Raw genomic sequence first — 461,373 nt, forward strand, 5'->3', positions numbered from 1 at the left:
CCCAGGCCGAAGACCTGCCGGCCCCGATCAAACAGATCGAAGCCAAGGGTGCCAAGATCATCGGCAAATTCGACGCCCCCAGCGGCCTCACCGGCTACGCCGCCCAATACCAGAACCGTGGCATGGCCCTGTACTTGACCGCCGATGGCAAAAACGTCATCGCCGGCAACCTGTACGACGCCCAGGGCAATGACCTGAGCACCGCGCCCCTGGAAAAACTGGTGTACGCGCCGATGGCCAAGGAAGTCTGGGCCAAGATGGAAAACAGCAGCTGGATCCAGGACGGCGATAAAAACGCCCCGCGCACTGTCTACCTGTTCAGCGACCCCAACTGCCCGTACTGCAACATGTTCTGGGAACAGGCGCGCCCGTGGGTCAAGGCCGGCAAGGTGCAGTTGCGCCACATCATGGTCGGCATCATCCGCGAAGACAGCCCAGGCAAATCCGCCGCCCTGCTCGCCGCCAAAGACCCGCAAAAAGCCCTGCAAGAACACGAAGCGGCCGGCAAAGGCAGCAAGCTCAAGGCCTTGGAGAAGATCCCGGCCGAGGTTGAGGCCAAGCTTGATGCCAATATGAAGCTGATGGATGAACTGGAGCTGTCGGCGACGCCGGCGATTTTTTATCTGGATGACAAGGGTGGGTTGCAACAGCAGCAAGGGGCGCCGTCGCCGGATAAGTTGGTGAAGATTCTTGGGCCGAAGTAAGCTGACAAAAAAGATGTGCATAAAGCGCCCACCTTAAGCAGGTGGGCGTTTAGTCAAGCTGACTGAAGCTACAACCAGAAGGTAAAGAAATCAAAGTACATCCAATCGCCAGACGATATTTCTATGTAACCTATCACCGAACCTACCGGTGCAGGAAAATCGATCCAACTGTGCGTTGGACTCCCATTTAAACTGACTGCGCCTAAATATCCGCCAGACGGACTGTAAAAACTCACTGTTGTAGGATAGTGGTTCCAGGTATAGGCACACTTCACACGCTTACAGGTAAAGGTTAAATCAAGACGCACTCTTTGATGACTCGGTGCCTGGCCTAATCTATCAGCAAAAACAAGTGCCTGTCCCTCTAGCATCCCTGGTGTCGATGGATACGTTGAGATACCCATTGTTCCTGGACCAGATAGAAAACGTATGTTCATCGTCGGGATGCTAATACTTCCGCCTGCAGAAATCAGTCGGGTCGGCTGCCCAGTAAAGTTTTCATAGCGAATTTTGGGGGGCACAATGACTGTCAATTCCAAAGATGGAAACCGCACTGCGTCCGTTGCACTTGAACTGCCGTCAGTCGTGACCTCGCAAAAAACAGTCAACGGGCTGTGATCTTTCAGTTTTTCCAATTCAGATCGCAGCAGTACTGCCGACAACCCGTTATTGACTTCCTCTAAAATTACGCGTGGGTCCATACGTACGTTGATTGTATGGGGGGCACCAGATTCGAGAGTCCCGACAACACGTAGCCAAGCATTTTGCCCTTCAAAAGCAAACCACCACGCTTTGTCGAAGTTTGCGTCATACACGGTGATATGCGCATCACCGGTAAAAGTCTGCAGATCTAAAATCCCGCCTTGAGTAGCAGGTGGCGTAGCCTCTGGCACAACGGGTGTCGGCAACCGGGTCGGTACACTGATCTTCAACGCAAGCGTCTTCGACGGCGCCAGCTTACAACTACTGGTCACTATGTAATTGATCAGGATGGTTTTACCTGCGCCCTGGATCACCGCTTCACGCGGGATCGCAAAATCGACATAGCCAGGATCGCTGTTGCCCGGTTTTGATTCCAACGGCAGGCTCGTACCGTCAGGCTTGACCCACTTGAGGTCGATCATTTGTTTGGGGCCGATCCGTTCATATTGAACCCGGACAGTCACACCGTCACGGCCATTCCAGATAGTCAGTTGGTCCTCCACCGCTTGGCACACCTTGGGAGGGGGTAGTGTCAAAGCCTCTTGCTCGATGCTAAATTTCCCAACAGGGAACTCAACGGCAGTCTCCAGCGCACACTGGCCATCGAAGTTCGCCGCAAAATGCAGCTCAAACTCGCTGCAATCCGCCAGCTTTTGCAACTTGGCCCGGGAGATTGGTGTATCGATCCCATCATGTAACCAGGCAGCGTTGAGCGGTACGCCCTCCAACACATAAAAATGATAGTCGCTGCCATCCTCAAGCGTACCGGTTACCCACATCCAGCAGCAGTCCGGCTCAAGGGCATAGCTCCAAATGGGCATCAAGCCTGTTGCATCGCCACGAAAGGTATTGAGGTCCAGCCTATTGCCCGTGGACTGTTCAATATCCGACTTCGGCAACCCCGTGATACCCAGCACTTTCATCTTACGCTCGGGTGAAGACCACTGGCTGCCATCGCAGCGCGTGACGCCGTACGTCAAGGTAATGGTTTGGTCAAAGTTGGCGCGAATCGCTGAAGGCGCTACCGCAAACACCAGGCTGGTTTCACCCTCAATCACCTGGCGACACTCCAGTACCGGCGTTCCTGGCCCCGGCATCCCGGAAAGTTTCGGGCACACAGTATCGCCGCTGCACATGCCCTCATACGCCACAACAATATGCGCGCCGTTAACCGTGTTTATGGGGTTGACCACCCAGCCGTCGAACTCGGTGTGTACCGCTTCTTTGAGCTCAGGTGACGAGAGTTCCAGGTGAGGCTCGGTGAGCAACGTCAACACTAGCGAGGGGAACGTTCTATAGGGGTTAGCCAGACTGAAACGAACGGACGCTGAAACAAACAGTTCGCTGTCGTTCTTAAGCTGTTGGAGCAACTCCCGAGGGATAGCCCGACGCCACCCAACGCGTACGTCTTCGTCTTTAACCGCTTCATCCTTGAATGGATAAAGCCTGGCCTTGGAGCCATCGGGATAGACGCCGCCTATATAGCAGTTGATCGTTTGGATTGTGCCGATAAATGCCCAGGGTGGAATGTAAAGAATCGGATCTTTACAGCACAGTAAAGAAAGATCCAGTTTGCCATCAACCGCTTCGACAATCCGTTCCTGGGGCATGTTGGAAGGCAGGCTGATCCATACTTGACCTTGCAAAGACGTTTGATCCTCACCGTTTCGAGTAACGGTGTAGGTGAACAATACGTAATTGTCCAACCATAGTGCTATGTATTCGGGAGGGATATAAATGTTGATACACCCTGCGTCGTTGCCATTTTGGGGTGGTATCGGCGGATAGGGGCTGCCCGCCAGTGGCCAATTGAGCGTGATACGGTCAGTTGCCTGCATATTGTCGTAGCAGACGCTGACATTGCCTCCGTCTAGCAGCGTGAGTGAGTCGACACGACCATTTTCGTCAGCCTCAACCAGCGTTGGCCTGGGCAGATCAAGGGCATCCGGCAATAAATTGGGCATGGGGAGAATTCCTTTCAGTGGACAGGTAGCGCCGAGAAGCAGGTGTTAGTCCTAATCGGCGCTGTTTCATCACATCGAAAAAACACTGCTTTTCCTACTGTCAGAATTCACAGTTCTCTTCCAAAAAAAGCACTATCCGACCATTGGACAATGCCCACTACACCTTAAAACGCTCTCAGAAAGACACCTGCGTCCAACGGATGTCGCGGCCAGGCTAGAGGCCAATATGAAATCGATGGAGTGGTCGGCGATTTTCTATCTGGATGACAAGGGGGGGAAATGCTCCTGGGTTACCGGGAGCATTTTAAAAAAGCACTTAGGCCGACAAGCCGGCCCACTTAGTCAGTAGTAGAACTGAAAGCTATCCAAGTACGAGTGCTGCTGACTAACAACGCTGATCTTGTTGATTAACTTCCCATCCGGGGCGCTGAAGTCTACCCAGCTATTGACTGACAGTCCCGAACGCGTCCCAAGGAGTTCGCCGTTGCGGCCATAGAAGTAGCACACCCCATAATAGGCATTGCGCGTAAAAGCAAACCTGACACGCAGATACTCACGTTTCAGAAATAGGTCAACTGTCTGAGAGGGGACCGGCCCCTCAGAGCCAGTAGCACAACTCAACGCGATGGCGTTGCCTGTAGTCATGGAAGGGACGGCCGGGGACGCCGCGTGAATTCCGACGATACCGCTCCTGGCTGTGATCGTCATTGTCGGCGCCTGCACTAGATAGCCTGCCGGAAATTGCCCCGCCGATGTAGTCGTAAAGTCCTCGGTGACTAACGTGATCACGCGCACGACCAGTGTCCGCGAGGGACACACCACATTCTCATTCAAGCTAGCGTCCGTTGCCACACTGAATGTCAGCGTCAACTGGGTGTTGTCTTTTAACTTATCCAACTCCGATCGCAGGACTGGATAGGTCACCCCTTCTGTCACCTCCTGGGGTGTAATGGTCCTGTCGGCATATATATTGAACGTATAAGGGGTGTCGTTTTTATCCGTTCCCGTCGCCCGCAGCCAGCACTTTTGCCCTTTCCGTAAGAACCACATTGTGTCTTCGTGAGAGTTGGCATCCCCAACAAATACCCTGGTGTCCAAGATGGCATTTTGAGTCCTTGGCGGCGTCGCCTCCAGCACGTTCGGAGCATTCAGCCGTGTAGGCAGATTGATCTTCAAATTCAGCGGCAATGAAGTCTGGGCCTTCTCCCTACAGGTGGTGGTCACGGTGTAAATAATCTTCGGGGTTTTGCCCATGCTCTCGATCACGGCTTCAGCAGGCAGGCGAAATTTGACAACGCCTTCACGACTGCCGTGTTGAGGCTCCAGGGTCCAGTAGAGTCCGTTGGGTCTCTCCCAACATAGGGCGATCTGATGTTTTTCACTCATACGCAGGTAACTGACAGTCACTTCCAGGCCATCCCGAGCGTTCCACGGCTCCAATTCATTGTCTTCCATCTTGTCGACGGTAGGTAGGAGCAGCACCAGGTCTTCCTGGATGATATGGAACTTTGCAGCCGGAGCTTCAATAGCGTCTGATCGATCAGAGGCTTCGCAGAAGCTAAAGGCAAAATGCAGTTCAAAGTCACTGCAATCGTCCATTTTTTGCAGCTTATCTCTGGGGATAATTGCTTCAATACCTTTATTCATCCAGTCCTCGATAACAGGCTCCTTGATCAGAATATCGGACCGGTAGTCACTTCCGTGCTCATACTTACCTGTGATCCACGCCCAGCAATAATTGGCGCAGGTGGCATAATCCCCTATCTGAACAAACGCCGTTGCGTCCTCAGAGAAAATATTGAGATTAACCTTACCGTGAGTCGCCTCTGCAATCTCCGACGGAGAAAGTCTAGGCGTCAGCACATTGACCACTCGGTTCGGTGACGGCAGTGCAGGCCCATCCAAGTTAGGAAATTGAACGGTATAGCTCAGCGTCATCGACTTATTAAAGAAACAGGCAATCACACAGCGTGGCAACTTGATGGAGGCCGGATCTCCATCGTTTTGAATTTCTACGCAGCCAAGTGACTTCGATTCGTAGCCGGGGCCGCTCACGTAGAAGCAGACCCGATCATCTGCATAGGTGTCCAGTTGCGGCGCGTCTACCTCTCCCCCGTTTTTGGTGAGTTCCGGATTAAGGCACCACTGATCATCGAAAAACGCAGACTGTCGCAAATAGGGATGCGGCAAATCTTTCAGGCCTTGATCCCCAATGAATTGCGCGGTACGACGATATTGGATATCAAGGACATTCGCTGGAAGAAAGGTCTTCTCATCAGGATTTTCAGTGTCATTCGGCGCTTCGGCCGCCAGGCCACTGGTAATCCAGCCAGCGTGGCAAGTGATCGCTTCGCCGGTTGGTTTTTGACGCGCCAGCCAACCACGAGGAATGGAAAATTCAAGCTTTTTGCCTGCCTTTATATCTTCGAGCGTTAATGCATATCCATAAACCACGAGATAGGAGGAAGGTTTCTTATCAAATTGCGTCGTAACGACGCTGCAGTAAATTTTATCTCCCTCTTGGGCAAGATAGGGAATCGGTATATCAACCTTTTCGTGACTTTCGTGATCGTGCATGTTGTAGGTTGGTGTATTGTCTACGACTCTCTCATCTCGCAACTTAGGCGCTAACGCTTCGCTCTGTTCCGCGGGGTAAAAGTTCACCGTTACGTACTTGGCCAGTGAAACAGCTGGCTTGCCACCTACGGTACCCTCGTACCATGAGACCAGTGTGAACCTCATGGACCTGGTCAGGTACTCCAGAGGAATCGAAATTTTTCTGCCGCCCGACACCCCGCTTGAATCAACAATAGGTTCAAAGTTTATTTCTGGCTTCTCTTCTACCCTAAACCTTACGGTGATGTCCGAACTGTCCATGCGCGAATCGACAGTCAGGTCTGAACCTTCCTTCATCTTTTCCGTAGTAATAGTCCCGTACACCTCACTGGAAATGATTGGCGCTGCAACTTCCAACGCCTGCGGCTGTGCTGTAATTGATTCAAGGTTTTGTGGCATTGACGCCTTGTCGGTACTTGAGGGGGTTTCAGGCGTGGAGGTTTGCTTGGCCATTTTCAGAACTCCGTGTTCAAGAGAGGTCGGCATCCTCGACCAGCCAATCCGGCCAAGGCACGCCCATAAGTGAGTCCTATTTTTCCTCTCCCGCCTACTGTCATAATTGACAGTTCTGGCTAAAAAAAAGGCGCTACCCGACCAACGGGTAGCGCCCACTCAAGCCTTAAAGCCCCTCCAACTCCGCCATCAAATCACTCAACCGATCCACCTTCTCGGCACTGATCTCATTGCCCGCCAACCCGTCGATATACGCGGCCAACTCCGCCACCGAGCTGCACTCGAACATCGCCCGCAGCGGCACATCGCGCTGCAACGTCTTCTGCACCCGCGAAGCGATCTGCGTAGCCAGCAACGAGTGCCCGCCCAGTTCGAAGAAGTTGTCCTGCACCCCAACCCGCTCGACTTTCAGCACTTCGGCCCAGATAGCCGCCAACGTGGTTTCCAGTTCAGTGCGCGGCGCCACATAGTCCTGATTGTGCAACTGGCCGATCTCCAGGGCCGGCAGGGCCTTGCGGTCGAGTTTGCCGTTGGCGTTGAGGGGCAGGCGGTCAAGCCAGAGCCAATGCAGCGGCACCATGTATTCGGGCAGTTCGGCACGCAGGCGTTGCTTGATGCGCTCCAGCTGTTCGCTTGGGTCCAGTGTGGCATCGGCGGCCACCAGGTAGCCGACCAGGTGCTTGCCGTTAACACCCTCTTGCACACCCACCGCCGCGTCGCGCACCTGTGGCTGTTCATGCAGGCGCGCTTCGATTTCACCCAGTTCTATGCGGTAGCCGCGAATCTTCACCTGGTGGTCGATACGCCCGACATACTCCAGCACCCCATCGCTGCGGCGCCGCGCCAGGTCGCCGGTACGGTAGAGCCGCTCGCCAGGCGCGCCAAAGGGGTTGGGCACAAACACCTGGGCGGTGCGCAGCGGATCGCTGACATAGCCGCGACCAACACCGGTGCCGGCGACGCACAACTCTCCGACAGCGCCTTGGGGCACCAACTCCAAGGCGCCATCGAGCAGGTACAAGCGGTTGTTGTCGGTCGGCGTGCCAATTGGCAGGTAAGTGCCACGGGTCGAGGCCAGATCGACGCGGAAGAACGCCACATCATCGGAGCATTCCGCCGGGCCGTAGGCGTTCACCAGGCCAATCTGCGGGTAACGTTGCAGCCACTGATGGGCCAACTCCGGCGGCATGGCCTCCCCGGTCGGCAACATCCAGCGCAGGCCGTCGAGGCTGATACGCTCCTGGGCCAGCATGCCCTGGATCAGCGACGGCACGCTCTCCAGCACGGTGATGCCCTGTGCTTGAACGTGGGCCAAAAGCCCTTGCGGATCATGGGCAATGGCAGGCGGCACGATGTCCACCCGCGCACCAAACAGCGGCGCGGCGAGGAACTGCCAGACGGAAATATCGAAGCTTTGCGAAGCGGTCTGGGCGATCACATCGGCATCGCTCAAACTCAGGTACGGCACCTTGCTCAACTGGTTATTGAGCATGCCGCGCTGTTCGACCATCACGCCCTTGGGCAAGCCGGTGGAGCCCGAGGTGTAGATCACGTAGGCAAGGTTGTCCGGGGCACTGTAGACGCCTGGGTTTTCGCCACGGGCGGGCACTTCCTCCCACACCAGCAGTTGGCAATCAACCCCTTGCAGCAACTCGATGGCCTGCTCGCGGCACGCCTCGGTACACACCAGCAGCGGCGTGCGGCTCATGTCGATGATGCGGCTCAGGCGCGGGCCGGGCAGCCCTGGGTCCAGTGGCAGGTAACCGGCACCCGCCTTGAAGCTGCCGACGATCATGCCGAGCAAGTCCAACCCACGTTCAGCCAGCAACGCCACCGGTTGGTCCAAGCCCACACCGGCCGCAATCAACGCGTGGCCCAGGCCGTTACTGCGGCGGTTCAGCTCATCGTAGCTCCATTGCTGGCCGAGGCAACTGGCGACGATACGCTGCGGATGCTCTGCCACCTGGGCCTCGAACAGCTCGATGTAGCTCGTCTCCACTGGGTAGGCCTGCTCACTCTGATTACAGCCTTCCACAAGGAATTCACGCTCCTGCTCGCCAATCAATGGCAGCTCGGCCATGTCGCCATGGAAGCCCTGCACCAGCGCCAGCAACAAGCGCTTGAACTCGGCGAGCATGCCTTGCACGGTGCTTTCGTCGAAGTATCGCTGGTCGTAGGACAGGTGCAAACCGAGGTCATCGCCCGGATAACACACCGCCGTCAGCGGGAAGTTGGTGTGGGTGCGGCCAGAATCCGAGGTAGCGTTCAGGCTTTGCGCTCGGTCCAGCACCGAGACTTCCACTGGTGCGTTCTCAAACACAAACAGGCTGTCGAACAGCGGCTGGCCCTTGGGCAATTCGCTGTGTTCCTGGATCGTCACCAACGGCAGGTATTCGTACTCGCGCAGTTGCATATTGCTGTCGAGCAAAGCGCTCAACCACTGGCGCACGCTGCACGTCTGGCCGTCCTCGGGCAGTTTTACTCGCAACGCGATGCTGTTGATAAACAGGCCGACGGTGCGTTGCATCTCGGGCATGTCCACCGGGCGCCCGGCCACGGTGACGCCGAACAGCACGTCGCGATCGCCACTCAAACGCCGCAGCACCAGGGCCCACGCCGCTTGCGCGAAGGTGTTGACGGTAAGCTGATGCGCCTGGGCCAGTTCGCGCAGCTGCGCGCCGTCACGGGCATCCAGGCGGGTGTAGCAGTCGCCCACCACCATGCCGCCGCTGCCACCGGCGTGTTCGCGCAAGAACGGGCGGTCGCTCGGGATCGGCGTGGCGCGCTCGAAGCCTTGCAAGTTTTGCTGCCACCACTGGCGCGCTTCGTTGAGGTCCTGGCGTTGCAGCCAGGCAATGTAGTCGCGGTAGCGCGGCGGCGTCGCCAGTTGCGCGTCGCGGCCTTCGCCCAGGGCTGTGTAGATATCGAAGAAGTCATTCATCAGCAGCGAACGGCACCAGGCATCGATCAGGATGTGGTGGTTGCTCATCATGAACCAGTAGCGCGCCTCGCCCACGCGAATCAGGCGCAAGTGGAAAGGCGCCTGGTTGAGCAGGTCAAAACCGGCTTCGCGCTCGGCCTTGAGCAAGGCTTGCAGGCGCGGCTCCTGCTCATCCTGCGGGTCGGCGCTCCAGTCCAGGTAGTCAATCGGCGTGCTGCCGGGCTTGTGGATCACTTGCAGCATGTCTTCGCCAACGTTCCAGCAGAACGAGGCGCGCAAGGCTTCGTGGCGGGCGATCACCGCTTGCCAGGCCTGGGCAAAACGCTCCGGGTCCAGGGCGCTGTTGATGCGGTAGCGGTCCTGCATGTAATACAGGCCAGTGCCGGGCTCCAGCAGGGTGTGCAGCAGCAGGCCCTCCTGCATCGGGGTCAGCGGGTAGACGTCTTCGATGGCGCTGGCTGGGACCGGCAAGGCGTCCAGTTGCCCCTGGGTCAGGTGCGCCAGGGGGAAGTCGGACGGTGTGAGTCCACCGGCATCGTCCTGTAGGCAATGGGCGATCAGGCTGTGCAATTCGGCCAGGTAGGCCTCGGCCAGATCGCGGATCACTTGTTGATCATGACGCTCGCGGCTGAAGGTCCAGCGCAACACCAGCTCGCCGCCGTAGACCTGGCCGTCGATGCTCAGCTCATTGGGCAACGGCGCATCCGGGTCATGGGCCAGGCCGGCGGATTCCTCCAGTGGATGGAACAGCGCCTCACTACCAAAGCTCTGGTCGAACTGGCCCAGGTAGTTGAAGGTGATCTGCGCGCTCGGCAACGCGGCCATGCTCTGCTTGCACAGGTCATCGGCCAGGTAACGCAGCACGCCATAACCCAAGCCTTTATGGGGCACGCCACGCAGTTGCTCCTTGATCGCCTTGATCGAGTCGCCCTGCTCGGCCTTGGGCGTCAGGCGCAACGGATAGGCGCTGGTGAACCAGCCCACGCTGCGGGTCAGGTCGATGTCATCGAACAAGGTTTCGCGACCATGGCCTTCCAGCTGGACCAGCGCCGAGGCCTGCCCGCTCCAGCGGCACAGTACGCGGGCCAGGGCGTTCAGCAACAGGTCGTTGACCTGGGTGCGATAGGCACTCGGCGCCTGTTGCAGCAACTGCCGGGTGCGCTCGGTATCCAGGCGCACGCTGACCGTTTCGGCATCGCTATTGCGCCGTGCGCCTTGGGGACGCTGCACCGGCAAGGCCACGGCCGGGCCAGCCAATTGCGCTTGCCACAGGCTCAGCTCTTCGCGCAGGGATTCACTGTGGGCATAGGCTTGCAAGCGCGCCGCCCAATCACGCAGCGCGCTGGTCTTGGCCGGCAGGCTGACAGACTGGCCTTCACTGAGTTGGCGATAAACGTTTTGCAGGTCTTCCAGCAACACGCGCCATGACACGCCGTCTACCACCAGGTGATGGATGACAATCAGCAAGCGCTGCTGGCCTTGCGGCCCGTCCACCAGCAAGGCGCGCAACAGCGGCCCCTGTGCCAGGTCGAGGCTGCGCTGGGTGTCGGTGAACAACGCCGTGCACGCCTGCATGTCGCGCACCTGCGCCTGCAGCAGCACGCCGCCTTCCGGCACGCCCTGGTGTTCGGCATGCCATTGCGCATCGCGTGGGGTGAAACTCAAGCGCAGCGCGTCGTGGTGTTCCAGCACCGCCAGCAGCGCTTGTTCCAGGCGATGGGGGTCGAGCAGTTGCAGCGGCTTGAGCACCAATGCCTGGTTCCAGTGCTGGCGCGCCGGGATGTCGGTGTCGAAGAACCAGTGCTGGATCGGCGTGAGGCCCGAGGCGCCAGTCAGCAAACCTTGTTCGGCGGTGATGAGCTCCGAGCGGGTCGCCACGGCAGCCAGGCTCTGTACCGTCTGGTGCTGGAACAGGTCACGGGGGCTGAAATGAATGCCGGCCTGGCGCGCACGGCTCACCACCTGAATCGACAGGATCGAGTCGCCGCCCAGCTCAAAGAAATTATCGTCGAGGCCCACTTGCTCCACGTTCAGCACCGCGCACCAGATGGCAGCCAGGCTGTGTTCCAGCTCACTGCGGGGCGCCACGTAGGCTTGGCGATTGGCCTCTGGGTCCGGCTCCGGCAAGGCGCGGCGGTCGAGCTTGCCGTTGGCGGTCAGCGGCATGCTTTGAAGTACGATCAGATGCGCGGGCACCATGTAGTCCGGCAGCTGCGCCTTGAGATGCGCCTTCAACGCGTCGCGCAAGGCGGCGTGCTCGGCATCGCTGACCAGGTACGCCACTAATTGCTTGCCGCTCGGCGCATCCAGGGCCAGCACCACTGCTTCGCGCACAGCTTCATGTTCGAGCAAGCGTGTTTCGATTTCGCCCAGTTCGATGCGGAAACCGCGAATCTTCACCTGATGGTCGATACGCCCCAAGTACTCCACCAGGCCATCGGCGCGTTGGCGCACCAGGTCGCCAGTACGATACAAACGCCCGCCCTCGATGGCAAACGGATCCGCGACAAAACGCTCCGCCGTCATCCCCGGCCGTTGGTGATAACCCTGGGCCAGACCGGCGCCACCGATGTACAGCTCACCGCTGGCACCCTGGGGCACCAGCGCCAGGTCGGCGTCGAGAATGTAGGCCACGCGCTCACCGACGATGCTACCAATCGGCACACTGCCAGCGCCCTCCTCCAACTGCTCTGGCGCCAGGCTGGCCAGGGGCATCACCACGGTTTCGGTGGGGCCGTACGCGTTGAAGAACAGCTGGGGCGTGAACGCAGCACGGATGCGTTGCAGGTGTTCGCCGGTCAAGGCTTCGCCACCGGTGATGCACATACGCACCGGCAGCGTCTGTTGTTGGGTCGCCAGCCACTGCGCCAACTGGCTGCCGTAGCTGGGGGTAAAACCGAGCACATTGATGCGATGGGCACGGATCAGCGCGCAGATTTCTTCGGCATCCCACTGGCCCTGGGCGCGCAATACCACCCGCGCCCCGCACAGCAGCGGCACCAGCAAACGCTCGGTGGCGGCGTCGAAGTTGATCGAATAAAAGTGCAGCTCGCAGTCATCCGGGCGCATGTCAAAGCGCTCGATCACCGCTTGGCAGTGCATGGCGATCTCACCGTGGGACACCACCACGCCCTTGGGTTTGCCCGTGGAACCCGAGGTGTAGATGAGGTACGCCTGGTGTTGCGCCAGGCTCACCAATGGCGGCGATTCAGCGGGGTAATTGGCCAGCACCGGCGAGTCATCCTCCAGGCACCAGCACGCCACCGTCGCCGGCAACTCACCCAGGGCTTCGAACAGGGCCGCATCACTGAGCAGCAGGCCGATGTCACTGTCTTCGATCATGTAGTGCAGACGGTCAAGCGGGTATTCCGGGTCCAGCGGCACATAGGCACCGCCGGCCTTGAGGATCGCCAGCAAACCGATGACCATTTCCAGCGAACGCGGCAGCGCCAGGCCCACGCGCACCTGCGGGCCCACGCCACGCTCGCGCAGCATCCAGGCCAGGCGGTTGGCGCGCTCATCCAGTTGCGCATACGAAAGGGTCACACCGGCAAAGGTCAGCGCCGGGGCATCCGGCCGCTGGCTGGCCTGCTGGCTGAACAGTTGATGGATGCACTGGTCGAGACGATGCGCGCCCTTCTCCACCCCCAGGCTGTCTTGCAAGGCGCGTTGCTCATCGGCGCTCAGCAATGGCAATTCGCTGAGGCGCTGGCGAGGATCGGCGATCAGCGCTTCGAGCAGGTTGCACCAATGCGCGGCCATGCGTGCAATGCGCGGCTCGTCGAACAGGTCGGTGCTGTAGGTCAGGCAGCAACCCAGGCGATGGTCGAGGTCGGTGACTTCCAGGTTGAGGTCGAACTTGGTCGCCCGCGCATCGTTGGCCAGGTACTCCACGCTCATGCCCGCCAGTTGGCGGCTTTGCTGGAATTCCCAGCGCTGCACGTTGCACATCACCTGGAACAACGGGTTGTACGCCGCGCTGCGCGGCGGTTGCAGGGCTTCCACCAGGTGGTCGAACGGCAGGTCCTGATGGGACTGGCCCTCGATCACGGTGTGGCGCACCTGCTCGAACAACTCGCGGACCTGCATCTGCCCAGTGAGCTGGCAACGCAGCACCTGGGTATTGAGGAACGCGCCAATCAAGCCTTCGCTTTCCGGGCGGATACGGTTGGCCACTGGCGCGCCGATGCGCAGGTCGGTCTGGCCGCTGTAGCGGTAGAGCAACACCGCCAGGGTCGCGGTCATGGTCATGAACAGCGTGAGGCCGTGTTGCGCGTTGAAGGCTCGCACGCGGGCGGCCAGCTCATCGCTCAAATCAAAGCGGTACAGCTCGCCCCGGTGGCTTTGCACGGGTGGCCGTGGACGGTCGCCGGGCAGTTCCAGCAACGGGTGTTCGTTGCCCAGTTGCGCGGTCCAGTAGTCCAACTGGCGCTGGCGCTCACCGGCCTCCATCCACTGGCGTTGCCATTGACTGTAGTCGAGGTACTGCACCGGCAACGCGGGCAGCGGCGAGTCGCGCTCGTCGATAAAGGCTTCATACAAGGCGCTGAGTTCACGGGCAAAAATGTCCATGGCCCAGCCTTCGGTGACGATATGGTGCAGGGTCAGCACCAGGTAATGTTCCTGCTCGCCGGCCTTGACCAGGCAAGCGCGTAAGAGCGGCCCGGTTTCCAGGTTGAACGGCGTGTGCGCCTCGACATCGGCCAGTTGCTGCAAACGCTGCTGGCGCTGCGGCTCATCCAGCGCGCAGAAGTCCTGCCAGCCCATGCGCACAGTGGTCTGCGCCGAGACCTTCTGGCAGGCCACGCCATCGACACTTGGGAAAGTGGTGCGCAGGGTTTCGTGACGCATGATCAAGGCTTGCAAGGCGGCCTCGAAACGCCCCACATCCAGCACGCCACGCAGGCGCGCCATGCCGCCGACGTTGTAGGCCGGACTGTCCGGTTCCATCTGCCAGAGAAACCACATGCGCTGCTGGGAATAGGACATGGGGACCGGCTGGCTGCGGTCGACCTTGGCGATGGCAGTCTGTTGGTTGCGCTGGCCCGTCGCCTGGATACGCCCGACCTGCTCGGCAAAGTCGCCCAGCTCGCTGGCTTCGAACAGGGTACGCAGCGGCAGTTCGACGTCACAAACCTGGCGGGTGCGGGAGATGATTTGCGTGGCCAGCAACGAGTGCCCACCCAGTGCAAAAAAGTCATCGCGCAGGCCGATGCGTGGCAGGCCCAGCACCTCGCGCCAGATCGCGGCGATTTGCAGTTGCAAGGGGGTGTGCGGTTCGACGTGTTCGCGGGTTTGCCATACCGGCTCCGGCAACGCGCGCCGGTCGAGCTTGCCGCTGGGGCTCAGGGGCATGGCGTCCAAGCGCATCAGCAGCGCGGGCACCATGTACTCCGGCAACTCGGCGGCCAAGGCGATTTTGACCGTTTGCTCATCCAGTTCGGTGTCGGCGGTGTAGTAGCCGATCAACTGGGCATCACGCACCAGCACCACGGCCTGGGCGATGCCTGCGAGGGCCAGCAGGCGCGCTTCGATTTCTTCCGGCTCCACCCGGAAACCGCGCAGTTTGACCTGCTGATCGAGGCGCCCGAGGTATTCGAGTACGCCATCGGCGTTCCAGCGCGCACGGTCACCGGTGCGATACAACCGAGTGCCCGCCGCGCCCAGCGGGTCGGCGACAAAACGTTCGGCCGTCAACCCGGCACGGCCCAGGTAACCCCGCGCCAGGCCGATGCCGCCGATGCACAACTCGCCCGGCACACCGGCCGGCAGCGGGTTGAGCTGCTCGTCCAGTACACGGCAGATGACATTGCCCAATGGCCGGCCAATCGGCGAGCGCTCGCCATCCGAGGTAACGCACTGCCAATGGGTGACGTTGATTGCGGTTTCGGTCGGGCCATAGCGATTGTGCAATTGCACCGCTGGCAAGCGCGCCAATACGCGGTTACGCAACTCGGTGGGCAAGGCTTCACCGCCGGAGAACAGGCGACGCAGGCTGGTGCATTCGGCCACCAGCGGCTCGTCGATAAACAGCTGCAACAGCGGCGGCACGAAGTGCAGCGTGGTCACCCCATGTTCCTGCACCAACTGCGCGATACGGTGCGGGTCGCGATGTTCGCCCGGCCCGGCCAGTACCAGGCGGCAGCCGGTAATCAATGGCCAGAAGCACTCCCACACCGACACGTCGAAACTGATCGGCGCCTTTTGCATCAGCACATCGGTGTCGTTCAACTGATAGGTGGCCTGCATCCACTGCAAACGCTCAGCCAGGGCGCCGTGGGTGTTGCCCACGCCTTTGGGTTGGCCGGTGGAACCGGAGGTGTAGATCACGTAGGCGAGGTTATCGCCGTGCAGGTGCAAGCCGGGCGCCTGGGTCGGCCAGCTGTCGAGGTGCAGGCTGTCCATCGCGATCACGCACACGCCTTCGGCGCTGGGCAGTTGGGGGAGCAAGGCGGTCTGGGTGAGCAGCAGTTGTACGCCGCTGTCCTTGAGCATGTAGGCCAGGCGCTCGTCGGGGTAATCCGGGTCCAGCGGCACGTAGGCGCCACCGGCCTTGATGATGGCGAGCAGGCCGATCAGCAGTTGCGGCGAACGCTCGGCGGCGATGGCCACGCACACGTCCGGGCCCACGCCTTTGTCGCGCAGGTAATGGGCCAGGCGGTTGGCCTGGGTGTGCAGTTGGGTGAAAGTCAGGCTGCCGTCTTGCCAGACCAGCGCGGTGGCGTCCGACGTCTGTTGGCTGAGCAACTCGGGCAGCCAGTGCCGGGCCGGCGCGCAAGGGGCTTCGCTCCAGGGTTGCTGTTCGTCGGCCTGCATCAATGGCAGGTCGCCGATGGCGTGTTGTGGTTGCGCGCACACAGCGTGAAGTAGATGGATAAAGTGCGCGGCCAGACGCTGGATGGTCGCAGGTTCGAACAGCTCATCGGCGTAGTCGAACGACAGGCTCAAGCGCCCATTGCGGTCTTCTTCGCTGTGCAGTTGCAGGTCGAACTTGGCTTCACGGCTGTGCCAGGGCAACTCATCGGCCAGCAGGCCCGGCAGGCGGCGCAATGCACTGAGGTCACGTTGCTGGTGGTTGAACATGACCTGGAACAGGCCCTGTTCGCGGGCCTGGGGGAAGGCTTCCAGCAGTTGCTCAAAGGGCAGGTCCTGATGGGCCTGGGCAGCCAATGTGGTCTCGCGAGTGGCGGCTAACAGCTGGTTGAACGGCCGGCGCCCGTCCAGCTCGGCGCGCAGTACCAGGGTGTTGATAAAGAAGCCGATCAGGCCCTGGGTTTCCTGGCGTGGGCGGTTGGCATTGGGCACGCCGATACGGATATCGCGCTGGCCACTGTAGCGATAGAGCAAGGTCTGGAATGTCGCCAGCAACAGCATGAACGGCGTCGAGTCATGGGCCTGGGCGGTCTGGCGTACCGCCGCACTGAGGCGCGCATCCAGGCGCACGCTATGGCGCGCGGCGCTGTGCCGATGCAGGGCGGCACGCGGGTGATCGGTGGCCAGGTTCAGGGCCGGATGCTCGTCACCCAACTGCGCTTTCCAGTACGCCAGCTGTCGTTGGCCCTCGCCTTCGGCCAGCCATTGGCGCTGCCAGCTGCCGTAGTCGGCGTATTGCAAGGCCAACACCGGCAGCTCCACGGACTGGCCTTGGGCGGCAGCGGCGTACAGGCGCGAGAACTCGTCGATCAGGATATTCAGCGACCAGCCGTCAGCAATGACGTGGTGCAAGGTCACCAGCAATTGGTGCTCTTCATCGTCCAGGCGCACCAGGGTCACCCGCAGCAACGGGCCTTTTTCCAAGTCGAACGGACTGCGCGCCTGGTCTTCGCGAACCTGTTGCGCACGGGCTTCGCGCTCGGCGTGGGGCAAGTCGCTGAGGTCGATGATCGGCAGTTCGAAATCCGCCTTAGCCTCGACACGCTGGAACGCCTGCCCGTCGCGTTCGTAGAAGCGCGTGCGCAGGGCTTCGTGGCGCTGGATCAGTTGCTGGAAGCTGTGGCGCAGCGCGTCTTCATCCAGCTCGCCGCGCAGGTGCAAGGCGCCAGGAATGGTGTAGGCGCTGCTGTGAGGGTCCAATTGCCAAGTGATCCACAGGCGGTTCTGTGCCAGGGATTGGGGCAGGTCTTCTTGACGTGACAGCGCGTGTATTGCGCCTTGGGCCACGCCGCCGTCCTGTTGCAGTTGCGCCACGGCCGCAGCAAAGGCGGCGAGTGTCGGCGCCTCGAACAGCAGGCGCAGGTTCAGCTCCAGGCCGAGGGTTTCGCGCAGGCGGGCGACCACTTGGGTCGCGGTGATGGAGTTGCCACCCAGCAGGAAAAAGTGATCGTCGCCCGCCACATGAGCCAGTTGCAGTTGTTCGCACCAGATCGCCGCAATCTGCTGTTGCAGGTCCGATTCCAACGCCACTTCGCTCGCCTGCCCCTGCTGCCCGGGGTACTGCGCGTAGCTGTCGAGGCTGCCATCGGCATGCCGAAGCGCACAGGCTGCACGCTGCACTTTGCCGCTGGAGGTCTTCGGCAACGCGCCGGGGTTGAGCAGCACCACCACGCTCGGGGCTTGCTGGCAGGCCTCGGCCACGGCTTGGCGGATCGCCTTGATCAGCGCCTCGGGCGGCAGGATTTTCTGCACGCTGCGGCTGATTTCGGCGGCGATGCCGATGCCTTCCAGGCCCTGGTCATCGACCGCAAACGCGGCGACCCGGCCCTTGCGCACCACTTCCACTTCGCGCTCGATGGTCTGTTCGATGTCCTGGGGGTAGAGGTTATGACCGCGCACGATCAACAGGTCTTTCAGGCGCCCGGTGATGTACACCTCGCCGTCACGGATAAAGCCCAGGTCACCGGTGCGCAACCAGGTGCGGCCAGCGTGCTGGACGAAGGTCTTGGCGCTGGCTTCGGGGTTGCGCCAGTAGCCGTCAGCGATGCTCGGGCCGGTGGCCCAAAGTTCGCCGACGCACTGGTCGGGCAGCTCGGTGAGGGTGTGCGGGTCGGCGATCAGCACGGCGTGGTCCGGCTGGCTAGTGCCGCAACTCATGATCGCAGGGCCCTGCCCCGGTTCGGCGCGGTTGGCGGCCAGCGCCTGTTCGTCCACGCGCAGGGCGGGAATGCCACGGCCACGGGTGCCGCCGGCGACAAACAGGGTGGCTTCGGCGAGGCCGTAGGACGCGAAGAAATTATTCGGGGTGAAACCACAGGCGGCGAATTTTTCCGCGAAGCGTTCCAGGGTGTCGAGGCGGATCGGCTCGGAGCCCGAATAAGCCACGCGCCAGCGGCTCAAGTCGAGGCGCTCCAGGGCCGACTCACTGACCCGTTCGCTGCACAGACGGTAGGCGAAATCCGGGCCACCGCTGATAGTGCCGCCGTATTCGCTGATCGCCTCCAGCCAGCGCAAGGGCCGGCCGAGGAAGTAGGCCGGCGACATCAACACGCAGGGCACGCCGCTGAAAATCGGTTGCAGCAGGCCGCCGATCAGGCCCATGTCGTGGTACAGCGGCAACCAGCTGACGATCACGTCGTCAGGGTTGAGGTCGATCCCGAAGCCGCGGCGAATCAGCACTTCGTTGGCCACCAGGTTGCCGTGGCTGACTTGCACGCCCTTGGGCAAGGCGGTGGAGCCGGAGGTGTATTGCAGGAAGGCGATGTCATCGGCCTTGAGGTCGGGTTCGACCCACTGGTTGGCCTGCTGCGCCTCCAGGGTGTCGACGCTCAACACCGTGGGCGCATTTTCAATCTGCGCCAGGCCCTCGCTGAGGCTGGCAATGGTCAACAGCAGCCGCGGCTCGGCATCGCTGATGATCGACAGCAGACGCTCCTGGTGATGACGGCGCGTGGATTCGGGCGGATACGCCGGCACCGCGATAACCCCGGCGTACAGGCAACCAAAGAACGCCGCCACATAGTCCGGGCCACTGGGGAACAGCAACACCGCGCGCTCGCCCAGGCCAGCGTTGGCTTGCAAGGCGGCGGCGATGGTGCGGGCGCGTTGGTCGAGGTCACGATAGCTGAGCACCACACTCTGCTCGGCGCTCTCGGCGAGGAAGCGCAACGCCACCTGGTCCGGCGTCTGCGCAGCACGCTGTTGAAGGGACTGGACCAGGGTGCGGGGGAGTTCGAAGGCGTCCATATGGGGTTCCTGCCTGAAATCGGCTTACGGGAAATTCGGGAAGTCGGTGGGGTTCAGCCGGCGGCGAGCTGCCGCGCCGCGCCACTGCGCCAGCGCGCCAGGTGCTCGTCGGCATAGCGACGCACACAGCGCAGCACGGCGCTTTCGTGCTGCACGAGGAAGAAGTGGTGGCCGTCAAACATGTCCAGGGAAAACCCACTGGCGGCGTCGAGTTGCCAGTCAAGCAACTGATCGGCACGTACGCTGTCCTGCTTGCCACCGAACACGTGGATCGGCAGCGCCAGGGGCTGGCGCTCGCCATAGGTGAAACTGCCGCACAGCAAAAAATCGGCGCGCAGGATCGGCAACATCAGTTGCATCAACTCAGGGTTGGCCAGGGCTTCCTCGGCGGTGCCCTGCAATTGCCGCAGGCGGGCGATGAGTTGGGCATCGGTCTTTTCGACGGCGTACTCGCTCACATCACGACGCGCCGGGCCCGCCGTGCCGGACGCAAATAACGCCAGGGGCGCAGGCAGATTGCGTGCGTTTAAAGCGTGGGCCAATTCAAACGCCAGCAGCCCGCCAAGGCTGTGGCCGAACAAGGCATAAGGGCCATCCAGATCACGGCTGATCTCTTCGGCAAGCTGCGCGGCCAAGGCCTTGATATCGCGCTGCAACGGCTCGTCCATGCGCATGCCGCGCCCCGGCAATTCCAGCGGGCACACCTGCAGCCAGTCCGGCAGCACCCGGCGCCAGCGCGCATAGACCGAGGCGCTGGCGCCTGAGTGGGGCAGGCAAAACAGGCGCAGCCGGATGGGCGTACTCATCCGGCGAGTACTCCAAACTGAAACACGCTGAATGCACGATAAAAACCCATCTGGTCCTCCTGCGGGTGCTGATCCTTGGCCGTTGTACTAACGAACCTGTCACCCATGAGAACGGACGGAGCCTTCAAATAATTAGTCGCCGGGGGCGAGCGAGACGTGGTTCACACCTTTGCCCAAGGCATAAGATTAGTTCGCCTTCTCATTTGACAATCATTATCATTCAGCATAATTTGTTGCCCGATGTGTAGGAGGCCTCAGCAGGGAAGCCCTCCCCTAACCTATTAGCAACAAGGTGATTTCCATGACGGAACAAGTATCCACAGGCAGGTGCGATTCACCCCTTCTCCAGGCGTTCGTCGACAATCGGCTGATCCTGGTGAAGATCGCGGCCCGCATCACCGGGTGCCGCTCCCGCGCCGAAGACGTGGTGCAGGACGCCTACTTCCGGCTGCAGTCGGCGCCGACCATCACCTCATCGTTCAAGGCCCAACTGAGTTATCTGTTCCAGATCGTGCGCAACCTGGCGATCGATCACTACCGCAAGCAGGCCCTGGAGCTCAAATACTCCGGGACCGAAGAGGAAGGCTTGAATGTGGTTATTCACGGCGCTTCACCGGAAACCTCCCACATCAATTTCAACACCCTGGAAAACATCGCCGACGCCCTGACGGAATTGCCCCAGCGCACCCGCTACGCGTTCGAGATGTACCGCCTGCATGGCGTGCCGCAAAAAGACATCGCCAAGGAACTTGGGGTGTCGCCGACGCTGGTGAACTTCATGATTCGCGACGCGCTGGTGCATTGCCGCAAGGTGTCGGGTAGTCATAGCGATACGTTTGCGCGGCGGGTTTGAGAGAAGCGCAGAATGTATGGGCGGCAGCTTCCAACGGTAACCACGATGCGAAGCGAGCCGCTCTTGATCTGCTTTTGATCTGCTTTTGATCTTGATCTTAGGCGCCCCGTTAAACCACGCTGGCCGAACGCAGGCTTGAATTCGTGGGTAACCCGGCAGGACGCCGGGTTAGCCGCCCCGCGCCATGGATGGCGCGTGGCGGCGGCCCACGGATTCAAGCCGGAGAGAGGGCACACCGAGCCTAAGCGAGGTGCCGAGTGGTGGGGCAAGAGCGCTTTGCTTACTTTCGCGCTTTTCGAAAGTGAGCCGCCGTCAGGGCGGAACCCTAAGTGGCCGTTACCGCAGGAATGGATATGTACCCGGTATAACTGCGTCGCCCGTCAGGCCGCCTTCGCGAGCAAGCCCGCTCCCACAGTTTGATCGCGGGGTGTCAGGTAGATAGGTGTCGGCTTTCAGGCCGTCATCGCAGGCAAGCCAGCTCCCACATTTGATGCCACTGAGCCCGAAGGATTTTATTTACTGCGATCTAGGGCAGCGGCGTCACATCAATACGATACGGCTCAAAAATCTTCAGCATCTGCCCACTGCTGCGCAGCCCCTTGAGCAACGCCGAAAACGCCTCCCCCGTGATCGGTGCCTGCGGCCGCAGCAACGCATAGTGGTGATACACCTGATCAATACGCTCCGACACCAAAAACTGCCCTGCCATGTCCGCGTTGCGCGCCATGAAATCACTCAAGTACGAACGGGTAACCAGCGCAATATCCGCACGCCCACGAGCAACCATCAGCAGATTACTGTCATGGGAATAGGTCAACGTCGCATTGAAGCGCTCAGCCATGTTCTTGGGGTCGGAGTTGAAGTTGGCAAAGGCATAGTGATACCCGCTGAATACCGCCAGACGTTTACCGGTAAGGTCAGAAAAATAACTCTGGTCGCGCCCGGGCTGACGCTGAGCGACAAAAATTTCCGCATCTTCGAGCCCCATATCAACACTGGTATGGGCAATATTCTGCCAACCCCAGGACGGGTTTTCGAAGATCGCCATGTCGACCCGGCCTTGCTCGAAGTCGCGAAAACGCCGGGGGATTGAGGTAGGCACCACCACAAACTGGTATTCGGTTTGCGCAGCGTTCAACGCTTCGACCAATTGCGGCAGCAACCCGGTGTCGGCGCCTTGTTCGGGGCGCACGGTATAGGGCGGAAAATGCGCCGCGCCGATTCTCACCAACTGCGCGGCACCGGCCTGCGTCCACGCGGCGGTGCCCAGTGCCCATAAAGTAAGTCCTGCAGCCAGCCGCCATGGCGAAAACATCGAGGCACACACCGTTGAAGAGTTCAATGCCGATAAGCTAGGCGTTTTTACCGGGGGAGACAACTTTCGCCAGCAAATTAATGGCTTGCGCCTCAGTCCGCCTTCAGCACCATCAACAAGGCCTCTTCGGCCAACTCTTCAAGGGTCAGGCTGCCTTGGGCGCGAAACCAGGTGGTGGTCCAGGACAAGGCGCCAGTGAGGAAGCGCCGAGTGATAAACACATCGCCCCGGATGTAGCCTGCGGCCTTGGCCTCGCCCAGCACCTGCAACCAGATCTGCTCATACACGTCACGCAGGGCCAGCACGTGCGCCTGGCCTTCGGCCGACAGCGAGCGCCATTCGTAGACCAGCACCGCCATGGCCTCGCCACTGCCGCCCATGATCGACTGCAACTCGCAGCGGATCAGCGCGAGCACGCGCTCGCGCACCGTGTTCGCCTCCTCCAGTGAGGCGCGCATCATCGCGGTGTTGTAGTGGATGGTTTCCTCCATCACCGCACGCAATATCTCATCCTTGCTCTTGAAGTGATGGAAGATGCTGCCGGACTGGATGCCCACGGCGCTGGCCAGATCTCGCACGGTGGTGCGCTCGAACCCCTTGTTGCGAAACAGATGAGCCGCGGTTTGCAGCAACTTGCCGCGGGCGCTCTCGGGGTCGGTCAATTGGCCACCATCGACCATGGTGCGCATCACCCCCAGGGCTTTGTGCTCATCCATGCTGCTCTCCTTCACGTCTACTGTCGTCTTGGCCGGCAATTTAGGCCGTGACTGCCACCCAAGCAAGCGCTTGGGTAAAACTTGTGACTGGAGTTTACAAACCAAGCGCTTGCTTGGTAGTCTCGACGCCAGCCCTTGGAGGAAGGATTTCTCATGAGCAAGACGGTACGTATCGGCTGCGCCAGCGCCTTCTGGGGCGACACCTGCACCGCCGCCGCCCAATTGGTGCAGGGCGGCGCCCTGGATTACCTGGTGTTCGATTACCTGGCGGAAGTCACTATGTCGATCCTCGCCGGTGCCCGCCTGAAAGACCCCAAGGCCGGCTACGCCACGGATTTTGTCGAGGTGCTCACGCCCTTGCTGGCGGATATCCAGCGCCAAGGCATTCGGGTGATCAGCAACGCCGGCGGTATCAACCCCCAGGCCTGCGCCGCAGCCCTGCAAGCGGCCTGCGATAACGCGCACATTGCGCTGAAAATCGCCGTGTTGCTCGGCGACGACCTGCACCCTCAACTTAAACACCTGCCGCCTGTCACCGACATGTTCAACGGCGCCCCACTGCCGCCGCTGTGCGTGTCCGCCAATGCCTACCTTGGCGCACCGGGCATTGCCCAGGCGTTGGAGCTCGGCGCCGATATTGTCATCACCGGCCGCGTGGTCGACAGCGCAGTGGTCAGCGCGGCACTGGTGCATGAGTTCAACTGGTCGTGGCAGGACTACGATCACCTGGCCCAAGCTGCGCTGGCTGGGCATATCATCGAATGCGGCGCCCAATGCACTGGCGGTAACTTCACCGACTGGCGTGACGTGCCCGACTACGAACACATCGGCTTCCCCATCGTCGAAGTCAGCGCCGACGGCCAGTTCACTGTGAACAAGGTCGAGGGCAGCGGCGGCCTGATCAGCGAACTCAGCGTGGCCGAACAACTGCTGTATGAAATCGGTGACCCACGCGCCTATGTGCTGCCGGATGTGATCTGCGATTTCAGCCAGGTCAAACTGCAGCAACAAGGCAAACACGCGGTGCGCCTGCACGGCGCCAAGGGCCTGCCACCCACCGACCAGTACAAGGTCAGCGCCACCTACCCCGATGGCTTCCGCTGTACCGCCAGCTGCCTGCTCGCCGGCATCGACGCGGTAGCCAAGGCCGAGCGAGTCAGCCAGGCGCTCATCAACAAGACCTCGGAGCTGTTCAGCCAGCGCGGCTGGGCGCCCTACACCGACGTCAACATCGAACTGCTCGGCAGCGAAGCCACCTACGGCGCCCATGCCCGGCGTGCCGATTGCCGTGAAGTGGTGGTGAAGCTAGCGGTGCGGCACCCGAGCAAGCAGGCGCTGGTGCTGTTCGCCCGCGAGATCGCCCAGGCGGCCACCGGCATGGCGCCGGGCCTGACGGGCATCGTCGGCGGGCGGCCGACGGTGTATCCGCTGATCCGGCTGTTTTCGTTCCTGGTCGACAAATCGTCCTGCACCGTCGCCATCGATTACCAGGGCCAACGCCATGCCGTTGAGTTGCCCGCCTGCGCGCCCCTGCTCACGCCGGCCGCGCCCATCGAGCCGGCCAAGCCCCAGGGCCGTGCCGACGCCAGCGTGCCGCTGGTCAAACTCGCCGTGGCGCGCTCCGGTGACAAGGGCAACCACAGCAATATCGGGGTGATCGCCCGCCACCCCGACTACCTGCCGTGGATCGCCGAAGCCCTGACCCCGGAGGTGATCGTCGACTGGATGGACCACGTGCTCGACCCGATCCATGGCCGCGTCGAGCGCTGGTACTTGCCCGGCAGCCACAGCCTGAATTTCCTGCTGGAGAATGCCCTGGGCGGCGGCGGTATCGCCAGTTTGCGAATCGATCCCCAAGGCAAGGCCTTCGCCCAGCAACTGCTGGAAATCCCCATCGCCGTACCGCAGCACATTGCCGACCAACTCAGCTAAAGGACCGTCGCCGTGGCCTTCGACTCGATCTTCAAAGCCGACCTGTTCAAGGGGCAAACCTTGATTGTCACCGGAGGCGGCAGTGGCATTGGCCGCTGCACCGCCCATGAACTGGCGGCCCTTGGCGCCCGAGTGATCCTGGTGGGGCGCAAGCCGGACAAGTTGCAGCAGGTAGCACAGGAAATTATCGATGACGGCGGCGTCGCTCATTGGCAGGCCTGTGATATCCGCGATGAAGAGGCGGTGCAGGCGCTGGTCACGCAAACCCTGCACGACCACGGCCCCATCCATGGCCTGGTGAACAACGCCGGCGGCCAATACCCGTCGCCGCTGGCCGCGATCAATCAAAAGGGCTTTGAAACCGTACTGCGCACCAACCTGGTGGGCGGTTTCCTGATGGCGCGGGAAGTGTTCAACCAGTCGATGAGCAAGCACGGTGGCGCGATCGTCAACATGCTCGCCGACATGTGGGGCGGCATGCCCGGCATGGGCCACTCCGGCGCGGCGCGCTCCGGCATGGACAACTTCACCAAGACCGCCGCGTTTGAGTGGGGCTATGCCGGGGTGCGGGTCAACGCCGTGGCGCCTGGCTGGATTGCGTCCAGCGGCATGGACACCTACGAAGGCGCCTTCAAGGCGGTGATTCCCACCCTGCGTGAGCATGTGCCGCTCAAGCGCATCGGCACCGAGTCGGAAGTCAGCGCGGCCATCGTCTTCCTGCTCAGCCCGGCTGCGGCCTTTATCAGCGGCAGCACCCTGCGCATCGACGGCGCCGCCAGCCTGGGCAGCCGCGCATGGCCGCTGCACAAGGCGCAAGCGCCGAGCGAGCCGTTCAACGGGTTCCACCGCGCCTACCTGCCGGATGTGCTCAAGGCGGAGCAATAACGCCATGCCAGTCATTGAAACCCTGATCGACCCCAACAGCCCAGCGTTCGCGCAAAACCGCGAAGCCATGCTGGCCACCATCGCCCAGTTGCGCCAGCTGGAACACACCCTGCTGGCCAAGGCCCAGGAAGCCAAGCCCAAGTTCGACAAGCGCGGCCAATTGCTGCCCCGTGAGCGCCTCAACCTGCTGCTGGACCCCGGCGCGCCGTTCCTGGAGCTGGCCAGCCTGGCCGGCTACAAACTCCACGACGACAAGGACGGCAGCGCCGCCGGGGGTGGGCTGATCGCCGGTATCGGCTATGTCAGCGGCGTGCGCATGCTGGTGGTGGCCAACAACAGCGCGATCAAAGGCGGCACCATTTCCCCCTCCGGGCTGAAGAAATCCCTGCGCCTGCAACAGATCGCCATGGAGAACAAACTGCCAGTGGTGACCCTCGCCGAAAGCGGCGGCGCCAACCTCAACTACGCCGCCGAGATTTTCGTCGAAGGCGCGCGCAGCTTTGCCAACCAGGCACGCATGTCAGCCATGGGCTTGCCGCAGATCACCGTGGTGCACGGCTCGGCCACGGCCGGCGGTGCGTATCAGCCGGGTTTGTCGGATTACGTGGTGGTGGTGCGCGGCAAGGCCAAGCTGTTTCTCGCCGGACCACCGTTGCTCAAGGCCGCCACCGGCGAAATCGCCACCGATGAAGAACTGGGTGGCGCGCAGATGCACGCGCAAACCGCCGGCACCGCTGAGTACCTGGCACAAGACGATGCCGATGGCGTGCGCATCGTGCGTGAAATTGTGGGCCTGCTGCCCTGGAATGACCGCTTGCCGCACGCGCCCCAACGCGCCTATCGCGAACCGCTGTACCCGATTGATGAGCTGTTGGGGCTGATCCCCGATGACCCGAAAAAACCCTACGACGTGCGCGAGATCCTGGCGCGCCTGGCCGACGGCTCCAACCTGCTGGAATTCAAGGGCGAGTTCGACCCCCACACCGTCTGCGCCCATTTGCACATCCAGGGGCGTGCCGTGGGGGTGATTGGCAATAACGGCCCCATCACGCCGAAGGGCGCGAGCAAAGCCGCGCAGTTTATCCAGCTGTGCGACCAAAGCCGCACGCCGCTGCTGTTTTTGCACAACACCACCGGTTTCATGGTGGGCACCGAGTCGGAACAGCAAGGGGTGATCAAGCACGGCGCGAAGATGATCCAGGCAGTGGCCAATGCCCGTGTGCCTAAACTCACTATCGTGGTCGGTGGCTCCTACGGTGCCGGCAACTACGCAATGTGCGGCCGCGGCCTGGACCCGCGCTTTATCTTCGCCTGGCCCAACAGCCGCACCGCGGTGATGGGCGGCGCACAAGCGGGCAAGGTGCTGCGCATTGTCACCGAGGCGAAGCAACTCAAGGACGGCCTGGTGCCCGACCCCAAGGTGCTCGACATGCTCGAACAGGTCACCGCGCAGAAGCTCGACAGCCAGTCCACCGCCCTTTACGGCAGCGCCAACCTGTGGGACGACGGGCTGATTGATCCACGGGACACCCGCACCTTGCTCGGTTTTTTGCTGGATATCTGTCACGAAGCCGAACGGCGGCAACTGCAACCGAACAGCTTTGGTGTGGCGCGCTTCTAATCAGGAGAACAATAAAAATGATCTTCACCCAGGAACACCAGGAACTGCGCCGCACCGTGCGCGCCTTCGTCGACCGCGAGATCAACCCGCACGTGGATGAATGGGAAAAAGCCGGGCGCTTTCCCATTCACGAGATCTTCCGCAAGGCCGGCGACCTCGGCCTGCTGGGCATCTCCAAACCGGAAAAATTCGGCGGCATGGGCCTGGACTACAGCTATTCCATCGTCGCCGCCGAAGAGTTCGGCACCATCCGCTGCGGCGGCATCCCCATGTCCATCGGCGTGCAGACCGACATGTGCACCCCGGCCCTGGCACGCTTCGGCTCCGATGAACTGCGCGAGGAGTTCCTGCGCCCGGCCATCAGCGGCGAACAGGTCGGCTGCATCGGCGTCTCGGAAACCGGTGCCGGCTCCGACGTGGCCGGGCTCAAGACCCATGCGCGCAAGGATGGCGACGACTATGTGATCAACGGCAGCAAGATGTGGATCACCAATTCGCCCAGCGCCGACTTTATCTGCCTGCTGGCCAACACCTCGGACGACAAGCCGCACATCAACAAATCCCTGATCATGGTGCCGATGAACAGCCCCGGCATCAGCGTCAGTCCGCCCCTGGAAAAACTCGGCATGCACAGTTCCGAGACCGCCCAGGTGTTTTTCGACGGCGTGCGCGTGCCGCAACGCAACCGCATCGGCCATGAAGGCGCGGGTTTCATGATGCAGATGTTGCAGTTCCAGGAAGAACGTCTTTTCGGCGCGGCCAATATGATCAAGGGCCTGGAGCACTGCATCGACAGCACCATCGAGTACTGCAAGGAGCGCCAGACCTTCGGCAAGGCGCTGATCGACAACCAGGTGATCCACTTTCGCCTGGCGGAACTGGCCACCGAAATCGAATGCCTGCGCGCCTTGGTCTACCAGGCCACCGAGCAGTACATCAAGGGCCAGGACGTCACGCGGCTGGCCTCCATGGCCAAGCTCAAGGCCGGGCGGCTGGGCCGTGAGGTCAGCGACAGTTGCCTGCAATATTGGGGCGGCATGGGTTTCATGTGGGACAACCCGGTGGCCCGCGCCTATCGCGACGTGCGCCTGGTGTCGATTGGCGGCGGTGCCGACGAAATCATGCTGGGCATCATCTGCAAACTGATGGGCACCCTGCCCGGTAAAAAGCCATGAATACCTTGCTGCTCGAAGCCCATAACGGCGTGCTGCACATCACCCTCAACCGCCCCGAATGCCGTAATGCGATGAGCCTTGAAATGGTCAACGAGCTGCGTGCGGTACTGGCGCAGTTGGACAGCCAGGTACGTGCCGTGGTGATCAGCGGCGCGGGTGGGCATTTTTGCGCGGGGGCCGATGTGAAGGATCTGGCCGGCGCCGGGGGGCAGTTGCAAGCGTTGAACCGCGCGTTTGGCACCTTGCTGCAAGAGGTTCAGGCGCTGGCGCAGGTGGTAATCGTGGTGCTGCAAGGCGCAGTGCTGGGCGGTGGGTTCGGGCTGGCGTGCGTGAGTGATATTGCGATTGCAGCGGGCCAGGCGCAGTTCGGTTTGCCCGAGACCCGCCTGGGGTTGCTGCCGGCGCAGATTGCGCCGTTTGTGGTCAAGCGTATTGGCCTTACCCACACGCGGCGCCTGGCGCTGACGGCGGCGCGGTTTGATGGGGTGGAGGCTGGGCGGTTGGGCGTGGTGCATTTTGTCGAGCACGACCCGCAGGCATTGGCGCAGCGAGTGGATGAGGTATTGGGGCAGGTGCTGCAGTGTGCGCCGGGGGCGAACGCACGGACCAAGGCCTTGTTATTGGCCAGTGTGGATGAGCCGCTTGAGACCGTGCTGGATCGCGGGGCGCAGTGGTTTGCCGAGGCGGTGAGGAGTGAGGAAGGGGTTGAGGGGACGCAGGCGTTTGTGCAGAAGCGAAAGCCGAGTTGGTCTGGATGACGCCATCGCAGGCAAGCCAGCTCCCACAGGGGAACACATTTCAAATGTGGGAGCTGGCTTGCCTGCGAAGAGGCCCCAACACACGCCGCATTCATCAAGGGATAACCCAATGCCCGCATTCACCAAGATCCTGATCGCCAACCGCGGCGAAATCGCCTGCCGCATCCAGCGCACCGCCCAGGCCCTGGGCTATCGCACCGTGGCCGTCTACAGCGACGCGGATAGCGATGCCCTGCACGTGCAGATGGCCGACGAAGCCGTACATATCGGCCCGGCGCCCGTCCACCAGTCCTACCTGAACACACAGGCCATCCTCACCGCCGCCCAACTGACCGGCGCCGACGCCATTCACCCCGGCTACGGCTTCCTCTCGGAAAACCCCGACTTCGCCCGTGCCTGCCAACTGGCCACTCTCACCTTCATCGGCCCCAGCGTCGAGGCGATCGAACTGATGGGCAGCAAACGCCTGTCCAAACTCGCCATGCTCGACGCCGGCGTGCCCTGCATCGCCGGCTACCAGGGCAGTGCCCAGGACGATGTCACCCTGCAACAGGAAGCCGAGCGCATCGGCTTCCCACTGATGATCAAGGCCAGCGCCGGTGGCGGCGGGCGTGGCATGCGCCTGGTGCACCAGCGCGAACAGCTGCTGGAGCAACTGCGCACCGCACGCTCGGAAGCCATGAATGCGTTCGGCAGCGACGAGTTGATCCTCGAACAGGCGCTGATCGACCCGCGCCACGTGGAAGTGCAACTGTTCGGCGACCGCCATGGCAACCTCATCTACCTCGGCGAGCGCGACTGCTCGATCCAGCGCCGCCATCAGAAAGTCATCGAAGAAGCGCCCTGCCCCGTGATGACGCCCGCACTGCGTCAGGCCATGGGCGAGGCCGCACTCAAGGCCGGACGGGCGGTAAATTATGTGGGTGCCGGCACCGTGGAGTTTCTGCTCGACCGTAACGGCCAGTTCTATTTCCTGGAAATGAACACGCGCCTGCAAGTGGAGCACCCCGTCACCGAGATGATTACCGGCCTCGACCTGGTGGACTGGCAGTTGCAGATCGCCGCCGGTCAAGCGCTGCCACTCACCCAATCACAGGTGACCCTGACCGGCCACGCCATGGAAGTGCGCCTGTACGCCGAAGACCCGGCCCAGGGCTTCCTGCCGCAAACCGGTGACGTGTTGCGTTGGGAACCCGCCCCCGGCGTGCGCATCGACCATGGCTTGCGTGAAGGCCAAACCATCAGCCCGTTCTACGACCCGATGCAGGGCAAGATCATCGCCCACGGCGCCAGCCGCGAAGAAGCCCGGCGGAAATTGCTGCGGGCCGTGGAAGACACAGTGTTACTCGGCGTGGCGACCAACCAGCGCTTGCTCGTCGACCTGCTCAAGCACCCAGACTTTATCGGCGGCGACTTCAGCACGGGCTTGATCGCCGAACACTTCAACGTCATCCCACAGCACACGGCGAGCGCTGAACAGCTCTCGCTGGCCGCCGCGCTGTTTTATCAACACAGCGCCAACCAGCACTCACACCCCCTCGCACGCTGGCGCAACACGGCGAGTGCCCCGGTGACATACCGCCTGGAGATCAACGGCCAAGTCCACAGCGTCAGCGTTGACGACCTGCCACTCACCACCGACGGTCGCCACGCCACCTTTGTCATCAAGGGGGTTCGCCGCCGCATCGCCTATCACCTGGACGGCAACCGGCTGTGGCTGCCAGGGCTGACCGTCACCGACCGCACCCAGCAAGTCGCCAGCCGCCCGGCCGATGCCAGCAGTGGCACGGTCCAGGCGCCCATGGACGGCGCCATCGTCGATGTGCGGGTGTGCGTCGGTGAAAGCGTCAGCAAAGGCCAGCTTTTGCTGGTGCTCGAAGCGATGAAAATGGAGCACCCGTTGAAGGCCGGTCTCGATGGCACGGTCAAGGAACTGCGCGTCGTAACGGGCGATCAGGTGCGCAACCGTCAGGTTTTGCTGGAGATCGAATAACGCCCCTAGGCGGAACTACAGGGCCGGGCTACGCTCTATCCCCATCAGGAAGGGACGAGTACGGGAACCTGCACCATGCCTCATTGGCTGATTATTGACCTTGAAGCCACAACGGATGACGGCGGCTGGCCCGTGACGGAGATGGAAGTCATCGAGATCGGCGCGAGCCTGGTCAACCGCCAAGGCCGCGAACTGGACCACTTCCAGCGCTTTGTGCGGCCCTTGCGGCGGCCATTGCTGACGCCCTTTTGCCGCAAACTCACCCATATCACCCAGGCCAATATCGACATGGCCGCGCCGATCACCGAGGTGTGGCCGCTGTTCGAACGCTGGCTGGGCCAACATCAGCCACGCCTGGAAGGCTGGGCCAGTTGGGGGGATTATGACCGCGTGCAGCTTGAGCTGGAGTGGCAGCGCCATGGCCTCGCCAGCGCCCTGGGCGACACCCCGCATGTGAACCTCAAGCAACGCTTTGCCAAGGCCCGGCGCCTGGACAAGCCGCTGGGGCTCAATGGGGCGCTGCAATTGGCCGGCATGCAGTTCAATGGCCAGCAGCATCGCGCCCTGGAGGATGCACGCAATACCGCGCGCCTGCTGCCGCTGATATTGCCGGTCTAGGCAGCGTCAACAGCCTTGGGCATACTGGCCAACCATTTTCCTTTGATGCTGCCCACCTGTAGGAGCGAGCTTGCTCGCGAAAATCGCCAACGAAAACGCAGCGCCTCTGCTTAAACGCGGTGTTCTCAGGTTTTTCGCGAGCAAGCTCGCTCCTACAGTGGTTGGCGTAAGCCTTGACCTTTTTACGAGGATTCACCCATGTTCAAAGTCAACGAGTACTTCGACGGCACCGTCAAGTCGATCGCTTTCGGCACCGCAGAAGGGCCGGCGACCATCGGCGTAATGGCTCCGGGTGAATACGAATTCGGCACCGCCCAGCGTGAAATCATGCACGTGCTCTCCGGCGCCCTGACCGTGAAGCTGCCTGAGAGCAGCGACTGGGAAACCTTCGCCGCCGGCAGCCAGTTCCACGTACCGGCCAACAGCAAGTTCCAGTTGAAGGTCGCGGTGGACACCGCTTACCTGTGCGAATACCGCGGCTAAGCAGTACCCGCCACACACAAAAGCCCGTCTCCCACGAGACGGGCTTTTTTTATTCCAGCACCGTTACCGGCATGCCGACTTCCAGGCGCCCGAAGCCATCGTTGACCAGGTTCTGGCCGAACATCGCGCCCTTTTCGGTCTTGCGGTAGGTTTCCAGCGTGGCGAAGGGCTCGCGGTCGGGGCTGCGCTCGCCGGTCTGGGGGTCGATGGTGGTGAGGATGCACCGAGAGCACGGCTTGACCACCCGAAACTCCACGTCGCCGATGCGCACGCGCTTCCAGCCATCTTCGGCGAAGGCCTCGGCGCCTTCGATCACCAGGTTGGGACGAAAACGCAGCATTTCCATTGGGCGGCCGATCTTCGTACACAGGTCGTCGAGGGAGCCCTGGCCGATCAACAGCAAGGGGTAGCCGTCAGCGAAGCCGACCTTGTCGTCATCCTTGCCATACCCGGCTTCGGTGGTGCGCGCTCGTTCCAGGGGCAGTTGCACCAGGCGCGTCGGCTTGCCAATGAACTCGCTGACCCAGGCCGCAGCCTCATCGCCAGCATCCGGCACGCGCAGCGTGTCACGCCAGATGGTCACACCGCGCAGTTCGCTGGCGCTGCCAGGCAATGCCACGTCCAGCGGCGCGTAGCCCGGCGAACTCAAGGTCAGGCCACCGCTGCTATTCCACAACGCGATGAGCTGGCTCATCTTCGCCACCGCCCGCTGCGTCAGGAACCGCCCGCTGGCTTCATCCACCAGCATCCAGCGTCGATCCCCGTCCAGCCCGAGTGTATCCAGGCCAATCTGCTGCAAGGCTTGGGCCTTGCCGGACTTCAAGGGGTAACGGTACAACGCGCTGAGACGCAGCATGGGCCTGCCTTCCTAGGAAACAAAGTGTCATCCTAAAGTCAGGCGGGCATTTCGTCCAACATCAGACGCTGACGCACCACATCCACCAGCTTGTCCGGCTGGAATTTGGAGAGGAAATTGTCGCAGCCGACCTTCTTGACCATCGAGTCGTTGAAGCTGCCCGACAGCGAGGTGTGCATCACCACGTAGAGGCCACGCAGGCGCGGGTCATTGCGGATCTCGGTGGTGAGACGGTAGCCATCCATCTCGGGCATTTCGGCGTCGGTGAAGATCATCAGCAGTTTGTCGGTCATCACCTGACCGCTGTCGGCCCAGGCCTTGAGCATGTTCAATGCCTTGAGGCCGTCGCTGGCAATGTGCATCTTCACGCCCAACTGGCCCAGGGTGTCACGCAACTGCGACAAGGCCACGTTGGAATCATCCACCAGCAGCACTTCACGGCCACGGGCACGCTCCAGCACCGGGTCTTCAAGTTTGTCCCGGGAGACCTTGGCGTTGTAGGGCACGATCTCGGCGAGGACTTTTTCCACGTCGATGATTTCCACCAGTTGCTCATCGACCTTGCTGATGGCCGTGAGGTAGTGCTGGCGACCGGCGCTGGTCGGCGGCGGCAGGATGGCTTCCCAGTTCATGTTGACGATGCGGTCCACGCCGCCTACCAGAAACGCCTGCACCGAACGGTTGTACTCGGTGACGATAATGGTGCTGTTAGGGCCCGGCACCAAAGGCCGCATGCCGATGGCCTGGGACAGGTCGATCACCGGCAGGGTCTGGCCACGCAGGTTGACCACGCCGCAAACAAAGGGATGACGCTGGGGCATCAGGGTCAGTTTGGGCAGTTGCAGCACTTCCTGCACCTTGAACACGTTGATCGCGAACAACTGCCGTCCGAAGAGGCGGAACATGAGAATTTCCAGGCGATTCTCACCCACCAATTGCGTGCGTTGATCTACCGTGTCGAGAATGCCGGCCATTGAAAGCTCCTGGTGTACACGCAGGTGTGCGCTGAAGGGGTGTGCGGTTCGTATAGGCGGTTATCGGCGGCAAGCGCCAAACCTTGACCCTGTTAAAATGCCACGCAAACACATTGATGTCACACTGACATCATGCTTTACTGCATTCACTCTTCAGAACGCTTACAACGACCCCGCACGACACTCGAATCGGCGCGCGGTTCCGCCTTGTAAGGGATTCCCCTATGCGCAATCGGGCCCAACCTGATATTCGCGATATCTAATAGCCATTAATGTGACGCCATTCTCATTGCATGAATGGAGTCAGGCTTTTGTTTGCCAACCCAAGCCCTTGGTCTACGGGCCTTTCAGGCACTCACGTATCGGCAACTGAAGTTGCGTCATCTCGCATAACAGCGGCTAAAGGCGGCATTCGTGAGCGTTTCAATAAACGTCCTACTGGATTATCGGAAGCAGCCTACACGCCCCAGTCGTATTTCAGCGCTAGTTTTAAGCCATTCACCCGGTGCGACATCTCATCACCCGACCTTAAGTTGTGGAGACTTGCATGATGAATAGCGCGAACGAATGGCAAACCGCACTTCCCGAGTTTTTGCTGGAAGCCGAAATGCTGCTGGCCAAGTCCGAGGAATGCCTGAACCACCTGCATTTGATCCGCAACGACAGCGACGCCATCGACTGCATGAAAACCAGCCTGGCCAAACTGGCTGAAAAGGCCGACGGCCTGGCCCTGCAGGCGATCAGCGAATTCTCCCGGCATATTCAATACCTGATCGCCAATGCCGTGAGCCCGGTGCAACTGCATGACCAAGCCCTGGATGCGTTGCACGACTGCCTGACATTGCTGGCCTGGCAACTGGAGCTGATTGATATCCGTACCGGAGAACTGGGCCTGGATGACAGCGAGCAAACTTCGCTGATTGCCACGGTGACTTCGCAGATTCCGCAAAAAGACTACGGCCACCCGTCGCGTTTACAGCAGAGGTCTTAAAGCAAAAAAGGTCGTATTTAATATCAGAGTTATCTAAAAACGACCCTTTACGCCAACTATGAAAGCGCTTTCAGAGCTTGAAGAAATATCAATTAGCCAGCACCTTAAAAATTGTACAAACCAGGCTAACTAATACAACTCAATAGCGCTGGCCGGGCTGCCAGGGCGTTTACGTGGTTAATATATCGACCGAGGAATATGCCAGGCGACCAACGGTAACAGGGGTGGTACCATGCCCCGCTCGAAATGAAGCAACTTCATTATGGATAACCACGATCCGGCACCGCACGCTCGACAGAGCCCAGTCAACCGCCGTGACCGGTCTTCGCGCAGTGAACCCTCATTGGCTCCATCCGCTATGTACGCCAGCCTCAAGTCACTCATCGCAAGGTTCGTGCCCCACTGCCATGCGCGCAGCCTCATCCTTGCCCTGTGCCTGTGTTCATTGCTGGTCAGCCTATGGGTTTACCTGCAAGGCGCGCCGTTGCCGTTACTGATTGTGCTGCTCAACCTGGCCACATTGGCGGTGGTAGCCCTGCACCAGTGGCGCTCGCGCAAAGCCATCAAGTTCCAGCCCCAGGAACTGGCCGACCGCCTGCTGCAAGTCCAGGAAAACGAACGCCACCGCCTCAGCCGCGAATTGCACGATGACATCGGCCAATTGCTGACCGCCGCCAAGCTGCAAAGCGAATGGCTGCAGCGTCGCCTGCCCCAAGACCTGCAAAGCCATTGCTCGGTGCTGTGCAACACCCTCAATGAAACCCTGGCCAAGGTGCGCGACGTGTCTGCCATCCTCAACCCGCGCCAACTGGCAAGCCTGGGGCTGGAAGCGAGCCTGCGCGCGCACCTGCTCAAGACCCTGGAAAATACCCAGGTGTGCTGGAGCCTGGAGTGCCAGCAACGGCTCACCGGCATTCCCGAAGAAATGGCCGTGGCGGCCTTTCGCATCACCCAGGAAGCGGTCACCAACATGCTGCGCCATGCCAACGCGCACAACCTGCTGGTGCGCCTGCAACGCTTGCCTGAAGGGCTGTCACTGACGATCTGCGATGACGGCCAGGGCTTCGAACCTGCCGCCGACCCCGGCAAGGAAGGCCAGGGGGGCATGGCCGGCATGTGCGAACGGGCCCTTCAGTTGGGCGGCACCTTGTCCGTCAGCAGCCAGCCGGGCAAAGGCGCACGCATCCACGCACTTTTCCCCTGGGCACCCCGTGCACTCGAACGGGCCAGTGCCCATAAGGTTCTCCAGTGACCTGCAATTTGCTTCTGGTCGATGACCATGCCTTGATCCGCGCCGGTGTGCGCGCACTGATCCTGGATATCCCCGGCTACGCCGTGGTGGGCGAGGCCAGCGATGGCGCGCAACTGCTTGAGGCATTCAGCGCCCTGCAGCCCGACATTGTGCTGCTGGACCTGTCAATGAAACACACCGGCGGCCTGGATGCCTTGCAGCAACTCAAGCGCGCCCACCCCAAATGCAAGGTGCTGATCCTGTCGATGCACACCGACCCCGAGATGATCATGCGCGCCCTGGAGTCTGGCGCCCACGGCTACCTGCTCAAGGACACCACCGCCAACGAGCTGGAACACGCCCTGCAGGCGCTGCGTCACAATGAACGCTACCTGAGCCCCGCCATTGCCCACACGGTGATCAATCAGGCGCTGGTCCGCAGCCAGGGCCCGAGCGCGCCTGTTGCCCACAGCCACAACCTGACGGCGCGGCAACTGGAGATCCTGCGCTTGATCGTGCGCGGCAAATCCACCCGCGAAATTGCCCACGGCCTGGGCCTGAGCATCAAGACCGTCGAAGCCCACCGCTCACAGATCATGAAGCGCTTGCAGATTTTTGACGTGGCGGGCCTGGTGTTATTTGCCGTGCGCGAGCAGATCATCAGCCTGGACGACTAACGGCGCCCCCAGCGGCAAGTGCACACGCAGGGCCTTAGGCAGCGCCTCGAAATGCAGGTCGTCGCCTTCCAGCGGCTCACCGTCGAGGTTGATGTACAAGCCTTGCGCCACCTTGATCTTCACCCACGGCAGGCGTGCGCGCACGAACATGGTGTCCAGGCCCCAGCCGTTATTCATCAACTCACGCAGCGTGCCAACCACTTCCTGCGGCGCCGGCAGAATGCTGACATCCAGCAGCCCGTCATCAGCCAATGCACCAGGGCACAACACATGCCCGCCACCAGCCTGGCGACCGTTACCGATGCCCAGTGCGAGCAACTCGCCTTTCCAGTGAAAATCCGGGCCTTCCAATTCACCATAGGCGGCTTTCAATTCACTGAAGCGGGTTAAACCGGTAAACAGGTAAGCAGCACCGCCCAAAACCTTCTTCAAATCTTCGGAGGTATTGGCGGTGACCTGGCTACCAAACCCACCGGTGGCCATATTCAGGAAAATCTGCCCACCCACCTGGCCAAGGTCGATGGCCCTGGGCTGCACGTCCAGCAAGGCCAGGGCGCCAGCCGGCTCCAACGGCACGCCGGCCGCCTTGGCGAAATCATTGGCGGTGCCCAGGGGCATCAGCACCAGGCTGGCATCAGTGTTGGCATGGGCCATGGCTTCAGCCACATCACGCAGGGTGCCATCGCCACCGCCGGCAATGATGTGGGTGTAGCCCGCGGCCAAGGCCTCATTGACCAGACGCTGAGCATCGCCGCCCTCCCACGTCACCCGCACGGCCAACTCCCCACCCTGCTCCCGCCGCGCCAGCACGGCAGCGCGCACATCCTCGTTGAGGGCTTGTTTGCCGTGGAGGATCAACAGGGCTTTGGGGGCGGTCATTTGAGGGAATCTCCTGGGTCAAAGGTGCATGAAGGATGTTGACCCTTGGGGCACCGGAAAAGTCTGTGGGCTGAAGAAAATTGATTGAAGGACACAAATCAACCTGTGGGAGCTGGCTTGCCTGCGATGGCGGCGGCTCAATCGACAAACATCTCAAACCTGCCACCCAAAGGTAACCACGATGCGAAGCGAGCCGCTCTTGATCTGCTTTTGATCTTAGGCGCCCCGTTAAACCACGCTGGCCGAACGCAGGCTTGAATTCGTGGGTAACCCGGCAGGACGCCGGGTTAGCCGCCCCGCGCCATGGATGGCGCGTGGCGGCGGCCCACGGATTCAAGCCTGTGTTCGGGCACACCGAGCCCAAGCGAGGTGCCGAGTGGTGGGGCAAGAGCGTTTTGCTTACTTTTGCGCTTTTCAAAAGTGAGCCGCCGTCAGGGCGGAACCCTAAGTGGCCGTTACCGCAGGAATGGATATGCACACAATCCAACTGTGTCGCCTGTCAGGCCGCCTTCGCGAGCAAGCCCGCTCCCACAGTTGGATCGTTGGGTGTCAGGTAGATAGGCGTCGGCTGTCAGGGCGTCATCGCAGGCAAGCCAGCTCCCACAGTTGGAGGGTGGGGTGTCAGGTGGATAGGTGTCGGCTGGTAGGCCGTCATCGCAGGCAAGCCAGCTCCCACTTGATCCAAGCAAGCCCAGCCCCAATCAGCCCTTGTGCAACTTGCTCATCAACTGCGCCTCAGCCTGAGTCAACCCACACGACTGGGTCAGCTCATCCACCGTCGCCCCCATGCCAACCAGCTTGGCCGCCTGGGCAAACGACAGGTTCGACGGATCACGCTGCTCCAACTGCACCAACCTGTCCGGCAACGGCGCAAGAATCGCACGCAGTTCATGCACCTCATCCCCCACCCGCACCGCACTTTGCTGGTAATGATCAACGCGCTTGACCAGCTCCAGAATGCGCCGGTCACGCACCGCATCGCGCTCGGCCTGTTGCAAGGCCAACTCCCGCTGCTGGCGCACATAGCGCAGCACAAACGCCAAGGTCCCGGCCCACAACAGGGCCAGGACAATCACCGCTGCCTCAAGGAACAATCAGATGCTCTCCAGTTCCGACCACTCTTCTTCACTCATCATCTTGTCCAGCTCAACCAGAATCAGCAGTTCGCCGTTCTTGTTGCACACGCCCTGGATGAACTTGGCCGACTCTTCGTTACCGACGTTCGGTGCGGTTTCCACTTCCGATTGGCGCAGGTAAACCACCTCGGCCACGCTGTCGACCAGGATCCCGACCACTTGCTTGTCGGCCTCGATGATCACGATACGGGTGTTGTCGCTGACTTCAACCGTGTCCAGGCCGAACCGCTGGCGGGTGTCGATCACCGTCACCACGTTGCCGCGCAGGTTGATGATGCCCAGCACGTAGCTTGGCGCGCCTGGAACCGGGGCGATCTCGGTGTAGCGCAGCACTTCCTGCACGCGCATCACGTTAATGCCGTAGGTTTCGTTGTCCAGCTTGAAGGTCACCCATTGCAGGATCGGATCATCCAAACCTTGTGCGGACGCTGACTTGTTCATTCATCTGACCCCTTCAAATGCCGCTATCGACGGCGTGTGTGCAAGTGGGCCGCGCAACCGCACGGCCCTTATTGTTCAATCAACTGCGTTTGTTCTGCGGCATTGCCTTCACCGCACCGCTGGCGATCAACTCGGCCAGTTCGGCGACATCCAGCAACGCGCACATGTGTTCGATCACAGTGCCCGCCAACCACGGCCGCTGGCCGCGATGGCTGCGCCATTTGATTTCATTGGGGTCCAGGCGCAACGAGCGGCTGACTTGATGCACCGCCAGCCCCCACTCGTAGCCCTGCACCGAGATCACGTATTGCAGGCCCTGGCGAAAATCATCGCGGTAGCGGTCGGGCATCACCCAGCGCGCCGTGTCCAGCACCTTGAGGTTGCCGGCCTGGCTGGGCAGGATGCCGAGGAACCACTCCGGCTGCCCGAACAGCGGCGTCAGCTCCTGGCCTTCCAGGGAGTAGATCGAGCCCAGGCACACCAACGGCACCGCCAGGGTCAACCCGGCGACGTCGAACAGCAGGCACTCGAACGGCTCGGCAGCCCACGATGGGCGTCCGTCGCCCGTCACCGGCGGCGGGGTGATGCTGGGCGGCAGATGCACGTCCACCAGCGGTTCGACCACCGGCGGCGCCACCACTGCCGGGGCGCTCGGCACCACGATGGGCGCCTCCACCACCTGCGCATCCCGCGCCTGCTCCTCCATCACCGCCTGCTGAAACTCATCCAGCGGGCTGTCGGGTTCGACAGCAGGCTCGAGTACCAGAATCGGTTCGGGCATTTCTTCGGCCGTCGCATCCTGCAGCAAGGCATCCAGGTAGGATTCCAGTGCCAGTTGCGGGCGGGTCTTGAATTGGACAGGACGGTTCATCACGCCACCTGCGCCACAAGCTGTTGCGACAGCAGGTGCTTGAGCAACGCACGGTAGGCCAGCACGCCACGGCTCTTGCCGTCGAACTGCGACGGTGTGAGCCCGGCACGGCTGGCGTCACGCAGGCGCGTGTCCACCGGGATGTAGCCGTTCCAGATGGTGTCCGGGTAGGCATCGCGCAACACGCGCAACGTGCCGAGGGACGCCTGGGTGCGACGGTCGAACAAGGTGGGCACGATGCTGAACGGCAGCGCCTGCTTGCGCGAGCGGTTGATCATCGCCAGGGTGCTGACCATGCGCTCCAGGCCCTTGACCGCCAAGTGCTCGGTCTGCACCGGGATCACCAATTGCTGGCTGGCCGCCAACGCGTTGACCATCAGCACGCCGAGCAACGGCGGGCTGTCGATGATCGCGTAATCGAAGTCCTGCCACAGTTGCGCCAGGGTCTTGGCGATCACCAGGCCCAGGCCACTCTGGCCTGGCGACTGGCGCTCCAGGGTGGCCAGGGCGGTGCTCGACGGCAGCAGGGAAATACTGTCGTTGCTGGTGGGCAACAGCAGTTGCCCAGGCAGATCCGCCGGCACGCTGCCCTTGTGCAAAAACAGGTCATAGCAGCTGTGTTCCAGCGCATCCGGGTCGTAGCCGAAATAGCTGGTCATGGAACCGTGGGGGTCCAGGTCCACCACGACCACACGCTTGCCCGCTTCGGCCAGCAAGCCGGCCAAGGCGATGGAAGTGGTGGTCTTGCCGACTCCACCCTTTTGATTGGCAACTGCCCAGACTCTCATTCGGTTGGTTCCTCCCGGCGGGCACAGGCGCGACCGAGACATTGCATACGGTTATTGAGCCGGCGACGGAGAATTGACGTTACTCGGTCGGACCGGCGGCTTGACAACGGGCGGTGCAGTTTGTGTGCCAGCACGCTTCAACGCCGCATCCGGGGTGGCATTGGCAGTGCCGGTACCGGTCAAGCTGCGACGCACATCCAGGTTGCGCGAGACCACCAGCACCACCCGGCGGTTACGGGCGCGGCCTTCCACCGTGGCGTTATTGGCCACCGGCTGGAATTCACCATAGCCCACCGACGCCAGGCGCTGGGGGTTCACACCCTGCATGGCCAACATGCGCACGATGCTCGACGCGCGGGCCGAGGACAGCTCCCAGTTGGTCGGGTACTGCGCAGTGCTGATGGGGAAATTGTCGGTGAAGCCTTCCACGTGGATCGGGTTTTCAAACGGTTTGAGGATCGCCGCGACCTTGTCGATGATGGTGAATGCCTGGTCACTGGGCAACGCATCGGCACTGGCGAACAACAGGCTGGAGTTCAACTCGATCTCCACCCACAGCTCATTACCGCGCACGGTCATCTGGTTGGAACTGATCAAGTCGCCAAAAGCAGCACTGATATCGTCGGCGATGCTTTTGAGCGGGTCGCTGGTGCCTTGGATGCCGGCGGCGGTTTCATCACTGTCATTGACCAGAGGCTTGGCCGGGGTCACGGTCTTGGGCCGCTCTTCGCCGATGGGGATCGGCTTGAGCGACCGCTCGGCATCGTTGAATACACCGACCAGCGCCTGGGAAATGATCTTGTACTTGCCTTCGTTGATCGACGAGATCGAGTACATCACCACGAAAAACGCGAACAGCAAGGTGATGAAGTCCGCGTAGGACACCAGCCAACGCTCATGATTGACGTGTTCTTCAGGCTCGCGACGGCGACGGCTCACGGGCACTCCCCCCCACTCACCCACCCCACTGTAGGAGCGAGCTTGCTCGCGAAGATCGTTAACGAAAACGTGGGCATGCCGAATGCACGCGGCGCTCTCGGGTTCTTCGCGAGCAAGCTCGCTCCTACGGGGGTGCGGGTGCTCATGTGCATCAATCCATGAAGCCCTGAAGCTTCAATTCGATGGAGCGCGGGTTTTCGCCTTCGGCGATCGACAGGATGCCTTCAAGCAACATTTCGCGATAACGCGACTGGCGCATGGCAATCGACTTGAGCTTGCTGGCCACCGGCAGCAACACCAGGTTGGCACTGGCCACGCCGTAGATGGTGGCGACAAACGCCACGGCAATGCCGCTGCCCAGTTGCGAAGGGTCGGCCAGGTTGCCCATCACATGGATCAGGCCCATCACCGCACCGATAATGCCGATGGTCGGCGCGTAGCCGCCCATGCTTTCAAAGACTTTGGCCGCATTGATGTCACGGCTTTCCTGGGTGTAGAAATCCACTTCGAGAATGCTGCGGATCGCTTCCGGCTCGGCGCCATCGACCAACAGTTGCAGGCCCTTGCGCGCGTAGCTGTCAGGCTCGGCATCGGCCACGCCTTCCAGGCCCAGCAGGCCTTCCTTGCGAGCGGTGAGGCTCCAATTGACCACGCGGTCGATGCCGCCTGCCAGGTCGACCCGTGGCGGAAAAATGATCCACACCAGAATCTGCATGGCACGCTTGAACGAGCTCAGGGGCGACTGCAACAACGCCGCACCCACGGTGCCACCGATCACGATCAGCGCTGCCGGGCCGTTGGCCAAGGCGCCGAGGTGGCCGCCTTCCAGGTAGTTGCCACCAATGATGGCGACAAACGCCATGGTGATGCCGATCAGGCTCAACACATCCATCAGAGGCAGGCCTCCACCAGGTGCTTGCCGATGTCGTCCAGGCTGTAGACCGCATCGGCCAGGTCTGCCTTGACGATCGCCATGGGCATGCCATAGATCACGCAACTGGCTTCATCCTGGGCCCAGATAGCGCTGCCGCCCTGCTTGAGCAGGCGCGCGCCTTCACGGCCATCGGCGCCCATGCCGGTGAGCACCACCGCCAGAACTTTGTCGCCATAGGACTTGGCTGCAGAACCGAAGGTGATGTCCACGCACGGCTTGTAGTTCAGGCGCTCATCGCCCGGCAGGATTTTGATCGCGCCACGCCCGTCCACCATCATCTGCTTGCCGCCCGGCGCTAGCAGGGCCAGGCCAGGACGCAGGATGTCGCCATCCTCGGCTTCCTTGACGGTGATGCGGCACAGCTTGTCCAGGCGCTCGGCGAAGGCTTTGGTGAACGCCGCCGGCATGTGCTGCACCAGCACAATCGGCGCCGGGAAGTTGGCCGGCAGTTGGGTCAACACCCGCTGCAAGGCCACCGGGCCGCCAGTGGAGGTGCCGATGGCGACCAGCTTGTAAGCCTTGCGCTTGGGCGCGGGCGAATGGGCACTCGGCGCGGCAGCACGTACCGGCGCTACCGCAGGCCGGGCCACGGGCGCAGGCGCCGGGCGCGCAAACGACGACGTCGGCGCCGCTGCTGCGGGCGCAGGCGTGGGGGCTGGCGCGGGTGTGCTGAACAGGCTGCGACGGTTACTGCGGGAAATGCTGTGCACCTTCTCGCACAGCATCTGCTTGACCTTGTCGGGGTTGCGCGAGATGTCTTCGAAATTCTTCGGCAAAAAATCCACCGCGCCGGCATCCAAGGCGTCGAGGGTGACCCGCGCGCCTTCGTGAGTCAGCGAGGAAAACATCAATACCGGTGTGGGGCAGCGTTGCATGATGTGGCGCACGGCCGTGATGCCATCCATCATCGGCATCTCGTAGTCCATGGTGATCACGTCTGGCTTCAAGGCAATGGCTTGATCGATCGCCTCTTTGCCGTTAGTGGCCGTACCGACCACCTGGATCGTTGGATCAGCGGAAAGAATTTCCGAGACGCGGCGGCGGAAGAAACCCGAATCGTCCACCACCAGGACCTTGACTGCCATAAACACTCCGTTAGGCGGGGCGGGCATGACCGCCCTGCCCCACCAGAATCAAATACGCCGTGCGGCGTAACGCTTGAGCATGCTCGGAACATCGAGAATCAGTGCGATGCGACCGTCACCCGTGATGGTTGCGCCCGACATGCCTGGGGTGCCCTGCAGCATCTTGCCCAAAGGCTTGATCACCACCTCTTCCTGGCCCACCAGTTGGTCGACCACAAAGCCGATGCGCTGGGTGCCCACGGACAGAATCACCACATGGCCCTCGCGCTGTTCTTCGTGGGCAGCCGAGGCCACCAGCCAACGCTTGAGGTAGAACAGCGGCAATGCTTTGTCGCGCACGATCACCACTTCCTGGCCGTCCACCACATTGGTGCGCGACAGGTCGAGGTGGAAGATCTCGTTGACGTTGACCAGCGGGAAGGCGAAGGCCTGGTTGCCCAGCATCACCATCAGGGTCGGCATGATCGCCAGGGTCAAAGGCACCTTGATGACGATCTTGGAGCCTTGGCCCTTGGTCGAGTAGATATTGATCGAGCCGTTGAGCTGGCTGATCTTGGTCTTCACCACGTCCATGCCCACGCCACGCCCGGACACGTCGGAGATCTCGGTCTTGGTCGAAAAGCCCGGGGCGAAGATCAGGTTGTAGCACTCGGTGTCGCTCAGGCGGTCGGCGGCGTCCTTGTCCATCACGCCGCGCTTGACCGCGATATTGCGCAAGATGGTCGGGTCCATGCCTTTGCCGTCATCGGTGATCGACAGCAGGATGTGGTCGCCCTCTTGCTCTGCCGCCAAAATCACTTTGCCGTTGCGCGACTTGCCGGCGGCTTCACGTTCTTCCGGGGTTTCTACGCCGTGGTCGACCGCGTTGCGCACCAAGTGGACCAGCGGGTCGGCCAGGGCCTCGACAAGGTTTTTGTCGAGGTCGGTTTCTTCGCCCACCAGTTCCAGGTTGATTTCTTTCTTGAGCTGGCGTGCCAGGTCGCGAACCAGACGCGGGAAACGGCCGAAGACTTTCTTGATCGGCTGCATCCGCGTTTTCATCACTGCGGTTTGCAGGTCGGCGGTGACCACGTCGAGGTTCGACACGGCCTTCTGCATGGCTTCGTCGCCGCTGTTCAGGCCCAGGCGCACCAGGCGGTTACGCACCAGCACCAGTTCGCCCACCATGTTCATGATGTCGTCCAGGCGCGCGGTATCCACGCGCACGGTGGTCTCGGCTTCGCTGGCGGGCTTTTCCGCTGCTGCCGGCGACGCTGCACGCGCAGGGGCCGGGGCGGCGGCAGCTGCAGGCTTGGCAGCCGGCGCAGGTTTGGCTGCAACCGGTGCCGCAGTGGCAGCGGCTGGCGCTGCTACCTGAGCGGCAGCGGCCGGGGCCACTTCGCTGAACTTGCCTTTGCCGTGCAACTCGTCGAGCAGGGCTTCGAATTCGTGATCGGAGATCAACCCGTCACCGGCCGGCGCTGCGCTGGCCGCTGGCGCTGCGGCGGCAGTCGCCGCCACCTCGGGCAGGGCTTGGGCCACAAAGGTGCCTTTGCCATGCAGTTGGTCGAGCAGTGCCTCGAATTCGTCGTCGGTAATGTCGGTGCTGGCGTTGGCAGCGGGCGCTTCTGGCGCTGCGGCAGGCGGTGCCACGGCATCTGCTGCGAACTGGCCTTTGCCGTGCAACTGGTCGAGCAACGACTCGAACTCAGCGTCGGTAATGTCTTCACTGCTCGGCGTCGCGGCAGGCTGCACCGGCGATTCCGCTTGGGCCTTGACCGCGCTGAGGGAGTTGAGCAGTTGTTCGAACTCGCTGTCGGTCACGTCCGGCTCGGCTTGCGCCACCGGCTCCGGCGCGGCCTCGACCACCGGCGCAGCCGCGGTGTCGGCAGGTTCTGCCAGGCGCGCCAGGGCGGCCAGCAATTCCGGCGTTGCGGCAGTGATCGGTGCACGTTCACGCACTTGGCTGAACATGCCGTTGACCGCATCCAGTGCTTCGAGAATCACGTCCATCAGTTCCGAGTCGACGTGACGCTCACCCTTGCGCAGGATGTCGAACACGTTCTCGGCGATGTGACAGCACTCCACCAGCTCATGGAGCTGGAGGAAGCCGGCGCCCCCTTTTACAGTGTGAAAACCGCGAAAAATTGCATTGAGCAGGTTCGCATCATCCGGTCGGCTTTCCAGCTCGACCAGTTGTTCGGACAGTTGCTCTAGAATTTCGCCGGCCTCTACAAGGAAATCCTGAAGGATTTCTTCATCGGCGCCGAAGCTCATGTGGGTGCTCCTTAGAAGCCTAAACTGGATAACAGGTCATCTACGTCATCCTGACCTGACACAACGTCTTCACGTTTATCGGCATGAATCTGCGGACCTTCACCCTTGGCGAGATGTTTTTGTGGATCTTTTTCCGAGAGGATCGCTTCGCGGTCATGTTCGATGCCGGCAAAACGATCGACCTGGCCGGCCATCAGCACCAATTTGAGCAAGTTGCTTTCCACTTCGGTGACCAACTGGGTCACGCGCTTGATCACCTGGCCGGTAAGGTCCTGGTAATCCTGGGCCAGCAGGATGTCGTTGAGGTTGCTGGCCACCGTGCGGTTTTCCTGTTCGCTGCGTGACAGAAACCCGTCGACGCGACGCGCCAATTCACGAAACTCTTCAGCACCGACTTCACGGCGCATGAAGCGGCCCCAGTCCTGGCTCAAGGCCTGGGCTTCGGTGGCCATGCCGTTGACCAGGGGCGTGGCGTTTTCCACCAGGTCCATGGTGCGGTTGGCCGCCGCCTCGGTCAGCCTGACCACATAGGACAGGCGCTCGGTGGCATCGGTGATCTGGGAAATTTCTTCGGCCTGGGGCATGCGCGGGTCAATCTGGAAATTGACGATTGCGCTGTGCAGCTCGCGTGTGAGCTTGCCCACTTCCTGGTACAGGCCGCGGTCACGGGTCTGGTTAAGCTCATGGATCAACTGCACCGCATCGGCGAACTGGCCTTTTTCCAGGCTGTCGACCAACTGGTGAGCATGTTTTTTCAGGGTCGACTCAAAGTCGCCCTGTGACGTTTCGTTATGCTCCATAGCTCCCCCGCGATGGCATTAGCCGTGGATGCGTTCGAAGATTTTCTCGATCTTCTCTTTCAAGGCCAGTGCCGTGAATGGCTTGACCACGTAACCGTTGACCCCGGCTTGGGCGGCTTCGATGATCTGTTCACGCTTGGCTTCGGCGGTCACCATCAGCACAGGCAGGCTGCGCAGTTTTTCATCGGCGCGCACGTGGCGCAGCAGGTCGATACCGGTCATGCCCGGCATGTTCCAGTCGGTCACCAGAAAGTCGATGCTCCCGCTGTTGAGAATCGGAATGGCCGTCAGGCCGTCATCCGCCTCGACCGTGTTGGTGAACCCAAGGTCACGCAACAGGTTTTTAATGATCCGCCGCATCGTTGAGAAGTCATCAACGATGAGGATTTTCATGTTCTTGTCCAATTCGACCTCCAAGCAGTCTTAAACGCGCCCAGCACCTGGACGCGCCATTTCAATCAACAGGCGTTACACAAAAAGGACTGCCCAGGGCACCACGGTACTCACCCGCAAAACCCTGCGGTTTCACGGTAGCGTCTGCAGTGTCCCCACACTGCCTGTCAGCGCGCGCGCCACTCGGCCAATCGCCCCCGCAAGCGGGCTGCGCACTGGCTATGCAACTGGCTGACACGCGATTCGCTGACCCCCAGGACCTCACCGATTTCCTTGAGGTTCAGCTCTTCGTCGTAGTACAGCGCCAGCACCAGCCGCTCACGCTCCGGCAGATTGGCGATTGCATCGGCCAACGCGCCCTGGAAACGTTCGTCTTCCAGGTCGCGCGACGGCTCCGTATGCGCGCTCGCGCCGTCCTCGTGCAGCCCTTCGTGTTCGCCGTCCTGTAAAAGGTCGTCGAAACTGAACAGGCGGCTGCCCAAGGTATCGTTCAAAATCCCGTAGTAATCGTCGAGACTCAATTGGAGTTCGGCCGCAACTTCATGATCTTTAGCGTCACGACCGGTTTTTGCTTCAATTGCACGAATTGCATCACTGACCATGCGGGTATTGCGGTGTACCGAACGCGGCGCCCAATCGCCTTTACGCACTTCATCGAGCATCGCGCCACGGATACGGATACCCGCATACGTTTCGAAACTGGCGCCCTTGCTGGCGTCGTATTTGGTTGAGACTTCAAGCAGGCCGATCATGCCGGCCTGGATCAAGTCTTCAACCTGCACACTCGCGGGCAGGCGCGCCAACAGGTGATAGGCAATGCGCTTGACCAGCGGCGCATAGCGCTCGATCAATTCGCCCTGGCTGTCACGTGCCGACTTTTTGTAAAGGTTGTAGCCGCTGGATGTCATAGCACCGGTCCTGCGCTCGTCTGATGCACCAATCGCTCGACGAAAAACTCCAGATGCCCGCGCGGGTTGGCAGGCAATGGCCAGGTATCGACCTTCTGGGCAATGGCCTTGAACGCCAGTGCGCATTTCGAACGAGGGAACGCTTCATAGACCGCACGCTGCTTTTGCACGGCCTTGCGCACACACTCGTCATAGGGAACTGCGCCGACGTATTGTAAAGCCACATCGAGGAAGCGATCCGTGACCTTGGTCAACTTGGCGAACAGGTTGCGCCCTTCCTGCGGGCTCTGGGCCATGTTGGCCAGCACGCGAAAGCGGTTCATGCCGTAGTCACGGTTAAGCAGTTTGATCAGTGCGTAGGCATCGGTGATCGAGGTGGGTTCGTCGCACACCACCAGCAGCACTTCTTGCGCTGCGCGCACAAAGCTGACCACGGATTCGCCGATGCCGGCGGCGGTGTCGATCACCAGCACGTCGAGGTTGTCACCAATGTCGCTGAACGCCTGGATCAAGCCGGCATGCTGCGCGGGACTCAGGTGCACCATGCTCTGGGTGCCCGAGGCCGCCGGCACGATGCGAATGCCTCCGGGGCCCTGGAGCAGCACGTCGCGCAGCTCACAGCGGCCCTCGATCACATCGGCCAGGGTATGTTTGGGTGTCAGCCCCAGCAGAACGTCCACGTTCGCCAAGCCCAGGTCAGCATCCAGCAGCATGACGCGACGGCCAAGCTCTGCCAGGGCCAGGGACAAATTCACTGACACGTTAGTTTTCCCGACGCCACCTTTGCCGCCGGTCACCGCGATCACCTGTACGGGATGCATGCTGCCCATTTTATTTCTTTACCTTGTCTTGCTTAGACGCAGGCTACATGGCTTGGCCGCGTGAATCGCTTGCAGACCATCGATGTAGGTACATTTCACGGTGTTCATCCTGCCTCAACCCACCCGTTTAGCCGGGTGGTGGTAAAGGTCGGCGAACATATCGGCCATCGCTTCCTCGCTAGGCTCGTCTTGCATTTGCACACTCACGGCACGGCTGACCAACTGATGACGGCGCGGCAGATGCAGATCATCCGGGATCCGCGGCCCGTCGGTGAGGTAGGCAACCGGTAATTCATGGCTGATGGCCAAGCTCAATACCTCGCCCAGGCTCGCGGTTTCGTCGAGCTTGGTGAGGATGCAGCCGGCCAGGCCGCAACGCTTGTAACTGTGATAAGCAGCGGTAAGAACCTGTTTCTGGCTGGTGGTTGCAAGCACCAGGTAATTTTTTGACTTGATGCCACGCCCGGCCAGGCTTTCGAGCTGCATGCGCAGCGCCGGATCGCTGGCTTGCAGGCCGGCGGTGTCGATCAACACCACGCGCTTGCGCAGCAACGGCTCGAGGGCATTGGCCAGGGACTGGCCCGGGTCGACATGGGTCACCGGCACGTTGAGGATGCGGCCCAGGGTCTTGAGCTGCTCCTGGGCGCCGATGCGGTAGCTGTCCATGCTCACCAGCGCAATATTCTGTGCGCCGTACTTGAGCACATAACGGGCGGCCAGCTTGGCCAGGGTGGTGGTCTTGCCCATGCCGGCGGGGCCGACCATGGCGATCACACCGCCCTCTTCCAGGGGTTCGATTTCCGGCGTGGCGATCATGCGCGCCAAGTGCGCCAGCAGCATGCGCCAGGCTTGGCGGGGCTCTTCGACTTCGGCGGTCAAGGCCAGCAGGTCGCGGGACAACGGGCCGGACAGGCCGATGCGCTGCAGGCGACGCCACAGGTTGGCTTGCTGCGGCTTGCTGCCTTGCAGTTGGGTCCAGGCCAGCGAGCCCAGCTGCACTTCGAGCAATTCACGCAGGCCGTTGAGTTCAAAACGCATCGAGTCGATCACGCGCTGGTCAACTGCGGCAGCCGGGGCAGGCGCTGCAGGACGCGGCGGTTCGACAAAGGTGGGTTCAACCAGCGGCTCGGCAGCGGTCAGCGGCAGGCCGGCGAACAACTGGCGATTGGTGCTGGCATCGCTGTCGCCACGCATGCTCAGTTCAGCCTGGGCCGACACAATGCGCGAGGCGGTCTTGCGCAGCTCGTCTTCGAGTTCCATGTTCGGCACGCGCGGGGCCAGCGCCTGGGGGGTGTAATCCAGGGCAGCCGTCAGCTCGACACCGCCGGCAATCCGACGGTTACCGATAATCGCGGCATCGGCGCCCAGCTCATCGCGGACCAATTTCATGGCCTGACGCATATCGGCGGCGAAAAAACGCTTAACTTGCATAACCCACTACCTCAGCCATTGGGCCCAACTGTCGCGACGATAGTCACTTGCTTATTGTCAGGAATTTCCTGGTAAGCCAACACGTGCAAATTCGGTACAGCCAGGCGTCCAAACCGCGACAACATCGCGCGAACCGGGCCGGCCACCAGCAGGATCACCGGGTTGCCCTGCATTTCCTGGCGCTGTGCGGCGTCGATCAACGAACGCTGCAGCTTTTCAGCCATGCTTGGCTCCAGTAAAACGCCCTCTTCCTGGCCTTGCCCTGCCTTCTGAATACTATTGAGCAATATTTGTTCCAACCTGGGTTCCAAGGTGATCACAGGCAGCTCGGACTCAGTGCCTACAATGCTTTGCACGATTGCGCGGGACACGCCGACACGCACCGCCGCCACCAGAGCGGCAGTATCTTGACTCTTGGCGGCATTGTTGGCGATGGCCTCGGCAATGCTGCGAATGTCGCGCACGGGCACCTGTTCGGCCAACAGCGCTTGCAACACCTTGAGCAACTGCGACAGCGACAACACGCCCGGCACCAGCTCTTCGGCCAGTTTTGGCGACGATTTGGCCAGCAAGCCCATCAATTGCTGGACTTCCTCGTGGCCGATCAGCTCGTGGGAGTGCTTGTAGAGAATCTGGTTGAGGTGCGTGGCGACCACGGTACTGGCATCCACCACGGTGTAACCCAGGGACTGCGCCTGGCTGCGCTGGCTGACTTCGATCCACACCGCTTCCAGGCCGAAAGCCGGATCTTTGGCGGTGATGCCGTTGAGCGTACCGAACACTTGGCCCGGGTTGATCGCCAGTTCGCGGTCCGGGTAGATCTCGGCTTCGGCCAGGATCACCCCCATCAGCGTCAGGCGATAGGCGCTGGGGGCCAGGTCGAGGTTGTCGCGGATATGCACGGTGGGCATCAGGAAGCCCAGGTCCTGGGACAGCTTCTTGCGCACGCCCTTGATCCGCGCCAGCAGTTGCCCACCCTGGTTGCGGTCGACCAGCGGGATCAGGCGGTAGCCGACTTCCAGGCCGATCATGTCGATGGGCGTGACGTCGTCCCAGCCCAGCTCCTTGGTTTCCTGGGCGCGGGCCGGGGATGGCAGCAGATCCTGCTGACGGGCAATCTCCTGCTCGGCCTGGACCTTGACCTGGTTCTGCTTCTTCCAGAACAGGTAGGCCGCGCCACCCGCCAGGGCCGCCATGCTCAGGAACGAGAAGTGCGGCATGCCCGGCACGATACCCATGATCGCCATGATGCCCGCCGCCACGGCCAGGGCCTTGGGCGAAGCGAACATCTGCCGGCTGATCTGCTTGCCCATGTCTTCGGAGCCCGAAGCACGGGTAACCATGATGGCCGCCGCTGTGGATAACAACAGTGATGGCAATTGCGCCACTAAACCGTCACCGATGGTCAGCAAGGCGTAGACCTTGCCGGCATCACCGAATGTCATGCCGTGCTGGAACATACCGACGGCCACGCCGCCGATCAGGTTGATGAACAGGATCAACAGGCCGGCGATGGCGTCACCGCGCACGAACTTGCTGGCACCGTCCATGGAGCCGTAGAACTCGGCCTCCTGGGCGACTTCGGCGCGGCGCGACTTGGCCTGGTTCTGGTCGATCAGGCCGGCGTTGAGGTCGGCGTCGATGGCCATCTGCTTGCCGGGCATGGCATCGAGGGTAAACCGCGCGCTCACCTCGGAAATCCGCCCAGCGCCCTTGGTCACCACCACGAAGTTGATGATCATCAAGATCGCGAACACCACGATACCGACCACGTAGTTACCGCCGATCACCACCTCACCGAACGCCTGGATCACCTTACCGGCGGCGGCGTGGCCATCCTGGCCGTGGAGCATCACCACCCGCGTGGAGGCCACGTTAAGCGCCAGGCGCAATAGGGTTGCCACCAGCAGAATCGTCGGGAATACCGCAAAATCCAGCGGCCGCAGGGCGTACACGCACACCAGCAGCACGACGACGGACAGGGCAATGTTGAAGGTAAAGAACACGTCGAGCAGGAACGGCGGCATCGGCAACATCATCATTGCCAGCATCACCAGCAACAACAACGGCACACCCAGATTGCCCCGCGACAGGTCAGTCAGGGTGCCACGGGCCGTGTTGAGCATTTGAGAGCGATCTACCACCGGTATTCCTCGGGTCCTTGAAGCAAAGTTTTGACGCTGGAGGGCGACTTGGAGGCGGGGTTGCAAGAAGCCTTCCAACTTTGGTTTTGGGCCCGCAGAACCCCACAAACGCCCCAGGCCAACGGGTGTAAATCACTTCAAACTGTGGGAGCGGGCTTGCTCGCGAATGCGGAGTGTCAGTGGCACATAAGCTGACTGACCCACCGCTTTCGCGAGCAAGCCCGCTCCCACAGTTGGATTTGTGTGTACCCGGTACTGATGAGGAAATTTCCGACATGGATTTGGGGTTGCCCCTAGGAAACTCGCTCTCTAGTCTCCGTACACCGCTGCAAACGCAGCGGACGGGCGTCGCGGCCCGGATTACCTAGGAGCAAAAGCACCCTCTCCCTTTCAGTAAAAGGAGCTTCACAGTGATCAAACACGCCCCAAATCCCCCCACCCGGCTGTTTACCGTAGCCGACGGCATCAGCAGCGAAGACCTGCTGGTCAACCTCAGCGAAACGCTCGCTTCGGCCAATGCCTTGAGCTGTGACCTGGCCTTTGACCTGGAAGGTTCGAAACGAGAGGAATTGCTCGGCGTTGCGCAGTTGATCGAACTGGCGCAGTTATTGGCTGATCGCCTGCACCTTGGCGGCGGAAGGACGGACACCGCAAACAGCGAATAACGCGGCCCCCTCGATCGTTCCCACGCTCTGCGTGGGAATGCCGCCTGGGACGCTCCGCGTCCCGAGCCAGGCGCACGACTTGAGCACTGCGCTAGGGTGATGCAGAGCGTCACGCGATGCATTCCCACGCGGGAGCGTGGGAACGATCAAGCGGTTATTCCGCTTCTAAACAGCACGTATATTTACGGCTTGCGGGCCTTTTGTCCCTGGCAAAACTTCGAATTCTACTTTCTGACCTTCATCCAGGCTTTTGTCCCCGTCCGATTGGATTTGCGAAAAATGGGCAAAAACGTCCGCACTTCCATCGTCGGGCTTAATAAAACCAACCCCCTGCTCCGCGTTAAACCATTTCACAGTACCCGTTGCCATTGCCGCTCTCCTTACCCTTACTCAGAACCCAATCCACCTCGATCATGCCCCCTCACGGGCAACGCATAGATGCCCTTGGGCCGATGGAATAACGCGGCCCCCTCGATCGTTCCCACGCTCTGCGTGGGAATGCCGCCTGGGACGCTCCGCGTCCCGAGCCAGGCGCACGACTTGAGCACTGCGCAAGGGTGATGCAGAGCGTCACGCGATGCATTTCCACGCGGGAGCGCGGGAACGATCAAACGCTTAAATCGGCGTAACCTTCGTAGCCACTAACGTTTTACTTATTGGATCGAGAACAGGCTCGTACGACACCCTTTGTCCTTCCGTGAGAACCTTATCGCCTGAGCCTTGAATCTCTGTGCCACTTACAGATATATCGTCCCCACCTGCCTCTGGTCTAATCAAACCCGATTTGCCATTGAAGAATATGACCGTACCCGTGACCATGATGTTTCTCCTCAACTCATTCTGAATGCCCCACACCGGTATGAAGCTCGATCGTTCCCACGCGGGAGCGTGGGAACGATCAAGCGGTTATTCCGCTTCTAAACAGCACGTATATTCACGGCCTGCGGGCCTTTTGTCCCTGGCAAAACTTCGAATTCTACTTTCTGACCTTCATCCAGGCTTTTGAACCCGTCCGATTGGATTTGCGAAAAATGGGCAAAAATGTCCGCACTTCCATCGTCACGCTTAATAAAACCAAACCCCTTCTCCGCGTTAAACCACTTCACAGTACCCGTTACCATTGCCATTGCCGCTCTCCTTACCCTTACTCAGAACCCAATCCACCTCGATCATGCCCCCTCACGGGCAACGCATAGATGCCCTTGGGCCGAAGGACCATTTGAAACCTCACACGCATCCCCACCGCCAGCGCCGTCTGGCGCCAATCCTTGCGATTGATAAATACCTCTTCTGTCCCTTCATCCAACACGACTTGAGCTCTGCGCAAGGGTATGCAGAGCGTCACGCAATGCATTCCCACGCGGGAGCGGGGGAACGATCAAGCGGTTATTCCGTTTCTAAGTTGGCCGTATATTCTCAGCCTGTGGGCCTTTTGGACCTTGTGTAAGGTCATACTCTACTTTTTGGTTTTCTTCCAAAGATCGAAACCCACTCGACGCAATTGCCGAGTGATGGGCGAACACGTCCGCCCCTCCACCCTCCGGGGTAATAAAACCAAACCCCTTCTCCGCGTTAAACCACTTCACAGTACCCTTTGGCATTTCCGCTCTCCTTACCCTTATTCAGAACCCAACCCACCTCGATGATGCACCCTGACGGGCACCGCATAGATGCCTTTGGGCCGATGGACCATTTGAAAGCTCAGTTGCATCCCCACCGACAGCGCCATCCAACGCCAATCCTTGCGATTGATAAATACCTCTTCTGCCCCCTCCTCCAATTCAATCAGCCAATCGCCCCTGATCCAGTCGTAGGATTTGACTTTCCCTTTGACCTCTTCCAATCCCGCTCTCCCTGCCTCTCGTTGACTACATACGTGCAGTGTTTGGTTCATCCATAAAACAACGGGAAACATCCTTTGGCTACTGTCAGAGTTGACAGGTAGACGCGAGCTGCCGATGGGTGGTAACGGTGGAACAGCAAGCGATTCATGCATCCGATGATTTCTTGCGTTTGCGGGGTTTTCGCAGCTTGGGAGGATTGGGTGGCAGGTCACTGCATTGCGTGCCTGCCGATTGGACGGCAACCGGGTTGCCATCGCGATCCCGGGCAATAAAGCCGATGCCTTTGACCGCATCAAACCACTTGACCGTACCCCTATCCATCACCGCCTCCCGAGCCGCGCACGGTTGCGCGTCTCATCGCTGTATCAAACAGTGAAGGCGGCGTAATGGCTACTGTCAAAGTTGACAGGTTGTAGGAGCGAGCTTGCTCGCGAAGGTGGGTAACGATAACGCGGGAAGTCAGGATGAACGCGGCGACGGTGAGTTTTTCGCGAGCAAGCTCGCTCCTACTAGGAATCGCGGCGCAGGTCTGGCGGGATCGGCAGGTCTTTGAGCGGATCAGGCCGCTTGCCCTTGCCGGCGCGGTATTGGCGGATCTGGTAAACGTAGGCCAACACCTGCGCAACGGCCAGGTACAAGCCGGCCGGGATTTCCTGGTCCAGGTCGGTGGAGTAGAAAATCGAGCGCGCCAGCGCTGGCGACTCCAATAACAGGATGTCGTTGGCCACGGCGATTTCGCGGATCTTCAACGCGGTAAAGTCGCTGCCCTTGGCCAGCAGCATCGGCGCGCCGCCCTTCTCGGGGTCGTACTTGAGGGCCACGGCGTAGTGGGTCGGGTTGGTGATGATCACGTCGGCGTCGGGCACCGAGGCCATCATCTTGCGCTGGGACATTTCCCGCTGCAGCTGGCGGATGCGCTGCTTGACCTCGGGGCGGCCTTCCTGGTCCTTGTGCTCGTCGCGCACTTCCTGCTTGGTCATCAGCAGTTTCTTGTGGCTTTCCCACAGCTGGATCGGCGCATCCACGGCGGCGATCAGGATCAGCCCGAGCGCCATCCACAGCGCGCTCCAACCCACCACCTGCACACTGTGGATGATCGCAGACTCCAGCGGCTCATGGGCGATGCGCAGCAAATCGTCGATGTCGGACGACAACACCGCCAAGGCCACGAACAGAATCAGGAAAAACTTGGCCAGGGCCTTGAGCAATTCCACCAGGGCCTTGACCGAAAACATGCGCTTGAGCCCCGCCCCCGGGTTCATGCGGCTGAACTTGGGCGCCATGCTGCCCGCCGCAAACAGCCAGCCGCCCAGGGCCACCGGGCCGATCAGCGCCGCCAGCAGCAAGGTGATCAGGATCGGCTGCACCGCCAGCAGCGCGATCTTGCCCGAGTGCAGCAGGTACTGGGCCATGGCATCGGGGTTGAGCAACACGTCGCGCGGCAGGCTGAAGTTGTGTTTCATCATCTCCAGCAGGTCCAGCGCCAGGCCACCGCCGTAGATCAGCAAGGCGCCTGCGCCGGCGATCATGGTGGCGAAGGTGTTGAGCTCTTTGGAGCGCGCGATCTCGCCCTTTTCCCTGGAGTCCTTTTTACGTTTCTCCGTGGGGTCTTCTGTTTTGTCCTGACCACTCTCGCTCTCGGCCATGGCTCAGCGCGCCCGTGCCAGATCACGTAAGAACTGCAAGGCTTCGCTCGCCAGCGGTTGATACTGATTGAGAATGTCAGCCAGGCCGACCCAGAAAATCCCCATGCCCAGCACCAGGGTCAAGGGGAAACCAATCGAGAAGATGTTCAGTTGCGGCGCCGCACGGGTCATCACGCCAAACGCGATATTGACCACCAGCAGCGCGGTGATCGCCGGCAGCACCAGCAACAGCGCTGCGCCCAACACCCAACCGAGGCGCCCCACCAGTTCCCAGAAATGGTTGACCACCAACCCCGAGCCCACCGGCAAGGTGGTGAAGCTTTCAGTCAACACTTCGAACGCCACCAGATGACCGTTCATGGCCAGAAACAGCAAGGTCACCAGCATGGTCAGAAACTGCCCGATCACCGCCGCCGACACACCGTTGGTAGGGTCGACCATGGACGCAAAGCCCATGCCCATCTGGATCGAGATGATTTGCCCGGCGATCACAAACGCCTGGAAGAACAACGTAAGGGAAAACCCCAGCATGGCGCCGATCAGGATCTGTTCGGCAATCAGCAGCAAGGCGCTCAGGTCGAGGGCGTTCACCGGCGGCATCGGCGGCAGGCCAGGCACGATCACCACGGTGATCGCCACCGCGAAATACAGGCGCACGCGACGCGGTACCAGGGTGGTGCCGAACACCGGCATGGCCATCAGCATAGCCGTGACGCGAAACAGCGGCAGGATGAACGAGGCCACCCAGGTACTGATCTGGGTGTCGGTCAAGGCCAGCAAGGATTGCATCGGCTCAGCCGATCAACTGCGGAATACTGCCGTACAACTGCAGGATGTATTCCATGAAGGTTTGCACCAGCCACGGGCCGGCGACAATCAGGGTCACCAGCATCACCAGCAGGCGCGGCAGGAAGCTCAAGGTCTGTTCGTTGATCTGGGTGGCGGCCTGGAACATCGCCACCAGCAGGCCGACCAACAGGCTCGGCACCACCAGCACGGCGACCATCAGGGTGGTCAGCCACAGCGCTTCACGGAACAAGTCGACGGCGACTTCTGGGGTCATGGCGCTATACCCCTCCGAAACTGCCGGCCAGGGTGCCGATAATCAGCGCCCAGCCGTCCACCAGCACAAACAGCATGATCTTGAAAGGCAACGAGATGATCAAAGGCGACAGCATCATCATACCCATGGCCATCAGCACGCTCGCCACCACCAGGTCGATGATCAGGAACGGGATGAAGATCATGAAGCCGATCTGGAACGCGGTCTTCAATTCAGAAGTGACAAACGCCGGTACCAGGATGGTCAGCGGCGCCTGGTCCGGGGTGGCGATGTCGGTGCGCTTGGACAGGCGCATGAACAGCTCAAGGTCGCTGGAGCGGGTTTGCGACAGCATGAAGTCCTTGATCGGGCCCTGGGCCTTGTCGATCGCATCCTGAGCCGTGAGCTTTTCCGCCAGGTAAGGTTGCAGGGCTTGCTGGTTCACCTTGTCGAACACCGGCGCCATAATGAACAGCGTCAAAAACAGCGCCATACCGGTGAGGATCTGGTTCGACGGTGTCTGCTGCAGGCCCAGGGCCTGGCGCAGGATCGAGAACACAATGATGATCCGCGTAAAGCTGGTCATCAGCATGACGAACGCCGGGATAAAACTCAGCGCCGTCATGATCAGCAGGATCTGCAGGCTGACCGAATATTCCTGCGCGCCCGCCGCGTTGGTGCCCAGGGTAATCGCCGGGATCGACAACGGGTCGGCGCCCAGGGCCATCGGCGCGGCCAGCAACAGCATGAGCGTCAAGAAAACGCGCATTACTTCTTATCCTTCTGATCCTTGCCCAGCAATTCCATCAGGCGCTGGGCGAATTCTGGCGTGGCGGCTTCGGTCTTGACCGCATCCACCGGGGTCTTGAGTACATGCAGCGGGGTGATGCGGCCAGGGGTAATGCCGAGCAGGATCTGCTCCTCGCCCACCTGCACCAGCACCAGCCGGTCACGCGGGCCGAGGGCGCGCGAGCCCACCAGTTCGATCACCTGGCCGTTGCCCGGGCCGATGCGCTGCACGCGGCGCATCAACCAGGCCAGCACGAAGATCAGGCCGATCACCAGCAACAGGCCCAGCACCAGTTGCGTCAACTGCCCGCCGACGCTGCCGACCGCAGGTGCCGTGACTGCCTGCGCCACCGGTTCAGCCGCCAGGGCGCTCAATGGCAGCGCCAGCAACAGTCCCGCCATCGCGTACTTCATCTCAGCGCAACTTCTTGATGCGTTCGCTCGGGCTGATCACGTCGGTCAGGCGGATGCCGAACTTCTCGTTGACCACCACCACCTCGCCATGGGCAATCAGGGTGCCGTTGACCAGCACGTCCAACGGCTCGCCGGCCAGGCGGTCCAGCTCGATCACCGAGCCCTGGTTGAGCTGCAAGAGGTTGCGGATGTTGATTTCGGTGCTGCCCACTTCCATGGAAATCGACACCGGGATGTCAAGGATCACATCCAGGTTCGGGCCGTCGAGGCTCACCGGGTCGTTGTTCTTCGGCACGCTGCCGAATTCTTCCATGGCCAGGCGGTTGCCGGCCGGCGCGGTGGCGGCGTCGGCGGCCAGCAGCGCGTCGATGTCGTCCTGGCCAACATCGCCGGTTTCTTCCAGGGCCGCAGCCCATTCGTCAGCCAGGGCCTGGTCTTCGGCGGAAGTGTTTTCGTGTTCGGTAGCCATTACATGTCCTCGGCGCAGCAAACAATCATGAATTAGGGTTGAATCAGCGGCGGTTGATCGGCTCAACCACTTGCAGCGCCAGGTTGCCCTTGTGGGAACCGAGCTTGACCTTGAATGACGGCACGCCGTTGGCGCGCATGATCAACTCTTCCGGCAAGTCGACGGGGATGATGTCCCCAGGCGCCATGTGCAAAATATCCCGCAGGCGCAACTGGCGGCGGGCCACGGTGGCGCTCAGCGGCACATCAACGTCCAGCAGGTCTTCGCGCAGGGCCTTGACCCAGCGTTCGTCCTGGTCGTCGAGGTCGGACTGGAAACCGGCATCGAGCATTTCGCGCACGGGCTCGATCATCGAATACGGCATGGTCACGTGCAGGTCGCCGCCACCGCCATCGAGTTCGATGTGGAAGGTCGACACCACGATGGCTTCGCTGGGGCCGACGATGTTGGCCATGGCCGGGTTCACTTCCGAGTTGATGTACTCGAAATTGACTTCCATGATCGCCTGCCAGGCTTCCTTCAAGTCGATGAAGGCCTGCTCCAGCACCATGCGTACCACGCGCAGTTCGGTGGGGGTGAATTCACGCCCTTCGATCTTGGCGTGACGGCCGTCGCCACCGAAGAAGTTGTCCACCAGCTTGAACACCAGCTTGGCGTCGAGGATGAACAGCGCGGTGCCGCGCAACGGCTTGATCTTGACCAGGTTGAGGCTGGTGGGCACGTACAGCGAGTGCACGTATTCACCGAACTTCATCACCTGCACACCGCCCACGGCCACGTCCGCCGAGCGGCGCAGCATGTTGAACATGCTGATGCGGGTGTAGCGGGCAAAGCGTTCGTTGATCATCTCCAGGGTCGGCATGCGTCCCCGCACGATGCGATCCTGGCTGGTCAGGTCATAACTTTTGACGCTGCCGGGTTCGGCAGCCATTTCGGTCTGTACCAGACCATCGTCCACGCCATGCAACAGCGCGTCGATTTCATCCTGGGACAGCAGGTCTTGCACGGCCATGTCGTGATCCTACTGCAATACGAAGTTAGTGAAGAGCGCCTGCTCGACCACGACTTTGCCGAGTTCTTTCTGGGCCACTTCCTGCACGCTGGCAGTGACCTTCTGGCGCAGCATTTCCTGGCCGACCGGGGTGGCCAGGCTGTCGAAGCTCTGCCCAGAGAACAGCATCACCAGGTTGTTGCGGATCACCGGCATATGCACCTTGAGGGCATCGAGGTCCGCCTGGTTGCGCGCCAGCAAGGTGATGCTCACCTGCAGGTAGCGTTGACGACCATTCTGGTTGTAGTTGGCGACAAAGGCCGGAAGCATCTGCTCGAAGATTGCCGGTTGCTTGACGTTGGTGGCAGCTTCGGCAGCGGGCGCCGGTTTGCTCGCACTGCTGTGCATGATGTACCAAGTGCCGCCCACCGAGGCACCGATGGCCAGGAGCAGGCCCAGCACAATCAACAGGATCAGCTTGAGCTTGCCTTTACCTGCGGGGGGAGTTGCTGCGTCGTCGCTCTTCGCCATGCCAATAATCCGTCACTATTCGGGGATTCGTAGATCTATGGCAAGGCAAGAGCAAGTGTTATGCCAGAGTTGGCTTAGGCGAAGACAACCTAAATCAAATGTGGGAGCTGGCTTGCCTGCGATGGCGGTGGGTCAGTGCACATGTGTGTCACTGATCCACCGCCATCGCAGGCAAGCCAGCTCCCACACTGACCGGGTTTGAGCAGGAAGTCAGGCGTAGTAGTCGACGGCGCTGGAGCCGATCACGCTCTGGCTCACGGGCGCTGCCACTTCGGCCACATCCACAGGGCCACCGGCGTCGCCGTTGTCAGCACGCCTGCCGCTGCCACTGATGCCCCGCGCCTGGCTCTGCTGTTGCTGCTGGTCCTGCCCCCGCGATTGGTCGGAGACATTCACATCCACCTGCCCCATGCCCTGCTGGGCAAACATCTCCCGCAAGCGCCCCGACTGGCTCTCCAGCGCTTCACGCACCACCGCATGGCCGCTCATGAAGTTGACCTGGGCCTGCTGGTCCGCCGTCATGTTGACCTTGATGTCCAGGCGCCCCAGCTCAGCGGGCTGCAACTGGATCTCGGCCGACTTGAGGTTGGCGCTGGACAGGTACATCACGCGGTTGACCACCTCTTCGGTCCAGCCGCTCTGGTGCATGGCCAGGGGCGCATTGGTGACGGGCGGCAAGGCATTCGCGGTTTTCGGCGTGGCCGCCTGGGTCAGCGCGGCCAGGCGGTTGGCGAAGTCATCCACACGGGTGTCGCTGCTGGCGTTCTTGAGGTCCTTGAGGCCGTCATCGATCAGCGCGCCGAAGGCCTTGTCACCGCCTTGGTCGGTGCTGTCCTTGGTGGCTTGCTGGTCAACCATGTTGGCCAGGCCAGCGGCAAAGTTCTGCGCGGCGGTCGGTTGGTCCTGAGTGGTGGGCGCGGCTTTCTGCGGCGCCTGGCTGCTGGCCGAGACGTGACCGCCCTGCTCCATCGCCAGGCGCACGGCCGGCATCGAATCCAGCGGGTCGGCCTCGGGGTCGAAGGCCGGCTGCTTGGGCTCCTCGGTTACGGTAATGAGCGGCAGGGCCTGGTCATCTTCGGCAGCGACGGCAGACGCTTGTACGGGCACAGGGACCGCCACCGGCGTCACGGCGGCGACCAGCGCCGGATCGGCCACCGGTTGCTGCGCCAGGGACGGGTCGGCCGGTGGCTCGCCTTCACTGTCTGCGCTGTCGTCGCTCTTGGCCGGCTTGGCAGGCAAGGGATTGCCGCTATCGGCAACCGCTGGCGCACTGGCGGCAGGTTTATCGCTGGCGTCAGCCGCTTTGTCGCGCACGGGTTTGGCTGGCGCGTCGTCGCTCTTGGCCTGCGGCTTGGCAGCTTGCTTGGCAAACACTTGAGCGAATCCAGGGCCCTTGTCCCGCGGGGCCGCAGGCGCTACCGCAGGCGTGGCGGCCGGCGCTTGAGGCTTGGCTGCGGTGGCAGCCTGAAGGAGCGAATTAGGGGCGACTGGCATAAGTAAGGGTCTCCACTGCATGGGGTCGGGGATGCAGTCTGTGGAGGTAGAGCAAGAGTCGGGCCAGGTTTACAAAATGCCTGGACATATCCGATTCAATGTAGGAGCGAGCTTGCTCGCAAAAAACTCACAGGCGCCGCATTCATCCAGGAAGCACGCGTTATCGTTGACGTTTTTCGCGAGCAAGCTCGCTCCTACATTCATACAGTGGCTTGACCAGCGCAAACTCGTGATCAATCTGATCAACCAGCGCGCCTAGATCCGAGGCCGCCTCGACGGCCTCGGCCTCCAGCAACTCACACAATTGGGCCAAACGCACCGCCCCTAGATTGCCGCTGCTGCCTTTGAAACTGTGGGCAATCCGTCCCAACGTTTTGGCGTCGCCCCCAGCCTTGCGCAGTGCTGCGACGCGCTCTTGCGAGTCTTCGATAAAGGTGTCGAGCAACGTCGGGTACTCGCTCTCCATCACTTCCTGCAAGTCTGACAACACGTCGGGGTCCAAATGAATCTCAGCCACTTGCTCGCTCCTTGATCAAGAATCGGCGGATTATGCCAGAGCCTCCCAACAAAACTCCACGCAGACACTGCGCCCGCCATCGGACCAGCCTACAGCGCTGCTCAGTTGACGCACCAGGCTCAAGCCCCGACCAGACAGACGGTCGATCTCCACGGGGCGTGCCAGCTCCTGCTCCACATCAAAACCCTGCCCGCTGTCTTCCAGACGCAAGGTCAGTTTGCCGCCCTTGTCGGTGGGTACCACCTGCACATGCACGCGCACGTAACCGCTGTCCAACTGCGCCAGCCGCTCATGGCGCTGATGATAATACTGCGCAAACCCCTGGGCATCGCGCTTGAGCCGTGAGTCCAGGCCCAGCACGCCATGCTCCAGCGCGTTGGAATACAACTCGGCCATCACGCTGTAAAGCGCCCCGCTCTGCTCACGCAGGCCGTGGATCTCCAATAGCAGTTGCAGCAGGTACGGCAACGGGTTGTAGGTTCTGAGGGTCTGGGCGCGAAATTCGAAACTCACCGACCAATCCAGTGGGCACGACTGGCCGCTGTCGGCATACATCGGTTCGGCCGTCCGCAAGGGCTGGCCTGCCTGCAAGGTGATCTCGACCATGCTGACGTCATCGCGCGCCTGGCCGCGAAAGGCCGCCAGCGCCTGCTCGATGTCCTCGAACAGGCGGTCAGGCTCGCGGTTGGCGGCGAACACCTGCTGCAAGCGCTCGGCGCCGAACAGTTGATCGTTGGCGTCAGCGGTGTCCAGCACGCCGTCGGAGAGCAAAAACACCCGGTCGCCCAACCCCATGGGCCAGACTTCGGTGCTGTCATCGAACGCCTCTGCCGACAACACCCCCAAGGGCAGGTGCCGCGACATCAACGGCGTGCGCCTGCCCGTGGCGACTTCATGCACATAGCCTTCGGGCATGCCGCCGTTCCACACCTCCACCGCCCGCCGCTGGGCGCTCAGGCACAGCAAGGTGGCGCAGCAGAACATGTCCACCGGCAGGATGCGCTTGAGCTTGGCGTTCATTTCCCGCAGGGTCTGCGTGAGGCCGTAGCCCTTGGCGGTCATGCCGTAGAACACTTCGGCCAGGGGCATGGCGCCGATGGCGGCCGGCAAGCCATGGCCGGTGAAATCCCCGAGCAGCACGTGCATGTCACCCGATGGCGTGTAGGCCGCCAGCAACAAGTCACCGTTGAACAACGCATAAGGCGATTGCAGGTAGCGAATATTCGGCGCGGCGTTGATGCAACCGGAATGGGCGACCTTATCGAACACCGCCTTGGCCGCCCGCTGCTCATGCATCAGGTGTTCGTGGTGCCTGGCGATCAAATCCCGCTGTTGCAAAACCGTGGCCTGCAGGCGACGCAGGCGGTCCATGGCGTTGATCTTCGCCGCCAGGATCAAGGGGTTATAGGGCTTGGGCAGAAAGTCATCGCCGCCGGCGTCCAGGCACTGGGCCAGGGCTTCGCTTTCGCGTAGCGAGGTGAGGAAGATGATCGGCACCAGCGCCTCCCCCGCCAGTTGCTTGATCTGCCGTGCGGCTTCAAAGCCGTCCATGATCGGCATCAGCGCGTCCATCAGCACCAGCTGCGGGCGCTCGCGGGCAAACACCTCAATCGCTTCGGCGCCATTGCTCACCGTCAGCACCTGATGGCCCTGACGGCGGATGATGCTCGCCAGCAACAGGCGGTCGGCGGCACTGTCTTCGGCGATCAGGATGGTCAGCGCCTCCAGGACCGGGGCCAGGGCACTCAATTGATATCGAACAGTTTGTCGAAGTTGGAGATGGCGAGGATCTTGCGCACGTCGGAGTTGCTGTTCGTCACGCGGACCTCGGCGTCATCGCCGCCGGCATGATCCCGTAGCAACAGCAGCATGCCGAGGGCCGAACTGTCCATGTAGGTGGCATCCTTGAGGTCGACGATATAGGTCTCGGGGACCTTGTAGTAACGCTCGTAGGCCTCCCGAAACGCCTGGTGGCTGCCGAAATCGAACCGGCCCTTGATTGCGATCGTCAACTTCTTCCCATCCAGGGATACTTCTGACTCGACTGACATGTGACTGCTTCCTTGTCATTGCACTAGACACAAGGTGTAGCAGCTGAACCGCATCCAAGCAACACGGCAAATGCCCTTTGTAGGAGCGAGCTCGCTCGCGAAAAACTCACAGGCGCCGCGTTCATCCAGGAAGCACGCGTTATCGTTGACGTTTTTCGCGAGCAAGCTCGCTCCTACAGAAGGGGGTGCGTTAGAACTGCTCTGGGCGGGGAAGGCGTTGGGAGAGTTCATCGAGCAGTTTTTGCTCGCGCTTGTCTTCGATGGCTCGCGCTTCGTCGATGTAGCGCTGCACCAGTTTGCGCAACCCTTCGACGCGGGCAAACGCCGCTTGCCAGGCTTCGCGGGCCTTGTCGAGGTTGGCCTCGTGCCAGGCCAGGCTTTGGCGTTGCTGACCAACGGCGGTTTCAAGCTGGTTGAGAAAGCCCTGGTACCCCATCAGCCACTGGCCGGACACGCCCTGGCTACCGCGCTCGATCCACTGTTGCTGGTACTCGCCCCGAAAACGCTCCAGGTCGCCCAGCTTGCTTTGGGCCAAACGCACCTGGCCCTGGAAGTAGCCAAGGCGCTGTACGGCGGCTTTCTCGGCCTTTTCGGCCATGTCCACCACCGGGGCCAGGCGGGCGGCGCGGCTGTTGGCCATGGCTTAGCCGCCCGGCGCCGGGGCGAAGATGGACTGCAAGTGCGCCTGGCTTTCGCCCATGGTGATCTTGTCGTTGAGGCCTTGGCGCAGGTAGGTTACCAGTTGCGGCTGCAAGGCGATGGCCAGGTCGGTGTCGCGGTCGCCACCGGCCACATAGGCACCGACGCTGATCAGGTCACGGCTTTGCTGGTAGCGCGACCACAGCTGCTTGAACTGCTGGGCACGGGCCATATGCTCGGGCGTGACCACCGCCGGCATCACCCGGCTGATGGACGCTTCGATATCGATGGCCGGGTAATGCCCCTCTTCCGCCAAGCGCCGCGACAGCACGATGTGACCGTCGAGCACGCCCCGCGCCGAGTCGGCAATCGGGTCCTGCTGGTCGTCGCCTTCGGACAACACGGTGTAGAACGCGGTGATCGAGCCGCCGCCGGCTTCGGCGTTGCCGGCACGTTCCACCAGCTTGGGCAACTTGGCGAACACCGATGGCGGGTAACCCTTGGTCGCGGGCGGTTCACCGATGGCCAGGGCGATCTCGCGCTGGGCCTGGGCGAAACGCGTGAGCGAGTCCATCAGCAACAGGACGTTCTTGCCCTTGTCGCGAAAATATTCGGCGATGCGTGTGCAGTACATCGCCGCGCGCAATCGCATCAGAGGTGCATCGTCTGCCGGAGAAGCGACGACAACGGAACGCTTGAGCCCTTCTTCACCGAGGCTGTGCTCGATGAACTCCTTCACTTCGCGGCCCCGCTCGCCGATCAGCCCCACCACGATGATGTCGGCCTCGGTAAAGCGCGTCATCATGCCCAGCAACACCGACTTACCCACGCCGGTACCGGCGAACAGGCCCAGGCGCTGGCCGCGACCGACCGTCAATAAACCGTTGATGCTGCGAATGCCCACGTCCAGCGGCACGCTGATGGGGTTGCGCTTGAGCGGGTTGATGGTGGGGCCGTCCATCGGCACCCAGTCTTCGGCTTTCATGCCGCCCTTGCCGTCCAGCGCACGGCCGGCACCGTCGAGTACGCGGCCCAGCATGCTCATGCCCATAGGCAAACGACCGGTGTCGGCCAGCGGCACCACGCGGGCGCCGGGGGCAATGCCGGCGAGGCTGCCGACCGGCATCAGGAAGATCTTGCTGCCCGAAAAGCCCATCACTTCGGCTTCGACTTGCACCGGGTGGTAACTGTTGTCGTTGATCACCAGGCAGCGGCTGCCCATGGCGGCGCGCAGGCCCTCGGCTTCGAGGGTCAGGCCGACCATACGCAACAGGCGCCCTTCGAGGATCGGCTGGCCCGGCAACTCGGTGACCTCGGCGTAGCTGCCCAGGCGCTTGGCGAAGCTGGTGCGGTCAAGGCGCATCGGTGGCGTCCAGGTCAACGCTCAGGTCAGGCTCGGCGGGGTGCAGGGCCTGTTCATGCAGTTGATCGAACAGCTTGGCCATGATCTGGCTGATGCGGGTTTCCACCGTTGCATCGATGCGGCTGTGCTCGGTTTCGACGCGGCAACCGCCGGGCTGCAACGAAGCGTCTTCGACGATGCGCCAGGTTTCTTCATGGCGCTCGCGCAGGGCTTTGACCTGTTCGAAATCCTGGGGGTTGATGTACAGCCGCACATTGCCGACGCCCAGGGGCAGCAGCTTGAGGGCTTCACGCATCACCGCTTCGATCTGGCTGGAGTCGAGCACCAGTTCGCGCTGGATCACCTGCCGTGCGATGTGCTGCACCAGGCTGACCATGGATTTTTCCAGCTGTGAGTCCTGTTCGGCGATAGGGTCGAACAGATTGCCCATCAAGCGCTCCAGGCTGCCCAGTTTGGTGGCCAGCGCCGCCTCGGCTTCCTGGCGAACCTTGAGGGTGGTGCTGCGAAAACCGTCTTTCTCCCCCGCCGCAAAGCCTTCGTTGTAGGCCTCCTGGCGAATGGTTTCCAACTCTTCGAGGGTCAGTGGCTGGACTTCATCCAGCGGCACTTCTTCCATTTCCGCCGGCGGTTCCTCCACCGGCTCAGGCTCGGGCTCCGGCACATGGGGGTCGAAGCTGGGCAGCGACCAGATGTCAAAGCCGCCGACATCCCGCGCGCGAATCAGGTCGCTGGGCGCCTCATCTTTATTCGACATGCAAGGCGCCTTAGATCATTTCTTCGCCGCCCTTCCCGCCGAGAACGATTTCTCCGGCTTCGGCCATACGGCGGGCAATGGTGAGGATTTCCTTCTGGGCGGTTTCCACGTCGCTGACGCGCACCGGGCCCTTGGCTTCCAGGTCGTCGCGCAACAGCTCCGAGGCGCGCTTGGACATGTTCTTGAAGATCTTTTCTTTGACGTTCTCGTCCGAGCCCTTGAGCGCCAGCACCAGCACGTCCGAGGACACTTCGCGCAGCAACGCCTGGATGCCACGGTCGTCGACATCGGCCAGGTTGTTGAACACGAACATCAGGTCTTCGATCTGGCCGGACAGGGTGTCGTCGATCTCGCGGATCGAGTCCATCAACTGGCCTTCGACCGAGCTGTCGAGGAAGTTCATGATGTCGGCCGCGCGCTTGATGCCACCCAGGGTGGTGCGCGAGGCGTTGGAATTGCCGGAGAACTGCTTCTCCAGAATGGTGTTGAGTTCTTTGAGCGCCGCTGGCTGCACGGTGTTGAGCGACGACACGCGCAGGATGATGTCCAGGCGCACTTTATGGTCGAAGTGGCCAAGCACTTCACCGGCCTGGTCCGGGTCCAGGTAGGCAACCACGATCGCCTGGATCTGCGGGTGCTCGTAGCGGATCACGTCGGCTACTGCGCGCGGTTCCATCCACTTGAGGCTGTCCAGGCCGCTGGTGTTGCCACCCAGCAGGATGCGGTCGATCAGGCCGTTGGCCTTGTCTTCGCCCAGGGCCGAGGTGAGCATCTTGCGAATGTAGCTGTCGGAGCCAACGCCCAGGCTGGTCTGGTCGCCGACGATCTCAACGAACTCGCTCATCACCTGCTCGACTTGCTCGCGGTGCACATTGCGCATTTGCGCCATGGCCACGCCCACTCGCTGGACCTCTTTAGGGCCCATGTGGCGCAGCACTTGGGCAGCGTCGGTTTCACCCAGGGACAGCAGCAGCACGGCGGCTTTGTCGACCCGGGACAGCTTGGCCACAGCGGCTCGATCATTCATCTGCGTTAATCCACTCTTTCACGACCTGGGCCACACGGCCCGGGTCTTCTGCCACCAGACTCTTGATTGCGTTCAACTGAGCGTCATAGCCTTCGCTCGGGCTTGGCAACAGGATGCTTTGCGGGCCGCCGAGGCTGACGCGGTCGTTGGCCAGTTCGCCGTCCAGGCCGCCCATGCCACCCAACTCGACGTCGCCACCGGCCAGCGCCAGTTGCTTCTTGCTGCCGCCGGTGATGTTGTTGAGCACCGGGCGCAATACGCCGAACACCAGCACCAGGATGAACAACACCCCGAGCACTTGCTTGACGATGTCCCAGAACCACGGCTGGGTGTAGAACGCCGGGTCAGCGATGACTTCACCGCGCTCGGCGGAGAACGGCATGTTGATCACGCTGACGCTGTCGCCACGGCTGGCGTCGAAGCCAACGGCGTCCTGCACCAGGCGGGTGAAGCGCGCCAGCTCGTCAGCCGTCCACGGCGCACGGGTCACCGCGCCGTCTGCTGGGTTGACCTTGACCTGGTCATCGACCACCACCGACACCGACAGGCGATTGATCTTGCCCTGTTGCTGCTTGGTGTGGCTGATGGAACGGTCGAGCTCGAAGTTCTTGGTGGACTGGTTACGCTTGTCCGCAGGGTACGGCGCAAGCATCGGCTGGCCGGTGGCCGGGTCCATGATCTGCTGGCCGTTGGCGTCCAGCAGCGGCTGGCCAGGCTGGATCGCCCCAGCTGTAGCGGCGGCGCCACCGGTGGTTTGCGGTGCCGAGGCCGGCGCAGGTGGCTGGTTGCTCAGGGCGCCCGGCACACCTTGGGGGCCATTGCTGGCGGTGCGTTGTTCGCTGGTGGACTGCTCGCTGCGCAGGGCTGGCTGGTCGGGGTTGAACTGCTCGGAAGTGGACTCGACGGCGCTGAAATCCACGTCGGCCGACACTTCAGCCTTGTAGCGGTCGTTGCCCAATACCGGCTGCAGAATGTTATGCACGCGCTGGGTGAGCATGCTCTCCATGCGGCGGCTGTAGTCGAACTGTTTGCCGGCCTGGGTCAGCGCGGAGTTTTCGGCCATGTCGGACAGCAGGTTGCCCTTCTGGTCCACCACGGTGATTTGCGACTTGCTGAGTTCCGGCACGCTGGTGGCTACCAGGTTGACGATCGCCAGCACCTGGCCAGGCTCCAGGGAGCGGCCGGCAAACAGCTCGACCAGTACCGAGGCGCTGGGCTTGCGTTCGTCACGCACGAACACCGAGCTTTTCGGAATCGCCAGGTGCACACGGGCAGCCTTGACGTTATTGAGGCTGGAAATGGTGCGCGCCAGTTCGCCTTCCAGGCCACGACGATAGCGGGTGGCTTCCATGAACTGGCTGGTGCCCAGGCCCTGGTCTTTGTCGAGGATTTCAAAACCGATATTGCTGTCGGACGGCGCCACGCCAGCGGCGGCCAGTTTCATCCGTGCGCGGGCCACGTCATCGGCCTTGACCAGCAAGGCGCCGGAGTTGGGCTCCACGGTGTAGGCGATGTCGGCGGCGGCGAGGGTTTCCATGATCTGCTTGGAATCCATGCCCGACAGGCTGCCGTACAGAGGGCGGTAATCGGGTTGCTGCGACCACAGCACCACGGCAAAACCAATCGCCACGCTGGCTGCCAGGCCCACCATCAGGCCCACCTGACGCAGCATGGTCATTTCCGAGAGGTTTTCCAGGAACGACAGGCCAAACAACGGCGGTTTGCCGTCGGCCTTGGCGGGGAGGTTGTCGGAGAGTGCTTCAGCCATGACTTAAATCTCGTCCTTAAACCGGCATCTGCATGATGTCTTGATACGCTTGAACCAGCTTGTTACGCACTTGGGTCAAGGCCTGGAAGGACACACTGGCCTTTTGCGAGGCGACCATCACATCGGTGAGGTCCACGCCGCTTTTACCGATCTCGAAGGCCGTCGCCAACTGGCTGGACGCCTGCTGGGTATCGCTGACTTTATTGATTGCCTGACCGAGCATGTCGGCAAAATTGCTTTGGCCCAATTCCGGCGCTGGCGCGACGGATTTCGGTTGAGCCATGGCATCCATTTGCATGGCGCGCATATCCAACATCAACCGATTGAACTCAATACCCTGGCTCATGACCTTCTCTCTCCGACGACCTGCAATTTTTTGACACTACGCAGCGGTTACCAGGGGTGGTAGCAACAAGGGTGCCAGCTCTGGAGCAACTCGTAAGAAAAGGCGACAAAGCTTGTCAAACTTGTTACCGAAGATTTTTTGGCCCTTCTTACCGCACGGTTTTCTGTAGGAGCGAGCTTGCTCGCGAAAAACGTCAACGATAACGCGCGCTTCCAGAACGCCCGCGGCGCCTATGAGTTCTTCGCGAGCAAGCTCGCTCCTACACACGGGATTGGCGCGGGGTCAGGTGGCGAAAAGATAGGCTTCCACGTCCATACCGGCATCGCGCATCTGCGCCAGCTTGTAGCGCAAGGTGCGCGGGCTGATGCCCAGGCGCTCGGCCGCTTCTTTGCGGCGGCCGCGCTCGGCGCGCAGGGTGTCGATGATCATCTGGAATTCGCGACGGCGCAGGTCATCGCCCAAGGCACCACCTGATTCCGCCTCGGCGACCACGGGAGCCGGGGCCAGGCTCGGCAGCGGCGCAGCGCCATTGCCCATGGCCAGGCAAAAGTCTTGCGGCTGGATCAAACCGCCCTGCTGCAAAATCAACGCACGCTGGATCGCATTGTCCAGCTCACGCACGTTGCCCGGCCATGGATAACTGACCAGGCACGCCTGGGCCTCGGGCGATAAACGCGCCTGGGCGTGCTTCATTTTTTTGACGTGGTTGTTCAGCAGGCGCTCGGCCAAGGGGATGATATCCGCCGGGCGCTCGCGCAGTGGGCGCCAGGCCAGCGGGAACACCGACAGCCGGTAGAACAGGTCTTCACGGAAGCGCCCCGCCGCCACTTCGCCCGCCAGGTCGCGGTTGGTGGTGGCAACCACACGGATATCCAGCTGGATCGGCTTGCGCGCGCCCACGCGCTCCACTTCACGCTCCTGCAACACGCGCAGCAACTTGGCTTGCAGGCCCAGGGGCATTTCCGAGATTTCGTCGAGCAGGATGGTGCCGCCGTCGGCCTGTTCGAACTTGCCGGCCTGGGCCGCGATGGCGCCGGTGAACGAGCCCTTTTCATGGCCAAACAAGGTGGCTTCGAGCATGTTGTCGGGGATCGCCGCGCAGTTGATCGCAATGAACGGCTGCTTGGCACGGCCCGATTGCTGGTGAATATACCGCGCCAGCACTTCTTTACCGGTGCCGGACTCGCCGGAAATCAGCACGGTGGAATCACTGCGCGCCACCCGCGCCGCCAGCTCCAGCAATTGCGCGCTGGCCGGCTCAAAGGCAATCGGGCCATCGCCCTCGGCTGCGGGCATCACGCCCAGGGCATGCCGGGCCACCAGCTCGATCAACGCCTTGGGCTCGAACGGCTTGACCAGGTAATCCGCCGCGCCTTGACGCATGGCATCCACCGCCCGCTCCACCGCGCCATGGGCGGTCATCAGCAGCACTGGCAGTTGCGGCTGGCGCACGCGCAGCAGGCCGAGCAACTGGTGGCCGTCCATGCCGGGCATGTTGACGTCGCTGACCACCAGGCTGAAGGTTTCCTGCTCGACCGCCTCCAAGGCTTCCTCGGCAGAGCCGACCGCACGGTAGTCATGGCCCGCCAACAGCAGCGTGTCTGCCAATGCTTCACGCAGGGCGCGATCGTCTTCCACCAATAAAACCTTGATAGCCATCATCCTCTTACTCCGCGCTTGCCGCGCTGGAAAACAGCGGCAAGGTCATCAATGCACAGGTGCCACGCCCCAGGCGGGAACGCAGCTGCAATTGTCCCTGATGGGCACGGGCCACTGCCTTGACCACGGTCAGGCCCAGGCCAGTGCCGTTGGTCTTGGTGGTAAAAAACGGCTCACCCAGGCGTTGCAGCACTTGCGGGGCAATACCGCTGCCGCTGTCGCTGATGCACAGGCGCAGGGTTTGCTCGCGGGTGTACAAGTGCACCTTCAATCGTGCACCTGGGCCACTGGCCTGGGTGGCGTTTTCGATCAGGTTGAGCAGCGCGCCCACCAAGGTGTCGCGGTTGCACAGCAATTCGCCCTGGTGGCTGTCGCACTGCCAGCGCAGGTTGGCCTCCTGCACATGGGTCGCCGCTGCCGCTTGCAGGGACTGCATCAAGCCGGCAGGGGTAACGCGATCGGTCAGCGGCAGTTCGCCGCGGGCAAACACCAGCATGTCGCGCACTTGGTGTTCCAACTCATGCAGGCGCTCCTTGAGGCGCCCGGCAAAGCGTTGGTGGGTGGCCGCGGGCAATTGCTCGTCAGTCAAATGACTGGCGTAGATCAATGCCGCCGACAATGGCGTACGAATCTGATGGGCCAGGGAAGCGACCATCCGCCCCAGGGACGACAGCCGCTCATGGCGCGCCAGTTGATCTTGCAGGTGCCGGGTTTCTGTCAGGTCATTGAGCAGCACAAGCTGGCCAGGCTCAGCGTCCAGGGAACGGGTGGCGATGGACAGCCGGCGCCCGTCCTTGAGGGAGACTTCGTGGCCGTCGTCTTCACGGGGGGCAAAACAGCGGGTGATGACTTCACGCCACAACTCGCCTTCCAGCGGCAGGCCGAGCAGGTCGCAGGCTGCCGGGTTGGCTTCGCGCACACGGCCCTGGTCGTCGATGACGATCACGCCACCGGGCAACAGGTCCAGCAGGTTTTGCAGGCGGTTGGCCAGGCGTTCTTTCTCGGCCAGCTCTTGCATGCGCTGGGCGCTGACCACCGCCAGCTCGCCTTTAAGCTCGGAAACCCGCGCCTCAAGCAGGCTGTAGGAGTCGGTCAGCTGGCTCGACATCTGGTTGAACTGCGAGAACGCGTGCTCCAGGCCCAGGCGGGTCGGCGGTTCTACAGGCGAAACCAGCCCCTGGATGGCAGGGGCCGAAGATAGTTGGGCGGCGTGGGGCATGATGCTCTCTCGCTTGGCTGACCGTCAGTTAAACGGAACGTTGCGAGGGCTGTAGCAATACCCGTGCCGAAAAAAATCTACCTATAAATCAAGTAGCTGAAAAACAGGCGTCAATCATCCGCCTGTTCATCACCTTCTTTGCGGCTCATACCGTACTTGCGCATCTTCTCCACCAGGGTGGTGCGACGGATACGCAGACGCTCGGCGGCGCGGGCCACGATGCCATGGGCATCGTCCAGGGCCTGCTGGATCAACCCTTGTTCCAGGCTGCCGAGGTAGTCCTTCAGATCCAGGCCTTCGGGCGGCAACATCGCGGTGGCGCCGAAGTCCGGGGTATGACCGTTGATCGCCACGCGCTCTTCCATGTCGCTGCGCAGGCTGTCCATCTGCTCGTCTTCGTCGTCGACGTAGCGGAATTTCTTCGGCAACTCGACCACGCCGATCACCCCGTATGGGTGCATGATCGCCATGCGCTCCACCAGGTTGGCCAGCTCGCGGACGTTGCCCGGCCAGCCGTGGCGGCACAGGGACATGATTGCCGCGGAGTTGAAGCGAATGGAGCCGCGCTTTTCGTGCTCCATGCGCGAGATCAGTTCGTTCATCAGCAACGGGATGTCTTCCACGCGCTCACGCAGCGGGGCCATCTCGATAGGGAATACGTTGAGGCGGTAGTACAGGTCTTCGCGGAAGCTGCCGACCTCGATCATGCTTTCGAGGTTCTTGTGGGTGGCGGCAATGATGCGCACGTCCACGCTCTGGGTCTTGTTGCTGCCCACGCGCTCGAAGGTGCGCTCCTGCAACACGCGCAGCAACTTGACCTGCATCGGCAACGGCATGTCGCCGATTTCATCGAGGAACAGGGTGCCGCCATTGGCCAGCTCAAAGCGCCCGGCACGGCTGGTGATCGCCCCGGTAAAGGCGCCCTTCTCGTGGCCGAACAATTCGCTTTCCAGCAGCTCTGCCGGGATCGCCCCGCAGTTGACCGGCACGAAGGGCCCGTCGCGGCGCTTGGAGTGATAGTGCAGGTTGCGCGCGACCACTTCCTTGCCGGTGCCCGACTCGCCGAGGATCAGCACGCTGGCGTCGGTGTCGGCCACTTGCTGCATCATCTGGCGCACGTGCTGGATGGCACGGCTGGTGCCGACGAGGCTGCGAAACAGGTTGGGCTCACGGTGACGGCCGCGCTCGCGGGCCTGGTCGTACATCTCGCGATAGACCTGGGCGCGGTGCAGGGAATCGAGCAATTTGCTGTAGCTGGGCGGCATTTCCAGGTTGGACAGCACGCGGCGGCGCTGGTCTTCCGGCAGGTCCACGGAAGAAATATCGCCCATTAGCAACACCGGAAGGAACTCATCCCAGGTAGACAGTGTCTTTAACAGGCCCAGAACTGCGCCAGGAGCGTTTACCGTCCCGATCAATACGCAAATGACTTCACGGCTCGACGACAACGAGCTGACCGCCTGCTGCCAATCGTGGCTGCCGCAGGGTAAATTTTCTTCACCGAGAAAATTTAAAATCACCGCTAAATCGCGGCGGCGGACGCTATCGTCATCGATCAGCAGAATTTTGGTTTCACGCCACATGCAATAGCAACTTCCCTAGTAAAACTTCCTGCCCCGGAATGAGGGCAATCTAGACGTCTGTAAGATTTCTTACCTTCTAGACGTCTGAAATCTGAAAACAGCACTAGTTAAGTCAAAAATGTTGGCACAGTCAAATATATGACGCGCCGTTCGGATTAACTGCGCCCGTTCAACCGAACAGATGGTAAACCTTTGACGCATTTTTCGCTTGGTTGATCTGCGACATCTCTTCGAAAATCGCCTGGCGCTCGCCGGTCGTCACCTCCAGCAACTGCCGATACACCACCAGCAGGCTTTCCAGCTTTTCGCGCAGTGCATCCTCATCTACCGGCGCCTCGCTGAGCACCTCATCAATCACCGCCCGGCACCCCAGGTCCAACTCGCCGACAGCTTCCCAGTTGCGCTCAGCCAGCGCGCCGATCAGGGCTTCGCGGGTTTCGTCGATGCGTTGCAGTGCGTGGCTCATGATGTGTACCTCAAGGCAATCGGCCTTATTGTGGAGCGATGGCATCCCAGCCGGTCTTGACGGTGATCAGCAGACGGGCGACTTCGTCGATCATCTCGACGTCATTGACTCGGTTGGCCTCGACCAGACGATTGCCCATGTAGTTATACAAGGCATCCAGACGCTGGATCGCGGCCGGATCTTCGGCTTTCTCCGGCTCCAGACCATCGCGCAGGCCCGAAATGATTTCGATCGCCTTGCCCAGCATCAGGCCCTTTTGCGCGATGTCCCCGCGGCTCAACGCACCCTTGGCCTGCGCCATGCGGTCCAGGCCACCTTCCATCAGCATCTGCACCAGGCGGTGCGGGCTGGCTTCGGAGACCTGAGCGTGGGCATTGACCTTCTGGTACTGGCGAAGGGCTCTCATCGGGTTCATGTTGCTACCTCGTTACTGGCGACAATCGAATAGGTTTGCTTAACCAGTTTTTCGACCACGGCGATAAAAACTTTAATCCAGCACCCTGCGCGAGAGCCCCTGGACAGGGCCCTGGCGCGCACCGCTCATCAGTTCGACTTAGGATTGTTCAGCGAGTTGAGGGTGGTCAGGATGCTGGAGCTGCTGGCGTTGATCTGCGCGATCATGGTGTCCATCGCCGTGTACTTGGCGGTCAGGGACTTCTGCAAGGCATCCATGCGCCGCGTCAGGTCGTCGGTCTCTTTGTTCAAGTCGGTCAACTTGTTATTGAGATCGGTGGCCCGTGTCGCCAGGGTGCCGGTGGTGCCGACGTAGCTGCTGGTCGCCTTGTTCATGCGGGTGATCAAGCCCGTGTCGCCGGTGAACAGCTTGGCAATGTCGCCAGCGCCCTTGACCACGGCCTTGTCCCAGGTTTTGTCATCCAGGCTCAGCAGGCCGGTTTTCTGATCGGTGGTGATGCCCATCTGCGCCAGGCTGGTCATGGTGCCCGCGCCGGAGCCGTTGACCAACTCGGAACGCAGGCTGTTCACCAATTGACGCATCGACGCATCGCCGGTCAACGCACCTGCGGTGGTGGTGGAGGCATCACCGGTTGCGGTGACTTTGGTTTGGGTATTGATCGCCGTCATCAGCGTGTTGTAGGCGCTGACGAAGGACTGCACCGAGGTTTTCAAGGTATCGGTGTTGCTGGCCACGGTGATGGTGGTCGGCTTGGTGATGTCTACCGTGTCCAACAGGTCCAGGGTCACGCCACTGATCGCCGAGGTGATCTTGTTGCTGTTCGATGACATTTCAATGCCATCAATGGAGTACTTGGCGTTGGTCGGCGCCTTGCCTTTGTCGTAGCCGACAGCCAGCTGCGAATCACCGCTGAGGGTGATGTCGGTGCCCTCGCCCATAGTGGTCGAGGTCAGTACCAGCCGCGCGCCATTGGAGTCACTCAGTACGTTGGCACTGATGCCTTGGGACGAGAGCTGGGTGTTGATCGACTCGCGCACCTGTTGCAAGGTGGCGCCGCCAGGAATCACCACGTCGTAGCTTTTGCCCGACTGGTTGATGGTCAGCGTCTGGTCTTCGTCGGTGCTGTTGGCCTTGCCCGACGCGCCGTCCGCATTCACCGCCGTGGTGACTTTCGAGGCGGTCGCAAGGTTGGCGATCTTCAACAGGTACTTGCCGCTGGATGCACCGTCAGTCAGGGTGACCTTGGCGTTTTTCTCTTCCGAAGAAGTCGCCGCCAGCCCGTTGAAGGCCGAAGCATTGTTCAACTTGGTGATCGCCGCCTGGTAGGCTTCCAACGCCGTCTTGACCGAGCCCACGGCAGACAACTGCACGGTGGCTTTCTTCTGCTCGTTGGTGATCTGAGCCTGCTTGGGCGCCTGCTCGGCACCTACCAGCGCCTTGACGATTGCTTGGGTGTCGTAGCCCGAACCTGGGCCGGAAATCGTTGAACTAGCCATTTGCCATTCTCCTTGTCCTGCAGCGGCCGTTTTTTGGCGCTTATACGCCTAGACCGCAATCAGAAACATGTTTCGTGCCAACTCAAGCCTTGCTATCAAACAACAGGCTGCCGGCATCGCTCAGGTTCTGCGCCAATTTCAGCGCGGTCTCCGATGGAATCTGTCGAATCACTTCACCACTGTCAGTGGCGATCACCTTGACCACTACCTTGCCGGTAGAGTCATCGATGGAAAAATCCAGGTTGCGCTGTGAAGCCTGCACAAACTCACGCATATCGGTCACAGCCTTTTCCAGCGCAACGCGCTGAGGCTCTTCACTTTTGATCGGCTCATTGCTGGCCACAGGCTTGGCCTGGGTCACCACTGCGCCAAGGTTGGCCGGGGCCGGGGCTGCGGGGTAAGACGAGGTCAGCTTGATGCTCATGTCCATGTCACCACCTCCAAACTGAAAAAACGGAAGGGCACGTTGTTAAACGCACCCTCCCGTTATTTAACCGCTAGCGCTATTACTGAAGCAGCTTCAGAACAGACGATGGCAGTTGGTTGGCCTGGGACAGGATCGCAGTGGAAGCCTGTTGCAGGGTTTGTTGCTTGGTCAGCTCAGCGGCTTCAGAAGCGAAGTCAGCATCTTCTACGCGGCCTTTGGCAGCGGAGGAGTTCTGCGAAATGCTCTGCAGGTTGGCCACGGTGCTGGCGAAGCGGTTTTGTACGGCACCCAGCTGCGAACGCTGGCTGTCGATTTGCTGCATGGCGTCGTCCAGAGCCTGGATAGCCTGCTGCGAAGAAGCGGCAGTCAGGATGTTCAGGTCGGAAACGCTGGTTTCCATGGTGACGGCGGTTTTGGTGCCGGCAGCAGCAACAGTGGTCAGACCCAATGCAGCAAGGCCAGTACCGGCGCTGCCGTCCTTGATGGTGATGTCTTTGTCAGCGAACAGGTTCAGGGTACCGTCAGCGTTTTTGCTGGCTTGAACACCGGTGCTGGCACTGTTGATCGAAGCTACGATCGCGTCAGAGGTGTCGCCCTTCTTGAACTTGACTTCAACGCCGTTCACGTCGATCGAGGTGTCAGCGGTCAGTTTGGCTTGGGTAGTACCGGCGGACAGGCCCAGTTGGGACAGGGAACCGGCGGAGGTGTTGGCCAGCTTGATGTCAGCGCCGTTACCCGAAGTGACTTTGAAACGACCGTCCGCACCGAAGGTAGCGGAAGCACCAGTAGCGGTACCACCAGCTGCGGTTTCAAGCTTGGTCAGCAGGGAAGCCTTGGTATCGCCAACAGCCCAAGCTACAGCGTTACCATTTACAGAGATCGAACCGGCAGCAGTCATGTCACTCGAAACTGCCTCGGTACCGGCAGTCAGGCCAAGAGCGCCCAGACCGCTAGTACCGGCAGTCGGTGCTGCCAGAACGATAGCCTTGTCGGAAACCAGGCTTACTTTACCGGTGGCATCGGCACTAGCGGTTACGCCAGTAGTTGCAGTTTGTGCGTTGATGGCAGCTACAGCAGAGGTAGCAGCAGCGGTACCAGCAGCACCAGTACCGAGAGTGATATCGGTGCCGTTGATGTTGATGGCTTCGCCAGCCAGAACGGTGGCAGGAGCAGAACCAGTTGCGACAGCTTTATCAGCCACAACCGAACCAGTAGCAGTAGCAGCCAGACCAGTCATCGCGGTGCCATTTACAGCCGCTTCTTTGTAGTTACCCTTCAGCGCAGTCGAGCTGATGTCGGTCATACCGAACGAGATAGTCTCGTTGGCGTTGGCGCCGATCTGGAAGGCTACGTTGCTGAACGAGCCGTCCAGCAGGTTACGACCACCGAAGGTGGTGGTGCTGGCGATACGGTTCAGCTCGCCCACTTTAGCGGTGAATTCTTGCTGCAGGGAAACACGGTCAGCGTCGCTTTTATCACCGTTGGCCGCTTGCAGGGCGAGTTCACGCAGACGCTGCAGGGTGTTGGTGGATTCTTGCATCGCGCCTTCAGCGGTCTGGGCAATCGACACGCCGTTGTTGGCGTTGGCGATGGCAACGTTCAGGCCTTTGACCTGGTTGTTCAGACGGTTAGCGATCTGCATGCCGGCAGCGTCATCTTTGGCGCTGTTGATTTTCAGGCCGGAGGACAGACGGTTCATCGACTGGCTCAGAGCGTCGGAAGCTTTGTTCAGGTTCTTCTGGACACCCAGGGAGGTGATGTTGGTGTTTACTGATAATGCCATGACGAAATCCTCGTGGTTTGGATACTGCGGCTTCCGGCCCTGGCGACCGCCGGGTGTGGCCTAGAGAACCTACGTAATAGTTATCGTCGTGGTAGCCGGTTGCTTGAGGATTTTTTTGATTTTTTTTAGTAGCCCTGTGCCAGCCCTTGTATTTCAAGGCCTTATAGAGGCGTGAAACGCCCGTAATCACGGGTTACTGGCGCCAAAACTTCGCTCTTGTAGGAGCGAGCTTGCTCGCGAAGAACGTTAACGATGACGCGGGCATTCAGGATGCACGCGGCGTTCTCAGGTTCTTCGCGAGCAAGCTCGCTCCTACAGGGGGGGCGCAAAAAAAAACGCCGATGATCGTGGAATCATCGGCGTTTTTTGTGCAGCGGCTAAAGCATCACGGGCGATAAAGAATCGCCGAGCCCCACGACAGGCCCACGCCAAAGCCGCTGATGGCCACGCGCTTCCAGGTGGCGTCCATCACGTGCTTTTCCAGCAGCAGCGGGATGCTCGACGACACGGTGTTGCCGGTCTCGACCATGTCCTTGATGAACTTGTCCACCGGCGCTTCTTCAAAGCGGCGCGCCACGGCGTCGACGATGGCCGCACTGCCCTGGTGGATGCAGAACGCATCGATGTCATCGGCCTTGAGGTCCGACTCTTTGAGCAGCTCGTGCAAGTGCGCCGGCACCTTGAGCAAAGCGAAGTTGAACACCTGGCGGCCGTTCATGAAGAACACACCGTCGCTGACCTTCAGGTGCGGTGCGCCGGAACCGTCGGTGCCGAACTTGGATTTGCCCAGCAACCATGGCGCATCTTCGCCCATCCAGGTGGCGGTGGCGGCGTCGCCGAACAGCATGGTGGTGTTGCGGTCTTCCGGGTCGACGATCTTGGAGTACGGGTCGGCGGTGATCAGCAGGCCGTTTTTCAGGCCGGCGGCTTCCATAAAGCCTTTCATCGCGTAGATGCCGTAGACGTAGCCGGAGCAGCCCAGGGAAATATCGAAGGCGGCCACGTGAGTCGGCAGGCCCAGTTTGTCCTGGACAATGGCGGCAGTGTGGGGCAAGCCCTCTTCATCGCCGTTCTGGGTGACGACGATCAGCGCGTCGATGGACTCGCGCTTTAAATCCGGGTTATTGGCAAACAATGCGTTGACGGCTTCGACGCACAGGTCGGAAGTCTCCTGTGCAGCTTCCTTACGCGGCAGGAACGCCGAACCGATCTTGCCGATGATGAACTCTTCATCCTTGGCGAATTTGGCACCCTGGGCGTAGTTATCGATCCCGTCTGCCGGCACGTAACTGGCGATGCTTTTTATGCCAATCATTGTGGCTTCCCAATACTAAATAGCTGGAGAACACCCCTCGGGCTGCGCCGGGAGTGCTGACAATAAAGGGGATAACCCCATGAAAATCTCGCTGAAAGCCGCCCGATGAAGGCCCTGTGACGACTTATCCTTTTCACACGATACAGTGAAGATGCGCTTTATGACTCACAGGTCACTCAATTTTGCGTGGTTTATGCAAAACGTTTCAACAATTAAGCCCCATAAACGACAACGGCCCGCCCTGTTTCCAGAGCGGGCCGCTTGACGAAACGCCGTTTACATCTTGTTGAACAGGCTCAACTGCGAGATTTTCACGAAGGCCAGTTGCGAAGCCTGCAACATGGTTTGCTGCAAGCTCAGGTTGACGGCGGCTTCGGCGAAGTCGACATTGCCCAGGGCATTCATGGTGGTGGTATTGGCCAGGTCCAGGCTGACGTTTTCCTTGGACTGAATGTCCAGGCCATTGAGGCGCGCGCCCAGGGAGCCACGCGCCTGGTCGATCTGCCCGTAGGCATTGGTCAAGTTGCCAATCGACTTGGCCACCACATCCTTGAGCTCCTTCTGCGCCGCCGGATTGCCGTCTGATGGCGTTTCCAGAATTTTGCGCAGATGGCTCAGGGTGTCGAGGACGTTCTCGTTCTTGTTGCTGGTGGCACTGATCGCAAACTGGTCGCCGGCTGCCGGCGCCGGTGCGGTGGTGACATCAAAGGTCACCCCTGCCGCCGTGATGGTGGTTGCGCCGGCCGCCAGGGTGCCACTGGCGATGGATTTGCTGTCTGCGCTATACGGCTGCGCATACAGGTCATAGGCGCCAGCGGCACCGAACTTCACGATCACGCCCGAATTGGGAAAGGTGCTGGCGTAAGCCGCCGGATCGCTCACCGTGCCACCGCTCAGTTGCGCGGTGGACGGATTGCTCGGGGTGCGCGAAACGCTGAAGGTGTCTGGTTTGACCGACAGGCTGAACTCGCGGTCCTTGACGATGGCGTCCGACGGCGCGCCAGGCAGTATGTCTTTGCCCAGTGCGTCTTTGCCCAGGTTCAAGCCGATGTCGAACTTGACCCCGCGCAGGCTGATAGTCGAACCGCCTTCCTTGGTGGCATCGAAAGTGCCGTTGCCCGGGATCTCCGAGGTGATGTCCTTGCCGGCACTGTCCGTGACGACGTACTGGGTGCTGCTGGTGAAGGTCAGCTTATACGGCTGACCATCGGAAAAACTGCTGTTATAGCTGCTGTTGGCTGCGATCAGCCCGGCAGAGACGGTGACCTTGCCATCGTCGACTGCTGGCGGCACGAGGATCGGCGCGGTTTGCGTACGGCCCGTATTCGCCGAGCTTTCAAGCATGCTCTTGGCGGTATTGCCCATGGCAACCGACAGGTTCTCTGCGATCTTCAGGCTCAGCGGCGTGTCATCGCCCTGGTAACTGTAGGTGCCGTCATTGTTGCGGGCGTAGGGCGGCGTGTCGGTCTTGCTGCCGGAGAACAAGTAATTACCGCTGGCGTCCTTGGTATTGAGCAGGCCCAGGACCTGGTCTTCAATGGCGCCAATCTCGGCGGCCGTCGACTTGCGGTCAGCGTCGCTGATGCCGACGTTACCCGCCTTGAGCGCCAACTCACTGGCTCGTTGAATCGCGATATTGATATTTTCCAGCACGCCGTCCTGGGTGGTCAGCGAGTTTTTCAGGGTGTCGATGTTGCCATTGAACTGCGCCAGCATGTCTTTCTGCTGCTGCAACATCAACAACCGCGCCGCCGCCACCGGATCATCCGCGGCGGTTTGCACGCGCACGCCGGAGCTGGCCTGGTCCTGGGCCTTGACCACGCTGGAATAGTTGCTCTGGTACTTGGCAGAGCTGGTCTCAAAATACTGCTGTGTAGAAATACGCATCGTCCCAGCCTCCCTTAAAGAGCATTCATCAGTGTGGTGAAGGTTTCCTGCGCAGCCTTGATGATCTGCGACGACGCGGTGTAGTACTGCTGGAACTTGATCATGTCGCCCGCTTCATCATCCAGGTTGACCCCGGATACCGAGTTGCGTGCTTCCTTGTTGGCGCTGAGCAACGCGCCGGTGGCGGCGGTGTCGACCCCGGCCTGGCTGGCCTTGGCACCTACGGTCGAGACCAGCTTGCTGTTGGCGCCCACCAGGCTGGTGCCCCCGTTGCCGTCGCCCATGCCGACGGTGGCCTTGGTTTGCAGGTTCAGCAGTTCCTGGGCATTGCGGCCGTCGGACTTGCCGCCACTGTTGAAGGCGAAGGTGGTGCTGTCGCCGTCTGCCGGCGAGCCGTTGACGGTGGTGTCGAACTTGAAGCTCTTGCCAGGGATGGCGGCACCGCTGGCGTCGCGCATCGGCACGTCCACGGTGATCTTGTTGCCCTGCCCAGGAATGATTGAGCCAGTGCCAATCGGATTGCCCTTGGAATCGTTGATGGTATAGGACTGCGTACCGTCGGCGGCAGGCTTGCCGAACACCATCTTCACCGGCATCGAGTTTTCAATACCGGCGCGCAACTGCGCGGTGTCGGTGCCGCCATGAATATCCAAAGGCACCGTCAAGGCCGGCTGGGTAAAGGTGCCCGTGCCGCTGTTGGTCGTGCTGCTGGTACCTGCCAACGGGCCGGCGAACGCCAGTTTGTTTGCATCGGTGAGCGCCACGCCAATACCGCTGGCGCCCGTGGCGGTGGGGCTGACCTTGAAGCTGTCGCCAAACGCCATGGTGCCTTTGCCGTCCAGCGCCAGGGTGAAGCCATCCAGGGTCGGCGGCGGTGTAGCGCTCATGTCGAAGGTGCCCATGGCCTTGCCGTCCGAACGCAACACCGTGATCTTGTTAGGATCGGTCTTGTCGCTGAAGGTCACGGTGTAGTCAAACGTGGACAACTGACTGCTGTCCTTGATCGTCACGTTCAGGTTGCCCGCGCCGGCGCTGTTGCCCGAGGCACCCTGGCTGCGCGAGGCAATGGCGGCGGCGCTGTTGATGTCTTTGAACAGCGAAACGCCAAAGTCACCGTTGAGGTCCAGGCCCTGGCCCAGTTGGTTGTTGAGCGTGTCTGCCGTGGCGATGGCGATACGGCCCAGTTCATTGATGGCCGGCATCAAGGCATCGCTGCGATAGCGCAACAGGCCGCCGATGCTGCCGCCGCTGATCACCGAGCCCAGGTCCAGGGTGGTGCCGTTCATGTCCAGCTGGATGGTGTACTGGCTGTTATCGGTTTTGCTTGGCGCGGCGGAAATCTTGTTGGAGATCCCGCCCTCCACCAGGGACTGGCCGCTGCCGGTGGTCACACTGAACTGGCCGTTTTTCTCGGTGGCCGTGACACCAATCAACTCATTGAGCGAGCGTACTGCCTCGTTACGCGAGTCCAGCAGGTTGGCCGGGGCGCTGTTGGAGCTGCCTTGGGCCTGGGAGATCTGCTGGTTGAGGGAGGCAATCGAGGCGGTCAACTGGTTGACCTGGTCACTCATGCTGCTCAGTTGGTTGTTGATCGTCTCTTTCTGTTGGGTCAACTGCGTGGAGATCGCGTTGAAACGGCTGCTCAGGGTCTGGGCGTTGGTCACCAGCAGTTGGCGGGCCGACAGGTCGCTGGGGTTGGACGCGGCGGTTTGCAGGGTGGCGAAGAACGAACTGAGCACCGAGGACAGGCCGGTGGTTTTGTCCGACAACACTTTGTCGACGGCACCGACCTGGTCCAGGTACGCCTTGGCGTCGTTATTGAGCGCCGTGCTGTTCTGGTAAGCGGTGTCCAGGTACTCGTTGTATACCCGGCGCACATCAGCCAGGGTGGTGCCGCTGCCGATGTACACGCCGCCGAACGGGTTCGACGCGTTGGTATTTTGCGTGGTCTGCTGACGCGAGTACCCCGGGGTATTCACGTTGGCGATGTTATTACTCAAGACCGACAACGATCCTTGAGCGGCATTGAGCCCTGACATCCCGATACTGAGCAAACTCATGGTTCAGACCTTATAAATGTGTGGTTGCGCCAGCGGCAGCGTAGTTCTGGTAACTGTTCATGTTTTTTGCGATCTGCGAAATCTTGCTGGCGTAATCCGGGTCGGTTGCATAACCGGCTTTTTGCAACTCGCGTACAAACTGTTCCGGGTTGTCGGCTGATTTCACAACTTCTTTATAGCGATCATGGCTTTGCAGCAGGGTCACGAGGTCGTGGAAGCTGTCCTGGTAGGAGCTGTAGGAACGGAACTGCGCCGTTTCCTTGACCATCGCACCATCGCGAAACTCGCTGGTGATCGCCCGGGCCTGACCGCCCTGCCAGCTCTGGCCGGCCTTGATGCCGAACAGGTTGTGGCTGCTGCTGCCGTCTTCGGCACGCATCACCGATTTGCCCCAGCCGGTTTCCAGCGCGGCCTGGGCCACCAGGTACTTGGGGTCGATACCGATACGCGCGGCGGCGGCCTTGGCCATCGGCAGCATGGTGGCGACAAATTCATCCTGGGAGCTGAAGGCTTTCTTCGCTGGCGCCAGCGGTGGCTGGGCAATGGCGCGGCCATACACTTGCATGCGCCCGCTCGGCACGGCAAAGCTCCGCGCGCTGCTATTGATGACCGTGTCGTCGGCAGCGCTGTTACGCAGGGGCGCGGCTTTGGCTTCGACCGGAGCGTTCGGCACGATGCCCGCCAGCAGGCGGTCGGCCAGCTTGCTGGGCAAGGCGATACGGCGTTGGTTCATCAGTTCCATGTCGTTGGCATGGGTACTGGCGCCCTCAGGCACGGCCACGCGATACGCCCACAAAGGCCGCTGGCCATTGGAGCGGCCCAACGGGCCTTCGGCCTGGGTACCGGCGGCAATCTCGGTCGGCACATCGACTTTCTTCACCGGCACATCCGCCGCCGGGCCTTGCAAGGTGGCGGCCTGGGCCTCCACCGGTTTGTTCTTCTGCATCTGGCGCATCAGCACATCGGCCAGGCCGATACCGCCGCCTTCGCGGGACATCGACACCGCCAGTTGCTGGTCGTACATTTCCTGGTACTGCTTGGCGGCCGGGGTGTTCAGCGGGTTGTCCTTGCCCAGGGCGTCGGTGGCCGAACGCATGGACTTGAGCATCTCGTTCAAAAACAGCGACTCGAATTCCTGCGCCACTTTGCGCAGGTTGCCTTCGCTGTTTTTGTCGTCGCCCACCTTGAGCTGGTTAAGCCGGTTGAGGTCGGAGTAAGACCCCGAGTCCGCCGTGCTGCTGATACCGCTCTTGCGCATATCCATGGCCATGGCCTCAGATCACGATCAGGTCGGCTTGCAACGCGCCGGCCTGCTTCAAAGCTTCGAGGATCGCCATCAAGTCGCCGGGCGCAGCGCCCACCTGGTTCACCGCACGGACAATCTCGTCCAGGGTGGTGCCGGGGCCGAACTTGAACATCGGCTTGGCTTCTTGCTGGGCATTGACGCGCGAGCGCGGCACCACGGCGGTCTGGCCACCGGACAACGGCCCAGGTTGGCTGACGATCGGGTCTTCGGTGATGGTCACCGTCAGGCTGCCGTGGGTTACCGCCGCTGGCGAGACCTTGACGTTCTGGCCGATCACGATGGTGCCGGTGCGCGAGTTGATGATGACTTTCGCTACGGCCTGGCCTGGGTCCACTTCAAGGTTTTCCAGGATCGACAGGTAGTCCACGCGCTGGCTTGGGTCCAAAGGCGCAGTGACGCGAACCGAGCCGCCGTCGATGGCCTGGGCCACGCCAGGGCCGAGCATGTCGTTGATCTTGTCGACCACGCGCTTGGCGGTGGTGAAGTCGGAGCGGTTGAGGTTCAGGGTGAGGCTGTTGCCCTGGTTGAAACCACTGGGCACGGTGCGTTCAACCGTGGCGCCACCGGGGATACGCCCGGCCGACGGCACGTTGACAGTGATCTTCGAGCCGTCGCGGCCTTCAGCATCAAAACCGCCGACCACCAGGTTGCCCTGGGCGATGGCGTAGACGTTGCCGTCGATACCCTTGAGCGGCGTCATCAGCAAGGTGCCGCCGCGCAGGCTCTTGGAGTTACCCATGGAGGACACGGTGATGTCCACCACCTGCCCCGGCTTGGCGAACGCGGGCAGATCGGCGCTGATCGACACTGCCGCGACGTTCTTCAACTGCACGTTGCCCGAGCCAGGCGGTACCTTGATACCGAACTGGGAGAGCATGTTGTTGAAGGTTTGCAGGGTGAACGGCGTCTGGGTGGTCTGGTCACCCGTACCGTTGAGCCCCACCACCAGGCCATAGCCGATCAACTGGTTGGAGCGCACGCCGGAAATACTGGCGATGTCCTTCAGGCGCTCGGCCTGGGCCGCAGCGCTCAAGGCCAACAAGAGCGCCATCGCCATCAGCTGTTTGAACTTCAAAATGGCCACCTAGAAAGGGAACAGCGGGCTGAGGAAGAAGCGGTCGAACCAGCCCGGCTGGCTCGCATCGGCAAACGAACCCGTGCCCGAGTAGGTAATGCGTGCATCGGCAATGCGCGTCGACGGCACGGTGTTGTCGGTGGAGATGTCATCGGCGCGAACCATGCCGGCGATGCGCACCAGCTCGTCGCCGGTGTTGAGGGTCATCCACTTTTCACCGCGCACGGCAATGATGCCGTTGGGCAATACGTCGGCGACGGTCACGGTGATCGAACCGGTCAGGCTGTTGCCCTGCCCTGCCGCGCTCTTGCCGTTGGTGGCACGGTCGCCGCTGTAGCCGGCGTCCAGGCTCAGGTCACCGCTGCCCAGCGGGTTATTGGTGTTCAGGCCGCCGCCGAACAGCGAGGTCAGGCCGATGCTGGTCTTGCTGTTCTTGCCGATCTGCGAGTTGGCGTTCTTGCTGGCCTGGGTCTTCTCGTTCAGGGTGATGGTGATGATGTCACCGACCCGGAACGCCTTGCGGTCGCTGTACAGGTTCTGCTCGAACCCGGCCTGGTAGATCGAGCCATTGTTGGCCGCCGCCGGCAGCGGCGTGCGTGGCAACACCGGCGCGTAGTACGGGTCATTAGGCTTTGGCGAGGGGGCGACACAGCCCGCAAGCACGGCGATCCCACTCAATGCCAACACACAAACATAGCGATTCATGACCCTAACCTCACGGTGTTGCAGGCACCCTCAAGGGCGCCCCATAGACTGATTACAGATTCTGCGTAACGAACGAAAGCATCTGGTCTGCGGTAGAAATCACCTTGGAGTTCATCTCGTAGGCGCGCTGGGTGGTGATCATGTTGACCATCTCCTCAACGGTACTGACGTTGGAGGTTTCCAGGGTGCTTTGCAGCGTGGTGCCGAAGCCGTTCAAGCCAGGGGTGCCGATTTGCGGCGCGCCACTGGAGGCGGTTTCCAGGAACAGGTTGTTGCCCATCGCCTGCAGGCCGGCCGGGTTGATGAAGTCGGCGGTTTGCAGGTTGCCGATCACTTGGGACGCCGGGTTGCCAGCGACGGTGATGGACACGGTGCCGTCGTTGCCGACAGTGAAGGTCTTGGCGTCTGGCGGCACCACTACGGCAGGCTCCAGGGCGAAACCGTTGGCGGTCACGATCTGGCCGTTGGAGTCCAGGTGGAAGGTGCCGTCACGGGTGTAAGAGGTGGTGCCATCCGGTTGCAGCACCTGGAAAAAGCCGCGGCCATTGATCGCCATGTCCAGGGGCTGGCCGGTTTGCTGCAGGTTACCGGCGCTGAAGTTTTTCTGGGTGCCGACGATCTGCACACCGGTACCCAGTTGCAGGCCCGACGGCAGTTCGCTGTCCTGGGTCGATTGGGCGCCAGGCTGCTTCTTGATCTGATAGAGCAAGTCCTGGAACTCGGCGCGGTCACGTTTGAAGCCCGTGGTCGACACGTTTGCCAGGTTGTTGGAAATGGTCGTCAGGTTGGTGTCCTGGGCGGACAGGCCTGTCTTGGCAACCCATAGAGCCGGAAGCATGCTGTTCTCCTTCGTGCGCCGGATGGTTGGCGCTGCGTTGCAAATTGGTTAGTGGGCTTGAATCAGCTCATCTGCATGACGCGCGTCATGGCCTGGTCGTCTTCTTTAGCGCTGTTCATCATCTTGATGTGCAGCTCGAACTGCTTGGCCAGCGCCAGAACCGCGGTCATTTCTTCCACGGCATTGACGTTGCTCGCCTGCAGGAAACCCGAGGTCAGCCGCACGTTCGCGTCGGCCTGGGCCGGCTGGCCATCCTTGGTGTGGATGGTGCCGTCCAGGCCTTTGGTCATGTTCTTGAGGTCTGGCTGGACCATCTTGATACGGTCCACTTCCGCCATCACCCGCGGGCCTTCGCCCATGGCACGGATGCTGATGGTGCCGTCCGAACCCACTTCGATTTTCTGCTGGGGCGGCACGGCAATCGGGCCACCGTTGCCCATGATCGGCATACCGTTGCCAGCACGCAGCACGCCCAGGGCATCCACGTTCATGCTGGCGCTGCGCACGTAGGCTTCGCCGCCATCGGGGGTTTGCACCGCCATCCAGCCGTCGCCGCTGACGGCTACGTCCAGGTCACGGCCGGTTTCGATCATCGCGCCCGGAGAAAAGTCAGTGGCCGGCCGCTCGGTCATGGCAAACGCCCGCGCCGGAAAGCTGTCACCGAACACCGGCATCGAACGCGCCTGCTCCAGGTCGCGCTGGAAACCGTTGGTGGAAATGTTCGCCAGATTGTTGGCATGGGCCTTCTGCGCCAGTGCATTCTGGCTGGCGCCGGTCATTGCCACATAAAGGTACTTGTCCACGCTCTATCCTCTTTCTGACGGACGCTTGCCGCCCACCGCTGTACTGAGGAGGCTTAAGCAATTTGCGAACCAACTTTTTAAAAGAGGCGCAAGTCCAGGCGGGGCGGGGGTTTCGTGGAGGTATGTGAAATTGGTAGGGGAGAAACAGTCGAAAAAACGGCGGACTACTGCCGCCTGCGGCAAACACCGGCCTGAAAAACGACAGAGCTCAAATGTGGGAGCGAGCAAGCCCGCTCCCACAGGGGATTGATGCCGGGCGCTGATTTCGTGGGTAATACCCAACCAATGTGGGAGCTGGCTTGCCTGCGATAGCGGTGGGTCAGTAATAGAGGTGCAAGCTGACCGGCCGCTATCGCAGGCAAGCCAGCTCCCACAGTTAACCGCGCCCGGCCACACACTCCACGATGCGAAGCGAGCCGCTCTTGATCTGCTTTTGATCTCAGGCGCCCCGTTAAACCACGCTGGCCGGAATTCGACAGGGATTTGGGGGGTAAACCGGCAGGGATGCCGGTTTAGCCGCCCCGCGCCATGGATGGCGCGTGGCGGCGGCCCTCCCAAATCACTGGCGAATTACGGGCACACCGAGCCTAGGCGAGGTGCCGAGTGGTGGGGCAAGAGCGTTTTGCTTACTTTTGTCTGGGCCGGCATTCCGGCTGTTCAAAAGTGAGCCGCTGTCAGAGCGGAACCCTAAGTGGCCGTTACCTAAATAACGGATATGTACCCGGTCCAACTGTGTTGACTGTCAGGCCGCCATCGCAGGCAAGCCAGCTCCCACAGCTGGATCGTGGGGTTTCAGGTAGATAGATGTCGGCTGTCAGTCCGTCACGGGAGCAAGCTCCCACCGTTTTAACTACGATCAGCCTTGAGCACTTCGTAATCACGCAGCTTGTTGGCAATGGTGGTGTGCGACACCCCCAGGCGCTTGCCCAACTGGCGACTGCTCGGGTGTTCGGCATACAGGCTTTCCAACACCGCCTTCTCAAAGCGCCCGACGATATCCTCCAGGCTGCCCTCCAGGGAAAAATCACCCAGCGGCTGGCGCACGCCATAATCCGGCAAGCGAATATGCTCAACCTTGACCGTACCGCCCTCACACAACGACACCGCCTGGAACAGCACGTTTTCCAGTTGCCGCACATTGCCCGGCCAGTGGTAGTGGTTGAGCTTGTCCATGGCGGCAGGTGCCAGCTTGGGCAGTGGGCAACCGATCTGCCGACTGGCCTGGTCGAGAAAATGCTCGACCAACGGCGCGAGGCCATCCAGGCATTCGCGCAACGGCGGGATATGCAACGACAGCACATTCAGCCGATGATAAAGGTCCTGGCGAAACTCACCCCGGGCGCAGAGCTCCGACAAATCCACCTGGGTCGCGCAGATCACCCGCACATCCAGGTACACCTCTTCATCACTGCCCACCCGGCGAAAACAGCCGTCCTGCAGAAAGCGCAGCAGCTTGACCTGCAAGCGCGCGCTCATTTCCCCCACGCCATCGAGAAACAAGGTGCCGCCCGCCGTCAGCTCAAGCAGGCCCAATTTACCTTCGGCCCGCGCCCCTTCAAATGCGCCGGGGCCGTAGCCAAACAGTTCGGTCTCGGCCATCGACTCGGGCAACCCCGCGCAGTTGAGCGCCATCAATGGCGATTGCCCGCGCGGGCTGGCCAAGTGGCAGGCCCGGGCCAACAGCTCCTTGCCGGTGCCGGTTTCGCCTTCTATTAATAGTGGCGCATCCAGCGGCGCCATGCGCCGTGCTTCGCGCACCACTGCGGCCATGACCTTTGAGCTTTGGAAGATGCTGTCGAAACCGCGCAGCTCTTGCTTGCGCACGTTATAGATACGCTCACCGACACGGTCGGCGCGGTGCAGGGTGAGCACGGCGCCGGCCATGGCTTCGCTGTCGTCGTGCTCGGAGGATTGCAGGGGCGCGATGTCCGCCAGAAATACGTCGCCCTTGACCTTGACCCGCAGGCCATTGATTCGCGATTTGCTGGCGCGCACCAGTTCCGGCAGGTCGAAATCCTCGGCGTAACGCGACAGGGGAATCCCCGGCACTTCATCCACCCGTACACCCAGTAACTGCGCCGCCGCACGATTGGCGGCCACGATGGAGCCGCCCATATCAATGGACAGCACCGGAAATTCCAGGGCGCCGAGCAATGCATTGAGTTCCATATGCCGACGCTCGCTAGGCATCAGCCCTACCCGCTTGACGCCAAACACCCCGGCAATCGCCTCGAACTGCGGGCGCAACGCCTGAAATTGCATATTCACCAGGTTGGGGCAGAACAGGTAGATGGCGTTGCCATGCTCACCGCCGACTTCGCCCTTGGCGACGTTGACGCCGTACTCCACCAGCAGGTTGAGGATGTCCCGCAGGATGCCGATGCGGTTCTGGCAGTGCACTTTGATACGCATGGAAAAACTCGAAAAGGGAGTAGGCGCCGCGTCTTTTTGTCGCTGGGCGCAGATAGTCGTCAAGATTATGTGACAGTGCGGCAGCTATTCCCAGCCTATAGCTGCGACAAGCGGGCCTATCGTAACGAATACTTTACGATTACCGGTAATTTTTCCTACATGCATCCGCTAAAGGCTGATGGAATCCTGCGCCTATCCGGTTATCAATAGAGGCATCCCAGGACATAACAAGAACGAATGCCTAGCAGGAGAGCCGTATGAAGCAGACGCACTACGTGGCCCGCGAGCCCGATGCGCAAGGTTTTATCCACTACCCGCCCGAAGAACACGCGGTGTGGAATACCCTGATCACTCGCCAGTTAAAAGTGATCGAGGGCCGCGCCTGCCAGGAATACCTGGACGGTATCGACAAGCTCGGCCTGCCCCTGGACCGCATTCCCCAGTTGGGCGAAATCAACAAGGTGCTGGCCGACACCACCGGCTGGCAAGTCGCCCGCGTGCCGGCGCTGATTCCCTTCCAGACCTTTTTTGAATTGCTGGCCAGCAAGCAGTTTCCGGTGGCGACTTTTATTCGTACCCGTGAAGAACTGGACTACCTGCAAGAGCCGGATATCTTTCACGAGATCTTTGGCCACTGCCCGCTGCTGACCAACCCCTGGTTCGCTGAATTCACCCACACCTACGGCAAGCTCGGCCTGGCGGCCACCAAGGAGCAACGGGTGTACCTGGCGCGCCTGTACTGGATGACCATCGAGTTCGGCCTGGTGGACACGCCCCAGGGCCGGCGCATCTACGGTGGCGGCATTCTGTCGTCACCTAAAGAAAGTGTGTATTGCCTGTCGGACGAGCCCGAGCACCAGGCCTTCGACCCGCTGGAAGCGATGCGCACCCCCTATCGCATCGACATCCTGCAACCGTTGTACTTCGTCTTGCCCGAACTCAAGCGCCTGTTCGACGTGGCGCAGGAAGACATCATGGGCATGGTCGAGCGTGGTATGGCGCTGGGCTTGCACGCACCGAAATTTCCACCCAAGCCCAAAGCCGCGTGAACCTTACGTTTTAAGGCCAGGTGAGTCTGTTCCCTGGCCCCGCGTTGCTTTAGGGTAACGCCACTGACCTTCAATCATTCGAATTCAGGACACCTTCCATGACCACCTTGAACCAAGCCCACTGCGAAGCCTGCCGCGCCGATGCCCCGCAAGTCAGCGATGAAGAACTGCCGGTGCTGATCAAGCAGATCCCAGACTGGAACATCGAAGTGCGCGACGGCGTGATGCAGCTGGAAAAGGTTTTCCTGTTCAAGAACTTCAAATTCGCCCTGGCCTTCACCAACGCGATGGGTGAAATCTCCGAAGCCGAAGGCCACCACCCAGGCCTGCTCACCGAGTGGGGCAAAGTCACCGTGACCTGGTGGAGCCACTCCATCAAGGGCCTGCACCGCAACGACTTCATCATGGCCGCGCGCACCGACGAAGTGGCCAAGACTGCCGAGGGCCGTAAGTAATGCATTTCGATGCCATCGACCGCGTGCCCGGCGACCCGATCCTCGGGCTGATGGACCTGTATGCTCAGGACGCCAACCCGAACAAGTTCGACCTGGGCGTAGGTGTCTATAAGGACGACCAGGGACTGACGCCGATTCCTCATTCGGTGAAACTGGCGGAACAGCGCCTGGTCGACACCCAAGTGACCAAGACCTATATCGGCGGCCATGGCGATGCGGCCTTCGGCAGCCTGATCAGCGAACTGGTGCTCGGCGCCGACTCAGCCTTGCTGCGCGACCGCCGTGCTGGCGCCACGCAAACCCCAGGCGGCACCGGCGCCCTGCGCCTGAGCGCCGACTTTATCGCCCACAGCCTGCCGGGCCGTGGCGTGTGGTTGAGCAACCCGACCTGGCCGATCCACGAAACCATTTTTGCCAAGGCCGGGCTCAAGGTCAGTCATTACCCTTACGTGGGCAGCGACAACCGCCTGGACGTGACGGCGATGCTGGCAACCCTGTCCAGCGTGCCCAAGGGCGACGTGGTATTGCTGCACGCGTGCTGCCATAACCCGACCGGCTTTGACCTGTCCCAGGATGACTGGCGCCAGGTGTTGCAGATCGTGCGGGAACGCCAGTTGCTGCCACTGATCGACTTTGCCTACCAGGGCTTTGGCGACGGCCTGGAGCAGGACGCCTGGGCGGTGCGCCTGTTTGCCGCCGAGCTGCCGGAAGTGCTGATTACCAGTTCGTGCTCGAAGAACTTCGGCCTGTATCGCGACCGCGTGGGTGCATTGATTGTGTGTGCGGCGGATGCCGAAAAGCTCACCGATGTACGTAGCCAATTGGCGAATATCGCGCGCAACCTGTGGTCGACGCCACCGGATCATGGCGCCGCCGTGGTGGCGACCATCCTCGGTGATGCACAGCTGAAAAAGCAGTGGAGCGAGGAAGTCGAGGCCATGCGTTCACGGATCGCCCAGTTGCGTTCCGGGTTGGTGGAAGCGCTTGCGCCCCATGGGCTGGCCGAGCGCTTTGCGCATATCGGCGCGCAGCGTGGGATGTTTTCCTATACCGGCTTGAGTGCCGAGCAGGTCAAGCAACTGCGCGAGAAGCACAGTGTGTATATGGTCAGTTCGGGGCGGGCTAATGTGGCTGGGGTTGATGCGACGCGGTTGACGTTGCTGGCTCAAGCCATTGCTGACGTCTCTAACTGAAGAAACAGGTTTTTTTATGTGGCGGTTGCCCCACGCCCTCTGTAGGAGCGAGCTTGCTCGCGAAGAACCTCAACGATGACGCGTGCATCCTGAATAAACGCGGCGCCTGCGAGTTTTTCGCGAGCAAGCTCGCTCCTACAAAAGCCTTAAGGCCATTCAATCGAGCTGGTTTTTAGCCAGTGACCAGCTCAGCCTTGAGTTGGGCTTCCCTGGCCTGCGCATCCGCCAACCGATACAACTCGATATGCCCATCCCAGTGCTCGATCAAGGCCGTGCACGACTCCACCCAATCCCCGCAGTTGAGGTAATCCACCTCGCCCACCTTGCGAATCTCGGCATGGTGAATATGCCCGCACACCACGCCGTGCAATTCGCGCTTGGTCACCTCGTGGGCAATCGCCTCTTCGAAATCGCTGATAAAACTCACCGCTGTCTTGACCTTGTGTTTCAGGTACGCCGACAACGACCAGTAGCCGTAGCCATACCGCGCACGCCAGTGGTTCAGCCAGCGGTTCAGCGTCAGGGTGAATTCGTAGGCCGAATCGCCGAGGAAGGCGAGCCAGCGGTGATAGCGCGTGATCACATCAAACTGGTCGCCATGAATCACCAGCAAGTGGCGGCCATCGGCGGTGACGTGCACGGCTTCATCCACCAACTGGATATTGCCCAGGATCAGCTTGGAATAGCGACGCAGGAACTCGTCATGGTTGCCGGTGACGTAGATGACCTCGGTGCCACGCTTGGCCATGGTCAGCAGACGCCGAATCACGTTGGTATGGGCTTGAGGCCAATACATGCCACCACGCATTTTCCAACCGTCGATGATGTCACCGACCAGGTAGACCTTGTCGGCGTGGTAGCCCTTGAGAAAGTGCGACAGGTGTTCGGCCTGGCAATCCCGAGTGCCCAAGTGCACGTCGGAAATCCACAGGGTTCGCACCCGTTGCTTGCGGCTGGGCTTGGTGAACTCGGCACGGGTCATGGGCATCCCTCGACGCTGTTTTGGCGAGCTTGCGCCCTGGCGATTAATAGCCCATGACAAGCGTGCGTCAGTCTGATGACAGCGCCCGTTGCCCGCCAAGCGTTGTAGACTGACGGCTTGCCGCCCTGGAGACCGCGATGAGCCCGACCCTCACGCTACGCCACTACCTTGAAGCGCCCATTGCCCACAGCCATGACCATGCGCAGTTGGTGTTCGGCCTGTCCGGGCACCTGGACCTGGAAGTGGATGGCCGTGGCAGCCAGGTGCGCGAAAGCAGCGTGATGGTGCTGCCCTTCTCCACCCATCATGCCTGCATCAGCCGCGATGGCAGCCGCTGCCTGGTGCTGGATGTACCGACTGAAAACTGGATGGTGCAATCCTTGGGCGAACATGCCGATGCCAGCCGCCGCTTGCTCGACCAACCCGCGCGCCTGGCGCTGGATGCCCGGCAACACCAACTGGTGCAGTGGCTGGCACAAAGCCCGGTGCACGACCCACTGATCGTCCAGCAAGGCGCTGTGCTGTTACTGGCCACCCTCAACCATCCCCTGGCCCAACCGCTGCCGGGCCGGCGCCTGCCTTACGCGGCGTTCAATGCCCATATCGAGCGCCATGCGGCGCACCCGCTGCAGGTGGCCGACCTGGCGCGGATCGCCGATTTGTCCGTGCCGCGCCTGCATGCGCGGTTTATGGCGGAATGCGGGCAGACGCCGATGGACTATCTACGCAGTCGCCGCCTGCACATGGCGCTCAGGCTGTTACGCGAAACCTCCCTGCCCATCGGCGAGATTGCCGAGCGCGTCGGCTACGCCTCACAAAGCGCATTTTGCGCGGCGATGCTACGGGCCTTTGGCGCCTCGCCCGGGGCGTTGCGTCGGGCGGGCTAGCAAGAGTCTTGCGCTAAAAATCACCCCGTCCGCGACAGACGCCCACCCGCCAACCCTCTAGACTGCGAGGCTGTCACCCCCTGTTGGATCAAGGATCGCAATGACTCCCCGCTCAGCCCTTGGCGCCCTGCATATCGGCGCATTGATGTTTGGCCTCACTGGCGTATTCGGCAAGCTGGCGGCGGCCTCCCCCGCCATCATCGTATTTGGCCGGGCGGCGTTTGCCGTGCTGGCGCTGGCGGTATTCGCGCGCTTTGCCAGCAATGCTCCGTGGAAGCGGCTGGAGATGCGCGACTGGCGCCGGCTGCTGGTCAGCGGTGTGTTGTTGGCCGCCCATTGGGTGACGTTCTTTATTGCCGTCAAGGTCGCCGGCGTGGCTGTGGCGACCTTGGGGTTCACCGCGTTTCCGGCCTTTACGGTGATCCTTGAGGGGCTGATTTTCCGCGAGCGTATTCGGGCCAACGAAGTGCTGCTGGTGGTGCTGGTTAGCGTTGGCCTGGTGCTGGTGACCCCGGATTTCAATCTCGCCAGCGAAGCCACGGGCGGCCTGCTATGGGGCATCGCCTCGGGCCTGTTGTTCTCGTTGTTGTCGCTGAACAATCGCGCCAGTTCCGGGCGCATTCCTGCGGTACAGGCCGCGCTGTGCCAGAACGTCGTGGTCGCCGCGCTCCTGCTGCCCGTGGCCGCGCCGGGGCTGGCGGATGTGCGTGGGATAGATTGGCTGTGGATCGGGCTGCTGGGGGTGTTTTGTACCGGCTTGGCCCACAGCCTGTTTGTCGCCAGCCTCGCGGTGATCAAGGCGCGTACCGCGTCGGTGGTGTTTGCCATGGAGCCGGTCTACGGCATCACCGTGGCCTGGCTGCTGTTTGCCGAAACCCCGACCCTGCGCATGTTGCTGGGCGGCGCCTTGATCATCGTTGCCATTGTGCTTTCGGGCCTGATGGGCAGCGTCAGCCAGGCCAAGCAGCCGGCAGCCACGGCCTGATCTATACTTTAAACGTCCGCAACAGTCTGTAGTCGTTCAACGGATAAAGACTCCTCGACGACAGCCATGGTGTTTTCTGAAGTTGCTGCAAGCGAGTGGTCATCCCTCAATGCGATGCAGGAGCTTCATCATGGAAATGCTCATCAGCTTGCTGGTCCAGACCATCAGCGGTGCCGTCGGTGGCAACATCGCCGGCATGACCAAACAGAGCCTGGGGACGGGGCTCAATACCTTTCTCGGCGGAGTCGGCGGCCTGGTGTTGGGCCAGATTGTCGCCGCACTCACGGGCACCACCAGCGGCGAAGCGCTGGATGTGGCCGCGATCGGCAGCAATATTGTCGGCGGAGGCGTCGGGGGGTTGGTGTTGACCTGGGCCGTCGGCTTTATCAAGCAAAAGCTCGCGGCCAAATAGCGATAGGGGTCACCGCATCTCAGTGGCGGTGACCCTCATTGCGTACGCTCGTTATGGCCCAGGTCGCGGTTGGGATCGATCTGGTCGCGCACTCGCTGCTTGAGCATCTTGGCCTCGGGAAAACCGCCATCGGCCTTGCGCTCCCAAATCTGCACGCCATCACAGGTGATGCGAAACGCGCCGCCGGTGGCCGGTTCCAGCGCCACGCGCCCCAGGTCATCGGCAAAGGTGCTGAGCAACTCCTGGGCCAGCCACGCGGCGCGCAGCAACCACTGGCACTGGGTGCAATAGGTGATAACGATCTCGGGTTTGCATGCAGACATCATTAAGCGGCTCCTGGCGTAACAGGCTCAGCGAATCGGGTGGCTATAATAGCGGCCTTTGTCGCCCAGCCACGAGATTGATGATGCGCCGCCTGTTGTCTTGCCTGTTCCTGTGCCTTGTCCCCCTACTTGCCGACGCGGTAGAAGCCCCTCGCCCAAAAATCGGCCTGGTGCTGTCCGGCGGCGCCGCCCGTGGCCTGGCGCATATCGGCGTGCTCAAGGCGCTTGAGGAGCAAGGTATTCATATCGATGCGATTGCCGGCACCAGTATGGGCGCGGTAATTGGCGGGTTGTACGCGTCGGGCTACAAGATCGACGAGTTGGAGAAGTTGGCGCTGGGTATCGATTGGCAGCAGGCCCTGTCGGATGCGCCACCGCGTGAAGATGTACCGTTTCGGCGCAAACAGGATGACCGGGATTTCCTGGTCAAACAAAAACTCAGTTTCCGCGACGATGGCAGCCTCGGCCTGCCGCTGGGCGTGATCCAGGGTCAGAACCTGGCACTGTTGCTGGAGAGCATGTTCGCCCACAGCAGCAACACGCGTAACTTCGACAAGCTGCCGATCCCTTTCCGCGCCGTGGCCACCGACATCACCACCGGCGAAAAAGTGGTGTTCAGCAAAGGCCACCTGCCCCAGGTGATCCGCGCCAGCATGTCGATCCCTGCGGTGTTCGCCCCGGTGGAGCTGGATGGCCGCCTGCTGGTGGACGGCGGCATGACTGACAACATCCCGTTGGACGTGGCGCGGGAGATGGGCGTCGACATCGCGATTGTGGTCGACATCGGCACCCCGCTGCGTTCGCGCAAACAACTGGCCACCGTGGTGGATGTGCTCAACCAGTCCATCACCCTGATGACCCGGCGCAACTCCGAGGAGCAACTCAAGGCCCTGTACCCCAAGGACGTGTTGATCCAACCACCGCTGGCCGCTTATGGCGTCACCGACTTCGGCCGCGCCAAGGACATGATCGAAGCCGGTTACCGCGCCACCCGTGCCCTCGACGTACGCCTGGCACACCTGCGCCCTGCCGAACCCATCGACGCTGACCTGGTGGCCGCGCGCACGCCGGGCGAGCGCACCCCGGTGATCACCGCGATCCAGGTGGAGAACGACTCCAAGGTCAGCGACGACGTTATCCGCTACTACATCCGCCAGGGGCTGGGAGAACCGCTGAACCTGGGCCGCCTGCAATCAGACATGGGCACCCTGTACGGCCTGGATTACTTCGAGCAGGTGCAATACCGCGTGGTGAAAAAAGGTCAGGACAACACCCTGGTAATCAGCGCACGCGGCAAGCGCAGCGGCACCGACTACCTGCGCCTGGGCTTGAACCTCTCGGACGACATGCGCGGCGACAGCGCCTTCAACCTCGGCGCCAGTTACCGCGTGAACGGCATCAACCGCCTCGGAGCGGAATGGCTCACGCGGGTGCAGATCGGTGATCGGCAGGAGCTGTACAGCGAGTTCTACCAACCCATGGACACCGGCTCACGCTACTTCGTGGCCCCCTACATCAGGGCCGAGGCGCAGAACGTCGAGCTGATCCTGGATAACGACCCCATCTCCGAATACCGCCTGGAACGCTATGGCTTCGGTTTGAACGTGGGCCGACAGATCGGCAACAGCGGCGAGATCCGCTTTGGCGTGGGCGAAGCCTGGGGCAAGGCGGACGTGCGCATTGGCGACCGCGACCTGCCGAGCGTGAGCTTCAGCGAAGGCTTCTATGAACTCAAATACTCCTTCGATTCCCTGGACAACGTGTACTTCCCCCACAGCGGCGAAGACATCGGCCTGGCGTTCCGCGAATTCGAACCCGGCCTGGGCTCGGACCAGCGCTACCGCCAATGGGAGTTCAAGCTGGACAAGGCCATGAGCCACGGCCCGGACACCCTGATACTGGGCGGCCGCTATGGGCGCACCCTGGATGATTCGGACGTAGTGATTTCCAGCTTCCTGCTGGGGGGCGCACGGCAATTGTCGGGCTTTCGCCAGGATGCGATTTCGGGGCAGAACATCAGCCTGATGCGCGCGGTGTACTACCGCAGGCTCACCCCGCGTTCTTACCTGCCGCTGGACTTCCCGTTGTACTTGGGTGCATCCCTGGAACGGGGCCGGGCGTGGAACAACGATAACGAGTTCGACAGCGGCTATATCAACGCCGCGAGTATTTTCCTGGGGTTTGATACGCCATTGGGGCCGCTGAATTTCAGCTATGGGTTCAATGATGATAATCAGAAAGCGGTGTACTTGAACCTGGGCCAGACGTTCTAGGAAAGGATTGCCAAGGACTTTTGTAGGAGCGAGCTTGCTCGCGAAAAATCCACAGACGCTGCGTTTATTCAGGAAGCCCGCGTTATCGTTGACGTTCTTCGCGAGCAAGCTCGCTCCTACATGCTGCAGATCAGGACTTTTCCAGGTTCGCCAGGATGTGCTCATGCACCCGCATGCACACCCGCAGGTCTTCCTCATTCACACCCACGAACAACTCATGGCGCAATGCCGTGGCAATGGTTTCGATCTGGTCGATCAGCGGTTGGGCGGTATCGCACAGCAGGATGCGCTTGGCGCGCCGGTCTTCCACCACGGCTTGGCGTTGTACCAGGCCCTGGCCTTCGAGGCTGTCGAGCAGGCGGGCCAAGGTTGGCCCTTCCACGCCGACACTTTGGGCCAATTCACGCTGGGTGGGTGCTTCGGCAAAACGGGCCAGGTGCAGCAGCACTAACCAGCGCGCCTGGGACAAGCCCAGCCCCGCCAGGCGGCGGTCCAGTTCGGCGCGCCAACCCCGGGACATTTGCGCCAACTGCATGCCAAAACGGTGTTGATCGGTTAACGGCATAAAAAACTCGTGTTTAAGACTGAAAATAAAGTATGGCTAATTATTAGTCAGCTAAGCATGAGCCCTGCCCGTAGGCAAGGCCCGCTATGTACTGATTCGTTACATTGTCGTAATTGCCACACTAAATTTCGAATTCCGACTGCAAAGCGGCACGCACGCAGTACAAAACGCCTTCCGGAACACGCCCGGTAAACAACGGCGCAATCTCCGTCACAGCTGGCAATTCGCCTTCCCCATCGAGAAAGGCGTCCTGGATTTCACCGAGCAAATCCTCTGGCAAATCCAGGGCCTGCTCCAGGGACAATTGCTGCTTGCCGATGGCTTCGGCGAGCAAGGTGTACACGTTTTTTTCCGAGCATTGCAGCTGGCCGGCGATCTGGATCGGGGTCATGCCGGCACGGGCCAGGCTGATCAGTTCGTGGCGAATATCAGCGATTTCCTTCGGCGCTTCGGCCTGGCCGCCGAGCACTTCCAGGAAGGCCTGGCCGTAGCGCTCCAGTTTGCGCGCGCCCACACCGCTGACCCGGGCCATCTCGGCCATGGTGGTGGGCTGCTCGCGGAGCATCTCCAGCAAGGTGGAGTCGGGGAAGATAACGTAGGGTGGCACGCTGTGCTCCTGCGCCAGTTTGCGCCGCAGGGTGCGCAAGGCTTCCCATTGTTCGCGCTCCTCGCCCCGCACCAGTTGGCTGGCCTGGCTGGTGCTGCTGCTCTTGGCGGTGGTCTGCGGCTTGAGGTCGCGGCGCAGTTCCAGGCTTACTTCGCCCTTGAGCAACGGCCGGCAACTGTCATTCAGGCGCAGCCCGCCGTAGCCCTCGATATCGATGTCGACCAGACCACGGGCAACCATCTGGCGAAACAGCGAACGCCACTCACCTTCAGCGCGGGCCTTGCCGACACCGTACACCGAGAGTTTCTCGTGGCCGAAGCTGCGGATTTTTTCGTTGTCCTTGCCCAGCAGAACATCCACCAGATGGCCCACGCCATAGCGCTGGCCGGTGCGATAAATCGTCGACAACGCCTGGCGCGCCGGTTCGGTGGCGTCCCAGGTTTGCACGCCGTCGATGCAGTTATCGCAGTGGCCGCAGGGCTCAGGCATGTCTTCGTCGAAATACGCCAGCAGGGTCTGGCGGCGGCAGCGGGTCTCTTCGCACAACGAGAGCATGGCGTCGAGCTTGTGCTGCTCCAGGCGCTTGTGACGCTCGTCGCCTTCGGAGTTCTGCAGCATCTGCTTGAGCATCACCACGTCTTGCAGGCCGTACACCATCCAGGCATCCGCCGGCAGGCCATCACGGCCAGCACGCCCGGTTTCCTGGTAATAGGCCTCGAGGGACTTGGGCAGGTCCATGTGCGCCACGAAACGCACGTTGGATTTGTCGATACCCATGCCAAAGGCAATGGTCGCCACCATGATCAGGCCTTCCTCGTTCAGGAAGCGTTTTTGGTGCGCTGATCGCGTTTCATTGGGCAGGCCGGCGTGGTAAGGCAGCGCCGGGTAGCCTTGCTCACAGAGGAACGCAGCGACCTCGTCGACTTTCTTGCGCGACAGGCAGTACACGATGCCCGCATCACTGCGCCGTTCGGACAGAAACGCCAGCAACTGCTTGCGCGGCTGCTCCTTGGGCACGATGCGGTAGAAAATATTGGGCCGGTCAAAACTCGACAGGAAGCGCTCGGCGTTCTGCAAATGCAGGCGCTCGACGATCTCTTCGCGGGTCCGCTTGTCGGCGGTGGCGGTCAGCGCAATGCGCGGCACATCGGGAAACAGTTCTGCCAATTGGCCAAGCTGCAAGTATTCGCGGCGGAAATCGTGACCCCATTGCGACACACAGTGGGCTTCGTCGATGGCAAACAGGGCGATCTCAAGGCTCTGCAAAAAGGCCAGCATGCGTGGCTGCACCAGGCGCTCCGGCGCCAGGTAAAGCATTTTCACCTCGCCACGCTTGATGCGGGCGGCCAGGTCGCGCTGCTGCTCGGCGCTGAGGGTGGAGTTCAACGACGCGGCAGCGACTCCGAGTTCTTCAAGGGTGGCGACCTGATCGTCCATCAGCGCAATCAGCGGCGACACCACCACGGCCAGGCCATTGCGCAACAGCGCCGGCACCTGGAAGCACAGCGACTTGCCGCCACCGGTAGGCATCAGTACCAGGGCATCGCCGCCACTGGCCACGCGCTCAATGATCGCACCCTGGCGGCCACGAAAACTGTCGTAGCCGAAGATGTCCTTGAGGACGCGTTGAGCCTGCTCGAGCATGTAAAACTCCAAAATGGTGCCGAAATCCCTCTATACAGGCTGGCCGAAAAAATCCGCGTTCACGAAAAAAAATCCGTAAGCGAAGTTTTCCCGGATTGGCGCTGGGCCTGCAGGGGCATCACAAAACGCGGCAGTATACCCGAGCGTTATCCACCAAAGGGCGCGACTGACGAATAGACGCACCAGGCTAAAACCGGGCAAATATGCCGTGCGGCTGGCCTGGGCGCTCAAGAAAGCCTAGAATTCAGCATCGTTTATTCCCAAGGTAGCCCTTCAATGTCCTTCGCTGAGCAACTAACCCGCCTGCAAGCCTTCCTCGACGCCGATGAGCTGCATGACGAGGCGCTGGACTACGTGGCCGCCCACGGCTACCTGACCGCCCTGTCGATCTGCTCCGACCCCGTCCCGGACCGTGAATGGATCGACGCGCTGTTCGCTGAAGAGCCTCACTACAGCGACGAAGCCCAGCGCACAGAAATCGAAGCCACCCTGGTCGCCCTCAAGGCCCACATCGCCCGCCAACTGGCCTCCGACGAAGAGTTCGAGCTGCCATGCGAGCTGGACCTGGGCGACGATCCGGATGACTCCGACCTGCGTGGCTGGTGCATCGGCTTTATGGAAGGCGTGTTCCTGCGCGAAGCCGCCTGGTTCGAAACCGCCGAAGAAGAAGTCAGCGAAATGCTGCTGCCGATCATGGTCGGTTCGGGCCTGTTCGAAGAGGAAGCAGAATTCTCCGACATCGCCGCCGACGCCAACCTGATGGACGACATGATCGTGCAGATCCCGGAAGCCCTCACCGCGCTGTACCTGCTGTGCAATGCGCCTGACGAAAAACCGGCGATCCTCAAGCCACGTCACCACTGAGTCGCTTGCCCGTGGCACCCATGGGCAACCGTCCACTGCTCCTGCGCTACGCGCTGCTGGCCATCGGCTGGCTAAGCGTAGCGCTGGGCGTCATCGGTATTTTCCTGCCGGTGTTGCCGACCACACCCTTCCTGCTACTCGCCGCCGCCTGCTTCGCTCGCAGCTCCCCGCGCTTCTACCACTGGCTGGTGGAACACCCGCGCCTGGGGCCTTGGGTGCGCGACTACCTGGACGGCAATGGCATCCCGCTCAAAGGCAAGGTCTACGCCATTGGCTTGATGTGGTTGAGCATCTCGATTTCCTGTTACCTGGTGCCGCTGCCGTGGGCACGGGGCTTTATGCTGACCAGTGCGGTGCTGGTGACGATCTACATCCTGCGCCAGAAAACCCTGCCGCCACGCTGAGCACCGCCTGCGACATTCGATCCCACACGACCTTGGTCGACACTGACTAACACCAGGCATCATGCGAGACTGTCCAACCGGGCCTGGAATGCCCAGGTGTTCTTATGCTCGGAGTTACCATGACGCTGTCCAGCGGGCTGATCGCCGCCGTTGCCCTGGCCTATATGGCCACTATGTTTGCCATCGCCTTTTACGGTGACCGCCGCCATGCGCCGCTGCCACCGCGCGTGCGTGCCTGGGTGTATAGCCTGTCGCTGGCGGTGTACTGCACCAGTTGGACCTTCTTCGGCGCCGTGGGCCAAGCGGCCGAACAACTGTGGGCATTCTTGCCGATCTACCTGGGGCCCGTGCTGTTGCTGGTGCTGGCCCCCTGGGTGCTGCAGAAGATGATCCTGATCAGCAAGCAGGAAAACATCACCTCCATCGCCGACTTTATCGCCGCCCGCTACGGCAAGTCCCAGTCCCTGGCGGTGGTGGTGGCACTTATTTGCCTGGTGGGCGTGCTGCCCTATATCGCGCTGCAGCTCAAAGGTATCGTGCTGGGCGTGAACCTGCTGATCGGCGCCGGCCCCGACACCACCGGAACCCGCGCCCAGGACACGGCCTTGATTGTGTCGCTGGTATTGGCGCTGTTTACCATCGTGTTCGGTACACGCAACCTCGACGCCACCGAACACCACCGCGGCATGGTGCTGGCGATTGCCTTTGAGTCGCTGGTCAAGCTGTTCGCTTTTCTCGCCGTCGGTGCGTTTGTCACCTACGGCTTGTACGACGGTTTCGGCGATCTGTTCAGCCAGGCCATGCTCGCCCCGCGCCTGGAGGAATACTGGAAAGAGACCATCAACTGGCCTTCGATGGTGGTACAGACCGGCGTCGCCATGATGGCGATCATCTGCCTTCCGCGACAATTCCATGTGACGGTGGTGGAGAACATCGACCCCCAGGATTTGCGCCTGGCCAAGTGGGTGTTCCCGGCTTATTTGATTCTCGCGGCACTGTTCGTGGTGCCCATCGCCCTGGGCGGCAAGATGCTGTTGCCCAGCTCAGTGCTGCCGGACTCCTATGTGATCAGCCTGCCAATGGCCGAGGCCCATCCTGCCCTCGCCGTGCTGGCATTCATTGGCGGTGCATCGGCGGCTACTGGCATGGTCATCGTAGCGAGCATCGCCTTGTCGACCATGGTTTCCAACGACATGCTGCTGCCCTGGCTGTTGCGCCGATCCAGCGCCGAGCGGCCATTCGAAGTCTTCCGTCACTGGATGCTGTCGGTACGCCGGGTGAGCATTGTGATCATCCTGCTGCTGGCGTACGTGAGCTACCGCTTGCTGGGCTCCACCGCCAGCCTGGCGACCATCGGCCAGATCGCCTTTGCCGCTGTGACCCAACTGGCCCCGGCGATGCTCGGCGCGCTGTATTGGAAGCAGGCCAACCGGCGTGGGGTGTTTGCCGGTTTGGCCGCCGGTACTTTCCTGTGGTTCTACACGCTGGTCTTGCCAGTGACGGCGAAAAGTCTGGGCTGGTCGCTCAACCTTTTCCCCGGCCTGACCTGGATGCACTCCCACCCGTTCGGGCTGTCGGTAACCTCGCTGACCCTGGGCACCGTGTTCTCCCTGGCAGGTAACTTCACCCTCTTCGTGTGGGTGTCGATGCTGTCGCGCACACGGGTTTCCGAGCACTGGCAGGCAGGCCGTTTTATCGGCCAGGAAATCAGCCAGCGCGCGAGTGCGCGTTCCATGCTGTCGGTGCAGATCAGCGACCTGCTCAGCCTGGCGGCACGTTTCGTCGGGGAAGAACGGGCCCAGCAGAGTTTTATTCGCTTCGCCTATCGCCAGGGCAAAGGCTTCAACCCCAACCAGAATGCCGATAACGACTGGATCGCCCACACCGAACGCTTGCTGGCCGGCGTACTCGGTGCCTCCTCGACGCGGGCGGTGGTGAAAGCGGCGATTGAAGGGCGGGAAATGCAACTGGAGGACGTGGTCCGTATCGCCGACGAAGCCTCGGAAGTGCTGCAGTTCAACCGCGCCCTGCTGCAAGGCGCCATCGAGAACATCACCCAGGGCATCAGCGTGGTGGACCAGTCGCTCAAGCTGGTGGCCTGGAACCGGCGTTACCTGGAACTGTTCAACTACCCGGACGGCTTGATCAGCGTCGGCCGGCCGATTGCAGACATCATTCGCTACAACGCCGAGCGCGGTCTGTGTGGCCCCGGTGAAGCGCAAGTGCACGTGGCGCGTCGCCTGCACTGGATGCGCCAGGGGCGTGCGCACACTTCCGAGCGCCTGTTCCCCAATGGCCGGGTGATCGAGTTGATCGGCAACCCGATGCCCGGCGGCGGGTTTGTCATGAGTTTCACCGACATCACCGCGTTCCGCGAAGCCGAACAAGCGCTGACCGAGGCCAATGAGGGCCTGGAGCAGCGGGTGACCGAGCGCACCCATGAACTGTCGCAACTGAACGTGGCCCTCACCGACGCCAAGGGCGTGGCCGAATCCGCCAGCCAGTCGAAGACGCGGTTCCTGGCGGCCGTGAGCCATGACCTGATGCAACCGCTGAACGCTGCGCGGTTGTTTTCCGCCGCCCTCTCCCACCAGACCGATGGCCTGTCCGGCGAGGCACGGCAGTTGGTGCAGCATCTGGATAGCTCACTGCGCTCGGCCGAAGACCTGATCAGCGATTTGCTGGACATTTCGCGCCTGGAAAACGGCAAGATCAACCCACAACGTCAGCCCTTTGTCCTCAACGAGCTGTTCGACACCCTGGGTGCAGAATTCAAAGCGCTGGCCCAGGAGCAACACTTGCGCTTCCGCTGGCGCGGCAGCCGTTTGCGGGTCGACAGCGATATCAAACTTTTACGGCGAGTTTTGCAGAACTTTCTGACCAATGCCTTCCGTTATGCAGACGGCCCGGTGCTGCTGGGCGTACGTCGTCGCAAGGGCGAACTCTGCCTGGAAGTCTGGGATCGCGGCCCTGGCATTGCACCGGATAAACAGAAAGTAATCTTCGAAGAGTTCAAGCGCCTGGACAGCCACCAGACCCGCGCCGAAAAGGGCCTGGGCCTGGGCCTGGCGATTGCCGACGGCCTGTGCCGCGTACTGGGCCATCGCCTGAGCGTACGCTCGTGGCCGGGTAAAGGCAGCGTCTTCAGCGTATGCGTGCCGCTGGCCCGCAACCAGGCCAGCGTGCAACCCAAGGCGCCGGCAGAAACCGGCCTGCCCTTGAGTGGCGCACGGGTGCTGTGCGTGGATAACGAAGACAGCATCCTGATCGGCATGCGCAGTCTGCTCACGCGCTGGGGCTGTGAAGTCTGGACAGCCGCCAACCAAGCCGAATGCGCGGCGTTGCTGGCCGAGGGTATCCGCCCGCAACTGGCGCTGGTGGATTACCACCTGGACCATGGCGAAACCGGTACCGAGTTGATGGGCTGGCTGCGTGCGCAACTGGCCGAGCCGATTCCTGGTGTAGTGATCAGTGCCGATGGCCGACCGGAGATGGTGGCCGAGGTGCATGGGGCGGGGTTGGATTACTTGGCCAAACCGGTGAAGCCGGCGGCGTTGCGGGCGCTGTTGAGCAGGCATTTGCCGCTGTAACGGCATAGGTATCTACACAAGTTCGGTATGACGCCGAACCTGTGGCGAGAGAGCTTGCTCCCGCAACGGCCTGACAGCCGGTGCCTATCTCCCTGAGGCACTGCGATCCAAATGTGGGAGCTGGCTTGCCTGCGATGGCGGCCTAATAGTCAACACAGTTGGACCGGGTACATATCCGTTATTTAGGTAATGGCCACTTAGGGTTCCGCCCTGACGGCGGCTCACTTTTGAAAAGCGCAAAAGTAAGCAAATGTATGGTCAGCCCACCTCCTGCAACCACAGGCGATGAGCGGTAAAGCATGCTTGCGCTAATGTATCCGGGCTCATAGTTGGCAGTTTCACCGCTCGGCCCTTGATGAATAGTCGCTCCCGCCTGTCCTTGAAAAACGCTTCAGCTTCGAAAGCTGTTTTGCTTACCAGGTTTTCAAGCAGGATCTGAGCTGTTTATCGTCATCATCGTTGTCGTCGCAAAAGCCGGTAGTGTTTCGCTCAAGTCACCAACTGCGCGTTGTAGCTGCCTCCACGAGCTAAAACGGCCCATACGATTCTTGCCAATTTATTGGCTAAGGCGCAGGCAACCTTGTTTGGGTGCTTTCGTGCAAGGAGGTCTCTGCACCACCTTCCAAGAGCATCGTTGCGTTTGTCGATCCGCACCAACACTGCCCGCGAACCTTGGACCAGAAGCTTTCGAAGATACTTATCACCACGTTTGCTGATGTTCAAAAGGACGGTTTGGTCGCCTGTTGAGTATTGCCTCGGCACCAGTCCTAGCGAAGCGGCAAAGTCTCGAGCCGAATGAAAATTGGAAGCGTCCCCGATGTCGGCCAGCAGCGCGCTAGCGATGATCGGGCCGATGCCGGGGATGCTCATTAAGCGTGTTCCCGCATCATCAGCTGCCACTTGCTCTTTGATACTTCGGTCAATTGCCTTTATTTCCCCGGTGAGCCGTTTGATCTCTTCCAGCAGATATTCAATATCGCACTTCAGCTGTTGAGGCAGCTCTGCGGCAGGATCGTCCAGAATTTGGTGAATCTGATTCATCGCCGCTTTTGTCGCAGGCAACGCAATTCCAAACTCAAGCAAGAACCCATGAATGCGATTTATGGTTTGAGTTCGATGACCTACCAGCGCCTCTCGAAGGCGGTGCTGGGTCGAAAGCACTTGCTGCTCCACTGTCTTGATCGCGACGTAGCGCGTTCTGGGGCGGGACGCGGCTTCACAGATGGCAGCAGCATCGATGTAGTCGTTTTTATTGCCGGTAACGTAAGGTTTTACATGTTGCGGCGCGATCAACTTCACTTGATGCCCGAAAGATATAAGTTTTCTGGCAAGCCAGTGCGAACCGCCGCAAGACTCCATCACGATGGTGCAAGGCTTTAGTTTTGCAGCGAACTCAAGCAAGCGATTGCGATTGAATTTCTTGCGTAGTACTTCATGGCCTTTGCCGTTGTGCCCGATGAGATGAAAAGTGCTTTTTCCAATATCCAGGCCAAGCAGTTCCAAGGTGTCCATGAGAGGTCTCCTCAAGTAAGTGAGAACCCCGGTAAGTCTAGATTTACCGGGGTTCCCGTGCCGGGCTGACCATCTCATTAACGCTCTTGCCCCACCACTCGGCACCTCGCTTAGGCTCGGTGTGCCCGTAATTCGCCAGTGATTTGGGAGGCCGCCGCCACGCGCCATCCATGGCGCGGGGCGGCTAAACCGGCATCCCTGCCGGTTTACCTCCCAAATCACTGTCGAATTCCGGCCAGCGTGGTTTAACGGGGCGCCTAAGATCAAAAGCAGATCAAGAGCGGCTCGCTTCGCATCGTGGTTGCTGTTGAGCGCCACAGAGTTGTGCCTATGACGGGGCTGAACTCGATCTGTGTGTGGGAGCGGGCTTGCTCGCGAAAGCGTATCGTCAGTCAGCACATCTAACACTGAAACACCGCCTTCGCGAGCAAGCCCGCTCCCACAATTTAGGTCCGTGTTTATTCCGGGAGATGTGCCACGCCGTCCGAATCGGTCATTGCCCGCTCCAGCAGATCTGCCGGCAAGCTCTTACTGGCGCGGGCGCCGAGCAACCTTAATTGCTCGGTACGGCTGACCAGGTTCCCACGCCCATCCGTCAGCTTGTTGCGTGCCGCGCTGTAGGCCTTGTCCAACTGTTGCAGCCGGTTGCCCACTTCGTCCAGGTCCTGGATAAACAGCACGAACTTGTCATATAGCCAACCGGCACGCTCGGCAATTTCCCGTGCGTTCTGGCTCTGGCGCTCCTGCTTCCACAGGCTGTCGATCACCCTCAGGGTGGCGAGCAAGGTGGTGGGGCTGACGATCACGATATGGCGGTCGAAGGCTTCCTGGAACAGGTTGGGCTCGGCCTGCAATGCAGCAGAAAAGGCAGCCTCGATCGGTACGAACAGCAGCACGAAATCCAGGCTATGCAAACCTTCCAGGCGCTTGTAGTCCTTGCCGGCCAAGCCTTTGACATGATTGCGCAGGGACAGCACATGCTGCTTCAAGGCGGCCTGGCCAATCACCTCGTCATCCGCCGCGACGTACTGCTGATAGGCAGTCAAGCTGACCTTGGAGTCGACCACCACCTGCTTGTCGCCCGGCAACATGATCAGCACATCAGGCTGGAAACGCTCGCCATCCGGGCCTTTGAGGCTGACCTGGGTCTGGTATTCACGGCCCTTCTCCAGGCCCGCGTGCTCCAGCACCCGCTCGAGAATCAGCTCGCCCCAGTTGCCCTGGGTTTTCTGGCCCTTGAGGGCGCGGGTCAGGTTGGTGGCTTCGTCCGACAGGCGCAGGTTCAATTGCTGCAGGCGCTCAAGCTCCTTGGCCAGGGAAAAGCGCTCACGGGCTTCGTTCTGATAGCTTTCTTCGACACGCTTCTCGAAGGACTGGATACGTTCCTTGAGCGGGTCGAGCAGTTGACCGAGGCGTTCCTGGCTGGTTTCGGCAAAGCGCTGCTCACGCTCGTCGAAGATCTTGCCCGCCAGCTCGGCAAATTGCGCACGCAGCTCGTCCCGTGAACCTTGCAGGTCAGTGAGGCGTTGCTGATGACTCTCTTGCTGCTCGCGCAATTCGGCGCTCAGGGCCGCGGCCAAAGCGTCGAGGCGCCGCAGTTCGGTTTCCTTGGCGCTACGGTCGAGGTTCCAGGCGTGCGCGGCGTCGCGAGCGTTATCGCGGTCGATCTGCAACAGCTCGACTTCACGGCGCAGCGCCGCCAGGTCGGCTTGCTTGGCGGCATTGGCCTGGCTCAGGTCACTGATCTCATCGCGGCTGGCGTCCAGTTGGGCGGCGAGCCCTTCCTGGGCCAGTTGTGCGGTCGCCAGGCGCTCTTCCAGCAGCTCCCAGCCGGTGGTGCGTGCGGTCAGGCGCCGCTGGAGTTGCCAGCACAGCGCCAGTAGCGGCACGGCTGCGCCTACAAGCCCCAAGGCGATACTGGTCCAGTCAAACACCATAGCCATTTCTGCCATCACCGAAAAAGAGCAAGGGTAACCAAGCCTAAGGCCGCAGGACAGCTCAGTCTTCGACCTGGCCCAGTTCGCGCTGGGCGCGACGGTCGCCGGCGCGAGCGGCCGAACGCAACAAATCGTGGCCGATACGACGGTCACGGGCGTTTCCGCACTCGCGGCACATCAATTGGCCAAGACGGCTCTGAGCGGCCACCACGCCTTCGCGGGCAGGCTGCTTGAGCAAGCGGCCGGCGATATGCTTGATATTGGTACTCTGCCCCAGGCGCGGGCTGTCGAGCAGCCACAAAGCAACCTTCAAGGAAAAACGCTTGGGTGCGGTAACAGTTTGGGGCGTGTCGGTAACAGACGGTGATACTGAGCGAAACTTCATAAAGCACTGTGGGACAGAACGGAAGGCGCGCCACTCTACTCTTTTTTTCGTACAGGTAAAGCTGAAAAAACCGTGCACGCCCGTCCTAGAGCAAGCGCTCGGGACAATCCACAGAAGCTGTGGATAACTCAGTGGACAACCCCCCTGGAACACGCGCAAAGCCCCATGGAACGGGGGCCGCAGTCAAACTGACGATTTTTTCACCAATAAAAAAAAGCGAGATTTTTCATTGACTTAAATTTTGATTACAGGCAAATGGGCGCACTTGCACACCAGTGACAGCAGGGTTACACCCTTGACCACGAATGTGCACAAGTCCCGATCTGCTGGTTATATCGACGGCGTTTTTTGATTCAACATCGGTTAAACATGTTACTGAGCAGGCAAACTCGAGGGCTTTTCAAATCGGCCTCGGCTCGCCACACTGCGCCACCGACAATGCAAACCAGTAGGGCCGATGAAAGGAATTCTGTTATTCGCCGGGCTGCTGCTGGCCATCTGCGCGACCTCGCTTGGGATCAATGCCGCGCTCCCCTCGCCGGACGGTGCACTGTTTGCTATTGCTATCCTGCTATCGGCCGCCTTTACCGCTGTGATCCTGTGCATCGAACTCAGTGATGGCAGAATCAACGACATGGGCGATGTGATCCGCATGATCGAGACTGGCCAGTCCTTGCGACTGACGCTCGCCGCCTACGGCCTGGGGTGCGCCCTGGCCGCCTCCATGACCGTGCTGGCCTATCGCGAGTTGCTCGGCGGCTGATCGAAGTTTTTTTGCAATCGGCCTTCCCTTCCCTGTTTCAATCCGTTACTATCCGCGGCGTTAGTACCAAGCTGAAAGTCAATTCTGGTCGAACACGTCCCCTGAACCACATGGGATCGACCACCTCGATGGTTTCCAGGTATTCCTTGCGACGACACTGCCTTTGAACAAGCAAAGGGTGGCGCGAAGTTCCAATACTCTGACCGAACCAACCTGCAAATTGATCAGGATCTTCACCCCGGGCCCAGAACCTTTGCCCCTGTTGTGTTGCCTGCCCTCCTAAGTACCTACCTGCCAGCCCAAGCGCGCCTAATTTAATAGCGCTTCAAACTGGCTGCTTTGTTCCAGTCGGGTTCTTCGTTTGATCAATGGTGATCAGCGTTACTGGAACGTTTTAACGTTGCACGGTTCTTATCCGTGTCATTTGTAGGAACACCAATAATATGAACGCTCAAATCCACACTCAGGATGCCATTCGCACCCTCACCAACGCTTTTGCCCCAATGAACTGCCTGATCATGGCCGCTCGCAAAGGCTGCTTCAGCTTCACCCTGGTCAACGAACACGGCATCGCTCGTCACAGCGAACGCCTGTATCCCGATCAATACTCCAGCGCAGAACCGCTGCAGGCCGTGATCGATCGTACCCGTCAGGCACTGACTGCCTGATCGACCCGCGTCGCTGAAACCTTAAAAAAACCCTGTTTGAATAACAGGGTTTTTTATTGCCTGGAATTCGGCGCCAAATCCTGCGGGCTAAGTACAAATCGATATAAACGTTATAACCGGTTGCAGAAGATGTTTTAAAAACAGTCCTTTACATCGTGAATATGACACTACACTTCAACTCAAGCGGCATGATCCGCTTACGACGGGCCTGAGATCCGATTCACCGCTGCCAAGCTCCCCTTCTCAGGCTCGTCCACTCTTTGCATGGACTGAGGCTCGTATGGGTATTGCCGCCAGTGAATTGTGTCGTTATGTGATCCGGCCAACGCTGATGTACCTCGGCCGTCACAGCTCGACAGCCGAATCCCTGCTGCTGGGCATTGCCGCCAGCCAGTCCGAACTGGGCTCGGCGCTGCATGACCGGCGCGGCCATGGCCTGTACAGCATCACCGAACCCCGCCACCGCGCCCTCTGGGATGATTACCTGGCGCTGGACCCGGAACGCGCCAGCCTGGTGCGCGGGCTGGCCAGCCAACATGCGTTCCTCAGCGCGCCCCAGTTGGAGTTGACGGTAAACCTGCGCTACGCCACGGCGATCGCCTGGTTGCTGGTGGAACAACATCGTCCCGCCCTGCCCGCGCCCGGCGATGTACTGGCCATGGCGCGTATCTGGAAAGAAATATTCCACCCCCAGGGCCGCCTGCGAGATTTCACCCACGCCTGGCAAACCTGTGTAATCCCAATGAAACAGGCAGCTTGCTGACCGGGCAAATTGCAAGATTCGCCAAAAAACAGCGATTTTGGTCGGATTGTCCTACAAAACCGCTCTATCTCCAGCATTACAGCCTATAGCGCGATCTGAAATTTATTGATACTTTCCGCAGCGGTGATCACACGGAGTTCTAATAATGAAAAAAGTAATGCTCAAGACCACACTTAGCCTCGCCGTTGCCATGGCATCCTCCCAACTGTTCGCCAGCGGCTTTGCCCTCAACGAACAGAGCGTGAGCGGGATGGGTACCGGTTTCGCAGGTCGCTCTTCTTCTGCCGATGATGCGAGCACTGTGTTCGGTAACCCTGCTGGTATGGCACGCCTGGAAGGCCAACAGATCACTGGTGGCGTTGCAGCCATTGATGCATCCACCGATATCAGCAACACCGGGGGCAACTCTCGCGGCACCAACAAAGGTGACATGGTTCCTTTCACCGCCGTGCCATTTGGTTTTTATACCAACAAACTCAACGATCAGTGGGCCGTCGGCTTCGGTGTCTATGCTCCGTTCGGGCTGGTAACTGACTACGAAAAAGGCGCACAGGCCTCTGGCTTTGGCAGCAAGAGCGAAGTGAAGGTCATCACCTTCCAACCGACGGTCAGCTACGCGTTCAACGACCGCGTTTCCGTCGGTTTTGGCCCGACCTTCAACCGTATTGCCGGCGTACTGGAATCGGAGAAGACCCTGAACCCGGCGGTTTCCGATACCAATGTTAAAATCAAGGGCGACGATACCGCCTTGGGCTTCAATATCGGCGTATTGGTTCAGGCAACCGATACCACCCGCGTTGGCCTGACCTACCACTCCAAGGTCAAATACAAGCTGGAAGGACACACGACCGTCAGCGGCCCGGCCGCCACTCAGCCCTTCCTGCGTAACAACCGTTACGACGCTTCGCTGAAAATCGACACCCCAGAGTCCTACGATCTGTCGGTCACTCAGGATTTGACAGATGCCTGGAAACTCTACGGTGGTGCAACCTGGACGCGCTGGAGCCGTCTTAAAGAGATCACCGTAAACAACGACGGTGTAACAGCCGCAGGCGGCTTGCTCGCACCTAGTCAGCTAGGCTCCATCACCGAAGAACAAAACTGGCATGACACCTGGGCCTACGCTGTAGGTACGTCGTATCAGTTGACCAAGCAGGTGGTGCTGCGCACCGGCCTGACCTTCGACCAGTCACCGACAAACAACACCGACCGTTCGCCACGCATTCCGACTGGTGACCGCACGATCTTCAGCGTGGGCCTGGGTTACAAAGTCATGGATAACATGACGATCGACTTGGCCTACTCGTACCTCAAAGAAGAGGATGTGAAGATCAACCAAACCGCCGCTGCGCCTTCAACAGCCAGCTACCGTGCCAAGTACGAAAACAGTGCAAACGGTTTCGGCCTGGGCATGACCTACACCTTCTAATTTAGACAGGTGTAAAAAAGCCCCGCTCTCCTGTGAAGGAGGCGGGGCTTTTCAGTGCTCGTCAATCAGGGTTTTGACGCTATCGCCTGCTCCACCGCCTTGATCAGCTCCGGACTGTCCGGCTTGGTCAGGCTGGAAAAACTGGCAACCACATTGCCTTGGCGATCCACCACATACTTGTAGAAGTTCCACCTGGGCGCCGCGTCGGCCTGCTGTGCAAGCACCTTGAACAGGTGCACAGCATCCGGCCCCTTCACCTTCTGCGGCTCGGTCATGGTGAAGGTCACGCCATAATTCACGTAGCAGACCTTGGCGGTTTCCTCACCGGTTTTGGCTTCCTGCTTGAAGTCATCGGACGGCACGCCGATCACTTCCAGGCCTTCGCCCTTGTAGCGCTGATATAACGCTTCCAGCCCTTTGAACTGCGGGGCAAAGCCGCAGAAGCTCGCCGTGTTGACGATCACCAAAGGTTTGCCAGCGAATTGCTGGCACAAATCGATGGATTCCTTGGCCCGCAGCTTGGGCAGTTGGCCCTCCAGCAACGGTGGGCAACTGGCGGCCATCGCCACGCTGCCAATAGCTATCAGGACGGGTACAGCGAGCCAGCGCATCTGCATGTCAAAAGTCCTTGAGTCGGTTCAGGCCCACAACTTAACAGATCGCCATGCCCAGTTGCATCAACGCCAGGCCGCCCCGCTGCCAGCCCCACCAGGCCAGCAGCAACAACACCATCCCCACCGCCAACAGCATAAGACGCGCTGTCATGCTCATGCTGCCTCCATCTGCGCCTGAATACGTGCCACCGGCCGCTCACGCACCGGCCAATTCAGCGCGGCGGCGAGCAGGCTGAGCAAAATTGCCACCTGCCAGATCAAATCGTAGCTACCGGTTCGATCATAGACCACCCCGCCCAGCCACCCGCCGAGGAACGAGCCAAGCTGGTGGAACAGGAACACAATCCCGCCCAGCATCGAGAGGTTGCGCACACCAAACAGGGTCGCGACGGTGCCGTTGGTCAGCGGCACGGTGGACAACCACAAAAAGCCCATCGCCATGCCAAACAGATACGCCGTGACTTCGGTGACCGGCGCCCACAGGAACAACACGATCACCACCGCCCGCAACAGGTACAAGCCGGTGAGCAGGCGCGGCTTGGACATGCGCCCACCGAGCCAACCCGCCGTGTAGGTGCCAAATACGTTGAACAGGCCAATCAACGCCAGCACCGTGGTGCCAACCGTGGCCGGCAGGTGCTGGTCGACCAGGTACGCCGGCAAGTGCACACCGATGAACACCACTTGGAAACCGCAGACAAAAAAGCCGAAGGACAGCAACCAGAAGCCGGAGTGAGAACAGGCTTCTTTGAGCGCCTCACCCAGGGTTTGCTGGCCCACTGTGACCGACAGCGGCCGGTCCTTGAGCATGGCGACCAGCGGCAGGATCAGCGCCACCATCAAGCCCAGCGCCAGCAGCGCTGCCGACCAGCCCAGCCAACCAATCAAACCGAGGGTGCCGGGAACCATGGCGAACTGGCCGAACGACCCCGCCGCACTCGCAATGCCCATGGCCATACTGCGTTTTTCGGGTGCAACGGCGCGGCCGACCACGCCGAGAATCACCGAGAACGAGGTGCCGGACAGGCCAATGCCAATCAGCAAGCCTGCGCTCAATGACAGCGACCACGCGGAGTCGGACATGCCCATCAGCACCAGGCCAACGGCGTACAACACCCCGCCGACAAACACCGCCTTGGTCGCGCCGAAACGGTCGGCCAAGGCCCCGGTAAATGGCTGCGCCAAGCCCCAGATCAGGTTCTGCAAAGCGATGGCAAAGGCAAAGGTTTCACGCCCCCAACCGAATTCGCTGCTCATCGGCGCCAGGAACAGGCCAAAGCCATGCCGTACGCCCAAGGACAACGCCAGGATCAGCGCACTCCCTAAAAGGACCCAACCACTGGTGCGCCACATCGAGGTCATTTCTTATTCTCCGTTCGCGGGTATATACCCGCTTGTAGTCGAACAAACCGCCGTTCAGGCGAGTTCATCCAGCAAGGCCAACAACATTTCGCGCTTTTCAGCACCCAGCTTATCAATCAGTTTCTGTTGCGCTGCTTCCCACGCCGGCAACGCAGCGGCCAGCCGTTCATGACCGGTGTCAGTCAACACCACCAGGCGGTTGCGCAAATCGTAGCCCTCCACCAACTGCACCAGCCCATCACCTTCCAGGACGCGCAGGTTGCGCCCCAGGGTGCTGCGATCCAGGCCCATGGCGTCCGCCAGGCTGGAAATGCTCGGCTGGTCGAGACGCTGCAGGTTGCACAGCAAAGAATACTGGGCAACGTTGATCCCGAAGCCATCGAGAGCGCCGTCGTAGTGCCTGCTGACGCCACGGGCGGCGCGTCGCAGGTTGGTGCATAAACATTGGGAGGCAAGCATAGAGCGTGTATATACCCGGAGTTAACCAATTGCAAGAAAGCGTTACAACGCCAGCCCGACCAACACCGCGACTTCAAGCAGCTCCAGCAGTGCACCAGCGGTGTCGCCCGTGGTGCCACCCAGACGCTTGACCATCAACTGGCGCAGCCACACGAAACACAATGCCGCCAGCAACACCGCGATGCCGCCGTTGAAGCCGCCGATCAGGATACAGGCCAACCCGCTGAGGATCAGCACCTGTTGGCCGACAATTCGCGGCAGATGGTCTGACAGTGCCTGGCCCAATCCGCCCGCCCGCACATAGCGCGTGGTGAGAAACAGCGCCAGCATCGAAGCGCGTCCGATCAGGGGCGCCAGGATCAAGGCGGCGCCATTGTGTTGTTCGATCAATGCCACCAGCGCGCTGAACTTGAGTAGCAGCACCAAGCCCAGGGTGACCACCGCAATCGGGCCGCTGCGCGGGTCTTTCATGATGCTGAGGGTGCGCTCGCGGTCGCCAAAACCACCCAGCCAGGCATCGGCGCTGTCGGCCAGGCCGTCCAGGTGCAGGCCACCGCTGAGCAACACCCAGGCGGTGAGCAGCAACGCGGCGTGCAACAGTAACGGTGCGCCCTGCAACACCTGGTCGAGGCCCCATAACAACACACCGAACAGCAGCCCAACCAGCGGATAAAACAGCAACGAACGGCCCAGCTCTTGAGGCTGCGGCATACCCGGCAAGCGAATGGGCAGGCTGCTGAGAAATTGCAGGGCGACCCAGAACGGCAGCATCATCAGCGCCCTTCCTTCAACACGCCATCGGCCTCAACCTGCAGGCCGAACAGGGCACCGTGACCCACTTCGACATTCAGCAGTTGCTCACGGGGCAACCCTCGCGCCTGGGCCAGCAGCAGGCGCATTACACCGCCATGACTGATCAACAGCACGCGCTGGCCAGCATAGGCCTGATGCAGCCGGGTGACAGCGCCAAGCACCCGCTCTGAAAACCGGATGACCGGCTCGCCCTGCGGCGGCGTGAAGGCATAGGGGTTGGCCCAGAACAAGCCCAGCCCTTGGGCATCGGTGTCCATCAACGCGGCCGCACTCTGCCCTTCCCAGGCGCCGAAGTGCAGCTCCTGCAGGTCAGGCTCGAGACTCACCGGCACATCGAGCTGTGCCCCCAACGCCTGGGCGAACAGAGCGCAGCGTTGCAGCGGTGAGCTGATCAGCCGATCCCACGGCCCCTGCCCCACCACTGCGTCGCGCATCTGCTGCCAGCCCTTGGAGGTCAGCGCATCGTCCAGGCTGCCACGCAGGCCGCCGCCCAGTTCGGTTTCGCCGTGACGCAGCAGGTCCAGGCGCAAGGTCATGCGGGGCGGTCCGCCACGGCGGCTTCGGCGAAGGTCGCCATCTGCCCGTGCAGCGCACACGCCAGGCGCAACAAGGGCACCGCCAATGCCGCACCGCTGCCCTCGCCCAGGCGCAGGCCCAGTTCCAGCAACGGCTGAGCATCGAGGCTGTGCAGCACATGGCGATGGCCTGGCTCGGCGCCCCGATGGCCGAACACCAGCCATTCGCGACACGCCGGATTCAAGCGCACCGCTACCAACGCGGCCACGCTGCAGATGAACCCATCCACCAGCACCACAATGCCTTCCTGGGCGCAGGCCAGGTAAGCACCGACCAGCGCGGCTATTTCAAACCCGCCGAGATTGAACAGCGTTTGCAATGCATCACCGCGCTGGCCGGCATGCAACGCCAAGGCGCGTTCAATGACCGCGACCTTGTGGCTGACCCCTGCGGCGTTCAAACCAGTGCCTGGGCCTGTGAGGTCAGTGACCTGGCAATCCAGCAATGCGCAGGCCAGGGCGCTGGCGGCAGTGGTGTTGCCGATGCCCATTTCGCCGCCGATAAACAGCTGCACGCCGCCTTCCAGGGCGCGGTGTGCGCTGTCTCGCCCAGCTTGCAGGGCTAACTGCCCTTGGGCCTGGGTCATCGCCGGGCCATGGACGAAATTGGCCGTGCCCGCGCCGATATTCAGGTGACGAACGCCGGGCAAGTCCAGGGACGGCGTGACAGTGCCGAGGTCGACCACTTCCAATTGCGCTTGCAGTTGCCGCGCCAACACGCTGATTGCCGCGCCACCAGTGACGAAGTTTTGCAGCATCTGCCCGGTCACCGCCTGGGGAAACGCCGACACACCTTCAGCGACCACACCGTGATCGCCGGCAAAAATCGCGATCCACAGGTGATCTACCGAGGGTTTGACCTGGCCCTGCAAACCCGCCAACTGCACCGCCAGCGCTTCCAACTGGCCGAGGGAGCCGGCGGGCTTGGTCAACTGCTGCTGGCGCGCCAGCGCCTGCTCGTGGGCCGTGGCATCAATGGTCCTGCAGGGGTTGAGCCACCAGGAATCGGTCATAACGCAGTACCTTTCAAAGTCAGGGGCAGGCCGGCAACCGTCAGGACAACGCGCTGACAGTGCTCGGCCAAGGCTTGATGCAGCCAACCGGCTTCATCCACATAACGGCGAGTCAATTCGCCCAGCGGCACGACACCCAGACCGGTCTCGTTGCTGACAAAAATGATTTCCCCTGGCAGCGAGGCCAGGGTTTGCAGCAGTTGATCGCGCTCGAAGGCAAGACGCGCCGGGTCTTCGAGCATCAGAAGATTGGTGAGCCATAAGGTCAGGCAATCCACCAGCAGGCAGCGATCAGTGGCGGCGTTTTCGCGCAACACGCGCGCCAGGTCGATGGGCTCTTCAACCAGCCCCCAGTGGTCGGGGCGACGCTGGCGATGCAAAGCGACGCGCTCGTTCATCTCACCGTCGAGCGGTTGGCTGGTGGCGATATAAATGACGGCAAGCCCGCTCTCTACGGCAAGCTTTTCGGCCAGGCGGCTCTTGCCCGAACGGGCGCCGCCGAGGATCAATTGATACATGCAAAGGCCCCTGGTAAACAACGTGGGAGCGGGCTTGCTCGCGAATAGTGTGTATCAGTGAATGCATCTATGGCTGGCCCACCGCATTCGCGAGCAAGCCCGCTCCCACAGTTAAATTGTGGTGCGCCAGGTGAACATGAGGCGGCCGCCACGGCGATATCGCAGGCAAGCCAGCTCCCACAGGTAACCTGACCGGCTTTGGCGCAGGCTTTTGATTTTGATCTCAGGCGCCCCGTTAAACCACGCTGGCCGAACGCAGGCTTGAATCCGTGGGTAACCCGGCAGGACGCCGGGTTAGCCGCACTGGGCCAGGGATGGCCCATTGCGGCGGCCCACGGATTCAAGCCGGAGAGAGGGCACACCGAGCCTAGGCGAGGTGCCGAGTGGTGGGGCGAGGACCTTTTGGTTACTTTTGGGTCCTTCCAAAAGTGACCCGCTGTAAGAGCGGAACCATAAGTGGTCGTTGCCGCAGCAATGGATATGTACACCGCTCCACCGCTATCGCAGGCAAGCCAGCTCCCACGATCGGGTCGTGTGATCACCGTCAGATTCCACATAGCTTGCGCAATAAATCGGTATCCAGGTGATGCTCCACCAAGTCCGCCAAGCGCTCGATATCGCGCTCACGCAAGCCGTGATAATCCACCTCTTGCACATCCTGCAACCCGGCCCAACGCAGCAACGCGCTGCACGCCGCCGGGGTTTCGAATAAGCCGTGCAGGTAGGTGCCTAGAATTTGCCCATCGGGGCTCTGCGCGCCATCGCTGCGGCCATCGTCCAGCAGCACCGCAGCGTTGGATAAGGCAGCACCGGCGGTAACCCCCGCATGGATCTCGTAACCGCTGACGTCGGCATCTTCCAACACCAGGCGTCCACGCACATTGCGCAGTTGTTTCTCTTGTTCCAGGGTGGTGCTGAATGCCAGTAACCCAAGGCCTTCACTGGAGCCCGCAAGCCCTTCCAGGCCCAACGGGTCATGGACTTGCTCGCCAAGCATCTGCAAGCCGCCGCAGATCCCCAGTACCTTGCCGCCATAACGCAGGTGCCGCGCCACGGCGGTGTCCCAGCCATTGGCACGCAGATAGGCCAGGTCACTGCGCACGCTCTTCGAGCCCGGCAGGATGATCAGGTCAGCGGCAGGTATCGACTGGCCCGGCCCGACGAACTGCAAGTCCACCTGGGGATGCAAGCGCAGCGGGTCGAAATCGGTATGGTTGCTGATGCGCGGCAGCACCGGCACCACCACCTTGAGCACCTGGGCGGCCTTGTCGATCTGGCGCTGGTCGATGCCGTCTTCCGCCTCCAGGTGCAGGTCCATCACGTAGGGCAGCACGCCGACCACCGGTTTGCCGGTGCGCGCTTCGAGCCAATCCAGCCCGGGTTGCAGCAACGCGATCTCACCGCGAAAACGGTTGATGATGAGGCCCTTGACCCGCGCCTGCTCACTGGGCGACAGCAGGTCCAGGGTGCCGACCAGATGGGCGAACACGCCGCCGCGATTGATGTCTGCGATCAACAGCACCGGGCAGTCCACCGCCTCGGCGAAGCCCATGTTGGCGATGTCATTGGCGCGCAGGTTGATCTCGGCCGGGGAGCCCGCGCCTTCGACCATCACCACCGGGTAGGCCTCACTCAAGCGCGCGTGGGAGGCCAGCACCGCTTGCATCGCAATGGCTTTGTAGTCGTGGTACGCCACGGCATTCATGCTGGTAACGGCACGGCCATGGATGATCACTTGGGAGCCGGTGTCGCTGTTGGGTTTGAGCAACACCGGGTTCATGTCGGTGTGGGGCGCCAGGTTGGCAGCCTGGGCCTGCACCGCCTGGGCGCGGCCGATCTCGCCGCCTTCGGCGGTCACTGCGCTGTTGAGCGCCATGTTCTGCGGCTTGAACGGTGCCACCGCGACGCCCTGGCGTACCAGCCAGCGACACAGCGCAGTCACCAGGGTGCTTTTACCGGCGTCGGAGGTGGTGCCCTGCACCATTAACGTGGTCATGTGGCGTCCTTGTAGGCGGCCAGGGCTTCGTCAAGGCGCAGCCAGTCGGCGTCGGTGTCGGGCAGGCCGAAGCGCACGCTGCTGTTGTGCACAAACAGGCGCAGCAGGATGCCGCGCTGGGCCATGAACTCGTACAGCCGTTCAGCGTGGGGGGTAATCAACCACTGGAACAAGGCGCAGCCGCCGTGAGGTTGAAGGCCGCGGCGCTCAAGCAGTTCGAACAGACGCTGGCCGGCTTCGATGCAACGACTGCGCTGGCGCGCATGCCCGGCGGTATCGCGCAGGCACACTTGGCCCAGCACCCGCGTCGGCCCGCTGACGGCCCAGGGCCCGACCTGTTCGGCCAACAGTTTGAGCAACTTGCGCTCGGCCAGCACGAAGCCCAGGCGCACACCGGCCAGGCCGAAAAACTTGCCGAATGAGCGCAGCACGATCAAGCCGACCTGGTCGGCATGCCTGGCCAGGCTCAAGTCCGGGGTCACATCAATGAACGCCTCGTCCACCACCAGCCAGCCACCACGTTGGGCCAGCCGCGCATGCCAGTCCAGCAGGCGCTGTGGGCTCAGGCTCAAGCCCGTGGGGTTGTTGGGGTTGACCACCACCAGCACGTCGAGGCTGTCGAGAAAGAAGTCGACTTCCTGCTCCTGCACTTCGCGCACCACATAACCGGCGCGGCGCCAGGCTTCGGCGTGCTCGGCATAACAGGGCGACAGCACGCCGACCTTGCCCGAACGACGCAGGCGCGGCAGCAGTTGGATCGCTGCCTGGGAGCCCGGCACCGGCAGCAACGGGCCGGCGCCGTAATACTCGCTGGCAGCCTTTTCCAAACCGTCATCGGTTTCCGGCAAACGCGCCCAGGCACGCAAGGGAATCTCGGGAATCGGCCACGGCCAGGGCGCCAGGCCGCTGGACAGGTCGAGCCAATCCGCTTCGGCAATGCCGTACTCAATCGCGGCCTTACGCAGCCGACCACCATGTTCAAGCATAGATTTGCGCCCCCACGCACAGGACCAGCAGCCACAACCATACGCCGCGCTGCACCAGTTGCCAGCCGCGATCAATGGAGTCGGCGTCGGCCGGCGGGCCTTCGCCCAATGGCGGGCGCTGATGCACCTCGCCGTGATAAATCGCCGCACCGCCCAGTTCCACACCCAACGCACCGGCCCCCGCCGCCATCACCGGGCCGGCGTTGGGGCTGTCCCAGGTCGGCCCCTGGGTGCGCCAGCATTTGAGCGCCAGGCGGGTTTTACCCAATAACGCGTAGGTTAAAGCCACCAAACGCGCAGGAATATAGTTGAGCACATCATCGATCCTGGCGGCTGCCCAGCCGAAACGCTCAAAGCGCTCATTGCGATAGCCCCACATGGCATCCAGGGTGTTGCTCAAGCGATAGAGCACCACGCCCGGCACACCGGCCACCACAAACCAGAACAACGCGGCGAATACCGCATCGCTGCCGTTCTCCAGCACCGATTCGGTGGCCGCGCGGGCGACTTCAGTGCGGTCCAGTTCGCTGGTCTGGCGGCTGACCAGGTAACTCACACGCGTACGCGCTTCGTCCAGGTCGTCACGGCGCAGGGCCTGGGCCACTGGGGTGACGTGCTCACCCAGGCTGCGCATGCCCAGGGCGCAGTACAACGCCATAATCTCCAGCAGCCAGCCGATATAGGGCGCCCACGACAACGCCGTGGCCAGCAGGGTCAGCGGCACCACGGCGATAAACCACGCGGTTACGCCATGGCTGCGCCAGCCACGCCCACCGCTATTGAAACGTTGCTCGATGCGCCCGGCGAAATTGCCGAACGCCACCAGCGGATGCCAGCGCCTGGGCTCACCCAGCAGCGCATCCAGCGCCACCGCAGCCACACACAGCAAGGCCACACTCATTGACTCACTCCCCACGTGTTTTCATACAGCATGTCACTTAGCGGTCGCGGCTCGGCCCAGCCTTCAAGCTGCAACATCGGTGCCGGGTAAAACTCGGCCACCGGCCCCAGGCACAACACGGCCAGGGGTTTTGCGCCGGGCGGCAAGCCCAGCAGCTCGGCCAGGGCCTGGGGGTCGAACAGCGAAACCCAGCCCATGCCCAACCCTTCCACGCGCGCCGCCAGCCACAGGTTCTGGATCGCGCAAGAGAGCGAGGCCATGTCCATTTCCGGCAAGGTGCGACGCCCGAAGATATGGCGCTCGCGGTCGTCCATCAACGCTGCGACCAGTACCTCGGCGCAGTCGTTGATACCTTCGACCTTGAGCTTCATGAACGCATCGGAGCGCTCGCCCAACGCTTCGGCAGTGCGCACGCGCTCTTCTTCCACCAACTGTTGAATCTGGCTGCGCAGCGGGCGATCGCTGATGCGGATAAAACGCCACGGCTGCATCAGGCCGACGCTGGGCGCCTGGTGCGCGGCGTGGAGCAGGCGTTGCAGCAGTTCAGGCGCGACACTGCCGCCGCTGAAGTGGCGCATGTCGCGGCGTTCGGCGATGGCGCGGTAGACGGCTTCGCGGTCGGCTTGGGGGAATGCGTTGTCAGTCATGGCCTCTTCGCGAGCAAGCCCGCTCCCACATTTGAAATGCATTCCCCTGTGGGAGCGGGCGCAAACAACGCGGCCACCGCGCCAGGGTTCGACGGAAAATAAAAGTGTACGTAGGAGGCGGTCAATCGACCTTGGCGATAGACCGCTTCAGCCCCGCGCCCGCCGTTAGGGCTCAGGCCACGGGCAATCGGCGCCCATTCGGTGCTGGTCAGCGAATGGTGATAGGTATGCCCACGCAAGGTCCCCTCCGGCAGTTCAACGCTTTGCAGCGCCAGGGCCGCGAGTTTCTTCTGCATCACCGCATCGCCCTGCAACAAGCCAACCAGTTCGGCGCGTGTACCCTCCACATCGGTCAAAGAATCGAGCAGATAGAGCATGCCGCCACATTCGGCGAGCAGAGGCTTGCCAGCGGCGTGATGAGCACGAATGGCGTCCAGCATCGCGGTATTGGCCGACAATGCCTGGTGGTGCAGTTCTGGATACCCGCCGGGCAGATAGAGGCTGTCAGCTTCAGGCAGTTGCCGATCATGGATCGGTGAGAAGAACTTCAGCTCGGCGCCCACCGCCCGCAGCAAATCCAGGCTGGCACCGTAGGTAAAGGCAAAGGCTTCGTCACGGGCGACGGCAATACGCACACCGGCCAGCAAGGGCTCGGCCTCGACCACGTGCGGCGCGGCAAAGGTCACCGGCGGCGGCAGGGCCACTTCGCAACTGCTGCCCAACGCTTGGGCGGCGGCGTCCAGGCGTACATCAAGGTCGTTCAATTCGCTGGCTTGCACCAGGCCCAGATGACGGCTGGGCAGTTCGATGCCGGTCTCGCGGGACAATGCACCGTACCAACGCAAGCCCTCGGTGAGGCTGCCTTCGAGCAATTGCGCATGGCGCAGGGTGCCGACGCGGTTGGCCAGCACGCCGGCGAACGGCAGGTCGGGTTGATAGCGCGCCAACCCCAGGGCCAAAGCGCCGAACGTCTGGGCCATGGCGGTGCCATCGATCACGCCCAGCACCGGTACACCGAAGTGCCGCGCCAGGTCAGCGCTGGAGGGCGTGCCGTCGAACAGGCCCATCACGCCTTCGATGAGGATCAGGTCAGCCTCCCCCGCCGCTTCCCAGAGCAGGCGGCGGCTTTCCTGCTCGCCCACCATCCACATGTCCAACTGGTACACCGGCGCGCCACTGGCACGTTCGTGGATCATCGGGTCGAGAAAGTCCGGCCCGCATTTGAACACGCGCACTTTGCGCCCCAGGTTGCGGTGCAAACGGGCGAGCGCGGCGGTGACGGTGGTTTTGCCCTGGCCGGACGCCGGAGCGGCGATCAATACGGCCGGGCAATGACGGGGCTGATTCAAAGTTCGACGCCTTTCTGTGCCTTGATACCGGCCTGGAACGCGTGCTTGAGCATGCCCATTTCGGTGACGGTGTCGCCCATTTCGATCAGCTCAGGCTTGGCGCCACGGCCAGTGACCACCACATGCTGCATGGGCGGGCGGGCTTGCAGGTCGCTGAGTACCTGGTCCAGGTCAAGGTAACCGTGCTTGAGGGCGATGTTCAGTTCGTCCAGCACCACCAAGCCGATGGAAGGGTCATTCAACATGGCCCGGGACACTGCCCAAGCCGCTTCGGCAGCGGCGATATCGCGCTGGCGGTCCTGGGTTTCCCACGTGAAGCCTTCGCCCATTACATGAAAGCGCACCTGCTCGGGGAAGCGGCGGAAGAACAATTCTTCGCCGGTGCTGTTACGCCCCTTGATGAACTGCACCACACCGCATTGCATGCCATGGCCCATGGCGCGGGCCAACATGCCGAACGCCGAACTGCTCTTGCCTTTGCCGTTGCCGGTCAGCACCAGCAGCAGGCCGCACTCGTTGGGGGAATTGGCGATGCGCTCGTCGATCACGGCTTTTTTGCGCAGCATGCGTGCCAGGTGGCGTTCGTCGCGGTCGGGGGAATCAGTCATGGCAGCTCTCCGTTGGGGCTGGACAAAAACGGCGGGCAGGAAAAAGAAAAAACAGACAGCCAAGCATCGCCCACCGTGATGCTGTTGGATGATCCAGGCCGGTCTCCGGGCTCATGAGTGGCGCTTTTGATAGCAAGCAGCCGAGGGTGCGCCTTCCCATATCGCACGCGATACAGTGGCAAACAGCACCGTCTTGACTCATTTACCGTTGCGGGGGCAGCGCCGGAATCGCGGCAGCACTGTTTACAAGTGCGCTCACTCACCGGCTTCCCTGTTTCACTCCATCGACGCGTACGCCACAGAGCACCTGGAACAAGCCGCGAAGGTTAGTGGGTTGGGGGTGGAGCGTCAATTAAAGCTGGCCTTGTACTTGAACCATCCGCCGTTCGTGCTTCTCTACCCCCTACAGGTATCAAGGAGAAAACCATGCCTAAAACCCGACTCGCCCTACTGATCATGTTCGCCGGCAGCCTCGCTGCGTGTGGCGAAAGCTCGACCCTGCAGGTCGCCGACGGCACCGGGCCCTCACCCCGGCTGCCGGAGCCGAACAAGACGCTGATCCCCACCGTCAATATCGCCCCGGCCATCGGCTGGCCCGAAGGCGCCAAGCCCGTCGCCGCCGCCGGCACCCAGGTGGCCGCGTTTGCCGAAGGCCTGGATCACCCGCGCTGGCTCTACGTATTGCCCAACGGCGATGTACTGGTGGCCGAGACCAATGCCCCACCCAAGCCGGACGATACCAAAGGCCTACGCGGCTGGGTGATGGAAAAAGTCATGGACCGCGCTGGCGCCGGCGTGCCGAGCCCGAACCGTATTACCTTGCTGCGCGATACCGACCATGATGGCGTGGCAGAAACTCGCACGGTGTTCCTGGAGAACCTCAACTCGCCGTTTGGCATGGCCCTGGTGGGCAACGACTTGTATGTGGCCGATTCAGATAAGTTGCTGCGCTTTGCCTATCAGCCGGGTGAAACCGCGATCACCTCCCCCGGCACCAAGGTGGTGGATTTACCGGGTGGCCCTTTGAACCACCACTGGACCAAAAACGTAGTGGCCAGCCAGGACGGCAGCAAGCTGTACGTGAGCGTCGGCTCCAACAGCAACGTCGGCGAAAACGGCCTGGAAGCCGAACAGGGTCGCGCCGCCATCTGGGAAGTCGACCGTGCCACCGGCCAGCATCGCATTTTTGCCTCCGGCCTGCGCAACCCCAACGGCATGGCGTGGGAGCCACAGAGCGGCAAGTTGTGGACGGCGGTCAACGAGCGCGATGAGATTGGCAGTGACCTGGTGCCCGACTACATCACCTCGGTCAAGGATGGCGGGTTCTACGGCTGGCCTTTCAGCTATTACGGCCAGCACGTAGACGTGCGTGTCACCCCGCAGAACCTGGACATGGTCGCCAAGGCCATCGCTCCCGACTATGCGGTAGGCCCTCACACTGCGTCGCTGGGGCTGACCTTCGCCGAAGGCAGCAAACTCCCCACCCCCTTCACGAATGGCGCATTTATCGGCCAGCATGGCTCCTGGAACCGCAAGCCGCACAGTGGCTACAAGGTCATTTTCGTGCCGTTCGAAGGGGGCCAGCCGAAAGGGCAACCGGTGGATGTGCTGACGGGGTTTCTTGATAGCGATGAGAAAGCCATGGGCCGGCCGGTTGGCGTGGTGATTGATCAGCAAGGGGATTTGCTGGTGGCCGATGATGTGGGCAATAAGGTTTGGCGGGTTTCTGCGGCCAAATAATCCATTTGAACAGCGCCACAAAAACAATGTGGGAGCGGGCTTGCTCGCGAAAGCGGTGGTTCAGTCAGAAAGTTTATCGACTGACACTCCGCCTTCGCGAGCAAGCCCGCTCTCACATGGGGTGCTGTGTTCGGCTCAGGGGTTACGCGCAAGATTCGCTGGCAGTACCCGCTTGGCACTCAGGTAGGCATTCTGCCAATACGCTTTGGATAGCGTATCCAGCTTCACGGTACCGCCGGTTTGCGGCGCGTGTACGAAGCGACCCTCCCCCACATAAATGCCCGCATGGCTGACCCGCGAACCACCACCGGTGGCGAAGAACAGCAGGTCGCCGGTTTGCAGGTTTTGTTCGCTGACGTCCTGGGCACGCATCACGATCAATTCACGGGTGGTGCGCGGCAATGAGATGCCGGCAGCGTCGCGGAATACAAAGCCGATCAGGCCGCTGCAATCGAACCCCGAGTCCGGTGTGTTGCCGCCCCAGCGATAAGGCGTGCCGACCAGGCCCAGCGCACGAAAGAGCACGTCTTCGGCAGCCGGCGAGAAATTCTGGGTGGCATAGTTGAACACCGGCTTAGGCTTGACCGCGACGGGCGCGGGCGGCGGTGTGCGACTGGCGCAGGCGCTGAGCAGCGCGGCGCAAACAATAAGCATCAGGCGGGCCGAGGTCGACATGTGCAGAACAATCCTGGTCTGGATGCGGCTTTCGCTGCCGAACGTTGAAAACCAGAACGCGCAAGCAAAGCTCGCGCGAACGGATGACAACAATGTCCAGGGATTCTAGCGCTTACACGTCAAACTTCAAGTATCACTTTAACTTTACTTACTAGCGGTAACCGTAGTCGGGGCCATGGCGAGTGCGCGCTTGGCTTCGATGAAGGTTTTGCTCCAGTAGCTGTCACCCAGGTTATCGACCCGAACACCACCACTGCGGCGGCTGCTGGAGTGAATAAACTGGTTATCGCCCAGGTAGATACCGGCGTGGCTGACACGACCGCGGCCACTGGTACTAAAGAAAAGCAGATCACCGGGCTTGAGGTTGTTTCGTGCGACCAACGGTGCATTCACGTTGATCATCTCGCGTGTAGAGCGCGGCAGGTTCATGCCGGCTTCTTCACGAAACAGGTAGCCAATGAACCCGCTGCAATCAAAACCGGCTTCCGAGGTGCCGCCGAAACGGTAACGGGTACCGATCAAGGACATGCCGCGCTCAAGGATGCTGTCGGCCAGAAGTGGCAGCTGGTAAGGCTTGCTGTCAGAGAACTCGGCGAGTTCTTTTTCGGTTGCCACCTCTTCTTCATAAACAGAAGCAGACTGTGCAGCAACGAACTTTGCCTGATTTTGAACCTGTGGTTTTTGCTGTTCTGCCACCTGCTGAGGGTGGGAGGCGCAACCAAACAACAGGGTAACGAGTGCGAGAGGCACGAGGGGTGCGAAGCGATTTAGCATGGGCACGACCGTGGCTGATGTGTAAAGAAGCCGAGACTATGCCCTCTATCACATCGATTTGCAAATTCAATCGTGATCTATGTGACTTCCCGTTTCGACCGTGACATCTAAGCCGTGATTCCATTTATTGCTTCAGTTGCGTAGCCCTTAAGGCTCAAACGCAGGTTTTCTGACGCCTTAAAAATGCCGACACATGGAAAATCAAGACCTTACCAGCCCAAGGTTTCTTTGAGGAAAGGGATCGTCAATTTTCTTTGCGCCTGTAAAGAAGCCTGGTCGAGCTGTTCAAGCAAATCGAACAGCGCGCTCATGCTGCGGGTACCACGGGTGAGAATAAAGTGCCCGACTTCGTCGGTCAGGTGCAGGCCACGACGGGACGCACGCAGTTGCAGCGCACGCAGCTTGTCCTCGTCGGACAACGGGCGCATCTGGAAGATCAGCGCCAAGGTCAGGCGCGACTTGAGGTCGGCCAGCTTCACCGGCAGCTCGCGGGGCGAGGTAGAGGCCGCAATCAGCAGGCGTCGGCCGCTGTCGCGCAGGCGGTTGAACAAATGAAACAGCGCCTCTTCCCATTCCGCCTTGCCGGCCACTGCCTGCAAGTCGTCGAGACACACCAGTTCGTATTGCTCAAGGTTATCGAAGATGCCGATGCCGCGGTCCATCAACTCTGCCAGGGGCAGGTACACCGCCGGCTCGCCCATCTGCTCGAAACGCAGGCACGCGGCCTGCAGCAGGTGGGTGCGCCCCACGCCATGCTTGCCCCACAGATAGATCAGGCTTTCAGTCCACCCGGCGTCGGCTTCGCAGAGTCGCTCGACATAGCCGAGTGCAGCGGCATTGGCGCCTGGGTAGTAGTTGATAAAGGTAGCGTCATCACGCAGACGCACACCTAGGGGCAGCTGAATCGGTTTCATGCTGACTGAACGGCTCCCATCGAACCGTTAGTGGCCTCTGTGTAAAGTTTGCAAAGTTTATACCCGTGACGCCGGGCGCACAATGCAGCAGACCACAAGCAAAATCAAAGGTTTGCGTTAACTCGCAGGTTTACGCGAATTGTTTGACGCCCCCGACGCCAATAACAACAAACCCGGCCAGGGCCGGGTTTGTGACATTGCGATTACAACTCGGGCTCGTCCACCCCTGTGTAAACGTCCGAATCCTTGTACAGGTCGTGCACATGGCGCACCAGCACCATGATCACCGCTGCCACCGGCAGCGCCAACAGGATGCCGGTAAAGCCGAACAGCTCGCCACCCGCCAGGATTGCAAAGATTACTGCCACCGGGTGCAGGCCGATTCGATCGCCCACCAGCAGCGGTGTCAGCACCATGCCTTCCAAGGCCTGGCCTACCATGAACACCGCGACAATCCCCAGCATCGGGTACAGGTCGCCGCCGAACTGGAACAGCCCGGCCACCAGCGCTGCACCGATGCCGATCACAAAGCCCATGTAGGGCACGATGGCCGCGAGGCCCGCAATCAAGCCGATCAACAGCCCCAGCTCCAGGCCGATCGCCATCAGGCCGGCAGCGTAAATCACCCCCAGCGCCACCATCACCAGTAACTGGCCGCGCACGAAGGCGCCCAGTACCTCATGACACTCCGCCGCCAGGGAAACCACGCGCTCTTCCCGGTCACGGGGCAGCAGGCTGCGGATCTTGGCCATCATGATGTCCCAGTCTCGCAGCAGGTAGAACGCCACCACCGGGATCAGCACCAGGTTGGTCAACCAGCCGATCAGCGCCAGGCTGGAAGCGGTCGCTTGGCTGAGCACCACCGTGACGATATCGGTGGTCTTGTCCATATGCTCGCTGATGGCCGCCTTGACCTTGTCGAACTTCCAGAAGCCATCCGCCAGCCCGAACTTGGACTGGGCCCACGGCATTGCCGTGTGCTGCAACCAGTCGAGCATCTGCGGCGCCAGCTCATAGAGGCGGAACATCTGCTTGGCCAACATCGGCACCAATATCAACACCAGCGCCGTGATGATCAACGTGAACAGCGCAAACACCGTGATCACGCCCCAGGTGCGCGACATGCCGACTTTTTCCAGGCGATCCACCACCGGATCGAACAGATAGGCGAGCAGCAGCGCCACCAGGAACGGCGTCAGGATCGAATGCAGCAAAAACACAAAAACGCACAGCAGGACAATCCCGCCAAGCCACACCCAACGACGCGTATCCGCCATATACCACTCCATCTGTTATTTACGCCCTTCTTCTATATAGAAGGAGGAACACCATTTACCAACGAAAACGCAGTTGCGCCTGGGGCTCAGGTGCAGCAGCTGGTTGTGTGCCATCGACCACGGCTGGCTGGGCCGAGGCTTCGCCAGCAGGAATTTCCTGCAGCTTGGCCAGGCTCAATTGGGTGCGCAGTTGTTCGGCACTGCCATTGACGCGATACACGATCCGGTTGCCATCCACTAACTGCGGCTGGCCGCCAAAGGGCTCGAGCAGGCGACCCAGGGCGGCGTAGCGCTCCAGGTTCATGCCTTGCACTTCAAGCAGTTGCTCAGTGCTCACGCCCGGCTTGACCGCAAAACGTGGCGCCAGCTTTTGGCTGACCGCCAGCAAGACAGCGTCGGCGAGCGCGGCAGTGTCAGCACCCTGGGCGGTGCCCTCCTCAGCCTTGTCGCCCAGCCACAGGCGCCATTTGGCCTGCCACTGGCTGCCTTCCTGGCGCGCATGCACCGCCAGCAACGCATCGGCGCCGTAGCGCTCGGACGCTGCACGCAACGGCGTGGCGTCCGGACTCTCAAGATTCGGCGCGGTGGCAACTACCTGTTCATCCAGGTCACCCAGCGGCAAGCGCAGCGGCAGCCCCCGGTGTTGCGCGGCCCGGCGCAGGGCCTGGGCAACGGCCTGGCCATCGCCGACCAGGCTGCTGCCTTCAGTTGAATCGTTCAGCCACCAACCCAGGATCGACGGCCGGTTGCTGCCCCAGATCGACAGGCCGGCATCACGCAAGGCGCGGTCGGTGCTGACCGGGTCGAAGTCCACTTGCAGGCTTTCCGGCGGGCCGGCGTCGTAGCCGTACTGGCTGATGATTTGTTGCGGGTCTTTGCGGATAGCCGCCAGGCCCGGGCCATCGGCGGCCTTGGCGTCGCCGGTCAGGCGGATCACCAGGGTCTGCACGGCGCGCTGGGTGGCTTGGTCGCGCTCTTGGGGCGACTGGCTGCTGACCGGTTCAAGCACTTGATAGAGGCCATTGAGGGTTTCGGCATGACTCGCCAGGCTGACCAACGACAAACAGCCCACAAAGAAGAATTTACACAGACGCATGGAAGATTCCCGAACGACAAATTTAGCGGTTGGAACAGACCGCGTGATCTCGGTTTGGCAAGGCTGTGACACAGCGACCGGTAAAACATTCACAGGGTCCCGGTAAGTTTTCATACTGTCATAACGCTAGCGAGCTCAAGGCTATACCTTAATACGCACGATTACCGGCCCGATTTGCATTTTTTTGAGCTCATATGCCCTGCCCGTCGGCCCGAGGATGGCCGCTGCCCCTCAAGCCTGATAAAATCGCGCGCCTTCGCAGACCGTCAACGGCAGGGCCCTTTCCAAAAGCCCCCGCCCGCCCGGTCGTTACCCAGAAATCCCCCCTAAAGGCCTGGATCATGAGCAAGCAACCCTCCCTGAGCTACAAGGACGCCGGTGTAGACATCGACGCCGGTGAAGCATTGGTCGAACGCATCAAGAGCGTCGCCAAGCGCACTGCGCGCCCTGAAGTCATGGGTGGCCTGGGCGGTTTTGGCGCCCTCTGCGAAATCCCGGCCGGCTACAAGCAGCCTGTACTGGTGTCCGGCACCGACGGCGTGGGCACCAAGCTGCGCCTGGCCCTGAACCTGAACAAGCACGACAGCATCGGCATCGACCTGGTCGCCATGTGCGTCAACGACCTGGTGGTGTGCGGCGCCGAGCCGTTGTTCTTCCTCGACTACTACGCCACCGGCAAGCTCAATGTCGAGACCGCTACCCAGGTTGTGACCGGCATCGGCGCTGGCTGCGAACTGTCGGGTTGCTCCCTGGTGGGCGGTGAAACCGCTGAAATGCCAGGCATGTACGAAGGCGAAGACTACGACCTGGCCGGCTTCTGCGTGGGTGTGGTGGAAAAAGCCGAGATCATCGACGGCTCCAAAGTAGCCGCTGGTGACGCCCTGCTCGCCCTGCCATCGTCCGGCCCGCACTCCAACGGCTACTCGCTGATCCGCAAGATCATCGAAGTGTCCGGCGCCGACATCGAGAACATCCAGCTCGACGGCAAGCCACTGACCGACCTGCTGATGGCGCCGACCCGCATCTACGTCAAGCCACTGCTCAAGCTGATCAAGGACACCGGCGCCGTCAAGGCCATGGCCCACATCACCGGCGGCGGCCTGCTGGACAACATCCCGCGCGTACTGCCAAAAGGCGCCCAGGCGATTGTCGACGTGGCCAGCTGGCAGCGCCCGGCAGTCTTCGATTGGCTGCAGGAAAAAGGCAACGTCAACGAAACCGAAATGCACCGCGTGCTGAACTGCGGCGTGGGCATGGTGATCTGCGTCGCTCAGGAACACGTTGAAACCGCGCTGAACGTACTGCGTGAAGCCGGCGAGCAACCTTGGGTCATTGGCCAGATCGCCACTGCCGCCGAAGGCGCAGCCCAGGTTGAACTGAAGAACCTCAAGGCTCACTGATGCCCCAGACCTGTGATGTCGTGGTGCTGCTTTCCGGCACCGGCAGTAACTTGCAGGCCCTGATCGACAGCACGCGCACCGGCGACAGCCCGGTGCGCATCGCTGCGGTGATTTCCAACCGCAGCGACGCCTACGGTCTGCAACGCGCCCGTGACGCGGGTATCGATACCCGCTCCCTGGATCACAAGGCGTTCGACGGTCGCGAGGCCTTCGACAGCGCCTTGATCGAACTGATCGACGCCTTCAACCCCAAACTTGTCGTCCTTGCCGGCTTCATGCGCATTCTCAGCGCAGATTTCGTCCGGCACTACGAGGGGCGCCTGCTCAATATCCACCCTTCCCTGCTGCCCAAGTACAAAGGCATGCACACCCACCAGCGCGCCCTCGACGCCGGCGACAGTGAGCATGGCTGCAGCGTGCACTTTGTGACAGAGGAACTCGATGGCGGGCCTCTGGTCGTACAGGCAGTGGTTCCGGTAGAGTCAGGCGACTCGGCGCAGACGCTTGCGCAACGGGTTCATACCCAGGAACACAGGATTTACCCACTGGCTGTTCGCTGGTTTGCCGAAGGACGGTTGATTCTTGGCGACCAGGGTGCATTATTGGACGGCCAGTTACTCGCGGCCAGCGGCCACTTGATTCGAACCTAGGAGATTTTATGCGTCGCGCCCTGCTTTTCGCTTTTGCGCTGTTCGCTTTGCCTGCCGTACAAGCGGCAGACCTTCACCCCTTCTCCGTCAGCTACACCGCCGACTGGAAACAGCTGCCCATGAGTGGTTCGGCTGAACGCAGCCTGGTCAAGAATGGCAACGGCACCTGGACCTTGAATTTCAAGGCCTCGATGATGATCGCCAGCTTGACCGAAACCAGCGTGATCCTGTTCGACAAGGACACCCTGCAACCCAAGAGCTACAGCTTCGAACGCGGCGGCCTGGGCAAGGCGAAGAAGATCAACTTGGACTTCGACCAGAGCGCTAAAAAAGTCACCGGCTTTGAAAACAAAGACCCGGTCAATGTCACGCTCGAAAGCGGCATGCTCGACAAGTCCACCTACCAGCTTGCTCTGCAACGCGACGTTGCCGCGGGCAAAAAGAGCATGAGCTACCGCGTGGTTGAGGGTACCGATACCGATACCTACGACTTCCGCGTGATCGGCTCGGAAAAGGTCCAGACCAAGGTCGGTTCGATCGACGCGATCAAGGTCGAGCGCGTGCGCGACCCGTCGCAGAGCAAGCGCATCACCCAGATGTGGTTTGCCAAGGACCAGGGCGGCATCCTGGTTGCCCTGCGTCAGGTTGAGACCGATGGCAAGGAATACAACATCATGCTGCAGGATGGCACCGTTGACGGTAAGGCCGTCAAAGGCAGCTGATTGCTGATGCACCGGAAAAGAGCCTCGCTGAATGCGGGGCTTTTTTTTGCCTGGCATTTTAGGGGGAGCCACTACCGCTATCGCAGCATAGGTATCTACACAACTTTGGTGCGGCGCAGGACCTGTGGCGAGGGAGCTTGCTCCCGTGACGACCGGATAGCCGACGCTGTTCTAACTGACGCACCGCGATCCAAATGTGGGAGCTGGCTTGCCTGCGAAGACGGCCTGCCAGCCGACCGGGATATTGGATTTGACCGAATACATATCCATTATTTAGGTAACGGCCACTTAGGGTTCCGCCCTGACGGCGGCTCACTTTCGAAAAGCGCGAAAGTAAGCAAAGCGCTCTTGCCCCACCACTCGGCACCTCGCCTAGGCTCGGTGTGCCCGTAATCCGCCAGTGATTTGGGGGGCCGCCGCCCCGCGCCATCCATGGCGCGGGGCGGCTAAACCGGCATCCCTGCCGGTTTACCCCCCAAATCCCTGTCGAATTCCGGCCAGCGTGGTTTAACGGGGCGCTTAAGATCAAAATCAAAAGCAGATCAAGAGCAGATCAAGAGCAGATCAAGAGCGGCTCTCTTCGCATCGTGGTTACCGTCTGCTGCTACAGCCTACAAAGTTGTGTAGATACCTATGGCTTGCCTGCAATGGCAGTGCCGAGGTCAACCTGGCCGCCCCGAACATGAAACTTTTGTCATAAAGCCTCTGCCGTGGCGACGCAATGCCTCGGTTTACGCGGCCTCCAGCATTGTTGCGCTTCCTGCAATGAATTATTGCGCGCAAAATCAGTTTACTTAGCAAGCTAACAAACCATATAACAAAGGCCTGCGACGACTTGCCGCAGATCAACCAGAGATTGGAGCAAGCAGATGACTGTAAAAGTAACTGAACGCGACGATGAACATATGTCCCATGAAGCAGTAGGCCACGGGATTCACATCTGGGATGTCCATCAGCAAGACGTATTGGTCGGCATGTTCCACAACGAGAGCGACGCCCACAATTATAAAAACGAGCTCGAAACTCTCGAACTGCAACGCCAGGCAAAAAGCTCCTGAAGCTCTGAAATCATGTGGACGCCCGGCCCACGCAGCCGGGCCGTCTACAAGAAACCGCGCCTTTGGAGCGCGGTTTTTTTGTCAGTAATCGCCATAAATTAATGTAACAAAAACACACACAAATAATGATTCTCGATATCATTCGTGCACCTTTCATTCAGGCTCACGAATCAGGGAATCAATTAGATGCATGGAAATAGCAGCAAGCCAGAAAACGCATTACTGGAACGCTGGAGCGAAGCACTTGCCACCGCGCAATTTCAGGCCAGCCACATCAGCCTCCAAACCCTGATCAATACGCTGGCACCCGCAGCCGAACGTAGCTTGCAACGCCTGATCCAAGCTTTGTTTCGTGAAAGCCTGCTGGACCCCAGCACCCTCCTTTATGACGAACACGGGCATTGCTCGCTGACACTGCCTTGCCAGGCCCGACTGCGTTTCGAACATTTGCGTCCTGGCCGCATGGCGAGCTGGGACCTGCGCGGCGACGTCATCCTGTTGCGCGAAGGCCAGCCCGAACAGAAAATCCAGTTCCCCTCACAGTTGTTGACGTTGCTTAACGCCAGCCTTGAGTCGCCTGCCGATCGGGAAGTGCTCAACCGCCTCAACGTCGAGATCGACGACAGCTTCATCAGTGACACCTTGTGCCTGGCCTTCCATGAGCAATGGACGCTCAAGCTGCATGCGTCCCTAGGCCCGGAGCATCAAGACAATCTGCTGAGTCATCTCAAAAACAGCCCGAGCGTTATCAACCCGACTTCCGTGCTTGAACAATGGGGAACACTGGGTCACCCATGGCACCCCAACTACAAGACCAAGCTAGGCCTGAATACCGAGCAAGTCATCGACTACTCGCCGGAATTCGAAGCACGCTTTCCGGTATTGCTGTGCGCGCTGCATCGCCAATTTGCCCATGTCGAAAAGTTGGCCGGTACCGCCGATTACTGGCAGTGGTGGAGCGAGCACTTCCCGCAAGCGGCACAGCAACTGACCGCGACACTTCAAGCACAGGGCCTTCAGGCAGGCGATTATCTGCCATTGCCCGCCCACCCTTGGCAGGCACGCGAGGAACTGCCTCAACTGTTCGCCAACGAAATCGGCGACAAGCTGCTGGTGCTGACCGATATCGTCGCGTTTACCGCCCACCCCACCATGTCATTCAGAACCGTGTTGCCTGAAGGCCGTCGCGATGCACCGATGGTCAAACTGCCAGTGTCACTGCGTCTGACCAGCGTACAGCGCACCGTATCGCCGCGTTCAGCGCGCATGGGCCCACGGATCAGCCATCTGCTGCTGAGCATCCTGGAACGCGAGCCTGCGATTCAAAAATGCCTGAACATCGTTCCCGAGCGGATCGGTGTGCATTTCCAGCCACAACCGGCCAATGACGAGCACTCCCGCCACTTGGCGGTGCTCTATCGCGACAATCCCCAGAGCCAACTCCAGCCGGACGAAATGGCCGTACCGGTGGGCAGCCTGTTTGCCATTGATCAACACGGCCAGCCGCTGCTACGGCAATGGGTGCGCCTGAGCCAAGGCAAGGATGACGCGGCGGCCATGCTCGCCTTCTTCCATGATTACGCAGCGATCAGTGTGCCGGCGCTGCTGGGCATGTACCTGCGTTATGGCATCGCTTTTGAGGCCCATCAACAGAACTCGTTCATGGTGATGGCCGCAGACGGACAATTGAGCCGTCTTCTGTTGCGCGACTTCGGCGATATCCGCATCGACCGCAAGACCTTGCACGCCCACGGCCTGGACATTGAACTGCACGACCCGAAGATGACGCTGTACGACGACGCAGGTTTCGTACGGGACAAGCTGCTGCACACGGTATTCATGTGCCATCTGGGCGAGTTGGTGTTGCTTGCCGCGCGCCACTTCGACATCCCTCAGGCACTGCTCTGGAACGAACTATCGGCACAGGTCAGCCAGTGTTTTGACGACCTGCGCTCGCAGGTTGATCCGCAGCGCTGGGCCACCGAGCGCGAAGCACTGCTGGAGCAAGCATGGCCGGCCAAGTCGTTCATGCGCATGCGCCTGCTGGAGAGTCATGCCGATATCGTCGGGCGGTTGCCTAACCCGTTGAGCGCGGCCGCCAATGCCGACTAACAACACAGCGCTGCGGCTGCTGGTGGTGATTCAGTTGGTGTCGATGGGGGCGATGGAAATGAGCGGCCCGTTCTGGCCGCTGCAAATCCAGAAGCTGCTGGGCGTTGCCAATGCCCAGTACACCGGCCTGCTGTCTTCGCTGGTGTATGCCGGGCCGATGATGGCGGCGATGATCCTCACGCCCATGTGGGGCAGACTGGGCGACCGTACCGGCCATAAACCGATGATCATCCGCGCGCTGCTGGCCTTGGCGGTGTGCCAGGCGCTGGCTGCGATTACGCCTGATCCATGGTGGCTGGTGGTCATCCGCGTGATACAAGGCGCACTGGCCGGTTTCATCGCCGCAGCCCAAGCCTACGCGCTGGCCTGCTGCGGCGACGGCGGACGCGGGCACATTCTTGCCCGGCTGCAATCAGCCACTGCCGTAGGCTCCCTGGCCGGACCGGTATTGGGCGGCTGGCTGATGGACATATCCGGTTTCGCATTGCTGTGCTACAGCGCCACCGCCGTCTGCCTGTTGTGCGCGATAATCAGCGCGTTTTTACCCAGCGACTCACCACGATCGAGACCTGCCCGCACGTCCAAGCCTGCCGCACTCCCCAAAGGCTGGATTGGCGCGATGTTGGGGATCATCGTATTGATTCAGGCAGCCAGGATGATGCCGCAACCGTTTTACGCCTTATATGTCGCCCAGGTTTTGCACGCGCCCGCGTGGCTGATCGGCGCCAGCTATGGCGCCAGCGCCTTGACCCTGGCACTGTCCGCGCCGTTGTGGGGCCGCCTGTTCGATCGGCATCAGCCAGCCCATACGCTGCGCATCATCGAGTGGGTCACGTGGGCCTGCGCCTTCACGCTGGCCTGCACGGCGCTGGCCAGTGAATGGGTGGGGTTCATCGCCAGCCGGCTGCTGTGGGGCGTGTGGCAGGGTGCGTTGTTGCCCGTGGCCTACACACTGATCGCCACTACCGTAGCGCACAGCCAGCAGGGTTTTGCCCTGGGCATGGGCAACAGCGCCGCCAAAGCCGGTGCGCTGTGCGGCGCCTTGCTGGGCGGTATCGGCATGGGGTGGGTTGGCCTGACGCACAGCTTCTGGCTGGTGGCACTCACCTATGCCCTGGCCGCCGCGAGTATCCGAGTCATCCGTGCATTTGCGCGAGCGCCTGAGACATCCGATTTTTCTGTCAATACTTCTAATAACTCTGAGACATGATCATGAACACATCGCAATGGGCAGTACTGCTGCCACTTCTTGGGTCGATAAGCGCCCCTGCCTGGGCCGATCAGACCGAGCAGACACCGGCAGCGCCGACCAGCCTGCAACTGCAGGCAACAGTGGTTTCGGCCACGCGCAGCGAAACCAGCATTGCGCAGATTCCAGGCTCGGTGCAGGTGATCAATGAAGCGCAAATCCGCCAGCAGACGGGTGCAGGACGTCGGGTCGCCGATATCCTCGGCCAACTGGTGCCTGGCATTGCGCCTTCCAGCGGCGGCATGAGCAACTTCGGGCAGACGCTTCGCGGGCGTAATACCCTGATCCTGATCGATGGGGTTTCGCAAAACGCTACCCGCGATAACTTCCGCCAGCTCAACAGCGTGGCACCAGAAAGCATCGAGCGTATCGAAGTGATCTCCGGCGCCAGCAGTGTCTACGGCGCAGGCGCATCGGGCGGCATCATCAACATCATCACCAAACGCAACCAAGGTGAAGACCTGGCGTTCAGCAGCAAGATCGGCATGACCGCCGGCAACAACTTCAGCCACAAGGGTTTCGCTTACCAGGCCTTCCAAAGCGCCACGGGCCGCAAAGGTCCGGTGGACTGGTACCTCTCGGGCAACACCGTGCAGCGCAACGATCAGTTCGACGGTAATGGCAAGCGCATTCCCCAGGACACGTCCCAGGGCAGCAACATGGACACCGATACCTACGACCTGCAAGGTCGCTTCGGCTATGAGCTTGATGATGACAAGAAGATCAGCCTGTCGCTGCAAGACTATAAAGACGAACAAGACACCCGCTACACCAAGAACCCACGCATCACCAGCGACGCAGTCGCCGTAAAAGGCCTGGACCTGGGCGACCAACCCTACACCCATAACCAGGCGGTCAACCTCAACTACGCCGACAAGGATTTTTACGGCCAGGGTTTGCAGGTCGAAAGTTACTGGCGGCGGGCGGATGCACTGTTCTTCCCGGACCTGTCCCGAGGCCGGGCAGGTGTGTCCGATAACAACAGCGTGCAGGATGTCTACGGTCTGCGTGCGGCGATCGATACCCAGATGCCAGACATCGGCCCAGCAACGGGCAACCTGGTATGGGGCGCGGACTACGACCATGAAACCTCACGCCAGCGTGGCGACCAATACCGGGTCAATGGCCTGACCTACACCAAAACCGGTACCACGTTTGAACTGGGCCCAGATATCGAGACCACCACCAAAGCCATCTTTGGCCAGCTGTCCTACGACATCGACAACTGGACCTTGCGCGGTGGCGTACGTCGCGAGTGGATTGAGAGCAAGGTCTCCGACAGCATCGCATACGGCGAAATCGTCCAGACCGGCAACCGCGCGACATTGCCCGGTGGCACGCTCAAATACGATGACACGCTCTATAACCTCGGTGCGGTGTACCACCTGACCGACAACCAGGATGTGTTCGTCAACTTCAGCCAAGGCTTTTCCCTACCGGACATCCAGCGTTTCCTGCGTGACGTGAACAGCAAATACGATATTCAGGATCTCAATGCCCAGGCCCTGAAAGTCGACAGCTACGAGCTGGGCTGGCGTGGCGACTGGGACAAGTGGCAGGCCAGTGTCACCGCGTATGAAAACACCTCGGATGTCACGCAGTTCTATGATGCCAATGATCGTGTACTGCGCCTGATCAATCAGAAAGAACGCGTGCGTGGCGTCGAAACCGGCCTGACCTATAACATCACCGACCAATGGTCCGTCGGCGGTACTTACGCGTACGCCAAAGGCGAGACCCAGCAGAACGGCAAGTGGATCGACCTGCCTGCCACCCGCATCTCCCCCGCCAAGACCACAGCCTTTGTTGGCTATGAGCGTGACGACTACAGCCTGCGCTTGCAGGGCATGCGCCTGGCCAATTACGACGCGGCGGCCAAGGACAACAACGGTCGCGATATCCAGGGCTACACCCTGGTTGACCTGCTCGGCTCGGTAAGGCTGCCGGTAGGCCGCCTGGAAGGTGCGGTGTACAACCTCACCAACCGCAACTACCAGAACATGTTCGCCCAGGCCAACGCCCGCGCACCGTACCCGAATGCCGAGGGTCGTACCTTCAGCCTGAGTTACGCAGTGGATTGGTAACAGGCTGGTGCTGCACGTTTAAACACAACCCCCCGCATTATGGCTTTTTGTAGGAGCGAGCTTGCTCGCGAAAAACTCACAGGCACCGCGTTCAATCAGGAAACACGCGTTATCGGTGACGTTTTTCGCGAGCAAGCTCGCTCCTACAGAGGGCCATATACGCTTAACTGAACAGCATTACGCCATTTGGCGGGGTTTGTCGTTTCTAGATGCTTACCACATCAGATCATCAGGGATCTGGTAAGCGGCGTACGGATCATCCTCATCCGGCACCTGGCTTTCGGTGAGGATGTTGAGCTGCACGATACGTTCCGGAGCGCGCTCCTGGATTTTGAGCGCCGCCTCGCGCGGGATCACCTCGTAACTACCACCGTGGTGCACGATCGCCAGGGAGCCGTTGCTCAGCTTGTTGCGCATCAGCGTGTTGACCGACAGGCGCTTGACCTTCTTGTCATCCACAAAGTTGTAGTAGTCCTCGGTGGTCAGCTTGGGCAGGCGCGAGGTTTCGATCAGTTGCTTGACCTGGGCGGTGCGCGCCTTGGCCTCGGCTTTTTCCTGCTGCTGACGGTTCAGCTCCTGGTCACGCTTGACCTTCTCGGCCTGGGCCTCGGCAGCCAGGCGCGCCTGGGTGTCATCGACTTCGGCCTGGCCTTTGTGGACCAGGCGCTGCTGCTTCTGTTTCTCTTTGCCGACCTGCTTGGCCTGCTTTTGGTTGACCAGACCTGCTTTGAGCAACTGGTCGCGAAGGGAAAGGCTCATGGTGCTTACTCACTTAGGCAACTGCTCAACCGCAGCTGGACACATTCTTTTCCTGACGTTTGGCTTCACCCCAGAGGGCGTCCAACACTTCGAGGGTGCAATCTTCTATGGGTTGGTGTGTATCGCGCAATGCCTGTTCGATAAATCGGAAACGTCGTTCGAACTTGGCATTGGCGCCGCGCAAGGCGGTTTCCGGGTCGACCTTGAGGTGACGCGCCAGGTTGACCGCGGCAAACAGCAGGTCGCCGACTTCATCGGCAATGGCTGCCGAGTCGTTATCGGCCATGGCTTCGAGCACTTCGTCCAACTCTTCGCGCACGTTATCCACCACCGGCAACGCGGACGGCCAGTCGAAGCCGACCTGGCTGGCGCGCTTTTGCAATTTGGCCGCGCGGGACAACGACGGTAAGGCGGTGGGCACATCATCGAGCAGCGAGAGTTGCTCGGGGGCGTCGGACTTTTCTGCGCGTTCCTCAGCCTTGATCTGCTCCCAGCGCTGCTTGACCTGTTCTTCGCTCAACTGCGGGATATCCAGCGGAGCGTACAGGTCGCCGGTTGGGAACACGTGAGGATGCCGGCGAATCAACTTACGGGTGATGCTGTCGATCACGCCGGCAAATTCGAAGCGCCCTTCTTCCCGGGCCAGTTGACTGTAATACACCACCTGGAACAGTAGATCGCCCAGCTCACTTTGCAGGTGATCGAAATCGCCGCGCTCGATGGCGTCGGCCACTTCATAGGCTTCTTCCAGCGTGTGCGGGACGATGGTGGCGTAGGTTTGCTTGATGTCCCATGGGCAGCCGTACTGCGGGTCGCGCAGGCGGCTCATCAGGTGCAGCAGGTCTTCGAGTGAATACATCGTATCTCTTTCCGCTGAATATCTTATGTGGGAGCTGGCTTGCCTGCGATGCCGGCGACTCGGTGCTTGAGTTAAACCGAGGTGATGCTATCGCAGGCAAGCCAGCTCCCACAGAACACAGCTCCGCATGTCAGTCAGCAATCATTCTGCTATTCATGGGGTGCGGTTGCGCCGGGTTTCGATAATGTTCGGCAACTGGGAAATCCGCCCCAGCAACCGTCCCAGTGCGTCCAACCCCGGAATCTCGATGGTCAGGGACATCAACGCAGTGTTGTCTTCCTTGTTCGAGCGAGTGTTGACCGCCAGCACGTTGATCCGCTCGTTGAGCAGCACTTGCGAGACGTCACGCAGCAGGCCGGAACGGTCGTAGGCACGGATGATGATGTCCACCGGATACGTGAGCACCGGCACCGGGCCCCAGCTGACCTGGATGATCCGCTCCGGTTCACGCCCGCCCAACTGCAGCACCGAGGCGCAATCCTGGCGGTGAATGCTCACGCCACGGCCTTGGGTGATGTAGCCGACAATCGCGTCGCCCGGCAGTGGCTGGCAGCAGCCGGCCATCTGCGTCATCAGGTTGCCCACGCCCTGGATCTGGATATCGCCACGCTTGCCCGGCTTATAGCCAGTGGCTTTGCGCGGGATCAGCTCCAGCTGTTCGTTGCCGCGCTCCGGCTCGACCAGTTGCTGGGCCAGGTTGACCAGTTGCGCCAGGCGCAGGTCACCGGCACCGAGGGCGGCGAACATGTCTTCGGCAATCTTCATGTTGGCCTTTTCGGCCAGCTTGTCGAAGTCCACCTGAGGCAGGCCCAGGCGCGCCAGTTCGCGCTCGAGCAAGGTCTTGCCGGCGGCGACGTTCTGGTCACGCGCCTGCAGTTTGAACCAGTGGACGATCTTCGCCCGCGCCCGCGAGGTGGTGATGTAGCCCAGGTTCGGGTTCAGCCAGTCGCGGCTCGGCGTGCCGTGCTTGCTGGTGATGATCTCGACCTGTTCACCGGTTTGCAGGCTGTAGTTGAGCGGCACGATGCGCCCGTTGATCTTGGCGCCGCGGCAGTTATGGCCGATTTCGGTGTGCACGCGGTAGGCGAAGTCCAGCGGCGTGGCGCCCTTGGGCAGGTCGATGGCGTGGCCGTCGGGCGTGAAGATATAGACCCGGTCCGGCTCGATATCCACCCGCAGCTGTTCGGCCAGGCCGCCGATGTCGCCGAGCTCTTCGTGCCATTCCAGCACTTGGCGCAGCCAGGAAATTTTCTCTTCGTACTGGTTGGACCCGGCCTTGACGTCGGTGCCCTTGTAGCGCCAATGCGCACACACCCCCAGCTCGGCCTCTTCGTGCATGGCATGGGTGCGGATCTGCACTTCCAGCACTTTGCCTTCAGGGCCGATTACCGCCGTGTGCAGCGAGCGATAGCCGTTTTCCTTGGGGTTGGCGATGTAGTCGTCGAATTCCTTGGGAATGTGGCGCCACAGCGTGTGGACGATACCCAGCGCGGTGTAGCAGTCGCGCATTTCCGGCACCAGCACACGCACCGCACGCACGTCGTAGATCTGGCTGAAGGCCAGGCCCTTGCGCTGCATTTTGCGCCAGATGGAATAGATGTGCTTGGCGCGGCCGCTGATGTCGGCGTCCACGCCGGTGGCCTGCAACTCCGAACGCAACTGGCCCATCACGTCGCTGATAAAGCGCTCGCGGTCCAGTCGTCGCTCATGCAGCAGTGTGGCGATCTGTTTGTATTGGTCGGGTTCCAGGTAGCGGAAGGACAAATCCTCCAGCTCCCACTTGATATGGCCGATGCCCAGGCGATGAGCCAGCGGCGCGTAGATGTCGAAGACTTCGCGGGCCACACGGTTGCGCTTTTCGTCATCGGCGGTCTTCACCGCACGGATCGCGCAGGTGCGTTCAGCCAGCTTGATCAGAGCGACGCGTACGTCGTCAACCATCGCTACCAGCATTTTGCGCAGGTTCTCTACCTGGCCCTGGGTGCCCAGCACCATCGATTGGCGCGGGCTGAGGCTGGCGCTGATGGCCGCCATGCGCAGCACGCCGTCGATCAGCTTGGCCACCACTGCGCCGAAACGCTGGCTGACCAGCGGCAACGCAATGTGCCCTTCGCGCACGCCGCGATAGAGCACGGCGGCGATCAGCGAATCCTGGTCCAGCTTGAGATCGGCGAGGATCTCGGCGATTTCCAGGCCAGTGCGAAAACTTGAAGTGCCTTCGGCCCACAGGTTCTTGGCCGCATTGTCTTGCTGTTCAGACTCACGAGCGAACTCGCATGCTGCTTTCAAGGCTTCACGGTCCAGTGCCGGGTCGACACTGACGGCATGATCCAGCCATGCCTCGAGATTGATACTGCCGTCGGTGTTGATCGGCTGGTGTGCTCTCACCTGTACCATCTTGCTTACCTTCCCTACGACGCACCTTCGATGCGCCAAAATCATCGCCGACTTTTACTGCGAGCTCCGTGGCAGTGCTTAGGCCCTGGAGAACGCAGGCCAGTCGGATTAAACGGGCATCCTAGCCCGCTTCAAATAACGCCATGGCCTCGACATGCGCGGTCTGCGGAAACATGTCGAGGATCCCGGCACGCTTTAGCCGGTAGCCTTGCTTGACCAACTCAACCGTGTCCCGCGCCAGCGTGGCTGGGTTGCAGGACACATACACCAGGCGCTTGGCCCCCAAGGCTGCAAGTTTGCGCACAACCTCCAGGGCACCATCGCGGGGTGGGTCCAAGAGTACCGCAGAAAAGCCCTGTTTGGCCCATTCTGCGTCGGTCAAAGGCTGGGACAAATCGGCCTGAAAAAACTGTGCGTTATGCAAATGGTTGCTGACGGCATTGAGCGCCGCACGCTCCACCATGGCCTGCACGCCCTCCACCGCCACCACTTCGCGCACACTGCGAGCCAGTGGCAGGGCAAAGTTGCCCAAGCCGCAAAACAGGTCCAGTACCCGTTCGTCGGCTTGTGGCGCCAGCCATTGCAGCGCTTGGGCGACCATCGCCTGGTTGACCCCGGCGTTGACCTGCACAAAGTCGCCCGGCCGGTACGCCAGCTCCAGGTCCCAGGCATCCAAACGGAAGCCCAGGGCCTGACCCGGCTCAACGGGCTCCGGCTGCCCTTCGCCGTGCAGCCACAGTTGGGCGTCATGGAAGGCGCAGAATTCCTTGAGGATCTGCAGGTCAGCCTCGGACAACGGTGCCATATGCCGCAGCAACACGGCGATGGACGAACCGCTGAACAACTCGACATGCCCCAACGCCTGCGGTTTGCTCAAGCGACGCAGCATCGTTGGCAAACGCTGCATGATCGGTTGCAAGGCCTGTACCAGCACCGGGCAATCATCGATAGCGACGATGTCCTGGCTGGCCACGGCGCGAAAACCCACTTCGAGTTTCTTCGCCTTGGCGTCCCAACGTACGGCCACGCGGGCGCGGCGCCGGTAACCGAACTCCGGCCCGCTCAACGGCGCTGCCCACTCCTGCGGCTCGACGCCGGCCACACGGGACAATTGCTCGGCAAGCATGCGCTGTTTCAGGGCAAGTTGTTCTTCATGGGGCAGGTGCTGCACGCTGCAACCGCCGCAGCGGCCAACATGGGCACAGGGTGCCGGGCGACGCAACTCACTGGCCTGGAACACCCGCTCGGTGCGCGCCTCGACCACTTTGCCATGGGCGCCCAATACCCGTGCTTCCACCTCTTCGCCGGCCAACGCGCCATTCACAAACCAGGTGCGGCCCTCAAAGAACACAATGCCCCGGCCGTCATTGGCCAGGCGCTCGATGGTCAGGCGCTGTTTCTTGCCCACGGGTATCTGTGGGGCCCGGCTGCCGCCCGTCGGTTGGAAGCGCAGGCCTCTCTCGTGCTTGGCCATCAGTTGGGTTCGTCGAAAATGCCGGTCGACAGGTAACGGTCGCCTCGGTCACAGATGATCGCGACGATCACCGCGTTTTCCACTTCTTTGGACAAGCGCAACATACCGGCCACGGCGCCACCGGAGGACACGCCGCAGAAGATGCCTTCTTCACGGGCCAGGCGGCGGGTGGTGTCTTCGGCTTCGCGCTGGGCCATGTCGATGATGCGGTCTACCCGCGTGGCGTTGTAGATCTTCGGCAAATACTCTTCGGGCCAGCGGCGAATGCCCGGGATGGCCGCGCCTTCCATCGGTTGCAGGCCGACGATCTGGATCGCCGGATTCTGCTCCTTGAGGTAGCGCGAGTTGCCCATGATGGTACCGGTGGTGCCCATGGAGCTGACGAAGTGGGTGATGGTGCCCTGGGTCTGGCGCCAGATCTCCGGCCCGGTGCTGGTGTAGTGCGCCTCGGGGTTGTCGCCGTTGGCGAACTGATCGAGCACCACGCCACGGCCTTCGGCGGCCATGCGCTCAGCAAGATCGCGAGCGCCTTCCATGCCTTCTTCCTGGGTAACCAGGATGAGCTGGGCGCCATAGGCGGTCATCGCCGCCTTGCGCTCGGCGCTGCCGTTGTCAGGCATGATCAACACCATCTTGTAGCCCTTGATCGCCGCGGCCATGGCCAGGGCGATCCCGGTGTTACCCGAGGTGGCTTCGATCAGGGTGTCGCCGGGCTTGATCTGCCCACGCAACTCGGCGCGGGCGATCATCGACAGCGCCGGGCGGTCTTTGACGGAGCCGGCCGGGTTGTTGCCCTCGAGTTTGAGCAACAGGGTATTGCTGGTTTCACCCGCCATGCGTTGCAAGCGGACCAGGGGCGTGTTGCCGACGCAATCGGCGATTGTTGGGTACTGCAAGGTCATGGCGTATTCGCAATCCAGACTGCGGGGCGCACATCATACCGGGAAAGGCCGGCGGGCCATATCACGCAAAGTGTGGTGCTTATGGCTTAAAGGCATAAGCAGGGTTTATGTCGGGTCGCCATGGTTACGCTGGAAGACTTCCTCGCCCATCGCAGCAATCTGCCCTTCGATCAGCGCTTCAAAAGGTTTGAGCAGTGGCTCGAACGACGTCGGCGCTTCCAGCACCTGCAACGCTTGCGTGATCGCTTCGACCGTCGACAAGGCGCCAGGCCCCGGCGCCTTGCGCAAGCGATAGCGGGAAACGCCGCCTTCGGCCAATGTCACCCGGGGCAACGCCGCCAGCAAAGGGTTGAGGTGCAACAGCTTGCGAGCCTTGCGCCAGGTGCCATCGGGAACCACCAACAGCAGTGGCTGATCGTCAGGGGCATAGGCGTGCAGCGGCTCGGCGTCATCCGCCGGGAACAACAGCCGTGCCCGATAGCCAGGCGGGTTCAATAGCGTCGCCAGGTCATCAAACACCTCCCCCACCACCAACTGCGCATTGTTCAGGCCCAACGCCGCCAACCGCGCCGTATTGAGCGCATGGCCGACCTCGCTCGGGTGCTGCAACAGCAACACGCGGGTGCGGCTGTCGAGATGGGGGATCAGCGCACAGAGGCAGTGCGTGGTCGGGCGCAGGCAGCGCGGGCAATGGGGTCGGGACATGGTGTTTTCAGGCCTGGTTGAGCTGGGTCTTGAGCAAATCGCGGAAGGTCTGGATCAGTGGCTCGCGGCTGCGGCCACGGCGCATGATCATCGAAAACGGCGCCTGGTAGCCGAAGGTGGCCGGCAGCAATACGCGCAGGTCGCCCTTGTCTGCCCAGGCCTGGGCGTAGTGCTCCGGCAGGTAGCCAATGTAAGCACCCGACAGCACCAGAATCAGTTGCGCCTCCATACTTTCCACCGTCGCAGCGCTGTGCTTGAAGCCGTGACGCGCCAGCTCAGCCTGGCTCCAGTAACCTCGCCCGACCATGCGTTGCTGGGTGATCACTTGTTCCGGAATGCGCCGCTCGTTGAACAGCGGGTGCCGGGTGCTGCAATACAACCAGTGCTGTTCGCGGTACAGCGGCATGTAGACCAGCCCGCTCATGCGGTTGGAAAACGCGCCGATGGCCAGGTCCAGGCGGTTGTCCTGCACCCCCAGTTGCAATTCGTAGGGGCTCATCACCGACAGGTGCAAATGCACAGCCGGGTGCTCCAGGCTGTAGGCGCCAATCACTTCGGCAAACGGCAAGGCCTTGTCGCTGACGGTGGAGTCGAGCACCCCGAGCTTGAGGGTGCCGCGCAACTCGCCTTTCAACGCGGCGGCGTATTGCTCGAAACCTTCGAGTTCGCCCAATAGCCGCAGGGTTTCCTGATGAAACAGCTCGCCCTTGCTGGTCAGGCTGAAGCCGCCACGGCCGCGATGGCACAGCACCAGGCCCAAGGCAGATTCGAGTTGGCTCATGTAGGTGCTGATGGCCGACGTCGACAGGTTGAGTTCGTGCTGGGCATTGGCGAACCCTTGATGGCGCACGACGCTGACGAAGATGCGCAGGAGTTTCAGGTCGGGCAAGGCGTTGGCCATGGGGGCTCCAATGAAGCGTGACGCAGAGCATCACAGGATGCATCCCCACACAGAGCGTGGGAACGATCAACTGTAGGAGCGAGCTTGCTCGCGAAAAACCTGAGGACGCCGCGCACATTCTGGGGGGGCGCATCATCGTTGACGTTTTTCGCGAGCAAGCTCGCTCCTACAGGGATCAGGGAGTTTAACCCAGGCTTTAGTTTAGAAAAATCTGAACTAAGTATTTGCCTCTGCCGATTCTTCATACGCCAGGCTTTTCGCAGAATCGGCCATCAATAAACACAACAACGATGAGGCAATCCCGTGGACAAGATTCTCCACCAACCACTGGGCGGCAACGAAATGCCGCGCTTCGCCGGCATCGCCACCATGATGCGTCTTCCCCACCTGCAAACGGCCAAGGGCCTGGACGCCGCTTTTGTCGGCGTGCCCCTGGATATCGGAACTTCGCTGCGCGCCGGTACGCGCTTCGGCCCCCGGGAAATCCGCGCCGAGTCGGTGATGATCCGGCCCTATAACATGGCCACGGGCGCCGCCCCGTTCGACTCACTGTCGGTAGCCGATATCGGCGATGTGGCGATCAACACCTTCAACCTGCTCGACGCGGTGCGCATCATCGAAGAGGCCTACGATGAGATCCTCGAGCACGACGTTATCCCCCTGACCCTGGGCGGCGACCACACCATCACCCTGCCGATCCTGCGGGCGATCCACAAGAAACACGGCAAGGTCGGGCTGGTGCACATCGATGCCCACGCCGACGTCAACGACCATATGTTCGGCGAGAAAATTGCCCACGGCACCACCTTCCGCCGCGCCGTGGAAGAAGGCTTGCTCGATTGCGACCGCGTGGTGCAGATCGGCCTGCGTGCCCAGGGGTATACCGCCGAAGACTTCAACTGGAGCCGCAAGCAAGGCTTTCGCGTGGTCCAGGCCGAAGAATGCTGGCATCACTCCCTCGCGCCGCTGATGGCCGAAGTACGGGAGAAAGTCGGCGGCGGCCCGGTGTACCTGAGCTTCGACATCGATGGCATCGACCCCGCCTGGGCGCCCGGCACCGGCACCCCGGAAATCGGCGGGCTGACCACCATCCAGGCCATCGAAATCATCCGTGGCTGCCAGGGCCTGGATCTGATTGGTTGCGACTTGGTAGAAGTGTCGCCGCCCTATGACACCACCGGCAATACCTCGCTGCTGGGCGCCAACTTACTGTACGAGATGCTCTGCGTACTGCCTGGCGTCGCGCATCGCTGATACAGCGTCTTCACATTAACAACCAAGGGGATCTAACAGGTCCCCACAACGATGTACCTGACTTTCGCTCGCGTGCTTACCGAGCCAGCTGCCGCCTGATCGCCCATAAAAAATATAATCGGAGAACCGCCGTCATGGCTTTGGATTTATTCGTCGTACTCATCTACGCCGCCGGCATGCTGGTGCTCGGCTACTTCGGCATGCGTCGCGCCAAGACCCACGAAGACTACCTGGTCGCCGGCCGCAACCTCGGCCCATCGCTGTACATGGGCACCATGGCCGCCACGGTGCTGGGCGGTGCGTCCACCGTGGGCACCGTGCGTCTGGGGTATGTGCATGGTATTTCGGGTTTCTGGCTGTGCGCCGCGCTGGGCGCGGGCATCATTGCCCTGAACCTGTTCCTGGCCAAGCCCCTGTTGAAGCTGAAAATCTTCACCGTCACCCAGGTCCTGGAAAAACGCTACAACCCCATGGCCCGCCAGGCCAGCGCGGTGATCATGCTGGCCTACGCGCTGATGATCGGCGTGACCTCGATCCTGGCCATCGGCACCGTGCTGCAAGTGCTGTTCGACCTGCCGTTCTGGATGTCAGTACTGGTGGGCGGCGGCGTGGTGGTGGTGTATTCGACCATCGGTGGCATGTGGTCGCTGACCCTCACCGATATTGTGCAATTCGTGATCAAGACCGTCGGCTTGATGTTCATCCTGCTGCCGATCTGCCTGTACCGCGTCGGCGGCTGGGACGAACTGGTGGCCAAGCTGCCGGCGTCGAACTTCAGCTTCACCGCGATCGGCTGGGACACGATCATCACCTACTTCATGATCTACTTCTTCGGCATCCTGATCGGTCAGGATATCTGGCAACGGGTGTTCACCGCCCGTGACGAAAAGGTCGCCCAGTACGCAGGTACTTTCGCCGGCTTCTATTGCATCCTGTACGGCCTGGCCTGTGCACTGATCGGCATGGCTGCCCATGTGCTGATCCCGGACCTGGACAACGTCAACAATGCCTTCGCCGCGATCGTCAAAGCCTCGCTGCCGGACGGCATTCGTGGCCTGGTCATCGCCGCCGCGCTGGCCGCCATGATGTCCACCGCCAGCGCCGGCCTGCTCGCCGCCTCCACCGTGTTGACCGAAGATCTGCTGCCCCGCCTGCGTGGCGGCAAGGCGTCGAGCCTGCGTATCAACCGCCTGTTCACCCTGTTGACCGGAATTGCCGTGCTGGGTATCGCCTTGGTGGTGAACGATGTGATCAGCGCCCTGACCCTGGCCTATAACCTGTTGGTGGGCGGTATGTTGGTGCCCTTGATCGGCGCGATCTTCTGGAAGCGCGCGACAACCACGGGCGCAATCACGTCCATGAGCCTGGGCTTTGTGACCGCGCTGGTGTTTATGTTCAAGGATGGGCTGGCTGCAAACACGCCGATCTACTACAGCTTGGCGGTGGCGCTGGTGAGCTTTGTGCTGGTGAGCTTGCTGTCGCGTCAACCGGCCAAAGTGGCGGCCTCGGTGGTTTGAGCTATAACAGAGACGGGTATATTTTCTTCAGCGGGCGCGACGTCGGAGGTCGCGCCCGTTTTTTTTGCCTGGTGAAAAACAACTGTGGGAGCGGGCTTGCTCGCTCCCACATTTTTTAGCGCCGACGTGGCCGACGTTGCTCGTCATCCGTGCGGATCGGCACCGGTTGCAGCGGAGGCTCGATCAAGCCCAACGCAACGCCAAGGTCGTGGAGCCAGTTTTGGATTTTCTCTTTCATGATTGCCCCCTTTGAGGGTAGTGCTGGCCGGCGTGAGTTCTGTCGCCGTTTCCTACAGTGATAGTAGCCCTAAGTCCTAGGTAATGCTTGAAGGAAACCACAACGAACTATTACTGAATTGATCCGAATCCGGACGGATCGTTCAAGCAATGGCACGTGTGTCTTGCACGCATCGCGGGTTGCCGTCTTGCTGCAGGTCGATCCATGCATTGAGGTTAGCGCCGAGCATGCCCTTTCGCCACATTAACCAGGTAGTCGCAGTGGCAAAAGGCCCGGTCAGCGGATGAACGGACACGCTGTCCTTGCCGGGCAGGCTGTCGAGCATGGATTCAGACATCAACGCCACACCGGAACCGGCGATCACACAGGCGAGCATGCCTTGGTAAGACTCAATCTCGATCGCCCGCCCCATCGCCACACGCTCATGGGAGAACCAGGTTTCCAGGCGCGTGCGGTAGGCGCAACTGCGCCGGAACGTGAACACCGCACGGCCTGCCACATCCTGGGGGCCGCGCACCGGTGGATGGTCGGCCTCGCAAATCAGCACCAGGCGCTCTTCGCACAGCGGTACGCCATCCAGGGTGGCGATGGTCAGCGGGCCGTCGACAAAGGCTGCGTCCAGGCGCCCGGTGATCAACCCCTCCAGCAACTCGCCACTGGGCGCCGACTGCACCTGCAGGTTCACCATGGGGTAAGTCTTGTGATAGCGCGCCAGCAGCCTCGGCAAATGCACAGCGGCCGTGCTGTACATGCTGCCCAAGACGAAATCACCGGCCGGTTGCCCGCCTTGTACGGCGCCGTGGGCTTCATCGTGCAGCGCCAGCAGGCGGGTGCTGTAGTCCAGCAGTACCTTGCCCGCCGGAGAAAGCTGCAAGCGCTGGCGCTCGCGCACGAACAGGTCGACGCCCAGCTGCTCTTCCATTTGTTTAAGCCGGGTCGACAGATTTGAGGGAACGCGGTGCAGGCGCTCGGCGGCGCGGGTAATGGAACCCTCTTGCGCCACGGCCTGGAAAATGCGCAATTGACTGAACTCCATTACTTTCTCCAAAACTGAACAAGTTACTCACTATTATTCAATTTTACAGAAAGTCAATCCGTCTTAGCCTGCAAGGCATTCGCTTCTTTGCAGGAAACCTGAACATGTCCCCGCTGATTCGTTTACTCGCCAGCTTCGTCGCCCTGATGATGGCCATGGGCATTGGCCGCTTCGCCCTGACTCCGCAAATGCCGCATTTGCTCAGCGAAGGCCAGATCGACCTGACCGGCGCCGGCCTGCTCGCTGCCGCCAATTACCTGGGTTATTTCGTTGGCGCGGTGGACTCGATCTTTGCACGTAGCCATCAGCATGTGCGCGGGCGCCTCTACGGCGGATTGTGGCTGTGCGTATTGCTGACCCTGGCGTCCTACTGGGCTAACGGGTTCTGGCCGCACGTGTTGCTGCGCTTCGGCACCGGGGTCGCCAGTGCCTGGGCCCTGGTGATGATTACCAGCCTGAGCCAGCCACTGGCGATTGCCGCCGGCCGCCCGCGCCTGGGTGCGCTGGTGTTTGCAGGGCCGGGGCTGGGGATTGTGCTGACGGGGCTGCTGGCGCTGGTGTCGAACCTGTTGGGGCAAAGTTCTGCCACGCTGTGGTTGCTCTACGGGACGGTGGCGCTGATGATGCTGCTGGCGATCCTGCCGTTTTTACCCAAACCGGCCGTCACGGTTACCCAGGTCGCCAGCGCGGGGAGCAACGGCAGCATCGCGCACCTGTGCTGGATTTATTTCCTGTACGGCCTGGGCTACATCATCCCGGCGACCTTTCTGTCGCAGATGGCCAGCGCCCAATTCCAAGGCGCCTGGCAGGCCGATCTGTTCTGGCCCTGCTTTGGCTTGGCGGCCGCGCTGGGTGTAGGGGTGGCGAGCCTGCGCCGCAAGCATCCGAACACTACCCGTCGCTGGTTGATGGCGACTTTATGGCTGCAAGCGGCCGGAGTGTTCGCCTGCCTGCTTGGCAATGGCTGGGGCTTGGCGCTGGGCGTGTTGCTGTGCGGTGCGCCATTTCTGGCCTGCATGCAGCTGGTGATGGCGCGACTGAGAGAAGTCGCGCCCCATGGCTACCAACGCAGCACGGGGTTGCTGACCGCCAGCTTCGCCATCGGCCAATTGAGCGGGCCCCTGTTGGCGTCGGTCAGCAGCCACCTCAGTGGCGGCCTGCAACCGGCGCTGGTGGTTGCCGGTACCGGGTTGCTATTAGCCGGTTCAGTACTGATCAACCGTCCGCTACCGGCGCAGCCGATTTGCACACAGGTGGCCAACGGTGCAGCAAATGGCGGTTAGGCAGGTGCCCCATGCCATGTCCATCAGCGCCAACCCAGCGGACCAGCCTTGAAGCGTGGCCCAGTTGCTCAGGTCATAGGTGCCATAGGCCACCAGGCCAAGCAAGGCGCCCAAACGCGCAGCGCGCTGCCAACTGGCGCTGGGCAAGATCACCAACACCACGCAACCGAGGACATACAGGAGATAGAACAATACCGCAGGCAACAGGCGTGGCTGATCAAGCATCAGCGTGCCGAGCAGGGATTTATAGGTGGAGCCCATGAGCACGCCGAGCCAGAGGCCGTCGAGGACCAGGAGGGCGAGCAAGGTGCCGAGGTAGGCAAAAACCGTTCTTTTCGACATGAGACAACCCTGTAGGAGCGAGCTTGCTCGCGAAAAACGTACATCCGACGCTACGCTGCGCCTGGAATATTTTCGCGAGCACGCTCGCTCCTACAGGAGAGCAGCGTGTACTCAGCTTAGTTCAATGCGGTCCGCATGAATCACGATCTGGCCCTGCTTGTAGAGCGCGCCAATGGCCTTCTTGAAGTTGCCCTTGCTCACGCCGAACAAGTTGCTGATCACCGCCGGGTCGCTTTTGTCGCTGACCGGCAGGGTGCCGTTGTTGTCGCGCAACTTGGCGAGGATCTTCGAGTTCAGGCTGGAGGCCGCTTCCTGGCCCACCGGTTGCAGGCTCAGGCTGATGTTGCCATCGGCGCGGATCTCTTTGATGAACCCCTTCTCTTCCTTGCCCGGGCGCAAGAACTTGAACACTTCGTTCTTGTGGATCAGGCCCCAGTGCTTGTTGTTGATGATCGCCTTGAAGCCCATGTCGGTGGCCTCGGCCACCAGCAGGTCGACTTCCTGGCCCACCTGGTAGTTGGCCGGCGTCTTGTCCAGGTAACGGTCAAGGCGAGCGGTGGCGGTGATGCGCTTGGTGTGCTTGTCGAGGTAGACGTGCACCACGCAGTACTCACCTGCGGTCAGCTGGCGTTTTTCTTCCGAGTACGGCAGCAGCAGATCCTTGGGCAAACCCCAATCAAGGAATACGCCAATGCTGTTGACTTCCACAACTTTCAAACTGGCGAATTCACCGACTTGAACTTTGGGCTTTTCGGTGGTGGCGATAAGTTTGTCATCGCTGTCCAGATAAATGAAAACGTTGAGCCAGTCTTCATCTTCACTGGGAATATCTTTAGGGATATACCGATTAGGCAAGAGGATTTCCCCGTCTTGCGCACCATCGAGGTACAAACCAAAGTTAGTGTGCTTGACCACTTGCAAGCTGTTGTAGCGCCCGACTAAAGCCATTTCCAATACCCTCATTGCGTGGGCGGCATTCTACCCGAGTTGGGCCCTGCACGCGCGCACGCCTGAAAAATCGCGGGCTGGCATGGCGTTCCAATGGCAGCGCCCCACTCGTCTGATCGTTCGGTTCACTTTAAGCAGGCCACCAGCGTGCGACCCAGGCTTTGGTTTCCAGCTAAAACAGTAAGTTAGCGCTTTATTTCGGCGCTGAACTTCGGCTATTTCCAGCGCTGCGTCTTATTCCTGAGGGATATTTGCCAAGCAATTGTCAAGTATTTCCTGTACGATGCCTGGCCAAGTTAATTTTCTACAGGTTAGTGGCCGCCATGCGTGTAAAAGCATCCAACAGCAAAGCAAAGCCAGCTCCCGCCGTTGAAACCAGCGAATCGATCAACAGCCAGATTGCTGCGTTCCTCAAGTCCGGCGGCGAAATCCAGCAAATTGCCAAGGGCGTGAGCGGCCAGACTTTCGGCCCGTCCAAGCAGATCAGCCTGGGCAAGAAGTAATAGTCTTACCCGCGCACTGCATCTGGTCCCTAAGCGTCTTGCCTTCAAGGCGCTAGGACTAGAGTTGCAACCCCCTCCTGACACCTTCAATACGCAGCTAATCGACGAACGGGCCTCAACGCCTGGCATTCGCCGGTATCCTTGCACACGTCTAGCACGGGCATCCGCCTGAATCCTTCCGTTACTGCTCCTCGCTTTTCATGGAGTGAAGCATGCTTAAACGCTGTATTTTCGTGGTCAGCCTCCTGGTCGCCAGCCCTTTGGCCCAAGCGCATATCTTCCAGCGTGAACTGGGTGACTTCGACCTGAAATTAGGCACCACGCCCAGCCGTACCATGGCCCAGGGCCTGGTCAAGCCCACCGCCCCTGGCAGCGACTCGTTCCACGGTGGCCTGGACCTTACCCACGACAGCGGCCTGTATTTCGGCCAGTTTTCCCCGAACATGGGCCTGTCGTCGGCCAATAACCTTGAAGTCGACTCCTACATGGGTTTCAAGCGTCCGTTCGACCAGACCCTGGGCTACGAAGTTGGCTTGATCCACTACAGCTACCCCAAGGTCAGCCCCCTCGACAGCCAGGAGTTCTACGGCGGGCTGAACCTGTTGGGCAACCGCTTTGGCGTGTCTTTCAGCAACGACCCCGACCGCCAGGACAGCACCCTGTTTGCCGACCTGGGCGGTACCCAGCCTTTCGGCATCGGCGTCAGCATGAAGTACACCACCCACCAACTGGGCACACCGGTCTCGGTAGAGGACGGCGCCATCAGCAGTTTCAGCGATTGGTCGGTACAGTTTTCCCGAGCCTGGAAGGGTATTGACCTGGACCTGATCTACAGCGGCTCCAGCCTCAGCGGCAGCGACTGCTCGGCCTACTCCGGACACAATTCGCAATGTGACGGGCTGTTGACCTTGAAGGCCGCACGGTCGTTTTATTGATGGGCTGAACTGTCGCACCCCGCGCAGGTTCACATGCATTAACGCCCTCCATGCAAGGACCTGCCCATGTTGCGCCGGCTTAAATTCCTGGTGGTACTGCTGACCCTGAGCCTGGTGCTCGCCGGCTGCAATCGCGTAGGCCTGGCCTACCGAAACCTCGACGTGATCATCCCCTGGACCCTCAACGATTACCTGGACATGAATGCCGGGCAAAAGAGCTGGTTCAACGACACCCTCAAGGAGCACCTGGCCTGGCACTGCACCACGCAAGTGCCTGGCTACCTGGACTGGCTCGACCGCCTGCAGCAGATGGTCGACAGCAACCAGGTCACCGACGCCGCGTTGCAAACCCGTACTGTCGAAGCCAAACAGGCAATTGCCGAGATCGCGCGGGAAATCACGCCCTCAGCCGTGCAATTGCTGCAAGGCCTGGACGATCAGCAGGTCAAGGACATGAGCGACGCTCTGGCCAAGGACCTGCGCAAACGCCAGGACGAATACCTCAAGCCACCACTGGCTCAACAAATCAAGGAACGCGCCGAGCGTATGAGCAAGCGCCTGGACGCCTGGATCGGCCCGTTGAGCCCAGGCCAGCAAAACCGCGTGACGGCCTGGTCCGCCGAGTTGGGCGCGCAAAACCAAGCGTGGATCGGTAACCGCGCCCATTGGCAGGCGCAATTTATCGAGGCGCTGCAACAGCGTCACAGTGCCGATTTCCCGCAGAAAATCCAGCAATTGCTGGTGGATCGCGAAAGCCTGTGGACCGCGCAATACCGCGCCGCCTATGCCCAGACCGAAGCCGCCGCGCGCAGCTTGCTCGTCGACGTGATGGCCCAAAGCTCTCCAGCGCAGCGCCTGAAACTCACCCAGAAAATCGACAAGGTCCGCAGCGACTTCCAGGCGCTCAAATGTCTGAAAAGCGCACAGCCTTAGTCAGGCGCCAAGGTGCCCAGCCAGGCCACCAGGCCAAGGATGAGCACCACAGCGCCAAACTCCAGGGCCATGCTGCGCCGTAACGCACGGATCGCCACGTTATAGTCGCCCGACGCGATGGATCGTTGCAGAAGCGGCGTCAGGTGAAAGCGATTGAGCGCCGCCAAGGCCAGCATCAGGCCGAACAACCCCAGCTTCAGGCATAGCAGCACCGCGTAGACTCCGCCGGTGATGCCCCCCAGATTCGGCCCGACAACAAACAGGTAATTGGCCACGCCAGTGCCGATCAGCACCAGGACAAATCCCGCGCCAATGCGCTCAAAGCCTGCCAATGCTCTGGCCAGAACCTGGACCCGATCATCCTGTGGCAACGGCGCAGGCATCAACAACAAACCAAATGCCGCCAACGCCCCCACCCAACCCGCCGCTGCCAACAGGTGTGCACTGTCGCTGACGATATGCCACACACCTTGCGCACCTTCGTGCATCACGCCGTGCCCTGTCCACACCAGCGTGACCAACGCCACGCCAGCCGACAGCGTGGCCAGCGCCAGGTGCGGACTCAGTGCCGCAACAATCAACGCCGCGATACGCACCCACCACGTCAACCCCAGGTCGGTCTGCCACAGCATCATTTGCAGGTGCGGCCACAGCGTCTGCCAATCCGTGGCGCCGCTCATGGCTTGGGTCATAATCAATAGCGACGCCACCGAAAACGCCAGCCCCAAGCCGCCCGCCAATCCAATCCAGGCCCTGAGATTGAGCCGCCCGCGTTGCTCTGCGCGCAGGCCATAAAGGCCAAACAGCCCCAGCCCAAATAGCACCATCAGGTCGAGATAGAGCACGAAGCGCAATGCGATAGGGATCAGTTCACTCATGGCTGTACGCGGAACACCACATTACCGGTGATCGGATGCGTATCGGACGACACGGCACGCCAATCCACCCGATAGCTGCCAGTGGTAAGTGCGGAGGCCGGCTTGATCAACATCACCTTGGGGTCGCTGCTCGCCGACACGCTGGCCTTCACCGGCATCGGCGAATTGGGCATGCCCGGCATGTCGGTCATGATCAACTTGGCCCCGGAAAACTGGGTCAGCAGGTTTTCTGAGAAATGCAATTCAATCACGGCGGGAGCGGCGCCCTGTGCGCCTGCCGCCGGAATGGATGACAGCAGCTTGGGGTGGGCCGAAGCGGGCAGGCTAAGACTTAAACCTACCCACAACGCAGCACCCAGCAGCGTGGTTTTCAACATAGACATGCAAGACTCCAGGCCGCGCCAGGCGGCGAATAATAAAAGGGAAACCCGTCAGAACCACAAGCGCACGCCGACCACCCAGCGCAGTTGATTGATGTCTTCGTCTTCGCCCCGTGCGTATTGCGCGGTCTGGCCATAAGCCCGGTTCCAGCTGACCCCAACGTAGGGCGCAAACTCGCGGCGAATTTCGTAGCGCAAGCGCAGGCCCAGTTCACTTTCCGCCAAGCCCGACCCGACACCCCGTTGCGGATCGTTCTGCGCATAAAAATTGAGTTCTGCGGTGGGCTGCAGGATCAGGCGATTGGTGAGCAGAATGTCGTAGTCACCTTCCAAGCGTGCGGCGGTATGCCCCGATTCGCCGACAAACAACGTGGCTTCGGCCTCGAAGTTGTAGAGCGCCATGCCTTGTACGCCAAAGGCCGCCCAGGTCTGGCTGTCACCGGGCTTGAAGTCCTGGCGCACGCCGCCGACCACGTCCCACCACGGGCCGATAGCGTGCCCCCATAACGCTTGGGCTTCGGCGCTTTCAGTGCGGCCGGCGCTGCGTTCGCCTTCACTGCGTAGCCACAGCCGGTCGATGTCACCGCCGACCCAACCCTTGATGTCCCAACTCTGCGCGTTGCCGTCGCCGCCCTGCCATTCCAACTGGTTGATCAGCAGCATCGAGTTCACGCCGCTGTCGTGCACCTGATGCCCTCCCGGCGCGTTGTAGACCGCTGCACGGTCTGCGTCGGCCAGCGCCGGAATCGGCGTACGGCTTTGCGTCAGCGCTGGCGTCGCCGGGCTCATGCCCTGAAATTCATCCTCGGCCGCCAACGCCCATGGGACGAACCCCAGCGCGGCGAAGGCGATGCAAACGGGTAGAACGCAACGGTTCATGCTCGCTTCCTTATTCATGCACGCGCACCTCACGGAACATGCCCATTTCCATGTGGTACAGCAGGTGGCAGTGATAGGCCCAGCGCCCCAGGGCATCGGCGGTGACGCGGTAACTGCGACGGGAGCCGGGAGGCATGTCGATCGTATGTTTGCGCACCTGGAACTGGCCGTTTTCGTCCTCCAGGTCGCTCCATAAGCCATGCAGGTGAATCGGATGGGCCATCATGGTGTCGTTGACCAGCACCACCCGCACGCGCTCGCCATAAGTCAGTTGCAAGGGCTCGGCATCGGAAAACTTCACGCCATTGAACGACCAGGCGAACTTCTCCATATGCCCGGTGAGGTGCAATTCAAGCGTGCGCGAGGGGTCGCGGCCATCGGGGTCTTCGAAGGTGCTGCGCAGGTCGGCATAGGTGAGCACCCGGCGGCCGTTGTTGCGCAGGCCGATTCCAGGGTCGTCCAGCTTGGGCAACGGGTTCATCGCTTGCATGTCCACCAGCGGGTTGTTCTGCTCGCTGGCGGGGTGTTTCTGCATCGCCATCGCGCCCATGGCGCTATGATCCATGCCTTCCATGCCCGGCATATCGGCCATGGCACCGTGGTCCATGCCGCCCATGCCCATATCATCCATGGTCAGCCAAGGGCGCGGATCCAGCGACGGTACCAAGGCTGTCGCTCCCACCTGCCGGGCAAGGGTGCCACGGGCAAACCCTGTGCGGTCCATGGACTGGGCAAACAGGGTGTAGGCCTCTGCTACGGGCTCGACCAGCACATCGTAGGTTTCCGCCACGGCGATACGGAATTCATCGACGCTCACCGGCTGCACCGGCTGCCCATCCGCGGCGATCACGGTCATCTTCAGCCCGGGAATACGCACATCGAAATAGGTCATCGCCGAGCCATTGATAAAGCGCAGGCGAATCTTTTCCCCCGGCTTGAACACCCCGGTCCAGTTCTGCCCAGGCGGCTGGCCGTTGAGCAAGTAGGTGTAGGTCTCACCGCTGACGTCCGCAAGGTCGGTGGGGTTCATCTTCATTTGCGCCCACATCAGCCGGTCGGCAGCGGTCGCCGACCAGCCCTGCTTGCCCACATCCCGGATAAAATCGCCCAGGGTGGGTTTGTGCAGGTTGTAGTAATCGGACTGCTTCTTGAGGGTCTTCATCAGGGCGACGGGGTCTTCATCGGTCCAGTCCGACAGCATCACCACGTAGTCGCGCTGGTAGGCATACGGCTCGGGCTCCTTGGGGTCGATGACCAGCGGACCATACACGCCCTGCTGTTCCTGAAGCCCGGAATGGCTGTGATACCAGTAAGTGCCGTGCTGTTTGACCTTGAACTGGTAGACGTAAAGGCCGCCCGGTTCGATGCCCTTGAAGCTCAGGCCGGGCACGCCGTCCATGGTCGATGGCAGCAGGATGCCGTGCCAGTGGATCGAGGTGGGCTCCCCGAGGCGGTTTTTCACGCGCAGGGTCACGGTGTCGCCTTCGCGCCAGCGCAACAGCGGGCCGGGCAGGCTGCCGTTGACGGTCAACGCGGTGCGCGCACGGCCGGTCAGGTTGACGGGGGTCTGGTCAATAAACAGGTCAAATTCGCTGCCGGCGAGTACCGTGGGCTGGCCGGGGCTGGTCAGTGCCCACACAGGCGGGCGCCAAAGCCCGAGCCCGCCCAGCAGGCCGCCCGCGGCCAGGCCTTTGACGAATGTGCGTCTGGAGGTTGTGGAGTGCATGCCGATTCAAGTCCGTGAGTTGAATGGCAGCAGATTAGAAGTCGCCGGCTGTCAGCAACCTTAGCGGCAGATTACCGATTCGACAGGTTCACCCGGCACCCCCGGGGGCGCCGGGGCATAAAAGGATCAGGCGATCTGGGCTTTGGAGGCCACCTCAGCGAACGTTGCCGGATCAAGCGCATCTGCCTGTTCATCCAACACCTGGCGCGGATGATCATTGCCCGGAATCGAGCTATCGATCAGCGCCAGCAACTGCGCACCCAGGCCTGTGAGGATGAAGTTCTCGCCATTGCCGCCCTCTTCCTCCGGCCGCGACTCGATAAAGCCACGCTTGAACAGCAGCGCCTCGTAATCGGCAGCGGTCTTCTTCAGCGCATCCAGGTTGCCAGTGTCCTCGCCGGCCGTCGACTTCTCGGCCGCTTCCTGTTCGGCGTATTTGCGCGGGGCAAAGCTGCCCTCGCCGTTCTGCACCTCATGCAGCAGACGTTCGATCAGATCCCAATTGTAAGTCGTCATCCTGATTCCTCCTGCAGGCCGATGGAGTTAGCCCGTCTAAGGGAGTGACACGTCCTGGCACTGGCCGTTCAACCGAACGGACGGGCGTCATTTCTCTGAACTTTCCAGAGGTTCGCCACCTCAACTGCACATCACTGCCAAGGAAGTCCGACCATGAAAACCTTGATGAAGCTGACCCTCGCCGCCACGCTGTTGAGCGCCCTGCCCGCCTGGGCCTGCACGCCCGAGGAGGCCACCGCCAAGCGCGAAGAACTGGCCAAGGAAGTAACCAAGCTCACAGAGCAGGACCCGACCAAGGCCAAGGAGATGAATGACCAACTGCAGAAGATGGACCTGGATACCGAAAGCGCCGAGTTTCCCGACAAGTGCCAGTTGATCGATGCGCGGCTCAAGGAGCTCAAGGAAGCGGCCGCCAAGTCTAAAAACTGATGGCGAAAAAAAACCGGACATCGTCCGGTTTTTTTAGGCCCACCTGCTTATTCGGCAGCCGGTGCTTCTGGCTTGCGGCGCTTGAGCGGGGCCATGCCATCCTTGCTGACGAGCGACAGGTTGTCGGTCTTCGGCCGGTTGGCGATCTTGCGCTTGGTCGGCGACTTGGCGCCGGTTTTCTTCTTGTCGCCTTTGGCGTCGGTCTTTTTCTTCTTCACGCCAACGGCCTTGCCCGACGCCTTGACCTTCTTCGGCCCGGTGTACGTGCCTTTGACTTCCTTGATGGTGCGGCGCTCGAACGACTGCTTCAGGTAGCGTTCGATGCTCGACATCAGGTTCCAGTCGCCGTGGCAGATCAGCGAGATGGCCAGGCCATCGTTGCCGGCGCGACCGGTACGGCCGATGCGGTGCACGTATTCGTCGCCACTGCGTGGCATGTCGAAGTTGATCACCAGGTCCAGGCCGTCCACGTCGAGGCCGCGTGCGGCAACGTCGGTGGCCACCAGGATCTTCACGCCGCCCGCCTTGAGACGGTCGATGGCCAGCTTGCGGTCCTTCTGGTCTTTCTCGCCGTGCAGCACGAACGCCTTGTATTCCTGCGCAACCAGGCGCCCGTAGATACGGTCGGCGGCGGCACGGGTGTTGGTGAACACGATGGCCTTTTGGTAGGTCTCGTTGGCCAGCAACCAGTTCAGGATCTGTTCTTTGTGCACGTTATGGTCAGCGGTGACGATCTGCTGGCGCGTGGTGGCGTTCAGGTCGCTGACGTTGTTGACCTGCAAGTGCTCAGGGTTGTTCAGCACCTTGGCGACCATGTCACGCAGGGTCGAACCACCGGTGGTGGCGGAGAACAGCATGGTCTGCTGACGGTTGACGCACTCGCCGACCAGACGTTGCACATCATCGGCAAAGCCCATGTCGAGCATGCGGTCGGCTTCGTCGAGCACCAGCACTTCGACTTCCTTGAGGTCGAGGTTGCCAGCGTTGAGCTGCTCGATCATGCGCCCTGGGGTGCCGATCAGAATATCCGGCACCTTGCGCAGCATCGCGGCCTGGACCTTGAAGTCTTCGCCACCGGTAATGATGCCGGACTTGATGAAGGTGAACTGCGAGAAACGCTCGACTTCCTTCAGGGTCTGCTGGGCCAGCTCGCGGGTCGGCAGCAGGATCAGGGTCTTGATGCTGACGCGCACCTTGGCCGGGCCGATCAGGCGGTTGAGCACCGGCAGGACGAAAGCGGCGGTCTTGCCGCTGCCGGTTTGCGCCGTCACCCGCAGGTCACGCCCTTGCAGCGCGAGCGGGATGGCCGCTGCTTGCACAGGCGTAGGCTCGACAAATTTAAGCTCGGCCACGGCTTTGAGCAGGCGTTCGTGCAGGGCGAATTGGGAAAACACGGGTGCTACCTCGAAGAAATACAAAATATCAGCTGCATAGGTTACCGGTTTCGCGCGCCCAAACCGAGTTTCTTTACGCGAACGGGGCTAATCAGCTGCTTTTTTGTCAGCGATTTTGTCCAGAGCGTCAACTTTGTTGCACTTAAATGCTCTAATCGCCCCGTGTTGTCTTAAAGAAGAATCGGTTCACTCATGGATATCAAACAGCTCTGGCTCAACGTCAAAGACCTTTGGGGCACCCTCGATGAACACCCGGTCCTGCATTCCAGCCTGGGTTTGCTGGTGTTGCTGGTGGTGGCATTGGTGGTGGGACGGGTCGCCCGTTACCTCATCCTGCACGCGGTCAAATTGCTCGGCCGGCAACCGGCGCTGCACTGGCTGAACGACCTGCGGCATAACAAAGTCTTCCATCGCCTGGCGCAAATGACGCCATCGCTGGTGGTCCAGTTCGGCCTGTACCTGGTGCCAGACCTGAGCAAGACCGCCATCCTGTTCATCGGCAACGTGGCCCTGGCGATCAGCATTCTGTTCATGGTGCTGGCGATTAGCGCCCTGCTCAACGCGCTGCTGGATATCTACGCACGCACCGAACACGCACGCACCCGCTCGATCAAGGGCTATGTGCAACTGGCGAAAATGGTGCTGTTCGTGTTTGGCGCGATCATCATCGTCGCCACCCTGATCGACCGCTCGCCGCTGTTGCTGCTGTCAGGCCTGGGTGCGATGTCGGCGGTAATTCTGTTGGTGTACAAGGACACCCTGCTGTCGTTCGTCGCCAGTGTGCAATTGACCAGCAACGACATGCTGCGCGTCGGTGACTGGATTGAAATGCCCCAGGTCGGCGCCGATGGCGATGTGGTGGATATAACGCTGCACACGGTGAAGGTGCAGAACTTCGACAAGACCATCGTCTCCATCCCCACCTGGCGCTTGATGTCCGAGTCGTTCAAGAACTGGCGTGGCATGCAGGCCTCCGGTGGGCGCCGTATCAAGCGCAGCCTGTACATCGACGCCAGCGGCGTGCGCTTCCTGAACGATGAAGAGGAAGTGCGCATGACCCAGGTGCACCTGCTCAGCGGCTATATCAGCCGCAAGCAGGCCGAACTCAAGGCCTGGAACGAGGCCCAGGGCCACAGCGCGCAACTGTCGGCCAACCGTCGGCGCATGACCAACCTCGGCACCTTCCGCGCCTACGCCCTGGCGTACCTGCAAAGCCACCCGGACATTCAGCCGAACATGACTTGCATGGTGCGCCAGATGCAAACCACCGCCCAGGGCGTGCCGCTGGAGATCTACTGCTTTACCCGCACCACCGCGTGGGGCGATTACGAGCGGATCCAGGGCGATATCTTCGATTATCTATTGGCCGTGTTGCCGGAGTTCGGGCTGAGCCTGTATCAGCAGCCGAGTGGCAACGACCTGCGCGCCGGCGTGCTGCCGGCGTTGGCTGGGGCCATGCCGGTGCCCGTCGCCGAAACGGCATAAGGTGATGCGAACGGGATTACGGCAGTGATGCCGTAATCTCCTTGCGGCACACCTCAAGCACTTCATCGGCCAGGGCGGAATCATCCGGGCACGCCCGCGACAGCATGATTGCGCCAATGGCATGGGCCATGCTGTCGAGCATTTTCGCCCGCACGTCTTCCTGTGGCCCGTCATGAGCCGCGCTGTATTTTGCTTCCAAGGCCTGCAGGGTATTTTCCAAACCCTGGGCGAAGGTCGCCTTCAGCGTGTCCGATTGACGGGCAGCATCGGCACACAACGCCGCCAAGGTGCATCCGCCGCCGCGATGATCGCGGTGCTGACGCGACAGGTAAACCTCGAAAAACGGCTCCACCTCCATCTCTGCGCTGTCGGCCAGTGACTGCGCCAGGCTGTTGGCGGCTGCTTCCGCCATCAGGTCCGCCTTGGAACCGAAGTGCTTGTAAAAGCCGCCCTGGGTAAACCCGGCCGCAGCCATCAGCTCGGCCACGCCCACCCCATCAAAACCCCGCTCGCGGAACAGCTCGGAAGCTGTCGCGACGATATGGGCCCGATTGTTCTGTGACTGCGCCTTGGTGATCTTCATGTCTGTGGTCCTGCCAGCTTGCGAGAAAGGCATATTACTATGATGTCGATCATAATCAAAACCGTTGACAGCTTTGATTATGATCGACATCATAAAACCTCCTCGCACTCACTGAGCATCACACCATGAGCACTTCCAACACCGTTCTGATCACTGGCGCTTCGACCGGCATTGGCGCCGCCTATGCCGAACGCTTTGCCGCACGCGGCCACGACCTCGTACTGGTCGCCCGTGACATCACGCGCCTGGAAGCGCTCGCTGCCCGACTGCGCGAACAGCATGCCGTCAGCATTGATATCCTCCCGGCCGACCTGACCCAGAGCGCGGACCTGGCAGCGGTTGAAGCCCGCCTGCGCGATGACGCCAGCATTGGCACCCTGGTCAACAATGCCGGCGCCGCGCAGTCCGGCGGTTTTATCGAACAGTCCACCGACAGCGTCGCGCAGTTGGTCGCCCTCAACACCACCGCGCTGGTACGCCTGGCCAGTGCCATCACCCCGCGCCTGGCGGCAGCGGGCGACGGCGCTATCATCAACATTGGCTCGGTAGTGGGCCTGGCGCCGGAATTCGGCATGACGGTCTACGGCGCGACCAAGGCGTTCGTGCTGTTCCTGTCCCAGGGCATGAGCCTGGAACTGGCGCCCAAAGGCGTGTACGTGCAAGCCGTGCTGCCCGCCGCCACGCGTACCGAGATCTGGGAACGTGCGGGCATCGATATCAACACCCTCACGGACGTGATGGAAGTGGGTGATCTGGTGGACGCGGCGCTGGTGGGTTTTGATCGCCGCGAGCCGGTGACCATTCCGCCGTTGCAGGACGGTGCCCGCTGGGATGCGTTGCAAGCTGCGCGACAAGGCTTGCTGGCGCAGATCAAGCAGTCCCAGGTTGCCGAACGTTACCTGGCCAACACCTGATCAACCGGTAGCAGGCGTGCTCCGCGCCTGCCCTTCTCAGCCAAGCAACGAGCGTTGAACCATGAAGGCATTTTCCATCGAACGGTACGGCAAACAGCCCGGCCGCCTCATCGAGGCCCCCGCGCCTGTCGTGGGTGAGCACGACGTGCTGGTTCAGGTGCGGGCCAGCAGCGTCAATGTGCTGGATGCAAAGATCGCCAAAGGCGAATTCAAACTGATCTTGCCCTATGCGTTGCCGTTGACCCTGGGCAATGACCTGGCCGGCGTGGTGCTCAGCGTCGGCGCGGCGGTACGACGCTTCAAGCCGGGGGACGAAGTCTACGCCCGCCCGCCTCAGCAGCGCATCGGCACCTTCGCCGAGTTGATTGCCGTGCACGAAGACGAACTGGCGCGCAAACCCGACAACATCACCATGGAGCAAGCCGCGTCCCTGCCCCTGGTCGCGCTGACGGCGTGGCAGGTGCTGGTGGAAACCGCGAAACTGAAGAAAGGCCAGAAGGTTTTCATTCATGCGGGCTCAGGCGGGGTGGGCAGTATCGCCATCCAACTGGCCAAGCATTTGGGCGCTTTTGTCGCGACCACCACCAGCACCGTCAATGTGGAGTGGGTCAAGGCGTTGGGTGCGGATGTGGTGATCGACTACAAACAGCAAGCCTTCGAGGCCGTGCTGCGAGATTACGATGTGGTGCTGAACAGCCTGGGCGCGGAGGCGCTGGCCAAGTCACTGAAGATACTCAAGCCTGGTGGTCAGCTCATCTCCATCTCCGGGCCGCCGACGCCCGCCTTCGCCCGTGCACAGAACCTGCCCTGGGTAATGGGGCTGGTCATGGGCGTGTTGAGCAGCGGTATCCGCAGGAGGGCGCGCAAGCAAGGCGTGAGTTATGAGTTTGTGTTCATGCGCGCCAGTGGCGCGCAATTGGATGAAATCACCACGCTGGTCGAGTCGGGGATTATCCGGCCGGTCATCGACCGTACCTTCCCTTTCGAATCCACAGCTGCGGCCCTGGACTACGTTGAACAAGGCCGCGCCAAAGGCAAAGTGGTGATCACGATGGGGACGGCACCGCCCGGCGCACACCCAGCCGGCTGATCCACACTGCCCCCAGAATCACCAGGCCGCCCAGGGCCAAACGGCCCAGCGGCTCGTGCTGGTTCCAGATCAGCAGGTTGAGCAGCAACCCCACCGGCACATGCAAGTTGTTCATCACCGCCAGGGTGCCGCCATTGACCAGGCAGGCGCCCTTGTTCCACCAGTACATGCCCAGCGCGGTGCTGACCAACCCGAGGAACACCAGCACACCCCATTGCAGCGGCGCTTGCGGCAGGAAGTCAGCCTTGCCGAACAGCAGGAACGCCGGCAACACCACCAATAAGGCGCCCAGATAGAAATAACCGAAACGCCGGAAGTGCGGCTGATCACTGGGGTAACGCGCCACCAGATGCTTGTACATGACTTGCCCGGCGGCGTAGGTGAAGTTGGCCAATTGCAGCAGCAAGAACCCCATCAGGAAGTGCGGGGTGATCTGATCGAAACGAATCACCGCCGCCCCCCCCACCGCCACCAGGGCCGCCACCAGTGCCCAGGGATTGAAACGACGATTAAGTGCGTCCTCGATCAGGGTCACATGCAACGGTGTGAGGATAGTGAACAGCAGCACTTCCGGCACCGTGAGCACACGAAAGCTCAGGTACAGGCAGACGTAGGTCACGCCAAACTGCAATGCGCCGATCACCAACATGCCGCGCATGAACGCGGGCTCCACCGAGCGCCAGCGCGTCAACGGAATAAAGATCAGCCCGGCCAGCACCACGCGCACCAGCACGGCAAAGTAGCTGTCGACGTGACCGGCGAGGTATTCGCCGATCAAGCTGAAGGAAAATGCCTGAATCAGGGTGACAACCAGTAGATAGCCCATGCGCGCCTCGTTTCGAATGGGCGCGACATTAAAGCTTTTTGGGGGTTGAAGAAACTCGGCGCAAAAAAAACCCGACCTCGCTAAAGCGGCAGTCGGGCAGGAGCACTCAGGAGCAAAAAGTGCAAAGGGAGGTTCGATACGCGTACTTGAAGGGTTTGCGTGGGGCTATATAAGCAGCACGGGATTATCTGACGATTAACGCCTCAGGCCACCTGGGCCAGCAGTGCCTTGGCGTGGTTGACACCCTTCTCCTGGAAGTCGCCGCCCAGGTTGACGCCTTCGGCGTGAATGAAGGTAACGTCATGAATGCCGATAAATGCCATGACCTGGCGCAGGTACGGTTCCTGGTGGTCCGAGGTGGCGCCGGTGTGGATACCACCGCGCGCGGTGAGCACGATGGCGCGCTTGCCGGTCAACAAACCCTGGGGCCCGGTGGCGGTGTACTTGAAGGTCACACCGGCCCGCAACACGTGATCCAGCCAGGCTTTGAGGGTGCTGGGGATGGCGAAGTTGTACATCGGCGCGGCCATCACCAACACGTCGGCGGCCAGCAATTCGTCAGTCAGCTCGTTGGAGCGGTCCAGGGACACCTGTTCGTCGTCGTTACGCTGCTCCGCCGGCTTCATCCAGCCACCCAGCAGGTTGGCATCCAGGTGGGGTACCGGATTGAGCGCAACGTCGCGCACGGTGATGCGGTCTGCCGGATGGGCGACTTGCCATTGGCCGATGAACTGTTGGGTGAGCTGGCGGGAAATCGAATCCTGCTGGCGCGCACTGCTTTCGATGATCAGAACATTGGACATGGCTTCGTAGGCTCCATCGGTAATTGCTGTAAGTCGATGAAGAGAAGGTTAACCAGGGCCCATTCGATAAAAAAGCGCAAAAAACTGCTATAACCCATCTACAAATTTGTTTATAAGCGGAGTATTCCTGTGGGCATGCTCCGCTGTTGCATTATTTTGGCGCGCAGTCCAAGGCAATACGCATCTTGATGATGGACCGGTTGAACTTGACCGTGGTGTTGGTGCTTTTGCCGGCTGGCACGGTCACGGTGCGGCGGCGTGGCGATTCCGGGCCATTGGTGAAGATTACCGAACACACAGCATCCCGGGTGCCGTAGTTGCTTAGCTGAATCGAACTGATGTCTGCGTCCACGTCGGACGCGGTGTAATCAATGCTTACGCCGTTGATCTTTTTTGTCACGTCGATGGGGTACGCAAACGCGCTCATCGGCAGCAGCGCCAGCAACACACAACACAATTTTCTCATTCGGCAGTCTCCAATAAGGACTGTCAGCTTAGGACAAGAGGAGCTCATCTTGAAAGCGCCCCGCGTTACCCTCGATCAATGGCGCACCTTGCAAGCCGTGGTCGACCATGGTGGCTTTGCCCAAGCCGCCGAAGCACTGCACCGTTCGCAATCTTCGGTGAGCTACACCGTGGCGCGCATGCAGGACCAACTTGGCGTCCCGCTGCTGCGCATTGACGGGCGCAAAGCGGTGCTGACCGAGGCCGGTGAAGTGCTGCTGCGTCGCTCCCGCCAGTTGGTGAAAAACGCCAGCCAGCTGGAAGACCTCGCCCACCATATGGAACAGGGCTGGGAAGCCGAAGTGCGCCTGGTGGTGGATGCCGCCTACCCCAGCGCCCGTCTGGTTCGCGCGTTAACCGCCTTTATGCCGCAAAGCCGGGGCTGCCGGGTGCGCCTGCGCGAAGAAGTGCTGTCCGGCGTCGAAGAATTGCTGCTCGACGGCATGGCGGACCTGGCCATTTGCGGGTTTATCATCCCCGGCTACCTGGGCACGGAAATGAGCGATGTGGAGTTTGTCGCCGTGGCCCACCCCGATCACTCGCTGCATCGCCTCAACCGTGAGCTGAGTTTCCATGACCTGGAGAGCCAGATGCAGGTGGTGATCCGCGACTCCGGCCGCCAGCAACCGCGCGACGTCGGCTGGCTCGGCGCCGAACAGCGCTGGACCGTCGGCAGCCTGGCTACCGCGGCCACCTTCGTCGGCAGCGGCCTGGGCTTTGCCTGGCTGCCCAGGCACATGATCGAGCGCGAACTCAAGGAAGGCGTGCTCAAGCAGTTGCCCCTGGAAAAAGGCGGCAGTCGCAACCCGACCTTTTACCTGTACTCCAACAAAGACAAACCCCTGGGGCCCGCCACGCAGATCCTTGTGGAATTGCTGCGCACCTTTGACACCGCTCCCCTGGACGCGCCCTTTGCCGCCCCTCAACAAGCCTGAAACGGAGTTCATCCATGGCCTGGTTCGACCATGAAGGCTACAGCCTGCATTACGAAGAATATGGCCATGGCAACCCGCTGATCCTGATCCACGGCCTGGGCTCCAGCAGCCAGGATTGGGAACTGCAAATACCGGTACTCGCCCGGCACTACCGCCTGATCGTGGTTGACGTGCGCGGCCATGGTCGCTCGGACAAACCCCGGGAGCGCTACAGCATCAAGGGGTTTACCTTCGACCTGATCGCGCTGATCGAACACCTCGACCTGCCAGCGGCCCACGTGGTGGGTTTATCCATGGGCGGCATGATCGCCTTCCAACTGGCGGTGGATGAACCCCTGCGGGTCAAGAGCCTGTGCATCGTCAACAGCGCGCCTGAGGTCAAGGTGCGCAGTACCGATGACTATTGGCAGTGGGCCAAACGCTGGACCCTGGCCCGCGTGCTCAGCCTGGGCACCATCGGCAAGGCCCTGGGCGATCGGCTGTTCCCCAAACCTGAGCAGGCCGACCTGCGCCGCAAGATGGCCGAACGCTGGGCAAGAAACGACAAACGTGCTTATCTCGCCAGCTTCGACGCCATTGTGGGCTGGGGCGTACAGGAACAACTGTCGAGAATTACCTGTCCAACCCTGGTCATCAGCGCCGACCATGACTACACCCCCGTGGCGCAGAAAGAAATCTATGTAAAACTGCTGCCCGATGCGCGACTGGTGGTCATCGAAGATTCCCGCCATGCCACGCCCTTGGATCAACCCGAGGTCTTTAACGCGACCTTGCTCGACTTTCTAAAGACCGTCGAAACCACTACCCAGGATCACTGACCCATGCTGAAAAAAATCGCCTTCTTTGCCGGTTCCGCCTTGTTCGCTGCCAACCTGATGGCGGCTGAGCCGGCCAAGGCGCCACACGTGTTGCTCGACACCACCAACGGCCAGATTGAAATCGAACTGGACCCGGTCAAGGCGCCGATCAGCACCAAGAACTTCCTGGCCTATGTCGACAAAGGCTTCTACACCAACACGATCTTTCACCGCGTGATCCCGGGCTTCATGGTCCAGGGCGGCGGGTTCACCCAGCAAATGTCGCAAAAGCCGACCGAAGCACCGATCAAGAACGAAGCCAGCAACGGCCTGCACAACGTACGCGGCACGCTGTCGATGGCCCGCACCTCGAACCCGGATTCGGCCACCAGCCAATTCTTCATCAACGTGGCTGACAATGCCTTCCTCGACCCGGGCCGCGATGCCGGTTATGCCGTGTTCGCCAAAGTGGTCAAGGGCATGGACGTGGTCGACATCATCGTCAACTCCCAGACCACCACCAAGCAAGGCATGCAGAACGTGCCTATCGATCCTGTGATCATCAAGTCGGCCAAGCGCATCGACTGAGGTCTGCAGGCAGCTTTGCGCGGTGCCCGCACGGCACCGTGCACCTTTGAAAGGAGAGCCCGCCCGGCGGGCGTCAAACCTAATGCTCTATCGTCGTTTTGAACAGCTGATCGATATTTTCCGCGACGCCCCCAGCGCGGCACCTCCCGAAAAAGTCCTGCCCTTCTATCTCTATTACCTGCGCCAGGTGTGGCCGTGCTTCGCCGCGCTCTTGGTAGTGGGGCTGGTGGGCGCCCTGATCGAAGTGGCGTTGTTCAGCTACTTGAGCCGCATCATCGACCTGGCCCAGGGCACGCCGCCGGCGAACTTCTTCCAGATCCACAGCGCCGAGCTGATCTGGATGGCCGTGGTCGCCCTGTTGTTGCGCCCGCTCTTCAACGGCCTGCATGACTTGCTGGTGCACCAGACCATCAACCCTGGGATGACCAGCCTGATTCGCTGGCAGAACCACAGCTACGTGCTCAAGCAGAGCCTGAATTTCTTCCAGAACGATTTCGCCGGGCGCATCGCCCAGCGGATCATGCAAACCGGCAACTCCTTGCGTGACTCGGCGGTGGCGACCGCGGAGGCTATCTGGCACGTGTCGATCTATGCCATCAGTGCCCTGGTGTTGTTTGCCGAGGCCGACTGGCGGCTGATGATCCCGCTGATCACCTGGATCGTTTGCTACAGCCTGGCCCTGCGTTACTTCGTACCTCGCGTGAAAGAACGCTCGGTGGTCTCCTCGGAGGCGCGCTCCAAGTTGATGGGCCGGATTGTCGACGGCTATACCAACATCACCACCTTGAAGCTGTTCGCCCATACGCAGAATGAACAGGAATACGCCAAGCAAGCGATCATCGAGCAGACCGAAAAAACCCAACTGGCCGCCCGCGTGCTCACCAGCATGGACACCGTAATCTGTATTTTGAACGGCCTGCTGATCGTCACCACCACTGGCCTGGCCCTGTGGCTGTGGACGCAGTCGCTGATTTCCGTGGGCGCAATTGCCCTGGCCACCGGCCTGGTGATCCGCATCGTCAACATGTCTGGGTGGATCATGTGGGTGGTCAACGGCATCTTCGAAAACATCGGCATCGTGCAGGACGGCCTGAAGACCATCGCCCAGCCACTGGCCGTGGTCGATCGTGAAAACGCGCCGCGCCTGACCGTGCCCCACGGCCAGGTGCGCTTCGAGCAGGTGGACTTCCACTACGGCAAGAAGAGCGGAATCATTGGCGGCCTTAACCTTGAGATCAAGGCCGGGGAAAAGATCGGCTTGATCGGCCCATCCGGCGCGGGCAAGTCGACGCTGGTCAACCTGCTGCTGCGCCTTTACGACCTGCAGGGCGGGCGCATCCTCATCGACGGCCAGGACATCGCCGAAGTGGCCCAGGAAAGCCTGCGCGCGCAGATCGGCATGATCACCCAAGACACCTCGTTGCTGCACCGCTCGATCCGCGACAACCTGCTGTATGGCAAGCCCGACGCAACTGACGAAGAACTCTGGGCGGCGGTGCACAAGGCCCGCGCCGATGAGTTCATCCCGCTGCTGTCGGACTCCGAGGGCCGCACCGGGCTGGATGCCCATGTGGGTGAGCGCGGGGTGAAACTCTCCGGCGGGCAACGTCAGCGTATCGCTATCGCCCGCGTGCTGCTCAAGGACGCGCCGATCCTGATCATGGACGAAGCCACCTCTGCGCTGGACTCGGAAGTGGAAGCGGCGATCCAGGAGAGCCTGGAAACCCTGATGCAGGGCAAGACGGTGATTGCGATTGCGCACCGGTTGTCGACCATCGCACGCATGGACCGCCTGGTGGTGCTGGAAAAAGGCCAGATTGCCGAGAGCGGCAGCCATTCCGAGTTGCTGGCATACGGCGGGCTTTATTCGCGGTTATGGCAGCATCAGACCGGGGGCTTTGTCGGTATAGACTGATTTTGCTGGGTAAAGCCCCGCTCAATTCCGAACAATTCTGACAGCTTTCTCTATCTGACTGGTCTTGCGGCACAATCCTGCTGTACTGCAATCAGGCCCCAGGAGGGCCCTGATTTAAGGCGGCAGGGAAGCCACACAGACCGTTAATCAGATATAGCAATCTAAGGAAGTGTTCATGTCACTGTTCAAACGTTCCGTAACGGAAGGACTGGGTACGTTTTGGCTGGTGTTGGGTGGCTGCGGGAGTGCGGTGTTGGCCGCAGCGTTCCCCAATGTAGGCATCGGCCTGCTCGGTGTGTCACTGGCTTTCGGGCTCACGGTACTGACCATGGCGTTTGCCATCGGGCATATCAGCGGCTGCCACCTTAACCCGGCCGTCTCGGTGGGGCTGGTGGTCGGCGGCAGGTTCCCGGCCAAGGAGTTGCCAGCCTACATCGTGTCGCAAGTGATCGGAGGCGCCATCGCCGCCGCACTGCTGTACTTCATCGCCAGCGGCAAACCCGGGTTCGAACTGGCCTCCGGGCTGGCAAGCAATGGTTACGGCGAGCATTCACCCGGTGGTTATTCCATGGCGGCAGGCTTTGTCTGTGAGCTGGTGATGACGGCGATGTTCGTGCTGATCATCCTTGGCGCCACCGACCGTCGAGCCCCGGCAGGCTTCGCGCCCATCGCCATTGGCCTGGGGCTGACGCTGATCCACCTGATCTCCATCCCGGTGACCAACACCTCGGTCAACCCGGCCCGTAGCACGGGGCCTGCGTTGATTGTCGGCGGCTGGGCGCTGCAGCAGTTGTGGCTGTTCTGGCTCGCGCCGATCCTCGGCGCGGTGGTTGGCGGCATCACCTACCGATGGTTGGGTGCAGAAAAAACAGCTTGACCCAATCCCTGTAGGAGCGAGCTTGCTCGCGAAAAACGCCAACGATGACGTAGTGCTTACAGCTGTGAACCCGCGTCGCCTGTACGTTCTTCGCGAGCAAGCTCGCTCCTACAAGGTGTTTTACGTTCCGTCAGAGTGCCGATAAGGCAAAGCCGCCCTCGCCTCTTCGGCATACGCCAGAACCCCCACCCGTTCTCGCTCAAGAAAATCCTCCACAGCGTTCTTCAACCCCGGGTGGCGCAAATAGTGCCATGAGCGCGTAATCACCGGTTCAAACCCGCGAATCAATTTGTGCTCCCCCTGGGCACCGGCATCGAAGCGTTGCAGGCCGTGGGCGATGGCGTAGTCCATACCCTGGTAGAAGCAGGTTTCGAAATGCAGGCGGTCGAATTCCGCCAGGCAACCCCAGTAGCGGCCATAGAAGCTGTCGCCACCAAGCAGGCTGAAGGCCATGGCCACCGGGCGCGTGCCTTGTTTGGCCAAGACTACGCGGATGGCTGCGGGCATGCGCTCAGCCAGCAGGCTGAAAAACGCGCGGGTCAGGTAGGGTGATTGCCGGCGCACCGCGTAGGTATTGGCGTAGCAGGCGTAGACAAAATCCCACTGGGCTTCGCTCAGCTCATGGCCTTGCAACCACTCGAATTCGATACCCTGCCCTGCCACCTGTTCACGCTCTTTACGCATCTGTTTGCGCTTGCGTGAACTCAGGGCGTCGAGGAAATCCTGGAAGTCGCGGTAGCCTCGGTTCTGCCAATGAAACTGACACCCCAGGCGTTGCAACCAGCCGGGGTGTTGGGCCATGGCTTCATCGGCGAGGGCATCGGTAAAGTTGATATGGGCGCTCGACAAGCCCTCGATCTCCAGATACCCCGGCAGGCTATTAAGCAACTCAAAAGCGTCTGCGGCACTGGCAGCCAATACCCGCGGCCCACCGACCGGGCTGAACGGCACGGCCGTCAGCAACTTGGGGTAGTAATCGATGCCAGCGCGCTCGCAGGCGTCGGCCCAGCCGTGATCGAACACGTACTCGCCATAAGAATGCCATTTGCGATAACCCGGCAATGCCGCCATCAGCCGGTCGCCGTCCCAGTGCAGCAAATGCTCCGTCTGCCAGCCCGAATGCGGGCCGACGCTGGCGCTGTCTTCCAGCGCACTCAGAAACCCATGCTGCATAAACGGCTGGGCCGTTGGCATCAGGGCATCCCACGTGTGCGCAGCGATATCGGACAGGCTGTCCAGGCGTTGCAGCGGCATCGGCATCCTCATTGTTTCTTGGCATGAAAACCTGGCGAGTATCGCTGATCACAGCCGCGCGCACATCCTCAAAACACGCGGACAGACCTCAAAACTCTTAGTTCCGTCGCGTAACGATTTGTCATCTAGATGAAATCACTTAGCCACTACTCCGTCATAAACGGTCGCGATACTGACGCCAGTTTTTAGAGCGTCCGGGTCTACCGGGCGACATTTTTTCCGCCCGTCATGGGTCGGTTGTGTCCTGGAGGGTGTTGCCCTCCCTCCTCACTTTCGGAGATTGATATGCGTCTTGCTTCCACTAAAACTGCGGCGGTCCTGTGTGGCGGCCTGTTGCTGGCACTGAGCGTTCCGGCCAGCGCTGCAGTCGACGCTAAATTGCTCGACATGCTCAAGGCCAACGGCCAGATCACCGCGGCGCAGTACACCGAACTGCAAATGGAGCTGGCCAGGGATCAGAAAGAACAGCAGATCGCACGCCAGGCTCAACAAGAGACTAACGAGCAGATCGCGGCCACTGCGAAAAAAACCAACGAGCTGAGCAGCTTCGACCAGAAATTGGCTTGGGCAGCCAAGACCCAGTTCAAGGGTGACGTGCGCTTCCGCCAGGAAACCATCAAGATCGACGGCGAGCCCAACAACGGTGGGCGTGACAAGGACCGTCAACGTATCCGTGCGCGCCTGGGCGCCTACACCGAAATCAACCCGCAAGTGGACACCGGTATCCGTATCGCCACCGGCGGCGGCGACGATGCGCGTTCCACCAACCAGGACCAGGACGGCTACTTCGATAAGAAGTCGATCTGGCTGGACCTCGGCTACATCGACTACCACCCGGACCAGATCAAGAACCTGCACGTGATCGGCGGCAAGATGCTGCAGCCGTGGGTGAACATGGGCGACGTGATCTGGGATAGCGACATCAACCCCGAAGGCCTGGCCGTCACCTACAAATACCCACTGGGTAGCAGCGCTGAGCTGTTCGGCAGCCTGGGTAACTACAACCTCAAGGACAACGTGGACGGGGACGGCGTGCAATTTCGCCATGACCTGCGCCTGACGTCCGGCCAGTTGGGTACGCGTTTTTCGGTCACCGACAACCTGAAAATGACCTTGGGCGGCAGCATCTACGCCTACAAGAATGACGAAGACAGCCGTTGCACAACCACCACCACGCCTTGCGCACTGGCAGTCAACGGCAACTCGGCCAACAACGAATTCCGCTTGTACGAAGGCTTTGCACAAGCAGACATCGGCGGCCTGGCTGTGCCGCTGTCGTTCTACGGCCAGTACGTGAAAAACAACGATGCGGTGACCGACCAGGACACCGCCTGGTTGCTGGGTGCCAAGTCCAAGGTGTTCGGTTTGAACCTGGACTACAACTACCGCGACGTTCAACGTAATGCCGTCGTAGGCGCCTTCACCGATTCGGACTTCGCCAACGGCACCACCGGCTCGCGCGGTCACAAGATGAAAGTCAGCTACGACATCGACAAGAACTTCGCCATCGGCGCCACCTACTTCCTGACCAAGGCTGACTTCGCCAGCCGGACCCAGCGGGATGCCGATACCAACACCTTGCAGCTGGATGCTGAAGCCAAGTTCTAATGCCTAACATGTAGGAGCGAGCTTGCTCGCGAAGAACGTCAACGATAACGCGGGTATCCTGGATAATCGCGTTGCCTGTGGGTTCTTCGCGAGCAAGCTCGCTCCTACATGATGTCTTTACGCCGCTCGGCGGCCAGTTGTTCGGCCAGCGCATCCACACCCTCCACCGGCTCCTGCGGCATACGCTTGAGCGTCGCCTGCATCAGGCGCATCTGACGGATAAAGCGCCGGCAGTTCGGGCAGAACATCAAGTGATGACGCACCATCAGACGCTCGCGAAAGGTCAATTGCCCATCGAGATAGTCACTGGAACGCGCTACTTGCTCTTTACAGGTCAACATTCGCCCGTTTCCTCAAAATGCTCCACCGTGGCGAAGACTTTAAGCCGTGCTCGATGCAACAGCACACGGACGTTGGAGAGTGAAAGGGTGAGAAGATTACAGATCTCTTCCAGCTCCAGGCCCTGGCGCTCACGCAACACCAGCACACTGCTCTGCAATTCGGACAAGCTCAGAATCGTATGCTCCAGGCATTTGCGCAATTCATCTTCGGTCAGCAGCGCTTCCGGGGTGTCCTGGTGCCAGGCATACGGGGCGACAGCCCAATGGCCATCATCCGGGCTGAAGCGGTCATCACCGATAGTGCCGTGGGGTGAGGGCAAATCGTCGAGCAGGACTTCCCGACGATTTTGTTTGTAACGACTCTTTGCGGAGTTGGCAGTAATGGTCAATAACCACGTCTTGAGGCTTGATCGCCCCTCGAACTTGGCCAGGTTGCGCACCACCGATAGCCAGGCATCTTGCACCACCTCATCGGCGTGGCGCTGGCCGACGATGGCATAGGCCACTGCCCGCATTGCGCTCTGGTAGGTGTTGACCAAATCCTTATAAGCCCGCTGCTCACCCTTGAGCAGGCGTTCAAGCAGGTGCGCGTCGTCCGCTGCTGCCATCGTTTACCTCAATCTTGCCGTGGAAATACGGTCAATGTGGGAGCTGGCTTGCCTGCGATCCAGACAACTCGGTGAATCAGGCACACCGAGCCGATGCCTTCGCAGGCAAGCCAGCTCCCACAGTTGACCGCGTCCGGCCACACACTCAGCGTTTGCGCAGGATCACACTGCCAATCGAATACCCGGCGCCAAAGGAGCTGAGTACCGCAACCGCCCCCTGGGGCAGGTCATCTTGATAAGTGTGGAACGCAATCACCGAGCCGGCCGAGCTGGTATTGGCGTAAGTATCGAGGATCACCGGCGCTTCTTCCACCGACGCGTCGCGCCCCAGCAGTTTCTTCACGATCAGGTGGTTCATGCTCAGGTTGGCCTGGTGCAGCCAGAAACGCTTCACATCGGTGACACTCAACTGGTTTTCTGCCAGGTGCTCGCCGATCAATTCGGCCACCATCGGGCAAACATCACGGAATACCTTGCGGCCTTCCTGCACGAATAGCTTGTCGGGGGCGCCGATGCCCTCTTCCGCCGTGCGGTTGAGAAATCCGAAATTGTTGCGGATGTTGTTGGAGAACTTGGTGAGTAGCTTGGTGCTCACCACGTCAAACTGATGTTCGGACGTCGCTAGGTCAGCACGCTCCAGGATCACCGCCGTGGCGGCATCGCCGAAGATGAAATGGCTGTCACGGTCACGAAAGTTCAGGTGGCCCGTGCAGACTTCCGGGTTGACCATCAGGATCGCCCGGGCCTGGCCCAACTGGATGCTGTTGGCCGCGTTCTGGATGCCGAAAGTGGCCGAGGAACACGCCACGTTCATGTCGAAACCGAAGCCCTGGATACCCAAGGCTTCCTGGACTTCGATGGCGATCGCCGGGTAGGCGCGTTGCAGGTTGGAGCAGGCGACGATGACGCCGTCGATGTCGGCGGCGGTCTTGCCGGCGCGCTGCAAGGCTTGTTCGGCGGCACCGATGGCCATCTGGCAAAGCACCGACCATTCATCGTTGCTGCGCTCGGGCAGGCGTGGAGCCATGCGCTGTGGATCAAGGATGCCGTCCTTGTCCATCACAAAACGGCTCTTGATGCCGGATGCCTTTTCAATGAACGCCGCGCTCGACTCGGTCAGCGCCTGCACATCGCCACGTTCGATAGCGGCGGCGTTGTCGGCGTTGAACTGTTGTACGTAGGCATTGAAAGACTGCACCAGCTCTTCGTTGGAAATGCTGTTGGCCGGGGTGTACAGGCCAGTGCCGCTGATGACGACGTTATGCACGGTCGTTCCTCTAAATCTGTCAGGCAGAAGATATTGGTACCGTCGTACCAAACTTAAAGTGGTTTGATGTCATCCAGCGGGCATCAAACTGGCAATGCTTTTATTCAATCTTGTAACCGCGAAGTTTGCCACAACCCTGCGGATTTGGCGCTATAGGCCAAACAAACATCCCATTGTGGGGTGGGGCTTGCCCTGATGCCTGTAGGAGCGAGCTTGCTCGCGAAGAACCCACAGGCAACGCGTTCATTCAGGATACCCGCGTTATCGTTGAGGTTTTTCGCGAGCAAGCTCGCTCCTACAGGTGATTCAGGGCTCTACCTGGCTCCATTGCTTGCTCAGGCGTTTATCGGAAATCGGTACCTTGGTGCCCAACTGCTGGGCAAACAGCGACACCCGGTATTCCTCCAGCCACCAGCGGTACAGCTCCAACTGCGGGTCGCGCTTGCCTTCCTGGGTGTGTTTGTTCAGGCGGTTCTGGTACTGCGCCCACAAACTGCCCAATTCGCTGCTCCACACCCGGTCCTTTTGCACCTGGCTCGGCAGTTTTTCCAGGCGCAGCTCGATGGCCTTGAGGAAACGCGGCAGTTCCTTGAACCACTGGGCCGGGGTTTCCCGCACAAAACCTGGGTACACCAGGTTGCTCAGTTGCTGCTTGATATCGTTCAAGGCCACGGCCTGGGCGAGGTCGATCTTGCCTTTGAAGCGTTTTTGCAGGCCGTGCCAGAGCTTCAGCACCTCCAGGGTCAGGCGCGCCAGACGTTCGGCGTGCTCAGTCCAACTGCCGCGCTTGCGCTCAGCCAAGGCCGCCAGGCCAGCGCCATCGCGTGGCAGGCTGTCTTCGCCTTCGAGTACGCAGGTATCGAGGCTGGCCAGCAAGATGTCTTCCACCAGCGCGTCAATGCGCCCCAGTTCGCGGTACATCAAGCCCAACTCGGTCAAGCCCGGCAATTTGCCGCGCAGGAATTTCGCCGGTTCCGCCAATTGCTGCATCAGCAGGCGCTGCAAGGCGCGACGGTGCTGGAACTCGGCTTCGGCAGCGGTAGAGAAGCGCCCCTCCTTGACCGTGCCGTTCTCTTCCACCAGGGCCGGGTACACCGTCATCGATAGACCGGCGATGTTCTGCTGGGTTTTTTCCGCCACCGCCGCAAACACCTTGGCCTCTACCGGCTGCTGGCTTTTCGCGGTTTGCGGCACGGCCAAGGCGGCCTGGCTGGCTTCGGCGAACCGTGCGGTCAGCTCAGCCAAGTCGCGGCCTTCGCCGAGGAACTTGCCCTGGCCGTCGACCACTTCCAGGTTCATCTTCAGGTGGTTTTCCACCTGTTGCGCCGCTTCGGCCCACGCCTCATCGCTGACCCGCGCACCGGTCATGCGCAGCAATTCACGCCCCAGCGCCTGGGGCAACGAGCCCTGGCCGAATTCGATGCGTTGCAGCGCGGCCTTGACGAAGTCCGGCACCGGCACGAAGTTTTTGCGCAACGCCTTGGGCAAGTTACGCACCAGGGCGATGCACTTGGCCTCGATCAACCCCGGCACCAGCCACTCCAGGCGCTCGGCTGGCAGCGCCGGCAACAACGGCGCCGGCACCCGCAGGGTCACGCCGTCACGGGGATGGTTGGGTTCGAAGTGGTAACTCAAGGCCAGGGCCAGGTCGCCCAGGTGCAAGGTGTCCGGGTAATGCGCGGCGGTGACTTCACTGGCCTCGCGGGCCAGTACGTCTTCTTCGCGCATGATCAGCAGTTGCGGGTCTTTCTGGCTGTTGACCTTGTACCAACTGTCAAAAGTGGCGGTCTGGTGAATCTCTGCGGGCAGGCGTGCATCGTAGAACGCGTACAGGGTTTCTTCGTCGGCCAGGATGTCGCGGCGGCGAGCCTTGGCTTCCAGCTCGTCGAGTTGCTCCAGCAGCTTCTGGTTGGCCGTCAGGCATTTGGCCCGGGACTGAATCTCGCCGCGCACCAGGCCTTCACGAATAAACAACTCTCGGGACACCACCGGGTCAATCGGCCCGTAATGCACCGGCCGGCGCCCGACCACGATCAGCCCGAACAGGGTGATCTGCTCAAAGGCCACCACCTGGCCGCGCTTCTTCTCCCAATGGGGTTCGAAGTGGTTTTTCTTGATCAGGTGCCCGGCCAGCGGTTCAATCCAATCCGCGTCGATTTTCGCCACCATGCGTGCATAGAGCTTGGTGGTTTCCACCAGTTCGGCGGTCATCAGCCATTGCGGGCGCTTCTTGCCGATACCCGAAGACGGGTGAATCCAGAAACGTCGCTGGCGCGCTCCGAGGTAATCGCCGTCTTCGGTCTTCTGGCCGATCTGGCTGAGCAGACCGGACAACACGGCTTTATGCAGCTTTGGATAGTCGGCGGGCTCTTTGTTGAGGCTCAGCTGCATGTCGCGGCAGATCAGGCTCAATTGACGATGGGAGTCGCGCCACTCGCGCAGGCGCAAGTAGTTGAGGAAGTTTTTGCGGCACCAGTTGCGCAACGGGCTGGCGGTCAGTTCCTGGCGCTGCTCCTCGAAACCGCGCCACAGGTTGACCAGCCCGGCGAAGTCCGAATCCGGGTCTTTCCACTGTGCGTGGGCCTGGTCGGCCGCTTGTTGACGCTCTGGCGGCCGCTCGCGCGGGTCCTGGATCGACATGGCACTGGCGACGATCAACACTTCCTGCAAACTGCCGAGCTTGGCCGCCTCCAGCAACATGCGCCCCATGCGCGGGTCCACCGGCAAGCGGGCGAGCTGGCGGCCCAAGGATGTGAGCTGGCTGTTGCGGTCGACTGCCGAGAGTTCTTGCAGCAGGTTGAAACCGTCGCTGATGGCCTTGCCATCCGGCGGTTCGATAAACGGGAAATCGGTGATCTCGCCCAGGCGCAGGTGCAGCATCTGCAGGATCACGGCCGCGAGGTTGGTACGCAGGATCTCCGGGTCGGTAAATTCCGGGCGCCCGATAAAATCTTCTTCGCTGTACAGGCGTACGCAAATGCCAGGTTCAACCCGGCCGCAACGGCCTTTACGCTGGTTGGCGCTGGCCTGGGAAATTGCCTCGATGGGCAAACGCTGCACCTTGGCGCGGTAGCTGTAGCGGCTGATGCGCGCCGTGCCGCTGTCGATCACATAGCGAATGCCCGGCACGGTCAGCGAGGTTTCCGCGACGTTGGTCGCCAGTACCACGCGCCGGCCCGGGTGGGACTGGAAAATGCGCTGCTGCTCAGCCGGCGACAGCCGTGCGTACAACGGCAAAATCTCGGTGTGCTTGAGCTGGGCCTTGCGCAGCATGTCGGCCGCGTCACGAATCTCGCGCTCGCCGGGTAAAAACACCAACACGTCGCCTGGGCTGCGGCGTTCGCTGCGCTCATAGGCGGCGATTTCATCGAGGGTGGCGAGGATCGCCTGGTCGACAGTCAGGTCGTCCTCGACGCGGTTGCCCTCCTCGTCCTGTTCCAGGGTGAGCGGGCGGTACCAAGTGTCCACCGGGAAGGTACGGCCCGACACCTCGACAATCGGCGCATCGTCAAAGTGCTTGGAAAAGCGCTCCAGGTCGATGGTGGCCGAGGTGATGATGACTTTCAGGTCGGGGCGACGCGGCAACAGGGTCTTGAGGTAGCCGAGCAAGAAGTCGATGTTCAGGCTGCGTTCGTGGGCTTCGTCGACGATGATCGTGTCGTAGCGCTCGAGGTAGCGGTCGTTCTGGGTTTCGGCCAGCAGGATGCCGTCGGTCATCAGCTTGATCAGGGTGTTGGAGTCACTCTGGTCTTCGAAGCGCACTTGATAACCGACCAACGCGCCCAGTGGCGTGGCCAGTTCTTCAGCGACGCGGCTGGCGACACTGCGCGCGGCGATCCGACGCGGCTGGGTATGGCCGATCAGGCCGAACTGGCCGCGGCCGATTTCCAGGCAGATTTTCGGCAACTGCGTGGTTTTACCCGAGCCGGTCTCACCGGCGATGATCAGCACCTGGTGCTTATTGAGCGCGGCCTTGATCTCATCGCGCTTGGCAGCAATCGGCAGGCTGTCGTCATAGCGAATCACCGGCAGGCTGGCGCGCCGCGCCGTGACCTGGGCGCAGGATGCCTGCATGCGCGCCACCCACTGCGCCATTTTGTCCTCGTCGGGCTTCTTGCGCAGCTCAAGCAACTGGCGCCGCAAGCGGTGGCGGTCGGCGAGCATGGCGTGATCGAGGGTTTTGAGCAGTTGGTCGAGGGTGGGTGCTTGGTCTGTCATCAGGTGCGTTTGGGTCGTCTATTTATGCAGGGGGCCGATTGTCGCAGAAAAGCAGCTGCGAGCGGCAAGCTTCAAGCGGTAAGTAAGAGCAGATTCGCTTTCACTTGCCACTTGCAGCTTATGGCTGCTCTTTCCTCTTATAAGGGAATACGTCGATCACCTTGCCGGCACGAATCGCGTCCTGCAGGCCTTTCCAGTAGTCAGCGTTGTATAACTCGCCATGCAGCTCATCGAACAACCGGCGTTGCCCGGCGTCGGCAAACAGGAACGGCGGGAACTCTTCGGGGAACACGTCCAGCGGGCCGATGGAGTACCAGGGCTCGGAGGCCATTTCATCCTCGGGGGTGCGCGGCGCGGGGATATGGCGGAAGTTGGCTTCGGTGAGAAAGCAGATTTCGTCGTAGTCGTAGAACACCACGCGGCCGTGGCGGGTGACGCCGAAGTTTTTCAGCAGCATGTCGCCGGGGAAGATATTCGCCGCCGCCAGTTGCTTGATCGCCAGGCCGTAATCCTCCAATGCTTCGCGCACCTGGGCGGGGTTGGCGTTGTCGAGGTAAAGGTTGAGCGGGGTCATGCGTCGCTCGGTCCAGCAGTGGCGGATAAGCACGGTGTCGCCCTCCACTTCGACAGTACCGGCGGCGACTTCCAGCAACTCGGCCAGGCACTCGGGCTCGAACTTGCTCAAGGGGAAGCGGAAGTCGGCGAACTCCTGGGTGTCGGCCATGCGCCCTACCCGGTCGACGCTTTTCACCAGGCGGTACTTTTCGATCACCGTGGCGCGGTTGACGTTTTTTGACGGTGAGAAGCGGTCCTTGATGATCTTGAACACCGTATTGAAACCCGGCAGCGTGAACACGCTCATGACCATGCCGCGCACGCCGGGGGCCATGATGAACTGGTCATCGGTGGTGGCCAGATGGTTGATCAGCGCGCGGTAGAACTCGGATTTGCCGTGCTTGTAGAAACCGATGGAGGTGTACAGCTCGGCAATGTGCTTGCCCGGCAGGATGCGCTTGAGAAAGCCGATGAATTCCGCTGGCACGGGCACGTCGACCATGAAATAGGAACGGGTGAACGAGAAGATGATCGACACATCGGCTTCGTCGGTGATCAACGCGTCGATCTGGATGCCACGCCCTTCGCGGTGCAGCAGCGGAATCACCAGCGGCCATTGTTCGTCGCGGGTGTAGATGCGCCCCACAAGGTAGGCGCCTTTGTTGCGGTACAGCACCGAGGAAAACAACTCGACCTTGAGGTCTGGGTCCTTGCACACCCAATCCGGCAGGTTTTCCCGCAACTGGGCTTCGAGGCGGCGCAAGTCGGCGGGCAGGTCGGCGTAGGGCTCGCTGAAGCTGTAGTCAGAGAACACCTGCGCGAGCATGTCCGCTATTTTGCCGGCCGGCGTGTAGATACGGGTTTGCGCCGCCCGCGCCCGGCGCAGGCTCGGCCGGGTGGTGTGGATGAACATGCAGCCGTCGCTTATCAGGTCATGGCTGAACAGGCCGCAGAAGATCGAGTTGTACCAGGTCTCGGACAGCTCATCGTCAAAGCGCAGGTCGATCAAGCCGATATAGGCGCTTTTTACCAAGGGCCACTGGCCGATGTCCTGCAACGTTGCCGCGTCAAAACTGGCGCGCAGGTGGGTCGTCACCTCAGCGACTTTCTCTTCATAGAGGTTGATGCGCGCCGCCGACGCGGCCTGCCCCAGCTGCCACTGGGCCTTCTCGAAGCGCTCACGGGCACCATCGGTGATCTGGCGGAAGTGCTCACGATAATCGTCGAAACCGTCGAGGATCATCCGGGCGATAGCGAGGGCGGACTGCGACATGCGGGAAACCTCGAACGGGTATCTGGAAGCCCAGAGCTTAGCCAGTGAACCGAGGCAGGAGAAGAATGATTTTGCACGGGGGCGAACTGACTGCAATTAGCCATTGTGCCGACCTGCCCGCTGGGCAACACTTCTGCGCCCGATTGGCGTAGGAGTTTTCCGTGAGACCTGTTGACACCCTGTATCTGCTGGGGCTGGCTGCCATCTGGGGCGCGAGTTTCCTGTTCATGCGCATGATCGCGCCGGAAATCGGCACGGTGCCCACCGCGTTTTTCCGCGTGTCGATTGCCGCTGCGGGTTTATTGGTGATCCTGGCGATGATGCGCGTGAGCTGGGATTTCCAGGGCAAGTTCAAGACCGTTTTGCTGCTGGGGGTGATCAACTCCGGGATTCCGGCGACGATGTATTCAGTGGCGGCGCAGGTACTGCCGGCGGGTTATTCGGCGATTTTCAACGCCACCACGCCGCTGATGGGCGTGCTGATTGGCGGATTGTTTTTCAGCGAACGCCTGACACCGTCGAAAATCGCAGGTGTAGCCTTGGGGCTGTTTGGCGTTGCCGTGCTCACACGTGCGGGGCCGGTGGCCTTTGATCTGGAATTATTGATGGGCGCCCTGGCGTGCCTGCTGGCAACCACCTGCTATGGCTTTGCCGGTTTCCTGGCGCGGCGTTGGCTGGACCAGCGCGGCGGGTTGGACAGCCGTCTCTCGGCCCTGGGCAGCATGCTAGGGGCGACGTTGTTCCTGTTGCCGTTGTTTGCCTACAGCGCCATCAGCCATCCACCGGCGAGCTGGGGCGGCTGGCAGGTGTGGTCGTCGCTGCTGGGGTTGGGGCTGGTGTGTACGGCGTTTGCCTACATCCTGTACTTTCGCCTGCTGTCATCCATTGGCCCGGTCAAATCGATGACTGTGACCTTTATGATCCCGCCGTTCGGCGTGTTGTGGGGCGCATTGCTGTTGGATGAGCCGTTGTCCATGGCTCATCTGTATGGCGGAGTGTTGATCGCGGGGGCGTTGTGGTTAGTGCTGCGCCGGTCCAAATAACTGTAGGAGCGAGCTTGCTCGCGAAAAACCCGAGAGCCCCTCGTTCATTCAGGATGCCCTCGTTATCGTTGACGTTCTTCGCGAGCAAGCTCGCTCCTACAGGGGGGTGGGGTTTAGTGCTTACGGAACACGAAGACCAAGCCGACGATGATCAACGCCATCCCCAGCACGCTCAGCAAGGCCAGGCGATTGCCGAAGATCAGGTAGTCCATCACCGCCGTCACCGCTGGCACCAGATAAAACAAACTGGTGACATTCACCAGGTTGCCCCGGGCAATCAGGCGGTACAGCAACAGCGTCGCCAGCACGGACACCACCAGCCCCATCCACAGTACCGGCAGGTAAAAACGTGCACTGTGTTCAAAATGGAACGGCTGGAACGGCACGAACACCGCGCACAGCAGCAACCCGGCCAGGTATTGCAGTGGCAACGTACCCAAGGGGTTGTCGGTGATGCGCTTTTGCATGATCGAGCCAAACGTCATGCTCGCCAGCGCCAACAACCCGAACAGCATCCCCGCCAAGGACATGCCCGCCAGCCCGATGCCCTGGTACACCACCATGATCAAGCCCGCCAACCCCAACCCCAGGCCAAACAGCCGGCGCCAGGAGCGTTGGCGCTCCATCAGCACCACGGTAAGGATCGGCTGCACGCCCATGATGGTGGCCATCACCCCAGGGGTGACGTTGAGGTCCAGGGCCAGCAGATAGAAAATCTGGTAGGCCCCCAGCAATACCAGGCCCGTCGCCGCCGCATACAGCAGAGGCTTGCCGGGACGTGGCAGCTTCAACTTGAGGATCGGTACCAGCACCACCAACCCCATCAGGGCGATGGCAAAGCGGATCAACAGAAAGGCAAAGGGCGAAGCATGGGCCAGGCCCAACTTGGAGAAGATCGCCCCGCTGCTCCACAGCAAGACAAACACGCTCGTCGAGGCCGCCGCGGCCACGGATTGTTTTGAAAGCACAGACATGGTTACCACCTGTTATCAGGCCAAAAGGCCGACTCAGTAAAAACTGAATTTCAGTAGGTTTTTTTCAGGCAGGCACGGGGCAAGAGCGGATCGCTGATCAGCCCGAAATGCCAACACCCGGCGGTGATACGACTGCGTACACCGGCGTGCTACTGACAGGTGGGGGGTAGTGACTGATCTGCGCAGGCTGCTTGCCACGGCACGGCACGACCACAGCGTTGACCGCTGAATCGACTACCGCTATGCGCTGGGAAGCTGGCATGTGCTGATCTTTTTGAAGGGATAAAGACGCGACGACTATAACCAGCCGCAAACACATTTTGCAATCCTTTCCCCTCACCCTGTGGGTGGAGGAGTTTTCATGCCGTCCAGGCAGACCGCTCGCTATAATGCCGCCCAGTTTTTTTCAAGGATTTCACATGATTGCTTTGCCCTGGCTGTACCTCACCCTACTTTCCATTGGCTATGTCGTGGCTTTGATCTACGGCCAACTGGGCGTACTGGCGGCGGTCTCCATCGCACTGCTGCTGGTGGCCGGGTATGCCGTACGCCAACAACGCAACCCTTGGGCACGCTACCTGGGCCACGGCTTGTTTATCGTCCTGGCCCTGGGCCTGGCGATGCACTGGCTGCCGGGTTTCTATAACGGCCGCGGTATTGCGCCCCAGCGTTTTACTCCGGACTCAGTGCCGTTCTCGATGTACCTGAACCAGGACAAACCCCTGATCGGCTTCTGGCTGTTGCTGGCCTGCCCGTGGATTGTGGCGCGACGCTCATTGCGCCTGTCGATCTGCGTCACGGCCGTGGCCCTGACCCTGGCCGCCATCGCCGCCCTGGGTGGCGCAGCGTTGCTGGGGATGATCAGTTGGGCGCCCAAGTGGCCGGATGAGGCGTGGCTGTGGGTGTTGAATAACCTGCTGCTGGTGACGTTGGTCGAAGAAGCGCTGTTTCGCGGGTATATCCAGGGCGGCCTGAGCCAATGCTTCAAGCACCTGCCCTATGGCGACAACCTCGCGCTGCTGCTGGCCTCACTGTTATTCGGCCTGGTGCATTTTGCTGCGGGTTGGCAGTGGATGCTGCTGGCGAGTATTGCTGGCGTGGGTTACGGCCTGGCCTATCGCTTTGGTGGCTTGGGCGCGGCGATTGCCACGCATTTTGGCTTGAATCTGCTGCACTTCGGTCTGTTCACCTACCCGATGCTCGCCGGCTAAGCCTTCCTCACTGTAGGAGCGAGCTTGCTCGCGAAGCACTTCAACGCTGACGCGGGCATCCTGAATGAACGCGTTGCCCTTGGGGGCTTCGCGAGCAAGCTCGCTCCTACAGGGGCAACGCCGTTCGCAGGATTGTTGCAAAAATAAGTTAAATAATTACCCCGCATGGCCGATACCCCCTGAAAGCCTTGCGGATTGAACAATCATGCGTAATAACCAACCCGTTACCCAGCGCGAACGTACCTTCCCCGCTCAGCAACGGTTGATCTCCACCACGGATGCCAAGGGTGTGATTACCTACTGCAACGACGCCTTTGTCGAAATCAGTGGGTTCACCCGTGAAGAACTGATCCGCGCGCCACACAACCTGGTGCGTCACCCGGATGTGCCGCCGGCCGTGTTCGCGCATATGTGGACCACGCTCAAACAAGGCTTGCCATGGATGGGCATTGTCAAGAATCGCTGCAAGACCGGTGACCACTATTGGGTGAACGCCTATGTGACGCCGGTCTTCGATGGCAACCAGGTGATCGGCTACGAATCGGTGCGCATCAAGCCCACCGCCGAGCAGATCCGCCGGGCCGAAGCGCTCTATCAACGCATCAACCAGGGCAAGTCGGCCGTTCCCCAGCGGGACAAGTGGCTGCCGGTGCTGCAGGACTGGCTGCCGTTTATCCTGGTCAGCCAGTTGAGCTTCATGATCGGCGCCACGCTCACCTCCCAATGGGGTTTTGCCCTGGCAGCGGCGCTGTCGGTGCCGTTGGGCCTGCTGGGCCTGAGCTGGCAGCAGCGCGGCCTCAAGCGTTTGCTGCGCCTGGCGGAACAGACCACGTCCGACCCGTTGATCGCGCAGATGTACACCGACAGCCGTGGCGCACAAGCGCGCCTGGAAATGTCGATCCTCAGCCAGGAAGCGCGTCTGAAGACCTGCCTTACCCGCCTGCAGGACACCGCCGAGCACCTCAACGACCAGGCCGCGCAGTCCAACACCCTGGCGCACAACAGCTCCAGCGGCCTGGAACGCCAGCGCGTGGAAACCGAACAGGTGGCCACTGCGGTGAACCAGATGGCGGCGACCACCCAGGAGGTGGCCAGCCACGTGCAGCGCACCGCCGATGCCACCCAGGAAGCCAACCGCCTGACCGGACGCGGCCGCGATATCGCCGGGGAAACCCGCGAGGCGATTCAACGTCTTTCGGCAGCCGTTGGGGAGACCGGTGTGACCGTCACGCAACTGGCCAAGGACAGCGATGAAATCGGCGGCGTGGTTGATGTGATCAAAGGCATCGCCGACCAGACCAACCTGCTGGCACTCAATGCCGCCATCGAAGCCGCGCGTGCCGGTGAGATGGGCCGTGGTTTCGCGGTGGTCGCCGATGAAGTGCGCCAACTGGCGCAGCGTACGGCCGAATCCACCGGGCAGATCCATACCCTGATCGCCAAGCTGCAGCAAACCGCCAGCGCGGCCGTGCAAACCATGGACGCCGGGCACCGCCAGGCTGAAGAAGGTGTAGCGCGGGTGATGGAAGCGGACCAGGCCTTGGTGGGCATCAGTGAGGCGGTGGCCAATATCACCGACATGACCACCCAGATTGCCGCTGCTACCGAAGAGCAAAGCGCGGTAGCCGAGGAGATCAGCCGCAACATCAGCACCATTGCGCTGTTGGCGGACCAGACCTCGGAGCAGGCGATGAACTCGGCGCAGTTGAGTGAAGAGCTGACGCATACCGCCAATACCCAGTACTCGCTGGTGGAGCGTTTTAACCGGTAGAACTTCAGGGGCTCACTCTTTCTAACAAGTGAGCCCCTTGCAGATGGCTATCACTCATAATCTCTTTATCGCCAACCGCTCTATAAAACTGTCAATTCTCACAGTTAATTCTTGAACGTCTCCCCTTTTATAGTGTGAACCTGTCAAACAGGAGCACACCGCCATGTCCCGGTCTACCGACTCAAATAGCACCCCGCATCTATTCCCAAAAACTATGGGACGTGTGCAATGGACTGAAAAATCATCAAACAACGAAAGAACATTGGAAGGCTGGGCCCTCCCACTGCACCTATCCGAACGCAATGATCAGTACTGGATTAAGTTGACACTCCAGTGCTCAGATACTCAACAATCACTGCTACTGAAAATACCTTGCACCCCCAAAAGCACATCACCTAACAAATCGATCAAGCAACACCCAGAAGGCTTCACCCATCTTTACATTAACGGTGCAAATAGTAACGCACCTGAAACTGAAGAACACGTTGCAACTGTCGGCGACAGTGAGATAGCCATTGACGAAAGCACAGGGAAAACAACGCTACATTTTGAAGGCTCTTTCACCGACACGGCGTCAGCATTACGCGAAATAAAATGCTGCTGTGAATGGCCTGGAACGACCCTTGCCTCACAACATTCGATCTTTGAATGGACAGAGGGACACACTCAATACAAAGCGCAGGGCTGGTTGGCCTACTCCGATTCAAGCAAGGCATGGTATCTGACCGGCGAGGAGGGAGAATGGGGTACGCCTCAATATCGTTACTGGGCTATTTATATTTACAGCGACGATGAAAATGAACAGATCATCGATAAAACATTTAAACAGGGTGATGAGAAATCGAATTTTTACTATACCCTCTTCAGCGGCGCCACCTATGAAGGAATATACGAAGTAGCGCTTACACTGACTCAGCAGCCATTGCGCTGCAACGCCACCTTTAAAAATAAAATCGTCGAGCTTGTAGACATGACCAATGGCACGTTTAAGCCCATCACATACTGAGCTTACCCACGCCATCGTAACAGGGTTCGACAAAGAGACTTGAAACACACCAGGTATCACGCCTTAGCCAAGCACAACACATTCAAGCTGTTTTCTTTCAAACATCATATAACGCAAACCCCACAAATAAAGAGACCTCACCATGAACCGAGACATTATCTTCATCCCGGACTTCAATTCCCCCCAAACTCCAAACAACCATTTTGAATGGACATTCAAAGGCTCTCAAACGCCAATCACTGCAGAACGAACAGCGTTCGGCCATGTAGAACATGAAAATTTCTGGCTGTTTTCAGGGTCGATAGGAAGCTTACAAGAAAAGAACTCCTCTTCCTTTGTTTTTTATATTCCTTACCTAGGAGAAGCGCCAATAGACGACACATACACACTTGACGGAATTTTAAAATATGCTCATTACATCTCCGGCCCTGGGGACATTCCTGGCGTTGCAGTGATTCCTGCCAAAAAGGCAACACTGACAATCAAGCTCAACCCCGTTGAACGCACGGCCAATGGCAACTTCGAGGCGTCCTTCGACAGTGAGTACGCTCAATACGACGCGACAGGACACTTCACGCTCACGAGGGACCGCTAGTGTTAAACCTCATGAAAACACTAGCCGAAATATCCCAACATAGAGAAACCTGCAAAGCGTCAGGCGAGAAAACCTGATGCTTTGATGGCCGCCGCCTCCAAATGCTGCTCATGACTGAACCCCGACGCCTTCAACGGCTTCAAATCATGATCCCCCGCCACCAGCCACATCACCTCGATGCTCGGCGATAACGCATACCCCTCCACCGCCGCTCGATTGCCCAAGGCATCGCGCTCGCCCTGCACTATCAAGGTGGGCGTCTTCAGCGCAGCCAAATGCTCCACCCGGGGTTTCTCTGGCTTGCCCACCGCGTAGAACGGATAGCCCAGGCACACCAACCCATCGGCGCCCAATTCATCGGCCACCAAACTGGCCATGCGCCCGCCCATCGACTTGCCGCCAATCGCCAGTTTCCCAGCGACATGACGTCGCACCTGGGCATACACCTCACGCCACGCCTCCAGTAGTTTCGGCGCCGGATTCGGCGGGCGTTTGCCCCCGTCCAAGCGGCGCTGGGCCATGTACGGGAACTCGAAGCGCAACACGCTCACGCCATGCCCGGCAAGGCGTGCAGCCATGTCGTTCATGAACGCCGAGTCCATCGGAGCGCCAGCGCCGTGGGCCAGGATCAGCGTCACCGGCTCACCCGAAGCCGTGCCCGTGGCGACATCCCACAACCAGCCATGTTCCCGTACACACTGCGCCCATTGATCCCCGTCAATACTGGCCTTGTGCTCTTTGCCCATGCTTGCCTCGCTTTTTAGTCTGCCTATAACTCCAGCCCAAGTGCCGCACTTGCTTGGGTTGAACCGTGGATGGGGAACCATGAACACTACTTTAAGTACCGCCTATAACTACAAGGTGGTCCGCCAATTCGCCATTATGACGGTGGTGTGGGGCATCGTCGGCATGGGGCTCGGGGTTTTTCTCGCTGCCCAATTGGTTTGGCCTGCGCTCAACTTCGATTTGCCTTGGACCAGCTTCGGCCGCCTGCGCCCTTTGCACACCAACGCGGTGATCTTCGCGTTCGGTGGCTGTGCGCTGTTCGCCAGCTCCTTTTACTCGGTGCAACGCACCTGCCAGACACAGCTGTTCGCGCCGAAAGTCGCCGCGTTCTGCTTCTGGGGCTGGCAGCTTGTGATCCTGCTGGCCGCGATCAGCCTGCCACTGGGCTACACCAGCTCCAAGGAATACGCCGAACTGGAATGGCCGATCGACATCCTGATCACCATTGTCTGGGTCGCCTACGCCATCGTGTTCTTCGGCACGATCATGAAGCGCAAGACCAAGCACATCTATGTGGGCAACTGGTTCTTCGGCGCGTTCATCATCACCGTGGCCATTTTGCATATCGTCAATAACCTGGAAATCCCGGTCAGCCTGACCAAGTCCTACTCGCTGTACGGCGGTGCGACGGATGCCATGGTGCAGTGGTGGTATGGGCATAACGCAGTAGGCTTTTTCCTCACTGCGGGCTTCCTGGGGATGATGTATTACTTCGTGCCCAAGCAGGCCGAACGCCCGGTGTATTCGTATCGTTTGTCCATCGTGCACTTCTGGGCGCTGATCACCCTGTACATCTGGGCCGGCCCGCACCACTTGCACTACACCGCCCTGCCGGATTGGGCGCAGTCCCTGGGCATGGTGATGTCGCTGGTGCTGCTGGCACCGAGCTGGGGCGGCATGATCAACGGCATGATGACCCTCTCGGGCGCCTGGCATAAGCTGCGCAGCGACCCGATCCTGCGCTTTTTGGTGGTCTCCCTGGCGTTCTACGGCATGTCGACCTTCGAAGGCCCGATGATGGCGATCAAGACCGTCAACGCCCTCTCCCACTACACCGACTGGACCATCGGCCACGTACACGCCGGCGCGCTGGGTTGGGTGGCGATGATCTCCATCGGCGCGCTGTACCACATGATCCCGAAAATCTTCGGTCGCGAGCAGATGTACAGCCTCGGCCTGATCAACGCGCACTTCTGGCTGGCCACCATCGGCACCGTGCTCTACATCGCTTCGATGTGGGTCAACGGCATCGCCCAGGGCCTGATGTGGCGTGCGGTCAACGAAGACGGCACCCTCACTTACTCCTTCGTCGAAACCCTGGTGGCCAGCCACCCAGGCTTCATCGTGCGTCTGGTGGGCGGTGCGATCTTCCTCAGCGGCATGTTCCTGATGGCTTACAACACATGGCGCACCGTGCGTTCGGCGCAACCTGCCGACGTCACCGCTGCCGCGCAGATGGCCTGAGGAGTCGATGATGAAACACGAAACGATTGAAAAGAACGTCGGCCTGTTGATGCTGCTGATGGTGCTTGCCGTGAGCATCGGTGGCCTGACCCAGATCGTCCCGCTGTTCTTCCAGGACGTGACCAACAAGCCCGTCGAAGGCATGAAGCCCTACACCGCGCTGCAACTGGAAGGCCGCGACATCTACATCCGCGAAGGCTGCGTACAGTGCCACTCGCAGATGATCCGCCCGTTCCGCGCCGAGACCGAGCGCTACGGCCACTATTCGGTGGCTGGCGAAAGCGTGTGGGACCACCCGTTCCTGTGGGGCTCCAAACGTACCGGCCCGGACCTGGCCCGCGTCGGCGCACGCTACTCGGACGACTGGCACCGCGCGCACTTGTACAACCCGCGCAACGTGGTGCCAGAGTCGAAAATGCCGGCCTACCCCTGGCTGGTCACCGCCGCCGTCGACAGCAGCCACACCGAGACCAAGTTGAAAGTGATGCGCACCCTCGGCGTGCCGTACACCGACGACGACATCAATGGCGCAGTCGCCAGCCTCAAGGGCAAGACCGAAATGGACGCGCTGGTTTCCTACCTGCAAGTGCTCGGCACTGCCATCAAGAGCAAGAGGTGAGCCATGGGATTTGAATTCGATGCGGGCACCATCCGCGGCCTGGGCACGCTGGTGGTCGCCATCGCCTTTATCGGCCTGTCGCTGTGGGTATTCAACAACCGCCGCAACGCGGAATTCGAGCAGGCGCGCCTGCTGCCGTTTGCCGATGAACCTTCCCCACCCGACGCTCAAGCAGAGCCAGCCACAAGGAGCACTCGGCCATGACTACGTTTTGGAGTACATGGATCTGCGTATTGACCCTGGGCAGCCTGATCGGCCTGACCTGGCTGTTGGTCGGCACCCGCAAGGGCGAGACCAAGGGCAGCGTCGACCAGACCATGGGCCACGCCTTCGACGGTATCGAGGAATACGACAACCCGCTGCCCCAGTGGTGGTTCATGTTGTTCGCCGGCACCCTGGTGTTTGCCGTCGGCTACCTGATCCTCTACCCGGGCCTGGGCAACTGGAAAGGCGTACTGCCGGGCTATGAAGACGGTTGGACCCAGACCAAGGAATGGGACAAGGAAATGGCCAAGGCCGACGCCAGGTTCGGGCCGATCTTCGCCAAGTTCGCAGCCATGCCGGTGGAGGAAGTCGCCAAGGACCCGCAAGCGTTGAAGATGGGCGGTCGCCTGTTCGCCTCCAACTGTGCGGTGTGCCACGGCTCGGACGCCAAGGGCGCCTATGGCTTCCCCAACCTGGCCGACAACAACTGGCGCTGGGGCGGTTCGGCCGAAGCCATCAAGGCCACCATCCTGAACGGTCGCCACGCGGCGATGCCGGCCTGGGGTGAAGTGCTGGGCGAGGACGGAGTGAAAAACGTCGCCGCTTACGTACGCCACGACCTGGCCAAGCTGCCGTTGCCTGCTGACAACACCGCAGACCTGGCAGCCGGGCAAGCCGCGTTCAACACCACTTGCGTGGCCTGTCACGGCCCGCAAGGCCACGGTGTGGAAGCCATGGGCGCACCGAACCTGACCGAGCCAGCAGGCTTTATCTACGGCACCAGCCTGGCGCAGCTGCAACAGACCATCCGCCATGGTCGCCAGGGCCAGATGCCGGCACAGGACGTGCTGCAAGGCAACGACAAGGTGCACCTGCTGGCGGCTTACGTGTACAGCTTGTCCCATAACGCTGAAGGTGCAACGCCAGACAGCGCGACCAAGTAGGGCCGCAACCCGTTTCACTGTGGGAACGAGCTTGCCCGCGAAGCATCTGAGGACACCACGTTTATCCAGCATAAACGCGGCGCTCTGAAGTATTTCGCGAGCAAGCTCGCTCCTACAGGGATCCGGTGTTGTTTTTTCATTTGCGCGACCAAGTGTCGCACCTCTTCCAAGCCTACCTTTCCCCTCCTCCTATTCGGGTCTACGCTTGTTCCCACAGTGGACCATTCCTGGCCTACGCGACGGTAGCCGTTGCGCCCCTGAAATTTCCTGTCCACTCGATCAGCTTTCTATTTTGGATTTTGTCCCTACGCCAAACATGGAAAGGGCGCAGAATCTGGCGTTGAACGCATTGATCCAGGTCAGCCATTGCGTTGCAATGGCCCCTCGCTTTCTACATACTTGCGGCCGATTTTACCTATAAAAAAACCTAAACCGTGGAACCTTAGAATGAGCACAGCAATCAGTCCGACTGCTTATAACTATAAGGTAGTCCGCCAGTTCGCCATCATGACGGTGGTCTGGGGGATCCTTGGCATGGGGCTCGGGGTGTTCATCGCCTCGCAACTGGTTTGGCCGCAATTGAATTTCGACCTGCCCTGGACGACTTTCGGCCGCCTGCGCCCGCTGCACACCAACCTGGTGATCTTCGCCTTCGGCGGATGTGCACTGTTTGCCACCTCCTACTATGTCGTGCAGCGCACCTGCCAGACGCGACTGATCTCCGATGGCCTTGCCGCCTTCACCTTCTGGGGCTGGCAGGCGGTCATCGTCGGCGCCATCATCAGCCTGCCCCTGGGCTACACCACCACCAAGGAATACGCCGAACTGGAATGGCCGATCGCCATTTTGCTTGCCATCGTGTGGGTGACCTACGGCCTGGTGTTCTTCGGCACCATCGTCAAGCGCAAGACCAAGCACATCTACGTGGGCAACTGGTTCTATGGCGCCTTTATCGTGGTCACGGCGATGCTGCACATCGTCAACCACGCCTCCCTGCCGGTGAACCTGTTCAAGTCCTATTCGGCCTATTCCGGCGCAACGGACGCGATGATCCAGTGGTGGTACGGCCACAACGCCGTAGGCTTCTTCCTCACCACCGGTTTCCTGGGGATGATGTACTACTTCGTGCCCAAGCAAGCCGAGCGTCCGATCTACTCGTATCGCCTGTCCATCGTGCACTTCTGGGCGCTGATCACCCTGTACATCTGGGCCGGCCCTCACCACTTGCACTACACCGCCTTGCCGGATTGGGCACAGTCCCTGGGCATGGCGATGTCAATCATCCTGCTGGCGCCAAGCTGGGGCGGTATGATCAACGGCATGATGACCCTGTCGGGCGCCTGGCATAAGCTGCGCACCGACCCGATCCTGCGGTTTTTGGTGGTGTCTTTGGCGTTCTACGGCATGTCGACCTTCGAAGGGCCGATGATGGCGATCAAGACCGTCAACTCGCTGTCCCACTACACCGACTGGACCATCGGCCACGTGCACGCTGGCGCTCTCGGTTGGGTGGCGATGATCTCCATCGGCGCGCTGTACCACATGATCCCCAAACTGTTCGGCCGCGTGCAGATGCACAGCGTCGGGCTGATCAACGCGCACTTCTGGCTGGCCACTATCGGCACCGTGCTCTACATCGCCTCGATGTGGGTCAACGGCATCACCCAGGGCTTGATGTGGCGTGCGATCAACGATGACGGCACCCTCACCTACTCCTTCGTTGAAGCGCTGCAAGCCAGCCACCCGGGCTTTATCGTACGTGCCCTGGGCGGTGCGTTCTTTGCCAGCGGCATGCTGTTGATGGCCTACAACGTCTGGCGCACCGTGCGTGCCAGCGACCCTGTAGAAGCCGAAGCCGCCGCCAAGATCGCCGTTGTGGGAGCTCACTGATGAAGCATGAAGTAGTCGAGAAGAACATCGGCCTGCTGGCCTTCTTCATGGTCATCGCCGTGAGCATCGGCGGCCTGACCCAAATCGTCCCGCTGTTTTTCCAGGACGTGACCAACAAGCCGGTCGAAGGCATGAAGCCGCGCACCGCCCTTGAACTGGAAGGCCGCGACGTCTACATCGCCAACGGTTGCGTGGGCTGCCACTCGCAGATGATCCGCCCGTTCCGCGCCGAAACCGAACGCTACGGCCACTACTCGGTGGCCGGTGAAAGCGTGTGGGACCACCCGTTCCTGTGGGGTTCCAAGCGCACCGGCCCGGACCTGGCCCGTGTGGGTGGGCGTTACTCCGATGACTGGCAGCGTGCGCACCTGTACAACCCGCGCAACGTCGTGCCTGAGTCGAAAATGCCGGCGTACCCGTTCCTCGTGGAAAACAAGCTCGACGGCAAGGACACCGCCAAGAAGATGGAAGTCTTGCGCACCCTGGGCGTGCCCTACACCGACGAAGACATCGCCGGTGCGGCCGCCGCCGTGAAGGGCAAGACCGAAATGGACGCATTGGTGGCCTACCTGCAAGGCCTTGGCACCATCATCAAAAGCAAACGGTGACCTTCATGGATATCGGGATGATTCGTGGCCTGGGCACCGTTGTGGTGATGGTGGCCTTTATCGGCCTGGCGTTGTGGGTGTTCAGCCCACGGCGCAAGTCGGAGTTTGACGACGCGACCATGCTGCCCTTCGCAGATGACCCCGAAGCCATCAAGCACGTCGAGCAAGCTTCTAGGAGTAACAAAGAATGACTACGTTCTGGAGTCTGTACGTCACAGTCCTCAGTCTGGGTACCATCTTCGCCCTGACCTGGCTGCTGCTGTCGACCCGCAAAGGCCAGCGCACCGAGCAGACGGACGAGACCGTCGGCCACTCGTTCGACGGCATCGAGGAGTACGACAACCCGCTGCCCAAGTGGTGGTTCATGCTGTTTGTCGGCACCATCGTCTTCGCCCTTGGCTACCTGGTGCTCTACCCTGGCCTGGGCAACTGGAAGGGCCTGCTGCCAGGCTACAACTACCTCGACACCGACAAGCAAACCCCGTTCGCCAACGGCCAGACCGGCTGGACCGGCGTGCACGAATGGGAAAAGGAAATGGCCAGGTCGGAGGCCAAGTTCGGGCCGATCTTCGCCAAGTTCGCGTCGATGCCGATTGAAGAAGTCGCCAAGGACCCGCAAGCCTTGAAGATGGGCGGCCGCTTGTTTGCCTCCAACTGCTCGGTATGCCACGGCTCCGACGCCAAGGGCGCCTACGGCTTTCCCAACCTGACCGACGCCGACTGGCGCTGGGGTGGCGAACCCAACACCATCAAGGAAACCATCATGAAGGGCCGCCACGCGGTGATGCCAGGTTGGGCCGAAGTCATCGGCGAGCAAGGCGTGGCCGACGTAGCAGCTTTTGTGGTGACCAACCTCGACGGCCGCAAACTGCCGGAAGGCGCCAAGGCCGATGTGGCCAACGGTGAGAAACTCTTCGCCGCCAACTGCGTGGCCTGCCACGGCCCGGCGGGTAAAGGCACCCCAGCCATGGGCGCGCCCGACCTGACGCATCCGGGTGCGTTCATCTACGGCTCAAGCTTCGCGCAACTGCAGCAGACCATCCGTTATGGCCGCCAGGGCCAGATGCCGGCGCAGGAGCAGTTGCAAGGCAATGACAAGGTGCACTTGCTTGCGGCGTATGTGTATAGCTTGTCTCATGGGGATAAGAAGGCTGAGGAGCAGTAAGACCTCTGAAACAATGGAGCCCCGCGCAGCGAATGCTGGCGGGGCTTTTTGTTTATTGCTCTGAAACACAGCAGGCATTAAGTTTGAGCGCTGACGCTTACAATCGGGCTGATGCATGAACGAAGACAACTCCACACCCAACAAAAATAATCCAGAAGAAATCGAAGCGGTTGCCACAGACATCAGCGAAATGTTGCAGATGCCTGAAGACAACATCGACTTTCTCCCTGGGCGCACAACCATTATTACGAGGGCACAGTTCGATGATTGAGTCATTTAAACGGCCACAGTTCTAAAAACGCCGGGATTCAAATGGGGGGCTTGCTCGCTAATACGGAGTACCGGCTACGATTTTCATTACTGGAGACATCGCATTCGCGAGCAAGCCCGCTCCCACATCTGCACTGCTTTGTTCAAAAAAACCGGGGCTCTCAAGTGAACGCCTTTCGGACCCGCCCGACCACCACAGCGACAAAAACCGTCCATACTTGCCAAGTCAATTGATCCAGATCACGTACACCATCAATTGATTTCCCCCAACGCGACCAAAGGTCGCACCCTTTGCACACCCTCGGGGGCGTATCATTAGGCCACTGCAACACCCTTAATTTGACCCCGGTTGGCACGTACTGGCCGAGGCAAATCTCCACCGCCGTGGGATGCAATGATGAGCGACCAGATACCGGTACATGACGTTACCCCGCCTGCCAAAACCGTCGACCTCTACGCTTCGCGTGAGAAGATTTACACCCGCGCCTTCACTGGCTTGTTCCGCAACCTGCGCATGGTCGGCGGTGCCGCTCTGTTCCTGTTGTACTTCGGCACCGTGTGGCTGAACTGGGGCGGTCACCAGGCGGTGTGGTGGAACCTGCCGGAGCGTAAGTTCTTTATTTTTGGCGCAACGTTCTGGCCCCAGGACTTCATCCTGCTGTCGGGCATTCTCATTGTGGCGGCATTTGGCCTGTTTTTTATCACCGTGTACGCCGGGCGCGTGTGGTGCGGCTATACCTGCCCGCAAAGCGTATGGACGTGGATCTTCATGTGGTGCGAAAAGGTCACCGAAGGCGACCGCAACCAGCGCATCAAGCTCGACAAGGCGCCGATGAGCGCCAACAAATTCCTGCGCAAGTTCAGCAAGCACAGCCTGTGGCTGCTGATCGGCTTTGCCACCGGCATCACCTTCGTCGGCTACTTCTCGCCGATCCGCGAACTGGTGTTCGATTTCTTCACGGGCCAGGCCGATGGCTGGTCGTATTTCTGGGTAGGTTTCTTCACCCTCGCCACCTACGGCAACGCCGGCTGGCTGCGCGAACAGGTGTGCATCTACATGTGCCCCTATGCGCGCTTCCAGAGCGTGATGTTCGACAAGGACACCCTGATCGTGTCCTATGACCCGCGCCGTGGCGAAGTGCGTGGGCCACGTAAAAAGGGTACCGACTACAAGGCCCAGGGCCTGGGCGACTGCATTGACTGCACGATGTGCGTGCAGGTGTGCCCTACCGGTATCGATATCCGCGACGGGCTGCAAATCGAGTGCATCGGTTGCGCCGCCTGTATCGACGCCTGCGACAACATCATGGACAAGATGGAGTACCCACGCGGCCTGATCAGCTACACCACCGAACACAACCTGTCGGGGCAGAAAACCCATAAGCTGCGCCCGCGCCTGATCGGTTACGCCCTGGTATTGCTGGCGATGATCAGCCTGTTGGTGGCGGCCTTCTTCATGCGCTCGCTGGTGGGTTTTGACGTCAGCAAGGACCGCGTGCTGTACCGTGAAAACGCCGAAGGACGCATCGAAAACGTCTACAGCCTGAAGATCATGAACAAAGACCAGCGCGACCACACCTACGTGCTCGACGCCGCTGGCCTGCCAGACCTCAAGCTGCAAGGCCGACGCGAAATCAAAGTGGCCGCCGGCGATATCGTCAGCATGCCAGTGGAGTTGTCGAGTGCGCCGGAGCAGTTGCCGTCGAGCACCAACGAGGTGACCTTCATCCTCAAGGACGCCGATGACACCAGCGTCCATATTGAAGCCAAGAGCCGATTCATCGGCCCACAAGTTCGTTAACAGGGAACACACGCATGCCTGCAACTACTGCCGCCAGCCCTTGGTACAAGCACCTCTGGCCCTGGATCATCATCGCGATTCTGGCCTGCTCGGTGACCCTGACCTTGTCCATGGTAACCATCGCAGTGAACAACCCGGACAACTTGGTCAACGACAACTACTACGAGGCCGGCAAAGGCATCAACCGTTCCCTGGACCGCGAACGCCTGGCCCAGACCCTGCAACTGCGCGGCAAGCTGCACCTGGACGAACTGACCGGCGAGGTCGAGCTGCAACTGACTGGCTACAGCAATCCAAATACCCTGGAGCTGAACCTGATCTCCCCGACCCAGCCAGAGAAGGATCGCAAGATCAACCTCACCCGCAGCGACAGCGAGCCCGGCCGCTACATCGGCCAGGTCACCGACAAGGTCGAAGGTCGCCGTTTCGTGGAACTGCTTGGCGTGGAGGGCGGCAACACCTGGCGCCTGTTCGAAGAGGAAGAGGTCAGCCATGACAAGGACTTGCTGCTGGGTGACGAACCGTTGCAGGGCGCTGAAGACCTGAAAAAATAAACAGCCTGCGCTCCGCGCTTCGCGAACAAGCCCGCTCGATACCCTGTGGGAGCGGGCTTGCCCGCGAAGAGGCCCTCCCAGCCACCAAAGACCTCGAACCATGACCACCCCCTGCTACCACTGCGCCCTACCCGTCCCCTCCGGCAGCCGGTTCACCGCCCAGATCCTCGGCGAACGCCGTGAACTCTGCTGCCCGGGCTGCCAGGCCGTGGCCGAGGCGATAGTGGCCGGCGGGCTGGAAAGCTATTACCAACACCGCAGCGAAGCCTCGGCCAACCCCGAGGCGCTGCCCGTGCAGTTGGTGGACGAACTGGCGCTGTACGACCGCGCCGATGTGCAAAAACCCTTTGTGCGCCATCAAGGCGACCTAGCCGAAGCCACCCTGCTGATGGAAGGCATCAGTTGTGCCGCCTGCGGCTGGTTGATCGAGAAACACCTGCGCAGCCTGCCCGCCGTGGCCGAAGCGCGGCTGAACCTCTCCAACCATCGCCTGCACGTGCGCTGGGCCGATGGGCAATTGCCGTTGAGCCAACTGCTCAGCGAGCTGCGCCATATCGGTTACGCCGCCCACCCTTACCAGGCCGACCGCGCCGCCGAACAATTGGCCAGCGAGAATCGCCTGGCCCTGCGACAGCTGGGGGTCGCCGGCTTGCTGTGGTTCCAGGCCATGATGGCAACCATGGCCACCTGGCCGGAATTCAATATTGACCTGAGCCCGGAGCTGCACATCATCCTGCGCTGGGTGGCGATGTTTCTGACCACGCCCATCGTGTTCTACAGCTGCGCGCCGTTCTTCAAAGGCGCCCTGCGTGACTTGCGCACGCGGCACCTGACCATGGATGTATCGGTGTCTCTGGCGATTGGCGGCGCGTACCTGGCCGGCATCTGGACCGCGATCACTGGCGTGGGCGAGTTGTATTTCGATGCCGTGGGCATGTTTGCGCTGTTCCTGCTGGCCGGGCGCTACCTTGAGCGCCGCGCCCGGGAACGCACCGCCGCAGCCACCGCCCAACTGGTCAACCTGTTGCCCGCCTCCTGCCTGCGCCTCAAGGACGATGGCCAGAGCGAACGCATCCTGCTCAGTGAATTGGCGCTGGGTGATCGGGTGCTGGTGCACCCTGGCGCCGTGCTGCCGGCGGATGGGGTGATTCTCGACGGCCAATCCAGCATCGATGAATCCCTGCTGACCGGCGAGTACCTGCCGCAACCTCGGCGCACGGGTGACAGCGTCACGGCCGGCACGTTGAATGTCGAAGGCGCGCTGACCGTCCAAGTGCGCGCATTGGGCCATGACACGCGCTTGTCCGCCATCGTGCGCCTGCTGGAGCGCGCCCAGGCCGAGAAGCCACGCCTGGCACAAATCGCCGACCGCGCTGCGCAGTGGTTCCTGTTGTGCTCGCTGATCGCCGCGGCGCTGATCGGCCTGCTGTGGTGGGAGCTGGACCCATCCCGAGCGTTCTGGATTGTACTGGCGATGCTGGTGGCGACCTGCCCGTGCGCCCTCTCGCTGGCCACGCCCACCGCGCTCACCGCCGCCACCGGCACCTTGCACAGCCTCGGCTTACTGCTGACCCGCGGCCATGTGCTTGAGGGCCTGAACCAGATTGATACGGTGATTTTCGACAAGACCGGCACCCTCACCGAAGGGCGCCTGGCGTTGCGCGCCATTCGGCCCTTGAGTGCGCTGGACAGCGACCAATGCCTGGGCCTTGCCGCCGCCCTGGAGAACCGTTCCGAACACCCGATTGCCCGTGCCTTCGGCCGTGCGCCGCTGGCCGCCGATGAGGTGCTGAGCACCCCAGGCCTGGGCCTGGAAGGTCGTGTGGGCGAACGTGTGTTGCGCATCGGCCAGCCGGGTTTTGTCTGTGAACTTAGTGGCTGTGCGATTCCCGCCTCGCCGGACGAGGCCGGGCAATGGCTGCTGCTGGGTGACCGCAGCGGGGCGCTGGCCTGGTTCGTACTGGATGACCGCCTGCGCAGCGACGCACCCGCCTTGCTCGCCGCATGCAAGGCGCGGGGCTGGCGCACGCTGTTGCTCTCCGGCGACAGCTCGCCGATGGTGGCCAGTGTCGCCTCTGAGCTGGGTATCGACGAAGCCCACGGCAGCCTGCGCCCTGACGACAAGCTGCAGGTGCTGCAAACCCTGCACAAAGAAGGTCGCAAAGTGCTGATGCTGGGCGATGGAGTCAATGATGTGCCGGTGCTGGCCGCCGCTGATATCAGCGTGGCGATGGGCTCGGCCACGGACCTTGCGAAAACCAGCGCCGATGCGGTGCTGTTGTCCAACCGCCTGGATGCGCTGGTACAGGCCTTCAGCCTGGCGCGGCGTACTCGCCGGGTGATCATCGAGAACCTGTTGTGGGCCGGGTTGTACAATGGGCTTATGCTGCCGTTTGCGGCCCTGGGTTGGATCACTCCGATCTGGGCGGCGATCGGCATGTCCCTCAGTTCGTTGACCGTGGTGCTTAACGCGTTGCGCCTCACTCGCCTGCCGAGCGCGCAAGCCCCGGGCACCGCCCCAGTAACCCGCCCGCTGCCGGCCTGAGCCGCGTGGGCATGGAGTACAGATGCCAGCTCTCTACGTGATGATTCCAGCGGCACTGCTGTTAGTGGGTGTGGCCATCTACATCTTCTTCTGGGCCGTGGACAGCGGCCAATACGAAGACCTCGATGGCCCGGCACACAGCGTGTTGTTCGACGACCAGGACCCGAACCACCTGGCCGCCATCGACGAAGCCAACAGCCCCGAGCAACCGCCCAAAGAGCCCCCCCATGCTTGAGCTGGCGCCTTTGCTGGTCTCGGCGCTGATCCTCGGCCTGCTCGGCGGCGGCCACTGCCTGGGTATGTGCGGCGGATTGATGGGCGCGCTGACCCTGGCGATCCCCAAGGAGCAACGCAGCCGCCGTTTTCGCCTGCTGCTGGCGTACAACCTGGGGCGCATCCTCAGTTATGCCACGGCAGGACTACTGATCGGCCTGGCCGGTTGGGCGGTAGCCAACAGCCCGGCGGCGATGTTCATGCGAGTGCTGGCCGGGCTGCTGCTGATCTGCATGGGCCTGTACCTGGCCGGCTGGTGGAGCGGCCTCACCCGTATCGAGAGCCTGGGGCGCGGCCTGTGGCGGCATCTGCAGCCGGTGGCCAACCGCTTGCTGCCGGTGTCCAGCCTGCCGCGAGCCTTGCTGCTGGGCGCGCTGTGGGGCTGGTTGCCGTGCGGGCTCGTCTACAGCACCCTGCTCTGGGCGGCGAGCCAGGGCAATGCGCTGGACAGTGCCCTGCTGATGCTGGCGTTCGGGCTGGGCACCTGGCCGGTTTTGCTGGCCACCGGGCTGGCCGCCGAACGGGTGACGGCGTTATTGCGCAAACGCAGCGTGCGTGTCGCCGGCGGCGTGCTGGTGATGATCTTCGGCCTCTGGACCTTGCCCGGGCCCCATCAGCACTGGCTAATGGGGCATTAACAGGCCCTGTGGCATAGCGCCGCTCCCCGTTGATGCAAATCAAGATGCCTGCGTTGCGCTGCCCCTAGACTCGGCCCACTAGCCAATCCGGGGGACCGCCCGCATGCTCGACGCCATTCGTTGGGACACAGATCTGATTCACCGCTACGACTTGGCGGGGCCGCGCTACACGTCCTACCCCACCGCCGTACAATTTGACAGCCAGGTCGGTACCTTCGACCTGCTCCACGCCCTGCGTGACAGCCGCAAGGCCGTAAGGCCACTGTCGCTGTATGTGCATGTGCCGTTCTGCGCCAACATTTGTTACTACTGCGCCTGCAACAAGGTGATTACCAAGGACCGTGGCCGTGCTCAGGCCTACCTGCAGCGCCTGGAGCAGGAAATCCAATTGGTGGCCTGCCACCTCGACCCGCAGCAGCCCGTGGAACAGTTGCACTTCGGCGGCGGTACGCCAACGTTTCTCAGCCACGATGAACTGCGCCAGGTGATGAAATGCCTGCGCCAGCATTTCAATTTGCTGGATGACGATTCGGGCGACTACGGCATCGAAATCGACCCGCGTGAAGCCGACTGGGCCACCATGGGCCTGCTGCGCGAACTGGGCTTCAACCGCGTGAGCATTGGGCTGCAAGACCTCGACCCCGAGGTGCAACGGGCGGTCAATCGCCTGCAAAGCCTGGAAGAAACCCGCGCCGTGATCGATGCAGCGCGTACCTTGCAATTTCGCTCGATCAATATCGACCTGATCTACGGCCTGCCCAAGCAGTCGCCGTTGAACTTTGCGCGCACCGTGGAAGAAGTCATCCGCTTGCAGCCTGACCGCCTGTCGGTGTTCAACTACGCGCACCTGCCGGAACGCTTCATGCCCCAGCGGCGCATCAACACCGACGACCTGCCCTCGCCGGCAGAAAAACTGCTGATGCTGCAAACCACCATCGAACAACTGACCCAGGCCGGTTACCGCTACATCGGCATGGACCACTTTGCCCTGCCGGACGACGAACTGGCGGTGGCCCAGGAAGAAGGCAAGCTGCAGCGCAATTTCCAGGGTTACACCACCCACGGGCACTGCGACCTGATTGGGCTGGGGGTGTCGGCGATCAGCCAGATCGGCGATTTGTATTGCCAGAACAGCAGTGACCTGAACCAGTATCAGAACGCCTTGGCGGGCGCGCAGTTGGCGACCAGCCGCGGCCTGGTCTGCACCACGGACGACCGTTTGCGACGGGACGTGATCCAGCAGTTGATCTGCAATTTCAGCCTGGCATTCGAGGGGATCGAACAGGCGTACAACATCGATTTTCGCGGCTACTTTGCCGAGTTATGGCCGCAATTGCAGACCATGGCGGATGATGGCTTGATCGAACTGGACGCCCAGGGCATTCGCGTACTGCCGGCCGGGCGCTTGCTGGTGCGCTCGGTGTGCATGGTGTTCGATGCCTACCTGGAGCACCAGAACAGGCAGCGGTTTTCGCGGGTGATCTAAAAGCGTTTACTTCATGGCCAAGCTGGCGGCCTTGACTGCATCACCCGCACTCATGTCTTTCATCGCCTTGGTCAGGGACGCCTGGGCGCTGGTCAAGCTGGCTTGCAGTGCGCTCAACGCTGACTGCAGCCCGGAGAGTCGGGCACGGGCTTGTTCAGGGCTGAGATTTCTGTCGGCCATTACCGCAGCCATCTCGGCCTGTTTCTCGGCAATTTGCTTTTTAATCTCACGGATCATCTTCAGCAGGTTCTTGACGTTGTCCGCCAAGCCACTGTCGTCGATATCACTGTTCGAGGTTTTCTCAGCCGCCGCCGCTTTCATCGCAGCGCCGGAAATGGTCACTGACACCGCAGGCTTGGCTTCATCCGTAGGTGCAACTGCGTTCGCATCGGTCGCGGCAGCCTTTTTGGTTTCGGGCAATGCCTGGACCTGGGTGCGTGAAGCCAGCTGTGTACTGAGGGATAACATGGTCTGAGCCACCGTGTTGGTATTCGATGGCAGTGCTATCGGCCGTTTCGGGCAAATCTTTACTTCGCGACAGGTTTTTGTACAGGCTGGCCTCCGTGGCCCCCAGTGCGTTACCCTTACGTCTTATGTGTGTTTTCCCACAAGGATTTAAGAAATGTCCGAGCCAGTCAAACTGCGCGCTCACAGCCAGGCCCATTGCAAGGATTGCAGCCTGGCCCCCCTCTGCCTGCCACTTTCGTTGAATCTGGAAGACATGGATGCGCTGGACGACATCGTCAAACGCGGCCGCCCGTTGAAAAAAGGCGAGTTTCTGTTTCGCCAGGGCGACAAGTTTGATTCCGTCTATGCAGTACGTTCGGGCGCATTGAAGACCTTCAGCCTCAGCGACGGCGGCGAAGAGCAAATCACCGGTTTCCACCTGCCCAGCGAGCTGGTCGGGCTGTCGGGGATGGACACCGAAATTCATCCGGTGTCGGCCCAGGCCCTGGAAACCACGTCGGTGTGCGAAATTCCTTTCGAGCGCCTGGATGAATTGGCCCTGCAACTGCCGCAATTGCGTCGCCAGTTGATGCGTGTGATGAGCCGCGAGATTCGTGACGACCAGCAAATGATGCTGCTGCTGTCGAAGAAAACCGCCGACGAGCGCATCGCCACGTTCCTGGTCAACCTGTCGGCGCGCTTCCGTGCCCGTGGGTTCTCGGCCAACCAGTTCCGCTTGAGCATGTCGCGCAATGAGATCGGCAATTACCTGGGCCTGGCAGTGGAGACCGTATCCCGCGTGTTTACCCGTTTCCAGCAGAACCAGTTGATTGCCGCAGAAGGTAAAGAGGTGCATATCCTCGACCCGATCCAGCTGTGTGCCTTGGCTGGCGGTTCCCTGGAGGTCTGATCCAGACTGCGGCCGCGCCAATCGGCAAGGCCGCAGGTATACTTCGAGTCCGTTTTCCGCTCTGGACTCCTCGACGATGACCTTTGATTCGTTCGACATCAAATCCCTGATTCGCCCCGTCATCGACTTCCCCAAGCCTGGGGTGATCTTCCGTGACATCACGCCGCTGTTCCAATCGCCCCGTGCCTTGCGCCTGGTGGCCGACAGCTTTGCCCAACGCTATGTCGAAGCCGACTTCACCCATATTGGTGCGATGGATGCCCGTGGCTTCCTGATCGGCTCGATCATCGCCTACCAGCTCAACAAGCCGCTGATCCTGTTTCGCAAGCAAGGCAAGCTGCCGGCGGATGTGCTGGCCGAGGGTTACCAGACCGAGTACGGCGAAGCCTTCCTGGAAGTGCACGCCGACAGCTTGTGCGAAGGCGACTCCGTGCTGATGTTCGATGACCTGATCGCCACCGGCGGCACCCTGATTGCGGCGGCGAACCTGGTGCGGCGCATGGGGGCAAAGATCTTTGAAGCGGCGGCGATTATCGATTTGCCGGAGCTGGGTGGCTCGCAGCGGTTGGCAGACATGGGGATTCCGACGTTTTGCCTGACGCAGTTTGGGCTGACTGAGAGATAAGGGTCGTCAATACTGCCGCCATCGCGGGCAAGCCCGGCTCCCACCTAGGACTGCATTCCCCTGTGGGAGCCGGGCTTGCCCGCGATGAGGCCCGAAAGAACACCCTGAACGTCAAAGCCCCATCTGCTTACTGATGATTTCATTCATCACTTCACGCGTCCCGCCACCAATCGACAGAATCCGGTTATCGCGATACAGCCGCTCCACCAGGCTGCCACGCATATACCCCTGCCCACCCAGTATCTGCACCGCGTCATACGTCACCCGATCAGCGGTATCGGTGGCGAGGTTCTTGGCCATGGAAATCTCCTTGATCACGCTCTTGCCAGCGGCCATTTTCGCGGCCTGGCGGTAGGTGAACTCGCGGGAAACTTCCACGGCGGTAGCCATTTCCGCCAGGCGATGCTTGAGCACTTGGAATTTGCCGATAGGTTTGCCGAATGCTTCACGCTGGGCGGCCCACTGAAGGCTTTCCTCCAGGGCCAGTTGCGCGGTCATGTTGGCCATCAGCGCCAAAGCCAGGCGCTCGCTCTGGAAGTTACCCATGATGCAGGCAAAGCCCATGTTCTCGACGCCGATAAGATTGCCCACGGGCACGCGGCAGTCGTCGAAGAACAACTCGGCGGTGTCCGATGCCCACCAGCCCATCTTCTTCAGTGGCTGGCCGACGGTGAAACCCGGAGTGTCTTTTTCGATCAGCAGCAGGCTGATACCGCCAAAGCCCGGCCCGCCTGTGCGCACGGCCACGGTGTAGAAATCAGCGCGAATGCCGCTGGTGATAAAAGTCTTGGCGCCGCTCACGCGGTAATACTCGCCCTCACGTACGGCACGGGTTTGCAGGTTGGCTACATCTGAGCCGCCGCTGGGCTCGGTGACCGCCAGGGCGATGATCTTTTCGCCAGCCAGCACCAGAGGCGCTATGCGCTCACGCACGTCGCGCCGGGCCCATTTGACGATGGGCGGCAGGCCGATATCCAGGGAGCCGAGCCCTGCCACCACGCCACCAGAGCCGCAGCGCATCAGCTCTTCGCTGGCAGCGACCTTGGCGAACAGATCGCCTTCATGGCTGCCACCCAGCGCCTCGGGGTAGCCAATGCCTAGAATGCCCGCCGCACCAGCCTTGAGGTAGAGCTCGCGAGGAAAGCTTTCTGCCTCCTCCCATTGCTCGATGCCGGGCAACATCTCACGCTCGACGAAGCGGCGCACGCTGTCGCGGACCAATTGGTGGCTGGGATCGAAGTATTCCTGATAGGCAGACATCGGCAAGCTCCATGGCGGGATGGAGCGAAATTACCAAGCGCTTGCTTGGTTATCAAGCCATGCGTCTGCGCTAACCCTGTAGGAGCGAGCTTGCTCGCGAAAACCGTCAACGATAACGCGAGCTTCCTGCGTGAACGCGGCGCCTATTGGTTTTTCGCGAGCAAGCTCGCTCCTACAGGGTTAGGGAGTCCCAGATTGCAGTGGGTTTTAGAGGGCGATGGGTTTGCGGCCTGCGAACGAGTGCGCCAAGGTACCGCCATCCACCAGCTCCAACTCCCCTCCCAACGGCACGCCATGGGCAATCCGCGAGGTGATCAAGCCTTTGTTGGTCAGCAGTTGGGCAATGTAGTGCGCTGTGGCTTCACCTTCCACCGTCGGGTTGGTCGCCAGGATCACTTCAGTAAAGGTGCCCTGCTCTTGGATCCGCGCCACCAGTTGTGGAATACCGATGGCTTCCGGCCCCAGGCCATCGAGCGGCGACAGATGCCCCTTGAGCACAAAGTAACGCCCGCGGTAACCGGTCTGCTCCACGGCGTACACATCCATCGGCCCTTCCACCACGCACAGCAACGTGTCGTCGCGACGCGGGTCGGCGCATTGTGGGCAGAGTTCTTCTTCGGTAAGGGTGCGGCACTGGCGGCAGTGGCCCACGCCTTCCATGGCCTGGCTCAGAGCCTGGGCCAGGCGAGTACCGCCGCTGCGATCACGCTCCAGCAGTTGCAGCGCCATGCGCTGGGCAGTTTTCTGGCCGACACCGGGCAAAGTGCGCAAGGCGTCGATCAGTTGGCGAATCAGGGGGCTGAAGCTCATGAGCGAAGGGTCCGACAAAACAACGAGACGCGGTTTATACCCGCGCCCCGGATTAGCGTCAAATACTCAATCCTGCGCGACGCGCACCACCAACTTGCCGAAGTTGCGCCCTTCGAGCAGGCCGATAAAGGCTTCGGGCGCCTGCTCCAGGCCATCGACCACGTCCTCGCGGAACTTGATCTTGCCCTCGCGCACCCAAGGCGCCATGGCACTGAGGAACTCCGGCTGGCGGTCGCCATAGTCGTCGAACACGATAAAGCCCTGGATGCGCACCCGCTTGGTCAGCAAGGTGCGTTGCAGCGCCGGCAAACGGTCAGGGCCGCTGGGCGCTTCATGGGCGTTATAGCCGGCGATCAACCCGCACAGCGGCACGCGCGCCTTGGGGTTGAGCAAGGGCAGCACGGCATCGAAGACTTTACCGCCGACGTTTTCAAAGTAGATGTCCACGCCTTTGAAGCAGGCCAGGGCCAGCTCCTGGGCAAAATCTTCGCTCTTGTGGTCGATACAGGCATCAAAGCCCAACTCATCCACCACATAGCGGCACTTATCCGCGCCACCGGCAATACCCACCACGCGCAAGCCTTTGAGCTTGGCCACCTGGCCCACCACTGACCCCACCGCGCCAGACGCAGCCGCCACCACCAGGGTTTCCCCGGCCTTGGGCTGGCCGATATCCATCAGGCCCATATAGGCCGTCATGCCCGGCATACCCAGTACGCCCAAGGCCATCGACGGGCTCGGCAGGCCCTTGGGCAGCGGGATCAGGTTATGGCCTTCGCAAATGCAGTGGCTTTGCCAGCCAGTGGCGCCGACCACTAGGTCGCCCACTTCGAACTTCGGGTTGCGCGATTGCTCGACACGGCTGACAGCCCCACCGGTCATCACTTCACCGATTTCCACGGGTGCTGCGTAGGACGGCGCGTCACTCATGCGTCCACGCATGTAGGGGTCCAAAGACAGGTAGAGGGTCTTGAGCAGCACCTGGCCGTCTGCCAGGTCCGGCAGGCTTACACGTTCCAGGCGAAAGTTTTCCGGCGTGGGTGCGCCTTGAGGGCGTGAGACCAGAACGATGCGTTGGTTGAGCGTCATTTCTTGAGGCATCAGCGGGGCTCCTTTATCGGTGAATGGTTTCAACGGTATAGGGTGCAGACCATCGGTGAAGGCTTGGGGTTCGATGTTTCGACCGCGCAAAAAAATGCCAGGCGCGATGCCTGGCATTTGAGTCTAGCTAAAAGCGTGTGTCAGAACGGCAGTTTCATGCCCGGTGGCAGTTGCATGCCCGCGGTCACGCCGGACATTTTGTCCTGGCTGTTGGCTTCGATCTTGCGCACAGCGTCGTTGACGGCTGCGGCGAACAGCGCTTCGAGCATTTCCAGGTCATCTTCACCCACGCCCGGCAATACGCTTGGGTCGATGCTGACACGCTTGATGTCGTGACGACCGGTCATCACCACGCTGACCATATCGCCACCGGCTTTACCGGTGACTTCGGCGTTGGCCAGCTCTTCCTGCATCTTGGCCATTTTTTCCTGCATCTGCTGCGCCTGCTTCATCAGGCCGGCCATGCCACCTTTCATCATGGGAATCACCTCAAAAGTACGTGGATCAATGAGTAGCCCGGTGTCATGACGCTTGGGGCACCGGGGCTTCGACAGGTTCAATAGTATCGTGGCGGACGACCGCACCGAACTGTTGCATCATTTGTTGGATAAGCGGATCTGCGTGGATCGAATCCTCGGCCTCGCGCTGGCGGTTAAGGCGCCGACGGGTCGCGGCCTGGGCCGGGGTTTCCTGCTCGGGCTTGATCAGTTCGATGGCGATGGTCAGCGTGCGCCCGTGGTACTGGTTGAGCGCATCGTTGAGCCGGCGCTGCTGGGTGGCGTTGAACAAGGCGCTATGGGCCGGGTCCAGGTGCAGCAGCCAGTGGTCGCCTTCGATGGAAATCAGGGTGCAGTTGGCGGCGATACTGCCGGTCATGCCGGAGATCGGCAATTTCGGAAACAATTCCAGCCATTGCAAGGCCAGGCCGGTAGCCGGGGCCGCGGCAGGTTCTGCCTCGGGCTCGGGCGCAGGTTCGGCGGTGTGCTCGCTGGCCAATTCGTCCAGGTAGCTGTAGGCCGAATCCATGTCCGGCTCGATGTAGTCTTCGTCCAGCGGCGGTTCGTCGTCCAGGTCAATGCCGGGAGTGGCCGCGTCGACCTGGGCGACCGTCGGTTCAGGAACGGGGGCCGATACCCACTCAGGGGCATCCGGCACCGCGCTGTCCGGAGTCGGCGCAGGCATCGGCGTCAGCTCGGGTTGCTCGCCGGTGGTTTCCAGCACGGGCTCCACGGCGGGCTGTTGCTCGGGCTCTACTTGCGCTTCGACCGGGTCATTCCAGGGCAGGTCGACCACGGGCTCGGGCTCGATGACCGGCTCGGGCTCGACCACCGGTGCGACGGCAACCGACGCAGGTTCAGGCTCAGGTGCCGGCGCAACCGGCTCAGGCACAGCAACCGCAGGCGTAACAACTACTGGCGCGACAACGGCCGCGCCAGCCACTGGTTTGGCGGAATCAACTGTGGCCTGGCTGATCCCCACTGGCTTTAGCGGCTGTCTCGGCGCGTCTGCCGAATCTGCCGGCCGGAACGCCAGCATGCGCAGCAGCACCATTTCAAAGCCACCCCGCGGGTCGGGCGCCAGGGGCAGGTCGCGGCGGCCGATCAGGCCCATCTGGTAGTAGAACTGCACGTCCTCGGCCGGCAACGCCTGGGCCAGGGCCAATACGCGGTCACGGTCGCCATGGCCGTTGTCCACGCCTTCCGGCAGGGCCTGGGCGATGGCGACGCGGTGCAATACGTTGAGGATCTCCGAGAGCACACCGTTCCAGTCCGGGCCTTGTTCCGACAGGTGGCGCACGGCCTCGAGCAACGCCTTGGCGTCCCCCTCGATCAGCGCGTGCAGCACATCGAACACTTGGCCGTGGTCCAGGGTACCGAGCATGGCGCGCACGTCGGCAGCCATGACCTTGCCTTCACCGAACGCGATGGCCTGGTCGGTGAGGCTCATGGCATCGCGCATCGAACCATCGGCGGCGCGGCCCAGCAACCACAGTGCGTCGTCTTCGAACGGCACGTTCTCGACGCCCAGCACATGGGTCAAATGCTCGACCACACGCTCAGGGGTCATGTTTTTCAGGGAGAACTGCAAGCACCGCGACAAAATCGTTGCCGGAAGTTTCTGCGGGTCAGTGGTGGCCAGGATGAACTTGACGTAGGGCGGTGGCTCTTCCAGGGTCTTCAACAAGGCGTTGAAGGAGTGGCTGGACAGCATGTGCACTTCGTCGATCAGGTAGACCTTGAAGCGGCCACGGCTTGGCGCGTACTGCACGTTGTCCAGCAGTTCGCGGGTATCTTCGACCTTGGTGCGGCTCGCGGCGTCGATCTCGATCAGGTCGACGAAACGCCCTTCGTCGATCTCACGGCACACCGAACAGGTGCCACAAGGCGTCGAGGTAATACCGGTCTCACAATTCAGGCATTTGGCGATGATGCGCGCAATCGTGGTCTTGCCCACCCCGCGCGTACCGGTGAACAGGTAGGCGTGGTGCAGCCGTTGGCTGTCCAAGGCATTGATCAGAGCCTTGAGCACATGGGTCTGGCCGACCATTTCGCGGAACGAGCGCGGGCGCCATTTACGTGCAAGAACCTGATAACTCATCGAAAACCGTCGCAACTGGGAAGCGGAAGCCGGTAATGCTAGCGGAGCAAGGGGGAAATTGCATCCGGCACGCTCGTCTAATCTGACGAAGCTTGTTCGATTGGCCTCCCAGACGGCGTCTGCGGGCGTTCTGCCAGCACGCTTGAACACCGGCGCCTTTCCAGGCTGATAGCGGCGACGCTGGCCAGCACGATCACCGCGCCCAGCATCACCTGCAGGGTGACGTGTTCGCCAAGCAGCGTGGCAGCCATCAGCATCGCGACCGGTGGAATCAGGTACATCGCCACCGACGCGCGACTGACCTCGACGTGCTTCAACACGTAACCCCAGGCCAGATAGGCCAAGGCGCTGGGAAAAATGCCCAGCACCAGCACGGCGAGATTTTCCGCCATCGGTGCCTGCACGATGGCGGCGGGCAGGCCCGGCAGGTTCACGCACAGCATCAGGGTGCCAGACCACACCATGTAGCACGCCATCGTCAGCGGGCTGTAGCGCTGGGCATGATGCCGCTGGATGGCGAAGTACACACTCCATGAGCAGGCCGCCAGCAAGATCAGCAAACCCCGTGGGTTGATTTCGCCCATGCCCTGGTCGCCCCAGATCACCACCAGTACGCCGGCCAATCCCAACAGCACGCAGCCCCAACGCCAGGCGCTGACCCGCTCTTTCAAGCAGAAAAACGCGATCAACACACTGAACAGCGGCGCCGACTGCGCCAACACACTCGACGCTGCCGCCGTCACCCACTGCTGCCCGTGATTGAGACTGGTGTGATGCAGGAACACCCCGAAAAACCCCAGCACCAGCAACCACGGCAGGTCCCGCACACGCGGTCGGCCGATACCGACCACAACTGCCACGCCACCCATGAATACCGACGCGATCAAAAACCGCAGCAGCGCCAATTGGCCGGGGCTGTAACTGTGCAACCCCATGTGCACGCCGATGGGTGAATACGCCCAACAGAGGATGACGCTGGCAATGACTAGCGTAAGCTTCAGAGGTGACGGAGTATTCATCGACAGCATCCACGCAAAAGGAATGCTGCCAGTCTTGGCCCAGGCCAGGCATAGGACAATTAAGCGTTTCTGACTTCTGAAATCATTGGAACTGAGCAATGGAACTGGCCCAACTGAAAATGGTGCGAGCCGTGGCGCAAACCGGCAGCGTGGCCCAGGCTGCGCTGCAATTGCACTGCGTGCCGTCCAACATCACCACACGCATCAAGCAGTTGGAAAGCGAGTTGGGCACGCCGTTGTTTATCCGTGCTGGCCGAGGGCTGGCGATCAGTGCCGCGGGAAAGATCTTCCTGGATTACTGCGAACGTATCCTGGCCTTGGTGGATGAATCCAAACGTGCGGTGGATGCCAACGCCATTCCCCGTGGCACCTTGCGCATCGGTGCGGTGGAATCCAGCGCCAGCGGGCGCTTGCCGCCGCTGCTGGCGGAATACCACCGGCGTTATCCCGATGTCAGCCTGGAACTGGTCACCGGTGCCTGGGCGCAACTGCTGGACGACCTGCAACACCACCGCCTGGATGTGGCGCTGGTGGCCGCCGGCAGCAAACGCACGAAGCTGGAACAGAGCGTGGTCTACAGCGAACGCCTGGTGCTGATCGCCAGCGCGTGCAGCGCGCCTATCAACAGCGCCGAGGACTTGGCCGGCCGTACATTGCTGGTATGGCCGCCGGGCTGCCCTTATCGCGCCGCCCTGGAAAACTGGCTCAAGCCCCATGACGTCAGGCCAGCGATTGCCAGCTATGCCAGCTGGGGCACGATTATCGGGTGCGTCAGCGCGGGGATTGGCGTGGCGTTGGCACCCGAGGGGATCCTGGCGCGCTATGAACAGGCCAATCAGCTGGCGTCGTATCGCTTTGAAGCGCTGGCGCCCGTGGACAACCTGTTGTTCTGGCACACGGACACCCAGCGGCACCTGGCGCGAGATGCGTTTGCCGGGCTACTGCGCGAGACCTTCGGCTGACTTGCCCTAATCGCCCTAATGTAGGAGCGAGCTTGCTCGCGAAAAACTCACAGGCGCCGCGTTTATTCAGAAAGCACGCGTTATCGTTGAGGTTTTTCGCGAGCAAGCTCGCTCCTACAATTCAGGGCTTGGGCGCAGCCAACCGTGCGTACTGGGCCTGGCTGATCCAGCCCGTGAACGAACGGTCGTCAGCGTTGATGAATTCCACCTGCGCCCAGCCGCCCTTGAACGCCAGTACACCCACCACATCATGCTTGACGATGTAGGGCCGCTTTGCCGCTTTGGCGCCCGGCGTTTTGAGCAGGTAAGCCTTGTCGGCAGACACCGTCACCAAACCGATCCATGGTTTGCTGGCGGTCTGGCTCAACTCCAGGCCGGTGGCGATTTCCGGCATCAGCACATTGATGCAGCCAGGGTGTTGACGGCCCTGCTCCACCGTCAGGGTCACCCCGTCGGGCGCCGCGGCCACACTGCCTGGGTAGGCAGCGTCCCGCCAGGTGGTGAGCGCCTCTGGCTTGCCTTGCAGGTAGAACGAGCAACCACGGGCCACACCCTCGCCCATCGATTCCTGGTAGAAACCCTCGACCTGATGCCCAGGCGTCACCGCCAGCATCAGCCCTTCATATTGGCCTGAATGCAACGCCGCCGAGCCAGCAAGCGCGGGCGCCACGGCGCACCACGACAACACTCCTATCGCCAGATAACGAATCATCTTATTTCTTCCCTTCAAAGGCGTCGTAGGCTTGTTTCATCAGGACGTCATAGTTGCCGTAATCATCGCCGTTATAGTTTCGGGCCATGGCGGTAAAGTCCTTGTTTTTCATCGCGCTCAACAACGCCGAGTTGTGGCTGCAAAGGCTGAGATAGGCCTTGAGTTGGTTACCGGCATTGACCTTCAATGACGCCACGAACTCAAACACCGTCTTGAACCCGCATGCCGCAAAATTGAACCCCATGATCTGAAACATGCCCCAGGAGGCCGACATCAAGGCGGCTTCCTGGTCCAGCGCAAAGGCGGTAGCCATGGTCTCCCAGGCCTTGACCTGATCCTTGTTGTTCGTCTGCCATTGCGGGCCGGCTTTTTTCTTATAGACATACGACAGCAGCGGCTGCGACTGGTCGTAGATGTGCTTGGTGTACTTGCGAAAGTGGTGCCCTTCAAAGGCGATGATCGGCAACTTGGCCGGCCCAAAACCCACCTTCCCGCCCGACTCCACCGTGGCGAACGCCTTGACCACATTCACCGAAATACCGTTGCCCAATTGCTTGGCGGCATTCTGGTAATCCGTATCGCTCAAGGTCGTCCCGCCGTCGCAAGTGGACTGCATCATCAACTGCCGGTTACGCCGCTCGGCCTCGATCACCGCACGCACGCGGTCCAGGTACACATTGACCGTGGCCTGCACCGCATCGACGTTGTTATTGCCGAAGATATTGAGAAATGTCGGGATGCGCGTAGTGGGAAAAGCCCGCACCGGCACCTTCAGCGCCTCTTCGATCAGACTGTTGAACGTGCGCCCGGTGGGGTCGATCACGCCATCGGGATGGGCGTACTTGAGATGGCGAAACTGATACTGGCTGATGCACTGCACCAACTGGCCGTCGCACTTGCCGTTTTCGAGCAAGGCAAACCCCATCTTGGGAATGATCAAATTGAATAAATACTGGATGCACTGAACATCGGCGGGCAAGTTGCGGGCTTTGCCGGGCGTCCCTACCGAAGCACTGATAAGACGAGGCAACCCTTGCAGGCTTTTCATGACAGACATCCTTGTGAGTGAAAGAAGCGATAGCACTTCAATATCAAATCATGCCCTTGTCATACTCTGAAACAAGTGGCCGGCGCAAGCTAACAAGGCGGTCTGCGGGTTGTCCAGAGGGCTTGATGAAAGTTGTGAAACAGCCGGATTAAATTGCTTAGTAACCGTGGGACTCACGGGTCTTTTGATACTTGTGGTAGTCGAGCCACTCGACCACATCATAGGGCAGGTACAACTGCACCCTGGCCCGTGAGATCGCGATATACACCGCACAGAGTCGTTGATCGAAGGCGTAGGCGTCCTGGAACTTCACATTGGTCAACAATTCGGGGGTAAGCAGTACCCGGTCGAACTCCATGCCGCCCGCGTCCTGCGCCAGCATCAGCAGGACGCGCTCGTCCGGATGGCCGCTCAGCCGGTTCAACCGCGTGACATCCGCCACGTTGAAGCCTTTTTCCAGCTCGGCCTCGACCCACACAAACGCCTCATCGAACTGGCAGGCTTCGCGCACCTGCTGCCAATCGGCCATGTCGCTGAAAAACGGATGGGGGCCGAGGTCATTGAACTCATTGCTATAGAAATCGGGTTTGAACAACGCGATGACCGTGTCCATGAAGTGCTTGAGCGACTGCTGGGCCTCTTTGCTCGCCAGGCCGAACGCACAACGGGCGTGGCTCAGTTGGATCGCCCACTGCATGGTGTCCCAATGGGAGGCGGTCAACACCACGCAACCTTGCGGGGGCACGAACCCCTGCGGATAAAACTCAATGCCCACGTCGGCATCGCGGGCGCCTTCGAAAAGCGACTTGGTTTTTTCCGAGTGCAAGCTGATCAACGGGTTGACCAGGCGCTCGACATTGCGCCCGGAACGCACGGAGTAGCACACGTCGGTATGGCGAACCTCACGGGCGCGCTTGACCACGCCGCCACTGGCCTGCTGATACTCATCCCCCAAGGTAATCAGCACCTGGCGGCCGCGCTCGATGATTTGCAACAGCGGCGCCGGGATGTCCTGGCTCTCATCGATGAGCACGTGGGTATAGCGCTCGGGCACCACGCAGCCTGCCAGGCTGGCGCGCTTGATCATCAACAAGGCTTCAAACCCGGTATGGCGGCCCCAGGCCGGGTTCGCCTCAAGGTAGCCCCACAACCGGCTGGCATATTCGAGCAGCACTCTGGCATCGACGCCGGCGAGCGGTTGCTTGAAATGCGGCAAATGCTGGGCCGACAGGCTGTACTCCCAGGAGCGGCAGTAAGCCTCAAGCACCTTGAGGCACACCTCCACCACCGCCTGCCCTTCCAGGCGGCGAAAACCAAAGATATTCAGTTCTTGAGCGAGCGCCTGTTTGGTCGGCACCCTCGCCGGTGTATTCAGCGGCTGTGGCCTGGGGCCATGCAACAAGGCATGGGCAAAGCCCTGGAAGGTATGCCCGGCCTTACGCTCCCGTACACCCACCATGCGGGCACGCAGGGTTTCGAGTTTTGCCGGGGTACGCGCCAGCAATAAGGTCTTTTCCGGGCGCAGGTGCTCCAGCAAGGCCACCAGCAGGTGACTCTTGCCAATGCCGGCGTAGCCTTGCACATGCAGGTCTTCGTTCAGGTTGGCACGGAAGGTCCTGAGCAGCTTGTCCTGCTCGGCGCTCAACCAGCGCTCGCGGTGCCTGGGCGTGATCACCTGCTGGCTGAACGGGTCATTGGCCTTGAGGTGGCGGACTTTATACTCGACGTCCCATTTGCCACTGGGCAACAGATAGTCCCGCGCCTGTACTTCCTCCTCCAGCAGAAAGCGCAGCTTCAGGCTTTTGACCACATTGAGGCCGAAGTACAACTTCCTCTGATCAAACAGCCGCTGCGCTTCAGAGAGCAGGGACACACTGGCCGAATGGCTGGCATCGACTGCCCAGTCAATCAGTTTGGCCAACACCTTTTCCGCACCGTTGGCACTCAGGTCGCTTTCCGGCACCTGCGCCAGGTTCTGGATCACCAACACCGCCGCCAACTCCGGCTCACTCAGGGCTACAAGCGCATCAAAACCCTCGCTGCCCAACAAACCCGCGCAGGTGTGCTCGGTGATCGGCAAGAAAACAGGGCTGGATAAGTCGAAATGTTCCGAGTGCATAGAGCCTCGTAGCCAGGGGGAAGAGACGCTTGGGAGTATGCCACCAGATGCGAAATGACCGTCATGCACTGTGCAATAAGCATCACAGATGACTGGCTGAATACTAACTTGGGTTTTAGAAGGGACTGCAGAAGGGAGCGTTATGGAGGCAACCCCACCAGCCACACCCCGGCACACAATGTTCCCGCTGTGGCTGCTGCCTTCCGGCTCTGACCAGGTTCACGGGTAATCGTTGCGGGGGGACCGATGGGGTCACCATAACGACGCTGCCTCTCGGCAAGCCGCGCCATTGTACCCATCTCATCGGAAGTTACAACCGTTGGTTCCGGATTAAAAAATGAGAAGGCTCAAGCACTTGCCATAACCCCATCGGCCCTGCCGCCTTCTTCTTGGATGACCAGGTGAATAAAGTGCAGCTTGGCAATCACCGCGGGCGGCAGCACGAAGGGGTAGAAATCCGGCTGGCCCATGGCACGGGAGAGTTCGTTGAGCATGCCGGCCAGTTCGATCCAGGCGTTGACGAAGGACAGGAATGCCGGGCCGCCAGGGTGTTGGGGGTCGTAGAGCGTGGTCAGGGGGAATGGCTGGTAATCCAGGTCCATCTCGCGGGCGCTCATGCCAAAGCCCAGGGCCGTGTCCACGGCGTCCATCATGTGCAGGTAGTGGGCCCAGGTTTCGGCCCAGTCTTCCCAGGGGTGCATGGTGGCGTAGGCGCTCACGCAGGTGAGTTGCCAGTCCGGGCGTGGGCCGTTCTGGTAGTGCCGGTCGAGGGCCTCGGCATAACTGGCGCGTTCGTCGCCGAACAGGTTGCGAAAAGGTGTGAGCCAGTGGCTGTTGGCGATCAGGCGGTCCCAGTAGTAGTGGCCGACTTCATGGCGAAAATGGCCGAGCAAGGTGCGGTACGGCTCGCGCATCTGTACCCGGACTTTTTCACGGTGGGCGTCGTCGGCTTCCTTGATATCCAGGGTGATCAGCCCATTGGCGTGGCCGGTGGTGGGCGCGTTGCCTTCCAGGTCGATACCGATAAAGTCGAAGGCCAGGCCAGTCTCTTCATCAACGCTCTTGGGCACCACTTGCAGGCCCAGGCTGATCAGTTGCGCCACCAAGCGGCGCTTGGCGGTTTCGACCTTGCGCCAGCGTTCGTGGTTTTGCGCAACGGAAAGATCGGGGATGGTGCGGTTCAGGCTACAGGCCACGCACAACGGCGCAGTGCTGTGGGCAGGAATCAGCCAGTTGCACGCAGCCGGTGAGTCGAGGTTGGCGCAGCGCCGGAAAGCGCCGGCATCAAGATTGTCATCCGCCAGCCAAGTACCGACCACCGTCCCAGGCTGCAGGGACGACAGGCGGCTTTGCTGCGGTTGGTAACCCAACGCCGCCTGGCAGGCCAGGCATTGGCTGTTGCGAAAGAACAGCGACTGGCCACATCGGCATTGCCACACCTTGCTGTTGCGCGAGGTTTGGGCCATGAACGGAGCGGCGATGCGTGTGCTGAGTTGCTCGAAGTAGCGGAACATGGCGATCTCTCCCTGGGGTGACAGAGACTAGATCATTTCTCGTGAGAGATCGTTCAACTACTCCCTGTAGGAGCGAGCTTGCTCGCGAAGATCGTCAACGATAACGCGGGGCGCCTGGTTCACAGCGGCGCCCTCCGGATCTTCGCGAGCAAGCTCGCTCCTACAGGTTAAGAGAACGTTGAGAGATCGTTCCAATCAGACGGTGATGTTGTGCTTGGCCAGGAAGGCGACGAAGGCCTCCTCGTCCAGTACTTTCAGGCCCAGCTCATTGGCCTTGGCCAGTTTCGAGCCGGCGCCCGGCCCGGCCACCACGCAGTGGGTTTTCGCCGAAACGGAACCGGCCACCTTGGCCCCCAGGCTTTCGAGCTTGTCCTTGGCCACATCGCGGCTCATCAGCTCCAGGGAGCCGGTGAGTACCCAGGTGTGCCCGGCTTCAGGTAAACCTTCGACGAGCTTTTTCTCGCTCTGCCAGTGCATGCCGAAGTCCTTGAGCTGTTGCTCGATGGCCAGGGCATGGTTGGCGTTGTCGGCGTTGTCGAAAAACTCCCGTACAGCCTTGGCTTGCTTCTCGGGCAGCGCCTGGCGCATATCGAGCCAGTCAGCCTTGATGACGCCTTCCAGCGAACCGAACTTGTCCGCGAGCTTCTGCGCCGCGCCTGGCCCCACCGACGGCACGTGCAGCTTGTCGAGCAAACCGCCCAAGGTGGTGCTGGCGGCGAATTCGGCGCTGAGTTCGCCTTGCTCCTGCAATTGCAGGCCGCATTCGTCCGGCGACAACAGCGCGCCAATCACCTGCTGGTTATGGCCGTCCTCAAAGAAGCTATGGATCTCATGGGCCACTTCCAGCCCCACATCCGGCAAGTACGTCAGCACCTCTGGCAACGCCTTTTGTACACGCTCCAGGGACGCCAGCGAGCGCGCCAAAACCTTGGCCGTCTCCTCGCCCACATCGGGAATGCCCAAGGCGTAGATAAAGCGTGCCAGGGTTGGGGTCTTGCTGTTTTCGATGGCGCTGATCAGCTTCTTGCTGGAGATATCGGCAAAGCCTTCCAGGTCGATGATCTGTTCGTACTTGAGCTTGTAGAGGTCGGCCGGCGAACCGATGAGCTGTTCATCCACCAGTTGCTCGATGGTCTTGTCGCCCAGGCCATCGATGTCCATGGCACGGCGCGAGACAAAATGAATGATCGCCTGCTTGAGCTGCGCACCGCAGGCCAGGCGCCCGACACAACGGTACACCGCGCCTTCGCTGACGGTTTCCTTGCCTTTGCTGCGCTTGACCAACTGCGTGCGCTCCACATGGGAACCGCACACCGGGCAATTTTGCGGGATCTGCACGGCGCGGGCGTTTTCCGGGCGGCGTTCGGTGACCACCGAGACCACCTGCGGAATCACATCACCGGCGCGGCGGATGATCACGGTGTCGCCGATCATCAGCCCCAAGCGTGCCACTTCGTCCATGTTGTGCAGGGTGGCATTGGACACGGTCACACCGGCCACCTTGACCGGCTTGAGGCGCGCCACCGGCGTGACCGCACCGGTACGACCGACCTGGAACTCCACGTCGAGCAGCTCGGTGAGTTCTTCCATGGCCGGGAATTTGTGCGCGATCGCCCAGCGCGGCTCGCGGGCACGGAAGCCCAGTTCACGCTGGTAGGCAATGCTGTTGACCTTGAACACCACGCCGTCGATTTCATAGCCCAGCGCATTGCGGCGCTCGCCGATGTCGCGGTAGTAGTCCAGGCACTCCTGGATGCCCTTGGCCAGCTTCAATTCGTGGCTGATCGGCATGCCCCACTGCTGCAACTGCTTGAGGTTGCCGATGTGGGTGTCGCTGATATCCGCGGTCACTTGGCCGATGCCATAGCAGCAGAATTCCAGCGGGCGACTGGCGGTGATCTTCGAATCCAGTTGGCGCAGGCTGCCTGCTGCGGCGTTGCGCGGGTTGGCGAAGGTCTTGCCGCCCACTTCCAGTTGCGAGGCGTTCAATCGCTCGAAACCGGCCTTGGACATGAACACTTCACCGCGCACTTCCAGGGTGGCCGGCCAGCCTGTGCCGTGCAGTTTCAGAGGGATATTGCGCACCGTGCGCACATTGACGCTGATGTCCTCGCCGGTGGTGCCGTCACCCCGGGTGGCACCGCGCACCAACTCGCCATCCTGGTACAGCAGGCTGACCGCCAGGCCGTCCAGCTTCGGCTCGCAGCTGTATTCCACCGCCGCGCCAGCGCCAAACAGATCGCCCACCGGCAGATCAAGGCCCTCGGTGACCCGGCGATCAAACTCCAGCATGGTGGTTTCATCGAAGGCGTTGCCCAGGCTGAGCATCGGGATCTCGTGCTTGACCTGGGTGAACGCCGACAGCGCCGCACTGCCGACCCGCTGCGTCGGCGAATCACGCGTCACCAGCTCCGGGTGCTCGGCCTCCAGGGCCTTGAGCTCGTGGAACAGGCGGTCGTACTCGGCGTCCGGGATGCTCGGCTCGTCGAGGACGTGGTAGCGGTAGTTGTGCTGATCCAGTTCAGCGCGCAGTTCGAGAATGCGGGTATGGGCGGCGGTCATGGGTGTTCTCTCATAAAGCAAAAGAGCAGCCGAAGCTGCTCAATATGTTAGTGCACGGATTCTACAGACAACGCTTAAGATCGATCCTCAGCGTTTCTGTGTCAGGGCGCGACGCTCGAACTCGACGATGCGCTGACGGTAGTGTTCGATGGTCTGGGCGGTAAGCACGCTGCGCTGGTCGTCCTTGAGCTCGCCGTTGAGTTCCTGGGACAGCTTGCGGGCGGCGGCCACCATCACGTCGAACGCTTGTTTGGGGTGGCGCGGGCCTGGCAGGCCAAGGAAGAAGCTCACCGCCGGGGTGCTGAACAGGTCGATATCGTCCAGATCGAAGGTGCCCGGCTTGACCGCGTTGGCCATGGAGAACAGCACTTCGCCGTTACCGGCCATGCTTTCGTGACGATGGAAGATATCCATCTCGCCGAAACGCAGGCCGCTTTCGAGGATGTTCTGCAAGAGTGCCGGGCCTTTGAAACCGCCGGCGTCGCGGCAGATCACGCTGATCACCAGCACTTCTTCGGCCGCCGGCTGATCGTTCACCGATTGGCGTGCCGCACTCTTGCTGGACGTCTCGTCCGGGAAATCGTCATCGCGGCTGCTGAAGCTCGGGCCATCATCGACGTCGAGGTTCAGGTCGCCCTGGTGCGGCTCGGCAACCGCCGCGCTCCCGCGCTTGCCACGCTTGGACGACGGCTCGCGGGCTTCACGCAGCGGCGCGCTCATCGACGGCAGGTCGTGCTCGTCCAGTTGCGGCTCTTTATGGGTATCCAGCACACGGGGCGGCCCCAGCAGCTCGGCGGCGCCGTCGTCGTCAGGCAAGTTGGACAGGTTTCGGTCCAGACGGAACTTGAGCTTGCCCTTGCCACCGCGCATGCGGCGCCAGCCATCAAAAAGAATACCGGCAATGACAATAATGCCGATGACGATCAGCCACTCGCGCAGACCGATTTCCATGTAATCCCGTGCCTCTAATAAAAAATGCTGAAAAATAAGGGGTTTAGCACCGTGCAAACCGCTTTAAAACGTGGCGCCAACTCTATGTTCTGACTGACGTTTTGCCCACGCACACGAAAAATTGACATTAAACTAGCACGACCAAAGATAACTTTACACCGTCTGTCAAAATGCCTTGAACAAATATGTCCATTTGCCACTTTCCCCAGACCGGTAAATCGCCCTACATCATGCTGTAAATTCTCTCTCCCGGCGTGGCTCAGGATTCCACCATCGCCATCGCCTCTTCCACATCCACCGCGACCAATCGCGAACATCCCGGCTCATGCATCGTCACGCCCATCAACTGGTCGGCCATTTCCATGGCGATCTTGTTGTGGGTGATGTAGATGAACTGCACGGTCTGGGACATCTCTTTAACCAACCGAGCGTAGCGTCCAACGTTAGCGTCATCCAGCGGTGCGTCAACTTCGTCGAGCATGCAGAACGGCGCCGGGTTCAACTTGAAGATGGCAAATACCAGGGCCAATGCGGTCAGGGCTTTCTCGCCGCCGGACAACAAATGGATGGTGCTGTTCTTCTTGCCCGGAGGCCGCGCCATGATCGTTACCCCTGTATCGAGTAGATCTTCGCCCGTCAGTTCCAAGTAGGCGCTGCCACCACCGAAAACTTTTGGGAATAACGCCTGTAAACCGCCATTAATCTGATCAAAGGTATCTTTGAAGCGGTTGCGGGTTTCCTTGTCGATCTTGCGGATCACGTTTTCCAGGGTGTCCAGGGCTTCAACCAGATCGGCGTCCTGGGCATCCAGATAACGTTTACGCTCGGACTGCTGCTGGTACTCATCGATAGCGGCGAGGTTGATCGCGCCCAGGCGTTGAATACGTGCGGCAATCCGTTCAAGTTCTTCTTCGGCGTCTTTCTCGTTGGCCTGGGCGGTCAGGGTGTTGAGCACGCCGTGCAGGTCATAGCCGTCTTCCAGCAATTGGTCTTGCAAGGTCTTGCGGCGCACGGTGAGGGCTTGCCATTCCATACGCTGTTGTTCGAGCTGGCCGCGGATCAACTGGGATTGCTGCTCGGCCATGGTGCGACGCTTTTCGGCGTCGCGCAGTTCACGGTCGGCGTCTTCCAGGGCGATCTGAGCGGTCTTGAGTTCGACATCGACGGTCATGCGCTTGTCGAGCAATTCCTCAAGCTTGAGGCGCAGCTCTTCCAGCGGCGCCTCGCCCTCCTCCAGGTTGAGGCTCAGTTGCTCGCGCTTTTCGGTCAGGCGTTCGGACTGCATCTCCAGGCGCTCAAGGGCCTGGCGCGTGGAGTCATGCTGGGCGCGCAACGAGCCCAGGCGTACGGCCAACTGATGGGCGTGATCCTTGTGCTGCCGGGCTTCCTGGCGCACGCGGTCAAGGCGCTCGCGCAGGCTGTCGCGCTGGGCCAGCAGCAATTCGCGCTGTTCGGTGTCCAGGGCCATGCTGTCGAGGGCTTCCTGCAAGTGCAGGCGCGCTTCACCGATCTGTTCGTGTTCCAGGGCGCGCTGTTCGCCCATCTCGGCCACTTCTTCGTCAAGACGGGTGCGGCGCAGGGTCAATTGCTCGACCTTGGCCCTGCTCGCCGACAGTTGGGCTTTCAACTCGCCTTGCTGGCGCGCTTCGTCCTGCAACAGCCGACGCAGGTGTTCGCGGCCGGTTTCCTGCTGACGCTGGGTGGCGCGCAGGGTTTGCAATTCGGTTTCCAGGCTTTCGAGGGTGGCTTCGCATTCTTCACGCTCGGCGCTCAGGTTGACGATTTCCTGGCCACGGGCTAACACGCCACTTTCCGCTTCACTGGCGCGGCGCACGCGCAGGAAGTGGCGGCCGACCCAATAGCCATCGCGGCTGATCAAGCTTTCACCGGCCGCCAACTGCCCGCGCTGGGCCAGGGCTTGCTCAAGGGACTCCACCGGCCTGACCTGGCCCAGCCAGGGCGACAGATCTATCGCCGCCTCGACCTTGTCCAGCAAGCTGCCCGGCACCCGCGTGCCGTCGGCCGCCGGGCTGAGCAGGCGCAAATCGCCCTGGGCAAACCCGGCCAGGTCGAAACCGCCGAAATCATCCACCAGCACCGCTTGCAGATCGGCGCCCAACACGGTCTCCACCGCCAACTCCCAGCCGGCTTCGACTTTCAAGCCTTCGGCCAGGCGCGGGCGCTCGGCCAAATGCTGGTCGCGCAGCCATTCGGCGGTGCCGGTGCCGGGGTCGAGTGCGGCTTGCTGCAAGGCTTCCAGCGAAGCCAACCGACCATTGAGCCGCTGCAAATCGCCTTGGGCCTGCTGCTGCGCCTGGGTCGCGGTGTGCAATTGCTGACGCAGTTGCTCCAGGCGCTCCACTTGCTGTTCTTCGCTGGCCTCCAGCTCTTCCAGGGTCATTTCGCTTTCGGCCAGTTGCTCGTTCAACTGCATGATTGCCGCGTCTTCCGGGTCGGCGGCGAGCAGTACGCGCTCTTCCTGCAGCCGGCGCTGGCGCTCGGCCAGGCGTTCCATGCTGGTTTCCAACTGCTGGATGCGCGACTGCTGCACCTCGGCCTGGCGGCGTGGCTCGGCGGATCGCAGGTTGAAAGCGTCCCACTGCTCCTGCCAACCGTGCATGGTGGTTTCGGATTCTTCCAGGGCGGCGGCGGCTTCTTCGGCGGCGGCGCTGGTGATTTCCTGCTCGGGGGTGAGCATGTCCAGCTCTTCACCCAGCGTCAGCAGCAAGGTGCGGTCATGGCCCAGGTGCGATTCGGTTTCCAAGCGTGCGCGTTCGGCTTCCTTCAAGTCGTCCTGCAACTGGCGCAAACGTTGCTGGCCGTGCTGGATACTCTGCTCGACCCGGGCAATGTCACCGCCCACCGAATAGAAGCGGCCTTGCACCAGATTGAAGCGTTCGGACAACTCATGGTGACCGTCACGCAGGCGCTCAATGCTGGCGTCGGCATTGCGCTGCTCGGCCACCAGCGCTTCAAAGCTGACTTCCTGGGTGCCAATAATCGCTTCGCGCTGGCCCACCTGGTCATTCAATGCCTGCCAGCGCAGGGCCGACAGTTGCGCCTTGAGCTGGCGCTCTTCGCCCTTGTATTCCTGATACTTCTCGGCGGCCTGGGCCTGGCGGTGCAAGCGTTCGAGCTGGCGCTCCAGCTCTTCGCGCAGGTCGGTCAGGCGGGCGAGGTTTTCGTGGGTGCGGCGGATACGGTTTTCAGTCTCGCGGCGGCGCTCCTTGTACTTGGAGATGCCGGCCGCTTCTTCGATAAAGTTACGCAGGTCTTCGGGCTTGGCTTCGATCAGCTTGGAGATCATGCCCTGCTCGATGATCGAGTAGCTGCGCGGGCCCAGGCCGGTGCCGAGGAAAATATCGGTGATATCGCGACGGCGACACTTGGTGCCGTTGAGGAAGTAACTGTTCTGGCTGTCGCGGGTGACTTTACGACGGATGGAAATTTCCGCGTAGGCCGCGTATTCGCCGATCAGGGTGCCGTCGGAATTATCGAATACCAGCTCGATACTGGCCTGGCTCACCGGCTTGCGGCTGGTGGAGCCGTTGAAGATGACGTCGGTCATCGACTCGCCGCGCAGATTTTTCGCCGAGCTCTCGCCCATCACCCAGCGCACGGCGTCGATGATGTTCGACTTGCCGCAGCCATTGGGCCCCACCACCGCCGCCATGTTGCTGGGGAAGTTGACGGTGGTGGGGTCGACGAAGGATTTGAACCCCGCCAACTTGATGCACTTGAGCCGCACGCTTAGACGTCCGCCAAGGCTGCGATGACCAGCGAACTGCTGCGCTGGCAATAGGCTGTAAGCACCAGGCGAATCTGCGCCAGGTCACGGGCCAGTACCGCGGCGAGCAATTGCTCGAACAGCGTCTGAAACTCGCTCATGGACGCCTTGCGCTGATCCAGGGCCAGGTAATACGCGCGGTTCATCGCCGGTTGCAGGTTTTCGACGGTTTCCTGCAAATACGGGTTGTTGGCGAAGGGGTAAGCGGCGCGCATCACATTGAAGCTTTCTTCGACGAAGGCGCGGATGTCCTCGCGCTCCAGGCTCAGTTGCAGGCGTTGCTGGATCTGCAGGAACGGCGCCATGTCGGCCTGGGTCTGCCAGCCTTCGGCAACCGCATTGCCGAGCAGGATGTACATCTCGCCCATCAACGTACACAGGCTCTGCACCTTGTGCGCGGTGAGTTCGGTGACATGGGCGCCACGGCGCGGCAGGATCGCAATCAGATGGCGGCGCTCAAGGATCAGCAAAGCTTCGCGCACGGAACCACGGCTGACGTTGAGCGCCAGCGTGACCTTCTGTTCCTGGATCCGCTCCCCAGGCTTGAGATCGCCGCGAATGATACGTTCGGCGAGGTGGTGAGCAATTTGCTCGGCGAGACTGTCCGGCGCCTTGAACGTCATGTTTTCCCTTCAAAATCTGCTATCGGTACAAGCGCGGCAGTGTAGCGCATTGGCCCGCTGATGGCGCTACGCCCACCGTGGCGAATTTGGCACGAAATAAGCAACGTTGAAAGCCTGCAAGCCCCCAAGAACGCCGGTTCCAGAAGACTGGACCATAATTGAACGTGTTGCGACCGCATTTTCTTGACCCTTAGGTCAGAAAACCATTGACCGAAAAGTCAGACATGACTAGATTCGGCGCAAAGCGGTTAACAACAATAATGAGTCTGCGAGGCCTTCCGTGATCCAGTTTTTACTTAACCAGGAACTCCGTAGCGAGCACGCCCTGGACCCCAACCTGACCGTGCTCAACTATCTGCGCGAGCACGTGGGCAAACCCGGTACCAAGGAAGGCTGCGCCAGTGGCGACTGTGGCGCGTGCACCGTGGTGGTCGGCGAGCTGCACACCGACGAGCAAGGCGCCGAGCAGATTCGTTATCGCAGCCTCAATTCCTGCCTGACATTTGTGTCGTCACTGCACGGCAAACAACTGATCAGCGTTGAAGACCTCAAGCACCAGGGCCAACTGCACAGCGTGCAACAGGCCATGGTCGAGTGCCACGGTTCGCAGTGCGGCTTTTGCACCCCAGGTTTTGTGATGTCGCTGTTTGCCCTGCAAAAAAACAGCGATGCCCCAGACAGCCAGAAAGCCCATGAAGCCCTGGCCGGCAACCTGTGTCGCTGCACCGGTTATCGCCCGATCCTCGCGGCCGCCGAACAGGCCTGCTGCAACAAGCCCCAGGATCAATTCGACAGCCGCCAGGCTGAAACCATCGCCCGCCTCAAGGCCATCGCGCCGACCCAGACCGGTGAACTCAACAGCGGTGACAAGCGCTGCCTGGTGCCGCTGACCGTCGCCGACCTGGCCGACCTCTACGACGCCTACCCGCAGGCCCGCCTGCTGGCCGGCGGTACCGACCTGGCGCTGGAAGTCACCCAGTTCCACCGCACCCTGCCGGTGATGATCTACGTCGGCAACATTGAAGCCATGAAACGCATCGAGCAGTTCGACGACCGCCTGGAGATCGGCGCGGCCACCGCCCTCTCCGACTGCTACGCCGCGCTGCACCACGAATACCCGGACTTCGGCGAACTGCTGCACCGCTTCGCCTCCCTGCAAATTCGCAACCAGGGCACCCTGGGCGGCAATATCGGCAACGCTTCGCCCATTGGGGATTCGCCGCCGTTGCTGATTGCCCTGGGCGCCCAGATCGTACTGTGCAAGGGCAACACCCGCCGTACCCTGGCGCTGGAAGACTACTTCATCGATTACCGCGTCACCGCGCGCCAGGACAGCGAGTTCATCGAGACCATCATCGTGCCCAAAGGCCACACGCTGTTTCGGGCCTACAAGGTGTCCAAGCGCCTGGACGACGATATTTCCGCCGTGTGCGCAGCGTTCAACCTGAAGATCGACAACGGTGTGGTCAGCGAAGCGCGCGTTGCGTTCGGTGGCATGGCCGCCACGCCAAAACGCGCAGCCCGCTGCGAGGCTGCGCTGGTAGGCGCCACGTGGAATGCGGCCACGGTAGAAAAGGCCTGCACCGCCCTGGCCGGGGATTTCACCCCACTGTCGGACTTTCGCGCCAGCAAGGAATACCGCCTGCTCAGCGCGCAGAACCTGCTGCGCAAATACTTCATCGAACTGCAAACGCCGCACATCGAGACTCGGGTGACCGCTTATGTCTAACCATCACGCCGTGGTAAAAACCGAGGCTGAACTTGCCGCACTCTTTGCCCAGGACCTCACCACCGGGGTAGGTCGCAGCGTCAAGCATGACAGCGCCGCCAAGCACGTCAGCGGTGAAGCACAGTACATCGATGACCGCCTGGAATTTCCCAACCAGTTGCACCTGTATGCGCGCATGTCCGACCGCGCCCACGCCCGCATCATCAGCATCGACACCGCGCCCTGCTACGCCTTCGACGGCGTACGCATAGTCATCACCCACGAAGACGTACCGGGCCTGAAAGACATCGGCCCATTGATGCCCGGCGACCCACTGCTGGCCATCGACACCGTGCAGTTCGTCGGCCAGGTGGTGCTGGCCGTGGCCGCCCGCGACCTGGAGACCGCGCGCAAGGCGGCAATGGCGGCGGTGATCGAATATGAAGACCTGGAGCCGGTGCTGGATGTGGTCGAGGCGTTTCGCAACAAGCATTTTGTGCTCGACAGCCACACTCACCAACGCGGCGATGCGGCCACAGCGCTGGCAAGCGCCAAGCACCGCATCCAGGGCACCTTGCATATCGGTGGCCAGGAACACTTTTATCTGGAAACCCAGATCTCTTCGGTGATGCCCACCGAAGACGGCGGCATGATCGTCTACTGCTCCACGCAAAACCCCACCGAAGTGCAGAAGCTGGTGGCCGAAGTGCTGGATGTGTCGATGAACAAAATCGTGGTGGACATGCGCCGCATGGGCGGCGGGTTCGGCGGCAAGGAAACCCAGGCCGCCAGCCCGGCGTGCCTGTGCGCCGTGGTGGCGCGCCTCACCGGCCAGCCGACCAAGATGCGCCTGCCACGGGTCGAAGACATGCTGATGACCGGCAAACGTCACCCCTTCTATATCGAATACGACGTGGGGTTTGACGACAACGGCCGCCTGCACGGCATCAACCTGGACCTTGCGGGTAACTGCGGCTGTTCGCCGGACCTGTCCAACTCGATTGTCGACCGCGCCATGTTCCACGCCGACAACTCGTATTACCTGGGCGACGCCACGGTCAACGGCCATCGCTGCAAGACCAACACCGCCTCCAACACCGCCTATCGCGGCTTCGGTGGCCCCCAGGGCATGGTTGCCATCGAAGAGGTGATGGACGCCATCGCGCGCCATCTGGGCCAAGACCCGCTGGCCGTGCGCAAGGCCAACTACTACGGCAAGACCGAGCGTAACGTCACCCACTACTACCAGACCGTCGAGCACAACATGCTCGAAGAAATGACCGCCGAGCTGGAAGCCAGCAGCCAGTACGCTGAGCGCCGCGAAGCGATCCGCCTGTACAACGCCCACAGCCCGATCCTGAAAAAGGGCTTGGCGCTGACCCCGGTGAAATTCGGTATTTCGTTCACCGCCAGCTTCCTCAACCAGGCGGGCGCACTGATCCATATCTACACGGACGGCAGCATCCACCTGAACCACGGCGGCACCGAGATGGGCCAGGGCTTGAATACCAAGGTGGCGCAAGTCGTGGCCGAAGTGTTCCAGGTCGACATCGACCGCGTCCAGATCACCGCCACCAACACCGACAAGGTGCCCAACACCTCGCCCACCGCGGCCTCCAGCGGTGCCGACCTGAACGGCAAGGCCGCTCAGAATGCGGCCGAAACCATCAAGCAGCGCCTGGTGGAATTTGCAGCGCGCAAGTACGACGTGAGCGAGGCGGACGTGGAGTTTCGCAACGGCCATGTGCGCGTGCGCGAGCAGATCCTCAGCTTCGAAGCGTTGATCCAGCAGGCGTATTTCGCCCAGGTATCGCTCTCCAGCACAGGTTTCTACAAGACCCCGAAAATCTTCTACGACCGCAGCCAGTCACGCGGTCGGCCGTTCTACTACTACGCGTTCGGCGCGGCCTGCTGCGAAGTGATCGTCGACACCCTGACCGGCGAATACAAAATGCTGCGCACCGACATCCTGCACGACGTGGGCGCCTCGCTGAACCCGGCCATCGACATCGGCCAGGTCGAAGGCGGCTTTATACAGGGCATGGGCTGGCTGACCATGGAAGAGCTGGTGTGGAACAACAAAGGCAAGCTGATGACCAACGGCCCGGCCAGCTACAAGATCCCGGCGGTAGCCGACATGCCGCTGGACCTGCGAGTGAAGCTGGTAGAGAACCGCAAGAACCCGGAGGACACGGTGTTCCATTCCAAGGCCGTGGGCGAGCCGCCGTTTATGCTCGGGATTGCGTCGTGGTGTGCGATCAAGGATGCGGTGGCGAGCCTCGGTGATTATCGCCATCAGCCCCACATTGATGCGCCGGCCACGCCGGAGCGGGTGTTGTGGGGGTGTGAGCAGATGCGGCAGTTGCAGGCGGTGAAAGCTGTCGAGGCTGACACTGAATTGGCTTCGCTCTAGACCCAGGCGCTGCCATCGCGGGCAAGCCCGGCTCCCACATTTTGAGGTGCGAACCCAATCAAATGTGGGAGCTGGCTTGCCTGCGATAGCGGCCAACTAACAGCAGAAATGTTGAGGTAGACATGGACAACTGGATCAGCGCCCTCGCCACCCTGCAAAACCAGGGCGAACCCTGCGTGCTCGTCACCATCATCGAAGAACTCGGCTCCACCCCGCGCAACGCCGGTTCCAAGATGGTCATCAGCGCCGCGCAGGCCTTCGACACCATCGGCGGCGGGCACCTGGAATACAAGGCGATGCAGATCGCCCGGGACATGTTGGTGCGCGGCCAGCAAAACACCCATCTGGAGCGCTTCAGCCTCGGCGCCAGCCTGGGCCAGTGCTGCGGCGGCGTGACCGTGCTGCTGTTCGAACCCATGGGCCAGGCGCAGGCGCATATCGCTGTATTTGGCGCCGGCCATGTCGGCCGTGCCTTGGTGCCATTGCTGGCAAGCCTGCCCTGCCGGGTGCGCTGGATCGATTCCCGCGAGCAGGAATTCCCGCAGCACATTCCCCAAGGCGTGCGTAAAATCGTCAGCGAAGAGCCGGTCGACGAAATTGCCGACTTGCCGGCAGGCAGTTACTGCATCGTCATGACCCACAACCACGCACTGGACCTGGAACTGACCGCCGCCCTGCTCAAGCGCAACGACTTCGCCTACTTCGGCCTGATCGGCTCGAAAACCAAGCGGGTCAAATTTGAACACCGCCTGCGTGACCGTGGCTTTGATGCCACGCAGTTACAGCGCATGCGCTGCCCCATGGGCCTCCCCGAGGTCAAGGGCAAGCTTCCGGTGGAGATCGCCATCTCCATCGCCGGCGAAATCATCGCCACCTATAACGCCAATTTCGGCCAGCACCTTGCCGGCGCCGAACCTATTGCCAAACTGCTGCCGGCTTCGCGCCGCAGTCACGCTATCTAAATCGAGACGATCATGCCTTTGACTCGCAAAGCCTACCGTGCCGCCATCCTGCACAGCATCGCCGACCCAGCCGTGGTTGGGATCGAAGCCTCCTACGAATATTTCGAGGACGGCCTGCTGGTGGTCGACAACGGCCAGATCAGCGCCCTTGGCCACGCCAGCGACCTGCTGCCGAGCCTGCCCGCCGATATCGACATCACCCATTACCAGGACGCGCTGATCACCCCCGGCTTGATCGACACCCATATCCACCTGCCGCAAACCGGCATGGTCGGCGCCTATGGCGAACAGTTGCTGGACTGGCTCAACACCTACACCTTCCCCTGTGAAAGCCAGTTTGCCGACAAGGCTCACGCCGAAGAAGTCGCGGATATCTTCATCAAGGAACTGCTGCGCAACGGCACCACCACCGCGCTGGTATTCGGCAGCGTGCACCCGCAATCGGTGAATGCATTCTTTGAAGCGGCCGAAAAACTCGACCTGCGCATGATCGCCGGCAAGGTGATGATGGACCGCAACGCACCGGACTACCTGACCGACACCGCCGAATCCGGCTATCAGGAAAGCAAGGCGCTGATCGAGCGCTGGCACGGCAAGGGGCGCCTGCATTACGCGGTGACGCCACGCTTCGCGCCTACGAGCACGCCGGAACAGCTGACGCTGGCCGGGCAGTTGCTGGGCGAATACCCGGATTTGTACATGCAGACCCACATCAGCGAGAACAAGCAGGAAATCGAGTGGGTCAATGAGCTGTTCCCGGAGCGCAACGGCTACCTGGATGTCTACGACCATTACAAGCTGCTCGGCGAGCGCTCGGTGCTTGCCCACGGCGTACACCTGTGCAACGACGAATGCGCACGGCTGGCAGAGACCGGCTCGGCAGTCGCGTTCTGCCCGACCTCGAACCTCTTCCTCGGCAGTGGCTTGTTCAACCTGCCGATGGCCGAGAAACACAACTTGAACGTGGGCCTGGGCACCGATGTGGGTGGCGGCACCAGCTTCTCACTGCTGCAAACCCTGAACGAAGCGTACAAGGTCATGCAGTTGCAAGGTGCGCGCTTGAGCCCGTTCAAGTCGCTGTACCTGGCCACCCTGGGCGGCGCACGGGCGCTGCGCCTGGAAGACAAGATCGGCACCTTGCAGCCGGGCACCGATGCGGACTTTTTGGTATTGGATTACAACGCCACGCCGCTGCTGAGCTATCGCCTGAAACAGGCCAATAACATTGCCGAGACGTTGTTTGTGCTGATGACGCTGGGGGATGATCGGACGGTGCTACAGACCTATGCAGCCGGGCAGCTCGTGCACCAGCGCTGATTTCGGATACACCATCAAAACAAATGTGGGAGCGGGCTTGCTCGCGAATGCGCAGTGTCAGTCTCTAGGTATATTGACTGATCCACCGCATTCGCGAGCAAGCCCGCTCCCACAATTTTGTTCTCAGTGAGCCAGGGAAACTAGAGTTTTACTGAAGAACGCCCTGGCTTCTTGGTCTGCAACAAATGCGAAAACACCGCATGCAAATCATCCGACGCGCTCTCTTCATCGAGGTTGAGCTTGCTGTCGATGTGATCCATGTGATGCATCATCAAATTCACCGCCAACGTCGCATCCCGGGCTTCGATCGCATCGATCAACTGGGTGTGCTCATCGTAGGAACAGTGCGAGCGGTTGCCGCTTTCGTACTGGGCGATGATCAATGACGTCTGGGACACCAGGCTACGCTGGAAGCTGATCAGCGGCGCGTTCTTCGCGGCTTCGGCCAGCTTCAAGTGGAATTCGCCAGAGAGACGGATACCGGCGCCACGGTCACCACGGGAGAAGCTGTCGCGCTCGTCGTTGACCATCTGGCGCAACTCGGCCAACTGCTCGGCCGTGGCGTGCTGCACCGCCAACTCCGTGATCGCCCGCTCCACCAGACGCCGGGCCATGAACACCTGGCGCGCTTCTTCGACGCTTGGGCTGGCAACCACCGCACCGCGATTGGGCCGCAGCAGCACCACGCTTTCATGGGCCAGGCGCGACAGCGCGCGGCGAATGATGGTGCGGCTCACGCCGAAGATCTCGCCCAGTGCCTCTTCACTCAATTTGGTTCCGGGCGCCAGGCGTTGTTCAAGGATCGCCTCGAAGATATGCGCATAAACGATATCGTCCTGGGTTCCGCTGCGACCGGCCTTGCCGGCTCGCGGTTGTTTCTTGAGAGGTTGCAACTGTTCGTTCATGGGCACTCGGGTTTGAGAACGGCGAATTAACGGTAATACGGCAACAGCGTGTCGCTGGCAAGTATCACCTAAAAACAGCGCACATTGTACACAACCCACTGCGCCAACACACTGTACGGCTGTTTGCGGGCTCGGCTGTATTGCAATGACTCGTTACGTTTGAGTTTAGGCTTGATTCCACGATTTCCCATGAACGACATCCCACTGTAGGAGCGAGCTTGCTCGCGAAGAACCCAAGGGCGCCGCGTTTAATCTGATTGCCCGCGTTATCGTTGGCGATTTTCGCGAGCAAGCTCGCTCCTACAGCGTGCGGAGTCAGGTAAAAAGGAACACCTCTCCATGACCGACGCCACCCAAGCGCCCTTGCGCCCACTGGCCGACACTTCTGCGTCGGCCGTCGTCGCCGGCTTTATCGCCATGATGACCGGCTATACCAGCTCCCTGGTGCTGATGTTCCAGGCCGGCCAGGCCGCCGGCTTGACCACTGCGCAGATTTCTTCGTGGATCTGGGCGATTTCCATCGGCATGGCGGTGTGCAGCATCGGCCTGTCCCTGCGCTATCGCACCCCCATCACCATTGCCTGGTCTACCCCTGGCGCGGCGCTGCTGATCACAAGCCTCGGCGGCGTAAGCTATGGCGAGGCCATCGGTGCCTACGTCACCTGCGCGGTACTGGTGACGCTCTGCGGGTTGACCGGCAGCTTTGAGAAGCTGGTCAAGCGGATTCCGGCGTCACTGGCGGCGGCGCTGCTGGCGGGGATTCTGTTCAAGATCGGCAGCGAAATTTTCGTCGCCGCCCAGCACCGCACCGGGCTGGTGCTGGGGATGTTCTTCACCTACCTGATCATCAAGCGCCTGTCGCCGCGCTATGCCGTGCTGGCCGCCTTGCTCATCGGCACCGCCTTGTCAGGGCTGATGGGGCTGCTGGACTTCAGCGGCTTTCATCTGGAAGTGGCGACGCCCGTATGGACCACGCCGCACTTCTCGCTGGCGGCGACCATCAGCATCGGCATCCCGCTGTTCGTGGTGGCCATGACCTCGCAGAATATGCCAGGCGTTGCGGTGCTGCGGGCCGACGGCTACACCGTGCCGGCTTCACCGTTGATCACCACCACTGGTCTGGCTTCATTGGTGCTGGCACCGTTCGGCTCCCACGGCATCAACCTGGCAGCGATCAGCGCCGCGATCTGCACCGGCCCCCATGCCCATGAAGACCGCAACAAACGCTACACCGCTGCGGTGTGGTGCGGGGTGTTCTACGGCATTGCCGGGGTGTTCGGCGCCACGCTGGCGGCACTCTTTGCGGCGCTGCCCAAGGAGTTGGTGCTGTCGATTGCGGCGTTGGCGTTGTTTGGCTCGATCATCAATGGCTTGAGCATCGCCATGAATGAGCCGAAGGAACGGGAAGCGGCGCTGATCACCTTTATGGTCACCGCGTCAGGCTTGACGTTGTTTTCCGTCGGGTCGGCGTTCTGGGGGATTGTGGCGGGGGTGTTGACGCTGCTGATTCTGAATTGGCGCAAGGCCTAAAAAAACGGCGACCCTCAGGTCGCCGTTTTTTTCAGTATCACTTAGCCGCGTTGATCGGCTTTTCCGGATACCACACGTCCAGCAACGGGCTGACTTCAGCCTTGGTCAGCTCGGAACGGGTTTTCAGCCAGGCTTCGACCGCAGCACGCTGCTCTTCGGAGACCGAGCCACGCTTCTGCAGGCAAACCAGACCGTAGTCATCGCCGCCCACATAGCCCAGGCCGTTGGCTTCCATGGCTTCTTTGATGAATGCTTCGAGGAAAGCGTCGATAGCTTCTTCACTCAGGCCTTCGTTGAAGTCCAGGTTCAGTTCGAAACCCAGCTCTTGAAATTCATCAACGCACAGTTTTTTGCGCAGACGCTGGGAACGGTTAGTCGCCATTGGAACAATCCTCATAAGTATTAACGGGCGGCACTTTAGCAGTTTAAGGCGGCAATTGCCCGACTCTCTGGGACCGACGGGCAAATGCGCGCAAAAAAACCACGATTAGCAGCTATCGTTCAGCTACACGTGGCGCCAGCTTGGGGCATAATGCCGACACTTTCGTGACCACTGAGGGATTTTCTTCCATACCCCTCGCCTTTTTCACCCTCCTCAGCAGTAGGGTTTTATTTCTTATGATCAAATCTTTGCGTTCAGTGTTACTTGCCAGTGTTGTCTTGCCCCTGGCCTTTTCCGTTTGCGCCGCTCCCGTCAATAACACCCTGCCACCCAGCGTTGCCCAGGCCTTGCAGAAGGCCAAGCTGCAAAATACCGCGCTGTCCCTGGTGATGCTGCCCCTGAACGGCCCTGGTACCCCTACGGTTTTCAACGCCGATGTCTCGGTGAACCCGGCCTCCACCATGAAGCTGGTCACCACTTACGCGGCCCTGGAAATGCTCGGCCCCAACCATCAGTGGAAGACCGAGTTCTACACCGATGGCACCCTCAGCGGCGGCGTGTTGCGCGGCAACCTGTACCTCAAGGGCGGCGGTGACCCCAAGCTGAACATGGAAAAACTCTGGCTGCTGATGCGCGACCTGCGCGCCAATGGCGTGCAGCAAGTCACCGGCGACCTGGTGCTGGACCGCAACTTCTTCAACCAGCCGCAATTGCCCGAGTTCAACGACGACGGCAACGACGAGAACAAGCCGTTCTTGGTCAAGCCCGACGCCTTGCTGGTCAACCTCAAGGCCCTGCGCTTCGTGACCCGCAATGATTCAGGGCGGGTGATCGTGTCGGTCGAGCCGCCGATTGCGAGCATTCGCATCGACAACCAGGTGAAAGTCACCAACGCCAAACAGTGCACCGGTGACGTGCGCTACAGCCCGGTGACCGCCGCCGATGGCAGCGTGACCGTGACCGTCAGCGGCCAACTGGGTGATGGCTGCAGCTCGCAGACCTACCTGTCACTGCTCGACCACGCCACCTACACCGCAGGCGCCGTGCGGGCGATCTGGAAGGAATTGGGCGGCACCATCCAAGGCCGTGATATCCAGGCACCGGTGCCCAAGGATGCCAAGGTACTGGCCCGGGCCTTCTCGCCGGACCTGGCGGAGATCATCCGCGACATCAACAAATACAGTAACAACACCATGGCCCAGCAGTTGTTCCTGAGCCTGGGCGCACAGTTTCGCAACGATGCCGATGGCGACGATGCCAAGGCCGCGCAACGCGTCGTGCGCCAGTGGCTGGCCAAGAAAGGCATCACCGCGCCGCACCTGGTGATGGAAAACGGCTCCGGCCTGTCCCGCGCCGAACGGGTCAGCGCCCGCGAGATGGCGGCCATGCTGCAAGCCGCGTGGAAAAGCCCTTATGCGGCGGAGTACATCAGCTCGATGCCCATCGCCGGCACCGACGGCACCATGCGTAAACGCCTGAAAACCACAGCAATGCGCGGCGAGGCCCATGTGAAGACCGGCACCTTGAACACCGTACGCGCCATCGCCGGCTACAGCCGCGACAACAATGGCAATACCTGGGCGGTGGTGGCGATTCTCAACGACTCCAAGCCTTGGGGGGCGTCGTCGGTACTGGATCAGGTGCTGCTGGACCTGTATCGCCAGCCGAAGGCCGTTGCCGCCGCGCCGGTCCTCTAAAGCCTCGCATTGCCCTGTAGGAGCGAGCTTGCTCGCGAAAAACGTCAACGATAGCGCGTGTTTCCTGAATAAACGCGGCGTCTATGGTTTTTTCGCGAGCAAGCTCGCTCCTACAGGCATTAGGGCTTCCTCGACCCGATCCCTGCCCGCCTGCTTGGCCACATACACCGCCGAATCCGCGCGCAGCAGCAACCCATCGATACCTTCATCGATCCGCCAACTGGCCACGCCAAAACTGGCGGTAACCACCCCCACCGGTTCCATCGACGCACCACGCAGCGACTGCCACAACTGCATCGCCAGGCTGTAAGCCTGGGCGCCATCGGTGTTGGGGCACAGCACCACGAACTCTTCCCCGCCGAGCCGGCAAAATACATCGGTGCGGCGCAGGCGTTGGCCGATCCGTTTGCACAACTCCTGCAGCACGCCGTCGCCCACCGCATGGCCGTGCTGATCGTTGATGCGCTTGAAGTGGTCGATATCGAGCATGATCAACGACAGCGCGCCAGACGCCCGGTTGAGCCGGAGCATTTCGCCCTTGAGGCGATCCTGGAAATAGCGCCGGTTATAGATCCCTGTCAGGGAGTCGGTGATGGACAGCGCACGCAGTTCTTCCTCGACCCGTTTGAGATCAGAAATATCCGACACATAACCGTGCCAAAGCGTACCGCCGCCCGGCAATTCTTCCGGCGTCGCTTCGCCGCGAATCCAGCGCAGGCCTCGCTGGGGTAATTGCACGCGGTACTCTTCGCGCCAATGGCTCAGTTGCAACGCAGAAAGGCGTATCGACGCACGCACGCGCTCCAGGTCCAAAGGATGAATGCGCTCCAGGACCGTGCTCCCATCCTGCTGCAGCACGCCCAGCTCGATTTCATAGATATCGCGCATGCCTTCGCTGGCATAGATGAAACGCCAATTGTCCTGGGGCTCCAGGGTGAACTGGAAGATCCCACCCGGCACATGGGCGCTGAGTTTTTTCAGCAGGCGGTCGCGTACGGCAAGGGCCTCATAGGCACGCTTTTGCTCGGTGACATCCAGGTAAATCGCCAAGTGCCCGACCCACAGGCCATGGTCATCCAAGAGCACGGTCGGCAACATGCTGACCGTCAGTTGGCTGCCGTCCTTGCGTACCAGCGTCCACTCGCGTCCTTCATGTTGACTGTCCGGGCTCTCCACCAGCATCGCCTGGCTCGCTGGAATACGCTTGCCCAGTGCCCTGCTCAACGGCTCAGCGCGGGCGTCGAGTTCCGCGGCCACATGCAGACGGTCCAAGGTCATATGCCCCAACACCTCCTCGGCCGTAAAGCCCAGCATCTGCTCGGCACCGGCATTGAAGGTGTTGATCACGCCGCGCAGGTCCGTGGCAATGATCGCCACTTGAGTCGCCGCATTCAGCACGCTGCGCAGTTGCCCATGGGCGCCACGCAACTCCTGCTCACGGGCGCGTAATTGCACAGTGCGTTGTTCCACCAGTTTCAGCGCGCGCTGGCGTTGGCTGACCAACACGTAAAGCAGCGCACTGAGCAAGGCACTGAGCAGCACGCCCATCGCCAGAATGGCGTGCATCGAAGAATGGTTGGCCCGGTCGAACACTTCGCTGGCGCTCAGGCTCAGGGCGTAGACATGGTCGCCCAGGGTGAGGCGGCGCGCAGCCGTCAAGCCACTGCGGCCCACGGCATTGCTGGAGGCATATAACACCCGTTGCTGGGTGTCGGAGGTGTCTACGATCTGCATCACCAGGTTGTCCCGGTTAGGCTTGGGCAACCCCTCGGCCACCAGCTGGCGCATGCTGATCACCGCCATCACAAAGCCGTAAGGCTCGGCATCTGCGACTTTGCTGACGGGCGCCACCAACAACACGCCTGCCGCATAAGCGGGTTCCACCCCCACCAGTTGCATGGGTTGCGACACCGCCAACTGGCCGCTTTGTTGCGCACGCTCCAGCACTGAACGGCGCAAGGGTTGGGCCAGCAGATCAAAGCCCAACGGCGAGCCCAGCATACTTTGCGTCTGGCTGTACAACACCGGTATGTATTCATCGCGTTCGGCCGCTGGCGCCAACTCACCGGAGGTATTCAGTTCGCGGATGCTGAAGGGAATACCACGCTGGCGAGAGATGTCCTGTTCAAACAGGCTGCGCTGCGTGCGAAATATTCGTGGCGCCCAGGCATAGGCACGGGCATGCAACAACAGCGGTTTGGCGAAACCGTCGAACTCGGCGCGGGACACCTCGCCGGAATTGACGAAGAAACGCTGCAAGCTGCCCAGGCGCTGCTCCTGGTCTTCGAAACGTTCCTGGATGCGGGTGTAGCGCTCGTTGACCAGCAACTGGAACCGCTGGCGCACCTGTTGCTGATATAAATCGGATGTCGCCCACGCGACGACCACCGTCAGCGCGCTACCGATTGATAACACCACCAATGCCACCAGCCAAGCCGATGCCTGCTCACTGATAAAACCAAGGATTTTCGGGCGAACGACTTGCATCGGCATAGGCAACACTCACAGCGCCAGTGTGCGGGGGTGTCACTTTGGCTAGGGCTTAAGTTATAGCCATCGGCAGGGTGTTTGACCAGCGTAAAACCGTCACGGACTTATTGTGGGCGAGGGAGCAAACTCTCTCGCCACAGAGGCTTACTGTAGGAGCGAGCTTGCTCGCGAAAAACTCACAGGCACCGCGTTCATCCAGGATATCCGCGGTATCGTTGACGATCTTCGCGAGCAAGCTCGCTCCTACAGGGGGCAATCAGCGGGCGGTGATTTTCCAGGCGCGATGGATCTTGGCATTGCGCGCAAAATCCGGGTCGATGGTCTTGTCGCTGATTTCCTCGACCGCATAGCGTTCGCTGAGGTTGTCTTCCAGCTGAAACTTGCGGAAGTTGTTGGAGAAGTAGAGCACGCCACCCGGCGCCAGGCGCGCCATGGCCAGGTCGAGCAACTGCACATGGTCACGCTGCACGTCGAAGATGCCTTCCATGCGCTTGGAGTTGGAGAAGGTCGGCGGGTCGATGAAGATCATGTCGAATTCATCGCGGCTGGCTTCCAGCCACGCCATCACGTCACCCTGTTCCAGGCGGTTCTTGTCGGAAAAGCCGTTGAGGGAGAAGTTGCGACGCGCCCAGTCCAGGTAGGTCTTGGACAGGTCGACGCTGGTGGTGCTGCGCGCGCCGCCCTTGGCAGCATGCACACTGGCGGTGGCGGTGTAGCAATACAGATTGAGGAAACGCTTGCCCGCCGCCTCCTTCTGAATGCGCATGCGCATCGGGCGGTGGTCGAGGAACAGGCCGGTGTCCAGGTAATCGGTGAGGTTGACCAGCAACTTAACGCCGCCTTCGCTGACCTCGGTGAATTTACCTTGGGCACTCTGACGCTCGTATTGCTTGGTGCCGCTCTGACGCTCACGACGCTTGACCACTACACGGCTCTTGTCGACGTTCAGTGCCTGGGGAATGGCCGCCAGGGCATCGAACATGCGGGCCGAGGCTTTTTCCGGGTCGATGGATTTTGGCGCGGCATATTCCTGCACGTGCACCCAATCGTGGTACAGGTCGATGGCCATGGAGTACTCAGGCATGTCGGCGTCATACACACGGTAGCAATCCACGCCTTCGCGCTTGGCCCATTTGCCCAACAGTTTGAGGTTCTTCTGCAGGCGGTTGGCAAACATCTGCCCGCCTTCGCTCAAGCGCGCTTGCTCCACCACAGGGGCCGGGGCGGGTTTGATCGGGTTGCCGTTCTTGTTGTATTGACGCTCTGCCGGCTCGCTCGGGGCCTGGTCGTAAGCTGCTTGCTCACGTTCGGCCTGGCGCTGCTCAGGGGTGCGGCGCTCGCCAGTGACGAACTGATCCGGGTTGACCTTGATCAGCAGCAACTTGCACGGCAATGCGCCGTTCCAGAACGAATACTGTTTGTGGCTACGGATACCCATGCGCTTGCCCAGGTCTGGCGCGCCGGTAAACACCGCCGCTTCCCAGCCCATGCACGCCTGGCGCAGACGCTCGCCGAGGTTCTGGTAGAGGTACAACAGGCTGGCTTCATCACCCAGGCGCTCGCCGTAAGGTGGGTTGCAGATGACCAGGCCTTTCTGGTTCTGGTCCGGGCGCGGCTCGAACGTGCCGACTTCGCCTTGGTACACCTTGATCCAGTGACTCAGCCCGGCGCGCTCGATGTTATTGCGCGCAGGCTGGATCAAGCGTGGGTCGGCTTCGTAGCCACGTACCCACAACGGCGGCTTGTTCATGCCGATGGCGGCACGCTCAGTGGCTTCTGCGTGCAGTTTTTTCCACAGCGCCGGGACGTGGCCCAGCCAGGTGGTGAACCCCCAGAGTTCACGGTTGAGGTTGGGGGCCATGTCGGCGGCGATCATCGCGCCTTCGACCAAAAAGGTACCCACACCACACATCGGGTCTGTCAGCGCGCCGCCTTCGGCCGCAATACGCGGCCAGCCGGCGCGGATCAGGATCGCCGCCGCCAGGTTTTCCTTCAGGGGGGCCGCGCCCTGCTGCAGGCGGTAGCCGCGCTGGTGCAGGCTGTGGCCGGAAAGGTCCAGGGACAGGATGGCTTCGCCACGGTCCAGGCGCAGGTGAATGCGCAGGTCAGGGTTGATCTTGTCGATGGACGGACGTTCGCCGGTCGGGGTGCGCAGTTTGTCGACGATCGCATCCTTGACCTTCAGCGCGCCGAAGTGGGTGTTGTCGATGCCCGAACCGTGGCCGCTGAATTCCACCGCGAGGGTACCGTCAGGGACCATGTGGTCAGCCCATTCGATGTCCAGCACGCCGTGGTAAAGATCCTCGGCGTCCTTCATCGGGAAGCGCTTGAGCACCAGCAACACGCGGTTGGCCAGGCGCGACCAGAGGCACAAGCGGTAGGCGGTTTCCATGTCGGCCATGCCGCGCACGGCCGAAGTGTGCTCGCGGGCTTCCTCAAGGCCAAGCCCGACGGCTTCCTCGATCAGCAGGCCTTCGAGGCCCTTGGGGCAGGTGAGGAAGAGTTCAAAACGGTCCGACATGGGGCATTCCAGGCTTTTCAGCAATAAGTGAACAGGCGACGCATCGCCGGTTCGGTTTTCAATCAAGCACTTTTCTCGAAGAGTGCTCGCGTGGCACGAATGTGCCGTTCCACCCCGTCTGACGGGCTCTTGAGCCTTTATTGGCGAGGCAGAAGAAGAATGTTGCGCAACAAAAAGAAATATTCCGACCCTTCGTCGAATAATAACCGACTGCAACAGGCGGGTATTCTCACCAAGGGATTAAACCTTTCCTCTTTACAGGGCACATCATAGCTGGCTTTGCCCTATAAAAGGGGCGAATAACCATCCCAGCTTATGGCTATAGCATCGTTATCGTTACGTGCTTATGACAAAACGATCATTGAATACATGTGACCTATTGGTTAGAACTCAACACAGGTTGGCGCCGTAAGGGTGCCAACACATCGGCTCGCCACGCCGGCAGCGAGCCCACCAACGGCAGAAAAACTCTGCCCGGCCTTGGACAAGGCCGAAGGATATCTAGACAGTCAACAAGTGAGGGAAACACCCTATGAGAAGACTTAAGCGTGATCCGTTGGAAAGAGCATTTTTACGCGGATATCAATATGGCGTTCATGGAAAATCCCGTGAGCTTTGCCCATTTACTCTACCGTCGGTACGCCAAGCTTGGATCAACGGCTGGCGAGAAGGACGCGGCGACAACTGGGACGGTATGACTGGCACTGCGGGCATCCACAGACTCAACGAACTTCACGCCGTCGGCTAATCAGGGGATCTATCTAATTGCGACACACACATCTTTGATTTTGTAACGACTTAACCACGCGCGCCCCATCCGGGCGGCGGGCTTCGGCCCAGGGGCTCCTTTATGGAGCCCTTTTTATTGCCTGATCAGCGCAAGGCAGCGATGGCATCCACCGACTGGCGAATCAGCGCCGGCCCCTTATAGATAAAGCCTGAGTACAACTGCACCAGGCTGGCGCCGGCTGCGATCTTCTCAGCCGCGTGTTTGCCTTCGGTGATACCGCCCACCGCGATGATCGGCAAACGCCCAGCCAACTCGGCCGCCAGCACCTTGACGATATGAGTGCTCTTGTCACGCACCGGCGCGCCCGACAGGCCGCCCGCCTCGTCACCATGGGCCAGGCCTTCGACGCCCACGCGGCTGAGGGTGGTGTTGGTCGCAATCACCGCATCCATCCCTGAATCCACCAGGGCCTGGGCCACCAGTACGGTTTCTTCATCGCTCATGTCCGGCGCGATCTTGATAGCCAGCGGCACACGCTTGCCATGACGCACGGCCAGGTCTTCCTGGCGCTGGCGCAAGGCTTCGAGCAGTTGCTTGAGGGAATCACCAAACTGCAGGCTGCGCAGGCCCGGGGTGTTGGGCGAGCTGACGTTGACGGTGACATAGCTGGCGTGGGCATAGACCTTGTCCAGGCAAATCAGGTAGTCATCCACCGCACGCTCCACGGGCGTGTCGAAGTTCTTGCCGATGTTGATACCCAGGATGCCGGTGTACTTCGCCGCCTGAACCCGCGACAGCAGGTGGTCGACCCCGAGGTTGTTGAACCCCATGCGATTGATGATCGCCTGCGCTTCCGGCAGCCTGAAAATGCGCGGCTTGGGGTTGCCCGGTTGCGGCCGCGGCGTGACGGTGCCGATTTCGACAAAGCCGAAACCCAACTGCGCAAACCCGTCGATGGCCGCGCCGTTCTTGTCCAGGCCGGCTGCCAGCCCGACCGGGTTGGGGAAGTTCAGCCCCATCACCGACACGGGTACTTTCGCCGGTGCCTTGCATACCAGGCCATTGAGCCCCAGGCGGCCACCGGCACCGATCAGGTCCAGGGACAGATCGTGGGAGGTTTCCGGGGAGAGTTTGAACAACAGCTGGCGGGCCAGGGTATACATGGGCGGGCTAGACTCGGAGGCGGCAAAAGGTGGCGCTGATTATAGCCGGGGTGGCGGCCTGCATGCGAGGCGTGCCACCTGATCTCACTGACGTTGCGCCGTCAACGCTTCATAACGCACCCAGATCCTTTCGGCGTAGCGCAAGCGCAACGCCTCACGCTGAGGGCCGGGCCCCGGCCCCACGTTGTAAGCCCCCACCGCCGTCCAGTTATAGCCAAACCGCTGGATAAATTCGGCAAGAATCGAGGCGCCTACTTCCACCGACAGGCAAGGCTCGCTCAACAGCCGTTCTTCGGTAATGCCCTGCTTGAGCAAGCGCGGCAAGTGGATGCTGTTGATTTGCATCAAGCCGATATCCCGCGTGCCATTGCGGTTGGTGTAATTCATCGCTTGCGCCCGGTAACCCGATTCGACCGAGGCGATAGCTTGCAGCAACTCCGGCTCAAGGTCGTAGCGGCTGGCCGCCTCTTCCCAGCAAAAGGCCCAGGCCTGGCTGCTGCCCATCAATACCCCAAGCACCAGGCCTATGCCCCATGCCTTAACCCTGGACATTGCCGGCCTGACCGCAGACGGCGCACACGTGCACCGCTGCCCTGGGTTGATCACCCGTGCGTACCGGGCACGTAAAGCGATAGCCCTTGCCATAAATCGTCTTGATAAAGCCTTTGTCGGCCCTCAAGTGCTTGCGCAGGGAATAAATACACCGCGTAAGTGACTCTTCGGCCACCTCACCCCGAGGCCAGGCCAGTTCCAGCAAACGGTCCTTGGTCATCAGCGCGCCACCGGAGGCCAGCAGCAACCGCAGCACGTGCCCCTCCTTGGGAGGCAACTGAATATCCGCCTCCACGCCCGTCAACCGGCCGTCGCCATGCAAGGTCCAACGCGCGAAAACCAGGGACGTCGTCGCTTCATCCTTCACGACGGCCATACGCACCTCTGTAGTCGACTACTGACATTCAAATCCTTACTGTGTGACCAGCTCATCTGCCATTGGCACGACTATAAAAAACCGGCTCGAAGACCCGCGTTAGGAAAAAACCCATTCATTCGCCTTTTTTTGGCCACTGCCGGTCAGACAATTCGCAAACGCACCCTTATCGCGGCAACCACTCCTGAAACGTCTCCTGCAATTCAACCCCTAGCCGATCCTCCAACTGCACCAACTCTCCCACTGCCATCAGTTGTCCATTGACCCGCACCTCCACACAGCGCGTGACGCCTGGGTCCAAGGGCAGCACCTTCCCCGGTGCGAATGCGGCCAAACGCTTGCGGCTGATCAGTTGCTCCTGCAGCAATATTTCCAGGTGCATGGACAAACGCCTTTTTCAGGGGGAAAACTCAGGGTCCGCTCCCAGGAACGCACGTCGCACACGCTCGTGTTGCGCGGCGCTCAACTGAGGTGGGCCAATCCAGGGCAGTACATCGCCACCTACGCCAGCCTGCCCTGGCGGGGCGTCGTCCAGCGGCTGGGCGACATCCAACTCGGCCACCAGTTTTTCGATAATCTTCACTTGGGCAGGTGGGCCCTTGATCAACAGACTGTTGGTATCCGGATAGGCCATCAACGCAAGGCGGCCATCGGCCAGTTGGTCCTTCTGCGCCGCAGATAGCCGAGCTTCGATCATCGAGGCCATGCCCGGTACATGGACCTTGCTGGCGCCCGCGCCCTGCAGGTGATCGTCCACGAGGACATTGATCACTTTCACCACGCCGAATACCGGGGCGCGCTCTGGCATCTTGCGAGGGGGCCGGTCCATCCGTTGGGCGAGGCGCAACACCTGGTCGACATAACTTGAAGGCCCGGTTACGTAGAACGTACGCCCGCCATGTTCACGCAGTGGGTAGCGCGGCTCATCCAGCCCCGCACGGCGCATGATGCCGCGTAGCGTGTTGACGGAAATATGCCGCAGCACTACCGCCGAGCTTCTCGCGTCGTCGGCGGCGTAGAGCTGCAACGCCTCACCACAGGCCGTGCGACTGCCCAGCAACAGCACGGCGCACAGCAGCGCGCTGTACAGCCAGCGGCAATTGAAGGTTGCGAGCAAATCAGCGTGCACCGTGGGTATGCCTGGCGGTCTGGCCTGAAGAAGCGGCCATACTGCGAGGCGCAAGAGGTTCAATCATGATGGAAAGTTGACGGCCAGTTGCACCGCCCCACCCATGGCATGTGCCTTGCTAAGCACTCTGTATCAGGCTCGCACCAACGGCGGCACGGGCCTACGGACAAAGGCGTCGTTCCCCTGCAATGGCCTAAACGCTAACCTGGGAAACGGCGCTTTTTTTTCAGAAAAAGGCAGGTATTGATGAACGATCCGCTGGCTTGGGTAAACGGCAGCGATGCCCCGGAAAAGAGCAGCCTGGACCTGGGGTTCATGGCCCTGACCGATTGCGCCTCGCTGGTGGTCGCCGCCACACAGGGCTTCGCCCAACCCTACGGCCTCACACTCAACCTCAAGCGCCAAGCGTCCTGGGCCAACCTGCGCGACAAGCTGGTCAGCGGTGAACTGGACGCTGCTCACAGTCTCTACGGGCTGATCTATGCCGTACACCTGGGCATCGGCGGCGTCGCCCCCAGCCCCATGGCGGTGCTGATGGGGCTGAACCAGAATGGCCAGGGCATCAACCTGTCCCATGGCCTGCAACAGCAAGGGGTGATCACTCCTGAGGCGTTGAAGCGCCATGTGCACCAAAGCCGGACAAAACTGACCTTCGCCCAGACGTTTCCCACCGGCACCCACGCCATGTGGTTGTATTACTGGCTGGCGAGCCAAGGCATTCATCCCTTGCAAGACGTGAACAGCGTAGTAGTGCCGCCGCCACAAATGGTGGCGCACCTGCAAGCCGGACGTATCGACGGCCTTTGCGTGGGTGAACCCTGGTGCGCCAGCGCAGTGCAACAGAACCAGGGCTTTACCCTGGCGACCAGCCAGGCGATCTGGCCGGACCACCCGGAAAAAGTCCTGGGCTGCACCCAAGCCTTCGTTGACGCCTACCCCAATACCGCGCGTGTGCTGGTCATGGCGATCCTGGAGGCCAGCCGGTTTATCGAGCAGAGCCGTGAAAACCGTCGCTCTACCGCCCAGTTGCTCAGCGCCCCTGAATACCTCGATGCGCCTGTGGCCTGCATCGAACCGCGCTTGCTGGGGCAGTATGAGGATGGCCTGGGCAACCAATGGCAGGATCCCCATGCGCTGCGCTTTTTCGCCGACGGCGAGGTGAACCTGCCGTACCTCAGCGATGGCATGTGGTTCATGACCCAGTTCCGGCGCTGGGGCTTGCTACGTGAAGACCCGGACTACCTGGGCGTCGCCCGGCAGGTGCAGCAACTGGCGCTGTACCGCCAGGCGGCCGAGGCGCTGGGCATCACCGCAGGCGACTCGGACATGCGCCGCAGCCAGTTGCTCGACGGCAAGACCTGGGACGGCAGCGACCCCGCCGGCTATGCGCGCAGCTTCCACCTGCATGCCCTGGCCGATGACGCCAACCGCCAAGCGCTGCGCTGACAGGAGCCCGACTATGCTGCGAATCCTGTTGATCAACGACACCCCGCGCAAGGTCGGGCGCCTCAAGGCCGCATTGACCGAGGCCGGCTTCGAGGTGATCGATGAGTCCGGCTTGACCATCGACCTGCCCGCACGCGTCGAAACAGTGCGCCCGGATGTGATCCTGATCGATACCGAGTCACCCGGGCGCGATGTGATGGAGCAAGTGGTGCTGGTCAGCCGCGATCAGCCGCGGCCCATCGTGATGTTCACCGACGAGCACGACCCGACTGTGATGCGCCAGGCTATCAAGTCCGGCGTCAGTGCCTATATCGTCGAAGGCATCCAGGCCCAGCGCCTGCAACCGATCCTCGATGTGGCCATGGCGCGTTTCGAGAGTGACCAGGCCCTGCGCGCCCAGCTGCATGCCCGCGACCAGCAACTGGCCGAACGCAAGCGTATCGAGTTGGCCAAGGGCCTGCTAATGAAGATGAAGAGCTGTAACGAAGAAGAGGCCTACACCCTGATGCGCCGCCAGGCCATGAGCCGTCAACAGAAACTGATCCAGGTGGCAGAGCAGATTATTGCCATGAGTGAGTTGCTCGGCTGATGTGGCTCAGCTCTTGCTAAAGAATTATCACAGGTAGCCAACGGCGGTTGCCCCCTCCACGACAAAGACGTCGCCCACCCGGTTTGCCCTCGCGAACCCGGTGGCGGCGTTTTTTCGTTTCTAGACCCCCAACCGTTGAGGTGCGTGATGAAATCAAGCTTCTGGAAATCCGGGCACACCCCGACTCTGTTTGCCGCGTTCCTGTATTTCGACCTGAGTTTCATGGTCTGGTACCTGCTGGGCCCCCTGGCGGTGCAGATTGCCGCTGACTTGCACCTGACCACCCAACAGCGTGGCCTGGTAGTGGCCACCCCGATCCTGGCGGGCGCGGTACTGCGCTTCTTGATGGGGATGCTGGCCGACAAGCTGTCGCCCAAGACGGCCGGGCTGATTGGCCAGGTGATTGTGATCGTGGCGCTGTTCTGCGCCTGGAAACTGGGGATCCACAGCTACGAACAAGCGCTGTTGCTGGGCATGTTCCTGGGCATGGCCGGCGCGTCCTTTGCGGTCGCCCTGCCCTTGGCGTCCCAGTGGTACCCGGCAGAGCACCAAGGCAAGGCCATGGGCATCGCCGGCGCCGGTAACTCCGGCACCGTGTTTGCCGCGCTTTTGGCGCCCGTGCTGGCGGCCGCGTTTGGTTGGAGCAACGTGTTCGGCTTTGCGCTGATCCCACTGGTGCTGACCCTGATTGTGTTCACCTGGCTGGCGCGCAATGCCCCTCAGCGGCCAAAAGCCAAAGCCATGGCTGACTACTTCAAGGCCCTGGGCGACCGCGACAGTTGGTGGTTCATGTTCTTCTACAGCGTGACCTTCGGCGGTTTTATCGGCCTGGCCAGCGCCCTGCCCGGCTACTTCAACGACCAGTACGGCCTGAGCCCGGTGACCGCCGGCTACTACACCGCCGCCTGTGTGTTCGGCGGCAGCCTGATGCGCCCATTGGGCGGCGCCTTGGCAGACCGGTTCGGCGGGATCAAAACCTTGCTCGGCATGTACAGCGTGGCGGTGATCTGCATTGCGGCAGTGGGGTTCAACCTGCCCAGTTCCTACGCGGCGCTGGCGCTTTTCGTCTGCACCATGCTCGGCCTGGGCGCCGGCAATGGCGCGGTCTTCCAACTGGTGCCGCAGCGTTTTCGCAGTGAGATCGGCGTCATGACCGGCCTGATCGGCATGGCCGGTGGCATCGGCGGCTTCGCCCTCGCAGCGGGCATGGGCGCCATCAAGCAGAGCACCGGCAGCTATCAACTGGCCCTGTGGTTGTTCGCCAGCCTTGGTGTGCTGGCCTGGTTCGGCCTGCATGGGGTAAAACGGCGCTGGAGAACCACCTGGGGTTCGGCCGCCGTGACCGCCGCTCGCGTCTGATGAGCTTACAACTGAGCGTCGCCCAGGCCAGTGCCATCGGCCCGCGCAGCGAGAACCAGGATGCGCTGCGGGTGGTCACGCCCATGGCGGAACTGGCCGCGAGCAAAGGCTACCTGTGCGCATTGGCCGACGGCGTCAGCCAATGCGCCGACGGGGGCTTGGCCGCACGCTCGACCCTGCAGGCCCTGGCCCTGGACTACTACGCCACGCCGCAGACCTGGGGCGTGGCCCAGGCGCTGGAGCGTCTGTTACTGGCGCAGAATCGCTGGTTGCAAGCCAACGGCGGCGGGCAGCCGTTGCTCACCACCCTCAGCGCCCTGGTGTTTCGCGGCCGACGTTTCACCCTGGCCCATGTCGGTGATTGCCGGGCGTATCGTTGGTTCGACGGCGAGTTGCAGCGCATCAGCGAAGACCATGTGTGGGAACAGCCGGGCATGCAGCATGTGCTCAAGCGCGCCCTCGGCCTGGATCAGCACCTGGTGCTGGACTTCCTCGATGGCCAACTGCGCGAGGGCGAAAGTTTCCTGCTGCTCAGCGATGGGGTGTGGGCCACGCTGGGCGATCACAGCATTGGCGCGATCCTGCGCGAGCAAAACGACCTCGACCTGGCCGTCAGCACCCTGGTCAACGCCGCTCACCTGGCCGGTAGCCAAGACAACGCCAGCGCCTTGCTGGTGCGCATCGATCAACTCGGCGCCGCCACCCTCGGCGACGCCCTGGTGCAGTTGCAGCAATGGCCACTGCCGCCACCGCTGAAAGTCGGGCAAACCTTTGAAGGCTGGGAGGTGCAAAGCGTGTTGGCGCAGAGTCGGCAGTCGCTGCTGTACCGCGTGCACGACGCCCAGGGGCAAGCCTGGCTGCTCAAAACCTTGCCGTTGCGTTGCGAGGATACCGATGCGGCCCAGGCCTTGTTATCGGAGGAATGGTTTCTGCGCCGGGTCGCAGGCCGTGCCTTTCCCGAAGTGCATGCCGCCAGCGGTCGTCAGCATTTGTACTACGTGATGCGCGAATACACCGGACAAACCCTGGCCCAACTGTTCCAACAGCAGGGCCCGCTGCCACTGGCGCAGTGGCAGTCGATTGCCGAACGCTTGCTGCGTGCCGTGGGCCTGCTGCATCGCCGGCAGATCCTGCACCGCGACATCAAGCCGGAAAACCTGCTGCTGGGAGAAGATGGCGAACTGCGGGTGCTGGACTTCGGCCTGGCCTATTGCCCCGGGCTCTCCGAGGACCGTGCCCACCTGCTGCCCGGCACCCCGAGTTTTATCGCGCCCGAGGCGTTCGCTGGCGAGCAGCCTACGGCGCAACAGGATTTGTATAGCGTCGGCGTGACCTTGTATTACCTGCTGACCGGGCATTACCCCTACGGTGAAATCGAGGCTTTCCAACGGCCCAGGTTTTCCCAGCCCGTCAGCGCCAGCCGTTATCGCCCCGACTTGCCAGAGTGGTTGCCACACAGCCTGGAACGGGCGGTGACCGCTGCCCCGGCCCAACGTTATGAAACCGCCGAAGAATGGCTGTTGGTGCTGGAGCAGGCCGATCGCCGCGAATTGAGCCTACGCCCACGGCCCTTGCTCGAACGCGAACCCTTGAAGGTCTGGCAAACCCTGGCGGTGGCTTCAATGCTGCTCAATCTGGTGCTGTTGTACTGGCTGCTGCACCACTAACGGGCAGAATCCGCCGGTTCTGCGTGTAAACGCCCAGTAAAACTGGGGCTATAGGGACTTGGCACAGCTGCTGCATTAGCTTTCCCAACACCCCACATATAGCCGCTCCTTCAACGACGAAGGGCCGAGCTTCCCGAGAGAACGGGACCAGGACAAAGGCGTCCTCGCTAGCTGACTAGCGGGGACGCCTTTTTTGTTTGCGCACGATTTGTCGAGCCATTGCGGAGAACGACATGAAAAAACTCAAACTGGTGATGATCGGCAACGGCATGGCCGGGGTTCGCACCCTGGAAGAACTGCTCAAGCTGAGCAACGAGCTGTACGACATCACCGTGTTCGGCGCCGAGCCTCACACCAACTACAACCGCATCCTGCTGTCGCCGGTACTGGCCGGTGAGCAAACCTTCGAAGAGATCGTGCTCAACGACTTGGATTGGTACCTGAACAACAACGTCAAGTTGCTGCTCAACCGCAAGGTGGTGCAGATCGATCGGGTCAAGCGCAAAGTCATCGCCGAAGACGGCACCGAGGCCGAGTACGATCGCCTGCTGATCGCCACCGGTTCCACGCCGTTTATCCTGCCGATTCCCGGCAATACCCTGCAGGGCGTGATTGGCTACCGCGACATCGCCGACACCCAGGCGATGATCGACACCGCCAAGACCCACACGCACGCAGTGGTAATCGGCGGTGGCCTGCTCGGCCTGGAAGCGGCCAATGGCCTGATGCTGCGCGGCATGCACGTGACGGTGGTGCACATCGGTGAATGGCTGCTGGAGCGGCAACTGGACAAGACCAGCGGCCAGCTACTGCAAACCGAACTGGAAAGCCGCGGCCTGGTGTTTCGCCTGTGTGAGCAAACCCAGGCCCTGCACGATGCCGGCAATGGCCGCGTCGGCTCGGTGCAGTTCAAAAATGGCGACATCATCCCCGCCGACCTGGTGGTGATGGCTGCCGGCATCCGCCCCAACACCGAACTCGCGGAAAAGTCCGGCATTCCCTGTAACCGTGGGATCCTGGTCAACGACACCCTGCAAACCTACGACCCGCGCATCTATGCCATCGGTGAATGCGCCAGCCATCGCGGCATCGCCTATGGCCTGGTGGCGCCCTTGTTCGAACAGGCCAAGGTCTGCGCCAACCACCTGGCCCAACTGGGGTTTGCCACTTACAAGGGCTCGGTGACCTCGACCAAGCTGAAAGTCACCGGCATCGACCTGTTCTCCGCCGGCGACTTCATGGGTGGCGAAGGCACCGAGACCATCACCCTCTCCGACCCGATTGGCGGCGTGTACAAGAAGTTGGTGATCAAGGACGACATTCTGGTCGGCGCCTGCCTGTACGGCGATACCGCCGATGGCGGTTGGTATTTCCGCCAGATCCGTGAGAACCACGCCATCGGTGAAATCCGCGATCACCTGATGTTCGGTGAAAATGCACTCGGCGATGTCGGCCACCAAGGCCAGGACAAAGCCATGAGCATGGCCGACAGCGCCGAAGTCTGCGGCTGCAATGGCGTATGCAAGGGCACCATCGTCAAGGCGATCCAGGAACAAGGGTTGTTCAGTGTCGATGAGGTGAAAAAACACACCAAGGCCGCCAGCTCCTGCGGTTCCTGTGCTGGCCTGGTCGAGCAGATCCTGATCAACACCGTGGGCGGCGCCGCCGACGTCAAGCCCAAAAGTGAAAAAGCCATCTGCGGCTGCAGCGACCTCAACCACGGGCAGATCCGCCAGGCCATTCGCGAGCAGCACCTGCTGACCATCGACAGCACCATGCGCTACTTGAACTGGCGCACCCCCAATGGCTGCGCCACCTGCCGCCCGGCCCTCAACTATTACCTGATCTCCACCTGGCCCGGCGAAGCCAAGGACGACCCGCAATCGCGGCTGATCAACGAACGGGCCCACGCCAATATTCAAAAAGACGGCACCTATTCTGTGGTGCCACGGATGTGGGGCGGCGTGACCAATCCTTCGGAGCTGCGCCGCATCGCCGATGTGGCCGACAAGTACAACGTGCCGATGGTCAAGGTCACCGGCGGCCAGCGCATCGACTTGCTCGGTATCAAGAAACAGGACTTGCCAGGGGTATGGAAGGACCTGGATATGCCGTCCGGGCATGCCTATGGCAAATCCATCCGCACCGTCAAAACCTGTGTGGGCAGCGAGTTCTGCCGGTTTGGCACGCAGAACTCGACGCAACTGGGCATCGAGCTGGAGCATGACCTGTTCAATATGTGGTCGCCCCACAAGGTCAAGTTGGCGGTCTCCGGGTGCCCACGCAACTGCTCGGAAGCGGGCATCAAGGACGTAGGCATTATCGGTGTCGACTCGGGCTGGGAGATGTACATCGGTGGCAACGGCGGGATCAAGACCGAAGTCGCGGAGTTCTTCGTCAAGGTGAAAACCGCCGAGGAAGTACGCGAATACAACGGCGCATTCCTGCAGCTATACCGCGAAGAAGCCTTCTACTTGGAGCGCACCGTGCACTACCTGCAGCGGGTGGGCATGGAGCATATCAAGAAGGCTGTGCTGGAAGACCCGGCCCGCCGCCAGGCCCTCAATGAGCGTCTGCAGTTCTCGTTGTCATTCGAGCAGGACCCGTGGAAAGAACGCCTGGAACAGCCGCTGCTGAAAAAGGAATTCGACGTGATCCCCGTCAAACAACTGGAGGTCTCGCTATGAACTGGCTGGATATCTGCGCCCTCGATGAAATCAATGCCCTGGGCTCGCGCATCATCAGCGGGCCGAAAGGTGACATTGCGATTTTTCGCACCAGTGACGATGAGGTCTTTGCCCTCGACGACCGCTGCCCACACAAAGGCGGGCCGCTGTCCCAAGGCTTGATCTACGGCAAGCGGGTGGCCTGCCCGCTGCACAACTGGCAGATCGACCTGGCGACTGGCCAAGCCCAGGCCCCGGATATCGGCTGCGCCCACCATCACCAGGCCCGGGTCGAAAACGGCCGGGTGATGCTGGCCCTGCGGGACGCGGGTTGATGAACCGCCAGACCACCGCGTCCACCTGCTGTTATTGCGGGGTGGGCTGCGGCGTGCTGATCGAGCATGACGGCGAACAGATCCTGGGGGTGCAAGGCGACCCCAGCCATCCGGCCAACTTCGGCAAGTTGTGCAGCAAAGGTGCGAGCCTGCACCTGACCGGCGACTTGAGCGCCCGTGCGCTTTACCCGCAATTGCGCTTGGGCAAAGCACTAGCACGCACTCGCACCGACTGGAACACCGCCCTGGACCACGCGGCCAACGTGTTCGCCGATACCATTGCCGAGCACGGGCCCGACAGCGTGGCGTTCTATATCTCCGGGCAACTGCTGACCGAGGACTACTACAGCTTCAACAAGTTGGCGCGGGCGTTGGTGGGCACCAACAATATCGACAGCAACTCTAGGCTATGCATGTCTTCGGCGGTGGTCGGCTACAAGCGCAGCCTGGGCGCCGATGCACCGCCGTGCAGTTATGAAGACCTGGAAAACAGCGACTGCGTGATGATCGTCGGCAGTAATATGGCCTACGCCCACCCGGTATTGTTCCGACGCCTGGAGCAAGCCAAGGCGCAACGCCCGCAGATGAAAGTGCTGGTGATTGACCCTCGGCGTACCGACACCTGCGACTTGGCCGACCTGCACTTGGCCATCTTGCCGGGCACGGATGTGGCGTTGTTCCACGGGATTTTGCATCTGTTGCTGTGGGAAGACTGGGTGGACCGCGCGTTTATCCAGGCCCACACCGACGGCCTGGCCGATCTCAAGCGCCTGGTGCATGACTACACGCCGCAGATGGTCACGCAGCTGTGCGGTATCAGCGTCGAACAGTTGCGCCTGTGTGCGCAGTGGGTCGGCACCTCCAGCAGCTTTTTGTCGCTGTGGTGCATGGGCCTTAACCAGTCCACCGCTGGCAGCGCCAAAAACAGTGCGCTGATCAACCTGCATTTAGCCACGGGGACCATTGGCCGGCAGGGCTGCGGGCCGTTTTCCCTGACCGGCCAACCGAACGCCATGGGCGGGCGCGAAACCGGCAGCCTGTCCAACTTGCTGCCGGGCCACCGCGACGCGGCCAACCCTGCACACCGCGCTGAGGTGGCGGCCTATTGGGGCGTGGAGCAACTGCCGGCGACTACCGGCCTTACCGCCATCGAGCTGTTTGAACAGGTGCAGGCTAGCAAGATCAAGGCGTTGTGGATCGCCTGTACCAACCCCGCCCAATCCCTGCCCGACCAGAACGCGGTGCGCGCCGCTTTGGCAGCGTGCCCCTTCGTGGTGTTGCAGGAAGCGTTTCGTACCACCGAAACCGCCGCCTATGCCGACCTGCTACTGCCCGCCGCCAGTTGGGGTGAAAAAGACGGCACGGTGACCAACTCCGAGCGGCGTATTTCCCACGTGCGCCGCGCCATCAACCCACCGGGTGAAGCACGCGCGGACTGGGCGATCACGGTGGATTTCGCCCAGCGCCTGGAGCGCCGTCTGCGCCCAGGGTTGCCGAGCCTGTTCGCCTTTGAGCAAGCGGCGCAGCTGTTTGATGAATTCAAGCCACTGACCCAAGGCCGTGACCTGGATATGACCGGCATCAGCCATGCCCTGCTCGACCGGCTCGGCCCGCAGCAGTGGCCGTTTCCCGAGGGTGCGCAGGCGGGTACGTCGCGCTTGTACACCGACGGTATTTTCCCCACTGACACTGGGCGGGCGCAGTTTGTCGCCGAGCCTTATCGCGCTGCCAAGGAACAGCGCGATGCGCGATTCCCCCTGACCCTGATTACCGGCCGCTTGCGTGACCAATGGCACGGCATGAGCCGCACTGGCACGGCGGCGCAGTTGTTCGGGCACGTCAATGAGGCGCTGTTGAGCCTGCATCCGGACGAACTGCGCCGTCACCGTTTCAAAGAGGGTGACCTGGTCAGCCTGAAAAGCCGTCGCGGCAGCGTGATCGTCGCCGTCGGCAGCGATGACAGTGTGCGCCCCGGCCAAGCGTTCCTGCCCATGCACTGGGGCGACCGTTTTCTCAAGGGCGGCGTCAATACCCTCACGCAACCGGCGTTCGACCCTTTGTCCAAGCAGCCGGAGCTCAAGCACAGCGGCGTGCGCCTGGAAGCAGTGCAACTGCCATGGCAGCTGTTTGCGCTGATCGAAGGCGATGTGCAGCAGCACTTCGAAGCCTTGCGCCCACTGTGTGAAACCTTTGCCTACGTCAGCCTGAGCCTGGCTGGCCGTGAACGCCCCGCACTGCTGGTGCGCGCCGCGCATACCGAGGCGCCCGACCTGCAACTGTTGACCCGCATCGACCACCTGCTCGGCCTCAATGACGGCCCGGTAATGGCCTATGACGACCCGCGCCGCTCAATCGGCAAGCGCGTGAAAATCGAGAAAGGCCGCATCACCGCCCTGCGCCTGGCCGGCGAAACCCTGGCCCGTCACTGGCTGCAAAGCCTGTGGCTGGAAGGCCGGGCCGACGAGCAACTGCGGCGCTGGTTGCTGGCGCCCTTGAGCGCGCCACCGGGCGGTACCACGGCCAGCAACAAGATTGTGTGCAACTGCAAGAACGTCAGCGAAAACGCCGTGTGTGCCGGTATCGGCAGTGGCCTGGACCTGGATGGCCTCAAACAGGCACTGGGCTGCGGCACCCAATGCGGCTCCTGCGTGCCGGAAATCAAACGTCTTTTGGCCAGCAACCCGCAGCCAATCGCCATCAGTGTGTAAGGGGAACAACATGAGCGCAAAAGTATGGCTGGTAGGCGCAGGGCCGGGTGATCCGGAGTTGCTGACCCTCAAGGCGGTCCGGGCTCTGCATGCAGCGGATATTGTGCTGATTGATGACTTGGTCAACCCGGCAGTACTGGAACACTGCGCCAGCGCCCGGGTGATTACCGTTGGCAAGCGTGGGGGCTGTCGCTCCACCCCGCAGGAGTTTATTCACCGACTGATGTTGCGTTATGCACGCCAGGGCAAGTGCGTGGTACGCCTTAAAGGCGGTGACCCGTGTATTTTTGGCCGCGGTGGCGAGGAGGCAACCTGGCTGCGCGAGCGCGGAGTCGAGGTCGAATTGGTCAATGGCATCACCTCAGGGCTGGCGGGAGCGACCCAATGCGATATCCCGTTGACCTTGCGTGGCGTGAGCCGTGGAGTGACCTTGGTCACCGCGCATACCCAAGATGACAGCAGCCTGAACTGGCGCGCACTGGCGGAGGGTGGCACCACGCTGGTGGTGTATATGGGCGTGGCCAAGCTTGAAGAAATCCGCGAACAGTTGCTCAACGGCGGCATGGCTGCGGATATGCCGGTGGCGATGATCGAAAACGCTTCATTGCCCCAACAACGCGAATGCCGCAGCTCTCTGGCGGCCATGCATGAAGCCGCAACAGCCTTTGCACTGAAAAGCCCGGCCATCCTGGTGATTGGCCAGGTTGCCGGCGCCGCACAGATGGCTAGCATCGCCACTGCAGCTAGCGCCTGAGGCAAATCCCAGGCGAAAAAAAGCCCGGCCTGAGCCGGGCTTTTCTTTACTACTCAGTAATTACTGAGCGGTAGCTTCAACCGACGCTTCTACGCGACGGTTAACAGCGCGACCAGCTTCAGTTGCGTTGTCAGCAACTGGGCGGGATTCGCCGTAACCAACAGCAGTTACACGGCTAGGAGCAACGCCGTCTTTAACCAGGACTTGCTTAACAGCGTCAGCACGACGCTGGGACAGCTTCTGGTTGTAAGCGTCTGGACCTACGGAGTCAGTGTGACCAGCAACTTCTACGTTGGTAGCTGGGTACTGAGCCATGAAGTCGGCCAGGTTTTTAACGTCGCCGTAGCTGTTAGGCTTAACAACGGCCTTGTCGAAGTCGAACTTAACGTCCAGCTCAACACGAACAACCTGAGCAACCGGAGCTTCTGGCTCTGGAACTGGCTCTGGAGCTGGTGCTGGGGTAGGAGCTGGAGCAGCTGCGCCAGCGTTACCGCCGAAGTTCACGCCCAGGCCAACCAGTGCGGAGTAGTCCCACTTGCCGTTGTCCAGACCGTAGTCAGCTTCAACACCAGCACGAGCGTACAGGTTGTTGGTGAAGTAGTACTTCACGCCGGTACCGATGGTAGCGAAAGTGGTCTGGTCGCGACCGCTGTGGCCGTCAACCTTAACGTTGGTACGGCTCTGGTGGCCGAAACCGCCTTCAACGTATGGACGCAGGCTATCAACGCCAGCCTGACCGAAGTGGTACTGAGCAACGAGGCTGCCAGTGTCACCTTTGATCTTCTGGTTGCCAGTGCCGTCGTTCGAACGGGTGTGGTTGGTCTTGTCGTACGACAGATTCAACGACAGATCGTCGGTCAGGAAGTAACCAATGCGAGCGCCTGGGTTGAAGCCGTCTTCGATGTGCTTGACGCTATCGTTGTACTGCTTCTTGTAGAACAGCTCGCCTTCAACTGCGCCTTGGCCTTGTGCCAGAACGCCGAAAGAAGTAGCGGCAATAAGAGAACCAATGGCCAAGCCCAAGGTGTTTTTCAGTTTCATCCGTTAAATCCCCATCTGGTGATTGTAAAGCAGTCCCACAAACCGGGGGACAACTCGGCGACAAGTCTAACAGAACTTGCCTACACGTAAGAGATATTTGCTACGCACTAAGTTTCAGTCTCGCCCGCAAATTTCTCACGTAATTTATCAAGAGCACGTTTGTACCGCATTTTTGTAGCACTCAAGCCCATATGCATGATGTCAGCGATTTCCTGAAATTCCAGCTCTGCGACAAAGCGAAGCACCAGAATTTCCCGGTCAATCGGGTTCACATGCACCAACCAGCGATCAAGTCCGCCCTTCTCCTCGGGTGCCGGCGCCTTCTCTTCAGACGCCTCCTCAAGGGGGTCCAGACTCAAAGCGTCCATCAAGCGACGCTTTCGCCGTTCCTTGCGATACTGCGTGATGCACTCGTTGTACGTGATGCTGTACAGCCAGGTCTTGAACTTCGATTTGCCCTCGAAGTTCTTCAGGCCGTATAGCACCTTGAGCATCACTTCCTGACAGACATCATCCGCGTCTCTATCGTTCCCCAAATACCTTGAACAAACGTTGAACAGAGTGCGTTGATACCTGCGCATCAATTCTTCGTACGCGCGTGTTACGTGAAACAGCTCCGTGTGCGAGCGCGCGACCAACTCCTCATCAGAGAGCTCACGGGGGTCATAGCGCGTGGACAGCGTTTGGGCTTTATTCAAAACAAGTCGTGCCGACAGTCAGGTCAATGTCCGCTGCAACCCGGTCACCCGGGTTTGCGGCGGCGTACATTAGCAGGATTTGCCGGATTAGCGGCTACTGACCTGCTGCTCCAGGAGAATCCGGTTAGACAGCGACACCAGTTCCCCGTCATCGGTCAGCACGGTCGTCTTGACTGTGCCGATCTCCTCGATTTGCCCTTCGACCTCGCCCACACGCACCTGTTGCCCAACTTGATACAGCTCACGCACATAGATTCCCGCAAGAATCTGACCGGCAATTTCCCGGCTTCCCAACCCCATGGCCAGCGCAACTGCCAGACCAACGGTAATCAAAACAATCACAATCACATGGTTGAGCAGGTCAGTTTTGACCTCCAACTGGCTGATCGCGACAGAAATACTGATGATGATCACCAGCCCCTGGGCGATTCGCCCCAGGCCCGCCGCGTAGTCCAACCCCACGCCTTCGGCGGCCCCGCGCACCAGCCCGTTGGCCAGTTGCGCGAGTAAAACCCCCACCAGCAGCACCAGCGCGCCGCCGAACACTTTCGGCAAATACAGTGCCAGCATGTCGAGCGTAGCTGAAACTCGCTCAAGTCCAAGGGACTGTGCCGCAGAAACCAGAAAAATAAGTAGAACGAACCAATAGACGATCTTGCCGATCAGGGTCGAAATCGGTACTTGCAACCCCGCGCGGCCAAGTAACTTGGTCAGGCCGGTGCCGGCCATCAGGCGATCGAGGCCCAGTTTGGCGAGCAATTTGGACAGCAGGGTATCGAGCAGCTTGGCGACGACAAAACCCAGCAATACCAGGACCAGGGCACCAAACAGGTTGGGAATGAAATTCGCCACCTTGGTCCACAATGCGGTCATCGCGGTGACCAGGCTCTGGGTCCAGAGATCAAGTTCCATATTCAATCAGCCTTATCAGCAGTGCTAGCAAGAGGTTTACGACGGGAAACCGGTGACACATGGGCCGAACCGTTGTTCAGGGCCATCATCAATGCCGGCAACCAACGCCCGAGCAGACCGAACAGGTCACCCGCACCTACCTGACGGTTGGCGGTTTTCAGTACGCGACCCAGGCAAGCATCGTCATCACGGTTGGATGGCGAAGCATTGAGCATGTCACGCAAAGACTGTTCGAACGGATCGTGCATAGAGACCTCTCGCAAGTGATTTAAAAGACGAGGGTAAAATTCATCGGGTCACATCGGCCCTTTCTTACGTTCAGGTCATATTCAGGTCAAACCCAGCGCAATCGTCGAAACAGCCACCATTGCCCCAGTGCCACAGACACCATCAACAGGCACGCAATCATGAATCCATAAGGGCTGTCGGAGAACGGGATGCCCCCCACATTTATACCGAGCAGACCGGTGAGAAAACTCATCGGCAAGAAGATCCCGGTGATGATCCCGAAGCGGTACATGGTACGGTTCATGCGCAGGCTCAAGCGCCGGTCTTCGGCCTCAAGCACAAGCCCCACGCGCTCTCTGGCCAATTCCAGCTCTTCCAGGTAACGGGTCAGGCTGTTGTGCAATTCATTCCAATAGTCGGCATCGTCGTCGCAGAACCACGCCAATTTGATGCGTGTCAGTTGGGCGAAAATATCCCGCTGGGGGGCCAGGAAGCGCTTGAGTCCGGCGGCTCTTCGACGGATCTGCAGAACGCTGCCGTGCTCCGGGGTATACCGTTCGTCGGCATCGAGATTTTCTTCCTCGGAATCGACGATTTCAGACAAGCCAGCGACCAGATCCTGCACTTTATTGGTCAGGTACTGAGCCATATAAAGGATGAGCTCGGATGCCGTCTTGGGGCCTTTGCCGTCTGCCAGTTGCACCAGCAACTCATCGGTGGCGCGCAAGGGGCGCAAACGCAACGAGATCACTCGGTTGGCAGCGGCGAAGATGCGCACCGACACCATGTCTTCGGGCTCGGCGCCGGGGTTGAGGTTGATCCCGCGCAGAAACAGCAGCAATTCGGCGTCCGGCAGCGGCAACAGGCGTGGACGAGTGTTCTCCTCCAGCAGCAGGTCACAGGCGAACTCGCTCAGGCCGCTGGATTTACGCAGCCAGGTCTGGGTTTGAGGATGGCTGCGATCCCAGTGCAGCCACAGGCTTTCCTGGGGCTGCAACTGCAAATCGTCGAGCTCAGTCCGGGCAATCGAACGCGCACCGCCTTTACCGTCCAGCACCAGGGCATGCACCAGCCCCCATTGCGCGTTTTCTTCTTCGAACATCCTCACCCCAATCGGTTACGGCAGCTTATTCAGGCATTTTCAGTGGGCTGGGCGACACGATCACCCCGTTGTTGTCGGCGTAAATGTACTCACCGGGGCGGAACGTCACGCCGCCGAATGTCACCGCCACGTTCAGGTCGCCAAGGCCGCGCTTGTCGGTTTTTTTCGGGTGCGAGGCCAGGGCCTGCACGCCCAGGTCGGTCTGGGCGATGACGTCGACGTCACGGATACCCCCGTAGATCACCAGCCCTTCCCAACCGTTTTTCGCGGCTTTCTCGGCAATCATGTCACCCAGCAGCGCGCAGCGCAGGGAACCGCCACCGTCGACCACCAGCACTTTACCAGCGCCCGGCAGATCGGCTTGCGCCTTGACCAGGGAGTTATCCTCGAAGCATTTGAGGGTGACAATTTCGCCGCCAAAGGAGTCTCGGCCACCGAAGTTGCTGAACATCGGCTCCACTACCTGCACCAGCTCCGGGTAGGCGTCACACAGGTCGGGGGTCACGTAATGGTTCATCGAGAAACTCCTGTCATCAAAGAAGAGGTCGAACATCCACGGTGTACATCAAGAAAACGCCCCGCGACAGGCATTCTTTAAGTGCCTGCGCGTTGGCGGCGGCCATGATCAAACCCCGATCAGCGCAACGCAATACACGTTACGCGACTGAATATGACCAGAAGCGCCTGGCGCGTCATATCTTAGCCGCAACCATTCAAGAGTGAAACGCCCCTGGCAGAGCGTTTCGTCAAACCGTTGCAGCCACCTCGGGCTGCGTGCCGAATAAGGGTGTCAGCGGGTCGTTCAACCAACGCTCCACCAATGGCCACACTTGGGCCTGGGCGGCTTTGCTGACCAGCATCTGCACATGGCCGAAATCCTCGCTGAAACCTTGCTGACGCCCCAGGCACAGGTACTGGCGATGCTCGCTGCCCACTTGCTCGAAGAGCTTGCGACAGGCCCAGTCCGGGTCTTGCCGGTCGCCCGCTGCGCTCACCGCCAACAGCGGCACATCGACCTGCGCCAAGCCTTTCCACCAGTCATGCTCGGCATCGCCAAACCGGCCAAACAGGCCGTTCCAACGCATCGCTTCGATCATCACGCCGGCCGGTTCGTCCTCGGGCCCACGCTTGAAGCGCGGGCCGGACAGGTGGCCAAGGCGCTTGAGAATAAAGCGCCCACCCCACTGCACCGGTGGGATTTTCAAAGGCCAATGGTTACGACTGACCTGGCAGCCGAACAACGCCACCGATGCCACCGCAGAGGCATCCAAGTGCTGCCCGCCCAAGGCCGCTGCCAAGGTGGTGGCGCCGAGCGAATGCCCGAGCCAGTGCGGAACCTGCCCGCTTTGCTCAGACACAAACGCCCCCACGGCCGGCAAATCGTAGCGTGCGTAATCGGCGACACGGTTTCTGGCGTAGTCGTGATTGCGCTTGGACAAGCCATGGCCGCGCATTTCCGGGATCCACACGTCAAATCCGCGACGCGCCAGGTAGGCCCCCAAACCGATGCCCTTGGGCGAATACCAGAAGCGCCGATTGGAAAAACTGCCATGCAATAAAATAATCGGCGTGCCCCGGTTTTCCGGGACATCGGCCAGGCCCAAACGGGTCACCGCCAGCTCGACGGTACCGTCCGGGCTGTTACCGGGTTTGAGCCGATAGACGTCTTCACTCAGATCGCCGCGACGTTCAGCGCTGATCAGGGCGACAGGAAATAGATTGCTGCTGCTTTGCATAATGCTCTTGCACAAAAAAGGGCGGCGTCCGCAAGGATTCCCGCCCTGTACAGATAAGAATGCCGGTCACCCACAACGAGTGACCGGCACTTTTGACCACGCGATCTTAGGCGGACGCTTGGCCTTCAGCCAGGAAGAACCAGGTTTCCAGCACGGAATCGGGGTTCAACGAAACGCTCTCGATCCCCTGCTCCATCAGCCATTTGGCCAGGTCAGGGTGGTCCGAAGGGCCTTGGCCGCAGATGCCGATGTACTTGCCAGCCTTGTTGCAGGCCTGGATGGCGTTGGCCAATAGCTTCTTGACCGCCGGGTTACGCTCGTCGAACAGGTGAGCGATGATCCCCGAGTCGCGGTCCAGGCCCAGGGTCAACTGGGTCAGGTCGTTGGAGCCGATGGAGAAACCGTCGAAGAACTCCAGGAACTCTTCAGCCAGGATGGCGTTGGACGGCAATTCGCACATCATGATCACGCGCAGGCCGTTCTCGCCACGGGTCAGGCCGTTTTCGGCCAGCAGGTCCACCACTTGGCTCGCCTCGCCCAGGGTGCGCACGAACGGCACCATGATCTCGACGTTGGTCAGGCCCATCTCGTTGCGCACGCGCTTGAGCGCACGGCATTCGAGCTCGAAGCAGTCACGGAAGGCTTCGCTGATGTATCGCGAGGCACCGCGGAAGCCCAGCATCGGGTTTTCTTCTTCTGGCTCGTAGAGCTTGCCGCCGATCAGGTTCGCGTATTCATTGGACTTGAAGTCCGACAGACGCACGATGACCTTTTTCGGGTAGAACGCCGCAGCCAGGGTGCTGATGCCTTCGACCAGTTTCTCGACGTAGAACCCTACCGGGTCGTTGTAGCCGGCGATGCGCTTGTCGACGCTTTCCTTGATGTCCAGCGGCAGACCGTCATAGTTCAGCAGTGCCTTGGGGTGCACACCGATCATGCGGTTGATGATGAATTCCAGGCGGGCCAGGCCCACGCCGGCATTCGGCAACTGCGCGAAATCAAAGGCGCGGTCCGGGTTGCCGACGTTCATCATGATCTTGAACGGCAGGTCGGGCATGGCGTCGATGGAGTTTTGCTTGATATCGAAGCCCAGCTCACCTTCGAAGATAAAGCCGGTATCGCCTTCGGCGCAGGAGACGGTCACGCCCTGGCCATCCTTGAGCAGTTGGGTGGCGTTGCCGCAACCCACGACGGCCGGAATCCCCAGTTCACGGGCGATGATCGCCGCGTGGCAGGTACGCCCGCCACGGTTGGTGACGATGGCACTGGCGCGCTTCATCACCGGTTCCCAGTCCGGGTCGGTCATGTCGGAAACCAGTACGTCACCTGGCTGGACCTTGTCCATCTCGGACACGTCCTTGATGATCCGCACCTTGCCTGCGCCGATGCGCTGGCCAATGGCACGGCCTTCCACCAGCACGGTGCCGGTTTCCTTGAGCAGGTAGCGTTCCATGACGTTGGCCGAAGTGCGGCTCTTCACGGTTTCGGGGCGCGCCTGCACGATGTACAGCTTGCCGTCGTCACCGTCCTTGGCCCACTCGATGTCCATCGGGCACTTGTAGTGCTTTTCGATGATCATCGCTTGTTTGGCCAACTCGCTGACTTCAGCGTCGGTGAGGCAGAAACGCGCACGCTCGGCCTTGTCGACGTCAACGGTTTTGACCGAACGACCGGCCTTGGCCTCGTCGCCGTAGATCATCTTGATGGCCTTGCTGCCCAGGTTACGGCGCAGGATGGCCGGGCGGCCCGCTTCGAGGGTGCCCTTGTGTACGTAGAACTCGTCGGGGTTGACCGCGCCTTGTACGACGGTTTCGCCCAGGCCGTAGGCGCCGGTGATAAACACCACGTCACGGAAACCGGATTCGGTATCCAGGGTGAACATCACGCCGGCCGTGCCGGTTTCCGAACGCACCATGCGCTGCACGCCGGCAGACAGGGCCACCAGCTTGTGGTCGAAACCCTGGTGTACGCGGTAGGAAATCGCACGGTCGTTAAAGAGGGAGGCAAACACTTCCTTGGCCGCGCGGATCACGTTTTCGACGCCGCGAATGTTGAGGAAGGTTTCCTGCTGGCCGGCAAAGGAGGCGTCCGGCAAGTCTTCGGCGGTGGCCGAGGAGCGCACGGCAACGGCCATGTCCGGGTTGCCCGCAGACAGGGTGGCGAAGGCGGTACGAATTTCTTCGTTGAGCTTCTCGGGGAACTCGGCTTCCATGATCCACTGGCGGATCTGGGCGCCGGTCTTGGCCAGGGCGTTGACGTCATCGACGTCCAGGGCGTCCAGCGCGGCGTGGATCTGGGCGTTGAGGCCGCTCAGCTCGAGGAAGTCGCGGTAAGCCTGGGCCGTGGTGGCGAAACCACCGGGCACCGAGACACCAGCGCCTGCAAGATTACTGATCATCTCGCCGAGGGATGCGTTCTTGCCCCCCACATGCTCTACATCATGGACGCCGAGCTTATCGAGGGAAACTACGTACTCTACCAAGGTGATCTCTCCACTTTCTGTGTTGGAAAAGCTCAGGACGCGGGTTGCTCAGTAGGAGCTAACGCCAGCGCTTGTGGCCTGGACCTGGAAAATAAGTGAGAATGCAGCCCACTGCGGGACGGCAAAATCGCGCCTATCATATCCAAGATTCGCCATCAGCTTAAGGCCCAGGGCTCAAATGAAACGATCTGCTTTCTTTATTTCCGACGGCACCGGCATTACAGCCGAAACATTGGGTCAGAGCCTGCTCGCGCAGTTCGAAAACATTACCTTCGCCAAATTCACCCGGCCTTATATAGACAGCGTGGATAAAGCGCGGGCCATGGTACAACAAATCAATCTGGCGGCTGAAAAAGACGGTTTTCGCCCGATCATTTTCGACACCATCGTCAATCAAGACATTCGTGAGATTCTCGCAACGTCGAATGGTTTCATGATCGACATTTTCTCTACCTTCCTGGCGCCGCTGGAACAGGAGTTGAGTGAACATTCGTCCTATTCCGTCGGAAAGTCCCACTCCATCGGACATAACTCCAACTATATGGAGCGTATCGAGGCGGTGAACTTCGCCCTCGACAACGACGACGGCGCCCGCACCCACTACTACGACAAGGCCGATCTGATCCTGGTGGGTGTGTCGCGTTGCGGCAAGACTCCGACCTGCCTGTATATGGCGATGCAGTTCGGTATTCGTGCGGCCAACTACCCGCTGACCGAAGATGACATGGAACACCTGACCCTGCCCGCCGCCCTGCGCGCGCATTCGCACAAGCTGTTCGGCCTGACCATCGACCCGGACCGGCTGACCGCCATCCGTAACGAGCGCAAGCCCAACAGCCGCTACTCCAGCTATGCCCAGTGCGAATTTGAAGTGCGTGAAGTAGAAAATCTGTTCCGCCGGGAGAATATTGCGCACATCAATTCCACGCATTTTTCGGTGGAAGAGATTTCGGCGAAGATTTTGGTGGAGAAGGGTGTGGAGCGGCGCTTCAAGTGATCTCTATTGCCTGATCTGACGCTATCGCAGGCAAGCCAGCTCCCACAGTTGGAATGCGTTCCCCTGTGGGAGCTGGCTTGCCTGCGATGAACGGTAACGCGGATTCACAGATGAAACCGCCCGCCCCCCTGCCCCAACGCCGTCGCCAGCGCATCAAACCCCTCGCGCAATAACTGATCATCGCCCGACGTATTGCAGATACTGGCCCGAATAAACTGCGGCACCGCCGTCTGCCCCACGGCAAACGCCTCGGCGGTGGCGATCAGGTAATTGTTCTGCTTGAGCTCCGCCTCGATTTCCGAGGCCCGCCAGGGCTCGGGGACTTCGATCCAGAAGTGCGGGCTGTTGAGGTGGGTGCGATAGGCCAGGCCGGTCAATAAATCTTCGACCAGCGTCTTGCGCCGACTGATCTCGTTGATTTGCTGACGCAACAAATATTCTGCCGTGCCGTTTTCGATCCACTGGGTCGCCAGTTCCAGGGTCACAGGCGTGGCCATCCAGCAGGTCGAACGTATCGCCGCCGAGATGCGGCTGACCAGCGCCGGCGGCGCATGCACGTAGCCCACCCGCAAACCGGCTGACACCGCCTTGCTCAGGCTGCTGATCAAGATCGTACGTTCAGGCGCGAAATAGCTGAGGGGCGGCGGACGGTCCTCCACCAGTACACCGTGGGCTTCGTCCTCCAGAATCAGCAGGTTATGTTCGCGACACACCCTGGCCAAGGCTTCGCGGCGCGCAACCGACAACACGGCGGTCGTCGGATTCTGGATAGTCGGCGTGCAATACAACGCCGAAATCCGGTGATTACGACAAACCTCATCCAGCGCCGTGGGCAGCACACCTTCCTCGTCCATCTCCAGGCCGATCAGCCGCACCCCCAGCATGCGCGCGGCGGTAATCAACCCGGGGTAAGTCAACTGCTCGGTAACCACCGTATCGCCAGCACGCAGCAACGCCATCATGGCGCACAGCAAGCCGTGCTGGCCGCCGTTGACGCAGATGACCTGCTCGGGAATCGGATGAAACTCGCGCTGCACCAGCCATTGCGCGCCTGCTTCACGGTAGCGCGGCAGGCCGGCGTCCGGGGTGTAGGCGCTGATGTCCTGGAGGAACTTGGCGTTGGTCGACAGGGTTTGAAAGCTCTGGGCGAGAAACACCGTCTCTTGCCCGGGAATGTGCATGTTGCGGCTCATGTCGAAGTACTGGCGCGGCTCCTCGCTGAAATTGCGAAAGCCCTCATCACGCTGGCGCTCCATCCCACGCTTGCGCACGAAGGTGCCGTCACCGACCCGTGCAACCACCAGGCCCAGGCGTTCCAGCTCACCGTAGGCCCGGCTGATGGTGCCGATGGTCACGCCTAAATTGTCGGAAAGCACCCGATGGGGCGGCAGTTTTCGTCCCGGTTCAATCAAGCCTTCGAGGATGCCCCGTTCCATCACATCGGACAGGCGCTTGTACTTCACGCCCTGCCCGTTGGACAAGCCCTCACGCATAATTGACACCATGTCAATATTTGTTTTGACAGCCATCTTTCGCCCTAATAGTGTGCTTTTACGGGTTCAATCGCCGATAAACATAACTCATTACAAGTTCAATATAGAGTTCAATTCCGGCTCAGGGAAGCAATAAACGATGCCAATGTCCGCCGTTCTCGAAAACACTGCAAAAACAAAAACGCAAAAACAGTGGCTCGCCGGGCTGGTGACCAGCGTGATGTTCCTGATCGTGTGCCTGAGTTGGGGCACCACCTGGCTGGGCATCAAGATTGCCGTCGAGAGCGTGCCGCCGCTGACATCTGCCGGCCTGCGCTTTCTCATCGCGTTTCCGCTGTTCCTGTGTTTTGCCATGGTGCGCCGTGAGCCGATCCTGTTTCCCCGGGAAAGCCGCTGGTTCTTCGTGTTTGTGACCCTGTCCTACTTCAGCGTTCCCTACTATTTGCTCAACTACGGCGAAATGCATGTGTCGTCGGGCCTCACCGCCCTGCTGTTCAGCTGCATGCCGGTGTTCATCCTGATCTTCTCCGCGCTGTTCCTGCGCGAGCGCATCTATTTCTCCCAGGTGGTCGGCATCGGCATCGGTTTCGGCAGCCTCTACATGATCATCAAGAGCCAGGGCCTGCACCTGGACCACGCCGAGTTCCTCGGGGTGCTGGCCATTCTGAGCGCCGCGATCATGCACGCCTTGTGCTATGTCATTACCAAGCAAAAAGGCAGCGCCATCAGCGTCATCACCTACAACACCCTGCCCATCGGCATCGCCGGGCTGATGCTGTTCCTGGCCGGCCTGTGGTTTGAAACGCCGACCTTCGACGCCATCACCCTGCGTTCCTGGAGCGCGCTGTTTTACCTGGGTTTGGTGGCCTCGGTGGGCGGGTTCATTGTGTATTTCATGCTGCTCAAGCGCCTGAGCCCGATCATCCTGTCGTTCGTCTTCATTATCTTCCCGGTGTTCGCGGTCATCATCGGTGCCTGGTACGAAGGCGTGGAAATCTCCCGAGACCTGATGCTGTACTCGGCGATCCTGCTGGCCGGCTTTGCGATCACCAAATTGCCGATCGAAAAACTCATGGCCAAGAAAAAGTGACCCTCAACCAACGCGAGAGAAACATGGACGTCCTCCGCCCCACCGCCCTGGAACAGATCTACGCCCACGCCAGCCGCAGCTACCCCGAGGAGTGCTGTGGTTTTGTCTTCGCCGACGGCAGCGTGTACCTGGGCAGCAATATCCAGAATGAGCTGCACCGCAAGAACCCCCAGATGTACCCACGCAGCGCGGCCAACGGCTACACCTTTTCGGTGGCCGATACCCTGCTGATGAACAAGGCGTTTCGCAGCGACAACCCGGTGGTGGTGATCTACCACTCACACCCGGATGTGGGCGCCTATTTCAGTGACGAAGACCAGGACAAGGCGCTGTTCCTGGGCGAGCCGATCTTCCCCGTCAGCTACCTGGTGGTGGATGTTCGTCAGGGCCAGGCCCTGGGCTCCAAGCTGTTTGCCTGGGATGGCAAGCATTTCTCCCTTCAACCTTTCAACGACCTGCACACGGAGTTGTCCATGAACGCTGTCTCTTTCCCCGACATTCTGGTTCGCGTGGCCAAGCTGCCGGAATCGACCCTTGAGGGCGCCGGATCGACATTGCGCGAAGTCATTGAAAATCTCTGCACCCGTCACCCCCAATTGCGTCAGCACCTGTTCCATGAAAAGAACGAGCAGCTCAAGGAACACTTTCTGTTTACCGCTGAGGAGGCGTTGATCGAGCCCGATGAACCCCTGCCAGCAAAAGCCCGGATCGAAGTATTGCTCGCCACCTCAGGCGGCATGGACATCGACACCCTGAGCAACGAAGAAGTGCAGCGCTACGTGCGCCACATCACCCTGCCGGGCGTCGGCCGCGAGGGCCAATTGAACCTGAAGAAAGCCAAGGTGCTGGTCATCGGTACTGGCGGGCTGGGCTCGCCCATCAGCCTGTACCTGGCGGCGGCCGGCATCGGCACCCTGGGCCTGGTGGATTTTGACGTGGTGGAAAGCAGCAACCTGCAACGCCAGATTGTGCATGGCAACAGTACGCTGGGCATGCCCAAGGTCGAGTCCGCCAAGCAGCGCCTGCTGGACCTCAACCCCTATATCCAGATCAATGCGCACAACACCGCGCTCGACACTGACAACGCCCTGGAACTGGTGGGCGCGTATGACCTGGTGATTGACGGCACCGACAATTTCGACACCCGCTATCTGGTCAACGACGCCTGTGTACAGCTGGGCAAACCCTTGGTGTACGGCGCCATCTACCGTTTCGACGGGCAGATCAGCGTGCTCAACTATAAAGGCGGGCCGTGCTATCGCTGCCTGTTCCCCAAGGCCCCGCCCGCTGAGCTGGCGCCCAATTGCAGCGCGGGCGGTGTGATCGGCGTGTTGCCGGGCGTGGTGGGCATGATCCAGGCCACCGAGGCGATCAAATTGCTGATTGGCATTGGCGAACCCTTGTCCGGCCGCTTGATGCGCTTCGACGCGCTGGCGATGAAGTTCAGCGAGATCCGCTTCAAGCGCCGCGCCGACTGCCCCTGCTGCTCGGACTTGCGCCATAGCGAAACCGTCGCGCCGGCCACCTGCGCCGATGCGGTACCGAGCCAGCCTTCCCTGGCCGCGGAGCGCTACATCAAGCCCCAGGTGCTCAAGCAAGTGCTCGAACACCCCAGCAGCGCCGATGTATTGCTGGACGTACGTGACGCCAGCGAACTGGAAGTGTGCAAATTACCCGGCGTGGTGCATATCCCGCTGGCCGAACTGGATGGGCAGCTCGCCAGCCTGAGCCGCGACAACACCCACTACCTGATCTGCTACGCAGGCACCCGTGCCGAGCAAGCCGCCAGCACCCTGTTGGCAGCCGGCTTTGCCAACACCAAAGTCTTGCAGGGTGGCATGAAACATTGGGTTCGCGACGTCGAACCTGACATGCCGTTGTACTGAAGGTGGGGGCTTGCTGATGCTGCATAACTCCATCCTCGACGTCATCGGCCAAACGCCGATCGTGCGTCTGGCCCAGTTTTCCGAAGACCTCGGCATCGAGGTCTACGCCAAGCTGGAGTCCCTCAACCCCGGCGGCAGCCACAAGGCGCGCATCGCCCTGGGCATGATCCTGGATGCCGAGCGCCGCGGTGTGCTGATCCGTGATTCCGGGCAGACCATCATCGAACCCAGTGGCGGCAACACCGGCATTGGCCTGGTGATGGCCGGCAATGTGCTGGGCTACAAAGTGGTGCTGGTGATACCCGACAACTACAGCCCGGAAAAACAGAAGCTGCTGCGCCTGTACGGCGCCAGGGTCGTGCTGTCCGACAGTCGCCTGGGCAATAACTCCCACGGTGAAAAGTGCATGGAGCTGCAGTTGGAGAACCCCAACTACGTGATGCTCAACCAGCAACGCAATGGCGCCAACCCCCAAACCCACCGTGACACCACTGCCCCGGAAATCCTCCGCGCCTTCGGTGAACAGCGGGTGGACTACTTCGTCAGCGGCATAGGCACCGGGGGGCATATCACCGGTATCGGCGAAACCCTCAAGGCCACCTGGCCGGCGCTGCGAGTGATGGGCGTAGAGCCGGAGGAATGCGATTTGCTGAAAGACCAGCACGCCGCGCACGCGATCCAGGGCCTGTCGATTGGCCTGATCCCCAGCATCCTCAACCTGGATGTGATCGACGGCATGCTCAAGGTGTCGCACGCCGATTGCCTGGAGATGATCAAACGCATCATGCGCACCGATGCCATCAGCCTGGGGCTGTCTTCGGCCGCCAACATGGTCGCCATCGCCCAACTTGCCCCCGAACTGCCGCCTGAAACGGTGGTGTTGACCATGGTCTACGACAATGCCGACAGCTACCTGCCCAGTTTCGAGTAACCGGGCTTTTAACCATTCAACATGCGGGGGTGTCTCCATGGGGGGCTTTATCGACATGCAACAGCTGCACGATGAGTTGCTGACCCACCTCATCACCACCCTGACGCCCGGGCAGATGAAGCAGCTGGAACCGCACCTGGCGCCGTTGATCCAGAACGCCGCCCAGGCAGTGGCCGAGGACCTGATCGCCTATGCCTATCGCGACCCGGCTTCCCGTGGGCGCGGTGAGTTGATCCTGGAATCCTACGCCTCGTTCAAGGCCGTGCTGTTCTACCGCCTTGCGCACCTGGTGTGGCATTTCCAGACCGCTGACACCGGCGATTTTTCGCGCATGGCCCTCAAGCTCAGCAACCAGGGCAAGATCCTCTCCGGCGCCGAGATTCACCCGGCAGCGCGCATTGGCCGGCGCTTTGTGCTGGACCATGGCTACGGCACCGTCATCGGCGAAACCTGCGTGATCGGCAACGACTGCTACATCCTCTGCGGCGTGACCCTGGGCGCGCGCGGTATCGCCAACAACCCAGACGGCAAACGCCACCCACGCCTGGGCAACAACGTCGAAATCGGCGCCGGCGCGCGGGTGCTGGGCTACGTGTCGATCGGCGATAACGTGTTTATCAGCCCCTCCTGCGTGATTACCCAGGACGTGCCGGCAGGCACCAAGGTCAAGGTGGTCAACCAGATCCAACTGCAAAAAAACGATGAATCGGACCACAGCAACTACCTCGGCGCCTTTGCCCTGGATGAGCGCTTGCACGTGGTGGGCGAAGTGAGTGCCGGCCACAAGGTCACCGTGCTGGACGCCGACTTTCATCCGCTGCAAGGGCTGATGCTCGAACCCACGGTGAAAGAGCGCCACCACCTGCAGTTTCGTCTGCGTCGCCTCGACAACGACGAACAACTGCCACGCCTGCCGCTGAACCTGAAGGTATGCGGGCCGGAATTTGAAATCACCCTGCTCTCTCCCCCTGGCTTGAGCGCACTGGTGCGCCATCTCTTGCAAGCCACCCCATTGATCGTCGGAGGTTGAACATGTCCGTGCATACCATGGAAACCCTGGCGCTGTTCGACAGCGCGCCCTACCAGAACGCATTCAGCGCCCGGGTGATTGCCGTCAGCGAACAGGGTATCGCCCTGGAGCACACCCTGTTCTACCCCACCGGCGGCGGGCAACCGGGCGATACCGGCCACCTCACCCTGGCCGATGGCACACGGGTGCAAGTGACCGGCACGGTGCGCGACCCGGTATTGCGCTCGATCATCTGGCACCAGGTGGACCAGTGCCCCGAACAGTTGGCCGCTGGCGTCCAGGTCGACGCCGGGCTGGATTGGGAACGGCGCTACCAGCACATGAAGATGCACACCTGCCTGCACTTGCTGTGTTCGCTGATCGACGCGCCCGTGACCGGTTGCAGCATCAGCGCGGATAAAGGCCGCCTGGATTTCGACCTGCCGGAAATGACCCTGGACAAGGACCGCCTCACCCACGACCTCAACGCCCTGATCGAGCAGGCCCATGCGGTCAAGACCCTGTCGATGCCCGCCACCGAGTACGCGACCCTGCTGCAGATCACCCGCACCCAGGCGGTTGCGCCGCCGGTGGTCTCGGGGTCGGTACGGGTGATTGAAATCCCCGGCATCGATATCCAGCCCTGCGGCGGTACCCACGTGCTCAATACCGAGGAAATCGGCCGGGTGTTCTGCGAGAAGATCGAGAAGAAGAGCAAGCACAACCGCAGGGTGATACTGCGGTTTGAACCTGCGTCATTGCCTCTGTAGGAGCGAGCTTGCTCGCGAAAAACGTCAACGATAACGCGTGTTTTCTGAGTAACCGCGGCGCCTATGGGTTTTTCGCGAGCAAGCTCGCTCCTACAGGTGTTAGGGCAAGCCAGGTCCCACAGTGACCGTGTTGTTTTTCAGATCGTGAACAGGTCCATGAAACGGTTGACCGCGGTAGCCTCAAGCCGCGCCTGATCCTTGCACAACGCAAAAATCTCAGCGCTGCGTTGCGCTGTAAACCGCGTGGCCAGGTTGGCCTTGAACTTGTCTTCCAGCAGTGGAATACCGTCCACCCGACGGCGGCGGTGGCCAATCGGGTACTCCACCGCTACCTGCTCGGTGCAGGTGCCGTCCGTGAAAAACACCTGCACCGCGTTGGCAATCGAGCGCTTGTCGGCTTCCAGATATTCGCGGCTGTAGCGCGGGTCTTCGACGATGACCATCTTGTCGCGCAGCTCATCGATGATCGGGTAGGCCGCGTGGAAATCGTCTTCATACTGCTCGGCCACCAGGTTGCCGAACGCCAAGGGCACGGCGGTCATGTACTGCAGACAGTGGTCGCGATCAGCGGCGTTGGCCAATGGGCCGACCTTGGAAATAATGCGAATCGCCGACTCGTGGGTGGTGATCACGATGCGCTCGATTTCATGCAGGCGATGCTTGACCAACGGGTGCAGGGCGACTGCCGCCTCACAGGCGGTTTGCGCGTGAAACTCGGCCGGGAAGCTGATCTTGAACAACACGTTTTCCATCACGTAGGTGCCGTAGGGTTGGGGCAGGCTGAAGGCGCGCTTGTCCTCGGGCTTGAGCGCCAGGTCCTTGTTGGTGTGGCTGAACAGCACGTCGTAGAAGCCCCATTGCCGCGCACTCAGCACGCCGGGGATGCCCATTTCGCCACGCAAGGCGATGTCTGCCAGGCGTACGCCGCGGCTCGATGCATCGCCCGCCGCCCAGGATTTGCGCGAACCGGCATTCGGCGCATGGCGATAGGTACGCAGCGCCTGGCCATCGACAAAAGCGTGGGACAACGCCGATAGCAGTTGCTCACGGTTGGCGCCCATCAGCTTGGCGGTGACCGCCGTGGAGGCGACTTTCACCAGCAACACATGGTCGAGGCCTACGCGGTTGAAGGAGTTTTCCAGGGCAATCACCCCTTGGATTTCGTGAGCCATGATCATCGCTTCCAGCACCGCACGTACGGTCAGCGGCGCGTCGCCATTGGCCAGGCGCTTTTGCGACAGGTGATCGGCCACGGCGAGGATGCCGCCAAGGTTGTCCGAAGGGTGGCCCCATTCAGCGGCAAGCCAGGTGTCGTTGTAGTCGAGCCAGCGCACGATGCAACCAATATCCCAAGCGGCCTTGACCGGGTCCAGGCGATACGAAGTGCCCGGCACCCGTGCGCCGAACGGCACTACGGTGCCCTCCACCATCGGCCCCAGGTGCTTGGTGCACTCGGGGAAGCGCAGGGCCAGCAGGCCACAGCCGAGGGTGTCCATCAGGCAGTTGCGGGCGGTATCCAGGGCATCCTGGGAGTCGATGCGGTAGTTGAGGACGTAGTCGGCGATGTCCTGCAACACCGGGTCGTAGTCGGGGCGGTTGTTGTGGTCGACGTTGGCGCTCATGGCAGTTCTCCTAAAAGGTGGGTTTATTCCTCAAGCTCACGGTTGATCATCAGGGCGGGTCTGGTTGCCTGCCTTGGAATAAAGATCCCTTGTGGGAGCGGGCTTGCCCGCGATTACGATTTTTCAGTTGATAAAAGTGTCGACTGATACTCCGTCATCGCGGGCAAGCCCGCTCCCACAGGGACGCTGTGTAACCTTTAGAAGGCGTCGCCGGGGATGCGCACGTAGCCTTCCATCAACACCCGCGCACTGCGGCTCATGATGGCTTTCTTCACCACCCATTCACCGTCCATCTGGCTGGCCTCGGCGCCCACGCGCAAGGTGCCCGACGGGTGCCCGAAACGCACGGCATTGCGCTCCACGCCGCCCGCCGCCAGGTTGACCAAGGTGCCGGAAATCGCCGCGGCGGTGCCAATCGCCACCGCCGCGGTGCCCATCATCGCGTGGTGCAGTTTGCCCATGGACAAGGCGCGCACCAGCAGATCCACATCGCCGGCCTTGATCGCCTTGCCACTGGACGCCACGTAATCGGCAGGCTTGGCCACGAATGCCACCTTGGGCGTGTGTTGGCGCTGGGCAGCTTCGTCCAGGTGTTTGATCAGGCCCATGCGCAGCGCGCCATACGCGCGCACGGTCTCGAACATCGCCAGGGCCTTGGGGTCGCTGTTGATCGCGCCTTGCAGCTCGGTACCGGTGTAGCCCAGGTCTTGGGCATTGATGAAAATCGTCGGGATACCGGCGTTGATCAGCGTGGCCTTGAAGGTACCGACGCCGGGTACCTCCAGGTCGTCGACGAGGTTGCCGGTGGGGAACATCGAACCCCCACCGCCCTCTTCTTCCGCCGCCGGGTCCATGAATTCCAGCTGCACTTCGGCGGCCGGGAAGGTCACGCCGTCCAGCTCAAAGTCGCCGGTTTCCTGCACCGCGCCGTCAGTGATCGGCACGTGGGCAATGATGGTCTTGCCGATGTTGGCCTGCCATACCCGCACCACGGCCACGCCGTTGTGGGGCACACGGGCCGTATCGACCAGGCCAGCACTGATGGCGAACGAACCCACCGCTGCCGACAGGTTGCCGCAGTTGCCGCTCCAATCGACAAATGGCTTGTCGATGGAGACCTGGCCGAACAGGTAGTCCACGTCGTGATCGGCGCGGCTGCTTTTGGCCAGGATCACGGTCTTGCTGGTGCTCGAGGTGGCGCCACCCATGCCGTCGATCTGCTTGTCATAGGGGTCGGGGCTGCCAATCACCCGCAGCAACAAGGCGTCGCGTGCAGGGCCTGGCACCTGCGCCGCTGTGGGCAGGTCCTGTAGGCTGAAGAACACGCCCTTGCTGGTGCCGCCACGCATGTAGGTGGCGGGGATTCTGATTTGCGCTACGTGTGCCATGGTTACCCTCTTCAGGCGGTCGCCTTTGATTCCAGGAAGTCCTGGGCGAAACGTTGCAACACGCCACCGGCCTCGTAGATCGACACTTCTTCGGCGGTATCCAGGCGGCACGTCACCGGCACCTCGACACGTTCGCCATTCTTGCGGTTGATCACCAGGGTCAGTTGCGCACGCGGGGTGCGCTCGCCGACCACGTCATAGGTTTCACTGCCGTCGATTTTGAGGGTGTGGCGGTCGGTGCCTGGCAGAAACTCCAGGGGCAACACGCCCATGCCCACCAGGTTGGTGCGGTGGATGCGCTCGAAGCCTTCAGCGGCAATCGCTTCCACACCGGCCAGGCGTACGCCCTTGGCCGCCCAGTCGCGGGACGAACCTTGGCCATAGTCAGCGCCGGCGATAATGATCAGCGGCTGTTTGCGTTCCATGTAGGTTTCAATCGCTTCCCACATCCGCGTGACCTTGCCTTCCGGCTCGATACGCGCAAGAGAGCCCTGCTTGACCTTGCCGTTTTCCTGCACCATTTCGTTGAACAGTTTCGGGTTGGCGAAGGTGGCGCGCTGCGCCGTCAAATGGTCGCCCCTGTGGGTGGCGTAGGAGTTGAAGTCGACCTCGGGCAAGCCCATTTTCGCCAGGTATTCACCGGCGGCGCTGTCGAGCATGATCGCGTTGGAAGGCGACAAGTGGTCGGTGGTGATGTTGTCCGGCAGCACCGCCAGCGGGCGCATGCCCTTGAGCGGCCGTGCACCGGCCAGCGCGCCTTCCCAGTACGGCGGGCGGCGGATATAGGTGCTTTGTGGGCGCCAGTCGTACAGCGGCGTGACCTTGGGGCCGGTGTCTTCGTGGATGGCGAACATCGGGATATACACCGCACGAAATTGCTCGGGTTTCACCGAAGCCTTGACCACCGCGTCGATCTCTTCATCGCTCGGCCAGATGTCTTGCAGGCGGATTTGCTTGCCGTCGGCGTCCAGGCCGAGCACGTCCTTCTCGATGTCGAAACGGATGGTGCCGGCAATCGCATAGGCCACCACCAGCGGCGGCGACGCCAGGAAGGCTTGCTTGGCGTAGGGGTGAATGCGCCCGTCAAAGTTGCGGTTACCTGACAACACTGCGGTGGCGTACAGGTCGCGGTCGATGATCTCTTGCTGGATCACCGGGTCGAGCGCGCCGGACATGCCGTTACAGGTGGTGCAGGCAAACGCCACCACGCCAAAACCGAGTTTTTCCAGCTCATGGCCAAGTCCCGCTTCTTCCAGGTACATGGCCACGGTTTTCGAGCCCGGCGCCAAAGACGACTTGACCCACGGCTTGCGGGTCAGCCCCAGCTTGTTGGCGTTGCGCGCCAGCAGGCCGGCAGCGATCACGTTGCGCGGGTTGCTGGTGTTGGTGCAACTGGTGATGGCGGCGATGATCACCGCGCCGTCGGGCATTTGCCCTGGCACGTCATCCCATTGGCCGGCAATGCCTTTTGACGCCAGGTCGCGGGTGGCCAGGCGGGCATGGGGGTTGCTCGGGCCGGCCATGTTGCGCACGACGCTGGAGAGGTCGAAGCTCAGGCTGCGCTCGTACTGCGCGCCTTTCAAGTCGTCGGCCCACAGCCCGGTGTGACGTGCGTATTGCTCGACCAGGGCGACCTGTTCGTCTTCGCGACCGGTGAGTTTGAGGTAAGCGATGGTTTGCGCGTCGATGTAGAACATCGCGGCGGTGGCGCCGTACTCCGGGGCCATGTTGGAGATGGTCGCACGGTCACCCAAGGTGAGTGCCGAAGCCCCTTCGCCGAAGAACTCCAGCCAGGCGCCAACAACTTTCTGCTGACGCAGGAATTCGGTGAGCGCCAGCACCATATCGGTGGCGGTGATACCCGGTTGCAGCTTGCCGGTCAATTCCACACCAACGCTTTCTGGCAGGCGCATCCACGACGCGCGGCCGAGCATCACGCTCTCGGCTTCCAGGCCACCGACGCCGATGGCGATCACGCCCAGGGCATCTACGTGAGGCGTGTGGCTGTCGGTGCCGACACAGGTATCCGGGAAGGCCACGCCGTCACGCACCTGAATCACCGGAGACATTTTCTCCAGGTTGATCTGGTGCATGATGCCGTTGCCCGGCGGGATCACATCGACGTTCTTGAAGGCCTTTTTGGTCCACTCGATAAAGTGGAAACGGTCTTCGTTGCGACGGTCTTCAATGGCACGGTTTATTTCGAAGGCTTGTGGGTCAAAGCCACCGGCCTCGACGGCCAGGGAATGGTCGACGATCAGTTGGGTGGGCACCACCGGGTTGACCTGCGCCGGGTCGCCGCCTTGCTGGGCGATGGCATCACGCAAGCCGGCGAGGTCGACCAGGGCGGTCTGGCCGAGGATGTCATGGCACACCACGCGGGCCGGGAACCACGGGAAGTCGAGGTCGCGCTTGCGCTCGATCAGTTGGCTCAGGGACGCGTCGAGGGTGGCCGGGTCGCAACGGCGCACCAGGTTCTCGGCGAGCACGCGCGAGGTGTAGGGCAACGTGGCGTAGGCGCCGGGGGTGATTGCCTCGACAGCCGCACGGGCGTCGAAGAAATCCAGGCGGCTGCCGGGGAGCGGTTTGCGAAATTCAGTGTTCATCGTCAGGACTCGGTCACGGAATAGGTTACTGCGCGAAGCCCGCCTTCTGTAGGAGCGAGCTTGCTCGCGAAGGTCGTCAACGATAACGCTGGCATGCTGAATGATCGCGGTGCGTTGACGTTTTTCGCGAGCAAGCTCGCTCCTACAGAGAGCAGGGTTACACCTGCAATTCAGCGACGTTCGATTGGCACGAACTTGCGCTGCTCAACGCCGGTGTACTCGGCGCTTGGACGGATGATGCGGTTGTTGGCGCGCTGCTCGAACACATGCGCGGCCCAGCCGGTCAGGCGCGAGCACACGAAGATCGGCGTAAACAGCTTGGTCGGGATGCCCATGAAGTGGTACGCCGAGGCATGGTAGAAGTCAGCGTTGGGAAACAGCTTTTTCTGTTCCCACATGGTCTTGTCGATGGCTTCGGAGACCGGGAACAACACGGTGTCGCCCACTTCGTCAGCGAGTTTTTTCGACCAGCCTTTGATCACCTCGTTGCGCGGATCGCTGTCTTTATAGATCGCGTGGCCAAAGCCCATGATCTTGTCTTTGCGCGCCAACATGCCAAGGGTGCCTTCAACCGCTTCCTGGGCAGAGGAGAAACGCTCGATCATTTCCATCGCTGCTTCGTTAGCACCGCCGTGCAGCGGGCCGCGCAGGGAGCCGATGGCGGCGGTGACGCAGGAATACAGGTCGGACAGGGTCGATGCACACACCCGTGCGGTGAAGGTCGAAGCGTTGAATTCGTGTTCGGCGTAGAGGATCAGCGACACGTTCATCACCTTGACGTGCAGCTCGCTCGGCTTCTTGCCATGCAGCAGGTGCAGGAAGTGGCCGCCGATGCTCGGCTCGTCGGTCACGCAGTCGATGCGCTGGCCGTCGTGGCTGAAGCGGTACCAGTAACACATGATCGCCGGGAACGCGGCGAGCAGGCGGTCGGTGACATCGCGCTGCACGCTGAAATCTTTCTCCGGCTCGATATTGCCCAGGAACGAGCAACCGGTGCGCATCACGTCCATCGGGTGGGCGTCGGCGGGGATGCGTTCGAGCACTTCTTTCAGGGCCTGGGGCAGGTCACGCAGTTTGCTCAGCTTGTTGCTGTAGGCGGCCAGTTCTGCCTGGGTTGGCAGTTCGCCGTACAGCAGCAGGTAGGCGACTTCTTCAAACTGGGCGTCAGCGGCCAGTTCGCGTACGTCGTAGCCACGGTAGGTCAGGCCAGCGCCGGCCTGGCCCACGGTGGACAGTGCAGTCTGCCCGGCGACCTGGCCACGCAGGCCAGCACCACTCAATACTTTTGCTTCAGCCATGTTCGTTCTCCAATTTTGTAGTTATCAGGGAGCCGTCCAGCTCACACCCTGTAGGAGCGAGCTTGCTCGCGAAAAACGCAAGGGCACCGCGTTTCTCCAGGTTTCCCGCGTTATCGTTGGCGATCTTCGCGAGCAAGCTCGCTCCTACAGTGCAATTACTTTTTCGCGGCGAACAGCGCGTCGAGCTTCTGCTCGAAGGTGTGGTAGTCGATGCGATCGTAAAGCTCCATGCGCGTTTGCATGGTGTCGATCACGTTCTGCTGGGTACCGTCGCGACGAATCGCGGTGTAGACATTCTCGGCGGCCTTGTTCATGGCACGGAAAGCCGAGAGCGGGTACAGCACAATGGAAACATCCGCAGATTTCAACTGTTCGGTGGTGTACAGCGGTGTGGCGCCGAACTCGGTGATGTTCGCCAGGATCGGCGCCTTCACGCGGGAGGCGAACAGCTTGTACATCTCCAGTTCAGTGATGGCTTCCGGGAACACCATGTCGGCACCGGCCTCGATGCACGCGGCGGCACGTTCCAGGGCAGACTCCAGGCCCTCGACCGCCAGGGCGTCGGTGCGCGCCATGATCACGAAGCTGTCATCGGTGCGCGCATCCACGGCGGCCTTGATGCGGTCGACCATCTCCTGCTGGGACACGATTTCTTTGTTCGGGCGATGACCGCAGCGCTTGGCACCGACCTGGTCTTCGATATGGATGGCGGCGGCGCCGAACTTGATCATCGACTTGACGGTACGCGCCACGTTGAACGCCGAGGAGCCGAAACCGGTGTCCACGTCCACCAGCAGCGGCAGGTCGCACACATCGGTAATGCGGCGCACGTCGGTGAGCACATCATCCAGGCCGGTGATGCCCAGGTCCGGCACGCCAAGGGAGCCGGCGGCTACACCGCCACCTGACAGATAAATCGCCTTGAAACCAGCACGCTTGGCCAAGAGCGCATGGTTGGCGTTGATGGCGCCCACCACTTGCAAGGGCTGTTCGCTGGCGACGGCGTCACGGAAACGTTGGCCGGGAGTGCTGTTGTTGTTGGAACTCATGACTCACCTCGTGATGAAGGCGCACCGTCCGGGAAGTGACGGGCAATGTTGCGTTTGGAGGCGCCGATATGCCGGCGCATCAACAGTTCGGCCAGTTCACCGTCGCGATCGGCAATCGCGTCCAGAATGCGGTGATGCTCGGCAAAGGCCTGGCGTGGACGATTGGGGGTGGCGGAGAACTGGATGCGGTACATGCGCACCAGTTGATACAGCTCGCCGCAGAGCATTTGGGTGAGGGTGCGGTTACCGGCGCCTTGAATGATGCGGTAGTGAAAATCGAAGTCGCCTTCTTGCTGGTAATAGCCGACACCGGCCTGGAACGCCGCGTCCCGTTCGTGGGTGTGCAACACCTGGCGCAGCTCTTCGATCTCTGCGTCGGTCATGCGCTCGGCGGCCAGGCGACAGGCCATGCCTTCCAGCGACTCGCGAATTTCATACAGTTCAACCAACTCGGCGTGACTCAAAGACACCACGCGTGCGCCGACATGAGGTACCCGCACCAGCAGGCGCTGGCCTTCCAGGCGATGGATCGCTTCGCGCAATGGGCCGCGGCTGATGCCGTAGGTGCGCGCCAGCTCGGGCTCGGAAATCTTGCTGCCGGGGGCGATTTCGCCTTTGACGATGGCGGCCTGGATACGCCGGAAGACGTTCTCCGACATCGTCTGGGAATCGTCTGGTGCCACGGCTGGCTTTTCCAGTTGCTCCAACATATTGTCGACACCTTTAAAAGCAATGCCGCAAAAACTAGTCAATTAGCCCTGCATAGTCAAAGAATAAATGCATATTGTCGACAATCGTCTAATAACCCCCTCATTCGCTTGCCAAGGCATGGCCGCCTGCCAGCGCTGGCGCCAAAAAAGCATCATGTTAGAATGCCCGCCGCTTTTGCCTGACATCAGATGATGAAAAGGCGCACCCGAGATTGCGCAGCAATGCCAGTCGCCTTGAAATGAACAGTGCACTGCCCTGCCTCAGGATTTATGAGACTCAAGCCTTACCTACTAGTGATGTGCCTGCTGTGCATACCGAGCCTTGGCGCTGGCGCCGAGAAGACCGTGTACGGCCTGAATGAATACGCCAAGCTTGCAGGTATCGACCTGGAAGTGGCGGCCAAACTCGACACCGGCGCCAAGACCGCCTCGTTGAGTGCCCGCGATATCAAGCGCTTCAAGCGCAATGGCGAATCCTGGGTACGCTTCTACCTGGCCATCGACACCGCCCATTCCCACCCCATCGAACTGCCCCTGGCGCGTGTCAGCAAGATCAAGCGCCGCGCCGGCGACTACGACCCCGATGAGGACAAGAACTACACCGCCCGCCCAGTGATTGCGCTGGATATCTGCATGGGCAGTGCTTTACGCAGCATCGAAGTGAACTTGACTGACCGCAGCGCATTCCAATACCCGCTGCTGATTGGCTCCGAAGCCTTGAAACGCTTTGATGCGCTGGTCGACCCCAGTCTTAAATATGCAGCAGGCAAACCCGCCTGCGCCGCCGACGCTTAATACCGCCGAGTAAACCGAATGCGCTCTCTGACCCTGCACCTGAAAATCCTGATCACCTTGCTGGTGGTGCTGGGCATTTCGGTCACCGCTTATCAGATCTTCGTGCTGGGAATTCCCGTCACCGAAGATGCCACCGACGACTTGTGGAACATCGACGCCAAGGTCGAGTTCGTCGCCAACCCGAAAGACCCGGTCAAGATCCAGATGTTCGTGCCGCCCCTGAGCCGCGACTTCGTCAGCCTCAATGAAAGCTTTATCTCGAACAACTACGGGGTGAGCGTCAACCGCATCGACGGCAACCGCAAGGTCACCTGGTCGGCGCGCCGGGCCAAGGGCAACCAGACCCTCTATTACCGCCTGGTGCTGACCAAGCGCTACAGCGGCGAGAAGGTCAAGATCAAAGGCCCGACCTTCCGCGACAGCATCGCCGTGGAAGGCCCCGAGAAGATCGCCGCCGAAGCCCTGCTGGCGCCGATCCGCCAGCACTCGGCCGACGTCGAGACCTTCATCAGTGAAGCCATCAAGCGCACCAACAACCTCAACGACGACAATGTGAAGTTGCTGCTGGCCGGCGACCCCTCGACGCCGCACAAGGCCAAGATCGTCGAACTGCTGCTGTCCATCGCCCATGTGCCGGTAGAGAAAGTCCACACCATCCGCCTGGTGGCCGACCAGCCGCAAACCCCGGAACTGTGGCTGCGCAGCTTCAACGGCAACGACTGGCTGTACTTCAACCCGGAGACCGGCGAACAGGGCCTGCCCGCTGACCGCCTGCTGTGGTGGACCGGCGATGAAAACCTGATCACCGTCGATGGCGGCAAGAAAGCCATGGTGACCTTCAGCCTCAACAACAGCGAGATGAACGCCATCCGCCTGGCCAAGCTGACGGACGAAAACACCGACGCCAACTTCCTCGAATACTCGCTGTACGGCCTGCCGCTGCAAACCCAGCAGACCTTCATGATCATGGTGATGATCCCGATTGGCGTGCTGGTGATCTTGATCCTGCGCAACCTGATCGGCCTGCAGACCCTGGGCACCTTCACCCCGGTGCTGATCGCCCTGGCGTTCCGCGAGACCCAGTTGGGCTTCGGGATTGTGCTGTTCACGATTATCACGGCGCTGGGCCTGTCGCTCAGGTCGTACCTGGAACACTTGAAACTGCAAATGCTGCCGAGGCTGTCGGTGGTGCTGACCTTCGTGGTGGTGCTGATTGCCGCCATCAGCCTGTTCAGCCACAAGCTGGGGCTGGAGCGGGGCTTGTCGGTGGCGCTGTTCCCGATGGTGATCCTGACCATGACCATCGAACGCCTGTCGATCACCTGGGAAGAACGTGGTGCCAACCATGCGCTGAAAGTGGCGATTGGCACGCTGTTCGCCGCGTCCCTGGCGCACCTGATCATGAGCGTGCCGGAGCTGGTCTACTTCGTGTTCACCTTCCCGGCGATCCTGTTGATTCTGGTGGGCTTCATGCTGGCCATGGGTCGCTATCGCGGCTATCGCCTCACCGAGCTGGTGCGTTTCAAGGCGTTCTTGAAGGCTGATTCTTGATGTTCGGCTTCTGGAAGACCTGGAAGGCCCTGGAAGCGCGGGGGATCATGGGCATCAACCGGCGTAATGCCGACTACGTGCTCAAGTACAACAAGCGCAGCCTGTACCCCATCGTGGATGACAAGATCATCACCAAGGAACGGGCCCTGGCGGCCGGCATCCACGTGCCGGAAATGTACGGGGTGATCTCCACCGAAAAGGAAATCGACAAGCTCGACGAGATTATCGGTGGGCGCAGCGACTTCGTGATCAAGCCCGCCCAGGGTGCCGGCGGTGACGGCATCCTGGTGGTGGCCGACCGGTTCGAGGGGCGCTACCGCACGGTGTCCGGCAAAATCATCAGCCATGAGGAGATCGAGCACCAGATTTCCAGCATCCTCACCGGCCTGTATTCCCTCGGCGGCCACCGCGACCGCGCGTTGATCGAGTACCGCGTGGTGCCCGACCAGATCTTCAAGAGCATCAGCTATGAAGGCGTGCCGGACATCCGCATCATCGTGCTGATGGGCTACCCGGTGATGGCGATGCTGCGCTTGCCCACCCGCCAATCCGGCGGCAAGGCCAACCTGCACCAGGGCGCGATTGGCGTGGGCGTAGACCTGGCCACCGGCCTGACCCTGCGCGGCACCTGGCTGAACAACATCATCACCAAGCACCCCGACACCACCAACGCCGTCGATGGCGTGCAACTGCCCAACTGGGACGGTTTCATGAAGCTCGCCGCCGGCTGCTATGAGCTGTGCGGGCTGGGCTATATCGGCGTGGACATGGTGCTGGACCAGGAAAAAGGCCCGCTGATCCTTGAGCTGAACGCTCGGCCTGGGCTGAACATCCAGATTGCCAACGATTGCGGCCTGACTCTGCGCACCCATGCGGTGGAGGCACGACTGGAAGAACTCAAGGCGGCCGGCGTGACAGAAACGCCGGAAGAGCGTGTGAAGTTTGTGCAGGAAATGTTCGGCCATATACCGCCCGTGGAAGGCTGATCCGGTCTTCGAACTGTCTATCCCCGACATCCCCTCTAGGAGCAAATCCTACAGGGGACTACAATCCCCCTCCCCCGCGCCACTGGCTGATCCACCCCCGCATGTCGACCTGTTCCGTATACCCGTTGCCCTACCGGGCCAATCCCGCCGAGTTCTTTGCGGTCATTCGCCACGCCCCTGGTGCGGTGCTGCTCGACAGCGGCCGCCCGATGGCTGTTCGCGGCCGGTATGACCTGCTCAGTGCCTGGCCCGAAGCGACCCTGACGGTAGGGGCGGACGAAAGTGGCGGTGATTTCCTGCAACGCTTGCGCAAGAACCTGACGCAGTTGGGCCAAGCGACATTGCCTGACGGCTATGAATTACCGTTTGCCGGTGGTTTGATCGGTTACCTGAGCTATGACTTTGGTCGGCACCTGGAGCAGGTTTCACACCTGGCCGTGGACGATTTGCATCTGCCCGATGCGCGTTTCGGGCTCTATGCCTGGGCGCTGGTCAGCGATCACCAGGTGCAAACCAGCCAGTTGGTCTTTCACCCTGCGCTGGCCGACAGCGAGCGGCAACGCTTGATCAACGTGTTCAGTCAGGCACAAAGCGATGCGCCGACGACCTTCAAGCTTCACGGCCCCATGATCCCGGACCTCAGCGCCGAGGCTTATCACCAGGCCATCATTCGCATCCAGGATTACATCCAGGCCGGCGACTGCTACCAGGTCAACTTTGCCCAACGCTTTCGTGCGCCGTGCATCGGCGATCCATGGGCAGCCTACTGCGCGCTGCGCGAAGCCTGCCCGACGCCGTTTTCCGGGTTCCAGAGTTTGCCCGATGACGGCGCGGTGCTGAGCCTGTCGCCGGAACGCTTTGTGCGCATCAGCGAGCGTCAAGTGGAAACCCGCCCGATCAAGGGCACCCGCCCTCGCGGTTTAACACCCGAAGAGGATGCCGCCAACGCCGCTGAGTTGCTCGCCAGCCCCAAGGACCGCGCAGAAAACCTGATGATCGTTGACCTGCTGCGCAACGATCTGGGCCGCAGTTGCCGTATCGGCTCAGTGAAAGTGCCGGAGCTGTTCAGCCTGGAAAGCTACCCCAACGTGCACCACCTGGTGAGCAGTGTCACCGGCATATTGGCCGACGACAAAGACGCCCTCGACCTGATCGCCGGCAGCTTCCCTGGCGGCTCCATCACCGGCGCGCCGAAGATTCGTGCGATGCAGATCATCGACGAGCTTGAACCCACCCGCCGCGGGCTCTATTGCGGCTCGCTGATGTACCTGGACGTGCGCGGCGAGATGGACAGCTCCATCGCGATTCGCAGCTTGCTGGTCAAGGACGGGCAAGTGTGTTGCTGGGGTGGCGGTGGGATTGTGGCGGATTCAGAGTGGCAGGCGGAGTATCAGGAGTCTCTCACGAAGGTGCGGGTGTTGTTACAGACATTGGAAAATCTGTAGGGCACAGCCCCTGCCTAGCGTTCGAGTAGAACGCCATGCGATAGAAAAAGCCTGAATCAGAACCGCTGTGGACGGGATAGACGCTTGCAGATAGCGTCCGGATCGACCTCCCACCCGCCACCCTGTGAAGGATCACATGAAGCGATTACCTCCTCGTCTGGAAATATTTCCGAGATTGCCTATCCACGCAATCGCACCTATGATCTCCCGAAACGGGAGGTTGAAGCGATGCGGATAATCGCTCTATCTACCCTACGAATATTCTGGGAAAGCCATTCAGCTTATAGCGACGCCAGAACACCGCTGGTCGAGTTGTATCGGCACATGGAAAAGGCCAATTATCCAACGCCGCAAGCACTCAAGGCCCAGCTCAGAACAGCGAGCATTCTTAAAGGCGGCAGGGTCGTGCTCAACGTCGGCGGCAACAAGTATCGAGTGATCATGGCGATCGATTACGCGCGGCAGCTTGGGTTCATACGTTTCGTAGGGACCCACGCGCAATACGATCAAATCAACGCGGAGACCGTGTGATGAACATCAAACCTATTCGTTCCGATGAGGATTTGACCGCGGCACTTGCTCGCGTGGAGCAGCTTTGGAACGCACAAGCCGGCTCGCCAGAGGGTGACGAGCTGGAGATTCTCGCAATCCTCATCGAGAAGTACGAAGCGGAGCATTACCCAATGCCACCTTCAGACCCAGTGGAAGCCATCCGATTTCGAATGGAACAACTGGGCATGACCCCACGCGACCTGGAGCCCTTTATCGGCACCAGCGGGCGTGTGTCGGAAGTACTGAATCACAAGCGCAAGCTGAGCCTGGCGATGATCAAACGCCTGCATGAAGGCTTGAGTATTCCTTATGAGCGCTTGCTGGCCGAGGGTTAGGCGGTGACGGAGCCGACGCCATCGCGGGCAAGCCCGGCTCCCACAGTTGACCGCGTCGTTTGACGTTACGTGGTCGAAGGTGGGAGCTTGCCTGCGATGGGGCAATCAGCCTCGCAGAAACACTTACAGGCTCAACTGCCGATTCGACGCCTTGATAAACTCTTTCTTCAACTCTTCAAACGTATGCACCGCCGGGAACTGCGGGAATTCGCGAATCACATTGTCCGGCGCATGGAACAGAATCCCGCGGTCAGCTTCACCCAGCATGCTGGTGTCGTTGTAGGAGTCACCGGCAGCGATCACGCGGTAGTAGAGGGTCTTGAATGCCAGCACCGATTGGCGTTTCGGGTCTTTCTGGCGCAGTTGGTAGCTGACCACCCGGTCGTTGTCATCGGTGATCAAGCGGTGGCACAGCAACGTCGGGAAACCTAACTGGCGCATCAATGGTTGGGAGAACTCGTAGAAGGTGTCGGACAGGATCACCACCTGGAAGCGCTCGCGCAGCCAGTTGACGAACTCGATGGCGCCGTCCAGCGGCTTGAGCGTGGCGATCACGGCCTGGATATCGGCCAGCTTGAGCCCATGTTCGTCGAGGATGCGCAGGCGCTGCTGCATCAGTACGTCGTAGTCGGGAATGTCACGGGTGGTAGCCCGCAGGGACTCAATGCCGGTTTTCTCGGCAAAGGCGATCCAGATTTCCGGAACCAGTACCCCTTCCAGGTCAAGGCAGGCAATTTCCACACGACACTCCTATTAGATGTTGTTAGTTGAGCGAGCAAAAGGACTGCCAAACTCTAGCGACTCATGCCCGCCGCCGCAACGCGGGACAGTTTTTGATACCATCGCCCTCCTAGAGAGCGCTCAGCGCCACTGACCTGTAGGAACCGTCCTGATGAACCAAGCCTTCGACGTCGTTGAACTCGCCACGACTTATGCCAACAAGTCTGCCCAGGACATTCTCAAGCTGGCGTTCAGCCAGTTCGGCGATGACCTGTGGATTTCCTTCAGCGGTGCCGAGGATGTGGTGCTGGTAGACATGGCCTGGAAGCTGAACAAGAACGTCAAGGTGTTCAGCCTCGACACCGGCCGCCTGCACCCGGAGACCTACCGGTTTATCGAGCAGGTGCGTGAGTTCTACAAGATCGACATCGAACTGATCTCGCCGGACCCGAGCAAGCTGGAGCCCTTCGTCAAAGAGAAAGGCCTGTTCAGCTTCTATAAGGACGGCCATGGCGAATGCTGCGGCATCCGCAAGATCGAACCGCTGCGCCGCAAACTTGCAGGTGTGAGCGCCTGGGCCACCGGCCAGCGCCGCGACCAGAGCCCCGGCACTCGCAGCCAGGTGGCGGCGCTGGAAATCGACACGGCGTTTTCCACTCCGGAACGCACCCTGTACAAGTTCAACCCGCTGGCGCAGATGACCAGCGAAGAGGTCTGGGGCTACATCCGCATGCTGGAGCTGCCGTACAACAGCCTGCATGAGCGCGGGTTTATCAGCATCGGCTGCGAGCCGTGCACCCGGCCGGTATTGCCACGCCAGCATGAACGTGAAGGCCGCTGGTGGTGGGAAGAAGCCACGCAGAAGGAGTGCGGGCTGCATGCGGGGAATATCATCAGCAAGGCTTGAGCCTCTGACGCGGTCAAAAAACCTGTAGGAGCGAGCTTGCTCGCGAAAAACGTCAACGATAACGCGTGCTTCCTGAATAAACGCGGCGTCGTTAAGTTTTTCGCGAGCAAGCTCGCTCCTACCTACAGCGGAATTTGTGGCCGGGTAAATCTTGTACACAACCTATGTAACTATAGGTGCCATTTTTGTGTGCAACTTAATGTACAACGCACCAAAACGTAACATCTCTCTGCGCCAATGGCGCTGTCTATAAATAGCCCTGCAATTAACAAAAAAAAAATACCTGTTCAAACGGTCAATTTATAACGTTTGTAATTCAGTAAGTTATTCTCAACCTATATAAAAACGAAATTAGCCAAGATTTTCATATATCGAGAATTGGCACGCATATGGCTTAGGCAGAAGTACGCTTTGTATACAATCAATACAAAACCTACATACACTTTGCCATCCGCCGCTTTGCTGCAGATGCGCTGGAGCCTGCCGGAATGCGTACAAGTCTCTCGAACACCCTCGCACTGGATCTGCCCTCCTCCACCCTGAATCCTGCAGCCACAGGCCCCGGCCCGCTGGTACTCAGCCCGCGCCTGCACAACAAGGACCTGGCGCCCACCAAGGTCGAAGGCCGACGCTGGGGGCGCTATAGCATCTTCGCGTTGTGGACCAATGACGTGCACAACATCGCCAACTATTCATTCGCCATCGGCTTATATGCATTGGGCCTGGGTGGCTGGCAAATACTGCTGTCCCTGGGGATCGGCGCGGCGCTGGTGTACTTCTTCATGAACTTGTCGGGCTACATGGGGCAGAAGACCGGTGTGCCGTTTCCGGTTATCAGCCGCATCAGTTTCGGTATTCACGGGGCGCAAATTCCGGCATTGATTCGGGCGGTAATTGCGATTGCCTGGTTTGGGATCCAGACCTACCTGGCCTCGGTGGTTTTCCGCGTATTGCTGACGGCCATTCATCCAGGGTTTGCCGATTATGACCACGACTCGATTCTCGGCCTGTCGACCCTGGGTTGGGCGTGCTTTGTGGCGATCTGGCTGGTGCAGTTGGTGATCCTCGCCTACGGCATGGAAATGGTACGTCGCTATGAAGGCTTCGCCGGGCCGGTGATTCTGCTGACCGTGGCCGCACTGGCCGGCTGGATGTACTTCCAGGCGAACGGGCAGATTGCCTGGGCGATTCGCGAGCCCCTGAGTGGCGGTGAGATGTGGCGCAATATCTTTGCCGGCGGCGCGCTATGGCTGGCCATCTACGGCACCTTGATACTCAACTTCTGCGACTTCGCACGTTCGTCGCCGTGCCGCAAGACCATCCAGGTCGGCAACTTCTGGGGCCTGCCGGTGAATATCCTGGTGTTCGCCGCGATTACCGTGCTGCTGTGCGGCGGGCAGTTCCAGCTCAATGGCCGGGTGATCGAAAGCCCGACCGAGATCATCGCGGCGATCCCCAACACCTTCTTTCTGGTGCTCGGCTGCCTGGCCTTCCTGATCGTCACCGTGGCGGTGAACATCATGGCCAACTTCGTCGCTCCGGCCTTTGTACTGAGCAACCTGGCGCCCAAGTACCTGAACTTCCGCCGCGCCGGGTTGATCAGCGCCTTCGTTGCCGTGCTGATCCTGCCGTGGAACCTCTACAACAGCCCACTGGTGATTGTGTACTTCCTCTCGGGCCTGGGCGCACTGCTAGGGCCGTTGTACGGGGTGATCATGGTCGATTACTGGCTGATCCGTAAAAGCCAGGTGGATGTGCCACAGCTGTACAGCGAAGACCCCCAAGGCATTTATTACTACAGCCGTGGGGTGAATATGCGTGCGGTGGCGGCGTTTATTCCGGCGGCGGTGATCGCCATCCTGCTGGCGCTGTTGCCGGGGTTTGCCAGCGTCTCGCCGTTCTCCTGGTTGTTTGGCGCAGGCATCGCCGGGTTGCTGTACCTGCTGATCGCCAAGCGTCAACCGCACTACGCCGATGTCAGCGGCGAAAGCATTGCCGTCGATAACGTCAGTCATTAAACAAGGACTTTCCATGCGTATCCTCGTGGTCAACGTCAACACCACCGAATCCATCACTGAAACCATCGCCCAGCAAGCACGGGCCGTGGCTTCACCGGGCACCGAGATTGTCGGGCTCACCCCGTACTTCGGCGCCGAATCGGTGGAAGGCAATTTTGAAAGCTACCTGGCGGCCATCGCCGTGATGGACCGGGTGATGGCCTACGACCAGCCCTTTGATGCGGTGATCCAGGCCGGCTATGGCGAGCATGGCCGTGAAGGCCTGCAGGAACTGCTCAATGTACCGGTGGTGGATATCACCGAAGCGGCGGCCAGTACCGCGATGTTCCTGGGACACGCCTACTCGGTGGTGACCACCCTGGACCGCACTGTGCCGCTGATTGAAGACCGGCTGAAACTCGCCGGCCTCTACCAGCGCTGCGCTTCGGTGCGCGCCAGCGGCATGGCGGTACTGGAGCTGGAAGAAGACCCGCTGGGCGCCATGGAAGCCATCGTGCACCAGGCGGAACTGGCCATCCGCGATGACAAGGCCGAGGTGATCTGCCTGGGCTGCGGCGGCATGGCGGGGCTGGATGAGCAGATTCGCCAGCGCACCGGGGTACCGGTGGTGGACGGGGTGACGGCGGCGGTGATGGTGGCCGAGTCGTTGGTGCGGTTGGGGTTGTCGACGTCGAAGGTTAGGACGTACGCCACGCCGCGGCCAAAGAAGGTCATCGGCTGGCCGGGCAGGTTCGGGCACTGAAGGTCCCTAATCACCTTCTGTAGGAGCGAGCTTGCTCGCGAAAAACGTCAACGATAACGGGTGCTTCCTGAATAAACGCGGCGTCTGTAAGTTTTTCGCGAGCAAGCTCGCTCCTACAAAAAACCTCGACTGGCGGGCATTAGGGCTTGCCCCCTCCCACATTTTAATCACCACAAGCCGCTAGATTGCGCTGAATGCTTGGCTCAATCGCTGCTCGGCAAACTGCTCAATAATGAAATCCACAAACGCCCGCGTCTTGCCCGGCAGCAACTTATGCTCGGCGTAGTAGATGGAAATATTGCCGTCGTCCACATACCAGTTGGGTAACACCCGCACCAGCGCCCCGCTGTCCAGGAACGGCACCGCCATCGGCATGCTCACCAGCGCGATGCCAAGGCCCTGGGCACTGGCGCAGCACGCCGCTTCGGAGTCGCTCATGGTCATGGCCGGTTTCAGTACTAGTGGGCTGTGCTCGCGCTCACGGTTGGTCAGTTGCCACGAACGCACCCGGCCAGTCTGCGGCGAGCGGATCAAGATGCCGAGGCAGTGCGACAGGTCCTCGGGCGCCAGCACCGGCAGGCGCCGCGCCAGGTAATCCGGCGACGCCACCAGCACCCGGTGCGCGGGCGTCAACTTGCGCGCCACCACGCCTTGGGGCAACTCGAACCCGCCGCCGATGGCCGCATCGAAACCTTGGCCGATCAAGTCGACCTGGCGGTTATCGAAGTGCCAGTCCGGGCTGATATCCGGAAAGCGCCACATAAACTCGCTCAGCAACGGCACCACGTACCGGTTACCGAACACTGGCCCCATGCTGACCTTGAGCGTACCCACCGGCCGCCCTTCGGCACTGGCCAGGTTGGCGACCGCATTCTGGATGGTGGTGAGGCTGCCGCTGACTTCCTCCAGGAACATCTTGCCGGCTTCGGTCAGCGCCAGGCGCCGAGTGCTGCGCTGAAACAGCCGCACACCGAGGCGCGCCTCCAACTTGGCAACGCTTTTACCCACCGCTGCGGGAGTGAGGCTCAGGTGCCGTGCAGCCTCGGCAAAGCTGCCGCCCTCGGCGCTGCGCACAAAGCATTCGATACTGCCAAAGCTTTCCATACAACCCCACTCTAAACTTTTGGTTTACACAGACTATAGCAACCACGGGCTACCGAGCTGCGCGGGTGAGGTCGATACTCGCTCCATCAACTACCTCGGAGATCGACATGACCACACACAACCTCACCGGCAAAGTCGCCTTGATTCAAGGCGGTTCTCGCGGCATCGGCGCCGCCATCGTCAAGCGCCTCGCCGCCCAGGGCGCAGCGGTTGCCTTTACCTACGTCAGCTCGGCCGCCAAGGCCCAAGCGTTGCAGAACGAGGTGATCAGCGAAGGCGGCCAAGCCCTGGCAATACAAGCCGACAGCGCCGATGCAGCGGCGATTCGCGCGGCGGTCAACGCCACGGTCGAGGCGTTTGGGCGCCTGGACATCCTGGTGAACAATGCCGGCGTGCTAGCCATTGCGCCGCTGGACGAATTCAAACTGGAAGACTTCGACCAGACCTTGGCGATCAACGTACGCAGCGTATTTATCGCCACCCAGGAAGCCGCCAAGCATATGGGTGAAGGTGGCCGGGTGATCAATATCGGCAGCACCAACGCCGAACGCATGCCCTTTGGCGGCGGCGGGCCCTACGCCATGAGCAAGGCGGCGCTGGTGGGGTTGACCAAGGGGTTGGCGCGGGACCTGGGGCCACGGGGCATCACCGTCAACAACGTACAGCCTGGGCCGGTGGACACCGACATGAACCCGGCGAACAGCGATTTTGCCGAAAGCCTGATCGGGTTGATGGCGATAGGTCGGTATGGGCATGTGGAGGAGATTGCCAGTTTTGTGGCGTATCTGGCTGGGCCGGAAGCGGGCTATATCACGGGCGCCAGCCTGACCATCGATGGTGGTTTCAGCGCCTGATTTTTGCACAACCGCAAACCAATTGTGGGAGCGGGCTTGCTCGCGAAGGCGGTGGGTCAGTTGATAAATCTACTGACTGACACCCTGCATTCGCGAGCAAGCCCGCTCACACATTTATTACCGCGCGGGGTCAGGCCATGGGAGGCAAGCCGTAGGCGGCCAGGTCAAAGTCGGCGAGTTTGCGAATAATCAGGTCAGCATGCTGGTACTTGCTGTCAGCCATCGCCTCATCAGGCACCGCAATGGCGGTCATGTGCGCAGCCTTCGCCGCCGTCACGCCGAACGGCGAGTCTTCGAACACCAGGCAATCCTCAGGCGCTACGCCCAACCGGCGCGCGGCGGTGAGGAAGATATCTGGCGCAGGCTTGGCGGCGCCGACCTCCGGGTCGTCGGCGGTGACGATGGTGTCGAACAGGCCAAACCATTCACGGTGCAGGGTGGTCTTGTGGCCAAACGAATTACGCGATGAACTGGTGCCCACCGCAATCGGAATATTGTGCGCCTTCAAGTGCCGCACCAACGCCTCTGCACCGGGCATGCCCAGGGCCTTGGGAAAACGCTCGCTCATCAACGGTTCGCGTATTTCCAGAAACTGCGCCGGCGTGATCGGCAGGTCCAGCGCCTTGACCACATAGTCGGCCAAATCCTGGGCGCCCCGCCCGATGATGTGCTGCTTGATGCTCCAGTCGTAGGTACGGCCATAGCGTTCGGCAATGATCTGCGTGACTTCGGTGTAGATGCCTTCGGTATCCAGCAACAACCCGTCCATATCGAAAATCACGGCCTTGATCGGGACAGCGGTACGCGGTGCATTCATCACAACACAACCTTGGGGCGAGGACTAAAAGGATTCAGCACAATAACGGCCCTCGTTGCCTGCAAGCAACCTTCGTGGACCACGACCGTTGATTCATACCAAGCAACAGTTTTAACCATCGGCGCTGACGGCGGCCGTCTAGGGTTTGAGAGGACAACGTCATGACCCGTCGACACGGATCTGAAAATACCGATTGCAAACCTTATAAAAGACTTATTAACCTCCATGAACTCAATCCACTGGACGCGAAAAGCCGTCAAACAATTGCTTCGGTTGCATTCATATCATCAGCAACAGGTACGCGATGCCGTGTCCGCTCTTGAACACATGCCCGATGCAATCAACGTCAAGGTGCTGGTTAACCATCCTCACAGCTATCGCTTGCGGGTAGGTCATTACCGGGTCCTTTTCGACTGGGACGGCAGCATCCAGGTCGTCAGCATCCAAGAGGTTAAAAAACGTGACGAGCGAACCTACTGCCGTACAGATCATCCACAATACGCAGGGCAAGCCAGCCTATGTAGTGATTCCCTATGAACACTACGTGGCGCAGCAAAACGATCCAAACCTGATCCCCCATGCGGTAGTCAGCCGCCTGGTGGATGGCGCAACACCTATCCGCGCGTGGCGCGAGCACCTGAGTTTGACCCAGGAAGAAGTCGCCCAACGCCTGGGTATTTCACAATCGGCATTTGCCCAGCAGGAAGCGGTCAGCAAACCCCGCCGCACCACTCGGGAAAAGATAGCCAAGGCGTTCGGTATCAATGCCAGTCAACTGGAGCTATAACGTCACCCTGCAAAAATTCACGTCCCCCTTCACCTCACATCGAGCTCAAACATGCTCTACCGCCTAGCCGCCGACGGCCTCGTGCTGTTCCACCTGGCCTTTATCCTGTTCGTGCTGTTCGGCGGCCTGCTCACCCTGAAGTGGCCCAGGGTAATGTGGCTGCACCTGCCCGCCGTTGCCTGGGGCATCGCGGTGGAGGTGCTGCACCTGCCCTGCCCGCTCACCCGTTGGGAAAACCTGTTTCGCCACCTGGCGGGGCAGGACGGTTATGGCGGCGGGTTTATCGAGCACTACATCCTCACGCTGATCTACCCCGCCGGGCTGACTGCCAATATCCAATTGCTGCTGGGAGCCGTGGTGGTGGTGATCAACCTCGCGGTGTATGGGCGGGTTATCCGGCGTTACGTACAGGCTTGAGACAGCTGCGCTGGTGAAGAATCAGCGCACCTCAATCCGTCGTGGTTGCATCTATGACACGCCGAAGAGCAAATGTCGGAGCTGTCGAGCCCCAGCGAGGCTGCGATGGGATCACCGCAGAGCACGCGCCAGACTGAGTCATCTGCATCACAGCCTCGCTGATTGATTTCAATCTGCCAACTGAGCGCTTAGAGTGTCGCCCCCCGAGAATTGAATCTCGAGATTGAACCTATGGAGTTATAAGTGAAATACGTCAGTAAAGTCGTTGCAGCAGCCGTACTTGGTTTCACCCTGGCAGGTTGCACCGGCACCGCCATGAAAACCCAGCAATACGACGCCAGCCAATACACCGTGCTCGGCCACAGCGAAGCCAGCGCCACCGGCATCATGCTGTTGGGCGTTATCCCCATCGGCCAGAACAACCGCTTCGTGCGCGCCCAGGATGCAGCCATCAAGGCCAAGGGCGGCGATGCGCTGATCAACACGCAAGTGCAGGAAAAGTGGTTCTGGGCCTGGGTATTGAACGGCTACACCACCAAGATCTCCGGTGATGTGATTAAGCTGAAGACCGCGCAGTAAGTGTGAAAAAGCCGCTTGATCTCGGTATGAGACAGCGGCTTTTTAGCGCAAGTGATAAGCGGGTGTGCTACGTCGAGAGCAGCCGATTAAAGGAAGCAGTCATGCGAATAGTGTTTGTATCACTCTTCTGTTTTTTTATAACGGCGTGTTCAAGCAGTCCAGCAACGCTGTTTATAGACCAAGTCAAAAACAGCCAGACGCCTTTGGCTCTCACACCAGTGGAAGCCCTGCATATTTCGCAGGCAGTACCCATGCCTGTCGACCCCGGTTGGCGACCACCTCAATGGAAAATTACCGCCGCAGAACCTCGTATCCTGATCAATGGAACGCCCTCTAATTATCGAGTGTTCAGCACTACCCTGGTTAAAGACAAAGTCTTCCATATCAACGTTAACTCTTGGTGCGTCAACGCCTGTTTAGGATTCAGCAAATACGCTTTGAACCCGTATTTAATCCTCATGGATGCCCAGGGTAATGTGCAAGGCGAAGGCTTTGGCAAGGCGACGGGCATAGTCGGAGTCATCAACCAAGCCTTGACCGGTACAGTGAAAAACAGCGGTACTTATTACCTCATCGTCGCCGCAGATAATCGGGCACCGGGAGAGACCATTGTTATCGACAACGTCCTGCTGATCGGCGCTGCAGCTAGCCCGATAGCGCCTTTGCGTATTGGCATGAACAGTTACCCATTTGGCTCAGTCGGACCGTTTCTGAGTACCGAAGAATCGCCTTGAAGCGGTGACAGATCTGCCTTCGAATCATCGGCGCGCCCCCTGAAGCCCATTGGGGGTAGCTAACCCCAAACACTACAGTGCAGGCGAAGGCAGGTATGATCCAGGCTAACCCGGCCAGACTGGACCTACACATGCCTGCCTCCGACACCCGCCCTACCCCCGCGCCATTCCTCAAGCCCGGTGAAACCGTGGTGTTGTTCGACGGGGTGTGCAAGCTGTGTAACGGTTGGGCAAGGTTTCTGATCCGCCACGACCACCAACGGCGCTTGCGATTAGCCGCCGTGCAGTCACCCGAGGGCCAGGCGCTGCTGGCGTGGGCGGGGTTGCCGCTGGAGCAGTTCGACACCCTCGCAGTGATCCGCTATCGGCACTGTTGGGAGCGTTCGGAGGCGGTGCTGGAAATCATTGCGCAACTGCCTGCCCGCTGGCGCCCAATGCTGCTTCTGCGCGGCATCCCGCGCTTTCTTCGGGATTGGGCTTACGACCGCATCGCGCGCAATCGCTATCGGCTGTTCGGGAAATACGATACCTGTCTGTTGCCGAACGCGGACCATGAACAGCGCTTTTTAAAGGATCAGCCATGAATCCCCTGTTGCGCATCAACTGGATCGCCCGGGGCGGCCTGGCTTTCATGTTTGCCTACCATGGGCTGGTGCCGAAGCTGCTGTGGCTAAGCCAGGGTGAGCGGGCAATGATCCAGGCGCACGGGATCGAGCAGGTGCGGTTGTTCGCTACGCTGGCGGGGGTTGGGGAAATTGCCCTGGCGATATGGATACTGCTTTCGCCACGCAGTGTCTGGCCGCTTGTAGTGGCTGCGACTGCGCTGGCGGGGCTGCTGGTGGATGTGGCGGTGTTCAGCCCGTCGATGCTCAGGGAAGCGTTTAATCCTGTGTCGCTGAATGTGGCGGGTTTGGCGTTGTGTGCGGTGGCTTGGAATACCAAGCCCTGAACGGCATTTATTTCAGCCCGAGGGCCTCAAGTGCAACGGCCAGCGCTGATGTCAGCCATCCAGCAACAGCCCAATCAACTGCCATGGCGTCATCTTCGTCACCATGATCAGCACGATCACAAACATCCCAGAGAAACCCAAAACACCCATCCAGAACCATTGCCTATAGACGCTGCGGTATCCATCGCCAAGCGCCCTGCCCGTCTCAACCGCACTGAGCGCCATCTGCTGCAAACGCTTCTGCAGCACCAGCACCGGCAGCCAAAGAGCGCCCACACACAGGAAGATGATCAGCGAAGTCAGCACCCATTCGGTGGTCAGCCCAAGTCCGGCAAGCTTGATCAACACAAAGCCGGTAATGATCTGGACGACGCCCGCCGGCGTAGTGATCCAGGTATCGAACTGCACCACCATCCGCGCCACATGGGCAATCACTTGCGGGTTGGCCGTGCGGCTCGCGGCGATCAGATACAGATACGAGCCCATGCCGAAGCCAAACAGGAAAATCGCCGCGATGATGTGGATGTATTTCAGGCTCAGATAGAGCATGGTCAGCCCTGCCCGTCAGAGAAATGCACGGCCAGGCTAAGGTTCGCCGGGTCGTTGATGGCGGCCATGTATTCGTCGACGGTGATTTCGCCAACGCACGGCCGCGCACCGGGTTCAGGCCCATAGCCTTGGGCGACTTTGAGGGCCAGAGCAACGGCGGCACAGCTGGGGATTTCCGGGCCTTTGTCATTCAGCGCCGTCAGTTGCACCGCCATGGACAGCGGTTGCCCTTCTGCACCGAGGCCGTTCACGTCGATGTACATCGCGCTTTTGCCATCGCCAAAGCGCTCGAACCAAGTACCCAGCCGATGCAGCCGCGCAGCCCAGGCAAGATGGTCACGCACGACGCCCCACCGCAGCGCCTGGGCCAGCAGATAGTTGGCGACACCGCCAAGCTTGAGCCCCGCACCAGCCTTGAAGCTCAGGGTGTCGGCACCATAGCGGCCAGCAAATATGTCCATGTCGGGCACATCCACATTCGCCAACACCCGCGTGCCAAGCTCAGGCATTTTGCGCAGCGTCAGGTCCTGCCAGCCCAGCACTTCATGCACCTGGCCATGCCTGAGCTGCTTGATTGGTTTGCCCGCGTAAGCCAGCACACCTTCGACGGTGGACAGGCCCGGCATCTTGGCCGAGGAGGAAATACCGTGCTCGATCGAGTCGATACGGGTGAAGCGATAGCGATACTGATCGATCATGGCGCACGACAGCGTCGGCACGGAGCTGCACCCGCTAAGGATCGCCACGCCTGCCTGCCGTGCTTGTGCATCCAGCACGCTCACGCCGTTGACGAAGGTGCGGCAGTCGGACAAGTCGCAGTAGTTCACGCCAGCGTCGATGCAACTCTGGGCGACAGCATAGGACTGCCCCTGGAACGGGCCGCCGGTGTGGATCACCCACTTGATGTTCATCGAACGCAAAACGGAGGCGAACCCGGCGCCCATGGCATCGCCGCACCAACCCTCGCAAGCGGTGTTCGACTGGCTTTTCAGCTCATCCACCTTGCGCTGCAGCTTATGTGGGTCTCGACCCGAGATCACCAGTTCAATGCCCGGCGCCACCACCAGATGCCGGCAAACGATGCTGCCGAAATTGCCGTAGCCACCGACTACCAACACCCTGAGTGTCATTCCATTCTTCCCTAAACAAACGATCATGCGCTGCGCCTGAGGCAGCCTGGCGGCTGAGGCGGCTAAAGATACCCGATTTGCTTAACAGCTTGGGCCAGATCAACAGAAAGAGTGAGAAGAAGGACTACGGTTTTACAGAGCCCTGCCCTGGCTGATCACCAGCCCGCCCCACAAGCCGTCTCAGACCACCTGCAACGGTTTACCGCGATCAATTGACTCCAGGCCAGCTCTCTACATATTCAATAGTGAAGTCCGGATAGGAATCGACAATCTGGATCTTGTAATCAGGATAGCTATCGACGGTTTGCCATTTCCCGACAGAGTCCGGCCAGGAATCCACCTTCTTTACTTTGAGGTCGGGGAATTGATTCACCACCTTCACCTTGTAGTCGGGATAGCTGTCCACGAACTGGATCTTGCCGTAAATCCTCGACACATCGACCGTCGTACCGGCGTGAGCGCAAAAGGTGCAGGTCAACAGCAAGGAAGCGAGGGCAACTTTGAACATGAGTATTGCATCCTGAAAAATTGAGGCGTCCAGTCTATCCGTAGCCGCGCGGGGCGTGCCGAAAAACGCCTATCCCTTAAACTCACCCACCCCGTTGCCGACGGCGTCAACATACGCCACACATAACGACTCGGCGATCTGGCTTTTGACTGCTTTGGCCGATTCTGGGCGCGGGTTTCACCTTGGTTGTTTCCGGACTTTCGATAGCAACCCTGAGCCGGAAATAACAGAGGGTTCCCGTCGGCGAAGTTAGCGATAAAACACAACGCTGTACGGGCCATAACGTAAATAAATCCGTCCCCTTTTTCCGTCTGAAGCCACGGAACATTGGCATTGGCATGTGCATGTGCATGTGCATGTGCATGTGCATGTGCATGTGCATGTGCATGTGCATGATGAACATCATCAGCATGAGCATAGGTTCGAATGGGATTCGAAGGTGCCTCATAGCCATGTGCATTTACATGGGGCGATGAGGCATAGCCATGCGCATGTTCCGGATGTGCATCATCGGCATAGGCATTGAGGGCGGGCTTAGGGATAGGGTGTTGGTGGCTTTGGGCAACGTCCTACACATTACTCAGAAGCGATGGGCTGCCGTTTTAAAATCGCCACACCTATAGTCTGACGGTCGCTCACATAGCGAACGGGTTTGGCGACCCGATGATAAATCGACAGATGCCTCTCGGGATTTGCGGGATGCCTCTGCGCGCAATAAGCTGCTCGACGGTAGCTGTGCGCGGGAGACCTTCGGGTCTGCCGGTTTTTCCGATTGTCCCGGTTCGCCAACCTGCGTACAGCTACCACCCTTTTGTTTGGCGACAAATGTGTGGTTGCTCTCCTTTGACAACCGGAGTTTCACACATGAACCAATACATGGCCCTCACCAGCAACGACGCCGCCACCCCTGCCCTTTTTGTCGACACCACCGCGCCACTGGAAATACTCCTCGATGCTGCGACTTATCGGCTTCGTGCCGTCACTCAAGTGCTTGAAAACCTCGCCCTACGTAGTGAAATCAGTAGTGATGCGGTGGTGCTGAGTGATTTTGCACTGCTCTGCTCAATCCCTCTGCGGGACGGGTGCGATTTGCTCGATGTCATCGGGCGACGGATGGACGCGCCGTGCGCATGATCTAAGAACAGCAGCTTTCAAACTCAAAAATTACAAAACCCCAGGTTTCTTTCGAAACCTGGGGTTTTGTTTGCTGTGAACGTGGTGAAACGAAAATCAAATAAACCTGTGCCTTTGCCAACCTCTGTTACGAGCGCACTATCGGGCTCAGTTGACGATTCATCGCAACGATATCCGCGTGACTAGGGTTGGGTCCCAGCTTAGCGAAATGCTCTATCACCCGATCCCGAATTTTTGGCGCCTCACCTTTAACTGCCGCATCGAGGGCCCGGCGCATATCAACGGCGGTGTAGTCGCAGCAGTACGCAGGGGTTGCAGGTTGTTGCCGCCACGACTGCTCAAGTGAACCCGCATTGACTGGATCAAAACCTGATTCGCTCACCAGTTCCATGACTGTCTGCACACCGACCTGATCGTCCCCAGCGACCGCCGCCGCCAATCGTCCGGGCGCGCCCTCGGGCTGGCCGAGTTCAGCGAGCGAATAGGCTAACAAATTGTTGAACGCCTTAATCACCGGCCTTCCAATCTGTTTCGAAACCCAAACGCTTTCGGCCATGCCTTCCTCTATTTCCGCAATTTTCTGATCCCTCAAGCCTGGGTAGTAATTGCCGGTATCCACGACAGGGACGTCCAATGGAACAGATGCGAACAAGTCAGCAGGCAGATCAGCCACTGCCGGAAAAGGGATAGATAAAAATATCACTTCGGCATCTCGAACAACGCCCGAAATATCTGCAGGTACCGCCCCTATCTCGTTGGCGAATGCACGAACCCCCTCAATGCCTTTGGAGTTAGCCACCTGCACTTCATGGCCTGCGGCAATCATCTTCCGGGCAAGGGTTGCGCCAATGTTTCCTGTCCCAATCACGCCAATTTTCATGAGTTCTCGCTCGTATAGGTTCCGGGTAGGCGCCTACCTTAGGAGAATAGTGAGATAATGATAAGTACACACCAAAAGGTAAGTAACGAACCAAACTATGAACAGTGAACGAGAATGGGACTGTGCCGACCCAAAAAATCGAGTGAAATGGGCTGAAGCAACCCTGGAGACCCTCCGTGTACTGGAGGGAAAATGGAAGATCATCATCCTTTGCCAGCTGTTCGCAGCCAAAGGCCCTCTGCGCTTTTCTGATCTTGAAAAGCTCATAGAGGGTATCAACCAGAAAATGCTTATCCAGCAGCTTAAGCAGCTCGAAAAAGACGCAATTGTTCGCCGCACGGTTTACCCGCAGGTTCCACCGAAAGTTGAGTATGAGTTGACCGAGGATGGATACGCGTTGGGACCGTCGATGCAGGCTTTGATTGAATGGGCCGAACAGAGGCGCAGCCCTTTTGACCAGGCCTAAAACGATCATCTCGACCGCCTTTGCGGGGCCCCTGACAGCGTGATGCTGCCCGTTCTAGATGGATCAGCATCCGCCAAGCGGAGCTGCTGGAAAACTACGAAAAAATGCAGAACCTTATTCAGTCGAATCCGACATTCTCGATAGAGTAAGCTGGAAGCCATCGAAACCCGGGCGTCCGGCCTGCTGGAGCAACTCCAGCCAGCCGCCCGCAATCAACTCGCCCGCTCTATCGGCCTGGAATTGAGACGTAGCCATCAAAGACCGTGCTGAGCGCAGTGCACCAGAGATTCGTTACGAGCAACTTGAACTATTAGGTTTCATAGACATAGACCTTGATATAATTCGCGACACTTTACTGACAAAACCAACTCAATGAACTCTTTTTGGTCGAGAACTAAAATGCAAGGAAAGCAAAATATGGCAAAGCCAAATTACAAAATGATCGTAGGCTTGTGGGTGGCTGCCTTCATACTAGCGTTTGTATCACCTATCACAGCTGGCATATTCGGCAAGCCAGAAATAGCCATATCAACGTTGATCCTAGGAGTCTTTTTGGCTCTCATCATGATACTTGACCTCAAGCAGGATAGAGTGATCAAAGGGTTATTCATTATAATGTTTGGCGTTTTATTTCAAACTCTATACTTGAAAATAATTTACATCTTCGTTCCTTCCAACACCATTCCGCAACATTACAAAGACTACCTAGATATCTACTCGCAAGTATTATTATTTGCTTGCTCAGGAGCAGGCGGAAGTATCATTGCAGCTCACGCAGACAAAAGCTCTCTCGATAATGACTCAGCAGCCTCCAGCGAAAAACACATCTGCCATGACGTAGAAATCAAAAAATTAACCACCACAATTGAAAAACTCCATAAAAAACTTAATTCTATTATCATGGCGATCGCCTCATTAGGCATGATTATTATAATTCTGGCAGTCGCTATTTTTATCCGATAGTTCGCGATGCTTCGGCGACATCAACCTAGAAGGCGACATCACCCACAAAGGTGACTACATCCAAACCAGGAATCAGACGGTCACCGGCCAAGTCCAGGTATCTAGTGATGTAATCGCAGCCGGCGTCAGCTTGGTCAGACACCCGCACACCGGCGTCAAGGCCGGCGGCGACCAGTCTGGGGTGCCGACCTATCATGAACCGACATACCGGCGGTGCTATCAGCGAGCGCGAGCACATCCGTCAGGCGATCACCGACATTCTGACCGCACGCATTGGCATGCGTGGAATGCACCGCGAATGCGGCAGCCTGGTGCCAGAGTTGGTGGATCACCCCTTCAACGACGTCAACCGTCTGCGCGTACGAATGGATATGCCGTGCGCATAATCTAAGAACAGTAGGTTTTCCAAGCTCAAAAATTACAAACCCCCAGGTTTCTTTCGAAACCTGGGGGTTTGTTTGCTTTGAACGAGGAGGAAAGAAAATCAAAAAAACCTGTCCCCTTCTCCTTGCATTTTCCCGTCTGTAGGCTTGACTGTGGAAGCAGGCAGAACAATATACCCATTTCGATAAATTATATTTTACTTGGCGCCCAGCATTGAGCGCCCCCAGCATCAATTGGATATAGCTTGACCAGCGAGTTAACCTAACTACGGATTTTTTGTAGCAGTGGCAAGTCTGCAGCTTTATTTTAAATAGGGAGCCAACTCATGGAATTCAAAACTCAAAAGGAATGTAAATATGACCATCACAATCACAAATGGCGCAAGCAGAATTGTCAAAGTTGCGGTAAGTGCATGGAAGACTGATAGCAACCCCAGTGAGGACTACTTCCCAATAGAGCAAGGCAGTAGCGACACGTGGTCGCGTAGCGATTCCAGAGGCTACTTAATGCTCGTCCAAGATCTAGCACAAACGAGCGAGTACTACGTCTCCTCCAGCAGCAAAATCGTTATCGAGGATGACCGTGTCAAAGATCATGGCCAATCTATTAGGCCACTAACGTCGATAAATCAGTGATAAGTGTCGGTAATACGCATGTGGAGGTCACTCAAAACAGGGGACAGCACCTGTACCGCCACCAAATCCTTACGCAGATTTTTCCTGGTTGCTCATTGGGTCGAAATCAATAGAGATCAGCTCAACGAGCTGCGCACAGACGCCAGCGTGGATTGCTAATACGAAAAAGCGCCCCATCGAGAGCCACCTGGCGGCGAGGCTGCCTTTCCAAAATCCGAATGGGGAACAAATGGGAGGAACAAAATCATCAGGCACAAAAAAGCCCCGTAAAACGGGGCTTTTTCATAACAATGTGGCGGTGAAGGAGAGATTCGAACTCTCGATACAATTTCTTGTATACACACTTTCCAGGCGTGCTCCTTAAGCCACTCGGACACTTCACCGTATCTCGTCAAACCAGTTCAGTCTGTCGAGGCGCGCTAATGTAGTCGAAAGCCTTTCTGATGGCAAAGGTTTTTTTCAGAATTTTCATGCGGTTAGACGGTAATGCCATTCACCGCCCGGCAGGGGGTGGTGATTGTGCCATTCTCAGGCAGCGGCGGCACGTGTCTGGAATGCTTGCTGCGCCCTGCTCCGGGGTGTCTACCCTTGGTGATGGGGCAAAAGCCTGACTGGGTAGTCAGTCACGGCGCTTTACCCGCGGGGGCGTGGTGAGTAACGTCTGCGCATCTATCTCTATAACAAGCCCTACAAGGAACCGCGTCATGAGTGAGTTGATTGCCTACCACTTCGAAGACGGTATCGCGACCCTGACCTTGAGCAACGGCAAGGTGAATGCCATTTCTCCGGCGGTGGTCAGTGAGTTTAATGCGGCGCTGGATCAGGCCGAGAAGGATCGGGCGGTGGTGATCATCACGGGCACGCCGGGGATTTTGTCGGGCGGTTATGATTTGAAGGTGATGACCGCCGGCCCTAAAGAGGCGATTAGCCTGGTGACTTCAGGTTCGACCCTGGCGCGGCGGATGTTGGCGCATCCGTTCCCGGTGATCGTGGCCTGCCCTGGCCATGCGGTGGCCAAGGGCGCGTTCCTGTTGTTGTCGGCCGATTATCGGATCGGCGTCGAAGGCCCGTTCAGCATTGGCCTCAATGAAGTGGCGATTGGCATGACCATGCACCACGCCGGTATCGAGTTGGCGCGCGATCGCCTGCGTAAGTCGGCGTTTCAGCGTTCGGTGATCAATGCCGAGATGTTTGATCCACAAGGCGCCCTGCACGCCGGTTTCCTCGACAAGGTGGTGGCACCGGAAGAACTGCACGCGGCTGCACTGGAAGCGGCACGGCAGCTGAAGAAGATCAATATGAACGCGCACAAGCACACCAAGTTGAAAGTGCGCCGCGCACTGCTCGAAGCCCTGGACGATGCAATCATCCAGGATCAGGGCCATAGCCTGAGCTAAGTCCTACACCAGCTGTGCCTGAGCCCGACCTTGAGTCGGGCTTTTTCTTACCTATAAATATGAAACGTCCGTAGCCGCTCTAGCTAGCCGTTATCGGCCCATGTAGAAACATGCACTTAAACATCGGCCATCTCCTACGTCTGTAGGGGCAATTGCCGAATACAGTGCACATCCGTACACTGCGCCACCTTTTGTCCCGATGGGCCGTGTCGATGCTTTTTCTGTTGCGTATGTTGTTGATGGGCCTGCATTTTATGCTCGCCGGCGTGCTGGGTGTGTTAGTCGGTGTGTGCCGCCCGTTCAATCCGGACAACAGTCGCCTTTGTGCTCGCCTCTATGCGTTGCCGGCCATGCGGATCTTGGGCTTGAGCGTGAAGGCCGACGTCGACTCGCTGCGCAACAAGCCCGGTACCTGCGTGGTGATTGCCAACCATCAGTCCAACTACGATCTGTTTGTGCTCGGCAATGTAGTGCCGCACCGCACGGTCTGCATCGCCAAGAAAAGCCTGAAATGGGTACCGCTGTTCGGCCAGCTGTTCTGGCTGGCGGGCAATGTGCTGATCGACCGTGGCAATGCGCACAAGGCGCGGCGGGCAATGCTGACCACCACGCATACCTTGCAGCATGAGGACACGTCGATCTGGGTGTTCCCGGAGGGCACGCGCAACCTGGGCAAAGGGCTGCTGCCGTTCAAGAAAGGTGCATTCCATATGGCGATTGCGGCCGGTGTGCCTATCGTGCAGGTGTGTGTCAGCAATTACGTGACGCAGATGAAGCTCAATCGTTGGGCCAGCGGTAGTGTGCTGATACGCTCGTTGCCGCCGATTCCTACCTGTGGGTTGACGGTGGATGACATCCCTCAGTTGCTGCTGACGTGTCAGACGCAGATGGCTGAGTGCATCGCGCAGATGGACCGTGAGCTTGTAGGAGCGAGCTTGCTCGCGAAAAACGTATAAGCGACGCGGGTCACCTGATGGCGCTGCGTTATCGTTGACGATTTTCGCGAGTAAGCTCGCTCCTACAGGGGAGTGGGCAATGTCGGTGAGCAACAACGGAACGCCATTCAGGCTAAGCTGCCCAACACCTGTCCTCTTGATAAGAAGTGATCAGCACCATGGGTAGAGTTGTTGCGGCTGCCGTTTACAGCGCCGGTAAGAAAGTCTCGGATATCACCCTCGATGAAGGCGCGGCCTGGGCCGCCAAACCTGGGCACTTTGTGTGGATCGGCCTGGAAGAACCCAGCGCCCAGGAATTGAACAACCTGCAACGCCAGTTCAACCTGCACGAGCTGGCGATCGAAGACGCCATGGAAAAACACAGCCGCCCGAAGCTGGAAACCTTCGGCGACGCGCTGTTTATCGTCACCTACTCCCCGGTGCGCGAGAACGGCAAGCTGGAGTTTATCGAAACCCATATCTTTGCCGGCAACGGCTACATCATCACCGCTCGCAACGGCCACTCGGCGTCCTACGGTTTTGTGCGCCAGCGTTGTGAGGCGCGCCCGTTGTTGCTGGAGCATGGGGAAGATTTCGTACTCTATGCGCTGCTGGATTTTGTCACCGAAAACTATCAGCCGGTGAGCGAGGCGATCCACGCCGAGATCGATGAGCTGGAGCGTAACGTGCTGTGCAGTTCGCTCAACGAGCGCGACATCCAACACCTCCACGGCCTGCGCCGCGATGTGTTGCGGCTCAAGCGGCATGTGGCGCCGATGGTGGAGATCAGCCAGGAGTTGCAGAAGCTCAGCTTCCCGTTTATCGATAAGAACATGCGCCCGTACTTTCGTGACGTGCAAATCCACGTTACGCGGCAGATGGAAGACCTCACCACCTTGCGCGACATCGCCAGCCAGACCATCGAGATCGGTGTGCTACTGGAGGCCTCGCGCCAGAGCGTGGTGCAGCGCAAGTTCGCCGCGTGGGCGGCGATCCTGGCGTTCCCCACGGCGGTGGCGGGGATTTATGGGATGAACTTCCAGAACATGCCCGAGCTGCAATGGCACTACGGCTATTTTGCGGTGCTCGGGTTTATTACCCTGGGCTGTACCGGGTTATGGGCCAGCTTCAAGCGTTCGGGCTGGCTCTAAGCCTTGGCTTGAGGCTGGTGCGCGACAAAGCGCATCATCCATTCCGCCACGGTTACGCCGTGGTGGTCGCGTTCCAGGCTGGCCACGCCGTTGCTGTAGACCTTTTCACCCAGGGTTGTCTGAAGTATTTCCAGCAACTCGCGGGAATAGTTGTGAACAAACTCCGGATGGCCCTGGAAGCACAGCACCTGGTCGCCGATGTGGTACGCGGCAAACGGGCAAAATTCGCTGGAGGCGATCACCGTGGCGTTTTGCGGCAAAGTGGTGACTTGATCCTGGTGGCTGATCAATAGCGTCAGTTCCGGCACCTCAGGACTCATCCATGGCGTCTTGGCATCCAGCTTGTAGGCGTGGGTGCCCATGCCCCAGCCCTGGCTGGCCCGTTCGGCCTTGCCGCCCAGCAGCAGCGCGAGCAACTGATGGCCGAAGCACACACCCAGCAGCTTGTCGCCACGCTCATAGCGCGTGAGCAGGTAGGTCTTGAGGGTCTGGATCCAAGGGTCGGTACCGAACGAATCGGCCTTGCTGCCGGTGATCAGGTACGCGTCAAACACTTCGTCATCCGGCGGGTACTCGCCCTGCACCACGTTGTAGACGACAAACTCGGCGGCAATCGGTTGCTTGGCGAACAGGCGCTTGAACATCTGCCCATAGCCTTGGTACTCATCGATCAAAGCGGGACGCAGAATATCGGTTTCCAGGATGCAGACGCGTAGCGACATAAAAAATACCTGACACGGCGATGGGAATATTGCACACCCCAGAGCCTGCCCTGAAATACACCCCCAAAGCAAGCCCTCAATGGGCACCCACACACACTGTAGGAGCGAGCTTGCTCGCGAAAAACGTCAACGATAACGCAGGTAGCCTGGATTAAAGCGTTGCCTGTGCGTTCTTCGCGAGCAAGCTCGCTCCTACAGTGAAACGTCTAAAACAGTGCGCCTTTTGCGGCTTTTTCCAACAACAACGTCGGCGGCGAGAAGCGCTCCCCGTACTCCTCGGCCAGGTAGCGGGCGCGGGCGATGAAGTCGTTCAGCCCGTACTGGTTGATAAACTGCAACGCGCCGCCACTCCATGCGGCAAAGCCGATGCCGAAGATGGAACCAACGTTGGCGTCCGCCGTGGACATCAACACGCCCTCCTCCACGCAGCGTACGGTTTCGATGGCTTGGATAAACAGCAAGCGGTCACGCACGTCCTGGGGGGAGATTTGCTTGCCGGGCTGTTCGAACCGTTTTTTCAGCTCAGGCCACAGGTGCTTCTGGCCGCCAGCGGGATAGTCGTAAAAACCAGCGCCTGCCGCCTTGCCCGTACGCTTGTATTCGTTCACCAACAGATCAATCACCGCCGTCGCCGGATGGTTCGGCATGGCCTTGCCTTCGGCCTGCAGGTCCTTGGCCGTTTGCTGTCGGATATGGCTCATCAGGCTGAGGGACACTTCATCGGACACCGCCAACGGCCCCACTGGCATGCCGGCCTTGCGCGCTTCGGTCTCGATCATCGGCGCCGCCACGCCTTCGCCGAGCATGGCGATACCTTCGTTGGTAAAGGTGCCGAATACCCGCGAGGTAAAGAAACCGCGACTGTCGTTGACCACAATCGGGGTTTTCTTGATTTGCAGTACGAAGTCAAAACCTCGGGCCAGGGTTTCGTCGCTGGTGCGCGCCCCCTTGATGATTTCCACCAAGGGCATCTTGTCCACGGGGCTGAAGAAGTGCAGGCCGATGAACTTGGCTTGATCGGGCACTGCCGTGGCCAGGCCGCTGATGGGCAAGGTGGAGGTGTTGGAGGCGATCACAGCATTGGCCCCCACCACGCTTTGCGCTGCGGCCGAGACCTTGGCCTTGAGTGCGCGGTCTTCAAATACGGCCTCGATGATCAGGTCGCAGCCGGCCAGGTCGGCGTCATCCTGGGTAGGACGAATGCGCGCCAGGGTGGTTTCGCGCTGTTCGGCGGTCAGTTGCCCACGGCTGACTTTCTTGTCCAGCAATGCAGCCGAATGGGCTTTGCCTTTTTCGGCGGCGGCCAGGGTGATGTCTTTGAGCACCACCTCGATACCCGTACAGGCACTGACATAGGCGATGCCCGCGCCCATCATCCCGGCGCCGAGCACACCGACTTTGCGCGTTACATAAGGCGCAAAGCCCTGGGGGCGCGAGCTGCCGGCATTGATTTGGTTGAGCTGGAACCAGAAGGTGCCGATCATGTTTTTTGCCACTTGGCCGGTTACCAACTCGGTGAAGTAGCGGGTTTCGATCAGGTGCGCGGTGTCGAAGTCCACCTGGGCGCCCTCGACGGCGGCACAGAGGATTTTCTCCGGCGCGGGGAAGCAGCCCTGGGTCTTGCTGCGCAAAATCGACGGTGCAATGGCGAGCATCTGCGCGACTTTAGGGTGGGACGGCGTGCCGCCGGGAATCGCGTAACCCTTGTTGTCCCAGGGTTGCCTGACTTCGGGATTAGCCAGAATCCAGGAACGGGCCTGAGCCAGCAATGCCTCGCGATCCGCCGCCAACTCATCAATCAAGCCCGCTTGCAGGGCCTGGGCAGGCCGCACCTTTTTGCCTTCGAGCAAATACGGCAAGGCTTTTTCCAGGCCGAGCATGCGCACCATACGCACCACGCCGCCGCCTCCGGGCAACAGCCCGAGGGTGACTTCCGGCAAGCCCAGTTGCACCGATTTGTCGTCCAGCGCCACCCGGTGGTGGCAGGCCAGACAAATCTCCCACCCACCGCCCAGGGCCGCACCATTGATCGCAGCCACCACCGGTTTGCCGAAGGTTTCCAGGCGGCGCAATTGCGCTTTCAACACCAACACGCTGTCGTAGAACGTCTTGGCCTGGGCTTTATCGACCTTGATCAGCTCATTGAGGTCGCCGCCGGCAAAAAAGGTTTTCTTGGCCGAGGTGATTACCACCCCGGCGATCTCGTCTTTTTCCGCTTCCAGGCGCGTGAGGGTGGTCGCCATCGCTTCGCGGTACGCGGCGTTCATGGTGTTGGCGCTCTGGCCGGGCATGTCGAGAGTCAGCACCACGATCTGGTCCTGGCCTTTTTCGTAACGAATGGCATCGGTCATGACAAATTCCTTAGGCTCAGAGGCGTTCGATAATGGTGGCGATACCCATGCCACCGCCGACACACAAGGTGGCCAGGCCGTAACGTTGCTGGCGCACCTCCAGCTCGTCGAGCAAGGTGCCAAGGATCGCGCAGCCGGTGGCGCCCAAGGGGTGGCCCATGGCGATGGAGCCGCCGTTGACATTGACCCGTGCGGCGTCAATGCCCATGTCCTTGATGAACTTGAGCACCACCGAAGCAAAGGCTTCGTTGACTTCGAACAGGTCGATGTCTTCTACCCGCAGGCCGGCCTTGGCCAGCGCCTTGCGAGTGGCCGGCGCGGGGCCGGTGAGCATGATGGTCGGGTCGGTGCTGGTCACCGCCGTGGCGACAATGCGCGCCCGCGGTTGCAGGCCCAGCTCGCGGCCTTTGGCCTCGGAGCCGATCAGCATCAGCGCGGCACCATCCACGATCCCGGAGCTGTTGCCCGGTGTGTGCACATGGTGGATGCGCTCCACGTGGCTGTAGACCCGCAGCGCAGTGGCGTCGAAGCCCATCTGGCCCATCATTTCGAAACTGGGCTTGAGCTTGCCCAAGCCCTCGAGGGTGGAGTCGCCACGGATAAATTCGTCATGGTCCAACAGCACGATGCCGTTCTGGTCGTGCACCGCGATCAGCGACTTGTTGAAAGAACCGTCTGCCCGCGCCCTGGCGGCTTTCTGCTGGGACTGTAGGGCAAAGCTGTCGACATCCTGGCGCGTGAAGCCTTCCAGGGTGGCGATCAGGTCAGCGCCAATGCCTTGGGGGGTGAAGTGGCTGTGCATATTGGTTTGCGGGTCGAGTACCCAGGCGCCGCCGTCACTGCCCATAGGCACGCGGGACATGGATTCGACGCCGCCGACGACCACCAGGTCTTCGAAGCCGGAACGCACCTTCATCGCCCCCATGTTCACCGCTTCCAGGCCCGACGCGCAGAAGCGATTGACCTGCACACCGGCCACGCTGATGTCCCAATCCGCCACCAGCGCGGCGGTCTTGGCGATATCGGCGCCCTGGTCGCCTACCGGCGTGACGCAGCCCAGGACGATGTCATCCACTTGGCGGGTGTCGAGGTCGCTGCGTTGCGCCAACGCCGTGAGCAAGCCAGCTACCAGGTTTACCGGCTTGACGCTGTACAGGGCACCGTCCGCCTTGCCTTTACCCCGGGGCGTGCGTATCGCATCAAAGATCAAAGCTTGGGTCATGACATCCTCGAACCGCTGTGGGTGTGTGCCCCCTACCTTAGGCCCGATTGACACGGTTTCAATGACGGATGCGCTCATTGCTTTTGACCCCCTCGCTCGGACGAACGGTAGGTCCCTATGGGAAAACCCTGATTAATCGTTTTAGCGGTCTAGCCCTAGGGTTGGCGCCAAGATGGCAATAAGCCTCATGCCGTTTTTAGCGCAAATGCTTATTAGCTGATATGAAATGGGTCTAAGCCAGAAAGAACGGGCGCTCTAAGGTTGAACCTGTAAGACGCTGCTGCCGGGTTTTGCTGGAGCAGCTGTAAGAAAAGTGCAACGTCACCTCGCGATACTGAATACAACGGCACGCATTTGACGCTCAGGAATAACAACAATAGAAAAGGCAGTCAGCCATGTTCAAACAATCGAAAGTACGTCAGGCGGGACTTATTCTGTTCGCCACCACCCTGATTCTGATCTTGCCCAATTTACCCAAGGTTATTGGGTGACGATTGCGCTCCCACCTGCCGTGAACGCACCGCACCAGGCCAGCAGCTTTTGGCAGCACCTGCCAGGACATTGCGCTTAGCGCGCCCTGTTGCAGGGGCTGTCTTTTTACCTGCCGTTTTCCGTTATCGTGTGCGCCCTCACTCTCTCGCAACGGGCCTGTACCTTGAAACCGATCCTCGCCCTTTTTGCCCTGCTGCTGAGCCTGCCTGCGGCGGCGGCACCCTTGACCATCGAGCTGGACCACAGCCAAAAGACCTGGCAGACCGCCGAGTTGCTCAAGCACCCCGACGCTCAGACGGTGCAGATCGTCGATGATGTGTCCTACAAGCGCACGATGACCTACCGTGCAGTGCCCCTGGCGGCGCTCCTGCCTGGCCTGAAGCCTGCAAACCATCTGCAAGCCGTTGCCCTTGATGGTTTTGCCGCCGAACTTGCCGCCGCGCCGTTGCTGGAAAAAAACGGCGCTCGCGCCTGGCTGGCCGTGGAAGACCCGGCCCATCCATGGCCACCGCTGGCGCAGGGCAAGCCCAGCGCCGGGCCGTTCTATCTGGTCTGGACCCACCCTCAAGCCGGGCATATCAGCCCCGAACAGTGGCCGTTCCAGGTATCGAAATTCAAGCAGTTGCAGACGGTTGGCGAGCGTTTCCCGGCGCTATTGCCCGACCCGAAGCTGGCGGCGAACGACCCGATCAACCAGGGCTTTGCGTTGTTCCAGAAGAACTGCCTGGCGTGCCATCGCCTCAATGGCGGCGGTGATGCCCAGATGGGTCCGGACCTGAATGTGCCCTACAACCCCACCGAGTATTTCAGCGGGGATTTCCTCAAGCGTTACATCCGCGACCCGCAAAGCCTGAGGCATTGGCCACAGGCGAAGATGCCGGCGTTTACAGCCAGTGTATTGCCAGACAATGAGTTGGACTTGCTGGTGGGATATCTGCGGCATATGGCGGGCCGCAAGTTGTAGGAGCGAGCTTGCTCGCGAAAAACGTTAAGCGACGCGGGTCACCTGATGGCGCTGCGTTATCGTTGACGATTTTCGCGAGCAAGCTCGCTCCTACAGTTATCGATCATTCCCACGCAGAGCGCGGGGGCGATCATTGCTGAGGCGCAACGAATACCTTGGCATGCATCTGCTCATGCCCACCGCCACGGCGCATGCCGCGTACCGGGCAGGCGTCGAGGTAGTCCAGGCCCACGGCCAGCTTCAAATGCCGCTCCGGCCGCGCCAGTTGGTTAGTCACGTCAAAGCTGTACCAGGCGTCATCCAGCCAGGCTTCGGCCCAGGCATGGCTGGCCAGGTGCGTGCTGTCTTCGGTGTACAGATACCCCGACACATACCGCGCGGGGATCCCCAGGCTGCGGGCGCAGGCCAGGAACGCATGGGTGTGGTCCTGGCACACCCCAGCGGCACCTGCAAAGGCCTGGGCGGCGCAGGTATCGACGTCGGTCGCGCCGGGGCTGTAGACCATGGTGTGGTTAAGCGCCTGCATCAGGTCGATAAGCGCCGTGCGGTCGCGACGCTGATGGCAGTGTTGTTCGGCAAACCCGCGCAAGGCTTCGTCCGGCTCGGTGAGGCGCGTGGAGCGCAGGAACGGAAAGGCAGACTGGCTTTCGTGTTCGGCCTCGCGCAATTCATCGATCTCCACCACGCCCCGGGCGCCAATGATGATGGCGTCATGGGGCTCGTCCAGGGTGAGCACATGCAAGATGTTGCCGAACGGGTCCACCTGCGCCCGCACCGGGCGTGGCAGGTCGAGTTGCCAGCTGAGCACGTGCTGGCGCTCGCTGTCATGGGGTGTCAGGCGCAGGTACTGGATGCTGGCGCGCACCTGGTCTTCGTAGTGGTAGGTGGTGTCGTGGCTGATGGAGAGTCTCATGCCGCCTCCAGGTAGGAACTGTAGATGGCGTCGCCCAACTGGCGGACCAAAGGGATAAAGTCGGTCAGCCAGGCATGCAGGCCTTCCTCGAGGATTTCGTCGATGGCGGTAAAGCGCAGGCGCGCATCCATCTCGGCGGCCAGGCGCTGGGCCGGGCGACCATTGAGGCCTGGCAGGCTGGCGAGGATCTGGTCGATCTCTTCGCTACAAGCGCGCAGCGAACGCGGCACATCCGCACGTAACAGCAGCAGTTCGGCGACCTGCCGAGCGCCCGGCGCATCGCGATAAATCTCGGTGTACGCCTCGAATGACGACAGGGCGCGCAGTAACGCGCTCCATTGGTAATACGCGTGAGCCGTGCCATCGCTGACCGCCGCCGCCTGTTCGCCGGCCATTTCGTAGCGGGCATCCAGCAGGCGCAGGGTGTTATCGGCGCGCTCGATAAAGGTGCCCAGGCGGATAAAGCGGAAGGCATCGTTACGCATGATGGTGCCGTAAGTGGCCCCGCGGAACAGGTGGGAACGCTCCTTGACCCACTCACAAAACCGGCTCATGCCGTAGTGGCTCAGCCCCTGCTGGGCGATATCGCGAATGTCCAGCCAGGTGGCGTTGATGTTTTCCCACATGTCAGCAGTGATTCGCCCACGTACCGCATGGGCGCTGGCCCGCGCCGCGCCCAGGCAGCTGTAGATGCTCGCCGGGTTGGCCGCGTCCAGGGCAAAAAAGTGCAGCAAGCGTTCAGCGTGCAATGGGCCATGGCGCGTGTGGTAATCCTCCAGGGTGCCGGTGATCAACAGCGGCATGGCCAATTCGTGCAGGCCATCGCCACGCCCGTCCTGGGGCATCAGCGACAGCGAATAGCTGACATCGAGCATGCGCGCGAGGTTTTCGGCGCGTTCCAGGTAGCGCGACATCCAGTACAAATCCGAGGCAGTTCTACTCAACATGGCATCAGTCCTCGACCACCCAGGTGTCTTTGGTTCCGCCGCCCTGGGACGAGTTGACCACCAGCGAGCCTTCTCGCAGCGCCACGCGGGTCAGGCCACCCGGTACCACGCGGGTCTCCTTGCCGGACAACACAAAGGGGCGCAGGTCTATGTGGCGTGGGGCGATGCCGTTTTCGACAAATGTGGGGCAAGTGGATAAACACAGGGTCGGCTGCGCGATATAGGCGTGTGGCTTGGCCTTGATACGTGCCCGGAACGCTTCGATTTCTGCAGTTGTAGACGCCGGGCCAACCAACATGCCGTAACCACCGGAGCCTTGGGTTTCCTTGACCACCAGGTCGGGCAGGTTGGCCAGTACGTGGGACAACTCGTCAGGCTTGCGGCATTGGAAGGTCGGAACGTTCTGCAGGATCGGTTCTTCGTCGAGGTAGAAGCGGATCATCTCGGTAACGAACGGGTAAACCGATTTGTCGTCCGCAACCCCGGTGCCAATGGCATTGGCCAGCACCACATTGCCGCAACGGTAAGCAGCGAGCAGGCCGGGTACACCGAGCATGGAGTCGGGGTTGAATGCCAAGGGGTCGAGAAATGCATCATCGAGGCGACGGTAGATCACATCGACAGCCTTGGGCCCGTCGGTGGTGCGCATGAATACACGGTCATCGCGCACGAACAAATCTGCGCCCTCCACCAACTCCACGCCCATTTCCCGGGCCAGAAAGGCATGTTCGAAGAACGCGCTGTTGAAACGCCCAGGCGTCAGCACCACCACACTGGGGTTATCCAAAGGGCTGGCGCTTTTCAAGGTATCGAGCAGCAAGTTGGGGTAATGATCGATGGGCGCAATACGCTGGGCCGCGAACAGTTCGGGGAACAGGCGCATCATCATCTTGCGGTCTTCGAGCATGTAGCTGACACCGCTGGGCGTACGCAGGTTGTCTTCGAGCACGTAGTACGTGCCGTCGCCATCGCGTACGAGGTCGACCCCGGAGATGTGCGAATAGATATCGCGGTGCAAATCCAGGCCCTGCATTGCCAATTGATATTGCTCGTTGGCCAGTACCTGTTCGGCAGGGATGATGCCGGCCTTGATGATGCGTTGGTCGTGGTAAAGGTCGGCGAGGAACAGGTTCAGCGCCTTGACCCGCTGGATGCAGCCGCGCTCGACAATCCGCCATTCACTGGCCGGAATGCTGCGGGGGATGGTGTCGAAGGGGATCAGGCGCTCGGTGCCTTGTTCGTCCCCGTAGAGGGTGAAGGTGATGCCGGCGCGGTGGAACAGCAAATCGGCTTCACGCCGGCGCTGGGCCAGCAGTTCGGCAGGGGTATCGGCCAGCCAACGGGCGAACTCGCGGTAATGGGGGCGAACCTGCCCTGCCCCATCGTACATTTCATCGTAATAAGTGCGGATCATGCCGTACTCCTTGTCACCCGGACGCAAGAACCTTCGCAAGGCCCGTGCCATCGGCATAAACACTTAATAATCAATCGGTTGAATAATTCAAACGAATTCGCCGCACCGTCCTGGTGCGTGCAATTGCCTGGGTCATGCCGTGCGCTTCATTGCAATGCGGTCTTAGGCTATCAACAGCATAGTCAGAGTTGATTTCACTGCGCGGCTGGCACTGCGGATAATCACCTCCATCGGCTGAAAAGGAGATGTCCTACAGCTAAACCTTTTGTGCAAGCGATATGGTGTTACTTCGTGTACTGATCTACCTCCTCGAACTTCCCTTTCCGCCACCCTATTTGGGTGGCTTTTTTTTGCGCATAAAACGGCGATTTACGTTGCACCGGCGGCCCAAACAAAATCGGCCGACCCAAAGGTCAGCCGATACGCTGTGCTGCTCATAAATACCAACTACATGGGTAACCCACGCACCTCCTGCTTGACGCCCCATCCTTCGATAATGCCACCCAGGGGCTCGACCACTGCTTCAAAGTCTTGCTCGAAGTCTCCTATGCCGTCGTAGGTTGCAAACATGATTTTGCTCAGTTCCAGGTACCAGGCGCCATCGTCGCGCGCGCTGACCTGGGCATTGAGGGACTCCCCACGAAATCGACCCGCAGCCCTGCGCGCCCGTTCCTCATCCGGGAAAATGGCGTAGAACTCGATGGGGTGAAAACGCGAGAAATCAAAGCCGCCTTCTTTCATGCGGCGCAGTACGTTGGTGCTGATGTCTTCTTGATAGGCTGTGCTCATGAAACGTCCTCCTCAAACCGATGGATAGACTTTCCGTGCTTCCTGAAGCCCCGCGCCCTGCTGGCGCGGGCACCACGGCATAACAACACCGCAGGAAAACAAGCATGTAGCTGACAAGACCAGACCTTAGCGATTCATTCGCTGATCTCGATTGCAGAGTAGCGCGAAGCTATCACCTCCACCAGAGGTGCTCGTGTGGCGTGTGAAAATTGTTTAGACGGAGGGAGAGATATCGAGAATCTGGATACTGTTCTGGTCTTTGAGAATCTTGACCGTCGGCTCGGGTTTACGGCCTTCCAGGTCATTGAGATCGAGTTCGGCAGCAATCGGCACCAGCTTCGCACGAATCATATGCGCAGCGTCTTCGAGGCTGGGCTTTTGTTCGCAGGTGAACTGCTGCACGGACTTTTCACCGTGATCATCAACGAAGGTAATTTGCCACGTTTGCATCGGTGCCTCCTCGATAAAACCCATAGGTGGGCTTACAAGTATCTGGACCTTGGCGGCGCGCAAAACGTTCCGCTCAAGCCCGGAGGCACCGGATCAACCGCACTTATTTTTCAGCGTGTTCTTTCAAGGCTTTCAAGGTGTTGAATGGAGCCTCCACCACGAACTTGTTGGCCAACCACGACGGGACACTGCCGCCTGGCTCGGTGTGTACCTGGTAGGTGACTTCGGTCTGGTTATCGCCCTTTGGCACCAGCTTCCAGAAACCCTCCACCTGGGCGACCCGCACGTAGCCTTTTGCTTCAGGCTTGTAGGTCGGCACACCTTCGAGTTTGCGCGTGATGGTACCGTCGGCGGCTTTGGTGGTGGTGACGTGGATGTACGAGTCGCGGTCCGTCACGGGGAACGGCGCCTTGAATTGGGTGTAGGTCCAGGCCTCGTCGCCTTTCTTGTCGACGAGTTGCTGGGATTTGCATTCATGGATCCATGCGCAAGCACCGACCACATCTTCCTGCAGCGCCTGGACCTTGGCCAAAGGTGCCTTGATCACCGTCACACCGCGATACGCCTTGTACTTGGAACCGGCAATCTCGCTCAGGGACACCTTGATACCGTCTTCGTCCTTGGCGACTTGCCAATCCTCAGCCTGGGCAGTGGCCGCAAACAGCAGCGTAAAACCGCACAGCACAGCCATTCGTTTCAGCGAACCCATTGTTGTATTCCTTATTGTTGAAGTTCCGATAGTAAAGCCCATCAAGCCGCCGTCATCTGTTCCCACCAGCCGATCAGGCGAATGGCATCGGCTTGGTCGTTGCCACAGACTTCGATATCCGCCTTGAAATCACTGCACACGGCGGGCCGCTGCGGTTGACCGAACAACTGGCACAGTTGTTCCGCCGACAGGTGCACGCAGCGAACGCCAGCGGGTTTGCCCTGGGGCATTCCGGGTAGTGGCGAACTGATGGAGGGGGCAATGCAGCAGGCGCCACAGCCTTCACGGCATTTCATGACCAGCAGGTCCTCGACGACTCAATAGGGATGGCCGGGCTAGAGTACGCCCTTAAACAGCCGTTTTAAAATGGTCCAACAGGGGTTTTTCGCACAAAACAAAAATGACCGGCCAGTCTGCGACAGATGGTCGGCGACCTGGGTCACCTGGGCTCAGAAAGTTTATTGCTTGAATTCGAAATCCAGCGCAGCGCCTTCAACATCACGGCGCTCTTCATTACGCAGTTGCAGCTTCATCTCATTGCTGAGCAAGCGGCCGTTGATCTGGAACGCGCTGTTGTCGGTGGGTTTTTCACCAAACATTGGCGGCAACAAGGGCACGCTCTTGGGCTTGGGCATGGTGCCGATGGGTTGCAAGTGCCTGACCATGTCCGAAGGCAGGGACAGGTCCAACTGTGCCGGTGGCAGTTTGGTCTGGGCGACTTCATGGGCCGACTTGGACTTGCTCGCCACGGGTGCACGCTTTTTGGTCGAGGCGGCTTTCTTTTGTGCGGCGGGGGATTTTTTCGCAGGCGCTGGCTGCTTGGCTGAGGTCTTTTGCTCGGCACTCACAGCAGGCTTGCCTTCAGCCACCGGCGCTGCAGCCAGCACGCTGCCGGCATTGCACAGGCTCAGCAGACCAAGCATCAACGTAACGCGAAAAATAGAAGTCATATCGCCAACAGCATTAACGGCAGAAGGCCATATGCTCGCTTGTTGTGCGCGGCATGACAAGGGCACAGATCAGTCTTGTCCCCTTTGCATACCTCAAAAACCCGCTGCGGCCTCCTGGCACAGCTGGCTGGCAAGCATTCCCAGGGTCATCAACGCCCGCTCTGCCTCGCGGTTCCACGGCGTGCCGCAATTGAGGCGAATACAGTGGTTGAACTGTTCGGTATTACTGAAAATCAGCCCTGGCGCAATGCTGATGCCTTGTTGCAGGGCACGCACATGCAGTTCCTGGGTATTGACCCGCCCCGGCAAACTGACCCACAAGATAAAGCCGCCGGTCGGGCGGGTCATCTGGGTGCCTTCGGGGAAATACTGCTGCACCGCCAATTGGAAGGCGCTGAGGTTCTTGCGGTATTCCTGGCGGATGTAGCGCAAATGACGGTCGTAGCCGCCGTTTTCCAGATAGGCCGCGACGCCCATCTGCGTGACGCTGCAAGCAGAATGGGTGCTGAACATCTGCAGGCGCTGGATTTCCTGCTGGTATTTGCCGGCAATCATCCAGCCAATGCGCACGCCCGGCGACAAGGTCTTGGAAAAGCTTGAGCAATAGATCACCCGGTCAAGGCGGTCGTAGGCCTTGAGGGCTTTGGTGCGGCCGAGTTCGAACATCAACTCGCCGTAAATATCATCTTCGACAATCTGGATATCGAAGTCCGACGCCAGGCGCAGCAACTGTTTCTGCCGCTCCTCTGGCATGGTGCCGCCCAGCGGATTACTCAGACGCGTGGTCAGCACCAGCGCCTTGATCGACCATTGGTTGGCGGCCAGTTGCAAGGCTTCCAGGCTCATGCCCGTGGCGGGGTCGCTGGGGATCTCGATAACCTTGAGGCCCAGCAGGTCAGCCAATTGCAGCAAACCGTAATAGGTGGGTGATTCAGCCGCGATCAGGTCGCCAGGGCGCGTCAGCACGCGCAGCGACATCTGCAATGCATCGACACAGCCGTGGGTGATCACCACCTCGGAAGGGTCCACGACCACCCCGGCATCACGCATGCGGATCGCCACCTGGCGGCGCAGGGGTTCAAAGCCGGGGCTGAACATGTAGCTGAACGCCCGTGGGCTCTGGAAACGCGTGACCTTGGCCAATTGCTGATGCAGTGCCCGCACCGGCAGGTAGTCGACACTCGGCACCGCCGCCCCCAGGGGAAACACCCCTTCACGGCGCGACTCGACCAACACCTGCTGGATGATACTGCTACGGGTGACCAACCCTGGGCGCTCGACCCGTGCGATATCAGGCGTAGGCGCCGTGAGTGCTGGCGTCTGGTGCACGTAATAGCCCGACTGCGGCCGCGCCCGGACAGCCCCTGATCTTCCAGGTTGGCGTAGGCCTGCAGCACCGTGGCATGGCTCACATTGAGCTGGGAACTCATCTTGCGCACCGACGGCACGCGCTCCCCCGGTTGGTAGACACCGCGCCGGATGTCCTCAGCCAGTTGCTGGGCAATACGTTGGTAAAGCAACAGATTGGTCATGACGCAGCACTCGATTTCACGGGTATTTTATTTTTGTGTGAAACATACCGGCACAGTTTAGAAGTGTACGGGGACAGTTGCCACAATAGTCGAGCGCGGGCGGGAGTGACAGTAAAAACTGTAAGGGTGTAGGCCTAATAAAATCTGGCAGGGGCCTGCCCCGTGTAGGAGCGAGCTTGCTCACGAAAAACTCACGGGCGCCGCGTTCACTCAGAAAGCATGCGTTATCGTTGACGTTTTTCGCGAGCAAGCTCGCTCCTACAGGAGGCGATAGTCGTTAGCGGGCGGCGCCCAATTGGCCTTTTTCGTCAGAGAACACGATTTCCACTCGGCGGTTCTGTGCGCGACCGCGCTCGGATGCGTTCGCTTCCACCGGGTATTGGTCGCCATAGCCCTCGACCTCGATGCGCTTGTCATCGATACCCAGGTCCATCAACAGGTCGGCCACCGATTGAGCGCGGTCGCGGGACAGTTTCAGGTTTTCCTGCTCGCCACCGGTGTTGTCGGTGTAGCCCTCGACGCGCACCCGACGCTTGGGGTTCAGTTGCAGGAATTGCACGATCTTGAGCACTGTGCGGTTGGCCGAGTTCTGCAGCTCAGCTTCGCCAGTGTCGAACAGTACATCCCCCAGGGTCATCACCAAGCCACGGTCGGTCTGGGTGGTGAGGCTGGCGATTTGCGCTTCAACCCACTTGCCCTGCTGTTGCACGCTGGCCAGCTTGTTTTCGCGCAAGGCCAGTTGCAGGCGTTGACGCTCCAGTTCCAGTTGGGTACCGCGTTCGGCATTCAGGCCCTGCTGGGTGTGTTCTCGGGCGATGGCGCTGTAACGCTGGCTCAGGTAGGCGTAATGCACCACATCGGAGCCGCTGCCCCAGTAGCTGGACAGGCGATCGGCACGGGCCAGGGACTCGCCGGCACGGATCACGTCCTTGGGCGCAAAGCGCAGCACGTTGGCGTCTTCCTTGACCTTCTGAAAGTCATCGCCGGCCTGCTGCAACGCCTGCTCGCTGGTGGGTTGGCTGGCACAACCGCCCAAGGCCACGCTGCCCAGCAGCAGTACACAACTCAAACCACGGATCATCGGGCTCATTGTGCTTCTCCCAACTGCAGCTGCTTACGCAGGCGAGTGATACGGGTATTGAGCACGTTCAATTGTTCCTGGCTCTTGCCGGTGAGCACTTTGGCCTCGGCCAGACGCGCGTCCAGCTCAGCCTGCTCGGCGCGCATACGCGCACGCTTGTAGGATTGGTCGGCCATATTGCCCTTGGCCCGGGCGAATTTTTCTTCGGCCAGTTTCAGTTCGGGGGATTCATCGGTGTTGGCCCCGACCGCGGTGGCTTGTTCCAAGGCTTGCTGGGTCAGGCGCATTTGTTCGATCGGCGCAGGATCGGTTGCACATCCCGCCAGCGCGACAACGGCGAGGGCCGCGAAAAGAGCTCGAAAAATCACTGTAAATCCCTACTTTGTTGGGGTGCCGACAGGTTGTTGCAGTTGCGCCTTCCAGCGCTCCAGATTGCGCTGCAGCGCGGCTTGCGCGACACCGGAGGTGGGCAATTCTGTCATCTTTTTCGTCAGCTGTCCGCGCAGCCACGGATCATTGCAGGCCGAGTTGTGGGAAATCGCCAGGTACAGACCCGGCTGATCGACAGGCACCGCATGGGCCAACAGGTCATTACTCATGCCCAGCGTCTGGGCCATGGCCATGCCGGAATAGCGCCCGGCCAGCACGTAGTCCACCTCACCCAACAGCAGCTTCTGAAAGGCCGGCGTCAGGTTGGGCAGGCGTAGCAGGTTGAGTTGCTGGCCGGCAAAGGTCTCGAATTCGGCGCTCAAGCGCGCACGCTCCGAGACTGCGCCTTTGTGGCCGTGCAAATCGGCGGCGGTGGAATAGACCAGGGCGGAATCCTTGCGCGTCCACACCAGGTAGTCGGTCTGCATCAGCGCCGGATGGATGTAGTCGAAGTTGTCCAGCTCGCCCAGGTTCAGCGGTGCATCGGCGAGGATGTCCATGCGCCCGCTACGCGCTTCATCCAGGGCCAGGGAGCGCTTGCCGCCGTAGAGCAGGTCGACTTTCAGCCCGAGCTCCTTGCCCACTTGTTGCAGCACGTCAGCGGTGGCACCGATCAGGTGCGTAGGGTCCTGGGGGTCGCGCCAGAGTAACGGCGGTGCGTCCGGGCTGCCGGTGATCACCAGGCGCTCGCACTTGCCGGCGGCGAGCGTCAGGCTCGGCAATAGCGCAAGGCCTAGCAGTACGGTCCAGGGGCGCAGCGCCATGGCATGTTCCTTTCTAAAGTGCTCGCGAAAAACGTCAACGATAACGCGTGCTTTCTGAATAAATGCGGCGCCTGTGGGTTTTTCGCGAGCGAGCTCGCTCCTACAGGGAATAAAAAAGCCCGGTCATAAGACCGGGCTCTTTTATAAGTGAAGCGGCTGGATTAGACCAGCTTCTCCAACTCCGGTACGGCTTCGAACAAGTCCGCTACCAGGCCGTAATCGGCGACCTGGAAGATCGGCGCTTCTTCGTCCTTGTTGATCGCAACGATCACTTTGGAGTCTTTCATACCGGCCAAGTGCTGGATCGCGCCGGAGATACCGACGGCGATGTACAGCTGTGGCGCAACGATCTTGCCGGTCTGGCCGACCTGCATGTCGTTGGGTACAAAACCTGCGTCAACGGCTGCGCGGGAAGCGCCGACCGCAGCGCCCAGCTTGTCGGCCAGGGCGTACAGGTGCTTGAAGTTGTCACCGTTCTGCATGCCACGACCGCCCGAAACGACGATCTTGGCAGCGGTCAGTTCAGGACGGTCCGACTTGGCCAGCTCTTCGCCGACAAAGCTGGAAGTGCCAGCGTCGTGGGCAGCGGAGACGGCTTCAACGGCAGCCGAGCCACCTTCGGCGGCAACCGGGTCGAAACCGGTGGCACGTACGGTGATGACCTTGACCGAGGCGTTGGACTGCACGGTGGCGATGGCGTTACCGGCGTAGATCGGCCGCTTGAAGGTATCGGCGCTTTCTACCGAGATGATCTCGGAGATCTGGTCAACGTCCAGCTGCGCGGCAACGCGTGGCAGGATGTTTTTGCCGTTGGAGGTGGCGGCAGCCAGGATGTGGCTGTAGCTCTTGCCCAACTCTGCCACCAGCGGTGCAACGTTTTCTGGCAGCTGATGCGCGTAAGCGGCATTGTCAGCGTTCAGGACTTTGCTCACGCCCGCGATTTTCGCAGCGGCTTCAACCACGGCGCCAGCGCCCTGCCCTGCTACCAGGACGTGGATGTCGCCACCGATTTTAGCGGCGGCGGCCACGGTGTTGAGGGTGGCCGGGGCCAGCACCTTGTTATCGTGTTCGGCGATTACGAGGATAGTCATGATCAGATCACCTTCGCTTCGTTTTTCAGTTTCTCGACCAGTTCAGCCACCGACTTGACCTTGATGCCCGCACTGCGCGCAGCCGGCGCTTCGACCTTGACGGTCTTGTTGGTAGAGGCGGTAGAAACGCCCAAAGCATCCGGAGTCAGCGTCTCCAGGGGCTTCTTCTTGGCTTTCATGATGTTTGGCAGGGACGCATAGCGCGGCTCGTTCAAACGCAGGTCGGTGGTGACGATGGCTGGCAGTTTCAGGGAAACGGTCTGCGCGCCGCCGTCGATTTCACGGGTGACCGCAACGCTGTCGCCGCTTACTTCGACTTTCGAAGCGAAGGTGCCCTGGCCGTAACCGGTCAGTGCAGCCAGCATCTGGCCAGTCTGGTTGTTGTCGCTGTCGATGGCTTGTTTGCCCAGGATAACCAGCTGTGGCTGTTCCTTGTCGACAACGGCCTTGAGCAGCTTGGCCACGGCCAGGGAGGTCAGCTCTTCAGCGGACTCCACCAGAATGGCGCGGTCGGCGCCCAGGGCCAGAGCGGTACGCAACTGCTCTTGGGCAGTGGTCGGGCCGATGGACACCACGACGATTTCCGTCGCCACGCCTTTCTCTTTCAGGCGTACGGCTTCTTCCACAGCGATTTCGCAGAAAGGGTTCATCGACATCTTGACGTTAGCAAGGTCGACGCCGGAATTGTCCGCCTTGACGCGAACTTTCACGTTGTAATCGACAACGCGTTTGACAGCTACAAGAACCTTCATGGATTCCTCGTTACTCTCCGGTGAAAAGAAAGTCGCCTAGGCGAACCTGGCGGTTGATGCTCATCGGCACACAAGGGCACCTCCAAAGACCTCGGCAGTGGCCTTGCACACGGGAAATGACGACCGTTCGTCAGTGGTGACTGAGAGGTCATTCTTTATCGCGGCGTGTAAACTGCGCCCCAACGTTTGGGTGCGCATCACCTTTATTGCCTTCGGCCTGTCTTTGGACGTGCTCTTGAAACCTGCAGTCTGCCTACGGGAAGCGCAAAACCGACCGTATCTTGACCGGAACGCCTATTCTGGTCAATACGGCAAAATGGTCAGTCATAAGCCCCGTTGCTTTGATTTATCTAGGCTGCAGGCAATTCAAACAAACGTTTGTATTGGACGCTGTCAGTGGTCTATATATAATGCGCCACCTAGAGAGACAGGTGGGTGCTGCCTTCGCGCAGAACCACACCGAACCTCCACCCATTAGAAAAAAAAGCCTGTTGAGCCTTGAGTAGGAGATAGCCTGTGGAACGCGAATACATGGAATTCGACGTGGTCATCGTCGGCGCTGGCCCGGCGGGCCTGTCTGCCGCCTGCCGACTGAAGCAGAAGGCCGCCGAAGCCGGTAAGGAAATCAGCGTCTGCGTGGTCGAGAAAGGTTCCGAAGTCGGCGCCCACATCCTCTCCGGTGCCGTGTTTGAACCACGTGCCCTGAATGAACTGTTCCCGGACTGGAAAGCACTCGGCGCCCCGCTCAACACGCCGGTGGTGCGCGACGACATCTATGTGCTGCGCAGCCCGGAAGCCTCCACCAAGGTGCCCGACTTCTTTGTGCCCAAGACCATGCACAACGAAGGCAACTACATCATTTCCCTGGGCAACCTGTGCCGCTGGCTGGCCCAGCAGGCCGAGAACCTGGGCGTGGAAATCTACCCAGGCTTTGCCGCCCAGGAAGCGCTGTTCGACGAGAACGGCGTGGTACGCGGCATCATCACCGGCGACCTTGGCGTTGACCGTGAAGGCAAGCCAAAAGACGGCCTGTACACCCCTGGCATGGAACTGCGTGGCAAGTACACGCTGTTCGCCGAAGGCTGCCGTGGCCACATCGGTAAGCAACTGATCCAGCGCTTCAACCTGGACAGCGACGCCGACGCCCAGCACTACGGCATCGGCCTGAAGGAAATCTGGGAAATCGACCCAGCCAAGCACCAGCCGGGCCTGGTGGTGCACACCGCCGGTTGGCCGCTGGACATCATGGGTAACGAGAACACCGGTGGCTCGTTCCTCTATCACCTGGAAAACAACCAAGTGGTGGTCGGCCTGATCGTCGACCTGTCCTACAGCAACACCTTCCTGTCGCCGTTCGATGAATTCCAGCGCCTCAAGCATCACCCGGTGCTGGCCCAGTACCTGGAAGGCGGCAAGCGCATCAGCTACGGCGCCCGCGCGATCTGCAAAGGTGGCCTGAACTCGCTGCCGAAGATGGTCTTCAAGGGCGGCGCGCTGATCGGTTGCGACCTGGGCACCCTGAACTTCGCCAAGATCAAGGGCAGCCACACCGCCATGAAGTCCGGCATGCTCGCCGCCGACGCCGTGGCCGACCGCCTGTTCGCCGAATCCGAAGGCGGCGACGAACTGACCACGTATGTCGACAGCTTCAAAGCCAGCTGGCTGTACGAAGAACTGTTCGCCAGCCGTAATTTCGGCCCGGCCGTGCACAAGTTCGGCGCAATCATCGGCGGCGGTTTCAACTGGCTCGACCAGAACATTTTCGGCGGCAAGATCCCTTTCACCCTGCACGACACCAAGCCGGACTACGCCTGCCTGAAGCTGGCCAAAGACAGCCAGAAGATCGACTACCCCAAACCCGACGGCAAGTTGAGCTTCGACAAGCTGAGCTCGGTGTTCATCTCCGGTACCAACCACGAAGAAGAGCAGCCGTGCCACTTGAAGCTCAAAGACCCAAGCATCCCGATCGGCACCAACCTGCCGCTTTACGATGAACCGGCGCAGCGCTACTGCCCGGCTGGGGTGTATGAAGTGGTGACCAAGGAAGACGGCGAGAAGCGCTTCCAGATCAACGCCCAGAACTGCGTGCACTGCAAGACCTGTGACATCAAGGACCCTTCGCAGAACATCACCTGGGTGACGCCGGAAGGTGCGGGCGGGCCGACTTACCCGAATATGTAAGTCGTTCGCTTAACCAAAAAAGGCTCCCGAGACGGGGGCCTTTTTTGTGGGCAATATCGATCAACATGTAGGAGCGAGCTTGCTCGCGAAAAACGTCAACGGATAACGCGTACTGTCTGAATGAATGTGGCGTCTATTAGTTTTTCGCGAGCAAGCTCGCTCCTACAGTGGGGTGTCAGGCCGCCCGCTCTTCGCCTGGGTTGCGCAGGAAGTAGCGTTTGTACTCCCGACTGAACTGCGACGTACTCTGGTACCCCACCTTGTGCGCCGCCTGCGCCACACTCATGCCTTCCACCAGCAGCAACTGCTGGGCCTTCAATAACCGCAAGCGCTTGAGGTACTGCACCGGTGACAATAAGGTGCAGCGTTTGAAATGCTCATGAAAGGTCGAGGCGCTCATGTGCGCAAATCCGGCCAAGGTCTCGATATTCAGCGGCTCGGCGTAATGGGCATGCAGGTGATTCAATGAGGTGGCGATGCGCGAAAACTGCCCCTGTTGTTCCACCAGCGCACGCAACACATCCGCCTGGGGCCCGCGCAAGGCGGTGAACAACAATTCGCGCACCCGCGCAGGCCCCATGATCCGGCTTTCCAGCGGATCGTGCAGGCACTGCAACAACCGCTCGACGCAGCCGCGCATCGCATCGTCCAGCACCACCGAACTCATCGACTCCAAGGTCTGCGCGGTCGGCGGCGGCCCGGCCTGCATGCCCATGGCAATCACCAACTCGCCCAACACCACGCGGTCGATGCCTACCGTCACGCCATACAGCGGCGCCTCGGGGGCCATGGCAAAAGTCTCGCATTCAAACGGCACCGGCATTGCCTGGATCAGGTAATGCCCGGCGCCATACTCCAGTGTGCGCGGGCCAAGGTAGGCGACCTTACTGCCCTGGGCCACGAACATCAGGCTTGGCTCATAGATCTGCGGCCCACGCGCCACATCGCAACTGGCGCGCAGCACCTGCACACCAGGCAAGTGAGTCGGGGAAAAACCGTCGCGGGGCGTGAGCCCTTCGATCAAGGCAACCAGCGTGGCATTAGCGTCCAAATGGCGGGTCAACAGCATGGCAAAAAACTTCGCGAATAAGGGATGACAGCATCATCGCAGGTCTGGCGGCCAATATATCCAAACCTCAGGCACTGCCGGACGAATAGGCATGAGACTCGGAGCAATTGCCATGTTCGCGCCCCCAGGCCGGCGCGCAGAATTTGCCGCCCCTGCAGTCCAAGCTTTTGTGAGGTTTACTATGTACACCGCCATCGGTTACGCCGCCCAGTCGGCCACCACGCCCCTCGCCCCGATGTCATTTGAACGCCGCAGCCCGCGCGTCGATGACGTGGCCATCGAGATTCTCTACTGCGGCGTGTGCCACTCCGATATCCACCAGGCGCGCAACGAATGGGGCATCGCCGTGTACCCGCTGATGCCAGGCCACGAAATTGTCGGCAAAGTCACCGCCGTCGGCGCCAACGTCACCGCGCATAAAGTCGGCGACCTGGTGGGCGTAGGCTGCATGGTGGACTCGTGCCGCCACTGCCAAGCCTGCCAATCAGACCTTGAGCAGTATTGCCTCGAAGGCCCGACCATGACCTACGCCACGCCAGACCGCGTGGATGGCAGCAACACCATGGGCGGCTACTCCGACAGCATCGTGGTCAGTGAGCACTTTGTGGTGAAGATCCCGGCCAAGCTCGACCTGGCCAGCGCTGCGCCGATCCTGTGCGCAGGCATCACCACCTACTCGCCCCTCAAGCACTACGGCGTGAAGGCCGGCGATAAAGTCGGGATCCTCGGCATGGGCGGCCTGGGCCACATGGGCATCAAGTTCGCCAAGGCCATGGGCGCCGAAGTTACGTTGTTCACCCGTTCGGCCAGCAAGGCCGAGGAAGGCCGTCGCCAGGGCGCCGACCATGTGATCGTGTCCACCGATGCCGAGCAGATGAAAGCTGCTGCCGGGCACTTCGACTTCCTGCTGGACACCATCCCGGTGCAGCACGACCTGAACCCCTACCTCGATGTGCTGCGCTTTGACGGCGTACACATTCTGGTCGGCCTGATCGAGCCGGTGGACCCGCCCGTCAACGCCGCCAAGCTGGTGCTGGGCCGTAAAGTGTTGGCCGGTTCGCTGATCGGCGGCATTGCCGAAACCCAGGAAGTCCTGGATTTCTGCGCCGAGCATGGCATTACCTGCGACATCGAGATGCTCGACATCCGGCAGATCAACGAAGCTTACGCGCGCATGATTGCCGGTGATGTGAAGTACCGCTTTGTCATCGACATGGCGAGCCTGAAAGCCTGATCAGGCTTTGGCGCCCAACTCCGCTGACAGCCGGGCTGCGACCTGTTTGATCACAGGGATCAGCTCGGCCATTTTCTCCAGCGGCATGTAGGGCACCGTACTGGCGATGCTGATGCCGGCGACAATGCGCCCGCTGGCATCGCGCACCGGTGCCGCCACGCAGCGGATCGAAGGCTCGTTGTCTTCGAGGTCAAACGCGTAGCCCCCCTCGACATACTCATGCATGCGCTGTTCGAACTGCGCCCAGGATTGCTCCGGGTGCTGCGGCCATTGCAGGCTCTTGCCCGCCGCCGGCAAGCTCGCCTCGTACAAGCGCTGCCACTCCTGCGGTGAGTCATCCAGCATCAACGCCTTGCCGATACCGGTGCGCGCCAGCGGCATGCGATGGCCGACCCGCGAGCGCATTTCCGGGCCGTTGCGGCCGGGGTTCTTGTGCAGGTAAAGCACCTCGTCGTATTCACGAATCGCCAGGTGAATGGTGTCGCCGGTCAGCGCCGACAACTCGTCCAGGTACGGCACTGCCAGGTTCACCAAGGGCAACTCTTCACGGGCCTGGAACCCCAACTCGATCAGCTTGGGCCCCAGCAGGTAACCGACCTGGGGCACCACACGCAGGTAACGCTCGTCCACCAGGCAACTGGCCAGGCGGTGTGTCGTGCTGCGCGTGGTGCCGATGCGCCGGGCGATCTCCTTGAGATCCCGCGCACCGGCCGCCACCGCTTGCACCACGCCCAGGCCGCGTAACAGGGTCTGGGTGCCGGTGGGGGCGGCGTCTTTGACGGGGGTGTGGGCGTTTTCCTGCATATCGGGCCTATAAGTATGAAAGCGGGGGCATTATGGCAAATACCAACTCCCAATACAGCGCAGATCCAAGTGTGGGAGCGGGCTTGCCCTAATACCAGTAGGAGCGAGCTTGCTCGCGAGAAACCCATAGGCACCGCGTTTATTCAGGAAACACGCGTTATCGTTGACGTTTTTCGCGAGCAAGCTCGCTCCTACAGACATTTGATCTGCAAATGACTCGGATCAGCGTTGCTTCATGCGGTCGATGATGACGGCCAGCAAGAGGATCGAGCCACGAATCACATATTGGTAAAAGGTATCGATGTTCTTCAGGTTCATCGCATTCTCGATGATCGCCAGAATCAACACCCCGGCAATCACATGGCGGATCATGCCGATACCGCCGCTCAACGACACCCCGCCCAGCACGCACGCCGAAATCACCGTCAGCTCGAACCCCTGGCCAATCATCGGCTGGCCCGAGGTCATGCGTGACGCGAGGATCACCCCGGCCAGGGCGCCGATCAAACCGTGCACGGCAAAGATGATGATCTTGGTGCGGTCAACATTCACACCCGCGAGCAACGCGGCTTCCTGGTTGCCGCCAATGGCCATGGTGTTGCGCCCGTAGGTGGTGTAATTGAGCAGCCAGCCAAAGAACACAAAGCACAACACGGTGATGATGATCGGCACCGGCACGCCCAGCAGTTGGCCGTTGCCGAACACGAAGAACCCTTCATTCATCACCCCCACCGCCTTGCCGTTGGAGAAGATGTAGGCCAGGCCGCGCACGATCTGCATGGTCGCCAGGGTGGCAATCAACGCATTGATGCGCAGCTTGGCAATCACGATACCGTTGATCAGCCCGACCACCAGGCCCATGGCCAAGGCCGCCGACACGCCGAGTACCACGCTGTCGGTGTCGCGCATCACAATGCCCGCCACCACTCCGGCGCAAGCGATCACCGAACCCACCGACAAGTCGAAATGCCCTGAGGCCAGGCAGAACAGCATGGTGCACGCGGCGATGCCCACGGTGGAAATCGCCAAGCCGAGGCCACGCATGTTCAACGGCGACAGGAAGTTGTCGATAAATACCGCGCTGAGCACAAAGATGCCCAGCGCCGCCAACAGCATCACCCAGTCATCAAGAAATTTGCGCTGATTGAAACCCGGCCAGAAGCCCTTTGCAGTTTTTACCTCAGACATAGCCAAACCCTCTTATTCTTGTTCAAGCCCGCGACTGTGGCAGCGCCAGTTGCAGCAGGCGCGCTTCATCCGCTTGGGCGCGGGGCAACTCACCGGTCAAGGCGCCTTCACTCATCACCAGGATGCGGTCAGAGATGCCCATCACCTCCATCAGGTCGCTGGACACCACGATTACTGCAATGCCACTGGCCGCCAGGTTATGGATGATCTGGTAGATCTCCGACTTGGCGCCGATATCGATACCGCGAGTGGGTTCGTCCAGTAACAGCACCTTCATGGGCATCGACAGCCAGCGGCCAAGGATGGCTTTCTGCTGATTGCCGCCCGACAGGTAGAGGATTTTCTGCTCGGCGTTCGGCGTCTTGACCTTCATGGCCTGGATCTGCCGCTCGGCGTTGCCCTTCTCCCAGCCGTCGCGCAGCAACCAACCGAATGAGGCATGGGCACTGCGGGCGCTGATGTTGATATTTTCCGCCACGCTGGACAGCGGGATGATGCCTTCCTTCTTGCGGTCTTCCGGGCACAGCAATACCCCGGCGGCGATGGCGTCGCGGGGTGAGCGCAACTGCAACGGCTCACCGCAGAGCGCCAGGCTTCCGGCGCTGGCGCGTTCCAGGCCGCTGAGCAGGCGTAGCAGCTCCGTGCGCCCTGCCCCCACCAGCCCGAACAGGCCGAGGATCTCGCCTTTGCGCACCTGGAAACTCACTGGTTCACGCAGGCCGGGGCCGAGCAAGCCCTCGACCTTGAGCGCCACTTCGCCCTGCTCACGCGGTCGGTAATCGTAGATATCCTGGATATCGCGACCGACCATGCAAGTCACCAGTTGATCGTGGGTCAGCGTGCTCATGTCCTCGAACGTGCGCACATAGCGGCCGTCCTTGAACACCGTCACCGCATCGCAAATGCGGAACACCTCTTCCATGCGGTGCGACACGTAAAGCACCACTTTGCCCTCGTCGCGCAGACGCGCGATGATCGCCATCAAGCGGTCGATTTCCCGCGCCGATAAACTGCTGGTGGGTTCATCAAAGGCAATCACGTTGGCGCCGCGAGACAGTGCCTTGGCGATTTCCACGAGTTGGCGCTGGCCCAGGGACAGGCGCCCAAGCTTCTCGTCGGGGTCGATTTCATCGGCCAGCCCTTTAAGGCAGGCCAGGGCCTGCTTGCGCAGCAGGCCCCGGTTGACCACGCCAAAGCGCGTGGGCAAATGCCCGAGAAAGAGGTTCTCGGCCACGCTCATTTCCGGCACCAGGTGCAGCTCTTGGTGAATCACCGCCACGCCACTGGCGATGCTGTCGGCCGCGCATTTGAAGGCCATGGTTTGCGCGCCGATCTGCACCGTACCGCTGGACGGAATGTAGGCGCCGCCGAGGATTTTCAGCAGGGTCGATTTGCCTGCGCCATTCTCGCCCATCAGCGCGTGCACCGAGTGCGGCCGCGCTTCAAAGCTGATCTGCGCGAGGGCTTTCACACCGGGAAACTCCTTGCCGATGCCATTGAAACGCAGGGCCGCGCCGCTCATTTCCACAGGCCGATCTTGGTCAGCTCTTCCTGGAAATTGGCGCGGGTGATCAAGGTCACCTCATCCATGGCGGTGTATTTGGCCGGCTCCTTGCCGGTGGTGACCCACTCGTACATCGCCAGCGCGGTGTTATAGCCCTCGATATGCGGGCTGGGCAGCATGGAGCCGAAGAAGCCACTGTCGGCTTTCTTCAATTCGCCGATGGCGTCGGTGCCATTGATGCCGATGCCGATCACGTTGGCGGCCTTGAAGCCGGCGCTCTCAGTGGCGCGCACGCCGCCGAGCACAGTGTTGTCGTTCATGCCGCCGATGATCAGGTTCTTCGCCCCGCTCGGCAGCTTGACCAGCGCCGAGTTGGTGGCGTCCATACTACCGGGCACGTCGAGGGTTTTCAGCGCAGCGGTGAGGATGTGATCCTTGGGAATACCGGCCTCCTCCAGGGATTTGATCGAACCGTCGGTGCGTTTTTTGCCGGTGTCGAGTTCGTTGAAGGTGTTGATCACCGCGTAGGTGTCCTTCCAGTCCCAACCACGTTTTTTCGCTTCGGCGGCCATGGCGGCGCCCTGCTTCTGGCCGACTTCAAACGCAGCCATGCCCAGGTACGGCACCTCTTCCATGAAGTTGCCCTTGGCATCGACAAAGCGATCATCCACGGCCATCACTTTCAAGCCGTTGACCTTGGCCTTGGCGACGATGGCCGGGCCCAGAGACACGTCTGGCGGGCAGATCACAAACCCCTTGGCGCCGTTGGCGGCCAGGCTGTCGATGGCCGACAGGGTCTTTTCGCCATCGGGCACGGCGATCTTGATCACGGTGAAACCATGCTCCTTGCCGGCTTTTTCCGCGAATGCCCACTCCGTTTGAAACCAGGGTTCCTCGGCCTGCTTGACCAGGAAACCGATCTTCACTTCTTCAGCCGATACCCAGCCGCTGAACGCCATCGCCAGTGCCACGGCACCGAGTGTTTGCTTGAACATGGACCACCTCCTTCTTGTTATTGAAAAACGCTTTAGTCGTGGTACATCACAGACCGCCCGCCATCGATCATCAGGCAAGTGGCGTTGATAAAGGGCGCCTCATCGGTCGCCAGGAACAGAGCCGTCATGGCCACCTCGATGGGCTGGCCAATGCGTTTGGGCGGGTGCAGGTCGAACGCGCGCTGGCGTTCGGCGTGGGGGTCTGGGAAACCGTTCCAGTAATCGACGTTGAGCTGGGTTTCGATATAGCCGGGGGCGATGGCATTCACGCGGATGCCCTTGGGCGCGTACTCGATGCCAAGCGCACGGGTGAGGCCGAGCAGGCCGTGCTTGGCGACAGGGTAAGGAAAACAGCCGGGAATGATGTGGCTGGAATGGGTGGACGCGATATTGATGATGTTGCCGATGCCCTGCGCGATCATGTGCGGCAACACCGACCGGCAGCCGTACCAGGCGCCGTCGAGGTCGATGGCGAAACAGCGACGCCAATCCTCGTCGCTCATTTGCAGCGGGTCACGGAACACATTGACGCCGGCACAGTTGACCAGCACATCCACACGACCAAAGCGCTCGATGGCCAGGTTGACCAGTGCCTGCCATTGATCCTTGGAGGTGATATCGACGGGTTGGGCGTAAATTTGCGCGCCGCGTTCGCGCCAATGGGCGGCGATCTTCTCGACTTTGTCGCCCTGTATATCGGCAATGATCAACCGCGCCTGCTGGGCCTGGAAACAGGCAACGATGGCTTCGCCAATGCCTTGGGCGGCGCCGGTGATGATCACCACCTTGTTCTTCAGCCGCTCGCCGTAAGTCGGCTCGGGCACAGCGGGTAGGGACAACGGTTGCGCCTGCATCGCTTCACCTTTTTATTTTTAGTAGTGAGTGCTGATGCTGGCGACTATAAACCCATCGCCTGAAATATCTCAATATATAAATTATCGTCCCATATAATGGGCAGCGCTTGAAAAAATGTGAGAGCGGGCTTGCTCGCGAATGCGGTGTGTCAGTTAAAGCATGTGCTGACTGATACACCGCATTCGCGAGCAAGCCCGCTCCCACATTCGATCTTTAGTGACTATACGAAAGAGGCTTCAGCCCAGGGCGAAGTCACGCAGGGCATCGCCTTCCATGCGATAACGCACCCATTCTTCCTGCGGCTGGGCGCCGATGGATTTGTAGAAAGCGATCGCGGGCTCGTTCCAGTCCAGCACGCTCCATTCAAAGCGCCCGCAACCATTGTCAAAGGCGATCTTGGCCAAGTGGCGCAACAACTTCTTGCCCGCCCCGCCGCCGCGTTGTTCCGGGTTGATGTACAGGTCTTCCAGATACAGGCAGTTGCTGCCCAGCCACGTCGAGTAGCTGAAAAAGAACACCGCAAAGCCAATCGGCAAGCCGTCGCGCAAGCAGATCAGGCCATGGGCCGTGGCGCCTTCGCTGAACAGGCTGCGTTCGATATCCACCACGCTGGCGATCACTTCATGCCGGGCTTTCTCGTACTCGGCAAGTTCAGTGATAAAGGTCAGGATCTGCGCAGCATCGCTGGGCACGGCGGGGCGAATCTCGATGGTCATGGGCGAGCCTTGGGCAAATTCAAAGGCCACATACTAAGACGGTTTGATTGCCGTTTGCAGTGCAATTGATGCCGACGAGCGCGTTTCACTCCGGTGCGGGGTGATGCAAGCATCGGCAACCACAGAACAAAGCCTGCGCACGCCCATGGTAAACAATGGGCCTAAATCCAACGATCAGAGACCTGCTCATGCACGCCACGCCACCCGTGGGCACCAAGACATTCGCGCTGTTCTGCCTCGCCAGTTTCCTGTTGTCGCTGTCTTACGGCTCGACCTTCTTATTGTCACTGCTGATCCATGCCCGTGGCGGTAATGAACACGACGCGGGCAGTGTCATTGCCACGGCGATGCTCAGCACTTTTGTGGCGGTCGTGTTTTCCGGGCACCTGGCTGATGCGCTGGGCGCAGCGCGAGCAATTGCGAGCACCGGCCTATTGTTGGTGGTGGCCTGCCTGGGGTTTGCCCTGACGCCGGGGTTTGGCCAAGGCTTGATGCTGTTTGGATTGTCCCTTGGCTTGGGCTGGGGCGTGTTCTATACCCTGGGCCCAATCATCGTGACGCTGCTAGTGGAACCGCGCCAGCGGGCCAAATATTTCGCCTTGCTCTCGGGCAGTATGTTGAGCGGCATAGGTTCCGGCCCTTTGCTGGGACGCGCCGCCACTGCGCTGGACCTGCCCCTGACCACCGCGTTCTATATCGCCGGGCTCGCCAGCCTCGCCGGGGTGGTGATGTTCTGGCGCATGGGCTCCCGGTTGAGACAGCACGCTAATGTACCGACCTCCAGGATTTCCTGGCGTGCAAGCCGCCGCGTACTGTCTTCCAAGGCGGCGTTCGCCATCCTGATGGTCGGCCTGGGTGGCTGCGTATTCGGGGGGCTGTCTTCGTTCCAGACCAGCTATGCCGTGGCTCATAAGCTGGACTATTCACTGTTCTTCGCGGGCTTCCTGACAGCAGCAATCACCAGCCGCTTGCTGATCGCCGGTTTCGTGGTCAAGCGCGATGCGTACCAGGCGGCCTGTGTGTTATCGGGGGTGATGTTCGGCGCGATCGCGCTGTTCGCGTTTGGTGTCAGCGGCAACCTCAGTTATGTGCTCGCCGCCGCCACGCTAGGGATCGGGTATGGCCTGACGTATTCAGTGATCAACGGCCTGGTGGCCAACGAAGCGCCCAGCGGCACCACTTCACAGGCGTTGTTGCTGTTCAGCCTGGCGTACTTTATCGGCGTCTTCGGGTTTCCCTGGCTCGCAGGCAAGATCATCGTCGACTTCGGCCTTGCGACAATGATGCTGAGCGTACTGGTGATCGCGGCCCTCAACTGGGCGATCACAGTGGCACGCTTGATAGCGCGCCGAGTATCGGCACATAAAGTGATACAGGTAAGCTGATACCGTTCGTCGCCCTCCCGGCACGATCAACAATCGCGGGCAGACCAATACAGGGTAAGGACATTAATCATATGGAGACACCCTGATGAAAAATTCCAACTTTGCTGCCCTCGCCCTCACTGGCCTGTTGTCTGCCGCGTCCCTGAGCGCCTTCGCGGCCAGCTCGACCACCGGCCCCACCGATCCTACGCCGGACGCCACCACCGAGTCGCAAAAATCCATGGGCACCGGCATGGACACCAACGGTGGCGCGATCATCGACAACAGCGCTGACCCACGCACCAAAGGCAACGACACCCAGCGCCAGGCACCGGCGGCCGTGGGCAACGGCAAGATGGGCCCAGGCACGAGCAACAATGAGCCGAAGATCAACAAGGGCGACGACTCGAACATCCCCGGCGCGCAGAAACAACCCGCGCCTTGATGCCCCCTTGCTACGACCAACACCCGACCATTTCCCCGTGAAGAGGTACGCATGAACGTCGATAGAAACCTTGAAAAAGAAGTCCTCACCCGCCTGCTGCACGCTCACCCGCAAGGCTTGGGCAAGGAGGTGCTGGACAATTACCGCGGTGAAAAAGAGGTCGCCAGTGTCTTGGCGTTCCTGCAGGACCGCGGGCTGATCAAGGATGGGCATGTGACCACCGACGACGCCGGCGAATACGCGTTGAACCTGCCGATCAAGCTCACCGCCTCTGGTGTGGACGAGGCGCGCAAGCTCGACGCCCAAAGTACTCAGTAATCCATTTCTGGCCTGGCCCCGCGACTGGGGCCAGAAGGAGTTTTAGCGATGCCTCGTGGAAGCAAAGCCAAATACACCGACGAACAGAAACGCAAGGCCGCTCATATCGAAGACAGTTATGAGCATAAGGGGTTGCCCAAGGACGAAGCCGAAGCCCGCGCCTGGGCGACCGTGAACAAACAGTCCGGCGGCGGTGAAAAAGCCGGCGGATCAGGCAGGCGCAAAGCACCGGCCAAGAAAACCCAGGACCGGCAGGAATCGGCCCAGCGCGCCGCTGCCAGCCGTGAGGGGCACCCACGCAGCAGCCGTGCTTCGTTGGGTACGCAGACTAAGGAAAGCTTGATGAAAGAGGCGCGGGAAAAGAATATTTCAGGACGCTCGACCATGCGTAAAGATGAGTTGATCCAAGCGCTGAAAAAAGCAGGCTAAACGCAGAACCCATTGTGGGAGCGGGCTTGCTCGCGAAGGCGGTGTATCAGTAAGCACATGCTTCAACTGACGCACCGCCTTCGCGAGCAAGCCCGCTCCCACATTTTTGGGCCTCGTTTATTGCGTCACTAATGCATCGACCTCAGCAGTGCCAGGCGAAGTCGCCGGCCCCCAGCGGGTTACCGCCAATGCCGCCGCTGCGTTCGCTCGACGCGCCGCCTCAACCGGTTTCAAGCCATTCGCCAACCCGGCAATAAATACGCCAGCATGTGCATCCCCCGCGCCATTGCTGTCAACGGCCTGAACCTTGAAACCAGGGACATGCTCGGTCTGCGCCCCTCGCCCTACCCAGCAGCCATTGGGTCCGTCGCGCACAACCTGCAGTGCTTGCATGTGCTGATTGAGCATGGGCAGCGCCTGATTAATATCCGTCGCCCCGGTAAACGCCAACGCTTCGGGGCCATTGCTGGTCCAGATGTCGATACGCGGCAACAACGCGCGCATCAACGCCGAGTCCGGCGCCTTGACCAGCGGGCCTGGGTCGAACACCACCACGATCGCTCGCGGCAGCGCCAGCAGCCAGTCAAGCAACGGCTGCGCCTTACCTTCAAGCAGCAAGCTGTAGCCACTGACGTATACGTAGTCATCGACACGCGGGACGATTTGAGCCAAATCGTCGGCGCTCAGCTCACCCTCGGCGCCAAGATGGGAGATGAAGGTGCGTTCGGTGCTCGCTTCAGTCAGCGACACGCACAAGCCGGTATCTTTGCCAGCGCTGGCCGCCAAGGCCATTTCAATACCCTCGGCCTGCATCGCGGCACGCGCCAGATCACCAAAGCGCCCCTCGCCATGGCGGCCCAGGTAAACCACCGGCAACCCATTGCGCCGCGCCGCAGCCATTACGTTGAAACCGCCACCGACTTGGAAACTGGCGGAGTTGGCCAGCACATCACCGCCGCTTGCCGGCAAGGTGTCGAGGCCCATGACCAGGTCGACAATGACCTGGCCGGTATGCAGCAATCTAGACATTGGCGCTCTCTGCTAAAGCAGGACGACGGTCAGCCGCACCGCCCAGTACCGCATATAGTCCGCCCGCTACCAGGAAGGTTACGATCCAGCCCAGGCCGTTGTGGCCCAGCCAGGAGTCGGACAGCGGCCCGGCAAACCAGATGTTTTCGGCGGTGGTGCCGATGGTGGTGAAGCTGAACCCCAGCACGATGGCTACAGCCCAGGCGCCAAATGCACGCCACTCCACGCCGCCGCGATACCAGTAGGCACTGCTGGGGCTGACGTCCAGCAGGTCGGTGGGGCTGTAGTAATGCCGGTGAATCAAGTCGACCACGAAGATCCCGACCCACGCCGTGATCGGCACCGCCAGCAGCGAAATGAAGGTAATGAACGGGCCATAGAAGCTGTCGGCGATCAGCATAAAGTAGATGGAGCCGGCAAAGATCGCGACGATATCGACAATCACCGCATGCACACGCTTGACCTTCAAACCCAGGGTCAGGGTAGTGAGGCCGGCCGAGTACACCGACAGGTTGTTCGACAGCAACAGGCCGCCGAACGCGGTGATCAGGTACGGCACGGCCATCCAGGTCGGCAGCATGTCGCGGATCGCGATGATGGGGTCGGTGGCCGATGCCAGGTCATTGTTGCCTACCGACAGCAGGCCGCCGAGGGTGATCAACAGCACCAGTGGGATACCCGCGCCAAACGCGGCAGAGGCCACCAGGCGTACGGCCTTGACGCTGCGGTGCTGGTAACGCGACATGTCTGCACCGGCGTTGGCCCACCCGATACCGGTACCGGCAGCCATGGTGCCCACGCCAATGATCATCGCGCTCAACGGCGCCGGGGTGGCATTGAACACCGCGCTCCAGTCGATGGTGGCGCACAGAAAGCCGCCCACCAGGATGTTCAAGCCGCCGAATACGTAGGTGGCCCACTTCTGGATCACCAGCAACGTGGCGTGGCCCAGGCCCGATACGGCCAGGGTCAGCAGCACGAAGATGGCGATGAAAATCAGGGTGAGCACCGGCGCGCTCTTGGCCTCCACTGCCGAGCCGAACAGGATGGAGCTTAACGACAACAACACGAAGGCTGCAGTGGTGGTGTTAACGGTTTCCCAGCCCAGGCGCGACATCAGCGACACCAACGTCGGGCCGATATTGCCGCGCACACCGAAGATGGCGCGAGACAAGGTCAGGCTGGGCGCGCGACCACGGCGGCCGGCGATGGAGATGATGCCCACCACGGCAAAGGAGCCCGCGGCGCCGAGGATCGCGACGATGATCGCCTGCCAGATGGCCAGGCCACGAAACGCCACCAGCGTCGCACCAAGGGGCAAGCCGAGGATGCTGATATTGGCGGCGAACCACACCCAGAACAATTGCAGCGGATGACCGTTGCACTCGCTTTCCGGGACCGGCTCAATGCCGCGTGTTTCCAACTGCCCGGCGCTTTGGCCGGAAGAGGGGCTGCTCATGAAAGGGTGCTCCTGGTGCCTGTATTGTTGTGGTTGTGGCGGATATGCAAATTAAACCTCTTACCGGGTCGTCCTGACGCAAAGACCCACTGTAGGAGCGAGCTTGCTCGCGAAGGTGGCCAACGATAACGCGGGGCGCCAGGAAAAAAGCGGCGCTCTGGCTGCTCTCGCGAGCAAGCTCGCTCCTACAGGGAACGGCGACTTATCGCAAAGCGAGTAACCCCTGGACCAGCGGCTGCAAGTCCAGGCCATTGACCCGCTTGACCTGTTCAACCAACGCCTCAGGCCAGCACTGCATGCCCAGGCACGCCCCCAGCATGGCACCGAGAATCGCGGCAATGGTGTCGGTGTCGCCGCCCAGGCTGGCCGCCAGGCACAGGGCTTCGAAGGCGTTCATGTCGCCCGAGGCCACTTGCTGGGCCAGGGCAAACGAGACCACCACCGACTCCTGGGACGCCACCGAAGTACCGATCAATTCGTAGAGCAGGTCGGCAAACAGCGCTTTATCGCCGCTGCCGACGCTCAAGGTGCGAGCCCAACTGATGCGGGTAGAAATGCGTCCGCCCGCTATCCAGTGACCATGGCTTTCGGCCTGTCGGGCAATCTGGGTTCCTATATTCAGGGCTTCCCCCAGGTCCACGCCATTGATGCCAGCCGAGACCACCGCCGCCACGGCCGCAGCGCTGGAAATGCCCAGGCTGGTGTTATGGGTGACCTGGCACGCCTGGATCACCGCCTGGATAAACCGCATCGGGTCACTGACATCGGCGGCGATGCCCACCGGGGTGATGCGCATGGCCGCACCGTTGGTGGTGCCGTAGCGCCCGGATTCTTCCGGGGTATGGCCGGCCAGAATCATGTCGATCGCGCGTTTGGTGGACGGCCCGAGCAAGTCCTGGGAGCCCTTGGCGCGCATCTGCGCTTCCCAATCGATCAGGCGTTGGGCAAGCACGGTGGGCTCGATCTGGCCCTGGCCTTGCACCAGTAACTCGGCGACCAGGATGGCTTGCTCGGTGTCATCGGTGATGGAACCGGCAGGCATATTCGGCGCGATAGGCTGGTCGGCGTCGGCGTCTTCCAGAGCGGTGATGGCGCCGAAGCGCTTTTGTACCTGCTCGCGGCTCAAGGATTGGGTGGGCATGCCCAAAGCATCGCCCAGGGCCAGGCCATAAAAGGCGCCCAGCGCGCGATTTTCGCGGGTCATTTCGACGCTCCAAACTGCAGATGCAGGCGAAAGTGCAGCGGGTCGAGCAGGCTTTCGACATGTTCCATGAAACGCTCGCGACGATCGTAGGTGGTGCGTGACGCCTTGAGAAATACCGTACCGCTAGGGCGCCCGAGTAACTCGGCGTCTTCATCACTCAGGGGTTCGGCACCGATCCACTGATCGCCGTCGGCCCCTACGTAGCCGTAGGCGGCCAGGGTGATGGTCAAGGAGTTATCGATCAGGCCAATGCGCGGCAGGCTTTCCAGGTCGCCAACGGCCGGCATCAGCGAGCGTTCCAGGGACACCGCTGTGCCGTCTGCCGTGCGCCGGAGGCGGTCGAGGGTAATGAACTGGTCGGTGCCGAAACGACTGAACAGATCCGGGCGCGTGACGGCCTCGAAACGCAGGATGTCGGTGCTTACCTGGGCGCCCGTATCGGCCAAGGCCTGGGCCCAACCGCTGCGTTGGTCCAACACCATGCCGTCAAAGGTGACAATCGAGCCGACACCGCTCTGCGTGGCGATGTAGTTGCGACGCTTGAGCTCGGCCAGCGCCTCGCGCAGCGTACCGCGGCTGACCGCAAATTCCTCGGCCAGTTGATGCTCGCCCGGCAACAGGAAGCCGTCGGCCATGACCCCACCCTCGATACGGCGGATGAGCTCGTCGACGACGCGTTTTTTCTTATCAAATCGAACATGTCTAATCATGTACAAATTGATAACCGAAAGCGCGTGTTTACCGCAAGAGGATTATTTCAGGCTGAAGACAAAAACCGCCTCAGGGCTCCAGGCCGATGGGGAAAAACTCCCCGCCGCTCCAGACGCCAAGCCAGTTCTGACCGTTGATCGGACGGCTCACGGCCAGCTCCACCAACTGGTAAAAAGCGTTGCGATGCACCAGGGCTTCAAGATTGGTGCGAACGCGCACGTAGGGTGCGGGTTCCTGGGAGACGGGGTCGATCACCACCCGCAGCGGGTGCTCAAGGCCTGCCTCGACCTGTTCATCGACGTTGGTGGTAAAGCGCAAAACCTGGCTTTCGCCCTGCCCTTGCACGTCCAGGGTCACGGCGACAAAGGGCGCATCATCGACCTGGATGCCGACCTTTTCCACGGGTGTCACCAGGAAATAATCATCGCCATCGCGGCGGATGATGTTGGAGAACAGCTTGACCATCGGCTTTCGCCCGATGGGCGTGCCCTGATAAAACCAGGTGCCATCGCGGGCGATGCGCATGTCGATATTGCCGCAGAAAGCCGGGTTCCACAGATGCACCGGTGCCGGCCCCTTGCCCTTGGGCAGTTGGGCCAATAAATCATTGGCCTTGGCGGAATCGGTCATGGCGGGCTCCTCTGTCTTACTGATCACTCATACCCAGCAAACCGCGGGCGTATTGCGCGAGGGGGCGGGCGATCAAATCTTGTGGCGATGTGTCGTGGAACGTCAGTAAACCGCCACGACTGCGAATACGTGCAGTATCAATCAAATACTGGGTGCTGGTCTCGATCAACATGACTTGGATCACGCCGCTGTCCAGGCCGAGACGGTCCAGGGCTTGTTGGTCGGTCCACTCGTCGGCGTTACCGATACGGTCATCGGCTGCCGCAAAGCGGCAATACAGCAGGTAGTGGGCACCGGCGTCGCGGGCTTCGGCCATGGCCTGTTCCAGACCTTCCGGCTGGCGGGCACGACGCACCATGGGGAAATATTCGACGAAGCCATTGAACGCTTCCTCGGCCACCACATTGGGCCGCGGGTAAGCACTGCCCGGCGGCACGAAGGCGCCCTGGGCGATAAACACAAAGGAGTCCGGCTGTATGCGCACCGAGGCGGTACGCAGCGTATCGCTGTGGTCGAGCAGCCCGGCATCGCTCATCTGATAGCGGGTGCCTTCGGCCATATCACTGACGGTCATGCAACCGCCCAGGGCCAATGACGCCAGCAGCAAAACCAGACTACGCATCCTAATCCTCCAGAGGCCGGTGACAGGAAACCGGCGAATGGGGCGTGGGATGCAGGTTCTACGCCAGTTCGAGCAGCGCATGACAAATGTGGGGTTTGCCTGCGATGACGGCCTGCCAGCCGCCCCCTACCTACCTGACACTCCACGATCCAACTGTGGGAGCGGGCTTGCTCGCGAAGGCGGCCTGGCAGTCAACACAGTTGGACCGGGTACATATCCGTTATTTAGGTAACGGCCACTTAGGGTTCCGCCCCAACGGCGGGTCACTTTGGAAAAGAGCCCCAAAGTAACCAAAGGGCTCTTGCCCCACCACTCGGCACCTCGCTTAGGCTCGGTGTGCCCGTAATCCGCCAGCGTGGTTTGACGGGGCGCCTAAGATCAAAAGCAGATCAAGAACAAGATCAAGAGCGGCTCGCTTCGCATCGTGGTTACCGTCGGCTGCTACGACCTACAAAGTTGTGTAGGCCTATAGCAATTGCAGGCAAGCCAGCTTCCACCACTGATGTGCAACCGAATTAGCCGCCGATGATCTTCATGATCGTGGCACCGCCGGAGAACGCCACTTCCTGCTTGTCGGCCAAGGCCTTCATCAACAAGCCCTGCAACGCCGGCAACGCCTGGTGACGCGGTTGATCGAGCAAGTCACCGACATAATGGCGATTGCTGGACGACAGGCACCCATGCAGCCAACCGGTGGAGGACAACCGCAACCGCGAACAGGTACGGCAGAACGGTACGCTCTCGTTGGCGATCACACCAAAGAAGCCTTTGCCCGGCACTTCGTAGCGTACCGCCGTCGCATCGACGGGTGCGTTGGCTTGCAGGTATTCATGTTGCTCGCCGATCAAGCTGAGCAACTGTTGCAAGCTGACGAACTGTTGCAGGAATGCATTGGAGTCTTTGGCCAGGTGGCCCATGCGCATCAGTTCGATAAAGCGCAGCTCGTAGCCACGCTCCAGGCAGTAATCGAGCAGCGGCATCACCTGGTCCAGGTTCTGGCCGCGCAACGGCACCATGTTGACCTTGATCTTGATCCCGGCAGCACTGGCCTGGTCCATGCCATCGAGCACGGTGGCCAGGTCGCCGCCACGGGCGATGCTGCGAAAAGCGTCGGCATCCAGCGTGTCGAGGGAGACATTGATGCGGCGGATACCAGCGGCCACCAGCAACGGCAGTTTGCGCGCCAGCAGTTGGCCGTTGGTGGTCAGGCTGATGTCGCTCAGGCCCATCTGCCCTACCGCGCCCATGAAGGCTTCCAGCTTGGGGCTGACCAGCGGCTCACCGCCGGTAATGCGCAAGCGCTCGATACCCGCCGCTTCGATCAGGTACGCCACGCCTCGGGCCATGGCTTGGGCCGACAGTTCATCCTGGGCAGCCACCAGCCGCTTGCCGTCGGGCACGCAATAGGTACACGCATAATTGCAGGCTGAAGTCAGGCTGATCCGCAAATTGCGAAAACGCCTGCCTTGACGATCAACGATCATGGATCACTCCGGCAGAGGATAATTCGGGCGCGCTAAAAGCTGACTCATAACTCAGCTTTTAGCAAGGTCCTTGCCTGAGTATATTCCTGGGTTACTGCGCCTGGCAGTAATTCATTGCGCCATCACTGTGGCGAATGACTTAGGTGACAGGGGTTTCGCCGCTCTTCTCAGCGCCCGGCAGTTCAGGGCTGTGCTTGCGCTTGTTGCCCATGCGCACGCCGATGTCCATCAGGAATTGGAAGAAACCTTCCTGGTCTTCCAGCACATTGCTCCAGAACGGCGAGTGGTACAGCGCCACGGCGCCATGCACCAAGGCCCAGGCGGCGCAGTAGTGAAAATACGGTGGCACGTCTTCTAGCTTGCCCTCGCTGATACGGCCCTTGATCAGCAGGGTCAGGCGTTCGAAGTTCGAGGCGCGGATCTTGTGCAGTTCCTCGACCATTTCTGGCACTTGGTGACCTTTGACCACCTTTTCTTCCAGGCGGTCGAACAGGCGGTAGCGCTGCGGGTCACGCATGCGGAACTCGAAGTAAGCGCGGGACAGGGCTTCCTTGTCTTTGTCGACATCCGCCGAGTGCAGCAACTCGTTCAAATCGCGCTCGTAGTCGAGCATCAGGCGCAGGTAGATTTCGGCCTTGGACTTGAAGTGTTTGTAGATCGTGCCTTTGCCGATACCCACGGCATCCGCAATCATCTCGACGGTGACGCTGTCTTCACCTTGTTCGAGGAACAGCTTGAGCGCGGTGTCGAGAATTTCCTGCTCACGGCGGCGAAACTCACGGACCTTACGGGGTTCTTTGTGCATGAGGAAGAGTCTGCAAAGGTCGGAAATAGGGAGGGTTGCGCAGGGCCATGGAGATGTGGCGATACGATTTACCCGATGCGAGGGATTATCCCGACTGAACGGTCGTTGGGCAATGTCTATGTGAACCCGTCAGGCACATAACTTTCAATGCGCCAACGATTTCGTGGTTATCAGTCAGAAATAATACGCAACACCTCAACCTGCCCATCAGCAATGAGAACTCAAGCGAAGGCGGCGTATTCCAAATCTGTTTAAAAAACGATCAATCACGACTGGACTGAATGGGATAGTGGTCAATACTTCAACTGTCGGCGCGACATCTCCCCCAAGTGACGCGTCGACCTGGGTACCGACGGACTGCGTGCCCTTGTTTTACTCCTAATGGTCTTAGCCCGGATTCACCCCCCAGAACCCGGGTTTTTTTTGCCTGCGATTCGGCCGCTTTAACCGGCTACGTGAGCCAGCGGGAACAGGCGCTTGAAGTTTTCAGTGGTCTGCTCGGCAAAACGCTCGTAAGGCTCGCCGCGCAGCATCGCCAGGTAATCAGCCACGTCACGCACATATTCGGGCAGGTTCGGCTTGCCGCGATGGGGGATGGGCGCCAGGTACGGCGAGTCGGTTTCCACCAGCAGGCGGTCGGCGGGCACCTGACGGGCCACATCGCGCAGCGCGTCGGCATTGCGGAAGGTGACGATGCCCGACAGGGAAATATAGAACCCCAGGTCCAGAGCGGCCTTGGCCATGTCCCAGTCTTCGGTAAAGCAATGCAGCACACCAGCCTGTGGCAACGCGGCTTCACGCAGCAAGGCCAGGGTATCGGCACGGGCGCCTCGGGTGTGGACGATCACCGGCTTGCGCGTCTGCTGGGCGGCTTGCAGGTGCAGGCGGAACGAGGCCTGCTGCAACTCGGCAGCTTCAGGCTCGTAGTGGTAGTCCAGGCCGGTTTCGCCAATGGCCACGACCCGCGGGTGGTTGAGTTCACCCAGTAACCAATCGAGCGCCGGGGCTTCGCCAGGCTTGAGGTCCAGCGGGTGGATGCCCACCGAGCAATCGACGTCGGCGTAGCGATCAGCCAGGGCTTTGACGTCGGCGGCGTTATCGGCGCTGACGCCAATGCACAGGAAGTGCCCTACCCCACGCTGGCGGGCCGCTTCAAGGGCGGCGTCGAGGGAGCCGCCGTGCTGGGCAAGGTCGAGGCGATCAAGGTGGCAATGGGAATCTACGAGCATAGGAATCAGGGCTTAAGTCACAAAAGAGGTAGGGCCAACGATACACCCGTCGGCCACGGAATTTAACGGCGCCCGAGCAGGCCTACCCACTGCACCAGCAATGCCTCGAGCAACAGCACGCGGTTGAGGTTGGCCTTGCCGAGGACTTTCTGGCGCTGGGCGAGGATCCAGTCCTGGATGTTCAGCACTTTGTCCTGGGCACTTTTTTGCGCCAGGTATTGCACGACCTTGCGCATATCCGCCAGGCCCAGGCCGCTCTCATCCTGGGTAAGCTGATAGCGCAGGATCAGGCTGGACCAGTCGCAGAACCAGTCGAACAGCAGCAACAGCGGAATGTCCTTCCAGGCGCTTTCGGCCAGTTGCGTGGCGGACAGTTCCTGCTTGAGCAGCTTCTTCACGCCATCCACGACCAGTGCACGCTGTTCGCGCACGCCCTGGGCCTGCAGCTTCACCGCCGCCAAGGGCGAACCGGCCGCCAGGGTCAGCAACTCGCCACGCTCTTCTGCGCTGCATTCGGGCAAGGCCTGCGCCAGCCATTGCAGGCTCATGGCCTCGCTGGGCAACGGGCAAGCCTGCTGCACGCAACGGCTGCGAATGGTCGGCAACAAGCGGCTGGATTGGTGGCTCACCAGCAACAGCACGGTATCGCCGGACGGCTCTTCAAGGCTTTTGAGCAAGGCGTTGGCCGCGTTGATGTTCATCGCCTCGACCGGCTCGATCAGCACCACTTTGCGCCCGCCCATCTGCGCGGTCTGCACCACGAAGCTGACCAGGTCGCGCACCTGGTCGACCTTGATGGCCTTGTCCGCTTCCTCGGGTTCCAGCACATAGTTGTCCGGGTGACTGCCAGCCTTGAGCAACAGGCAGGACTTGCACTCGCCACACGCCTCCAGATTGACCGGGCGTTGGCACAACAGGCTGCCCATCAGGCGTTCGGCTAGATGGCGCTTACCGATGCCCACCGGCCCATGCAGCAGATAGGCGTGGGCGTGCTGTGCGCGCCCCGCCAGTTGCTGCCAGAGGCCGTCCTGCCAAGGGTAGGACTCAGCCACGGCTACGCTCCAACAGGGCGGGCAACAGCGCGTCGATAGCCTGCTGCACCTGGTTCAGCGGCTGGGCGGCGTCCAACAGGTAATAACGTGCGGGCTCAGCCTTGGCGCGCTGCAGGAAAGCACTGCGCACCGCATCAAAAAAGGCCTGGCCTTCCAGCTCGAAACGGTCCAGGCGGCCCCGCGCACTGGCGCGGGCCATGCCCACTTCCACCGGCAGGTCGAACAACAGGGTCAGGTCGGGGCGCAGATCGCCTTGCACGAAAGTTTCCAGGGTGGCGATACGCTCCAGGGACAACCCCCGGCCCCCGCCCTGATAGGCGTAGGTGGAATCGGTAAACCGGTCGCAGATCACCACGGCACCCCGCGCCAGGGCCGGGCGAATCACTTCGGCCAGGTGCTGGGCACGGGCGGCGAACACCAGGAGCAACTCGGTGTCCGCGTTCATCGGCTCGTCACCCGGGGCCAACAGCACTTCACGGATGCGCTCGGCCAACGGCGTACCGCCCGGCTCACGGGTCAGCACCACCTCGATGCCCTGCGCACGCAGGCGCTCGGCCAGGTAGTCACGGTTAGTGCTTTTACCGGCGCCTTCCGGGCCTTCCAGGGTAATAAACAAGCCAGTCACAGGCAGTCCTTAGTCAGAGTCATTGCGGGCTTTGCGGCGCGGTAGTGTCCGGCGCGGGCTGGGTCGGTGCGTCGGGGGCAGGTGCATCGCTGGAAGGTGCCGAATCTTCCAGCGGTTTCACCACCGGCGCCGGGCTGGAACGGTAATCGGCACGGCGCTTGAGCTGGAACTCCCGCACGGCAGCATTATGCGCATCCAGGTTATCCGAGAATATATGGCTGCCATCGCCACGGGCGACGAAATACAGGCTGCTGCCCGGCACCGGGTTCAGCGCGGCATGGATCGCCTCGCGGCCGACCATCGCGATGGGCGTAGGCGGCAGGCCGGCGACCATGTAGGTGTTGTAGGGGTTGGCTTCCTTGAGGTGGGCACGGGTCAATTTACCGTTGTAGCGCTCACCCAGGCCGTAGATCACAGTGGGGTCGGTCTGCAGCAACATGCCGATCTTCAGGCGACGCACAAACACACCGGCAATCTGCCCGCGCTCCTGGGGCACACCGGTCTCCTTTTCCACCAGGGACGCCATGATCAACGCCTGGTAAGGGTCGGTGTAGGGCGCGTCGGCGGCACGCTTGCTCCACTCCTGGGCGAGTACATCGTCCAGGCGGTTGTAGGCTTTTTTCAGGAATTCGACATCGGTCATGCCGCGGACAAAACGGTAGGTGTCGGGGAAGAACCGCCCTTCAGGAAACACACCTGGGTGGCCGAGCTTATCCATCACTTCGCTGTCCGTCAGGCCCGCCAGGGTCTGCACGATCTTTTCATGCTTGGCCAGGGCGGTGCGCACCTGACGGAAATTCCAGCCCTCCACCAAGGTCAGGCTGTACTGCACCACTTCGCCACGCTGCCACAGGCCGATCAAACCCTCGGCGGTAAGGCCCGGGCTCATGCGGTACTCGCCGCTGTGCAGCGGCTGGCCTTCGAGGTTGAAGCGCCAGTACAGGCGCAGCCAAAAGGCATCGTCGAGCACGCCATCGGCTTCCAGACGATTGAAGGTGCCCGTCGGCGTCGCGCCAGCGGGTACGTCGAGCAACTGCTCCTGAGGCAGCTTCAGGGGCTGCTTGAGGGCAGAGTCGAGTTTCCAGGCAGAAAAGCCCACGAGCAAGGCTGCCGAGACCAGGCTGATCTGCAGCAGTAACACCAGTTTTCGTATCAACTCAAATATCCAATAGCGCGCGAACAATGCCCTGCAGTTTACGGGTGAGTGGCCCAACCGACCAGCTCATCGCAGCACAGCCACGCACCGGCCAAATGCCATATACGCTGTTGCAAACGAAGACCTCATCGGCCTGTTGCAATTGCTCAACACTGATGTCGGCCACGGCCACCGGGATGCCCAGCGCTTGTGCCTGGGCCAGCACTTCGGCGCGCATCACGCCCGCAACGCCACAACGAGTCAGATCAGCGGTTAGTAACAAGCCGTTGCGCACGAGGAAAAGGTTACTGAATATGCCTTCGATCACCCGACCAGACATGTCCAGCATCAGGCCTTCGGCATGTTCGGCATCTTGCCATTCGGCACGCGCGATCACCTGCTCCAGGCGATTGAGGTGCTTGATACCGGCCAGCAGCGGCTGCTGCGCCAAACGCGTGGCACACGCAAACAGGCGCACGCCGTCGACTTCATGGGCAAGGGGATAAGCAGCGGGCGCACTGCCCTGCAAGATGCGGCGCACGGGCGCGCCAGGGTTGATGCCATAACCGCGCAAGCTGTCGCCACGGGTGAGGATCAATTTGAGAATACCGTCGCCAAGGGCGGCGGCGAAGCTCAGCACTTCGTGGCGAATCAACCCGTGATCCGCCACCAATGCCAAACGCCTGCAACCCTCTTCCAGGCGTTGCAGGTGACGGTCGAGCAGCAACGGCTGCCCGGCCTTGACGGCGATGGTCTCGAACACCCCATCGCCATACGCCAGGCCGCGATCTTTCAGGGGCACGTTGTCCGCTGGCTGACCGTCGACCCAGCTGTGCATCACTCGGCGAACCGGCGGAACACCAGGGAACCGTTGGTGCCACCGAAACCGAACGAGTTGGAAATCGCCACGTCGATCGGCATGGGCTGCGCTTCGTGGGGCACGAAGTTCAGGTCGCAGCCTTCGTCCGGCTCATCAAGGTTGATAGTCGGCGGAGCGACCTGATCCCTGATTGCCATCACACTGAAGATCGCCTCGACCGCGCCCGCCGCACCCAACAGGTGGCCGGTCATGGACTTGGTGGAGCTGACCGCCAGCTTGTAGGCATGCTCGCCGAACACCGACTTGATGGCCTCGGCTTCCGCCAGGTCGCCGGTCGGGGTCGAAGTGCCATGGGCGTTGATGTACTGCACCTGGTCGGGGTTGACCTTCGCATCGCGCAGGGCATTGGTGATGCAACGCGCAGCACCCGCTCCGTCGGCCGGCGGTGAGGTCATGTGGTAGGCGTCACCGCTCATGCCAAAACCGATCAGTTCGGCGTAGATGGTAGCGCCACGCGCCTTGGCGTGCTCCAACTCTTCGAGCACCAGCGCACCGGCACCGTCGGACAGCACGAAGCCGTCACGGCCTTTGTCCCACGGACGGCTGGCACGGGTCGGCTCGTCGTTGCGGGTCGACAGCGCACGGGACGCGCCGAAGCCGCCCATGCCCAGGCCGCACGCGGCCATTTCGGCGCCGCCAGCGATCATCACATCGGCTTCGTCGTAGGCAATGTTGCGCGCCGCCATGCCAATGCAATGGGTGCCGGTGGTGCACGCCGTTGAAATCGCGTAGTTAGGCCCCTGTGCCCCCAGATGGATGGACAGAAAGCCGGAAATCATATTGATGATCGAGCCCGGTACGAAGAACGGTGAAATTCGACGTGGGCCAGTCTCATGCAGCGTGCGGCTGGTTTCTTCGATATTGGTCAGACCGCCAATACCCGAACCCATGGCCACGCCGATGCGGTCACGGTTGGCGTCGGTGACTTCCAGGCCGGCGTTACGCACTGCCTGAAAACCGGCAGCCAGGCCGTACTGAATGAACAGGTCGAGCTTGCGGGACTCTTTGATCGAGAGATATTCCTCGACATTGAAGCCCTTTACCGAGCCGCCAAAACGGGTGGAATAGGCAGAAAGGTCCGTGTGTTCGATCAGACCAATACCACTGCGGCCAGCCAGAATGCCCTGCCAACTGCTCGGCACATCCGTACCCAGTGGCGACAACATACCCATACCGGTGACTACGACGCGTCTACGCGACACAGCACTCTCCTTTTTCTAATGACGACACTTTTTCATCGCCGCTAAAGAAAAAACCGCACGCCGTTACAGCAGTGCGGTTTTTCCCTGACAGCAAGCGACGACTACAAACTATTACGCCTGGTGGCTAGTAACGTAGTCGATGGCAGCTTGAACAGTAGTGATTTTTTCAGCTTCTTCGTCCGGGATTTCGGTCTCGAATTCCTCTTCCAGAGCCATCACCAGCTCAACGGTGTCAAGGGAATCGGCACCCAGGTCTTCTACGAAGGAAGCAGTGTTGACCACTTCTTCTTCCTTAACGCCCAGTTGCTCGGCGACGATTTTCTTGACGCGCTCTTCGATGGTGCTCATACCTTGTTTAACTCCTAATGGACAAATTCAGGCAGCTGGCCAGTGGGTAAGTGTATAGAAAGCCATTTCAGCTTTTCAACTGAAAGCTTCACCCTGTACCCGGTCGGCCACCTGCCTATAAATTAAGTTGCAGCTTTATAACGGATTTTAGACAGCTCGTATGACATTTTTTTGAAGCGATCCGTCACAATTTAACTCATGTACATCCCGCCGTTAACCGGGATTGTAGCCCCAGTCACGTATGCCGCACCGTCGGATGCCAGGAAAGTGACCACATTCGCGATCTCTTGGGCCTGGCCCAGACGGCCCAGCGGAATCTGCGTCAGCAAGGCTTCGCGCTGTGCTTCCGGCAGTTCGCGGGTCATATCGGTGTCGATGAACCCTGGGGCCACCGAGTTGACCGTAATCGACCGCGAGCCGACTTCACGCGCCAGTGCACGGCTGAAACCTTCCAGGCCGGCCTTGGCAGAGGCATAGTTTACTTGGCCTGCGTTGCCCATGGCACCCACTACGGAGCCAATATTGATAATTCGGCCCCAACGCGCCTTGGTCATGCCACGCAAAACGCCCTTGGACAGGCGAAACAGACTGTTCAGGTTGGTATCGACCACGTCGTACCACTCGTCGTCTTTCATGCGCATCATCAGGTTGTCACGGGTGATCCCGGCGTTATTCACCAGGATAGCCGGCGCACCGAACTGGGCAGTGATCTGGGCCAGTACGGCAGCCACGGATTCATCGCTGGTCACATTCAGCTCAAGACCGGTGCCTTGCACGCCGTTTTCCTTAAGGGTCGCGGCGATACGCTCGGCGCCCGAGGCGGAGGTGGCAGTGCCGATCACAACGGCGCCCTGACGGCCCAGCTCCAGGGCGATGGCCTGGCCAATGCCACGGCTTGCGCCGGTAACCAGTGCAACTTTACCTTGCAGACTCATGCAGGCTTCTCCTAAGTACGGGATTCAGGCCAGTGCCGCGCGAGCGGCAGCGAAGGCTTCAGGGGTATTGAGGTTGGCGGTCGACACACCGTCGGCGCAGCGCTTGTTCAAGCCGGCCAGGACTTTACCCGGGCCGCACTCGACCAGTTCAGTGGCACCGTTGGCGGCCAGGGTCTGGACCGACTCAACCCAGCGCACTGGCTTGTACAGTTGCTCCAGCAGGTCGCGCTTGAGGGTGTCGAGGTCGGCGGCCACGGCCGCGCTGACGTTCTGCACCAGCGGGATCTGCGGCGCCTGCCAGTTGATGGCCGCGATAGACTCGGCAAAACGCTCGGCAGCCGGGCGCATCAGTTCGCAGTGGGACGGTACGCTCACCGGCAATGGCAGGGCACGCTTGGCGCCACGGGCCTTGCAACCTTCGATGGCGCGCTCGACAGCCGCCTTGGCGCCGGCGATGACCACCTGGCCTGGGGAGTTGAAGTTCACCGCGCTGACCACTTCGCCTTGCGCCGCTTCGGCGCAGGCCTCGATCACCACCGCGTCGTCCAGGCCCAGGATAGCGGCCATGCCGCCCTGCCCGGCCGGAACGGCTTCTTGCATCAGCTGACCACGACGCTCGACCAGCTTGACCGCTTCAGCCAAGGTCAGGCTGCCCGCGGCTACCAGGGCGCTGTATTCGCCCAGGCTGTGACCCGCGACGAAGGCAGGGCGTGCGCCGCCTTCTGCCAGCCACAAGCGCCACAGGGCGATCGAGGCGGTCAGGATGGCCGGCTGGGTTTTATCGGTTTGGTTGAGCAGTGCTTCCGGCCCTTGCTGGGTCAGAGCCCATAGGTCGTAACCCAGGGCGTCGGAAGCTTCCTTGAAGGTGTCCAGGATCAGCGGAAATTGCGCGCCCAGCTCGGCCAACATGCCGAGGGACTGCGAACCCTGCCCTGGAAAGACGAATGCGAGGGATGTAGACATGTAACAAGCCCCTAATGATCTGGTCGTCAAAAATGCTCGCGCCTACGGTGGGCGCGAACGAAACTGACAGATTGGATGGTCAATTGAACTGGCCGGTCACATTTAAGCACTCCCGGGCCAATTCGCCTAAGGCAACAGATCCTCAAGACGGCCGTGCAAGCGTTGCGGCAGGTTCTCTTGAATCTCGATCAAGGCCCGTGCAATTGCACTTTGAAAACCCAGCACACCGGCCGAGCCATGGCTTTTTACCACAATGCCCTGCAAGCCAAGAAAGCTTGCACCGTTATGCCGTGCTGGCGCCAGGTCGGCCTGCAAGCGTCGCATCAAGGGCAGCGCCAAGGCACCCACCATACGTGACGCCAGGTTGCGTTTGAACAAAGCTTCAATACGCGTGGCAATCATAGTTGCCAGGCCTTCGCTGGACTTGAGCAGGATATTACCGACAAAGCCGTCGCACACCACCACGTCAGCTTCGCCACGGTACAAACCATCGCCCTCGACAAAGCCGATGTAGTTCAAACCCCGCGCGCCTTGCAACAAGGTGGCGGCAAGCTTGACCTGCTGGTTGCCCTTGATGTCCTCGGTGCCGATATTGAGCAGGGCCACCCTGGGGCGGGCTACGCCGAGCGCCTCGGCGGCCACCGAGCCCATCACCGCGAACTGCAACAGGTGCTCGGCGCTGCAATCGACATTGGCGCCCAGGTCCAGCAGTTGGCAATAGCCCTTCTGCGTCGGGATCGCCGCCACCATGGCGGGCCGATCAATACCCGGCAAGGTTTTGAGCACATGCCGCGACAACGCCATCAACGCGCCCGTGTTGCCGGCACTGACACAGGCTTGCACCTTGCCATCACGCAACAACTCAAGGGCCACCCGCATTGAAGAATCGGGCTTGCCACGCAGGGCAACCGCCGGCTTTTCGTCCATGCCGATGGTTTCGCTGGCTGGCGTAATCGTCAGGCGCGCGCGATCCACCGCCGGATGGCTGGCAATCAGTTCTTCAAGTAGGGAAGGTTGACCGACGAGGGTCAGGTGCAGCGAGGGCGTGGCAGACAGGCTGGCAATGCAGGCCTGAACAATGCTGCGGGGACCGAAGTCCCCGCCCATTGCGTCAATCGCGATGACTTGAGCAGACAAGTGATTACTCGTCAGCGCCCTTGTCGATCACTTTACGGCCACGGTATACGCCTTCTGGCGATACGTGGTGACGCAGGTGAACTTCACCAGTGGTCTTTTCCACAGACAGGGTGCTAGCCTCGAGAGCGTCGTGCGAACGGCGCATGTCACGGGCGGAGCGGGATTTTTTGTTCTGCTGAACAGCCATAATTGATTAACTCCTAAACGTTTGGGTCACGCTTTAACTGCGCCAATACACTGAACGGGTTGGACCGCGTTACCTCGTCCTCGCTCGGCTCGGCCTCGTCATCGAGACCCTCCGGCTGCTGGCATTCTTCCGGATGATGAGCAGGCACAATGGGCAAGGCGAGCAAAAGCTCCTCCTCGATCAGTGCATGCAGATCCAATGGATCTTCGCCCAGTTCCAGCACGTCATAACCTTTCGGCAACGACTGGGTATTCGCACCCTCTTTCACCACAGCATAACTGCATTCGCTGTGGATCGGCAGGGTGACCAGCTCAAGACAACGCTGGCAAACCATTTTGACTTCGGTGTCGATAACGCTGTGGATTACCACAGATTTACGTTCATCTCGTTCAAAAACGAATTGTGCCTGCACCGTACCGACAGTGTCGGAAAGCGGGTCGCAGAGTCTCTCCAAATCGGCCAGCAGCACTTCACCTTGAAGGGTGGTGCCACGATCAGCCAATTTGCGCGGGTCAACGTGAGGTGGAATCGGGTCATTCAACATAGGCGCAGCATTATAGGGATGCACCCGGCCATGTCAAAGGAAATTCAGCCCTGTGCGTCAGCCGGTCACGTCGCTAGAATCGGCGACTGCCTTGAGGAGACGTATATGCCGCCTTTATTACTCGCGTCCAGCTCGGTTTATCGCCGGGAATTACTGAGCCGCCTGCACCTGCCGTTCACCTGCAGCTCGCCGGATATCGACGAAAGCCACCGCCCGGACGAGTCCGCCATCGAACTGGTCAAGCGCCTGGCCGAGCAAAAGGCCCGCGCCCTCGCCGCCAGCCATCCTGGCCATTTAATCATTGGCTCGGACCAGGTCGCCGCATTGGAGGGCCGAATCATCGGCAAGCCTCACACCTTCGAAAATGCCCGCGAGCAACTGCTGGCGGCCAGCGGCAAGCGCGTGAGCTTCCTCACGGGCCTGGCACTGCTCAACAGCGAGACCGGCCACTGCCAGGTCGACTGCGTGCCGTTTACCGTGCAGATGCGCGAACTGGATGCAGAACGTATTGAGCGCTACCTGCGGATCGAGCAGCCTTATGACTGTGCGGGCAGTTTCAAGGCAGAGGGACTGGGTGTGAGCTTGTTCCAGAGCACTGAGGGACCGGATGCGACTAGCCTGGTTGGGCTGCCACTGATTCGGCTGGTGGACATGCTGCTGACCGAAGGCGTACAGATCCCTTGAAACCATCGTAAAACAATGTGGGAGCTGGCTTGCCTGCGATAGCGGTGTACCAGGCGACACTTATATCGACTAATCCATCGCTATCGCGGGCAAGCCCGCTCCCACAGTTGACCTACACCAAGCTTGGAATTTCAGCGCAGGGACGGCCCCTGGAAGCCCATGTACAGGGCTAGCTTCTCCGCCACACTGGCACCGAGCTTCTTGGAGAACCGATCAAACGGCGATTCCTCAACCGTAAAATCCACCAACTCCTTCTCTCCCACCACATCCCGCGCCACCGAACTGGCACTGCCCAGGCCATCGATCAGGCCCAGCGGCAACGCCTGCTCACCCGACCAGACCAGGCCGGAGAACAGCTCCGGATGATCCTTATCCTTCAACCGGTCACCACGCCCCTGCTTGACGCTGGCAATGAACTGACGATGGGTAGTGTCGAGCACGCCCTGCCAGAACGCGGTTTCATCCGCCTTCTGCGGCTGGAAAGGATCGAGGAACGACTTATGTTCACCTGAGGTGTACGTGCGACGCTCCACCCCCAGCTTCTCCATGGCACCGACAAAACCGTAACCGGCCGCTGTCACACCGATAGAACCCACCAGGCTGGCCTTGTCGGCATAGATCTGGTCCGCAGCGCTGGCAATGTAATAGGCGCCCGAGGCACCCAGGTCCGAGATCACGGCATAGAGCTTGGTATCCGGATGCAAGGCGCGCAGACGACGAATCTCGTCATACACATAGCCCGACTGCACCGGGCTGCCGCCTGGGCTGTTGATGCGCAGGACCACGCCTTTGACCTTGGGGTCCTCAAACGCCGCGCGCAGGCTGGTGACAATATTGTCGGCACTGGCGGGCTCCTTGTCGGCAATCACGCCGCGCACTTCGATCAAGGCGGTGTAATGACTGCCACGGGTGGCGCTCTTTTCCATGTCCATCAGCGGACTGAACAGCGCCAGCATGCCAAGCAGGTACACAAAGGTCAGCAGCTTGAAGAAAATCCCCCAGCGCCGCGAACGCCGCTGTTCCTGGACGCTGGCCAGGAGCGTCTTCTCCAACAGCTTCCAGCTTTTATCATCACTGCTCTCGACCTTTTCAGGCGCTTTCCACTCGTCACTCATGCCATTAACCCCAGCAAAGACTTATCGGGCCCGGCTGAGCCAGGCTTGCAGTTCGGAAAAATGATCAATCGTCAGCCTCGGCTCGTATTGCTGCAACGCCTCGGCAGACTGGGCGCCGTAGCTGACGGCGACACTGTCCATGCCTGCATTGCGTGCCATCATCAGATCGAAAGACGCATCGCCCACCATCAACGCCTCGCGTGGCGTTACGCCACAGTGCGCAAGGATCTGCTCTAGCATCAAGGGATGAGGCTTGCTGGCGGTTTCATCCGCAGCGCGGGTGATATCAAAGTAATCCTCCCAGCCGTGGGCCTTGAGCACACGGTCCAGGCCGCGACGAGCCTTGCCGGTGGCGACCGCCAGGTGATAACCCTCAGCGCGAAACGCTTCCAGCGATTGCACCACGCCTTCAAACAGCGGCGAAGGTGTAGCTTCCAGCGCAATGTAGTGGTCGGCGTAGTGCTCGCGAAACGCTACCAACTCGGCGTCGCTGATGGCGGGGTACAGGGTGCGAATGGCTTCTGGCAAGCCCAGGCCGATAATGCCCTTGACTGCCAGGTCCGTGCACAAGTCAAAGCCCGAGCGGGTCGAGGCCATGTGCATGGACTCAACGATGCGGCCAATGGAGTTGGCCAGCGTCCCGTCCCAATCAAAGATCAGCAGCTTGTAGTCAAGGTGCGACACTCAAACGCTCCACGGTCTTGGCCCACATTTCATCGACCGGCGCCTGCAATTTCAGCTCGCCGCCATCGGGCAGCGGCACGGTGAGCATGTAGGCGTGCAGAAACAGGCGTTTGCCGCCCAGGTCGCGAATTTCCTTGGAGAAATCTTCGTCGCCGTACTTGGTGTCACCGGCGATGCAGTGGCCCGCATGCAGGGTGTGCACCCGAATCTGGTGGGTACGGCCGGTGACCGGCTTGGCCTCCACCATCGTGGCAAAGTCACCGAAGCGACGCAGCACCTTGAACAGGGTCAGGGCCTCTTTGCCCTCCTCGTCCACTTCGACCATGCGCTCGCCGGAGCGCAGGTTGCTCTTTTGCAACGGCGCACGCACGCTCTTGATCGAACTGGCCCAGTTGCCGCGCACCAGCGCCATGTAGCGCTTGTCCACGCCATCACCACGCAGGGCGGTGTGCAGATGGCGCAACATGCTGCGCTTCTTGGCGATCATCAACAGGCCGGAGGTGTCGCGGTCCAGGCGATGGACCAACTCCAGCTCCTTGCAATCGGGGCGCAATTGACGAAAAGCTTCGATCACGCCGAAGTTCAAGCCACTGCCGCCGTGAACCGCAATACCACAGGGCTTGTTGATCACGATCAGCTTGTTGTCTTCGAACACGATCGACGCTTCCAGGCGCTGCAACAGCCCCTGGGCCAGCGGCACCGGCTCGTCGCGCTCAGGCACGCGCACCGGCGGCACGCGGACGATATCGCCCGCCTGCAACTTGTACTCAGGCTTGATGCGCCCCTTGTTCACGCGCACTTCGCCTTTGCGCAAAATGCGGTAAATCAAGGTCTTGGGCACGCCTTTGAGCCTGGCCAGGAGAAAATTGTCGATGCGTTGGCCGGCATATTCCGGCGAGACCTCAAGCAGCTGGACGCTGGGGGTCGGGGGGGTGGTAGTCGTCATGGCGGCGATGATAACAATTTTTTATGGAATTGAAGCACTTAATCATTACTGCTATAGTCGCGAACGCCGCCAAAAGCGGCCTGGACAGAGGACATGCGGCAAACTGCCGGCCCTGACCATCGCAATTCATCAGGACGCGAGGCCGTCCTACGGGGCTTTCGCCACCCAGGAAGGCTCAAGATTGTAACAAGCGCAGGTGACATGAGGCCTGAAGCGAGTGCAGAAAGCAGAGTGAATACTCGCCTTTTGCGCCGATATTTACGGCCAGTTCACAAAGTGCAGTCAGTTTTGAGCCAGACCATGGCGAATGCTTCGGAAACAACGCCTGTTAAGAGCTGAGTGAGAGCGCAACCGCCCACACCTAGTCTTGTTTAGCCATGAGCGTGGACTCCCCATTGGAGAACACGGTAAATGCCAACCCGCTGCGGATTCTGCGCGCGGCAGCACCCGAATTATCAGGGATACGTGTAGGGTGGAGATGCACAACCGTCGGACTGTGTAGCACTAGGCTTGTTTTAGACGCTTCATCTCGTCCACAGTCGCCGGTTGATTCCTCCTCCTGACCTTAGCTTTTGTTGAAGTGGTGCCTTTGTCACCACCGCTAACGAGCAGGACGCGTCCGTCGCGATACCGGCCCAATTGGCCGATTTTGCTGGACACTGGAGTGGCCAACCACTCTTGACGCACCTGACACCGACCGTGAGAAGTCGTGTGTGCCGAACGCCGTTTCCGGCAGCCCGGAAACCGACGGTACAACATGAAAAGAATGCTGATTAACGCAACTCAACCCGAAGAGTTGCGTGTTGCACTGGTAGATGGCCAACGCCTCTACGACCTGGACATCGAATCCGGTGCACGCGAGCAGAAAAAGGCCAACATCTATAAAGGCCGTATCACTCGCATCGAACCAAGCCTTGAGGCTGCCTTTGTCGATTTCGGCTCCGAGCGCCACGGCTTCCTGCCCCTTAAAGAAATCTCCCGCGAATACTTCAAGAAAGCCCCCGAAGGCCGCGTGAACATCAAGGACGTCCTGAGCGAAGGCCAGGAAGTCATCGTCCAGGTCGAAAAAGAAGAACGTGGCAACAAGGGCGCGGCCCTGACCACCTTCATCAGCCTCGCCGGTCGTTACCTCGTGCTGATGCCGAACAACCCACGTGCCGGCGGTATTTCCCGTCGCATCGAAGGCGAAGAGCGCAACGAACTGCGTGAAGCGCTGAACGGCCTGATCGCACCGGCCGACATGGGCCTGATCGTGCGCACTGCCGGCCTTGGCCGCAGCAGCGAAGAAATGCAGTGGGACCTCGACTACCTGCTGCAACTGTGGACCGCTATCAAAGAAGCGTCCCTGGATCGTTCCGCGCCGTTCCTGATCTACCAGGAAAGCAACGTGATCATCCGTGCCATCCGCGATTACCTGCGCCAGGACATCGGCGAAGTGCTGATCGACAGCGTTGAAGCCCAGGACGAAGCCCTGACCTTCATCCGCCAGGTGATGCCGCAGTACGCCAGCAAGATCAAGCTGTACGAAGACAGCGTGCCGCTGTTCAACCGTTTCCAGATCGAAAGCCAGATCGAGACCGCCTTCCAGCGCGTGGTCGAACTGCCTTCCGGCGGCTCCATCGTGATCGACCCGACCGAAGCCCTGGTGTCCATCGACATCAACTCGGCGCGTGCGACCAAAGGCAGCGACATCGAAGAAACCGCCCTGCAGACCAACCTGGAAGCGGCTGAAGAAATCGCCCGCCAACTGCGCCTGCGTGACATCGGCGGCCTGATCGTGATCGACTTTATCGACATGACCCCTGCCAAGAACCAGCGCGCCGTGGAAGAGAAAGTCCGCGAATGCCTGGAAGCTGACCGCGCTCGCGTGCAAGTGGGCCGTATCTCGCGCTTCGGCCTGCTGGAAATGTCCCGTCAGCGCCTGCGCCCATCCCTGGGCGAGAGCAGCGGCATCGTTTGCCCGCGTTGCAACGGCACCGGCATTATCCGTGACGTTGAATCGCTGTCCCTGGCGATCCTGCGCCTGATCGAAGAAGAAGCCCTGAAAGACCGCACTGCCGAAGTTCGCGCACAAGTGCCGATTCCGGTTGCGGCCTTCCTGCTCAACGAAAAACGCAACTCGATCACCAAGATCGAACTGCGCACCCGTGCCCGTATCGTCATTCTGCCGAACGATCACCTCGAAACGCCGCACTTCGAAGTCCAGCGCCTGCGTGATGACAGCCCGGAAGCCCACAGCGGCCAGTCCAGCTATGAAATCGCCGCGGCTGCTGCCGAAGTCGAAGAAGTCCAACCAGCCGCTGCGACCCGTACCCTGGTTCGCCAGGAAGCGGCCGTGAAGACTGCGCCGGCCCGCGCCAACGCACCGGTACCGACCGAAGCCGCCGCCCCGGTTGCCGCGCCAGCCGCCCTGCCTGAGCCAAGCCTGTTCAAGGGCCTGGTGAAGTCGCTGGTCAGCCTGTTCGCCACCAAGGAAGAGCCTGCCGCCCCGGTTGTGGTTGAAAAACCTGCCACCGAGCGCCCGGCGCGCAACGAAGAACGTCGCAACGGTCGCCAGCAGAGCCGTAACCGCAACGGCCGCCGTGACGAAGAGCGCAAGCCTCGCGAAGAACGTGCCCCGCGTGAAGAACGCGCACCACGTGAAGAGCGTGCGCCTCGCGAAGCCCGTGAAGAAACCCCGACCGTAGCCCGTGAAGAACGTGCACCGCGTGAAGAGCGCGCCCCACGTACCCCACGCGCTCCACGTGAAGACCGCAAGCCGCGTGGCGAGCGTGAAGAACGTGTGCGTGAACTGCGCGAGCCTCTGGACGCGGCACCTGCCGTTGCCGCTGCCGCAGCCGTTACCACCGAAGAACGCCCGGCCCGCCAGCCGCGTGAAGAGCGCGCACCCCGCGAAGAGCGCCAACCGCGCCCGCCGCGTGAAGAGCGTCAACCACGCGCCGAGCAAGCCGCTGCCGCCAGCGAAGAAGAAGTACTGACCGGCGAAGAGCAACTGCAGGAAGACGGCCAGGACAACGCCGAAGGCGATCGTCCACGCCGCCGCTCCCGTGGCCAGCGTCGTCGCAGCAACCGTCGTGAGCGTCAGCGTGATGCCAACGGCAACGTGATCGAAGGTTCGGAAGAAGCCGGCGAAAACGCAGAAACTGCCAACAACGAACCAACAGGCGCCGAACTGGCTGCCGGCCTGGCCGTTACCGCTGCCGTTGCCAGCTCGGTCATCAGCGCTCCTGCTGAAGCCCAGGCTCACGAGCAAGCCGAACGCGCTACCGCTGCTGTCGAAGACACTGTCGCCGTAGAAGCACCAGCCGCCGAAACCCCAGCGGTTGAAGTGCCGGTTGTTGAAGCGCCAGTTGTTGAAGCCACAACCCCTGTCGAAGCCCCAGTGGTTCCGGAAGTGGAAGTTGCCCCGGTTCGCGATGCACAGCCAGAAACCGAAGTGGTTGCCGTTGAACCGGCTCCAGTGGTTGAGCCTCAGCCAGTAGTCGAAGCGGCTGTAGAAGCTCCGGTAGTCGAAGAAGCAGCCCCGGTCGTGCGCGAAGTTCGTGAAGAACAGACCGCCTTCCAGTGGACTGCCGAACCGGCTGCCCCGGTTGAAGCGCCAGCACCTGCCCCAGTGGTAGAAGAAGCGCCGGCACCGGTTGCCGAAGTCGTCGCCGAGCCAGCCCCAGTGGTTGAGCCGACGCCGGTTGCGGAGCCTGCGCCCGTGGTTGAAGTTGAAGCCCCGGTGGTTGCCGAAGTGGCCGCCCCTGTGGTTGAAGCTGCACCTGCAAGCGCCCTCACCGAAAACGGCCGTGCGCCGAACGACCCACGTGAAGTGCGTCGTCGCCGCAAGGAAGCCGAAGCTGCTGCAGCCGCAGCCCAGGCGGTAGAGCACAAGGCCCAGGAAGCAGAGCACGAGCCTAAACCCCTCGTCTGATTCCACCAGCCCCTAAAAAGCCCCGCCTGAGTGATCAGGCGGGGCTTTTTTATGGCTGGCTATCTCGACTTGAAATGCAATCACTGTGGGAGCTTGCCTGCGATAGCGGCGGTTCAATCGACAAACATCTCGAATCTGCCACCCAACGGTAACCACGATGCGAAGCGAGCCGCTCTTGATCTTGCTCTGCTTTTGATCTAAGGCGCCCCGTTAAACCACGCTGGCCGAACGCAGGCTTGAATTCGTGGGTAACCCGGCAGGACGCCGGGTTAGCCGCCCCGCGCCATGGATGGCGCGTGGCGGCGGCCCACGGATTCAAGCCTGTGTTCGGGCACACCGAGCCTAAGCGAGGTGCCGAGTGGTGGGGCAAGAGCGTTTTGCTTACTTTTGCGCTTTTCAAAAGTGAGCCGCCGTCAGGGCGGAACCCTAAGTGGCCGTTACCTAAATAACGGATATGTACCCGCTCCAACTGTGTTGACTGTTAGGCCGTCTTCGCAGGCAAGCCAGCTCCCACATTTGGATCGTGGTGCGTCAGGTAGATAAGCGCCGGCTGTCCGGCCGTCACGGGAGCAAGCTCCCTCGCCACAGGTCCAGCGTCGGCTCTAAATTGTGTAGATACCTATTTCTATCGCAGGCAAGCCAGCTCCCACACTTAACCTGCGGTAAAACTCAACCGTTGCGGCACATCCACATCCCACAGCACGCCAGGATCATCCATCTGCACGCCCCGCACCTGCGCTTGTGCGAACAAAGGCTTCGCGCCACGGTCCCCGGTCAACGCCATCAATGCGGGCCCACATACACGCGCGAAAGCCACCGGATGCCCATACTGCCCGGCATGCACCGGCACAGTGATGCTTCCCGGATCGGCCAGCACACGCTCAATCGTCGCGGATCGAATAAACGGCATATCCCCCAGCACCACTAGCCAGCCCTCTGACGAAGCGCTGGCGGCAACAGCTGCGGCAATGCTGTCGCCCATCCCGGCCGACTCCAGCAGCAGGACCTTGCAACCATACGCCTCAGCCAACCGAATCACCTCACGACGCTCCGGCAAGGTCACCACCCAGCGCTCAACAAGCGTCGCCGGCAGATTCATCAGCACCTGCTCGATGACCGGACGGGTAACGCCGTCCAGCCCCACACAAGCGGCAAGCAACTTATCTTGATCAGCTCCAGCTTCAGCACGAAAACGACTGCCCTGCCCCGCCGCCAGCACAATTGCGGTCACCGTCACTCGGCCACCACTGCCAACGGCTTTTTCTGCATCGGTGCCACGCCATTCTTGATCGCAACAATTTCCGCCATCAGCGACAGCGCAATTTCCGCCGGCGTATGGCTGCCGATGTGCAGGCCGATCGGCCCGTGCAAACGCGCGATGGCCTCCGCCGACAAGCCCAGCGCGGCCAGGTTCTCCCGTCGTTTCTGGGTATTGACCCGCGAACCCAGGGCGCCGATATAGAACGCCGTGGAGCTCAGCGCCGTCAGCAACGCCATGTCATCCAGACGTGGATCGTGGGTCAGGCAGACAATAGCCGTGCGTTCATCGGTATGAATATTCAACACCGCCTCGTCGGGCATGCCCGGCACAAAGCGGCCATGCTGGTCTTCCCAGCCGTAGACGAACTCTTCGCGGGGGTCGCAGATCAGCACTTCGAAATCCAGCAGACGTGCCATTTCCGCTACGTAGCGCGACAGCTGCCCGGCGCCGATCAACAGCAGGCGCCAGCGCGGGCCATAGATGGCGCGCAAGCGTTCGCCGTCGAAGCTCACCACATCGGTCTTGCTGGCGGCGCTCAACGTCACCTCGCCGGTGGCCAGGTTCAGCTCGCGAGCGACGATCTGATGATCTTCACAACGCGCCAGCAGCGCTTGGACCCAACCCCACTCGTCCACGCGCTCCTCGGTAAGCCGCAGGGTGCCGCCGCAGGGCAGGCCAAAACGCGCCGCCTCGTCGCGAGTGACGCCGTAGGTCACCAACTGCACGGGCGGGCCGTCAGCGGGTAAGCGGCCGTCCTGCAGGCGCGCGATCAAGTCATCCTCGATGCAACCGCCAGACACCGAACCAATCACCACACCATCACCGCGCAGGGCCAGCATCGCTCCCGGCGGGCGCGGCGCGCTGCCCCAGGTTTGCACCACGCTGTACAACATCACGCGCTGCCCGGCGCGGCGCCATTGCAGCACGCTGCGCAGGACGTTCAGATCCACACTGTCCATCAGGCCTCCGGTAAGTACTGTCGCGTTCACTGTAAACCAAAAATATCGGTTGTATCCCGCCAGAAACGCAAACGCCCCGAACCAGTCGGGGCGTTTGCAGATAGCATGGGCGTCAGTTCACGCCAGCAGCCACTTACTTGACGACAGGCGCCGGGCCTTCAGCCACGCCCAGGTCATCGAGCTCGCGGGTTTCGGAGATACCGGTACCGCCAGACGCCAGCTCGCTTTGCAGCTTGTCGGTGTCCAGCTCCTTGACCCACTTGGCCACAACGATGGTGGCAACGGCATTACCCACCAGGTTGGTCAGGGCACGGGCTTCGGACATGAAGCGGTCGATACCCAGGATCAGCGCCAGGCCCGCAACCGGCAGGTGGCCGACGGCCGACAGGGTGGCGGCCAGTACGATGAAGCCCGAACCGGTCACGCCAGCAGCGCCTTTGGACGACAGCAGCAGCACCAGCAGCAGGGTGATCTGGTGAGTGATGTCCATGTGGGTGTCGGTCGCCTGGGCGATAAACACGGCCGCCATGGTCAGGTAGATCGACGTACCGTCGAGGTTGAAGGAGTAACCGGTTGGAATCACCAGGCCGACCACGGACTTCTTCGCGCCCAGGCGTTCCATCTTGATCAGCATGCGTGGCAGGGCGGATTCGGAAGACGAAGTGCCCAATACGATCAGCAGTTCTTCACGGATGTAGCGGATCAGCTTCAACACGCTGAAACCGTGAGCGCGGCAGATGGCGCCCAGCACCAGCACCACGAACAGGATGCAGGTGATGTAGAAGCAGATCATCAACTGGCCCAACTGCACCAGGGAACCGACACCGTAGGCGCCGATGGTGAACGCCATGGCGCCCAAAGCACCGATTGGCGCGAGCTTCATGATCATGTTGATGATGTTGAACATCACGTGGGCGAAGCGATCGATGAAGTCCAGCACCGGCTTGCCGTAGGCACCCAGGCGGTGCAGGGCGAAACCGAAGATCACCGAGAACATCAGCACTTGCAGGATGTCGCCGTTGGCGAAGGCGCCGACGATGGTGTTCGGGATGACGTTGAGGATAAAGCCGACGATGCTCTGGTCTTTACCGGCGGTGACGTAGGCCGCCACTTTGGAAGCGTCCAGGGTCGCGACGTCGATGTGCATGCCGGCGCCCGGCTGCACCACGTTGACCACGACCAGGCCAATCAGCAGGGCTATGGTGGACACGATTTCGAAGTAGAGCAGCGCGTAGCCGCCGGTCTTGCCCACCGACTTCATGCTTTGCATGCCAGCGATGCCGCTGACCACGGTACAGAAGATGATCGGGGCGATGACCATTTTGATCAGCTTGATAAAGCCGTCACCCAGTGGCTTGAGGGCCACGCCGGTCTGCGGGTAGAAGTGGCCGAGCAAGATACCGATAACGATTGCGACGATCACCTGGAAATACAGGGATTTGTAGATTGGCTGACGAGTCGTCATTGCAAAGTTCCTCAATCGTCCCGTGTGGCAAATATCCGCCATTGCCCACGGCACTTGAATTGCGAACCCTCCTGCACTGGAGGGATTTGTTGTTTGCCAAGCCTGTAGGAACAAGCCTGCGCTGTAATCCTTATCGCAAACAGCGTGCCACTTTGCTTAAACGCGCTAGAGGCCTTTAGACATCAGGGCTTGGGGATTACGGGCGACTTTGAAGCGTGCAACAAGGTGGCGGATTTCCGCCCACTCATCCTGTCTCGTCCTACAATTTGGCGGATATCCGCCTTGTCGCCCCGCCGGGTGATGGCTACCATCCGCCACTCCATGGATGAGGCCCTCGCATGCGTGAACGTACCATCGCCAGCCATTACGCCCGAGCGGCCCTCGGCGGTGCGCGCCGGGCAGGTTTTGACTACTCGGGGGTGTTGCAGCAGGTGGGTATCACCCCGGAACTGCTGACCGAGCCCCGCGCCCGCATCGCTCCAGAGCAATTTACCCGCTTGTTGCAAATGCTCTGGCTGGAGCTGGATGACGAATACCTGGGGTTCGCCGAAGGGCCGAGCAAACGTGGCACCTTCGCCATGATGTGCCATGCGCTGATTCATTGCCGCACGCTGGAGAAGGCGCTGGAGCGCGGCTTATTGTTTTATAGCCTGTTCCCGCAAGGCCCGCGCTGGCAGCTGACCAAAGAAGGCGATATGGCGCGCCTGAGCCTGGACGACTCGCAGCTATGGGACCCGGACCACTTTCTCAGTGAATGCCTGCTGGTGATCTGGCATCGCCTGGGTAGTTGGTTGATCGGCCAGCGTATCCGGCTGCAGCAGGCCACCTTCAGTTACCCGATGCCAGCCCATGCTGGTGAATACGACCTGCTGTTCCCCTGCCCCCAGGTGTTCGGTGCGCCGACCAGCAGCCTGGTGTTTCCCAGCTGTTACCTGAGCCTGCCGCTGTTGCAGGATGAACGCACCCTCAAGCACTTCTTGCAGCGCTCGCCTGCCGACTTGCTGTCGCGCCCGGATGAAGGCGACAGCCTGAGCAGCCAGTTGCGCCGCCTGTTGAGCCGCGACCGTACGCCCTGGCCAGACCTGGAAGCCGTCGCCCAGCACTTGCACATCAGCCCACAGACCCTGCGCCGTCACCTGCGCGAAGAAGGCACGAGCTTTCAGGCATTGAAAGATGAGTTACGCCGGGATATCGCCATTTACCACCTGGGGCGGGCGGATTTGTCTTTGCAGGAGATCGCCGAGCAGTTGGGGTTTTCCGAACCGTCGGCGTTTCATCGGGCGTTCAAGAAGTGGACAGGGCTGACGCCGGGGGCCTACAGAGCGCAGGAGAGTTAGAGGTGTATGGGCTGGGAGGGCCTCATCGCAGGCAAGCCAGCTCCCACAGTTGATCGGGTTTACAAATTTTGATGTGTGAATACATTCAAGTGTGGGAGCTGGCTTGCCTGCGATGAGGCCAGTGCAGATCACAAGGCAGGAAAGTGAATCCTGAACGCCGCCCCACCCAGCGCTGAATCCCCCAACGTCAACCGCGCGTGATAGCTTTCGATGATGTCCTTGACCACCGCCAACCCGATGCCCTGGCCCGGGTGCTGGCGGTCGAGCCGTTCGCCGCGCTGCAGGATCCGTGCACGCTGGTCCGGTGGTACGCCGGGGCCGTCATCTTCGATACACAGCTCAATGCCATCGAGGTTTTCCACCAGGCTGATACGCACTTGCTTGAGGCACAGGCGGTAGGCGTTTTCCAGCAGGTTGCCGAGCATTTCGAGCAACGCGCCCTTCTCGATGGGTACCTCGCAGGCCTGCGGCAAATCAAAGGTCACGGTGACCCGCTTGTCGCGATAAACTTTTTCCAATGTATCGCACAGGCTTTGCACCACCGGCTCCAGGCGGACCTGGTGGCGCACCAGGCCACTTTTACGCAGGCTGGCACGCTGCAACTGGTAACCGATCTGCTGGCTCATGCGTTCGATCTGCGATTGCAGCACCCACGCCTGGCTACGTTCTTCGGGGCGCTGGGCCATGTCTTCGCTCACGCCCTGCAACACCGCCAGTGGCGTTTTCAGGCTGTGAGCCAAGTCATCAAGGGAGTCGCGGTAGCGCGCACGTTGTTCGCGCTCGCTGTGCAGCAAGCGGTTCAGGGAGCCGGTCAGGCGCAGCAGTTCGCGGGGGTGTTCTTCGCTGAGGCTTTCGCGGGTGCCGCCTTCGATCTGGTCGAGTTCATGGCTCAGGCGTCGCAGGGCTTGCAGGCCCCAGGTCAGGCCCAGCCACAACAGCGTCAACAGCACCAGCAAGGCCGCGCCGAACCCGAGGTAGAGGTTCTCGCGCAGGCCTTCGAGGGTCAGTTGGTATTCGCGTACCGGCTGCAGGGCGACAATGCTGAACGCCGCGCTCTTGCCTCCCAGCAGCCGGACCTCGACGTCATACACAAAGAATTCCTGGCCATTGGCCTCGCGAATCCGCGCAAATTCATTGCCGCGCCCGTCGTAGCGCGGTTTGTAGTTGATGTTTTCTTCCTGGGTTGCCCGCGAGCGCCATACCAGATGGCCTTCACGGTCGTAGATATAGCCCAGCAGCCGACTGTCGGTGAGGTTGAAACGCTCATCGGGCAACTGCGCCGGCATCAGCAGGCGGTTATTGTCGACCCGCGCCGCAGATATCAGGGTGGTCACGTCCGACGCCAGGCGCTGTTCGATGGAATCCTGCAGCGCCAGGCTGAAAGCGCCTTGCATGGCCGGCAACAAGCCGAGCATAAACAGCACGGCCAGGGTGGCGGCCGCCAGCATCAGGCGCACACGTAGCGAACGAATCAACGGCAGCGCTCATTGAACAGGTAGCCCAGGCCACGCACGGTGTCGATCGGTTTGAACCCGGCCGGGCCTTCCAGCTTGCGGCGCAGGCGGCCGACCAGCACTTCGATCACGTTTGGGTCGCGCTCGTCGTCATCCGGGTACAGTTGCTCCATCAAGCGGTCCTTGGCGACCACTTGCTGATGATGACGCATCAAGTATTCGAGGATCCGATACTCATAGGCGGTCAGCGCCAGGGGCTGCTCGTCCAGGGACGCTTGCTTGCGGTTGAGGTCCAGCAGCAGCGGCCCGGCAACGATAGTCGACTGGGTAAAACCGCTGGAGCGGCGCAACAAGGCGTTCATGCGCGCTTCCAGCTCTTCGAACTGGAACGGCTTGACCACGTAGTCGTCGGCCCCGGCCGCCAAGCCTTCAACCTTGTCCTGCCAGTTGCCGCGGGCGGTCAGGATCAGGATCGGGAAGGTCTTGGTCTGGGTGCGCAACTGGCGAATCAGGTCCAGGCCGCCCATGCCGGGCAGGCCAAGGTCGATGATCGCCAGGTCATGGTTGAATTGGCCGGTCTGGTACAGGGCTTCTTCGGCGTTGGCCACGGCTTCGACCACATGCCCGCTGTCGGTCAGGCGGGTAAACAGGTGATGACGCAACAGCGCCTCATCTTCCACCACCAGCAATTTCATAAGGTTCTCCACTGCAATTCAACTAACCGACAGGGGGATATCATAGCGGCCCTGAAGCTCTTGGGGGCGCAGTTTTATGCCATTGTAGTGGCCAGTCAGGTGCGCGTAGCCGCTGCGATAGTCGGGTTGCGCAGGGGTAGCGCCCAGGGCCTGGCCCCATGGCGCAGCCTGAGTGCCAGCGTCTTCGAAGCTGACGCGATGGATCAGGTTGCTGGATTTCTTGGTTTTCTCGCTGCCAAAGGCCGCAAAGGCGCCATCGGACGCCTGCACACCGGCAGTGGCGCCGAGCATGGTCAAGGCCAACATCAGCTTTTTGATCGCAGTCATGGTGGTTACCTCATACGCGTTTTGGCTGTGAGGTCCAGACTACGCAGGCGCCCCTGAACTCCCCCTGAACAGGCTCTGAACCGCAGCTGAACCGCACCGGGCTATCCACTGGCGCACCAACTCGGCAAAATACCGCGCATGACGCCCCTACCCGCTTGCTGCACCCCACTCGATGATCATTGGCCGTTGCCGGTTCCCTTGCCGGGCACGGTGTTTTTGAGCACGCGATTCGACCCGGCTTTATTGAGCCCCGGCGATTTCCAGCGCTGCGATGTGCCACCGCCTGCGAGCATCCAGCGCTCGGTCGCCAAGCGCCAGGCGGAATTTCTCGCCGGCCGCCTGTGCGCGCGCGAAGCGCTGCAACGACTCGATCATCTGCACTGCATCCCAGCCATCGGCGAAGACCGCGCCCCGGTCTGGCCAGGGCATATCAGTGGCTCCATCACCCACAGCACCGGGCACGCTGCGGCGATTGTCGGGCACAAGGCACAATGGCGCGGGCTGGGCATGGACCTGGAGCATCTGCTGTCACTGGAGCGGGCCGAACGCCTGGCCGGGGAAATTTTGACCGCCGATGAGCTGCAGCGCATGGCTGCCCTGCCCCGTGAGCAACACGCCTTGCTGGTGACGCTGACGTTTTCGGTGAAGGAAAGCCTGTTCAAGGCGCTCTATCCGATCGTGCACAAGCGCTTTTATTTCGAGCATGCCGAGGTGGTGGAGTGGTCAGCGGCTGGGAGGGTGCGGTTGCGGTTGCTGACCGATCTTTCGCAAGAGTGGGGCCATGGCAAAAAGCTGGAAGGGCAGTTTGTGTTGCAAGGGGAGCAGTTGTTGAGCCTGGTGGCTATCGCAATGTAGGAGCGAGCTTGCTCGCGAAAAACTCACAGGCGCCACGTTTATTCAGGCAGCACGCGTTATCGTTGAGGTTTTTCGCGAGCAAGCTCGCTCCTACAGTTGGGTGTCAGGGCTTATCCTGATCCCTGGGCCAGCTCAGGCTGAAGCACGCCCCGCCCAGGTTGTTGCTCTTGCTGATCAGCGCCCGCCCGCCGTGCCAATAGATAATCCGCCGCACGATCGACAAGCCCAGGCCATGGCCGCCAGAGGCGCGGGTACGGCTGTCGTCCAAGCGCAGGAACGGCGTGAAGATCCGCTCCCAGGCGCTTTCCGGCACACCCGGGCCGTCGTCTTCCACATCGATACGACAGCGCACCTGCCCTACCTGATAACTGATCAGCACTTGGCCTTTGGCATGGCGCATGGCGTTACTCACCAGGTTTTGCAGGGCGCGGTGCAGGTAGCGCGGTTCGGCATCGACCCAGGCGTCATCCCAATGTGCCGATGACAGGCAAATGCCGCGGGTGACGGTGACCTGCGGGCGCAATGGCGATAATTCGCCAATCACCTGGTCGAGCAATACATTAAGGTCCACGCGCTGGAAATTCAGCTCCGGCGCGCCCTGCTCCAAGCGGGCATAAGTGAGCATCTCGTCCACCAGGCCATCGAGGTCCTGGATATCGCCATCCATGCCTTCCAGGTATTTGCGCCGGGCTTCGGGCGTGGCAGCGTCACCGATCATCTCCAGGCCAAAACGCAGGCGCGCGACCGGTGTGCGCAGCTCATGGGAGACCGCGCGCACCAGCTCACGCTGGATCGCCAGCAATTGCTGCAGGTGCTCGGCCATGCCATTGAAGGCTGCTGCCAGACGACCGACCGAGTCTGCACCGCGAGCGGGTACGCGCACTTCCAGGTTGCCCTTGGCAATACGCGTGGCCGCTGCCTCCAGGCCTTTGAGCCGGCGCTCAAGCTGACGCACCAGCAGATAGACGATCAAGCCGATCAGCGTCAGGCCGATCAAGGTGATCAGGATCAGCCATTGCGCCGGGTACGGGTTCATCTGGTACAGCGGGCCGATCTCCAGTACCCACGGGGTGCCGACCATGCCGGCAAACACCCGAATCGAATCGCCGCCCTTGCCCAGCGCCATCACCGTATCGCCCTCCGCCACGCGACGACGCTGGTCGTCGTCCATGTCGGCCTGGTCAAGGGCCGTCAGGTGCATTTCAAAACCAAAACCCTTGGCGTGTTTAATATCGGCCAGGCGCTGGGGCTGTTCGGCCACCGGGAAACGCACCAGTTCGTCGGCCAGCAGGTAAATAGTCGCACGGGCCAATTGCTCGCTGATCTGCTGCACTTCGCCGGTAAGCACCAATTGCTCTTGCTCGCTGACCAACCGCAGCACCCGCGCCGCATGGGGGCCTGTCTGTTCCACCAGGACCTGGCCGCGTTGCAGGCGGTTGCGCTGGCCCAGGTCCAGTTGCGCGTCGGTGAAGGTGCGCAGCTCCAGCGGAATGCCCAGCAAACGCTCCCACATCGCCAAGGCGCGCTGGCGTTCAATGGCACTCATGGGTTGCAGGTTATCGCCCATTAACGCAAAGGTGCCGTGGGCCAAGCGCTCACGGTACTGGCCGCTGCGCACGTCATTAAGCAGGTGCAGCGCCAGGGCGCCGAGCAGCGCCACCAGGATCAGCGCCGCGCACATGCCGCCGTAGATGCGCAGGAAGATCGAGTTCATAGCGGCATATCGGCAGCGGCTTCGGGGACAAACAGGTAGCCTTTGCTGCGGATGGTCTTGATCAGGCGTGGGTGGATCGGATCGTCGCCGATCTTTGGCCGAATGCGCGAGATACGCACGTCAATGGAGCGATCCTGGCCGTCATAACCGATACCGCGCAGGGCAATGAAGATTTCTTCGCGGGACAGGATGCGCCCGGCGTTCGCGACCAGCAGCCACAACAGGTCAAACTCGGCGCTGGTCAGTTCGATGCTGCCCTCCTGCAACCAGGCTTCGCGCAAGGCATTATCCACCACCAGCGGGCCAAACTGCAGGCGGCGCTGGTTCTCCACCGTGGCGGGTAATACCGGCTCGCTGCGGCGCAACAGCGCCTGGATACGCGCCAGCAACAAGCGCGGGCGCACGGGTTTGCACACGTAGTCGTCGGCGCCCATGTCCAGGCCCTGCACCTGGTCCATGTCGTCGGTGCGCGCGGTGAGCATCAGGATCACGCCGTCATAGCGCTCGCGCACCTTGCGGCAGATGCTCAGGCCGTCTTCGCCGGGCAGCATCAGGTCAAGGATCACCAGGTCCGGCTGCTCGGCGATGATGCGCGCCGCGGCCTTGGCACCATCGCCTTCCACCGACACCCGCAGGCCGTTGCTTTCCAGGTACTCACGGGTCAACTCGGCGAGTCGCTCGTCGTCCTCGACGATCAGTATCTGCCAGGCTTCTTGCTCCATGCGCTACCTCGGTTCTCTATTGTAGGAGCGAGCTTGCTCGCGAAGAACGCAAGGGCACCGCATTTATCCAGGTTTGCTGCATTATCGTTGACGATTTTCGCGAGCAAGCTCGCTCCTACAGTTGTCATGTGGAGCAAGCATGCTATTGCCCTGATCAAGGCCGATTGTAGCCATGCACCGGCCCTTGAACACAAGCCGGGAAATCCATTCGGTCATGGCGATTTTTTGTGGTAGGGTTCGCGCCCTCAAAATTCCCGCTGGCAGTTTCTACCCGGGAATATTCGGTGACAAACGGTGTAATCCAGTAGTAATGCGGCCTACACGGGTGTTCCATGATTCATACACATTTTACCCACAGCGTTATCCACAGGTAGTGCGTTGCTAAGCCCCCCAAAACGCATTATCTTGTACCTCTGCGCTAAAAAAACCCTACATGTAGGGTTTTCAGCGAAAAGACCAAACACATTTCAGACAAGAAACTCAAGCGCTTTCTTGCTCGCGTTTGGTTGAACCAAAGCATTTTTTGAAAGCCCAAACCGCGCACGCGGATGGCAACCGTTTTCCAGCCCGATTGGCAGAAAACGGTACGGGTGTTGCAGGGCTTGAATGGGGCCACTGTCACCCACTACGAATACGGCGAAGGGCTCCCCGGCCCCGAACCAAAGACTTCGGCATGGAAGCGGCGCGATGAGCTCCCTTCCTCCTGTCCCGAAGTTGTTATGCCAGGCCAAGGCCTGCTGTAAGTGCTTCAGGACGGAACGGTGGGCACCGTGATGGTGCCCAAATAAATATAGAATGTGGAGACACCCCCTCATGCAAACCGACACAACTCGCGAGAACCCGCAGGGCTCCGTGCCGCAGGCCGCTGATTCGAACCTGGATCTGTCCGCCACTGCACCTGGCCAACTGCGCGTGATCAAGCGTAACGGCACTGTCGTTCCTTATACCGATGACAAAATCACCGTCGCCATCACCAAAGCGTTTCTTGCAGTTGAAGGCGGCACCGCTGCCGCTTCGTCGCGCATCCACGACACCGTTGCCCGCCTGACCGAACAGGTCACCGCGACCTTCAAGCGTCGCATGCCATCGGGCGGCACCATCCACATCGAAGAAATCCAGGACCAGGTTGAACTGGCCCTGATGCGTGCCGGCGAGCAGAAAGTAGCCCGCGACTACGTGATCTACCGTGACTCGCGCGCCAAGGAGCGTGCCGTACGCTCCCCGGCCGAAGAAGCCGCCGTACAAGCGCACCCATCGATCCGCATCACCCTGGCCGACGGCAGCTTTGCGCCGCTGGACCTGGGCCGCCTGAACACCATCATCACCGAGGCCTGCGAAGGCCTGGAAGAAGTCGACGGTGACCTGATCCAGCGCGAAACCCTGAAGAACCTGTACGACGGCGTGGCCCTGACCGACGTCAACACCGCCCTGGTGATGACCGCCCGTACCCTGGTCGAGCGTGAGCCGAACTACTCGTTCGTGACCGCCCGCCTGCTGATGGACACCCTGCGCGCCGAAGGCCTGGGCTTCCTGAAAGTCGCCGACAGCGCCACTCACCACGAGATGGCCGACCTGTACGCCAAGGCCCTGCCGGCCTACATCGCCAAAGGTATCGAATTCGAATTGCTGAACCCGATCCTGGCCACCTTCGACCTGGAAAAACTCGGCAAGGCGATCAACCACGAGCGTGACCAGCAGTTCACCTACCTGGGCCTGCAAACCCTGTACGACCGTTACTTCATCCACAAGGACGGCATCCGTTTCGAACTGCCGCAAGTGTTCTTCATGCGCGTGGCCATGGGCCTGGCGATCGAAGAGAAGAACAAAGAAGACCGCGCTATCGAGTTCTACAACCTGCTGTCGTCCTTCGACTACATGTCGTCGACCCCGACCCTGTTCAACGCCGGCACCCTGCGTCCACAGCTGTCGAGCTGCTACCTGACCACCGTGCCGGATGACCTGTCGGGCATCTACCACGCGATCCACGACAACGCCATGCTGTCCAAATTCGCCGGCGGCCTGGGCAACGACTGGACACCAGTGCGCGCACTGGGTTCGTACATCAAGGGCACCAACGGCAAGTCCCAGGGCGTCGTACCCTTCCTGAAAGTGGTGAACGACACCGCCGTTGCCGTGAACCAGGGTGGCAAGCGCAAAGGCGCTGTGTGTGCCTACCTGGAAACCTGGCACATGGACATTGAAGAGTTCATCGAGCTGCGCAAGAACACCGGTGATGACCGTCGTCGTACCCACGACATGAACACCGCCAACTGGATCCCTGACCTGTTCATGAAGCGCGTCTTCGATGACGGCAAGTGGACCCTGTTCTCGCCATCCGAAGTGCCGGACCTGCACGACCTGACCGGCAAGGCCTTCGAAGAGCGCTACGAGTACTACGAAGCCCTCACCGAGTACCCAGGCAAGGTCAAGCTGTTCAAGACCATCCAGGCCAAAGACCTGTGGCGCAAAATGCTGTCCATGCTGTTCGAAACCGGCCACCCATGGTTGACCTTCAAGGACCCATGCAACCTGCGCAGCCCGCAGCAGCACGTGGGCGTGGTCCACAGCTCGAACCTGTGCACCGAGATCACCTTGAACACCAACAAGGACGAGATCGCCGTTTGCAACCTGGGCTCGATCAACCTGCCGAACCACATCGTCAACGGCAAGCTGGACACCGCCAAGCTGGAACGCACCGTCAACACCGCCGTACGCATGCTCGATAACGTCATCGACATCAACTACTACTCGGTGCCACAGGCGCAGAACTCCAACTTCAAGCACCGTCCGGTTGGCCTGGGGATCATGGGCTTCCAGGACGCGTTGTACCTGCAGCACATTCCTTACGGTTCCGATGCAGCCGTCGAGTTCGCCGACAAGTCCATGGAAGCGGTCAGCTACTACGCGATCCAGGCTTCCTGCGACCTGGCCGACGAGCGTGGCGCCTACGAGACATTCCAGGGTTCGCTGTGGTCCAAGGGCATCCTGCCGCTGGATTCGCAACAGATCCTGATCGAAGCCCGTGGCCAGAAGTACATCGACGTTGACCTGAACGAAACCCTGGACTGGGCGCCGGTACGTGCCCGTGTGCAGAAAGGTATTCGTAACTCCAACATCATGGCCATCGCACCGACCGCCACCATCGCCAACATCACTGGCGTGTCGCAGTCGATCGAACCGACCTACCAGAACCTGTATGTGAAATCGAACCTGTCGGGCGAATTCACCGTGATCAACCCGTACCTGGTTCGCGACCTCAAGGCCCGCGGCCTGTGGGACTCGGTCATGATCAACGACCTGAAGTACTACGACGGTTCCGTGCAGCAGATCGAGCGCATCCCGCAAGAACTCAAAGAGCTCTACGCGACCGCGTTCGAAGTGGACACCAAGTGGATCGTTGACGCCGCCAGCCGTCGTCAGAAGTGGATCGACCAGGCCCAGTCCCTGAACCTGTACATCGCCGGCGCTTCGGGCAAGAAGCTGGACGTGACCTACCGCATGGCGTGGTACCGTGGCCTGAAAACCACTTACTACCTCCGTGCCCTGGCCGCCACCAGCACCGAGAAGTCGACCATCAACACCGGCAAGCTGAACGCAGTGTCCAGCGGCAACCACGGTGATGACTCGGTACTCGCAGCGCCAGCCGGCCCGGCACCTGTGCCAAAGGCCTGCGCGATTGACGAGCCGGATTGCGAAGCTTGCCAATAAGCTGAGCCAGTTCAGGGGTATTGTCCCCCTGGATTGAAAAAGCCCGATAGACCCCGACTGCATAGGGTTTATCGGGCTTTTTGCTTATCGCCTTAGAGGAATGCGTACGCAATGCCCTGCTTTGGCGCACCACCTCGGCGCCCCCACAACTCCACGCGCCCGTCGATGACCGCCATCGAATGGCGATCGTAGGCCACGACGCCGAGCTTGCCGCTCGCCAGCTCACTGCTTGAAGACCGCCTGTAAAGCCCTTTCAAACCCAGGCGATCCAATGCTTCGTGGGGCATTTCGCCGTTGTTCAAACTTTGCATCGCATGGGCGAAGCTTCTTTTTGATTGACCAGGGTTGTCGTCCAGGCCATTCCCTTCCATCTGTGCCCGCTTGGCGCTCGCTGCAAACATGAAGTTGGCATCGGTCAGCATGCCCGGATTGTCACCCTTGAACTGTGCATACCTGGCCGCTTGCTTTAATTCATCCTTGGAGAGACTAAGTTCGAAGCCGTCGCGCATCTTCACGTGATAACCGTCTGCCGTCTCTTTTACCTCCTTGAAAACGTCGGTGGGTTTCTGGCCAAACTTCATCATGGCGCCCTTTATCGCTGACACCGTGACGCAGTTGCCATCGGGCCCCTGGCTGAATCCGCTCCAGATGTTGTCCGGCTTTTTCCCTGGGTTACTTTGATCAGGCTTGTAGTTGAAGTGCTTGGAGCCTTCGGTAATCGGCAGATTACTCATGGGCTCACTGGGCCCGAAATTGCCGGGGCTTGGCCTGCCACCACCGCCTCCACCTCCCCCACCTGGCGACACGCCAGGAGAAGGTGGCGAAGGTGTGGGTGATGTATCGTCGGTTTCCGGAAACCATTCCTTCATCAGGCGGCGCAGCATCTCCAGCCAGGAGACGTCTGCCTCCGCCATCAACGCCTGCATGATCTCTTTGAATTTTTCGTCACCCAGCTCTTCGCGCTTCTCGTTCAGTTTGTCGCGAAGGTCTTGGACGGTCTGGCTCTTGGATGTTTGTTCGGCATCCCTTAGTTCGCTGAGCAGTTGCCTGACCGACTCTGTGTCAGCTGCGTGATCTTTCCCAGGTTCTTCTGACTGACTTTTGCGTCCATATAGGCCGGCGTCATAGTTATTCAGGACAAACCAATGGCTGCCCGCTGGAGCCCCTTCCCACTGCCTGTACATCGCCATGCCTCTCTCCCGATGGTCCGTGGGCGAGATGCGCCCGTGCCCCCGTGCGTGGCGCATTGGGCGTTGGGCGTTCCAGCAGCAAGGCGAGATGAAACAGGCGGTAAACTAGTAATGCGCGCATAAAAAAAAGCCCCTCAATCGAGGGGCTTTTTTGTGTGCAGGTATTTGAGCAGCGGTATCAGGTCATCTGAATGATGGTCTGCATGATGGTGCTTTGGGTGGAGATGGTCTTGGCGTTCGCCTGATAGTTGCTCTGGGCCTTGATCAGGTCCACCAGCTCGTTGGTCAGGTTGACGTTGGAGTTCTCCAGGGAGTTGGCCACGATCGAACCCAGGGTACCGGCCTGCGGGTTGTCATAACCCGGCTGGCCCGAGGCGAAGGTCTCTTTCCAGGTGGTTGCACCGGCTGGCTGCAGACCCTGCTCGTTGTTGAAGCTGGCCAGGGAGATCTGGCCGATGGCCTTGCTCTGCTGGTTGCTGAAGGTGGCGAACAGGACGCCGCTGCCGTCGATCTTCAGGCCGGTGATCTGGCCGGTGGCATAGCCATCGGTGACCGGAGGGTTACGGTAGGTGGCCGAGTTGTATTGGGTAATGTTAGCCATGTTGATGGCGATACCGCCTGGGTTGGCATCCGCACCGTTAGCCTTCCATACGCCGTCAGTCACCTTGCCGGGAACCCAGCCGGCAACGGTCAGGGTCTTGTCGGACACACCGTTGGTGACGACGGTAGTCAGATTGCCAGCGCCATCAAAGGTCAATGTCGACGGCACAGGTGGCGTCGAAGGGGTGCCGGTCGGTGCCGAACCATCAGGGTTGCGACCGTCGATCAGGGTATAGGCATTCCACTTGTTGCCGTCGGTTTTCACCAGGTACTGCACCATCGGGTGTGCGTTACCTTGGGAGTCGTACAAGGTGGTGCTGTACTGGGTGGTGAAAGTTTCGGTCTTGGTTGGATCAAACGGCTTGGCCGTCTGGTCGATCACCGGCTCCGAGGAGTTCAGGTTGCTGCTGGAGTCGACCTTGGTGGACGCTTTCGGCGGCAGGTTAGTCAGGTTCAGTTGCAGGTCGACCAAGCCACCCTTGGTAATCTTGCCATTATCGTCTGCGGCATACCCTTGCAGGCGGGAAGTGCCGGTGTTGTTGGTGATGTAGCCGTCTTTGTCCGCACGGAAAGCACCGCTGCGGGTGTACTCCAGCGAACCGTCGCTGCCCTTCTGTACGAAGAAACCACCACCCTGGATCGCCATGTCGAGGATGCCGCCGCTGCCGTTGACGTCGCCCTGGGTGAACTGCTGGGACACCGCCGCCAGGTTCACGCCGTTGCCGATGCTGTTCTGGCCGGTGCCCAGTTTGGAAGCCGCGTAGATATCGGCGAATTCCGCACGAGATGACTTGAAGCCAGTGGTCGCGACGTTGGCGATGTTGTTGCCGGTCACGTCCAGTTGTTTGTTGGCCGCATAGAGGCCGCTAAGGCCGATATTAAAAGACATGTTTCTCTCCCTCTGCCGTATTTAGCCGGCTCTATGTACCGATAGTCTGAATTTGCGACAGCTTGACGCTGCCCATGCCGCCTGCAAGGTTGAGCAGCATTTCGCCGCCGGTCTTGCTCAGGGTCACGCTGGTGACCGTGGCGGGCAGCGAAGTGGTCAAGGCCACTGCGTCGCCTTTATCGTTCTTGGTGGTGGCGTTAAAGGTGTAGGTGCCCGCTGGGGCGACCTCGCCCTTGTCGTTCTTGCCATCCCAGATAAAGCTCTGGGTACCGGCACTCTGGGCGCCCATGTCAACGGTGCGCACCACATTGCCGTCTTTGTCGGTGATCTTGACGGAGACATTGCCCACCGCCGAGGTTACTGCCACCGAACCGGTCATGCTCTTGCTGGTATCCACCATGGCCTTGTCGGTCTGGATGATGATCGAGCGCCCCACCAGCGACGAAGCCTGCAGCGCCTGCGACGAGCTGAAGTTGCTGGAGATGTTGTTCACCGAGTCGTTCAGGGTGTTGATGCCTTCCAGGCTGCTGAACTGTGCGAGCTGCGCGACGAACGCGCCGTTGTCCTGGGGCGACAGCGGGTTCTGGTTTTTCAGTTGGGTGACGAGCAGTTGCAGGAACGCATCCTTGCCCAGCGACTGGTTGCCCGTCGCCGTCTTGGACGCGTCGCTGACGCTGCTGTTGTTCGTCGCGGTCTTGACCTTGGAATTGAAAAGGTCCTGAACCGCCGTGTTGTTAGACGTATCAACGATGGCCATTATTTGGCGCCCCTTATCACTGACCCAGGGTCAGGACCTTCTGCATCATGGTTTTGGCGGTGTTCATCATTTCCGCGTTGGTCTGGAACGAGCGACTGGCGGAGATCATGTCAGCCATTTCCTCGACCACGTTGACGTTGGGGTAGTAGACGTAACCCTTTTCGTTCGCGGCCGGATGGTTGGGCTCGTAACGGGCCTCCAGGTTGCTCTGGTCTTCGACCACGCCCAACACCTGCACGCCGGAGCCGGCGGCGTCCTGGTTCTGGAACAACGATTCGCTGCCGCCCGCCTGGCCACCCTGGAACATGGTGGCGAACACCGGGTGACGGGCGCGATACGTCTGGTCAATGCTCGAAGAGACGGTCTCGGCGTTGGCGATGTTACTGGCGACGGTGTTCAAACGCGTGGTCTGCGCGCTCATGCCACTGCCGGCAATATTGAAAACACTGGACAGGGACATGGCTTACTCTCCACGCAGGGCTGACATCAGCCCTTTGAATTTGCTGTTGAGCAGGGTGAAGCTGGCCTGGAAGTTCACCGAGTTTTCGGCGTAGTTCGATTGCTCCAGCTGGGCGTCGACGGTGTTCTGGTCGATCGACGGCTGCATCGGCGTGCGATACAGCAGCGACTCGTCACCATTGCCCAGACCCTGCGCTTCGATATGACGGTTGTTGGTCATGTTCAAGGCGAAGGTGCCGTTCTTGGTCTTGTCCTGTTGTGCGGCGAGCACGGCGGAGAAATCCAGGTCCCGAGCCTTGTAGTTCGGGGTGTCGGCGTTGGCAATGTTGTTGGCCAGGACTTCGGCACGCTGGGCGCGGAAGCCCAGGGCTTGTTCGTGGATACCGAGCGCTTTATCGAAGCTGATGCTCATGGCGGAAACCTTTAGGCTGACCTGCTGTTCGTTAGCAGGGTTAAAGCAAGGTGCATGCCAAACTTGCGAAAGCCCGTATATCAAGGGTTTCGAGGGGAGTTGCCGGCGACTCTGCCAGAAAAGCGGCAAGCGATTTCCGCGTAGTGCCAGTAAAGCGGCAATGGGGCTTGCCGCTTTACTCGAGCTTGCCGAGAAAACAAATGTGGGAGCTGGCTTGCCTGCGATGGCGCAGTACCTGCCGACCTATTCATCGACTGACACACCGCCATCGCGGGCAAGCCCGGCTCCCACAGTTCTATTGCCTACACCCAGGCTTACTTGGCCTGGTAGATGATCCCAGGGCTGCATTGCACCATCTGGAAGTGATCCGGCAGCCCATTGAGCGCCTCGGAAGCCCCAAGGAACAGATACCCTCCACGCTTGAGGGTGCCGTGGATGCGCAACAGGATGTCTTTTTTCACTTCAGCCGAGAAATAGATCAGCACGTTGCGGCAGAACACCATGTCGAACTTGCCCAGGCTGGCGTAGCTGTCGAGCAGGTTGAACGAACGGAATTCGACGCGGTTCTTGATCGGCGCCTTGATCGCCCAACGCCCTGCCCCTTTGGGATCGAAGTAGCGTTGCAGGCGTTCCTGGGACAAGCCTCGGCCCAGGGCCAGGCTGTCGTACTCACCGGTCTTGCAGTTGGTGAGCATGGTGCCGGACAAGTCCGTGGCCACAATTTGCGCGCCGGCTTTCAACTGGCCCATGTTGGTTCGCTCGAACTCGTCAATGGACATCGAGATCGAGTACGGCTCCTGCCCCGAGGAACAGGCCGCCGACCAGATACGCAGGCGCTGGCCCGGGCTGGCTTTGATGGCTTCCGGCAACACTTTGTTCTTGAGCACTTCAAAGGGATAGGTATCACGAAACCATAGGGTTTCGTTGGTGGTCATGGCATCGACCACCATTTCCTTGAGCCCGCTGCGCGGCTGCCCCTGGATCCGCTGAACCAACTCACCCAGGGACTTGATGCCCTGCTGCTCCATCAGCTTGTTGAGACGGCTGGATACCAGGTACTGCTTGTTTTCACCGAGCAATATGCCACAGGCTTTTTCCAGGAAGACCCGGAACTGTTCGAAATCCAAATTACCCGTAGACAATGATGCCGCCTCTTAAATCGTGTGACCGCCGGGGGACATCCCCTAGCCGTGATCTGCTGCCTTGATCCGGTCGACTACCCGGGATGCGAGGTCATCAGGACGGAACTTGGCCAGAAAGTCATCCGCACCGACCTTCTTGACCATTGCCTGATTGAATACCCCCGACAACGAAGTATGCAGGATGATGTGCAATTTTTGCATGCGTGGATCGTTACGTATCTCGGCCGTGAGCGTGTAGCCATCCATTTCTGGCATCTCGATGTCAGAGATCATCATCAAGAATTCTTCTTCGGGCTTCTTGCCTTCGTCCGCCAACTTGCGCAGGTAATCCAGGGCTTGGCGCCCGTCATTGAGGGCCACCACCTCCACCCCGACGGTTTGCAGGCAACGTGTGACCTGCTTGCGCGCCACGGAAGAGTCGTCCACGGTCAACACGCGCAGCGAAACCGCCTTGTGTGCCGTTTCGGCATCCACCACGCCAACGGAGATGGTTTCCGAGGTAGGGGCCACTTCGGCGAGGATCTTCTCCACGTCGATAATTTCCACCAACTGGTTATCGACCCGCGTCACCGCCGTCAGGTAGTGATCGCGCCCCGTGCCCTTGGGCGGCGGATGGATCTCTTCCCAGTTCATATTGACGATGCGCTCCACCGAGCGCACCAGGAACCCCTGGGTCTTGGTGTTGTATTCGGTGATGATCACGAAAGGGTTCTGACGGTCTTGCAAACCCGCGGCCCCCGTGGCCATTGCCAGGTCAAGAATCGGAATGGTCGCGCCACGGATGTTGGCCACGCCACACACTACCGGACTGGACTTGGGCATGATCGTCAATTTGGGACATTGCAGCACTTCACGCACTTTAAACACGTTGATGCCATACAACTGATTGCCATCCAGGCGGAAAAGCAACAACTCCAGGCGATTCTGCCCTACCAGCTGTGTGCGCTGGTTTACTGAATCCATTACACCTGCCATGCCCAGACTCCTAAATCCTAGGGGTACGACGCGTACCCAACACTAAACGGCACGAGCTTTGCTATTTACTGAGTATGGATATTAAAACGACAGTTTCCCGACACCCTGGCCGCTCACGCTACCGCAGACTGCTCTGCGCCGCGATGGCGCTGCTTGTCTCGGGCCTGGGCGTCACGGCCCGCGCCGACAACGTTACCCTGCCTGATCTACTTATCGGCGTCACCCAAGGCTTTCTTGAGTTCACTGTAGAAGATTATCTGGCGACCACCCAGACGCCGGGGCGTTATGAGATTCAGGTCAACCAGTTGGACCCACGCTTGCGCATGCCACTGTGCGACAAGGAATTGACAGCCACCCTGGAAAGCCCCGCCCAGCCCATCGGCCGTGTGACCGTAAAGGTGCGCTGTGAGGGCGCCTCGCCCTGGACGGTTTTTGTACCGGCTCAGGTCAAGCTGTTTCGCGACGTGGTGGTCGTGGCGCGACCGTTGAAGCGCACCGGCATCATCGGCTACGAAGATGTGGCGTTGCGCGAGCGGGACATCAGCCTGATCAACCAGGGCTACCTGACGTCGCTGGACCAGGCCGTCGGGCAGAAACTCACGAGACCGGTGGTCACCGACCAAGTCCTCACGCTGGTTCATCTGGAACAGGCCGAGGTGATTCGCAAAGGTGACCAGGTGGTGATTTCCGCCAGCAGTGGCGGCCTGAACGTCAGAATGCCGGGCGAGGCGTTGTCCAACGGCGGCATGAGCGAACAGATCCGCGTCAAGAACCTCAACTCCAATCGCGTGATCAAGGCGAGAGTCACCGCGCCAGGCCAGGTCGAGGTGGCGCTATAGATGACTGGAATCAAATGCCAGCTTTTCCTACACTGTGTGCTGGATATTGAGCCGAACAGGTTTATTGTCAATCGAGCCTAAAGTTTGCCCGGGTATGGCCGAAAACATGGCAAGCGTCCAAATACCCAGAGGTTTTTCAACATGGTCATTGATTTCAGTCGTTTGAATAACGCCCCGGCCTTGCCCGGCAATACGCGCACCGGCGGTGCCAAGGACAGCGTAGAAGCCAAGCCGCAGCCCTTGCCTGCCAAAGCAGAGCAGGCCGCCGCCAGCCAGAGTGGGGAATCGGTACACCTGAGCAATGAGGCTCAACAGTTGCAGAAGGTCACTGACTCGCTGCGCGATCAACCCGTCGTCAACAAAGCCCGCGTGGCCGAGTTGAAACAGGCGATCGCCGATGGCAGCTATAAAGTCGACAGCAACCGTGTAGCCAGCAAGCTGCTCAACTTCGAAGCCGAGCGCTAGGCAAAAGCCTGCGCAGGGCTTTTGGACGCTTAAAACCCAAGGCCAGCCATGCACCACGACGAACATTTGCTCCAACTGATCATTGATGATCTGGCACCGACGCAACGATTGCTCGAGCTGCTCAAGGAAGAATCACTGGCCTTGTACGGCCGAGATATGCCCTTGCTGGAAGAAATCCTGGCGCGCAAACAATCGCTGATTGTCTTGCTCGAACAGCATGGCAAGAAGCGTAGTGAGATTCTGATCAGCCTGGGCCTGCCTGCCGATCATGATGGCCTGGCACAACTGGCCAGCCACTCTTCAGTTGGCGATCAACTGCTGGCACAAAGCAAAGAGCTCAATCATTTGCTTGCCCAGTGCCAGGAAGCCAACCTGCTCAACGGTCAGTCGATCCAGCTCCAGCAAGCCACCACCGCCAATCAGCTGCGCATATTGCACGGCGGAGAGCCTCCGGCCCTGTATAACGCCCAAGGCTCCACCTCACGCCTGGTCAAGCCAAGCACCCGCAGCCAAGCCTGACGCCGGTTTACAGCGTGGCCTATCCAAGGCGCGCTACATACTGGCAAAATGCCGGTTCTTGCGTGTAGTCGTATTTTGCCTGGAGATGGAAGAACCGTGTTCAACGCCCTTAATGCGGAAGATGCACCGCAGCCACCCAAGGTGCTCACCACGCCTCTGGAAATCGCCAGCACGTTGCGGATGCTGCAAGAAAGTCATGACCCGCTGATCATCACTTTCCACGAACGCAGCCAGCGCTTCCAGAGCTACCTGGTGGACATCGACCGGGACAGCAAGACGCTGGTACTGGACGAAATGATTCCCCGTGACGGTGAACGCTATCTTGAGAATGGCGAAGCTTTCCGTATCGAAGGTTTCCATGAGGGTGTGCGGGTTGCCTGGGAAAGCAATGGCACGTTGACCATCAGCGAAAAAGGCGGCCACCGTATCTACAGCGGCAGCCTGCCCGGCGAAGTGGTTTACCATCAACGACGCAATGCCTTCCGCGCCGCTCTCAAACTCGCGCAATTGGTGGACATTCAGTTGGGTGGCGAGAAGCTCAAGGCGCCTATCAGCGGTAAGCTGCTGGATATCTCGGCAACCGGCTGCAAATTGCGCTTTGAAGGCGATATCTCCGAGCGTCTGCAGTTGGGCCAGGTCTATGACCGCTTTATCGCTGCCCTGCCCTTCGGCAGCATGACCACCTCTGTGGAACTGCGCTACCTGCACTTTGAAGACAAGATCAACACCACCTTTGCCGGCGTGCGCTTTCACAACATGAGTGGTTTGGTGCAGCGTCAAGTGGAGCGCTTTGTCTACCAATTACAACGTGAAGCTCGGCGCTTCGATAAAGACGACGATCTTTAAGCGTTAGACGCTGAGATAAAAAACGGGCAGATCCTGATGGGATCTGCCCGTTTTTTCGTTCAGGGGCGTGCCCTGCTCAAGTCATGGGGATGTTCGTCCGGGTCGGGTGGCTCGTGCGGTTCTTCGCTCGTCGGCTCCTCGGTTTCAGGGGCAGGCTCTGGATCAGGCACAGTGACTTGCATCTGCTCCTGTACCACCTGCTCATCCACCCGCGGATCAAGGGCAGCCACCAAGGGCGAACTGGACATGCTGTCGGGCATCGCCACGTGATGCAGCGGTGCGTCGTCGACCTGATGCAGGTTGGTCACAGCCTTGGGTCGAATGCGCCACACCAGGATCAACGCACACAGGCTGAAAAACGCATAGAGCATCTGGCTGCCGAATAGCTTCATCACCACACCGGCCAACAGCGGCCCCACGCTGGCGCCGATCCCGTAGGTCACCAGCAACATGGCCGTTAGTGATACCCGACGATCACCTTCCACATGGTCGTTGGAAAAGGCCACAGCCAAAGGGTAAAGGCAGAACTGCACCAGCGAACAGAAGAAGCCTGCCACGAACAGTACTTCCAACGGCACCTGCGTCATGATTGCCAACGGCAAGGCCGTTATCGCCAGGCACAAGGCAAAGCAGCGAATCAGCAGTGCGCGGTCATAGCGGTCCGACAACCAGCCCAGCGGCCACTGCACGACCAATCCAGCAAAAATGCAGCTACCCATGAACAGGCCGACTTGCTCAGTCGTCAGGCCCTGCTGAGAGGCGTAGAGCGGTGCCAAGCCGTAGAACGAACCGACGATCAACCCAGCGCCCAACACGGTGCTGAGCGACTGCGGCACGCGCTTGATAAAGAAGCGCGGCTCCATCGGGGCCGGGTGCAGTGGGGCCGGGTGAATGCGCCGAGTCATGGCCACCGGGACCAGGCACAGCGCGAAGCACAGCGCCACGAGCATTAACAGCTCAAGCCCCAGATGGGGATGCATGACCAGGATCAACTGGCCCAGTACCAGCCCAAGGTAGGACGCAATCATGTAGCCGCTGAACACTACGCCGCGCTGCTTGGCATCTGCCTGCTCATTGAGCCAACTCTCGATGACCATGTACTGGCACATCATCCCCAGGCCCACGATCATCCGCAGCACAATCCAGGCTGGCAGCCAATCAACCAAACCGTGACCCAGCACTGCTGCGCCGACGATCCCCGCGCAGGTGGCGTAGGCACGAATATGCCCGACCCGGGCAATCAGGCGGTGCCCGAGCTTGCCGCCCAGCACCAAGCCAAAATAGTTGGCAGCCATCAGTGCACCCACCCACAGGCTGTCGACATTGTCTGCTGCCAGGCGCAAAGCCAGATAAGTACTAAGCAGGCCGGAGCCGATCAGCATCATCAAGGAGGCGAAATAAAGGGCTCGAAAAGATTTCCAGATCTGGCGCATCGGCGTTCCGAGCGGCTCCTTGCGGTAAGGGGTAGGGCTATCAGCATGATAGTCCGGGGCGGTTGAGTCCGGACAGGCGGCAGGGCCTGTTTACGGGGATTATTTTGTTTCACAGCTCAGACGCTACGTGAGTGTCTGTGAGGTACATAACCGTGGAGATAAATACACGGCGCACCACCTGTGAACCTTGATCACACGCAAGGTTCGACTGGTATTCGGGTATCTGTATAAAAGGCTTCAATGGAACACTATGCAGGCTTTGGAAGTTGGCGTTCTTTTCGAGCGCCCAAAACAAAACCCCAACTGCTTTCGCAATTGGGGTTTTGGAATTTAATCTTGACGATGACCTACTCTCACATGGGGAAACCCCACACTACCATCGGCGATGCATCGTTTCACTGCTGAGTTCGGGATGGGATCAGGTGGTTCCAATGCTCTATGGTCGTCAAGAAATTCGGGTACTGAGTCGCGGCCAGTTGGCCTCGCTTCAGCAAATTGGGTAGGTGATAGATCTCGGTGTTTTGTGAGCGTCGAACTTTCGGTTCATCTTCGTCTTCACACACCGCAATCTGGTCTCTCTCGCTTTTCAGCTCAGAGCATGCAAATTGCTTGGGTGTTATATGGTCAAGCCTCACGGGCAATTAGTATTGGTTAGCTCAACGCCTCACAGCGCTTACACACCCAACCTATCAACGTCGTAGTCTTCGACGGCCCTTCAGGGAACTCAAGGTTCCAGTGAGATCTCATCTTGAGGCTAGTTTCCCGCTTAGATGCTTTCAGCGGTTATCTATTCCGAACATAGCTACCCGGCAATGCCACTGGCGTGACAACCGGAACACCAGAGGTTCGTCCACTCCGGTCCTCTCGTACTAGGAGCAGCCCCTCTCAAATCTCAAACGTCCACGGCAGATAGGGACCGAACTGTCTCACGACGTTCTAAACCCAGCTCGCGTACCACTTTAAATGGCGAACAGCCATACCCTTGGGACCGGCTTCAGCCCCAGGATGTGATGAGCCGACATCGAGGTGCCAAACACCGCCGTCGATATGAACTCTTGGGCGGTATCAGCCTGTTATCCCCGGAGTACCTTTTATCCGTTGAGCGATGGCCCTTCCATACAGAACCACCGGATCACTAAGACCTACTTTCGTACCTGCTCGACGTGTCTGTCTCGCAGTCAAGCGCGCTTTTGCCTTTATACTCTACGACCGATTTCCGACCGGTCTGAGCGCACCTTCGTACTCCTCCGTTACTCTTTAGGAGGAGACCGCCCCAGTCAAACTACCCACCATACACTGTCCTCGATCCGGATAACGGACCTGAGTTAGAACCTCAAAGTTGCCAGGGTGGTATTTCAAGGATGGCTCCACGCAGACTGGCGTCCACGCTTCAAAGCCTCCCACCTATCCTACACAAGCAAATTCAAAGTCCAGTGCAAAGCTATAGTAAAGGTTCACGGGGTCTTTCCGTCTAGCCGCGGATACACTGCATCTTCACAGCGATTTCAATTTCACTGAGTCTCGGGTGGAGACAGCGCCGCCATCGTTACGCCATTCGTGCAGGTCGGAACTTACCCGACAAGGAATTTCGCTACCTTAGGACCGTTATAGTTACGGCCGCCGTTTACCGGGGCTTCGATCAAGAGCTTCGCGTTAGCTAACCCCATCAATTAACCTTCCGGCACCGGGCAGGCGTCACACCCTATACGTCCACTTTCGTGTTTGCAGAGTGCTGTGTTTTTAATAAACAGTCGCAGCGGCCTGGTATCTTCGACCGGCATGAGCTTACGGAGCAAGTCCTTCACCCTCACCGGCGCACCTTCTCCCGAAGTTACGGTGCCATTTTGCCTAGTTCCTTCACCCGAGTTCTCTCAAGCGCCTTGGTATTCTCTACCCAACCACCTGTGTCGGTTTGGGGTACGGTTCCTGGTTACCTGAAGCTTAGAAGCTTTTCTTGGAAGCATGGCATCAACCACTTCGTTACCTAAAAGGTAACTCGTCATCAGCTCTCGGCCTTAGAATCCCGGATTTACCTAAGATTCCAGCCTACCACCTTAAACTTGGACAACCAACGCCAAGCTGGCCTAGCCTTCTCCGTCCCTCCATCGCAATAACCAGAAGTACAGGAATATTAACCTGTTTTCCATCGACTACGCTTTTCAGCCTCGCCTTAGGGACCGACTAACCCTGCGTCGATTAACGTTGCGCAGGAAACCTTGGTCTTTCGGCGTGGGTGTTTTTCACACCCATTATCGTTACTCATGTCAGCATTCGCACTTCTGATACCTCCAGCAAGCTTCTCAACTCACCTTCACAGGCTTACAGAACGCTCCTCTACCGCATCACTTACGTGATACCCGTAGCTTCGGTGTATGGTTTGAGCCCCGTTACATCTTCCGCGCAGGCCGACTCGACTAGTGAGCTATTACGCTTTCTTTAAAGGGTGGCTGCTTCTAAGCCAACCTCCTAGCTGTCTAAGCCTTCCCACATCGTTTCCCACTTAACCATAACTTTGGGACCTTAGCTGACGGTCTGGGTTGTTTCCCTTTTCACGACGGACGTTAGCACCCGCCGTGTGTCTCCCATGCTCGGCACTTGTAGGTATTCGGAGTTTGCATCGGTTTGGTAAGTCGGGATGACCCCCTAGCCGAAACAGTGCTCTACCCCCTACAGTGATACATGAGGCGCTACCTAAATAGCTTTCGAGGAGAACCAGCTATCTCCGAGCTTGATTAGCCTTTCACTCCGATCCACAGGTCATCCGCTAACTTTTCAACGGTAGTCGGTTCGGTCCTCCAGTTAGTGTTACCCAACCTTCAACCTGCCCATGGATAGATCGCCCGGTTTCGGGTCTATTCCCAGCGACTAGACGCCCTATTAAGACTCGCTTTCGCTACGCCTCCCCTATTCGGTTAAGCTCGCCACTGAAAATAAGTCGCTGACCCATTATACAAAAGGTACGCAGTCACCCAACAAAGTGGGCTCCCACTGCTTGTACGCATACGGTTTCAGGATCTATTTCACTCCCCTCTCCGGGGTTCTTTTCGCCTTTCCCTCACGGTACTAGTTCACTATCGGTCAGTCAGTAGTATTTAGCCTTGGAGGATGGTCCCCCCATATTCAGACAAAGTTTCTCGTGCTCCGTCCTACTCGATTTCATGACTAAGAGATTTTCGCGTACAGGGCTATCACCCACTATGGCCGCACTTTCCAGAGCGTTCCGCTAATCTCAAAGCCACTTAAGGGCTAGTCCCCGTTCGCTCGCCACTACTAAGGGAATCTCGGTTGATTTCTTTTCCTCAGGGTACTTAGATGTTTCAGTTCCCCTGGTTCGCCTCTTGCACCTATGTATTCAGTACAAGATAACCATCTTATGATGGCTGGGTTCCCCCATTCAGACATCTCCGGATCAAAGTCTGTTTGCCGACTCCCCGAAGCTTTTCGCAGGCTACCACGTCTTTCATCGCCTCTGACTGCCAAGGCATCCACCGTATGCGCTTCTTCACTTGACCATATAACCCCAAGCAATCTGGTTATACTGTGAAGACGACATTCGCCGAAAATTCGAATTTCTCAGTTAAGAGAACTCACAAATTTTACCTTAGCCTGATCCGTTACCAGTGAAAGTAACGTTCAGTCTATCTTTCTATCACATACCCAAATTTTTAAAGAACGAACTAGTCAAAGACTAGAAATCAACATTCACCATCACAACAATGGAATGCTCATTTCTAAGCTTTATACAAACAGAAGCAGTAGTGGTGGAGCCAAACGGGATCGAACCGTTGACCTCCTGCGTGCAAGGCAGGCGCTCTCCCAGCTGAGCTATGGCCCCGTATTTCTACAGGCGTTTCCCACACAAAATTGGTGGGTCTGGGCAGATTCGAACTGCCGACCTCACCCTTATCAGGGGTGCGCTCTAACCAACTGAGCTACAGACCCAATTTCGGGCTGCTTCTTTTCGTCTTCTTCAATGAATCAAGCAATTCGTGTGGGAACTTATGGAGCAGCTGATGTCGTCGATTAAGGAGGTGATCCAGCCGCAGGTTCCCCTACGGCTACCTTGTTACGACTTCACCCCAGTCATGAATCACACCGTGGTAACCGTCCTCCCGAAGGTTAGACTAGCTACTTCTGGTGCAACCCACTCCCATGGTGTGACGGGCGGTGTGTACAAGGCCCGGGAACGTATTCACCGCGACATTCTGATTCGCGATTACTAGCGATTCCGACTTCACGCAGTCGAGTTGCAGACTGCGATCCGGACTACGATCGGTTTTATGGGATTAGCTCCACCTCGCGGCTTGGCAACCCTCTGTACCGACCATTGTAGCACGTGTGTAGCCCAGGCCGTAAGGGCCATGATGACTTGACGTCATCCCCACCTTCCTCCGGTTTGTCACCGGCAGTCTCCTTAGAGTGCCCACCATTACGTGCTGGTAACTAAGGACAAGGGTTGCGCTCGTTACGGGACTTAACCCAACATCTCACGACACGAGCTGACGACAGCCATGCAGCACCTGTCTCAATGTTCCCGAAGGCACCAATCTATCTCTAGAAAGTTCATTGGATGTCAAGGCCTGGTAAGGTTCTTCGCGTTGCTTCGAATTAAACCACATGCTCCACCGCTTGTGCGGGCCCCCGTCAATTCATTTGAGTTTTAACCTTGCGGCCGTACTCCCCAGGCGGTCAACTTAATGCGTTAGCTGCGCCACTAAAAGCTCAAGGCTTCCAACGGCTAGTTGACATCGTTTACGGCGTGGACTACCAGGGTATCTAATCCTGTTTGCTCCCCACGCTTTCGCACCTCAGTGTCAGTATTAGTCCAGGTGGTCGCCTTCGCCACTGGTGTTCCTTCCTATATCTACGCATTTCACCGCTACACAGGAAATTCCACCACCCTCTACCATACTCTAGTCAGTCAGTTTTGAATGCAGTTCCCAGGTTGAGCCCGGGGATTTCACATCCAACTTAACAAACCACCTACGCGCGCTTTACGCCCAGTAATTCCGATTAACGCTTGCACCCTCTGTATTACCGCGGCTGCTGGCACAGAGTTAGCCGGTGCTTATTCTGTCGGTAACGTCAAAATTGCAGAGTATTAATCTACAACCCTTCCTCCCAACTTAAAGTGCTTTACAATCCGAAGACCTTCTTCACACACGCGGCATGGCTGGATCAGGCTTTCGCCCATTGTCCAATATTCCCCACTGCTGCCTCCCGTAGGAGTCTGGACCGTGTCTCAGTTCCAGTGTGACTGATCATCCTCTCAGACCAGTTACGGATCGTCGCCTTGGTGAGCCATTACCTCACCAACTAGCTAATCCGACCTAGGCTCATCTGATAGCGCAAGGCCCGAAGGTCCCCTGCTTTCTCCCGTAGGACGTATGCGGTATTAGCGTCCGTTTCCGAACGTTATCCCCCACTACCAGGCAGATTCCTAGGCATTACTCACCCGTCCGCCGCTCTCAAGAGAAGCAAGCTTCTCTCTACCGCTCGACTTGCATGTGTTAGGCCTGCCGCCAGCGTTCAATCTGAGCCATGATCAAACTCTTCAGTTCAAACATCTTTGGGTTTTTAAGAAACCCTAAACTTGGCTCAGCAATCGTTGGTTACATCTTTGATTTCTCGCGGAGTAACTTGTGATGCTGATAATCTTGTTGACTATCAGTCTGACCCCACAAGCACCCACACGAATTGCTTGATTCAGTTTTTAAAGAGCGGTTGGTTAAGATCTTTCGTCTCAACCGAGGCGCGCATTCTACAGCAGCCTCATTTGCTGTCAAGTGGTTATTTTCAGAAGTTTTCGAAGATTTCTTCAACAACTTCAACCACTTGCGCTTGCGATCTCTCGTAAGCGGGAGGCGAATTCTACAGGGATCGCCATGGACGTCAACCCCTTATCTTAAAAAAAGCGAAACACTTACTCGCCTATAAAATCAGGGTGCCCCACCGCCTCTTCTATATAGAAGGAGCGCACAACCTAAGGACGTGCATTATCCCCACCCACACAAATGCATCTGGATCTCAACCGAAAGAAGCGCGGCTGGATCCCGCACAGGCGAGGAACGAGGATGACTGTTGTTGAGACCGGCGAATACCAGGAGGGGAAAGCTTTACAGAGATGGTGTCCCAGGGCCGGTTCGAACGGCCAACCTTCCCCTAGGAGGGTTAATTTCGACCCAGCAGGCACAGCAACAAGCCCAGTATTACTGGGCCTTTTAGTCCCATTGAGTCCGTGAACATCGAGCGGTATAGTGCTTTTTGCTGCCACCCTGCTGTCACGGACGAACCCTTGAAATCCAAAATCACTCAGAAGCTAATTGGCAGCCTAGCCGCCGAGGCGAAAGCATACCGCGTGCATGACACAGTGCAACCCGGCTTCTTCATTCGCGTGCTGCCCAGCGGCCACAAGTCCTACATGGTCACTTGGGGCCGAAACAAGAACGCCACCCTCGGGCGTGTCGGCGTGCTTACCCTTGACCAAGCCCGAACCGAGGCCGCCCAGTACTTAGCCGATGCGCACGCCCACGGCGAGCCCCTGGCCATAGCCCAGGGGCGCAAGGGGTCAGCCCTGCCCTCGCTGCGCGATTTCATCGACGACACCTATATGCCGTGGTTCAAAGCTCATCACAAAGGCCGCGAGAAGACACAACACACCCTCAGCAATAACTTTGAAGCAATCATGTCCCAGCGCTTGGACGCGATAACCGTGCGGGACCTGGAGCAGATCCGCACAGGATGGATGCAGGCCGGCAACAAGCCTTCAACGGTGAACCGCAAGATGGGTTCAATCAGCGGGGTATTCAGTCGTGCCGTTGAGTGGGAGTACATCGATACACATCCGCTGGCCAAGCTGAAACAGCTCAAAGTCGATTCAAAGGGAGTGATTCGCTACCTGGCTGCTGACGAGACCAAGCGCCTACGCGATGCCCTGGACGCTCGACAGGATGAAATGAGGGCCGAGCGAGAGAGTGCAAACGCCTGGCGGACGGACCGCCACAGAGAGCCGATGCCAAGCCTGCTGCAACTGCCCTTCACCGATCACCTGAAGCCAATGGTGTTGGTATCGTTGAATACCGGCATGAGGCGCGGAGAGCTGTTCGACCTGAAATTGTCAGCGGTGAACTTCGACACGAAGACAATCACAGTCGCCGGGGCCACCACCAAGACAAGCGATACGCGCCACATCCCGATGAACAAGGAGACTATTGGTGTGCTGGAAGCCTGGAAGAAGCAGGTGAGCAAGTCGCCGTATGTTTTCCCAGGCCAGGGCGGCGGTCGCTTTGAGGACGTCAAAAGCGCCTGGCTCAAGTTGCTTGAGCGGGCGCAGATCGACGGATTCCGCTGGCACGATATGCGTCACGACTTTGCGTCACGCCTGGTGATGGCCGGCGTACCGCTCAACACAGTACGGGATCTGCTGGGGCACGCCGATATCAAGATGACGTTACGCTATGCGCACCTGGCACTAGGAACGAAGGCTGCTGCGGTGGAGCTGATTTAACGGTAAGCCTCTAGATCAGCCAAAAAGTCATCGCCAAAATAATGTTGTATGTCCCCCTCCGTGATCACGGTGCTAAGGCCGCGCCGTGGCCATTCTGACAACTCCACCCCCCTCTCTTTGATCAACGGCCAACACAATTTGATCAAAGGGATGTTCGGGACAAAGTCGCTCAGGACAGTGCTTGCCTTACCGTCTCCAAGGACCATGAAAATTCCGGACGACTTGATCAGCGTCCAAATGCAATTCTCCTCATGATTCAGTGTATGGGGAGAGAGCATACCCAAAGAAGTAATCCTGTCCGCCTCGTCTGGGGACCAGGCTAAATCCATCAGCTCATAGAGCGATATCTCATCACCCGCGGGAGTCTTGATGCTCTGCGTTTTCAACGCCTGCATCACCGACCACTCGATCACACCAGTAATCGACCTTTTTTGTTCGCGCGCAAGCAAATCAATCGCAAATCTTATCTTCGGCTCGATCCGGAGAGAAACGTTGACGGTGGGCTGTTCTGCTTTTTTGGGTCTAGCCATTCGTGCGCCTCCTGAATGGCGGGCACTTTGCTGCGACAGCTTTATCCTGTCAATCCCATTGAATGCGGTTGTGTGCCGCAATAGCTTGCACTTAACGCTTTATAATCTTAGTCTTCTCATGCCAGCCCCCTTTTTTCCCAAATACTGGAGAGCAGTAATGAACCAAGCAGTCCAAATACCCCCCCTATCTGTAAGTGTTGAAGAGGGTGGCCGCCAGGTCGGCTGCTCCCGTTCAGCGATGTATGAGCTGATTGCAAAGGGTGAAATCAGAAGCTTCAAAGTGAGCAGGCGCCGCCTGATCCTGATGACCGAACTCAAAGCTTGGATTGAACGCGCCGCAAAGGATGGCGCTAGATGACCATCGAATTTACCGACAACGAACACCTGATGCTCCAGCTAGCCTGCGACACATTCCGGGCTATGCAGGGGATGGATACAAACACCACCGAATATGAACGCCTAAGCAAGCGCTGGGATCAGGAGAAGTCCGCTGCGCTATGGCTTGTGCTGAGCCGTTTTATTGATGAGCCAAGCGTATGAGCATCACCCTAAATCACGCAGTAAGGGATGGTTGCTCAGGGAGGCGCAAAAAAACCAAAGGGAAAGTAATGCGCAGGACTGCGCGAGGGATTGCCAAGGCGGTGCTCGAACACCGCCTTAGCGAAAACACACTGGATAGCACCAACGTGAAGGGCAAACTATGACACGCCATTCTTCAACCGAGCAAGACCGCAAAATGATTGAGGCGCTGAGAAACGGCCCAGTATCAACCATAGAAGCTGCAAAGGACTTGGATATAGTCCAACCGCCAAACACGATCCGCCGCCTCAGGAAAAAGGGTTTTGAGATCCGCACCTATTGGACACATCAGTCTACTGAGCCAGGCAGACCACCTCACAGAGTGGCCAAATACATATTGATGCGTGAAGCTTCCTAAAAAGAGCTGAACAAGCGGGCCTCACTCAGTAGAGGCCTTTTTTATGAGATCCTAAATCGTCGGTCATGCTTATCCGTCCACCGAACATTAAGGAAGAGAATAACTGAATGAGTCAGGGTAATTTTTTTGCAGTTGGGTCTGCTGAGTTCTCAAAGGCTTGTGAATTAGGGCTTCGGCCGGCTGTAGCATTCCTTGTTCTTGCCCGAGGCACCCTGAAAGACCATTCCACAACTGCCTGGAGCGCCCAAGCGGTCTTTAATTATACGGGGATGGCCTGGAGGCGAGCATCCGAAGCGATTGATGCACTAATCGACGCGAACCTTGTGGTTGTGACAAAAGCAGGAAAGAAACCCCGCTATAAGCTCTGTAAGCCTAAAGAGACAGCAGATTTCCTTTGGCTACCTAACGAGCTCATTGATGGCGCAGGCAGCGAGGTACCGCCTCTCCGTCGGCTTAGAGAGAGAGGAGAGCTATTCCTCTTCCGTCGATTCATCGAGCTTTATGGCATACAGGACCTGACGGCTGACGGTGGACTACCCCGAACGTTGGTACGCACAAACTATTCACGAGAGAAAATATGCCCAATCGGAACGCTCGTCGCCTACGGGTATAAAGCGGCCGAGACCACATCCACAGCTAAGGGAATCTTCGCCGATTGCCATGGACTAGAAGATGAAGACGGAAATCAGGGTGCATGGACGGTTTTGAACCCTCTTTTAAAGATGGGGCTGATTGAGCAAGCTACCTATATGGTTGAATCATCCGACTATGAATCGGAGCTACTTTACCCTCTGAACGACCTAACGAAAGAAGCCACTTATGGTCTCCTCCCATATTTTGACGCTAATGGAGGGGCAGGCTTCGCAAGCAAGATCGAGAAATTCTTACCGTTGGTAGGCGTAGCAGTCAGAGATTTAAATGACCCATCACTGATAGGTGTTTATCGACTGGTCTATAGACCGAAAACCGCCAAAACCACCGTTTGGTACGCCACCGAACAGGGTCTGACGGAGCGGTTTGTTCAGGGAATGAACCGTTTGCTTGGCCTTGATGTTGATATCAATGGTTTTCAAGGTACTTCAATGGAAATCAATGGGTATCAAGGAGCAGTAAGTGTTGATATCAATGGTAATCAATGAGACGTAAGCACAGCTGCGCACGTTGTGCGCACGACAAGAGGTCTGCTATGAAATCATGGGAATACGCGTTTGCTCAGATCGGCTCCAAGGACGACCGCAAAACTCGCCCAGCCAGTAATCGCCGAATTTTGCCAGGAGGATGTGTGTTGATTGCCTTTCCTCGAAAGCGAGTAATCAATTCGCGAGCTGACTAATCAATCACATAACGCTGCATGAAGAGTCGAAACAAGCAGAATGCAAAGGACACCACCCTGTGACGGGGTAGTGCCCTTGATGCTACGAAGGTTTCGTTATTTGTCAGCCCTACTCCAACACCACCGCGCGGTATTGCTGATCGCCGCCCAGGTCATCTGAGCCGAACAGAGCCTGATTGACGGCCTTCCTACTCTCAAGCAGAAGGTCATGCATCATCATGAGTGCCAATGTCCGCCGCAACCCACTCAGGGAGCTCCTTACTCCGCCGCAACTCGCTTAGGTGTGTCCACCACCGGGTAGCGTGACGCCGCTCTGCGAGAATGAGCTCAACCACCAAGGTTCGTTGCTTCTCGGTGAAGAGGGGCAGATGTAAGGCGCTAGAGTCGGCCACCTCAGTGCCAACCGAGCCATCCCCTTCAAATTCAGGCTTATCTTGGCCTTTCCGGGCGTTACTGATATTTTGGTAAAGTTGCATGACGTCTACCTTCAAGTTGTGTCTTGCGATAGCCGGCCCGGTGGTTGCACACCGGGTTGGCACCCTTTCGAATACGGGACTTTCCCGCCGCTTACCGTGCTGAAAACTCAGTCCGGGTCTTGCCTATTCTTTTCGTCAATCCAGCCCATGGCCCAGCTCAGTGGGTGCCGGGTGCTCATTGGCTCGCATGGCCGGCCATCCAATGCTGCCTTCCTCCCTTGCTCCTCTGCTTCCTTGTGAACCCAAACTGTCCTCTGAGCGAACCCTAAATCTCGCTGCCGCTCTCTGAATTGGCGCTGCCTCTCGGCTAGGCCTTTTGGTTTTTTCTCGTCTGTCATAGCTACCTCGTTACCCGTAACGTAAAACAATCATGCCGCAACGTTACGGGTAACGCAATAGAAACGGTAAAAATAACTGCTGCTCCGCAGCATCGAAGCTCAGGTGAGCCGAAAAACATAAGCTTGATCTTGTAGCGGCCTAAAGCCACTATTTCACGATTCATACACAGGGATTTCAAAGTGACAGCACAGTTTGAGAGGCGCTTTGCAGAGCTGGATAAACAATTGATTCAATTGCTCAACGCCACCACGATGAGGGGTGACCCAAGAAGGGAGGGTCAGACAGAGTACCTAGCACCGGATTCGATTCTGAATTGGTCAGTTAAGGTCAAGGCACTGCTTGAAAAAGTTTGCGGCAAAGAATCTAGTTACCTGCAAAGGTTTACTGAAGCTGATCAGAACCAAATGTTCGATATTGGAATTGCTCGTTTCGAACGGATGAGAGCTGTTTTTCTGGCAGCAAAAGAGGATTTTGAGGGGGGATATCTCAATTCTCTTCGAAACCTTGTACAAGCAGAAGTGTTCACCAGTGAGCTCAAGCAAGCCGAAGAGCTGCTCAAATCCGGATATGCAATGGCCGCTGCGGTCATTGCGGGTGTTGTGCTTGAGACAACCCTGCGCGATCTGTGTTCTACCAATGGCCTAGAGCACGGTGGCCTCAACAAAATGAATGAGAACCTAACCAAGGCTGGCGCCTATAACTCGCTCCAACAGAAGCGCATCACCGTAATGGCCGCCATCCGCAATAGCGCCGCACACGGGAAGACAAACGAATTCAACCCGGGAGATGTAAAAGGGATGATCGATGACGTCGAAAGATTCTTGGCGGCAACCCTTCAATGAGCTACCGGACAGGTAAGAGCGTCACAACCGCATCTGCCTGATCACCTGGCGATGATCGGCGCCGGCGGATATCGCTGAGATCGCATCCTTGGTCAATTGGTCCAGGGCCTGCTGTTCGCACTCCTCCGCCGGCGAGGCCGATTTTCGCTCAAAAACCGACACTATTTTCTGCGCAAATAAGTTTTTAGATGAGACAGCCAGAAGTTATGATAGCTAAGGAGCCCTGATGCTCAACAGGGCCCTGCTTGTCGTTAGGATAGTTCATTAAAGATCTCTCCGTTCCAGCGATTTTTACACTTCATTGTCTTTATGCTGCGCCTTGCTTGCTCGCCCAGCCCTAACCTTTTCTTTCCGCATAACATCCAAAAGCATTTTATAACCATCCTTCAGAAGCGGTGACTCAGGCGCCAGAATCAAAGCTCTGTCATAAAAAAACTTTGCCTCTTTCAACTTTTTGCTTTGAAACGCTAAAAAACTAGCGTAATTACCTAAAGCCGTCACATTGCCAGGTTCTAGTTCAAGCGCTCGCTTGTAGAAAAATTCTGCGTCCGTGTAGTTCTTTCGATAATCAGACAAAAAGTCAGCGTATTCAACTATATTACCGACCCGATCAGGGTCTAACTTCAATCCGCGACGAAAGTAGCTATCCGCCTCAACCAGATCCCCTTGCGCCGCCAAAATAGAACCATAGAAAGCTAAAGCATCAGCATTATCAGGGTCTAACCTTAGCATTTTTTGCACAAGACCCTTAGCCTTTTCATAATCTTTATCATGACGAAACACTAGCTCAGCGTAAGCTTGAATTGCATCATAATCATCCGGCTCCAACTCCAACGACTTTTCATACATTGCCTTTGCACTTGCAATATCCAATTTCTTATCAGAAAGAAACAATGCATAATTATAAAACAACTCCGAACTCTCAGGAAACTGTGCCAACCCTTGCTTGTAAACCTCATCTTGCTTATCGGGGTCAGTTTGCGCTGCCGCCTCTAACTCCCAAGCCCACCAGCTTTCCCTGGGTTTCACGGATTGCGCCATCACCTGACGGGTATTGAGTTGGTCCTGCGTGCCTTTTGCTAAAGCCTTCATTAACTGATCAGCTTGCCTGCGATATCGGTCAGCACTTTTCTTACCAAGATCCTCAGTTCTTTCAGCGATCCTATTCAAATCAAAGTCTGGCACAAGCTTCGCCGCCAACTGCAACATAAACTCATCAAAACCAGGAATTTTTACTTTAATTCCATCATGCTTTAGTAACACCTCTTGAGCTAATTTCGGCGGAGGAGACCCTTCTCTATAACACCAAATAATGCGTCCTGCTATATCACCCAACTCAAGACTATTTAGGAGCCCCATCAAGCTTCCATCATTGCCACCATAACCGACAACGATAGGGGTGAAATATTGGAATAGTTTTTTTAGAGCATTCTTCCATCCCTCCTCCAGATTGGAAACACCATCATGATCATTAATAGGATTAAAATATAAATCACGATGGATTTTAGCGACCAACGGCCTGCGTAATTGAGGCCGTACAAACCCAACAAGCGATTCATGGGCAACTACAAGGGGCGACTGGTGAGCGTGCATTGAAAGTGCATCCGCAACCAAATTATCAAAGTTAGTTGTAACTACAACTTTGTGTCGAGTTTCTTGTATGATTTCAGCAAGCAGCGTGTAGCCCAAGCTTGGGCTTTTACCGTCCATATGCTTTTCCAGTTCAGCGTAGCCAGATTCTCGGTCCCCCCGAAATCGACGCTCAAAAATCTGTGGATAAAATTCAGCTGCCGTCTCAAAAGTTATATTACCGCTGATTACTCCACTAGTTTTAGACCAATCGTTTACCGATTCTCCGCTCCGACATTCCCGAAGATGAAGGTCTGTAAGCCAACGTTGTGCAAGATCTTTTCCGGTAGGAATATTTGAGGAAAAGGAGGCACCTGAACCCAGAATAAAAGCGAAATGTCGATCATGCATTGAGCTATCGAGACGTGCCAATTCGTCCAAAACGCCTTCTAGTGTCCATTCTTGCACTTCAGTACTAATCATCATTCATCCGTGGGTAGGGTAGCGAGGAAGACTAGTATCATAATGCCATTCAAGCGGTGCTTCTACAGCCTAGAATAGTCTTTACGACAGGGGTTCATTGACTACGAAACGCACATAGCTCCCGGTAGCGGTTCACCTTAGAACAAGGCGAGTGCCTTGCATCTGACCTGACGCCGACAAGCGAATTGACTCCTTAGGGTTTCATATCCATAAATGGGCTATCGCCGGTTCTCACCCGATTTCAGCACGCCAGCTACGGCGACCAGAGCTAATATCTTTGGGTTTAAGTGCATCTCCCCTGCTGAATACACCGCGATACCCGAAGTATCTCGATGTGTGGCGCTTTGGTCCCACTGAGACGATTTGGTCTCACTGAGCGTGGCGGAAACGCTACAGAGTGTGGAAAGCATACGTTAGAGAATCCCTCAGATCCGAGGGATTCCCGAACACCTGGTCAACCTGCCAATTCTGGTAATTTCGGTGATTGCGAGACAGACCGAAGGAGCCGACTCGGACCGTTTGGTCTGCTTGGCTCCCGCTTCTCCTGACAGCAGGCCAGAACAGGCGTTGCTGTAACAGCGACACCCTCACTCAAATGTGATCCTTGCTCACCTTTAAACCATCCTGACCGAAGTGGGATTCTCTCACTCTGCCTGGGCTGCGAACTGCCGAGGATTTCTCTGTGGATTGTAAATCCCAACGATCAGGGGTATTACCCAACTGGGGGAAGATGTGCTCAAAACTGAGCACATCAAATCCGCGCCACGTTTTCATATCTCGCAAAACGTGGCGCGACACCTGGCCTACCAAAATGGGATGCCAGCCCTCCCCGCTCCATCCTCAATCTGAGACCGGACTGAGCCGAAATACCGGCCACGTATCACTTTGCCTACCCTCGAATTACTGCAACAAAAAAGCCCTATTCAGTCCCGCCAAAATCAACTATTTCAGTCCCGTTTAATCCGGTTATGTGTATCACCTAGAGTATGCCTATCCAGATACAGGCTTATTTTACTTTTTTCGGGCTTTCCGCTTGATAAGTAACACCCAAAGTGCAACAGTATTAGTAGAACGTTCTAACTGATACAGGCACCCATCATGTTCATCCGCGCATACCTCCGAGCCTCCACCGACGAACAAGACGCCGGCCGTGCCCGGGCTTCGCTCGAGCAGTTTGCCAGCGACCATAACAAGGTCATAGCAAGCGTGTACCTGGAGAACGCCAGCGGCGCCACCGCCGACCGGCCCGAGCTGCTGCGCCTGCTGAAGGATGCCCGCAAGGGTGACGTGTTGCTGGTGGAGTCGATAGACCGCCTCTCCCGCTTGCCGGTGGAGGATTGGCAAAAGCTGAAGGCCGCTATTGACTCCAAGGGCCTGCGCATCGTCGCGCTCGACCTGCCGACCAGTCACCAGGGAATGCAGGACACTAAGGGCGACGAGTTCACCGGGCGGATGCTGGGGGCCATCAACTCAATGCTGGTGGAAATGATGGTCGCCATTGCGCGCAAGGATTACGAACAGCGCCGCGAGCGCCAGGCCCAAGGCATTGAGAAGGCCAAGGCCGAAGGGAAGTATCAGGGCCGGCCAGTGGACACCGATTTGCACAACCGAGTTAAGGAGCTATTGAAAGCAGGCCTAGGGATTAGAGCAACAGCCCGCCACGCCAACTGCTCCACTACTACCGTTCTGCGTATTCGGGACAGCTCCACTTAGTCTGGCTTGGCCTTATCAGCCTGCCGCAATCCATGTACTCGATCTACTTCCGCCTTTATCTTCACCCGCGTATCGAATCCGTCGGTGATCAGTTGAACCACCTCTAGCAACACCCAAGCCGCCCATTTGCTGAGCGTCGTGACGTGCTCAGCTTTCACATGACTATGTTCAGCCATATGCACCGCTCCACAACGCAAATCGTAGAGGTGGCCAATTTCCTTTTCAAGCCGCTTCCAATTGCTCGTTTCTGAAAAGCTGTACTGTCCGTATGTGAGTATCGCAGTCACTCCACGTTTTATTTTCTTCGTGGTATCGCTCTTCCCAATCGAAAAAATACATTCGATGCAGCTCCAAAACTTCACCAATTGCATTTCAGGAGAAGTGTCTGTTTGAGCATCAAAAAACCAATAAATCGCTCTACGGACAGCGAGCTCCGCATCTGACCCTTTTCCATTTTGGGTGATTCGAACTAAATCGTGATACCAGTCGCAGCTCAACAGTCCGCTCTTATGCGCCTCACCGAATGTGAGCCTTTGAAAGCCCACCATATTAGTTGTCGCGCGGAGCACCTTTGATGTTGTCGAAAAAGAAAACCAACTGACCGCGCCAGGTTTAAAACGACCATCCATGCTCGGAATCAGCCTCACCGCTGCGCCGCCGCGCTCCAACACGGTGGTGAACGAAAGAGCTAGCAATCCGCAGGCGTTCTTTACGTCGTCGAAGAAACGACGCTCTGCGTATTCAAAACTGCCTGTGACCTCAGCCGTCACCCATAACCCCTGTTGCATCTGTTTCCATGTGCTGGTGACCAAATCGTCATATGCAACACAGCTTTTTAATACGTTGAGGTCCGGCCTCTGTATGGATAAATAACCGATGCTGAATTCATCAACACCGTCAAATTCAAGGCCCGCTAAGGACGTGTAGAACCTGTGCGGGCTGATTGACTCCTGGGCGATTCTGTCCACTTCCGTCATGTAAGACACAATATCTCTCGAAGGGGTGTCTTGCTCGCGCAGGTGTCCGAGAGCAGTCTTGCAAGCAACATGGATGTTCTGCGGCTCAAGCACTGATCGGCTTGGCAAAACCTCTTCCATTGTGTCACTGAGCCTTAAGAAGCTTTCCAGACCCTTTTCCGAAAAATACAACGAATGCCCGCCAGGCGTTCGGATTTCTCGTCGCAGTCTCTCTATCAAATCGAGAGTTTTGTAGGCCTGCAACTTAGGCATCCACGCTGTCGGCTTAAGGAGCGCAGTCAAATCGGCTTCGACGGTCCTGCGTTTTTTTGCTGACATCTCCATTGCGACATCCTTATCTGTAGAAACTCTGATAGCCACTAGGTTGCTCTACTATCGCAGCAGACCTTACGGACCAGATGTCGAACACGCTACAAGATCAAGGAGCTTAACTGTTTTGCCTGGAGTCGGCGACTCAACCGAGCACTTATGGGCCGTGTCGGTTTTGAAGCAAAAAAAACCCCGCTCGTGCTTCCTCGAACAGGGTCTTTCTAAGCCTCTTGCTGCCATCCTGCTGTCACAGACTTATTCTGAAACCGACGGATACGCCTAAGAGTGCCTATTTATCTGGTGTCCCAGGGCCGGTTCGAACGGCCAACCTTCCCCTTAGGAGGGGGATGCTCTATCCAATTGAGCTACTGGGACAAATGCCACGCTTACCCTGAAGGGCTAGCGACAGACGGCGTGCATCTTAACGGCCGAGGCTGGTTTTGTCATGTCGTCCGTTGGCATTTTGACTGTAGGCCAATCCTTGCGCGTACGTTCATCGCATCATCCAGCATGCCAAGACTTTCACCGTTGTCGTGCAAATTGCACTACGCCAATATGCCATCATTGCAAACTGCAACCCAGCACCCTAAAAAAACAAACTTAACTCCTTGTTTTTATTGGAATAATAGATTGGCACGACATCTGCAAAGTCATAAACACAAAACCAATCGTTCCAGGCACCGTGGAGACTATGATGATGAACAGCGCCCTTCTACTCGCACTGAACGCTGTGGCACTGGCTACGGTGGTGACGTTTCATTTTCAGCCGACCAATAGTGAAGACGGCGCGCAAATCAGCCAAGCCATTCCCCACCATCTGCAACAGCGCCCTCAGTTGGCACTGATGACCGCAACCCCCCAGTCTCCCATCCGCCTGACCCAAGATACACAACCAGCGCCAGCGGCCGAGCATTGGGTTTTCTGAGAACACTATTCATGTCGAAATCTGCCTGGTTGTTTCTGTGCCTGACGCTCCTATCTGTTGCGCTAGGCCTGGGAGCTACATCACAACAAACTCAAACCCTAGCCTTCGTCGCCAGCGCCGTGCTGGGCAGCCTACTGGTACTGACACTCATCAAGGGTCGCCGAATCAAATTCGATCCGCTCCTGCGCTAACCCTCCCCCCATCTCCCTCCCCTACCTTATGTCGCCTGACACTCGTAAATAGGCGAACAGCTACTAACCTTAAGCCTGAGGGCAAAAGGCCATATCGCTGTAGGACGGGCGCCCTTCAACCCAGATGCCGCGCAGGCTTGAGCGAAGATTGACGAGCTTCGCTGCAGGCGCAGGAAATTTTTCCAACCAGTCCGCAAAAACGCAAATCAGTACTGGCATAAAGCCTGTAGGCGGTTCAATATTTGTCACAGAATTGACGCCAATGAAATGTCAAATCTGAGGCATGATGCGGCCTCTTTGCAATTCGGGTTGAACTTTGGTCGTGAGCCTTGTCTTAACACTCATCTTGCGGCCAATTCCAGAAACCGCTCCCCTGAACTAACCGGTTAAATATATGCGCCCATTGAAACAGGCAATTTATTCCAGCCGTACGGCTGACAAATTCGTCGTACGTCTGCCAGACGGAATGCGGGAACGCATTGCCGAGGTGGCTCGCAATCATCACCGCAGCATGAACTCCGAAATCATCGCACGCCTGGAACAAAGCCTTATTCAGGAAGGTGCCTTGGGTGAAGAGTTGAGCATGCGCCTGGACAGCCCCGAGCTGTCACTGCACGAACGCGAACTGCTGCAGCGTTTTCGTCAGCTCTCCCACCGCCAGCAAAATGCTCTCGTCTCGCTTATCGCGCATGACGTGGAGGCGGCCGCAGAAGCCAATTGATTGACACCTGAAAGCCGAAGCCAGCCATGTGCTGGCTTTTTTTTGCGTGGAGCTTTGGAATAAGAAGCAAAGCGAGGGCAGGCTTGCCCCCGCTGGAAGGGTCAGAGCAGGAAGATCGTTGCCAGACCCAGGAAGATGAAGAAACCACCACTGTCAGTCATGGCCGTGATCATCACACTGGCACCCATGGCGGGATCGCGACCTAGACGCGCCAGAGTCATGGGGATCAATACCCCCATCAAGGCCGCCAGCAACAGGTTTAGGGTCATGGCCGCAGTCATGACCACGCCCAGGGACCAACTGCCGTAGAGCAAGTAGGCCACCACGCCAATCACGCCGCCCCACACCAATCCGTTTATGAGGCCTACCGCCAGTTCCTTGCGCAACAGCCGTGAGGAATTGGCGGTACTGACCTGGTCCAGCGCCATGGCGCGCACGATCATGGTGATGGTCTGGTTCCCGGAGTTACCGCCAATACCCGCCACAATCGGCATTAACGCCGCCAAGGCCACCAGCTTCTCGATGGAGCCTTCAAACAACCCGATCACGCGAGAAGCGATAAACGCGGTAATCAGATTGATAGCCAGCCAGGCCCAGCGGTTATGCAGTGAACGCCAGACCGACGCGAAAATATCTTCCTCTTCACGCAAACCCGCCATGTTGAGGACTTCGGTTTCACTTTCTTCACGGATCAAGTCAACGATTTCATCGATGGTCAGACGACCGATCAACTTGCCGTTCTTATCCACCACCGGCGCCGAGATCAAGTCGTAACGCTCGAATGCCTGGGCCGCGTCGTAGGCATCTTCGTCCGGATGGAAGCTCACGGTATCGCTGGCCATCAGGTCAGCAACTTTCTTCTCCGGATCATTGACCAGCAGGCGCTTGATCGGCAAAACGCCCTTGAGGATCCCCTCATAGTCGACCACAAACAGTTTGTCGGTGTGGCCGGGCAATTCTTTGAGACGGCGCAGGTAACGCAACACCACTTCAAGGCTGACGTCTTCGCGGATGGTGACCATCTCGAAGTCCATCAGTGCGCCGACCTGGTCCTCGTCGTACGACAGCGCGGAACGCACACGCTCACGCTGCTGCGTATCGAGCGCCTCCATCAACTCATGGACAACATCACGGGGCAGCTCAGGGGCCAGGTCCGCCAGCTCATCCGCGTCCATCTCCTTGGCGGCAGCCAGGAGCTCGTGGTCATCCATGTCGGCGATGAGCGTCTCACGCACCGAGTCCGATACTTCCAGAAGGATGTCACCGTCGCGATCAGCCTTGACCAACTGCCACAGGGTCAGTCGATCATCCAGCGGCAAGGCTTCAAGAATATAGGCGACGTCGGCGGAGTGCAGGTCATCGAGCTTGCGTTGCAACTCGACGAGGTTTTGCCGGTGAACCAGGTTTTCGACGCGGTCGTGATTCGGACCTTCCTGGCGGTGCGTGAGGTCTTCGACCACGCGCTGGCGCTGCAGCAGCTCGATAACTTGAGCCAGACGATCCTGCAGGCTTTCTTGTGTTTTCTTTACTTCTACTTCGGTCATAGGCGAACTCCACTCCCAGCAGCGGGGCACGCCGGAAGGATCAATCAGTCAATTCATGATTGGTAAAACGGGGTACTGAGTAACTACTGGGTAAGTCCATGGAGGTATTCCACAAGCCCCGGCGGGGCTGACGGGCGCATGATACACCGCCCGGACGTTTTAAACGTTAAAAAACTGGAAAGAACAAGCGCTTGCACGCCAAAGCTCAGTATTGGCTGCATCTATGAACTGCGACGACGCAGGCGCGGGGGAAAACACATGAGGAGGGAGAAAAAGGAGAACGTCGGATAAAAGCTACACAAACCCCAGACGGCAAAAAGCCCGCACTAGGCGGGCTTTTTGTTTGTATGGTGCACTCGACAGGATTCGAACCTGTGACCGCTCGGTTCGTAGCCGAGTACTCTATCCAGCTGAGCTACGAGTGCAGATTGTGTTTTTAGACCAGATCACAACTGGTTGAAGCCAAGCTACCTGCATCGCTGCAACTAACTCTTAAATGGTGCACTCGACAGGATTCGAACCTGTGACCGCTCGGTTCGTAGCCGAGTACTCTATCCAGCTGAGCTACGAGTGCATTTGTTGCCGCGCATTATAGGCCGTTCAATCTCTATGTAAAGCTATTTTTTCGAGTATTTTCAACAACTTACCGAAAAAACCAGATTGCAACGTACTAAGCAAATAATGGCGGAGAACGGGGGATTCGAACCCCCGACACCCTTTTGAGGTGTACTCCCTTAGCAGGGGAGCGCCTTCGGCCACTCGGCCAGCTCTCCGCAACACGGGGCGTATATTAACCACGTTCCTCCCCGTTTGCAAACATAAAAAACGATAAAAATTAAAGGCTTGGTTCTTCGTCCTTCTCTTTCTTGATCCGCAGGTAGATTTCCTCGCGGTGGACCGCCACCTCTTTCGGAGCATTAACCCCAATACGTACTTGATTGCCTTTGACGCCGAGCACGGTCACGGTGATTTCGCCATCACCGATAATCAGGCTTTCTGCGCAACGACGAGTCAGAATCAGCATACCTTTCACCTCACGCATTTCAGTTCAGGAACAACAGTCTGCAAAAAAAAAGCATTCAACCTACAACCAAAAGGTCGTAGCCCTACTCGCTAAGTATTGTCGAGCCCATGCAAAAGACCATGTACTCCACAAAAAAATGAAAGGCGCGGTAAACCGCGCCTTCCTGGCAACGCATTACTCGCCCTGTCGGGCCGGAGCATCCAGCTCAAAAGCGGTATGCAGCGCGCGTACAGCCAGTTCCAGGTACTTCTCTTCGAGCACTACCGAGACTTTGATTTCCGAGGTGGAAATCATCTGGATGTTGATACCTTCTTTGGCAAGGGCCCCGAACATACGGCTGGCAACGCCAGCATGGGAACGCATGCCCACCCCTACGATCGACACCTTGGCAATCTTGGTATCGCCGACCACTTCACGGGCGCCAATCTCGCTCGCCGTGTTCTGCAGGATTTTCAATGCCGCATCGTATTCGTTGCGGTGCACAGTGAAGGTGAAATCGGTGGTGTTATCGTGCGAAACGTTCTGCACGATCATGTCGACTTCAACATTCGCATCGCTGACAGGGCCCAGAATCTTGAAAGCCACGCCCGGGGTGTCTGGCACGCCACGGATCGTCAGCTTGGCTTCATCGCGATTGAAAGCGATGCCGGAAATGATCGGCTGTTCCATGGATTCCTCTTCATCAATAGTAATGAGGGTGCCCGGACCCTCCTTGAAGCTGTGCAATACGCGCAGCGGAACGTTGTACTTGCCGGCGAACTCCACCGCGCGAATCTGCAACACCTTGGAACCAAGGCTGGCCATTTCCAGCATTTCTTCAAAGGTGATCTTGTCCAGGCGCTGGGCCACTGGCACCACGCGTGGGTCAGTGGTGTAGACGCCATCCACATCGGTATAGATCTGGCATTCGTCAGCCTTTAGCGCTGCCGCCAGGGCCACACCGGTGGTGTCCGAACCGCCACGACCGAGCGTGGTGATGTTGCCGTGCTCATCCACGCCCTGGAAACCCGCTACAACTACCACGCGCCCTGCTTTCAGATCAGTACGAATTTTCTGATCATCAATCTGCAGGATGCGCGCCTTGGTATGCGCGCTGTCTGTAAGAATGCGCACCTGGCTACCCGTGTAGGACACCGCAGGCACGCCACGCTTGTTCAGCGCCATGGCCAACAGCGCAATGGTCACCTGCTCGCCCGTGGAGACGATCACATCCAGCTCACGCGGCAGCGGCTGTTGATCACCACTGATGGCCTTGGCCAGATCGATCAGGCGATTGGTCTCGCCACTCATGGCCGACAGCACCACTACCAGGTCATCACCGGCATCGCGGAACTTCTTAACCTTGTCGGCGACCTGCTCGATTCTTTCGACAGAACCGACCGAGGTGCCTCCAAATTTCTGTACGATCAAAGCCATTTCCAAGCCGCCTCAGCCCGTAAAGGGGCGCCTAATATCAATCCACCCGCAATGAACAAGCCCGTGACTAGACCACGGGCCGGTTAACAATGCCTTAAATACCTGCCTCGACAAATGGCACGGTCAAGGCCAGCGCCGCGTCCAGGGCTGCGGCATCGACACCACCGCCTTGCGCCATGTCCGGACGACCACCACCCTTGCCGCCCACTGCCGCAGCGGCTTGTTTCATCAAATCACCGGCTTTGAGTTGGCCAGTCAGGTCCTTGGTTACACCAGCAACCAGAACGACCTTATCCTCATGGACACTGCCGAGCAGGATCACTGCGCGGCCGAGCTTGTTCTTCAACTGATCGACCAAGGCCAACAGCGCCTTGCCATCCTGGCCGTCCAGGCGCGCCGCCAGGACTTTTACGTCCTTGACGTCAACCGCCGCTGCCGACAAGTCATCACCCGCAGCGCTGGCCGCCTTGGCCTGCAATTGCTCCAGCTGTTTTTCCAGCGCACGGTTGCGCTCCAGCACGGCGGACAGCTTGTCGATCAGGTTGTCGCGGCTGCCCTTGACCAGGCCGGCCGCTTCCTTGAGTTGTTCTTCGGCTGCATTGAGGTAAGCCAGGGCCGCAGCACCGGTTACCGCTTCAATACGACGCACACCCGAGGCCACACCGCCTTCGCTGATGATCTTCAGCAGGCCAATGTCGCCGGTGCGGTTGGCGTGGATGCCACCACACAGCTCTACCGAGAAGCTGCCGCCCATGCTCAGCACGCGGACTTCGTCGCCGTACTTCTCGCCAAACAGCGCCATGGCGCCTTTGTTCCTGGCGGTCTCGATATCGGTTTCTTCGGTTTCAACCGGGGTGTTCTTGCGAATCTCGGCGTTGACGATGTCTTCCAGGGCCTTGATCTGCTCAGGCTTGATCGCTTCAAAGTGGCTGAAGTCAAAGCGCAGGCGCTGGCTGTCCACCAACGAACCTTTTTGCTGCACGTGCTCGCCCAGTACCTGGCGCAGCGCGGCATGCAGCAAGTGAGTGGCCGAGTGATTCAACGCAGTGGCATGCCGCACGTCGGCATCAACCTGGGCGTCTACCGGCGCGCCCACGGTCAAGTTGCCCAGCACCAGCACACCGTGATGCAGGAACGCGCCGCCGGTCTTGGTGGTGTCGCGTACGTCAAAACGACCGGATGTCGAGCTCAGGAAACCGCAATCGCCAATCTGGCCACCCGACTCGGCATAGAACGGCGTCTGGTCCAGCACCAAAACCGCCTCTTCACCTTCGCTCAATACGTCGACCGACTTGCCGTCTTTATAGATGGCGACGATCTTGGCCGAGCCCGCAGTGGACTTGTAGCCGGTGAACTCGGTCGGTACGTCAACCTTGACCAGGGTGTTGTAGTCCAGGCCAAAGGAGCTGGCCGAACGTGCACGCACGCGCTGGGCTTCCATCTCACGCTCAAAACCGGCTTCGTCGACGGTCAGCTCGCGCTCGCGGGCGATGTCGGCGGTCAGGTCCATCGGGAAACCATAGGTGTCGTACAGCTTGAACACCACATCACCCGGCACCACGGTGCCTTTGAGCTCAGCCAGGTCCTGTTCGAGAATCTTCAGGCCGTGCTCCAGGGTCTTGGAGAACTGCTCTTCTTCAGCCTTGAGCACCCGCTCGATGTTGCTTTGCTGTTGCTTGAGTTCCGGGAAGGCATCGCCCATCTCGGCAACCAGCGCGGCCACGATCTTGTAGAAGAAGCTGCCGGTAGCGCCCAGTTTGTTACCGTGACGGCACGCGCGACGGATGATGCGACGCAGCACGTAGCCACGGCCTTCGTTCGACGGCAGCACGCCATCGGCGATCAGGAAACCGCAGGAGCGGATGTGGTCCGACACCACCTTGAGCGAAGACTGGCCTTCATTGGCGCAACCAATGGCCGCCGCCGAAGCGCTCAGCAGGTTGGTGAACAGGTCGATCTCGTAGTTGGAGTGAACGTGCTGCATCACCGCACTGATCCGCTCCAGGCCCATGCCGGTGTCCACCGACGGCGCTGGCAGCGGATGCAACACGCCGTCGGCGGTGCGGTTGAACTGCATGAACACGTTGTTCCAGATCTCGATGTAACGGTCGCCGTCTTCTTCTGGCGAGCCTGGCGGGCCCCCCCAGATATCGTCGCCGTGATCGTAGAAAATCTCGGTGCACGGGCCGCACGGGCCGGTATCGCCCATGGTCCAGAAGTTATCGGACGCGTAAGGCGCACCTTTGTTGTCGCCGATACGGATCATGCGCTCGGCAGGTACACCGATTTCCTGGGTCCAGATGTCATACGCTTCATCGTCCGTCGCGTACACGGTGACCCAGAGTTTTTCCTTGGGCAGCTTCAGCACGCCGGTGAGGAAGGTCCAGGCGAAGGTGATCGCGTCTTTCTTGAAGTAGTCGCCGAAGCTGAAGTTGCCCAGCATCTCGAAAAAGGTGTGGTGACGGGCGGTATAGCCGACGTTTTCCAGGTCGCTGTTCTTGCCGCCGGCGCGTACGCACTTCTGGCTGCTGGTGGCGCGGGTGTAGGCGCGCTTTTCCTGGCCCAGGAAGCAGTCCTTGAACTGGTTCATCCCCGCGTTAGTGAACAGCAGGGTTGGGTCATTGCCTGGGATCAAGGAGCTGGAGGCTACACGGGTGTGACCTTGCTCTTCGAAGAAGCGAAGGAAGGCTTCACGGATTTCTGCGCTTTTCATTAGGTTCTTCCACGGAGGCTGCGGCCAAAGGCCAGTGCGCAACATCATCAGACGGAGCGACGGCAAAGGGCCGCATTATATCGGCCCTTTGCCGGTGGTACAGCGTGTTTATGTGATAGAAACAGTCAATTAGACGGCCTGCACTGTCATTTCTGCGAAAACGCGACGAATGTCTGCACCACTTGTTCGATCTGCGCCCGGCTCACATCCAGATGGGTGACCATGCGCAGGCGCGGCGCGGCACTCAACTTGACCCCACGCTCGGCCGCAAAGGCCTTCAGCGCCTGCGCCTGGTCACCGATCTGCACGTAGACCATATTGGTCTGCACCGGCTCCACGCTATAGCCAGCCTTGCGTAACTCATCGCCCAGCCATTGGGCGTTGCCATGGTCGTCAGCCAGGCGCTGTACCTGGTGGTCCAGGGCATACAAACCTGCCGCTGCCAGTGAACCGGCCTGACGCATGCCGCCGCCGACCATCTTGCGCAGGCGCCGTGCCTTGGCGATCAGCGCCGCCGAGCCACACAGCACCGAGCCGACCGGCGCGCCGAGGCCCTTGGACAGGCACACCGACACCGAATCGAAATGCTGGGCGATTTCTCGCGCATCCACCCCCAGCTTGACCGCCGCGTTGTAGAGGCGCGCGCCATCCAGGTGCAGGGCCAGGCCATGCTCGTGGGTAAATGCACGGGCCTTGGCCAGGTAATCCAGCGGCAGCACTTTGCCCTGCATGGTGTTTTCCAGCGCCAGCAGGCGTGTGCGGGCGAAGTGGAAGTCGTCGGGCTTGATGGCTTCAAGCACTTGGTTCAGATCAAGGGAGCCATCAGCTTGAACGTCCAGGGGTTGCGGCTGGATCGACCCCAGCACCGCCGCGCCGCCGCCTTCGTATTTGTAGGTGTGGGCCTGCTGGCCGACGATGTATTCCTCGCCGCGCTCACAGTGAGCCATCAACGCCAGCAGGTTGCTCATGGTGCCGGTGGGTACGAACAGCGCCGCGGCAAAGCCCAGGCGCTGGGCCAGTTCGGCCTCCAGGCGGTTGACGCTGGGGTCTTCGCCGTAGACATCATCGCCACTGACGGCGCTGGCCATTGCGTCGAGCATGCCGGGGGTGGGTTGGGTCACGGTGTCGCTGCGCAGGTCGATCACGGTCATGAAGGGGGGCCTCTAACGGAGTGGATAAATCCTTTTGTGTGTGATTACTGCGGGCAAAGCCACGGAATATCAAGCCCCGATTACATTCATTCGAATACCAACCAAACAAACCGATATAAGTTATCGAGACGGCAACCGTGCAGTTTTTGAAAAACCATGTTAAAAACTCTGCGCCGCCAGGGTTCTGGCGGCAACGTTCTCAGGGCGGGGTGCAATTCCCCACCGGCGGTAATTGCACGCAATGTGCATAGCCCGCGAGCGCTTGGCGCCTCGAACTGCTCAGGCAGGACGGCGACAAGGTCAGCAGACCCGGTGTGATCCCGGGGCCGACGGTCATAGTCCGGATGAAGAGAGAACGGGATTGGCACCTAAGGGCCGCGCGCCTGTTTGCGCACGCGCACCCTTAAATCCCATTCGATTCATAACGCCCTGTTTTTTTCTTAAACAGGAGTCAGAACATGCAACCCACCGCAATCGACAGCAAAAGCAAAAACCATCACGGCGAGCGCGTCGCGTTTATCCAGGCCTGCTGGCACAAGGATATTGTCGACCAATCGCGCAAAGGCTTCCTCGCCGAAATGATCGCCCAGGGTTATCAGGAATCGGACATCGACTTCTTCGAAGTCGGCGGCGCCTTTGAAATGCCCCTACACGCCAAATTGCTGGCCAAGACCGGCCGTTACGCGGGTATCGTTGCCGCCGCGCTGGTGGTGGACGGCGGCATCTACCGCCACGAATTCGTCGCGCAATCGGTGGTCAGCGGCCTGATGCAGGTGCAGTTGGAAACTGAAGTGCCGGTGTTCTCGGTGTCCCTGACGCCGCACCACTTCCATGCCGGCAGCGAGCACACCACGTTCTTCTACGAACACTTCGTGCACAAGGGCCAGGAAGCAGCGCGCACCTGCGCCGATACGCTGCACAAGGTGCGCGCGATCCGTCGTAGTGAGCCGCGTGCTGTAGCGGTCTAAACCCAGTGTGGGAGCTGGCTTGCCTGCGATGCAGAGGCCTGGGTGTATCAGTGATACCCAGGTGATGCTATCGCAGGCAAGCCAGCTCCCACATTTGATCGAGCCAGCCTCGGCTCTTAGGCCAGGCCGGCGTCCGTGGTGGGCACGATCAGTATCCCGGCGCGCAAGCCGTTCTTCACCTTAGGGTTGGGGAAGATAATGCGGGCGCCCTCCTCCTCGATCACCCAGCGGGTCTTGGCCACGTCTTCGGCCAGCAGGTAGCCCTTTTCCAATTCCGAAAAGTTTTCCACATCTGCGGGCAGGTGCATCAGGAAGGCGTCGCTGTGCTTGATCACTTCCCGCGCAACGGCGAAGAGTTGCAGGCCGTCGAGGCTACCGATCTCAGGCTCGTTACCCTCGATGATCTGCTTCAAGCGCGCTTCCAGGCGCGACACGTCCACACCGTCGTTCTGCCTGAACGGCCGCGCCTTGCCCAACTCCAGGGTGAACGCCTCGGCGCCGAGTTGCTCGTAGGTAAACGCGGTGAAAGTAATCGAGGTCTTGTTCTGCAGCAGCACCGCCTGCATGCCGGCCGCGTTCAGGCGCTCCAGCTCACGGCGCGAATGCTGTCTGCCTTCCTTCCACGGGTACAACGCGAACTGCTCGATTTTCGAACCACGAATCGCGGTATGCAGGTCGTAATGCAGGCGCGAACGGCCAGGCTGGCTGAAAAAGCTGCGGGCCAATTGCTCAAGCTCAGCGGCACGCATGGCTTCGGGGCCGATGTTTTGTTCATGACGGCCGTTGAACAGCCGGTTGACGTCCAGTTCGAGGTAACGCTCACCGCGGCGCATGGCCTCGGTATTCCCGAACAGGAACAGAATACGGGTGCGGGGTTTGATCTCCCCACGGGCGATGCCATGCAACAGGCGGTCGAGCAGTTCGATCGGCGCGGTTTCGTTGCCATGGATGCCGGACGACAGCAGCAGGTCGCTGCCGTTGTCCAAAGCTTCAGGAGGACGCACTTCAAGCGCGCCTTCGCTGAGCCAGCGCATCTGCACGCCGTCGACAGTCAGTTGAATTTTTTGCGCCGGTTCACGACCGGCGAGGGTCAGTTCAAGCAGTTTGCCGAGGGCGAGCATAAGCAGCTTCCTTAGTGGTTGCAGCCTGGGCCATGGACGTGATCGTCGTCACCTTCAACGTCCGCCGGTTCCATTTCCAGTTGCAGGCTCATCAGGTTGGTGGCCAATGGGCGCATCAGCAGGTTGGCGTACTCGGCGTCGCCCTCTTCTACGTCCACGCCAATCAGCAGTTGGCCGCGGCCGTCGTGCTGGATCCAGATCTCCTTGCCCTGCCAGACCACGGCGACGCGGGTGCAGGAGGTTTCCAGCTGGGTGCCGTCGGTGTCTTCAAGGATGAGTTTCAGGGTGTCGGTCATAAATAAAATATCTCAGCCGTGTGGCATTAATTGATCTGGAAAGGATAAACCGAGCCCAGTTTAAGGATTTGCGTCAGTTCATCCAGTGCCGTCCGGCACTCAAGCAGCAACTGCGGGTCAGCCAGGTCGGTTTCGCGCAGGCTGTCACGGTAGTGCTTGCCCACCCATTGGGTCAGGGTTTCGTACAACGGCGCGGTCATGATAACCCCTGGGTTCACGGCCGCCAGCTCGGTTTCGTTCAACGCCACACGCAGGCGCAGGCACGCCGGCCCACCACCATTTTGCATGCTTTGCTTGAGGTCGAAGACCTTGACCTCGCGAATCAGCCCGCCGGAAGCGGTCAGGCCTTGCAAGTACTGCCACACGCGCTCATTGGCGCGGCACTCTTCCGGCACGATCAGCAGCATCGAACCGTCAGGACGAGTCAGTAGCTGGCTGTTGAACAGGTAGGAACGCACCGCGTCCTCGACACTGACCAACGCGCGGGGCACACACACCGACTGGAAGTTGCCGCCCAGCTTGCTCAACTTACCGTGCAGTTCGGCGAGCATCTGTTCGGTATTGAGGAACGCATCCTCGTGATAGAACAGCACCTCGCCGTTGCCCACCGCGATCACATCGTTGTGGAACACACCGGCATCGATCACCGCCGGGTTCTGCTGGGCGTAAACCACGCCGTCATCCTTCAAGCCATGCAGGCGCGCAACCGCCTGGGAGGCTTCGAGGGTCTGGCGCGCCGGGTATTTCTGCGGGGCTGGGTAACGAGGGTCGAAAGCACTGCGGCCGAAGACGAAAAACTCGACACCCGCCTCACCGTACTCACGGCAGAAACGCGTGTGGTTGGCCGCGCCTTCATCGCCAAATTGCGCCACGGCCGGCAAGGCGGCGTGGTGGGCGAAGTGCTTGCCATCGGCGAACATGGCCCCCAGCACGCGGCTGGTGGTGGGGTGTTCGATGCTGCGGTGGTATTTGCAATTGAGGTTGGCGGCAGTGAAATGCACGCGGCCGTCTGCGGTGTCGGCGCTTGGGCTGACGGTGGCGGCGTTGGCTACCCACATGCTGGATGCCGAGCAGCTCGCGACCAGCAAAGGCATGGCCTGCTTGGCCGCCTGCTCGATCACCTGGGCGTCGGTGCCACTGAAACCCAAGCTGCGCAAGGCGGCCACATCCGGGCGTTCCTGGGGCGCCAATACACCTTGCACAAAGCCCATGTCCATCAGGGCTTTCATTTTCTGCAGGCCCTGCAACGCCGCTTCCTTCGGGTTGGAAGACTGCTGGCTATTGCTTTGGGACGCGACGTTGCCGAAGGACAAACCGCCGTAGTTATGGGTCGGCCCCACTAGACCGTCAAAATTGACTTCACAGGATTTCATCGGCGAGGCTCCACGAACATCTGTTTTTATAGGCATCAAATCACTTGAATACACCACAGATCCATTGTGGGAGCGGGCTTGCTCGCGAATGCGGTATGTCATTCAACTTTTGAAGTGACTGAACCACCGCTTTCGCGAGCAAGCCCGCTCCCACATTTAGATCAGCGTTATGCCGGGGGTCAGCGTGGCTGGCACGACCAGGCTCGGCGTCTCCAGCGACGCCACCGGGTACGCGCAATAATCCGCCGCGTAATAGGCACTGGCGCGATGATTGCCCGACGCCCCGACACCACCGAACGGCGCGGTACTGGCAGCGCCGGTCAACTGCTTGTTCCAGTTGACGATACCGGCGCGGCTTTCCAGCCAGAACTGCTGGTAACGCGCTTCGGAGTCCGACAACAGGCCAGCGGCCAGGCCGTACTGGGTGTTGTTGGCCTCAGCGATGGCACCGGCAAAATCCGCATAGCGGATCACCTGCAGCAGCGGGCCAAACAGCTCTTCGTCTTCACGCTCCGTCACAGCGGTTACGTCGATGATGCCAGGGGTCAGCAATGCGGCCTGAGCCTGAGGCTGGGTCATTTCCAGCAGCGCCACGGCGCCATTGGCCAACATCAGTTCCTGGGCTTGCATCAGCGCTTTGGCCGCAGCAAGGGAGATCACCGAGCCCATGAACGGCGCCGGTTGCTGGTCGAAAGCACCCACTTCAATGCTCGCACTCACCGCCACCAGGCGCGCCAGCAGGGCATCGCCCCAGGCACCTTCAGGCACCAGCAAGCGGCGAGCACAGGTGCAACGCTGGCCTGCCGAGATAAATGCTGATTGGATGATGGTGTACACCGCCGCATCCACGTCGGCGACTTCGTCCACGACCAACGGGTTATTACCGCCCATTTCCAGGGCCAGGATCTTGTCCGGGCGCCCGGAGAATTGCTGGTGCAGATGGTTGCCAGTGCGGCTGGAACCGGTGAAGAACAGGCCGTCGATGCCTGGGTTGGCCGCCAAGGCGATACCGGTTTCCCGCGCGCCTTGCAGCAGGTTCAGCACGCCCGCCGGCAAACCGGCTTCGATCCAGCACTGTACGGTCAGCTCGGCGACCTTGGGGGTCAACTCGCTCGGTTTGAACAACACGGTATTACCGGCCAGCAACGCCGGAACGATGTGCCCATTCGGCAAGTGCCCAGGGAAGTTATAAGGACCGAACACCGCCACCACACCGTGGGGCTTGTGACGCAACACAGCGGTGGCGTCGCCCAGGGGGCCGCTCTTCTCGCCGGTACGTTCGCGGTAGCTTTGCACCGAGATTGCAATCTTGTTGGCCATGCTGGTGACTTCGGTGGCTGATTCCCACAATGGCTTACCGGTCTCTTCGCCAATGCAGCGGGCGATTTCGTCGGCACGGCTTTTAAGCGTGGCGGCGAAGGTTTCCAGCACGCTGATGCGTTCTTCGAGCGAGCGCCTGGCCCACGCCGGGAATGCCTGGCGCGCAGCCTGCACGGCGGATTCGACCTGTTCAGCAGTGGCGCCATTGCCGGCCCACAGCACTTGCTGGGTCACCGGGTTGCGCGATTCAAACAGTTCACCCTGGCCGGCCAGCCAGCTACCTGCGATATACAACGAATTCATTATTTCGACTCCCGAGCAGCAGACAACGCAACAGCACGCACTTGATCACCCACCACCAGTTGCAGGCGCTTGGCGGTCTGCGGATCGACCACCAGGGTGCCTGCCGCCAGCCGGGCCGGAGCGGCGGTGATACGGCACTCCTCGCGCTTGCGGTTATGAATCAGGAACGGCGTAGCGTCGTCCCCCGGCGTGCCGATGGCCAACACCAGTGACTGGCTGTCGCGCACCGCACGGATCTTGCTGGTTTCACATTCCACCGCCGGGCCTGCGTCGAAAATATCCACGTAGCCCTGGTAGCTGAAGCCTTCGCTCTTGAGCATGCTCAGGGCCGGCTCGGTGTCCGGGTGGACCTTGCCGATCACATTGCGTGCGTCTTCGGAGAGAAAGCAGCTGTACAGCGGGAACTTGGGCATCAGCTCAGCGATAAACGCCTTGTTGCCTACGCCCGTGAGGTAGTCGGCCTGGCTGAACTCCATTTTGAAGAAGTGCCGGCCCAGGCTTTCCCAGAACGGCGAACGCCCGGCGTCGTTGGACACACCGCGCATCTCGGCAATGATCTTGTTGCCGAACAGTTGCGGGAACTCGGCGATAAACAACATGCGCGCCTTGGCCAACATGCGGCCGTTAAGGCCGTTGCGGTAATCGGCGTGGAGGAACAACGAGCACAATTCGGAGTTACCGGTGAGGTCGTTAGCCAGGAACAGCGTCGGAATCTCACGGTAGATATTCAACTCCTGGGACGCGCTGACGGTCAGCCCTACCCGGAAGTTGTACCACGGCTCGCGCAGGCCAACGGCGCCAGCAATGGCGGAGATTCCCACCACGCGGCCTTCATCGTTTTCCAGCACGAACAGGTAGTCGGCATCGCCGCGCCCGGCTTCGCCGCGAAAGGTTTTTTCCGCCCAGCCTACCCGGTGGGTCAGGCGCTCTTCGTTGGCCGGCAAGGTGGTAAGGCCGGTGCCAGTGCTGCGCGCCAGATCAATCAGGGCCGGTAAATCGCTGCTGCGTACGGGACGAACGATCATGCTATCTCCTCGAACGGGCCACTGTTGTCAGCCACCCGCGAAACTCTCTTTTTAAACCGCAACCAGGCGCACGCTGGCGCCTTCGCCAACACCCAGCGCTTCGGCTGCCGCCAGGTCCAGGGTCACCGGTTTGCCGGGCGCGTAGTCCAGCTCCAGCATCACCGCACGGTAATCCTGCAACTGCGCGTTGCTCACCAGGTACTGACGGCCAACGCCCTTGACCATCTCACCGATCTTCACCGGCACCACGCGGCTTTGGGCGATCGAGCGAATGCCCGAGACCCGGGCGTGCAACGTCGGGCCACCGTCGAAGATGTCGATGTAATGGTCGGTTTCAAAGCCTTCACGCATCAGGATGTCGAAGGTGATTTGCGCACGCGGGTGCACCTGGCCCATGGCCTCTTGGGCTTCGTCCGGCAACAGCGGCACGTAGATCGGGTAATGCGGCATCAGCTCGGCGAGGAAGGTGCGGCTTTTCAGCCCACACAGGCGCTCAGCGGCGGCGTAGTTGAGGTCGAAAAAGTTGCGGCCAATGGCATCCCAGAACGGCGAGTCACCGTTCTCGTCGCTGTAGCCGACAATCTCGGTCACCACCGAGTCGGCAAAGCGCTCGGGATGGCTGGCAACAAACAGCAGGCGGCCACGGGAATTGAGTTCCGACCACGGCGAACCGACCAGCTCGGGCACCACATAGAAGCTGGTGAGCAGGCTGTTGCCGGTAAGGTCGTGGCACTGGGAAAGCACGTGGATCTTGTTGTGGATCTTCAGCTCGCGGGAGGCGTGCACGAAGGTTTCGTTACGAAAGCTATAGAACGGCTCGGAGTAACCGGCCGAGGCTACGATGGCCGAGCAGCCGGCGAGCTTGCCGGTCTCGGTGTCTTCCAGCACGAAGAAATAGCTCTCTTCACCGTTGAAACTCACCTCGGCCGCGAAGGACGCTTCGCTGGCCGCGATCTTGTCGCTCAGGCGTTCCACATCATCCGGCAAGGAGGTGACACCAATCGGGCTGTCCGCAGCCAGACGCTGTACCTCGCCCAGATCAGCCATTTGCGCGGGGCGCATCACCAGCATGGTGTCACTCCTTAACTCGAAAACTCACAGAAAAAAATGCCAAAAACACTGTTGAAAACAGTGAGGTCAAGTGTGGGAGCGGGCTTGCTCGCGAATGCAGTGTGTCATTCAACATCTCAGGTGACTGAACCACTGCTTTCGCGAGCAAGCCCGCTCCCACATCTGATCTTCACAGCCCCAACTAAAGGGTCCGGCATACAAAATTTGTATTCGGTACCGGGATCGCCAGGCACCGAACGGTCCATCAGGCTTGCGTCAACGTCTTCACAGCACGCTCAAAACGATCCAGGCCTTCATTGATATCCGCCTCTTCCACCACCAGGCTCGGCGCAAAACGCACCACGTCGGGGCCAGCTTGCAGGATCATCAAGTTCTCTTTCTCGGCCGCGTTGAACACGTCCTTGGCCTTGCCTTTGAATGCATCGCTCAACACGCAACCGATCAGCAGGCCCATGCCACGCACTTGGGTGAAGATGCCGTACTGCTTGCCGATCTGCTCCAGGCGCGCCTTGAACAGGTCATGCTTGGCATTCACACCCGCCAGCACTTCTGGGGTGTTGATCACGTCGATCACCGCTTCCGCTACCGCACACGCCAGCGGGTTGCCGCCGTAGGTGGTGCCGTGGGTGCCGACCACCAGGTGCTTGGCCAAGTCTTCACGGGTGAGCATCGCCGCAATCGGGAAACCGCCGCCCAGGCTCTTGGCGCTGGTGAGGATGTCTGGCGTCACGCCGTAATGCTGGTAGGCAAACAGGTGGCCGGTGCGGCCCATGCCGGTTTGCACTTCGTCAAATACCAGCAGTGCGTCGTGGGCGTCGCACAGCTCGCGAGCACCTTGCAGGTATGCCAGTTCGGCCGGCAATACACCGCCTTCGCCCTGGATCGGTTCCAGCACCACCGCGCAGGTCTTATCGGTCACCGCCGCTTTCAGCGCAGCCAGGTCGTTATAAGGAACGTGGGTGATGCCGGTGATTTTAGGCCCGAAACCATCGGAGTACTTCGACTGGCCACCGACGTTGACGGTGAACAGGGTACGGCCGTGGAAGCTGTTCAGCGCGGCAATGATCTCGTACTTCTCGCTGCCAAAACGGTCGAACGCCACGCGACGGGCCAGCTTGAAGGCGGCCTCGTTGGCTTCGGCGCCGGAGTTGCAGAAGAACACGCGCTCGGCAAAGGTGGCATCAATCAGCTTGTGGGCCAGGCGCAAGGCCGGCTCGTTGGTGAACACGTTGGAGACATGCCACAGCGTGTTGGCCTGTTCGGTCAGTGCACCGACCAGCGCCGGGTGCGCATGGCCCAATACGTTGACCGCGATGCCGCCGGCAAAGTCGATCAGCTCGCGACCGGCCTGGTCCCACACGCGCGAACCTGCGCCACGTACGGGGATGAAGGCAGCAGGTGCGTAGTTGGGCACCATCACTTGGTCGAAATCGGCACGTTGCACCGGGGCTTGCTCAACGGACATCGGAGTCTCCTGAAGAGGAACGCCTGCCTGGAACTGGCGGGCGATGCAGGGATTGTAAGGACAGTTTTCAGCGCCACCTTGTCGCCAAGCGACAACTTCTTATAGCGCCAACCCCGGTTTTAGGCGGGTTTACGGCAATGCGACATATTGCGTCGCAATGGCGCAGTGTAAACGCTGCGATCAGCCAGAGGCAGAGGCACGGCCCGCTGATTTTCGCCAAATGCCTTAACTATCTGCCCCCTCTCGCCCCATCAAGCTTGCTGTGATGACAGTGACTCCCCCCACTGAAGGATCAGCCCCGTGCCCATGACAATCAGCCAACGCCTCGCAGTCGCCGCCACCCAAGTGCCCGCCGGGTTTCACACACGCCTGCCGGCCTGGCTGGCAAGCGCCTCGGATGACAAGCGCCAAGCGTTGAAAAATGCGCCATTGGACATCGCCAACTGGCAGGCCGAGGTCAGCCGTCAGCAGCACGCGCCCCTCAAACAGGCGGTGGAGCAGAGTTGGACCGCGCAAAGCAAAGTGGACACGGCACTGGCCCACCTCAAGACACCGCAGGCCTTCGCCGCGCCGCTTTTGCACCAGGCGCTCAAGACCCGCTGGGGCGTGGACATCGATGTCAGCACCACCCATCTGCGCCTGTATGCGCCCCTCACCATCCCACTGTTCCCGATAGAAACCGGCGGTGTCAAAGTCTGGACCGTATCGCTGGTAGACGCCGCGTTGCATAACTTCGACGCAGCAGAGAGCGAGAAAGCGGCCTTCACCGCAGACTCCAGCTTCATCACCCAACCCTCTTCCACCGGGCAATTCGACACCCTGCCCACAGTGAACAGCAACGTCAGCATCCAGACATTCATCGGGCTCTGCCGTGAACTGGACATCGGCACGCAATACCAGGCCTACCTCAAGACATTTTTCGGTTTCCAGGACGCCACCCGCAAGGGCGCGCTGCGCAGTACCGTCGTCGATAGCCTGAAGGCCGAGGCACAAGCCGCCGTGCACCTGGCGCGCCTGAAGAAGGACGGCAGCGAAGCAGTCCTGCGCACGCTCCAGGCCCAGCTCAAAGGCGTCAGCGGCCTGACACTCGACGGCAAGACGCTGCTCAGCCACGACCTGAGCCTGATGGACGCGCCGCTGGCCGGCGTTGTGCTGTTCGCCGCCGACCTGGAGTTGCACCACAGCGTAGTGCCCGTGGTGGCGTACATCCCCGGCGACCCACAGGCACCGCTCAAGTATTACCGCGATGGCATCGCATTCATTCAAGACCTGACCCGCAAATTGCGCGACGCCGACTACCAGGCATTCTTCAGCGGCTTTATCAGCCACGAACACCGCGCCTACTTCTTTGCCAACCTGAATAACCGCTTGTCCCAGATAACCTGGCACGCCCCCATCCCCGGCGACCCAAGGCCAACGTGGCGCGCTGAACCTGTGGCCAACCCCAAGCTGCAATTGCACGCGACGAAAATCAGCGGCGAGCTGTACGAACACCTCTACGAAAGCAAACTCAACAGGCTGCTCAATGACGCGCGCAGCATTGCCGTGTCCACCGCCGACGCCGACAGCAAGGCACGCTGGCAACGTTGGGACATCGTGGCAAAAATCGGTAAAACCCTGCTCGAAATCGCCGCCTTCATCGCCACGCCGTTCATTCCCCCCCTGGGCGCGCTGATGCTCGGCTACACCGCCTATCAACTGCTCGATGACGTGTTCGAAGGCATCGTCGATTGGGCCGAGGGCCTCAAGCGCCAGGCGTTCGGGCACCTGATGTCGATCCTGGAGCAAATGGTGCAATTGGGTATGTTCGCGGTCGGCGCACCGATTGCCGAAGGGCTGCTACGCCAGGCACTGCCTCGGGAAGTCTGGGATTTTTTCGAGCGCCTGCATCCGGTCACTTCGGATGACGGTAAAACGCGCCTGTGGAACCCGGACCTGAGCCCCTACGCCCACGACCTTCAGTTGCCCGCCGCCTCACGCCCCACAGCCGATGGGTTGCATGCCTACGGGGACAAACAGATCCTGCCCCTCGACGGGCAACACTTTGCCGTCAAGCAACAAGCGGACAACGCCGTGCTGGTGCACCCAAGCCACCTGCATGCCTACCCACCGCCCGTTATCGGCAATGGCAAAGGTATCTGGTTGACCCCACTGGATCGCCCGCTGACCTGGGACCGCAGCACCTTGCTGCGCCGCCTCGGCCCGCCCGCCGAGAGCCTCAGCGACACCGGCCTGGAACAGGCACAGCGCATCAGCAGCACCGACGATGGCGCCCTGCGCAAACTCTACATGGACCACCAACCGCCCCCGCCGTTACTGGCCGACAGCCTCAAGCGCATCCATATCGACCAGCAGTTGCAAACCTTCATCGACCAGATGAACAGCGACGACCCGCAGGTTTATTCAAAGGCCGACACGCAGACCCAACTCTGGCTGCTCAGCCAGACCGGCCTTTGGCCCGAAACCAAGACCCTGCGTTTTCTGAACGCCAAAGGCGAAACCGTATGGGAACACCCAGGCCGGGAAAATGCGGCAGTGGCGCAAATCCATGAAGCGCAGATGAACAACGGCGACCTGCTCAAGACCCTGCTGGAAACCCTCGACGAGCCAGAGCGCAAGACGTTGCTGGAAGAAGACTTTGGCACCCCCACCACCCAATTGCATGTGCGCGCCGCCAAGCTGCGCAAACAGCTGGCACGCAGAGCCGAGGATAAACGCGCTTCGATGTTCGACTCACGCTATCGAGGCCTGGAGCTGACCACCGATGCGCGCGTGCAAAAGATCATCGACAGCACACCGGGCCTGCCCGTCAGCGCGGCCGAAGAAGTCCTGCTCAGTGCCAACGGCCAGGACCTGCTCGACATCGACCAGGGCGTGCTGCCTTCGCACCTGGTCGAACGTGCACGCTGGGCAGCCCATCAGGTCCGAATCAGCCGGGCGTATGAAGGCTTGTACATGAGCGCGCTGGAAAGCGGCGACACCCATCGACTCGCCCTGCACTCCCTGGAACAACTGCCGGGCTGGTCGCCCCAGGTGCGCCTGGAAGTGCGCGACTTCAAGCGCGACGGCCAACTGCACGACGCCATCGGCCCTGCCCAGGCGCCCATTCGACGCCTGCTGGTGCGCACCATCGAAGGCGACTACATTCCCGAAGACAGCAAGGGCACCCTGCTTGGCGAAACCGACTTCTACACCGCCGTGCTCCAGGCACTGCCCGATGCGCAGCGCGACGCACTGAACATGCAGATCGGCCAGGGCTCGCACCTGCGAGAAACCCTGCGCCAACATGCGCTGGCACGTGACGAGCTTGGCCCTCTGCTGGCCGAAGTGCCGCTGCTCAAACCCTCCTACGACCCCACCCTGATGCGCCTGCCCGGCGGCATGGAAGGTTACGACGCCAGCCCCGCCACTGCCGGTAGCAGCCGCGGTGCTGTCTCGCTGGAGGCGCGGCTGCACGAGTTATACCCGCAACTGAACCCCAGCGAGCTGACCGCCGTGCTCGCTGCCATGCACAATGACCCTGGTACGCCATTGGGTACCCTCCAACTCCTGAAGAAAGAGTTCCTGCAGCTGGACGCCAGCCTCAGAGCCTGGCAGCAGAACGTGCCACAAACCCTTGTGGGCACGGACTTACCGCTGAGCCGCTGGCGAATTGCATCAGAACAGCAGAACCGTCGGCTCTGGGCACAAAAGCTGATCAGCGCCTGGCGCCACGCCACCCCCAGGGACGCCGCGTTTGATAACGGGCATCTGTTGCAACTCAACCAACCCATTTACGGCGAATTGCCGGTACTGGAGGCCAGCTTCGGGCACATCACCAGCCTGGAGTTGCTGGGCTACCTGACCACCCGTGGCACGCCGGCCTTCCTGGGGCGCTTTCCCGGGCTACGCCGGCTGGCTATCAGCGACATCGCCCTCAGAACACTGCCCGACGAGGTCAGCGCGTTAACTCGCCTAAATGCCCTGGTACTGCGCAATTGCGCACTCAACCTCACCACCCCAAGCCGTGCAGCCCTGGCCAACCTGACCGAGTTGCACACCCTGGACCTGTCCAACAACCCGCTGGCGCTGGCGCCCAACCTGGGAAACATGACCGACCTGCGCACGCTCAACCTGGCCCACAGCGAAATTTCCGTATTCCCCTCCGGGCTGCTCAATCGACCTCGACTGGTCAGTGCCAACCTCAGCAACAATCGCCTGCGCAGACTGCCCGACGCCCTGTTTTCCCTACCCGCCGGCGCTGCCAGGGCCTACGACCTTTCCGGCAACCCACTCTCACGCACAACGCTTGAACGGATAAAAACCTACTGCCAGAACACCGGCGAACACTTTGGCGCCAACGCCAACCCAGCCGAGGTGCGCCTGGCTCAAGCGCTCTACCCGACCTACAGCACCTACGAGACCCATCAATTCATCTTCAGATTGCCAGGCGGGCTGGACGATTCAATGGCGATACTGGTACGCCTCAAGGCCGACTACGAACGCCTGCAGGCCGACCTGCAAGAATGGGTGGCGGATGTGCCCGCGCGCTACCCGTTCACGGACGTGCCCATGGATGAACAGGTTCGCGCACAGCAGCAGCTCATTCGCGGGGAGATAAGGGGCCTGCTGGAGCAAGTCTGGCGACGCGAGACCGACCTGGACTTCAGTCATGACACGCAGGCCCGAACCCATCAAATGGTCCTGACCTTGCCACTGTTGGGCGATCTGCCGAAACTGAATGTGGATTTCAAGCACGTTTCCAAGCTGGAACTGAGGGCACAGGAAGCCACCTCGATACCCGAAGGCTTTCTGGAACGCTTCCCCAACCTGGAGAGCCTGCTGATTGACCGCTATGTCCTGAAAGACATACCCGCTGCCGTCTTCAAGCTGCCCAAGCTCAATACACTCAGCCTGACACAATGCCAACTGCGACTGACCCGCCAGAGTGTCGACGCGTTGAGCGACCTGCACGATTTAAACTACCTGGACCTGAGCGATAACCCACTGGGGCTGACCCCCGATGTCAGTAAAATGTCCGGCCTGGAAACCCTGATGATGGAAAACGCCGGGCTTACGGAAGTGCCGCGCGGCACGTTCAACCTGACGTCGCTCACCCAACTGAACCTGAGCGATAACCGTATCACCGAGTTGCCCACCGACCTGATTGAAGTGGACCCGGACGCAGCGGCAGGTTTTGACCTGAGCGACAACCCCTTCTCACCCGCGGCGCTTGCCATCCTGCGTCGCTATTACAACCGCACGGCGGTGGATTTCGACGTACCGCAAGCCAGGCTACCCGCGCCTCCTGACAGCGACTCGGACAGCCAAACCACTTCATCCGAAACAGACAACGAACCCTGAGTGCCGCTCAACCGCGCTCGGAGGGCACCGACGACAACTCGAACGGGCTGCTGCTGCGGCGCTGGTTACGGTCTTCACGAGGGGTGGCGCCGAAGAAATTGCGGTAGGCGCTGGAGAAGTGCGGCCCCGAGGAGAAGCCGCACGACAGGCCGATCTGGATGATCGACTTGCTGGTTTGCATCAACATCTGGCGTGCCTTGTTCAGGCGCAATTCCAGGTAGTACTGGCTGGGAACGCGGTTGAGGTACTGCTTGAAGATCCGTTCAAGCTGTCGTCGTGAGACGCACACATGCTGGGCGATTTCGTCGGTAGTCAGCGGCTCTTCGATATTGGCCTCCATCAACAACACCGCCTGGGTCAGCTTTGGATGGCTGGAACCCAGGCGGTTTTGCAATGGAATGCGCTGGCGCTCGCCGCCTTCGCGGATGCGCTCTACTACCAACTCTTCGGATACCGCACCGGCCAGTTCGGCACCGTGGTCACGGGCCAATACCGCCAGCAGCAGGTCGAGTACCGACATGCCGCCACAGGCAGTGAGGCGATCACGGTCCCAGTCAAATAGATGGCTGGTGGCAATGACCTTGGGGAACCGCTCGGCGAAATCGTCCTGCCAGCGCCAGTGCACGGCAGCGCGATAGCCATCGAGCAGGCCCAACTGGGCCAGCGGGTACACGCCTGCCGACAAGCCGCCGATCACGCACCCAGCCCGCACAAGCTGCTTGAGCGCGGTGCTCAGTGGCGAAGCGATGACCGTCGGCGGTTCGTCGGCCAACAGGAACAGCTTCTGAAAGCCCTCCAGCTTACCGGCCCACGGCTCACCCGGCAGTTGCCAGGCACCTTCGACGGCGGGTTCGGCGAGCAAAAACGACAGCTCGTAGATCACATCTGGATGCACCCGCTGGGCAACGCGCAAGGCCTCCTCAGCCAGCGCAAGCGTGAGGGCTTTTGTGCTGGGCCAAATCAGGAAACCAATTTTGTGGGCGGTCATGGAGTGCTATCCAAAGCGAAAACAGTGAAAGAAGCTGTGGGCCAATGCTAGCCCGTAAACCAACACAAATCTCAAAAACAATGAAGACCTGCTTCCCTGTAGGAGCGAGCTTGCTCGCGAAAAACCCGAGAACGCCACGGGGTATCAAGCTTCCCGCGTTATCGTTGACGATCTTCGCGAGCAAGCTCGCTCCTACAGGGGTGGGTGGCAGTCTTGATTATTTCAAACTGCCCGAGAGGAACTGCTGCAAACGCTCCGACTGCGGGTTAACCAGCACTTCGCGCGGGTTACCACGCTCTTCAACCACGCCTTTGTGCAAAAACACCAACTGGTTCGACACTTCACGGGCAAAGCCCATTTCGTGGGTCACCACCACCATGGTGCGGCCTTCCTGGGCCAGGTCCTGCATTACCTTGAGCACTTCGCCTACCAGCTCCGGGTCGAGCGCCGAGGTCGGTTCGTCGAACAGCATTACCTCTGGCTCCATCGCCAGGGCGCGGGCAATCGCTACGCGCTGCTGCTCACCGCCGGACATATGGCCGGGGAACGCATCCTTACGATGGCCCACGCCGACCTTGGCCAGGTAGTGCTCGGCCTTTTCACGGGCTTCTTTCTTCGACACGCCCAGCACGTGCACCGGGGCTTCCATCACGTTTTCAAGCGCGGTCATGTGCGACCACAGGTTGAAATGCTGGAACACCATGGACAGGCGCGAACGCATGCGCTGCAACTGCTTGGGGTCGGCGGCCTTCATGGCGCCATCCTTGTTGGCGACCAGTTTGAGCTCTTCGTTATTGAGCAGAATCTTGCCGGCGTGGGGTTGCTCGAGCAGGTTGATGCAGCGCAAAAAGGTACTTTTGCCCGAACCACTGGAGCCGATGATGCTGATCACATCGCCGGCGGCGGCGGCCAGGGACACACCTTTGAGCACTTCATGACTGCCATAGCGTTTATGCAGGTCTTGGACTTCAAGCTTGTACATGCGGTCGGTTCTCACAAAAACAGGTGGTCAGTCGTTGAGCAAGCGCCCGCAGCGCAGCGCTTCGCGCCCCGCCACCTTGGCCAGCCAGAAACCCGCTTGGGCATAACGTAGCCGTTCAACGGCAAACAACACCCCCGAGGTGCCCGAGCAAATAGTGCTTACGCGGTCGGTGAGGGGGTCAATCACTTCAAAAATCTCATCGCCGCTTTCTACCCAGTCGCCAGCTTTACGCAGGTAACTGATCACCCCGGCGTGGGGCGCGAACAACAACTCGGTGCCTTCGAACGGCACGCCTTCGCACGGCTCAAACTGCGGAGCCGGCCATTGGCCTTTGATCAGGCCCTGCTCGGCGAGAAAGGCCAGGATGCCTTCGGCGTGGAAGATCGCTTCATCACGGCCGGTATCAGCCTGGCCGCCCAGCTCCAAGGTCGTCGCCAGACAGGCCAGCGGAATCTGCGCCTCGGGGAACATGCGCGACAACCGCAGCCATGGCAACGAGCACGCCTCGTCAAACGAACTGCCGCCGGAATCTTCCGCCAGCAGGCCGACCTTCACATTCAAATGCGCCGACAACGAACGCCACTGCGGCCAATGCTGGGGCAGCGCGTACATATGCAGCGCGGCTTCAGCGTCGCAATGCAGGTCGAGCACCACATCGGCGGTGCAGGCGTGGCTCAGCAGAATGCGTTGCATGCCTTGCAACTGGCTGCTCGGCTCGGGCAAGGCGCTGAGCGCATCGCTCATGGCCTGGCGGATCAGGCGCACATTGGCGTGCGGGTCGTCCCCCAGTTTGCCTTGCAGCAACTCGGCCACCGGCTCGCTCAGCTCGACAAAATCGCGGTTGAAATTCTTGCCGCTGCCGACTTCGAAACGCCCTTGGTGGCTGCCCTGCAACAACTGGCCGAGGCCCATCGGGTTGGCGACCGGCACCAACTCGATCACGCCGTTGAGAGCGCCTTGCTGTTCCAGCGCCACAAGGCGCTTTTTCAGCTCCCAGGCGGCACGCATGCCGGGCAACTCATCGGCGTGCAGGCTGGCCTGGATATAGGCCTTGCGCTCGCCACTGCCAAAACGAAACACGCTCAGCTGGCGCTCGCAACCCAGGTGCCCCCAGGGCAACAGATGATCGATACGTTCCATATCAGTGCTTCCGTGGAGCCAGGTAGCTCAGCCAGCGGCGCTCGGCCAACTTGAACAGGCGCACCAAGATGAAGGTCAGGCACAGGTAGAACACGCCGGCGGTGATATAGGCTTCGAACGGCAGGTAATACTGGGCGTTCACGGTGCGCGCGGCACCGGTGATGTCGATCAAGGTAACAATGGAGGCTAGGCTGGTGGTCTGCAGCATCATGATCACTTCGTTGCTGTACTGCGGCAGCGCACGGCGCAGGGCCGACGGCAACAGGATGCGGCGGTACAGCTTGTAGCGCGACATGCCCATGGCCTTGGCCGCTTCGATCTCACCGTTAGGCGTGGCCTTGAGGCTGCCGGCGATGATCTCGGCGGTGTAGGCGCTGGTGTTGATGGCAAACGCCAGGCACGCACAGAACGTGGCACTGGACAGCAGCGGCCACAGGAAGCTCTCGCGCACCACTTCGAACTGCGCCAGGCCGTAGTAGATCAGAAACAACTGCACCAGCATCGGCGTGCCGCGGATCACATAGGTATAGAGCCAGGCCACGCCGTTGACGACAGGCTGCTTGGACACCCGCATCAAGCCCAGGGGCAAGGCGGCGAGCAGGCCGAAGAACAGCGAGATGGCGAGCAGTTTCAGGGTGGTCAGCAAGCCGCCAAGGTACAGCGGCATGGCCTCCCAGATGACGTTGTAGTCGAAGATCATAGATCAGCCGCCCTTACGCCTACCGAGTAGCGCTTCTCAAGGTAACGCAAGGCCAGCAACGACACGCTGGTGATCACCAGGTACATCGCCGCCACTGCGAGGAAGAAGGTAAAAGGCTCGCGGGTGGCGTCTGCCGCCTGCTTGGCCTTGAACATCATGTCTTGCAGACCCACCACCGAAATCAGCGCGGTGGCCTTGGTCAATACCAGCCAGTTGTTGGTAAACCCGGGGATCGCCAGCCGAATCATCTGCGGCACCATCACCCGGAAAAACACCTGGAAGCTGCTCATGCCATACGCCAGGCCGGCTTCAGCCTGGCCCTTGGGAATGGCCATGAAGGCGCCACGGAAAGTTTCCGACAGGTAGGCGCCAAAGATGAAACCCAGGGTGCCGATACCGGCGGCCAGGGGGTTCAAGTCGATATAGTCGTCAAAGCCCAGCAAGGGCGCGACGCGGTTGAGCAAGTCCTGACCGCCGTAGAAAATCAGCAGGATCAGCACCAGGTCGGGGATCCCGCGGATCACCGTGGAGTACAGGTCGCCCAGCCAAGCCAGCCAGCGTACCGGCGACAGGCGTAGCGCGACCCCGATCAGACCCAGAACAATGGCCAAGGCCATGGACGACAAGGCGAGCTGAAGCGTCAACCATGCGCCATCGAGGATGACGGCCCCGTAGCCTTTCAACATGATTCAGGTCCTCGAAAAGGGGGATGAAAAAATGGCGCAAACTTCAGGATGACTGTTGCTTGCGCCATTTCGGACGGACAGCTGCGATGAGTTACTTGGCGTCAGCGCCGTAAATATCGAAGTCGAAGTACTTGTCCTGGATTTTCTTGTATTCGCCGTTGGCACGGATCGCAGCGATGGCCGCATTGATGCGCTCAAGGTTTTCCTTGTCGCCTTTGCGCACTGCGATGCCGATACCGTCACCGAAGTATTTGGCTTCGGTGAACGATGGGCCTACAAACGCGTAGCCTTTGCCGGCGTCGGTTTTCAGGAAACCGTCTTGCAGCAGGGTGGCGTCAGCCACGGTACCGTCGAGACGACCGGCGGCCACATCCAGGTAGATTTCGTTCTGGGTGCTGTAGCCCTTGATATTCGCGCCTTTTGGCGCCAGGACTTCACGGGCGAAACGGTCGTGGATCGAACCGCGCTGCACACCGATCGTCTTGCCTTTGAGCTCATCCAAGCCGTCGCTGACGGTGGTGCCTTCCTTCATCACCAGGCGCGCTGGGGACAGGTAGTAGCGGGTGGTGAAGTCCACGGATTTCTTGCGGTCGTCAGTGATAGACATGGACGACAGGATCGCGTCGATCTTGCGCACTTTGAGTGCCGGGATCAGACCATCGAATTCCTGCTCGACCCAGGTGCACTTGACGTCCATCTGCTTGCACAGGGCGTTGCCGATGTCGTAGTCAAAACCGACGATGCTGCCATCCGGCGCCTTCGAGGCAAACGGAGGGTAAGCCGCTTCGATACCAATTTTCAGCGGCTTGCCTTCGGCGAAAGCCTGCATGGACAGCACGGACAGCGCCAGGGCGCCCAACAGCACGAGTTTCTTCATCTTGGGACTCCATCGGTATAGGGCAAAAACAGCAGTATGAGCCATGGCCCACGATGCGGCGAAGGTGTAACCGAATAGCGGTGCTGCGTCCTGCGCGGGCGACACCTGCGACGACGAGCGAGTGATCGGCATTCTAACGACAGGCCGGAAGCCGATATTTCCTCAATGCGACAACAATTTACAGAAGCACTGAGAAAGCGGTTCCAGCTCATTGACAGCCTCTGAATTTTATGCAGAGACAAAAGATATTAAACCTGATGATGCTGCAAATTGCGGGCCTATTATTCGCAAACCCTTCTAGCACGGCAAGTCTGGCGTTTAATCTTATTTTTCGGGGTGTCTAGAACGCGGTTTTTCGGGGCGTGGGCGTGGTCCATTGCCCCAGGTTTGTGCGGGAGGTTACACATTTGAGCGAGGCGGTAACATTCAGAAACGTCCTACGGGGAAAACCGATATTTATTGGGTTGGTTGGAATGCGGCTCTGTCAGCCTCCCCATCCCCTTATGAAATGCGATCTTAACTGTGGGAGCTGGCTTGCCTGCGATAGCGGTGTGTCAGCCAGCCAACCTTTGCCTGACACGACCTCATCGCAGGCAAGCCAGCTCCCACACTGAACCTCGGTATTTCATGAGCAGCAAAAAAAAGCCCCACCCGGCTCGCACCGAATGGGGCTCTGTCCCACCTACCCCGCTTACGCGACGTTCATGGTCTTGTGCGTTTCAATCAAATGCGCCACCACGCTTGGATCTGCCAGGGTAGAGATATCCCCCAACCCATCGTATTCAGCCGTGGCGATCTTGCGCAAAATGCGCCGCATGATTTTCCCCGAGCGCGTTTTCGGCAGCCCCGGCGCCCACTGGATTACATCCGGCGAGGCAATCGGCCCGATTTCCTTGCGCACCCAGTTCTTCAATTCCAGGCGCAGCGCTTCATTGGGCTCTTCACCATTCTTCAGGGTGACGTACACATAGATGCCTTGCCCCTTGATGTCATGGGGCACGCCCACCACCGCCGCTTCGGCGACTTTAGGGTGAGCAACCATGGCGCTCTCGATCTCGGCGGTGCCCATGCGGTGGCCGGACACGTTCAACACGTCATCCACACGGCCGGTGATCCACCAGTAACCGTCCTCATCGCGACGTGCGCCGTCACCGGTGAAGTACATGCCGCGGAAGGTCTTGAAGTAGGTGTCGACAAAACGGTCATGGTCGCCGTACAGGGTACGCGCCTGGCCTGGCCAGGAATCCAGAATCACCAGGTTGCCTTCGGCGGCGCCTTCGATGATGTTGCCCAGGTTATCCACCAGCGCCGGCACCACACCGAAGAACGGCCGCGCCGCCGAACCCGGCTTCAGCGCATGGGCGCCTGGCAGTGGGCTCATCAGCGTGGCACCGGTTTCGGTCTGCCACCAGGTGTCGACGATCGGGCAACGGGATTGGCCGACGTTCTTGTAGTACCAGTCCCAGGCTTCCGGGTTGATCGGCTCGCCCACCGAACCCAGCAGGCGCAGGCTGCTGCCATCGGCGCCTTCGCAGGCCGCGGTGCCGGAGGCCATCATGGCGCGGATCGCGGTTGGTGCGGTGTAGAGGATGTTGACCTTGTGCTTGTCGACGATCTTCGCCACGCGGGTGATGTCCGGGTAGTTCGGCACGCCTTCGAACAGCAGCGTGGTCGCGCCATTGGCCAGCGGGCCGTAGACGATGTAGGTGTGGCCGGTGACCCAGCCAACGTCAGCGGTGCACCAGTAGATTTCGCCTGGGCGATAGTCGAATACGCGCTCGTGGGTCAGGGCCGCATAGAGCAAGTAGCCACCGGTGGTGTGCTGCACGCCCTTAGGCTTGCCGGTGGAACCGGAGGTATAAAGGATGAACAGCGCTTCTTCGGCGCCCATCTCTTTTGGCGCGCAGACGGTGCCCGCCACTTTCATCAGGTCTTCGTACCAGATGTCGCGATGCTGGTTCCACTTGATCGCGCCATTGGTGCGCTTGCACACGATCACCTTCTGGATGCTGCTGGTTTCCGGGTTGGTCAGTGCGTCGTCGACGTTAGCCTTCAGCGGAATCTTCTTACCGGCACGGATGCCTTCGTCTGCGGTAATCACCACTTTCGACTTACAGTCGATGATGCGACCGGCCAGGGCTTCCGGCGAGAAACCGCCAAACACCACCGAATGGATCGCGCCGATGCGGGTACAGGCCAGCATGGCGACCACAGCTTCGGGGATCATCGGCATATAGATAGTCACCACGTCACCGCGATGCACATCCTGGCCGCGCAGGGCGTTGGCGAACTTGCAGACTTCTTCGTGCAGCTCGCGGTAGGTGATGTTGCGGCTCTCGGCAGGGTCATCGCCCTCCCAGATGATTGCGATCTGGTCGCCACGTTCGGCGAGGTGACGGTCCAGGCAATTGTAGGAAACGTTCAGGGTGCCATCGGCGAACCATTTGATGTCGACATGGTGGTCGTCGAAAGAGGTCTGCTTGACCGCGGTGAAAGGCTTGACCCAGTCAAGGCGTTTGGCTTGCTCACGCCAGAAGCCATCGGGGTTGACCACCGACTGCTGGTACATGGCCTTGTAGGTCGCCTCGTCGGTCAGCGTGTTGGCTGCTACTTCGGGGCGAACGGGGTACAGGGAAGCCGCACTCATCTTTCTTACCTCGGTGACATAGTTGTTGTTGTATGGCCCCTGTTGTAGCCGGGGTGGGCCTATAGAACCATTCGACGATGGTAGTAACAAGACCCTACAAATTGCCCTGCTATGCCGTTTCACCGCTCTGGCCCGCGTGCTGCGGCGCTTGGCAGCTTTCTGAAAAAATCTTAATCGAGGGATTGTTACAAAAACCGCCAAAAGTGTTTATCAAAACCACGGGTATATGAATATAACCGAGGCGCCTAAAATCAACTCCGCCAACAAGGCACTCTGATTAACAACGCAACAGCCCCCACGAAGGCAACGTTAATCCGAACTTCCCAACTTTCAAGTGACACACGCGGCCTCACAAGGGCCCCGTGCCCCCTTTCGCCCTGAAGAAGGTAATGAAGCAATGAAAGCGTTATTAGTGATGGCCCTGAGCAGCCTGTGCGCCACCGCCGCCCTGGCTGACGAAGCCCCGACTGAACTGGCCGGCCAGAACGCCCCGATCGTTGAGGACTACACCTACAGCACACACTTGGATGTGGCCAAAGTCTTGTCCATGAGCAGCATTCCAGAAGTCTGCGAAGTTGTACCGGCGAAGATGGAATATGAAGATTCGCAAGGCCAGCGGCATATTCTTAACTATCAAGTGATGGGCAATGGTTGCTCTAACGGCTAACAACTTCTGAAGTTGGATTCTTAATTGCCGCAAGAAATCGTTCTTGCGGCCAAGAACCCGCCCTTGAATACACCGCACATCAACTGTGGGAGCTGGCTTGCCTACGATGGCGATTTCAGCCACGACCACTCTTTTTACGCCCGCTTCCCCTGCCCCAAAAAAAACATCCCCGCCCGTCAAAAAACCCCACCCCCTGTAAAGCCTTGCAAACACTCGCTTTGGCCGAAAACCACGTCATTTTGGCGCTCCCAAGTGACCATCCGCCGCAACACAAACCCAATTTTTTCCCTATAATGCGCGGGTAAATCGGGCCTGCAATATCCCTTTACACAGGGATAAAGAGCCAGACCTTGAGCCTGCGCTGCAGCAAGCACGCATCGCTACGCCCCTCAAGCCTCATGCAGCACCCGTAACCTGATTCCGTTTATTTGCCTGCGCGAGCTGTTGCAACAAACGATTCCTTAAGATCCACCGCGGCCCTAGGGCCGTGTGAACACCCAACCATCCGGTTTCACACGGGCACCTTTGAGCCCTCACGCAGGAGACGACACGTCATGCTGAGCTGGGACGAATTCGACAAAGAAGAAGAAGGCGAAGTAGCCGCTAAAGGCGCCAACGCCGGCCACGCCACCGAAGCCAACATGGACCGCCTCGACGGTGCCGGCGCCGCTGCCGCCGTGGAAGCCCGCGCCGTCACCGCCAACGACTCCGCCGCCATCGTGCGCGCCAAGGCCGCCCTGGACAAACTCGACGTCGCCGAAGGCCTCGCCGAGCTGGAAGGCGCCTCCGCCCGCGTCGCCGTTGACGAAAAACGCATGATCAACTGCCGCGCCGACCTCAACCAACTTGTGCCGTTCAAGTACGACTGGGCCTGGCAGAAGTACCTCGACGGCTGCGCCAACCACTGGATGCCGCAAGAGGTCAACATGACCGCCGACATCGCGCTGTGGAAAAACCCCGAAGGCCTGACCGACGACGAACGCCGCATCGTCATGCGCAACCTGGGCTTCTTCTCCACCGCCGACTCCCTGGTGGCCAACAACCTGGTACTGGCCGTGTACCGCCTGATCACCAACCCCGAGTGCCGCCAGTACATCCTGCGCCAGGCCTTCGAAGAAGCGATCCACACCCACGCCTACCAGTACTGCATCGAATCGCTGGCCATGGATGAAGGCGAGATCTTCAACATGTACCACGAGATTCCATCGGTCGCTAAAAAAGCCGCCTGGGGTCTGAAATACACCCGCTCGATCTCCGATCCGAAGTTCGAAACCGGCACCGTCGACACCGACAAAGAACTGCTGCGCAACCTGGTCGCCTACTACTGCGTACTGGAAGGCATCTTCTTCTACTGCGGCTTCACCCAGATCCTGTCAATGGGCCGCCGCAACAAAATGACCGGCGTGGCCGAGCAGTTCCAGTACATCCTGCGCGATGAGTCGATGCACCTGAACTTCGGGATCGACGTGATCAACCAGATCAAAATCGAAAACCCGCACTTGTGGGATGCAGAGATGAAAGAAGAAGCGACCCAAATGATTCTGCAGGGTACGCAGTTGGAGATCGAATACGCTCGCGACACCATGCCTCGTGGGGTGTTGGGCATGAATGCGGCGATGATGGAAGATTATTTGAAATTCATCGCTAACCGTCGTTTGACGCAGATTGGCTTGAAGGAAGAGTACCCAGGCACCACCAATCCATTCCCGTGGATGAGCGAGATCATGGACTTGAAGAAAGAGAAAAACTTCTTCGAGACCCGCGTGATCGAGTACCAGACGGGTGGAGCGTTGAGTTGGGATTGATAGCGTTCGCAGCAAACACCTAATATAAAAATGCGCCCCGCAAAAGCGGGGCTTATTTTGAGAAAAACAATGAACACAGAAATATTATATTCCGCCATTTGCCAAACAATCCAGATACTAGAGTCTGCGCAAGATTTTTTCCCTATCATTACGGCTCTTAACAACGCACATGAAGAGGCCACAAAATCTCTAAGTGGTCAAATCAACACCAACGTCGACCACTCCACTCTATGGCAAAATTTTTCCGCACAACAATCTTCCTTAACCAAAAAAGCCGGGGAAGCTGTCAGGCTATCAAAATTCAGCAAAATAACGAAATCTATAACAAAAATAGAAAATGAGATTCCCCAAAAAAACATAACAACTATTCAAGAAGTAAAAGTTGAGCTAGAAAAATTCATAATTGCATTAGACAATCATTTAGACAATGCAAGCCTATCAAGCGCTTACACACTAACATTGATAGCCAATCGTTTTTTTATAGCTTTCAACAAACTGAAATACTTGCAATCCATTTTAATACAAACAACCGCAAAAGAGCTGATTAATGACCCACCCAAAACCGACAACTTAAAAATATATTTCCCTAACAGGGTATCACTTGAAGACTTCTCAGATAAATTAATATTCTTGAGTGTCCTTTTCGAGGAGTGCTGCAACCTCTTAAATCTAAGCCTCGATGAAGGCCAGGTAGAGATACAAAAAATTGAATCAGGAAGTTTTTTTGCAAAAATATCTGCCAACCCTATAGTAATAGCCCTAGCCACAACAATAATTACACAAAGTGCAATACTCACATACAGCAAGTTTGACCCCTCTCAAAACATAAACAACCTTAAGCAATCTACAGAAGTTCTAGAAAAAATCCTCGGAGTCAGAGCAGTATTAAAAGCGAACAACATTGAAACTGAAAACCTTGATGAGTCGATAAAAAAATCAACTTCTATAATAGCAAAAAACCTAACCCGATTCTTGGGCGACAGCACCGAAATTAAAATAAACAATGAAACATTCTCCACATACAGCTACGACATTCCAAAAATAAACTACACACACCAACTAGCATTAGAAGACCTCAACAACAAAGACAAATAACAGTACTTAGATAGCAGGCTGACAACTAAGAGCCTGCAGATTCTCGTTCTAACAGCAATCGCAGCTCTGTTATTTCTCCATCAAGCCGCAAAAAGCCCTCTACACATAAGATGCCTCCCACGACGACATCGGGATGTGTATGCGCTGCTTGCCTATCATTACGTGCCAGAGAGCTACCGAATACGGAAATGGCTCACTCATGCAATTACTCCGACGTTGCGAAATGAGCGTCAGCCACAAACGTTATACAATCATTGTGTAGCGTTCTGGACTGGTCTGAGATATCGCTGAACTTGCTACACTGGCAGAATGAAGGCTGGCTACGTCTTCGTTACATGCGCTATCTATTGGAAAATCGAGTCTATCGAAGGGAGCCTGGGATGGCTCTCTGGCGGGTAAATCTCACTTTTCTTTTCCAGATGAAGCAGCGATTTTACAAAAGTAGGCAACCTCCAGATACCACCAGCTCGTAGAAAATTTCACGGACGTAGCAATGGCTACTCAGTATCGCCCGAGCTTTCTTCTCTGTTCTTTCGTTCAAAACCAGCGCCTGACCTCCCACTTCACGGGAAGTGCAAATCCATGAGCCAATATGCCGAAAAAGGCAATCCACTCGATGATTGGATATTGAATAATAAAATCAGTCCTAATCCCAAAAAAAGGAAACTCACCATACTTAATCACCTCAATATAGGACACTACGAAAAAACCGTTAAATATCACACATGAAAATAACTTTAAGGTATTAAGATCCTCCCCCGAAAGCCTAGCCCTTAAGGCATACGCACCGACCACGCCAAAAACCACAAACACCAAAACATAGAACACAATCAATCTACCACCCCCTTATACACCTGCTTCCCTGTCTCATAATCGATATACATCTCAACACCTAATGGAAACCTCCCCATTTTTTTGTAAGCCCTTTCTTTATCTGATCGTATATATCTGAACAACCGCCAAGCATCCGGCTTCAATACAAGTCTACGCAGACTGTAAAAAGACATAATCATATCTGTCCCACCGTAGACTAAATCACCTCCACTTTCGCTATACCCTAGAGACTCTGCAGTGCCGCGATATCCCTCTCTGACCGGCCCAACCGTATCGGAATGCCCCTCGATCAGGTTCCTACCATTTTCGTACATGTTATTAGCACCGTGTGCCATGATCGGGATGCCCGCCAGCAAACACAGCGTACCGACTGAGGCGTAGCAAATTCCCGCTCCCGTCGCAAACTGGAGCGCGCCCGCGATAACTCCGATGCCTTTTCTCCCCACCTCCAGAGATTGGTTTATGAGGCTTTCTTGTTCTTGCTTTATTTCTTTCAATCCCTGATCAATAGTTTTCCTGCCTTCCTCAACATCCCTAACAATACTCCGCGCATAATAAGCCACCTCCCGATTGAACTGTAACCGAACAACCCCATCGTTAATATTCCGAGCACTGATGGTACAAGCCTGGTTAGTCAGATACGCCGCAGCCTGACTAACCACCCAGATATCGTGAAATGTGGGCTGCTGTTTTCTATCTTTTTTATTCACCGACCTGTCTCCCAAGTACTGAATCCACTTGTACCCGCCTTATGGTGAGTCCAGATTATCTCGCGATATCTAAGCGCAACATGCTCTTGTGCCTCTGCATCGATATGCAAAATAGAATGTGGTACGTCGACGGTGAGGTCGGTGATGATGCAGCCTCTAATATCCACGCTGTAGTACTTTTCATGCCAGCCAGATGGGGCGATACGGTAAAAATTGATGACGCAGTTGAGCTCTTCCCTGTTGGAAAGCGCTACCGCCAGCAAGGGTGACGATTTGTCGATATTTTTGGTAATGGCAATCGGCCCATGGCTCGACGCCCTGACGTTGCCCCTGTTGGCCATATTATGGTGGAAGGACAGCACCATTATCTCGTCGCAGTGCCCCTCTTGCCACTTGTTGCCTATAGAGTCGTGAGTCGAACATTTTGCAGAAATGAGACCTTGGGATTTGCCGTTGATGGTCATGTAGCCGTGGTTTGCCATGGGATTAACGCCTTGTTGTTTTTGGCATTTACCATACGAAAAATTGCAAATAGGAAATATCGGAAAGTTCGCTTTAAGTGGTACGAGCGGTATGTAGGAAATTTAACCCACACTCCGATCAGTCAGCCAAAACACTTGTAAGAACTACCTGCACTCGCCCTCGAGTGAACGTGCCGGAACCTCAGAAACCCCACTCCGGGCTCAGGGGTAGTAAACTCGTATCGCCATAAACGCATGGACCGTCGCACGCACACAGAAGAGCGCAGAGGCTGACCCGCAGCGACCAGGCTGAACCGTCAACCTGAACCCCGACAGGCAAGCGCCAGTCACAACGCTATGAAACCGCCCTACCTGATAAGGACCACCCGTGAACCCAGACATGCTCGAAGCCGGCCCCGCAGACGCCAAAGTACTTTCCGTCTTTGACTTCGACGGCACCCTCACCCACCACGACAGTTTCGTGCCCTTCCTCAAGTTTGCCTTCGGCACCGGTGAGTTTTATGGCCGGATGGTCAAGCTGGCGGTGCCGGGGCTGCGGTTTTTGGTGCGGCAGATCAGCCGGGATGAGTTGAAGGCGCAGTTGATTCGCACCTTTATGACCGGGGTGAAGAAGGCTTGGGTTGAGCAGCAAGCGCAGGAATATTGTCAGGCGCGCTGGAGCAAGCTGATGCGCCCGAGCGGGTTGCAGTCGGTGGCGGATGAGGTGAAGTCCGGGGCGGTGGTGACGCTGTGTTCGGCGTCGCCGGCGTTGGTGTTGCAGCCGTTTGCCGACCGGCTTGGCATCCGCTTGATCGGCACTGAGCTTGAGGTGGTAGATGGGGTGCTAACCGGCAAGCTCACCGGGAATAATTGCCGTTGTGAGAACAAGGTGCTGCGGCTTGAGGCGGTGTATGGGGACCTGGGGGAGTATCGGCTCAGGGCCTGGGGCGATACGCGTGGGGATCGGGAATTGCTGGCGGCGGCGCAGGATGCGCATTTTCGGCATTTTCATGCGAAGAAGAAAAAGCGGGCTCGAGTGCAGCGGTGATGCGGGTGGGCGGGGTTGGCGGGTGAACCGAGGCGATCCCATCGCAGCCTCGCTGGGGCTCGACAGCTCCCACATTTGAGCTTTGTTGAGGCTTAGGCCGGCGTCTTCAGGTCTACACCCAGTGCTGTGGCGAAAGCTTTTACCATCGGGCTTCTCGGGGCGTTGTGGCGCAGGATCAAGTTGAACGCGGTGCTCAGCTGTACCTGCTCCGGGCACAGTGCGCGCAGGCGTCCTTCCCCTACCAGTGGCGTGGCGTAGTGTTCTGGCAGAAAGCCCAGGAAGCGGCCGGTGAGGATCAGGATGGCGACGGCTTCCACTTGTGAGGCCGAGGCGGACTGGCTGTCGTGGTTGACGAAGTTGGCCTTGTCGCGATGGATCGCATACCGATGGTTCACCACTTCGTATTGGCGAAGGGCATCGGGGGTGATGTCGCTGGCGGTGAACAGTGGATGCCCTACAGCGCAGTAGGCGTGGGCCTTTTCTTCGTAGAGTGGGAAGTAATCGAATTCTTCACGGCGTTGGTACACCGGGACGATGCCGGCGACCAGGCGCCCTTCCACGACGCCGCGTTCAACTTCGTCCAATTGCGAGGCGTGTAGGCGCAATCTTATTTTTGGCGATTGGCGATGTAAGTTGCCCAGGGCGGTAATCAGTGGGGAATTAACGTCGGAGACGGTGTTATCAATAACGCCCACACTCAGGTCGCCGATGAGTTCATTCTGCGCCGAACTAAGCTTGTCGCGAAAACTGTCCACCGAGGTAAATAACTCGATGGAGGCCTGATACACCAACTTGCCTTCTTCGGTCAGCCCGAACCCTTCGCGGCCCCGTGTGCACAGGCGCATGCCGATGCGAATCTCCAGGTCAGAGATCTGTTTGCTGATGGCGGCCAGGCCCACGTTCAACTCGTTTTGCGCAGCACTGAAGCCGCCGGCTTCGACCACGGCCATAAATACCCGCAGCAATTTAAAGTCCAACCCGCTCAATTGCAGCGGTGCTCGGGTGCCGGGTTTTGGCGGCAGGTTTCCAGAAGTGGAAAGTGGGGTTTCCATAATGCGCGTTGACCTCGAGTGCCATATTCAACAGGCTTGAACCCAATCCTTGAACATAGCCAGGCGGCGATAATGAACATAAACATCCGCCCTTGGCAACCTTGAATACGGCGCGTCAGATGCCGGTTCTACACCGATAAACTTCTGTTGAAACTGCCTCCGACTCTTCTAAAAACAAGCGTGAGGAACACCCATGTCCCAGCCCACCGACCGCCTTTGGGGCGCTCGTTTCAAGACCGGTCCGTCTGCGGCGTTGGCCGCGTTGTCGCGTTGCCCTGAGCGTTATTTTCGCCTGACGCCCTACGACCTGGCCGGCTCCCGCGCCCATGCCCGCGAGTTGCAGCGCGCCGGTTTGCTGGATGAGTCAGAAACCCTACGCACCCTCGAAGCCCTGGACCGTATCGGTGAGGATTTCGCCGCCGGCCGCTTGCATCCCACCCTGGATGACGAGGACGTACACACCTTTATCGAACGCGTATTGACCGAGCGCCTGGGCGCCCTTGGCGGCAAGTTGCGCGCCGGGCGCTCGCGCAATGACCAGACGGCCAACGATCTGCGCCTGTTCCTGCGTGACCATGCGCGCAGCATCGCCACCGAGGTGTTGGGCTTGCAGCAGGCGTTGGTTGAACAGGCCGAGCAACATGTAGAGAGCATCTGCCCGGGCTTTACCCATTTGCAGCAGGCGCAACCCATTGTGTTTGCCCATCACTTGTTGGCTCACGCACAGTCGATGCTGCGCGATGTGCAGCGCCTGGTGGATTGGGATGCGCGTACGGCGCTGTCGCCATTAGGCGCGGCAGCCATGGCAGGTTCCGCGATAGCGCGTCAGCCAGAACACTCAGCCAAGGAAATGGGCTACACCGGGCCCTGCGAAAACTCCATCGACGCTGTCGCCAGCCGTGACCATGTGGCGGAGTTCCTGTTTGTGGCGGGCATGCTCGGGGTGAATATTTCGCGACTGTCGGAGGAGTTTTGCCTGTGGTCGTCGCGCCAGTTTCGCTGGGTGGTGTTGGACGATGCCTACGCCACTGGCAGTTCGATCATGCCGCAGAAAAAGAACCCGGACATTGCCGAACTGGCGCGGGGCAAGGCCGGACGTTTGATCGGCAACCTGACCGGGTTGATGTCGACGCTCAAGTCGTTGCCGCTGTCGTACAACCGCGATTTGAGTGAAGACAAACACAGCGTGTTGGACAGCGTGGACACCTTGCTGCTGGTGTTGCCGGCGATGGCCGGCATGGTGGCGACCATGAAGGTGCAGGTAGAGGAGTTGCGGCGCCAGGCACCGATGGGTTTTACCTTGGCGACGGAGGTGGCGGATTGGTTGGCCACCCGTGGGGTACCGTTCAAGGAGGCCCATGAAATAACCGGCGCGCTGGTGCAGGCTTGTGAGCAGCATGAGATTGAGTTGTGGCAAGCCTCGCCGGCGATGTTGGCCGAGGTGGATGGGCGGCTCACCCCGGACGTGCGCGGTTGCCTGACCCTGGAGGCGGCGATTGCGGCGCGCAGTGGCTGGGGTGGCACGGCGCCGGAGCGGGTGAAGGAGCAGATTGGGCGGTTGAAGATTGCACTGGTCGCTCAGCAGCAATGGGCCGACACCTACACCGGTTTTAGAATTTGAACGCGCTCACTTTGTAGGAGCGAGCTTGCTCGCGAAGAACCCGAAAATAATGCGGGGTGTCAGGGTTCCCGCGTTAGCGTTGACGATTCTCGCGAGCAAGCTCGCTCCTACAGTGGGCGGTTGTGTACAGCATTTGGAGTAGAGCCATGAACCAAACCCCGGCCAAGCGCTTGGAAGCCGAGCGCAAGTTGTCCGAGAACCAGTTCGATATCACGCAGTACGAGCATGTGCCGCGGCGGTATTACGGGCGGATGTTTTTTGCCACCCTGATCGTGATTGTGTTGGCGGCGCTGTTGCGCGCGTTTGCCAATGGCCAGATCGAATGGTCCTACATTGGCCAGTTCCTCACATCGCAAGCCATCCTGTGGGGCCTGGTGAACACCATCGTCATGTCGATCCTGGCGATGGCATTGGGCGTGGTGATCGGGGTGATCACGGCGATCATGCGCATGTCGGCCAACCCGATCCTGCGTTACGTGGCCATCACCTACACCTGGCTGTTTCGCGGTACACCGCTGATTTTGCAGTTGCTGCTGTGGTTCAACTTGGCGTTGATCTTCCCGGTGATCGCGATTCCGGGCCTGTTCAGCATCGACACCGTCGACCTGATGACGCCCTTCGTGGCCGCCCTGCTCGGCTTGAGCATCAACCAGGGCGCCTACACCGCCGAGGTGGTGCGGGCTGGCTTGCTGTCGGTGGACACAGGCCAGTACGAGGCGGCCAAGTCCATCGGCATGCCGAGCCTGCAGGCGCTGCGCAGGATCATTCTGCCGCAGGCCATGCGCGTGATCATCCCGCCGGTCGGCAACGAGTTCATCAGCATGGTGAAAATGACCAGCCTGGCCAGTGTGATCCAGTACTCGGAGCTGCTGCACAACGCGCAAAACATCTACTACGCCAACGCCCGGGTGATGGAGCTGCTGATTGTGGCGGGCATCTGGTACCTGGCGGTGGTGACTGTTCTTTCATTTGGTCAAAGCCGCCTCGAGCGTCGTTTTGCCCGCGGCGCCGGCAAGCGTTCGTAAGTCTGGGTTGAGGAGATTTGCCCCATGAGAAGCATCGTCAAGGCCGTCAACCTGAACAAGTATTACGACCAGTATCACGCCCTGCGTGACATCAATATCGAGGTCGAGCAAGGCGAGGTGATGTGCATCATCGGCCCGTCCGGCTCGGGCAAAAGTACCCTGCTGCGTTGCGTCAACCAGCTGGAAAAAATCGACAAGGGCGGCCTGTGGGTCGATGGCGAACTGGTCGGTTACCGGGTGGTCGGCAACAAGCTGCACGAAATGAACGAAGCGCAGATCGCCCGCCAGCGCCTGGCCACCGGCATGGTGTTCCAGCGCTTCAATTTGTTCCCGCACATGACCGTGTTGCAAAACATCATCGAAGGCCCGTGCCAGGTGCTCAAGCGCTCGCCCAAGGAAGCCATCGAAGATGCGCTGGAATTGCTGGCCCGCGTTGGCCTGGCGGACAAGCGCAATGCCTACCCGGTGGAATTGTCCGGTGGCCAGCAACAGCGTGTGGCAATCGCCCGGGCCTTGGCGATGCGTCCCAAGTTGATGCTGTTTGACGAACCCACGTCAGCCCTCGACCCAGAGCTGGTAGGCGAAGTGCTGTCGGTGATGCGCGATTTGGCCACCACCGGCATGACCATGATCGTGGTCACCCATGAATTGGGCTTCGCTCGCGAAGTGTCCAACCGCATGGTGTTTATGGACGCCGGCCAGATTGTGGAAGCCGGCAGCCCCGAAGACATTCTAATAAGCCCACAAAACCCGCGTACCCAAAGCTTTATTTCTGCCGTTCGCACTTAACTAAAAAACTAACGAGAACGCCCCCATGAAAAAGATATTTATCCCTTCCTTGCTTGCAGGCCTGATGGCCTCCTCGTGTGCATTCGCAGCCTTGCCGCAAGCCATCAAGGACAAGGGTGAGATCAGCGCGGCCATCGTGCCGAACTACCCGCCGATGGACTTCAAGGACCCGGCCACCAACCAGCTCACCGGTTTTGACTTCGACCTGGGCAACGCCCTCGCCGAGCGCCTGGGCGTGAAAATCAAATGGCAGGAAACCGGCTTCGAGCAGATGCTCAGCGGCTTGACCACCAAGCGTGTGGACATCGTGCTGTCGGGCATGACCGACACCGCCGAGCGCCAGAAAGCCGTGACCTTCATCGACTACTTCACCAGCGGCCCGCAGCTGTACACCTTGGCCAAGCGCGAAGAGATCAAGGAATTGACCGACCTGTGCGGTAAAAAAGTCGGCACCAGCCGCCGCACCACCTGGCCGTCGGAAATTACCGCCTGGAGCAAGGCACACTGCGAAGCGGCGGGTAAGCCGGCGATCGTGGTGATCGGCACCGAAGGCTCGGCGGATGCCCGCGCGCAGTTGCAGCAGAACCGCCTGGATGCGGCGATGCAGGGCAGCGAGACCATTCCTTATTTGATGTCGCTGGACAAGGGCAAGTACAAGCCGGTGGGCCTGGCCATTTCCAAGCAGTTCACCGGGCTTGGGATTGAGAAGAGCAATACCGAGTTGGTCACTGCGATCAGTGAGGCGTTGCAGGGCATGATTGATGATGGGACGTACGCCAAGATCCTGAAGAAGTGGGATCTGGAGCAGGGGGCGGTCGAGAAGATCAGCATAAACGCAGGCCAGTAAACACCGCAAAACCTGTGGGAGCTGGCTTGCCTGCGATAGCGGTAGACCAGCCAATGACGATGCAAACTGGCCCACCGCTATCGCAGGCAAGCCAGCTCCCACATTGGATCGGTGTTCACATTTAAATTGTGCTGTCGTGAAAATATAACAAGGACGCTCGCCCCACCGTGGCCACCTACTCCCTGGTAATCCGTCGCCTGATGATCTGCTCGGTGACCATCGTGGTCAGCCGCGCCATGACCAGCCCGTTGCTGGCCCTCTGGCTGAGCACACGCCTGGGCCTCAACCAGCAGGACATCGGCCTGCTGATGGGGATCGCGGTGTTCATCGCCACGCTCCTGGGGTTGTACGGCGGCTACATCATCGACCGCCTGGAAAAGCGCAAGCTGCTGATCCTGGCTATGCTCTCCAGCTCCATCGGTTTTTTGTTGCTGACCTTTGCCAGCAACCTCTACCTCACCACCCTGACCCTGGTGATCACTGAAGCCGCGTCGGCGCTGTTCCTGATCGGCTCCAAGGCGATCATCAGCGAGAACCTCCCGGTGGGTGAGCGCGCCAAGGTGTTTTCCCTGCGCTACACCCTGACCAATGTCGGCTATGCAACGGGCCCGATGCTGGGCGTATTGATTGCTGGCCAACTGCCGTGGGCGCCGTTCCTGATTGCCAGTGCCATTGCCTTTGGCAGCCTGTTCCTGATGATCGGTATTGCGCCGACCCAACGGGACGACAGTCATAAACCCCAGAGTTTTCTCAGCACCCTGCGCACCTTGCGCAACGACCGCACGTTGATCCTGTTCACCAGCGGCAGCCTGTTGAGCACCATCGTCCATGGGCGCTACACCCTGTATCTGTCGCAGTTTTTGCTAGTGGCCTACACACCCGACCAGGCACTGAAAATTCTGTCGGCGGTGCTGGCCTGTAACGCGATCACCGTGATTTTGATGCAGTACCAAATCGGTCGATTCCTCAAGCGCGAGCAACTGCGCCATTGGATCGTGCTGGGCACCCTGCTGTTTATTGCCGGGCTGGTCGGCTTCAGCCAGGCGAACAGTCTGCTGAGCTGGTGCCTGGCGATGTTCGTGTTCACCTTGGGCGAGATGATCATCTACCCCTCGGAATTTCTGTTTATCGACACCATTGCGCCGGATGCGCTACGGGGCAGTTACTACGGTGCCCAGAACCTGGCCGCGTTTGGCGGGGCCATGAGTCCGGTGATTTGTGGCTACCTGCTGATCAACGCGGCACCCACCAGCATGTTCTTTGCCCTGGCCGCACTTACTGCCATAGGCGGCACCTTGTGTTTCTTGAGCGGGCGCCGTGTGGCAGGTTCTTGCTGATATTTACCCAAGATCCGGCTATTAATAGCCAAACCTCTGACGGACCCGAGCCCCATGAAATTCGACACGGCCTACAGCCTGAGTCTCGACGACAAGCTGTCGATCTACGACGTGCGAGACCTGAATTTCGACGAAACCACCGGCTTCGATTCAGACAAGGACAGCTTCC

Annotated in this window: 407 protein-coding genes, 7 tRNA genes, 3 rRNA genes, 1 other RNA gene, 5 pseudogenes and 2 riboswitches (2 of these 425 only partly in view); of the genes and pseudogenes, 161 read left to right on the forward strand and 262 right to left on the reverse strand. The window is 60.1% G+C overall.

Going from position 1 to position 461,373, the window contains the following annotated elements; genetic code table 11:
* On the forward strand, positions 1-704 hold the 3' portion of the coding sequence (gene dsbG, locus HU731_RS06980) for a thiol:disulfide interchange protein DsbG (protein ID WP_044274929.1). 58 nt of this gene lie to the left of the window's left edge; 704 of the gene's 762 nt are visible here — the last part of the coding sequence; its start codon lies off the left edge, out of view; it ends in the stop codon at positions 702-704.
* 68 nt (positions 705-772) lie between these two features.
* Here dsbG and HU731_RS06985 read toward each other — a convergent pair whose 3' ends face one another.
* The 4 genes from HU731_RS06985 to HU731_RS07000 form a co-directional block, all read right to left on the reverse strand.
* Positions 773-3,370: a hypothetical protein gene (locus HU731_RS06985; RefSeq protein ID WP_186606822.1), complete on the reverse strand. Its 2,598-nt coding sequence runs from the start codon at positions 3,368-3,370 to the stop codon at positions 773-775.
* A 342-nt stretch (positions 3,371-3,712) separates the two neighbouring features.
* Positions 3,713-6,439 carry a hypothetical protein gene (locus tag HU731_RS06990; protein ID WP_186606823.1) on the reverse strand — a complete coding sequence of 909 codons (2,727 nt, stop codon included), beginning with the start codon at positions 6,437-6,439 and terminating at the stop codon, positions 3,713-3,715.
* Between the two features lie 166 nt (positions 6,440-6,605).
* Positions 6,606-19,499 carry a non-ribosomal peptide synthetase gene (locus HU731_RS06995; protein WP_186606824.1) on the reverse strand — a complete coding sequence of 4,298 codons (12,894 nt, stop codon included), beginning with the start codon at positions 19,497-19,499 and terminating at the stop codon, positions 6,606-6,608.
* A gap of 53 nt (positions 19,500-19,552) precedes the next feature.
* Entirely contained in the window at positions 19,553-20,305 is a 753-nt protein-coding gene (locus tag HU731_RS07000) for a thioesterase II family protein (protein ID WP_186606825.1), read from the reverse strand.
* Positions 20,306-20,606: 301 nt separating this feature from the next.
* On the opposite strand from HU731_RS07000, the gene HU731_RS07005 reads away from it, so the two are divergent.
* Positions 20,607-21,158 carry an RNA polymerase factor sigma-70 gene (locus HU731_RS07005; protein ID WP_005789991.1) on the forward strand — a complete coding sequence of 184 codons (552 nt, stop codon included), beginning with the start codon at positions 20,607-20,609 and terminating at the stop codon, positions 21,156-21,158.
* Between the two features lie 526 nt (positions 21,159-21,684).
* On the opposite strand, the gene HU731_RS07010 is transcribed toward HU731_RS07005, so the two are convergent.
* Both HU731_RS07010 and HU731_RS07015 read right to left on the reverse strand, forming a co-directional pair.
* Positions 21,685-22,473 (reverse strand): substrate-binding periplasmic protein, encoded by a 789-nt coding sequence (locus HU731_RS07010; protein ID WP_186606826.1) that lies wholly within the window; start codon positions 22,471-22,473, stop codon positions 21,685-21,687.
* Positions 22,474-22,565: 92 nt separating this feature from the next.
* A complete protein-coding gene (locus HU731_RS07015) occupies positions 22,566-23,189 on the reverse strand; it encodes a TetR/AcrR family transcriptional regulator (protein WP_186606827.1) in 624 nt (207 codons plus the stop codon).
* Between the two features lie 153 nt (positions 23,190-23,342).
* On the opposite strand from HU731_RS07015, the gene HU731_RS07020 reads away from it, so the two are divergent.
* The 8 genes from HU731_RS07020 (at position 23,343) to ppnP (ending at position 32,654) form a co-directional block, all read left to right on the forward strand.
* On the forward strand, positions 23,343-25,121 hold the full coding sequence (locus tag HU731_RS07020; RefSeq protein ID WP_186606828.1) for an acyclic terpene utilization AtuA family protein: 1,779 nt from the start codon (positions 23,343-23,345) through the stop codon (positions 25,119-25,121).
* Between the two features lie 12 nt (positions 25,122-25,133).
* A complete protein-coding gene (locus HU731_RS07025) occupies positions 25,134-26,006 on the forward strand; it encodes an SDR family oxidoreductase (RefSeq protein ID WP_186606829.1) in 873 nt (290 codons plus the stop codon).
* A 4-nt stretch (positions 26,007-26,010) separates the two neighbouring features.
* Positions 26,011-27,627, forward strand: a complete 1,617-nt coding sequence (gene atuC, locus HU731_RS07030) for a geranyl-CoA carboxylase subunit beta (RefSeq protein WP_186606830.1) — start codon at positions 26,011-26,013, stop codon at positions 27,625-27,627.
* A 17-nt stretch (positions 27,628-27,644) separates the two neighbouring features.
* On the forward strand, positions 27,645-28,802 hold the full coding sequence (gene atuD, locus HU731_RS07035) for a citronellyl-CoA dehydrogenase (protein ID WP_032895979.1): 1,158 nt from the start codon (positions 27,645-27,647) through the stop codon (positions 28,800-28,802).
* Complete coding sequence (locus HU731_RS07040; protein ID WP_186606831.1) at positions 28,799-29,560, forward strand: enoyl-CoA hydratase/isomerase family protein; 762 nt, start codon at positions 28,799-28,801, stop codon at positions 29,558-29,560. The genes atuD and HU731_RS07040 overlap by 4 nt, the downstream gene beginning before the upstream one ends.
* Positions 29,561-29,669: 109 nt before the next feature.
* Positions 29,670-31,553 carry an acetyl-CoA carboxylase biotin carboxylase subunit gene (locus HU731_RS07045; protein WP_186606832.1) on the forward strand — a complete coding sequence of 628 codons (1,884 nt, stop codon included), beginning with the start codon at positions 29,670-29,672 and terminating at the stop codon, positions 31,551-31,553.
* Positions 31,554-31,628: 75 nt separating this feature from the next.
* Positions 31,629-32,171, forward strand: coding sequence for a 3'-5' exonuclease (locus HU731_RS07050; RefSeq protein ID WP_019818536.1), 543 nt, complete (start codon positions 31,629-31,631; stop codon positions 32,169-32,171).
* Positions 32,172-32,369: 198 nt separating this feature from the next.
* Entirely contained in the window at positions 32,370-32,654 is a 285-nt protein-coding gene (ppnP, locus tag HU731_RS07055) for a pyrimidine/purine nucleoside phosphorylase (protein ID WP_186606833.1), read from the forward strand.
* A gap of 49 nt (positions 32,655-32,703) precedes the next feature.
* Here ppnP and HU731_RS07060 read toward each other — a convergent pair whose 3' ends face one another.
* Positions 32,704-33,510: an MOSC domain-containing protein gene (locus HU731_RS07060; protein ID WP_186606834.1), complete on the reverse strand. Its 807-nt coding sequence runs from the start codon at positions 33,508-33,510 to the stop codon at positions 32,704-32,706.
* A 38-nt stretch (positions 33,511-33,548) separates the two neighbouring features.
* Positions 33,549-34,484 (reverse strand): chemotaxis protein CheV, encoded by a 936-nt coding sequence (locus HU731_RS07065; protein WP_003192887.1) that lies wholly within the window; start codon positions 34,482-34,484, stop codon positions 33,549-33,551.
* A 547-nt stretch (positions 34,485-35,031) separates the two neighbouring features.
* On the opposite strand from HU731_RS07065, the gene HU731_RS07070 reads away from it, so the two are divergent.
* The 3 genes from HU731_RS07070 (at position 35,032) to HU731_RS07080 (ending at position 37,383) form a co-directional block, all read left to right on the forward strand.
* Positions 35,032-35,475, forward strand: a complete 444-nt coding sequence (locus HU731_RS07070) for a hypothetical protein (protein WP_186606835.1) — start codon at positions 35,032-35,034, stop codon at positions 35,473-35,475.
* Between the two features lie 358 nt (positions 35,476-35,833).
* Complete coding sequence (locus tag HU731_RS07075) at positions 35,834-36,727, forward strand: sensor histidine kinase (protein ID WP_186606871.1); 894 nt, start codon at positions 35,834-35,836, stop codon at positions 36,725-36,727.
* Positions 36,724-37,383 (forward strand): response regulator transcription factor, encoded by a 660-nt coding sequence (locus tag HU731_RS07080; RefSeq protein WP_186606836.1) that lies wholly within the window; start codon positions 36,724-36,726, stop codon positions 37,381-37,383. Before HU731_RS07075 ends, HU731_RS07080 begins: the two co-directional genes overlap by 4 nt.
* Here HU731_RS07080 and yegS read toward each other — a convergent pair.
* From yegS to flhA, 15 genes are all read right to left on the reverse strand, one after another.
* On the reverse strand, positions 37,342-38,262 hold the full coding sequence (yegS, locus tag HU731_RS07085) for a lipid kinase YegS (protein WP_186606837.1): 921 nt from the start codon (positions 38,260-38,262) through the stop codon (positions 37,342-37,344). The genes HU731_RS07080 and yegS overlap by 42 nt on opposite strands.
* A 701-nt stretch (positions 38,263-38,963) precedes the next feature.
* On the reverse strand, positions 38,964-39,356 hold the full coding sequence (locus HU731_RS07090) for a DUF2802 domain-containing protein (protein WP_014719330.1): 393 nt from the start codon (positions 39,354-39,356) through the stop codon (positions 38,964-38,966).
* Complete coding sequence (locus HU731_RS07095) at positions 39,357-39,839, reverse strand: chemotaxis protein CheW (RefSeq protein ID WP_003192896.1); 483 nt, start codon at positions 39,837-39,839, stop codon at positions 39,357-39,359.
* Between the two features lie 79 nt (positions 39,840-39,918).
* Entirely contained in the window at positions 39,919-40,710 is a 792-nt protein-coding gene (locus tag HU731_RS07100; protein WP_186606838.1) for a CheW domain-containing protein, read from the reverse strand.
* Positions 40,710-41,498: a ParA family protein gene (locus HU731_RS07105; protein ID WP_003192898.1), complete on the reverse strand. Its 789-nt coding sequence runs from the start codon at positions 41,496-41,498 to the stop codon at positions 40,710-40,712. Before HU731_RS07105 ends, HU731_RS07100 begins: the two co-directional genes overlap by 1 nt.
* A 51-nt stretch (positions 41,499-41,549) precedes the next feature.
* On the reverse strand, positions 41,550-42,437 hold the full coding sequence (motD, locus tag HU731_RS07110) for a flagellar motor protein MotD (RefSeq protein ID WP_032895965.1): 888 nt from the start codon (positions 42,435-42,437) through the stop codon (positions 41,550-41,552).
* Positions 42,438-42,588: 151 nt separating this feature from the next.
* On the reverse strand, positions 42,589-43,329 hold the full coding sequence (locus HU731_RS07115) for a flagellar motor protein (protein ID WP_003192902.1): 741 nt from the start codon (positions 43,327-43,329) through the stop codon (positions 42,589-42,591).
* Positions 43,329-44,456: a protein-glutamate methylesterase/protein-glutamine glutaminase gene (locus HU731_RS07120; protein ID WP_186606839.1), complete on the reverse strand. Its 1,128-nt coding sequence runs from the start codon at positions 44,454-44,456 to the stop codon at positions 43,329-43,331. Before HU731_RS07120 ends, HU731_RS07115 begins: the two co-directional genes overlap by 1 nt.
* A 48-nt stretch (positions 44,457-44,504) precedes the next feature.
* Positions 44,505-46,712 (reverse strand): chemotaxis protein CheA, encoded by a 2,208-nt coding sequence (locus HU731_RS07125; RefSeq protein ID WP_186606840.1) that lies wholly within the window; start codon positions 46,710-46,712, stop codon positions 44,505-44,507.
* 11 nt (positions 46,713-46,723) lie between these two features.
* Entirely contained in the window at positions 46,724-47,512 is a 789-nt protein-coding gene (locus HU731_RS07130) for a protein phosphatase CheZ (RefSeq protein ID WP_003192906.1), read from the reverse strand.
* An 18-nt stretch (positions 47,513-47,530) separates the two neighbouring features.
* The gene (locus HU731_RS07135; protein ID WP_003192908.1) at positions 47,531-47,905 is read right to left on the reverse strand and encodes a chemotaxis response regulator CheY; all 375 of its coding nucleotides are present in this window, start codon (positions 47,903-47,905) and stop codon (positions 47,531-47,533) included.
* Between the two features lie 167 nt (positions 47,906-48,072).
* Positions 48,073-48,813, reverse strand: a complete 741-nt coding sequence (gene fliA, locus HU731_RS07140) for an RNA polymerase sigma factor FliA (protein ID WP_003192909.1) — start codon at positions 48,811-48,813, stop codon at positions 48,073-48,075.
* Positions 48,810-49,643 carry a flagellar synthesis regulator FleN gene (gene fleN, locus HU731_RS07145; RefSeq protein WP_003192912.1) on the reverse strand — a complete coding sequence of 278 codons (834 nt, stop codon included), beginning with the start codon at positions 49,641-49,643 and terminating at the stop codon, positions 48,810-48,812. The genes fliA and fleN overlap by 4 nt, the downstream gene beginning before the upstream one ends.
* A 105-nt stretch (positions 49,644-49,748) precedes the next feature.
* Positions 49,749-51,065, reverse strand: coding sequence for a flagellar biosynthesis GTPase FlhF (gene flhF, locus HU731_RS07150; RefSeq protein WP_019818351.1), 1,317 nt, complete (start codon positions 51,063-51,065; stop codon positions 49,749-49,751).
* Between the two features lie 11 nt (positions 51,066-51,076).
* The gene (gene flhA / locus HU731_RS07155; protein WP_032900799.1) at positions 51,077-53,191 is read right to left on the reverse strand and encodes a flagellar biosynthesis protein FlhA; all 2,115 of its coding nucleotides are present in this window, start codon (positions 53,189-53,191) and stop codon (positions 51,077-51,079) included.
* A 428-nt stretch (positions 53,192-53,619) separates the two neighbouring features.
* Between flhA and HU731_RS07160 the strand changes: the two genes are divergently transcribed.
* Positions 53,620-53,874: a DUF6124 family protein gene (locus HU731_RS07160; protein WP_186606841.1), complete on the forward strand. Its 255-nt coding sequence runs from the start codon at positions 53,620-53,622 to the stop codon at positions 53,872-53,874.
* Positions 53,875-54,039: 165 nt separating this feature from the next.
* Here the strand turns inward: HU731_RS07160 and HU731_RS07165 are convergent, their stop codons facing one another.
* The 40 genes from HU731_RS07165 to HU731_RS07365 form a co-directional block, all read right to left on the reverse strand.
* Complete coding sequence (locus HU731_RS07165) at positions 54,040-54,243, reverse strand: cold-shock protein (RefSeq protein ID WP_186606842.1); 204 nt, start codon at positions 54,241-54,243, stop codon at positions 54,040-54,042.
* 246 nt (positions 54,244-54,489) lie between these two features.
* Complete coding sequence (locus HU731_RS07170; RefSeq protein ID WP_186606843.1) at positions 54,490-54,693, reverse strand: cold-shock protein; 204 nt, start codon at positions 54,691-54,693, stop codon at positions 54,490-54,492.
* Positions 54,694-54,791: 98 nt separating this feature from the next.
* Positions 54,792-54,995 carry a cold-shock protein gene (locus HU731_RS07175; RefSeq protein WP_186606872.1) on the reverse strand — a complete coding sequence of 68 codons (204 nt, stop codon included), beginning with the start codon at positions 54,993-54,995 and terminating at the stop codon, positions 54,792-54,794.
* Between the two features lie 276 nt (positions 54,996-55,271).
* Positions 55,272-55,475, reverse strand: coding sequence for a cold-shock protein (locus HU731_RS07180; RefSeq protein WP_186606844.1), 204 nt, complete (start codon positions 55,473-55,475; stop codon positions 55,272-55,274).
* Between the two features lie 17 nt (positions 55,476-55,492).
* On the reverse strand, positions 55,493-55,717 hold the full coding sequence (locus tag HU731_RS07185) for a hypothetical protein (RefSeq protein WP_186606845.1): 225 nt from the start codon (positions 55,715-55,717) through the stop codon (positions 55,493-55,495).
* 510 nt (positions 55,718-56,227) lie between these two features.
* Positions 56,228-57,364: a flagellar biosynthesis protein FlhB gene (flhB, locus tag HU731_RS07195; RefSeq protein WP_186606847.1), complete on the reverse strand. Its 1,137-nt coding sequence runs from the start codon at positions 57,362-57,364 to the stop codon at positions 56,228-56,230.
* Positions 57,365-57,367: 3 nt separating this feature from the next.
* Positions 57,368-58,153, reverse strand: a complete 786-nt coding sequence (gene fliR / locus HU731_RS07200) for a flagellar biosynthetic protein FliR (RefSeq protein WP_003192935.1) — start codon at positions 58,151-58,153, stop codon at positions 57,368-57,370.
* A 4-nt stretch (positions 58,154-58,157) separates the two neighbouring features.
* Positions 58,158-58,427 (reverse strand): flagellar biosynthesis protein FliQ, encoded by a 270-nt coding sequence (fliQ, locus tag HU731_RS07205; protein ID WP_003192936.1) that lies wholly within the window; start codon positions 58,425-58,427, stop codon positions 58,158-58,160.
* Between the two features lie 4 nt (positions 58,428-58,431).
* On the reverse strand, positions 58,432-59,175 hold the full coding sequence (fliP, locus tag HU731_RS07210; RefSeq protein ID WP_032895954.1) for a flagellar type III secretion system pore protein FliP: 744 nt from the start codon (positions 59,173-59,175) through the stop codon (positions 58,432-58,434).
* Positions 59,175-59,609, reverse strand: a complete 435-nt coding sequence (gene fliO / locus HU731_RS07215; protein ID WP_044274977.1) for a flagellar biosynthetic protein FliO — start codon at positions 59,607-59,609, stop codon at positions 59,175-59,177. The genes fliP and fliO overlap by 1 nt, the downstream gene beginning before the upstream one ends.
* A 1-nt stretch (position 59,610) precedes the next feature.
* Positions 59,611-60,078 carry a flagellar motor switch protein FliN gene (fliN, locus tag HU731_RS07220; RefSeq protein ID WP_003192941.1) on the reverse strand — a complete coding sequence of 156 codons (468 nt, stop codon included), beginning with the start codon at positions 60,076-60,078 and terminating at the stop codon, positions 59,611-59,613.
* Between the two features lie 43 nt (positions 60,079-60,121).
* Positions 60,122-61,090 carry a flagellar motor switch protein FliM gene (gene fliM / locus HU731_RS07225; protein WP_014719344.1) on the reverse strand — a complete coding sequence of 323 codons (969 nt, stop codon included), beginning with the start codon at positions 61,088-61,090 and terminating at the stop codon, positions 60,122-60,124.
* Between the two features lie 9 nt (positions 61,091-61,099).
* The gene (gene fliL, locus HU731_RS07230) at positions 61,100-61,600 is read right to left on the reverse strand and encodes a flagellar basal body-associated protein FliL (RefSeq protein WP_003192946.1); all 501 of its coding nucleotides are present in this window, start codon (positions 61,598-61,600) and stop codon (positions 61,100-61,102) included.
* Between the two features lie 210 nt (positions 61,601-61,810).
* Positions 61,811-63,094, reverse strand: coding sequence for a flagellar hook-length control protein FliK (locus HU731_RS07235; protein ID WP_186606848.1), 1,284 nt, complete (start codon positions 63,092-63,094; stop codon positions 61,811-61,813).
* A gap of 160 nt (positions 63,095-63,254) precedes the next feature.
* Complete coding sequence (locus HU731_RS07240; protein ID WP_003192950.1) at positions 63,255-63,611, reverse strand: Hpt domain-containing protein; 357 nt, start codon at positions 63,609-63,611, stop codon at positions 63,255-63,257.
* A gap of 30 nt (positions 63,612-63,641) precedes the next feature.
* Entirely contained in the window at positions 63,642-65,360 is a 1,719-nt protein-coding gene (locus HU731_RS07245) for a fused response regulator/phosphatase (protein ID WP_186606849.1), read from the reverse strand.
* Positions 65,357-65,662 (reverse strand): STAS domain-containing protein, encoded by a 306-nt coding sequence (locus HU731_RS07250; RefSeq protein ID WP_186606850.1) that lies wholly within the window; start codon positions 65,660-65,662, stop codon positions 65,357-65,359. The genes HU731_RS07245 and HU731_RS07250 overlap by 4 nt, the downstream gene beginning before the upstream one ends.
* A 190-nt stretch (positions 65,663-65,852) precedes the next feature.
* On the reverse strand, positions 65,853-66,302 hold the full coding sequence (gene fliJ, locus HU731_RS07255; protein WP_032895946.1) for a flagellar export protein FliJ: 450 nt from the start codon (positions 66,300-66,302) through the stop codon (positions 65,853-65,855).
* A gap of 3 nt (positions 66,303-66,305) precedes the next feature.
* Positions 66,306-67,664, reverse strand: a complete 1,359-nt coding sequence (gene fliI / locus HU731_RS07260; protein ID WP_186606851.1) for a flagellar protein export ATPase FliI — start codon at positions 67,662-67,664, stop codon at positions 66,306-66,308.
* Positions 67,654-68,418 carry a flagellar assembly protein FliH gene (fliH, locus tag HU731_RS07265; RefSeq protein ID WP_186606852.1) on the reverse strand — a complete coding sequence of 255 codons (765 nt, stop codon included), beginning with the start codon at positions 68,416-68,418 and terminating at the stop codon, positions 67,654-67,656. Before fliH ends, fliI begins: the two co-directional genes overlap by 11 nt.
* A gap of 10 nt (positions 68,419-68,428) precedes the next feature.
* On the reverse strand, positions 68,429-69,445 hold the full coding sequence (gene fliG / locus HU731_RS07270; protein ID WP_003192957.1) for a flagellar motor switch protein FliG: 1,017 nt from the start codon (positions 69,443-69,445) through the stop codon (positions 68,429-68,431).
* On the reverse strand, positions 69,438-71,213 hold the full coding sequence (gene fliF, locus HU731_RS07275) for a flagellar basal-body MS-ring/collar protein FliF (RefSeq protein WP_032895944.1): 1,776 nt from the start codon (positions 71,211-71,213) through the stop codon (positions 69,438-69,440). The genes fliG and fliF overlap by 8 nt, the downstream gene beginning before the upstream one ends.
* Positions 71,214-71,229: 16 nt before the next feature.
* On the reverse strand, positions 71,230-71,559 hold the full coding sequence (gene fliE, locus HU731_RS07280) for a flagellar hook-basal body complex protein FliE (RefSeq protein WP_003192959.1): 330 nt from the start codon (positions 71,557-71,559) through the stop codon (positions 71,230-71,232).
* Positions 71,560-71,841: 282 nt separating this feature from the next.
* The gene (locus tag HU731_RS07285) at positions 71,842-73,218 is read right to left on the reverse strand and encodes a sigma-54-dependent transcriptional regulator (protein ID WP_186606873.1); all 1,377 of its coding nucleotides are present in this window, start codon (positions 73,216-73,218) and stop codon (positions 71,842-71,844) included.
* A 7-nt stretch (positions 73,219-73,225) separates the two neighbouring features.
* Positions 73,226-74,437, reverse strand: coding sequence for a sensor histidine kinase (locus HU731_RS07290; protein ID WP_225931630.1), 1,212 nt, complete (start codon positions 74,435-74,437; stop codon positions 73,226-73,228).
* 110 nt (positions 74,438-74,547) lie between these two features.
* Positions 74,548-76,020 carry a sigma-54 dependent transcriptional regulator gene (locus tag HU731_RS07295; RefSeq protein WP_032895942.1) on the reverse strand — a complete coding sequence of 491 codons (1,473 nt, stop codon included), beginning with the start codon at positions 76,018-76,020 and terminating at the stop codon, positions 74,548-74,550.
* A gap of 169 nt (positions 76,021-76,189) precedes the next feature.
* The gene (gene fliT, locus HU731_RS07300; protein WP_003192968.1) at positions 76,190-76,486 is read right to left on the reverse strand and encodes a flagellar protein FliT; all 297 of its coding nucleotides are present in this window, start codon (positions 76,484-76,486) and stop codon (positions 76,190-76,192) included.
* A gap of 25 nt (positions 76,487-76,511) precedes the next feature.
* On the reverse strand, positions 76,512-76,901 hold the full coding sequence (gene fliS / locus HU731_RS07305; protein ID WP_014719355.1) for a flagellar export chaperone FliS: 390 nt from the start codon (positions 76,899-76,901) through the stop codon (positions 76,512-76,514).
* Between the two features lie 128 nt (positions 76,902-77,029).
* Positions 77,030-78,397: a flagellar filament capping protein FliD gene (gene fliD, locus HU731_RS07310; protein ID WP_186606853.1), complete on the reverse strand. Its 1,368-nt coding sequence runs from the start codon at positions 78,395-78,397 to the stop codon at positions 77,030-77,032.
* Between the two features lie 82 nt (positions 78,398-78,479).
* Entirely contained in the window at positions 78,480-78,827 is a 348-nt protein-coding gene (locus tag HU731_RS07315) for a flagellar protein FlaG (RefSeq protein ID WP_032895940.1), read from the reverse strand.
* Positions 78,828-78,903: 76 nt separating this feature from the next.
* A complete protein-coding gene (locus HU731_RS07320; protein ID WP_186606854.1) occupies positions 78,904-80,607 on the reverse strand; it encodes a flagellin N-terminal helical domain-containing protein in 1,704 nt (567 codons plus the stop codon).
* 385 nt (positions 80,608-80,992) lie between these two features.
* On the reverse strand, positions 80,993-81,922 hold the full coding sequence (locus tag HU731_RS07325; protein ID WP_032895938.1) for a ketoacyl-ACP synthase III: 930 nt from the start codon (positions 81,920-81,922) through the stop codon (positions 80,993-80,995).
* Between the two features lie 276 nt (positions 81,923-82,198).
* The gene (locus HU731_RS07330; RefSeq protein ID WP_186606855.1) at positions 82,199-83,809 is read right to left on the reverse strand and encodes a flagellar hook-associated protein 3; all 1,611 of its coding nucleotides are present in this window, start codon (positions 83,807-83,809) and stop codon (positions 82,199-82,201) included.
* Positions 83,810-83,823: 14 nt separating this feature from the next.
* A complete protein-coding gene (gene flgK, locus HU731_RS07335; RefSeq protein ID WP_186606856.1) occupies positions 83,824-85,869 on the reverse strand; it encodes a flagellar hook-associated protein FlgK in 2,046 nt (681 codons plus the stop codon).
* 10 nt (positions 85,870-85,879) lie between these two features.
* The gene (gene flgJ / locus HU731_RS07340; protein WP_186606857.1) at positions 85,880-87,139 is read right to left on the reverse strand and encodes a flagellar assembly peptidoglycan hydrolase FlgJ; all 1,260 of its coding nucleotides are present in this window, start codon (positions 87,137-87,139) and stop codon (positions 85,880-85,882) included.
* A gap of 4 nt (positions 87,140-87,143) precedes the next feature.
* On the reverse strand, positions 87,144-88,253 hold the full coding sequence (locus tag HU731_RS07345; RefSeq protein WP_186606875.1) for a flagellar basal body P-ring protein FlgI: 1,110 nt from the start codon (positions 88,251-88,253) through the stop codon (positions 87,144-87,146).
* A 6-nt stretch (positions 88,254-88,259) separates the two neighbouring features.
* The gene (gene flgH, locus HU731_RS07350) at positions 88,260-88,955 is read right to left on the reverse strand and encodes a flagellar basal body L-ring protein FlgH (protein WP_032895934.1); all 696 of its coding nucleotides are present in this window, start codon (positions 88,953-88,955) and stop codon (positions 88,260-88,262) included.
* Between the two features lie 52 nt (positions 88,956-89,007).
* Positions 89,008-89,793: a flagellar basal-body rod protein FlgG gene (gene flgG / locus HU731_RS07355; RefSeq protein WP_003192986.1), complete on the reverse strand. Its 786-nt coding sequence runs from the start codon at positions 89,791-89,793 to the stop codon at positions 89,008-89,010.
* A 62-nt stretch (positions 89,794-89,855) separates the two neighbouring features.
* Positions 89,856-90,596 (reverse strand): flagellar basal-body rod protein FlgF, encoded by a 741-nt coding sequence (locus tag HU731_RS07360; protein ID WP_003192988.1) that lies wholly within the window; start codon positions 90,594-90,596, stop codon positions 89,856-89,858.
* A gap of 846 nt (positions 90,597-91,442) precedes the next feature.
* Positions 91,443-93,008: a sigma-54-dependent transcriptional regulator gene (locus tag HU731_RS07365; protein ID WP_056786456.1), complete on the reverse strand. Its 1,566-nt coding sequence runs from the start codon at positions 93,006-93,008 to the stop codon at positions 91,443-91,445.
* 257 nt (positions 93,009-93,265) lie between these two features.
* On the opposite strand from HU731_RS07365, the gene phhA reads away from it, so the two are divergent.
* From phhA to HU731_RS07380, 3 genes are all read left to right on the forward strand, one after another.
* Positions 93,266-94,057 (forward strand): phenylalanine 4-monooxygenase, encoded by a 792-nt coding sequence (gene phhA, locus HU731_RS07370; RefSeq protein WP_186606858.1) that lies wholly within the window; start codon positions 93,266-93,268, stop codon positions 94,055-94,057.
* Positions 94,058-94,155: 98 nt separating this feature from the next.
* Positions 94,156-94,512: a 4a-hydroxytetrahydrobiopterin dehydratase gene (locus HU731_RS07375; RefSeq protein WP_003192995.1), complete on the forward strand. Its 357-nt coding sequence runs from the start codon at positions 94,156-94,158 to the stop codon at positions 94,510-94,512.
* Complete coding sequence (locus HU731_RS07380; RefSeq protein WP_186606859.1) at positions 94,512-95,705, forward strand: amino acid aminotransferase; 1,194 nt, start codon at positions 94,512-94,514, stop codon at positions 95,703-95,705. The genes HU731_RS07375 and HU731_RS07380 overlap by 1 nt, the downstream gene beginning before the upstream one ends.
* Before the next feature lie 172 nt (positions 95,706-95,877).
* Here the strand turns inward: HU731_RS07380 and HU731_RS07385 are convergent, their stop codons facing one another.
* Entirely contained in the window at positions 95,878-96,687 is an 810-nt protein-coding gene (locus HU731_RS07385; RefSeq protein WP_073527120.1) for a UDP-2,3-diacylglucosamine diphosphatase, read from the reverse strand.
* A 137-nt stretch (positions 96,688-96,824) separates the two neighbouring features.
* On the opposite strand from HU731_RS07385, the gene HU731_RS07390 reads away from it, so the two are divergent.
* The 3 genes from HU731_RS07390 (at position 96,825) to HU731_RS07400 (ending at position 98,971) form a co-directional block, all read left to right on the forward strand.
* Positions 96,825-97,574: a helix-turn-helix transcriptional regulator gene (locus tag HU731_RS07390; protein ID WP_186606860.1), complete on the forward strand. Its 750-nt coding sequence runs from the start codon at positions 96,825-96,827 to the stop codon at positions 97,572-97,574.
* A 100-nt stretch (positions 97,575-97,674) separates the two neighbouring features.
* Positions 97,675-98,559 (forward strand): DMT family transporter, encoded by an 885-nt coding sequence (locus HU731_RS07395; RefSeq protein WP_186606861.1) that lies wholly within the window; start codon positions 97,675-97,677, stop codon positions 98,557-98,559.
* A 130-nt stretch (positions 98,560-98,689) separates the two neighbouring features.
* Positions 98,690-98,971, forward strand: coding sequence for a hypothetical protein (locus tag HU731_RS07400; protein WP_186606862.1), 282 nt, complete (start codon positions 98,690-98,692; stop codon positions 98,969-98,971).
* A 35-nt stretch (positions 98,972-99,006) separates the two neighbouring features.
* Here the strand turns inward: HU731_RS07400 and HU731_RS07405 are convergent, their stop codons facing one another.
* On the reverse strand, positions 99,007-99,294 hold the full coding sequence (locus HU731_RS07405; protein ID WP_186606863.1) for an Rdx family protein: 288 nt from the start codon (positions 99,292-99,294) through the stop codon (positions 99,007-99,009).
* An 83-nt stretch (positions 99,295-99,377) separates the two neighbouring features.
* On the opposite strand from HU731_RS07405, the gene HU731_RS07410 reads away from it, so the two are divergent.
* Positions 99,378-101,567 carry a patatin-like phospholipase family protein gene (locus tag HU731_RS07410; RefSeq protein ID WP_186606864.1) on the forward strand — a complete coding sequence of 730 codons (2,190 nt, stop codon included), beginning with the start codon at positions 99,378-99,380 and terminating at the stop codon, positions 101,565-101,567.
* Positions 101,568-101,697: 130 nt separating this feature from the next.
* On the opposite strand, the gene HU731_RS07415 is transcribed toward HU731_RS07410, so the two are convergent.
* Both HU731_RS07415 and recQ read right to left on the reverse strand, forming a co-directional pair.
* Positions 101,698-102,132, reverse strand: a complete 435-nt coding sequence (locus HU731_RS07415) for a MarR family transcriptional regulator (RefSeq protein ID WP_043049659.1) — start codon at positions 102,130-102,132, stop codon at positions 101,698-101,700.
* 121 nt (positions 102,133-102,253) lie between these two features.
* On the reverse strand, positions 102,254-104,383 hold the full coding sequence (gene recQ / locus HU731_RS07420) for a DNA helicase RecQ (RefSeq protein WP_014719373.1): 2,130 nt from the start codon (positions 104,381-104,383) through the stop codon (positions 102,254-102,256).
* 276 nt (positions 104,384-104,659) lie between these two features.
* Between recQ and HU731_RS07425 the strand changes: the two genes are divergently transcribed.
* From HU731_RS07425 to HU731_RS07435, 3 genes are all read left to right on the forward strand, one after another.
* On the forward strand, positions 104,660-105,247 hold the full coding sequence (locus HU731_RS07425; protein WP_186606865.1) for a UPF0149 family protein: 588 nt from the start codon (positions 104,660-104,662) through the stop codon (positions 105,245-105,247).
* Between the two features lie 20 nt (positions 105,248-105,267).
* A complete protein-coding gene (locus HU731_RS07430) occupies positions 105,268-105,651 on the forward strand; it encodes a YbaN family protein (protein ID WP_019818414.1) in 384 nt (127 codons plus the stop codon).
* Positions 105,652-105,770: 119 nt separating this feature from the next.
* Positions 105,771-109,241 carry a hybrid sensor histidine kinase/response regulator gene (locus tag HU731_RS07435; protein ID WP_186606866.1) on the forward strand — a complete coding sequence of 1,157 codons (3,471 nt, stop codon included), beginning with the start codon at positions 105,771-105,773 and terminating at the stop codon, positions 109,239-109,241.
* A 489-nt stretch (positions 109,242-109,730) separates the two neighbouring features.
* Here the strand turns inward: HU731_RS07435 and HU731_RS07440 are convergent, their stop codons facing one another.
* From HU731_RS07440 to HU731_RS07450, 3 genes are all read right to left on the reverse strand, one after another.
* A complete protein-coding gene (locus tag HU731_RS07440; RefSeq protein ID WP_186609620.1) occupies positions 109,731-110,753 on the reverse strand; it encodes an IS110 family RNA-guided transposase in 1,023 nt (340 codons plus the stop codon).
* 458 nt (positions 110,754-111,211) lie between these two features.
* The gene (locus HU731_RS07445) at positions 111,212-112,576 is read right to left on the reverse strand and encodes a DNA recombination protein RmuC (RefSeq protein WP_169918249.1); all 1,365 of its coding nucleotides are present in this window, start codon (positions 112,574-112,576) and stop codon (positions 111,212-111,214) included.
* A 175-nt stretch (positions 112,577-112,751) separates the two neighbouring features.
* On the reverse strand, positions 112,752-113,075 hold the full coding sequence (locus HU731_RS07450) for an SEL1-like repeat protein (protein ID WP_161905523.1): 324 nt from the start codon (positions 113,073-113,075) through the stop codon (positions 112,752-112,754).
* 457 nt (positions 113,076-113,532) lie between these two features.
* Here HU731_RS07450 and HU731_RS07455 point away from each other — a divergent pair, with 457 nt between their 5' ends.
* From HU731_RS07455 to HU731_RS07470, 4 genes are all read left to right on the forward strand, one after another.
* Positions 113,533-113,838 carry a hypothetical protein gene (locus HU731_RS07455; RefSeq protein WP_186606999.1) on the forward strand — a complete coding sequence of 102 codons (306 nt, stop codon included), beginning with the start codon at positions 113,533-113,535 and terminating at the stop codon, positions 113,836-113,838.
* Positions 113,839-114,281: 443 nt separating this feature from the next.
* Complete coding sequence (locus HU731_RS07460) at positions 114,282-114,506, forward strand: hypothetical protein (protein WP_003193022.1); 225 nt, start codon at positions 114,282-114,284, stop codon at positions 114,504-114,506.
* A 280-nt stretch (positions 114,507-114,786) separates the two neighbouring features.
* Positions 114,787-115,269, forward strand: coding sequence for a hypothetical protein (locus HU731_RS07465; RefSeq protein ID WP_186606998.1), 483 nt, complete (start codon positions 114,787-114,789; stop codon positions 115,267-115,269).
* Between the two features lie 145 nt (positions 115,270-115,414).
* Positions 115,415-116,698 carry an OmpP1/FadL family transporter gene (locus tag HU731_RS07470; protein WP_186606997.1) on the forward strand — a complete coding sequence of 428 codons (1,284 nt, stop codon included), beginning with the start codon at positions 115,415-115,417 and terminating at the stop codon, positions 116,696-116,698.
* Between the two features lie 65 nt (positions 116,699-116,763).
* On the opposite strand, the gene HU731_RS07475 is transcribed toward HU731_RS07470, so the two are convergent.
* The 13 genes from HU731_RS07475 to cobO all read right to left on the reverse strand — a co-directional run bounded on the left by HU731_RS07475 (position 116,764) and on the right by cobO (position 128,539).
* The gene (locus tag HU731_RS07475; protein ID WP_186606996.1) at positions 116,764-117,315 is read right to left on the reverse strand and encodes a glutathione peroxidase; all 552 of its coding nucleotides are present in this window, start codon (positions 117,313-117,315) and stop codon (positions 116,764-116,766) included.
* 150 nt (positions 117,316-117,465) lie between these two features.
* Positions 117,466-118,674, reverse strand: a complete 1,209-nt coding sequence (locus tag HU731_RS07480; RefSeq protein WP_437180729.1) for an MFS transporter — start codon at positions 118,672-118,674, stop codon at positions 117,466-117,468.
* 54 nt (positions 118,675-118,728) lie between these two features.
* Positions 118,729-119,133: a MarR family winged helix-turn-helix transcriptional regulator gene (locus tag HU731_RS07485; protein ID WP_186606995.1), complete on the reverse strand. Its 405-nt coding sequence runs from the start codon at positions 119,131-119,133 to the stop codon at positions 118,729-118,731.
* Positions 119,134-119,175: 42 nt separating this feature from the next.
* On the reverse strand, positions 119,176-119,904 hold the full coding sequence (locus HU731_RS07490; protein WP_186607002.1) for an adenosylcobinamide-GDP ribazoletransferase: 729 nt from the start codon (positions 119,902-119,904) through the stop codon (positions 119,176-119,178).
* A gap of 2 nt (positions 119,905-119,906) precedes the next feature.
* Entirely contained in the window at positions 119,907-120,482 is a 576-nt protein-coding gene (gene cobC / locus HU731_RS07495) for an alpha-ribazole phosphatase family protein (protein ID WP_186606994.1), read from the reverse strand.
* Positions 120,479-121,534, reverse strand: a complete 1,056-nt coding sequence (cobT, locus tag HU731_RS07500; protein ID WP_186606993.1) for a nicotinate-nucleotide--dimethylbenzimidazole phosphoribosyltransferase — start codon at positions 121,532-121,534, stop codon at positions 120,479-120,481. The genes cobC and cobT overlap by 4 nt, the downstream gene beginning before the upstream one ends.
* Positions 121,531-122,052, reverse strand: a complete 522-nt coding sequence (gene cobU / locus HU731_RS07505; protein WP_186606992.1) for a bifunctional adenosylcobinamide kinase/adenosylcobinamide-phosphate guanylyltransferase — start codon at positions 122,050-122,052, stop codon at positions 121,531-121,533. Before cobU ends, cobT begins: the two co-directional genes overlap by 4 nt.
* A gap of 544 nt (positions 122,053-122,596) precedes the next feature.
* Positions 122,597-124,048, reverse strand: a complete 1,452-nt coding sequence (locus tag HU731_RS07510; RefSeq protein ID WP_186606991.1) for a cobyric acid synthase — start codon at positions 124,046-124,048, stop codon at positions 122,597-122,599.
* Entirely contained in the window at positions 124,045-125,034 is a 990-nt protein-coding gene (cobD, locus tag HU731_RS07515) for a threonine-phosphate decarboxylase CobD (RefSeq protein ID WP_032895906.1), read from the reverse strand. Before cobD ends, HU731_RS07510 begins: the two co-directional genes overlap by 4 nt.
* Positions 125,027-125,935 carry an adenosylcobinamide-phosphate synthase CbiB gene (gene cbiB / locus HU731_RS07520; protein ID WP_003193041.1) on the reverse strand — a complete coding sequence of 303 codons (909 nt, stop codon included), beginning with the start codon at positions 125,933-125,935 and terminating at the stop codon, positions 125,027-125,029. Before cbiB ends, cobD begins: the two co-directional genes overlap by 8 nt.
* Entirely contained in the window at positions 125,932-126,582 is a 651-nt protein-coding gene (bluB, locus tag HU731_RS07525; protein WP_032895904.1) for a 5,6-dimethylbenzimidazole synthase, read from the reverse strand. Before bluB ends, cbiB begins: the two co-directional genes overlap by 4 nt.
* A complete protein-coding gene (locus HU731_RS07530) occupies positions 126,579-127,931 on the reverse strand; it encodes a cobyrinic acid a,c-diamide synthase CobB (RefSeq protein ID WP_186606990.1) in 1,353 nt (450 codons plus the stop codon). Before HU731_RS07530 ends, bluB begins: the two co-directional genes overlap by 4 nt.
* Positions 127,928-128,539, reverse strand: a complete 612-nt coding sequence (gene cobO, locus HU731_RS07535; RefSeq protein WP_005790169.1) for a cob(I)yrinic acid a,c-diamide adenosyltransferase — start codon at positions 128,537-128,539, stop codon at positions 127,928-127,930. The genes HU731_RS07530 and cobO overlap by 4 nt, the downstream gene beginning before the upstream one ends.
* A gap of 79 nt (positions 128,540-128,618) precedes the next feature.
* A riboswitch (cobalamin riboswitch) is annotated at positions 128,619-128,865 on the reverse strand.
* 100 nt (positions 128,866-128,965) lie between these two features.
* On the opposite strand from cobO, the gene HU731_RS07540 reads away from it, so the two are divergent.
* A complete protein-coding gene (locus tag HU731_RS07540) occupies positions 128,966-130,279 on the forward strand; it encodes a PQQ-dependent sugar dehydrogenase (protein ID WP_186606989.1) in 1,314 nt (437 codons plus the stop codon).
* A gap of 135 nt (positions 130,280-130,414) precedes the next feature.
* On the opposite strand, the gene HU731_RS07545 is transcribed toward HU731_RS07540, so the two are convergent.
* The 5 genes from HU731_RS07545 to HU731_RS07565 form a co-directional block, all read right to left on the reverse strand.
* Positions 130,415-130,954 carry a C40 family peptidase gene (locus tag HU731_RS07545; RefSeq protein ID WP_032895899.1) on the reverse strand — a complete coding sequence of 180 codons (540 nt, stop codon included), beginning with the start codon at positions 130,952-130,954 and terminating at the stop codon, positions 130,415-130,417.
* 144 nt (positions 130,955-131,098) lie between these two features.
* Complete coding sequence (locus tag HU731_RS07550; RefSeq protein WP_003193051.1) at positions 131,099-131,728, reverse strand: C40 family peptidase; 630 nt, start codon at positions 131,726-131,728, stop codon at positions 131,099-131,101.
* A 209-nt stretch (positions 131,729-131,937) separates the two neighbouring features.
* On the reverse strand, positions 131,938-132,642 hold the full coding sequence (gene hda, locus HU731_RS07555; protein WP_003193052.1) for a DnaA regulatory inactivator Hda: 705 nt from the start codon (positions 132,640-132,642) through the stop codon (positions 131,938-131,940).
* Between the two features lie 203 nt (positions 132,643-132,845).
* Positions 132,846-133,919, reverse strand: a complete 1,074-nt coding sequence (locus HU731_RS07560; protein WP_186606988.1) for an AI-2E family transporter — start codon at positions 133,917-133,919, stop codon at positions 132,846-132,848.
* 55 nt (positions 133,920-133,974) lie between these two features.
* Positions 133,975-135,015, reverse strand: a complete 1,041-nt coding sequence (locus HU731_RS07565; RefSeq protein WP_186606987.1) for a DUF2066 domain-containing protein — start codon at positions 135,013-135,015, stop codon at positions 133,975-133,977.
* 341 nt (positions 135,016-135,356) lie between these two features.
* Between HU731_RS07565 and purM the strand changes: the two genes are divergently transcribed.
* From purM to HU731_RS07600, 7 genes are all read left to right on the forward strand, one after another.
* The gene (gene purM / locus HU731_RS07570; protein ID WP_014719398.1) at positions 135,357-136,415 is read left to right on the forward strand and encodes a phosphoribosylformylglycinamidine cyclo-ligase; all 1,059 of its coding nucleotides are present in this window, start codon (positions 135,357-135,359) and stop codon (positions 136,413-136,415) included.
* Positions 136,415-137,065, forward strand: coding sequence for a phosphoribosylglycinamide formyltransferase (gene purN / locus HU731_RS07575; protein WP_003193061.1), 651 nt, complete (start codon positions 136,415-136,417; stop codon positions 137,063-137,065). The genes purM and purN overlap by 1 nt, the downstream gene beginning before the upstream one ends.
* 8 nt (positions 137,066-137,073) lie before the next feature.
* The gene (locus tag HU731_RS07580; RefSeq protein ID WP_186606986.1) at positions 137,074-137,787 is read left to right on the forward strand and encodes a DUF3108 domain-containing protein; all 714 of its coding nucleotides are present in this window, start codon (positions 137,074-137,076) and stop codon (positions 137,785-137,787) included.
* An 869-nt stretch (positions 137,788-138,656) separates the two neighbouring features.
* Positions 138,657-138,845 (forward strand): hypothetical protein, encoded by a 189-nt coding sequence (locus tag HU731_RS07585; RefSeq protein WP_003193064.1) that lies wholly within the window; start codon positions 138,657-138,659, stop codon positions 138,843-138,845.
* A gap of 186 nt (positions 138,846-139,031) precedes the next feature.
* A complete protein-coding gene (locus HU731_RS07590; RefSeq protein WP_186606985.1) occupies positions 139,032-140,957 on the forward strand; it encodes an IucA/IucC family protein in 1,926 nt (641 codons plus the stop codon).
* A complete protein-coding gene (locus HU731_RS07595) occupies positions 140,947-142,167 on the forward strand; it encodes an MFS transporter (protein ID WP_186606984.1) in 1,221 nt (406 codons plus the stop codon). The genes HU731_RS07590 and HU731_RS07595 overlap by 11 nt, the downstream gene beginning before the upstream one ends.
* Before the next feature lie 2 nt (positions 142,168-142,169).
* Positions 142,170-144,290 carry a TonB-dependent receptor gene (locus HU731_RS07600; RefSeq protein ID WP_186606983.1) on the forward strand — a complete coding sequence of 707 codons (2,121 nt, stop codon included), beginning with the start codon at positions 142,170-142,172 and terminating at the stop codon, positions 144,288-144,290.
* Positions 144,291-144,503: 213 nt separating this feature from the next.
* Here HU731_RS07600 and HU731_RS07605 read toward each other — a convergent pair whose 3' ends face one another.
* The 7 genes from HU731_RS07605 to HU731_RS07635 form a co-directional block, all read right to left on the reverse strand.
* Complete coding sequence (locus tag HU731_RS07605; RefSeq protein WP_186606982.1) at positions 144,504-145,049, reverse strand: DUF2058 domain-containing protein; 546 nt, start codon at positions 145,047-145,049, stop codon at positions 144,504-144,506.
* 25 nt (positions 145,050-145,074) lie between these two features.
* Positions 145,075-145,908: a nucleoside triphosphate pyrophosphohydrolase gene (gene mazG, locus HU731_RS07610; RefSeq protein WP_186606981.1), complete on the reverse strand. Its 834-nt coding sequence runs from the start codon at positions 145,906-145,908 to the stop codon at positions 145,075-145,077.
* Positions 145,909-146,061: 153 nt separating this feature from the next.
* Positions 146,062-148,305, reverse strand: a complete 2,244-nt coding sequence (gene relA / locus HU731_RS07615) for a GTP diphosphokinase (RefSeq protein WP_003193076.1) — start codon at positions 148,303-148,305, stop codon at positions 146,062-146,064.
* A 121-nt stretch (positions 148,306-148,426) separates the two neighbouring features.
* Positions 148,427-149,779: a 23S rRNA (uracil(1939)-C(5))-methyltransferase RlmD gene (rlmD, locus tag HU731_RS07620; protein ID WP_186606980.1), complete on the reverse strand. Its 1,353-nt coding sequence runs from the start codon at positions 149,777-149,779 to the stop codon at positions 148,427-148,429.
* Positions 149,779-150,681, reverse strand: a complete 903-nt coding sequence (gene cysM / locus HU731_RS07625; protein WP_003193080.1) for a cysteine synthase CysM — start codon at positions 150,679-150,681, stop codon at positions 149,779-149,781. The genes rlmD and cysM overlap by 1 nt, the downstream gene beginning before the upstream one ends.
* 105 nt (positions 150,682-150,786) lie before the next feature.
* Positions 150,787-151,386: a tRNA-uridine aminocarboxypropyltransferase gene (locus HU731_RS07630; RefSeq protein WP_186606979.1), complete on the reverse strand. Its 600-nt coding sequence runs from the start codon at positions 151,384-151,386 to the stop codon at positions 150,787-150,789.
* Between the two features lie 7 nt (positions 151,387-151,393).
* A complete protein-coding gene (locus tag HU731_RS07635; protein WP_032895879.1) occupies positions 151,394-152,287 on the reverse strand; it encodes a LysR family transcriptional regulator in 894 nt (297 codons plus the stop codon).
* Between the two features lie 303 nt (positions 152,288-152,590).
* Here HU731_RS07635 and speB point away from each other — a divergent pair, with 303 nt between their 5' ends.
* Together speB and HU731_RS07645 are read left to right on the forward strand one after the other, a co-directional pair.
* Positions 152,591-153,541 carry an agmatinase gene (speB, locus tag HU731_RS07640; protein WP_186606978.1) on the forward strand — a complete coding sequence of 317 codons (951 nt, stop codon included), beginning with the start codon at positions 152,591-152,593 and terminating at the stop codon, positions 153,539-153,541.
* 134 nt (positions 153,542-153,675) lie between these two features.
* Entirely contained in the window at positions 153,676-155,058 is a 1,383-nt protein-coding gene (locus HU731_RS07645; protein WP_186606977.1) for a sodium:solute symporter family protein, read from the forward strand.
* A 115-nt stretch (positions 155,059-155,173) separates the two neighbouring features.
* Here HU731_RS07645 and HU731_RS28740 read toward each other — a convergent pair whose 3' ends face one another.
* Both HU731_RS28740 and ptrR read right to left on the reverse strand, forming a co-directional pair.
* Positions 155,174-155,296, reverse strand: coding sequence for a PA1414 family protein (locus HU731_RS28740; RefSeq protein WP_003193089.1), 123 nt, complete (start codon positions 155,294-155,296; stop codon positions 155,174-155,176).
* 142 nt (positions 155,297-155,438) lie between these two features.
* Positions 155,439-156,332: a putrescine utilization regulator PtrR gene (ptrR, locus tag HU731_RS07650; protein ID WP_186606976.1), complete on the reverse strand. Its 894-nt coding sequence runs from the start codon at positions 156,330-156,332 to the stop codon at positions 155,439-155,441.
* Positions 156,333-156,436: 104 nt separating this feature from the next.
* On the opposite strand from ptrR, the gene HU731_RS07655 reads away from it, so the two are divergent.
* Positions 156,437-157,615, forward strand: a complete 1,179-nt coding sequence (locus HU731_RS07655; RefSeq protein WP_186606975.1) for an MFS transporter — start codon at positions 156,437-156,439, stop codon at positions 157,613-157,615.
* Here HU731_RS07655 and HU731_RS07660 read toward each other — a convergent pair.
* Together HU731_RS07660 and HU731_RS07665 are read right to left on the reverse strand one after the other, a co-directional pair.
* Complete coding sequence (locus HU731_RS07660) at positions 157,559-157,957, reverse strand: DUF2177 family protein (protein WP_186606974.1); 399 nt, start codon at positions 157,955-157,957, stop codon at positions 157,559-157,561. The two genes, HU731_RS07655 and HU731_RS07660, sit on opposite strands and share 57 nt — an antisense overlap.
* A 111-nt stretch (positions 157,958-158,068) precedes the next feature.
* A complete protein-coding gene (locus tag HU731_RS07665; protein WP_019820451.1) occupies positions 158,069-158,905 on the reverse strand; it encodes a CvfB family protein in 837 nt (278 codons plus the stop codon).
* 323 nt (positions 158,906-159,228) lie between these two features.
* Between HU731_RS07665 and HU731_RS07670 the strand changes: the two genes are divergently transcribed.
* The 3 genes from HU731_RS07670 to HU731_RS07680 all read left to right on the forward strand — a co-directional run bounded on the left by HU731_RS07670 (position 159,229) and on the right by HU731_RS07680 (position 161,276).
* On the forward strand, positions 159,229-159,408 hold the full coding sequence (locus HU731_RS07670; RefSeq protein ID WP_003193095.1) for a PFL_1563 family small protein: 180 nt from the start codon (positions 159,229-159,231) through the stop codon (positions 159,406-159,408).
* A 212-nt stretch (positions 159,409-159,620) separates the two neighbouring features.
* Positions 159,621-160,343, forward strand: a complete 723-nt coding sequence (locus HU731_RS07675; protein ID WP_186606973.1) for a TorF family putative porin — start codon at positions 159,621-159,623, stop codon at positions 160,341-160,343.
* Between the two features lie 66 nt (positions 160,344-160,409).
* A complete protein-coding gene (locus tag HU731_RS07680; protein WP_186606972.1) occupies positions 160,410-161,276 on the forward strand; it encodes a DUF6279 family lipoprotein in 867 nt (288 codons plus the stop codon).
* On the opposite strand, the gene copD is transcribed toward HU731_RS07680, so the two are convergent.
* The 5 genes from copD to HU731_RS07705 all read right to left on the reverse strand — a co-directional run bounded on the left by copD (position 161,273) and on the right by HU731_RS07705 (position 165,655).
* Positions 161,273-162,154 (reverse strand): copper homeostasis membrane protein CopD, encoded by an 882-nt coding sequence (copD, locus tag HU731_RS07685; protein WP_186606971.1) that lies wholly within the window; start codon positions 162,152-162,154, stop codon positions 161,273-161,275. The genes HU731_RS07680 and copD overlap by 4 nt on opposite strands.
* Positions 162,151-162,537: a copper homeostasis periplasmic binding protein CopC gene (gene copC, locus HU731_RS07690; RefSeq protein ID WP_186606970.1), complete on the reverse strand. Its 387-nt coding sequence runs from the start codon at positions 162,535-162,537 to the stop codon at positions 162,151-162,153. Before copC ends, copD begins: the two co-directional genes overlap by 4 nt.
* 48 nt (positions 162,538-162,585) lie before the next feature.
* The gene (locus HU731_RS07695; protein WP_186606969.1) at positions 162,586-163,413 is read right to left on the reverse strand and encodes a copper resistance protein B; all 828 of its coding nucleotides are present in this window, start codon (positions 163,411-163,413) and stop codon (positions 162,586-162,588) included.
* 10 nt (positions 163,414-163,423) lie between these two features.
* Entirely contained in the window at positions 163,424-165,139 is a 1,716-nt protein-coding gene (locus HU731_RS07700; protein WP_186606968.1) for a copper resistance system multicopper oxidase, read from the reverse strand.
* Between the two features lie 126 nt (positions 165,140-165,265).
* Positions 165,266-165,655: a transcriptional regulator gene (locus tag HU731_RS07705; RefSeq protein WP_186606967.1), complete on the reverse strand. Its 390-nt coding sequence runs from the start codon at positions 165,653-165,655 to the stop codon at positions 165,266-165,268.
* Between the two features lie 153 nt (positions 165,656-165,808).
* Here HU731_RS07705 and HU731_RS07710 point away from each other — a divergent pair, with 153 nt between their 5' ends.
* Positions 165,809-166,084 (forward strand): hypothetical protein, encoded by a 276-nt coding sequence (locus HU731_RS07710; protein WP_186606966.1) that lies wholly within the window; start codon positions 165,809-165,811, stop codon positions 166,082-166,084.
* Positions 166,085-166,131: 47 nt separating this feature from the next.
* Here HU731_RS07710 and HU731_RS07715 read toward each other — a convergent pair whose 3' ends face one another.
* Positions 166,132-167,478 (reverse strand): DEAD/DEAH box helicase, encoded by a 1,347-nt coding sequence (locus HU731_RS07715; protein WP_003193110.1) that lies wholly within the window; start codon positions 167,476-167,478, stop codon positions 166,132-166,134.
* Between the two features lie 192 nt (positions 167,479-167,670).
* Here HU731_RS07715 and HU731_RS07720 point away from each other — a divergent pair, with 192 nt between their 5' ends.
* Positions 167,671-168,963 (forward strand): mechanosensitive ion channel family protein, encoded by a 1,293-nt coding sequence (locus tag HU731_RS07720; RefSeq protein ID WP_032895861.1) that lies wholly within the window; start codon positions 167,671-167,673, stop codon positions 168,961-168,963.
* Positions 168,964-168,979: 16 nt separating this feature from the next.
* Here the strand turns inward: HU731_RS07720 and HU731_RS07725 are convergent, their stop codons facing one another.
* Entirely contained in the window at positions 168,980-169,546 is a 567-nt protein-coding gene (locus HU731_RS07725; RefSeq protein WP_186606965.1) for a TetR/AcrR family transcriptional regulator, read from the reverse strand.
* Between the two features lie 125 nt (positions 169,547-169,671).
* Here HU731_RS07725 and HU731_RS07730 point away from each other — a divergent pair, with 125 nt between their 5' ends.
* Both HU731_RS07730 and HU731_RS07735 read left to right on the forward strand, forming a co-directional pair.
* The gene (locus HU731_RS07730) at positions 169,672-170,460 is read left to right on the forward strand and encodes an SDR family NAD(P)-dependent oxidoreductase (protein WP_186606964.1); all 789 of its coding nucleotides are present in this window, start codon (positions 169,672-169,674) and stop codon (positions 170,458-170,460) included.
* 61 nt (positions 170,461-170,521) lie between these two features.
* The gene (locus HU731_RS07735) at positions 170,522-171,550 is read left to right on the forward strand and encodes an NADP-dependent oxidoreductase (RefSeq protein WP_186606963.1); all 1,029 of its coding nucleotides are present in this window, start codon (positions 170,522-170,524) and stop codon (positions 171,548-171,550) included.
* Here HU731_RS07735 and HU731_RS07740 read toward each other — a convergent pair.
* The 3 genes from HU731_RS07740 to HU731_RS07750 all read right to left on the reverse strand — a co-directional run bounded on the left by HU731_RS07740 (position 171,507) and on the right by HU731_RS07750 (position 173,645).
* Positions 171,507-172,376: a carboxylate/amino acid/amine transporter gene (locus tag HU731_RS07740; protein ID WP_034136149.1), complete on the reverse strand. Its 870-nt coding sequence runs from the start codon at positions 172,374-172,376 to the stop codon at positions 171,507-171,509. The two genes, HU731_RS07735 and HU731_RS07740, sit on opposite strands and share 44 nt — an antisense overlap.
* Positions 172,377-172,579: 203 nt before the next feature.
* Complete coding sequence (locus HU731_RS07745; RefSeq protein WP_186606962.1) at positions 172,580-173,179, reverse strand: FMN-dependent NADH-azoreductase; 600 nt, start codon at positions 173,177-173,179, stop codon at positions 172,580-172,582.
* A 151-nt stretch (positions 173,180-173,330) separates the two neighbouring features.
* Complete coding sequence (locus HU731_RS07750) at positions 173,331-173,645, reverse strand: 3-phosphoglycerate kinase (protein ID WP_186606961.1); 315 nt, start codon at positions 173,643-173,645, stop codon at positions 173,331-173,333.
* A gap of 49 nt (positions 173,646-173,694) precedes the next feature.
* On the opposite strand from HU731_RS07750, the gene HU731_RS07755 reads away from it, so the two are divergent.
* From HU731_RS07755 to aqpZ, 5 genes are all read left to right on the forward strand, one after another.
* Complete coding sequence (locus HU731_RS07755; protein ID WP_003193120.1) at positions 173,695-174,618, forward strand: PA3225 family LysR-type transcriptional regulator; 924 nt, start codon at positions 173,695-173,697, stop codon at positions 174,616-174,618.
* Positions 174,619-174,632: 14 nt separating this feature from the next.
* Positions 174,633-175,436, forward strand: coding sequence for an alpha/beta fold hydrolase (locus HU731_RS07760; RefSeq protein WP_186606960.1), 804 nt, complete (start codon positions 174,633-174,635; stop codon positions 175,434-175,436).
* 3 nt (positions 175,437-175,439) lie between these two features.
* The gene (locus HU731_RS07765; protein ID WP_017527526.1) at positions 175,440-176,003 is read left to right on the forward strand and encodes a peptidylprolyl isomerase A; all 564 of its coding nucleotides are present in this window, start codon (positions 175,440-175,442) and stop codon (positions 176,001-176,003) included.
* An 82-nt stretch (positions 176,004-176,085) separates the two neighbouring features.
* Positions 176,086-177,918, forward strand: coding sequence for an ABC transporter ATP-binding protein (locus HU731_RS07770; RefSeq protein WP_003193125.1), 1,833 nt, complete (start codon positions 176,086-176,088; stop codon positions 177,916-177,918).
* 175 nt (positions 177,919-178,093) lie between these two features.
* On the forward strand, positions 178,094-178,795 hold the full coding sequence (gene aqpZ / locus HU731_RS07775) for an aquaporin Z (protein ID WP_186606959.1): 702 nt from the start codon (positions 178,094-178,096) through the stop codon (positions 178,793-178,795).
* A 120-nt stretch (positions 178,796-178,915) separates the two neighbouring features.
* Here aqpZ and HU731_RS07780 read toward each other — a convergent pair whose 3' ends face one another.
* Positions 178,916-180,049, reverse strand: a complete 1,134-nt coding sequence (locus HU731_RS07780) for a GNAT family N-acetyltransferase (RefSeq protein ID WP_186606958.1) — start codon at positions 180,047-180,049, stop codon at positions 178,916-178,918.
* Positions 180,050-180,334: 285 nt separating this feature from the next.
* On the opposite strand from HU731_RS07780, the gene HU731_RS07785 reads away from it, so the two are divergent.
* Entirely contained in the window at positions 180,335-181,657 is a 1,323-nt protein-coding gene (locus HU731_RS07785; RefSeq protein ID WP_003193136.1) for a putative porin, read from the forward strand.
* Between the two features lie 104 nt (positions 181,658-181,761).
* Here HU731_RS07785 and HU731_RS07790 read toward each other — a convergent pair whose 3' ends face one another.
* The 5 genes from HU731_RS07790 to aceK all read right to left on the reverse strand — a co-directional run bounded on the left by HU731_RS07790 (position 181,762) and on the right by aceK (position 189,919).
* Positions 181,762-181,998 (reverse strand): anti-sigma factor family protein, encoded by a 237-nt coding sequence (locus HU731_RS07790; RefSeq protein WP_003193137.1) that lies wholly within the window; start codon positions 181,996-181,998, stop codon positions 181,762-181,764.
* The gene (locus tag HU731_RS07795; protein WP_014719433.1) at positions 181,992-182,606 is read right to left on the reverse strand and encodes an RNA polymerase sigma factor; all 615 of its coding nucleotides are present in this window, start codon (positions 182,604-182,606) and stop codon (positions 181,992-181,994) included. The genes HU731_RS07790 and HU731_RS07795 overlap by 7 nt, the downstream gene beginning before the upstream one ends.
* Positions 182,607-182,751: 145 nt before the next feature.
* Positions 182,752-183,873: a beta-ketoacyl-ACP synthase III gene (locus HU731_RS07800; protein ID WP_186606957.1), complete on the reverse strand. Its 1,122-nt coding sequence runs from the start codon at positions 183,871-183,873 to the stop codon at positions 182,752-182,754.
* A 306-nt stretch (positions 183,874-184,179) separates the two neighbouring features.
* Positions 184,180-188,091 carry an ATP-dependent RNA helicase HrpA gene (gene hrpA, locus HU731_RS07805; RefSeq protein ID WP_186606956.1) on the reverse strand — a complete coding sequence of 1,304 codons (3,912 nt, stop codon included), beginning with the start codon at positions 188,089-188,091 and terminating at the stop codon, positions 184,180-184,182.
* Between the two features lie 118 nt (positions 188,092-188,209).
* Entirely contained in the window at positions 188,210-189,919 is a 1,710-nt protein-coding gene (gene aceK / locus HU731_RS07810; RefSeq protein WP_186606955.1) for a bifunctional isocitrate dehydrogenase kinase/phosphatase, read from the reverse strand.
* A 161-nt stretch (positions 189,920-190,080) separates the two neighbouring features.
* Here aceK and HU731_RS07815 point away from each other — a divergent pair, with 161 nt between their 5' ends.
* The gene (locus HU731_RS07815) at positions 190,081-190,962 is read left to right on the forward strand and encodes a DMT family transporter (protein ID WP_186606954.1); all 882 of its coding nucleotides are present in this window, start codon (positions 190,081-190,083) and stop codon (positions 190,960-190,962) included.
* A 113-nt stretch (positions 190,963-191,075) separates the two neighbouring features.
* Here HU731_RS07815 and HU731_RS07820 read toward each other — a convergent pair whose 3' ends face one another.
* On the reverse strand, positions 191,076-191,936 hold the full coding sequence (locus HU731_RS07820; protein WP_032895843.1) for a DMT family transporter: 861 nt from the start codon (positions 191,934-191,936) through the stop codon (positions 191,076-191,078).
* 419 nt (positions 191,937-192,355) lie between these two features.
* Here HU731_RS07820 and HU731_RS07825 point away from each other — a divergent pair, with 419 nt between their 5' ends.
* From HU731_RS07825 to HU731_RS07840, 4 genes are all read left to right on the forward strand, one after another.
* Positions 192,356-193,147: a CPBP family intramembrane glutamic endopeptidase gene (locus tag HU731_RS07825; protein WP_186606953.1), complete on the forward strand. Its 792-nt coding sequence runs from the start codon at positions 192,356-192,358 to the stop codon at positions 193,145-193,147.
* A gap of 205 nt (positions 193,148-193,352) precedes the next feature.
* Positions 193,353-194,918 carry a methyl-accepting chemotaxis protein Aer gene (locus HU731_RS07830; protein ID WP_186606952.1) on the forward strand — a complete coding sequence of 522 codons (1,566 nt, stop codon included), beginning with the start codon at positions 193,353-193,355 and terminating at the stop codon, positions 194,916-194,918.
* Positions 194,919-195,081: 163 nt separating this feature from the next.
* The gene (locus HU731_RS07835) at positions 195,082-195,924 is read left to right on the forward strand and encodes a hypothetical protein (RefSeq protein WP_186606951.1); all 843 of its coding nucleotides are present in this window, start codon (positions 195,082-195,084) and stop codon (positions 195,922-195,924) included.
* Between the two features lie 142 nt (positions 195,925-196,066).
* Positions 196,067-196,519, forward strand: coding sequence for a hypothetical protein (locus HU731_RS07840; protein ID WP_186606950.1), 453 nt, complete (start codon positions 196,067-196,069; stop codon positions 196,517-196,519).
* 59 nt (positions 196,520-196,578) lie between these two features.
* Here HU731_RS07840 and HU731_RS07845 read toward each other — a convergent pair whose 3' ends face one another.
* Positions 196,579-197,265: an alpha/beta family hydrolase gene (locus tag HU731_RS07845; RefSeq protein WP_186606949.1), complete on the reverse strand. Its 687-nt coding sequence runs from the start codon at positions 197,263-197,265 to the stop codon at positions 196,579-196,581.
* A 79-nt stretch (positions 197,266-197,344) separates the two neighbouring features.
* On the opposite strand from HU731_RS07845, the gene ccoN (HU731_RS07850) reads away from it, so the two are divergent.
* The 15 genes from ccoN (HU731_RS07850) (at position 197,345) to hemN (ending at position 211,766) form a co-directional block, all read left to right on the forward strand.
* On the forward strand, positions 197,345-198,769 hold the full coding sequence (gene ccoN / locus HU731_RS07850) for a cytochrome-c oxidase, cbb3-type subunit I (RefSeq protein ID WP_056786634.1): 1,425 nt from the start codon (positions 197,345-197,347) through the stop codon (positions 198,767-198,769).
* 10 nt (positions 198,770-198,779) lie between these two features.
* A complete protein-coding gene (gene ccoO, locus HU731_RS07855) occupies positions 198,780-199,388 on the forward strand; it encodes a cytochrome-c oxidase, cbb3-type subunit II (protein ID WP_003193159.1) in 609 nt (202 codons plus the stop codon).
* Between the two features lie 3 nt (positions 199,389-199,391).
* Positions 199,392-199,592 (forward strand): cbb3-type cytochrome oxidase subunit 3, encoded by a 201-nt coding sequence (locus HU731_RS07860; RefSeq protein WP_003193161.1) that lies wholly within the window; start codon positions 199,392-199,394, stop codon positions 199,590-199,592.
* The gene (gene ccoP / locus HU731_RS07865) at positions 199,589-200,536 is read left to right on the forward strand and encodes a cytochrome-c oxidase, cbb3-type subunit III (RefSeq protein WP_186606948.1); all 948 of its coding nucleotides are present in this window, start codon (positions 199,589-199,591) and stop codon (positions 200,534-200,536) included. Before HU731_RS07860 ends, ccoP (HU731_RS07865) begins: the two co-directional genes overlap by 4 nt.
* Positions 200,537-200,983: 447 nt before the next feature.
* Entirely contained in the window at positions 200,984-202,426 is a 1,443-nt protein-coding gene (ccoN, locus tag HU731_RS07870; protein ID WP_014719443.1) for a cytochrome-c oxidase, cbb3-type subunit I, read from the forward strand.
* Entirely contained in the window at positions 202,426-203,034 is a 609-nt protein-coding gene (gene ccoO / locus HU731_RS07875) for a cytochrome-c oxidase, cbb3-type subunit II (RefSeq protein WP_003193167.1), read from the forward strand. Before ccoN (HU731_RS07870) ends, ccoO (HU731_RS07875) begins: the two co-directional genes overlap by 1 nt.
* A gap of 5 nt (positions 203,035-203,039) precedes the next feature.
* Positions 203,040-203,225, forward strand: a complete 186-nt coding sequence (locus HU731_RS07880; RefSeq protein ID WP_003193169.1) for a CcoQ/FixQ family Cbb3-type cytochrome c oxidase assembly chaperone — start codon at positions 203,040-203,042, stop codon at positions 203,223-203,225.
* Positions 203,222-204,199, forward strand: coding sequence for a cytochrome-c oxidase, cbb3-type subunit III (gene ccoP / locus HU731_RS07885; RefSeq protein WP_186606947.1), 978 nt, complete (start codon positions 203,222-203,224; stop codon positions 204,197-204,199). The genes HU731_RS07880 and ccoP (HU731_RS07885) overlap by 4 nt, the downstream gene beginning before the upstream one ends.
* Positions 204,200-204,314: 115 nt before the next feature.
* Positions 204,315-204,470, forward strand: a complete 156-nt coding sequence (locus HU731_RS07890; protein ID WP_186606946.1) for a hypothetical protein — start codon at positions 204,315-204,317, stop codon at positions 204,468-204,470.
* A 396-nt stretch (positions 204,471-204,866) separates the two neighbouring features.
* A complete protein-coding gene (gene ccoG, locus HU731_RS07895) occupies positions 204,867-206,270 on the forward strand; it encodes a cytochrome c oxidase accessory protein CcoG (protein ID WP_047711547.1) in 1,404 nt (467 codons plus the stop codon).
* Positions 206,271-206,284: 14 nt separating this feature from the next.
* The gene (locus tag HU731_RS07900; protein WP_014719446.1) at positions 206,285-206,824 is read left to right on the forward strand and encodes a FixH family protein; all 540 of its coding nucleotides are present in this window, start codon (positions 206,285-206,287) and stop codon (positions 206,822-206,824) included.
* Positions 206,825-206,924: 100 nt separating this feature from the next.
* Positions 206,925-209,369: a heavy metal translocating P-type ATPase gene (locus HU731_RS07905; RefSeq protein WP_186606945.1), complete on the forward strand. Its 2,445-nt coding sequence runs from the start codon at positions 206,925-206,927 to the stop codon at positions 209,367-209,369.
* Between the two features lie 22 nt (positions 209,370-209,391).
* Positions 209,392-209,604 (forward strand): cbb3-type cytochrome oxidase assembly protein CcoS, encoded by a 213-nt coding sequence (gene ccoS, locus HU731_RS07910; protein ID WP_003193184.1) that lies wholly within the window; start codon positions 209,392-209,394, stop codon positions 209,602-209,604.
* Positions 209,597-210,280 (forward strand): sulfite exporter TauE/SafE family protein, encoded by a 684-nt coding sequence (locus HU731_RS07915; protein WP_032895833.1) that lies wholly within the window; start codon positions 209,597-209,599, stop codon positions 210,278-210,280. The genes ccoS and HU731_RS07915 overlap by 8 nt, the downstream gene beginning before the upstream one ends.
* A 103-nt stretch (positions 210,281-210,383) precedes the next feature.
* On the forward strand, positions 210,384-211,766 hold the full coding sequence (gene hemN, locus HU731_RS07920; protein WP_186606944.1) for an oxygen-independent coproporphyrinogen III oxidase: 1,383 nt from the start codon (positions 210,384-210,386) through the stop codon (positions 211,764-211,766).
* Positions 211,767-211,772: 6 nt separating this feature from the next.
* Here the strand turns inward: hemN and HU731_RS07925 are convergent, their stop codons facing one another.
* A complete protein-coding gene (locus HU731_RS07925; RefSeq protein ID WP_186606943.1) occupies positions 211,773-212,234 on the reverse strand; it encodes a hypothetical protein in 462 nt (153 codons plus the stop codon).
* A 154-nt stretch (positions 212,235-212,388) separates the two neighbouring features.
* On the opposite strand from HU731_RS07925, the gene fnr reads away from it, so the two are divergent.
* Positions 212,389-213,123: a fumarate/nitrate reduction transcriptional regulator Fnr gene (gene fnr / locus HU731_RS07930; protein WP_005790290.1), complete on the forward strand. Its 735-nt coding sequence runs from the start codon at positions 212,389-212,391 to the stop codon at positions 213,121-213,123.
* Positions 213,124-213,199: 76 nt separating this feature from the next.
* Complete coding sequence (locus HU731_RS07935) at positions 213,200-213,748, forward strand: adenine phosphoribosyltransferase (protein WP_003193191.1); 549 nt, start codon at positions 213,200-213,202, stop codon at positions 213,746-213,748.
* A 111-nt stretch (positions 213,749-213,859) separates the two neighbouring features.
* On the opposite strand, the gene HU731_RS07940 is transcribed toward HU731_RS07935, so the two are convergent.
* From HU731_RS07940 to HU731_RS07965, 6 genes are all read right to left on the reverse strand, one after another.
* On the reverse strand, positions 213,860-215,008 hold the full coding sequence (locus HU731_RS07940; RefSeq protein WP_186606942.1) for an acyl-CoA dehydrogenase family protein: 1,149 nt from the start codon (positions 215,006-215,008) through the stop codon (positions 213,860-213,862).
* Positions 215,009-215,215: 207 nt separating this feature from the next.
* On the reverse strand, positions 215,216-215,818 hold the full coding sequence (recR, locus tag HU731_RS07945) for a recombination mediator RecR (protein ID WP_032895829.1): 603 nt from the start codon (positions 215,816-215,818) through the stop codon (positions 215,216-215,218).
* Positions 215,819-215,884: 66 nt separating this feature from the next.
* Complete coding sequence (curA, locus tag HU731_RS07950; RefSeq protein WP_186606941.1) at positions 215,885-216,919, reverse strand: NADPH-dependent curcumin/dihydrocurcumin reductase; 1,035 nt, start codon at positions 216,917-216,919, stop codon at positions 215,885-215,887.
* 140 nt (positions 216,920-217,059) lie between these two features.
* Positions 217,060-217,398: a YbaB/EbfC family nucleoid-associated protein gene (locus HU731_RS07955; protein ID WP_003193199.1), complete on the reverse strand. Its 339-nt coding sequence runs from the start codon at positions 217,396-217,398 to the stop codon at positions 217,060-217,062.
* Between the two features lie 43 nt (positions 217,399-217,441).
* Positions 217,442-219,517: a DNA polymerase III subunit gamma/tau gene (gene dnaX / locus HU731_RS07960; RefSeq protein ID WP_186606940.1), complete on the reverse strand. Its 2,076-nt coding sequence runs from the start codon at positions 219,515-219,517 to the stop codon at positions 217,442-217,444.
* Positions 219,518-219,594: 77 nt separating this feature from the next.
* Complete coding sequence (locus tag HU731_RS07965; RefSeq protein WP_186606939.1) at positions 219,595-220,536, reverse strand: DMT family transporter; 942 nt, start codon at positions 220,534-220,536, stop codon at positions 219,595-219,597.
* Positions 220,537-220,634: 98 nt separating this feature from the next.
* On the opposite strand from HU731_RS07965, the gene HU731_RS07970 reads away from it, so the two are divergent.
* Entirely contained in the window at positions 220,635-221,498 is an 864-nt protein-coding gene (locus HU731_RS07970; protein ID WP_186606938.1) for a LysR family transcriptional regulator, read from the forward strand.
* Positions 221,499-221,619: 121 nt separating this feature from the next.
* Here the strand turns inward: HU731_RS07970 and HU731_RS07975 are convergent, their stop codons facing one another.
* The 5 genes from HU731_RS07975 to HU731_RS07995 all read right to left on the reverse strand — a co-directional run bounded on the left by HU731_RS07975 (position 221,620) and on the right by HU731_RS07995 (position 226,891).
* Complete coding sequence (locus HU731_RS07975) at positions 221,620-222,210, reverse strand: hypothetical protein (protein ID WP_186606937.1); 591 nt, start codon at positions 222,208-222,210, stop codon at positions 221,620-221,622.
* Between the two features lies 1 nt (position 222,211).
* Complete coding sequence (locus HU731_RS07980; RefSeq protein WP_186606936.1) at positions 222,212-223,258, reverse strand: N-acetylmuramidase family protein; 1,047 nt, start codon at positions 223,256-223,258, stop codon at positions 222,212-222,214.
* Between the two features lie 157 nt (positions 223,259-223,415).
* Entirely contained in the window at positions 223,416-225,377 is a 1,962-nt protein-coding gene (locus tag HU731_RS07985; RefSeq protein ID WP_186606935.1) for a hypothetical protein, read from the reverse strand.
* Between the two features lie 152 nt (positions 225,378-225,529).
* Positions 225,530-225,626: signal recognition particle sRNA small type (ffs, locus tag HU731_RS07990), an RNA gene on the reverse strand.
* 98 nt (positions 225,627-225,724) lie between these two features.
* A complete protein-coding gene (locus HU731_RS07995) occupies positions 225,725-226,891 on the reverse strand; it encodes a zinc-binding metallopeptidase family protein (RefSeq protein WP_186606934.1) in 1,167 nt (388 codons plus the stop codon).
* Positions 226,892-226,939: 48 nt separating this feature from the next.
* Here HU731_RS07995 and HU731_RS28335 point away from each other — a divergent pair.
* Positions 226,940-227,056 (forward strand): annotated as a pseudogene (locus tag HU731_RS28335) (outer membrane lipoprotein carrier protein LolA); the annotation flags it as partial.
* A 30-nt stretch (positions 227,057-227,086) separates the two neighbouring features.
* On the opposite strand, the gene ligA reads toward HU731_RS28335, so the two are convergent.
* The 4 genes from ligA to HU731_RS08015 all read right to left on the reverse strand — a co-directional run bounded on the left by ligA (position 227,087) and on the right by HU731_RS08015 (position 234,814).
* Complete coding sequence (gene ligA / locus HU731_RS08000) at positions 227,087-229,453, reverse strand: NAD-dependent DNA ligase LigA (RefSeq protein ID WP_186606933.1); 2,367 nt, start codon at positions 229,451-229,453, stop codon at positions 227,087-227,089.
* 87 nt (positions 229,454-229,540) lie between these two features.
* A complete protein-coding gene (gene zipA / locus HU731_RS08005; protein WP_032895820.1) occupies positions 229,541-230,404 on the reverse strand; it encodes a cell division protein ZipA in 864 nt (287 codons plus the stop codon).
* A 259-nt stretch (positions 230,405-230,663) separates the two neighbouring features.
* On the reverse strand, positions 230,664-234,152 hold the full coding sequence (gene smc / locus HU731_RS08010) for a chromosome segregation protein SMC (RefSeq protein ID WP_186606932.1): 3,489 nt from the start codon (positions 234,150-234,152) through the stop codon (positions 230,664-230,666).
* 2 nt (positions 234,153-234,154) lie between these two features.
* Positions 234,155-234,814 (reverse strand): GntR family transcriptional regulator, encoded by a 660-nt coding sequence (locus HU731_RS08015; RefSeq protein WP_186606931.1) that lies wholly within the window; start codon positions 234,812-234,814, stop codon positions 234,155-234,157.
* 280 nt (positions 234,815-235,094) lie between these two features.
* On the opposite strand from HU731_RS08015, the gene xdhA reads away from it, so the two are divergent.
* The 4 genes from xdhA to guaD all read left to right on the forward strand — a co-directional run bounded on the left by xdhA (position 235,095) and on the right by guaD (position 241,214).
* Positions 235,095-236,543, forward strand: a complete 1,449-nt coding sequence (gene xdhA, locus HU731_RS08020; RefSeq protein ID WP_186606930.1) for a xanthine dehydrogenase small subunit — start codon at positions 235,095-235,097, stop codon at positions 236,541-236,543.
* Positions 236,536-238,935: a xanthine dehydrogenase molybdopterin binding subunit gene (xdhB, locus tag HU731_RS08025; protein ID WP_186606929.1), complete on the forward strand. Its 2,400-nt coding sequence runs from the start codon at positions 236,536-236,538 to the stop codon at positions 238,933-238,935. Before xdhA ends, xdhB begins: the two co-directional genes overlap by 8 nt.
* Before the next feature lie 122 nt (positions 238,936-239,057).
* Positions 239,058-239,897, forward strand: a complete 840-nt coding sequence (xdhC, locus tag HU731_RS08030; protein WP_044275085.1) for a xanthine dehydrogenase accessory protein XdhC — start codon at positions 239,058-239,060, stop codon at positions 239,895-239,897.
* A 12-nt stretch (positions 239,898-239,909) separates the two neighbouring features.
* The gene (guaD, locus tag HU731_RS08035; protein ID WP_186606928.1) at positions 239,910-241,214 is read left to right on the forward strand and encodes a guanine deaminase; all 1,305 of its coding nucleotides are present in this window, start codon (positions 239,910-239,912) and stop codon (positions 241,212-241,214) included.
* Positions 241,215-241,354: 140 nt separating this feature from the next.
* Here the strand turns inward: guaD and HU731_RS08040 are convergent, their stop codons facing one another.
* Positions 241,355-242,119: a GntR family transcriptional regulator gene (locus tag HU731_RS08040; RefSeq protein ID WP_014719469.1), complete on the reverse strand. Its 765-nt coding sequence runs from the start codon at positions 242,117-242,119 to the stop codon at positions 241,355-241,357.
* A gap of 339 nt (positions 242,120-242,458) precedes the next feature.
* On the opposite strand from HU731_RS08040, the gene HU731_RS08045 reads away from it, so the two are divergent.
* The gene (locus tag HU731_RS08045; protein ID WP_186606927.1) at positions 242,459-243,649 is read left to right on the forward strand and encodes a benzoate/H(+) symporter BenE family transporter; all 1,191 of its coding nucleotides are present in this window, start codon (positions 242,459-242,461) and stop codon (positions 243,647-243,649) included.
* Positions 243,650-243,686: 37 nt separating this feature from the next.
* On the opposite strand, the gene HU731_RS08050 is transcribed toward HU731_RS08045, so the two are convergent.
* Complete coding sequence (locus HU731_RS08050; RefSeq protein ID WP_003193255.1) at positions 243,687-244,031, reverse strand: YggL family protein; 345 nt, start codon at positions 244,029-244,031, stop codon at positions 243,687-243,689.
* A 236-nt stretch (positions 244,032-244,267) separates the two neighbouring features.
* Between HU731_RS08050 and dacB the strand changes: the two genes are divergently transcribed.
* Entirely contained in the window at positions 244,268-245,728 is a 1,461-nt protein-coding gene (gene dacB, locus HU731_RS08055; protein ID WP_186606926.1) for a D-alanyl-D-alanine carboxypeptidase/D-alanyl-D-alanine endopeptidase, read from the forward strand.
* Positions 245,729-245,809: 81 nt separating this feature from the next.
* On the opposite strand, the gene HU731_RS08060 is transcribed toward dacB, so the two are convergent.
* A complete protein-coding gene (locus tag HU731_RS08060; protein WP_186606925.1) occupies positions 245,810-248,221 on the reverse strand; it encodes a sensor domain-containing diguanylate cyclase in 2,412 nt (803 codons plus the stop codon).
* Between the two features lie 253 nt (positions 248,222-248,474).
* On the reverse strand, positions 248,475-250,739 hold the full coding sequence (gene rlmKL, locus HU731_RS08065) for a bifunctional 23S rRNA (guanine(2069)-N(7))-methyltransferase RlmK/23S rRNA (guanine(2445)-N(2))-methyltransferase RlmL (RefSeq protein WP_034128371.1): 2,265 nt from the start codon (positions 250,737-250,739) through the stop codon (positions 248,475-248,477).
* A 532-nt stretch (positions 250,740-251,271) separates the two neighbouring features.
* Here rlmKL and rmf point away from each other — a divergent pair.
* Positions 251,272-251,487 carry a ribosome modulation factor gene (gene rmf, locus HU731_RS08070; RefSeq protein WP_002553055.1) on the forward strand — a complete coding sequence of 72 codons (216 nt, stop codon included), beginning with the start codon at positions 251,272-251,274 and terminating at the stop codon, positions 251,485-251,487.
* A 125-nt stretch (positions 251,488-251,612) separates the two neighbouring features.
* Here the strand turns inward: rmf and HU731_RS08075 are convergent, their stop codons facing one another.
* The 5 genes from HU731_RS08075 to HU731_RS08095 all read right to left on the reverse strand — a co-directional run bounded on the left by HU731_RS08075 (position 251,613) and on the right by HU731_RS08095 (position 254,689).
* Entirely contained in the window at positions 251,613-252,632 is a 1,020-nt protein-coding gene (locus tag HU731_RS08075; RefSeq protein ID WP_186606924.1) for a quinone-dependent dihydroorotate dehydrogenase, read from the reverse strand.
* An 84-nt stretch (positions 252,633-252,716) separates the two neighbouring features.
* A complete protein-coding gene (locus tag HU731_RS08080; protein ID WP_186606923.1) occupies positions 252,717-253,184 on the reverse strand; it encodes a transglycosylase SLT domain-containing protein in 468 nt (155 codons plus the stop codon).
* Positions 253,171-253,560, reverse strand: coding sequence for a winged helix-turn-helix domain-containing protein (locus HU731_RS08085; protein ID WP_186606922.1), 390 nt, complete (start codon positions 253,558-253,560; stop codon positions 253,171-253,173). The genes HU731_RS08080 and HU731_RS08085 overlap by 14 nt, the downstream gene beginning before the upstream one ends.
* A 166-nt stretch (positions 253,561-253,726) precedes the next feature.
* A complete protein-coding gene (locus tag HU731_RS08090) occupies positions 253,727-253,942 on the reverse strand; it encodes a FliM/FliN family flagellar motor switch protein (protein WP_003193267.1) in 216 nt (71 codons plus the stop codon).
* Between the two features lie 15 nt (positions 253,943-253,957).
* A complete protein-coding gene (locus HU731_RS08095) occupies positions 253,958-254,689 on the reverse strand; it encodes a secretin N-terminal domain-containing protein (protein ID WP_225931634.1) in 732 nt (243 codons plus the stop codon).
* Between the two features lie 246 nt (positions 254,690-254,935).
* On the opposite strand from HU731_RS08095, the gene HU731_RS08100 reads away from it, so the two are divergent.
* From HU731_RS08100 to cobA, 8 genes are all read left to right on the forward strand, one after another.
* Positions 254,936-256,135 carry a CmpA/NrtA family ABC transporter substrate-binding protein gene (locus HU731_RS08100; protein ID WP_186606921.1) on the forward strand — a complete coding sequence of 400 codons (1,200 nt, stop codon included), beginning with the start codon at positions 254,936-254,938 and terminating at the stop codon, positions 256,133-256,135.
* Positions 256,136-256,148: 13 nt separating this feature from the next.
* A complete protein-coding gene (locus tag HU731_RS08105) occupies positions 256,149-256,724 on the forward strand; it encodes an ANTAR domain-containing response regulator (RefSeq protein ID WP_034136176.1) in 576 nt (191 codons plus the stop codon).
* Between the two features lie 147 nt (positions 256,725-256,871).
* Positions 256,872-258,083 carry a nitrate/nitrite transporter gene (locus HU731_RS08110; RefSeq protein WP_186606920.1) on the forward strand — a complete coding sequence of 404 codons (1,212 nt, stop codon included), beginning with the start codon at positions 256,872-256,874 and terminating at the stop codon, positions 258,081-258,083.
* Complete coding sequence (locus tag HU731_RS08115) at positions 258,083-259,750, forward strand: bifunctional protein-serine/threonine kinase/phosphatase (RefSeq protein ID WP_186606919.1); 1,668 nt, start codon at positions 258,083-258,085, stop codon at positions 259,748-259,750. Before HU731_RS08110 ends, HU731_RS08115 begins: the two co-directional genes overlap by 1 nt.
* 233 nt (positions 259,751-259,983) lie before the next feature.
* Positions 259,984-262,437 (forward strand): nitrite reductase large subunit NirB, encoded by a 2,454-nt coding sequence (nirB, locus tag HU731_RS08120; protein WP_186606918.1) that lies wholly within the window; start codon positions 259,984-259,986, stop codon positions 262,435-262,437.
* Positions 262,434-262,751: a nitrite reductase small subunit NirD gene (gene nirD / locus HU731_RS08125; RefSeq protein WP_014719483.1), complete on the forward strand. Its 318-nt coding sequence runs from the start codon at positions 262,434-262,436 to the stop codon at positions 262,749-262,751. Before nirB ends, nirD begins: the two co-directional genes overlap by 4 nt.
* Entirely contained in the window at positions 262,751-265,459 is a 2,709-nt protein-coding gene (locus tag HU731_RS08130) for a nitrate reductase (RefSeq protein ID WP_186606917.1), read from the forward strand. The genes nirD and HU731_RS08130 overlap by 1 nt, the downstream gene beginning before the upstream one ends.
* A 10-nt stretch (positions 265,460-265,469) precedes the next feature.
* A complete protein-coding gene (gene cobA, locus HU731_RS08135) occupies positions 265,470-266,213 on the forward strand; it encodes a uroporphyrinogen-III C-methyltransferase (RefSeq protein ID WP_186606916.1) in 744 nt (247 codons plus the stop codon).
* A 60-nt stretch (positions 266,214-266,273) separates the two neighbouring features.
* Here the strand turns inward: cobA and HU731_RS08140 are convergent, their stop codons facing one another.
* From HU731_RS08140 to ppsA, 8 genes are all read right to left on the reverse strand, one after another.
* Complete coding sequence (locus HU731_RS08140; protein WP_186606915.1) at positions 266,274-267,254, reverse strand: OmpA family protein; 981 nt, start codon at positions 267,252-267,254, stop codon at positions 266,274-266,276.
* Positions 267,255-267,361: 107 nt separating this feature from the next.
* Positions 267,362-267,952, reverse strand: coding sequence for an RNA polymerase sigma factor SigX (gene sigX, locus HU731_RS08145; RefSeq protein ID WP_003193286.1), 591 nt, complete (start codon positions 267,950-267,952; stop codon positions 267,362-267,364).
* A gap of 87 nt (positions 267,953-268,039) precedes the next feature.
* Positions 268,040-268,864, reverse strand: a complete 825-nt coding sequence (locus tag HU731_RS08150) for a mechanosensitive ion channel family protein (protein WP_003193288.1) — start codon at positions 268,862-268,864, stop codon at positions 268,040-268,042.
* A gap of 2 nt (positions 268,865-268,866) precedes the next feature.
* Positions 268,867-269,112 (reverse strand): hypothetical protein, encoded by a 246-nt coding sequence (locus HU731_RS08155; protein WP_014719486.1) that lies wholly within the window; start codon positions 269,110-269,112, stop codon positions 268,867-268,869.
* 86 nt (positions 269,113-269,198) lie between these two features.
* A complete protein-coding gene (cmaX, locus tag HU731_RS08160) occupies positions 269,199-270,194 on the reverse strand; it encodes a divalent cation transporter CmaX (protein WP_186606914.1) in 996 nt (331 codons plus the stop codon).
* Positions 270,195-270,219: 25 nt separating this feature from the next.
* The gene (gene rraA / locus HU731_RS08165) at positions 270,220-270,711 is read right to left on the reverse strand and encodes a ribonuclease E activity regulator RraA (RefSeq protein ID WP_186606913.1); all 492 of its coding nucleotides are present in this window, start codon (positions 270,709-270,711) and stop codon (positions 270,220-270,222) included.
* 229 nt (positions 270,712-270,940) lie between these two features.
* Positions 270,941-271,930, reverse strand: coding sequence for an alpha/beta fold hydrolase (locus HU731_RS08170; protein WP_069557563.1), 990 nt, complete (start codon positions 271,928-271,930; stop codon positions 270,941-270,943).
* A gap of 106 nt (positions 271,931-272,036) precedes the next feature.
* Entirely contained in the window at positions 272,037-274,412 is a 2,376-nt protein-coding gene (gene ppsA / locus HU731_RS08175) for a phosphoenolpyruvate synthase (RefSeq protein WP_032895796.1), read from the reverse strand.
* 178 nt (positions 274,413-274,590) lie between these two features.
* On the opposite strand from ppsA, the gene ppsR reads away from it, so the two are divergent.
* On the forward strand, positions 274,591-275,409 hold the full coding sequence (ppsR, locus tag HU731_RS08180) for a posphoenolpyruvate synthetase regulatory kinase/phosphorylase PpsR (protein ID WP_003193298.1): 819 nt from the start codon (positions 274,591-274,593) through the stop codon (positions 275,407-275,409).
* Between the two features lie 104 nt (positions 275,410-275,513).
* On the opposite strand, the gene HU731_RS08185 is transcribed toward ppsR, so the two are convergent.
* Positions 275,514-276,938, reverse strand: coding sequence for an aminotransferase-like domain-containing protein (locus HU731_RS08185; protein ID WP_003193301.1), 1,425 nt, complete (start codon positions 276,936-276,938; stop codon positions 275,514-275,516).
* A 109-nt stretch (positions 276,939-277,047) separates the two neighbouring features.
* Between HU731_RS08185 and HU731_RS08190 the strand changes: the two genes are divergently transcribed.
* From HU731_RS08190 to HU731_RS08210, 5 genes are read left to right on the forward strand one after another with little or no spacing between them, the layout of a single operon-like run.
* The gene (locus tag HU731_RS08190; protein ID WP_032897827.1) at positions 277,048-277,992 is read left to right on the forward strand and encodes a DMT family transporter; all 945 of its coding nucleotides are present in this window, start codon (positions 277,048-277,050) and stop codon (positions 277,990-277,992) included.
* Between the two features lie 23 nt (positions 277,993-278,015).
* The gene (moeB, locus tag HU731_RS08195; protein WP_186606912.1) at positions 278,016-279,878 is read left to right on the forward strand and encodes a molybdopterin-synthase adenylyltransferase MoeB; all 1,863 of its coding nucleotides are present in this window, start codon (positions 278,016-278,018) and stop codon (positions 279,876-279,878) included.
* A 16-nt stretch (positions 279,879-279,894) separates the two neighbouring features.
* Positions 279,895-280,809 carry a PLP-dependent cysteine synthase family protein gene (locus HU731_RS08200; RefSeq protein ID WP_186606911.1) on the forward strand — a complete coding sequence of 305 codons (915 nt, stop codon included), beginning with the start codon at positions 279,895-279,897 and terminating at the stop codon, positions 280,807-280,809.
* Positions 280,810-280,846: 37 nt separating this feature from the next.
* Positions 280,847-281,839, forward strand: coding sequence for a serine O-acetyltransferase (locus tag HU731_RS08205; protein ID WP_186606910.1), 993 nt, complete (start codon positions 280,847-280,849; stop codon positions 281,837-281,839).
* 2 nt (positions 281,840-281,841) lie between these two features.
* Positions 281,842-282,588, forward strand: a complete 747-nt coding sequence (locus HU731_RS08210) for an alanyl-tRNA editing protein (protein WP_186606909.1) — start codon at positions 281,842-281,844, stop codon at positions 282,586-282,588.
* Between the two features lie 137 nt (positions 282,589-282,725).
* Here HU731_RS08210 and prpD read toward each other — a convergent pair whose 3' ends face one another.
* The 6 genes from prpD to HU731_RS08240 form a co-directional block, all read right to left on the reverse strand.
* Positions 282,726-284,210 carry a 2-methylcitrate dehydratase gene (prpD, locus tag HU731_RS08215; RefSeq protein ID WP_186606908.1) on the reverse strand — a complete coding sequence of 495 codons (1,485 nt, stop codon included), beginning with the start codon at positions 284,208-284,210 and terminating at the stop codon, positions 282,726-282,728.
* A gap of 197 nt (positions 284,211-284,407) precedes the next feature.
* Positions 284,408-285,598, reverse strand: a complete 1,191-nt coding sequence (gene prpF, locus HU731_RS08220; protein ID WP_186606907.1) for a 2-methylaconitate cis-trans isomerase PrpF — start codon at positions 285,596-285,598, stop codon at positions 284,408-284,410.
* Between the two features lie 11 nt (positions 285,599-285,609).
* Entirely contained in the window at positions 285,610-288,204 is a 2,595-nt protein-coding gene (acnD, locus tag HU731_RS08225) for a Fe/S-dependent 2-methylisocitrate dehydratase AcnD (RefSeq protein WP_186606906.1), read from the reverse strand.
* A 170-nt stretch (positions 288,205-288,374) separates the two neighbouring features.
* Complete coding sequence (gene prpC, locus HU731_RS08230) at positions 288,375-289,502, reverse strand: bifunctional 2-methylcitrate synthase/citrate synthase (protein ID WP_014719499.1); 1,128 nt, start codon at positions 289,500-289,502, stop codon at positions 288,375-288,377.
* A 155-nt stretch (positions 289,503-289,657) separates the two neighbouring features.
* Positions 289,658-290,551 carry a methylisocitrate lyase gene (gene prpB, locus HU731_RS08235; protein WP_003193320.1) on the reverse strand — a complete coding sequence of 298 codons (894 nt, stop codon included), beginning with the start codon at positions 290,549-290,551 and terminating at the stop codon, positions 289,658-289,660.
* The gene (locus HU731_RS08240; RefSeq protein WP_003193321.1) at positions 290,548-291,261 is read right to left on the reverse strand and encodes a GntR family transcriptional regulator; all 714 of its coding nucleotides are present in this window, start codon (positions 291,259-291,261) and stop codon (positions 290,548-290,550) included. The genes prpB and HU731_RS08240 overlap by 4 nt, the downstream gene beginning before the upstream one ends.
* Before the next feature lie 270 nt (positions 291,262-291,531).
* Between HU731_RS08240 and rloA the strand changes: the two genes are divergently transcribed.
* The 6 genes from rloA to HU731_RS08270 all read left to right on the forward strand — a co-directional run bounded on the left by rloA (position 291,532) and on the right by HU731_RS08270 (position 296,925).
* Positions 291,532-292,056: a retropepsin-like aspartic peptidase RloA gene (gene rloA / locus HU731_RS08245; protein WP_014719501.1), complete on the forward strand. Its 525-nt coding sequence runs from the start codon at positions 291,532-291,534 to the stop codon at positions 292,054-292,056.
* A gap of 18 nt (positions 292,057-292,074) precedes the next feature.
* Positions 292,075-293,607 carry an osmotic stress tolerance membrane protein RloB gene (gene rloB, locus HU731_RS08250; protein ID WP_003193324.1) on the forward strand — a complete coding sequence of 511 codons (1,533 nt, stop codon included), beginning with the start codon at positions 292,075-292,077 and terminating at the stop codon, positions 293,605-293,607.
* Positions 293,607-294,593, forward strand: a complete 987-nt coding sequence (locus HU731_RS08255) for an alpha-L-glutamate ligase-like protein (RefSeq protein WP_003193326.1) — start codon at positions 293,607-293,609, stop codon at positions 294,591-294,593. The genes rloB and HU731_RS08255 overlap by 1 nt, the downstream gene beginning before the upstream one ends.
* Positions 294,594-294,694: 101 nt before the next feature.
* Complete coding sequence (gene pabB, locus HU731_RS08260) at positions 294,695-296,038, forward strand: aminodeoxychorismate synthase component I (RefSeq protein ID WP_186606905.1); 1,344 nt, start codon at positions 294,695-294,697, stop codon at positions 296,036-296,038.
* 228 nt (positions 296,039-296,266) lie between these two features.
* The gene (locus HU731_RS08265; RefSeq protein ID WP_047711577.1) at positions 296,267-296,569 is read left to right on the forward strand and encodes a type II toxin-antitoxin system HigB family toxin; all 303 of its coding nucleotides are present in this window, start codon (positions 296,267-296,269) and stop codon (positions 296,567-296,569) included.
* Positions 296,569-296,925: a helix-turn-helix domain-containing protein gene (locus tag HU731_RS08270; protein ID WP_186606904.1), complete on the forward strand. Its 357-nt coding sequence runs from the start codon at positions 296,569-296,571 to the stop codon at positions 296,923-296,925. The genes HU731_RS08265 and HU731_RS08270 overlap by 1 nt, the downstream gene beginning before the upstream one ends.
* A gap of 123 nt (positions 296,926-297,048) precedes the next feature.
* On the opposite strand, the gene thrH is transcribed toward HU731_RS08270, so the two are convergent.
* On the reverse strand, positions 297,049-297,666 hold the full coding sequence (gene thrH, locus HU731_RS08275; RefSeq protein WP_186606903.1) for a bifunctional phosphoserine phosphatase/homoserine phosphotransferase ThrH: 618 nt from the start codon (positions 297,664-297,666) through the stop codon (positions 297,049-297,051).
* 151 nt (positions 297,667-297,817) lie between these two features.
* Here thrH and HU731_RS08280 point away from each other — a divergent pair, with 151 nt between their 5' ends.
* The 3 genes from HU731_RS08280 (at position 297,818) to HU731_RS08290 (ending at position 301,312) form a co-directional block, all read left to right on the forward strand.
* On the forward strand, positions 297,818-298,552 hold the full coding sequence (locus tag HU731_RS08280; RefSeq protein WP_014719506.1) for a phosphoadenylyl-sulfate reductase: 735 nt from the start codon (positions 297,818-297,820) through the stop codon (positions 298,550-298,552).
* Between the two features lie 488 nt (positions 298,553-299,040).
* Positions 299,041-300,570: an NCS1 family nucleobase:cation symporter-1 gene (locus HU731_RS08285; RefSeq protein WP_186606902.1), complete on the forward strand. Its 1,530-nt coding sequence runs from the start codon at positions 299,041-299,043 to the stop codon at positions 300,568-300,570.
* A 13-nt stretch (positions 300,571-300,583) separates the two neighbouring features.
* The gene (locus tag HU731_RS08290) at positions 300,584-301,312 is read left to right on the forward strand and encodes an aspartate/glutamate racemase family protein (RefSeq protein ID WP_186606901.1); all 729 of its coding nucleotides are present in this window, start codon (positions 300,584-300,586) and stop codon (positions 301,310-301,312) included.
* A gap of 180 nt (positions 301,313-301,492) precedes the next feature.
* Here HU731_RS08290 and HU731_RS08295 read toward each other — a convergent pair whose 3' ends face one another.
* Positions 301,493-302,416: a LysR family transcriptional regulator gene (locus tag HU731_RS08295; RefSeq protein ID WP_186606900.1), complete on the reverse strand. Its 924-nt coding sequence runs from the start codon at positions 302,414-302,416 to the stop codon at positions 301,493-301,495.
* Positions 302,417-302,523: 107 nt separating this feature from the next.
* Here HU731_RS08295 and HU731_RS08300 point away from each other — a divergent pair, with 107 nt between their 5' ends.
* The gene (locus HU731_RS08300; protein WP_186606899.1) at positions 302,524-303,270 is read left to right on the forward strand and encodes a 3-oxoacyl-ACP reductase family protein; all 747 of its coding nucleotides are present in this window, start codon (positions 302,524-302,526) and stop codon (positions 303,268-303,270) included.
* Positions 303,271-303,400: 130 nt separating this feature from the next.
* Here HU731_RS08300 and HU731_RS08305 read toward each other — a convergent pair whose 3' ends face one another.
* Positions 303,401-304,087: an HAD-IA family hydrolase gene (locus tag HU731_RS08305; RefSeq protein WP_186606898.1), complete on the reverse strand. Its 687-nt coding sequence runs from the start codon at positions 304,085-304,087 to the stop codon at positions 303,401-303,403.
* Between the two features lie 225 nt (positions 304,088-304,312).
* Here HU731_RS08305 and HU731_RS08310 point away from each other — a divergent pair.
* The 7 genes and pseudogenes from HU731_RS08310 to HU731_RS08340 form a co-directional block, all read left to right on the forward strand.
* A pseudogene (locus HU731_RS08310) lies at positions 304,313-304,564 on the forward strand (type II toxin-antitoxin system RelE family toxin); the annotation flags it as partial.
* Entirely contained in the window at positions 304,548-304,874 is a 327-nt protein-coding gene (locus HU731_RS08315; RefSeq protein WP_003193344.1) for a type II toxin-antitoxin system RelB family anti-toxin, read from the forward strand. The pseudogene HU731_RS08310 and the gene HU731_RS08315, both read left to right, overlap by 17 nt.
* 51 nt (positions 304,875-304,925) lie before the next feature.
* On the forward strand, positions 304,926-305,291 hold the full coding sequence (locus HU731_RS08320) for a DUF2784 domain-containing protein (protein WP_044275129.1): 366 nt from the start codon (positions 304,926-304,928) through the stop codon (positions 305,289-305,291).
* Between the two features lie 243 nt (positions 305,292-305,534).
* Complete coding sequence (locus HU731_RS08325; RefSeq protein WP_003193349.1) at positions 305,535-305,870, forward strand: hypothetical protein; 336 nt, start codon at positions 305,535-305,537, stop codon at positions 305,868-305,870.
* Positions 305,871-305,971: 101 nt separating this feature from the next.
* Positions 305,972-306,604: a hypothetical protein gene (locus tag HU731_RS08330; protein ID WP_186606896.1), complete on the forward strand. Its 633-nt coding sequence runs from the start codon at positions 305,972-305,974 to the stop codon at positions 306,602-306,604.
* Positions 306,605-306,735: 131 nt separating this feature from the next.
* Entirely contained in the window at positions 306,736-307,188 is a 453-nt protein-coding gene (locus HU731_RS08335) for a thiol-disulfide oxidoreductase DCC family protein (RefSeq protein WP_186606895.1), read from the forward strand.
* Positions 307,185-307,553: a DoxX-like family protein gene (locus tag HU731_RS08340; RefSeq protein ID WP_186606894.1), complete on the forward strand. Its 369-nt coding sequence runs from the start codon at positions 307,185-307,187 to the stop codon at positions 307,551-307,553. The genes HU731_RS08335 and HU731_RS08340 overlap by 4 nt, the downstream gene beginning before the upstream one ends.
* A 51-nt stretch (positions 307,554-307,604) precedes the next feature.
* Here the strand turns inward: HU731_RS08340 and HU731_RS08345 are convergent, their stop codons facing one another.
* The 3 genes from HU731_RS08345 to HU731_RS08355 all read right to left on the reverse strand — a co-directional run bounded on the left by HU731_RS08345 (position 307,605) and on the right by HU731_RS08355 (position 309,740).
* Positions 307,605-308,102 carry a DUF2269 family protein gene (locus HU731_RS08345; protein WP_186606893.1) on the reverse strand — a complete coding sequence of 166 codons (498 nt, stop codon included), beginning with the start codon at positions 308,100-308,102 and terminating at the stop codon, positions 307,605-307,607.
* Positions 308,103-308,104: 2 nt separating this feature from the next.
* Entirely contained in the window at positions 308,105-309,232 is a 1,128-nt protein-coding gene (locus HU731_RS08350) for a saccharopine dehydrogenase NADP-binding domain-containing protein (RefSeq protein ID WP_186606892.1), read from the reverse strand.
* Between the two features lie 208 nt (positions 309,233-309,440).
* Positions 309,441-309,740, reverse strand: a complete 300-nt coding sequence (locus HU731_RS08355) for a 7(1) septoil knot domain-containing protein (protein WP_186606891.1) — start codon at positions 309,738-309,740, stop codon at positions 309,441-309,443.
* A gap of 349 nt (positions 309,741-310,089) precedes the next feature.
* On the opposite strand from HU731_RS08355, the pseudogene HU731_RS28345 reads away from it, so the two are divergent.
* Positions 310,090-310,266: pseudogene (locus HU731_RS28345) on the forward strand (EamA/RhaT family transporter); the annotation flags it as partial.
* A 338-nt stretch (positions 310,267-310,604) separates the two neighbouring features.
* Positions 310,605-310,874, forward strand: coding sequence for a short-chain dehydrogenase (locus tag HU731_RS08360; RefSeq protein ID WP_098950652.1), 270 nt, complete (start codon positions 310,605-310,607; stop codon positions 310,872-310,874).
* Between the two features lie 127 nt (positions 310,875-311,001).
* Here the strand turns inward: HU731_RS08360 and HU731_RS08365 are convergent, their stop codons facing one another.
* Positions 311,002-311,754: an NADPH-dependent F420 reductase gene (locus tag HU731_RS08365; RefSeq protein WP_186606890.1), complete on the reverse strand. Its 753-nt coding sequence runs from the start codon at positions 311,752-311,754 to the stop codon at positions 311,002-311,004.
* 97 nt (positions 311,755-311,851) lie between these two features.
* Between HU731_RS08365 and HU731_RS08370 the strand changes: the two genes are divergently transcribed.
* The 4 genes and pseudogenes from HU731_RS08370 to HU731_RS08380 all read left to right on the forward strand — a co-directional run bounded on the left by HU731_RS08370 (position 311,852) and on the right by HU731_RS08380 (position 313,569).
* Complete coding sequence (locus HU731_RS08370) at positions 311,852-312,220, forward strand: winged helix-turn-helix transcriptional regulator (RefSeq protein WP_186606889.1); 369 nt, start codon at positions 311,852-311,854, stop codon at positions 312,218-312,220.
* A gap of 417 nt (positions 312,221-312,637) precedes the next feature.
* Entirely contained in the window at positions 312,638-313,183 is a 546-nt protein-coding gene (locus tag HU731_RS08375; protein WP_186606888.1) for a hypothetical protein, read from the forward strand.
* Between the two features lie 13 nt (positions 313,184-313,196).
* Positions 313,197-313,370: pseudogene (locus tag HU731_RS28355) on the forward strand (phage baseplate assembly protein V); the annotation flags it as partial.
* Between the two features lie 7 nt (positions 313,371-313,377).
* Entirely contained in the window at positions 313,378-313,569 is a 192-nt protein-coding gene (locus tag HU731_RS08380) for a GPW/gp25 family protein (RefSeq protein WP_437180730.1), read from the forward strand.
* Positions 313,570-314,495: 926 nt separating this feature from the next.
* Here the strand turns inward: HU731_RS08380 and HU731_RS08385 are convergent.
* Positions 314,496-314,585 (reverse strand) — tRNA-Ser (locus tag HU731_RS08385).
* Between the two features lie 321 nt (positions 314,586-314,906).
* On the opposite strand from HU731_RS08385, the gene HU731_RS08390 reads away from it, so the two are divergent.
* From HU731_RS08390 to HU731_RS08400, 3 genes are all read left to right on the forward strand, one after another.
* A complete protein-coding gene (locus tag HU731_RS08390; RefSeq protein WP_014719521.1) occupies positions 314,907-315,599 on the forward strand; it encodes a crotonase/enoyl-CoA hydratase family protein in 693 nt (230 codons plus the stop codon).
* Positions 315,600-315,811: 212 nt separating this feature from the next.
* Positions 315,812-316,555, forward strand: coding sequence for a 1-acylglycerol-3-phosphate O-acyltransferase (locus HU731_RS08395; RefSeq protein WP_186606887.1), 744 nt, complete (start codon positions 315,812-315,814; stop codon positions 316,553-316,555).
* 158 nt (positions 316,556-316,713) lie between these two features.
* Entirely contained in the window at positions 316,714-317,685 is a 972-nt protein-coding gene (locus HU731_RS08400; RefSeq protein WP_003193449.1) for a magnesium and cobalt transport protein CorA, read from the forward strand.
* On the opposite strand, the gene HU731_RS08405 is transcribed toward HU731_RS08400, so the two are convergent.
* From HU731_RS08405 to HU731_RS08415, 3 genes are all read right to left on the reverse strand, one after another.
* Entirely contained in the window at positions 317,682-318,407 is a 726-nt protein-coding gene (locus HU731_RS08405) for an amidotransferase (RefSeq protein ID WP_186606886.1), read from the reverse strand. The two genes, HU731_RS08400 and HU731_RS08405, sit on opposite strands and share 4 nt — an antisense overlap.
* Positions 318,408-318,613: 206 nt before the next feature.
* On the reverse strand, positions 318,614-320,758 hold the full coding sequence (locus HU731_RS08410; protein WP_186606885.1) for a 3-hydroxyacyl-CoA dehydrogenase NAD-binding domain-containing protein: 2,145 nt from the start codon (positions 320,756-320,758) through the stop codon (positions 318,614-318,616).
* A 16-nt stretch (positions 320,759-320,774) separates the two neighbouring features.
* Positions 320,775-321,980: an acetyl-CoA C-acetyltransferase gene (locus HU731_RS08415; RefSeq protein ID WP_186606884.1), complete on the reverse strand. Its 1,206-nt coding sequence runs from the start codon at positions 321,978-321,980 to the stop codon at positions 320,775-320,777.
* A gap of 655 nt (positions 321,981-322,635) precedes the next feature.
* Here HU731_RS08415 and HU731_RS08420 point away from each other — a divergent pair.
* The gene (locus tag HU731_RS08420) at positions 322,636-323,436 is read left to right on the forward strand and encodes a c-type cytochrome (RefSeq protein WP_186606883.1); all 801 of its coding nucleotides are present in this window, start codon (positions 322,636-322,638) and stop codon (positions 323,434-323,436) included.
* Positions 323,437-323,566: 130 nt separating this feature from the next.
* On the opposite strand, the gene HU731_RS08425 is transcribed toward HU731_RS08420, so the two are convergent.
* From HU731_RS08425 to HU731_RS08490, 14 genes and pseudogenes are all read right to left on the reverse strand, one after another.
* Positions 323,567-324,349 carry a transglutaminase family protein gene (locus HU731_RS08425; RefSeq protein WP_186606882.1) on the reverse strand — a complete coding sequence of 261 codons (783 nt, stop codon included), beginning with the start codon at positions 324,347-324,349 and terminating at the stop codon, positions 323,567-323,569.
* Entirely contained in the window at positions 324,346-325,296 is a 951-nt protein-coding gene (locus HU731_RS08430; RefSeq protein WP_186606881.1) for an alpha-E domain-containing protein, read from the reverse strand. Before HU731_RS08430 ends, HU731_RS08425 begins: the two co-directional genes overlap by 4 nt.
* A gap of 4 nt (positions 325,297-325,300) precedes the next feature.
* Positions 325,301-326,710: a circularly permuted type 2 ATP-grasp protein gene (locus tag HU731_RS08435; RefSeq protein ID WP_032895706.1), complete on the reverse strand. Its 1,410-nt coding sequence runs from the start codon at positions 326,708-326,710 to the stop codon at positions 325,301-325,303.
* 447 nt (positions 326,711-327,157) lie between these two features.
* Complete coding sequence (locus HU731_RS08440; RefSeq protein WP_003193463.1) at positions 327,158-327,499, reverse strand: ribonuclease E inhibitor RraB; 342 nt, start codon at positions 327,497-327,499, stop codon at positions 327,158-327,160.
* A gap of 213 nt (positions 327,500-327,712) precedes the next feature.
* Positions 327,713-327,949, reverse strand: coding sequence for a hypothetical protein (locus HU731_RS08445; RefSeq protein ID WP_014719530.1), 237 nt, complete (start codon positions 327,947-327,949; stop codon positions 327,713-327,715).
* Between the two features lie 103 nt (positions 327,950-328,052).
* Entirely contained in the window at positions 328,053-328,658 is a 606-nt protein-coding gene (locus tag HU731_RS08450) for an START domain-containing protein (RefSeq protein ID WP_186606880.1), read from the reverse strand.
* 41 nt (positions 328,659-328,699) lie between these two features.
* Positions 328,700-328,954, reverse strand: a complete 255-nt coding sequence (locus HU731_RS08455) for a YkgJ family cysteine cluster protein (RefSeq protein WP_116667116.1) — start codon at positions 328,952-328,954, stop codon at positions 328,700-328,702.
* Between the two features lie 162 nt (positions 328,955-329,116).
* Positions 329,117-329,608 carry a translation initiation factor 2 gene (locus HU731_RS08460; protein ID WP_186606879.1) on the reverse strand — a complete coding sequence of 164 codons (492 nt, stop codon included), beginning with the start codon at positions 329,606-329,608 and terminating at the stop codon, positions 329,117-329,119.
* Between the two features lie 93 nt (positions 329,609-329,701).
* A pseudogene (locus HU731_RS08465) lies at positions 329,702-331,140 on the reverse strand (aminotransferase-like domain-containing protein).
* A 277-nt stretch (positions 331,141-331,417) separates the two neighbouring features.
* Positions 331,418-332,230: an OmpA family protein gene (locus tag HU731_RS08470; protein WP_073521983.1), complete on the reverse strand. Its 813-nt coding sequence runs from the start codon at positions 332,228-332,230 to the stop codon at positions 331,418-331,420.
* The gene (locus HU731_RS08475; protein ID WP_003193475.1) at positions 332,227-332,589 is read right to left on the reverse strand and encodes a DUF4398 domain-containing protein; all 363 of its coding nucleotides are present in this window, start codon (positions 332,587-332,589) and stop codon (positions 332,227-332,229) included. The genes HU731_RS08470 and HU731_RS08475 overlap by 4 nt, the downstream gene beginning before the upstream one ends.
* Before the next feature lie 9 nt (positions 332,590-332,598).
* Entirely contained in the window at positions 332,599-333,414 is an 816-nt protein-coding gene (locus HU731_RS08480) for a substrate-binding periplasmic protein (RefSeq protein WP_186606878.1), read from the reverse strand.
* Positions 333,415-333,575: 161 nt separating this feature from the next.
* Positions 333,576-334,505, reverse strand: a complete 930-nt coding sequence (locus HU731_RS08485; RefSeq protein WP_186606877.1) for an electron transfer flavoprotein subunit alpha/FixB family protein — start codon at positions 334,503-334,505, stop codon at positions 333,576-333,578.
* Positions 334,506-334,507: 2 nt separating this feature from the next.
* Positions 334,508-335,257, reverse strand: coding sequence for an electron transfer flavoprotein subunit beta/FixA family protein (locus HU731_RS08490; protein ID WP_014719538.1), 750 nt, complete (start codon positions 335,255-335,257; stop codon positions 334,508-334,510).
* A 516-nt stretch (positions 335,258-335,773) separates the two neighbouring features.
* On the opposite strand from HU731_RS08490, the gene HU731_RS08495 reads away from it, so the two are divergent.
* On the forward strand, positions 335,774-337,438 hold the full coding sequence (locus HU731_RS08495) for an electron transfer flavoprotein-ubiquinone oxidoreductase (RefSeq protein ID WP_003193481.1): 1,665 nt from the start codon (positions 335,774-335,776) through the stop codon (positions 337,436-337,438).
* 175 nt (positions 337,439-337,613) lie between these two features.
* Here the strand turns inward: HU731_RS08495 and HU731_RS08500 are convergent, their stop codons facing one another.
* Positions 337,614-338,507 (reverse strand): AraC family transcriptional regulator, encoded by an 894-nt coding sequence (locus HU731_RS08500; protein ID WP_003193483.1) that lies wholly within the window; start codon positions 338,505-338,507, stop codon positions 337,614-337,616.
* A 181-nt stretch (positions 338,508-338,688) separates the two neighbouring features.
* On the opposite strand from HU731_RS08500, the gene HU731_RS08505 reads away from it, so the two are divergent.
* On the forward strand, positions 338,689-339,741 hold the full coding sequence (locus HU731_RS08505) for an NAD(P)-dependent alcohol dehydrogenase (protein ID WP_044268473.1): 1,053 nt from the start codon (positions 338,689-338,691) through the stop codon (positions 339,739-339,741).
* Here the strand turns inward: HU731_RS08505 and HU731_RS08510 are convergent, their stop codons facing one another.
* The 6 genes from HU731_RS08510 to HU731_RS08535 form a co-directional block, all read right to left on the reverse strand.
* Positions 339,742-340,545, reverse strand: a complete 804-nt coding sequence (locus HU731_RS08510) for an IclR family transcriptional regulator (RefSeq protein ID WP_032895696.1) — start codon at positions 340,543-340,545, stop codon at positions 339,742-339,744.
* 222 nt (positions 340,546-340,767) lie between these two features.
* Positions 340,768-341,733 (reverse strand): L-arabinose ABC transporter permease AraH, encoded by a 966-nt coding sequence (araH, locus tag HU731_RS08515; RefSeq protein WP_034126745.1) that lies wholly within the window; start codon positions 341,731-341,733, stop codon positions 340,768-340,770.
* 22 nt (positions 341,734-341,755) lie between these two features.
* Positions 341,756-343,255 carry an L-arabinose ABC transporter ATP-binding protein AraG gene (gene araG, locus HU731_RS08520; protein WP_217894834.1) on the reverse strand — a complete coding sequence of 500 codons (1,500 nt, stop codon included), beginning with the start codon at positions 343,253-343,255 and terminating at the stop codon, positions 341,756-341,758.
* Positions 343,252-344,232 carry a substrate-binding domain-containing protein gene (locus HU731_RS08525; RefSeq protein WP_186608956.1) on the reverse strand — a complete coding sequence of 327 codons (981 nt, stop codon included), beginning with the start codon at positions 344,230-344,232 and terminating at the stop codon, positions 343,252-343,254. The genes araG and HU731_RS08525 overlap by 4 nt, the downstream gene beginning before the upstream one ends.
* Positions 344,233-344,264: 32 nt before the next feature.
* Positions 344,265-345,086, reverse strand: a complete 822-nt coding sequence (locus HU731_RS08530) for an SDR family oxidoreductase (protein WP_186608955.1) — start codon at positions 345,084-345,086, stop codon at positions 344,265-344,267.
* Positions 345,087-345,323: 237 nt separating this feature from the next.
* A complete protein-coding gene (locus HU731_RS08535; RefSeq protein ID WP_010208407.1) occupies positions 345,324-345,803 on the reverse strand; it encodes a GNAT family N-acetyltransferase in 480 nt (159 codons plus the stop codon).
* A 188-nt stretch (positions 345,804-345,991) separates the two neighbouring features.
* On the opposite strand from HU731_RS08535, the gene HU731_RS08540 reads away from it, so the two are divergent.
* The 4 genes from HU731_RS08540 to HU731_RS08555 all read left to right on the forward strand — a co-directional run bounded on the left by HU731_RS08540 (position 345,992) and on the right by HU731_RS08555 (position 348,359).
* Entirely contained in the window at positions 345,992-347,188 is a 1,197-nt protein-coding gene (locus HU731_RS08540) for an MFS transporter (RefSeq protein ID WP_098950631.1), read from the forward strand.
* Positions 347,189-347,273: 85 nt separating this feature from the next.
* On the forward strand, positions 347,274-347,612 hold the full coding sequence (locus tag HU731_RS08545) for a hypothetical protein (RefSeq protein WP_186608954.1): 339 nt from the start codon (positions 347,274-347,276) through the stop codon (positions 347,610-347,612).
* Positions 347,613-347,663: 51 nt separating this feature from the next.
* On the forward strand, positions 347,664-347,930 hold the full coding sequence (locus tag HU731_RS08550; RefSeq protein ID WP_032895690.1) for a hypothetical protein: 267 nt from the start codon (positions 347,664-347,666) through the stop codon (positions 347,928-347,930).
* Positions 347,931-347,978: 48 nt separating this feature from the next.
* Complete coding sequence (locus HU731_RS08555; RefSeq protein WP_186608953.1) at positions 347,979-348,359, forward strand: Rho termination factor N-terminal domain-containing protein; 381 nt, start codon at positions 347,979-347,981, stop codon at positions 348,357-348,359.
* A gap of 117 nt (positions 348,360-348,476) precedes the next feature.
* Here the strand turns inward: HU731_RS08555 and HU731_RS08560 are convergent, their stop codons facing one another.
* The 20 genes from HU731_RS08560 to HU731_RS08655 all read right to left on the reverse strand — a co-directional run bounded on the left by HU731_RS08560 (position 348,477) and on the right by HU731_RS08655 (position 366,540).
* Positions 348,477-349,388: a PfkB family carbohydrate kinase gene (locus HU731_RS08560; RefSeq protein WP_186608952.1), complete on the reverse strand. Its 912-nt coding sequence runs from the start codon at positions 349,386-349,388 to the stop codon at positions 348,477-348,479.
* Positions 349,381-350,847: a purine-cytosine permease family protein gene (locus HU731_RS08565; RefSeq protein ID WP_186608950.1), complete on the reverse strand. Its 1,467-nt coding sequence runs from the start codon at positions 350,845-350,847 to the stop codon at positions 349,381-349,383. Before HU731_RS08565 ends, HU731_RS08560 begins: the two co-directional genes overlap by 8 nt.
* Positions 350,848-351,049: 202 nt before the next feature.
* Positions 351,050-352,051, reverse strand: coding sequence for an ADP-ribosylglycohydrolase family protein (locus HU731_RS08570; protein ID WP_186608948.1), 1,002 nt, complete (start codon positions 352,049-352,051; stop codon positions 351,050-351,052).
* A complete protein-coding gene (locus HU731_RS08575; protein WP_098950626.1) occupies positions 352,048-352,761 on the reverse strand; it encodes a GntR family transcriptional regulator in 714 nt (237 codons plus the stop codon). Before HU731_RS08575 ends, HU731_RS08570 begins: the two co-directional genes overlap by 4 nt.
* A gap of 70 nt (positions 352,762-352,831) precedes the next feature.
* Positions 352,832-353,392: a DUF1285 domain-containing protein gene (locus HU731_RS08580; protein WP_186608946.1), complete on the reverse strand. Its 561-nt coding sequence runs from the start codon at positions 353,390-353,392 to the stop codon at positions 352,832-352,834.
* Positions 353,393-353,408: 16 nt separating this feature from the next.
* Positions 353,409-354,014: a DUF4823 domain-containing protein gene (locus tag HU731_RS08585; protein WP_186608942.1), complete on the reverse strand. Its 606-nt coding sequence runs from the start codon at positions 354,012-354,014 to the stop codon at positions 353,409-353,411.
* A 515-nt stretch (positions 354,015-354,529) separates the two neighbouring features.
* The gene (locus HU731_RS08590; RefSeq protein WP_161905704.1) at positions 354,530-355,498 is read right to left on the reverse strand and encodes a GTP 3',8-cyclase MoaA; all 969 of its coding nucleotides are present in this window, start codon (positions 355,496-355,498) and stop codon (positions 354,530-354,532) included.
* 139 nt (positions 355,499-355,637) lie between these two features.
* Positions 355,638-356,303 carry a TetR/AcrR family transcriptional regulator gene (locus HU731_RS08595; protein ID WP_186608940.1) on the reverse strand — a complete coding sequence of 222 codons (666 nt, stop codon included), beginning with the start codon at positions 356,301-356,303 and terminating at the stop codon, positions 355,638-355,640.
* Positions 356,304-356,746: 443 nt separating this feature from the next.
* On the reverse strand, positions 356,747-357,532 hold the full coding sequence (locus tag HU731_RS08600; RefSeq protein ID WP_003189285.1) for a TatD family hydrolase: 786 nt from the start codon (positions 357,530-357,532) through the stop codon (positions 356,747-356,749).
* A 62-nt stretch (positions 357,533-357,594) separates the two neighbouring features.
* Entirely contained in the window at positions 357,595-358,584 is a 990-nt protein-coding gene (locus tag HU731_RS08605; RefSeq protein WP_032893125.1) for a DNA polymerase III subunit delta', read from the reverse strand.
* On the reverse strand, positions 358,577-359,209 hold the full coding sequence (tmk, locus tag HU731_RS08610; protein WP_186608938.1) for a dTMP kinase: 633 nt from the start codon (positions 359,207-359,209) through the stop codon (positions 358,577-358,579). Before tmk ends, HU731_RS08605 begins: the two co-directional genes overlap by 8 nt.
* A gap of 19 nt (positions 359,210-359,228) precedes the next feature.
* On the reverse strand, positions 359,229-360,365 hold the full coding sequence (mltG, locus tag HU731_RS08615) for an endolytic transglycosylase MltG (protein WP_186608936.1): 1,137 nt from the start codon (positions 360,363-360,365) through the stop codon (positions 359,229-359,231).
* Between the two features lies 1 nt (position 360,366).
* Positions 360,367-361,182, reverse strand: a complete 816-nt coding sequence (gene pabC, locus HU731_RS08620) for an aminodeoxychorismate lyase (protein WP_186608934.1) — start codon at positions 361,180-361,182, stop codon at positions 360,367-360,369.
* Positions 361,182-362,426, reverse strand: coding sequence for a beta-ketoacyl-ACP synthase II (gene fabF / locus HU731_RS08625; RefSeq protein WP_186608932.1), 1,245 nt, complete (start codon positions 362,424-362,426; stop codon positions 361,182-361,184). Before fabF ends, pabC begins: the two co-directional genes overlap by 1 nt.
* A 111-nt stretch (positions 362,427-362,537) precedes the next feature.
* Positions 362,538-362,774, reverse strand: coding sequence for an acyl carrier protein (acpP, locus tag HU731_RS08630; RefSeq protein WP_003175607.1), 237 nt, complete (start codon positions 362,772-362,774; stop codon positions 362,538-362,540).
* A 191-nt stretch (positions 362,775-362,965) separates the two neighbouring features.
* A complete protein-coding gene (gene fabG, locus HU731_RS08635) occupies positions 362,966-363,709 on the reverse strand; it encodes a 3-oxoacyl-ACP reductase FabG (protein WP_003189275.1) in 744 nt (247 codons plus the stop codon).
* A 24-nt stretch (positions 363,710-363,733) separates the two neighbouring features.
* A complete protein-coding gene (fabD, locus tag HU731_RS08640) occupies positions 363,734-364,672 on the reverse strand; it encodes an ACP S-malonyltransferase (RefSeq protein WP_003189272.1) in 939 nt (312 codons plus the stop codon).
* A 126-nt stretch (positions 364,673-364,798) separates the two neighbouring features.
* Complete coding sequence (plsX, locus tag HU731_RS08645) at positions 364,799-365,809, reverse strand: phosphate acyltransferase PlsX (protein ID WP_082239708.1); 1,011 nt, start codon at positions 365,807-365,809, stop codon at positions 364,799-364,801.
* A 4-nt stretch (positions 365,810-365,813) separates the two neighbouring features.
* Positions 365,814-365,996, reverse strand: coding sequence for a 50S ribosomal protein L32 (gene rpmF / locus HU731_RS08650; protein ID WP_003179396.1), 183 nt, complete (start codon positions 365,994-365,996; stop codon positions 365,814-365,816).
* A gap of 13 nt (positions 365,997-366,009) precedes the next feature.
* Positions 366,010-366,540 (reverse strand): YceD family protein, encoded by a 531-nt coding sequence (locus HU731_RS08655; RefSeq protein ID WP_032893131.1) that lies wholly within the window; start codon positions 366,538-366,540, stop codon positions 366,010-366,012.
* A 105-nt stretch (positions 366,541-366,645) separates the two neighbouring features.
* Between HU731_RS08655 and HU731_RS08660 the strand changes: the two genes are divergently transcribed.
* Positions 366,646-367,224: a Maf family protein gene (locus tag HU731_RS08660; RefSeq protein ID WP_186608930.1), complete on the forward strand. Its 579-nt coding sequence runs from the start codon at positions 366,646-366,648 to the stop codon at positions 367,222-367,224.
* Between the two features lie 131 nt (positions 367,225-367,355).
* Here HU731_RS08660 and HU731_RS08665 read toward each other — a convergent pair whose 3' ends face one another.
* From HU731_RS08665 to rluC, 3 genes are read right to left on the reverse strand one after another with little or no spacing between them, the layout of a single operon-like run.
* Positions 367,356-368,339, reverse strand: coding sequence for a S49 family peptidase (locus tag HU731_RS08665; RefSeq protein ID WP_186608928.1), 984 nt, complete (start codon positions 368,337-368,339; stop codon positions 367,356-367,358).
* 21 nt (positions 368,340-368,360) lie between these two features.
* Complete coding sequence (locus HU731_RS08670; RefSeq protein ID WP_186608927.1) at positions 368,361-369,023, reverse strand: HAD-IA family hydrolase; 663 nt, start codon at positions 369,021-369,023, stop codon at positions 368,361-368,363.
* Positions 369,010-369,969, reverse strand: a complete 960-nt coding sequence (gene rluC, locus HU731_RS08675) for a 23S rRNA pseudouridine(955/2504/2580) synthase RluC (RefSeq protein WP_014719568.1) — start codon at positions 369,967-369,969, stop codon at positions 369,010-369,012. The genes HU731_RS08670 and rluC overlap by 14 nt, the downstream gene beginning before the upstream one ends.
* A 757-nt stretch (positions 369,970-370,726) precedes the next feature.
* On the opposite strand from rluC, the gene rne reads away from it, so the two are divergent.
* On the forward strand, positions 370,727-373,885 hold the full coding sequence (gene rne / locus HU731_RS08680; protein WP_437180731.1) for a ribonuclease E: 3,159 nt from the start codon (positions 370,727-370,729) through the stop codon (positions 373,883-373,885).
* A 652-nt stretch (positions 373,886-374,537) separates the two neighbouring features.
* Here the strand turns inward: rne and HU731_RS08685 are convergent.
* The 3 genes from HU731_RS08685 to HU731_RS08695 all read right to left on the reverse strand — a co-directional run bounded on the left by HU731_RS08685 (position 374,538) and on the right by HU731_RS08695 (position 377,570).
* Positions 374,538-375,122: a nucleotidyltransferase family protein gene (locus HU731_RS08685; RefSeq protein WP_186608925.1), complete on the reverse strand. Its 585-nt coding sequence runs from the start codon at positions 375,120-375,122 to the stop codon at positions 374,538-374,540.
* Positions 375,119-376,105 (reverse strand): XdhC family protein, encoded by a 987-nt coding sequence (locus HU731_RS08690; protein WP_186608924.1) that lies wholly within the window; start codon positions 376,103-376,105, stop codon positions 375,119-375,121. The genes HU731_RS08685 and HU731_RS08690 overlap by 4 nt, the downstream gene beginning before the upstream one ends.
* A 133-nt stretch (positions 376,106-376,238) precedes the next feature.
* The gene (locus HU731_RS08695; protein WP_003189258.1) at positions 376,239-377,570 is read right to left on the reverse strand and encodes a dicarboxylate/amino acid:cation symporter; all 1,332 of its coding nucleotides are present in this window, start codon (positions 377,568-377,570) and stop codon (positions 376,239-376,241) included.
* 338 nt (positions 377,571-377,908) lie between these two features.
* Between HU731_RS08695 and HU731_RS08700 the strand changes: the two genes are divergently transcribed.
* Positions 377,909-378,907 carry an AraC family transcriptional regulator gene (locus HU731_RS08700; protein ID WP_186608923.1) on the forward strand — a complete coding sequence of 333 codons (999 nt, stop codon included), beginning with the start codon at positions 377,909-377,911 and terminating at the stop codon, positions 378,905-378,907.
* A gap of 128 nt (positions 378,908-379,035) precedes the next feature.
* Here the strand turns inward: HU731_RS08700 and HU731_RS08705 are convergent, their stop codons facing one another.
* From HU731_RS08705 to HU731_RS08715, 3 genes are read right to left on the reverse strand one after another with little or no spacing between them, the layout of a single operon-like run.
* On the reverse strand, positions 379,036-380,382 hold the full coding sequence (locus tag HU731_RS08705; protein WP_019817208.1) for an ATP-binding protein: 1,347 nt from the start codon (positions 380,380-380,382) through the stop codon (positions 379,036-379,038).
* The gene (locus HU731_RS08710; RefSeq protein ID WP_003193559.1) at positions 380,379-381,056 is read right to left on the reverse strand and encodes a response regulator; all 678 of its coding nucleotides are present in this window, start codon (positions 381,054-381,056) and stop codon (positions 380,379-380,381) included. The genes HU731_RS08705 and HU731_RS08710 overlap by 4 nt, the downstream gene beginning before the upstream one ends.
* An 18-nt stretch (positions 381,057-381,074) precedes the next feature.
* Positions 381,075-381,383 (reverse strand): hypothetical protein, encoded by a 309-nt coding sequence (locus HU731_RS08715; RefSeq protein ID WP_186608922.1) that lies wholly within the window; start codon positions 381,381-381,383, stop codon positions 381,075-381,077.
* 138 nt (positions 381,384-381,521) lie between these two features.
* Between HU731_RS08715 and HU731_RS08720 the strand changes: the two genes are divergently transcribed.
* A complete protein-coding gene (locus tag HU731_RS08720; RefSeq protein WP_186608920.1) occupies positions 381,522-382,238 on the forward strand; it encodes a 4'-phosphopantetheinyl transferase family protein in 717 nt (238 codons plus the stop codon).
* Positions 382,239-382,341: 103 nt separating this feature from the next.
* Here the strand turns inward: HU731_RS08720 and HU731_RS08725 are convergent, their stop codons facing one another.
* Positions 382,342-383,952: an ATP-binding protein gene (locus HU731_RS08725; RefSeq protein WP_186608917.1), complete on the reverse strand. Its 1,611-nt coding sequence runs from the start codon at positions 383,950-383,952 to the stop codon at positions 382,342-382,344.
* Positions 383,949-384,674 carry a response regulator gene (locus tag HU731_RS08730; protein WP_186608915.1) on the reverse strand — a complete coding sequence of 242 codons (726 nt, stop codon included), beginning with the start codon at positions 384,672-384,674 and terminating at the stop codon, positions 383,949-383,951. The genes HU731_RS08725 and HU731_RS08730 overlap by 4 nt, the downstream gene beginning before the upstream one ends.
* An 813-nt stretch (positions 384,675-385,487) precedes the next feature.
* Here HU731_RS08730 and HU731_RS08735 point away from each other — a divergent pair.
* Entirely contained in the window at positions 385,488-388,382 is a 2,895-nt protein-coding gene (locus HU731_RS08735) for a ribonucleoside-diphosphate reductase subunit alpha (protein ID WP_032879843.1), read from the forward strand.
* A gap of 92 nt (positions 388,383-388,474) precedes the next feature.
* Here the strand turns inward: HU731_RS08735 and HU731_RS08740 are convergent, their stop codons facing one another.
* The 7 genes from HU731_RS08740 to HU731_RS08770 form a co-directional block, all read right to left on the reverse strand.
* A complete protein-coding gene (locus HU731_RS08740) occupies positions 388,475-389,572 on the reverse strand; it encodes a hypothetical protein (protein WP_186608913.1) in 1,098 nt (365 codons plus the stop codon).
* A 178-nt stretch (positions 389,573-389,750) separates the two neighbouring features.
* Positions 389,751-391,061 (reverse strand): flagellar hook protein FlgE, encoded by a 1,311-nt coding sequence (flgE, locus tag HU731_RS08745; protein WP_186608911.1) that lies wholly within the window; start codon positions 391,059-391,061, stop codon positions 389,751-389,753.
* A gap of 31 nt (positions 391,062-391,092) precedes the next feature.
* On the reverse strand, positions 391,093-391,818 hold the full coding sequence (gene flgD / locus HU731_RS08750) for a flagellar hook assembly protein FlgD (protein WP_003193570.1): 726 nt from the start codon (positions 391,816-391,818) through the stop codon (positions 391,093-391,095).
* A gap of 16 nt (positions 391,819-391,834) precedes the next feature.
* Entirely contained in the window at positions 391,835-392,278 is a 444-nt protein-coding gene (flgC, locus tag HU731_RS08755; protein ID WP_032895649.1) for a flagellar basal body rod protein FlgC, read from the reverse strand.
* A 3-nt stretch (positions 392,279-392,281) separates the two neighbouring features.
* Entirely contained in the window at positions 392,282-392,689 is a 408-nt protein-coding gene (flgB, locus tag HU731_RS08760) for a flagellar basal body rod protein FlgB (RefSeq protein WP_186608910.1), read from the reverse strand.
* Between the two features lie 314 nt (positions 392,690-393,003).
* A complete protein-coding gene (cheR, locus tag HU731_RS08765; RefSeq protein ID WP_014719581.1) occupies positions 393,004-393,831 on the reverse strand; it encodes a protein-glutamate O-methyltransferase CheR in 828 nt (275 codons plus the stop codon).
* Positions 393,832-393,873: 42 nt separating this feature from the next.
* The gene (locus tag HU731_RS08770; RefSeq protein ID WP_003193578.1) at positions 393,874-394,806 is read right to left on the reverse strand and encodes a chemotaxis protein CheV; all 933 of its coding nucleotides are present in this window, start codon (positions 394,804-394,806) and stop codon (positions 393,874-393,876) included.
* A 74-nt stretch (positions 394,807-394,880) separates the two neighbouring features.
* Here HU731_RS08770 and flgA point away from each other — a divergent pair, with 74 nt between their 5' ends.
* From flgA to HU731_RS08790, 4 genes are all read left to right on the forward strand, one after another.
* A complete protein-coding gene (flgA, locus tag HU731_RS08775) occupies positions 394,881-395,645 on the forward strand; it encodes a flagellar basal body P-ring formation chaperone FlgA (protein WP_186608909.1) in 765 nt (254 codons plus the stop codon).
* 141 nt (positions 395,646-395,786) lie between these two features.
* A complete protein-coding gene (flgM, locus tag HU731_RS08780; protein ID WP_003193581.1) occupies positions 395,787-396,110 on the forward strand; it encodes a flagellar biosynthesis anti-sigma factor FlgM in 324 nt (107 codons plus the stop codon).
* A 48-nt stretch (positions 396,111-396,158) separates the two neighbouring features.
* Positions 396,159-396,629 carry a flagellar protein FlgN gene (locus tag HU731_RS08785; RefSeq protein ID WP_186608908.1) on the forward strand — a complete coding sequence of 157 codons (471 nt, stop codon included), beginning with the start codon at positions 396,159-396,161 and terminating at the stop codon, positions 396,627-396,629.
* Positions 396,630-396,725: 96 nt separating this feature from the next.
* Positions 396,726-397,475 carry a flagellar brake protein gene (locus tag HU731_RS08790; protein ID WP_014719585.1) on the forward strand — a complete coding sequence of 250 codons (750 nt, stop codon included), beginning with the start codon at positions 396,726-396,728 and terminating at the stop codon, positions 397,473-397,475.
* Between the two features lie 59 nt (positions 397,476-397,534).
* Here the strand turns inward: HU731_RS08790 and HU731_RS08795 are convergent, their stop codons facing one another.
* From HU731_RS08795 to HU731_RS08820, 6 genes are all read right to left on the reverse strand, one after another.
* A complete protein-coding gene (locus HU731_RS08795; protein ID WP_032895641.1) occupies positions 397,535-398,908 on the reverse strand; it encodes an MFS transporter in 1,374 nt (457 codons plus the stop codon).
* Positions 398,909-399,242: 334 nt separating this feature from the next.
* Positions 399,243-399,358 (reverse strand): 5S ribosomal RNA (gene rrf / locus HU731_RS08800).
* A gap of 170 nt (positions 399,359-399,528) precedes the next feature.
* A 23S ribosomal RNA gene (locus HU731_RS08805) occupies positions 399,529-402,420 on the reverse strand.
* Between the two features lie 247 nt (positions 402,421-402,667).
* Positions 402,668-402,743, reverse strand: a tRNA-Ala gene (locus HU731_RS08810).
* A 30-nt stretch (positions 402,744-402,773) separates the two neighbouring features.
* Positions 402,774-402,850, reverse strand: a tRNA-Ile gene (locus HU731_RS08815).
* 82 nt (positions 402,851-402,932) lie between these two features.
* Positions 402,933-404,469: ribosomal RNA gene (locus tag HU731_RS08820) — 16S ribosomal RNA — on the reverse strand.
* The 16S, 23S and 5S rRNA genes sit together here with 2 tRNA genes alongside, the layout of an rRNA operon.
* 734 nt (positions 404,470-405,203) lie before the next feature.
* Here HU731_RS08820 and HU731_RS08825 point away from each other — a divergent pair.
* The gene (locus tag HU731_RS08825; protein ID WP_186609152.1) at positions 405,204-406,415 is read left to right on the forward strand and encodes a site-specific integrase; all 1,212 of its coding nucleotides are present in this window, start codon (positions 405,204-405,206) and stop codon (positions 406,413-406,415) included.
* Here the strand turns inward: HU731_RS08825 and HU731_RS08830 are convergent.
* Positions 406,412-406,945, reverse strand: coding sequence for a hypothetical protein (locus HU731_RS08830; protein ID WP_186609154.1), 534 nt, complete (start codon positions 406,943-406,945; stop codon positions 406,412-406,414). The genes HU731_RS08825 and HU731_RS08830 overlap by 4 nt on opposite strands.
* Positions 406,946-407,102: 157 nt before the next feature.
* Here HU731_RS08830 and HU731_RS08835 point away from each other — a divergent pair, with 157 nt between their 5' ends.
* The 5 genes from HU731_RS08835 (at position 407,103) to HU731_RS08855 (ending at position 410,872) form a co-directional block, all read left to right on the forward strand.
* Positions 407,103-407,303, forward strand: coding sequence for a helix-turn-helix domain-containing protein (locus HU731_RS08835; protein WP_186609158.1), 201 nt, complete (start codon positions 407,103-407,105; stop codon positions 407,301-407,303).
* On the forward strand, positions 407,300-407,485 hold the full coding sequence (locus HU731_RS08840; protein ID WP_186609159.1) for a hypothetical protein: 186 nt from the start codon (positions 407,300-407,302) through the stop codon (positions 407,483-407,485). Before HU731_RS08835 ends, HU731_RS08840 begins: the two co-directional genes overlap by 4 nt.
* Before the next feature lie 196 nt (positions 407,486-407,681).
* The gene (locus tag HU731_RS08845; RefSeq protein WP_223530193.1) at positions 407,682-407,882 is read left to right on the forward strand and encodes a helix-turn-helix domain-containing protein; all 201 of its coding nucleotides are present in this window, start codon (positions 407,682-407,684) and stop codon (positions 407,880-407,882) included.
* A gap of 107 nt (positions 407,883-407,989) precedes the next feature.
* A complete protein-coding gene (locus tag HU731_RS08850; RefSeq protein ID WP_186609162.1) occupies positions 407,990-409,021 on the forward strand; it encodes a hypothetical protein in 1,032 nt (343 codons plus the stop codon).
* Between the two features lie 1,188 nt (positions 409,022-410,209).
* Positions 410,210-410,872, forward strand: coding sequence for a DUF4145 domain-containing protein (locus tag HU731_RS08855; RefSeq protein WP_186609164.1), 663 nt, complete (start codon positions 410,210-410,212; stop codon positions 410,870-410,872).
* 291 nt (positions 410,873-411,163) lie between these two features.
* Here the strand turns inward: HU731_RS08855 and HU731_RS08860 are convergent, their stop codons facing one another.
* Entirely contained in the window at positions 411,164-412,924 is a 1,761-nt protein-coding gene (locus HU731_RS08860; protein WP_186609166.1) for a tetratricopeptide repeat protein, read from the reverse strand.
* A 1,098-nt stretch (positions 412,925-414,022) separates the two neighbouring features.
* Between HU731_RS08860 and HU731_RS08865 the strand changes: the two genes are divergently transcribed.
* Entirely contained in the window at positions 414,023-414,637 is a 615-nt protein-coding gene (locus HU731_RS08865) for a recombinase family protein (RefSeq protein ID WP_186609167.1), read from the forward strand.
* On the opposite strand, the gene HU731_RS28365 is transcribed toward HU731_RS08865, so the two are convergent.
* Both HU731_RS28365 and HU731_RS08875 read right to left on the reverse strand, forming a co-directional pair.
* Complete coding sequence (locus tag HU731_RS28365) at positions 414,634-415,938, reverse strand: HEPN domain-containing protein (RefSeq protein ID WP_225931639.1); 1,305 nt, start codon at positions 415,936-415,938, stop codon at positions 414,634-414,636. The two genes, HU731_RS08865 and HU731_RS28365, sit on opposite strands and share 4 nt — an antisense overlap.
* Before the next feature lie 283 nt (positions 415,939-416,221).
* Positions 416,222-416,298: transfer RNA gene (locus HU731_RS08875), tRNA-Arg, on the reverse strand.
* Positions 416,299-416,620: 322 nt separating this feature from the next.
* On the opposite strand from HU731_RS08875, the gene HU731_RS08880 reads away from it, so the two are divergent.
* The 3 genes from HU731_RS08880 (at position 416,621) to HU731_RS08885 (ending at position 417,760) form a co-directional block, all read left to right on the forward strand.
* The gene (locus tag HU731_RS08880; protein ID WP_186609176.1) at positions 416,621-416,848 is read left to right on the forward strand and encodes a hypothetical protein; all 228 of its coding nucleotides are present in this window, start codon (positions 416,621-416,623) and stop codon (positions 416,846-416,848) included.
* Between the two features lie 11 nt (positions 416,849-416,859).
* The gene (locus HU731_RS28370) at positions 416,860-417,039 is read left to right on the forward strand and encodes a PA3371 family protein (RefSeq protein ID WP_003193590.1); all 180 of its coding nucleotides are present in this window, start codon (positions 416,860-416,862) and stop codon (positions 417,037-417,039) included.
* A gap of 394 nt (positions 417,040-417,433) precedes the next feature.
* Positions 417,434-417,760 (forward strand): Arc family DNA-binding protein, encoded by a 327-nt coding sequence (locus tag HU731_RS08885; RefSeq protein WP_003193592.1) that lies wholly within the window; start codon positions 417,434-417,436, stop codon positions 417,758-417,760.
* Positions 417,761-417,861: 101 nt separating this feature from the next.
* On the opposite strand, the gene mgtE is transcribed toward HU731_RS08885, so the two are convergent.
* From mgtE to ltaE, 8 genes are all read right to left on the reverse strand, one after another.
* A complete protein-coding gene (gene mgtE, locus HU731_RS08890; RefSeq protein WP_003193593.1) occupies positions 417,862-419,304 on the reverse strand; it encodes a magnesium transporter in 1,443 nt (480 codons plus the stop codon).
* A 348-nt stretch (positions 419,305-419,652) separates the two neighbouring features.
* Positions 419,653-419,729 (reverse strand) — tRNA-Arg (locus HU731_RS08895).
* 72 nt (positions 419,730-419,801) lie between these two features.
* Positions 419,802-419,878, reverse strand: a tRNA-Arg gene (locus tag HU731_RS08900).
* Between the two features lie 108 nt (positions 419,879-419,986).
* Positions 419,987-420,077 (reverse strand) — tRNA-Ser (locus tag HU731_RS08905).
* 62 nt (positions 420,078-420,139) lie between these two features.
* Positions 420,140-420,328, reverse strand: a complete 189-nt coding sequence (gene csrA / locus HU731_RS08910; protein WP_003175645.1) for a carbon storage regulator CsrA — start codon at positions 420,326-420,328, stop codon at positions 420,140-420,142.
* 174 nt (positions 420,329-420,502) lie between these two features.
* Positions 420,503-421,744, reverse strand: coding sequence for an aspartate kinase (locus HU731_RS08915; protein ID WP_003193595.1), 1,242 nt, complete (start codon positions 421,742-421,744; stop codon positions 420,503-420,505).
* Between the two features lie 94 nt (positions 421,745-421,838).
* Positions 421,839-424,457, reverse strand: a complete 2,619-nt coding sequence (gene alaS, locus HU731_RS08920; RefSeq protein WP_186609168.1) for an alanine--tRNA ligase — start codon at positions 424,455-424,457, stop codon at positions 421,839-421,841.
* A gap of 146 nt (positions 424,458-424,603) precedes the next feature.
* Positions 424,604-425,608: a low-specificity L-threonine aldolase gene (gene ltaE / locus HU731_RS08925; RefSeq protein ID WP_186609169.1), complete on the reverse strand. Its 1,005-nt coding sequence runs from the start codon at positions 425,606-425,608 to the stop codon at positions 424,604-424,606.
* A gap of 191 nt (positions 425,609-425,799) precedes the next feature.
* Positions 425,800-425,969, forward strand: a riboswitch (FMN riboswitch).
* A 97-nt stretch (positions 425,970-426,066) separates the two neighbouring features.
* On the opposite strand from ltaE, the gene HU731_RS08930 reads away from it, so the two are divergent.
* A complete protein-coding gene (locus HU731_RS08930) occupies positions 426,067-426,576 on the forward strand; it encodes a 6,7-dimethyl-8-ribityllumazine synthase (protein WP_003193604.1) in 510 nt (169 codons plus the stop codon).
* Positions 426,577-426,692: 116 nt separating this feature from the next.
* Here HU731_RS08930 and astE read toward each other — a convergent pair whose 3' ends face one another.
* The 7 genes from astE to HU731_RS08965 all read right to left on the reverse strand — a co-directional run bounded on the left by astE (position 426,693) and on the right by HU731_RS08965 (position 434,550).
* Positions 426,693-427,697: a succinylglutamate desuccinylase gene (astE, locus tag HU731_RS08935; protein WP_186609170.1), complete on the reverse strand. Its 1,005-nt coding sequence runs from the start codon at positions 427,695-427,697 to the stop codon at positions 426,693-426,695.
* A gap of 11 nt (positions 427,698-427,708) precedes the next feature.
* Positions 427,709-427,993, reverse strand: coding sequence for a hypothetical protein (locus HU731_RS08940; RefSeq protein ID WP_054922326.1), 285 nt, complete (start codon positions 427,991-427,993; stop codon positions 427,709-427,711).
* A 26-nt stretch (positions 427,994-428,019) separates the two neighbouring features.
* Positions 428,020-429,366 carry an N-succinylarginine dihydrolase gene (gene astB / locus HU731_RS08945; protein WP_186609171.1) on the reverse strand — a complete coding sequence of 449 codons (1,347 nt, stop codon included), beginning with the start codon at positions 429,364-429,366 and terminating at the stop codon, positions 428,020-428,022.
* A 156-nt stretch (positions 429,367-429,522) separates the two neighbouring features.
* Positions 429,523-430,992, reverse strand: a complete 1,470-nt coding sequence (astD, locus tag HU731_RS08950) for a succinylglutamate-semialdehyde dehydrogenase (protein WP_186609178.1) — start codon at positions 430,990-430,992, stop codon at positions 429,523-429,525.
* The gene (gene astA / locus HU731_RS08955) at positions 430,989-432,014 is read right to left on the reverse strand and encodes an arginine N-succinyltransferase subunit beta (RefSeq protein WP_003193612.1); all 1,026 of its coding nucleotides are present in this window, start codon (positions 432,012-432,014) and stop codon (positions 430,989-430,991) included. Before astA ends, astD begins: the two co-directional genes overlap by 4 nt.
* Positions 432,015-432,065: 51 nt before the next feature.
* Positions 432,066-433,085 (reverse strand): arginine/ornithine succinyltransferase subunit alpha, encoded by a 1,020-nt coding sequence (aruF, locus tag HU731_RS08960; protein WP_003175655.1) that lies wholly within the window; start codon positions 433,083-433,085, stop codon positions 432,066-432,068.
* 244 nt (positions 433,086-433,329) lie between these two features.
* Positions 433,330-434,550 (reverse strand): aspartate aminotransferase family protein, encoded by a 1,221-nt coding sequence (locus tag HU731_RS08965; RefSeq protein WP_003193615.1) that lies wholly within the window; start codon positions 434,548-434,550, stop codon positions 433,330-433,332.
* Positions 434,551-434,856: 306 nt separating this feature from the next.
* Between HU731_RS08965 and HU731_RS08970 the strand changes: the two genes are divergently transcribed.
* Complete coding sequence (locus tag HU731_RS08970; RefSeq protein WP_186609180.1) at positions 434,857-439,893, forward strand: leucine-rich repeat domain-containing protein; 5,037 nt, start codon at positions 434,857-434,859, stop codon at positions 439,891-439,893.
* 7 nt (positions 439,894-439,900) lie between these two features.
* On the opposite strand, the gene argR is transcribed toward HU731_RS08970, so the two are convergent.
* From argR to acs, 7 genes are all read right to left on the reverse strand, one after another.
* Positions 439,901-440,881, reverse strand: coding sequence for a transcriptional regulator ArgR (gene argR / locus HU731_RS08975; RefSeq protein ID WP_186609172.1), 981 nt, complete (start codon positions 440,879-440,881; stop codon positions 439,901-439,903).
* Positions 440,882-441,098: 217 nt separating this feature from the next.
* Complete coding sequence (locus HU731_RS08980; protein WP_003193620.1) at positions 441,099-441,863, reverse strand: ABC transporter ATP-binding protein; 765 nt, start codon at positions 441,861-441,863, stop codon at positions 441,099-441,101.
* Positions 441,864-441,890: 27 nt separating this feature from the next.
* Positions 441,891-443,003, reverse strand: coding sequence for a succinylglutamate desuccinylase/aspartoacylase family protein (locus HU731_RS08985; protein ID WP_186609173.1), 1,113 nt, complete (start codon positions 443,001-443,003; stop codon positions 441,891-441,893).
* 1 nt (position 443,004) lies between these two features.
* Complete coding sequence (locus tag HU731_RS08990) at positions 443,005-443,703, reverse strand: ABC transporter permease (RefSeq protein WP_005790641.1); 699 nt, start codon at positions 443,701-443,703, stop codon at positions 443,005-443,007.
* Entirely contained in the window at positions 443,700-444,389 is a 690-nt protein-coding gene (locus HU731_RS08995) for an ABC transporter permease (RefSeq protein ID WP_003193627.1), read from the reverse strand. Before HU731_RS08995 ends, HU731_RS08990 begins: the two co-directional genes overlap by 4 nt.
* Positions 444,390-444,480: 91 nt before the next feature.
* Positions 444,481-445,266, reverse strand: coding sequence for an L-arginine-binding protein AotJ (locus HU731_RS09000; RefSeq protein ID WP_047711612.1), 786 nt, complete (start codon positions 445,264-445,266; stop codon positions 444,481-444,483).
* 691 nt (positions 445,267-445,957) lie between these two features.
* A complete protein-coding gene (gene acs / locus HU731_RS09005) occupies positions 445,958-447,913 on the reverse strand; it encodes an acetate--CoA ligase (protein WP_005790645.1) in 1,956 nt (651 codons plus the stop codon).
* A 397-nt stretch (positions 447,914-448,310) separates the two neighbouring features.
* Between acs and HU731_RS09010 the strand changes: the two genes are divergently transcribed.
* The 3 genes from HU731_RS09010 to HU731_RS09020 all read left to right on the forward strand — a co-directional run bounded on the left by HU731_RS09010 (position 448,311) and on the right by HU731_RS09020 (position 451,480).
* A complete protein-coding gene (locus HU731_RS09010) occupies positions 448,311-448,580 on the forward strand; it encodes a DUF2790 domain-containing protein (RefSeq protein WP_003193635.1) in 270 nt (89 codons plus the stop codon).
* A 554-nt stretch (positions 448,581-449,134) separates the two neighbouring features.
* Positions 449,135-450,385, forward strand: a complete 1,251-nt coding sequence (locus HU731_RS09015) for a ribonucleotide-diphosphate reductase subunit beta (RefSeq protein ID WP_032895630.1) — start codon at positions 449,135-449,137, stop codon at positions 450,383-450,385.
* Positions 450,386-450,454: 69 nt separating this feature from the next.
* On the forward strand, positions 450,455-451,480 hold the full coding sequence (locus tag HU731_RS09020) for a hypothetical protein (RefSeq protein WP_186608580.1): 1,026 nt from the start codon (positions 450,455-450,457) through the stop codon (positions 451,478-451,480).
* A gap of 830 nt (positions 451,481-452,310) precedes the next feature.
* On the opposite strand, the gene HU731_RS09025 is transcribed toward HU731_RS09020, so the two are convergent.
* Both HU731_RS09025 and HU731_RS09030 read right to left on the reverse strand, forming a co-directional pair.
* The gene (locus HU731_RS09025; protein WP_186608581.1) at positions 452,311-453,024 is read right to left on the reverse strand and encodes a DUF4225 domain-containing protein; all 714 of its coding nucleotides are present in this window, start codon (positions 453,022-453,024) and stop codon (positions 452,311-452,313) included.
* Entirely contained in the window at positions 453,021-453,506 is a 486-nt protein-coding gene (locus HU731_RS09030; RefSeq protein ID WP_186608582.1) for an Hcp family type VI secretion system effector, read from the reverse strand. The genes HU731_RS09025 and HU731_RS09030 overlap by 4 nt, the downstream gene beginning before the upstream one ends.
* Before the next feature lie 379 nt (positions 453,507-453,885).
* On the opposite strand from HU731_RS09030, the gene HU731_RS09035 reads away from it, so the two are divergent.
* A complete protein-coding gene (locus HU731_RS09035; protein WP_069558625.1) occupies positions 453,886-454,533 on the forward strand; it encodes an HAD-IB family hydrolase in 648 nt (215 codons plus the stop codon).
* Between the two features lie 92 nt (positions 454,534-454,625).
* On the opposite strand, the gene HU731_RS09040 is transcribed toward HU731_RS09035, so the two are convergent.
* On the reverse strand, positions 454,626-455,585 hold the full coding sequence (locus HU731_RS09040) for a LysR family transcriptional regulator (RefSeq protein ID WP_186608583.1): 960 nt from the start codon (positions 455,583-455,585) through the stop codon (positions 454,626-454,628).
* Positions 455,586-455,778: 193 nt separating this feature from the next.
* Here HU731_RS09040 and argH point away from each other — a divergent pair, with 193 nt between their 5' ends.
* The 6 genes from argH to HU731_RS09070 form a co-directional block, all read left to right on the forward strand.
* Positions 455,779-457,206, forward strand: a complete 1,428-nt coding sequence (gene argH / locus HU731_RS09045) for an argininosuccinate lyase (RefSeq protein ID WP_186608584.1) — start codon at positions 455,779-455,781, stop codon at positions 457,204-457,206.
* Positions 457,207-457,352: 146 nt separating this feature from the next.
* Positions 457,353-458,231 (forward strand): amino acid ABC transporter permease, encoded by an 879-nt coding sequence (locus tag HU731_RS09050; protein WP_186608585.1) that lies wholly within the window; start codon positions 457,353-457,355, stop codon positions 458,229-458,231.
* A gap of 24 nt (positions 458,232-458,255) precedes the next feature.
* A complete protein-coding gene (locus tag HU731_RS09055) occupies positions 458,256-459,020 on the forward strand; it encodes an amino acid ABC transporter ATP-binding protein (protein ID WP_003193648.1) in 765 nt (254 codons plus the stop codon).
* 25 nt (positions 459,021-459,045) lie between these two features.
* Positions 459,046-459,867: an ABC transporter substrate-binding protein gene (locus tag HU731_RS09060; protein WP_186608586.1), complete on the forward strand. Its 822-nt coding sequence runs from the start codon at positions 459,046-459,048 to the stop codon at positions 459,865-459,867.
* 167 nt (positions 459,868-460,034) lie between these two features.
* On the forward strand, positions 460,035-461,204 hold the full coding sequence (locus HU731_RS09065; protein ID WP_032895621.1) for an MFS transporter: 1,170 nt from the start codon (positions 460,035-460,037) through the stop codon (positions 461,202-461,204).
* A gap of 54 nt (positions 461,205-461,258) precedes the next feature.
* A protein-coding gene (locus tag HU731_RS09070) for a hypothetical protein (RefSeq protein WP_186608587.1) crosses the window boundary here: on the forward strand, positions 461,259-461,373 show its beginning. 836 nt of this gene lie beyond the right edge of the window; the window shows 115 of its 951 coding nt (coding positions 1-115); it begins with the start codon at positions 461,259-461,261; its stop codon lies off the right edge, out of view.

It is taken from the genome of Pseudomonas salmasensis (genome assembly GCF_014268375.2).
Lineage (GTDB): Bacteria > Pseudomonadota > Gammaproteobacteria > Pseudomonadales > Pseudomonadaceae > Aquipseudomonas > Aquipseudomonas salmasensis.

Bases quoted from the DNA above. Each gene is read 5' to 3' on its own strand.
- HU731_RS07545 (WP_032895899.1), bottom strand. From the start codon at position 130,954: ATGTCGACCTCGGCCCGCCTGATGCTTATTGTTTGCGCCGCGCTGCTC.
- copD (WP_186606971.1), bottom strand. From the start codon at position 162,154: ATGAGTGAACTGATCCCTATCGCATTGCGCTTCGTGCTCTATCTCGAC.
- HU731_RS08990 (WP_005790641.1), bottom strand. From the start codon at position 443,703: ATGATCTTCGACTACAACGTCATCTGGGAGGCCATGCCGCTGTACCTT.
- HU731_RS07320 (WP_186606854.1), bottom strand. From the start codon at position 80,607: ATGGCATTATCAGTAAACACCAACATCACCTCCCTGGGTGTCCAGAAG.
- HU731_RS07180 (WP_186606844.1), bottom strand. From the start codon at position 55,475: ATGCCAAAGGGTACTGTGAAGTGGTTTAACGCGGAGAAGGGGTTTGGT.
- fabG (WP_003189275.1), bottom strand. From the start codon at position 363,709: ATGAGTCTGCAAGGTAAAGTTGCACTGGTTACCGGCGCAAGCCGTGGC.
- HU731_RS08335 (WP_186606895.1), top strand. From the start codon at position 306,736: ATGCCTGCCTCCGACACCCGCCCTACCCCCGCGCCATTCCTCAAGCCC.
- HU731_RS08530 (WP_186608955.1), bottom strand. From the start codon at position 345,086: ATGCAGGCGCAACCGTTGTCCCTACCCGCTGTGCCCGAGCCGACTTAC.
- yegS (WP_186606837.1), bottom strand. From the start codon at position 38,262: ATGACCGCCCCCAAAGCCCTGTTGATCCTCCACGGCAAACAAGCCCTC.
- zipA (WP_032895820.1), bottom strand. From the start codon at position 230,404: ATGGAAATCGGTCTGCGCGAGTGGCTGATCGTCATCGGCATTATTGTC.
- HU731_RS08410 (WP_186606885.1), bottom strand. From the start codon at position 320,758: ATGACCGATGCCATTCGTTACGAAAAAGGCCAGGACCAGATCGTGGTG.
- astE (WP_186609170.1), bottom strand. From the start codon at position 427,697: ATGCTCGCCCTCGGCAAACTGCTTGAACTGACCCTCGCCGGTCGTGAA.
- flgC (WP_032895649.1), bottom strand. From the start codon at position 392,278: ATGTCCCTGTCCAGTGTTTTCAATATTGCCGGCAGTGGCATGAGCGCG.
- fliF (WP_032895944.1), bottom strand. From the start codon at position 71,213: ATGGCTGAAGCACTCTCCGACAACCTCCCCGCCAAGGCCGACGGCAAA.
- HU731_RS07015 (WP_186606827.1), bottom strand. From the start codon at position 23,189: ATGGATGAGCACAAAGCCCTGGGGGTGATGCGCACCATGGTCGATGGT.
- HU731_RS07235 (WP_186606848.1), bottom strand. From the start codon at position 63,094: ATGCCAGTCGCCCCTAATTCGCTCCTTCAGGCTGCCACCGCAGCCAAG.
- HU731_RS08715 (WP_186608922.1), bottom strand. From the start codon at position 381,383: ATGACTGCGATCAAAAAGCTGATGTTGGCCTTGACCATGCTCGGCGCC.
- HU731_RS07330 (WP_186606855.1), bottom strand. From the start codon at position 83,809: ATGCGTATTTCTACACAGCAGTATTTTGAGACCAGCTCTGCCAAGTAC.
- HU731_RS08570 (WP_186608948.1), bottom strand. From the start codon at position 352,051: ATGACCCGCGAAAATCGCGCGCTGGGCGCCTTTTATGGCCTGGCCCTG.
- HU731_RS07390 (WP_186606860.1), top strand. From the start codon at position 96,825: ATGAGCCCGACCCTCACGCTACGCCACTACCTTGAAGCGCCCATTGCC.
- fliT (WP_003192968.1), bottom strand. From the start codon at position 76,486: ATGAGCCACGCACTGCAACGCATCGACGAAACCCGCGAAGCCCTGATC.
- cobU (WP_186606992.1), bottom strand. From the start codon at position 122,052: ATGTATCAATTGATCCTCGGCGGCGCCCGTTCGGGCAAGAGCCGCCTG.
- HU731_RS08505 (WP_044268473.1), top strand. From the start codon at position 338,689: ATGTACACCGCCATCGGTTACGCCGCCCAGTCGGCCACCACGCCCCTC.
- copC (WP_186606970.1), bottom strand. From the start codon at position 162,537: ATGTCTATGTTGAAAACCACGCTGCTGGGTGCTGCGTTGTGGGTAGGT.
- HU731_RS07600 (WP_186606983.1), top strand. From the start codon at position 142,170: ATGAACACATCGCAATGGGCAGTACTGCTGCCACTTCTTGGGTCGATA.
- HU731_RS07120 (WP_186606839.1), bottom strand. From the start codon at position 44,456: ATGGCAGTCAAGGTCCTGGTGGTGGACGATTCGGGTTTCTTCCGCCGC.
- csrA (WP_003175645.1), bottom strand. From the start codon at position 420,328: ATGCTGATTCTGACTCGTCGTTGCGCAGAAAGCCTGATTATCGGTGAT.
- rne (WP_437180731.1), top strand. From the start codon at position 370,727: ATGAAAAGAATGCTGATTAACGCAACTCAACCCGAAGAGTTGCGTGTT.
- acpP (WP_003175607.1), bottom strand. From the start codon at position 362,774: ATGAGCACCATCGAAGAGCGCGTCAAGAAAATCGTCGCCGAGCAACTG.
- HU731_RS07780 (WP_186606958.1), bottom strand. From the start codon at position 180,049: ATGCCGCTGCAACGCCTGGACAGCCTGTCCGATATCGCTGCGCACACG.
- HU731_RS08725 (WP_186608917.1), bottom strand. From the start codon at position 383,952: ATGAACTCGATCTTCCTGCGCATCTACGGCGGCATGTGCGCGGCGCTG.
- ccoN (WP_056786634.1), top strand. From the start codon at position 197,345: ATGAACACTACTTTAAGTACCGCCTATAACTACAAGGTGGTCCGCCAA.
- HU731_RS07290 (WP_225931630.1), bottom strand. From the start codon at position 74,437: ATGCCCCACGCCGCCCAACTATCTTCGGCCCCTGCCATCCAGGGGCTG.
- HU731_RS07395 (WP_186606861.1), top strand. From the start codon at position 97,675: ATGACTCCCCGCTCAGCCCTTGGCGCCCTGCATATCGGCGCATTGATG.
- HU731_RS07935 (WP_003193191.1), top strand. From the start codon at position 213,200: ATGACCTTTGATTCGTTCGACATCAAATCCCTGATTCGCCCCGTCATC.
- HU731_RS08915 (WP_003193595.1), bottom strand. From the start codon at position 421,744: ATGGCTTTGATCGTACAGAAATTTGGAGGCACCTCGGTCGGTTCTGTC.
- HU731_RS08405 (WP_186606886.1), bottom strand. From the start codon at position 318,407: ATGTCGCTACGCGTCTGCATCCTGGAAACCGATATTCTGCGTCCCGCT.
- aceK (WP_186606955.1), bottom strand. From the start codon at position 189,919: ATGTCGCAGTCCGCCCTCGCTATCGCCCGGATGATCCTCGACGGTTTC.
- fliE (WP_003192959.1), bottom strand. From the start codon at position 71,559: ATGAGCCAGGGTATTGAGTTCAATCGGTTGATGTTGGATATGCGCGCC.
- HU731_RS07840 (WP_186606950.1), top strand. From the start codon at position 196,067: ATGAACCGAGACATTATCTTCATCCCGGACTTCAATTCCCCCCAAACT.
- HU731_RS08060 (WP_186606925.1), bottom strand. From the start codon at position 248,221: ATGCCGATGCAAGTCGTTCGCCCGAAAATCCTTGGTTTTATCAGTGAG.
- fliS (WP_014719355.1), bottom strand. From the start codon at position 76,901: ATGAACCCGATGAGAGCCCTTCGCCAGTACCAGAAGGTCAATGCCCAC.
- ltaE (WP_186609169.1), bottom strand. From the start codon at position 425,608: ATGACCGTGATCGACCTGCGCAGCGACACCGTGACCCAACCCACCCCC.
- HU731_RS07430 (WP_019818414.1), top strand. From the start codon at position 105,268: ATGGGCAACCGTCCACTGCTCCTGCGCTACGCGCTGCTGGCCATCGGC.
- HU731_RS07175 (WP_186606872.1), bottom strand. From the start codon at position 54,995: ATGGTAACGGGTACTGTGAAGTGGTTTAACGCGGAGAAGGGGTTTGGT.
- HU731_RS08380 (WP_437180730.1), top strand. From the start codon at position 313,378: ATGAACCGACATACCGGCGGTGCTATCAGCGAGCGCGAGCACATCCGT.
- HU731_RS07605 (WP_186606982.1), bottom strand. From the start codon at position 145,049: ATGAGCCTTTCCCTTCGCGACCAGTTGCTCAAAGCAGGTCTGGTCAAC.
- HU731_RS08480 (WP_186606878.1), bottom strand. From the start codon at position 333,414: ATGGCGCTGCGCCCCTGGACCGTACTGCTAGGCCTTGCGCTATTGCCG.
- HU731_RS08695 (WP_003189258.1), bottom strand. From the start codon at position 377,570: ATGACGACTCGTCAGCCAATCTACAAATCCCTGTATTTCCAGGTGATC.
- HU731_RS07480 (WP_437180729.1), bottom strand. From the start codon at position 118,674: ATGACCTCGATGTGGCGCACCAGTGGTTGGGTCCTTTTAGGGAGTGCG.
- HU731_RS28740 (WP_003193089.1), bottom strand. From the start codon at position 155,296: ATGAAAGAGAAAATCCAAAACTGGCTCCACGACCTTGGCGTTGCGTTG.
- fliL (WP_003192946.1), bottom strand. From the start codon at position 61,600: ATGGCGAAGAGCGACGACGCAGCAACTCCCCCCGCAGGTAAAGGCAAG.
- HU731_RS28370 (WP_003193590.1), top strand. From the start codon at position 416,860: ATGTCGAAATCTGCCTGGTTGTTTCTGTGCCTGACGCTCCTATCTGTT.
- flgM (WP_003193581.1), top strand. From the start codon at position 395,787: ATGGTCATTGATTTCAGTCGTTTGAATAACGCCCCGGCCTTGCCCGGC.
- HU731_RS07170 (WP_186606843.1), bottom strand. From the start codon at position 54,693: ATGGTCACGGGTACGGTCATATTCTTCAATGGCAAATCGGGTTTGATT.
- hemN (WP_186606944.1), top strand. From the start codon at position 210,384: ATGCTCGACGCCATTCGTTGGGACACAGATCTGATTCACCGCTACGAC.
- HU731_RS08710 (WP_003193559.1), bottom strand. From the start codon at position 381,056: ATGAAATTGCTGGTGGTGGAAGATGAGGCGCTGTTGCGTCATCACCTG.
- HU731_RS07770 (WP_003193125.1), top strand. From the start codon at position 176,086: ATGCTCTATCGTCGTTTTGAACAGCTGATCGATATTTTCCGCGACGCC.
- hda (WP_003193052.1), bottom strand. From the start codon at position 132,642: ATGAAACCGATTCAGCTGCCCCTAGGTGTGCGTCTGCGTGATGACGCT.
- HU731_RS08985 (WP_186609173.1), bottom strand. From the start codon at position 443,003: ATGGAACGTATCGATCATCTGTTGCCCTGGGGGCACCTGGGTTGCGAG.
- HU731_RS07725 (WP_186606965.1), bottom strand. From the start codon at position 169,546: ATGAAGATCACCAAGGCGCAGTCACAGAACAATCGGGCCCATATCGTC.
- fliQ (WP_003192936.1), bottom strand. From the start codon at position 58,427: ATGACCCCAGAAGTCGCCGTCGACTTGTTCCGTGAAGCGCTGTGGCTG.
- fabD (WP_003189272.1), bottom strand. From the start codon at position 364,672: ATGTCTACATCCCTCGCATTCGTCTTTCCAGGGCAGGGTTCGCAGTCC.
- HU731_RS07580 (WP_186606986.1), top strand. From the start codon at position 137,074: ATGCGTCGCGCCCTGCTTTTCGCTTTTGCGCTGTTCGCTTTGCCTGCC.
- HU731_RS08015 (WP_186606931.1), bottom strand. From the start codon at position 234,814: ATGACGTTCAAGGCGCCGGACAGTCTCGCCGAGCAAATTGCTCACCAC.
- araH (WP_034126745.1), bottom strand. From the start codon at position 341,733: ATGTCTGAGGTAAAAACTGCAAAGGGCTTCTGGCCGGGTTTCAATCAG.
- flgE (WP_186608911.1), bottom strand. From the start codon at position 391,061: ATGTCTTTTAATATCGGCCTTAGCGGCCTCTATGCGGCCAACAAACAA.
- HU731_RS08850 (WP_186609162.1), top strand. From the start codon at position 407,990: ATGAGTCAGGGTAATTTTTTTGCAGTTGGGTCTGCTGAGTTCTCAAAG.
- HU731_RS07285 (WP_186606873.1), bottom strand. From the start codon at position 73,218: ATGGCTATCAAGGTTTTATTGGTGGAAGACGATCGCGCCCTGCGTGAA.
- HU731_RS08360 (WP_098950652.1), top strand. From the start codon at position 310,605: ATGAACCAATACATGGCCCTCACCAGCAACGACGCCGCCACCCCTGCC.
- HU731_RS09015 (WP_032895630.1), top strand. From the start codon at position 449,135: ATGCTGAGCTGGGACGAATTCGACAAAGAAGAAGAAGGCGAAGTAGCC.
- HU731_RS07675 (WP_186606973.1), top strand. From the start codon at position 159,621: ATGCTTAAACGCTGTATTTTCGTGGTCAGCCTCCTGGTCGCCAGCCCT.
- HU731_RS08690 (WP_186608924.1), bottom strand. From the start codon at position 376,105: ATGGACAGTGTGGATCTGAACGTCCTGCGCAGCGTGCTGCAATGGCGC.
- fliN (WP_003192941.1), bottom strand. From the start codon at position 60,078: ATGGCTACCGAACACGAAAACACTTCCGCCGAAGACCAGGCCCTGGCT.
- pabC (WP_186608934.1), bottom strand. From the start codon at position 361,182: ATGCACAGCTGGGTCGACGGTCAGCCAGCGGACAACGTGCCCCTGAAA.
- HU731_RS08200 (WP_186606911.1), top strand. From the start codon at position 279,895: ATGCTGCATAACTCCATCCTCGACGTCATCGGCCAAACGCCGATCGTG.
- HU731_RS08355 (WP_186606891.1), bottom strand. From the start codon at position 309,740: ATGTTCAAAGTTGCCCTCGCTTCCTTGCTGTTGACCTGCACCTTTTGC.
- rmf (WP_002553055.1), top strand. From the start codon at position 251,272: ATGAGAAGACTTAAGCGTGATCCGTTGGAAAGAGCATTTTTACGCGGA.
- HU731_RS08865 (WP_186609167.1), top strand. From the start codon at position 414,023: ATGTTCATCCGCGCATACCTCCGAGCCTCCACCGACGAACAAGACGCC.
- HU731_RS07860 (WP_003193161.1), top strand. From the start codon at position 199,392: ATGGGATTTGAATTCGATGCGGGCACCATCCGCGGCCTGGGCACGCTG.
- HU731_RS08075 (WP_186606924.1), bottom strand. From the start codon at position 252,632: ATGTATACCCTGGCCCGCCAGCTGTTGTTCAAACTCTCCCCGGAAACC.
- HU731_RS08785 (WP_186608908.1), top strand. From the start codon at position 396,159: ATGCACCACGACGAACATTTGCTCCAACTGATCATTGATGATCTGGCA.
- HU731_RS08185 (WP_003193301.1), bottom strand. From the start codon at position 276,938: ATGGCTGTCAAAACAAATATTGACATGGTGTCAATTATGCGTGAGGGC.
- HU731_RS09020 (WP_186608580.1), top strand. From the start codon at position 450,455: ATGAACACAGAAATATTATATTCCGCCATTTGCCAAACAATCCAGATA.
- cobC (WP_186606994.1), bottom strand. From the start codon at position 120,482: ATGACCTTGCGCCTGGACCTGCTGCGTCACGGCGAAACCGAACTGGGC.
- xdhC (WP_044275085.1), top strand. From the start codon at position 239,058: ATGGACAACTGGATCAGCGCCCTCGCCACCCTGCAAAACCAGGGCGAA.
- HU731_RS07970 (WP_186606938.1), top strand. From the start codon at position 220,635: ATGGAACTGGCCCAACTGAAAATGGTGCGAGCCGTGGCGCAAACCGGC.
- HU731_RS08255 (WP_003193326.1), top strand. From the start codon at position 293,607: ATGTTCGGCTTCTGGAAGACCTGGAAGGCCCTGGAAGCGCGGGGGATC.
- HU731_RS08100 (WP_186606921.1), top strand. From the start codon at position 254,936: ATGAACGATCCGCTGGCTTGGGTAAACGGCAGCGATGCCCCGGAAAAG.
- HU731_RS08845 (WP_223530193.1), top strand. From the start codon at position 407,682: ATGATTGAGGCGCTGAGAAACGGCCCAGTATCAACCATAGAAGCTGCA.
- HU731_RS08105 (WP_034136176.1), top strand. From the start codon at position 256,149: ATGCTGCGAATCCTGTTGATCAACGACACCCCGCGCAAGGTCGGGCGC.
- HU731_RS08140 (WP_186606915.1), bottom strand. From the start codon at position 267,254: ATGAAACTGAAAAACACCTTGGGCTTGGCCATTGGTTCTCTTATTGCC.
- HU731_RS07630 (WP_186606979.1), bottom strand. From the start codon at position 151,386: ATGTCCCGACCCCATTGCCCGCGCTGCCTGCGCCCGACCACGCACTGC.
- HU731_RS07005 (WP_005789991.1), top strand. From the start codon at position 20,607: ATGACGGAACAAGTATCCACAGGCAGGTGCGATTCACCCCTTCTCCAG.
- HU731_RS07940 (WP_186606942.1), bottom strand. From the start codon at position 215,008: ATGTCTGCCTATCAGGAATACTTCGATCCCAGCCACCAATTGGTCCGC.
- HU731_RS08980 (WP_003193620.1), bottom strand. From the start codon at position 441,863: ATGTACAAGCTTGAAGTCCAAGACCTGCATAAACGCTATGGCAGTCAT.
- fliD (WP_186606853.1), bottom strand. From the start codon at position 78,397: ATGGCTAGTTCAACGATTTCCGGCCCAGGTTCGGGCTACGACACCCAA.
- HU731_RS07125 (WP_186606840.1), bottom strand. From the start codon at position 46,712: ATGAGCTTCGGCGCCGATGAAGAAATCCTTCAGGATTTCCTTGTAGAG.
- HU731_RS07670 (WP_003193095.1), top strand. From the start codon at position 159,229: ATGCGTGTAAAAGCATCCAACAGCAAAGCAAAGCCAGCTCCCGCCGTT.
- HU731_RS07645 (WP_186606977.1), top strand. From the start codon at position 153,676: ATGGCTTTGGATTTATTCGTCGTACTCATCTACGCCGCCGGCATGCTG.
- HU731_RS08560 (WP_186608952.1), bottom strand. From the start codon at position 349,388: ATGTCTAGATTGCTGCATACCGGCCAGGTCATTGTCGACCTGGTCATG.
- mazG (WP_186606981.1), bottom strand. From the start codon at position 145,908: ATGTATTCACTCGAAGACCTGCTGCACCTGATGAGCCGCCTGCGCGAC.
- HU731_RS07985 (WP_186606935.1), bottom strand. From the start codon at position 225,377: ATGCACTCGGAACATTTCGACTTATCCAGCCCTGTTTTCTTGCCGATC.
- cysM (WP_003193080.1), bottom strand. From the start codon at position 150,681: ATGACCTTGCAGTACCCAACAATCGCCGATTGCGTCGGCAACACGCCC.
- HU731_RS07980 (WP_186606936.1), bottom strand. From the start codon at position 223,258: ATGAAAAGCCTGCAAGGGTTGCCTCGTCTTATCAGTGCTTCGGTAGGG.
- HU731_RS08045 (WP_186606927.1), top strand. From the start codon at position 242,459: ATGACCGACGCCACCCAAGCGCCCTTGCGCCCACTGGCCGACACTTCT.
- moeB (WP_186606912.1), top strand. From the start codon at position 278,016: ATGGACGTCCTCCGCCCCACCGCCCTGGAACAGATCTACGCCCACGCC.
- HU731_RS08440 (WP_003193463.1), bottom strand. From the start codon at position 327,499: ATGAGCACAGCCTATCAAGAAGACATCAGCACCAACGTACTGCGCCGC.
- HU731_RS08550 (WP_032895690.1), top strand. From the start codon at position 347,664: ATGAACGTCGATAGAAACCTTGAAAAAGAAGTCCTCACCCGCCTGCTG.
- HU731_RS08555 (WP_186608953.1), top strand. From the start codon at position 347,979: ATGCCTCGTGGAAGCAAAGCCAAATACACCGACGAACAGAAACGCAAG.
- HU731_RS07560 (WP_186606988.1), bottom strand. From the start codon at position 133,919: ATGGCGGATACGCGTCGTTGGGTGTGGCTTGGCGGGATTGTCCTGCTG.
- acnD (WP_186606906.1), bottom strand. From the start codon at position 288,204: ATGAACACTGAATTTCGCAAACCGCTCCCCGGCAGCCGCCTGGATTTC.
- rpmF (WP_003179396.1), bottom strand. From the start codon at position 365,996: ATGGCTGTTCAGCAGAACAAAAAATCCCGCTCCGCCCGTGACATGCGC.
- HU731_RS28365 (WP_225931639.1), bottom strand. From the start codon at position 415,938: ATGGAGATGTCAGCAAAAAAACGCAGGACCGTCGAAGCCGATTTGACT.
- HU731_RS07250 (WP_186606850.1), bottom strand. From the start codon at position 65,662: ATGTCAGTCGAGTCAGAAGTATCCCTGGATGGGAAGAAGTTGACGATC.
- flgJ (WP_186606857.1), bottom strand. From the start codon at position 87,139: ATGGCCATGGATATGCGCAAGAGCGGTATCAGCAGCACGGCGGACTCG.
- fliI (WP_186606851.1), bottom strand. From the start codon at position 67,664: ATGCGCCTTGACCGCACCAGCTTCGCCAAGCGCCTGGGCAGCTACGCC.
- HU731_RS08290 (WP_186606901.1), top strand. From the start codon at position 300,584: ATGCGTATCCTCGTGGTCAACGTCAACACCACCGAATCCATCACTGAA.
- cobT (WP_186606993.1), bottom strand. From the start codon at position 121,534: ATGACCGATTCCTGGTGGCTCAACCCCTGCAGGACCATTGATGCCACG.
- HU731_RS07550 (WP_003193051.1), bottom strand. From the start codon at position 131,728: ATGCTAAATCGCTTCGCACCCCTCGTGCCTCTCGCACTCGTTACCCTG.
- HU731_RS07540 (WP_186606989.1), top strand. From the start codon at position 128,966: ATGCCTAAAACCCGACTCGCCCTACTGATCATGTTCGCCGGCAGCCTC.
- HU731_RS08995 (WP_003193627.1), bottom strand. From the start codon at position 444,389: ATGTTGAAAGGCTACGGGGCCGTCATCCTCGATGGCGCATGGTTGACG.
- purM (WP_014719398.1), top strand. From the start codon at position 135,357: ATGAGCAAGCAACCCTCCCTGAGCTACAAGGACGCCGGTGTAGACATC.
- HU731_RS09000 (WP_047711612.1), bottom strand. From the start codon at position 445,266: ATGAAGAAACTCGTGCTGTTGGGCGCCCTGGCGCTGTCCGTGCTGTCC.
- ccoP (WP_186606947.1), top strand. From the start codon at position 203,222: ATGACTACGTTCTGGAGTCTGTACGTCACAGTCCTCAGTCTGGGTACC.
- araG (WP_217894834.1), bottom strand. From the start codon at position 343,255: ATGAGCGGCGCGGCCCTGCGTTTCAATGGCATCGGCAAGGAGTTTCCC.
- HU731_RS08350 (WP_186606892.1), bottom strand. From the start codon at position 309,232: ATGACACTCAGGGTGTTGGTAGTCGGTGGCTACGGCAATTTCGGCAGC.
- HU731_RS07995 (WP_186606934.1), bottom strand. From the start codon at position 226,891: ATGTTCCGCTACTTCGAGCAACTCAGCACACGCATCGCCGCTCCGTTC.
- HU731_RS08240 (WP_003193321.1), bottom strand. From the start codon at position 291,261: ATGTTGGAGCAACTGGAAAAGCCAGCCGTGGCACCAGACGATTCCCAG.
- HU731_RS07595 (WP_186606984.1), top strand. From the start codon at position 140,947: ATGCCGACTAACAACACAGCGCTGCGGCTGCTGGTGGTGATTCAGTTG.
- HU731_RS07475 (WP_186606996.1), bottom strand. From the start codon at position 117,315: ATGCAGATGCGCTGGCTCGCTGTACCCGTCCTGATAGCTATTGGCAGC.
- HU731_RS07900 (WP_014719446.1), top strand. From the start codon at position 206,285: ATGCCTGCAACTACTGCCGCCAGCCCTTGGTACAAGCACCTCTGGCCC.
- HU731_RS08390 (WP_014719521.1), top strand. From the start codon at position 314,907: ATGAGTGAGTTGATTGCCTACCACTTCGAAGACGGTATCGCGACCCTG.
- HU731_RS07020 (WP_186606828.1), top strand. From the start codon at position 23,343: ATGAGCAAGACGGTACGTATCGGCTGCGCCAGCGCCTTCTGGGGCGAC.
- relA (WP_003193076.1), bottom strand. From the start codon at position 148,305: ATGGTACAGGTGAGAGCACACCAGCCGATCAACACCGACGGCAGTATC.
- recQ (WP_014719373.1), bottom strand. From the start codon at position 104,383: ATGCTCGAGCAGGCTCAACGCGTCCTCAAGGACATCTTCGGCTACGAC.
- HU731_RS07105 (WP_003192898.1), bottom strand. From the start codon at position 41,498: ATGAGAGTCTGGGCAGTTGCCAATCAAAAGGGTGGAGTCGGCAAGACC.
- HU731_RS08080 (WP_186606923.1), bottom strand. From the start codon at position 253,184: ATGTCCAGGGTTAAGGCATGGGGCATAGGCCTGGTGCTTGGGGTATTG.
- HU731_RS08545 (WP_186608954.1), top strand. From the start codon at position 347,274: ATGAAAAATTCCAACTTTGCTGCCCTCGCCCTCACTGGCCTGTTGTCT.
- HU731_RS08210 (WP_186606909.1), top strand. From the start codon at position 281,842: ATGTCCGTGCATACCATGGAAACCCTGGCGCTGTTCGACAGCGCGCCC.
- HU731_RS07400 (WP_186606862.1), top strand. From the start codon at position 98,690: ATGGAAATGCTCATCAGCTTGCTGGTCCAGACCATCAGCGGTGCCGTC.
- prpC (WP_014719499.1), bottom strand. From the start codon at position 289,502: ATGGCTGAAGCAAAAGTATTGAGTGGTGCTGGCCTGCGTGGCCAGGTC.
- rloB (WP_003193324.1), top strand. From the start codon at position 292,075: ATGCGCTCTCTGACCCTGCACCTGAAAATCCTGATCACCTTGCTGGTG.
- HU731_RS07745 (WP_186606962.1), bottom strand. From the start codon at position 173,179: ATGTCCAATGTTCTGATCATCGAAAGCAGTGCGCGCCAGCAGGATTCG.
- HU731_RS09035 (WP_069558625.1), top strand. From the start codon at position 453,886: ATGCTCGAAGCCGGCCCCGCAGACGCCAAAGTACTTTCCGTCTTTGAC.
- HU731_RS08305 (WP_186606898.1), bottom strand. From the start codon at position 304,087: ATGAATGCACCGCGTACCGCTGTCCCGATCAAGGCCGTGATTTTCGAT.
- curA (WP_186606941.1), bottom strand. From the start codon at position 216,919: ATGCCTCAAGAAATGACGCTCAACCAACGCATCGTTCTGGTCTCACGC.
- HU731_RS07165 (WP_186606842.1), bottom strand. From the start codon at position 54,243: ATGGCAACGGGTACTGTGAAATGGTTTAACGCGGAGCAGGGGGTTGGT.
- HU731_RS08930 (WP_003193604.1), top strand. From the start codon at position 426,067: ATGCAACCCACCGCAATCGACAGCAAAAGCAAAAACCATCACGGCGAG.
- HU731_RS07415 (WP_043049659.1), bottom strand. From the start codon at position 102,132: ATGCCGTTAACCGATCAACACCGTTTTGGCATGCAGTTGGCGCAAATG.
- bluB (WP_032895904.1), bottom strand. From the start codon at position 126,582: ATGACTGACAACGCATTCCCCCAAGCCGACCGCGAAGCCGTCTACCGC.
- HU731_RS07585 (WP_003193064.1), top strand. From the start codon at position 138,657: ATGACTGTAAAAGTAACTGAACGCGACGATGAACATATGTCCCATGAA.
- HU731_RS07710 (WP_186606966.1), top strand. From the start codon at position 165,809: ATGAAAACCTTGATGAAGCTGACCCTCGCCGCCACGCTGTTGAGCGCC.
- HU731_RS08885 (WP_003193592.1), top strand. From the start codon at position 417,434: ATGCGCCCATTGAAACAGGCAATTTATTCCAGCCGTACGGCTGACAAA.
- HU731_RS08320 (WP_044275129.1), top strand. From the start codon at position 304,926: ATGCTCTACCGCCTAGCCGCCGACGGCCTCGTGCTGTTCCACCTGGCC.
- HU731_RS08580 (WP_186608946.1), bottom strand. From the start codon at position 353,392: ATGACCGATTCCGCCAAGGCCAATGATTTATTGGCCCAACTGCCCAAG.
- HU731_RS08840 (WP_186609159.1), top strand. From the start codon at position 407,300: ATGACCATCGAATTTACCGACAACGAACACCTGATGCTCCAGCTAGCC.
- HU731_RS08770 (WP_003193578.1), bottom strand. From the start codon at position 394,806: ATGGCAGGTGTAATGGATTCAGTAAACCAGCGCACACAGCTGGTAGGG.
- cobD (WP_032895906.1), bottom strand. From the start codon at position 125,034: ATGCTTGAACATGGTGGTCGGCTGCGTAAGGCCGCGATTGAGTACGGC.
- HU731_RS07315 (WP_032895940.1), bottom strand. From the start codon at position 78,827: ATGGACATGAGCATCAAGCTGACCTCGTCTTACCCCGCAGCCCCGGCC.
- HU731_RS07765 (WP_017527526.1), top strand. From the start codon at position 175,440: ATGCTGAAAAAAATCGCCTTCTTTGCCGGTTCCGCCTTGTTCGCTGCC.
- HU731_RS07660 (WP_186606974.1), bottom strand. From the start codon at position 157,957: ATGTCGAAAAGAACGGTTTTTGCCTACCTCGGCACCTTGCTCGCCCTC.
- HU731_RS06985 (WP_186606822.1), bottom strand. From the start codon at position 3,370: ATGCCCAATTTATTGCCGGATGCCCTTGATCTGCCCAGGCCAACGCTG.
- HU731_RS08050 (WP_003193255.1), bottom strand. From the start codon at position 244,031: ATGGCGACTAACCGTTCCCAGCGTCTGCGCAAAAAACTGTGCGTTGAT.
- HU731_RS07050 (WP_019818536.1), top strand. From the start codon at position 31,629: ATGCCTCATTGGCTGATTATTGACCTTGAAGCCACAACGGATGACGGC.
- HU731_RS07845 (WP_186606949.1), bottom strand. From the start codon at position 197,265: ATGGGCAAAGAGCACAAGGCCAGTATTGACGGGGATCAATGGGCGCAG.
- HU731_RS08565 (WP_186608950.1), bottom strand. From the start codon at position 350,847: ATGAGCAGCCCCTCTTCCGGCCAAAGCGCCGGGCAGTTGGAAACACGC.
- rluC (WP_014719568.1), bottom strand. From the start codon at position 369,969: ATGACGACTACCACCCCCCCGACCCCCAGCGTCCAGCTGCTTGAGGTC.
- rlmKL (WP_034128371.1), bottom strand. From the start codon at position 250,739: ATGTCGGACCGTTTTGAACTCTTCCTCACCTGCCCCAAGGGCCTCGAA.
- xdhB (WP_186606929.1), top strand. From the start codon at position 236,536: ATGTCTAACCATCACGCCGTGGTAAAAACCGAGGCTGAACTTGCCGCA.
- HU731_RS08190 (WP_032897827.1), top strand. From the start codon at position 277,048: ATGTCCGCCGTTCTCGAAAACACTGCAAAAACAAAAACGCAAAAACAG.
- HU731_RS07785 (WP_003193136.1), top strand. From the start codon at position 180,335: ATGCGTCTTGCTTCCACTAAAACTGCGGCGGTCCTGTGTGGCGGCCTG.
- HU731_RS07000 (WP_186606825.1), bottom strand. From the start codon at position 20,305: ATGAGTACGCCCATCCGGCTGCGCCTGTTTTGCCTGCCCCACTCAGGC.
- mgtE (WP_003193593.1), bottom strand. From the start codon at position 419,304: ATGACCGAAGTAGAAGTAAAGAAAACACAAGAAAGCCTGCAGGATCGT.
- ccoS (WP_003193184.1), top strand. From the start codon at position 209,392: ATGCCAGCTCTCTACGTGATGATTCCAGCGGCACTGCTGTTAGTGGGT.
- hrpA (WP_186606956.1), bottom strand. From the start codon at position 188,091: ATGACAGACCAAGCACCCACCCTCGACCAACTGCTCAAAACCCTCGAT.
- ppnP (WP_186606833.1), top strand. From the start codon at position 32,370: ATGTTCAAAGTCAACGAGTACTTCGACGGCACCGTCAAGTCGATCGCT.
- HU731_RS07060 (WP_186606834.1), bottom strand. From the start codon at position 33,510: ATGCTGCGTCTCAGCGCGTTGTACCGTTACCCCTTGAAGTCCGGCAAG.
- HU731_RS07835 (WP_186606951.1), top strand. From the start codon at position 195,082: ATGTCCCGGTCTACCGACTCAAATAGCACCCCGCATCTATTCCCAAAA.
- HU731_RS07485 (WP_186606995.1), bottom strand. From the start codon at position 119,133: ATGCTTGCCTCCCAATGTTTATGCACCAACCTGCGACGCGCCGCCCGT.
- HU731_RS07955 (WP_003193199.1), bottom strand. From the start codon at position 217,398: ATGATGAAAGGTGGCATGGCCGGCCTGATGAAGCAGGCGCAGCAGATG.
- aqpZ (WP_186606959.1), top strand. From the start codon at position 178,094: ATGTCACTGTTCAAACGTTCCGTAACGGAAGGACTGGGTACGTTTTGG.
- ptrR (WP_186606976.1), bottom strand. From the start codon at position 156,332: ATGGAGTTCAGTCAATTGCGCATTTTCCAGGCCGTGGCGCAAGAGGGT.
- HU731_RS08525 (WP_186608956.1), bottom strand. From the start codon at position 344,232: ATGTTCAAGCAAACACTCGGTGCCGTGGCACTGGCGATGGCGTTCAGC.
- HU731_RS08965 (WP_003193615.1), bottom strand. From the start codon at position 434,550: ATGTCCGTTGAGCAAGCCCCGGTGCAACGTGCCGATTTCGACCAAGTG.
- HU731_RS08285 (WP_186606902.1), top strand. From the start codon at position 299,041: ATGCGTACAAGTCTCTCGAACACCCTCGCACTGGATCTGCCCTCCTCC.
- HU731_RS07010 (WP_186606826.1), bottom strand. From the start codon at position 22,473: ATGTTTTCGCCATGGCGGCTGGCTGCAGGACTTACTTTATGGGCACTG.
- HU731_RS08735 (WP_032879843.1), top strand. From the start codon at position 385,488: ATGCAAACCGACACAACTCGCGAGAACCCGCAGGGCTCCGTGCCGCAG.
- phhA (WP_186606858.1), top strand. From the start codon at position 93,266: ATGAAGCAGACGCACTACGTGGCCCGCGAGCCCGATGCGCAAGGTTTT.
- HU731_RS08720 (WP_186608920.1), top strand. From the start codon at position 381,522: ATGACGCCCCTACCCGCTTGCTGCACCCCACTCGATGATCATTGGCCG.
- HU731_RS07470 (WP_186606997.1), top strand. From the start codon at position 115,415: ATGAAAAAAGTAATGCTCAAGACCACACTTAGCCTCGCCGTTGCCATG.
- HU731_RS08340 (WP_186606894.1), top strand. From the start codon at position 307,185: ATGAATCCCCTGTTGCGCATCAACTGGATCGCCCGGGGCGGCCTGGCT.
- HU731_RS08665 (WP_186608928.1), bottom strand. From the start codon at position 368,339: ATGAGTGACGAGTGGAAAGCGCCTGAAAAGGTCGAGAGCAGTGATGAT.
- HU731_RS07740 (WP_034136149.1), bottom strand. From the start codon at position 172,376: ATGGGCTATCTACTGGTTGTCACCCTGATTCAGGCATTTTCCTTCAGC.
- HU731_RS08295 (WP_186606900.1), bottom strand. From the start codon at position 302,416: ATGGAAAGCTTTGGCAGTATCGAATGCTTTGTGCGCAGCGCCGAGGGC.
- nirD (WP_014719483.1), top strand. From the start codon at position 262,434: ATGAACTGGCTGGATATCTGCGCCCTCGATGAAATCAATGCCCTGGGC.
- HU731_RS08395 (WP_186606887.1), top strand. From the start codon at position 315,812: ATGCTTTTTCTGTTGCGTATGTTGTTGATGGGCCTGCATTTTATGCTC.
- fliR (WP_003192935.1), bottom strand. From the start codon at position 58,153: ATGCAATCCTTGCTGGCCTTGACCGACACCCAGATCAGTACCTGGGTG.
- HU731_RS08110 (WP_186606920.1), top strand. From the start codon at position 256,872: ATGAAATCAAGCTTCTGGAAATCCGGGCACACCCCGACTCTGTTTGCC.
- flgB (WP_186608910.1), bottom strand. From the start codon at position 392,689: ATGAGCATCAGCTTCGATAAAGCGCTCGGTATCCACGAACAAGCCCTG.
- HU731_RS07825 (WP_186606953.1), top strand. From the start codon at position 192,356: ATGATTGCTTTGCCCTGGCTGTACCTCACCCTACTTTCCATTGGCTAT.
- HU731_RS07925 (WP_186606943.1), bottom strand. From the start codon at position 212,234: ATGTTATCCCTCAGTACACAGCTGGCTTCACGCACCCAGGTCCAGGCA.
- HU731_RS08830 (WP_186609154.1), bottom strand. From the start codon at position 406,945: ATGGCTAGACCCAAAAAAGCAGAACAGCCCACCGTCAACGTTTCTCTC.
- HU731_RS08490 (WP_014719538.1), bottom strand. From the start codon at position 335,257: ATGAAGGTTCTTGTAGCTGTCAAACGCGTTGTCGATTACAACGTGAAA.
- HU731_RS08540 (WP_098950631.1), top strand. From the start codon at position 345,992: ATGCACGCCACGCCACCCGTGGGCACCAAGACATTCGCGCTGTTCTGC.
- HU731_RS07890 (WP_186606946.1), top strand. From the start codon at position 204,315: ATGAACGAAGACAACTCCACACCCAACAAAAATAATCCAGAAGAAATC.
- HU731_RS08510 (WP_032895696.1), bottom strand. From the start codon at position 340,545: ATGCAGGAAAACGCCCACACCCCCGTCAAAGACGCCGCCCCCACCGGC.
- HU731_RS08460 (WP_186606879.1), bottom strand. From the start codon at position 329,608: ATGACTTCTATTTTTCGCGTTACGTTGATGCTTGGTCTGCTGAGCCTG.
- flgG (WP_003192986.1), bottom strand. From the start codon at position 89,793: ATGCTTCCGGCTCTATGGGTTGCCAAGACAGGCCTGTCCGCCCAGGAC.
- HU731_RS08535 (WP_010208407.1), bottom strand. From the start codon at position 345,803: ATGACCATCGAGATTCGCCCCGCCGTGCCCAGCGATGCTGCGCAGATC.
- astA (WP_003193612.1), bottom strand. From the start codon at position 432,014: ATGATCGTTCGTCCCGTACGCAGCAGCGATTTACCGGCCCTGATTGAT.
- HU731_RS07295 (WP_032895942.1), bottom strand. From the start codon at position 76,020: ATGTGGCGTGAAACCAAAATTCTGCTGATCGATGACGATAGCGTCCGC.
- HU731_RS08270 (WP_186606904.1), top strand. From the start codon at position 296,569: ATGAACATCAAACCTATTCGTTCCGATGAGGATTTGACCGCGGCACTT.
- fliG (WP_003192957.1), bottom strand. From the start codon at position 69,445: ATGAATGATCGAGCCGCTGTGGCCAAGCTGTCCCGGGTCGACAAAGCC.
- flhF (WP_019818351.1), bottom strand. From the start codon at position 51,065: ATGCAAGTTAAGCGTTTTTTCGCCGCCGATATGCGTCAGGCCATGAAA.
- HU731_RS07720 (WP_032895861.1), top strand. From the start codon at position 167,671: ATGGATATCAAACAGCTCTGGCTCAACGTCAAAGACCTTTGGGGCACC.
- HU731_RS08595 (WP_186608940.1), bottom strand. From the start codon at position 356,303: ATGCACAAAGAACCCCGTAAGGTCCGTGAGTTTCGCCGCCGTGAGCAG.
- HU731_RS07365 (WP_056786456.1), bottom strand. From the start codon at position 93,008: ATGCGTATCAAAGTGCACTGCCAGAACCGCATCGGCATCCTGCGGGAC.
- ligA (WP_186606933.1), bottom strand. From the start codon at position 229,453: ATGACCGCCGCCCATACCCGCATTCTCGAACTGCGCGCTGAACTGGAT.
- HU731_RS08345 (WP_186606893.1), bottom strand. From the start codon at position 308,102: ATGCTCTATCTGAGCCTGAAATACATCCACATCATCGCGGCGATTTTC.
- HU731_RS06990 (WP_186606823.1), bottom strand. From the start codon at position 6,439: ATGGCCAAGCAAACCTCCACGCCTGAAACCCCCTCAAGTACCGACAAG.
- HU731_RS08795 (WP_032895641.1), bottom strand. From the start codon at position 398,908: ATGCGCCAGATCTGGAAATCTTTTCGAGCCCTTTATTTCGCCTCCTTG.
- cbiB (WP_003193041.1), bottom strand. From the start codon at position 125,935: ATGAGTGTGGCCTTGCTGTGTGTGGCTGCGGTGGCGCTGGATGCGCTG.
- HU731_RS07820 (WP_032895843.1), bottom strand. From the start codon at position 191,936: ATGTCTGTGCTTTCAAAACAATCCGTGGCCGCGGCGGCCTCGACGAGC.
- HU731_RS07705 (WP_186606967.1), bottom strand. From the start codon at position 165,655: ATGACGACTTACAATTGGGATCTGATCGAACGTCTGCTGCATGAGGTG.
- HU731_RS07045 (WP_186606832.1), top strand. From the start codon at position 29,670: ATGCCCGCATTCACCAAGATCCTGATCGCCAACCGCGGCGAAATCGCC.
- HU731_RS08085 (WP_186606922.1), bottom strand. From the start codon at position 253,560: ATGGCCGTCGTGAAGGATGAAGCGACGACGTCCCTGGTTTTCGCGCGT.
- fliO (WP_044274977.1), bottom strand. From the start codon at position 59,609: ATGAAGTACGCGATGGCGGGACTGTTGCTGGCGCTGCCATTGAGCGCC.
- HU731_RS07380 (WP_186606859.1), top strand. From the start codon at position 94,512: ATGCATTTCGATGCCATCGACCGCGTGCCCGGCGACCCGATCCTCGGG.
- rlmD (WP_186606980.1), bottom strand. From the start codon at position 149,779: ATGGCCAAGCACGAGAGAGGCCTGCGCTTCCAACCGACGGGCGGCAGC.
- HU731_RS08115 (WP_186606919.1), top strand. From the start codon at position 258,083: ATGAGCTTACAACTGAGCGTCGCCCAGGCCAGTGCCATCGGCCCGCGC.
- HU731_RS08205 (WP_186606910.1), top strand. From the start codon at position 280,847: ATGGGGGGCTTTATCGACATGCAACAGCTGCACGATGAGTTGCTGACC.
- HU731_RS07490 (WP_186607002.1), bottom strand. From the start codon at position 119,904: ATGCTGCCGTTCTGGGTCGCCCTGCAATTTCTCAGCAGCCTGCCCATT.
- HU731_RS07325 (WP_032895938.1), bottom strand. From the start codon at position 81,922: ATGATTGGCATAAAAAGCATCGCCAGTTACGTGCCGGCAGACGGGATC.
- HU731_RS08455 (WP_116667116.1), bottom strand. From the start codon at position 328,954: ATGAAATGCCGTGAAGGCTGTGGCGCCTGCTGCATTGCCCCCTCCATC.
- HU731_RS08370 (WP_186606889.1), top strand. From the start codon at position 311,852: ATGAACAGTGAACGAGAATGGGACTGTGCCGACCCAAAAAATCGAGTG.
- HU731_RS08660 (WP_186608930.1), top strand. From the start codon at position 366,646: ATGCCGCCTTTATTACTCGCGTCCAGCTCGGTTTATCGCCGGGAATTA.
- HU731_RS07790 (WP_003193137.1), bottom strand. From the start codon at position 181,998: ATGTTGACCTGTAAAGAGCAAGTAGCGCGTTCCAGTGACTATCTCGAT.
- ccoN (WP_014719443.1), top strand. From the start codon at position 200,984: ATGAGCACAGCAATCAGTCCGACTGCTTATAACTATAAGGTAGTCCGC.
- HU731_RS07975 (WP_186606937.1), bottom strand. From the start codon at position 222,210: ATGATTCGTTATCTGGCGATAGGAGTGTTGTCGTGGTGCGCCGTGGCG.
- HU731_RS08970 (WP_186609180.1), top strand. From the start codon at position 434,857: ATGACAATCAGCCAACGCCTCGCAGTCGCCGCCACCCAAGTGCCCGCC.
- HU731_RS07695 (WP_186606969.1), bottom strand. From the start codon at position 163,413: ATGAACCGTTGCGTTCTACCCGTTTGCATCGCCTTCGCCGCGCTGGGG.
- HU731_RS07095 (WP_003192896.1), bottom strand. From the start codon at position 39,839: ATGAACAAGTCAGCGTCCGCACAAGGTTTGGATGATCCGATCCTGCAA.
- HU731_RS08435 (WP_032895706.1), bottom strand. From the start codon at position 326,710: ATGATCCGCACTTATTACGATGAAATGTACGATGGGGCAGGGCAGGTT.
- flhB (WP_186606847.1), bottom strand. From the start codon at position 57,364: ATGGCCGAGAGCGAGAGTGGTCAGGACAAAACAGAAGACCCCACGGAG.
- HU731_RS08575 (WP_098950626.1), bottom strand. From the start codon at position 352,761: ATGATTAGACATGTTCGATTTGATAAGAAAAAACGCGTCGTCGACGAG.
- ccoG (WP_047711547.1), top strand. From the start codon at position 204,867: ATGAGCGACCAGATACCGGTACATGACGTTACCCCGCCTGCCAAAACC.
- acs (WP_005790645.1), bottom strand. From the start codon at position 447,913: ATGAGTGCGGCTTCCCTGTACCCCGTTCGCCCCGAAGTAGCAGCCAAC.
- prpD (WP_186606908.1), bottom strand. From the start codon at position 284,210: ATGAGCGCCAACGTCGACCACAACAACCGCCCCGACTACGACCCGGTG.
- HU731_RS08090 (WP_003193267.1), bottom strand. From the start codon at position 253,942: ATGCACCTGGAAATATTGCTGCAGGAGCAACTGATCAGCCGCAAGCGT.
- ccoO (WP_003193159.1), top strand. From the start codon at position 198,780: ATGAAACACGAAACGATTGAAAAGAACGTCGGCCTGTTGATGCTGCTG.
- HU731_RS07455 (WP_186606999.1), top strand. From the start codon at position 113,533: ATGAAAGGAATTCTGTTATTCGCCGGGCTGCTGCTGGCCATCTGCGCG.
- HU731_RS09040 (WP_186608583.1), bottom strand. From the start codon at position 455,585: ATGGAAACCCCACTTTCCACTTCTGGAAACCTGCCGCCAAAACCCGGC.
- HU731_RS07135 (WP_003192908.1), bottom strand. From the start codon at position 47,905: ATGAAAATCCTCATCGTTGATGACTTCTCAACGATGCGGCGGATCATT.
- HU731_RS06995 (WP_186606824.1), bottom strand. From the start codon at position 19,499: ATGGACGCCTTCGAACTCCCCCGCACCCTGGTCCAGTCCCTTCAACAG.
- HU731_RS07435 (WP_186606866.1), top strand. From the start codon at position 105,771: ATGACGCTGTCCAGCGGGCTGATCGCCGCCGTTGCCCTGGCCTATATG.
- HU731_RS08940 (WP_054922326.1), bottom strand. From the start codon at position 427,993: ATGACCGACACCCTGAAACTCATCCTTGAAGACACCGACGGCACCCAG.
- HU731_RS08585 (WP_186608942.1), bottom strand. From the start codon at position 354,014: ATGCGTAGTCTGGTTTTGCTGCTGGCGTCATTGGCCCTGGGCGGTTGC.
- flhA (WP_032900799.1), bottom strand. From the start codon at position 53,191: ATGCTCAACACGGCCCGTGGCACCCTGACTGACCTGTCGCGGGGCAAT.
- flgA (WP_186608909.1), top strand. From the start codon at position 394,881: ATGGATATTAAAACGACAGTTTCCCGACACCCTGGCCGCTCACGCTAC.
- HU731_RS07700 (WP_186606968.1), bottom strand. From the start codon at position 165,139: ATGCACTCCACAACCTCCAGACGCACATTCGTCAAAGGCCTGGCCGCG.
- HU731_RS08655 (WP_032893131.1), bottom strand. From the start codon at position 366,540: ATGTTGAATGACCCGATTCCACCTCACGTTGACCCGCGCAAATTGGCT.
- HU731_RS07880 (WP_003193169.1), top strand. From the start codon at position 203,040: ATGGATATCGGGATGATTCGTGGCCTGGGCACCGTTGTGGTGATGGTG.
- HU731_RS07100 (WP_186606838.1), bottom strand. From the start codon at position 40,710: ATGAACCGTCCTGTCCAATTCAAGACCCGCCCGCAACTGGCACTGGAA.
- HU731_RS08265 (WP_047711577.1), top strand. From the start codon at position 296,267: ATGCGGATAATCGCTCTATCTACCCTACGAATATTCTGGGAAAGCCAT.
- HU731_RS08860 (WP_186609166.1), bottom strand. From the start codon at position 412,924: ATGATTAGTACTGAAGTGCAAGAATGGACACTAGAAGGCGTTTTGGAC.
- HU731_RS07905 (WP_186606945.1), top strand. From the start codon at position 206,925: ATGACCACCCCCTGCTACCACTGCGCCCTACCCGTCCCCTCCGGCAGC.
- alaS (WP_186609168.1), bottom strand. From the start codon at position 424,457: ATGAAAAGCGCAGAAATCCGTGAAGCCTTCCTTCGCTTCTTCGAAGAG.
- nirB (WP_186606918.1), top strand. From the start codon at position 259,984: ATGAAAAAACTCAAACTGGTGATGATCGGCAACGGCATGGCCGGGGTT.
- HU731_RS08700 (WP_186608923.1), top strand. From the start codon at position 377,909: ATGCGTGAACGTACCATCGCCAGCCATTACGCCCGAGCGGCCCTCGGC.
- argH (WP_186608584.1), top strand. From the start codon at position 455,779: ATGTCCCAGCCCACCGACCGCCTTTGGGGCGCTCGTTTCAAGACCGGT.
- cobA (WP_186606916.1), top strand. From the start codon at position 265,470: ATGAGCGCAAAAGTATGGCTGGTAGGCGCAGGGCCGGGTGATCCGGAG.
- HU731_RS08400 (WP_003193449.1), top strand. From the start codon at position 316,714: ATGGGTAGAGTTGTTGCGGCTGCCGTTTACAGCGCCGGTAAGAAAGTC.
- cmaX (WP_186606914.1), bottom strand. From the start codon at position 270,194: ATGTTCGAAGAAGAAAACGCGCAATGGGGGCTGGTGCATGCCCTGGTG.
- atuD (WP_032895979.1), top strand. From the start codon at position 27,645: ATGATCTTCACCCAGGAACACCAGGAACTGCGCCGCACCGTGCGCGCC.
- HU731_RS08470 (WP_073521983.1), bottom strand. From the start codon at position 332,230: ATGAGCCCGATGATCCGTGGTTTGAGTTGTGTACTGCTGCTGGGCAGC.
- flgK (WP_186606856.1), bottom strand. From the start codon at position 85,869: ATGAGTTTGCTCAGTATCGGGATGTCAGGGCTCAATGCCGCTCAAGGA.
- HU731_RS07510 (WP_186606991.1), bottom strand. From the start codon at position 124,048: ATGACCACGTTAATGGTGCAGGGCACCACCTCCGACGCCGGTAAAAGC.
- aruF (WP_003175655.1), bottom strand. From the start codon at position 433,085: ATGCTGGTGATGCGCCCCGCGCAAATGGCTGATCTGGGCGAGGTACAG.
- argR (WP_186609172.1), bottom strand. From the start codon at position 440,881: ATGACCGCCCACAAAATTGGTTTCCTGATTTGGCCCAGCACAAAAGCC.
- HU731_RS07130 (WP_003192906.1), bottom strand. From the start codon at position 47,512: ATGGAGCATAACGAAACGTCACAGGGCGACTTTGAGTCGACCCTGAAA.
- flgH (WP_032895934.1), bottom strand. From the start codon at position 88,955: ATGAATCGCTATGTTTGTGTGTTGGCATTGAGTGGGATCGCCGTGCTT.
- HU731_RS07070 (WP_186606835.1), top strand. From the start codon at position 35,032: ATGATGAATAGCGCGAACGAATGGCAAACCGCACTTCCCGAGTTTTTG.
- HU731_RS08740 (WP_186608913.1), bottom strand. From the start codon at position 389,572: ATGGCGATGTACAGGCAGTGGGAAGGGGCTCCAGCGGGCAGCCATTGG.
- guaD (WP_186606928.1), top strand. From the start codon at position 239,910: ATGCCTTTGACTCGCAAAGCCTACCGTGCCGCCATCCTGCACAGCATC.
- HU731_RS08150 (WP_003193288.1), bottom strand. From the start codon at position 268,864: ATGGAACTTGATCTCTGGACCCAGAGCCTGGTCACCGCGATGACCGCA.
- HU731_RS08300 (WP_186606899.1), top strand. From the start codon at position 302,524: ATGACCACACACAACCTCACCGGCAAAGTCGCCTTGATTCAAGGCGGT.
- fliP (WP_032895954.1), bottom strand. From the start codon at position 59,175: ATGCGCGTTTTCTTGACGCTCATGCTGTTGCTGGCCGCGCCGATGGCC.
- HU731_RS07375 (WP_003192995.1), top strand. From the start codon at position 94,156: ATGACCACCTTGAACCAAGCCCACTGCGAAGCCTGCCGCGCCGATGCC.
- dacB (WP_186606926.1), top strand. From the start codon at position 244,268: ATGATCAAATCTTTGCGTTCAGTGTTACTTGCCAGTGTTGTCTTGCCC.
- HU731_RS09060 (WP_186608586.1), top strand. From the start codon at position 459,046: ATGAAAAAGATATTTATCCCTTCCTTGCTTGCAGGCCTGATGGCCTCC.
- HU731_RS08425 (WP_186606882.1), bottom strand. From the start codon at position 324,349: ATGAGACTCTCCATCAGCCACGACACCACCTACCACTACGAAGACCAG.
- HU731_RS08375 (WP_186606888.1), top strand. From the start codon at position 312,638: ATGGCAAAGCCAAATTACAAAATGATCGTAGGCTTGTGGGTGGCTGCC.
- HU731_RS08280 (WP_014719506.1), top strand. From the start codon at position 297,818: ATGAACCAAGCCTTCGACGTCGTTGAACTCGCCACGACTTATGCCAAC.
- HU731_RS07760 (WP_186606960.1), top strand. From the start codon at position 174,633: ATGGCCTGGTTCGACCATGAAGGCTACAGCCTGCATTACGAAGAATAT.
- atuC (WP_186606830.1), top strand. From the start codon at position 26,011: ATGCCAGTCATTGAAACCCTGATCGACCCCAACAGCCCAGCGTTCGCG.
- fnr (WP_005790290.1), top strand. From the start codon at position 212,389: ATGTCCGAGCCAGTCAAACTGCGCGCTCACAGCCAGGCCCATTGCAAG.
- HU731_RS08730 (WP_186608915.1), bottom strand. From the start codon at position 384,674: ATGGAGCAAGAAGCCTGGCAGATACTGATCGTCGAGGACGACGAGCGA.
- HU731_RS07075 (WP_186606871.1), top strand. From the start codon at position 35,834: ATGTACGCCAGCCTCAAGTCACTCATCGCAAGGTTCGTGCCCCACTGC.
- HU731_RS07460 (WP_003193022.1), top strand. From the start codon at position 114,282: ATGAACGCTCAAATCCACACTCAGGATGCCATTCGCACCCTCACCAAC.
- fliM (WP_014719344.1), bottom strand. From the start codon at position 61,090: ATGGCCGTGCAAGACCTGCTGTCCCAGGATGAAATCGACGCGCTGTTG.
- HU731_RS09050 (WP_186608585.1), top strand. From the start codon at position 457,353: ATGAACCAAACCCCGGCCAAGCGCTTGGAAGCCGAGCGCAAGTTGTCC.
- astB (WP_186609171.1), bottom strand. From the start codon at position 429,366: ATGAAATCCTGTGAAGTCAATTTTGACGGTCTAGTGGGGCCGACCCAT.
- HU731_RS07830 (WP_186606952.1), top strand. From the start codon at position 193,353: ATGCGTAATAACCAACCCGTTACCCAGCGCGAACGTACCTTCCCCGCT.
- HU731_RS07655 (WP_186606975.1), top strand. From the start codon at position 156,437: ATGTCCCCGCTGATTCGTTTACTCGCCAGCTTCGTCGCCCTGATGATG.
- HU731_RS07680 (WP_186606972.1), top strand. From the start codon at position 160,410: ATGTTGCGCCGGCTTAAATTCCTGGTGGTACTGCTGACCCTGAGCCTG.
- HU731_RS07665 (WP_019820451.1), bottom strand. From the start codon at position 158,905: ATGGCTTTAGTCGGGCGCTACAACAGCTTGCAAGTGGTCAAGCACACT.
- HU731_RS07465 (WP_186606998.1), top strand. From the start codon at position 114,787: ATGGGTATTGCCGCCAGTGAATTGTGTCGTTATGTGATCCGGCCAACG.
- HU731_RS07115 (WP_003192902.1), bottom strand. From the start codon at position 43,329: ATGGATGTGTTGAGCCTGATCGGCATCACCATGGCGTTTGTCGCCATC.
- HU731_RS08590 (WP_161905704.1), bottom strand. From the start codon at position 355,498: ATGATCGTTGATCGTCAAGGCAGGCGTTTTCGCAATTTGCGGATCAGC.
- HU731_RS07795 (WP_014719433.1), bottom strand. From the start codon at position 182,606: ATGGCAGCAGCGGACGACGCGCACCTGCTTGAACGCCTGCTCAAGGGT.
- prpF (WP_186606907.1), bottom strand. From the start codon at position 285,598: ATGGCACACGTAGCGCAAATCAGAATCCCCGCCACCTACATGCGTGGC.
- HU731_RS07425 (WP_186606865.1), top strand. From the start codon at position 104,660: ATGTCCTTCGCTGAGCAACTAACCCGCCTGCAAGCCTTCCTCGACGCC.
- HU731_RS07040 (WP_186606831.1), top strand. From the start codon at position 28,799: ATGAATACCTTGCTGCTCGAAGCCCATAACGGCGTGCTGCACATCACC.
- HU731_RS08430 (WP_186606881.1), bottom strand. From the start codon at position 325,296: ATGTTGAGTAGAACTGCCTCGGATTTGTACTGGATGTCGCGCTACCTG.
- HU731_RS09055 (WP_003193648.1), top strand. From the start codon at position 458,256: ATGAGAAGCATCGTCAAGGCCGTCAACCTGAACAAGTATTACGACCAG.
- HU731_RS07385 (WP_073527120.1), bottom strand. From the start codon at position 96,687: ATGACCCGTGCCGAGTTCACCAAGCCCAGCCGCAAGCAACGGGTGCGA.
- HU731_RS08880 (WP_186609176.1), top strand. From the start codon at position 416,621: ATGAACAGCGCCCTTCTACTCGCACTGAACGCTGTGGCACTGGCTACG.
- HU731_RS08500 (WP_003193483.1), bottom strand. From the start codon at position 338,507: ATGCTGTTGACCCGCCATTTGGACGCTAATGCCACGCTGGTTGCCTTG.
- purN (WP_003193061.1), top strand. From the start codon at position 136,415: ATGCCCCAGACCTGTGATGTCGTGGTGCTGCTTTCCGGCACCGGCAGT.
- HU731_RS07735 (WP_186606963.1), top strand. From the start codon at position 170,522: ATGAAGGCATTTTCCATCGAACGGTACGGCAAACAGCCCGGCCGCCTC.
- fliJ (WP_032895946.1), bottom strand. From the start codon at position 66,302: ATGGCCAACAGCCGCGCCGCCCGCCTGGCCCCGGTGGTGGACATGGCC.
- HU731_RS07590 (WP_186606985.1), top strand. From the start codon at position 139,032: ATGCATGGAAATAGCAGCAAGCCAGAAAACGCATTACTGGAACGCTGG.
- HU731_RS08330 (WP_186606896.1), top strand. From the start codon at position 305,972: ATGCGAATAGTGTTTGTATCACTCTTCTGTTTTTTTATAACGGCGTGT.
- HU731_RS07635 (WP_032895879.1), bottom strand. From the start codon at position 152,287: ATGGCCAACGCCTTGCCCGACCTGAAACTCCTGCGCATCTTCGTCAGC.
- HU731_RS08485 (WP_186606877.1), bottom strand. From the start codon at position 334,505: ATGACTATCCTCGTAATCGCCGAACACGATAACAAGGTGCTGGCCCCG.
- cobO (WP_005790169.1), bottom strand. From the start codon at position 128,539: ATGACTGATTCCCCCGACCGCGACGAACGCCACCTGGCACGCATGCTG.
- HU731_RS07915 (WP_032895833.1), top strand. From the start codon at position 209,597: ATGCTTGAGCTGGCGCCTTTGCTGGTCTCGGCGCTGATCCTCGGCCTG.
- HU731_RS08450 (WP_186606880.1), bottom strand. From the start codon at position 328,658: ATGGGTTCGCTGAAACGAATGGCTGTGCTGTGCGGTTTTACGCTGCTG.
- HU731_RS08415 (WP_186606884.1), bottom strand. From the start codon at position 321,980: ATGACCCAAGCTTTGATCTTTGATGCGATACGCACGCCCCGGGGTAAA.
- fleN (WP_003192912.1), bottom strand. From the start codon at position 49,643: ATGGGCAGCATGCATCCCGTACAGGTGATCGCGGTGACCGGCGGCAAA.
- ppsR (WP_003193298.1), top strand. From the start codon at position 274,591: ATGAAACGATCTGCTTTCTTTATTTCCGACGGCACCGGCATTACAGCC.
- HU731_RS07450 (WP_161905523.1), bottom strand. From the start codon at position 113,075: ATGAAGTTTCGCTCAGTATCACCGTCTGTTACCGACACGCCCCAAACT.
- HU731_RS07730 (WP_186606964.1), top strand. From the start codon at position 169,672: ATGAGCACTTCCAACACCGTTCTGATCACTGGCGCTTCGACCGGCATT.
- HU731_RS07410 (WP_186606864.1), top strand. From the start codon at position 99,378: ATGCGCCGCCTGTTGTCTTGCCTGTTCCTGTGCCTTGTCCCCCTACTT.
- ccoO (WP_003193167.1), top strand. From the start codon at position 202,426: ATGAAGCATGAAGTAGTCGAGAAGAACATCGGCCTGCTGGCCTTCTTC.
- HU731_RS08130 (WP_186606917.1), top strand. From the start codon at position 262,751: ATGAACCGCCAGACCACCGCGTCCACCTGCTGTTATTGCGGGGTGGGC.
- HU731_RS08445 (WP_014719530.1), bottom strand. From the start codon at position 327,949: ATGCAAACGTGGCAAATTACCTTCGTTGATGATCACGGTGAAAAGTCC.
- HU731_RS09010 (WP_003193635.1), top strand. From the start codon at position 448,311: ATGAAAGCGTTATTAGTGATGGCCCTGAGCAGCCTGTGCGCCACCGCC.
- flgD (WP_003193570.1), bottom strand. From the start codon at position 391,818: ATGGCCATCGTTGATACGTCTAACAACACGGCGGTTCAGGACCTTTTC.
- fliA (WP_003192909.1), bottom strand. From the start codon at position 48,813: ATGACATCCAGCGGCTACAACCTTTACAAAAAGTCGGCACGTGACAGC.
- dnaX (WP_186606940.1), bottom strand. From the start codon at position 219,517: ATGAGTTATCAGGTTCTTGCACGTAAATGGCGCCCGCGCTCGTTCCGC.
- rraA (WP_186606913.1), bottom strand. From the start codon at position 270,711: ATGAACCATTACGTGACCCCCGACCTGTGTGACGCCTACCCGGAGCTG.
- HU731_RS07565 (WP_186606987.1), bottom strand. From the start codon at position 135,015: ATGCGTCTGTGTAAATTCTTCTTTGTGGGCTGTTTGTCGTTGGTCAGC.
- fliH (WP_186606852.1), bottom strand. From the start codon at position 68,418: ATGTCGAATAAAGATGAGGCGCCCAGCGACCTGATTCGCGCGCGGGAT.
- prpB (WP_003193320.1), bottom strand. From the start codon at position 290,551: ATGAGTTCCAACAACAACAGCACTCCCGGCCAACGTTTCCGTGACGCC.
- HU731_RS09030 (WP_186608582.1), bottom strand. From the start codon at position 453,506: ATGGCAAACCACGGCTACATGACCATCAACGGCAAATCCCAAGGTCTC.
- rloA (WP_014719501.1), top strand. From the start codon at position 291,532: ATGAGACTCAAGCCTTACCTACTAGTGATGTGCCTGCTGTGCATACCG.
- HU731_RS07440 (WP_186609620.1), bottom strand. From the start codon at position 110,753: ATGGACACCTTGGAACTGCTTGGCCTGGATATTGGAAAAAGCACTTTT.
- HU731_RS07750 (WP_186606961.1), bottom strand. From the start codon at position 173,645: ATGAGAAAATTGTGTTGTGTGTTGCTGGCGCTGCTGCCGATGAGCGCG.
- pabB (WP_186606905.1), top strand. From the start codon at position 294,695: ATGTCGACCTGTTCCGTATACCCGTTGCCCTACCGGGCCAATCCCGCC.
- HU731_RS07065 (WP_003192887.1), bottom strand. From the start codon at position 34,484: ATGGCCGGCATTCTCGACACGGTAGATCAACGCACGCAATTGGTGGGT.
- HU731_RS08040 (WP_014719469.1), bottom strand. From the start codon at position 242,119: ATGAACGAACAGTTGCAACCTCTCAAGAAACAACCGCGAGCCGGCAAG.
- HU731_RS08155 (WP_014719486.1), bottom strand. From the start codon at position 269,112: ATGCACGATCCGTTCGAACAGTCTTTGCGTGACATGCTCAATGCTTCG.
- HU731_RS07965 (WP_186606939.1), bottom strand. From the start codon at position 220,536: ATGAATACTCCGTCACCTCTGAAGCTTACGCTAGTCATTGCCAGCGTC.
- HU731_RS08365 (WP_186606890.1), bottom strand. From the start codon at position 311,754: ATGAAAATTGGCGTGATTGGGACAGGAAACATTGGCGCAACCCTTGCC.
- HU731_RS08170 (WP_069557563.1), bottom strand. From the start codon at position 271,930: ATGCAAAGCAGCAGCAATCTATTTCCTGTCGCCCTGATCAGCGCTGAA.
- ccoP (WP_186606948.1), top strand. From the start codon at position 199,589: ATGACTACGTTTTGGAGTACATGGATCTGCGTATTGACCCTGGGCAGC.
- HU731_RS08835 (WP_186609158.1), top strand. From the start codon at position 407,103: ATGAACCAAGCAGTCCAAATACCCCCCCTATCTGTAAGTGTTGAAGAG.
- HU731_RS08600 (WP_003189285.1), bottom strand. From the start codon at position 357,532: ATGCTCGTAGATTCCCATTGCCACCTTGATCGCCTCGACCTTGCCCAG.
- recR (WP_032895829.1), bottom strand. From the start codon at position 215,818: ATGAGCTTCAGCCCCCTGATTCGCCAACTGATCGACGCCTTGCGCACT.
- HU731_RS07405 (WP_186606863.1), bottom strand. From the start codon at position 99,294: ATGTCTGCATGCAAACCCGAGATCGTTATCACCTATTGCACCCAGTGC.